Annotated in this window: 370 protein-coding genes, 2 tRNA genes and 2 pseudogenes (1 of these 374 only partly in view); 195 read left to right on the forward strand and 179 right to left on the reverse strand. The window is 53.4% G+C overall.

Going from position 1 to position 461,373, the window contains the following annotated elements:
* The first annotated feature begins 242 nt into the window (after positions 1–242).
* On the forward strand, positions 243–2,912 hold the full coding sequence (locus tag ABD931_RS11770; RefSeq protein WP_345267255.1) for a T9SS type A sorting domain-containing protein: 2,670 nt from the start codon (positions 243–245) through the stop codon (positions 2,910–2,912).
* Positions 2,913–3,887: 975 nt separating this feature from the next.
* Here the strand turns inward: ABD931_RS11770 and ABD931_RS11775 are convergent.
* A tRNA-Phe gene (locus ABD931_RS11775) sits at positions 3,888–3,960 on the reverse strand.
* A gap of 132 nt (positions 3,961–4,092) precedes the next feature.
* Between ABD931_RS11775 and ABD931_RS11780 the strand changes: the two genes are divergently transcribed.
* From ABD931_RS11780 to tnpA, 5 genes are all read left to right on the forward strand, one after another.
* A complete protein-coding gene (locus ABD931_RS11780; protein ID WP_345267257.1) occupies positions 4,093–5,463 on the forward strand; it encodes a 4Fe-4S dicluster domain-containing protein in 1,371 nt (456 codons plus the stop codon).
* 67 nt (positions 5,464–5,530) lie between these two features.
* Complete coding sequence (locus ABD931_RS11785) at positions 5,531–6,832, forward strand: glycosyltransferase family protein (protein WP_345267259.1); 1,302 nt, start codon at positions 5,531–5,533, stop codon at positions 6,830–6,832.
* 18 nt (positions 6,833–6,850) lie between these two features.
* Positions 6,851–7,657, forward strand: a complete 807-nt coding sequence (locus ABD931_RS11790) for a (Fe-S)-binding protein (RefSeq protein ID WP_345267261.1) — start codon at positions 6,851–6,853, stop codon at positions 7,655–7,657.
* An 87-nt stretch (positions 7,658–7,744) separates the two neighbouring features.
* The gene (locus ABD931_RS11795) at positions 7,745–8,302 is read left to right on the forward strand and encodes a hypothetical protein (protein WP_345267263.1); all 558 of its coding nucleotides are present in this window, start codon (positions 7,745–7,747) and stop codon (positions 8,300–8,302) included.
* 545 nt (positions 8,303–8,847) lie between these two features.
* Positions 8,848–9,309: an IS200/IS605 family transposase gene (gene tnpA / locus ABD931_RS11800; RefSeq protein ID WP_345267265.1), complete on the forward strand. Its 462-nt coding sequence runs from the start codon at positions 8,848–8,850 to the stop codon at positions 9,307–9,309.
* Positions 9,310–9,845: 536 nt separating this feature from the next.
* Here the strand turns inward: tnpA and ABD931_RS11805 are convergent.
* A complete protein-coding gene (locus ABD931_RS11805; RefSeq protein ID WP_345267267.1) occupies positions 9,846–10,292 on the reverse strand; it encodes a T9SS type A sorting domain-containing protein in 447 nt (148 codons plus the stop codon).
* 864 nt (positions 10,293–11,156) lie between these two features.
* On the opposite strand from ABD931_RS11805, the gene msrC reads away from it, so the two are divergent.
* Positions 11,157–11,642, forward strand: coding sequence for a free L-methionine (R)-S-oxide reductase MsrC (gene msrC, locus ABD931_RS11810; RefSeq protein WP_345267269.1), 486 nt, complete (start codon positions 11,157–11,159; stop codon positions 11,640–11,642).
* Here the strand turns inward: msrC and mnmC2 are convergent, their stop codons facing one another.
* Positions 11,643–12,320: a tRNA (5-methylaminomethyl-2-thiouridine)(34)-methyltransferase MnmC2 gene (gene mnmC2, locus ABD931_RS11815; RefSeq protein ID WP_345267271.1), complete on the reverse strand. Its 678-nt coding sequence runs from the start codon at positions 12,318–12,320 to the stop codon at positions 11,643–11,645.
* A gap of 44 nt (positions 12,321–12,364) precedes the next feature.
* Here mnmC2 and ABD931_RS11820 point away from each other — a divergent pair, with 44 nt between their 5' ends.
* Complete coding sequence (locus tag ABD931_RS11820) at positions 12,365–12,838, forward strand: DUF4293 domain-containing protein (protein ID WP_345267273.1); 474 nt, start codon at positions 12,365–12,367, stop codon at positions 12,836–12,838.
* 65 nt (positions 12,839–12,903) lie between these two features.
* Here ABD931_RS11820 and ABD931_RS11825 read toward each other — a convergent pair whose 3' ends face one another.
* Entirely contained in the window at positions 12,904–13,875 is a 972-nt protein-coding gene (locus ABD931_RS11825; RefSeq protein WP_345267275.1) for a KpsF/GutQ family sugar-phosphate isomerase, read from the reverse strand.
* Positions 13,876–13,979: 104 nt separating this feature from the next.
* Here ABD931_RS11825 and recQ point away from each other — a divergent pair, with 104 nt between their 5' ends.
* The 5 genes from recQ to nagB all read left to right on the forward strand — a co-directional run bounded on the left by recQ (position 13,980) and on the right by nagB (position 21,494).
* The gene (gene recQ / locus ABD931_RS11830; RefSeq protein WP_345267277.1) at positions 13,980–16,187 is read left to right on the forward strand and encodes a DNA helicase RecQ; all 2,208 of its coding nucleotides are present in this window, start codon (positions 13,980–13,982) and stop codon (positions 16,185–16,187) included.
* 106 nt (positions 16,188–16,293) lie between these two features.
* Positions 16,294–17,583, forward strand: a complete 1,290-nt coding sequence (purD, locus tag ABD931_RS11835; protein WP_345267279.1) for a phosphoribosylamine--glycine ligase — start codon at positions 16,294–16,296, stop codon at positions 17,581–17,583.
* Positions 17,584–17,777: 194 nt separating this feature from the next.
* Positions 17,778–18,863, forward strand: a complete 1,086-nt coding sequence (locus tag ABD931_RS11840) for a PSP1 domain-containing protein (RefSeq protein ID WP_345267281.1) — start codon at positions 17,778–17,780, stop codon at positions 18,861–18,863.
* A 77-nt stretch (positions 18,864–18,940) separates the two neighbouring features.
* A complete protein-coding gene (locus tag ABD931_RS11845) occupies positions 18,941–19,420 on the forward strand; it encodes a gliding motility lipoprotein GldH (RefSeq protein WP_345267283.1) in 480 nt (159 codons plus the stop codon).
* A 100-nt stretch (positions 19,421–19,520) separates the two neighbouring features.
* Positions 19,521–21,494 carry a glucosamine-6-phosphate deaminase gene (gene nagB, locus ABD931_RS11850; RefSeq protein ID WP_345267285.1) on the forward strand — a complete coding sequence of 658 codons (1,974 nt, stop codon included), beginning with the start codon at positions 19,521–19,523 and terminating at the stop codon, positions 21,492–21,494.
* Positions 21,495–21,544: 50 nt separating this feature from the next.
* On the opposite strand, the gene ABD931_RS11855 is transcribed toward nagB, so the two are convergent.
* Positions 21,545–22,543, reverse strand: a complete 999-nt coding sequence (locus ABD931_RS11855; protein WP_345267287.1) for a nucleoside hydrolase — start codon at positions 22,541–22,543, stop codon at positions 21,545–21,547.
* Positions 22,544–22,708: 165 nt separating this feature from the next.
* On the opposite strand from ABD931_RS11855, the gene ABD931_RS11860 reads away from it, so the two are divergent.
* The 3 genes from ABD931_RS11860 (at position 22,709) to ABD931_RS11870 (ending at position 27,713) form a co-directional block, all read left to right on the forward strand.
* On the forward strand, positions 22,709–23,881 hold the full coding sequence (locus ABD931_RS11860; RefSeq protein ID WP_345267289.1) for an acyltransferase family protein: 1,173 nt from the start codon (positions 22,709–22,711) through the stop codon (positions 23,879–23,881).
* Positions 23,882–23,977: 96 nt separating this feature from the next.
* Positions 23,978–26,836: a M16 family metallopeptidase gene (locus ABD931_RS11865; protein WP_345267292.1), complete on the forward strand. Its 2,859-nt coding sequence runs from the start codon at positions 23,978–23,980 to the stop codon at positions 26,834–26,836.
* Positions 26,837–26,978: 142 nt separating this feature from the next.
* A complete protein-coding gene (locus tag ABD931_RS11870) occupies positions 26,979–27,713 on the forward strand; it encodes a proline and serine-rich protein 1 family protein (protein ID WP_345267296.1) in 735 nt (244 codons plus the stop codon).
* Positions 27,714–28,324: 611 nt separating this feature from the next.
* Here the strand turns inward: ABD931_RS11870 and ABD931_RS11875 are convergent.
* Entirely contained in the window at positions 28,325–28,888 is a 564-nt protein-coding gene (locus tag ABD931_RS11875; protein WP_345267298.1) for a Crp/Fnr family transcriptional regulator, read from the reverse strand.
* A 67-nt stretch (positions 28,889–28,955) separates the two neighbouring features.
* Between ABD931_RS11875 and ABD931_RS11880 the strand changes: the two genes are divergently transcribed.
* The 6 genes from ABD931_RS11880 (at position 28,956) to glmM (ending at position 35,064) form a co-directional block, all read left to right on the forward strand.
* Positions 28,956–29,540 carry a LytR/AlgR family response regulator transcription factor gene (locus ABD931_RS11880; RefSeq protein WP_345267300.1) on the forward strand — a complete coding sequence of 195 codons (585 nt, stop codon included), beginning with the start codon at positions 28,956–28,958 and terminating at the stop codon, positions 29,538–29,540.
* Between the two features lie 7 nt (positions 29,541–29,547).
* Positions 29,548–31,314, forward strand: coding sequence for a sensor histidine kinase (locus tag ABD931_RS11885; RefSeq protein WP_345267302.1), 1,767 nt, complete (start codon positions 29,548–29,550; stop codon positions 31,312–31,314).
* A 62-nt stretch (positions 31,315–31,376) separates the two neighbouring features.
* Entirely contained in the window at positions 31,377–31,844 is a 468-nt protein-coding gene (locus ABD931_RS11890) for a DUF2721 domain-containing protein (RefSeq protein ID WP_345267304.1), read from the forward strand.
* Between the two features lie 102 nt (positions 31,845–31,946).
* Positions 31,947–32,690: a proteasome-type protease gene (locus ABD931_RS11895; protein ID WP_345267306.1), complete on the forward strand. Its 744-nt coding sequence runs from the start codon at positions 31,947–31,949 to the stop codon at positions 32,688–32,690.
* Positions 32,687–33,541, forward strand: coding sequence for a transglutaminase family protein (locus tag ABD931_RS11900; RefSeq protein ID WP_345267308.1), 855 nt, complete (start codon positions 32,687–32,689; stop codon positions 33,539–33,541). The genes ABD931_RS11895 and ABD931_RS11900 overlap by 4 nt, the downstream gene beginning before the upstream one ends.
* A 113-nt stretch (positions 33,542–33,654) precedes the next feature.
* On the forward strand, positions 33,655–35,064 hold the full coding sequence (gene glmM / locus ABD931_RS11905; RefSeq protein WP_345267310.1) for a phosphoglucosamine mutase: 1,410 nt from the start codon (positions 33,655–33,657) through the stop codon (positions 35,062–35,064).
* Between the two features lie 13 nt (positions 35,065–35,077).
* Here the strand turns inward: glmM and ABD931_RS11910 are convergent, their stop codons facing one another.
* Entirely contained in the window at positions 35,078–36,076 is a 999-nt protein-coding gene (locus ABD931_RS11910) for a glycosyltransferase family 9 protein (protein ID WP_345267311.1), read from the reverse strand.
* Between the two features lie 45 nt (positions 36,077–36,121).
* Between ABD931_RS11910 and ABD931_RS11915 the strand changes: the two genes are divergently transcribed.
* Together ABD931_RS11915 and ABD931_RS11920 are read left to right on the forward strand one after the other, a co-directional pair.
* Positions 36,122–37,366 (forward strand): M16 family metallopeptidase, encoded by a 1,245-nt coding sequence (locus tag ABD931_RS11915; RefSeq protein WP_345267313.1) that lies wholly within the window; start codon positions 36,122–36,124, stop codon positions 37,364–37,366.
* A gap of 68 nt (positions 37,367–37,434) precedes the next feature.
* Positions 37,435–37,761 carry a nucleotide pyrophosphohydrolase gene (locus ABD931_RS11920; protein WP_345267315.1) on the forward strand — a complete coding sequence of 109 codons (327 nt, stop codon included), beginning with the start codon at positions 37,435–37,437 and terminating at the stop codon, positions 37,759–37,761.
* Positions 37,762–37,785: 24 nt separating this feature from the next.
* On the opposite strand, the gene ABD931_RS11925 is transcribed toward ABD931_RS11920, so the two are convergent.
* Entirely contained in the window at positions 37,786–38,265 is a 480-nt protein-coding gene (locus tag ABD931_RS11925; RefSeq protein WP_345267317.1) for an energy transducer TonB, read from the reverse strand.
* Between the two features lie 194 nt (positions 38,266–38,459).
* Positions 38,460–42,551, reverse strand: a complete 4,092-nt coding sequence (locus ABD931_RS11930) for a hybrid sensor histidine kinase/response regulator transcription factor (protein WP_345267319.1) — start codon at positions 42,549–42,551, stop codon at positions 38,460–38,462.
* 341 nt (positions 42,552–42,892) lie between these two features.
* On the opposite strand from ABD931_RS11930, the gene ABD931_RS11935 reads away from it, so the two are divergent.
* Positions 42,893–43,951 (forward strand): glycoside hydrolase family 43 protein, encoded by a 1,059-nt coding sequence (locus tag ABD931_RS11935; RefSeq protein ID WP_345267321.1) that lies wholly within the window; start codon positions 42,893–42,895, stop codon positions 43,949–43,951.
* Positions 43,952–44,017: 66 nt separating this feature from the next.
* Here ABD931_RS11935 and ABD931_RS11940 read toward each other — a convergent pair whose 3' ends face one another.
* The 3 genes from ABD931_RS11940 to ABD931_RS11950 all read right to left on the reverse strand — a co-directional run bounded on the left by ABD931_RS11940 (position 44,018) and on the right by ABD931_RS11950 (position 46,281).
* On the reverse strand, positions 44,018–44,860 hold the full coding sequence (locus ABD931_RS11940; RefSeq protein WP_345267323.1) for an endonuclease/exonuclease/phosphatase family protein: 843 nt from the start codon (positions 44,858–44,860) through the stop codon (positions 44,018–44,020).
* A 93-nt stretch (positions 44,861–44,953) separates the two neighbouring features.
* Positions 44,954–45,496: a DUF3347 domain-containing protein gene (locus tag ABD931_RS11945; RefSeq protein ID WP_345267325.1), complete on the reverse strand. Its 543-nt coding sequence runs from the start codon at positions 45,494–45,496 to the stop codon at positions 44,954–44,956.
* A 17-nt stretch (positions 45,497–45,513) separates the two neighbouring features.
* Positions 45,514–46,281 (reverse strand): PepSY domain-containing protein, encoded by a 768-nt coding sequence (locus ABD931_RS11950; RefSeq protein ID WP_345267327.1) that lies wholly within the window; start codon positions 46,279–46,281, stop codon positions 45,514–45,516.
* A 398-nt stretch (positions 46,282–46,679) separates the two neighbouring features.
* Here ABD931_RS11950 and ABD931_RS11955 point away from each other — a divergent pair, with 398 nt between their 5' ends.
* Complete coding sequence (locus ABD931_RS11955) at positions 46,680–48,386, forward strand: AMP-binding protein (protein WP_345267329.1); 1,707 nt, start codon at positions 46,680–46,682, stop codon at positions 48,384–48,386.
* An 81-nt stretch (positions 48,387–48,467) separates the two neighbouring features.
* On the opposite strand, the gene ABD931_RS11960 is transcribed toward ABD931_RS11955, so the two are convergent.
* Positions 48,468–48,914, reverse strand: coding sequence for a LytR/AlgR family response regulator transcription factor (locus ABD931_RS11960; protein ID WP_345267332.1), 447 nt, complete (start codon positions 48,912–48,914; stop codon positions 48,468–48,470).
* A gap of 264 nt (positions 48,915–49,178) precedes the next feature.
* Between ABD931_RS11960 and cysM the strand changes: the two genes are divergently transcribed.
* The 9 genes from cysM (at position 49,179) to ABD931_RS12005 (ending at position 63,141) form a co-directional block, all read left to right on the forward strand.
* Positions 49,179–50,054: a cysteine synthase CysM gene (cysM, locus tag ABD931_RS11965; RefSeq protein WP_345267334.1), complete on the forward strand. Its 876-nt coding sequence runs from the start codon at positions 49,179–49,181 to the stop codon at positions 50,052–50,054.
* A gap of 111 nt (positions 50,055–50,165) precedes the next feature.
* Complete coding sequence (locus tag ABD931_RS11970; protein WP_345267336.1) at positions 50,166–51,200, forward strand: quinone-dependent dihydroorotate dehydrogenase; 1,035 nt, start codon at positions 50,166–50,168, stop codon at positions 51,198–51,200.
* 214 nt (positions 51,201–51,414) lie between these two features.
* Positions 51,415–53,910 (forward strand): FtsK/SpoIIIE family DNA translocase, encoded by a 2,496-nt coding sequence (locus tag ABD931_RS11975; protein WP_345267338.1) that lies wholly within the window; start codon positions 51,415–51,417, stop codon positions 53,908–53,910.
* Between the two features lie 98 nt (positions 53,911–54,008).
* Positions 54,009–54,656: an outer membrane lipoprotein periplasmic chaperone LolA1 gene (gene lolA1 / locus ABD931_RS11980; RefSeq protein WP_345267340.1), complete on the forward strand. Its 648-nt coding sequence runs from the start codon at positions 54,009–54,011 to the stop codon at positions 54,654–54,656.
* 176 nt (positions 54,657–54,832) lie between these two features.
* Positions 54,833–57,139: a sensor histidine kinase gene (locus ABD931_RS11985; protein ID WP_345267342.1), complete on the forward strand. Its 2,307-nt coding sequence runs from the start codon at positions 54,833–54,835 to the stop codon at positions 57,137–57,139.
* Positions 57,140–57,148: 9 nt separating this feature from the next.
* Positions 57,149–59,350, forward strand: a complete 2,202-nt coding sequence (locus ABD931_RS11990) for a sensor histidine kinase (RefSeq protein ID WP_345267343.1) — start codon at positions 57,149–57,151, stop codon at positions 59,348–59,350.
* A 7-nt stretch (positions 59,351–59,357) separates the two neighbouring features.
* Positions 59,358–61,664 (forward strand): sensor histidine kinase, encoded by a 2,307-nt coding sequence (locus tag ABD931_RS11995; protein WP_345267344.1) that lies wholly within the window; start codon positions 59,358–59,360, stop codon positions 61,662–61,664.
* Positions 61,665–61,714: 50 nt separating this feature from the next.
* A complete protein-coding gene (locus ABD931_RS12000; RefSeq protein ID WP_345267346.1) occupies positions 61,715–62,095 on the forward strand; it encodes a response regulator in 381 nt (126 codons plus the stop codon).
* Positions 62,092–63,141, forward strand: coding sequence for an adenylate/guanylate cyclase domain-containing protein (locus ABD931_RS12005; protein ID WP_345267348.1), 1,050 nt, complete (start codon positions 62,092–62,094; stop codon positions 63,139–63,141). Before ABD931_RS12000 ends, ABD931_RS12005 begins: the two co-directional genes overlap by 4 nt.
* A gap of 39 nt (positions 63,142–63,180) precedes the next feature.
* Here the strand turns inward: ABD931_RS12005 and purQ are convergent, their stop codons facing one another.
* Genes purQ through ABD931_RS12030 form a run of 5 tightly spaced genes read right to left on the reverse strand, consistent with a single transcriptional unit; the run spans position 63,181 to position 67,477 of the window.
* Positions 63,181–63,870, reverse strand: a complete 690-nt coding sequence (gene purQ, locus ABD931_RS12010) for a phosphoribosylformylglycinamidine synthase subunit PurQ (protein ID WP_345267350.1) — start codon at positions 63,868–63,870, stop codon at positions 63,181–63,183.
* Positions 63,871–63,920: 50 nt separating this feature from the next.
* Complete coding sequence (locus tag ABD931_RS12015) at positions 63,921–64,853, reverse strand: bifunctional metallophosphatase/5'-nucleotidase (RefSeq protein ID WP_345267352.1); 933 nt, start codon at positions 64,851–64,853, stop codon at positions 63,921–63,923.
* Positions 64,831–65,574: a 5'-nucleotidase C-terminal domain-containing protein gene (locus ABD931_RS12020; protein ID WP_345267354.1), complete on the reverse strand. Its 744-nt coding sequence runs from the start codon at positions 65,572–65,574 to the stop codon at positions 64,831–64,833. Before ABD931_RS12020 ends, ABD931_RS12015 begins: the two co-directional genes overlap by 23 nt.
* Before the next feature lie 15 nt (positions 65,575–65,589).
* Positions 65,590–67,236, reverse strand: coding sequence for a M1 family metallopeptidase (locus tag ABD931_RS12025; RefSeq protein ID WP_345267356.1), 1,647 nt, complete (start codon positions 67,234–67,236; stop codon positions 65,590–65,592).
* Positions 67,237–67,264: 28 nt separating this feature from the next.
* Entirely contained in the window at positions 67,265–67,477 is a 213-nt protein-coding gene (locus tag ABD931_RS12030) for a hypothetical protein (RefSeq protein ID WP_345267357.1), read from the reverse strand.
* A gap of 124 nt (positions 67,478–67,601) precedes the next feature.
* Between ABD931_RS12030 and ABD931_RS12035 the strand changes: the two genes are divergently transcribed.
* The gene (locus tag ABD931_RS12035) at positions 67,602–68,444 is read left to right on the forward strand and encodes an SDR family NAD(P)-dependent oxidoreductase (RefSeq protein ID WP_345267359.1); all 843 of its coding nucleotides are present in this window, start codon (positions 67,602–67,604) and stop codon (positions 68,442–68,444) included.
* A 24-nt stretch (positions 68,445–68,468) separates the two neighbouring features.
* Here ABD931_RS12035 and ABD931_RS12040 read toward each other — a convergent pair.
* From ABD931_RS12040 to ABD931_RS12060, 5 genes and pseudogenes are all read right to left on the reverse strand, one after another.
* Positions 68,469–68,834: pseudogene (locus ABD931_RS12040) on the reverse strand (Uma2 family endonuclease); the annotation flags it as partial.
* 15 nt (positions 68,835–68,849) lie between these two features.
* Positions 68,850–69,005, reverse strand: coding sequence for a hypothetical protein (locus ABD931_RS12045; RefSeq protein ID WP_345267361.1), 156 nt, complete (start codon positions 69,003–69,005; stop codon positions 68,850–68,852).
* Positions 69,006–69,135: 130 nt separating this feature from the next.
* On the reverse strand, positions 69,136–70,452 hold the full coding sequence (ahcY, locus tag ABD931_RS12050) for an adenosylhomocysteinase (protein WP_345267363.1): 1,317 nt from the start codon (positions 70,450–70,452) through the stop codon (positions 69,136–69,138).
* Positions 70,453–70,611: 159 nt separating this feature from the next.
* On the reverse strand, positions 70,612–71,268 hold the full coding sequence (locus ABD931_RS12055) for an SGNH/GDSL hydrolase family protein (RefSeq protein WP_345267365.1): 657 nt from the start codon (positions 71,266–71,268) through the stop codon (positions 70,612–70,614).
* Positions 71,269–71,367: 99 nt separating this feature from the next.
* Positions 71,368–72,663, reverse strand: coding sequence for a UDP-N-acetylmuramoyl-tripeptide--D-alanyl-D-alanine ligase (locus tag ABD931_RS12060; protein WP_345267367.1), 1,296 nt, complete (start codon positions 72,661–72,663; stop codon positions 71,368–71,370).
* Between the two features lie 97 nt (positions 72,664–72,760).
* On the opposite strand from ABD931_RS12060, the gene ABD931_RS12065 reads away from it, so the two are divergent.
* Together ABD931_RS12065 and ABD931_RS12070 are read left to right on the forward strand one after the other, a co-directional pair.
* Complete coding sequence (locus ABD931_RS12065) at positions 72,761–75,025, forward strand: FG-GAP-like repeat-containing protein (protein WP_345267369.1); 2,265 nt, start codon at positions 72,761–72,763, stop codon at positions 75,023–75,025.
* 99 nt (positions 75,026–75,124) lie between these two features.
* Positions 75,125–75,463, forward strand: coding sequence for a hypothetical protein (locus ABD931_RS12070; RefSeq protein WP_345267371.1), 339 nt, complete (start codon positions 75,125–75,127; stop codon positions 75,461–75,463).
* A 59-nt stretch (positions 75,464–75,522) separates the two neighbouring features.
* Here ABD931_RS12070 and ABD931_RS12075 read toward each other — a convergent pair whose 3' ends face one another.
* The 6 genes from ABD931_RS12075 to ABD931_RS12100 all read right to left on the reverse strand — a co-directional run bounded on the left by ABD931_RS12075 (position 75,523) and on the right by ABD931_RS12100 (position 83,306).
* Positions 75,523–77,514, reverse strand: a complete 1,992-nt coding sequence (locus ABD931_RS12075) for a PAS domain-containing sensor histidine kinase (protein ID WP_345267373.1) — start codon at positions 77,512–77,514, stop codon at positions 75,523–75,525.
* Positions 77,515–77,993: 479 nt separating this feature from the next.
* Positions 77,994–79,355 carry an amidohydrolase family protein gene (locus ABD931_RS12080; protein ID WP_345267376.1) on the reverse strand — a complete coding sequence of 454 codons (1,362 nt, stop codon included), beginning with the start codon at positions 79,353–79,355 and terminating at the stop codon, positions 77,994–77,996.
* 131 nt (positions 79,356–79,486) lie between these two features.
* A complete protein-coding gene (locus ABD931_RS12085; RefSeq protein ID WP_345267378.1) occupies positions 79,487–80,293 on the reverse strand; it encodes a sensor histidine kinase in 807 nt (268 codons plus the stop codon).
* A gap of 628 nt (positions 80,294–80,921) precedes the next feature.
* A complete protein-coding gene (locus tag ABD931_RS12090) occupies positions 80,922–81,329 on the reverse strand; it encodes a hypothetical protein (RefSeq protein ID WP_345267380.1) in 408 nt (135 codons plus the stop codon).
* A gap of 118 nt (positions 81,330–81,447) precedes the next feature.
* Entirely contained in the window at positions 81,448–82,272 is an 825-nt protein-coding gene (locus tag ABD931_RS12095) for a hypothetical protein (protein WP_345267382.1), read from the reverse strand.
* Positions 82,273–82,808: 536 nt separating this feature from the next.
* On the reverse strand, positions 82,809–83,306 hold the full coding sequence (locus tag ABD931_RS12100; protein ID WP_345267384.1) for a DUF8785 domain-containing protein: 498 nt from the start codon (positions 83,304–83,306) through the stop codon (positions 82,809–82,811).
* A 189-nt stretch (positions 83,307–83,495) separates the two neighbouring features.
* Between ABD931_RS12100 and ABD931_RS12105 the strand changes: the two genes are divergently transcribed.
* Positions 83,496–87,044: a carboxypeptidase regulatory-like domain-containing protein gene (locus ABD931_RS12105; protein WP_345267386.1), complete on the forward strand. Its 3,549-nt coding sequence runs from the start codon at positions 83,496–83,498 to the stop codon at positions 87,042–87,044.
* Here ABD931_RS12105 and ABD931_RS12110 read toward each other — a convergent pair whose 3' ends face one another.
* Entirely contained in the window at positions 87,045–88,286 is a 1,242-nt protein-coding gene (locus tag ABD931_RS12110; protein ID WP_345267388.1) for an ABC transporter permease, read from the reverse strand.
* Positions 88,287–88,460: 174 nt separating this feature from the next.
* Between ABD931_RS12110 and ggt the strand changes: the two genes are divergently transcribed.
* The gene (ggt, locus tag ABD931_RS12115) at positions 88,461–90,239 is read left to right on the forward strand and encodes a gamma-glutamyltransferase (protein ID WP_345267390.1); all 1,779 of its coding nucleotides are present in this window, start codon (positions 88,461–88,463) and stop codon (positions 90,237–90,239) included.
* Positions 90,240–90,306: 67 nt separating this feature from the next.
* Complete coding sequence (locus ABD931_RS12120; RefSeq protein WP_345267392.1) at positions 90,307–90,909, forward strand: DUF6624 domain-containing protein; 603 nt, start codon at positions 90,307–90,309, stop codon at positions 90,907–90,909.
* Positions 90,910–90,952: 43 nt separating this feature from the next.
* On the opposite strand, the gene ABD931_RS12125 is transcribed toward ABD931_RS12120, so the two are convergent.
* The 7 genes from ABD931_RS12125 to ABD931_RS12155 all read right to left on the reverse strand — a co-directional run bounded on the left by ABD931_RS12125 (position 90,953) and on the right by ABD931_RS12155 (position 97,443).
* Positions 90,953–91,315, reverse strand: coding sequence for a DUF1801 domain-containing protein (locus ABD931_RS12125; protein ID WP_345267394.1), 363 nt, complete (start codon positions 91,313–91,315; stop codon positions 90,953–90,955).
* 61 nt (positions 91,316–91,376) lie between these two features.
* The gene (locus ABD931_RS12130) at positions 91,377–92,264 is read right to left on the reverse strand and encodes a flavin reductase family protein (RefSeq protein ID WP_345267396.1); all 888 of its coding nucleotides are present in this window, start codon (positions 92,262–92,264) and stop codon (positions 91,377–91,379) included.
* A complete protein-coding gene (gene fahA / locus ABD931_RS12135) occupies positions 92,264–93,448 on the reverse strand; it encodes a fumarylacetoacetase (protein ID WP_345267398.1) in 1,185 nt (394 codons plus the stop codon). Before fahA ends, ABD931_RS12130 begins: the two co-directional genes overlap by 1 nt.
* A gap of 71 nt (positions 93,449–93,519) precedes the next feature.
* Positions 93,520–93,963, reverse strand: coding sequence for a MarR family winged helix-turn-helix transcriptional regulator (locus tag ABD931_RS12140; RefSeq protein ID WP_345267400.1), 444 nt, complete (start codon positions 93,961–93,963; stop codon positions 93,520–93,522).
* A 205-nt stretch (positions 93,964–94,168) separates the two neighbouring features.
* Complete coding sequence (gene phhA, locus ABD931_RS12145) at positions 94,169–94,960, reverse strand: phenylalanine 4-monooxygenase (protein ID WP_345268007.1); 792 nt, start codon at positions 94,958–94,960, stop codon at positions 94,169–94,171.
* Positions 94,961–95,041: 81 nt separating this feature from the next.
* Positions 95,042–96,175, reverse strand: coding sequence for a 4-hydroxyphenylpyruvate dioxygenase (gene hppD / locus ABD931_RS12150; RefSeq protein WP_345267401.1), 1,134 nt, complete (start codon positions 96,173–96,175; stop codon positions 95,042–95,044).
* A 104-nt stretch (positions 96,176–96,279) separates the two neighbouring features.
* Positions 96,280–97,443, reverse strand: coding sequence for a homogentisate 1,2-dioxygenase (locus ABD931_RS12155; protein WP_345267402.1), 1,164 nt, complete (start codon positions 97,441–97,443; stop codon positions 96,280–96,282).
* 334 nt (positions 97,444–97,777) lie between these two features.
* On the opposite strand from ABD931_RS12155, the gene ABD931_RS12160 reads away from it, so the two are divergent.
* Positions 97,778–98,677, forward strand: coding sequence for a nucleotidyltransferase family protein (locus ABD931_RS12160; RefSeq protein ID WP_345267404.1), 900 nt, complete (start codon positions 97,778–97,780; stop codon positions 98,675–98,677).
* 51 nt (positions 98,678–98,728) lie between these two features.
* On the opposite strand, the gene ABD931_RS12165 is transcribed toward ABD931_RS12160, so the two are convergent.
* On the reverse strand, positions 98,729–98,914 hold the full coding sequence (locus ABD931_RS12165) for a hypothetical protein (protein WP_345267406.1): 186 nt from the start codon (positions 98,912–98,914) through the stop codon (positions 98,729–98,731).
* Positions 98,915–99,048: 134 nt separating this feature from the next.
* Between ABD931_RS12165 and ABD931_RS12170 the strand changes: the two genes are divergently transcribed.
* Both ABD931_RS12170 and ABD931_RS12175 read left to right on the forward strand, forming a co-directional pair.
* Positions 99,049–99,402, forward strand: coding sequence for a hypothetical protein (locus ABD931_RS12170; protein WP_345267408.1), 354 nt, complete (start codon positions 99,049–99,051; stop codon positions 99,400–99,402).
* Positions 99,403–99,485: 83 nt separating this feature from the next.
* Complete coding sequence (locus tag ABD931_RS12175) at positions 99,486–102,644, forward strand: FAD-binding and (Fe-S)-binding domain-containing protein (protein WP_345267409.1); 3,159 nt, start codon at positions 99,486–99,488, stop codon at positions 102,642–102,644.
* A 2-nt stretch (positions 102,645–102,646) separates the two neighbouring features.
* On the opposite strand, the gene ABD931_RS12180 is transcribed toward ABD931_RS12175, so the two are convergent.
* The gene (locus ABD931_RS12180) at positions 102,647–103,525 is read right to left on the reverse strand and encodes a hypothetical protein (RefSeq protein ID WP_345267411.1); all 879 of its coding nucleotides are present in this window, start codon (positions 103,523–103,525) and stop codon (positions 102,647–102,649) included.
* Between the two features lie 122 nt (positions 103,526–103,647).
* Here ABD931_RS12180 and ABD931_RS12185 point away from each other — a divergent pair, with 122 nt between their 5' ends.
* Positions 103,648–105,237, forward strand: a complete 1,590-nt coding sequence (locus tag ABD931_RS12185; protein ID WP_345267413.1) for an McrB family protein — start codon at positions 103,648–103,650, stop codon at positions 105,235–105,237.
* Between the two features lie 89 nt (positions 105,238–105,326).
* Positions 105,327–106,358, forward strand: a complete 1,032-nt coding sequence (locus ABD931_RS12190; RefSeq protein ID WP_345267415.1) for a galactitol-1-phosphate 5-dehydrogenase — start codon at positions 105,327–105,329, stop codon at positions 106,356–106,358.
* A gap of 4 nt (positions 106,359–106,362) precedes the next feature.
* On the opposite strand, the gene ABD931_RS12195 is transcribed toward ABD931_RS12190, so the two are convergent.
* The gene (locus ABD931_RS12195; RefSeq protein WP_345267417.1) at positions 106,363–106,752 is read right to left on the reverse strand and encodes a hypothetical protein; all 390 of its coding nucleotides are present in this window, start codon (positions 106,750–106,752) and stop codon (positions 106,363–106,365) included.
* A gap of 122 nt (positions 106,753–106,874) precedes the next feature.
* Here ABD931_RS12195 and ABD931_RS12200 point away from each other — a divergent pair, with 122 nt between their 5' ends.
* From ABD931_RS12200 to tamL, 14 genes are all read left to right on the forward strand, one after another.
* Positions 106,875–107,972 (forward strand): acyloxyacyl hydrolase, encoded by a 1,098-nt coding sequence (locus tag ABD931_RS12200; RefSeq protein ID WP_345267419.1) that lies wholly within the window; start codon positions 106,875–106,877, stop codon positions 107,970–107,972.
* Positions 107,973–108,047: 75 nt separating this feature from the next.
* Positions 108,048–109,112 carry a Gfo/Idh/MocA family protein gene (locus ABD931_RS12205; protein ID WP_345267421.1) on the forward strand — a complete coding sequence of 355 codons (1,065 nt, stop codon included), beginning with the start codon at positions 108,048–108,050 and terminating at the stop codon, positions 109,110–109,112.
* Positions 109,113–109,178: 66 nt separating this feature from the next.
* A complete protein-coding gene (locus tag ABD931_RS12210; RefSeq protein ID WP_345267423.1) occupies positions 109,179–109,979 on the forward strand; it encodes an META domain-containing protein in 801 nt (266 codons plus the stop codon).
* Between the two features lie 3 nt (positions 109,980–109,982).
* Positions 109,983–110,300: a hypothetical protein gene (locus ABD931_RS12215; RefSeq protein WP_345267425.1), complete on the forward strand. Its 318-nt coding sequence runs from the start codon at positions 109,983–109,985 to the stop codon at positions 110,298–110,300.
* Positions 110,301–110,366: 66 nt separating this feature from the next.
* A complete protein-coding gene (locus tag ABD931_RS12220; RefSeq protein WP_345267427.1) occupies positions 110,367–111,656 on the forward strand; it encodes an McrC family protein in 1,290 nt (429 codons plus the stop codon).
* A 104-nt stretch (positions 111,657–111,760) separates the two neighbouring features.
* Positions 111,761–113,077, forward strand: a complete 1,317-nt coding sequence (locus ABD931_RS12225) for a gluconate:H+ symporter (RefSeq protein ID WP_345267429.1) — start codon at positions 111,761–111,763, stop codon at positions 113,075–113,077.
* A 6-nt stretch (positions 113,078–113,083) separates the two neighbouring features.
* A complete protein-coding gene (locus ABD931_RS12230; RefSeq protein WP_345267430.1) occupies positions 113,084–114,004 on the forward strand; it encodes an alpha/beta fold hydrolase in 921 nt (306 codons plus the stop codon).
* Positions 114,005–114,174: 170 nt separating this feature from the next.
* A complete protein-coding gene (locus ABD931_RS12235; RefSeq protein WP_345267432.1) occupies positions 114,175–114,639 on the forward strand; it encodes a RidA family protein in 465 nt (154 codons plus the stop codon).
* A 56-nt stretch (positions 114,640–114,695) separates the two neighbouring features.
* Entirely contained in the window at positions 114,696–115,811 is a 1,116-nt protein-coding gene (locus ABD931_RS12240) for a D-TA family PLP-dependent enzyme (RefSeq protein ID WP_345267434.1), read from the forward strand.
* 58 nt (positions 115,812–115,869) lie between these two features.
* Positions 115,870–116,544 carry an SGNH/GDSL hydrolase family protein gene (locus ABD931_RS12245; protein ID WP_345267436.1) on the forward strand — a complete coding sequence of 225 codons (675 nt, stop codon included), beginning with the start codon at positions 115,870–115,872 and terminating at the stop codon, positions 116,542–116,544.
* A gap of 71 nt (positions 116,545–116,615) precedes the next feature.
* Entirely contained in the window at positions 116,616–117,323 is a 708-nt protein-coding gene (locus ABD931_RS12250; protein WP_345267438.1) for a tetratricopeptide repeat protein, read from the forward strand.
* A 4-nt stretch (positions 117,324–117,327) separates the two neighbouring features.
* Complete coding sequence (locus tag ABD931_RS12255) at positions 117,328–118,395, forward strand: dipeptidase (RefSeq protein ID WP_345267440.1); 1,068 nt, start codon at positions 117,328–117,330, stop codon at positions 118,393–118,395.
* Positions 118,396–118,626: 231 nt separating this feature from the next.
* The gene (locus ABD931_RS12260; RefSeq protein WP_345267442.1) at positions 118,627–123,627 is read left to right on the forward strand and encodes a translocation/assembly module TamB domain-containing protein; all 5,001 of its coding nucleotides are present in this window, start codon (positions 118,627–118,629) and stop codon (positions 123,625–123,627) included.
* The gene (gene tamL, locus ABD931_RS12265) at positions 123,624–125,975 is read left to right on the forward strand and encodes a translocation and assembly module lipoprotein TamL (protein ID WP_345267445.1); all 2,352 of its coding nucleotides are present in this window, start codon (positions 123,624–123,626) and stop codon (positions 125,973–125,975) included. Before ABD931_RS12260 ends, tamL begins: the two co-directional genes overlap by 4 nt.
* Before the next feature lie 68 nt (positions 125,976–126,043).
* On the opposite strand, the gene ABD931_RS12270 is transcribed toward tamL, so the two are convergent.
* The gene (locus ABD931_RS12270) at positions 126,044–126,568 is read right to left on the reverse strand and encodes a CHRD domain-containing protein (RefSeq protein WP_345267447.1); all 525 of its coding nucleotides are present in this window, start codon (positions 126,566–126,568) and stop codon (positions 126,044–126,046) included.
* A gap of 116 nt (positions 126,569–126,684) precedes the next feature.
* A complete protein-coding gene (locus tag ABD931_RS12275; RefSeq protein ID WP_345267449.1) occupies positions 126,685–127,701 on the reverse strand; it encodes a sodium:calcium antiporter in 1,017 nt (338 codons plus the stop codon).
* 143 nt (positions 127,702–127,844) lie between these two features.
* Here ABD931_RS12275 and ABD931_RS12280 point away from each other — a divergent pair, with 143 nt between their 5' ends.
* From ABD931_RS12280 to ABD931_RS12295, 4 genes are all read left to right on the forward strand, one after another.
* The gene (locus ABD931_RS12280; protein WP_345267451.1) at positions 127,845–130,910 is read left to right on the forward strand and encodes a ligand-binding sensor domain-containing protein; all 3,066 of its coding nucleotides are present in this window, start codon (positions 127,845–127,847) and stop codon (positions 130,908–130,910) included.
* Between the two features lie 12 nt (positions 130,911–130,922).
* A complete protein-coding gene (locus ABD931_RS12285) occupies positions 130,923–131,555 on the forward strand; it encodes a response regulator (protein WP_345267453.1) in 633 nt (210 codons plus the stop codon).
* A gap of 485 nt (positions 131,556–132,040) precedes the next feature.
* Positions 132,041–132,583, forward strand: a complete 543-nt coding sequence (locus ABD931_RS12290) for a gluconate 2-dehydrogenase subunit 3 family protein (protein ID WP_345267455.1) — start codon at positions 132,041–132,043, stop codon at positions 132,581–132,583.
* 118 nt (positions 132,584–132,701) lie between these two features.
* The gene (locus ABD931_RS12295; protein WP_345267460.1) at positions 132,702–134,414 is read left to right on the forward strand and encodes a GMC oxidoreductase; all 1,713 of its coding nucleotides are present in this window, start codon (positions 132,702–132,704) and stop codon (positions 134,412–134,414) included.
* Positions 134,415–134,513: 99 nt separating this feature from the next.
* Here ABD931_RS12295 and ABD931_RS12300 read toward each other — a convergent pair whose 3' ends face one another.
* Positions 134,514–135,893 (reverse strand): DUF1593 domain-containing protein, encoded by a 1,380-nt coding sequence (locus ABD931_RS12300; protein WP_345267462.1) that lies wholly within the window; start codon positions 135,891–135,893, stop codon positions 134,514–134,516.
* Between the two features lie 79 nt (positions 135,894–135,972).
* Between ABD931_RS12300 and ABD931_RS12305 the strand changes: the two genes are divergently transcribed.
* Complete coding sequence (locus tag ABD931_RS12305) at positions 135,973–136,488, forward strand: DUF2480 family protein (protein ID WP_345267464.1); 516 nt, start codon at positions 135,973–135,975, stop codon at positions 136,486–136,488.
* Between the two features lie 2 nt (positions 136,489–136,490).
* Here ABD931_RS12305 and ABD931_RS12310 read toward each other — a convergent pair whose 3' ends face one another.
* From ABD931_RS12310 to ABD931_RS12330, 5 genes are all read right to left on the reverse strand, one after another.
* Positions 136,491–137,360: a hypothetical protein gene (locus ABD931_RS12310; RefSeq protein ID WP_345267466.1), complete on the reverse strand. Its 870-nt coding sequence runs from the start codon at positions 137,358–137,360 to the stop codon at positions 136,491–136,493.
* A gap of 70 nt (positions 137,361–137,430) precedes the next feature.
* Positions 137,431–138,006 carry a ribonuclease HII gene (gene rnhB, locus ABD931_RS12315; protein ID WP_345267468.1) on the reverse strand — a complete coding sequence of 192 codons (576 nt, stop codon included), beginning with the start codon at positions 138,004–138,006 and terminating at the stop codon, positions 137,431–137,433.
* 60 nt (positions 138,007–138,066) lie between these two features.
* Entirely contained in the window at positions 138,067–139,086 is a 1,020-nt protein-coding gene (locus ABD931_RS12320) for a VWA domain-containing protein (protein WP_345267470.1), read from the reverse strand.
* A gap of 3 nt (positions 139,087–139,089) precedes the next feature.
* Positions 139,090–140,103 carry a hypothetical protein gene (locus ABD931_RS12325; protein WP_345267472.1) on the reverse strand — a complete coding sequence of 338 codons (1,014 nt, stop codon included), beginning with the start codon at positions 140,101–140,103 and terminating at the stop codon, positions 139,090–139,092.
* A 48-nt stretch (positions 140,104–140,151) separates the two neighbouring features.
* Positions 140,152–141,018 (reverse strand): DUF58 domain-containing protein, encoded by an 867-nt coding sequence (locus ABD931_RS12330; protein WP_345267474.1) that lies wholly within the window; start codon positions 141,016–141,018, stop codon positions 140,152–140,154.
* A 72-nt stretch (positions 141,019–141,090) separates the two neighbouring features.
* On the opposite strand from ABD931_RS12330, the gene ABD931_RS12335 reads away from it, so the two are divergent.
* The 5 genes from ABD931_RS12335 to ABD931_RS12355 all read left to right on the forward strand — a co-directional run bounded on the left by ABD931_RS12335 (position 141,091) and on the right by ABD931_RS12355 (position 148,452).
* Positions 141,091–141,462 (forward strand): DUF4296 domain-containing protein, encoded by a 372-nt coding sequence (locus ABD931_RS12335; protein WP_345267476.1) that lies wholly within the window; start codon positions 141,091–141,093, stop codon positions 141,460–141,462.
* Positions 141,463–141,587: 125 nt separating this feature from the next.
* Positions 141,588–142,361 (forward strand): polyprenol monophosphomannose synthase, encoded by a 774-nt coding sequence (locus ABD931_RS12340; protein WP_345267478.1) that lies wholly within the window; start codon positions 141,588–141,590, stop codon positions 142,359–142,361.
* 102 nt (positions 142,362–142,463) lie between these two features.
* Positions 142,464–142,859, forward strand: coding sequence for a hypothetical protein (locus tag ABD931_RS12345; protein ID WP_345267481.1), 396 nt, complete (start codon positions 142,464–142,466; stop codon positions 142,857–142,859).
* Positions 142,860–142,936: 77 nt separating this feature from the next.
* Complete coding sequence (locus ABD931_RS12350; RefSeq protein ID WP_345267483.1) at positions 142,937–147,262, forward strand: CusA/CzcA family heavy metal efflux RND transporter; 4,326 nt, start codon at positions 142,937–142,939, stop codon at positions 147,260–147,262.
* A gap of 32 nt (positions 147,263–147,294) precedes the next feature.
* Positions 147,295–148,452: an efflux RND transporter periplasmic adaptor subunit gene (locus tag ABD931_RS12355; RefSeq protein WP_345267485.1), complete on the forward strand. Its 1,158-nt coding sequence runs from the start codon at positions 147,295–147,297 to the stop codon at positions 148,450–148,452.
* A 59-nt stretch (positions 148,453–148,511) separates the two neighbouring features.
* Here ABD931_RS12355 and ABD931_RS12360 read toward each other — a convergent pair whose 3' ends face one another.
* Genes ABD931_RS12360 through ABD931_RS12370 form a run of 3 tightly spaced genes read right to left on the reverse strand, consistent with a single transcriptional unit; the run spans position 148,512 to position 150,824 of the window.
* The gene (locus tag ABD931_RS12360; RefSeq protein WP_345267487.1) at positions 148,512–149,456 is read right to left on the reverse strand and encodes an SDR family oxidoreductase; all 945 of its coding nucleotides are present in this window, start codon (positions 149,454–149,456) and stop codon (positions 148,512–148,514) included.
* A gap of 24 nt (positions 149,457–149,480) precedes the next feature.
* Entirely contained in the window at positions 149,481–150,170 is a 690-nt protein-coding gene (locus tag ABD931_RS12365; RefSeq protein ID WP_345267489.1) for a peptidylprolyl isomerase, read from the reverse strand.
* Positions 150,171–150,197: 27 nt separating this feature from the next.
* Positions 150,198–150,824, reverse strand: a complete 627-nt coding sequence (locus ABD931_RS12370; RefSeq protein ID WP_345267491.1) for an ABC transporter ATP-binding protein — start codon at positions 150,822–150,824, stop codon at positions 150,198–150,200.
* A gap of 106 nt (positions 150,825–150,930) precedes the next feature.
* Between ABD931_RS12370 and purN the strand changes: the two genes are divergently transcribed.
* Positions 150,931–151,509, forward strand: a complete 579-nt coding sequence (purN, locus tag ABD931_RS12375; protein ID WP_345267493.1) for a phosphoribosylglycinamide formyltransferase — start codon at positions 150,931–150,933, stop codon at positions 151,507–151,509.
* Positions 151,510–151,519: 10 nt separating this feature from the next.
* Complete coding sequence (locus ABD931_RS12380) at positions 151,520–151,915, forward strand: hypothetical protein (protein ID WP_345267495.1); 396 nt, start codon at positions 151,520–151,522, stop codon at positions 151,913–151,915.
* 56 nt (positions 151,916–151,971) lie between these two features.
* Here the strand turns inward: ABD931_RS12380 and ABD931_RS12385 are convergent, their stop codons facing one another.
* From ABD931_RS12385 to ABD931_RS12395, 3 genes are all read right to left on the reverse strand, one after another.
* The gene (locus tag ABD931_RS12385; RefSeq protein WP_345267497.1) at positions 151,972–152,205 is read right to left on the reverse strand and encodes a DUF4834 domain-containing protein; all 234 of its coding nucleotides are present in this window, start codon (positions 152,203–152,205) and stop codon (positions 151,972–151,974) included.
* A gap of 122 nt (positions 152,206–152,327) precedes the next feature.
* Positions 152,328–153,842 carry a M28 family peptidase gene (locus tag ABD931_RS12390; protein ID WP_345267499.1) on the reverse strand — a complete coding sequence of 505 codons (1,515 nt, stop codon included), beginning with the start codon at positions 153,840–153,842 and terminating at the stop codon, positions 152,328–152,330.
* Positions 153,843–153,921: 79 nt separating this feature from the next.
* Positions 153,922–155,406, reverse strand: coding sequence for a sulfatase family protein (locus tag ABD931_RS12395; protein WP_345267501.1), 1,485 nt, complete (start codon positions 155,404–155,406; stop codon positions 153,922–153,924).
* 132 nt (positions 155,407–155,538) lie between these two features.
* On the opposite strand from ABD931_RS12395, the gene ABD931_RS12400 reads away from it, so the two are divergent.
* Entirely contained in the window at positions 155,539–156,900 is a 1,362-nt protein-coding gene (locus ABD931_RS12400) for a DUF4403 family protein (protein WP_345267503.1), read from the forward strand.
* Here the strand turns inward: ABD931_RS12400 and ABD931_RS12405 are convergent.
* From ABD931_RS12405 to ABD931_RS12450, 10 genes are all read right to left on the reverse strand, one after another.
* A complete protein-coding gene (locus tag ABD931_RS12405; RefSeq protein ID WP_345267505.1) occupies positions 156,887–159,055 on the reverse strand; it encodes a 3-hydroxyacyl-CoA dehydrogenase NAD-binding domain-containing protein in 2,169 nt (722 codons plus the stop codon). The genes ABD931_RS12400 and ABD931_RS12405 overlap by 14 nt on opposite strands.
* Before the next feature lie 4 nt (positions 159,056–159,059).
* On the reverse strand, positions 159,060–160,268 hold the full coding sequence (locus tag ABD931_RS12410; protein ID WP_345267507.1) for an acetyl-CoA C-acetyltransferase: 1,209 nt from the start codon (positions 160,266–160,268) through the stop codon (positions 159,060–159,062).
* Positions 160,269–160,379: 111 nt separating this feature from the next.
* Positions 160,380–162,320, reverse strand: a complete 1,941-nt coding sequence (locus ABD931_RS12415; protein WP_345267509.1) for a polysaccharide biosynthesis protein — start codon at positions 162,318–162,320, stop codon at positions 160,380–160,382.
* A gap of 135 nt (positions 162,321–162,455) precedes the next feature.
* Entirely contained in the window at positions 162,456–163,373 is a 918-nt protein-coding gene (locus ABD931_RS12420; protein ID WP_345267511.1) for a TIGR01777 family oxidoreductase, read from the reverse strand.
* Positions 163,374–163,427: 54 nt separating this feature from the next.
* Positions 163,428–163,982, reverse strand: coding sequence for a hypothetical protein (locus tag ABD931_RS12425; protein ID WP_345267513.1), 555 nt, complete (start codon positions 163,980–163,982; stop codon positions 163,428–163,430).
* Between the two features lie 58 nt (positions 163,983–164,040).
* Positions 164,041–164,943 (reverse strand): 30S ribosomal protein S6--L-glutamate ligase, encoded by a 903-nt coding sequence (rimK, locus tag ABD931_RS12430; protein WP_345267515.1) that lies wholly within the window; start codon positions 164,941–164,943, stop codon positions 164,041–164,043.
* A 27-nt stretch (positions 164,944–164,970) separates the two neighbouring features.
* Positions 164,971–165,510, reverse strand: a complete 540-nt coding sequence (locus ABD931_RS12435; protein WP_345267517.1) for an ATP-dependent zinc protease family protein — start codon at positions 165,508–165,510, stop codon at positions 164,971–164,973.
* Positions 165,507–166,625: a DNA polymerase III subunit delta' gene (holB, locus tag ABD931_RS12440; RefSeq protein WP_345267519.1), complete on the reverse strand. Its 1,119-nt coding sequence runs from the start codon at positions 166,623–166,625 to the stop codon at positions 165,507–165,509. The genes ABD931_RS12435 and holB overlap by 4 nt, the downstream gene beginning before the upstream one ends.
* A gap of 119 nt (positions 166,626–166,744) precedes the next feature.
* Positions 166,745–167,941, reverse strand: a complete 1,197-nt coding sequence (locus ABD931_RS12445) for a putative sugar nucleotidyl transferase (RefSeq protein ID WP_345267521.1) — start codon at positions 167,939–167,941, stop codon at positions 166,745–166,747.
* A gap of 184 nt (positions 167,942–168,125) precedes the next feature.
* Positions 168,126–168,365, reverse strand: a complete 240-nt coding sequence (locus tag ABD931_RS12450) for a type B 50S ribosomal protein L31 (protein WP_345267523.1) — start codon at positions 168,363–168,365, stop codon at positions 168,126–168,128.
* Positions 168,366–168,846: 481 nt separating this feature from the next.
* Here ABD931_RS12450 and ABD931_RS12455 point away from each other — a divergent pair, with 481 nt between their 5' ends.
* Positions 168,847–171,309 carry a ribonucleoside-diphosphate reductase subunit alpha gene (locus ABD931_RS12455; protein WP_345267525.1) on the forward strand — a complete coding sequence of 821 codons (2,463 nt, stop codon included), beginning with the start codon at positions 168,847–168,849 and terminating at the stop codon, positions 171,307–171,309.
* Positions 171,310–171,441: 132 nt separating this feature from the next.
* Here ABD931_RS12455 and ABD931_RS12460 read toward each other — a convergent pair whose 3' ends face one another.
* The 6 genes from ABD931_RS12460 to ABD931_RS12485 all read right to left on the reverse strand — a co-directional run bounded on the left by ABD931_RS12460 (position 171,442) and on the right by ABD931_RS12485 (position 175,121).
* Positions 171,442–172,089 carry an ATPase gene (locus ABD931_RS12460; RefSeq protein WP_345267527.1) on the reverse strand — a complete coding sequence of 216 codons (648 nt, stop codon included), beginning with the start codon at positions 172,087–172,089 and terminating at the stop codon, positions 171,442–171,444.
* A 74-nt stretch (positions 172,090–172,163) separates the two neighbouring features.
* A complete protein-coding gene (locus tag ABD931_RS12465; RefSeq protein ID WP_345267529.1) occupies positions 172,164–172,394 on the reverse strand; it encodes a hypothetical protein in 231 nt (76 codons plus the stop codon).
* A 210-nt stretch (positions 172,395–172,604) separates the two neighbouring features.
* Positions 172,605–172,678 (reverse strand) — tRNA-Asn (locus ABD931_RS12470).
* 118 nt (positions 172,679–172,796) lie between these two features.
* Positions 172,797–173,111: a hypothetical protein gene (locus ABD931_RS12475; protein WP_345267531.1), complete on the reverse strand. Its 315-nt coding sequence runs from the start codon at positions 173,109–173,111 to the stop codon at positions 172,797–172,799.
* Between the two features lie 58 nt (positions 173,112–173,169).
* A complete protein-coding gene (rsmG, locus tag ABD931_RS12480) occupies positions 173,170–173,805 on the reverse strand; it encodes a 16S rRNA (guanine(527)-N(7))-methyltransferase RsmG (protein ID WP_345267533.1) in 636 nt (211 codons plus the stop codon).
* Positions 173,802–175,121, reverse strand: coding sequence for a glycosyltransferase (locus ABD931_RS12485; RefSeq protein ID WP_345267535.1), 1,320 nt, complete (start codon positions 175,119–175,121; stop codon positions 173,802–173,804). Before ABD931_RS12485 ends, rsmG begins: the two co-directional genes overlap by 4 nt.
* A gap of 65 nt (positions 175,122–175,186) precedes the next feature.
* Between ABD931_RS12485 and tgt the strand changes: the two genes are divergently transcribed.
* Positions 175,187–176,317 (forward strand): tRNA guanosine(34) transglycosylase Tgt, encoded by a 1,131-nt coding sequence (gene tgt, locus ABD931_RS12490; RefSeq protein WP_345267537.1) that lies wholly within the window; start codon positions 175,187–175,189, stop codon positions 176,315–176,317.
* Positions 176,318–176,527: 210 nt separating this feature from the next.
* The gene (locus ABD931_RS12495; protein WP_345267539.1) at positions 176,528–177,985 is read left to right on the forward strand and encodes an OmpA family protein; all 1,458 of its coding nucleotides are present in this window, start codon (positions 176,528–176,530) and stop codon (positions 177,983–177,985) included.
* 131 nt (positions 177,986–178,116) lie between these two features.
* Here the strand turns inward: ABD931_RS12495 and ABD931_RS12500 are convergent, their stop codons facing one another.
* Entirely contained in the window at positions 178,117–178,890 is a 774-nt protein-coding gene (locus tag ABD931_RS12500; RefSeq protein WP_345267541.1) for a hypothetical protein, read from the reverse strand.
* A gap of 930 nt (positions 178,891–179,820) precedes the next feature.
* Here ABD931_RS12500 and ABD931_RS12505 point away from each other — a divergent pair.
* The 14 genes from ABD931_RS12505 (at position 179,821) to asnB (ABD931_RS12570) (ending at position 199,085) form a co-directional block, all read left to right on the forward strand.
* Positions 179,821–180,627, forward strand: a complete 807-nt coding sequence (locus tag ABD931_RS12505) for a polysaccharide biosynthesis/export family protein (protein ID WP_345267543.1) — start codon at positions 179,821–179,823, stop codon at positions 180,625–180,627.
* Between the two features lie 43 nt (positions 180,628–180,670).
* Entirely contained in the window at positions 180,671–183,043 is a 2,373-nt protein-coding gene (locus tag ABD931_RS12510) for a GumC family protein (RefSeq protein WP_345267545.1), read from the forward strand.
* Between the two features lie 34 nt (positions 183,044–183,077).
* A complete protein-coding gene (locus ABD931_RS12515; RefSeq protein WP_345267548.1) occupies positions 183,078–184,265 on the forward strand; it encodes a glycosyltransferase family 4 protein in 1,188 nt (395 codons plus the stop codon).
* 1 nt (position 184,266) lies between these two features.
* The gene (locus tag ABD931_RS12520) at positions 184,267–185,301 is read left to right on the forward strand and encodes a CgeB family protein (protein WP_345267550.1); all 1,035 of its coding nucleotides are present in this window, start codon (positions 184,267–184,269) and stop codon (positions 185,299–185,301) included.
* On the forward strand, positions 185,295–186,788 hold the full coding sequence (locus ABD931_RS12525; RefSeq protein WP_345267552.1) for a lipopolysaccharide biosynthesis protein: 1,494 nt from the start codon (positions 185,295–185,297) through the stop codon (positions 186,786–186,788). Before ABD931_RS12520 ends, ABD931_RS12525 begins: the two co-directional genes overlap by 7 nt.
* Before the next feature lie 10 nt (positions 186,789–186,798).
* Positions 186,799–187,545, forward strand: a complete 747-nt coding sequence (locus ABD931_RS12530; RefSeq protein WP_345267554.1) for an FkbM family methyltransferase — start codon at positions 186,799–186,801, stop codon at positions 187,543–187,545.
* 95 nt (positions 187,546–187,640) lie between these two features.
* Complete coding sequence (locus ABD931_RS12535) at positions 187,641–188,402, forward strand: class I SAM-dependent methyltransferase (protein WP_345267556.1); 762 nt, start codon at positions 187,641–187,643, stop codon at positions 188,400–188,402.
* Between the two features lie 31 nt (positions 188,403–188,433).
* The gene (asnB, locus tag ABD931_RS12540; RefSeq protein ID WP_345267558.1) at positions 188,434–190,344 is read left to right on the forward strand and encodes an asparagine synthase (glutamine-hydrolyzing); all 1,911 of its coding nucleotides are present in this window, start codon (positions 188,434–188,436) and stop codon (positions 190,342–190,344) included.
* Positions 190,341–191,594, forward strand: a complete 1,254-nt coding sequence (locus tag ABD931_RS12545) for a glycosyltransferase (RefSeq protein WP_345267560.1) — start codon at positions 190,341–190,343, stop codon at positions 191,592–191,594. Before asnB (ABD931_RS12540) ends, ABD931_RS12545 begins: the two co-directional genes overlap by 4 nt.
* Positions 191,595–191,734: 140 nt before the next feature.
* Positions 191,735–193,033 (forward strand): hypothetical protein, encoded by a 1,299-nt coding sequence (locus tag ABD931_RS12550; protein ID WP_345267562.1) that lies wholly within the window; start codon positions 191,735–191,737, stop codon positions 193,031–193,033.
* Positions 193,034–193,059: 26 nt separating this feature from the next.
* The gene (locus ABD931_RS12555) at positions 193,060–194,082 is read left to right on the forward strand and encodes a glycosyltransferase family 4 protein (RefSeq protein ID WP_345267564.1); all 1,023 of its coding nucleotides are present in this window, start codon (positions 193,060–193,062) and stop codon (positions 194,080–194,082) included.
* A 13-nt stretch (positions 194,083–194,095) separates the two neighbouring features.
* Entirely contained in the window at positions 194,096–195,964 is a 1,869-nt protein-coding gene (gene asnB / locus ABD931_RS12560) for an asparagine synthase (glutamine-hydrolyzing) (RefSeq protein WP_345267566.1), read from the forward strand.
* Complete coding sequence (locus tag ABD931_RS12565) at positions 195,958–197,118, forward strand: glycosyltransferase family 4 protein (protein ID WP_345267568.1); 1,161 nt, start codon at positions 195,958–195,960, stop codon at positions 197,116–197,118. The genes asnB (ABD931_RS12560) and ABD931_RS12565 overlap by 7 nt, the downstream gene beginning before the upstream one ends.
* A gap of 71 nt (positions 197,119–197,189) precedes the next feature.
* Positions 197,190–199,085 (forward strand): asparagine synthase (glutamine-hydrolyzing), encoded by a 1,896-nt coding sequence (asnB, locus tag ABD931_RS12570; RefSeq protein WP_345267570.1) that lies wholly within the window; start codon positions 197,190–197,192, stop codon positions 199,083–199,085.
* Here the strand turns inward: asnB (ABD931_RS12570) and ABD931_RS12575 are convergent.
* On the reverse strand, positions 199,082–200,044 hold the full coding sequence (locus ABD931_RS12575) for a GDP-mannose 4,6-dehydratase (protein ID WP_345267572.1): 963 nt from the start codon (positions 200,042–200,044) through the stop codon (positions 199,082–199,084). The two genes, asnB (ABD931_RS12570) and ABD931_RS12575, sit on opposite strands and share 4 nt — an antisense overlap.
* Before the next feature lie 317 nt (positions 200,045–200,361).
* Between ABD931_RS12575 and ABD931_RS12580 the strand changes: the two genes are divergently transcribed.
* From ABD931_RS12580 to ABD931_RS12610, 7 genes are all read left to right on the forward strand, one after another.
* On the forward strand, positions 200,362–201,585 hold the full coding sequence (locus tag ABD931_RS12580) for a hypothetical protein (RefSeq protein WP_345267574.1): 1,224 nt from the start codon (positions 200,362–200,364) through the stop codon (positions 201,583–201,585).
* Positions 201,586–201,689: 104 nt separating this feature from the next.
* Positions 201,690–202,784 carry a non-hydrolyzing UDP-N-acetylglucosamine 2-epimerase gene (gene wecB, locus ABD931_RS12585; RefSeq protein ID WP_345267576.1) on the forward strand — a complete coding sequence of 365 codons (1,095 nt, stop codon included), beginning with the start codon at positions 201,690–201,692 and terminating at the stop codon, positions 202,782–202,784.
* A gap of 145 nt (positions 202,785–202,929) precedes the next feature.
* Entirely contained in the window at positions 202,930–203,886 is a 957-nt protein-coding gene (locus ABD931_RS12590) for a GDP-mannose 4,6-dehydratase (protein WP_345267578.1), read from the forward strand.
* Positions 203,887–204,138: 252 nt separating this feature from the next.
* A complete protein-coding gene (locus ABD931_RS12595; RefSeq protein WP_345267580.1) occupies positions 204,139–204,504 on the forward strand; it encodes a transposase in 366 nt (121 codons plus the stop codon).
* 136 nt (positions 204,505–204,640) lie between these two features.
* Positions 204,641–207,709 carry a SusC/RagA family TonB-linked outer membrane protein gene (locus tag ABD931_RS12600; RefSeq protein WP_345267582.1) on the forward strand — a complete coding sequence of 1,023 codons (3,069 nt, stop codon included), beginning with the start codon at positions 204,641–204,643 and terminating at the stop codon, positions 207,707–207,709.
* 20 nt (positions 207,710–207,729) lie between these two features.
* Positions 207,730–209,268, forward strand: a complete 1,539-nt coding sequence (locus ABD931_RS12605) for a SusD/RagB family nutrient-binding outer membrane lipoprotein (RefSeq protein ID WP_345267584.1) — start codon at positions 207,730–207,732, stop codon at positions 209,266–209,268.
* Between the two features lie 94 nt (positions 209,269–209,362).
* A complete protein-coding gene (locus ABD931_RS12610) occupies positions 209,363–212,725 on the forward strand; it encodes a VCBS repeat-containing protein (protein ID WP_345267586.1) in 3,363 nt (1,120 codons plus the stop codon).
* On the opposite strand, the gene ABD931_RS12615 is transcribed toward ABD931_RS12610, so the two are convergent.
* From ABD931_RS12615 to ABD931_RS12625, 3 genes are all read right to left on the reverse strand, one after another.
* Positions 212,722–213,210: a hypothetical protein gene (locus ABD931_RS12615; protein ID WP_345267588.1), complete on the reverse strand. Its 489-nt coding sequence runs from the start codon at positions 213,208–213,210 to the stop codon at positions 212,722–212,724. The two genes, ABD931_RS12610 and ABD931_RS12615, sit on opposite strands and share 4 nt — an antisense overlap.
* 137 nt (positions 213,211–213,347) lie before the next feature.
* Complete coding sequence (locus ABD931_RS12620) at positions 213,348–215,120, reverse strand: hypothetical protein (RefSeq protein WP_345267590.1); 1,773 nt, start codon at positions 215,118–215,120, stop codon at positions 213,348–213,350.
* 43 nt (positions 215,121–215,163) lie between these two features.
* On the reverse strand, positions 215,164–215,934 hold the full coding sequence (locus ABD931_RS12625) for a tyrosine-protein phosphatase (protein ID WP_345267592.1): 771 nt from the start codon (positions 215,932–215,934) through the stop codon (positions 215,164–215,166).
* A gap of 133 nt (positions 215,935–216,067) precedes the next feature.
* Here ABD931_RS12625 and ABD931_RS12630 point away from each other — a divergent pair, with 133 nt between their 5' ends.
* Genes ABD931_RS12630 through ABD931_RS12650 form a run of 5 tightly spaced genes read left to right on the forward strand, consistent with a single transcriptional unit; the run spans position 216,068 to position 222,905 of the window.
* Positions 216,068–218,275, forward strand: a complete 2,208-nt coding sequence (locus ABD931_RS12630; RefSeq protein ID WP_345267594.1) for a bi-domain-containing oxidoreductase — start codon at positions 216,068–216,070, stop codon at positions 218,273–218,275.
* Complete coding sequence (locus ABD931_RS12635; RefSeq protein WP_345267597.1) at positions 218,262–219,842, forward strand: heparinase II/III family protein; 1,581 nt, start codon at positions 218,262–218,264, stop codon at positions 219,840–219,842. The genes ABD931_RS12630 and ABD931_RS12635 overlap by 14 nt, the downstream gene beginning before the upstream one ends.
* On the forward strand, positions 219,839–221,053 hold the full coding sequence (locus tag ABD931_RS12640; RefSeq protein WP_345267599.1) for a glycosyltransferase family 4 protein: 1,215 nt from the start codon (positions 219,839–219,841) through the stop codon (positions 221,051–221,053). Before ABD931_RS12635 ends, ABD931_RS12640 begins: the two co-directional genes overlap by 4 nt.
* A complete protein-coding gene (locus ABD931_RS12645; RefSeq protein WP_345267601.1) occupies positions 221,050–221,961 on the forward strand; it encodes an NAD-dependent epimerase/dehydratase family protein in 912 nt (303 codons plus the stop codon). Before ABD931_RS12640 ends, ABD931_RS12645 begins: the two co-directional genes overlap by 4 nt.
* Positions 221,958–222,905, forward strand: coding sequence for an MraY family glycosyltransferase (locus ABD931_RS12650; protein WP_345267603.1), 948 nt, complete (start codon positions 221,958–221,960; stop codon positions 222,903–222,905). Before ABD931_RS12645 ends, ABD931_RS12650 begins: the two co-directional genes overlap by 4 nt.
* A 52-nt stretch (positions 222,906–222,957) precedes the next feature.
* On the opposite strand, the gene ABD931_RS12655 is transcribed toward ABD931_RS12650, so the two are convergent.
* The 6 genes from ABD931_RS12655 to ABD931_RS12680 form a co-directional block, all read right to left on the reverse strand.
* On the reverse strand, positions 222,958–223,419 hold the full coding sequence (locus ABD931_RS12655; RefSeq protein WP_345267605.1) for a thioredoxin family protein: 462 nt from the start codon (positions 223,417–223,419) through the stop codon (positions 222,958–222,960).
* A gap of 383 nt (positions 223,420–223,802) precedes the next feature.
* Complete coding sequence (locus ABD931_RS12660; RefSeq protein ID WP_345267607.1) at positions 223,803–226,991, reverse strand: PAS domain-containing sensor histidine kinase; 3,189 nt, start codon at positions 226,989–226,991, stop codon at positions 223,803–223,805.
* A 156-nt stretch (positions 226,992–227,147) separates the two neighbouring features.
* Positions 227,148–227,273 (reverse strand): ATP-binding protein, encoded by a 126-nt coding sequence (locus tag ABD931_RS12665; RefSeq protein WP_345268009.1) that lies wholly within the window; start codon positions 227,271–227,273, stop codon positions 227,148–227,150.
* The gene (locus ABD931_RS12670) at positions 227,225–228,913 is read right to left on the reverse strand and encodes an ATP-binding response regulator (protein WP_345267609.1); all 1,689 of its coding nucleotides are present in this window, start codon (positions 228,911–228,913) and stop codon (positions 227,225–227,227) included. Before ABD931_RS12670 ends, ABD931_RS12665 begins: the two co-directional genes overlap by 49 nt.
* Positions 228,914–229,053: 140 nt before the next feature.
* Positions 229,054–229,383 carry a HAMP domain-containing protein gene (locus tag ABD931_RS12675; protein ID WP_440590445.1) on the reverse strand — a complete coding sequence of 110 codons (330 nt, stop codon included), beginning with the start codon at positions 229,381–229,383 and terminating at the stop codon, positions 229,054–229,056.
* Between the two features lie 170 nt (positions 229,384–229,553).
* The gene (locus tag ABD931_RS12680) at positions 229,554–230,390 is read right to left on the reverse strand and encodes a Cif family virulence factor (protein WP_345267611.1); all 837 of its coding nucleotides are present in this window, start codon (positions 230,388–230,390) and stop codon (positions 229,554–229,556) included.
* A 345-nt stretch (positions 230,391–230,735) separates the two neighbouring features.
* Here ABD931_RS12680 and ABD931_RS12685 point away from each other — a divergent pair, with 345 nt between their 5' ends.
* Complete coding sequence (locus ABD931_RS12685) at positions 230,736–233,189, forward strand: TonB-dependent receptor domain-containing protein (protein ID WP_345267613.1); 2,454 nt, start codon at positions 230,736–230,738, stop codon at positions 233,187–233,189.
* Between the two features lie 31 nt (positions 233,190–233,220).
* Positions 233,221–234,627, forward strand: a complete 1,407-nt coding sequence (locus tag ABD931_RS12690) for a serine hydrolase (RefSeq protein ID WP_345267615.1) — start codon at positions 233,221–233,223, stop codon at positions 234,625–234,627.
* Between the two features lie 4 nt (positions 234,628–234,631).
* On the opposite strand, the gene ABD931_RS12695 is transcribed toward ABD931_RS12690, so the two are convergent.
* The 3 genes from ABD931_RS12695 to ABD931_RS12705 form a co-directional block, all read right to left on the reverse strand.
* Positions 234,632–236,209, reverse strand: coding sequence for a hypothetical protein (locus tag ABD931_RS12695; RefSeq protein ID WP_345267617.1), 1,578 nt, complete (start codon positions 236,207–236,209; stop codon positions 234,632–234,634).
* A gap of 172 nt (positions 236,210–236,381) precedes the next feature.
* Positions 236,382–237,974, reverse strand: a complete 1,593-nt coding sequence (locus ABD931_RS12700) for a RagB/SusD family nutrient uptake outer membrane protein (protein WP_345267619.1) — start codon at positions 237,972–237,974, stop codon at positions 236,382–236,384.
* Positions 237,975–237,992: 18 nt separating this feature from the next.
* Positions 237,993–241,262, reverse strand: coding sequence for a SusC/RagA family TonB-linked outer membrane protein (locus tag ABD931_RS12705; RefSeq protein WP_345267621.1), 3,270 nt, complete (start codon positions 241,260–241,262; stop codon positions 237,993–237,995).
* A 417-nt stretch (positions 241,263–241,679) separates the two neighbouring features.
* On the opposite strand from ABD931_RS12705, the gene ABD931_RS12710 reads away from it, so the two are divergent.
* On the forward strand, positions 241,680–243,782 hold the full coding sequence (locus ABD931_RS12710) for a beta-galactosidase trimerization domain-containing protein (RefSeq protein ID WP_345267624.1): 2,103 nt from the start codon (positions 241,680–241,682) through the stop codon (positions 243,780–243,782).
* A 19-nt stretch (positions 243,783–243,801) separates the two neighbouring features.
* Here the strand turns inward: ABD931_RS12710 and ABD931_RS12715 are convergent, their stop codons facing one another.
* The 3 genes from ABD931_RS12715 to ABD931_RS12725 form a co-directional block, all read right to left on the reverse strand.
* Positions 243,802–244,545, reverse strand: coding sequence for an NUDIX hydrolase (locus ABD931_RS12715; protein ID WP_345267626.1), 744 nt, complete (start codon positions 244,543–244,545; stop codon positions 243,802–243,804).
* A gap of 100 nt (positions 244,546–244,645) precedes the next feature.
* Positions 244,646–246,778, reverse strand: a complete 2,133-nt coding sequence (locus tag ABD931_RS12720) for an outer membrane protein assembly factor BamB family protein (protein WP_345267628.1) — start codon at positions 246,776–246,778, stop codon at positions 244,646–244,648.
* A gap of 77 nt (positions 246,779–246,855) precedes the next feature.
* On the reverse strand, positions 246,856–247,602 hold the full coding sequence (locus ABD931_RS12725) for a TIGR04283 family arsenosugar biosynthesis glycosyltransferase (RefSeq protein WP_345267630.1): 747 nt from the start codon (positions 247,600–247,602) through the stop codon (positions 246,856–246,858).
* A gap of 130 nt (positions 247,603–247,732) precedes the next feature.
* On the opposite strand from ABD931_RS12725, the gene ABD931_RS12730 reads away from it, so the two are divergent.
* On the forward strand, positions 247,733–249,286 hold the full coding sequence (locus tag ABD931_RS12730; RefSeq protein WP_345267632.1) for a hydroxymethylglutaryl-CoA reductase: 1,554 nt from the start codon (positions 247,733–247,735) through the stop codon (positions 249,284–249,286).
* A 38-nt stretch (positions 249,287–249,324) separates the two neighbouring features.
* Here the strand turns inward: ABD931_RS12730 and ABD931_RS12735 are convergent, their stop codons facing one another.
* Positions 249,325–249,762 carry a cytochrome B gene (locus ABD931_RS12735; protein ID WP_345267634.1) on the reverse strand — a complete coding sequence of 146 codons (438 nt, stop codon included), beginning with the start codon at positions 249,760–249,762 and terminating at the stop codon, positions 249,325–249,327.
* 92 nt (positions 249,763–249,854) lie between these two features.
* Between ABD931_RS12735 and ABD931_RS12740 the strand changes: the two genes are divergently transcribed.
* Positions 249,855–250,157 carry a DUF4286 family protein gene (locus ABD931_RS12740; RefSeq protein WP_345267636.1) on the forward strand — a complete coding sequence of 101 codons (303 nt, stop codon included), beginning with the start codon at positions 249,855–249,857 and terminating at the stop codon, positions 250,155–250,157.
* A 191-nt stretch (positions 250,158–250,348) separates the two neighbouring features.
* On the opposite strand, the gene ABD931_RS12745 is transcribed toward ABD931_RS12740, so the two are convergent.
* From ABD931_RS12745 to ABD931_RS12775, 7 genes are all read right to left on the reverse strand, one after another.
* Positions 250,349–251,698: a Gfo/Idh/MocA family protein gene (locus tag ABD931_RS12745; protein WP_345267638.1), complete on the reverse strand. Its 1,350-nt coding sequence runs from the start codon at positions 251,696–251,698 to the stop codon at positions 250,349–250,351.
* Between the two features lie 9 nt (positions 251,699–251,707).
* The gene (locus ABD931_RS12750) at positions 251,708–252,418 is read right to left on the reverse strand and encodes a 3-keto-disaccharide hydrolase (RefSeq protein ID WP_345267640.1); all 711 of its coding nucleotides are present in this window, start codon (positions 252,416–252,418) and stop codon (positions 251,708–251,710) included.
* A gap of 4 nt (positions 252,419–252,422) precedes the next feature.
* Positions 252,423–253,931 (reverse strand): RagB/SusD family nutrient uptake outer membrane protein, encoded by a 1,509-nt coding sequence (locus tag ABD931_RS12755; RefSeq protein ID WP_345267643.1) that lies wholly within the window; start codon positions 253,929–253,931, stop codon positions 252,423–252,425.
* 26 nt (positions 253,932–253,957) lie between these two features.
* Complete coding sequence (locus ABD931_RS12760; RefSeq protein ID WP_345267645.1) at positions 253,958–257,425, reverse strand: TonB-dependent receptor; 3,468 nt, start codon at positions 257,423–257,425, stop codon at positions 253,958–253,960.
* A gap of 28 nt (positions 257,426–257,453) precedes the next feature.
* On the reverse strand, positions 257,454–258,536 hold the full coding sequence (locus ABD931_RS12765; RefSeq protein WP_345267647.1) for a FecR family protein: 1,083 nt from the start codon (positions 258,534–258,536) through the stop codon (positions 257,454–257,456).
* Between the two features lie 13 nt (positions 258,537–258,549).
* A complete protein-coding gene (locus tag ABD931_RS12770) occupies positions 258,550–259,104 on the reverse strand; it encodes an RNA polymerase sigma factor (RefSeq protein WP_345267649.1) in 555 nt (184 codons plus the stop codon).
* Between the two features lie 246 nt (positions 259,105–259,350).
* Positions 259,351–261,723: an efflux RND transporter permease subunit gene (locus tag ABD931_RS12775; protein WP_345267651.1), complete on the reverse strand. Its 2,373-nt coding sequence runs from the start codon at positions 261,721–261,723 to the stop codon at positions 259,351–259,353.
* A 306-nt stretch (positions 261,724–262,029) separates the two neighbouring features.
* Between ABD931_RS12775 and ABD931_RS12780 the strand changes: the two genes are divergently transcribed.
* Positions 262,030–264,318 (forward strand): glycosyltransferase family 4 protein, encoded by a 2,289-nt coding sequence (locus tag ABD931_RS12780; protein WP_345267653.1) that lies wholly within the window; start codon positions 262,030–262,032, stop codon positions 264,316–264,318.
* Positions 264,319–264,457: 139 nt separating this feature from the next.
* Positions 264,458–265,948, forward strand: a complete 1,491-nt coding sequence (locus ABD931_RS12785) for a glycoside hydrolase family 130 protein (protein ID WP_345267655.1) — start codon at positions 264,458–264,460, stop codon at positions 265,946–265,948.
* Between the two features lie 10 nt (positions 265,949–265,958).
* On the opposite strand, the gene ABD931_RS12790 is transcribed toward ABD931_RS12785, so the two are convergent.
* The 4 genes from ABD931_RS12790 to ABD931_RS12805 form a co-directional block, all read right to left on the reverse strand.
* Positions 265,959–266,729: an SDR family oxidoreductase gene (locus ABD931_RS12790; RefSeq protein ID WP_345267657.1), complete on the reverse strand. Its 771-nt coding sequence runs from the start codon at positions 266,727–266,729 to the stop codon at positions 265,959–265,961.
* A gap of 94 nt (positions 266,730–266,823) precedes the next feature.
* On the reverse strand, positions 266,824–267,165 hold the full coding sequence (locus tag ABD931_RS12795; protein WP_345267659.1) for a DUF5060 domain-containing protein: 342 nt from the start codon (positions 267,163–267,165) through the stop codon (positions 266,824–266,826).
* Positions 267,166–267,427: 262 nt separating this feature from the next.
* A complete protein-coding gene (locus ABD931_RS12800; RefSeq protein WP_345267661.1) occupies positions 267,428–267,820 on the reverse strand; it encodes a T9SS type A sorting domain-containing protein in 393 nt (130 codons plus the stop codon).
* A gap of 224 nt (positions 267,821–268,044) precedes the next feature.
* Positions 268,045–269,301 carry a cation:proton antiporter gene (locus ABD931_RS12805; protein ID WP_345267663.1) on the reverse strand — a complete coding sequence of 419 codons (1,257 nt, stop codon included), beginning with the start codon at positions 269,299–269,301 and terminating at the stop codon, positions 268,045–268,047.
* 202 nt (positions 269,302–269,503) lie between these two features.
* On the opposite strand from ABD931_RS12805, the gene ABD931_RS12810 reads away from it, so the two are divergent.
* Together ABD931_RS12810 and ABD931_RS12815 are read left to right on the forward strand one after the other, a co-directional pair.
* Complete coding sequence (locus ABD931_RS12810; RefSeq protein ID WP_345267665.1) at positions 269,504–272,623, forward strand: PVC-type heme-binding CxxCH protein; 3,120 nt, start codon at positions 269,504–269,506, stop codon at positions 272,621–272,623.
* 38 nt (positions 272,624–272,661) lie between these two features.
* Positions 272,662–273,609 (forward strand): hydroxypyruvate isomerase family protein, encoded by a 948-nt coding sequence (locus ABD931_RS12815; RefSeq protein ID WP_345268011.1) that lies wholly within the window; start codon positions 272,662–272,664, stop codon positions 273,607–273,609.
* Positions 273,610–273,685: 76 nt separating this feature from the next.
* Here ABD931_RS12815 and ABD931_RS12820 read toward each other — a convergent pair whose 3' ends face one another.
* Entirely contained in the window at positions 273,686–273,994 is a 309-nt protein-coding gene (locus tag ABD931_RS12820; protein ID WP_345267667.1) for an isoamylase early set domain-containing protein, read from the reverse strand.
* A 149-nt stretch (positions 273,995–274,143) separates the two neighbouring features.
* Positions 274,144–274,827: a nicotinamide riboside transporter PnuC gene (gene pnuC / locus ABD931_RS12825; protein WP_345267669.1), complete on the reverse strand. Its 684-nt coding sequence runs from the start codon at positions 274,825–274,827 to the stop codon at positions 274,144–274,146.
* Positions 274,828–274,911: 84 nt separating this feature from the next.
* On the opposite strand from pnuC, the gene ABD931_RS12830 reads away from it, so the two are divergent.
* The 4 genes from ABD931_RS12830 (at position 274,912) to ABD931_RS12845 (ending at position 279,177) form a co-directional block, all read left to right on the forward strand.
* On the forward strand, positions 274,912–276,105 hold the full coding sequence (locus ABD931_RS12830; RefSeq protein ID WP_345267671.1) for a Gfo/Idh/MocA family protein: 1,194 nt from the start codon (positions 274,912–274,914) through the stop codon (positions 276,103–276,105).
* A 101-nt stretch (positions 276,106–276,206) separates the two neighbouring features.
* Positions 276,207–276,992 (forward strand): SDR family NAD(P)-dependent oxidoreductase, encoded by a 786-nt coding sequence (locus ABD931_RS12835; RefSeq protein ID WP_345267673.1) that lies wholly within the window; start codon positions 276,207–276,209, stop codon positions 276,990–276,992.
* Between the two features lie 171 nt (positions 276,993–277,163).
* A complete protein-coding gene (locus ABD931_RS12840; protein WP_345267675.1) occupies positions 277,164–278,099 on the forward strand; it encodes a phytanoyl-CoA dioxygenase family protein in 936 nt (311 codons plus the stop codon).
* Positions 278,100–278,136: 37 nt separating this feature from the next.
* Positions 278,137–279,177: a methionine synthase gene (locus ABD931_RS12845; RefSeq protein WP_345267677.1), complete on the forward strand. Its 1,041-nt coding sequence runs from the start codon at positions 278,137–278,139 to the stop codon at positions 279,175–279,177.
* 89 nt (positions 279,178–279,266) lie between these two features.
* Here ABD931_RS12845 and ABD931_RS12850 read toward each other — a convergent pair whose 3' ends face one another.
* A complete protein-coding gene (locus ABD931_RS12850; protein ID WP_345267679.1) occupies positions 279,267–279,593 on the reverse strand; it encodes a HesB/IscA family protein in 327 nt (108 codons plus the stop codon).
* A gap of 144 nt (positions 279,594–279,737) precedes the next feature.
* Here ABD931_RS12850 and mce point away from each other — a divergent pair, with 144 nt between their 5' ends.
* The 3 genes from mce (at position 279,738) to ABD931_RS12865 (ending at position 282,870) form a co-directional block, all read left to right on the forward strand.
* Complete coding sequence (mce, locus tag ABD931_RS12855) at positions 279,738–280,145, forward strand: methylmalonyl-CoA epimerase (protein WP_345267681.1); 408 nt, start codon at positions 279,738–279,740, stop codon at positions 280,143–280,145.
* Between the two features lie 26 nt (positions 280,146–280,171).
* Positions 280,172–281,296, forward strand: a complete 1,125-nt coding sequence (locus ABD931_RS12860; protein ID WP_345267683.1) for an AAA family ATPase — start codon at positions 280,172–280,174, stop codon at positions 281,294–281,296.
* Between the two features lie 197 nt (positions 281,297–281,493).
* Positions 281,494–282,870: a cystathionine beta-synthase gene (locus ABD931_RS12865; protein WP_345267685.1), complete on the forward strand. Its 1,377-nt coding sequence runs from the start codon at positions 281,494–281,496 to the stop codon at positions 282,868–282,870.
* Between the two features lie 66 nt (positions 282,871–282,936).
* On the opposite strand, the gene rsgA is transcribed toward ABD931_RS12865, so the two are convergent.
* Together rsgA and ABD931_RS12875 are read right to left on the reverse strand one after the other, a co-directional pair.
* On the reverse strand, positions 282,937–283,863 hold the full coding sequence (gene rsgA, locus ABD931_RS12870) for a ribosome small subunit-dependent GTPase A (protein ID WP_345267687.1): 927 nt from the start codon (positions 283,861–283,863) through the stop codon (positions 282,937–282,939).
* A gap of 7 nt (positions 283,864–283,870) precedes the next feature.
* Complete coding sequence (locus tag ABD931_RS12875) at positions 283,871–285,145, reverse strand: 3-deoxy-D-manno-octulosonic acid transferase (protein ID WP_345267689.1); 1,275 nt, start codon at positions 285,143–285,145, stop codon at positions 283,871–283,873.
* A 223-nt stretch (positions 285,146–285,368) separates the two neighbouring features.
* Here ABD931_RS12875 and ytxJ point away from each other — a divergent pair, with 223 nt between their 5' ends.
* The 4 genes from ytxJ (at position 285,369) to ABD931_RS12895 (ending at position 289,026) form a co-directional block, all read left to right on the forward strand.
* Positions 285,369–285,704, forward strand: coding sequence for a bacillithiol system redox-active protein YtxJ (ytxJ, locus tag ABD931_RS12880; protein WP_345267690.1), 336 nt, complete (start codon positions 285,369–285,371; stop codon positions 285,702–285,704).
* A gap of 88 nt (positions 285,705–285,792) precedes the next feature.
* Complete coding sequence (locus tag ABD931_RS12885) at positions 285,793–286,218, forward strand: hypothetical protein (protein ID WP_345267692.1); 426 nt, start codon at positions 285,793–285,795, stop codon at positions 286,216–286,218.
* Positions 286,219–286,294: 76 nt separating this feature from the next.
* Positions 286,295–287,539, forward strand: a complete 1,245-nt coding sequence (locus ABD931_RS12890; RefSeq protein WP_345267694.1) for a metal-dependent hydrolase family protein — start codon at positions 286,295–286,297, stop codon at positions 287,537–287,539.
* A gap of 203 nt (positions 287,540–287,742) precedes the next feature.
* Entirely contained in the window at positions 287,743–289,026 is a 1,284-nt protein-coding gene (locus ABD931_RS12895; RefSeq protein ID WP_345267696.1) for a citrate synthase, read from the forward strand.
* 111 nt (positions 289,027–289,137) lie between these two features.
* On the opposite strand, the gene recA is transcribed toward ABD931_RS12895, so the two are convergent.
* From recA to ABD931_RS12910, 3 genes are all read right to left on the reverse strand, one after another.
* Entirely contained in the window at positions 289,138–290,214 is a 1,077-nt protein-coding gene (gene recA / locus ABD931_RS12900; protein WP_345267698.1) for a recombinase RecA, read from the reverse strand.
* 275 nt (positions 290,215–290,489) lie between these two features.
* Complete coding sequence (locus ABD931_RS12905) at positions 290,490–292,004, reverse strand: TolB family protein (protein ID WP_345267700.1); 1,515 nt, start codon at positions 292,002–292,004, stop codon at positions 290,490–290,492.
* Positions 292,005–292,095: 91 nt separating this feature from the next.
* Positions 292,096–292,461, reverse strand: coding sequence for a hypothetical protein (locus tag ABD931_RS12910; RefSeq protein ID WP_345267702.1), 366 nt, complete (start codon positions 292,459–292,461; stop codon positions 292,096–292,098).
* A gap of 121 nt (positions 292,462–292,582) precedes the next feature.
* On the opposite strand from ABD931_RS12910, the gene ABD931_RS12915 reads away from it, so the two are divergent.
* Entirely contained in the window at positions 292,583–293,947 is a 1,365-nt protein-coding gene (locus ABD931_RS12915; RefSeq protein WP_345267704.1) for a PepSY-like domain-containing protein, read from the forward strand.
* Between the two features lie 46 nt (positions 293,948–293,993).
* Here the strand turns inward: ABD931_RS12915 and ABD931_RS12920 are convergent, their stop codons facing one another.
* Positions 293,994–296,408 carry an alpha-amylase family glycosyl hydrolase gene (locus tag ABD931_RS12920; protein ID WP_345267706.1) on the reverse strand — a complete coding sequence of 805 codons (2,415 nt, stop codon included), beginning with the start codon at positions 296,406–296,408 and terminating at the stop codon, positions 293,994–293,996.
* A gap of 119 nt (positions 296,409–296,527) precedes the next feature.
* Between ABD931_RS12920 and ABD931_RS12925 the strand changes: the two genes are divergently transcribed.
* Positions 296,528–296,785, forward strand: a complete 258-nt coding sequence (locus ABD931_RS12925) for a hypothetical protein (RefSeq protein ID WP_345267708.1) — start codon at positions 296,528–296,530, stop codon at positions 296,783–296,785.
* 79 nt (positions 296,786–296,864) lie between these two features.
* Here the strand turns inward: ABD931_RS12925 and ABD931_RS12930 are convergent, their stop codons facing one another.
* The gene (locus ABD931_RS12930) at positions 296,865–298,103 is read right to left on the reverse strand and encodes a right-handed parallel beta-helix repeat-containing protein (RefSeq protein WP_345267709.1); all 1,239 of its coding nucleotides are present in this window, start codon (positions 298,101–298,103) and stop codon (positions 296,865–296,867) included.
* A 732-nt stretch (positions 298,104–298,835) separates the two neighbouring features.
* On the opposite strand from ABD931_RS12930, the gene ABD931_RS12935 reads away from it, so the two are divergent.
* From ABD931_RS12935 to ABD931_RS12955, 5 genes are all read left to right on the forward strand, one after another.
* Positions 298,836–302,114: a SusC/RagA family TonB-linked outer membrane protein gene (locus tag ABD931_RS12935; RefSeq protein WP_345267711.1), complete on the forward strand. Its 3,279-nt coding sequence runs from the start codon at positions 298,836–298,838 to the stop codon at positions 302,112–302,114.
* 11 nt (positions 302,115–302,125) lie between these two features.
* Positions 302,126–303,628 (forward strand): SusD/RagB family nutrient-binding outer membrane lipoprotein, encoded by a 1,503-nt coding sequence (locus ABD931_RS12940; protein ID WP_345267713.1) that lies wholly within the window; start codon positions 302,126–302,128, stop codon positions 303,626–303,628.
* Between the two features lie 120 nt (positions 303,629–303,748).
* On the forward strand, positions 303,749–304,321 hold the full coding sequence (locus ABD931_RS12945; protein WP_345267715.1) for an HD domain-containing protein: 573 nt from the start codon (positions 303,749–303,751) through the stop codon (positions 304,319–304,321).
* Positions 304,322–304,365: 44 nt separating this feature from the next.
* On the forward strand, positions 304,366–307,125 hold the full coding sequence (locus ABD931_RS12950) for a bifunctional YncE family protein/alkaline phosphatase family protein (protein ID WP_345267717.1): 2,760 nt from the start codon (positions 304,366–304,368) through the stop codon (positions 307,123–307,125).
* A gap of 21 nt (positions 307,126–307,146) precedes the next feature.
* Positions 307,147–308,433 (forward strand): DUF5690 family protein, encoded by a 1,287-nt coding sequence (locus ABD931_RS12955; RefSeq protein WP_345267719.1) that lies wholly within the window; start codon positions 307,147–307,149, stop codon positions 308,431–308,433.
* A 15-nt stretch (positions 308,434–308,448) separates the two neighbouring features.
* Here the strand turns inward: ABD931_RS12955 and ABD931_RS12960 are convergent, their stop codons facing one another.
* From ABD931_RS12960 to ABD931_RS12980, 5 genes and pseudogenes are all read right to left on the reverse strand, one after another.
* Positions 308,449–308,925 (reverse strand): DM13 domain-containing protein, encoded by a 477-nt coding sequence (locus tag ABD931_RS12960; RefSeq protein WP_345267721.1) that lies wholly within the window; start codon positions 308,923–308,925, stop codon positions 308,449–308,451.
* A 16-nt stretch (positions 308,926–308,941) separates the two neighbouring features.
* Positions 308,942–309,784, reverse strand: coding sequence for a hypothetical protein (locus ABD931_RS12965; RefSeq protein WP_345267723.1), 843 nt, complete (start codon positions 309,782–309,784; stop codon positions 308,942–308,944).
* Between the two features lie 7 nt (positions 309,785–309,791).
* Positions 309,792–310,244: a YHS domain-containing (seleno)protein gene (locus ABD931_RS12970; protein ID WP_345267725.1), complete on the reverse strand. Its 453-nt coding sequence runs from the start codon at positions 310,242–310,244 to the stop codon at positions 309,792–309,794.
* A 121-nt stretch (positions 310,245–310,365) separates the two neighbouring features.
* Positions 310,366–310,944: pseudogene (locus tag ABD931_RS12975) on the reverse strand (alpha/beta fold hydrolase); the annotation flags it as partial.
* A 7-nt stretch (positions 310,945–310,951) separates the two neighbouring features.
* A complete protein-coding gene (locus tag ABD931_RS12980; protein WP_345267727.1) occupies positions 310,952–311,386 on the reverse strand; it encodes a DoxX family protein in 435 nt (144 codons plus the stop codon).
* A 472-nt stretch (positions 311,387–311,858) separates the two neighbouring features.
* Between ABD931_RS12980 and ABD931_RS12985 the strand changes: the two genes are divergently transcribed.
* The gene (locus tag ABD931_RS12985; protein ID WP_370469318.1) at positions 311,859–312,353 is read left to right on the forward strand and encodes an SDR family NAD(P)-dependent oxidoreductase; all 495 of its coding nucleotides are present in this window, start codon (positions 311,859–311,861) and stop codon (positions 312,351–312,353) included.
* Positions 312,354–312,471: 118 nt separating this feature from the next.
* Here the strand turns inward: ABD931_RS12985 and ABD931_RS12990 are convergent, their stop codons facing one another.
* The 3 genes from ABD931_RS12990 to ABD931_RS13000 form a co-directional block, all read right to left on the reverse strand.
* Positions 312,472–313,632, reverse strand: coding sequence for a TIGR03364 family FAD-dependent oxidoreductase (locus tag ABD931_RS12990; protein ID WP_345267731.1), 1,161 nt, complete (start codon positions 313,630–313,632; stop codon positions 312,472–312,474).
* A gap of 13 nt (positions 313,633–313,645) precedes the next feature.
* Entirely contained in the window at positions 313,646–314,392 is a 747-nt protein-coding gene (locus ABD931_RS12995) for an HAD family hydrolase (protein ID WP_345267733.1), read from the reverse strand.
* Positions 314,393–314,952: 560 nt separating this feature from the next.
* Positions 314,953–317,586 carry a bifunctional YncE family protein/alkaline phosphatase family protein gene (locus ABD931_RS13000; RefSeq protein WP_345267735.1) on the reverse strand — a complete coding sequence of 878 codons (2,634 nt, stop codon included), beginning with the start codon at positions 317,584–317,586 and terminating at the stop codon, positions 314,953–314,955.
* A 159-nt stretch (positions 317,587–317,745) separates the two neighbouring features.
* On the opposite strand from ABD931_RS13000, the gene ABD931_RS13005 reads away from it, so the two are divergent.
* The gene (locus ABD931_RS13005; protein ID WP_345267737.1) at positions 317,746–318,186 is read left to right on the forward strand and encodes a DinB family protein; all 441 of its coding nucleotides are present in this window, start codon (positions 317,746–317,748) and stop codon (positions 318,184–318,186) included.
* 104 nt (positions 318,187–318,290) lie between these two features.
* Here ABD931_RS13005 and ABD931_RS13010 read toward each other — a convergent pair whose 3' ends face one another.
* Entirely contained in the window at positions 318,291–319,865 is a 1,575-nt protein-coding gene (locus ABD931_RS13010) for a M28 family metallopeptidase (protein ID WP_345267739.1), read from the reverse strand.
* Between the two features lie 259 nt (positions 319,866–320,124).
* On the opposite strand from ABD931_RS13010, the gene ABD931_RS13015 reads away from it, so the two are divergent.
* Complete coding sequence (locus ABD931_RS13015; protein ID WP_345267741.1) at positions 320,125–320,463, forward strand: PadR family transcriptional regulator; 339 nt, start codon at positions 320,125–320,127, stop codon at positions 320,461–320,463.
* Positions 320,464–320,503: 40 nt separating this feature from the next.
* Here ABD931_RS13015 and ABD931_RS13020 read toward each other — a convergent pair whose 3' ends face one another.
* On the reverse strand, positions 320,504–320,983 hold the full coding sequence (locus ABD931_RS13020) for a Uma2 family endonuclease (RefSeq protein WP_345267743.1): 480 nt from the start codon (positions 320,981–320,983) through the stop codon (positions 320,504–320,506).
* A gap of 38 nt (positions 320,984–321,021) precedes the next feature.
* Between ABD931_RS13020 and ABD931_RS13025 the strand changes: the two genes are divergently transcribed.
* Positions 321,022–323,730, forward strand: coding sequence for an ABC transporter permease (locus ABD931_RS13025; protein WP_345267745.1), 2,709 nt, complete (start codon positions 321,022–321,024; stop codon positions 323,728–323,730).
* Positions 323,731–323,735: 5 nt separating this feature from the next.
* On the opposite strand, the gene ABD931_RS13030 is transcribed toward ABD931_RS13025, so the two are convergent.
* Together ABD931_RS13030 and ABD931_RS13035 are read right to left on the reverse strand one after the other, a co-directional pair.
* Complete coding sequence (locus tag ABD931_RS13030; protein WP_345267747.1) at positions 323,736–323,978, reverse strand: Uma2 family endonuclease; 243 nt, start codon at positions 323,976–323,978, stop codon at positions 323,736–323,738.
* A 135-nt stretch (positions 323,979–324,113) separates the two neighbouring features.
* Entirely contained in the window at positions 324,114–324,257 is a 144-nt protein-coding gene (locus ABD931_RS13035; RefSeq protein ID WP_345267749.1) for a hypothetical protein, read from the reverse strand.
* 115 nt (positions 324,258–324,372) lie between these two features.
* On the opposite strand from ABD931_RS13035, the gene ABD931_RS13040 reads away from it, so the two are divergent.
* Entirely contained in the window at positions 324,373–324,987 is a 615-nt protein-coding gene (locus ABD931_RS13040) for an ABC transporter permease (protein ID WP_345267751.1), read from the forward strand.
* A gap of 45 nt (positions 324,988–325,032) precedes the next feature.
* On the opposite strand, the gene ABD931_RS13045 is transcribed toward ABD931_RS13040, so the two are convergent.
* The 6 genes from ABD931_RS13045 to ABD931_RS13070 form a co-directional block, all read right to left on the reverse strand.
* Positions 325,033–325,668 (reverse strand): DUF8845 family protein, encoded by a 636-nt coding sequence (locus ABD931_RS13045; RefSeq protein WP_345267753.1) that lies wholly within the window; start codon positions 325,666–325,668, stop codon positions 325,033–325,035.
* A gap of 4 nt (positions 325,669–325,672) precedes the next feature.
* Positions 325,673–326,155, reverse strand: a complete 483-nt coding sequence (locus ABD931_RS13050) for an RNA polymerase sigma factor (RefSeq protein WP_345267754.1) — start codon at positions 326,153–326,155, stop codon at positions 325,673–325,675.
* Positions 326,156–326,182: 27 nt separating this feature from the next.
* Positions 326,183–326,734 (reverse strand): DUF3267 domain-containing protein, encoded by a 552-nt coding sequence (locus ABD931_RS13055; RefSeq protein ID WP_345267756.1) that lies wholly within the window; start codon positions 326,732–326,734, stop codon positions 326,183–326,185.
* 23 nt (positions 326,735–326,757) lie between these two features.
* A complete protein-coding gene (locus ABD931_RS13060; protein ID WP_345267758.1) occupies positions 326,758–327,021 on the reverse strand; it encodes a hypothetical protein in 264 nt (87 codons plus the stop codon).
* 65 nt (positions 327,022–327,086) lie between these two features.
* A complete protein-coding gene (locus tag ABD931_RS13065) occupies positions 327,087–327,950 on the reverse strand; it encodes a nuclear transport factor 2 family protein (RefSeq protein WP_345267760.1) in 864 nt (287 codons plus the stop codon).
* A gap of 36 nt (positions 327,951–327,986) precedes the next feature.
* Positions 327,987–328,418, reverse strand: coding sequence for a nuclear transport factor 2 family protein (locus ABD931_RS13070; protein WP_345267762.1), 432 nt, complete (start codon positions 328,416–328,418; stop codon positions 327,987–327,989).
* A 181-nt stretch (positions 328,419–328,599) separates the two neighbouring features.
* Between ABD931_RS13070 and ABD931_RS13075 the strand changes: the two genes are divergently transcribed.
* Genes ABD931_RS13075 through ABD931_RS13090 form a run of 4 tightly spaced genes read left to right on the forward strand, consistent with a single transcriptional unit; the run spans position 328,600 to position 331,806 of the window.
* Positions 328,600–330,588, forward strand: a complete 1,989-nt coding sequence (locus ABD931_RS13075) for a tetratricopeptide repeat-containing sensor histidine kinase (RefSeq protein WP_345267764.1) — start codon at positions 328,600–328,602, stop codon at positions 330,586–330,588.
* A 16-nt stretch (positions 330,589–330,604) separates the two neighbouring features.
* A complete protein-coding gene (locus ABD931_RS13080) occupies positions 330,605–331,225 on the forward strand; it encodes a response regulator (protein WP_345267768.1) in 621 nt (206 codons plus the stop codon).
* A 12-nt stretch (positions 331,226–331,237) separates the two neighbouring features.
* On the forward strand, positions 331,238–331,423 hold the full coding sequence (locus ABD931_RS13085) for a hypothetical protein (RefSeq protein WP_345267770.1): 186 nt from the start codon (positions 331,238–331,240) through the stop codon (positions 331,421–331,423).
* A gap of 17 nt (positions 331,424–331,440) precedes the next feature.
* A complete protein-coding gene (locus ABD931_RS13090) occupies positions 331,441–331,806 on the forward strand; it encodes a YdeI/OmpD-associated family protein (protein WP_345267771.1) in 366 nt (121 codons plus the stop codon).
* Here the strand turns inward: ABD931_RS13090 and ABD931_RS13095 are convergent.
* From ABD931_RS13095 to ABD931_RS13145, 11 genes are all read right to left on the reverse strand, one after another.
* Positions 331,784–332,437 carry a hypothetical protein gene (locus tag ABD931_RS13095; RefSeq protein ID WP_345267773.1) on the reverse strand — a complete coding sequence of 218 codons (654 nt, stop codon included), beginning with the start codon at positions 332,435–332,437 and terminating at the stop codon, positions 331,784–331,786. The genes ABD931_RS13090 and ABD931_RS13095 overlap by 23 nt on opposite strands.
* A gap of 122 nt (positions 332,438–332,559) precedes the next feature.
* Positions 332,560–333,138, reverse strand: coding sequence for a Crp/Fnr family transcriptional regulator (locus ABD931_RS13100; RefSeq protein ID WP_345267774.1), 579 nt, complete (start codon positions 333,136–333,138; stop codon positions 332,560–332,562).
* 24 nt (positions 333,139–333,162) lie between these two features.
* Complete coding sequence (locus tag ABD931_RS13105) at positions 333,163–333,387, reverse strand: hypothetical protein (protein WP_345267776.1); 225 nt, start codon at positions 333,385–333,387, stop codon at positions 333,163–333,165.
* Complete coding sequence (locus ABD931_RS13110; protein ID WP_345267778.1) at positions 333,380–334,225, reverse strand: methylated-DNA--[protein]-cysteine S-methyltransferase; 846 nt, start codon at positions 334,223–334,225, stop codon at positions 333,380–333,382. Before ABD931_RS13110 ends, ABD931_RS13105 begins: the two co-directional genes overlap by 8 nt.
* Positions 334,226–334,297: 72 nt before the next feature.
* A complete protein-coding gene (locus ABD931_RS13115; RefSeq protein ID WP_345267780.1) occupies positions 334,298–335,125 on the reverse strand; it encodes an SDR family NAD(P)-dependent oxidoreductase in 828 nt (275 codons plus the stop codon).
* A 25-nt stretch (positions 335,126–335,150) separates the two neighbouring features.
* Positions 335,151–335,531 carry a DUF2147 domain-containing protein gene (locus ABD931_RS13120; protein WP_345267782.1) on the reverse strand — a complete coding sequence of 127 codons (381 nt, stop codon included), beginning with the start codon at positions 335,529–335,531 and terminating at the stop codon, positions 335,151–335,153.
* A 93-nt stretch (positions 335,532–335,624) separates the two neighbouring features.
* Positions 335,625–336,242 carry a TetR/AcrR family transcriptional regulator gene (locus ABD931_RS13125; protein WP_345267784.1) on the reverse strand — a complete coding sequence of 206 codons (618 nt, stop codon included), beginning with the start codon at positions 336,240–336,242 and terminating at the stop codon, positions 335,625–335,627.
* Between the two features lie 138 nt (positions 336,243–336,380).
* Positions 336,381–337,010, reverse strand: coding sequence for a metallophosphoesterase family protein (locus tag ABD931_RS13130; RefSeq protein ID WP_345267786.1), 630 nt, complete (start codon positions 337,008–337,010; stop codon positions 336,381–336,383).
* Between the two features lie 119 nt (positions 337,011–337,129).
* The gene (locus tag ABD931_RS13135) at positions 337,130–337,543 is read right to left on the reverse strand and encodes a pPIWI_RE_Z domain-containing protein (protein ID WP_345267788.1); all 414 of its coding nucleotides are present in this window, start codon (positions 337,541–337,543) and stop codon (positions 337,130–337,132) included.
* A gap of 182 nt (positions 337,544–337,725) precedes the next feature.
* Positions 337,726–337,860, reverse strand: a complete 135-nt coding sequence (locus tag ABD931_RS13140) for a hypothetical protein (RefSeq protein WP_345267790.1) — start codon at positions 337,858–337,860, stop codon at positions 337,726–337,728.
* Between the two features lie 91 nt (positions 337,861–337,951).
* Positions 337,952–338,884, reverse strand: a complete 933-nt coding sequence (locus ABD931_RS13145; protein ID WP_345267793.1) for an HNH endonuclease — start codon at positions 338,882–338,884, stop codon at positions 337,952–337,954.
* A gap of 305 nt (positions 338,885–339,189) precedes the next feature.
* Between ABD931_RS13145 and ABD931_RS13150 the strand changes: the two genes are divergently transcribed.
* Together ABD931_RS13150 and ABD931_RS13155 are read left to right on the forward strand one after the other, a co-directional pair.
* Positions 339,190–339,411 carry a DUF8507 family protein gene (locus tag ABD931_RS13150; protein WP_345267795.1) on the forward strand — a complete coding sequence of 74 codons (222 nt, stop codon included), beginning with the start codon at positions 339,190–339,192 and terminating at the stop codon, positions 339,409–339,411.
* A complete protein-coding gene (locus ABD931_RS13155; protein WP_345267796.1) occupies positions 339,408–339,824 on the forward strand; it encodes a putative toxin-antitoxin system toxin component, PIN family in 417 nt (138 codons plus the stop codon). The genes ABD931_RS13150 and ABD931_RS13155 overlap by 4 nt, the downstream gene beginning before the upstream one ends.
* 138 nt (positions 339,825–339,962) lie before the next feature.
* Here the strand turns inward: ABD931_RS13155 and ABD931_RS13160 are convergent, their stop codons facing one another.
* Together ABD931_RS13160 and ABD931_RS13165 are read right to left on the reverse strand one after the other, a co-directional pair.
* On the reverse strand, positions 339,963–341,462 hold the full coding sequence (locus ABD931_RS13160) for an ammonium transporter (protein ID WP_345267798.1): 1,500 nt from the start codon (positions 341,460–341,462) through the stop codon (positions 339,963–339,965).
* Positions 341,463–341,629: 167 nt separating this feature from the next.
* Complete coding sequence (locus tag ABD931_RS13165; protein WP_345267799.1) at positions 341,630–342,094, reverse strand: pPIWI_RE_Z domain-containing protein; 465 nt, start codon at positions 342,092–342,094, stop codon at positions 341,630–341,632.
* 172 nt (positions 342,095–342,266) lie between these two features.
* Between ABD931_RS13165 and ABD931_RS13170 the strand changes: the two genes are divergently transcribed.
* The 26 genes from ABD931_RS13170 to fucP all read left to right on the forward strand — a co-directional run bounded on the left by ABD931_RS13170 (position 342,267) and on the right by fucP (position 384,671).
* Positions 342,267–343,295, forward strand: coding sequence for a helix-turn-helix transcriptional regulator (locus ABD931_RS13170; RefSeq protein WP_345267801.1), 1,029 nt, complete (start codon positions 342,267–342,269; stop codon positions 343,293–343,295).
* Positions 343,296–343,492: 197 nt separating this feature from the next.
* Entirely contained in the window at positions 343,493–344,107 is a 615-nt protein-coding gene (locus ABD931_RS13175; protein ID WP_345267803.1) for an RNA polymerase sigma factor, read from the forward strand.
* A 190-nt stretch (positions 344,108–344,297) separates the two neighbouring features.
* Positions 344,298–345,386, forward strand: a complete 1,089-nt coding sequence (locus ABD931_RS13180) for a FecR family protein (RefSeq protein WP_345267805.1) — start codon at positions 344,298–344,300, stop codon at positions 345,384–345,386.
* A 194-nt stretch (positions 345,387–345,580) separates the two neighbouring features.
* Positions 345,581–349,027, forward strand: a complete 3,447-nt coding sequence (locus ABD931_RS13185) for a TonB-dependent receptor (protein ID WP_345267807.1) — start codon at positions 345,581–345,583, stop codon at positions 349,025–349,027.
* Positions 349,028–349,066: 39 nt separating this feature from the next.
* A complete protein-coding gene (locus ABD931_RS13190; RefSeq protein WP_345267809.1) occupies positions 349,067–350,578 on the forward strand; it encodes a RagB/SusD family nutrient uptake outer membrane protein in 1,512 nt (503 codons plus the stop codon).
* Between the two features lie 191 nt (positions 350,579–350,769).
* The gene (locus ABD931_RS13195) at positions 350,770–353,472 is read left to right on the forward strand and encodes a c-type cytochrome (RefSeq protein ID WP_370469319.1); all 2,703 of its coding nucleotides are present in this window, start codon (positions 350,770–350,772) and stop codon (positions 353,470–353,472) included.
* A 27-nt stretch (positions 353,473–353,499) separates the two neighbouring features.
* Entirely contained in the window at positions 353,500–354,309 is an 810-nt protein-coding gene (locus ABD931_RS13200) for a 3-keto-disaccharide hydrolase (protein ID WP_345267811.1), read from the forward strand.
* Between the two features lie 116 nt (positions 354,310–354,425).
* Complete coding sequence (locus tag ABD931_RS13205) at positions 354,426–355,283, forward strand: sugar phosphate isomerase/epimerase family protein (RefSeq protein WP_345267813.1); 858 nt, start codon at positions 354,426–354,428, stop codon at positions 355,281–355,283.
* A gap of 52 nt (positions 355,284–355,335) precedes the next feature.
* Entirely contained in the window at positions 355,336–356,409 is a 1,074-nt protein-coding gene (locus ABD931_RS13210) for an aldose 1-epimerase family protein (RefSeq protein ID WP_345267815.1), read from the forward strand.
* 24 nt (positions 356,410–356,433) lie between these two features.
* Positions 356,434–357,657 carry a class I mannose-6-phosphate isomerase gene (locus ABD931_RS13215; protein WP_345267817.1) on the forward strand — a complete coding sequence of 408 codons (1,224 nt, stop codon included), beginning with the start codon at positions 356,434–356,436 and terminating at the stop codon, positions 357,655–357,657.
* Positions 357,658–357,768: 111 nt separating this feature from the next.
* Positions 357,769–358,830 carry a sugar phosphate isomerase/epimerase family protein gene (locus ABD931_RS13220; RefSeq protein ID WP_345267819.1) on the forward strand — a complete coding sequence of 354 codons (1,062 nt, stop codon included), beginning with the start codon at positions 357,769–357,771 and terminating at the stop codon, positions 358,828–358,830.
* A 113-nt stretch (positions 358,831–358,943) separates the two neighbouring features.
* Positions 358,944–360,119 (forward strand): Gfo/Idh/MocA family protein, encoded by a 1,176-nt coding sequence (locus ABD931_RS13225; RefSeq protein ID WP_345267821.1) that lies wholly within the window; start codon positions 358,944–358,946, stop codon positions 360,117–360,119.
* A gap of 230 nt (positions 360,120–360,349) precedes the next feature.
* Positions 360,350–361,849, forward strand: a complete 1,500-nt coding sequence (locus ABD931_RS13230) for a sugar ABC transporter ATP-binding protein (protein WP_345267823.1) — start codon at positions 360,350–360,352, stop codon at positions 361,847–361,849.
* Between the two features lie 11 nt (positions 361,850–361,860).
* Complete coding sequence (locus tag ABD931_RS13235; protein WP_345267824.1) at positions 361,861–362,859, forward strand: ABC transporter permease; 999 nt, start codon at positions 361,861–361,863, stop codon at positions 362,857–362,859.
* Positions 362,860–362,910: 51 nt separating this feature from the next.
* Entirely contained in the window at positions 362,911–363,825 is a 915-nt protein-coding gene (locus tag ABD931_RS13240) for a sugar ABC transporter substrate-binding protein (protein WP_370469320.1), read from the forward strand.
* A gap of 146 nt (positions 363,826–363,971) precedes the next feature.
* Positions 363,972–366,290 carry a PSD1 and planctomycete cytochrome C domain-containing protein gene (locus ABD931_RS13245; RefSeq protein WP_345267828.1) on the forward strand — a complete coding sequence of 773 codons (2,319 nt, stop codon included), beginning with the start codon at positions 363,972–363,974 and terminating at the stop codon, positions 366,288–366,290.
* Positions 366,291–366,294: 4 nt separating this feature from the next.
* Positions 366,295–367,749 (forward strand): DUF1501 domain-containing protein, encoded by a 1,455-nt coding sequence (locus ABD931_RS13250; protein WP_345267830.1) that lies wholly within the window; start codon positions 366,295–366,297, stop codon positions 367,747–367,749.
* A gap of 17 nt (positions 367,750–367,766) precedes the next feature.
* On the forward strand, positions 367,767–369,944 hold the full coding sequence (locus ABD931_RS13255; protein ID WP_345267832.1) for a c-type cytochrome domain-containing protein: 2,178 nt from the start codon (positions 367,767–367,769) through the stop codon (positions 369,942–369,944).
* An 87-nt stretch (positions 369,945–370,031) separates the two neighbouring features.
* Complete coding sequence (locus ABD931_RS13260) at positions 370,032–370,625, forward strand: RNA polymerase sigma-70 factor (protein ID WP_345267834.1); 594 nt, start codon at positions 370,032–370,034, stop codon at positions 370,623–370,625.
* A gap of 172 nt (positions 370,626–370,797) precedes the next feature.
* Positions 370,798–371,868 carry a FecR family protein gene (locus tag ABD931_RS13265; RefSeq protein WP_345267836.1) on the forward strand — a complete coding sequence of 357 codons (1,071 nt, stop codon included), beginning with the start codon at positions 370,798–370,800 and terminating at the stop codon, positions 371,866–371,868.
* Positions 371,869–372,132: 264 nt separating this feature from the next.
* Positions 372,133–375,498 (forward strand): TonB-dependent receptor, encoded by a 3,366-nt coding sequence (locus ABD931_RS13270; protein WP_345267837.1) that lies wholly within the window; start codon positions 372,133–372,135, stop codon positions 375,496–375,498.
* 11 nt (positions 375,499–375,509) lie between these two features.
* On the forward strand, positions 375,510–377,012 hold the full coding sequence (locus tag ABD931_RS13275) for a RagB/SusD family nutrient uptake outer membrane protein (RefSeq protein ID WP_345267838.1): 1,503 nt from the start codon (positions 375,510–375,512) through the stop codon (positions 377,010–377,012).
* 142 nt (positions 377,013–377,154) lie between these two features.
* Positions 377,155–379,515: a DUF1549 domain-containing protein gene (locus tag ABD931_RS13280; protein ID WP_345267840.1), complete on the forward strand. Its 2,361-nt coding sequence runs from the start codon at positions 377,155–377,157 to the stop codon at positions 379,513–379,515.
* Positions 379,516–379,534: 19 nt separating this feature from the next.
* The gene (locus ABD931_RS13285; protein ID WP_345267841.1) at positions 379,535–380,968 is read left to right on the forward strand and encodes a DUF1501 domain-containing protein; all 1,434 of its coding nucleotides are present in this window, start codon (positions 379,535–379,537) and stop codon (positions 380,966–380,968) included.
* A gap of 75 nt (positions 380,969–381,043) precedes the next feature.
* Positions 381,044–383,278, forward strand: a complete 2,235-nt coding sequence (locus ABD931_RS13290) for a glycosyl hydrolase family 95 catalytic domain-containing protein (protein WP_345267842.1) — start codon at positions 381,044–381,046, stop codon at positions 383,276–383,278.
* 130 nt (positions 383,279–383,408) lie between these two features.
* Positions 383,409–384,671: an L-fucose:H+ symporter permease gene (fucP, locus tag ABD931_RS13295; RefSeq protein WP_345267844.1), complete on the forward strand. Its 1,263-nt coding sequence runs from the start codon at positions 383,409–383,411 to the stop codon at positions 384,669–384,671.
* 140 nt (positions 384,672–384,811) lie between these two features.
* Here fucP and ABD931_RS13300 read toward each other — a convergent pair whose 3' ends face one another.
* Together ABD931_RS13300 and ABD931_RS13305 are read right to left on the reverse strand one after the other, a co-directional pair.
* Complete coding sequence (locus ABD931_RS13300; RefSeq protein WP_345267845.1) at positions 384,812–385,369, reverse strand: DUF2911 domain-containing protein; 558 nt, start codon at positions 385,367–385,369, stop codon at positions 384,812–384,814.
* Positions 385,370–385,492: 123 nt separating this feature from the next.
* Positions 385,493–385,903 carry a thioredoxin family protein gene (locus ABD931_RS13305; RefSeq protein ID WP_345267847.1) on the reverse strand — a complete coding sequence of 137 codons (411 nt, stop codon included), beginning with the start codon at positions 385,901–385,903 and terminating at the stop codon, positions 385,493–385,495.
* A gap of 168 nt (positions 385,904–386,071) precedes the next feature.
* Between ABD931_RS13305 and ABD931_RS13310 the strand changes: the two genes are divergently transcribed.
* Both ABD931_RS13310 and ABD931_RS13315 read left to right on the forward strand, forming a co-directional pair.
* Positions 386,072–387,682 carry a sensor histidine kinase gene (locus tag ABD931_RS13310; protein ID WP_345267849.1) on the forward strand — a complete coding sequence of 537 codons (1,611 nt, stop codon included), beginning with the start codon at positions 386,072–386,074 and terminating at the stop codon, positions 387,680–387,682.
* Positions 387,660–388,733, forward strand: coding sequence for a response regulator (locus tag ABD931_RS13315; RefSeq protein ID WP_345267851.1), 1,074 nt, complete (start codon positions 387,660–387,662; stop codon positions 388,731–388,733). The genes ABD931_RS13310 and ABD931_RS13315 overlap by 23 nt, the downstream gene beginning before the upstream one ends.
* A 74-nt stretch (positions 388,734–388,807) precedes the next feature.
* Here the strand turns inward: ABD931_RS13315 and ABD931_RS13320 are convergent, their stop codons facing one another.
* The 6 genes from ABD931_RS13320 to ABD931_RS13345 form a co-directional block, all read right to left on the reverse strand.
* Positions 388,808–389,467 carry a response regulator transcription factor gene (locus tag ABD931_RS13320; protein ID WP_345267853.1) on the reverse strand — a complete coding sequence of 220 codons (660 nt, stop codon included), beginning with the start codon at positions 389,465–389,467 and terminating at the stop codon, positions 388,808–388,810.
* Between the two features lie 39 nt (positions 389,468–389,506).
* Positions 389,507–390,265 (reverse strand): sensor histidine kinase, encoded by a 759-nt coding sequence (locus ABD931_RS13325; protein ID WP_345267855.1) that lies wholly within the window; start codon positions 390,263–390,265, stop codon positions 389,507–389,509.
* Positions 390,266–390,453: 188 nt separating this feature from the next.
* Positions 390,454–391,170, reverse strand: a complete 717-nt coding sequence (locus ABD931_RS13330) for a hypothetical protein (RefSeq protein WP_345267857.1) — start codon at positions 391,168–391,170, stop codon at positions 390,454–390,456.
* Between the two features lie 14 nt (positions 391,171–391,184).
* The gene (locus ABD931_RS13335; protein ID WP_345267859.1) at positions 391,185–391,529 is read right to left on the reverse strand and encodes a hypothetical protein; all 345 of its coding nucleotides are present in this window, start codon (positions 391,527–391,529) and stop codon (positions 391,185–391,187) included.
* Between the two features lie 689 nt (positions 391,530–392,218).
* Positions 392,219–395,377: an SIR2 family protein gene (locus ABD931_RS13340; RefSeq protein ID WP_345267861.1), complete on the reverse strand. Its 3,159-nt coding sequence runs from the start codon at positions 395,375–395,377 to the stop codon at positions 392,219–392,221.
* 45 nt (positions 395,378–395,422) lie between these two features.
* Positions 395,423–398,875: a class I SAM-dependent DNA methyltransferase gene (locus ABD931_RS13345; protein ID WP_345267863.1), complete on the reverse strand. Its 3,453-nt coding sequence runs from the start codon at positions 398,873–398,875 to the stop codon at positions 395,423–395,425.
* A gap of 163 nt (positions 398,876–399,038) precedes the next feature.
* On the opposite strand from ABD931_RS13345, the gene ABD931_RS13350 reads away from it, so the two are divergent.
* The 7 genes from ABD931_RS13350 to ABD931_RS13380 all read left to right on the forward strand — a co-directional run bounded on the left by ABD931_RS13350 (position 399,039) and on the right by ABD931_RS13380 (position 405,134).
* Positions 399,039–399,179 (forward strand): hypothetical protein, encoded by a 141-nt coding sequence (locus ABD931_RS13350; protein ID WP_345267865.1) that lies wholly within the window; start codon positions 399,039–399,041, stop codon positions 399,177–399,179.
* Positions 399,180–399,525: 346 nt separating this feature from the next.
* Positions 399,526–400,176, forward strand: a complete 651-nt coding sequence (locus ABD931_RS13355) for a hypothetical protein (protein WP_345267867.1) — start codon at positions 399,526–399,528, stop codon at positions 400,174–400,176.
* 32 nt (positions 400,177–400,208) lie between these two features.
* Positions 400,209–401,264 carry a tetratricopeptide repeat protein gene (locus tag ABD931_RS13360; RefSeq protein ID WP_345267868.1) on the forward strand — a complete coding sequence of 352 codons (1,056 nt, stop codon included), beginning with the start codon at positions 400,209–400,211 and terminating at the stop codon, positions 401,262–401,264.
* Between the two features lie 39 nt (positions 401,265–401,303).
* Positions 401,304–401,810 carry a DUF805 domain-containing protein gene (locus tag ABD931_RS13365; RefSeq protein WP_345267870.1) on the forward strand — a complete coding sequence of 169 codons (507 nt, stop codon included), beginning with the start codon at positions 401,304–401,306 and terminating at the stop codon, positions 401,808–401,810.
* 11 nt (positions 401,811–401,821) lie between these two features.
* Entirely contained in the window at positions 401,822–402,628 is an 807-nt protein-coding gene (locus ABD931_RS13370) for a vWA domain-containing protein (protein ID WP_345267873.1), read from the forward strand.
* Entirely contained in the window at positions 402,628–403,935 is a 1,308-nt protein-coding gene (locus ABD931_RS13375) for a hypothetical protein (protein ID WP_345267875.1), read from the forward strand. Before ABD931_RS13370 ends, ABD931_RS13375 begins: the two co-directional genes overlap by 1 nt.
* Before the next feature lie 2 nt (positions 403,936–403,937).
* On the forward strand, positions 403,938–405,134 hold the full coding sequence (locus tag ABD931_RS13380) for a protein kinase family protein (RefSeq protein ID WP_345267877.1): 1,197 nt from the start codon (positions 403,938–403,940) through the stop codon (positions 405,132–405,134).
* A 361-nt stretch (positions 405,135–405,495) separates the two neighbouring features.
* Here ABD931_RS13380 and ABD931_RS13385 read toward each other — a convergent pair whose 3' ends face one another.
* The 6 genes from ABD931_RS13385 to galE form a co-directional block, all read right to left on the reverse strand.
* On the reverse strand, positions 405,496–405,837 hold the full coding sequence (locus ABD931_RS13385) for a hypothetical protein (protein ID WP_345267879.1): 342 nt from the start codon (positions 405,835–405,837) through the stop codon (positions 405,496–405,498).
* A 237-nt stretch (positions 405,838–406,074) separates the two neighbouring features.
* Complete coding sequence (locus ABD931_RS13390; RefSeq protein WP_345267881.1) at positions 406,075–406,428, reverse strand: DUF6970 domain-containing protein; 354 nt, start codon at positions 406,426–406,428, stop codon at positions 406,075–406,077.
* A 229-nt stretch (positions 406,429–406,657) separates the two neighbouring features.
* On the reverse strand, positions 406,658–406,804 hold the full coding sequence (locus tag ABD931_RS13395; protein WP_345267883.1) for a hypothetical protein: 147 nt from the start codon (positions 406,802–406,804) through the stop codon (positions 406,658–406,660).
* A gap of 178 nt (positions 406,805–406,982) precedes the next feature.
* Positions 406,983–407,843 carry a glucose-1-phosphate thymidylyltransferase RfbA gene (gene rfbA / locus ABD931_RS13400; protein WP_345267885.1) on the reverse strand — a complete coding sequence of 287 codons (861 nt, stop codon included), beginning with the start codon at positions 407,841–407,843 and terminating at the stop codon, positions 406,983–406,985.
* 113 nt (positions 407,844–407,956) lie between these two features.
* Positions 407,957–409,018 (reverse strand): dTDP-glucose 4,6-dehydratase, encoded by a 1,062-nt coding sequence (gene rfbB / locus ABD931_RS13405; RefSeq protein ID WP_345267887.1) that lies wholly within the window; start codon positions 409,016–409,018, stop codon positions 407,957–407,959.
* A 94-nt stretch (positions 409,019–409,112) separates the two neighbouring features.
* On the reverse strand, positions 409,113–410,156 hold the full coding sequence (gene galE, locus ABD931_RS13410; protein ID WP_345267889.1) for a UDP-glucose 4-epimerase GalE: 1,044 nt from the start codon (positions 410,154–410,156) through the stop codon (positions 409,113–409,115).
* 147 nt (positions 410,157–410,303) lie between these two features.
* Here galE and ABD931_RS13415 point away from each other — a divergent pair, with 147 nt between their 5' ends.
* Positions 410,304–411,182, forward strand: a complete 879-nt coding sequence (locus ABD931_RS13415; protein WP_345267891.1) for a transglutaminase-like domain-containing protein — start codon at positions 410,304–410,306, stop codon at positions 411,180–411,182.
* A gap of 76 nt (positions 411,183–411,258) precedes the next feature.
* Here the strand turns inward: ABD931_RS13415 and ABD931_RS13420 are convergent, their stop codons facing one another.
* Positions 411,259–411,903 carry a 4'-phosphopantetheinyl transferase family protein gene (locus tag ABD931_RS13420; protein ID WP_345267893.1) on the reverse strand — a complete coding sequence of 215 codons (645 nt, stop codon included), beginning with the start codon at positions 411,901–411,903 and terminating at the stop codon, positions 411,259–411,261.
* 171 nt (positions 411,904–412,074) lie between these two features.
* Between ABD931_RS13420 and ABD931_RS13425 the strand changes: the two genes are divergently transcribed.
* The 4 genes from ABD931_RS13425 to folB all read left to right on the forward strand — a co-directional run bounded on the left by ABD931_RS13425 (position 412,075) and on the right by folB (position 415,923).
* Positions 412,075–413,430 (forward strand): DUF6351 family protein, encoded by a 1,356-nt coding sequence (locus ABD931_RS13425; protein ID WP_345267895.1) that lies wholly within the window; start codon positions 412,075–412,077, stop codon positions 413,428–413,430.
* 133 nt (positions 413,431–413,563) lie between these two features.
* Positions 413,564–414,478, forward strand: a complete 915-nt coding sequence (locus ABD931_RS13430) for a WD40 repeat domain-containing protein (RefSeq protein WP_370469321.1) — start codon at positions 413,564–413,566, stop codon at positions 414,476–414,478.
* A 111-nt stretch (positions 414,479–414,589) separates the two neighbouring features.
* A complete protein-coding gene (locus ABD931_RS13435) occupies positions 414,590–415,573 on the forward strand; it encodes a DivIVA domain-containing protein (RefSeq protein WP_345267899.1) in 984 nt (327 codons plus the stop codon).
* Positions 415,573–415,923, forward strand: a complete 351-nt coding sequence (gene folB, locus ABD931_RS13440) for a dihydroneopterin aldolase (RefSeq protein ID WP_345267901.1) — start codon at positions 415,573–415,575, stop codon at positions 415,921–415,923. Before ABD931_RS13435 ends, folB begins: the two co-directional genes overlap by 1 nt.
* A gap of 28 nt (positions 415,924–415,951) precedes the next feature.
* On the opposite strand, the gene ABD931_RS13445 is transcribed toward folB, so the two are convergent.
* The 10 genes from ABD931_RS13445 to ccoS form a co-directional block, all read right to left on the reverse strand.
* Positions 415,952–416,932 carry a YihY/virulence factor BrkB family protein gene (locus ABD931_RS13445; RefSeq protein WP_345267903.1) on the reverse strand — a complete coding sequence of 327 codons (981 nt, stop codon included), beginning with the start codon at positions 416,930–416,932 and terminating at the stop codon, positions 415,952–415,954.
* A 179-nt stretch (positions 416,933–417,111) separates the two neighbouring features.
* Positions 417,112–417,966 carry a 5-dehydro-4-deoxy-D-glucuronate isomerase gene (kduI, locus tag ABD931_RS13450; RefSeq protein WP_345267905.1) on the reverse strand — a complete coding sequence of 285 codons (855 nt, stop codon included), beginning with the start codon at positions 417,964–417,966 and terminating at the stop codon, positions 417,112–417,114.
* A 49-nt stretch (positions 417,967–418,015) separates the two neighbouring features.
* On the reverse strand, positions 418,016–418,999 hold the full coding sequence (locus ABD931_RS13455) for a 2-hydroxyacid dehydrogenase (RefSeq protein ID WP_345267907.1): 984 nt from the start codon (positions 418,997–418,999) through the stop codon (positions 418,016–418,018).
* A 21-nt stretch (positions 419,000–419,020) separates the two neighbouring features.
* The gene (locus ABD931_RS13460) at positions 419,021–419,737 is read right to left on the reverse strand and encodes a sulfite exporter TauE/SafE family protein (RefSeq protein WP_345267909.1); all 717 of its coding nucleotides are present in this window, start codon (positions 419,735–419,737) and stop codon (positions 419,021–419,023) included.
* 51 nt (positions 419,738–419,788) lie between these two features.
* Complete coding sequence (locus ABD931_RS13465) at positions 419,789–420,220, reverse strand: FixH family protein (protein WP_345267911.1); 432 nt, start codon at positions 420,218–420,220, stop codon at positions 419,789–419,791.
* 80 nt (positions 420,221–420,300) lie between these two features.
* A complete protein-coding gene (gene ccoG, locus ABD931_RS13470) occupies positions 420,301–421,710 on the reverse strand; it encodes a cytochrome c oxidase accessory protein CcoG (protein ID WP_345267913.1) in 1,410 nt (469 codons plus the stop codon).
* A 29-nt stretch (positions 421,711–421,739) separates the two neighbouring features.
* Positions 421,740–422,582, reverse strand: a complete 843-nt coding sequence (locus ABD931_RS13475; RefSeq protein WP_345267915.1) for a cbb3-type cytochrome c oxidase N-terminal domain-containing protein — start codon at positions 422,580–422,582, stop codon at positions 421,740–421,742.
* Positions 422,583–422,601: 19 nt separating this feature from the next.
* On the reverse strand, positions 422,602–422,769 hold the full coding sequence (locus tag ABD931_RS13480) for a hypothetical protein (protein ID WP_345267917.1): 168 nt from the start codon (positions 422,767–422,769) through the stop codon (positions 422,602–422,604).
* Positions 422,770–422,866: 97 nt separating this feature from the next.
* Complete coding sequence (gene ccoN / locus ABD931_RS13485; protein WP_345267919.1) at positions 422,867–425,077, reverse strand: cytochrome-c oxidase, cbb3-type subunit I; 2,211 nt, start codon at positions 425,075–425,077, stop codon at positions 422,867–422,869.
* 5 nt (positions 425,078–425,082) lie between these two features.
* On the reverse strand, positions 425,083–425,247 hold the full coding sequence (gene ccoS, locus ABD931_RS13490) for a cbb3-type cytochrome oxidase assembly protein CcoS (RefSeq protein ID WP_345267921.1): 165 nt from the start codon (positions 425,245–425,247) through the stop codon (positions 425,083–425,085).
* 159 nt (positions 425,248–425,406) lie between these two features.
* On the opposite strand from ccoS, the gene ABD931_RS13495 reads away from it, so the two are divergent.
* From ABD931_RS13495 to ABD931_RS13525, 7 genes are all read left to right on the forward strand, one after another.
* Positions 425,407–425,580: an AAA family ATPase gene (locus tag ABD931_RS13495; protein WP_345267923.1), complete on the forward strand. Its 174-nt coding sequence runs from the start codon at positions 425,407–425,409 to the stop codon at positions 425,578–425,580.
* Positions 425,581–425,651: 71 nt separating this feature from the next.
* Positions 425,652–426,203, forward strand: a complete 552-nt coding sequence (locus ABD931_RS13500) for a DUF8612 domain-containing protein (protein WP_345267925.1) — start codon at positions 425,652–425,654, stop codon at positions 426,201–426,203.
* A 182-nt stretch (positions 426,204–426,385) separates the two neighbouring features.
* On the forward strand, positions 426,386–426,562 hold the full coding sequence (locus tag ABD931_RS13505) for a DUF1059 domain-containing protein (protein ID WP_345267927.1): 177 nt from the start codon (positions 426,386–426,388) through the stop codon (positions 426,560–426,562).
* A gap of 101 nt (positions 426,563–426,663) precedes the next feature.
* Entirely contained in the window at positions 426,664–427,533 is an 870-nt protein-coding gene (locus ABD931_RS13510) for a tetratricopeptide repeat protein (RefSeq protein ID WP_345267929.1), read from the forward strand.
* A 209-nt stretch (positions 427,534–427,742) separates the two neighbouring features.
* Entirely contained in the window at positions 427,743–428,339 is a 597-nt protein-coding gene (locus ABD931_RS13515) for a hypothetical protein (protein ID WP_345267931.1), read from the forward strand.
* A gap of 63 nt (positions 428,340–428,402) precedes the next feature.
* Positions 428,403–428,780: a DUF983 domain-containing protein gene (locus ABD931_RS13520; protein ID WP_345267933.1), complete on the forward strand. Its 378-nt coding sequence runs from the start codon at positions 428,403–428,405 to the stop codon at positions 428,778–428,780.
* A gap of 46 nt (positions 428,781–428,826) precedes the next feature.
* Positions 428,827–428,979, forward strand: coding sequence for a hypothetical protein (locus ABD931_RS13525; RefSeq protein ID WP_345267935.1), 153 nt, complete (start codon positions 428,827–428,829; stop codon positions 428,977–428,979).
* Between the two features lie 207 nt (positions 428,980–429,186).
* Here ABD931_RS13525 and arsS read toward each other — a convergent pair whose 3' ends face one another.
* From arsS to ABD931_RS13555, 6 genes are all read right to left on the reverse strand, one after another.
* Positions 429,187–430,233 carry an arsenosugar biosynthesis radical SAM (seleno)protein ArsS gene (gene arsS / locus ABD931_RS13530; protein ID WP_345267937.1) on the reverse strand — a complete coding sequence of 349 codons (1,047 nt, stop codon included), beginning with the start codon at positions 430,231–430,233 and terminating at the stop codon, positions 429,187–429,189.
* A gap of 38 nt (positions 430,234–430,271) precedes the next feature.
* Positions 430,272–430,604 (reverse strand): arsenosugar biosynthesis-associated peroxidase-like protein, encoded by a 333-nt coding sequence (locus ABD931_RS13535; RefSeq protein ID WP_345267938.1) that lies wholly within the window; start codon positions 430,602–430,604, stop codon positions 430,272–430,274.
* 80 nt (positions 430,605–430,684) lie between these two features.
* Complete coding sequence (locus tag ABD931_RS13540; protein ID WP_345267940.1) at positions 430,685–431,581, reverse strand: SDR family oxidoreductase; 897 nt, start codon at positions 431,579–431,581, stop codon at positions 430,685–430,687.
* A complete protein-coding gene (locus ABD931_RS13545; protein ID WP_345267942.1) occupies positions 431,571–432,560 on the reverse strand; it encodes an NAD-dependent epimerase/dehydratase family protein in 990 nt (329 codons plus the stop codon). Before ABD931_RS13545 ends, ABD931_RS13540 begins: the two co-directional genes overlap by 11 nt.
* On the reverse strand, positions 432,560–433,252 hold the full coding sequence (locus ABD931_RS13550) for a TIGR04283 family arsenosugar biosynthesis glycosyltransferase (protein WP_345267944.1): 693 nt from the start codon (positions 433,250–433,252) through the stop codon (positions 432,560–432,562). The genes ABD931_RS13545 and ABD931_RS13550 overlap by 1 nt, the downstream gene beginning before the upstream one ends.
* An 8-nt stretch (positions 433,253–433,260) precedes the next feature.
* The gene (locus ABD931_RS13555) at positions 433,261–434,307 is read right to left on the reverse strand and encodes a BamA/TamA family outer membrane protein (protein WP_345267946.1); all 1,047 of its coding nucleotides are present in this window, start codon (positions 434,305–434,307) and stop codon (positions 433,261–433,263) included.
* Positions 434,308–435,040: 733 nt separating this feature from the next.
* Here ABD931_RS13555 and ABD931_RS13560 point away from each other — a divergent pair.
* From ABD931_RS13560 to ABD931_RS13585, 6 genes are all read left to right on the forward strand, one after another.
* A complete protein-coding gene (locus tag ABD931_RS13560) occupies positions 435,041–438,214 on the forward strand; it encodes a SusC/RagA family TonB-linked outer membrane protein (protein ID WP_345267948.1) in 3,174 nt (1,057 codons plus the stop codon).
* A 33-nt stretch (positions 438,215–438,247) separates the two neighbouring features.
* Entirely contained in the window at positions 438,248–439,714 is a 1,467-nt protein-coding gene (locus ABD931_RS13565) for a SusD/RagB family nutrient-binding outer membrane lipoprotein (RefSeq protein WP_345267950.1), read from the forward strand.
* 36 nt (positions 439,715–439,750) lie between these two features.
* The gene (locus tag ABD931_RS13570; RefSeq protein ID WP_345267952.1) at positions 439,751–440,227 is read left to right on the forward strand and encodes a hypothetical protein; all 477 of its coding nucleotides are present in this window, start codon (positions 439,751–439,753) and stop codon (positions 440,225–440,227) included.
* 93 nt (positions 440,228–440,320) lie between these two features.
* Complete coding sequence (locus ABD931_RS13575) at positions 440,321–441,463, forward strand: pyridoxal phosphate-dependent aminotransferase (RefSeq protein ID WP_345267954.1); 1,143 nt, start codon at positions 440,321–440,323, stop codon at positions 441,461–441,463.
* A gap of 152 nt (positions 441,464–441,615) precedes the next feature.
* Positions 441,616–442,644 carry a 3-dehydroquinate synthase gene (gene aroB, locus ABD931_RS13580; protein ID WP_345267956.1) on the forward strand — a complete coding sequence of 343 codons (1,029 nt, stop codon included), beginning with the start codon at positions 441,616–441,618 and terminating at the stop codon, positions 442,642–442,644.
* A 124-nt stretch (positions 442,645–442,768) separates the two neighbouring features.
* Complete coding sequence (locus tag ABD931_RS13585) at positions 442,769–443,302, forward strand: DUF4136 domain-containing protein (RefSeq protein WP_345267958.1); 534 nt, start codon at positions 442,769–442,771, stop codon at positions 443,300–443,302.
* A gap of 202 nt (positions 443,303–443,504) precedes the next feature.
* Here the strand turns inward: ABD931_RS13585 and gldA are convergent, their stop codons facing one another.
* The gene (gldA, locus tag ABD931_RS13590; protein ID WP_345267961.1) at positions 443,505–444,428 is read right to left on the reverse strand and encodes a gliding motility-associated ABC transporter ATP-binding subunit GldA; all 924 of its coding nucleotides are present in this window, start codon (positions 444,426–444,428) and stop codon (positions 443,505–443,507) included.
* A 169-nt stretch (positions 444,429–444,597) separates the two neighbouring features.
* On the opposite strand from gldA, the gene ABD931_RS13595 reads away from it, so the two are divergent.
* Entirely contained in the window at positions 444,598–448,425 is a 3,828-nt protein-coding gene (locus ABD931_RS13595; protein ID WP_345267963.1) for a PVC-type heme-binding CxxCH protein, read from the forward strand.
* A 31-nt stretch (positions 448,426–448,456) separates the two neighbouring features.
* On the opposite strand, the gene ABD931_RS13600 is transcribed toward ABD931_RS13595, so the two are convergent.
* From ABD931_RS13600 to ABD931_RS13630, 7 genes are all read right to left on the reverse strand, one after another.
* On the reverse strand, positions 448,457–451,840 hold the full coding sequence (locus tag ABD931_RS13600) for a DEAD/DEAH box helicase family protein (protein ID WP_345267965.1): 3,384 nt from the start codon (positions 451,838–451,840) through the stop codon (positions 448,457–448,459).
* A gap of 99 nt (positions 451,841–451,939) precedes the next feature.
* Positions 451,940–452,227, reverse strand: coding sequence for a helix-turn-helix domain-containing protein (locus ABD931_RS13605; RefSeq protein ID WP_345267967.1), 288 nt, complete (start codon positions 452,225–452,227; stop codon positions 451,940–451,942).
* Between the two features lie 23 nt (positions 452,228–452,250).
* Entirely contained in the window at positions 452,251–452,757 is a 507-nt protein-coding gene (locus tag ABD931_RS13610; protein ID WP_345267969.1) for a hypothetical protein, read from the reverse strand.
* 101 nt (positions 452,758–452,858) lie between these two features.
* Complete coding sequence (locus ABD931_RS13615; protein WP_345267971.1) at positions 452,859–454,046, reverse strand: restriction endonuclease subunit S; 1,188 nt, start codon at positions 454,044–454,046, stop codon at positions 452,859–452,861.
* A complete protein-coding gene (locus ABD931_RS13620; RefSeq protein ID WP_345267974.1) occupies positions 454,043–454,903 on the reverse strand; it encodes an RNA/DNA-binding domain-containing protein in 861 nt (286 codons plus the stop codon). The genes ABD931_RS13615 and ABD931_RS13620 overlap by 4 nt, the downstream gene beginning before the upstream one ends.
* 17 nt (positions 454,904–454,920) lie before the next feature.
* Positions 454,921–456,480, reverse strand: a complete 1,560-nt coding sequence (locus ABD931_RS13625; RefSeq protein WP_345267976.1) for a type I restriction-modification system subunit M — start codon at positions 456,478–456,480, stop codon at positions 454,921–454,923.
* Between the two features lie 118 nt (positions 456,481–456,598).
* Complete coding sequence (locus tag ABD931_RS13630) at positions 456,599–459,859, reverse strand: DEAD/DEAH box helicase (protein WP_345267978.1); 3,261 nt, start codon at positions 459,857–459,859, stop codon at positions 456,599–456,601.
* A gap of 170 nt (positions 459,860–460,029) precedes the next feature.
* Between ABD931_RS13630 and ABD931_RS13635 the strand changes: the two genes are divergently transcribed.
* Positions 460,030–461,373, forward strand: partial view of a sigma 54-interacting transcriptional regulator gene (locus ABD931_RS13635; protein WP_345267980.1) — the 5' portion only. It continues 108 nt past the right edge of the window; 1,344 of the gene's 1,452 nt are visible here — the first part of the coding sequence; its start codon is at positions 460,030–460,032; the stop codon falls past the right edge of the window.

The raw sequence follows: 461,373 nt of genomic DNA on the forward strand, positions 1-461,373 counted from the left end.
TCACTCTGACGCAGCCTACAGCGGTAACGGCCACGGCCACGGTGAGCACCTCCATCGCCTGCTTCGGCGGTCAGGGCAGTGTCAGCGTAGTAGGCACAGGCGGCACAGCACCTTACCAGGTGACGGGTCAGACCACAGGCCTGGTAGCGGGCACCTACAGCTTTACAGTAACTGACGCCAACGGCTGTGCGGCCACTACTCAGATTACTCTGACGCAGCCTACAGCCGTAACGCTCTCCGTAGTGTCCTCTACATCAGCACTTTGCCATGGCGGTACTGGTTCAATTGTTGTAGCGGCTTCCGGCGGGACAGCTCCATACAGTTACACCATAACTAAGAACGGTGGTGGCTATACAAGCTCAAATGGTGACGGCCAGTTTGGCGGACTCTATGCAGGTAACTACACAATTACAGTTAAGGATGCTAACGGTTGTCCGCAATCAGTAACGGCGAATGTCGCTCAGCCAGCAGAAGCAGTGTATATCTCTCACACGACGTCTACCTCTGTAGCTTGCTTTGGTGGCAGCACGGGTACGATCAGTGCCACGGCATTGGGTGGTGTGGGCTCTGTTTACAGCTATACCTTAACGGGTACTACCGTGGGGAATTCACCGGTTACGCTTACCAGTAATAACGGCACCTTCACGGGTCTGGCAGCAGGTACGTATACGGTGAAGGCATCTGATGCAAATGGTTGCGAGTCACAGGCAAGCGGCGCAATAACCATCAACCAGCCGACACAGGTAACACTGTCATCGGTGACGTCTACGTCAGTAACCTGCTTCAGTGGTACGAATGGCGCGCTGTCTGTATCGGCCTCCGGCGGTACCGGAGCGGGTACCTATAGCTACACACTGACTCCAGGTAATGTGGTGAACACCACAGGTACCTTCAACAACCTGGCAGCAGGCAGCTACACCATCAGTGTCAAAGACGCAAATGGTTGTACCAGCACGGCACCAGCAGCGGGTACGGTAGTTCAGCCGACACAGGTAACACTGTCATCGGTGACGTCTACGTCAGTAACCTGCTTCAGTGGTACGAATGGCGCGCTGTCTGTATCAGCCTCCGGCGGTACCGGAGCGGGTACCTACAGCTACACACTGACTCCGGGTAATGTGGTGAACACCTCAGGTACTTTCAACAACCTGGCAGCAGGCAGCTACACCATCAGTGTCAAAGACGCAAATGGTTGTACCAGCACGGCACCAGCAGCGGGTACGGTAGTTCAGCCGACACAGGTAACGCTGTCATCGGTGACGTCTACGTCAGTAACCTGCTTCAGTGGTACGAATGGCGCGCTGTCTGTATCAGCCTCCGGCGGTACTGGAGCGGGTACCTATAGCTACACACTGACTCCGGGTAATGTGGTGAACACCTCAGGTACTTTCAACAACCTGGCAGCAGGCAGCTACACCATCAGTGTCAAAGACGCAAATGGTTGTACCAGCACGGCACCAGCAGCGGGTACGGTAGTTCAGCCGACAGCACTGACAGTATCGGCGGCTGCGGGAACAATTGCCTGCTTCAGCGGTACAACCTCGCTGACGGCAACGGCAAGTGGCGGAAATGGGAACTATATGTACAGTCTTAATGGTGGTACGCCACAGTCCAGCAATGTCTTTAGCGGGATTGTTGCTAACACCAACTATACGGTGACCGTTACCTCTAACGGAGCTTGTCCTACAGTTACCAATACCGTAAGTGTGACGCAGCCGACGGCAGTAGCCTTTAATCCCGTATCTGTTACCAATGTGAGTTGTAATGGTGGCTCAACTGGTGCTATAGCTATAACAGCGTCGGGCGGAGTAGGCCCATATAGCTACACGCTGACTCCGGGTAATACAGTTACTACTACTGGTAGCTTCACTGGCTTATCGGCAGGTACAAACTATGTGGTAACGGTGAAAGATGCGAAGGGTTGTCAGCTCGCAACTAGTCCGATTTCTGTGACGCAGCCTACGCAGGTTACTTATACTACTACTTCTACGAATGTGACCTGTCAAGGTGGCAGTCAAGGACGTATTGATGTATCGGCTGCTGGTGGTGGTAGTGGAACGTATTCGTTCACGGTAACAAACGGTAGCGCTATCACTCAAACAGGAACAACGTCGGGAGCTTTCTCAGCAACTGGACTGACAGCAGGTACGTACACTGTACAAGTGAGAAATAGTTTAGGATGTGTGGGTTCAGGACCTGCTTCGGTGACTATTACACAGCCGAGTACTGCACCGAGTGCCACGCAGACACCAGTAGTTACTTGCGTTAAATCTACTACTTTAACGTCTTTAACTATCACCACTACAGTGAGTAATGCGAGTGTGACGCCGACGTATTCTTGGTCTTATAAAACAAGTAGCAGCGGTACCCCGATTTCTCTTTCAAATCCCTCTACAACTACTATCAATGTTGGAAATGCTCAGAATCCTAATATCTTTAGATTTGTTGTGAATGGGAATCAATTAGTAATCACTGCCCTAACTTCTGGTAAAACTTTAAGTGATCTGGCCGGATACATTTTCTCAGATTTTTGGGATGCTTCTTGTAATAATGGAACTACCATAACTACTCTTGATGGTGGTGCACAGTGTACTCCACAAGCTCGTGTGGCAACTATAGAGGCTATAACGGCAGAGCCAACAGTTCCATTGCAAATGCAATTGAGCGCTTCTCCAAATCCAACCAGTGATGTGCTGAACGTCACGATTACGGGAGCGGGTGAGCAGAAGGTGGTGCCGCTGAAGCTTTACAATGTAATGCAACGCGTAGTAGGTGAGTGGCCGGTCGAGATCAGCAATGGTCAGGGTAAGGCAACCATCGATATTCGTGAGCAGGCAACGGGTGTTTACATCCTGTCGGCAGAAGGCGATAAGCAGCGCGCTACGCAGCGGATTATGAAGTCAGGTAACTGATAAGACGGACGCATAAGGTCCGGTCGGACCTGCACGATACGGCAACGCTCTCCTCCGGGGGAGCGTTGCTTTTTTATGTCGTAGGTAGGCTCATGAATTGCATTGTATCGTTGGTCGGAATGAGCTGTTTCCCAATTATGAAGCTTTCAAACCAGCCTTTATCGTTTGTCGCTACTATACTCGCGGCCTGTCGGTGTTTGCTCCGGATTGTTTTTAAAGAATTAAGCGAGCCATTTGGGCTTGCCCTTACAGGGCAGAGGATAGGGCGCAAATCGGCAGGTTCTATAAACCGCTGACCCCTCCGGGGTAAACTAAGGCATCCGCCTACTCCGGAGCAGAACACAAATCGGCAGGTGCTATAAACCGCTGACCCCTCCGGGGTAAACTAAGGCATCTGCCTGCCCCGGAGCAGAACACAAATCGGCAGGTACGATACATCGCTGACTCCTCCGGGGTAAATTAAGGCATCCGCCTACCCCGGAGGGGTCAGCGGTTTATAGCCAGGGTCGTTCATCCTATTCCCTCTGCCCTGTGAGGCCAAGCCGTTCGTATTAGCTTGCCCTTACAGAGCCGGCGAACTCGGCAAAGAGCGGTAAGTGCTATAAACCGCTGGCGGTAACAATCACCCGGTCCTCCACAGCAAAAATGAAAGGTGTAAATTTCCGGTGCGTTTTATGAATTGTACATCCGGGATATGAATAATTTCCGGTTGCTAAATATGTTTCCGCTAAATCTATGACGGCTATGATGGCTGAATTACAGGATTAACCGGAGCAGGCACTAATTTTCAACACAGATGTAGACTCAATTCTTTCTCAGACTAAAAAACGAGCGAAAACCCGTACGTACATTACCAGGGAACGCTTATATTTGCTCATCAGCAAATGGTATGCACGCATACTAAATAACTAAGGGTCGTTATGAAGAGAGCCGGTAATAAAACAAAAAACCCCGCTGGAGGGCGGGGTTGGAGGGTGGTGATGGACGGAATCGAACCGCCGACACAAGGATTTTCAGTCCTTTGCTCTACCAACTGAGCTACATCACCGCTAACGGTCAACCGTTAAATGTGGGTGCAAAGGTAAGCGGATAAACCCCTTTGCGCAACCCTTTTTCAAATAAATTTTAACAAAATTGTGGTACTAAAGGTAAATAGCTGACAGCCAGTATAAACAACACCATGGCCATTATCGAACAAATCCTATTCATCATTGCCGTCGGCGTAGCCGGTTACCTGATCTGGCAACGCTATACCCTGATTAAGCGAGCCATTCAGCTCGGCCGGCCGGAGGACCGGAGCGACAACCCCGGCGAACGCATGAACATCATGCTGCGCGTGGCTTTCGGGCAGCGTAAGATGTTTGCCAAACCGCTGGTGGGCTTCATGCACTTTATTATCTATGCCGGCTTTATTATCATTAACCTCGAAATCCTGGAGATCATCATCGATGGGATTCTGGGTACGCACCGGATCTTTTCGCCGGTTATCACCGGCATCTACCCGTTTCTGATCGGGGTTTTTGAGGTGTTGGCGGTGGGGGTAATTGCCGTCTGCGTGGCATTTCTGGCCCGGCGGTATGTGCTGCGGGTCGGCCGGTTTCAGCCGGAGCGGCACCGCGAGATGAGCTGGCGCTGGCCCCAACTGGATGCTACGCTGATCCTGACGTTTGAGATCCTGCTGATGCTGGCGTTCCTGACCTGGAATGCTTCCGACAGCGTACTGCGTGAACGGGGCGTTGGGCATTACGGCGAGGTGCCGGTGGGCGATTTCCTCATCAGTCAGTTGCTGAAACCTTTATTTACCGGCTTCAGCGATACCGCGCTGGTGGCCTATGAGCGCTTTGCCTGGTGGTTCCACATCCTGGGTATTCTGTTCTTCGCGGTATACGTCACCTACTCCAAGCACCTGCATATCGCCATCGGTTTCCCCAATGTCTACTATTCTGATCTGAAGCCCAAAGGGGAGATGGAAAACATGCCGGAGATTACCCGGGAGGTGCAACTGGCGCTGGGGGTTACCCCCACGGAGGCCGCCAATGTGGATGATAACGGGCAACAGCCGGTAGACGCGCCGGCGGAGATCGGTCGTTTTGGGGCCAAAGATGTGGGAGACCTGCGGTGGATCAACCTTATGAACGCCTATAGCTGCACCGAGTGCGGGCGCTGTACGGCGGCCTGTCCGGCCAATATCACGGGCAAGGCCTTGTCGCCCCGCAAGATCATGATGGATACCCGCGACCGGCTGGAAGATATTCAGCGCGGCTGGAAAGCGCACGGCCCGGATTACAAAGACGATAAATCGCTGTTGGGCGATTACATCACCGTGGAGGAGATCAACGCCTGCACCACCTGCCAGGCCTGCGTGCAGGAGTGCCCGGTCAACATCGACCCGCTGGATATTATCCTGCAACTGCGCCGGTACCGGATCATGGAAGAAGCCCAGGCCCCGGCCTCCTGGAACGCCATGTTTAGTAATGTCGAGAACAACATGGCCCCCTGGAAGTTCTCGCCCAGCGACCGGTTTAACTGGGCCGATCAGGTGAATCAGTAAGGTTGCGCCGGTAGCCGTTGGTTACCGACCAATTTGGCCGTAATTTTCGGCGCATTCACAGAAGTAGATGGACGTTATTGTTATAAAAGTGCTGATTGCCCTGGTGGGCACCCTTGCCTTCGGGGTTCTTTATCGACTAAGGGAACAGATTGAACGCTGGCCGGAGCCCACCCGTAACCGGCGGCTGGCACTGGCCTTTACGCTTTGTCGGCTGGTGCCGTTTGTGGGTATATACCTGATTGCCGGTGCCGAAACGCGCTCCGATGTGCCCTTGTTTTACCAGGCTGCCGCCGAGGCCCTGGCGGGGAAACTGGTATACCGGGATTTCTGGTCGCCCTACAGTCCGCTGTTTGCCTACCTGACTGCCCTGCCGCTGGTGATCTGGCACAGTGCCAAAGCGGTGGTGTTGTTCATGATCGGGGTAGAAGGGCTGGCCTGGTGGCTTACCTACCGCCTTGCCCGCCGGCAGGTGGGTGCCCGGGCCCATTGGGTGGCGCTGCTGTATCTGGTATTGCCGGCTCCGCTGGTGTTTTGCGTGCTGGGTGGGCAGGAAGATAGCTGGATGTGGGCGTTTACCGTAGCCAGTCTGCACCTGGGCCGTCAGCAGCCAGACGAGTTCCGGCTGGGCATGTGGATGGCCGTGGTGCTGCTGGCCACTAAGGCACTGGCGGTGCTGATTGTGGCGGCTTTGTTTTTCTGGGTGCGCCGGCCCGTCCGCTACGTGTTTGGGCTGGCGGTGGTTGGCCTGCCGGCCCTGGCGGTACTGTATCTGCTGACCGGCACGGGTTTTCTGACCCCGCTGATGTTTGCCGGTATGCTGTTTGCGCCAAACATCTGGACCGTGCTGGCCCCGCTAACCGGCGATTTTATGCAGTATGCCGGACCGCTGAGCACCCTGGGTTTGCTAACTGTCATTGCCTTTTCGGCGGTAGGGGCCTGGCGCCTGCGGCAACAGCGGGTCAGCTACGAGCGCAGTCTGCCGATTCTCTGGCTGCTCTGCTACGGGTTTATCATGGTGGTGCATAAAAGCTCGTTCAGTAACTACGCTTTTATCTATATGCTGCCGCTGGTATTTTCGGTGATCGACCTGACCGACAGCAGACAGGTAGGGGCCTTGCTGGTGCTGAACGCGCTGGCGGCCATTCAGCCGTCGCTGTGGTGGAGCCTGGATACGCCCCTGTTTACCAATCCGGCCATGCTGATGCAGGGGCAGAATCTGCTGGAATACAGCATGGAGGTATGCATTGTGCTGAGCGTCGCGTATTTTGTGTGGCTGGCCTATACCCGTATTCCAACAGGCTCGCGGCCCCTTAGCTCTGTTCAGACACCGCACCCCTCCTCAACCCCCGACCTGAAACACGGAACATGAAAACTGAACCAGTAAAAAATGGAATCAACAACTGAAAAAACATACAAAGTCCCCCTCATGGCCGATATGCTGGCTGCCGGCGAAGAGCCGGAAGTCTTGTTCTGGGTGGGCTGTGCCGGCTCGTTCGACGACCGTTACAAGCGGGTGACCGTGGCCTTTGTGCGCATTCTGAACCATGTGGGCATCAAGTTTGCCGTGCTGGGTACCGAAGAAGGCTGCACGGGCGATCCGGCCCGCCGGGCGGGGAACGAGTTTCTGTTCCAGATGCAGGCGATGGCTAACATTCAGGTGCTGAATGGTTATAGCGTCAAAAAGATTGTGACGGCCTGTCCGCACTGCTTCAACACCATCAAAAACGAGTATCCCAAACTGGGCGGCAGCTACGAAGTGATTCACCATTCGCAGTTTCTGCAGCAGCTTATCAACGAAGGGCGGGTGCGGGTCAAAGATGGAGAATCGTTCAAGGGTCGGCGCATCACCTTCCACGACTCCTGCTACCTGGGGCGTGCCAACAAGATCTATGAGGCCCCGCGCGAAGTACTCAAGGCCCTGGATGCCGATCTGGTGGAGATGAAGCGCTCCCGCTCGCAGGGCCTGTGCTGCGGAGCCGGTGGTGCCCAATACTTCAAAGAGCCCGAACCTGGTAAAAAAGACGTGAACGTCGAGCGCACCGAAGAAGCCCTCGGCACCGGCGCCGATACCATTGCGGTGGCCTGCCCCTTCTGCATGACCATGATGACCGATGGCGTGAAGAACAAAGAAAAAGAAGACACCGTTCAGGTCTACGACCTTGCGGAACTTATCGCCCGGGGGGAGGGGTTGTGAAAGAGTCATTAGTCAATAGCCGTTAGCCGTTAGTAGGCAAGTCCCAGTGGCCAGTAGGCAGGCGTCAGCACTAACGACTAGTGACTAGTGACTAACGACTATCGACTATCGACTAATACCATGTACATCGATTTCAACCAAATAGCAGACAACGCCCGGCTGTGGGTGTACCAGGCAAACCGGCCGCTCACACCGGAGGAAGTGACGCGTGTAGAACAGGCGCTGCAATCGGCGCTAAACGGCTGGGCCGCCCACGGGCATCCGTTGTTATCGTCGGCGCGGGTGGTCAAGAACCGGTTTGTGCTGGTAGCGGTAGATGAGAACCACGCCCTGCCCAGCGGCTGTTCCATTGATGCCTCGGTGCATTTCCTGCAGGCCATTGGCAAGCAGTTAGGGGTTGATTTCTTCGACCGCTCGGTGGCCTATATCGCGGCCAATGGGTCGGTGCAGACCTTAACGCTGCCGCAACTCAAAGCCGCCGTTGCCGAGGGCGTATTGACGCCGGAAACCACGGTTTTCAATAACCTGATAGCTCAAAAAGCCGACCTGCCGGGCTGGAAAGTAAAAGCCGGTGATACCTGGCTGAAGCGGTATTTCAAAAATATCCTAGCCGGCACCGATTCGTCGGACCGCCCTGCTGGCTAAAGATCTGGGAGATAAGCTGTCAGGGCAGTTCAACATCAGCAGCCTGATCCACTCTGCAAGACCGGGCGATTGTTATTGCGGTTTATTGCATCTGTCATTCGTATGATGGGGCAGGTGTTATAAATCTAAGTAATGACCACCTGGTGCTCCGAAGCTAAAAAATCATATAGCAGTGTCTTTGCCCCGTAGGGGCTAGCGGTTTGTAGACAACGCCATAAGTATCCTTTCCCGGCTGCCCTGTAGGGGCAAGCCAAGTCAGCAGGCTTGCCCCTACAGGGCAGCCGGGAAAGGATACAGTGCTATTGTTTCTATTAACCGCTGGCCCCTACAGGGTAGTGGAATGATGTCAAGCGGTCGGATGTTACAAACCGCTGGCGGTAACGACCGTCCGACCCGGCGGGGCAGAGGGAAAGGCACGTAACGGCTGTTCTCAAAGCCGCTGGCAGTAATAACTGCTCCACTTTCCAAGCAAAAGAAGACAAACCAACTGGTGACGTCAGGTAATTGATCAGGTCTAATTGACAGATACCGTAACGCACCAGCCGATGCCTAATACGTTTACCCAACTGTACGTTCAGATTGTCTTCGCGGTAAAAGGCCGCCAATCGCTGATTCTGCCTGAACACAAAGAACGGCTGCACCAATACATAACTGGGGTTGTTAGAAACCGTCAACAAAAGCTGTTGGCGGTGCATTGTATGCCGGATCACACCCACCTCTTCATCGGCTTCAGCCCAACCCTGGCTATTGCGGACCTGGTACGTGACGTAAAAACCCAATCCAGCCGGTTTATCCGGGAGCAGAAGATCACGCCATTTTCATTTGCGTGGCAGGAAGGGTACGGGGCGTTTACCTACGCCCAATCCCAGATTGATGCGGTGTGCCGGTACATTCATAATCAGGAGCAGCACCATCGCAAACGGACGTTTAAAGAGGAATACGTGGAGTTTCTGGATAAGTTTGGGGTGGAGTACGATCAGAAATACCTTTTTGACTGGATCGAGTAGCGTTTGAGATTGCGGTTGCGACTGTCGGACCCTACAGTGCAGTGGGCATGATGTCAAACGGTCCGGTGCTACAAACCGTTTGCCCCTACAGGGCAGTGGGGAAAGGTATGTAACGGCTGTTCTACAAACCGCTGGCCCTTACAGGGCAGTGGAGAAAGGTATGTAACGGCTGCTGCTTTTTGCCCTGTAGGGGCAAGCGGTTTGTAAAAATGGAAAGACGTGTGTTTGTCATCTGCCCTGTAGGGGCAAGCGGTCGGGTTCTACAAACCGCTGGCCCCTACAGGGCAGTGGGGAAAGGTATGTAACGGCTGTTCTACAAACTGTTTGCCCCTACAGGGCAGGGGAATGATACCAAACGGTCTGGTTCTGCTCTTTGCTACGTAGTAGCCAGCGGTTTATAGAAACGGAAAAGCGTTGGTTTTCTGGCTGCCCTGTAAGGGCAAGCCAATCAGAGGCTGGCGGTAACGACCGCTTGCCTTTACAGGGCATTGGGTGTTGAAGCAACGTGGCTGGATGTTATTTACGGTTGAAACAATCTACGGCACAAAAAACTTCAACCGCTTCACGCCCGTTTCCGAATCCACCGAAATCAGGTAAACCCCCGGCACCAGCGGAGACGCCGGCCGGATCACCCACTCCGTATCGGCCAGGTGAATGGACTGGGCAGACACCGACTGACCAGCCATATTGTGCAGCTTCATACCTCGGGCATCAATGGCGTTCAGCAGCACCCGAATATCCCCGTTCTCGGCCGACTGATACGCCAGCAAAGCCTCCTCGTCTGAATTAACCACCACGGAGATAATTTTGGAAAAATCCGTTTTGCCGTCTTTATCAATTTGCCGCAGGCGGTAGTAGTTAGCACCGGGGAAAGGGTTCTTGTCTTCAAACTGGTAGCGGTTGCGGGTATCGGCATCACCGGCGGATTTTACCGGCTCGCCGACCGGCAGAAACTCTTTGGCATCGCGGCTGCGCTCCACCACAAACCGATCTGCGTTACGTTCCCAGGCCGTTTCCCAGAAAAGCTGGACCGAATTGCCAAAGGCTTTGCCGCTGAATTGAGTGAATTCGACAGGAAGCTGGTTGGTACAGGCAGCGTCATTTAGTTTACGAGTAAAATAGGTTACACCGCCAATTGTTTGAGAACCGTTAAAAGGAGCTGGATAAGTTGCTAAGCAAGCACCAGTACCAATTACAATGACTGAATTTTTACTACCACTTTCAAGTGTCCCTCCAGATCGGACTTCAATTTGTGAATAATCGTTAGCAAGGGTTAAAACTTTATTTTGATCTATAGTAAGTGTAGCACCTGGCATTACAATAATATTGACCTGACCACTAATAGTCCGATCTGCGTCCATTTCAACAAAACCACTGTTAATAACAATTGTCCCGGTAAAGTTTCCACTAGGCGGAGGGGCACCGACAAGGGGAGGGTTTGGTGTCGAACAACTCCAAATGGCTGCATTGGACCACTTAACTGCACTATTTTTACTTGTCCCGCCGTTAACAACCGTACAAGTCTGGGTAAAACCAATCAATGTACTTCCTAAGAGTAGTATCAGAAGTACTAACCTGGCATATAGTAAGTAATAGTTTTTCATAAATAGTAAACTCGTTTAGTTCCCTGTTCCCTATGGGACAGCATACCTATCTTAATCATATTTTAATAAGCAAAATAAAGCAATAATCAGGTATCTTTCCTAATTCTGCCGATTCATCTTTGTATCCGGTCTATAAACCGTTGGAATAGCGGTTTTGACCCTGTTTTTGGCCGATCAGCGGGTAGCTGTTACTTTTGTAGACGCAGGCGTTCAGCTTGTTTTACAATAGTCTATAGCACATCAATGGCAGAGACTTTACAAATACCCCATACCACCAACCGGCAGGAGATCTACGAGACGCTGCTGCCCCAGTTAGCCGCGCTCGTTGAGGGCGAAACCGACCTCACCGCCAATCTGGCCAATATCACGGCGGCACTCAAAGAAGCCTTCGGATTTTTCTGGGTCGGATTTTACCTCAAAAAAGAAGGGCAACTCGTACTTGGTCCCTTCCAGGGCCCCATCGCCTGCACCCGCATCAATTTCGATAAAGGCGTGTGTGGCGCGGCCTACTCCCGCAAAGAAACCATTCTGGTGCCGGATGTCGAGCAGTTTCCCGGTCATATCGCCTGTAGTTCTCTGTCTAAATCAGAAGTAGTCGTGCCCGTATTCGACAAAAACGGTGAAGTGGCGATGGTACTGGACGTTGACAGCGACAAACTCAACGACTTCAGCGAGGTTGATGTGGTTGGGCTGGAGCAGGTTGGGTGGTTGATTAGTTCAATGAACTAATCAACCAATCACCGCCCGCAGCACTTCCCGTTTCCGCGCCGGGCCGGCATGCTTCTCTACGGTAAAGCCGGCGGCTTTAAGGTTGCGCTGCACGTAGCCCTTGGAGCAGTAGGTGGTGAGCAGGCCGCCCGGTCGCAGCAGACCGGCTATGTTTCGGAAGATGTCTTCCGTCCACAACTCGGGCTGGGCTTCGGGCGCAAAGGCATCGTAGTAGACCAGGTGAAAGCGTCCGGGTAGGGTGTCGCCGGTGGCTACGTCCTGCAGCAGCCCCTGCCGCTTGGTAAGGGTAAAATAGGAGTGGATCTCCGTCAGCGCATCCCAGGGTGCTTCGTGCAGGAGTGAAAGGTAGTTGGTGCCCAGCAGCGCATCAAAATTAAGCTGTTGGGCCTCCGCTATCGGCAGCGGGTACGCTTCTACGGCGGTGTAGAAGACCGGCCGTTGGCGCTGTCCGGCTTCGCGGGCGGTGAGCAGGGCGTTCAGGCCCGTACCGAAGCCCATTTCAAAGACAAACAGATCGTCGCTGAACCGCCGGAAGGCCTCCTCCAGCCCCAGCTCGATAAACACCCGCTGCGACTCCTGCCAGGCCCCGAAAATAGAGTGGTAATGCTGGTTGAACACCGGATGGTACACCGAATGCGACCCATCGGCCGTGATGACGATACGACTGCCTGTTTTCATATTCCTTGCTTTTGGGTTATCTTCGCCCCCCAAAACAGCTTACCATGATTCAACGCATTCAAACCATATTTATGTTTTTAATTGTGCTCGCGATGGGCGTATTTCTGTCGTTTCCCATCTGGGATAAGACCGGCATCCGCTCCACCGAAACCGCCCAACTCACCGCCCTTCAGTACTCGTACCAGCAGGGCATCACCACTTACCCCATCCCGATGTGGTACCTCGCCGGCCTGGCGGTGCTGGTCGCTCTTATCGCGCTGATTGCCATTTTCCGCTATCGCAACCGCCTGCAGCAGATGGGCCTCTGCGCCGTGAATGCCCTGCTGATGACCGGCATGATGGCCATTATCCTTTACACCACCCTCTACAAAGGCAAGACCTACGGCATGGTCGATGACCAGGGCAATTACCATATCGGTTTCTACGCCCTCATTGCCGCGCTGATCTTCAACATGCTGGCCAACCGCTTCATCCGCCGGGATGAGAAGCTGGTAAGGGATTCGGACCGGTTTAGGTAGGGAATGATGAGTTAAGAGTTATTGGTAACTGGTAATTCTTAACTCATCACTCTTAACTCTTAACTTCAAACCAGCCCCTCCTTCAGCAAATCATGCAAATGCACAAACCCCACTACCCGCCGGTTGTCGGCGACAACCAACTGGGTGATGTTGCGCTCCTGCATGATCTGGAGGGCCGTAACGGCGTAATCGTCGGGCCAGACGCAGACGGGTGAGGGTGTCATGATGTCCTGAGCGCAGAGGTGGGCGTACTGCTCGTGCTGGTTCAGCATCCGGCGGAGGTCGCCGTCGGTGATGATACCGGCCAGTATATGCTGGTCATCGACCACCGCGGTGGCGCCCAGCCGTTTGGAGGTCATTTCCAGAATGACTTCGTGTATAGTGGCCCGTGCGGGAACCTGGGGTACTTGGTTGTGCGGGTAAATATCACTAACTTTCAGGTACAGCTTCTTGCCCAGGGAGCCGCCGGGGTGGTACCGGGCAAAATCCTGCCGGGTAAATCCTCGGGCTTCCAGCAGGCTTATGGCCAGGGCATCGCCCAGGGCCAGGGCTACGGTGGTGCTGGTAGTTGGGGCCAGGTTCAGCGGGTCGGCTTCGCGTTCGCAGTAGCCATGCAGCACATAGTCGGCGTGCCGGGCCAGGTACGAGCCGGTATCGCTGACGAGGGCAATAATCCGGACGCCGGTGCGACGCAGCAAGGGCAGTAACACCTTGATCTCAGCGGTATTACCACTCTTGGAGATGCAGATCACCACATCCTCGGCCTGAATCATACCCAGGTCGCCGTGGATGGCGTCGGCCGCGTGCATAAACAGGGCCGGGGTACCGGTGGAGTTCAGCGTCGCCACTATTTTCTGGCCGATCAGGGCACTCTTGCCCACACCGGTAACGACCACCCGACCGGGGGTTCCCAGGATGGCTTCGACACAGGCATCGAACTGTTCATCGAGCCGGTCGATGGCCGCCCGGATCGCTTCCGCTTCGGCCAGCAAGACCTGACGGGCAATTAGCTGGGGATTTTTTTTTAGTACTTTCAACGGAGAATTCGCTTTGGCGAAAGGTTTGCGTTGTAAATTCGCTAACTTTATTTAGCAAAGATACAGTCAACAGAGATTTTAGTAACCTTCTGTACGAATATAGAATGATGCAGGTAGACCACGCGGTACACGTTACCCTGAAGGAGCGGCTAAAAGAAATTTTTGGGTATAGTCAGTTTAGAGGAGATCAGGAAGCCATTATCAATAGTATTCTGGCCAGCCGGAACACCTTTGTTATCATGCCGACGGGAGCCGGCAAATCCCTTTGTTATCAGCTGCCGGCGCTGGTCACCCACGGCACGGCGGTGGTGATTTCGCCCCTGATTGCCCTGATGAAAAATCAGGTGGATCAGCTCAATGCCTTCGGTATCAATGCGCAGTTTCTGAACTCGACCCTGACCAAGGCCGAGATGAACAAGGTAAAGAAAGATACCCTGAACGGCTCACTGAAGCTGTTGTACATTGCCCCGGAGTCGCTGACCAAGGAAGAGAATCTTGACTTTCTGAAGAAAGCCAACATCTCGTTTGTGGCCATCGACGAAGCCCACTGTATTTCGGAGTGGGGGCATGACTTCCGGCCGGAGTACCGCAAGATCCGGGGTATTGTCGATAACATCGGCCAGTTGCCCGTGATTGCGCTGACGGCTACGGCGACGCCCAAGGTGCAGCAGGATATTCAGAAAAACCTGCAGATGGAAGATGCCGACATCTTCAAGACGTCGTTTAACCGGAAAAACCTGTATTACGAGGTGAAGCCGAAGATCGACGCCAAAAAGCAGCTCATCAAGTACATCAAGAATCATAAGGGTAAGTCGGGAATCGTGTACTGCCTGAGCCGGAAAACGGTGGAGGAAATTGCCGAAGTGCTCAACGTCAACGACATTAAGGCCCTGCCTTACCATGCCGGTCTGGACCCTGCCACCCGCATGGCCAACCAGGATGCCTTCCTGAACGAAGAGGCCGACGTGATCGTAGCCACCATTGCCTTTGGGATGGGAATCGATAAGCCGGATGTTCGGTTTGTGATCCACTACGACGCGCCGAAGTCGTTGGAAGGCTACTACCAGGAAACCGGGCGGGCGGGCCGCGACGGGCTGGAAGGTAACTGCATCATGTTCTACAGCTACGAGGATATTGTCAAGCTGGAGAAGTTCAACAAAGACAAGTCGGTCACCGAGCGCGACAACGCCCGGCACCTGCTCACCGAAATGGTATCGTACGCCAACCTGGGTACGTGCCGGCGCCGGCAGTTGCTGAGCTACTTCGGTGAGTACGTAGACAAGGACTGCGGGTTCTGCGACAACTGCCTGAAGCCGACCGAGAAGTTTAAGGTACAGGAGGAAGTGGTACTGGCGCTGCGGGCTGTGGCACAAACCGACGAACGCTTCGATGCCGCCCACATTGCCGATGTGCTGACGGCGACCGAAAACCAGTACATCACCAGCTACGAACATGACAAACTGGATGTGTACGGCAAAGGCCGCGAGTTCAACGAGAGCGTGGACTACTGGTGCTCTATGCTGCGGCAGTTGACCATTCTGGGCTATATCGATAAGGATGTCGATAACTATGGGGTGCTGAAGGTCTCCGAAAAAGGGAAGCGGTACATTGATGATCCGTACCCGGTCACGCTGGCAAAAGACCATAACTACGACCAGCAGATTGCCGACGGTGAAGAAGAAGGCGATAAGGATATGGCACCCACCACCGGCAGCGCCTACGACGAAGAACTGCTGGGCTTGCTGAAGGCCCTGCGGAAGAAGGTAGCTAAGGAGAAAGGCCTGCCGCCCTACGTTATTTTCCAGGACCCTTCTCTGGAAGAAATGGCCACCACCTACCCCTGCACCCGCGAAGAAATGGCGCAGATCAACGGCGTGGGCATGGGCAAGGTGCAGAAATTTGGCCGGCCGTTTATCGACCTGATTGCAAAGTATGTCGAGGAAAACGATATTGAAACGGCGAAAGACGTAGTCGTAAAATCGACCGTCAACAAGTCGAAGGTCAAAATCTACATCATTCAGCAGATCGACCGGAAGGTGGATCTTGAAGAAATTGCCGAGTCGAAGGACCTGTCAATGGAGGAACTGGTGGAGGAAATTGAGCATATCTGTTACTCCGGCACGCGCCTGAACCTGGATTACTACATCAACCAGATCATGGACGGCGACCGGCAGGACGAAATTTACGATTACTTTATGTCGGCCGAAACCGACAATATTGCCGTAGCCATGCGTGAGTTCGGCGGTGATGATTTCACCGAGCAGGAACTTCGCCTGATGCGGATTAAATTCTTATCGGAAGTAGCGAACTAATGATGAATGATGAATGATGAATGATGAATGGGTTGGCGCAAGCTTTTCATTCCGCCCGGCGGCCCGGATCATTCATCATTCATCATTCATCATTCATCATTGAAAAATGAACATACTCATATTGGGTTCAGGCGGGAGAGAGCATGCCTTTGCGTGGAAACTGGCCCAGAGCCCGCTTTGTGATAGCTTGTTTGTGGCACCAGGGAATGCTGGTACGGCGCAGGTGGCCACCAACCTGCCAATCGGCTACAATGATTTCGAGGGTATAACCGAGGCTATTCGCAGACACCGGATCGACCTGCTGCTGGTGGGGCCGGAAGAGCCGCTGGTAAAAGGAGTGGTTAACTACCTCCGCAGTCAGCCGGATTTAGGTGCCCTGCGCATTGTTGGCCCCGATCGGCAGGGGGCACAACTGGAAGGCAGCAAAGACTTCTCCAAGCAGTTTATGGTGAAGTACGGCATCCCGACAGCCGCGTCGCAGACGTTTACCGCCGACACGCTGACGGAGGGTCTGGCGTATCTGGACGCCCATTCACTGCCGGTAGTCCTGAAAGCCGACGGACTGGCGGCAGGTAAGGGCGTGGTGATTGCCAATACCGCTCAGGAGGCTCAAGACACGCTCCGCGATATGCTGACAGCGCAGAAGTTTGGCGAGGCCGGCAACAAGGTGGTCATTGAGCAGTTTTTACGGGGTATTGAGTTATCAGTGTTTGTGCTGACAGACGGCGTCAATTACAAGATCCTGCCGGAAGCAAAAGATTACAAACGCATCGGCGAAGACGATACCGGACCGAACACAGGCGGTATGGGTGCGGTGTCGCCGGTGAAGTTTGCCGACCGGAAATTCCTGCAAAAAGTAGAAGAGAAGGTCGTCAAACCCACGCTGGCGGGGCTACAGCAGGAGGGTATCCGCTACCAGGGTTTTATCTTTGTGGGCCTGATGAACGTGAAAGACGAGCCGTACGTTATTGAATATAACGCCCGGATGGGTGATCCTGAAACGGAAGTGGTGCTGCCGCGCATCCAGAACGACCTGGTTGAGCTGCTCACCGCCACCGCCGACGGGGAACTCGATAAAGTAGCGCTACAGGTATCGCCCCAGACCGCCGTCACTACGGTCGTAGTGTCGGGCGGATACCCGGATGCCTACGAGAAGAGTAAAGTAATCACGGAGTTGGACAAGCTGGAGCAGGTAATCGCGTTCCATGCCGGCACCGCCCCTGGCCCCAACGGTCACGTGCTGACTAATGGCGGGCGGGTACTGGCGCTTACGGCACTGACCAATTCCCTGGAAAATGCCGTCCGGAAGTCGCAGGAAGCGGCCCGCACGGTGCAATTTGACGGGAAATATTACCGGAAAGACATCGGGCTCGACCTGATCCGGTACCAGGATTAACGTTTGAGGTTTAAAGTTTGACGATATTTAGTGACGGTTTAACCTCAAACCTTAAACCTCAAACCTCAAACGAACGATAAAATATGTCTTGCAAATCCTGTACGACTGGTGGATGCGGAACCCGAACAGCCAGTAACGGCACGGCAACAGCCGGCTGTGGCAGCGGGGGGTGCAGTACCGGCGGATGCAATAAGATGAATACGTTCGACTGGCTGAGTCACATGGAGGTTCCGGTGGCGCAGCGGTTCGACGTGGTGGAAGTTAAATTTAAAGGTGGCCGGAAAGAATATTACCGGAATGTTCACCAACTGAACCTGACCACCGGCGACTTTGTGGTCGTCGAGATGCAGTCGGGATACCATATGGGCGCAGTGTCCATGCAGGGCGAACTGGTGCGGCTGCAACTGCGCAAGAAAAACCTGCAGGCTACGGATGACATGAAGGTGATTCACCGGATTGCGACGCCCAAAGACCTGGAGAAGCACGAGCAGACCATTGCCCGCGACCTGCCGACGATGTACCGGGCGCGGGAGATTGTCAGAGAGCTGAATCTGAACATGAAGCTGTCGGATGTGGAGTACCAGTCCGACAATACGAAGGCAACGTTTTATTACTCGTCGGAGGAGCGCGTCGATTTCCGGGAGCTGATCAAGCTGCTGGCGGCTGAGTTCAAGATCCGGGTAGATATGCGGCAGATCAGCCTGCGGCAGGAAGCCGGCCGGCTCGGGGGCATCGGCTCCTGCGGCCGTGAACTGTGCTGCTCGACCTGGCTGACGGATTTCAAGAACATTACGACCTCGGCGGCCCGGTACCAGAACCTGTCGCTGAACCCGGCCAAGCTGTCGGGTCAGTGCGGACGGCTGAAGTGCTGCCTGAACTACGAACTGGAAACGTACATTGATGCGCTGCGGGATATTCCGACGGTAGAAAAGCCGTTGCAGACGCAGAAAGGCAATGCATACCTTCAAAAAACTGATATTTTCCGCAAAATCATGTGGTTCGGCTACAGCACCGAAAGCACCTGGCACCCGCTGCCGATTGAGCGGGTGCTGGAGATCATTAACCTCAACAGGCAGGGCGTTGTTCCGGAATCATTTGACGTACTAACCCCGGTGGGGGAAAAAAAAGAACCCGCTGGACTGGCTGCGCTCAACAGCGATCTTGACCGGCTCGATAAAAAGTACGCTATTGCCAAGGTGAAGAAGAAAAAGAAAAAGTCGAAAGGAAAAGCCTCGGGGCCGGCCACCGGTGCGCCGGCGGCTCAACCGGCAAAAGGATGAGTCCAGAAACCGCCATGTCCTCAACGACATGGCGGTTTTTTGTAGAGTCCTTGTAACTTTGCAGAAAGACACGGGGTATGAAAAGGAAGGGGCTCTGGCTGGTTGTGCTGCTGGCACTGGTAGGATGCGACAAGAACACGGTATATAAAGAATATACCGACATAAAAGGCGGGCAGTGGTATGTAAACGACACTCCCTCGTTTACGTTTACAATCACCGACACCACCGAAGCCTATAATATTTACTATAACCTGCGAAACAGCATTTCGTACCCCTATTATAATCTGTATCTGACCCGCTACCTGACCGATGCCGGCGGAACGCTGATCGAGTCGAGGCTGGATGAACTGATCCTGATGGACCCTAAGACCGGTAAGCCGCGGGGCGATGGCCTGGGTGACATCTTTGACCATAAAGTTCTGATTAAACGCAACTACCTGTTTCCGCACGCTGGTGATTATACCCTGCGGATTAGTCAGTACATGCGGCAGAACCCATTACCCGACATACTTAGTGTTGGGGTTACTATTGAAAAGGCTACGCCCACCCCGGACTAGGGTTGGTATAGCAATAATGCCCGAGTTTTTAGAAAAATTCTGCGGTGCGTTGCCCGAAATTTCTCAACTTTACCATATCATCTTTTCCGCCTTAGTCCGTATGATTACTGAACCTTCCCATCTGGATAACCCTATTTCGGAGGGACTGAACAACCGCGTAGCCGGCGAACCCGTACAGGCCGCCATCACCTACGAAAAAATTCCGACGCATATTTACGCTGATGCCAAAGACGCGTCCCGCGCTGTAGCCCGTGAAATTGCCGATCTGATCCGCGAGAAGCAGGGAGCGGGTAAACCCTGTGTGCTCGGCCTGGCCACGGGCTCATCGCCCAAAACCGTATATGCCGAACTAATCCGTATTCATCGGGAAGAAGGATTGAGCTTCCGCAACGTCGTTACCTTTAACCTGGACGAATACTACCCGATGGAGCCCGACTCGCTGCAAAGCTATGTCCGGTTCATGAAAGAACAGTTGTTCGACCATGTCGACATTCCCGAAGGGAATTACAACATTCCGGATGGCACCGTTCGGGTGGATAAGGTGGCCGACTTCTGCCGGGCCTATGAGGCCAGGATCGAATCGTACGGGGGACTGGATTTTCAACTCCTGGGCATCGGCGGGAACGGCCATATCGGCTTCAACGAGCCTGGTTCGCTCATCAATTCGCATACCCGCCTGATGATGCTCGACCACTCGACGCGGGCGGCTGCGTCGATGGACTTTGGCAGCCTGGCCCGTACCCCCCGCAAGGCAATTACCATGGGCGTAGCCTCCATTCTGGCAGCTAAACGTGTAGTGCTGCTGGCCTGGGGTGAGCGTAAAGCCCCTGTTATCCGGGGAGCCGTTGAAGGCACCGTGACCGAACACAATCCGGCCTCGTACCTGCAAACCCACCCGAACGCCCTGTTTGTCATCGACGAAGCGGCTGCCTCGGAACTGACCCGGATGAAAACGCCCTGGCTGGTCGATCAGGTGGTGTGGGACAATAAAATGATTAAAAAGGCGGTGACGCACCTGTCCCTGACGCTGGGCAAACCGATCCTGAAACTGACCGACCGCGACTACAACGACAATGGCGTAAGCGACCTGCTGGCGCAGTACGGGCAGGCTTACGACATCAACATCGACGTATTCAACCAGCTTCAGCATACCATCACCGGCTGGCCGGGTGGTAAACCGAACGCCGACGATACCAACCGGCCGGAGCGAGCCCTGCCGGCCCAGAAGCGCTGTCTGATCTTCAGCCCGCACCCCGACGATGACATTATTTCCATGGGGGGCACCTTCCAGCGCCTGGCCGACCAGGGACATGAGGTACACGTGGCCTACCAGACCTCCGGCAATATTGCCGTAGCCGACGATGAAGCACTGCGCTTTGCCGACTATGTGGTCGATTTCAACGATAAATTTGGCATTGATAGTCCCGAGGCTACCCGGATTTTTCGGGATGCGGCTGCCTTCCTGCGTACCAAGAAAGACAGCGAAATGGATACCGACGAGGTGCGGTACATCAAAGGTCTGATCCGCAAGGGCGAGGCCAAATCAACCTGCCGCTTTGTGGGTATTCCGGTAGACAACGCGCATTTCCTGAATATGCCGTTCTACGAGACGGGTAAGGTCGAGAAAAAGCCGTTGAGTGAGGAGGATATCAAGGTGGTCATGAACCTGATTGAGGAGGTAAAACCGCATCAGATTTATGCTGCCGGCGACCTGGCCGATCCGCACGGGACGCACAAAGTTTGTCTGGACGCCATCATCGAAGCTGTCCGTCGCCTGAAACATAAGAATTTTATGAAGGACTGCTGGGTGTGGCTGTACCGTGGTGCCTGGGCCGAGTGGGACATTCACGAAATTGAAATGGCCGTGCCGATGTCGCCCGATCAGGTGATGCGCAAGCGGCTGGGTATTTTCAAGCATCAGTCGCAGAAAGACGGCGTCGTGTACCAGGGCACCGACTCCCGCGAGTTCTGGCAGCGGGCCGAAGAGCGCAACCGCGCCACCGCCGGCCTCTACGACCGCCTGGGCCTCGCCGAGTACGAAGCCATGGAAGCTTTTGTGCGGTGGAAGTTCTAAGGTACCCGCTTCTAACTGTCAAATGAAAAGCCCGATCTAAATCGGGCTTTTCATTTGACAGTTAGAACGGGAGTAGTATCAGGCGGGAAATAGCCTCTTAGCGATTGCAGCATGATTTCTTTATATTCAGGTTTCACCCCATAACAGTAATTGGCTATCCTGGCTGACGAATACTGGTAAGAGGCTTGTAAGAAAAGTTTTTCGGGTTGAATAAGCCGGTGAAGCTTCCAGTCATTGGCCAGGTGCTCGGTTCTGACGGGTATATTTTTATAATAAAGCAGATAATCCGGGTCGGTGAGCCACGCGGCTGTCACTACATCAAACGGAATAAATCCTTTAGGAGAGCCCAGCGCTATTTTCCACAGCTTTTGCCATTGTCTTAGCTGGTGATATAGCCATTGATCTGTTTTATCCGAACTTTCCTGAAGAAACTTAATGTCCTGCCTGTCGAGGTAAATGGTTGAAGAGGCTTCATACCCGGCAAGAACAAGGGGTATATCGGTGCCCATAATTAGCTGAAACGCATTGGGGTCGCGTTCAAAATTAATGTCGGGGAGATTAATTCTGCCCTTTGCCGGGTTAAGAAGCCGACCTGGCTGCCGGCCTCCACAGAAGACTATTTCCTTAATCTGATGCTGGAGCTCCGGGTAGCGCATCAAAACGGTGGCTACATTGGTAGCCGGCCCCAGAATCAGAATGGAAAGCTTCTCTTTTCGCAGCGCTTCGGCTAATGCTTCTACTGCCTCGGTTTGTTTTCCAAGCAATTTGCTGCCGGATGCTCCTTTGAAGAGGGGAATGGTTTTACCGCATCGTTGCAACAGCTTTTGGGTAATCCGGTAGCCGTGGTTACTATTCAGGGCGAAACTTATTCCCCTGACAGTTACCTTATCTGAGCGCACGGCCTGCAGGATGGCGAGGCCATCGTCGACATCGCGGCCGAAACGACCCAAGTGAATATCGGTATCAATCCAGATAGCCGTTCGCTGAGCGTTAGTAATCAGGGACAGGAGGAGCAGCGCCGTCACTGCGGGTATAAACAAGGTTTTCATGATGAAAGAGGAAGATGGTTAACCAAGGTACAATTAAAGCTTTCAGTTAGGGCAGACTTTTGATTTATCGGTAAAGGAGTCGTCGTGTGGGGCCGTAGCGGATACCAGAATTTTTGCCAGAAAACGGTAGCTTTGGTTTTTCGCTGCATAACTATGACACAAACTGTGAGATTTACTTCAACAGCGGCTGCGTCGTCGGTGGCCGATAAACGTCCTGCCGCCCGGCTGCTGTCGCTGGATGTCTTTCGGGGAATCACCGTGGCCGGTATGATTCTGGTCAATAATCCCGGCGACTGGGGGCATGTGTATGCGCCCCTGCTGCATGCGCCCTGGCACGGCTGGACACCCACGGACCTGATCTTCCCGTTCTTTCTCTTTATCGTGGGTGTTTCTATTACGTTTGCGCTGGGGAGGGAAAAAGAAGGAGGGAACGGAGGCAGGGGCGTGACGGGAAAGATTATCCGGCGGAGCCTGGTGCTGTTCGGGTTGGGGCTGTTCCTGAACCTGTTTCCGAAGTTCGACTTCGCTACGTTCCGGATACCGGGCGTATTGCAGCGGATAGCGCTGGTGTACCTGGCCTGCTCCCTTATTTACCTGCGCACCAATACCCGCACCCAGAGCGGGCTGATTGCCCTGCTGCTGATTGGCTACTGGCTACTGATGACCGTGGTTCCCGTGCCGGGTGTGGGCTATGCCAACCTCGAACCAACGACCAACCTGGGTGCCTGGTTCGACCGGACGCTGCTGGCGGGGCACCTCTGGGCCAGTTCGAAGGTCTGGGACCCGGAGGGGCTGCTGAGCACAATGCCGGCTATCGCTACCGGGCTATCGGGCGTATTGGTGGGTACACTGCTGCGGTCTGGCCGGGCGGAGGCCGACAAAGTGGCCTGGCTCTTTGCCGCCGGTTGCCTGTCGGCCCTGGGGGGCGTGATCTGGGGCAGCTTCTTTCCGATCAATAAAGCGTTATGGACAAGTTCGTTTGTGCTGCTGACCTCCGGGCTGGCTATGCTGGGCCTGGCGCTCTGCTACTGGTTTATCGATGTGCAGGGCCAGACAAAGCCCGGCTACCGGCGGTGGACCACGCCTTTTGTAGCCTTTGGGGTAAACGCCATTACGGTCTTCTTCCTCTCGGGCCTGATTCCCCGCATTCTGAACATGATTCATGTAGCTAGCGACGGCACGGAAATGGGGGCGAAGGAGTGGATGTATCAGACTTTTTTTGTGTCTTTTTTTACCGATCCCTACCAGGCATCGCTGGCCGGGGCCATTACCTTTATTCTGATCTGGGTGGCGGTTCTCTGGTGGATGTACGCCAAAAAAATAATCATCAAGGTATAGTTTTTAGTTGTGTAAGGGGCCACCGGTAACGCAGCGTACAGACTTGCCTGCTGCGCTACCGGCGGTAACATGTATCTATTTGTGCCTGATTATTCTATGTATAAATTTTTCAGAACCACACTTACAGCCCTGTGGCTGACCACTACCCTGGTGGTAGCCCAGCCGGCTACGAAAGCCCGAAAAGCACCGGCCAAAACGGCCTCTACCACCCGGACACCGGCCGATCTGAAACGGCCGATCCCGTTTGATCCGAACGTAAAAGTCGGTAAGCTGCCCAACGGCCTGACCTACTACATCCGCAGGAACGAGGAGCCGAAGAACCGCGCCGAATTGCGGCTGGTGGTTAAGGCGGGCTCGGTGCTGGAGGAAACCAATCAGCAGGGGCTGGCGCACTTCATGGAGCATATGGCTTTTAACGGCACCAAAAATTTCCCCAAAAATGAGCTGGTCAACTTTCTGCAGTCATCCGGGGTGCGTTTTGGGGCCGACCTGAATGCCTATACCAGCTTCGACGAAACCGTGTATCAGTTACCGGTGCCGACCGACAACCCCGAGCTGTTTGAGCGGGCGTTCCAGATTCTGGAAGACTGGGCGCATAACGCCACGCTCGATCCGGAAGAGATTGACAAGGAGCGCGGGGTAGTGCTGGAAGAGTGGCGGCTGGGCCGCGGAGCCCAGCAGCGGATGCGGGATAAGTACTGGCCGTATCTGCTCAATAATTCCCGCTATGCCGACCGCCTGCCCATCGGCAAAGAAGATGTCCTGCGAAATTTCAAGAAAGAAGCTCTGGAACGCTTTTACCGCGACTGGTACCGGCCGGACCTGATGTCCGTTATTGCCGTCGGCGATTTTGACGTAGCTAAGGTAGAGGGTATGATCCGGGAGAAGTTTGGGCGTATCCCGAAGGCCACTAACGCAAAAGCAAGGCCCACTTTCACCATACCGCCCCACCCGGATACCAAAGTGGTTATTGTAACGGATGAGGAGCAGCCCAACACCGTTGTGCAACTGATTTATAAGCGGCCGGAAATCAAAGAAACCACGCTCAATGATCTGCGGGAGGGTATCAAGCGTAGTTTGTTCAATATCATGCTCAGCAACCGTATTCAGGAACTGACGCAGCGGGCCGACCCGCCTTTTCTGGGCGGCTTCAGCAATTACGGTAGTTTTATCGGTAACCTCGATGCCTTCTCCTCCTACGCGGTAGCGAAAGGCGATAATGTGGAACGGGCCATTCAAACCCTGCTGGATGAGACGGCCCGCGTTCGCCGGTTCGGGTTTACGCCAACCGAACTCGACCGGGCCAGGCGTGATCTGGTATCGGGTGCTGAGCAGGCTTATAATGAACGGAACAAAACCCGCTCGTCGGCCTACGTAAGCCAGTATGTGCAGCACTTCCTGAAAAATGATCCGGTTACGGGGGTTGATTTCTACTACAATTTTTTGAAAAGTACCATCGATGGTGTCAAACTGGACGAAGTAAACCAGTTGGTCAACCAGTTTATTGCGCCGGAGAACCGGGCCGTCGTTATTATGGCTCCGGATAAGAGCAAAGACAAACTGCCGACCGTGGAGCAGGTAATTGGCTGGATTGATAATGCCGGCCAAAACGTAACGGCCTACGTGGATCAGACGCTGGACAGCCCCCTGTTGCGGGTACAGCCAACGGCTAAACCCATTGCCGGCGAGAAGAAAATTCAGGAGCTTGGCGTAACGGAGTGGCGGCTGCAAAACGGTGTTCGGGTTATTCTGAAGCCGACCAATTTTAAGAACGACCAGATCCTGTTTACCGGCATCAGTTTTGGCGGCACCTCGCTCTACGATCTCAAGGATTACGAATCGGCCCGCTTTGCCTCTACGCTAACGACGCTCGGCGGCACCGGCGATTACAACCAGATTCAACTGGGCAAGTACCTGTCGGGTAAGTCGCTGTCGGTAAATCCGTTTATCAGCGAATTACAGGAAGGTGTCAGCGGCAGTGCGGCTCCCAAAGACCTTGAAACGGCCCTGCAGTTGCTGTACAGCTATTTTACCCAGCCCCGGAAAGATGCCGAGGTGGTGCAGGGCTTCCTGTCTAACCAGAAGAGCTTTCTGGAAAACCAGATTGCCACCCCAACACCGGCCAAGGTGTTTCAGGATACGGTACAAACCGTGCTGGGCGGAGGCAATCCGCGCCGGCTTCCGCTACGGCCCGAACAACTCGACCGTATCAACCTCGACCGGGCCATCGACATTTACCGCGAGCGCTTTGCCGACGCGAGTGACTTTACTTTTGTCTTCGTAGGTAATTTCACCGAACTGAACATAAAGCCGTTGATCGAAAAGTACCTGGGCGGCTTGCCGTCGACCAACCGGAAAGAAACCTTCCGTGATTTGGGCATTCGTATTCCGGCTGGGCAGATTACCAAAACGGTGTATAAAGGCGTTGACCCGAAGAGTACCGTTCAACTGGTATTCAGCGGTGATTTCAACTGGAACCCCGAAACAACTACCCAGATTGATGCGCTGGCCGAAGTGCTGGAAATCAAACTGACGGAAAAATTACGCGAGGAGGAGAGTAGTGTATACGGAGTGGGAGTCAATGGCTCCTACGCCAAATACCCGGCCGAACGGTACACCATGCGCATCGGCTTTAGCTGCGCCCCCGAGAATGTCGAAAAACTGATCAGCAAAACACTGGAGGAAATCAATGCCCTTAAACAGCGCGGAGCCGATCCGAAAGATATTGATAAGTTCAAGGCCGAGACCCGGCGCGAGACAGAAGTGCAGCTGAAAGACAACAACTTCTGGCTGAGTTACCTGACCAACCAGTATTTCAACGGCGACGATCCGAAAGAGATTCTGATGGAGGAGGAGCAACTGAAGAAAGTAACCGTTGAAAGCACAAAGGCAGCCGCCAACCGGTATTTCGGGAAAAATTTTGTCCGGCTGGTGCTGATGCCCGAGAAGCGGTAATTATCTGGTACCGATGCGGTTTTAGCCGTCGGCATTCCCCGTTCAGGGTATGCCGACGGCTTTTTTTTGTGGAGTCGTTAAACCTGCTGCGGTGGCTGCTGTCTTATCGGTACTTTTGACAAAACAGTAAATTCACACCATCATGAAAGCGACGTATTTTATCCACACCATCACTCTTTTTGTTCTTTCGTTCACCGCTGCGTTTGCCCAGTCTGAACTCTTCCTGCGCATCACCGACAATGGCCGCTATACCGTGCAGCTCGACGATCAGTCGGTTACCCTGTCCAGCGGCCGGTTCCGATTCTTCGACGTACCGACGGGTCGCGCCCGGCTCACCATTGCCCTCAACAACCGGCAGGTGTTTCAGCAAATGGTCGATTTTCGGGCCGACAGCCGGATTGTGGCCGATTTTGATCCCCGCGCCGGCTTCCGGATCATCAACACCGTTCAACTGACCGGTACCAACAGTGCGGCTTACGACTGGGATACCAACTTCCGCCGGGGTCCGTTCCGCGATGGGCCGTACGCTGGTGGTCGGGGTGGTTCGGGGCAGTTTGAAGACGGCCGCGACGGCTTTGGCCGGGCACCGCTGGGTATGCCCGCCCACGAACTGGAGCGGATTCGGCTGACGATGAGCCGCGAATCATTCGACGAGCGCAAGTTTGAGTTCCTGCGCAACGTACTATCCGGTCGGCCGGTCTCCGCTACCCAGATGGCCGAACTGCTCCGCCAGTTCTCCTTCGACCGCTACCGCCTGGAGGCCGCCAAAACCGGCTGGGAAGTCGTCACCGACCGGCAGAACTACTACGTCGTGTTCGACACCTTCAGCTCCGACAGCTCTGTCCGCGATTTGAAGCGGCATATCGGCTGGCGATGAGCTAAGTATTGGATTACGGAAAAAGCGGGCATTGGTCCGCTTTTTTGCTGTATGAACTACGTTCTGGATAAGCAGCCGCAAGTAGCAAGATGAAGACGTTCGGTGTTCTGCTTACCGAAAATGATAAATGTCAATTTAACTACTGGCAAACGGAAGGAGATTAGCCCTAAACTAAACGCTTCTGTTTCAACATGAAGAGGTACAAAATCATCCTGTTGGTATTTGGCTTCATCGTTTTATGCAATATACCTCCCCTACGTGGCTTGACCGCCATTTTCGATGGTTTAGTTCCTGGGGTATTTGATAGTATGTATATGACCAGAGACCATAAATATATGTATCAGGAAGCCTTGCGGGACACCTTACAAAATCCATGCTATGTACAGTATGTAACTCAGAACCCTACGGCCGACCACACACTTTGTCGTATAGTGCCCCTACAGTCCTGGAAGATCTGGCGTTGGGGGGAATACTTAGTTGAAGAAAAGTGGCGGCAACCCTACCTGGAGGTTACTTATGAAGACATAAAAAAAGCTATTGACTATTTTAATAAAGCTTACCATAATCCTACTGGTACAATTACGTGTCGGCTGTAAGGAACAACGCAACCTTTACCGTTTCGCCCGGATTCGGCTGAGGGTTTCGGGAGTAATGCCTAAGAACGAGGCAATATGCTGAATAGGTACGCGGTTGATGATGGCGGCATATTCGGCCAGAAAGGTACTGTATTTTTCGGCTGCTGTTTGCCCTCGCATATAGTGCGTTCGAAGCTCAGACCTGACATAATATTCTTCGGTAACAATCCGGCCTATTTTATTGAACTCGGCAAACCGCTCGTATGCCTCAAACAGCAGGTCGCGGCACAAGGCATATAGGCGCGAGTCTTCCAGCAACTGAAGGTATTCAAAGGAGGGTCGGTTCCTGAAAAAACTTACCGGCGAGATAACAAAATCGCCTTCCTTCATAAATCCAGTCGTTAATTCTTTCCCATTGTTCAGGTAATAGCCCCTAACCAGCCCCGTTTCAATAAAGTAAATCTTGCTGGATGTTTGACCTGGGGTAAGCAGAAAATCGCCTTCGTTTACATTACACGTTTGCCTATTTTGGGCCAGGTAGGTCTGTAGTTCTTCCCGGAGAGGCATTATGGCTTCAAGCGCGACGATGCGTTTTTGCATGTACGAAAGGAAATTGTATTCGGTAAGCAACGTTGAAGCTTTACTATGTAGTAAAGGGGCCGATGGGGTGAGCTTCGAAATCTTTGAGAAATTTCAGCTATCCTGCCCCATCATCTTTGTTACCTCGTACAACGAATATGCCATTCAGGCCTTTAAAGTCAATGGCATCGATTACCTGCTCAAACCCGTTGACCCCGATGACCTGGGCAAAGTGATCGCCAAAGCGCGTACGCTCAACAAGGCTAAAACGGCCATGCCCGTTGATCTGCAAAAGCTTATGCAACAGCCCGCAACAGCCCTGAAACCCAATTACAAAGAAACCTTTCTGGGCAACTCGCGAAGCGGCTGGGTGCCCGTTAAAGTCGGTGATATCGCATACTTCCAGTACGAGGCCGTAAATTTTATGGTTACCAGGGCCAATGAGCGCTATACGGTTGACTATGAAACGATGGATCAGATTGAAGAACTGCTGGACCCAAGTCAGTTTTACCGGGCTAACCGCCAGTTTATTGTCAACAACGATGTGATTCAGAGTGTCAGGAGTCAGGAGAATGCCAAATTGGTGTTGAAGCTAAAATCCCCGCATCATACCGTTGATATTGACATTAGCCGGCAGAAAGCCCCCGCTTTTAAACGCTGGCTCGACCGTTGACAACCCTATGGCGGTGAATTCAAAAACGTACCTCATCCTGCTGCTGGCCCTGTGCCTGAACAGGGGTAGCCTGTGGGCACAGCAAAGCCGCCTACCGTTTGAGTTCAATCATATTCAGGAGCAGCAGGGCCTATCGTTTAACCAGATCAGTTGCTTTTTTCAGGACCGGGACGGTTATTTCTGGGTGGGAACCATGAACGGGCTGAACCGCTTCGACGGCAGTTCGTTTACCGTTTTCAAGCATAATCCGGCCGATTCGACGTCAATCGGTCACAACAGTGTCTATGGTATCTGTCAGGATCAGGCTGGGCATATCTGGCTGGGCACCGGCAAAGGCATCAGCCGGTTCGATCAAAAGACAGGCCGTTTTCAAAACTTCAAGCGGGTGCATGGCCAGTTGCTGGAAGAATGTTTAAACATACTCTGCGATCGTTCCGGCGATCTCTGGTTTTCCGGCCGGGCACGGGGCCTGTACCGGTACCAGATCAAAACGAACCGCTTCACCAGCTTTCAGGCCGAGCCGGATCGGCCGGGGGCGCTGGCCTCCAACTATATCTCTATTGTCGGCCTGGTGGAAGATCCGCACCGGAGCGGCATCTGGATGACTACCCTCGACCAGGGTGTCCACTACTACGATAAGCCTACCGGCCGGTTTCATAACGCCCGGTATAATCCGGAAAAGCTTCCGATTTTCAATACCCATTTTACCTCGTCGCTGAGCCTTGACCGGCAGGGTCGCATCATGTACGCCGACAATCATGACGAGCGGATTGTTCTGTTCGACACCCAAAGCCGCACAATCGCCGATACGATTGGGTTGCATACTCCGGCCGGGACATCGCCCTTCCCGATTGCAGCTCTGCTGATGGACCGCAGCGGCAATCTCTGGATAAGCTCGCGCAACCGGGCGCTCTATTACCGGGACGCTGCTACCCGCCAGACCACCGAACTGGCCTATCGGGAAGACCAGAAAACCTCGCCCGCCGACAAGTTTTTTCTGGCGGCCTGGCAGCATCCCGACGGCTCGGTATGGCTGGGAACCACCAACGGTATTTCCTACACCAACCCTGAAAAAGCCTTTTACCGGATTCATAATATTGGCGCTCTTTTACCGGGTATCAACGCCAATCGGGGTATTAACTGTATTGTTAAAGACGAAGACGGCTCCTGGTGGCTGAGTACCGCCAGTCAGGAACTGTTGCACTATTTTCCGGGTACGGCTCAGCTACAGATGTACCAGAACCTGATCAATCACCTGAACCCGCATTTTCTGTTCAACAGCCTTACTTCACTAAATAGCCTGATTATTACCGAACCGAAACAGGCGTCCCGGTTCCTGCAGAAGCTGTCGGCGATTTACCGGTATATTCTTCAGAACAAGGAGAAAGAAACGGTTAGTCTGGAGCACGAGCTTACGTTTGTCAACCACTACATCGACCTCCAGAAATCACGGTTTGACGACGGATTACAAATCCGGCTGGAGGTACCGGCCGCGTACCTGTCTCGCGGCATTGTGCCCGTTACGCTGCAGAACCTGTTCGAGAATGCGATCAAGCATAATGTCATTGATGACGAAAATCCGCTTATTATCCGGGTATATGTCGACGCTGACTATCTCTGTGTGGCCAACACGCTGCAGCGGAAACACTTTGTCGGAACTTCGAACCAGCAGGGCCTCGACAGCCTGAAATCGCTTTACAGCTACCTGAGTGACCAGCCGGTTGTCATTACCGACGATGAGTCGCAGTTTGTGGTGAAGTTGCCCTTGTTGTAAGGTCTGCATTCGGTTGGGTCGGTGTTTGCCTTATATTGCAGACGTAAGTTGCCCGTAGACCAATGGAACTGACCATAAGTACGCCCGCCCTGTTGTTTTCGACCGTGTCGCTCCTGATGATTGCCTTTACCAACCGGTTTCTGGCCATTGCCAGCCTGATTCGTGATTTGCACGAGAAATTTCGGACTAAGCCGGATACCGTTTATGTAGCCCAGATTCAGAACCTGCACCGGCGGCTGCTCATCATCCGGAACATCCAGATTTCGAGCGTTATCAGTCTGCTGCTGAGCGCCATCTGTATGCTGGTGATTTTTCAGGGCAATCAGACGGCCGCCCGGTGGCTGTTCGGCTCGGCGCTGGTTATGCAGATTCTGGCCCTGACGCTGTCGGTGTTCGAAATATCCATCTCTATCAATGCGCTTAAAATTGAACTGAGCGATATGGAAAAAGAGCTGGGCCGCCGGAGTTTTGAGTTATTCAGCCTGCGGTCGCGGCACTCCAGCGGTAATCCAAGCCGAACTACCGAGTAAATAGGGGGGAAGCGGGCGCTCCGGGAAATTGCGGGGCTTATACCACATAACCGAATCTTCTCTTATATTTGTTTAGACACACGCTGATTACCCACTACGCGAATGACTTATTGTTTGGGCATAAAGGTGGCTACCGGCCTGGTAGCTATCGCCGATACCCGTCTGACATCCGGCTCCGAAGTATCCTCCAATCGCAAGGTCTCGGTACACGAAGTAGAAAACCATTCCTTGTTTATCATGACCTCCGGCCTGCGGTCGGTGCGGGATAAGGCGCTGACGTATTTCAGGGAAGTTATTGCCGAACAGGATCAGTCGTTCGATAAGCTTTACAAGGCCGTCAATGCCTTTGGGCAGCAGGTGAAGCGGGTGGCTCAGGAAGATAAAGCTTCGCTGGAAGCCGGCGGGATGCATTTTAACCTCAACGCCATTGTGGGCGGACAGCTCCAGAACGACGATGAACATAAGCTCTATCTGCTCTATCCGGAAGGCAACTGGGTGGAGGTCGGAACGGGTTCGCCGTTTTTTATCATTGGTAACTCCGGCTACGGCAAACCGCTGCTGTACCGGAGCCTGACTTACGAAACCAGCCTGAAAGACGCCCTGAAAATTGGTTTTCTGGCCTTCGATGCCACCAAGGTCAGCGCCAACGATGTCGATTATCCGCTTGATGTAATTCTGTATCCGAAAGACAGCTTTCACATGACCGAATACCGGCTCGAAAAGGAAGATATGGATGAAATATCATACCAGTGGAGTGCGCTGCTCAACAACTCGGTCCGGAAGTTACCCACGTACTGGATGGATCCAATTCTGGACAAACTAAACGCAAGCAAATCACCGGTATGATTCTGGAAGTCAAGCATCAGCTTCAGTACACCTACGATCAGTCGGTCACGCTGAACCCGCATACGCTGTACCTATACCCCCGGACGTTTCCCTACCAGCGGCTGGTGGAGTACCGGCTGCTGATTGATCCCGTGCCGGTAAAAATCGTGCGGAACATCGACGTAGAAGGAAACATTCAGCAGTTGCTGTACTTCAGCGGGCTCACCAGGCACCTGAATATCACGGCCGAGATGCAACTGGAATCCGACGAGTTCAATTCGCTGGATTTTGTCCTGTTCCCGTTCGAGACGCAGCGGGTGCCGTTCCGGTATCCGGACCCGGTGCATCAGTTGCTGCTGCCCTACCTGGTGCGCGACGGCGTTACGGAACCCATCGAACATTGGGCGCGTCAGCAGGCGGCTGCGGCCAACTGGCAAACGGTGGCGTTTCTGACCTACCTGAACCAGACCATCCGCCAGTTTAAGTATGAAATACGCGAAGATGGGGCACCCTACCCCCCCGAGCAGACGCTAATTAACCGCAGCGGTTCCTGCCGCGATTATGCCACCCTGTTCATGGCCGCCTGCCGCAGCCTGGGCCTGGCCGCCCGGTTTGTGAGCGGGTACCTGTACGGCAGTCACCAGCAGGAGCATGAGCTACACGCCTGGGCCGAGGTGTACCTGCCCGGTGCCGGCTGGCGCGGCTTCGACCCCACCGAAAACCTGGTGGTGGTGAACCAGCACATCTTTCTGGCGTCTTCTGCCCGGCCGGAACTGACCGCTCCGGTAACCGGCACGTTTGTGGGCAAGGCGCAGTCTGCCCTTAGCGCTAATGTCGACATCTGGTCGCCGGCCAGTCTGGGTATTTCCTGACATATGTTAACGCTTTAGCTAAATAGTTATCTTAAATACACGTACTCCCTACAGGAAATTCATTGGGGCGCTTATCTTTGTGCGTATTGAAAAAGTTTACCTGACCCATTGACGTGGCATTAATTAAGTCTATTTCCGGCATACGAGGAACGATTGGCGGGCACAGCGGAGAAGGGCTGACGCCTTTGGATGTAGTAAAGTTTTCTGCGGCCTTCGGGCAGTGGCTGCTGCAGCGGCAGCCGGCCAACCGGACGGTGGTGATTGGGCGCGACGGTCGCCTGTCGGGCGAGATGGTATCCAAGCTCGTAGCGGCAACCTTGCAGGGCCTGGGCCTGAACGTCATTGACCTGGGCCTGTCGACCACGCCAACGGTTGAACTGGCCGTGCCCGGCGAAAACGCGGCCGGCGGTATCATCCTGACCGCCAGCCATAACCCCATTCAGTGGAACGCGCTGAAACTGGTAAACGAGCAAGGCGAGTTCATTACGGCCGAAGACGGTGCCGAAGTGTTGGCTATTGCGGAGGAGGAGAGCTTCCAGTTTGTCGACGTCAAGAAACTGGGGCAGTACCGCTCCGACGATACCTGGCTGCGCAGGCATATCGACATGATCCTGGCCCTGCCGCTGGTTGATCGCGAGGCCATTGCCCGCAAAAACTTCCGGATTGTGGTGGATGCCGTCAACTCCACCGGCGGTATTGCCGTGCCGATGTTGCTGGAAGCCCTGGGCGTGGAGCGGATTACGAAACTGCACTGTGAGCCAACCGGTAATTTTGCCCATAACCCCGAGCCTCTCCCGGAAAACCTCCGCGACATCATCAAAGAAATGGAGAAATCCGACTACGACCTCGGTATTGTGGTAGACCCGGACGTAGACCGGCTGGCGCTCATCAGCGAAGATGCCTCGCCGTTTGGTGAAGAATACACCCTGGTAGCGGTAGCCGATTACGTGCTGAAGAACCGGCCGCAGAACGGCAAGCCCGGCAATACGGTATCCAACCTATCGTCTACGGTAGCCCTGCGCGACGTCACCCAAAAGGCTGGCGGGCAGCATTTTGCCTCAGCGGTGGGCGAAGTCAACGTGGTGGAGATGATGAAGGATAAGGAGGCCGTAATCGGGGGTGAGGGTAATGGCGGGGTAATCTACCCCGAACTGCACTACGGCCGCGACGCCCTGGTGGGTATTGCGCTGTTTCTGAGCCATCTGGCCAAGTTTGGTAAACTGGCGTCTATTATGCGCCGGATGTACCCGAGCTATTATATCTCCAAGAACAAGATCGAGCTAACGCCGGGTATAGACGTTGATGCCGTGCTGGAGCGGATAAAAACCCGGTACGCCAAAAATCCCATCAACACCATTGATGGCGTAAAGATCGAGTTTGATAAAGAGTGGGTTCACCTGCGCAAATCGAACACCGAACCCATTATCCGCATCTACTCCGAATCGGACACCCAATCCACCGCCGATTACCTGGCGAACAAGATCATCTCTGATATCAAAGAGGTGCTTGCGGAGAAGTTGTAGTAGAATCAACCAGCTAACCAATCAACTGCTCCGTCTCAATACCGTAGGCGCAGCGGAAATGGCCGAGCGGGCAGGCTTTGCGGCCGTGCAGGCTACAGGGCTTGCAGTCCAGTTTCTCCTGAGTTTCTACGATACGGGAGTTGTCGGCAAGCGGTCCGAAACCGAACTGGGGGACGGTGGAGCAGAAAATGGCGGTGGTCGGTGCGTTCATGGCCGAGGCCATGTGCAGCGGTGCCGAGTCATTCACGTAATTCATGGTGGCTCCCTGCATCAGCGCGGCCGACTGGAGCAGCGACAGTTTACCGGCCAGATTAACCACATCGGGTCGGTTGGCCTGCGTGGCAATACGCTCACACGCTGCGCTATCGGCTGGTGCACCCAGCAGGTAGACAGGCTGGTTGGCGGGTAGCTGCTGCACCAGATCGACCCATTTTTCCTCGGGATATTGCTTGGTAAACCAGACCGATGTCGGCGCGATACAGCGATACGGCTGCTGCTTATACGGCTGCACAGCCGCATAATCGGCGGCCGATGGGTATAAAGCCGGCAGCGTTCCGGACGGTATATACCCAAGGGGGTTGAGGAGCGCGGCATTCCGGTCTACCTCATGAATGCCCGGTTCAATCCGGTGCGGCACTACATGGGTATAGAACCGGGAGAACGGATTTTTGTCGAATCCAATGGTCACCCGAGCGTTCGATAAGGCGGTTAACAGACCGGTTGCGCCGAAGCGTTGCAGATTGATTACGACATCGTACTGTTGTTGCCGAACGGTACGCAGCAGCCCGTACAAACTCCGGTATTTTCCGTCTTTTTTGTGCCAGATCAAGACCTCGTTCAGGTGGGGGTGGCCGGTCAGCAGACTTTCGTTTCCCTTCCGGACCATTATGTCGATCGATACGTCGGGAAACCGGTGCCGGAGCTGCTCAATCAGGGCGGTGGCGAGGATGACATCGCCGATAAAAGCCGTTTGAATGATAAGGAACCGGCGGTATGAACTTGTGGTTATCATAAGTACGCAAAGTTGCGTAATTTTATGGTTCGTCGTAACGCAAGAATGGAGGAGTACGAATTACATACGTTGCCCAACGGCATCCGAATAGCACATAAACAAATACCTCATACCCAAATTGCGCATTGTGGGATTATGCTGGACATCGGCAGCCGCGATGAGCAGCCGTATCAGCAGGGCCTCGCCCACTTCTGGGAACACATGGCTTTTAAAGGCACCCAAAAACGGAAATCATTCCACATTATCAACCGACTGGAAACCGTTGGTGGGGAGCTGAACGCTTACACAACCAAGGAGAAAATCTGTTTTCACGCATCCCTGCTGGGTATTCACTTCGAGAAAGCGACCGAACTGCTGGCCGATATTGCCTTTCATTCGGTCTTCCCGGAGAAGCAGATCGAGCGGGAGCGGGGTGTTATCCTGGAAGAAATGGCCATGTACTACGACTCGCCGGAAGATGCCATTCAGGATGATTTCGACGAGGTGGTCTTTAAAAATCACCCCTTAGGCGGTAACATCCTGGGTACGCCCGAAACGGTGCGGTCCTTTAACCGGGAGTACCTGCAGCAGTTTATCAACGATAATCTGGATACCGAGCGGGTGGTGTTTGCGTCGGTGAGCAACTGGCCGTTCAAGAAAGTGGTGAAGATCGCCGAGAAGTACCTGAAAGATGTGCCGCACCGGACGTCGACCCGCCAGCGCCAGGCCCCTAACGGCTACGTGCCGCAGCGGCTGGAGGTTACGCGGCCCATTACCCAGGCCCAATCGGCTATAGGCCGGCCATCTTACGCACTGACCGACCCGAAGCGGTTGCCGTTCTTTATGCTGGTGAACCTGCTGGGCGGGCCGGGCATGAACTCCCGGCTGAACATGAACCTCCGCGAGCGCTACGGTCTGGTGTACTCCATCGACGCCAGTTATACGCCCTATCTGGATACGGGGTTTCTGGGTATCTATTTCGGCACCGACCAGAAGCACCTCGACCGCAGTCACACGCTTATTCTCAAAGAGTTAAAACAACTGCGCGAAAAAACGCTGACTACCCTGCAACTGCACAATACCAAGGAGCAGCTGATGGGGCAGATGGCTATGGCTGAGGAGGGAAACCAGAGCTTTATGCTGATGCTCGCCAAAAGCCTGCTCGACATCAACAAGGTAGAATCACTGCCGGACATTTTCGATGAGATACGGGCAATAAAAGCCGGCGAACTCCAGGATATTGCCCAGGAGATGTTCGACGAGAGCCAGTTGAGCTATCTGACGTTTCTGCCGGAAGGGGAGGAGGAATAAAAATTCGTTTGAAGTTTGAGGTTGGCTCGGTCATATTAACTTCAAACCTCAAACTACAAACTTCAAACATGACCATAAAAGAGGCACAGGATACGGTTGACGAATGGATTAAGACCGTAGGCGTACGGTACTTTAATGAGTTGACCAATATGGCCATTCTGACCGAGGAGGTTGGCGAACTGGCCCGGATTATGGCCCGACGCTACGGCGAGCAGTCGGAGAAGGAATCTGACAAAAGCAAAGACCTCGGCGACGAAATGGCTGATGTCCTTTGGGTGCTCATCTGCCTGGCCAACCAGACCGGTATCGACCTGACCGAAGCCTTTCAAAAAAACCTCGACAAGAAGAATGTCCGGGATGCTACCCGGCATAAAGACAATGAAAAGCTGAGATAGGAACGGCTGCGCCTTGTTCCCGTTTCAGTCAATCCGGAAGGTAATCGGGAGGATCATCAGACTACTTACGGCCATTCCGGACCGGTGTGCCGGGTGCCATTTAGGCATTTGCGCTATGGTCTGAATGGCTGCGCGGTCGAGCAGGGTGCCCGCCGAGCGAACCACCTGAATTTCCGACAGCTCTCCGCCGGCCCCTATCCGGAACTGCACCAGTACCGTACCTTCCTGCATACTCTTCCGGGCCTGGGCCGGGTATAAAGCGGTCTGCTTCAGGTATGCTTTCAACGCCAGGGGGCCGCCGGGAAAAAAGGCCGTATTATTCATGGCCACATAAGCTACGACCTCATCTGTAGCCAAGATGGCCTGTTCTTTATTTGTTTCTCTCCAGGAAAGAGTGGGCTTATCGCTGGATAAAGCTATAGACTGGGCAAGGGTTTGGGCCGATATTCCTGTCAGGCAGATGAGCGCAACTACGAAACTGATAAGAAGAGACATACGGTTCATGGCTGTAGCGTTTAACGTTGTTATTAGGACGTTTGGGAACCGGCTAAGTGCGGCCGCCAACTGTGGTGGAAAGGTCCGCCGGAATCGGCTCAACCGCTAACCCGCTCGTCGCATCAATACCACGCTCGTCGCATACCCGTAAAAAAGCCCGGGATTCCGGGCTTCTGGTGAGAAATACCGTATTCGTTACCCAACTATGCCGACGGCTGCGTATTCCGGCTGCCGTACTGCGAAGGCAGCATACCGTACTGCTCCTGAAACACTTTGGCGAAGTAAGAAAGATTGTCGAACCCAACCGCATAGGCCACCAGCGTTATGCTCTGGTTACCTTCCGATAACAGCTCGGCGGCTTTGGCCAGCCGGATATTGCGGATAAAATTTGTGGGTGACATATCCAGTAAAGCTTTTAGCTTGCGGTGCAGTTGCGACCGGCTCAGGTTGGCGTTATCGGCCAGCGTTTCAACACTAAAACCGGGTCGGCTCATGTGCTCAATCACCACCGCCGTCAGGCGGTCAATGAACGTTTGCTCTGCCGTCAGGGCCGGCGGTGCCACCACAGGCGTGGGGGAAGCGGGCAGGCGGGTAGTAAACCACGCATACAGGCGTTTGCGTTGCTCAAGGAGATTTTGCACCCGCGCCTGCAATTCGGCCCGGTTGAACGGCTTGGTCAGATAGTCGTCGGCACCCAGTTGAAAACCTTCGATGCGGTTTTCGACGGCGGCCTTGGCGGTCAGCATCACCACCGGAATGTGGCTGGTGACCTCCTGCGATTTCAGGGTCCGGCAAAAGCCAAAGCCGTTGAGCCGGGGCATCATCAGGTCGCAAATGACCAGGTCCGGCAACATAGCCGTGGCTTTTTCCAGACCGTCTACTCCGTCCGTGGCTTCGAGAATTTGGTATTCCAATTGGAAAATGCCCCGGATATACGTCCGTATATCGGCATTATCGTCAATGATGAGCAATACCTTATCCGGGGGCACGGGCAGACGTTCGTCGGGTGCTTCGGGTACATTCGGCCTGATCCGGTCTGGTTCCGGAATGGCGGTCTGCGTGAGCAACGACGGTTGACGGGGCTGCGCAACCGCTGCGGTTAGCGGCAGGTTTACGGTAAACGTGGTGCCGGTGCCTGCGGTGCTGCTGACCGTAATGGTGCCGCCCAGCACTTTAACAAGTTCATTGACGAGGGCCAGGCCAATACCCGTGCCTTCGTACGAGCGGTTGATAGTACCGTCTACCTGATAAAACCGCTCGAAAATACGGGGCAGGTGATCGGCAGGGATACCGATGCCGGTATCACCCACCCGCAGTTGCAGCGAGTCTGCCGAACCAGGTTCGGGATACGTTACCGTCATCCGGACGTCCTTCCCCTCCGGGGTAAATTTGAAGGCATTTGACAGCAGATTGCTGGTAATCTTTTCCAGCTTATCGCGGTCAAAATTGACCCAGCGTTCTGTTTCGGATTGAACAAAGGTGAACATAATCTGCCGGCTTTCGGCCAGGGAACTGAACGAACCAGCCAGGGTGCGGAAGAAAGCCGCCAAATCGCCGGGTTCCAGTTCGGCTTTAAGCTGGCCGGCTTCCAGCTTGCTCAGGTCGAGGAGCTGGTTGATCAGGCTCTGTAGCCGGACGGCGTTTCGCTGAATAAGCGGGAAACGGGTGTCGTGGACGTACTCCTGAATAGCCTCCTCAACAGGGCCCAGAATCAGCGTGAGCGGAGTACGAAACTCGTGCGAGATGTTCGTGAAAAACCGGGTTTTCAGCGCGTCTAGTTCGGCCAGCCGGCCTGCTTCTTTCTGCTCAAAGGCAACCTGCTGCTCCAGCAGCAACCGTTGGGTCTGGAATCGGTAAACCTGCCAGCCAACGAGGAGCAGCGCCAGGGTATACAGCAAATACGCCCACCAGCTCCGGTAAACAGGCGGGTGAATGCGGATCTGAAGTTCCACCGGCTTGCTCCAGATTTCGCCGTCGGCCGAGCCCATCACCTGTAGGGTATAGCGGCCGTCGGGTAGTTGAGCGTAATTGGCAAACCGGTTATTACCGGCTTCAACCCAGGTCCGGTCAATACCTGCCAGCCGGTATCGGTATCGATTGCCGGCCGGGTTGGTGTAGTCCATCACGCCAAATTCCACCGTCACCAGGTTTTGGGTATGCGCCAGGTCAATCTGCTGCGTGTTTTCGATACTCCGGGTCAGAATGCCGCCAGGGCTGCCAACCGTAACCGGCTCATTATTGATGCTGAGGCCGATGAGATGGACCTGCGGGAGATGGCTGCGCTGCCTGTTTACGGCCCCGGCCCGGAAGATATTGAGCCCGTTGACACCACCGAAGAGCAGTTCACCAGTAGGTGCCCTGAAAAAGGAACCCGTGTTGAACTCGTCATCCTGCAAGCCATCAGCTTTGGTGTAGTTCCGAAACCTCAGAGTTTTAGGGTTGAACTGGGCCAGCCCCCGGTTGGTGCTCAGCCAGAGAGTATTGAACTCGTCGGCCAGAATACCGTAAACAACCTTGTTTGGTAAGCCCTGATCTTCGGTAAAGTGGGTAAACTGCCCCGTTTGTTTGTCTAGCCGGTCCAGGCCACCACCCTTGGTGCTGACCCAGAGGTAGCGCAAGGGCTCGTAGGGGTCGTCGAGAACGCACGAAACAACATCGTTACTCAGGCTTTGCCGGTCTGCTTTGGTGTTTTTATACACGGAGAAGATCGGTGCATCGGTGGGGTTCGTGGCCCGAATAAGACCCTTCGGGGTACCAATCCAGCCGGTGCCGCTTTTGTCGAAATACAGGGCAAAGGTTTCAATGTCGGCTCCGCTTTGCGGGAGCAGGTGCTGGTAGCTGAACACCCGGAAGGTTTCAGTGACGGGGTGGAACGCTACGAGCTTGCCGTTGGTAGCGCCGATCCAGAGGGTGCCGTTCCGGTCTTCCTTTATCTGATTACCAAAAATACCAAAGGCGGTGCCGGCCGGCATGGGGTACTTTTTCTGCGGTTTCCAGTCTGCCGAATGCATGAGCAGGTAATGTTCGTGGGTCAGAAGGTCTTCGTAGCCAATCCAGAAGTTACCCCGGTGGTCCTGCATCAGGAAACGGTGCTGAAGGCCGGCAGGGTCATTTGTAAATGTCTTTAGGCTGTTTGCCGACCGGTCGAGCAGTTTGTATTGGTTTAGCTGGTGGGCATATATTCTGCCCTGGCGATCCATATACAGATACGCGAGAGACGTGTTGGATAGGTAAGCTCCGAATTGTTTCACGCGGGGGTTGAAAATCCGCAGACCGTACCCGCCGGTGCCTACCCATATCATGCCACTCTGATCTTTAAGAAGCCGGGTAAGATTATACAGGTTGGGGGGCATAACCGTAAATGCATTACGGGCGGTGAGGCTATCCTGCGCCATAAGCTCAGCGGGTGACATGAGCCAGAGATAATCCAGTGTAGCGATGGCGACGGTAGTGGAATCAACAAATTTAACGGGAATGCTCCAACTGCTTTGCCCCGGTACGCGAATGGCTTTGTGCCTGCCCTGGTACCAGCCATGAATGTGGGTAACTGTCGATGCAAACCAGTAGCCGGCACCGGCATCGTTGTCTGTAAGGCCTACGCCGGCCAATTCACCGGCAAGCCAGCCGGCGGGTTTGCCGGCGTTTACCCGGTGCCAGTTAAAGGTAAAGATCCCTCGTGTGGTGCCGATCGTAGCGTTACCGTCAGCCCCAAACACCAACCGGTGGGCGGTCACATTGGAGGCTGTGCCGTGCAGGGTCGTACAGGTGAGCCGGGCCTGCCTGGTGAAGTTGGGTTGGGCCGGAAATCCGTTCTTGAGTACATCGGGCAGGCTGATCCGAAACAGCTTTTCGCGGGCGGTTCCCACCCAGATGTTTCCGTCGGGGTCTTCGGCCAGCAGCCATATTTCGTAGTTGCCGGCATTGGGTGCCGACTGGTCGGTAATATCGATGTGGTAAAAGCGCTGGGTCTGGTCGTCAAAAAGGTTCAGGCCCTGGTTAAGGGTACCAACCCACAGGCGTTTTCGGCTGTCGATGAGCAGGGCTGTGCAATTATTGCCGGAAATACTGAAATCGTTGTAGGGGTCATGGGTGAAGGCGACGAAATTATGGCCATCGTAGCGGTTCAGACCGTCTTTGGTAGCTATCCAGATAAATCCTTTGGCGTCTTGTTTCAGGTCGAAAATCATGCCCTGCGACAGACCGTTGGAGATGGTCAGTTCCTGCCAGCCTTTAGGCTGACCGACAAGCAGCAACGAAAAGGTTTGACAAATAAGAAAGAGGGAAAGAACGCGCATCCAGGTTTGTTTTCTAAGTTTGAAACGTTCGCCACGTGCCTTTATCGACCAAATAGTCTCATCCGCTACACTCCCTTCAATGCGTTTGCCAGGCACCTTACTAAACCTGCTAACACATTATGTAAAAAAACGATTTTCCGCAAAGTAATTTTTCGGGTTTTCCCGTCTGGGTTAAGGCTGTCTTTTTCCGGCCTAATGGCAATCAAATGCCGCAGGTAGCCTAGCAGGCCGGGCGGCTGAGAGAAAAATAAGAACGCAAAGGCGTACGGGAAATATGAGTAGAACAAATGCCTGGCTGCTTTATTTCTGTACGCCTTTCCTCCCTGCTTCCTCAATCTATTATGGTAAAAGGATATGCCGGCTACTTTGCCTTATTGATTACCTTCGGTTGGTCAGTTGGTTGTAAAACCAGCAGCCAGCCGGTTTCGTCGAATACTACCGTTGTCGACACCGTCGGTAGGTTTCAGAACCCCTTGCTGTTGTCGGGGCCTGATCCGTGGGTGATTCTCAAGGACGGCTGGTATTATTACACCCATACCACGGGCAGAAACCTACAATTGTTCAAAACCCGCGCCATGAGTCGCCTGCGCCAGGCCGACTCTAAAGTGGTATGGACGCCCCCGGCAACCGGCCCGAATTCGCGCAATATCTGGGCACCGGAACTGCATTTCGTGAATGGAAAGTGGTACCTGTACTATGCCGCCGATGATGGCCGCAATGAAAACCACCGTATGTGGGTGCTGGAAAATGCATCTGCCGACCCGCTTCAGGGTGAATGGATTGACCGGGGTAAACTAAACCTGCCCGACGACCGCTGGGCCATCGATGCTACGCTGCTGCAACACCAGGGACAACTCTACACCGTCTGGTCGGGCTGGGAAGGCTTTACCGACGGCCGGCAGGATTTGTATATCGCTAAAATGACCAATCCCTGGACATCCGAAGGTCCCCGTATCCGGCTCTCAACGCCGGAGTACAACTGGGAGAAAGAGGGTTCGCCGGACGTAAACGAAGGACCGGAATTTCTGCTGAACGGCAACAAGATCTTTCTGGTGTATTCGGCCAGTCACTGCAGCACCGATAACTACGCCCTGGGCATGCTGACCGCCAACGCTACCGCCGACCTGATGAATCCGGCCTCCTGGAGAAAGTCGCCCCAGCCGGTGTTTGGCCCCTATGCCGGCGGAGGCACCAACGGCGTCGGGCACAACAGCTTTTTTACCACGCCCGATGGCAAGGGCCATTGGATACTGTACCATGCCAATCCACTGCCTGATTTGGGTTGCAGCAACCGGCGCTCTCCCCGTATGCAACGCTTTACGTTCAAACCCGACGGCACCCCCGACTTCGGCGAACCGGTTAAGCTTGACCAGTGGCTGCCGAGACCTTCGGGGGAGTAGTTGAATGGTTGACTGGTTCATTGGTTAATTAGTTCGTTGGTCTTGCCTAACCAATTAACCAATGAACTAATCAACCAAAACCCGCGCCACAACCGGCTGGTGGTCGGAAGGGTAGCGCTGATTCTGTGCGTCGGTCAGCACGGCGTATTTCTGGACCCTGATGTTTTTGCTGACAAAGATGTAATCGATGCGGTTCTGCAATGGTGCGTCTAATTTGAAGCCGTTAAAGGTACCGACGGGACCGTACGGGGGCATTGTTGTGATCTGGTACGAATCGCTGAGCAGTGTCTGTATGGCCTTTACCTGCTCCGTCTCCGGTGTGGAATTCAGGTCGCCCACGAAGATGACGGGCGCATTTTTGGCAATCTCCTTAATCTTTTTGACCATCAGTTGCCCCGACTGCCGCCGGGCTTCTACACCCTGGTGATCGAAGTGGGCGCTGAAGAAGTAAAACTCCTTATTGGTTTTCAGGTCGCGGAATTTAGCCCAGGAGCAGATGCGGTTGCAGCAGGTGGCATCCCAGCCGAGTGAGGGCTTTTCGGGCGTCTGGCTGAGCCAGAAATCGCCGGACTCCAGGGGTTTAAAGCGGTCTTTTCGGTAGAAGATGGCTGAGTGTTCGCCGGCTTCTTTGCCATCGTCTCGGCCTTTGCCCAGAAACGCAAACTCCGGCATCTGGGCCAGGTCGTTTAGCTGATGCCGTAATGCCTCCTGCGTACCGAAGATGTCGAACTCATGGTAGCGGATCAGGCTCTTTACCATTTCTTTCCGGTTGGGCCAGGCATTTACCCCATCGCCAGGGTTATCGTAACGCAGGTTATAGGTAGCTACGTTGATGGGCGTGTTGTTTTGCGAGAAGGTCGTCAAGGTAGTCAGTAAACAAGCAAGTACAGCTAAAAAAAGTTGTTGCATGGGGGTAAGAATAAGTCAGAAACTCTGCACAAAAAAAGCAAAAGCCACCGGATGACAGTGGCTTCGACTATAAATTTGATTAACACGGGACAATCAGATCTCTTCGGTGACTTTACCGCACCGCATCATCCGGCTGCCGTAATACGGGTTAGCAATCTCTTTTTTGCTGCTGAGCCAGGACGCGCCCTTGCCGTCGGCGGCCATTGGGCAGTACTGCACGTAGGTTTTCTCCGGCTTGAATTCTTTAGCAAACGTAGTCATTTCTTTCGACAGCAGGTCAAACTGACTCCGCTGCTTCTCTACATTTTTGTTTTTCTGGATTTCGCGGGCGTATTTCTCCAGGTTCTGGCTGTATGCCGCAAAGGATTTCATCTCCGCAGCCGACATTTTTCCGTGGTCTACCGCCTTCAGCGTTTTCAAAAAAGCGTCGGCCTGCTGGCTGGCTTCTTTGGCGTTCGTAGCGACCAGCGCGTCTTTAATATCGTAGTAGGCCGCCAGCACTTTACTGGCTTCCGGCTTCATCTGGCCGCCTGACTGACTGGTTTTGGCGGTTGAATGACCCTCGTGCTGGGCCAGCACCGGAATGCTCAACAGGAGGGCTACCGCCAGGGCGGCTGTTTGGGCTAATCGTATCATGAGGTTAACTGAGTAAGTTATACAAGTGATTTGACCGCTTTCCGGCCTTTTGGTTTAAGCCGAAAACGGGTTGAGCTTACAAAATAAAGACAAAAGCCCGATAAAACGGTAAACAGCCCCAGGACGGAAAATCCCCGCAGCAGGTAATTATTGATGTTGTCGCGGCCCTCGTAGTCCATTGTATGCAGCATCCACAGCCAGTCGAACCAACGCCAGCCGTCGTGCCGGAAACTGGTGACCTGACCTAGCTGTGGGGCTACATAGACGGTGGTGTGGGAGCTATTGGCAAAGGTGACGGCGTACGCAGGCAGGGGTTTTTCGCGGTATTCGTGATGGCCGTCTGTCGTGGTCAGATACAGTATGCGCTCAACCGGCTCCGACCCATTAAAATGCCGCTTTGCGAGGGCAACAGCTTCGGCGCGGGTCAGGCCGGGCCGAAGATCACCCGTCAGGGCGTCGGCCAGCCGGACATGTTTCATCGGATGACCACTATGGTTTACCGTATACGTGATCTGATAGGTAGGGCGGTCCAGTACCGTGATCAATCGTATATCGGTGAGCGAATCGCCATTAATCCGGGAGAGAGCGGGAGCGGGTGACGCCAGAGGCTGCTGAAGCGTAAGCTGCCGGGAATGGTTTTTCTGGTGATCACCGTGAATTTCGTCGATATTCGTCCAGCTAAAATATAACCCGCCTACCGTCCAGGCCAGAAACTGAATGCCAATAAAAAGACCCAGATACCGATGAGATTTCCGGATGCGCCGGTGCCAGTTGCGTGATGCCATACTGGTACGAAGATACGTAAAATCTATTGGTGTAAAACAAGTAACCCCACCGGAAGAGCCGGTAGGGTTAACTACAGTTTGGTTCAAGGTATTATAATATTTTACAATGACAGCCGCGATTGCTTAGGTCAGATGGTCTGTTATTGATTATGTATTTAACATATTTGGATCAAATTTGTTCGAGAGAGTAGCTACTACTATACGCCGACTAGTATAAAATAGAAGTAAGGCACTGGTATTACGTTGTTTAGCGCGTTTGCCAGTGGTACGGCAATCGGTTTTAAACGGCTAGGAAAATCAGATTTTGTCGGTGTGTAAACTGGTTATTTGCCGGAATGTATATATTAAATCCTGTTTTCGTTTTATTTTTGCTTAAAAACATCCAAACACTATACACTATGCAGACACCCTCAGTAACGAAGTCATTTCCGTGGCATAAGTTTTATCCCGAGGGCGTACCTACGGAGATCAATCCGGATGCTTACCCTTCGCTGGTAGCCCTGATGGAGGAAGGGTTTCAGCGCTTTGCCGATCAGCCGGCATTTGCCAACATGGGAAAACAGATTTCCTTTCGGGAAGTAGATACGTTATCACGTCAGTTTGCGGCTTTTCTGCAACATGAGCTGGGCTTGCAAAAAGGAGACCGGCTGGCCATTCAGATGCCTAATCTATTGCAATATCCTGTTGCCATGTTTGGGGCCTTACGGGCCGGTCTGACGGTCGTGAATACCAATCCGCTGTATACTCCCCGCGAAATGCAGCACCAGTTTAAGGATTCGGGCGCGAAGGCTATTGTAATTCTGGCCAATTTTGCGGCTAACCTGGAGAAGATTCTGGCTCAGACGGATATTAAACACGTAATTGTTACGGAGATTGGCGATATGCAGGGTTTCCCTAAAAAGCTGATCGTCAATGCCGTGGTTAAATACGTTAAGAAAATGGTGCCTGCCTATAACCTGCCGGGTGCCATTTCGTTCAACAACGCCCTTAGCCAGGGCAGTCGCTATGAACTGAAGCCGGTTACCCTGACCGGACAGGACCCGGCGTTTATCCAGTATACCGGCGGTACCACGGGTGTTTCGAAGGGAGCCGTACTGACTCACCGGAACGTGGTAGCTAATGTAGAGGCCAATAACGAATGGCTCCAGCCAATGCTGAAGCAAATGGGCAACAAAGCGGGTGTGGTAGTGGCAGCTCTGCCGTTATACCATATCTATGCCTTAACGGTCAACGCACTGTCGTCACTCAAGAGCGGGTCCATGAACCTGCTTATCACCAACCCCCGCGACCTGAATGCCTTTATCGACGATCTGAAAAAATACCAGATCACTATGTTTACGGGGGTAAATACGCTGTATAACGGTCTGCTGAACCACCCCCGGATCAAGGAGGTTGATTTCAGCCATTTGAAGATTACGTCGGCCGGCGGTATGGCACTGCAGACTTCGGTGGCAAAGCGCTGGCACGAACTGACGGGTTGTTTGCCGGCCGAAGGCTATGGTTTGTCGGAAACATCGCCGGTATTATCGTCTAACCCGCTGGTGGGCGAAAACCGGGTAGGCACCATTGGAGTGCCCTGGCCCAGTACCGAAATGAAAACCATGAAGGAAGACGGCACCGAAGCGGCCGTTGGCGAACCGGGCGAAATCTGGGCGCGGGGGCCGCAGGTTTTTGCCGGCTATTTTAACCGACCCGATGAGACGGCGAAGGTCATGGAGGGGGAGTGGTTCAAAACCGGTGATATTGGTGTTATGGACCAGGATGGCTTTTTCCGGATTGTCGACCGCAAGAAAGACATGATTCTGGTATCGGGCTTCAATGTGTACCCGAACGAGGTGGAAGATGTAGTGGCCCAGTGCCCCGGCGTGCACGAAGTAGCCTGCATTGGGGTGCCGGATGCCCGGTCGACGGAGACGGTAAAAATCTTTGTGGTGAAGAAAGACCCGGACCTTACCGAAGAGGCTATCCAGACCTATTGCCGCGATAATCTGACAGCCTACAAAATACCGAAGCATATTGAGTTCAGAAACGAGTTGCCAAAAACGAATGTGGGCAAGATTCTGCGCCGGTCGCTGCGCGAAGAAGAACTGGCCAGGCGGACGTAAAAGGGTGTAAGAAACAAAAGGCGTTGGCCGGTTACAGCAACCGGCCAACGCCTTTTGTTTTGGCTTCTGTGGAGAATTTGCTCAGGCCGACGCCACCAGCGGAATGCCATTAAGGCTCCGGATTTCCTGCTGAAAATCCTGTACCTGTTTAATAAACTGGTTTGCTTTCCGACGGGATACGTCAACCTGGTCACCATTGGCCAGCCCGACGGTCATTTGCTGCTGATCGTACTGAATATCCTCGAGATACATCAGGTTAACGATATTCTTTTTGTGAAGCCGCACAAACAGGCCGGCTGGTAAACGAGTTTCCATTTTCTTTAGCGTGAGCGATACCATGAGTTCACTACCGTCATTGAAGTGAAACCGGGTGTAATTGCCTTCCCCTTCTAATCGGACAATCTGGTACATGGGCATTTTTTTGCGATAGCCCCAAAAAGGCAGCGTCAGGTCCGACATCTGAAAATGACGCGCAACCTCCTCCAGCCCCCCCGCAGGTAATACATACGTATTAAGCAGCTTTTCCATAAATTTAGGTAGAAACAATAGGTATTGTGAATTGGCGCTGCTTCATGTAGCTAAGCCAACGGCTCTGCTGGAAGAGCCATATATGAAGCAACGCAATATTATACATAATTAATTATCAGTAGATTAGAGATCGATTATTATTTTAATTGTACCATTTGGTTACAAAGAAACTTTTTCGTGAACGGTAAAATTTGGTGGCAAATGAACTAATTCGGTGCCCTGATTTTTATTCCGGATAAACACCAGTAACACCTGTTAACAGACATGGCCACCCTGCTTGATCTTGTTGGTAATACGCCCCTTGTTGAATTAAACCGATTGCATACTAAACCGAATGTCCGGCTGTATGGTAAGCTGGAAGGTCATAATCCCGGTGGCAGCGTCAAAGACCGGCCGGCCTACGGCATGATCAAAGGTGCCCTTGAGCGCGGTGAACTGAAGCCGGGCATGCGGCTCATTGAAGCAACCAGCGGCAATACCGGCATTGCCCTCGCCATGATTGCCCGGCTGTACGGCGTCGATATCGACCTGATCATGCCCGAAAGCTCCACCAAAGAGCGTATTCAAACCATGCAGGCCTTTGGGGCCAGGGTGATCCTGACAGAGTCGATGGAGTCGGCCCGCGACTATGCCGAAGCGCAGGTGACCAAAGGCGGTTATCTGATGCTCAACCAGTTTGCCAACCCAGACAATTACCTGGCCCATTACCACTCGACCGGACCGGAAATCTGGCGCGATACCAACGGGCAGGTTACGCATTTTGTCTCCTCTATGGGTACAACGGGCACCATCATGGGTACGTCGCGCTACCTGAAAGAGCAGAACCCGGCTGTGCAGATTGTCGGTTGCCAGCCCACCGACGGCTCCTCGATTCCGGGTATCCGCAAGTGGCCGGTAGAATACCTGCCGAAGATATTTGAGCCGCAGCGCGTCGACCGCATTATTGACGTATCGCAGGAAGACGCCGTTACCATGACCCGCAAACTGGCCAAAGTAGAAGGCGTTTTTGCCGGTATGAGCAGTGGTGGCAGCGTTTATGCAGCACTGAAACTCATTGAGGAGCTGGACGAAGGCGTTGTGGTCTGCATCATCTGCGACCGGGGCGACCGTTACCTGTCGTCGGATCTGTTTGCCGAATAATATCCTGGCCAGTACCGAAGCGTCCGGTACGCCGAAGCCGGACCGTTCCTGCTGGCTGAGATTTACAGGCCAGCAGGGATGCCGGCCAAGACATTTTTGTATTTTTGCGCCATGTACAAGCGCATACTGCTGCCCATTCTGTTCCGCTTCGATGCCGAAACGATTCACCATCTAGTTACCTCCGCCATAAAATTTGCGTTCCGCATACCGGGTGTGCCGGCGCTGGCCCGCCGGTGGTTTGTGGTAAATGACCCTCGGCTGGAACGACGGGTATTTGGGCTGACGTTTCCGAATCCGGTAGGGCTGGCAGCGGGCTTTGATAAGAATGCAGAGCTGGTGGATGAACTGAGCGACCTGGGCTTCGGCTTTATCGAAATTGGAACGGTTACCCCGCGCCCGCAGGCAGGTAACCCGCGGCCCCGGCTGTTCCGGCTCAAAGCCGACCGGGGCTTACTTAACCGGATGGGATTCAACAACAAGGGGGCCGGCCCGGCTGCCGAGCGGCTGAGACACCGTAGGGCCGGTATTCTGGTGGGTGGTAATATTGGAAAAAACAAAGATACCCCCAACGAAAACGCTCTCGATGATTATCTGCTCTGCTTTCATGATCTGTTTCCGGTCGTCGATTATTTTGTGGTGAATGTGAGCTCGCCCAATACTCCCGGCTTGCGGGCTCTCCAGGAAAAAGAGCCGCTGACCCGCATTCTGCAGCGGCTACAACAGGCGACTCAGCAGCAGGCCCGGCCGAAACCTATTCTCCTGAAAATTGCTCCTGATTTGACCAACAGGCAGTTAGACGACATCATCGACATTGTAACCTCAACGGGTATTGCCGGCGTTATTGCCACCAACACCACCATCAGCCGCGAGGGACTCCGTACCAACAGCCGGACGGTAGAAGCGATAGGGGCAGGGGGCGTCAGCGGGCCGCCGTTGCGCGAGCGGGCAACGGCGGTGATTCGCTATCTACACCAGCAGTCGGGTGGGGCTTTCCCCATTATTGGCGTCGGGGGCATCAATACCGCCGACGATGCGCTGGAAAAAATCCGGGCCGGGGCCAGCCTCGTTCAAATCTATACCGGCTTTATTTACGAAGGACCGGGTATTGCAAAGAAGATATGTGAGTCGTTAGTCAGTAATGGTTAGTCGATAGTATATAGTCATTAGTCTATAGTCGAAGGGCCAAAACCAGGTGTCTGTCGTGTATTATCATGACCGAACCTGTACGTTTAATCACTTTCCTTCACTATCGGCTATCGACTATTGACTAACGACTAAAAATTCTTCCTCTTTTCGTTAAAATCGCAGACATTTATAGGGTGGCCGTTCTTTTTGTTTGCCAAGGCCACCTTTCAACCGTATGGCGTCAACTACCGTTAAACAAAATACCATTCGCCGGCCCGAACGGCCTCCAAAAGAAGAGCCGACTAAACAGGCATGGACGCTGAATGTTGACCGGCTGTTTTCGGATAAGCGAAATAACCTCACCCTGGGCGTGCTGATGCTGCTGCTTAGTGCCGGTCTGTTCTTTGCTTTTGTGTCGTACCTCTTCAATGGGCAGGAGGATCAGAGTACCATCCATGCGGCCTTTCACACACCGCTCCGGGAGACCGGCGAAGAGACGCGTAACTTGCTGGGATTGGTCGGCGCTTATATTGCACATGTTTTTGTGTTTCGCTGGTTTGGTCTGGGGGCGTTGGGTCTGCCGGTCATTGCTTTTCTGGCGGCCTGTAAAGTGGCCTTCGGGACAGAACTGCTACCGCTCCGGCGTACAACCAAAGCCATTCTGTTTCTTTCGTTCTGGGTAAGCCTGCTGCTGGGGTATATTGTGCTGGTGACCGATACCGTGCAGGACTATAGTATCTGGTGTGGGGGGCTGGGGTATGAACTGAACGTAGCCTTGTACGGACTCATCGGCTGGGGGAATATTGCCCTCATTGGTTTTCTGCTGTTCTGCTTTATTGTTTTCTTCTTCAACGTGACCTCGCTCCGCCGGCCGTCCTGGATGAGTATGCCCGCGCCGTCTCCCCGGCCAAAGCCTGCCGCCTACAATGATGTACAGGATAGCTACGATGCTATTGAAGAGGACAGGCTGCCTGAGCAGGAACCGGCGCCGGAACCCACAGCCGAAACACCGCCAGTAAGTAAGGCCGCAGCCCCGGCCGACGAAAATGGGCGTGAGCTGACCCTGCATATGCCCGACCGAAACCCCAGGCCGGCACCCAAACCGGGCAGCCTTACGTTTACCATTGAAGATACAACCCACGTAACCGACGATGCACCGGTTACGCCGGTGTTTGACATTGAGCCGGTTTCAGACGAAGATCTGCTGAACACGCATGGCCTGTATGATCCAACCCTCGACCTGCCCCGTTACCAGTTCCCGACGGCCGAGCTTCTGACCGACTACCCGGAAAACCAGAAGGCACAGGTAAGTGCCGACGAACTGGAAGCCAATAAAGATCGTATTGTTGAAACGCTCCAGAACTACGGCATTACCATTGATCATATAAAGGCAACAATTGGCCCAACGGTCACGCTGTACGAGATTGTGCCGTCGGCGGGGGTGCGTATCTCCAAGATCAAAAGTCTGGAAGATGATATTGCGCTGAACCTGGCCGCGCTCGGTATCCGGATCATTGCACCCATGCCGGGGAAAGGGACCATTGGTATCGAAGTGCCCAACAAGAACCGCGAAATGGTGTCGATCCGGTCGGTGATGACCAGTGAAAAGTTCACCAAAAATACCTACGAACTGCCGGTTGTCCTGGGCAAAACGATCTCCAACGAAATTTACGTGGCCGACCTCGCCAAGATGCCCCACCTGTTGATGGCCGGGGCTACCGGTCAGGGTAAATCGGTGGGCCTGAACGTACTGCTGACCTCGCTGATCTATAAAAAGCACCCCTCGCAGCTTAAACTGGTGCTGGTAGATCCCAAAAAGGTGGAACTAACCCTGTTCAACAAACTGGAGCGGCATTTTCTGGCGAAGCTGCCCGATTCTGACGAAGCCATCATTACCGATACCAAAAAGGTTGTAAATACGCTGAATTCGCTCTGTATCGAGATGGATAACCGCTACAACCTGCTGAAAGATGCCGGTTGCCGGAATCTGAAAGAGTACAATACCAAGTTTGTGCAGCGCCGGCTGAGTCCCGAAAAGGGGCACCGGTTCCTGCCATATATCGTGCTGATTGTAGACGAGCTGGCCGACCTGATGATGACGGCCGGTAAAGAAGTAGAGCAGCCTATTGCCCGGCTGGCGCAGTTGGCGCGGGCCATCGGTATACACCTGGTGGTGGCTACGCAGCGGCCGTCGGTCAACGTAATTACGGGTCTGATCAAAGCCAATTTTCCGGCCCGGTTATCGTTTAAGGTGACCTCGAAAATAGACTCGCGTACCATTCTGGATACCGGTGGTGCCGAACAGTTGGTCGGCATGGGCGATATGCTGCTGTCGTCCAACTCCGATATTATCCGGCTCCAGTGTCCGTTTGTTGATACCAACGAGATCGAAGAGATCTGCGACTTTGTGGGCAATCAGCGCGGCTACGACGCGGCTTATGCCCTGCCCGAATTTGTGGGCGACGACGGGGGCGTATCCGACGAAAAAGACGTGGATCTGGAAAACCGCGATCCGATGTTCGACGAAGCGGCCCGCCTGGTTGTTATTCATCAGCAGGGCAGCACCTCTCTGATCCAGCGCCGGCTGAAGCTGGGTTACAACCGCGCCGGCCGGCTGATCGACCAGTTGGAGGCCGCCGGCATTGTCGGGCCGTTTGAAGGCAGCAAGGCCCGTGAGGTCTTGATCCAGGACCCGCAGGACCTGGAGGAACGGTTAAAGGCTATGAACTGATTAAACTTTTCCGCTCATTTATAGTCTAAGTACAAAAGGAATTGCCATTTTTGCCGGCAATTTTGGTTCAGGATTAACACCATTAAGACACTATTGGGATGAGAAAAATAGCATTGATGTTCAGTCTGGCAGTTGGGATGCTGGCGTCGGTGGCGGCCTCGGGCGCACTGGCCCAGAAGGATAAACGAGCGGAAGCTATCCTCGACGCCATGAGTAAAAAATACAAAGCACTGCCTGCCTATCAGGCTGCGTTTTCGTACACGGCTCCGGGAGCCAAGCCGTATACCGGCGATCTGACCGTGAAAGATAACAAGTTCCGCCTGAAGCTGGCCGGCCAGGATGTGTACAACGACGGGAAGACCATGTACACCTACATTAAAGAATCCAATGAGGTAAACGTGCAGGATTACGACAACAGTGCTACCGGCGATTTTAACCCGGCTCGTATCTACTCCATCTATAAAGAAGGATACAACTACAAGTACCTGAAAGCGGAGAAACAGAGCGGCCGCGCGGTCGATGTGATTGAGTTGACCCCGGAGAAGAAAAATACGCAGATTGCCAAAGTGCAGATCAGCGTCGATAAAGCCGACAAGTCGGTGCGGGGCTGGCAGATTACGGATAAAAGTGGGAAGGTCACCAACTACGCCATCACTAATTTTACCCCGAACGCCAAGGTCACCGACAGCTATTTTGTGTTCGATAAGTCAAAGCATCCTGGTGTTGAAGTGGTCGACCTGCGATAAAAATAAACCTGTTTTTTATGGAAGCCGGGCACTTGCCCGGCTTTTTTTGTTGTTGGGCGTTGCTTTCCGTTTACGAACTCGGTTAGCCGCCTGCTACTTCCGCGAAACAGATATTGCGCAATATTGTCTACCTTTCTCTGCCGAAGGCAAAGCTCTCTTTTGTCTGGTCGTATAGCATGAAAACGTTACTTTTTACCTTCCTGTTTGTTCTGTCAGGACTTACCCTATTAAAGGCCCAGCCGGGGTGGCCGCCTGCCTTTGTCATTACATCTGATACGGTGGCCTATTATCGCTTGGATAGTACCTATTTTCAAATTCTGCCGGATAAAACAGCGCAACTGACTATTGAGCAGGTGACGAGCCCGGCGTATGCCCAAACGTTCCAATTCAGTCAGCGGGGTGACGGGACCTTCGGTACAGTAGAAACGTACTGGTATCGTTTCCGGCTGAAAAACGGGCTTGATCACGATGTAACGCTCTATTTTGGTAACCAGCTTGACTATTTCGAGCTGTTTACGCAGGATGCGTCGGGGACTTGGCAGCGGCAGCGAACCGGCCGACGGCTGCCGTTCAATGAGCGCGATGGGCTGAAGGCCAGTCAGGCGGTGCCGGTGATGCTGCGGGCCGGGCAGGAAGTTGTCATCTTCGAACGCTGGAAAGATCCTGCCATCAGTTACCACTTCTGGGATTATGTACCCACGTTTACCTTTGAGCATCGGCTCTGGAACACGGTATATGTAGACCGGCTCGAAAAGAACCGGGAACAAACGATCCTGCTACAAGCCATCTTCTGGGGTATAACGCTGATAATGGCTCTATATAATCTCTGTATTTTTCTGGTGGTTCGGGAGCGGGTTTACCTGTATTATACGTTCTTCCTGCTTTTTTTTGGCTTTTCCCGAATGCCGGCCTCGGTCCGGCCTTACCTGTTTCCGGATTTTTCTGATGCTATCTACTACAGCCAGCTCGCGGCCTATATTCTGACCGACCTGTGTCTGATTCAGTTTATCCGCAGCTTTTTGCAGACGGCAGCCCGGCTGCCCAAACGAGATACATGGCTGGTGCGAACGGCCATTTTATGGGCGGTATTCCGCCCGGTAGAGCTTTATTTTACCCTCAACGCCTTTCCGTCCAATGAGACTGAACTAGCCCTTACTGTTTTCTTCAGCGCAACGGCATACCTGATTTTTATCGTTCTGTATGTCCTGATTATCCTCGTGCTGGTACAGGCAGCCCGCCGGAAATATCAGGGAGCCAAACTGCTGGCGGGGTCTATCATCCCGCTGTTTCTGCTCATGATCCTGGGGCGGATGTTATTTTATCTGCTTGGCGGAGGTACCGGCGGGGCCGATTCGCCATACGAAAAGCTGCTGGATAATCAGTATTACACCACCGAAATTATTGAGGGGCTCGCTACGGTCTGGCTAGTTTTTCTCTTTTCCGGCGCTTTATCCCAACGGTATAATCAGATGCGCCGGGAAGTGGCCGAGCAGGCTCTGGAGCGGGAGCGGCTGGAAAAAGAACGGGAGATTGAGCGTAACCAGCTCATGGAGGCCCAAAAGGCAGAGCTGGAACGCCAGGTGGCCGAACGCACCGCCGAGGTGGTGGCTCAGAAAGAAGAGATTGAAGCCCAGCGCGACAGCCTGGCCAAAACCCTGCGCGACCTGCAGAACACCCAGACCCAGCTCATCCACAAAGAGAAAATGGCTTCATTGGGTGAGCTCACGGCGGGCATTGCCCACGAGATCCAGAACCCGCTCAACTTTGTCAACAACTTTGCCGAGTCCAGCGTCGATTTGCTGGAGGAGCTGCAACAGGGGCCGATTCAGACAGTAGAAGACCCTGATAAAAAAGAAGAGGCTGAGGAGTTGCTGGAGGATTTGCAGCAGAACCTGCAGCGGATCTGCCACCACGGCCAGCGGGCGGGCAGCATCGTGAAGGGGATGCTGGAACACAGCCGGGCCGGTGCCGGCGAGAAGACACCCACCGACCTGAACCTGCTGGCCGAAGAGTACCTGCGGCTGGCCTACCAGAACCTGCGACTTAAGGACGAGAGTTTTGAAGCAGATCTGCGGCTGGAGCTGGATCATGGGCTGGAGAAGGTGCCGGTGGTGGCCCAGGAGATGGGTCGGGTGCTGCTCAACCTCTACAACAATGCCTTCTATGCCGTGCAGGAAAAGGCCAGAAGCCAGGCGTCGGATGGCTCGGGGGTTGGGTTTCAGCCCCAGGTGGCGGTGAGTACCCACATCCGGGAGGGAAAGGTAGAGCTCCGGGTGAAAGATAATGGCACGGGCATACCGGAGGAGATACTGGGTAAGATCTACCAGCCCTTCTTTACGACCAAGCCCACGGGTCAGGGCAACACCGGTTTAGGCTTGTCGCTGAGTTACGATATTGTCACCAAAGGACATGGGGGCGACATGCAGGTGGAGACCGAGGAAGGTCAATACACCGAAATGATCGTGCAGATACCCGTAAACTGATACCGTACCATGCGACATGTCTTCTTTATGACCGGGCTGCTCCTGCTCGCTTTATCGGCGCCGGGCCAGGCTACCGTCGACCGTCTGCCTCCCGAGGGGGTATGGCTGACAACAGGCTGGACCTTTCGGGCCGGTGATAACCCCGCCTGGGCAAAGCCCGACCATGATGACAGCCGGTGGACACCGGTTGCGCCGGCGGCTGACCTGGCGGCCCTGCCCCTGCTGCGCACCGCCGAAATGGGCTGGTTCCGGCTGCGGTTCCGGCTCGCTCCCGATCTGGCAAACGGGCCAGTAACGTTGCTGCTGTCGCAGATTGGAGCCTCGGAGGTGTATCTCAATGGCCGATTGATTCATAAAGAGGGGGTGGTAAGCCGCCGGCCGGCCAATGAGCAAACGCGGTTTGTGTTGCATAAGCCTGTCGCGGTTAGCGTTGCCGGCCCCGACGAACAGGTGCTGGCGGTGCGTTACTCCCTGACAAACGCTACGTTTCGCTTTCTTTTTCCGATACCGATAGGCGAGCCGGTGAACCCCGCCCTGGGCCTGCAACTCCAGCCGGCGGCTGATTCTGTCAGGCTATATGCCTATCAGGAGGCTACGCACGCCGTGCCGGTGGCATTCATCATGGGCTATTTTCTGGTGCTGGCGGTACTGCACCTGTTTATCTATGCCTCTTTCCGGAAAGTAAAAGCCAACCTGTACTTCGGGCTGGCTATGGTGCAACTGGCGGTCTGGCGGCTCACGCTGCCCCTGCTGCTCTGGGCAGCGTTGCCGGTGTCGCTGCATTACAGCCTGCTTTGGGTGGGATACGCTTTCGGAGCCGCTGCCGGTACGTTTATTGCGCTGGCCTCATACCTGGTATTTCGGCGGCAGCCCGACTGGTTGTTTCGGACACTGGTACTCTTCTGGCTCATCGTGGTAGCTACGCTGCCCTGGAATCCATATACACTTTATGTATCCATTGCCGGAACATTTATCGTCATGATAACCGCTGCGCGGGTGGCGCTGCTCTCCATCGGCAAGGGTAATAAGCTTGGCTGGGTCTACCTGGCCGGCGCTGCGCTCTGGACGCTGCTGAACGGGCTGGTGTTATGGCCGGGGCTGGTTGATGAGCCGCCTGCCATTGCCCTGATTCAATCGGCTATGGACATGGTTATCCCGCTGGTCATCTCGATCGTACTGGGTGCCGACTATGTCCGGGCAAACCGCACGCTGGAGGCTAAACTTGTGGAGGTAGAACGACTCTCCCGGCAGATGCTGGCGCAGGAGCAGGAGAAACAACAACTGCTGGCCAATCAGAACAAGATGCTGGAACAACAGGTCGCCGACCGAACCGCCCAACTGGTAGCGCAGAAAGAAGAGCTTCAGCAGGCGCTGCAAACCCTGAAAGCCACCCAGGATCAGCTAATTCAACGCGAAAAAATGGCTTCTCTCGGAGAGCTGACCGCCGGTATCGCCCACGAAATTCAGAACCCACTCAACTTCGTTACTAATTTTTCGGATATTTCCGCCGAGCTGGTCGATGAATTACAACAGGAACTCGCGGCCGGCGATATAAAAGAAGTAAGCGCTCTGGCGGAAGATATCAGAAACAACCTGCAAAAGATTTGTCAGCACGGGCAGCGGGCTGGTACAATCGTTAAAAACATGCTTCAGCACGCCCGCAGCAGCAGTGGTCAGGTGGAGCCCACCGACCTGAATGCCCTGGCCAATGAATACCTGCAGATTGCGTACCAGAATTTGAAAGCCAAAGATGAAAATTTCTCGGTGGATTTGCGCCTGCAACTGGACCCGTCACTCGGTAAAATTGAGCTGATGCCCCAGGAACTCGGTCAGGTTCTGCTCAATCTCTATAACAATGCTTTCTACGCCATTACCGAAAAAAGCCGTCAGCTCGGTACCGCATCAGGTGATTTTCAGCCTCAGGTAGGCGTAACTACGCAGGTTGTGTCTGGCCCGTCAGGTTCGCAACGGGTGGAGGTTCGGGTCAGAGACAACGGTACCGGCATTCCGGCCGATGTTTTACCTAAAATTTATCAGCCGTTGTTTACAACCAAGTCCGGTGTCTATGGCAATACGGGTGTGGGATTATCCCTAAGCTACGATATTGTTACCAAAGGGCATGGCGGAGACTTCAGGGTAGAAACTGAGCCGGGGCAATTTGCCGAATTCATTATTCAACTACCTATTCAGTCGGTACCGACGCCTAATTAACCAATTTATGAGGCCTATAAGCCTGCTTTGCCTGTTGCTCGTGTTAAGCCTTTCTGCTGTTCTGGCGCAACAGAGCCTCCCGCCGGTATATGAGCTAAAAACGGATACGGCAACTTATGTTAAACTGGATAGTGTTTATAGTCAAGTTCTGGAAGACAACAGCGGAAAGCTGTCTTTACGCGATGTAACAGGAACCGCTGCTGAGAAGCACTTTGTGGCCTTAGCCAGCCGTAAAAGTGGCCTGGATTTTACCATAAGGACCTATTGGTTTCGGTTTCGGATTAAGAACACGCTTGAGCATGACGCTTTAATTTACCTGGGTAATCAGAACGACTATCTGGATATGTACAGCCGCCTTCTGGTTTCGGGCCCGTGGCTCCACCAGCGAACCGGAAAACGGGTGCCCTGGGCAGAGCGGGATGGCCTCAAAGCCAGTATGGCCTTGCCGCTAACGATTCCAAAGGGGCAGGAGATGCTTGTTTACCAGCGCTGGCACGTTGATGTTCCGTTAACCGACCTGGATGAGGATGACCTGGTACCGACGTTTATCTTCCGCGATCAGTTAGTAAAGACTGTGTATGTAAAGCGGCTGGAGAGTAATCGGGAACAACGTATTCTGTTTAAGACGATCATCTACGGTATTATTATGCTGATGGCCTTGTACTACCTCAGCGTTTTTCTGGTCGTCCGGGAGCGGGTCTATCTGTTGCTGGTTGCTTTCCTGATATGCCTTGGGATTTACAATTTACCGGTTTCTATTTACAATTATTTTGTCTCAGGATCTGCCATTTTCCAGCCCATCACACGTTATCTGGATTATCTGAGTACAATCCTGTTTTATGTCTTCTTCGCGGAGTTTATCCGGCAGTTCCTTAAAACCAGAACGAATCTGCCCCGCCTTGACAGGCGACTTACCCGTACGGTTCTCGCCCTCATACTCTGGTATACGGCTTACCTGACAGTTGCCAACACCGGCGTGCTGCCGCTTTCGACCCGGTCGGCCGGTGGTGTGCTTGTGCTGGTGAGTAGTGTGCTGGGTATTCTGGCAATATATCCGTTGTTCTGTATTACCGTGGTGGCCATGCTGGTCGAATCGTACCGAAGCGGAGTGCAGGGTGCTAAATTGTTGCTGGTTGCCCTTTGCCCATACGTCCTTTTTGCGGCCTGGAATCTGATTAACCTGTTTGCGTCCAGAGAGGTTGTGCCTCCCTATGAGGCCATCGAGGTCTCTCAGAATGGCACGTCTGAAGTGTTGGAAGGGATAGCGGCTGTTTGGCTGGTGGTGCTGTTTTCGGGAGCCCTGACACAGCGGTATAACCAGATGCGGAAAGAAATTGCCGACCAGGCCCTGGAGCGGGAGCGTCTGGAGAAAGAGCGGGAGATTGAACGGCATCAAATCATTGAAGCGCAGAAAGTTGAACTGGAACGGCAGGTGGCCGAGCGTACGGCCAAGGTATTGGCCCAGAAAGAAGAAATAGAAGCCCAGCGGGATAACCTGGCTAAGACGCTGACTGACCTGCAGAATACCCAGACGCAGCTCATCCACAAAGAAAAGATGGCCAGTTTGGGCGAATTGACCGCCGGTATTGCCCACGAGATTCAGAACCCGCTCAACTTTGTCAACAACTTTGCCGAGTCCAGCGTCGACCTGCTCTCGGAGTTGCACGAAGGACCGGTTCAGACAATGGCGGAATCCCACCGCGAGGATGCCGACGACTTGCTGGAAGACCTGGTGCAAAACCTGCAGCGGATTACCCACCATGGTCAGCGGGCGGGTAGTATAGTCAAGAGCATGCTGGAGCACAGCCGGGCGGGAACTGGCGAGAAAACGCCCACCGACCTGAATGCCCTGACCGAAGAATACCTGCGGCTGGCTTACCAGAATGTGCGTCTGAAAGACGACAGCTTCCAGGCCGACCTGCGGCTGAAACTGGATCATGGGCTCGAAAAGGTGCCGGTAATCCCGCAGGAGATGGGTCGGGTGCTGCTCAACCTCTACAGCAATGCCTTCTATGCCATTCAGGAAAAGCGTCGTCAGCAGAACGGAGCCTTTCAGCCTCAACTGGCGGTGAGTACCCACCTCAACAACGGCAAAATAGAGATTCGGGTGAAAGACAACGGAACGGGCATTCCCAAAGAAATCATTAATAAGATCTATCAGCCATTCTTTACCACCAAGCCGACGGGTCAGGGAAATACAGGTTTAGGCCTGTCGCTGAGTTACGACATCGTTACGAAAGGACATAACGGAGAAATAAATGTAGAAACAGAATTAGGTGAGTTTACTGAATTTATTGTTCGTTTGCCTAAATAAAGTTTCTATTTTTATAGCCGGAAAAGATTCCAACTAAAGCCTTCCCAAGTATGAAAATTCTGGTAGTGGATGATGAACTGGATGTACAGTTTTTGTTTGAGCAGCGGTTCCGGCGGGAGATACGAAGTGGTGAATTGAGCTTTGAGTTTGCTCATTCCGGTGAAGAAGCCTTGAATTACCTGGGACAGCACTCCTCCGAAGTAATCCTGATTCTGTCCGATATAAATATGCCGGGGATGAGTGGCCTGGAACTGCTGCGGAAAATTCGGGAGCGGTATCCGTCGCCACCGCCTAAAATAATGATGATTACGGCCTATGGCGATGTGGACACCTTTAATCAGGCCATGAGCTACGGGGCCGATGATTTTTTGACTAAGCCCCTGGACTTCGGCGGTCTCAAAGACAAACTTAATACGACGGTAGGTACATGACAAAAGCCAAAATCCTGGTTGTCGATGATGAATCGGACCTGGAGTTTCTGATCAAGAAGAAGTTTCGTCGGCAGATCAGAGAAGGCTTGTACGATTTTGTTTTTGCCGGAAATGGACATGAAGCCCTCGCCAGACTTCAGGAGGAGACAGACATCGACATGGTTCTCAGCGATATCAATATGCCCGAAATGGATGGGCTGACGCTGCTGGTCCGGCTAAACGAAATGAGCCCGCTGATTAAGGCCGTTATTGTGTCGGCCTACGGCGATATGGGCAATATCCGCACGGCCATGAACCGCGGGGCGTTTGATTTTATCTGCAAACCGGTCGATTTTGATGATCTCGAAGTAACCATGCAGAAGACCATCCGGCATGTGCAGCAACTGCGGGATACCCTTCAGGCTATCAAAGAAAATAACATCCTCAAGATGTACGTCGACGAGAATGTCCTGAACTTCATGAGTCGGCGGGAATTTGAAACAGCCCTCACGGATAATGAAACGATAGATGGCACGGTGGTATTTGTCGACATCTGCGGCTTTACGGCCATTACGGAACGCGAGCCGGCCGATACCGTGGTGCGGCTCATCAACAAATACTTCGACGTGATGGTGAAGGCTATAATCGGGCAGGGCGGCTACGTTGATAAGTTTATGGGTGATGCGGTGATGGCGGTGTTCCGGGAGGAGTATCACCTTGATCGGGCGATCGAGGCTTCGCTGGCCGTGCGCTCTCAGATTGAACAGATGAAGGAAGCACTGCCGGGTCAGCCCATGTTTCTGCCCAAAGTCTCTATTGGTATCAATACCGGAGAGATGGTTTCGGGCAATATCGGCGCGGCAACGCTCCGGCGACTGGATTATACCGTCATCGGTGATACGGTCAACACAGCGCAGCGGTTGCAGTCAACCGCCAAAGCCGGCCAGATCGTTATCAGCGAAGCCACGTACGAGAAGGTAAAGGAATCCTTTCACTGCGAAAGAATTGGGGAGGTAATCCTCAAGAATAAAAGTAACCCCGTAGTTATTTACGAAGTACTGGAGTAAAAAGCTGCACTCAGGTAAGGTGCTGCTTTTTACTCCAGATTACACCAATACCGCGTTGAGCAGTTGCTCCAGAATAAGCTTACCGTCGGTATTACCCAGCATCGGGTCCGACGCCCGCTCCGGGTGCGGCATCATGCCAAACACATTACCCTGCTCATTGCATACCCCCGCAATATTTTCCAGACTTCCGTTGCAATTTGTTTCGTCGGTGATATTACCGTTTTCGTCGCAGTAGCGGAACAGAATCTGGTCGTTATCGTTCAGGCGCTTCAGCGTGTCGGCATCGGCGTAGTAGCGACCTTCGCCGTGGGCGATGGGTATTTTGTAGGCCCGCTCTTCCAGACCGGCCGTCAGCAAGGCCTTTTTAGACTGCGGCAGCAGGTGCACATTTTTGCAGATATAGCGCTGGTTGGTATTGCGCAGCAGTACGCCGGGTACCAGGTGCGCTTCGGCCAGAATCTGGAAACCGTTGCAGATACCCATCAGGTAGCCGCCCCGTTTGGCGTGCGCAATCACTTCGTTCATAATGGGCGAGAACCGCGCTACGGCACCCGTCCGCAGGTAATCGCCGTAGGAGAACCCGCCGGGCAGGATAATAAAGTCGCACCCCTGCAGGTCGTGGTCTTTGTGCCAGAGCTTTACTACCTGCTGACCCAGGTTATGCTGGAGGGCATCCACTGCATCCTGATCGCAGTTGGAGCCGGGAAATACAACAACGCCGAATTTCATAGTTTCTTCGTTTCTGCTCCAAAATTAAGCAAATTTTGCCAGCTTACCGATTACTTCACTGTCACCGCTTGCCCGCTGGCCTGGGCGTCTTTGCCGCGCTCAAACGTCAGGTCGATGCGGCCGAGGTAAATACCGGCGAAACCCACCTGATTGATGAGGACCGGCTTGCCGTTCTGGTTTTGTACACTGACCGGAGCCTCCAGGAAGGTATGCGTATGTCCGCCAATGATGAGGTCTATATCGTTGCTCTGCGCGGCCAGCACATGGTCGGATACCTCCGGTCCCTGGTATTTGAAGCCGAGGTGCGACAGGCAAATGACATAGTCGCACACCTCGTTGTTCTTCAGAATGGCCGCTACGTTATTGCCCACTTCAATGGGGTCCAGGTAGCGGGTTTCTTCGTAGAGGGATTTAGGGACGAGCCCATCCAGCGCAATACCCAGCCCGAATACACCAACCTTAACGCCGTCTTTTGTGAAGACTTTGTAACGCTGCGTCTGCCCCTCCATCGCCGTATCCTTAAAATCGTAGTTGGCGATCAGGAACGGAAAGTTGGCCTTGCGGAACTGCGTGCGCATGTTATCCATACCGGCGTCGAAGTCGTGGTTGCCGATGGTGGAGGCATCGTAGCCCATCCGGTTCATAGCAAGTACTTCGGGTTCGCCTTTGTAAATATTGAAATAGGGCGTTCCCTGAAACAGGTCACCGGCATCAAACAGCAGCACGTTTTTCTGCTCCTGCCGGATGCGCTCGATCAGGGACATCCGCCGGGCTACACCACCCTTACCGGCATTACGGCCGCCATCCATCGGAAACGGGTCTAGCCGGCTGTGCACATCGTTGGTGTGCAGAATGGTGACCTGTGTTTTCTTCGGCGGAAACAGCCGGGGCAGCGCCAGTGCGTCGGGAGCCACGCTACCGATGACGGCCGTGGTGCCCAGCAGCTTCAGAAACTGCCGTCTATTGGATTGTAATGCGTCCATCAGTCGTTGGATTAATAGGCTGACCGGATTTGCCCAGTTGCCGGAAATAGTCGATAAAAGCGTCGCGGATGTTCACGTTCAGGTCTTCGCGCCGGACGGCGTCCTTCAGGAATGAAGCGCCACTGCCGCCATTGGCTACGTAGTCGCTCATGGCAACGGTATAGGTTTCGTCCGGTTGCAGCGGCTTACCAGTGGCCATCGTCACCGATTGTACTTTATCGTTGGCGATGGTAGCCCGTAGGCCACTTATCACCAGGGCTTCATCTTTCAGAAAGTGGTTCAGCAACTGCATCACCTGCGAGCCTTTCATGGTCAGCACCGTAATCTGGTTATCGAACGGCATTACCTCGTAGATATTGCCGACCGTAATCGGGCCCTTTGGCAGGCCGGAGCGGATACCGCTGTAGTTGAGATGACCAATGTCAATGGGTTTGCCGTAACGTTTGCCGGCCTCCTGCCGCAGGGCATCGGCCAATAGGTTGTTGACGGCCGATTCGGGTTTCCCTTTCTCCAGGGCTACATCTGAGCGGACCAGCACTTCATTCATGGTCTGGTCGAGCTTTTGCCGGTACGGTTGCAGGAATTCCGCCATGCCTGTATCGGCCTGGGCGGTGGCGTCTACCTCAATCCGGTTGTACGTTCGTCCGGTCGGATAGTAGGTATGCTGGCAGGCCGACAGCGCGGCTGTGAGCACCAGTATGTATAGTTGTTTTATTCGCATAGGTTATGAAAACGATTATTCTAAACGAACCTGCCGGATGGTAAACAGGCCGTAGTCGGTGTTGAAATTTAGCCAGCCGGAGCTGAATTTAACGTTGGTGGCACTCCACTCGGTTTTCGGGTATATCGTCTGCCACTCCCCAAACCCAAACCGTACCTTCACCGGCAGGTTAAAGCCTTTTGTATCGGCTACCCAGCGGTGACGGATTTCCCACTGCTTATCATTTTTTGCCAGCACCTTATATTCCAGCACCGGTATGCCGGTGTACTTCAGATACTGGTCGGCAATCGACTGCAGGTCGACTTGTGTTTTCAGTTCCAGAAAGTCAATAACCTCATCGGTGTTGACAATGGAAAGCTTCTTTTCTGTCGCCAGCGCCTTCAAAGCTTTAAACCAAAGGTTGTCATTATCTACAGCATGACGGAGCGTATGCAGCATCCAGGAGCCTTTATAGTAAATGTCTGTGTCTCTGTGTTGATAGTTTACTCCCAGCGGACCCAGCATAGGATGCTGATTTTTAATCAGCTTGCGCTGCATATTCAGGTATTCAATGGCTTTCGGTATGCTGTGGGTACACTCCATATACAGCGCTTCGGCGTAGGTCGCAAAAGCCTCGTGAATCCACATCTCTCCAGAATCCCCGGCGCTCAGGCTGTTGCCGAAGTACTCATGTCCGCTTTCGTGGATGATGATGAAGTCGAAGCCGAAGGGGGTGTTGCGGTAGTTGTTGCCGTAGGCAATGGCGGTCTGGTGTTCCATGCCCCAGTAGGGCGTTTCAACCAGTTTGTAGCCGTCGCGCCAGAAGGGAAATTTGCCGAAATACTTCTCGTAGCAGTCCAGCATCGCCTTTACCTGCTCAAAGTGTACGTTAGCTTTTTCCAGGTTCTGGGGTAGTACATAATAATTCAGCGCCAACGTCTGCCGGTCCAAACTGCGGTATTCATCCTTAAAATAGGCGTAATTGGCGATGTTCAGGGTAACATTGTAGATGTTGATGGGGTAGCGTACGTACCAGATAAACTCCGTCTGACCGGCGGTTCGGGCGGGCCTTTTCGACTGGAGCGTGCCGTTGGAGACGCAGGTGAGGCCGTTGGGTACGCGGCAGGTGATGCGCATGGAGTCCGGCTCATCAGAGAGGTGATCTTTGCAGGGCCACCACAAACTGGCTCCTGTTCCCTGACAGGTAACGGTTACCCAGCTTTTACCGCTGGGATCCTGTCGCCAGAGAAAACCGCCGTCCCAGGGCGGATTTTTGGCTACCTGCGGACTGCCACTGTACGTCACCTTCACCTCCCGAAGCTGCCCCACCGGCTGCGCTTCTTTCATATCCACAAACACGGCATTGCCATCGCGTTTGAACGTCAGCTTTTGCCCATTCTGCGTAATGGCGGCAATCTGCATGTTGTCGAACAGGTCGATCTGCATTCGCCGGAACGGCTCTTTGACCCGGTAGCGAATGGTGTTGCTACCGTCGATGGTACGGGTGGCGGGATTGACGCTCAGGTTCAGGTCGTAGAAGGTAACGTCGTAGCTGGTGCGTTCGGGTCGGAGGCCACCCCGCAGCGTATCCTGACGAGTGAAGCGGTACGTCGAGTCGGGCTGTTGCGCAGCCGCAGTCAGGGCGTAAAATACAGCGAATAGGGCCGGCAACCAATGTTTCATCCGTCAGGTTGACATTCAATGGTCAAAGTTACGAACCAAAACGGAGGAAACCAGAGAGTAAGTCGATAGTCAATAGTGATTGGTCGACAGGAGGCTGGGAGAGGTCACCGCTCTGGCCCCGGCCAAAGTTGACATCGTGCCGAACGTCGCCTTCTTCGTACTCCTGAATCAGACCGCCCCGGAAACCGGGTTCGTTAGCACTGTTGGTATTGTCGGTGGGGCGGTAAGCGGCCACGTTCACTACGCCACCGCTGGCGTGGTTGGTCGGCCCTATAATAAATAGGTAGGAGCTAACAGGGCAGCCAGGTCATGTACGTTATACCGTACTTTGCGGCTGTTCAACAAAACTACGATATAGTACAGGTATGCTGACAAATAGCTTAGTAAACGGAAAAGTAGCGCTCGTGACCGGTGCCAGCCGGGGCGTCGGCAAAGGCATTGCCCACGAACTTGGGCTGGCCGGCGCAACCGTAATCATCACGGGCCGCAGCACCCGTGGCAGTCGGCCAGACGAGGACAGGCCCGGTACCATCGAAGATACCGCCGACCTGGTCACGGCCTCGGGCGGCCGGGGTATGGCCATCCCCTGCGACCACACCAGCAACGAAGACGTAAAAAGGCTTTTCGCCCGAATTAGAAACGAGTTTGGCCGGCTGGATATTCTGGTCAACAACGTCTGGGGTGGCTACGAAGGACACGAGGGCAAGATCTTCAGCAAAGCGTTCTGGGAGCAGGATCTGGAGGTTTGGGAGGCCATGTTTCAGGCCGGACTGCGTGCCCACTTCACCGCCAGCTACTACGCGGCTCCCCTGATGATTACGCAGCAGAGCGGTTTGATCATCAACATTTCCATTGGCGTAGCCGGCAAATACCTCGGCAACGTCATGTACGACACCTGCAAAACCGCCGACGACCGGCTGGCCTTTGCTATGGCGCAGGAACTCCGTTCGCATGGTGTAACGGCCGTAGCGCTCTATCCCGGCCACACCCGCACCGAGCGCGTCGAACGAATACTTACCAAAACCGGCCAGGCAGACCAGCTAACCGAAACCCATTCGCCCCGCTACGTTGGCCGGGCCGTGGTTGCGCTGGCCCAGGACCCGCACCTGATTGATAAAACGGGTCAGGCGCTGGCTACGGGTGACTTAGCTGCTCAATACGGATTTACGGATGTTGATGGGCGGTTGATTCCGGCGTTTAGGTTTTAGTGTAGCCCGGAATGTAATTCCGGGCTACAGCAACTCACTGATCGTCAGTTCAAAACCCGACAATACGTCCTCCCCACTCAGGCGTTTATTAAACGGTTTAATCTCTGGCTCCTGATCAGGGCGGTAAATGGTGGTTTGCTGCTGAAACGGATTTACCAGCCAGCCCAGCCGCACACCATTGTTCAGCCATTTGCTCATTTTATCCTGAAGCTCGCGCAACTCGTCAGATTCAGAAACCAGGTCAATGACAAAATCCGGGCAGACGTGGGCGAACTTCTTTAGATCATCGCTGGATACATTGGTAAGCCTTTCGTGGCTAACCCAGGCTACATCTGGTGCCCGCATGGATCCATCCGGTAATGTACAACCGCCATTTGAGTCAGATACACGGCCGAGTTTTGTTTTTCAATAGCTGGTCTGAGTTCCGGTAGGCACTTTAAAGAAGATTTGTCCGTTTTCGTCGCGTTCAATATGCAAATCAGGATTGGCCCGGCAGAAGGCAAATAGCTCGTCGTCGGTAAAGCGGCCCTCCTGGGCTGGTAAGTTGATAGGGAAGCGCATAGATCGTTTTGATAATGACGTAAAGGCATTCCGAGGTAAAATTTACACAAAAAAGAAGCACGACCCTACTCGGATCGCGCTTCCCCTTCTTTGAGTTAAGAGTTACAGACAATTATTAACTCTTAACTCCTTAATACCGGTACCACTCGGACTTGAACGGTCCTTCTTTGGTGACGCCGATGTAGGCAGCCTGCTCCTCATCCATGGTATCCAGCTTGGCACCGACGTGAGCCAGGTGCAGGGCGGCTACTTTCTCGTCGAGGTGCTTGGGCAGCACATACACTTTGTTCTCGTATTTGCCGGGGTTGTTCCACAGTTCGAGCTGGGCCAGTGTCTGGTTCGAGAACGAGCAGGACATCACGAACGACGGGTGACCCATGGCGCAGCCCAGGTTCACCAGACGGCCTTCGGCCAGCACGATGATTTCTTTGCCGTCAATCTCGTACATATCCACCTGCGGTTTGATGCTGCTTTTGCTGTGGCCGTAGTTGGTGTTCAGCCACGCTATGTCAATTTCGTTGTCGAAGTGACCGATGTTGCAGACCACCGCTTTGTCGCGCATCTTGCGGAAGTGACGGTCGGTGATGATGCGAACGTTACCTGTAGCGGTGACAAAAATGTTGGCACGTTCGGCGGCCTCGTCCATCGTGACCACTTCGTAGCCGTCCATAGCCGCCTGGAGGGCGCAGATCGGGTCAATTTCGGTAACCAGTACCCGGCAACCAGCACCGCGCAGCGATTCGGCAGAGCCTTTTCCTACATCGCCGTAACCCGCCACTACGGCCACTTTACCGGCCAGCATCAGGTCAGTAGCCCGGCGGATAGCGTCGACCAGCGATTCGCGGCAGCCGTATTTGTTATCAAACTTCGACTTCGTGACGGAGTCATTCACGTTGATAGCCGGCAGGTGGAGCGTACCATTCTTCATGCGCTCATACAGCCGGTGAACGCCCGTGGTGGTTTCTTCCGACAAGCCTTTGATGCCCGAGATCAGTTCCGGATAGTTGTCGAACACCATGTTGGTGAGGTCACCGCCATCGTCCAGGATCATGTTCAGCGGCTGGCGATCTTCACCGAAAAAGATCGTCTGCTCAATACACCAGTTAAATTCTTCTTCGGTCATGCCTTTCCAGGCATACACCGGAATACCCGCAGCCGCAATGGCCGCAGCCGCGTGGTCCTGCGTCGAGAAGATATTGCAGGATGACCAGGTTACGTCGGCACCCAGTTCCACCAGCGTTTCGATCAGCACAGCGGTTTGGATGGTCATGTGCAGACAGCCGGCGATGCGGGCACCCTGTAGGGGCTTTGAAGGGCCAAACTCCCGGCGGAGCGCCATCAGGCCGGGCATTTCGGCTTCGGCCAGCCGGATTTCTTTGCGACCCCAGTCGGCCAGGGCAATATCTTTTACTTTGTACGGAACGTAAGCAGACGTTTGCGTTGACATAATAGACGAAGTTTCGAAGTTCTGTTAGCCGAATTATTACCGGCGCAGATGGATTCTATAGAAAATGCAAAATTAACGAACGCAGGCCAGAATGCCTAACCGGGAAGAGCCGGGAAGCAAATAGGTTAGCAAGCGGTCAGGTAGCTGGCAGGCAGTGGCTTACTTCAGCACCGGTCGTAGCTTCTCCGCCCAGATCACATAGCCTTTGGCGTTCATGTGCAGGCTGTCTGCTTTGAAAAGTTCACCCTTAGGCTGCCCGTTTGCATTCAGCATGGGGGTGTACACATCAACGTAGGTGGTACGTCGCTGTTTCGCCAGAAAATTCCTGATCAGTCGGTTACCTTCCTGAATGACTGGAAAGTACGGCCGGCGCGAGGGACTGGGCTTCATCGAAATAAAGACGATTGGCGTTTTGGGTAACGTTTTCCGGATTGTCCGGAACAGCGTCACAAAGCGTTCGTACGTTTCCTGGGCCGACACCTTATCGGTGGCCACATCATTCTCCCCGGCGTACAGCACAATTTGCTTCGGACGGTAGGGCGTGATAATCCGGTCGGCGTAGCGGATCACATCCAGCAGGGTAGAGCCGCCGAAGCCCCGGTTCAGCACCACCTTATCCGGAAACGACTCCTGCAGATTATCCCACAGCCGGATCGATGAACTACCGGTAAACAAAATCGCATTCTTCGGCGGAGGGCTGACCAGATCTTTAGCCTCAAACGCCAATATCTCCGCCTGAAACGGCGGCACCGCCTGGCAATAACTTATTACAGGTAAAACAGCAATGACTACAATGCGCAAAAAGGAACGTACCACAGGTCAGGGATTAAAAGTGAGAGAGCAAATGAGTGAAAAGGTGAACGAGCAAACAAGTGGCTTTGCCTTATTCACTCGTTCGCTCGTTCACCCTTTCGCTTATATAAACGGCACCACCGACTCCAGCCCAATCCCCCGCGAGCCTTTCACCAGAAAATAGGTGTTCTCAAACGGGTGATCGAGCAGCCAGTTGTGTAACGAAAACTTATCAGGAAAATAGTAGGCCTTCGGCAACGCACCTAGCGCGTACTTCATATCCTTACCGGCCAGAATGACTACATCGAAGTTGCCTTTGGCAACCAGTTCACCCAGGGCCGCGTGTTCGGCTTCGCTCTCCGGCCCCAGTTCAAACATATCGCCCAGAATTACTACCTTCTTCTGAGCAGGCAGGTTCATGAACTGCTGCACGGCGGCCGCCATCGACGAGGGATTGGCGTTGTAGGCATCCAGCAGGATGGTGTTAGAGCCTTTGGCCACTACCTGCGAACGGTTGTTGGTGGGGTTGTAATCGGCGATGGCGCGGTTGGCTTCTTCCGGCGGCACGCCGAAATACTGACCAATGCAGAGGGCGGCCGCCATGTTTTCAAAATTATAACGACCCGGTAGGTGGGTGGTTATCTCGCGACCGTCGGCATCCCGGAAAACGACCACCGGCGTATCCTGTACCAGCGTCGCATTATAGGCACCGTCGGGGGTCAGGTACGACACTAACTCGGTAAACTGCCGCTCCTGGGCCATCGCCAGCAGGGTTGTGTTGCTGCCGTTGATAAAGACCGTGCCGCCGGCTTGCGACAGCCAGTCGAACAGTTCGCCTTTGCCTTTGCGTACGCCTTCAATTCCGCCGAAGCCTTCCAGATGAGCCTTGCCTACGTTGGTGATCAGGCCGTGCGTCGGTTCGGCAATGGAACTGAGCAGGGCAATCTCCCGCTGGTGGTTGGCCCCCATCTCCACCACGGCCATCTCGTAGCTGTCGTCAATTGCCAGCAGGGTCAGTGGCACGCCAATGTGGTTGTTGAAATTGCCGGGCGTAGCGTAGGTCTTGTATTTCTTCGACAGCACATCGGCAATCAGCTCTTTGGTGGTGGTTTTACCGTTGGAGCCGGTCAGGGCCACAATCGGGATATTCAACGTCCGGCGGTGGTGACGAGCCAGCGCCTGCAGGGCGGTCAGCCCATCGTCGACCAGCAGCAGGCGTGAATCCGTTTCGGCAACGGCCGGATCATCCACAATGGCGTAGCGGGCTCCTTTTTCCAGGGCTTCCGGGGCAAACTGGTTGCCGTTGAAGGCCGGACCTTTCAGGGCCACAAACAAACAATCGGGCGAAATCTTCCGCGTGTCGGTTGAGACGCCGGTGCATTCCAGGAATTTATCGTAAAGATGAGACAGAGAAATCATGCACTAACAGACCAAATTAATAGGCTTCTACGTTAGACTATAGGTTTTGCTTATCACGTAACCGGGTACAGCCCGGTACCACACGTCCCAAAATTACATGAAAAATCGGTCTGCCGTGGGGCTCTTTTTGGCCTCATTCTGTTTATTGCCGTTTCTCAACGTTGCTCAGACTACTTCTTCGTTTAGCTTCCAATATAATCAGCAGGTGCCGGTAACGATGAATGGCCGGTCGCTGCCCAACGCCTGGGCGGGTGGACTCAATGCCGCTCAATTCCAGACCATGCACCTGAACGACGATGGCCGGGAAGATCTGGTGGTGTTTGACCGGACCAGCAACAAGATCAGCACCTTTCTGGCCGACGGAATGTCGTGGCGCTACGCCCCCGAATACGAAGCCCAGTTCCCGGCGGTACTGAACTGGATGGTGCTGATCGACTACGACGGCGACGGCCGCAAAGACCTGTTTACCCACGTGCCCCAGGGCGTAAAGGTGTTGAAGAACGTATCGACCAGCGACCGCGTGAGCTGGCAGGTGGTGGCCGACCCGCTGCTGCACGAAGGCTTGTCGTCCTCCAAACTGAACCTGTATGTGTCGGCTACGGATATTCCGGCCATTGTCGATTTTGACGATGACGGCGATATTGACATCATTGCTTTCGACATCACGGGCAATTACGCCGTTTATTTTCAGAACCTCAGCAAGAACCGGCCAAATGCGGCCAACACCACACCCGGACTGGATTTCAAGCGGACGGGGCAGTGCTGGGGAAATTTTGTGAAGGAGTATTGCGATGACTTCGTATTTGGGGTTGATTGCAGCGTACCCAACGGGCGGGTAGCGGCAACGGCCAAAGCCAATTCGCGGGCGAAGGTACTGCATGCCGGCAACGCGGTTACGATACTTGATACCGACGGCGACGGTAAAAAAGACCTGCTGTTCGGGCATGTGTCGTGTACCAATATTGCCCGGCTGCGCAACGCCGGTACCAACAACGAAAAAGCCAATTTTGTGAGCTTCGACGCCAAATTCCCGGCGCAGAACGCCATTAACTTCAATATCTTTCCGGCTACCTACGTCGAGGATTTCGACGGCGACGGCATCAAAGACCTGGTGGCGGCTCCCAATACGTATAATAACGAAGGGGCGCTAATGGATTTCCGGGCGTCGAACTGGTTCTTCAAGAACGTCGGTACCAATGAAAAGCCCAATTTCCAGCTCGTGCAGAAAGATTTCCTTCAGGCAGACATGATCGATTTAGGCGAGAATGCCGCCCCGGCGCTGGCTGACCTTGACGGCGACGGGGATATGGATCTGCTGGTGGGCAACGGCGGTATCCGGACCGATAAAGGCTACCGGGCCGGCATCTGGTATTTTGAGAACAAAGGCACCGTCGGCAGCCCCGCCTTTGAACTCGTCACCAACGATTACCTGAAACTGTCGGAAACGCTGTTGCTGACCGACATTATCCCGTCGTTTGCCGATATGGACGGTAACGGCACGCTGGATCTGGTAATTACGGCTACCTCGGCCAAAGGTGCCGAAATCCGGGTCATTTACAACAAGGCCTCCCGTGGTGCGGCTGCGCAGTATATCCTGGCCGATGCCAGACTGCTGCCGGTACCGGACCGTTTCACACCGGGTGACCTGCCGGTATTTTACGATGTCGACAAAGACGGAAAACCCGATTTGCTGCTGGGCAAGGCCTCCGGCAATATCGAATACCACCGGAATACCGGAACGGTGACTTCACCGGTGTTTCAGGTGCAGACGACCGAGTTTGGGGGCATCAAGATAAACCTGCTGGCCCGCAGCCCCTCGATTGTCATTGCCGATTTTGACGCCGATCAGAAGCCGGAACTACTGACCACCACCCGCGACGGCACGGTGAAGCTATACCGCTGGCCGGACAGTCCCACCCAGGCTCTTACCCCCCTGGCGGGCGTAGAGGGAATACCTATGCCGGGGGGCGGTCTCATTGCTACGGCGGCAGACCTGGACGGCGACCAGCTTCCCGACCTGATTATGGGCTCCCTGACCGGTGGACTCCGGTACGTTAAAAACACCACCGAGAAAGCGGTCATTACCGGCGTTACGCCGGTCTTCGGGATCTCTGAAGAAGACGTGATTCACCCCTGGGCCTACCCCAACCCCACGGAGCGGTACATCAACATTCGGCCGCCGTACGATGGCGTAGCCGAAATCCTGTCGACGGGTGGGCAGCGGGTCAGGCCGGGGCAGCCGGTAAAGGCCGAAGAGCAGACTACATTTGATCTGGGTGCCCTGCCGGATGGCATCTATTTTATCCGGTTGACCAGCGAAGGGCACTCAACTCGTTTGCAGAAGGTGGTACTTTGGAAATAAAAGTGTTCAAAACCTCGGTCGCCGAAATTAGTTATTAGGTCATCCGGTTTTACTGGCTGTTCAGCAGCCGGCCGGTTGAAAACTGAAAAACAAAACGTGATGAAAAGCCATAATAACAGTACGCCGAACCGGGTCGATCAGACCGGGGGCCCTTTAACTAATGTATCGCCGGAGCAGGTAAATAGGCCCGAAAACGAGATAGACGCTAACTCCGCCGTGTATGCTGAGTTCGGCATGGATGATACCACCGATGTGTACAGCCATCCCGACGACGAAGCCGCCGACACTATCTTGTACACTGATAACATAACAGCGCAGCACGCTATGGAGCAGGTGCCCAACGGCCCCGCCTTCGACGAATTGCCGGAAGACATGATCGACGAAGAGATTACCGAAGCTAACGAGGATAATGTTGATCCGTATCTGGATGGACAGTAATTGTTAATAGGCAGTTCTCAGTGGGCAGCAGGCAGATTTCAGCGGCAACCCTTTTCTGCCTACTGAGAACTGCCTACTTCCTTCTTCCCCAGATCCGGAAAATCCTCTACCTGCGGCTCCGCTGCCGGCAGATAAACGGTGAAGGTGGCTCCCTGGCCTAACTCGCTATGGGCGTTTACGTAGCCCTGGTGGTTGTCGGTCACTTTCTGCACAATAGCCAGGCCGATACCGGTACCCTGGTATTCGCTGCGGCCGTGCAGGCGCTGAAAGATGGTGAAGATCCGGTCCAGGTATTTGTCGTTGAAGCCAATGCCGTTATCGGTGATACTGATCGCATAAAAAACTTTATGATAATCAGAGGGGCTTACGACCGTACCCGGCAGCGGAGTAATATCCCGACCCGGCAGTTGAGCACAGTCAATCCGGATATGTGGGGCCACCCCGGCTTTAGTAAACTTCAGCGCGTTGCTCAGCAGATTCTGAAAAAGCTGCCGCAACTGAAGCGCATCGCCTTTGATTACCGGTAACGTGGTAATGTCAATAACGGCCTGTTTATCGCGGATGGCCGTTTCCAGGTCGCTCAGCACTTCATCCACGATGGTTTGCAGGTTCACCTTCCGGAAAGGTTCTTTCTGGGACGAGATGCGCGAGAAAGTCAGCAAATCCTGAATCAGCGTGTTCATGCGCTGGGCCGCCGACCGCATCCGGTCAACCAGGTCCGAGCCGAATTTGCCGATGGCGTCGCCGTACTGGGTTTGCAACACTTCACCGAATGCCGTGATTTTGCGCAGCGGCTCCTGCAAATCGTGCGATGCGATATAGGCAAACTGCTCCAGGTTTTTGTTCGACCGCTGGAGTTCGTCAATCGATTTTTGTAAATCCTGCTGGTACCGTTTCGAGGCCGTAATATCGATAAAGGATACCAGTACCCCATCGTCGAACTTAGCCGCCAGGATTTCGTACCAACCTTTCAGGCCATCGGCGTCGTAGTAGCTTTCGGTCTGGTACGACGAGCCGGTTTCAATCGTCTGCACATACTGCGCAAACAGACCCGTAGTAAACATCGTTGGGAAGAGCGACTGCAGCGTATGCCCGATCATATCGTCGGTCGACAAACCGGTTACTCGCGCAGCTGCATCATTGGCCAGTTTGACTTGAAGGTCATACACCTTACCCTGTTCGTTCCTGAGAGCTTTAAACATAATCAGGCCGTTGAGTGAGCCGTTCAGTACGCTCTCGATCAGGTCGGATTGCTCCTGCCGGGCAAAGGCCGCTTTTTTAGCCGCCGAAATATCCTGAAATGTCACCACCAGGGCATCGCCAAAGCAGGCGACCGATATATCAAACCAGGAATCAAACTGTACGTAGTAGTGCTCAAGGCGGCAGGGAACGCCGGACTTCAGCGTGTCTGCGCAGGCCGTAAAGAGGCCATCGAACCGGGTATTGCCGTGGATGTCGGTTAGCAGCGTCTGTTTTTTCAGGTAATCCGGCCCCAGGCGGGTCATGCGCAGGGCGGCCTTATTGGCCATAGCAATGCGGAAGTCCCGGACCGCGCCGTTGGCATCCCGTACCGGCTCCAGCAGCGTAATACCGTTTTGTGAATGATTCAGCACCCGGTCGAGCAGGGCGGCCTGTTCTTCGTAGGATTTTTGTTGTCGGTAGCTGTCGGTAATATCAGTGAGCGTTACAGCAACGCCATCGCCGTACGGTGCCAGTTGAACCGCGTACCGGGCTTCCGGCTCATGCGGTAGGGCATAGTTAGTTTCAAAGCCATAAGGCTGGCCGGTGGCAATGACCTCGGCCGCGCATTTCCAGAAATCCAGTTCCAGGGTGCCGGGAAACAGCTCGCCCACCAGCCGGCCAATCATCCGCTCTTCGGTCATGCCGGCCAGTTCTTCCGCTTTTTTATTGGCCAGAATAACCCTAAAGTCCTGAATATCGCCTTGTTTGTCCCGCACACAATCGTAAATGATAATTCCGTTGCCGGAAAAATCTAAAGCTGCCCGCAACAGGTGTGGATCGTTGGGGGCAGTCCGCATATTATTCCTCATAATGATAACATTGAGTACAATATCCTGGCTGAGGAAGCCCTACCTAATCTGGGTAGCTGGACTGTATATAACGTAATTCTATCTATTCTTTAACCAATGGCGTACCATTTTGTTAGTCAGCTACCTAGCGCCGGCTAACCGCGAGTATCTCTGTCTGTTACTACTCAAAAGCAGCTTTTGGTAGCTGTTGAGCTACAGTGTTACTGTATGCCTGTCTGTCTCCAACGGTTGTGCCGTTCTGCTTAAAAATAGAGCGTCCCCGTATTTTTTCAAAACCACTGCACGATCAATAACCCGTTTTCTGAGCGGACGGTCCTACTAAAAGCTTAGTTTTGAGTAATCGGTTTGTAGGTATATTAACGCAAAAAGGAGGGGGCTATATTGCGTGCCGGAGAGGCTGGTTAGCCACCGGCCGGAGCGTGAGCGGCAGGGTAAACAGCACCGTGGTGCCTTGCTCCGGTGTACGTTCGATAAAGAACTTACTGCCGTTCCAGCCTTTTCAACTGTTGCTGGATAAAGTCTTTAGACAGCCAGTTGGTGCCGATCATCACCCCCTCGATGTTGCGGGTCTGGCTGATGTCGCGCAGCGGATTGCCGCTCAGCAGCACCAGATCCGACACATTGCCGGTCTTGACCGTGCCCCAATCGGGTTTGTTAAAGAACCGGGCCACGTTAACGGTGCCCGTGCGCAGCGTCTGGTACGGCGTCAGTCCGGCATCGACCATGTACTGCATTTCGTGGTGAATGGAAAAACCCGGTACGTTAAATACCTGGGGCGCATCGGAGCCCAGCAGCAGTTCAACCCCATTATCCTGACAGGCCTTGATGAGCTGCCGGCGAATCTGCAGAAACTTCTCCGCCCGCTCCTTCCTGAAATTAGGGTTGTTGTTGTAGTTGTTTTTGGCGTTCACCCAGTTCCGGACCTCCTCCGGCTTCATGTACTTCATCTCGGGTGCTTTGGCAAAATCATCCGCCGACTGCGGAGACAGCCACCGCTCCGCCAGCGCCTGCGTGGGCACCACCCGGATGTTTTTATCGTGCAGCGCCTTCATCAGCGCCGGTATTTTGGCGGGATCGGACCGGTAGCCGATCCAGGCCCCGAACAGGCCGGTTTCCTGTTCTACCAGCGTATCGCTGCCGGGCGTGATGGCTTCCACAAATCCGTCGAGGTGATCAATGGAGGCATACTTCGCATTGATGGCCCGCCAGACACCCACGTTGAACGAAACGTGCCCGGCAAACGGAATACCTACTTCGTTGGCGGTGCGGGCAATGGCCGGGAACGTCTCGCGGGTAAGGCCGGGATGCAGTTTCAGAAAATCATACCCGGCCTGCTTCTGCCGCCTGACCATCTCTGCCCCCTGCTCGGCCGTTTTGACACTCTGGCCGCTAAAGGAGGGGCCGGAGCTGTAAAAATGCGGTCCCAGAATCTCCCCGCTGTTAATTTTGCTCCGTAGCTCCAAATGCCTCGGATGGCCAAGCATACCCCGGATGGTGGTGATGCCATTGGCCAGGTACAGCATCAGCACATCCTTCATCGGCTCAATATCATCAATAGGCGGCACGTGCGCGTGAATCTCCGCCCAGCCCGGCATCAGGTATTTTCCTCTGGCGTCGATGACCAGGGCGTTATTGCCATACCTGACCCGGCCCTCATTGCCAATGGCCGTTATCTTCCCATCCCGCACCATCACCGTCTGATTTTCCAGTACCCGCTCCGCATCCATCGGTATGACATTCACCGATTTGAAGACGATTTCACGCTGGCGGTTGCTGACGGGCTGCTGGGCCAGGGCTGCTTGAGCCAGCAGAAGAAGGGTTAAAAGAAGTAGGGGGCGCATGGTGTATGATTTATCAGGTTAGGGAATTAGTGGATGTTTCCCCTAATATAAATCTTGTTTGGTATACATCACGAGAAAAATTCTTACTTCGACAGGAATGCAAGTTGAAAGCAGACCAGGTTTAGAGAACATTAATCTAAGCTGACGGGAAGACGAATGAGGACATTCACGCCAGATCCGTTTGCCGATGTGTATAAGCAGTGTCCTCCAATCAGTTTGACGCGCCGGTGGATATTGTGAAGCCCAATGCCTGACCGTTCTGCTTCCCGGGTCATTATGGTATCGTAGTCAAATCCTACTCCATTATCTTCATACCCTAACGTAAATTGTTGTGGATGGTAACTTAGCACTACTCGTATTATGTTTCCTTTAGAATGCTTTATAGAATTGTTTAACAATTCCTGCACAATTCGAAATAAAATAATTTCCCGCTCATTCCCCAAGGTATAAAGGTCCCCCTGTAAGTTCAACGACGTCTTATAGCGGTTGGTTTTCTCGAGCCTTAGCAGTTCATGACTAATACTTTTTGATAGTCCGGTTTGTTGAACAAAATCCCGGTCTAAACTTTTGGAGAGTAACCGTAGCCCCGTAATAGATTGATCGATCAGGTCACACGTCTGCTTCAGGATTTTGTTGGTCTCCTGATGAGATGTGATTTCTTCCAAAATGCTTAAATTAAGTTTAGCGACGGAAAGAATTTGGCCTATGTTATCATGGATTTCCTGACCTACAGCCTGCATTGTGAGATTTTGTGTCTCTATTTGAGATTGTAACATTTCTTGACTAAACCGTGCCTTCAGGGAAGCCTCTTCTGCTCTGTGCTGAGCCTGCTTTCTGTTAAAAAAGAACAGGAACGATACGACAAAGAATGCCATACTCAGGAAAATAACTGTTCCCAAAACAGCTACTACAACGATGGAGAAGCTTTCTTCCTGCATAATACAGCCTTTACAAACATCAGATAAAGGAATATATTGAGAAGTGGATTGATCGAAAATAAGAGTTCGCTAGCTTTAGGGTTAACTTTATTTAATGTGTTTACAAAGCTTATGATAAAAAAAGTACCTGACCAGAAAACGAGGCTGCCTATGCTAATCCAGAACAATGGTTCACTCTTTATGTCAAATACTTCATTCCGCTCATAGGTTTCTTTGAGGTAGTAGAGCAACATGGCTATAATTAAACAGCCGCGAAGGTTAAAGATATAATAGTGCGTGTTATAATTCAATGCAAAATAGTAGAGCAGGCATATAACAAAATAGAAAACGATAGAAATTTTGATTAGCATAGCCACAAAGTGGTTTCGTATTTCGCTAAGGTAGAGTAGCGCAATAAAAAAATATTCTATCGGCCCAAAAAGTATATATACATGTTGGAACTTTAGCCCGCTGATGCGTAAGTATTCAGAGCAGGCATCCATTAAAAGCGTTAAGCTTAAATAAATCCAGGCCCAGGAGAACGGTGGTTTCTGCCGCTGCCGGTAAAAATACCCGACAACGGCAGAAACGATTAACGCACAGAAGTAACTTATCAATAAAACATTCTGCATAACTATACTCCTAAAGTCTATTTTGGAAACACCTTAGAAGAACCATTGCTTGGGCAGCAGGCAACAGCTAATAGGGCTAAATTACCAGCAGTAAAAGGTGGAATATTTCCTTTATTAATAATCTCGTGGTTATCACGATTAACACCAATAAGAGCTACTGTAAATTTGCCGTTATCATCAAAGCCTGGAAAAATACGTAATGATACACACTCAGGAGACTTTACTATTGTTTGAATAATTTCTTTGTCAAAATCGAGAAATTGAGTGAATGCTTCTTTAGAAATAAGTGGGGAGTCAAAGGCTTTATTCCAGGAGTCAACTACTCGGTTAAGATGTTCCCACGCTTCAGCTGCTACATCGGGAGTAGAAATAATGCCCCCAAATTCTGCTTTTCGATATTGATTGTCTTCGCAAAATGTCGTCATAAAAAATTAGAGATAAAAAATTTATAGAAGTCTGTTAACGTTTGCTAAAGGTGTGCTATATCAGGATACGCAAGTAAATTGCAGCAAGAACGATACAAACGAATTAAGGTACCTGTATTTATCGTGGCTTCACTATTAAAAATTCTGTATCGTCTTCTACAAAGTCTTTAGTGTCTTTTGTGAAACTTTCTGTTTGAGGGTTTATCCCGTTCAAATTGAAGTTATATGGCTGTACAACTACACTGCCTGATAAAATATTTTTCTTTATACCAAGGAGCCTAAACAACGGTGTTGAGTTCTTGCTGCTCAACATTTTGAGCACATTACCTGACTGCGTTTTTACAGAAAAGTTTAAATCTGCGTTTCCTAGCTCAACTTTTCCTATGTTGCCATCTGCGTTTACTTGCAACTCTACTTTTGAGTTTGAACTTTGCGAAATAATATAATCTGCATAAGGGGCTTCGACAATAGAGAATATCACACTGTAATACCATTTCCAGGTTCCTTTTTTGTATGCTTCCAGTATTTTTTGCCCTAAACTTTCAGGACCATCAACATTTCTTATACGAGATTCAAAAGTCTTCTCGGCTTTGAGGATAAAGGAGCCCTCCTGTGAAAAATCAATACCTACGCCAGCTTTGCCTTGGGGTAAATTTGGTAAATTTGGGTCAATCTCACCAGCCACTTTAAAGTTTATAGTTACTCCTTTGTTGGAGACCAGATCCAGAGGAGTTGGATCTTCATCAACCTCAACGTCTGTAGCTGGGTTAAAATCTATTCCTAAGTCTTTTAATGTTGTTAACGGCTGAAAGAAATAATTGTCAATTAGCTGACCTACTACACCAAGTGAAAGTTTTTGGTTAGGTAGCCAATTCGCATAATAAAGCTTAGTTTGCTTCCGGATGCCTTTGGTATAAAGCAGGGGCAGATTGTTGGTTGACATAAGTAGATTGGGTTAAATGGTTTATTGGATTTCTGGGATGAATAACGGCAGGGTACATTAGTTACAAAATTGTCAGGCTTAGAAAAGCATTAGCAGATTGAAACAAACTAGCCACTAGCCTTACAGCGTACAGGTGGCAAATACAATCAATACTGGCTGGCGTTTAAAACGTAACTAAAAATTTGCTTTAGTAGCAAAATATGCAAAATGACAACTTGGATCATTAAAATGGGACTCCTCTTCAGTAAATTAAGTAATTTGCTAAATAGCAGCAAATTAAATGTATAGTTGTGTGTGAACGGTATATTTCTGTTTCTTTATTAGGCTTGTGCGAAGATAAAAGACATTTTAAACCTCCGCTACGGGAAATTTCACGAGAATTGCTGGGAATAGCACGGTGTTTTTGCTGCCCCAGACAAAGACTATTTAATAGGGGTGTTTGACTATCTGCAAAGGATTCGCTCCAGATGTCAGGTATGCGTTATGAGTTAAGTCCCTGACATGTTTGATGTAAATCGGGGTAGCCTACAAGTAAATCATAGGGATCCATTCAGCACGGAGTCAATCGGTGCTTGTTGCCTGTTTGGCTGTTGTTTTGGTGATTGCTGCTGTGGGGAGCCTGGCTGGGTTCCGGGGAGGGCAGAGCCGTCGTAGTAAGGACGCTGGTAGGGATTGTTGACGAACTCGACGCCGGTAATGAAGTATTTGGTGTCGCCGTTCCAGGGCAGACGCACGAGCTTTTCTTCGTAGTGCAGCGTAATGCGCTGGCCGGTCTTCACGGCCTGGTTGATTTGCTGCGCCACGGAATCATCTTTGACGGAAAATTCAAAGAACTGGGGTGTAAGGGAGCCGGTTTCGCCGGAGAAGCCGCCGACGTTCAGGATACCTTCCCAGGTTTTGAAGACATAGCCCCGGCGGCTGAACTTGGAAACGGTGCCGGCGCGTTCGCCGTCGCTGTAACTCCAGGCGGTGAGGTACCAGAAAATACCAAAAACAAACAGGAAAAATATCAGGAAGAAGATGCCGAGTCTCATGGGTATAGGTGCTTAGTTGGGATGCTTCGCAAATGAACAAAATATTTGGAATATGCTACAGGGTTAACCAGCTATTTACCCGGGTAGTTTGCCGAATTTGGACTGCAATAACTTTGTCTGCCATCAAATTGGGTATATTAGACGGTATTTTCCGGGAGTTTTATGACTTGTACGATCCCTGACCTGACCATGAACTATGTACGTCACCTCCGCCGGCTGTTTATAATCGTCGGGCTTTTCTGTACGGACATCCCGCCTTTGCTGGCACAGACAACGGCCCAGACCACTACGCTGACCGGGCGGGTGACCGATGCCGCTACGGGGGAGGGGCTGCCCTTTGCCAACGTTTTCATTAACGCTACCACCAAAGGCACCACGACCGATGAGCAGGGGCGCTACCGCCTGACTGGAGTGCCCCTGGGTACAGTCGAACTGGTGGCCTCGTACCTTGGCTATCAGCCGGCTAAGCACGCGCTGCGGCTGGAGGGTACGCAAGTCCGGGAGGTGAACCTGGCGCTGAGCAGCACCGGCGTTACATTGGATGCGGTTACCGTGAAAGTGAAGAAAGATAAAACCTGGCTGCGACAGATGCGCACATTTGAGCGGGAACTGCTGGGCGGTGGGCCGTTCGGCAGTCAGTGCGAAATTACCAATAGTCAGGTGGTTTCGTTTACCGAGGAAGATGGCCACCTGAAAGCGCAGGCCCCGGAGCCGCTTGTAATTGAGAACAAAGCGCTGGGCTATATACTGCGCTATGAGGTGCAGCATTTCGATTACAACAAAGCCATTACCTACTATGCCGGCAACAGCCGGTTTGAGGAAATGCAGCCGGAGAACCCAAAACAGGCCGAACGCTGGCGGCAAAACCGGCTTACGGCTTATGAGGGCTCTCTCCGGCACCTGATGGCTAGTCTGGTAGCCGGTACGTTCGAGCAGCAGGGCTTTCTGGTGTACCAGGTCAATCCGGCTATTCCGCGTACGATGGACCGGCCAACCCTCCTGCGAGACGTTGGCCGGCGACTCCATCCCGTCAGCCTGGCTACGCTGATCCAGCCGGGGCGGTTGCCGTTTGAGCGTAGGCTGGTATCCGCAGCTCCGCTGGAAATCTTTTATACACGTATTAATGCCCGCACGTCGCCGTATGCCGATGTGGCCTACGCCTGGTCGCAGATGGTGCTGCCGCAACGGACGCTGGAGATGACCACCGACGGCTGGATTACGCTGCCCAACAGTATGGAAGTGAAAGGCTACCTCGGCAACGAGCGCTTAGGTAACCTGCTGCCCGCCGACTGGAAACCGGAAGCGAAGCCGGCAACCGGTAGTGAGCAGCCGGCAGGGGAGGGGCTGATAGTGGCGGCCGACCGGCGGCTGGATTCGCTGAACCGGACCTGGACCCAGAACCATACCCGCCCAACCCCGGCCGTGTACGTGCAGACCGACAAATCGCTGTACGTAACCGGCGACCGGCTGTGGCTGAGTGCGTATGTGCTGGATGCGGCCTCGCACCGGAAACTGGATGGGGACGATGCCCTCCATGTCGATCTGGTAGCACCCGACGGCAAGGTGATTCAGCACCAGTGGCTGCGGGTGGCCGACGGACGCGCTACGGGCGATTTCCGGTTCTCAGACACGCTGGCCACGGGCACCTACCGGCTGCGGGCGTATATCGACGAAGAGCGGGTACTGCCCCGTCCTGCGTTTGAGCGGACGCTGTCGGTGTATAATATGGTACGGGGAACGGCTACCGTAAAAACGATGGGGGCGGATAGCCTCGACGTGCAGTTTCTGCCGGAGGGTGGCCGCTGGATAGCCGGTTTGCCGATGCGGCTGGGCTATAAACTCGTTGGCAAAGATGGACACGGCAGGGCTGCGTCCGGACGGATTCTGGATGAGCAGGGGCGCGAATTTGCCACCTTTATCAGCAATGCCGCCGGCTTAGGCAGTATCGTGGTTACTCCGGAGGCAGGCCGTATGTACCGGTCCGAGGTTCGGCTGGGGGCCGTTCGGCAAACGACAGCGCTACCGCCGGTCGAAACGGAGGGTATTTGCCTGACGGCGGATATAGTGAGTGATACCAGTTTGCTTGTTCTGCAGGTGCAGGCATCGGCCCGCTACAAAACGCAGCCGGTGTATCTGACGGTGCAGAGCCGGGGCCTGCTGCTGCATCAGGCAAAAGTGCAGTTGCAGGATGGGAAGGCCCGGTTGTTGGTGCCGGTCGCTAAACTGCCCGAGGGCATAGCCCAGGTTACCCTTTTTGATGCCCAGGGGCACCCATGGGCCGAACGGCTGGTGTTTGTGCCCGAAAAGATGGCTCCCGTGGCGGTGAAGCTCCTGCCGGACAAGCCGGTCTACAAACCTCGCGAACGGGCCCGGCTCGATCTGACCCTGCATGAAGGGATGAATCCGGCACCGATGGGCTATTTCTCCATAGCCGTGACGGATGCCGGTCAGTTGCCGGACGATAGCGCAGCCGCCACCATTCGGACGCATCTGCTGCTGACGGGCGATCTGCGCGGTAACGTGGAACAGCCCAACCGGTATTTTCACGACCGGCTACCCGCCACCCGTAGGGCCCTCGACGATCTGCTGCTCACCCAGGGTTGGCGACGCATTAGCTGGGCCGGTGCCGACGCGCTTACCGATACCGTTGGTGGCATTGTGTTGAGCGGGCAGGTGCTGGATGAAAAGCAGAAACCCATTCCGTACGCCGAATTGCTCATTTCGTCGCTGAATACCAGACTAGCCTTCTCCAAATCGGTTGGTGCCGACCGCGACGGCTTTTTCCGGCTGAACGGACTGGCCTTTGCCGATACGGCGCGGCTGGTGGCCCAGATTATGGATACCCGCCTGAAGCCGCTGAAAGGAAGTATTGTGCCGGAAAGGCCCGAAGCACTCTTTGCCCGTTCGGCGATCCGGACCCAGCCACCCGACTGGTCGCTGCTGAAAGGACAGCTCGAAGCGGCCCAACTGCGGCAGCAGGCCGATCCGGAGCTGTACCGCGATAAGCAGGCCAAACTGCTGAAGGAGGTGGTGGTGCGGGGTTTTAAGCCGGTGGAGCGGCCGGAGTATGTGCAGCGGGTCAGCATTCACAACAGCGCCGATGCCACGCTGATTTTTGACGAAAAGTCGCCCCGGTTTGCCAACCTGTACGATATGCTGATCGGCCGGGTAGCCGGGGTGCAGGTAACGCGGGGAAATGACCCCGAAACCCAGGCGATGCGTTACCAGGTGATTGTTCGCGGCATAGGTAGTTTCATTAGCAGTACTCAACCGTTGTTCTTAGTGGATGGTGTGCCGATCGAAGATCCCGACGGCAATGCCCTGATGCCCTTTAATCCAAATGATATTGAGCGGATCGAAATATTGAAAAATGGTGGTACGGCCGGTATTTATGGCGTACGGGGTGGCAATGGGGTAATCGCCTTCTACACCAAACGGACGGTATCGGAAGTATCAAAAGAGCCGGGGAAGGGTGTCAGCGCCTTCTCGCTGATCGGCTTTTCGGCCCAGCGCGAGTTCTATACCCCCCGCTACGGCAGCGAAGCACCCGACCCGAACGACCGCATCGACCGGCGGGATGTGCTGTACTGGAAGCCGCTGATGCAAACCGACTCCAAAGGGCAGTCAAGCGTTGCGTTTCCCCTGTCCGACGTGGTCCGTACCCTGCGCGTCGTGATCCAGGGCATCACCGCCGACGGCCGGCCGGTGTCGGGAACGATGCTGGTAAAGGTGCAGTGATTATTTCGAGCGTATCGCGGTTACGGGGTCCATTCTGGCGGCAGACAGGGCGGGAACAATGCCGGAGATTACACCAATGATGGAGGATACGCCTAACCCCAGCATGATATTGCCGATGGAGAGCCGGATAACCAGCGTGCCCAATTGCATAAACGATAAAAGGTACACCAGGAAAATACCGACCAGTCCACCCACTAAACTTAGCAGGATGGCTTCAAACAGGAACTGAAACAGGATGAAATAATTTTTGGCCCCCAGCGATTTCTGAATTCCGATGATATTGGTGCGTTCCTTCACCGACACAAACATGATGTTGGCAATACCAAACCCGCCCACCAGAATAGAAAAACTGCCGATAACCCAGCCCGCCAGCGTCAGTACACTAAAGATACTGCCGATGGCGGCCATGAGGGCTTCAGGCCGGTTAATGGAGAAGTTGTCTTCCTGTACCGGTTTCAGGCTGCGCCGGGCACGCAGTATACCCCGGATTTCGCTTTCCAGCTCCATCAGGCCCTCATCATCGGCCCGGCCTTTTACCGCAATGGCAACGCCGGGGCGGATGGATTGAAACAGTTTGGCGAAGGTGGGGTAGGGAATAATGCATCGCTCGTCGGGGGGACCGTTAATATCAATCAATCCGGTTCCCTGGCGCTCCTGAACGCCGATGATGACAAAGTTCAACCCACTTATTTTCATCGTCTTCCCAACAGCGTACTGATTGGGAAAAAGATTATCGGCTACATCGGCTCCGATAACGACTACGTTACGCCCGGCCTCCATCTCCTGCGGCTGAAAATAGCGACCCTGCTCGATGGGTACTTCCATAATGGCGTTGTATGCATAGGTGACGCCAAACACGCGGGCTTTCATCAGGTTGTTCTGATTTTTGACCGTCACGTTGCCTTTGCCACTCATGGCCGTTATGGCTTCGGCATTTTCCAACCGGTCGGCCAGCATCCGGTATTCGGCATAGGTAGGTTCGGGCCGTTGGAAATACCGCCACCACGGAAAGCTCGGGTCAAAGACAAATGGCCACTTCTGCACGTACAACGTCCGGTCGCCAATGACGTTTAGCCGGTCTTTAATATTTCGCTCCAGCGAATCGACCAGCGTGAAGACGGCAATAATGGCGAATATACCAACGGTAACGCCCAGCAGCGAGAGCGTGGTCCGGAGCAGATTGGACCGGAGTGCCTGCCAGGCAAACCGGAAGCTTTCCAGAACTTGTCGAAGGAAGCGCATAGTAGTAGTCGGCGGTGGGCAGCAGGCAGATTACAGGTGGCAATGGCCGGCCCTTGTCAAAGTTATCTTTTTTGAAGATGGTTGCCAAAACGTTTGGGTTAAAGCGTAGTACGCAGGGATTATTGGCTCATTTTTGTAGTTTAGTGGTTTGAGCCTACGACAACCTGTGTGTCCATGAAACGCTGTTTACCCCTCCTCTCTGTTTTTCTGTCAGTTGTTGTGCTGACAACCGCCTGCCGCAAGCCCGCTCCGGTGCGTGAAGGGCAGGGCGTTTACCAATACGATAGCGAAAAGGTCCGTACCGGTACCGATCGGTTCTACGCCAACAAACCGGGCGTAATGGCTCCCAACGGCATGGTAGCCTCGGCGCATCCGGAAGCCTCCCGCGTGGGTGTCGAGATCCTGAAAGCCGGCGGTAACGCCGTTGATGCGGCCGTGGCCGTGCAGTTTGCGCTGGCGGTTGTTTACCCGGTAGCCGGGAATATCGGTGGGGGCGGATTTATGGTCTACCGTGATAAAACGGGTAGGGCCTATACCCTGGATTTTCGGGAGAAGGCCCCGGCGAAAGCGCATAAAGATATGTACCTGGACGCAGACGGCAACGTAATCCCTAACCTGAGTACGCTGGGGCATCTGGCGTCGGGTGTGCCCGGTTCGGTTGATGGGATGGTGGAGGCCCACCGTCGTTTTGGTAAACTGTCGTGGGCGCAATTGCTTCAGCCGGCCATCGAACTGGCCGAAAAAGGATTTTCCCTGACCACCATACAGGCATCGGGCCTGACCAGTACTTTGCCGCTGATCCGTCAGGTGAACCCCGGCAAGTCTTATTTCCAGAAGACAGATACCAGCGGCTGGAAACCGGGCGAAAGGCTGGTGCAGCCTGATCTGGCTGCCACGCTCCGGCGCATTCAGGCGCAGGGTCGGCTGGGCTTTTACGAGGGCGAGACGGCTCAACTGCTGGTGGCCGAGATGCAGCGGGGAAAGGGGCTTATTACCGCCCAGGACCTGAAAGACTACCGGTCGGCCTGGCGCGAGCCGCTGGTGGCTCCCTACAAGAATTACCGCATCATTACTATGCCGCCCACATCGAGCGGAGGAGTGGCCCTGATCCAGTTAATGCGATTGATGGAGCCCCTGCCTATCCGGCGCTGGGGCTGGAACACCGATTCAACCGTGCAGGCGATGATCGAAGCCGAACGGCGGGTGTATGCCGACCGGGCCAAATATCTGGGCGATCCGGACTTTGTGAAAATGCCGATTGACCAGCTTACCTCCCGCGATTACCTGAATGCCCGCTGGACCGATTTCAGCTTTGCCAGGGCAACCGACAGCCGTCAGGTAAAAGGGGGGATGATTCCCGGCTACGAAAGCACGGAAACAACCCATTTCTCAGTTGTGGATAAAGACGGCAATGCTGTTTCGATAACCACTACCCTGAACGGCGGTTACGGCAGCAAAGTGGTGGTGGGCGGAGCGGGTTTCCTGCTGAACAACGAGATGGATGATTTTAGTGTAAAACCGGGCGTACCCAATATGTTCGGCCTGATTGGTAACCAGGCCAATGCCATTGCCCCCGGCAAACGGATGCTGTCGTCCATGACGCCGACCATTGTCGAGAAGGCCGGTAAGCTGTATATGGTGGTGGGTACGCCGGGCGGCTCCACCATCATCACCTCCGTGTTCCAGACCATTATGAACGTGCTGGAACATGGCATGACCATGCAGGAGTCGGTGAACGCGCTGAAGTTTCATCACCAGTGGCTGCCCGACAAGACCACGTTCGAGGCTGGGGCGTTCTCTGAGCAAACCCTTCAATACCTTCAAAGCCGGGGCTATACGCTGGAGCGCCTGACTAACTCCCTCGGCCGGATGGATTGCATCATGGTGCGGCCCGACGGTACGCTCGAAGGGGCGTCTGACCCCCGGTCCGACAATACCTCTATCGGTTATTGAGCCGGCTCTTTTACCGCCGAAAACATCACCCGCCCGTTACCGGTTTACGTTCAAAAGCACACGCAGTATGAAAGGCATATTCATTCTTTTTTTGACGGTATTTTTCGGTAGCGTCGTTCTGGCGCAGCCGAAAACCGCCCCGAATAACCTACGGGCACAACTGACGAAAATTTATAACGAGGACCAGCAGCAACGACAGGAGTACGCCAAACTGGAACAGCAATACGGCTGGGGTTCCAGAGAAGCGCAGGCGTTCCGGGCCAAACTCAAAGCCATGAACGACCGCCATTTACAGGAAGTCGACCAGATTATCAGCCGCCAGGGCTATCCGGGGCGCAGCGCCGTGGGCCAGCCGCTCGATCAGGTAGCGTTTATGGTTATCCAGCAGAGCACCGACAAAGCCGTTCACCAAAAATACCTGCCGGTGGTGACCGAAGCCGCCAATAAAGGGGAACTCGATAAAGCCAGCGTTGCCATCCTGACCGATCTGGTCCGTATCCAGAACGGCGAAAAGCAGGTGTACGGGACCCAGGTTCGCGTGAATAATCAGGGACAAAAAGAACTCTACCCCATTGAAGACCAGGCCGGCATTGACCAGCGTCGGAAACAAATGGACCTCGAACCGCTGGATGCTTACCTGCGGAGAATGGGGGTTAAGAGTTATGAGTGAAGAGTTAAGAGGCTGGCGCAGGCAATACACTCTTCACTCATAACTAAAATTTCGCCTGGTTCTTTGCCGCTATCAGCAGCGTTTGGAGTGTGTTTGCGTCAATATCGTCCGGGGATTCGAATTTGATATGCCGGAGGAGCTTGCCGGTGCCGCGAAGTTTCCCGTCCGGGTCCGGGATAAGGGTACCGTAGTGGAAACCCAGGTTGACACTCGACGTCAGCGGGGCGATATAGCAGATTTCTTCTGACATACGGGGACCGCTTCCGTACTTGATAGTTTTATAGCCGGTATGAACTTCTTCAATGGCGTCGGGCAAAACGGAGCGAACCAGTTCGCGGATTTTCAGTGCAATATCCTTGACTTCAGGTTTGTAGCTGTCCAGGAAGTTTTCTACTGATGGTTTCATTTTGCAGTCGATTTTAGGTCAAGGTACAGATTTAACCCTATACGATGCAACGAAAACTTATCTAACTTTCGTCCTGCAGCAATACCAGCCAGGCTTCGCGCACGCGGTTCTCCTTCAACAGTTCCTTAGCTTTAACGTGCAGTAGATCAGGTAAGTACTGACAGCCGTTACGGGCTTGTTCAAACAGGTCGGCGATGCCGTCGGCCTGCCGAAAGTTCACAATTTCTTCACGAATGGGCAAGGCGTCAACGGCTGCCAGTTTGCCTAAATCACTGCCGGTCAGGATGCGGCTGTTGCGGATGGCGGCCGGTAACTGATCGAATCCGATACCCTTCTGCGGACGGGCTACTTCAAACAGGGCTTCGCCATAGGCCCGGCAGTAATATTCGCCCCCCATCCGGCCCACCAGGTCGATCCGGCGCTGGTCAATCACCTCTTTGTCGTTGAAGATGTCTTCCCGGAAGTGGGCGAGTTGCACCTGGCAGATAATCAGGTTGGTGGCACCGGGGCCGTTGCCGACGGTGACGATCTGTTGCACCGTACATTCATACGATACGGGTGATTCGGCCACTCTCGGCGGTCGTACCCGCTCCGAGGGCACCGGCGTAAACCCTGCTTTCACAAACTCATCGACACCACGCTCGTACTCGGCGCTGGCCAGCGACATCTGCTCCACCATCTCATAGTTTACGACATTGACGACGACCTCCGGTACTTCTTCCACGTTCAGCAGCGTATGTTTCTTCTGCCCGTAGCGGTTGTTGTTGGGCGCAAACGCCAGCGTCGGCGGGTTGGAGCCAAAGACGTTAAAAAAGCTGAACGGGCTCAGGTTCACCCGCCCTGCGGCATCCACCGTGCTGGCAAAGGCAATGGGCCGCGGTCCGATGGAGCCGATCATCAGCCGGTGAAACTCCGGCTGCGACATATCTTTTGGGTCAATAGTTTTCATCAGGCCTGAATTGTTCCAGATACTTCACCAAAGTCAACCGTCGTCTGGCCGCTCTTTGCCGTCGCCCGCATGGTAATGGTGTCCCCGTCCTGCAAAAAGGTACGGGTAGAGCCGTCGGGCAGGGTTAGGGGTTGTTTACCATTCCAGGTCAGTTCCAGCAGGGAGCCGTAGCTGTCCGGCGTAGGGCCTGAGATAGTTCCTGTGGCCATGATGTCGCCGACGTTCAGGTTACAGCCGTTAACGGTATGATGGGCAATCATCTGCGCGGCACTCCAGTACAGGTGCCGGGCGTTGGAGCGGCTGAGGACTTGTTCCGGCCCGTTTGTGGGCTGTAGTGTCACCTCCAGATCAATATTAAAGTGCCCCGGTTTCGTTGTCTGCAGGTAGGGGAGCGGTGTCGGTTCCTGCTTCGGCCCGGCTACCCGGAACGGCTCCAGCGCATCGAGCGGCACAATCCAGGGCGAAATAGACGAGCCGAAGTTTTTACCCAGAAACGGACCCAGGGGCTGGTACTCCCACCGCTGAATGTCCCGCGCCGACCAGTCGTTGAACAGCACAAAACCAAACACGTAGTCCTCGGCTTCGTCTACCGAAACCGGTTCGCCCAGTTTAGACGCTTTGCCGATCACAATGCCCATCTCCAGTTCGAAGTCCAGGGCTTTAGACGGACCGAACGAGGGCTTATTCTCTGGTCCCAGAAACTGTCCCTTAGGCCGGCGTATCGGCGTGCCCGACACCACGATGGACGACGCCCGGCCGTGGTACGCCACCGGCAGGTGTTTCCAGTTGGGCAGCAGTGGCTCACCGTCGGGCCGGAACATGCGCCCAACATTGGTCGCGTGCTCTTCACTGGCGTAGAAATCGGTATAGTCGCCGACACGGACGGGCATGTGCAGCGTAGCCCGCGAGCGGTGAATGAGCACCTGCCCGGCAACGTCTTTCAGGGCCGCATGGTCATCGGCCAGCAAGTCGGCTATGTGCTGGTGGACCTCCCGCCAGACAGGGCGGCCCAGTTCCATAAACTCGTTGAGGGTGGGTTTGGTAAAAACGGTCGGATCGAGCGACAGGTCGTTGAAAAAGCCCAGCAGGCCAATCAATTCCAGGTCCAGAATATGGTCGCCGACCAGAACGCCCGCCCGTGGGCTGGCAATATCATAACTAAAGATTCCGTAAGGGTAGCTCATGAGTGATGAGTGATGAGTGATGAGCGATGAGTGATGAATGCTAAACGGCCGTCGGCTCCATTTATCGTTCATCATTCATCATTATTAAAGTTGTTGTAGATCGAATCCATGATGCGGACGAAGTGCTGGTAGTCGTCTTCGCTGAGGTTGCCCCAGCCCCTGCGCCGGATTTCGATAACGAGAGGCAGCACACCGTGGTATTTGCGGTTGCCCTGCTCGGTTAGAAAGATCAGGAATTTACGGCGATCAGTATCGGCCATCCGGCGCTCCGTCAGACCTTTTTTGCAGAGCAGGTCGATGATGCGGGTGACGGTCGGGGCATCTTTGGTCGTCATCTCGGCCAGCACATTCTGGCTGATGCCGGGATTGCGGTAGAGGTGGTCGATCACCACCCATTGGTCAACGGTCAGATCCACACCGGCCTCATTGAACCGCTTCTGCAGCGCATTTCTGATTCGCTTGATGGTGGTATCAATCTTAAAAAAGTAGGCACGCTGATCCGACGGGTGCGTCATATCTGTAGAACGGTTTTAAGGCTATGTAAAACGGTTTTGCGTGTGTAGAACGGTTTTGTAAACCGTTCCGCAGGGCACCTGCACCATCTCCAAGCGGGTCTACAGAACGCGTGTGTAGAGCGGTTTTGCAAACCGTTTTGCGGGTCGGGGAGGAACGGTTTTGTAGACCGTTGTACAGGCATCTGGAACGGTTTACAAAACCGTTTTACAAAACCAGCAACCCTTCCAGCTTCTCCTCAATCTCGGCGATGGAGTGGAAGAGTTGTTCGTACGACTCAATCACGAAATACTGGTCCTGGTAGCGGTCAATGATGTAGGGGGTGCGCAGCAGCGTCTCTACATGGTAGGGTATCCGCTTCGGCACCTCGCTGTAGAGGCTGTAGGAGGTCTCACCAACCGACGACAGAATGCCGCCCCCGTAAATCTTCAGGTGCCCGTCTTCCTGAATCAGTCCGAACTCAACGGTGTACCAGTACAGCCGCGAAATCATCTCGATAGCCTCGTCGTAGTCGATGAACCGCAGCGCAATCCGGCTCAACGCGGCCAGAAAGTCGCAGAACGACTGGTTCGACAGCAGCGGCACATGCCCGAAGGTATCATGAAACATATCCGGTTCCTGCAAATACTCGAGCTGATCGCGCCGGCGCAGCCAGGTCGTGGCCGGGAAGTTGCGGTTCGCCATCAGCTCAAAAAATTCCTTGTTAGGAATCAGCCCTGGTACGGCCGAAACCCGCCAGCCGGTCAGTTGCTGCAAGCGGGGATTCAGATCCCGCTCAAAATGGGGAATGTGGTCGGCCACAAACCCTGTCTTCCTAATGCCCTCCAGGTACGCCTGACTGGCTTTGCCCGGCAATTGCGCCATCTGCCGCTCAAACAGAATGCGCCAGACTTCCTGGTCGTCGGGGGTGTATTGGTTATAGTCTTGAGTCATTGTTGTTTGAGGTTTGAGGTTTGAGCGGGGCCGCCCGGCGGTTTGAAGTTTGAGATTAGAGCGGATTCGCTTTAGGTATCATATTTGGTCGACCTTTTAACCTCAAACTTTAAACCGCTGGGCGGCCCCGCTCAAACTTCAAATGAATTAAAGCGTTCCCCGCAACTCCTGCTCGCGTTCAATGGCTTCGAATAAGGCTTTGAAGTTGCCTTTGCCAAAGGATTTGGCTCCCTTCCGCTGGATAATTTCGAAAAACAGCGTTGGGCGTGGACAAATGGGCTTCGTGAAAAGCTGGAGCAGATACCCCTCTTCGTCGCGGTCGACCAGGATGCCCAGCGGCCGCAGCGTTTCTATTTCTTCGTCAATGTTGCCAACCCGGTCGAGCAGGTCGTCGTAGTAGGTGTCGGGTACTTTCAGGAACTCGACACCCCGGTCGCGCAGAGCCATTACGGTCTCTACAATATTGTCGGTGGCCACGGCGATATGCTGCACGCCCGAGCCGCCGTAAAAATCAAGGTATTCTTCGACCTGCGACTTTTTCTTGCCTTCGGCCGGCTCGTTGATGGGGAATTTGATGCGCCCGTTACCGTTGCTCATTACCTTGCTCATCAGGGCGGTATAGTCGGTCGAGATGTCTTTGTCGTCGAACGAGATAAGCTGCTTGAAGCCCATGATGTTGGCGTAGAAGTTGACCCATTCGTTCATTTCGTTCCAGCCGACGTTACCCACCATATGGTCGACATACTTCAGGCCCACCGGCTTCGGCCGGTAATGCGGGTTCCATTCGGTAAATCCAGGCATGAACATACCGGTGTACCCGCTGCGCTCCACAAAAATATGAACGGTATCACCGTAGGTATGGATACCCGAGCGGACGATGTAGCCATGCTCGTCTTCCTCGCGGGTTGGCTGCATAAACGGTTTGGCACCGCGCCGGGTGGTCTCCTCAAAGGCGGCCGTGGCATCGTCTACCCAGAGGGCAATAACCCGAACACCATCGCCATGCTGATCGATGTGTCGGCCGATGTCGGTGCCGCCTTTCAGCGGAGAGGTCAGCACCAGCCGGACCTTGTCCTGCACCAATACATACGATTCGCGGTCTTTCAAACCGGTTTCCAGACCGGCATGGGCCAGCGGCTGAAAACCAAAGGCGGTCTGGAAGTAATGTGCTGCCTGTTTGGCATTGCTTACGTACAGTTCCAGGTAATCGGTGCCGTTCAGCGGCAGAAAGTCCTCCGCGTCGGGCGTCAGGAGGGTTTCGTTGGTGTCAAATGCTTGCATATCTGTTTGTTGATAAAGTGGAGAGGTGGTTGATTGGGTAACTGGTTCATTGGTTGGCTAGCAGTAGACCGATAAACCAGTTAACCAATGAACTAATCAACCAATCAAGCACCCTCCAGCCACGATTTATAATATTTCCCATCATCAATCCGCATGGCCTGCTCCGTCAGCATCAGCGGGCGGAAGGTATCGACCATGACGGCGTACTCCTGCGTTTCTTTTTTACCGATACTCCGCTCCATAGCGCCGGGGTGAGGCCCGTGCGGAATACCACCGGGATGCAGTGTAATATGTCCTTTGGCGATATCGTTGCGGCTCATAAAGTCGCCGTCTACATAGTATAACACCTCATCGGAGTCGATGTTGGAGTGGTTGTACGGGGCCGGTATGGCCTTCGGGTGGTAGTCGTACAGCCGGGGGCAGAACGAGCAGACCACAAACGCATCCGTCTGAAACGTCTGGTGTACCGGGGGCGGCTGGTGAATACGGCCCGTTATCGGCTCGAAATTGAAAATAGAGAAGCCATACGGGAAGTTGTAACCGTCCCAGCCCACCACGTCGAACGGGTGGGAGGCATACACCAGCGAGTGGAGGGAGCCCTGTTTCTTGATCTTCATCAGAAACTCGCCTTTCTCGTCGTGCGTCTCCAGGTCACGGGGCAGAATAAAATCCCGCTCGCTGAAGGGTGAATGCTCCAGCAACTGCCCGAAGTGGTTCCGGTAGCGTTTGGGCGTGTAGATCGGCGTGTGCGATTCCAGAAACAGTAGCCGGTTATCGTCCGTGTCGAACTCGATCTGGTAGATCATGCCCCTCGGAATAACCAGGTAGTCGCCGTATTCAAAAGGGATAGTGCCGAGCATCGTCCGCAGCTTGCCGGAACCCCGGTGGATAAACAGCATCTCGTCGGAGTCGGCGTTCTTATAGAAGTAGTCGGTCAGCGACCGGCGCGGAGCGGCCAGACCGAAGATGACATCTTTGTTGACCAGCAGCGGCACCCGGCTCTCAATAAAATCATCGGTCGGGGCAATGTCAAAGCCGACGAGCTTACGCGAGAGCATGTTTTTCTCCACCGCCACCTTCGGCTCCATATTCACGCTCTCCAGCACCTCTTTCACCATGGTAGGCCGGTAGATATGGTACAGCAGCGACGACATTCCGTCGAACCCGATGGTGCCGAACAACTGCTCGTAGTACAAGCCCCCGTCCGGTTTCTCAAACTGAGTATGCCGTTTGGGAGGAATCTGACCGAGTGTATGGTAGAATGGCATGGGGTTACATAAGTTTTGGCAGAGATCCCAATGAGTTTATCCTAACCAGGTTAGCCCAATGAAGGTATCTCTGCCACGTTTATTGATGAAGTATAATTTAGTTGCTTTGGCAACTATTGTTTTGCTTACAATTATAACACTAATTTCCTGATTGTATAACAATTCCAATAAACATTTTTCAGGATTTATGATTAAGCGGCTTCCGGTAGCCTTAAAAACCTACGTTAGGTTAGCTGGATTGCTTTTTACTAACTTTGGCGCCCACTAACCAGTTAACCAATCAACCTGGTAACGAATTAACCGGGAACTTACTCAAACGCACAACATAACGGGAATGCAACCTACTCTTCTTATTCTGGCTGCGGGCATGGGCAGCCGCTACGGAGGCATCAAACAGCTTGATCAGTTCGGCCCCAACGGCGAAACCATTATCGACTACTCGCTCTTCGACGCCATCCGGGCGGGATTTGGTAAGGTCGTATTCATCATCCGTGACGAGTTGCGGGACGATTTTGAGGAAATATTCAAGCCGAAGCTGGACGGCCGCATTGCCTATGATTACGCCATTCAGAGCCTGCAATCGTATGTGCCGGCCGAACTGGGCACAGTGCAGCGCACTAAACCCTGGGGAACCGGTCACGCCATGCTCTGCGCCTGGGAGCAGACCGACACACCCTTTGCGGTCATCAACGCCGATGATTTTTACGGATTAGAGGCTTTTCAGATACTGGGCAATTTTCTGCAAAACGATACCAACGACCACCTGCACGCCATGGTCGGCTACGAGGTGCAGAATACCCTCTCCGAGTATGGTTCCGTATCCCGCGGGGTTTGTGCTGTAGACGATACCGGGAACCTGGCATCGGTAGTTGAGCGGACGAAGATTTACGAGAAAGACGGGCAGATTGTGTACGAAGAGGCCGAAGGCCTGACGCCGTTAACGCCGGATACACCGGTATCGATGAATTTCTGGGGCTTCAAACCGTCGGTGTTTCCGCTGGTGCAGCGGCAATTTGAGGAGTATGCCCGACTGAATTTCGACGCGCCGAAAGCCGAGTTTTATATTCCAACGGTGATGACGGCGCTCATTCAGAACGATCAGGGAGCCTGCAAGGTATTCCGGAGCCGGTCGGAGTGGTTCGGGGTCACCTATCCGGAAGACAAACCGATGGTGCAGGCATCCCTGAAACGACTACACGAATCCGGCAAATACCCGGCCAACCTGTGGGTGTAAGGTAAAACGTTTCCTGACGGGCGTGATGGCCCGTCAGGAAATCAGAATCTGTCACTCGGCTGCGTCCCGGGTCGTGCGAATCAGACTAATCCCGGTGAAGAAGAAAATACCACCTAAAACAGCATAAACAATAGATGCCTGTGCAACACCACCCTGCATCATATCCATACCACCGTAAATCAAGCCGACGATGCCCAGCAGCGTCAGGATTATACCAAAAGTTCGTTTGACATTCATACGTTGAGTTGTTTATGTTTGACTGAACACCTAAAAGTGTCGGAATAGATAACCAAATTCAAGGCTAATAGTCCCGGAAAATTAGTAACCGGCATTTGGCAAGTCCCTTGTATAACGGTTTGACCACCCACTACATGACTAACTTTTTTGACCGCAGGCTACTGCTGAACGGCTATATAACCCTGGCGGGAAGTATTCTGCTGGTAGTCATTATTAAGATGACTACCTCGATTCACCTGCCTTTTCTGGCTGCTGCCGCTATATCGGCGGGGCTTGGTTTTATTGAACCCCGGCGGGGTTGGTTCCTGGCTATTTTGCAGGTCGCCTTTATCTGGCTGGGGTACGAATTGTTTACGGCACCTCCGCGTACGACTGCCGATGCCGAGATTGAAACCTTTAGTCTGTACGGCGCTATGCTGCTTACCTTCGCCGGCAGCTTTATCGGCGGCTTGCTCAAGCGGGCACTGGATAAACCAAATAGCCGCTGAGCGCCCGGTTAACGACTCATCAACTTTCCCCCTCCAGGCCCCTGGTTCTGGTATAACCTCCGGATTTTTTGTAATTTTAGGGTATGTTTAAGCTATCGGCTACTCCGTTTCGTGATTTAGCGCAGTCGTTTGAAGGCGACTTGTATTATAATGAGACTCCCCAGCATACCGCCCAGCGGATGCTGTACGCTACCGATGCCTCCGTTTATCAGGAGATGCCGACGGCGGTAGCACTACCCCGCACCGTCGAGGACATCAAACGGCTGGTGCGCTTCTCGAAGCAGCACGGCATCGGCTTGATCCCACGGGCGGCTGGTACCTCGCTGGCTGGTCAGGTGGTCGGGAGCGGCATTGTGGTTGACATATCCAAATACTTTGGGCAGATACTGGAGGTCAATGTGGAAGAACGCTGGGTGCGGGTGCAGCCGGGTGTGATCCGCGACGACCTCAACGCGTTTCTAAAACCCTACGGCCTGCTATTCGGCCCGGAAACCTCTACCGCCAGCCGGGCTATGATCGGCGGGATGATCGGCAATAACTCCTGCGGCCTGCACTCCATCATCTGGGGCACTACCCGCGACCACCTGCTGGAAGCCAAAACCATCCTCAGCGACGGAGCCGAAGTTGCCTTCGGGCCATTGACGGAGTCGGAATTCGAGGCCAAATGTCGGGGCGAAAACGTAAAAAGTCCGCTCGAACAGCAACTCTACCAGCAAACCCGCGAGTGGCTGAGCAATCCGCACATCCAGCAAAACATCCGCGAAGGCTTCCCCAAGCCCACTGTCACCCGCCGGAACACCGGCTACGCCGTCGACGCCCTGCTGCCGTTTTTTACCTCCTCCGTACAGCGGATTTCCAATCCGCTCATCACCGCATCCGGCGAGATCGAAGAAACTCAACTGGAAGCCGAACAGCGGATTACCCATCCGGATCTGGACGGGTCAGCAGTTCCATATCAAGACCAGCCCGTTCCTTTCAACCTTTGCAAACTCATTGCCGGCTCCGAAGGAACTCTCTGTTTTGTAACCGAAGCCAAACTGAACCTGATACCCCTGCCGCCGAAAGAAGTAGCCCTGGTGTGTGCGCACTTCATGACCATCCGGCAAACGCTCGAAGCTAACCTGGTGGCCCTGGCGCATCAATGTTCGGCATCGGAGGTGGTGGATGACTACATCCTGCAACTCACCAAAACGAATATTGAGCAGGCGAAGAACCGGGTGTTTGTGGAAGGCGACCCGAAGGCCATTCTGATGGTCGAATTTCACGATGATGAGCCGGAAGGAGTACGGCGTAAGTGCGAGACTTTTATTCGATCGCTCCGGGAAAAAGGGCTCGGCTACGCGTATCCGATCCTGTACGGGGAGGACTCCAAAAAAGCGTGGGATTTGCGCAAAGCCGGTCTGGGCGTCATGTACAACATACCCGGTGAGGACAAACCGGTCAATGTGATCGAAGACTGCGCCGTAGACGTCCGCGACTTGCCCGACTTTATTGACGAACTAGACCACATGGCCACCGAAAAGCACGGACTGCAGTTGGAGTACTCGGCTCATGCCGGTGCCGGTGAACTGCACGCCCTGGCGCTGATGAACCTCAAGACCTCCGAAGGTCGGACAGCGTTTCGGGAGTTGCTGGTCGATACGGCTGCGCTGGTGAAGAAATACGGCGGTTCACTATCCGGCGAGCACGGCGACGGCCGGCTGCGTGGTGAGTTTATCGGCTTTATGCTGGGCGAAGAGAACTTCCAGCTTATCAGGGATACCAAGCGGCTGTGGGACCCGCAGGGGGTGTTTAATCCCGGCAAGATTGTGGATACCCCGCCGATGAATGAATTTATGCGCAGTGAGCCGGACCGGGAAGTACCACAGCCGCAAACGATCTTCGACTTCTCGGCCGAAGGCGGTTTGCTGGCCCTGGCCGAAAAATGCTCCGGCTCCGGCGATTGCCGCAAATCCGAGATTACCGGCGGTACCATGTGCCCCAGTTACATGGCTACTCGCAGCGAGCGCGATACCACGCGGGCCAGAGCCAATATGCTGCGCCATTTTTACACCAACACCGCCAAACCGTCCGACTACGACTACGAAGCCGTGAAGGACGTGCTGGACCTGTGCATCTCCTGCAAAGGCTGCAAAGCCGAATGCCCGTCCAGCGTGGATATGGCCCGGATGAAAGCTGAGTTTACCCAGCAGCACTACGCCGAAAAAGGCGTGCCGATGCGGGCAAGGCTGGTGGGTGACTTCACCAAAATGATGGCGCTGGCCAGCATGGCCCCCTGGGCCTACAACGCCATCTACAAAACACCCGCGCTTCGGAAAGCGGCCAACCGCATGGTTGGCTTCCACCCCGACCGCACCATGCCGCTGCTGGCCGATACAACGCTGCGGAAATGGTTTGCTGCGCGTGGGGCAAGGGGCGTGGGGCAAGGGGTAAAAAGTACAGAGCAAATAACAGTAGGTAGCACACCACAGGAATCTGTTTTACCCCCTGCCCTTAGCCCCTTGCCCCCTGCTCCTCGCCCCCTGCTCTTCTGCGATGAGTTTACCAACTACAACGACGTAGAGGTAGGGCAGAAGGCAATCTTGCTGCTGGAGCGGCTGGGCTATCGGGTAGCTATGCCGAACCATGTTGAGAGCGGCCGGACGTATCTGTCGAAGGGGTTGGTGGAAGAAGCCCGTAAGATTGCCATCCGCAACGTGACCATGCTGAAAGACGTGGTATCGGCGCAGCAGCCGCTAATCGGGCTGGAGCCGTCGGCGATTCTGACGTTCCGCGACGAATACCCCGATCTGGTGCCGTACGAACTTAAAGCGGATGCGCAGCATATTACCCACCATACCTACCTGTTTGAGGAGTGGCTGGCGCAGGAGGCCGACGCCGGGCGCATCAAACCGGAGGTATTCAATACCGACACGCGGCTGATTAAGCTGCACGGGCATTGCCACCAGAAAGCCTTATCGTCGCTGGTGCCGGTGAAAAAAATTCTGTCGCTGCCGAAGAACTATACCGTGCAGTTGATCCCCTCGGGCTGCTGCGGCATGGCCGGATCGTTTGGGTACGAAGTGGAGCATTATGAGGTATCGATGCAGATTGGTGAACTGGTACTCTTTCCGACCATACGGCAGCAGCCGGAAGATGTCATCATTGCCGCCCCCGGAACGAGTTGCCGGCATCAGATCAAAGATGGTACCGGCCGTATCGCCCGGCACCCGGCAGAAATTCTTTACGACGCCTTGCGGTAACGCTATTGCCGGCACTGGTACACGTAAGTATGCTGGGTTTTGCGGCTGGTCGGATTGGTTTGGCTGTTGAGGTACGACAGCGTCGTTTGCTCCTGAACCGTCAGCTTTTTAAACTCATCGCGCGTCGAGGTGAACGTTGCTACCTCCCGGCGGGTTCGGGCGTTGCCGGTGCCTACCGAATACGTGGTGTAGCCTGTGACGGTGCCGGTATTCCAGAAGCGACCCGGTAGCGTTTCTACTCCCTGACTCAGGGCAACAATGGTTAGCAGAACCGGCTGGGAAACACTGGCGTAGGGGGAAGGCTGTGTATCCAGCGTGTACTCCGTTTCGGTGGTTAGTACCGACCCGTTCCGCTGTCTCGCCTGAGTCCGTTCGAGGGTAATGTTGCCGGTTTCATCGTAGGTCATTGTAAATATTCGCTCAATGGTGGTTGCGCCAATTGGTACAACCTGCGGGTTTTCGACCACGCGGCTAATCTTACCGGAGGGCAGGTACTCCAGGTTATATACAGTCTGCAACTGATTATTGCGGGAGAATGTAGCCCGGTAAGGCTTATCGGTCTCCTGCGTTAGCGCGTAGTCAAACGCAATGGTCAGTTGGTTCTGCGTATCTGTGGCGCGGGAAACCCGGTTGCTGTTGTACTCCAGCCGATAGCCGGCCTGCCGGTCGGTGTTCCGTTCATACAGAGACGTTAGCTGGCCCCCTGCGTAGGTAAAGCTCCGTTCTACCTGAGTAGACAGGCGACCGCTCTGGTCGATCTGTTCGGTGGTGCCTACCAATGAACAGACAGGCGGAGTGGCTACCTGAGCCGGACCACAGGCAAAAAAGCTCAGCAGGAAAAAGGACGATAGAAACAGTAGGACAAGACGCTCTTTTCTCATTATTCCGGTAAATGGCGCTACAAATCTATTGCGTTTGTATAGGCAGACCAACGAAACAACGTTAATTTGTGTAGTTTATCATGACACGTCTACCGAGCTATCCATAGCGCTATTGAACCCCTATGACCGCCGAAAGTCAGCAACAACTCTTGATAGAACGCATCCGGGCCATCAATCATCCTGAAGCTATCCGGCGGTACTTCGGGCTGTTGAAAGAGCTAATCGACATCATAAACCTGCCCAACGGCGACCCGCGACTGGCGTTTGTGATCCGGAGAGATAAACAGGCTATTTCGGCTGCCATCAATTTTTTTCTGGCCCTGCGGCTGGTGCGCCCCCGCCAGGGTGAGGTGGAGTACTGGTTTACGGTCAAGAAAGACTGCCGCGACCGTCTGTCGTTTCTGGATGAAGTTGAAGTGGTACCCTTGACGGAGAAATCGGATTATGTGTCGGTCGTTATCGGGCAATCAAACGTCCATCTGCTCAATCAGCCGGTGCTGCGGAAATGCTGGGAAGACTGCTTGCTCGAACTGGTTGAGACCTCCAAACGGGGGCCGCATACCTTTCGCCACAATCCCAGCGTGTACACGGCCGCCGAAGATGAAGCCCTGCTTGGTGAACTGATCCGGCTGGCCGTTGACCCAACGCTGAGCAATGGTCAACGGCATCTGGTAGAAGAGCCGGAAGCTGCTTATCAGGAACAGCCAAAGCCGGTTCATCCAGATATTCCACTAAATATAATCTTCTACGGCCCGCCCGGCACCGGCAAAACCTATCAGGTTCAGAAACTCGCCGGGCAGTTCGAGACGGACTTCGTTACCTTTCATCAGTCGTACGGCTACGAAGAGTTTGTGGAAGGTATCCGGCCCGAAACCCGCAGCGGCCAGATTACCTACAAGGTCGCCAAAGGCATTTTCTCTAAAGCCTGTGTGGCGGCCGTGCAGAAGGCCGGGTACGCCACCCTGGCCGACTGCCTGAACGACACTCCCGACCAGCGTCGGCAGCAGCTCCGGCAGGCTCCACCGCATCTGCTGGTGATCGACGAGATCAACCGCGCCAACATCTCTAAAGTCTTCGGCGAACTGATTACACTGATCGAACCCAACAAGCGGCTGGGCGAAGCCAATGAACTATGGGTCACGCTGCCCTACTCGCAGGAGCGGTTTGGCGTACCGGCCAATCTGTACATCGTCGGCACGATGAATACCGCCGACCGGTCCATTGCCCTGCTGGACATTGCGCTGCGTCGCCGGTTCAGTTTTCGGGAGATGCTGCCGGAGCCGGGTATATTGCCGGTAGTCGATGACATTGACCTGGCGGCCCTGCTGCGCACTCTCAACGAACGCATTGAATACCTCTACGACCGCGACCACCAGATTGGTCATGCCTACCTGATGCCGGTCACCTCGCTGCCGGAGCTGTGCGCCGTGTTCCGCGACAAGATCATTCCGCTGCTGCAGGAGTACTTCTACAACGACTGGCGGAAAATCCAACTGGTGCTGGGCGACAACAAAGCCTGGGGTAAACTACCCGAACACAAACTCATCCGGGTAAAAAAGCAGTATTCCGCGTCTTTAGCTAAAGAACTCTTCGGCGAGGAGCCCGACGAGTACGCCGAAGTCGTTACCTTTGACATCAACCCGCATCTGCTTCAGCAGGAATATGATATGATTCCGAAAGAAGCGTTTGTGCATATTTATCAGAAGCCCTGACTGTACACCGGAATTGCATTCCGTTTTGGGTTGATTAAGCCGACAGACAGATAAATGAAAAGAACGGAATTGCATTCCGTTGTACACACATGAAAGCCTTAGTCCTAACCGAATACAAGCATTTTGAGGTACAGGATGTACCCAAACCCACCATCTACCCCGATGAAGTGCTGGTCCGCGTAAAAGCCGTTGGTATCTGCGGCAGCGATGTGCATGGCATGGACGGCAGCAGCGGCCGCCGGATTCCCCCTCTGGTTATGGGCCACGAAGCCTCCGGGATCATTGCCGAAGTGGGCGAAGACGTTACCGACTGGCACGTGGGCGACCGCGTTACTTTTGATTCGACCGTGTATTCGCTGGACGACTGGTACAGCCGCCGGGGCATGTACAACCTCAGCGATGGCCGGGAAGTGCTGGGTGTATCCACCCCGGAGTTCAAGCGCCAGGGTGCCTTTGCTGAGTATGTGGCGGTGCCGCAGCACATTCTGTACCGCGTCCCGGATAACGTGAGCTTCACCCAGGCCGCCCTGGTGGAGCCGGTAGCGGTGGCGCTGCACGCGCTGAGCCTGACGCCGATGCAGGTCAACGATTCGGCGGTGGTCGTAGGCGCGGGTATGATCGGCTTGTTTGTGATTCAGGCGCTGAAGATTGCCGGCTGCGGCAAAATCATCGCCCTTGACCTGGATAATGACCGGTTGGCGCTGGCCCAAAAACTCGGGGCCGATGTGGTGATGAACCCCAACGAAACCGATGTAGCCGCCGAGGTGAAAGCCCTCACCAGCGGCCGAGGTGCCGACGTGGCCTTTGAGGTAGTCGGTATTGGATCTACGGTCAATATGGCAATCGACTGTGTGCGCAAGGGCGCTACCATCACGCTGGTGGGCAATCTTACACCCAGGGCTGAGGTTCCGCTCCAGGCCATTGTTACGCGGCAGTTGCGGCTGCAGGGCTCCTGCGCCATCAACGGCGAGTACGAGGCCGCACTCAGCCTGATCTCGTCCGGCAAGATCGATGTGGAAGCCATCCTGAGCGCCGAAGTGCCGCTGGACGAAGGCGCGAGCTGGTTTCAGCGCCTGTACGATAAAGAAAAGGGCCTGATTAAAGTGGTGCTTACGCCGTAAGCATTTAACCAGCTTTAGAACCGTCGTAAATAATTATCCGCTCGGCGGGTGTACCCAGCTTACGCATAATTTCCATACGCTCAGCATTCGTCAATTTGCTTTGGTCAACCTGAGTACCGTCGCAGCGGTATATCAGACACCCAATGCAGGACATATAGCTCATGTAAATGTTAAAGTAGTCCTGATTGTTGAGAGTAATCATCGTTATGGTAGTGATGGCGGCCTCTTTCCCCTGCTTTATATCGCTGATGCGTTGCCGGAGCCACGGCAGGTTGTTCGCCGGATCTTTCACCCCGCACGCTCGCACGTTCTTCGACGCGGCTATGGTTTTATCTTGCCGGCAGGCCCCGGTTAGCAAGCCTAAACAGATCAGAAGTAGTGCTACGGGTCGCATAAAGGAGTTTGGGAAAGCGATTCTGATGCCAAGACCCGGCGGATGGGCCGGCGGTTGGAATGCCCGCTAAAAAACAGTGGCGTAGGGGTTGGTAGTTACTCATAAAAACCCACGTCACTATCATGAAAGTCATTTTGTGCCTGCTGATAACCGGCTATTTACCCATGGCTGCCGTACAGGCGCAGCCGGACTCAGCGGCCCGCAGTGAACAGATCAGCGCCCGGCTGCACTACGGGTTCATCATTCCGCATTCGGAGAGTGTCCGGGCGGTATCCAACACCAATCCGGCGGGCGTTGAACTGACCTACAGCCGGATGGCGCTAAGCCGCCGGGCCTGGGAAAACTGCAACTGCTTTGCCCGCATCGGGGCCTATCTCAACTATACCTCCTTCGCCAATCCGTCGATATTGGGGGAGACGTTCGGCGCGGGGGCTTATTTCGAGCCGCTGCTGTCGTACCGGAGACGGACTACGTTTTCGCTACGGGCAACAGCGGGGCTCGCCTACCTGACCCGCGTGTACGATGAGCAAACCAATCCACAGAATATGTTCTTCAGCATGCCCCTGAGTGGGCTGCTGGCGCTAAGTCTGAATGGCTACTATCAATTAGCCGGCCAACTCCAACTGGTCACATCCATCAATTACAACCATATCTCCAACGGCGGCACCCGGCAACCTAACAAAGGCATGAACTTCCCGACGGCCTCCGTTGGTCTGGCCTACCAGCCGCGCCCGGTCGCGATTCCCGATACGCGGCAATGGAGGGCGGCCCCGCTGACCAACCGCTGGATAGCGCGGGCCATGCTGTTCGGCACCATCAAAGTGCTGGAAGCAACCGACCGATACCCGGAGACGCCCCGTACCCAGTGGGGCACTACGCTGACAACCGGGTATCGGGTCAGCCGGCTCCATGCCTTCTCCGGGGGTGTTGAATACATCAATGACAACGCCGTTCGGGAGTATATCCGGCGCGAAAACCAGCCCGATAACTTCCGGCAACTGGCCCTGCTGGCCGGGTATGAGCTATGGCCGGGGCGGTACACCTTCAGCATCCATATGGCCTATAACGCGCTGCGGCCGGGCCCCAACTACGCCGATAAAATCTACCAGCGGTATCAACTGCTGTACCGGGCACCAGCGGGCCTGACGGCCGGTATCGGCCTTAAAGCCGACCGGCAGGTAGCCGATGGGTTCGATGTGCGGCTGGGATATGGGTTTTGAGCGAACTGCCTATCGTTGGATCATAAGTAGCGACCATGGGCAGATGTCTTTCTGATATAAACCTTCTCGTATTCCATGAACATTGCCCTTGTCGGCCCCGGCAAAGTAGCCCACCTGCATGCCAAAGCCACCCTTCAGATCCCCAATGCCAAACTGGTGGCGATTTACGGCCGCACTCCGGAAAAAACCGAAGCCTTTGCGCAGGAATACAACATCAGGGCCTATACCGACGTAGCCGAGATGGTCACGCAGGAGCAGGTCGATATCACCATCATCTGTACCCCCCACCCGGCCCATCGCGAACCGACCGTTGCCGCGCTGGAGGCCGGCTCACATGTGCTGGTGGAAAAACCCCTGGCCGCTACGCTGGAAGATTGTGACGCTATGCTCGAAGCCGCGCAACGGGCAGGACGGGTGCTGAGCGTCGTGAGCCAGCGCCGGTTTTACACGCCCTGTCAGCGCATCCGCCAGGCTATTGACGAGGGAAAAATAGGAAAGCCGGTGCTGGGTACCGTGCATACACTGAGCTGGCGCGACGAGGCTTACTACCGCAGCGATCCCTGGCGCGGTTCGTGGCAGGGCGAAGGCGGTGGTGTTTTGGTGAACCAGGCTCCGCATCAGCTCGATTTGCTGCTCTGGTTCATGGGCGAAGCCGAAGAGGTGTATGGGATCTGGCGCAACCTGAATCACCCATACATTGAGGTCGACGATACGGCCGTGGCGGTGGTGAAGTTTAAAAACGGCGGCATTGGCAACATCGTCGTCAGTAATTCGCAGAAGCCGGGTATCTATGGCCGGGTACATGTACACGGCGAGAATGGCGCTTCGGTGGGGGTAAAGACCGATGGGGGCGCTATGTTTATTGCCGGTATGCTGCCCATTCTGGACCCGCCCGTCAATGACCTGTGGACGGTGCCGGGTGAAGAAAACCTGCTGGATGGCTGGATTGAAGACGACTCGGCGGCTTTCAGGAACATCGATGCCTCTACGCATTATTTTGTGCAGCAGATCGCCGAATTCTGCGACGCCATCCGCGAAAACCGTCCGCCACTTGTTACCGGGCAGGATGGTCGCCGGGTAGTGGAGCTGTTCACGGCTATTTATGAATCAACACGAACAAACGCTGTAGTCAGGATGTGATGAATTTACCCTCCGGTATACTACATAACTTATTGCCGTCGTATGTAGTTGAGTATGTAATGCCTGATGACTCAACGACATATGACAACCAGGGTGTTTTTTTATCTGCTGTGCCTGCTGATCCTGGCCGGTAGCTGCCGGCGCGAAAGCATACCGGACCGTGCAGCCAAAACGGCCCGACCCGCTTCATCTACCTCAACCTCCTTGTGGGATGAGAAGCGAAAGCAGGGGATTGACTTCACCGCGTTTGGCAGTACGCCGGCCTGGTCGCTGGACGTAGACTTCGCCAAGAACATCCGGCTTAAAGCGCAGGGTAATAATGTGCTGACCACCTCCCTGCCCGAACCGAAGCCCTATGGCAAAAATGGTGGGGTACTCCTCGATACAAAGACGGGTACGGGCCGGCTGAGGATAACCATTGAGCCCGCCGTCTGTAAAGACGAAAACGGCCGGGAGTACGCCTACTCGGTTGTGGTTGAAGCCAATAAAAAGCGGTACACCGGCTGCGGGGCCTTTCTGCGGGCAGAGAACCGGCTGAACGATACCTGGGTGCTGGAGTCCTTCAAAGGGCAGCGGCTGCGGCCGGAACTATTTTCCGAACGCCAGTTGCCTTACCTGGCCATTAACGTAAAAGACAGCCGCCTGGAAGGATACGCCGGTTGCAATCATATACGGGGAAAAGTGCAGACAGAAGCCGATCAGGTGCAGTTTGAGCCGGTGCCGGCTACGCGTAAGGCCTGTACGTCTACCTTTGAAAGCGATTTTTTAAATGCCCTGCGAAGTGCTACCTTGTACCGTGTTGGTAAGAACCGGCTGACCCTGCTGTCGAACGGCCAATATGTAATGACCTTTCGCAAGAAAAATTGATCTATGAAGTTTTTTGTGCCCGCCGTTAAAGACGAGACCGAAGCGGAAAAAGTATACGGAATACTCCGGAAAAAAGTAATTCAGCAGCATGGCTATCAGCCCGGCCCGGCTCGGCTGTACCAGCTTGTATACGAAGAAAACGGCCAGGAGTTTACCGACACCGTGGGTGAGCCAAGCCCGTTTGGCGGAGAGCGGGTAGTGGCTATCTTCCAGGCCGAAGACAAATACCTGGTCTGCACCGCCAACAAAGGCGTGGTAAAAGGCCTGCCCATGATGGTGGGTGACTGGGCCGTGGTGCGAGTTGTTCCCTTTGAGGAGTAAACCATTGGCGCGCGACACACGCATCCGAAAGCCGGCTCGTCAATTGATTTCCTGCGTTACGCATTCATGCCTTACTCAATCTATGAATTTAGTTTAATTCGTCGCGCCGGTGATTTTTCCGATAAACCCGACTCGTTGGCTGAGTTGTACCTGCCCGATTTAGCGTTCGACAGTCTGAAAACATTTATTGTCAGACAGGAAACCGATCGGGTGCTAAGCTATGGCTGGCAAAAAGGAAAAGAGATCATCCGCACCCGAAATTATGTGGGGCTGCTGGAAACGCAGGAGGGCGTGCAACTGGAGATTTTGCCGAAGGTACACTCCCTGGCCTCGCCGATCACAGGTAATGAACCCCGAAAAGCCTTGCTGACGATGCTGCGGCATTGGCAGGATAGCCCATTCCGGCACCTGGCACCGGTGCGGTCGGGAGCCGAGCGACTGCCGTTGTGGGAGGTATTTATCCAGGCGTTTCTGGACGAAGTAACTGCCCTGCTGACCGGCGGTCTCCAGAAAGCGTATGTATCCGAAGAGGCAGATCAGCGGTACCTGCGCGGGAAGCTGCACCTGCCCGGCCAGCTGCGCCGGAACACGCTCCATACTGAACAGTTTGCCGTAATCTGCGACGAGTTTACCGCCGACCTGCCACCCAACCGGCTCCTCAAAACCGGTCTTTTGTACCTGCGTGACCGCGCCCGCAGCACCCGCAACCAGAGCCGTATCCGGCAACTGCTGTTTGCGCTGGACGAGGTACCGCCTTCGGAGCGACTAAGTGCCGACTGGCAGGCTGCCCGGGTCGCCAACCGTTTATTTGCCCGGTATGAGCCGGCCCTGCGGTGGGTACAGGCGCTGCTGCGTGGGCGGGCATTTGGCCTGTCGGCCGGATCGCATGAGCACCCATCTCTGTTGTTTCCGCTGGAGCGGGTATTTGAAGCGTATGTAGCAAGTGGATTCCGGAAATACGTCACCGACGCCGAGGTGCTGATCCAGGAGTCGTCGCAGTATCTGATCAACGAGCATGACGGAGCGCAGAAGTTTAAGCTCCGGCCCGATATTGTGTTGTACCGGCAGGGTCCGGATGGTCCACAACCCATCGTGCTGGACACCAAGTGGAAGGCCATTGACGGCACCGGCCAGACCGGCACCTACGGAATCGACCAGGCCGATCTCTACCAGCTTTATGCCTACGGCAAGAAGTACAAAGCCCCGGAGCTGGTCCTGATTTACCCCGCTAATGAAACCTTTAGGCTACCCCTCACTGTCTTCGGCTACGACCCCACGCTGCGGCTCCGTGTGGTGCCTTTCGACGTGCTGAACAGCCTCGACGCAGAAGTTCGTAAAATATTGACGTATGTATGATGCCGATAAACGCGGCTAAACGCTAACTTACGCCATTTGTCGGTGGAGGGGTAAATACCCATCGGCGGCAACCCACTAATCGTAATCCAACATACCCTGACCCAATGCCACTTGTTCTAACCTTCCTGGGGATTCTGGCCCTGGTTTTTCTGGTCCTGTATATCAAGTTAGATACATTTATTTCATTTCTGCTCGTTTCCATCAGCTTAGGGTTAATCGCCGGTATGGATGTGGCTGCCGTTGGCAAATCCATTCAGACCGGCATTGGCGGTACACTGGGCGATCTGGTGCTGATTATCGGGTTCGGGGCCATGCTGGGCCGGCTGGTGGCTGAGAGCGGAGCCGCCCGGCGCATCACCAACGTGCTCATTGGCTGGTTCGGCATCCGGTATATTCACTGGGGGCTGGCGCTGGCCGGTTTTATCATTGGTATTCCGTTGTTCTACAATGCCGGGTTTATCATTGTAGTGCCTTTGATTTTCACCATCGCCATTTCGACCGGCCTGCCGATGATGACCGTTGCCATTCCGATGCTGTCGGCCCTGTCGGTGGCGCATGGGTACCTGCCCCCGCATCCGTCGCCGGCGGCTATTACCGCCCAGCTTAACGCTAATATCGGCACCACGCTGCTGTACGGGCTCATTGTGTCCATTCCGGCCATAGTTATTGCCGGCCCGCTTTTCGGCAAAACCCTGAAACGATATAACCCCCGCCCCGACCGGGATATTTACAACATCAAAGACGTACCCAATACCGATTTGCCGGGCGTGGGTGTCAGTTTTTTTGTGGCGTTGCTGCCGGTGGTGATGCTCACCGTCTTTGGTCCCCTAAAAGGCTATTTCTCGCCCAATTCGTTCATCGGAAAACTGATTACCCTACTGGCCGAGCCATATATGGGCATGTTGATTTCGGTGCTGGTGGCGGTGTATGTGCTCGGTCTGCAGCGGGGGCAGACAATGAAAGCCGTTATGAAAGACCTGGAAGAAGCCATCAAAGCGGTTGCTCCCATTTTGCTGGTCATTGCCGGGGCCGGGGCGCTGAAGCAGATTTTTAACGACAGTGGTACCAGCAGATACATCGGCGAAATCCTGAGTGGTGTTCAGATATCGCCCCTGCTGCTGGGCTGGGGCATCGCGGCCGTTATTCGGGTCTGTATCGGCTCGGCCACTATAGCGGGACTGACCACGGTCGGAATTGTGTTGCCGCTCATTCAGCAGCAGCCCATCAAGCCCGAACTGATGGTGCTGGCCATCGGCTCCGGCAGCCTGATGTTTTCGCACATCAACGACGCTGGTTTCTGGCTGTTCAAAGAATATTTTAACCTGTCGGTCAAAGACACCATCCGCACCTGGTCGGTTATGGAGACCATTGTGTCGGTGGTTGGGCTATTTGGGGTGCTGGTGCTGGACTTGTTTGTGTAAGGGGCTATGAAACGGATACTGCTCATACTGGCGCTGCTGTTTATCATCGCCATAGCCGCCTTGTACCGGCCCGATATTCCGGTGGAAACCCTTCAGGAGCAGTATAAGACGCCGGTTTCGCATGTGGTGGAAATCGACGGCATGCCGGTACACTACCGGGCCGAGGGTGCTTCGCTGGATTCGGTCCCGCTGGTGCTGCTGCACGGTACGGGCGCATCGCTGCTGACCTGGAACGGCTGGATACCGTACTTCAGGCCCGATACGCGCACAATCCGGCTCGACCTGCCGGGGTATGGACTGACGGGGCCGCACCCTAACAATGAAGCCTCGCCGGAGTACTACGCCAAATTTTTGTCGTTTTTTCTGGACCGCCTGAACATTCGGCGGTGCGACCTCGCCGGTAATTCGCTGGGTGGAGCCATAGCCTGGCGTTTTGCCCTGCGCTACCCGGAGCGGGTGCGGAAACTGATTTTGATTGATGCGGCCGGGTATCCAAATCAGTCGGAGTCGGTGCCGATTGCGTTCCGGCTGGCCCGTATTCCGGTGGTTCGTGATGTGTTTTCCAGACTGACGCCCAAACTGCTTTTCCGCGCCAGTCTGGAAAATGTGTATGCTGACCCTGGCCAGGTGACCGATACACTGGTGCAGCAGTATTACGATATGATGCTGCGGGCCGGTAACCGCAGGGCTTTTGTCCGGCGCTCCTACCAGCCCGACAGTGCCTGGCAACGGATTCCGGAGATTCAGCAACCGACTCTGGTTATGTGGGGGCAAACGGATAAACTGATACCGATTCTCACCGCCTATCGCTTTCACGACGATTTGCCGGACGATACATTGATCGTGTACCCGAACGCCGGGCATGTGCCTATGGAGGAGCTACCGCAGCAAACAGCTATGGATGCCCGGCGGTTTCTGAAGAAGTAAACCGACGCCGTACCCCGGATTGTAATCGCACCGGCGTTCCGGTCCGGAAGCCGCTGCCTGCGCCAAACGCTTATCTTTGGGCCAACTAAACGCAATTACAATTCATAAGAAGCCGGATTTACAATCCGGAGTACATTTAAAAAACCGGAATATAATCCCGGTCTACATCTATGACACCAGACGAACGATTTGCCCGATTGGGCCTCTCTTTGCCGCCGGCCCCGAAGCCGATGGGCGTGTATAAACCCTGCCTGACAGTGCATACTTTTTTGTATGTCTCCGGCCACGGTACCGTCAGGGATGATGGCAGCCGGATCATCGGTAAGGTGGGGGTCGATATGGATGCCGATGAAGCCAAACTGGCGGCCCGCCAGGTAGGATTAGCCATCTTATCGACCCTAAAAGAAAATCTGGGGAGCCTGAACCGAATTAAACGGGTAATAAAAGTGTTAGGTATGGTCAATGCCACTCCGGACTTTGAGCGCCATCCGTACGTCATCAACGGCTGCAGCGAACTGTTTGCTGCCGTGTGGGGCGAAGATAATGGGGTAGGCGTTCGCAGTGCCGTTGGCATGGGGTCGTTACCCGAAAATATTCCGGTAGAAATTGAAGCCGTGTTTGAACTGGCCGGGTAGCCTGACCCCGTTGTTTTATTCGGAACAGATTCTGAGGCAAGCGCAGGAGTGTGAATATGGAAGAAAATTGGTACACCGTTCAGCATGTGGAGCAGATCGATTCACCGGCCTTGCTGGTGTATCCTGATCGGATTGCCCGGAATATCGGAACGATGATTGACATGGTGGGGGGGCATACCGAGCGGCTCATTCCCCACGTGAAAACCCATAAAATGGCCGAGGTGGTGCAGATGCAGCTCGACGCGGGCATTATTAAGTTCAAATGTGCCACCATTGCCGAGGCCGAAATGCTCGCTACCACCGGTGCCCAGCATGTGTTGCTGGCCTACCAGTTGACCGGCCCGAAAATCAACCGGTTCCGGGCCCTGGTGCAGGCATTTCCGCAGATCGACTGGGCGTCGCTGGTCGATAATTACGAATCGGCAGACGAACTGGGGCAGGCTTTTTCGGCTATTAACCGCAAGGCCGTCATCTACGTGGATGTCAACAATGGCATGAACCGCACCGGGCACCTGGTTAATGGGGCGCTCGGACAGCTTTACCACGATTTAAGTCAGGATGACCGGTTCGACATCCGGGGCTTCCATATTTATGACGGGCATTTTCGTGACTCCGATTATGAAACCCGCAAAGCGAAGGCCGATGAAGCCTTTGCCCAGGTGCGGGTAGTAGCCGATAAGCTGGAACGGAAAGGACTGCTTTATCCCATGATGGTTGTAGGTGGTACGCCTACCTTCTCCGTTCATGCCAAGCGGAAAGATGTCTGGTGCAGCCCCGGCACCTGCCTGTTCTGGGATTGGGGCTATGCCGATGGCCTGCCCGATCAGCACTTCAACTGGGCGGCCCTGCTGCTGACCCGCATTATCTCAAAACCCGCCGAAGGAATAGTCACTACCGATCTGGGGCATAAAGCCGTGGCGGCCGAAAACCCACTGGCTAAGAGGGTTCAGTTTCTGAACCTGGCCGGCTACGACGTCATCGGCCAGAGCGAAGAACATCTGGTGCTGCAGGTCGACAATTGGGAAACCGTTCGGGTAGGCGATGTGCTGTACGGTGTGCCTTACCACATCTGCCCCACGGTAGCGCTGCACGATGAAGCTCACGTAATCGAAGAGGGCCGCCGAGCCGGGTGCTGGACCATCGCTTCCCGCAAGCGCCGGTTGCAATATTAACCGGCTCGTCAGTAGTTTTGCGGCTGTGCCTGTCTTATCAGGATAAAAACGGTATCTTATGCGTTTGTTTTCCTATATCCTGCTGATTTGTGCTTTGCTGCTAACTACGGCTTTTGTGGCGCGTCCCAGGCGGGTCATCTTTTTTGGCGATTCCATCACGCAGGCGGGTGTGAACCCCGGCGGCTACATTACCCGGCTGAACGGTATGCTGGCGAAGCAGAACCTGGCCTCCGAATATGAACTCATTGGGGCCGGCATTGGCGGTAATAAGGTGTATGACCTGTTTCTGCGGCTGGAGGATGATGTGCTGGCGAAGAAACCCGACCTGACCTTTATCTACATTGGCGTCAACGATGTCTGGCACAAGCGTAGCTATGGCACCGGCACCGACCCGGATAAATTCGTTCGCTTTTATGAAGCCATCATCAAAAAGCTTCAGGCCAACGGCAGCAAGGTCATTCTGGTAACGCCCGCCGTGATTGGTGAGCGCACCGACCACTCCAACGATCAGGATGGTGACCTGAACCGGTATTCTGCTCTGATTCGCGAACTGGCCGCCAAAAACAACCTGCCCCTTTGCGACCTTCGCAAGGCGTTTCTGGACTATAACCTGAAGAACAACCCGAAAAACGAAGAAAAAGGCATCCTCACCACCGACCGCGTTCACCTCAACGACGCCGGTAACCAGCTCGTCGCCGATGAGATGTACAAGCTGATGGTAACGGTCAAATAAAGACTGGCTGATGGTGCCTCAGCGGTAATATTGATAACCTATATAAGGCCGGCAAAATGACACCATCAGATATGTATACCAATGAAGGTATAGCCAAAGGTAAAAAAGGAGATTTTGCCGGAGCCATAGCCGCTTTTGAAAAGGCCATTCTGTTAAACCCGGATGACGATAAGGCGTATACCGGTCGTGGTATTGTCAAAGACGAGCGAGGTGATTATCTGGGAGCGTTAAGTGATTACGACAAAGCTATCAGCCTGAACCCAAATGAGGCTACGGCCTACATAAACCGGGCTATAACCAGGAGCAATGTAAGGGATTTTGAAGGCGCTTTTGCCGATTTCGATTCGGCCATTGAGATAAACCCGGCCCTCGCCGAAGCGTATTACAACCGGGCGCAGGTGAAGGAGGAAGTCGGCACCCTGACAGGGGCTATTGATGACTATACCATGGCGATTTACCTGCAGCCGGACTATGCTGATGCCTTCAATTGCCGGAGCGACATCAGACGTCAGTTGGGCCACTTCGAGGAGGCCTTACAGGATGCCCGGAAAGCCATTGAAATAAACCCGGATCATTTGTACGCGTATGCAACTATAGCCGAAATTTACGCGCAGATGGGTGACCGCGACTTGTTCTTCGATAACCTGACAATTGCGCTGGAGAAAGGGTTTCCGGCCTGGGAATTTCAGGATGAGAACGAAGCGTATGCACCCTATCGGAACGATCCTCAGTTTCTTACTTTACTACAGACCTATAGGTCTGCCACGCAGAATACATAATCCGATGCTCTTCGACGCTCACCTCGATCTGGCCATGAACGCGCTGGAATGGAACCGCGACCTGACGCAGCCGCTGGCGGCTATTCGGGCGCGGGAAAGTCATCTGACCGACAAACCGGATCGGGGAAGGGGCGTTGTGTCATTGCCGGCGATGCGAAGGGGGGGGATCGGTTTATGCGTGGCTACGCAGATTGCCCGGTACGTGAAACCCGGTAACCCTATTCCCGGCTGGCATTCGCCGGCGCAGGCCTGGGCGCAAACCCAGGGGCAGCTGGCCTGGTACCGGGCTATGGAAGATGCGGGCGAGATGGTGCAGATTACCGACCGGGCTGGTCTGCGGCAGCACCTGACCCGCTGGCAGCAGGCCGAAGATACCAGTACGCTGCCGGTAGGGTACATACTGAGCCTGGAAGGGGCCGATTCCATTGTCGAGTTGTCGTACCTGGAGCGGGCCTATGCGCAGGGGCTGCGGGCGGTCGGGCCGGCGCACTATGGGCCAGGTACGTATGCGTTCGGTACCGATTCGGAAGGAGGTATTGGCGCAAAGGGCCGGGAACTGCTGCGGGAGATGGAGCGGCTGAACATTATTCTGGATGCTACCCACCTGTCGGATACCAGTTTCTGGGAGGCCCTCGATGTATTTCACGGCCCCGTCTGGGCCAGCCATAACAACTGCCGGACGCTGGTGCCCCACCAGCGGCAGTTTAGCGATGCACAAGTGCGGGAGTTAATCCAGCGGGGAGCCGTTATCGGCGTAGTACTCGATGCCTGGATGATGGTGCCGGGCTGGATTCGTGGCCAGACAACACCCCAGTCGGCCGGCCTGCAACTGGAACGCATCCTGGACCATGTGGACCATATCTGCCAACTCGCCGGCAACGCCAGCCACATCGGCATCGGCTCCGACCTCGACGGTGCGTTCGGCAACGAGCAGTGTCCCGCCGACCTCGACTCCATTGCCGACCTGCAGCGGCTTCCCGACCTGTTGCGACAGCGCGGCTACTCCCAACAGGCTATTGACCAGTTTGCGTACAAGAACTGGGTCAGTTTTTTGGAACGAATTTGGCCCTGATTTTACTTTTTTTAGATTATCCTCTATTCATCAGTTGGTTTTTAGACCAGTCGATAACATTATCCAGCTAACATAAGTTACTTGATAGGAAACCCGGAAACAGCATGCAACACGGCTGCTGCTATTCTCGTATTTGTCCTGAAGCATGATAGGGTCAAAGACACTCCTGCTGGGGCCCGACTGCTTCATGACAACCGGCTCCTGGATAACGGCTGGTAAACTCGACGCACTGTGAAACGATTTTTTCTGACTGCTTTATACGTCATTCTGGCTCTCCTGTTCCTGGTAGCCGGTTTTCTGGGCTTTATTGCGGTAACCCCCCTGGGGCAGCAGTTTGTTACCCGGCAGGTAAATCGGTACCTGGCCAAAAAACTGAAAACGCCGTTCTCGATCGGCAGCATTACTTACCGCCTGCCCGACTGGATTGCCCTCGAAAATGTGTATTTCGAAACACCCAAAGGCGATACGCTGCTGTACGGCCGGCGCATGTACGTCAACCTGGATATGTGGGGGCTGCTTCAGAACCGGGTAGCCCTCAACGATATTCAGCTGGATAACATCCGGCTGTACATCAAGCGAACTCTGCCCGATACCACTTACAACTTTCAGTTTCTGGTCGATGCCTTCGATACCGGCGATACTACGACCACCCGCGATACGTCGGCGGCTCCGCTGGATTTGAGCCTGACGCTGGTGGGGTTCAATAATGTGCGTATCCGATACCATGACGATGTAGTCGGGATGGACTCGAACTTCTTTCTGGATAGTATGCGGGCCCGGTTCGATGAGGTAAACCTACAGCGGTCGCGCTACCGCCTGGATAGCGTACAGGTGTATGGCCTGAATGCGACTGCCCGGATGTATGAAGGCGTAGGCACCAGCCAGAAAACCCCAAAATCATCGGATACGCTCGATCTGGCGCTCGGTCACTGGAAAGTCCGGGGAGTTCGGTGGGATCTGCGTACCGACGGCGCCGGCTTTGAAACCAAAGGGAAAGTAGACCGGCTGGATATGACGGCCGACTATTTTCATCTGGATGGTCAGCAGGCAGCTATCCGGTCGTTTTATCTGGCGGGGGCCGATATTTCAGCTTTGCAGGAGAAACAAGTCCGAACGGCTGCTCCGCCCAACCGCGAATCGCCCGAAGCGCAGGATGCCGGCTGGAAAGTGAAGATTGGGCAGATCCGGCTGGACAGCAACCGCATCCGGTACACCGATCAGAATCAGCGTCCTCAGCCGTCGGGCATCGATTTTGCTAATTTGGATATTACCCGCTTCGGCCTGATGGGACAGGGCATTTACTACAGCCCGGAGCAGATGTATGGAAAAATCCGGCAGGCCCAGTTTCGGGAGAAAAGCGGCTTTGTGCTGCAGCGGTTCGATGCCGATTTTATGTACAGCGACACCATGACCGCGCTGACCCGGTTTTACCTGAAAACTCCCGGTACCCTGCTGCGCGATAAACTGGTGCTTCGCTATGATTCGCTGGGGCAATTGAGCAATCCCTCCAGCCAGGTAGTGGTTAACATGAATTTGCGGCAGAGTTCTGTGGCGGTGGCCGATATTTTGCGGCTGGTACCCACGCTGGCCGATACCCCACCGTTTGCCGGTAACCGAAACGCGGTATTCCGCATCAACGCCAGGGCCGTCGGTACTACGGCTTCGCTCAACATTCCAACGTTCGATGTGGCTACGCTGACGGATACGCGCATCCGGGCCAATGGCCAGTTGCGCAACGTGACCGACCCGAACCGGCTGGTGATGAACATCACCCTCGCCGAAGCCCGCACCAACCGCGCCGACCTGAACCGGCTGGTGCCGCCCAACACCCTGCCCGATTCGTTCAGCTTACCGCCCGCCCTGCGGCTGACCGGTCGTATTCAGGGGAAACTCGACAACATAAACCTGGATGCGCAGATACAGACCGGCGGCTGGGGAACTGCCTCGTACGATGGCTCCCTGCGGGGCTTCTATACGGGCCGGAGGCAGGCCTACAAAGGAACCCTGACGCTGGCAAGTCTGGATGCCGGTAAGTTTCTGCAAAACCCGCAGCAGTATGGCCCCATCAGCGGCCGGGCTACGTTTAACGGGCAGGGCCTGGACCCGAACACCATGAATACCACCTTCGACGTCAATGTAAGCGAAGCCACCCTGAACGGCTACCGCTACCAGAATCTGGACGTAGAAGGACAACTGGTGCAGGGTATGCTGACGGTGCGGGGTGGGCTCAATGACCCAAATGCGCAGATCAACCTGGATACGGAGGTGGGGCTGAAGCAGGCGTATCCGAGTGTAGAAGGCGAAATAGCCATTCAGAAGCTTGACCTTAACGCTCTGAAGCTATACGAAAAGCCGCTGGCCATGAGCGGAGTCTTTACCGTCGACTTCGCTTCTACCAATCCGACCGCGCCGGAGGGCCGGCTACAGGCCCGCAATGCTTCTGTAACGCTGGACGGTAAAACCTACCCCATCGATTCGCTATACCTGGTAGCCGATACCGATCAGAACCGGAAGATCCTGATGGCGCGGGTGCCCTTCGGCGAAATTGCGCTGAACGGGGAGTTTCAGTACACCCAACTGCCGGATATGTTTATCGGCGAGTTCAGCAAGTATTTCAAGATTCCGGATGTGACCTATAATCCGGTGCAGCCGCCCTACAGCGCCAATATCGAGCTGAAAGCCTACCAGCATCCGCTGCTGCAGGCATTTGTGCCGGGCCTGACCCGCATGGACACCGTTCGGCTGAATGGATATATCGATAATGTGCGGGATACTACCTTTGCCGCCAATCTGCGCACAGGCCTTGTCGAATACGATACCACCGTGGTGCAGGGCGCAACCCTGTCGCTGGTTGCGGTGAACGACCGTCTCAATATCGACGGTACGATCAATGCGGTCCAGACCCAGAGCCTGAGCCTGAACGAAACCCGGCTAACGGGTACGGCGGCCGACAACCAGTTACAGTTCTCGGTCGTTACCGAAGATTCGGCCGGCCGGGATCAGCACGGCCTGGCTGGCCGGTTAGCCATTATAGACAATAACTACCGGCTGAATTTGAGCCGGAATGGGCTGCTGACTAACTACCATACCTGGCAGGCCGATACCGCGGGCTTTGTGCAGTACGGCAAAGACGGTATTCTGGCGCAGCAATTTACCATCCGCTCCGAAGGGCAGATCCTGACGCTGAACAGCGTGGAGCCCAGACCCGGTGCCCCCTTACGCGTAGCAGCGAAGGACTTTCGGCTATCGGAGATGGCGGCCCTGGCCAATCAGGATTCTACCCTGATCGGCGGGGTTTTAAACGGCGATGTCATTGTCCGCGACATCACCGGAACCCCATCGTTCACGGGTGATGTGCGGGTCGATAGTCTGACTGTCATGGAAAAACCGATAGGCACCCTGACGGCCCGTATGACCAACACGGCCGATAACCAGATTCAGGTAGCCGCCAACCTGTCGGGGCCGTATAACCAGGCGCAGGTGACGGGCTTGTACAATCCTTCATCGGAAACACAGCCGCTGAATTTCCGGGTAAATCTGGAGCGGCTGGATGCCCGCACCGTAGAGGCTTTCAGCTTCGGAGAACTCCGCCAGGCGAAAGGACAGCTTACCGGACAGTTTACCGTGACCGGATCGCCCAGCTCACCCCAGATGAACGGAACCGTTTCGTTTGATTCGGTTGCTTTTAATATCGCGCAGCTTAACACTACGTACCGGATCGACCGCGAAACGCTGCGGCTGAACGGCCAGACCATTGCTTTTCAGGATTTCGATGTGACTGATACGCTGGGGCGTACGCTGACCACCAATGGTACGGTAACGCTAAAGTCGTTGCCCGATCAGGTAAACTATGACCTCCGGATACGGGCAGAAAAGTTCCTGGTGCTCGACGCGGCCCGTAAAGACAATGATTATTTGTACGGTAATGCCGCCGTCACCGGTAATCTCCGGGTCAGTGGTAGCGGCAGTACGCCATCCATTGTGGGGAACATACGACTGGAAGACAACGCCAAAGTGACGGTTGTGCTGCCCGACGAGTCGATGGATGTCAATGAAGCCCGGCAGACGGTCATTTTTATTGATCCGGCCGATTCGCTGGCTTTGCAGAAATACCTCACCCGGCCCAGACCCGATACTACCCAGGCCCGGCTCTCGTTCGATAATGTAACCAATACCAATATCTCGCTGAATCTGGAAGCGACCGACCGGTCGGAGATCACGATTGTGGTGGATGAACTGAATGGCGATTACCTCCGTGCCCGCGGCAATGCCCGGCTGAACGTAGAGATGAGCGCCAGCGGGGATGTTAATGTGTACGGCCGTTACGATGTTACCGAGGGTGAGTACGAAATGACCTATCAGGTACTAAAGCGGCAGTTTCAGATTCAGAAGGGCAGCTACATCAACTTCTCCGGCGATCCAATGCGGGCCGATGTCAACATTACCGCCGTGTATGAGACAATGGCTACCCCGGCTGATCTGATTGCCAACGAATCGACCCAGCCCATACCGGCCGAGGCCCGGCAGAAAATCCCGTTCCAGGTGCTGTTGAAGATGAGCGGTAACCTGTCGAATCCGGATATCAAATTCGACATTATCGTACCCGAGAAGAGCTTTGTCTCTACTGCCGCGGTGGTCCGCACGGTGAAAGATAAGCTAGCCATGCTGCGGCAGGATGAATCGCAGATCAACAAGCAGGTATTTGCCCTGCTGGTGCTGAACGGGTTTATTTCGGAGAATACCTCCAACTTCTTTTCCGGCTCGGGCGATGGCGGAGGAGCCGAAAACCTGGCCCGCAACAGTGTCAGCAAACTGCTGTCGGAGCAGTTACAGCGGATGGCGTCCAACGTGCTGCAAGGGTTTAACGTCGACTTCGACCTGATGTCTAGTTCATACGCAGGAACAGGTGCCGCGCCGGCTACCCGGACCGACCTCAACGTGGGCTTATCGCGGAGCTTTTTACAGGGGCGGCTGAATGTGGCAGTAGGTCGCAACTTTGTGTTGCAGAACAATACCGCCATTGGCCGAAACCCTTCCGAACTGTTTGACAATGTATCGATCACCTACAGCCTGACCCGCGATGGCCGCTATATGCTGCGGGCCTACCGCAACAATGCCTACCAGGCCATACTGGAGGGCTTTGTCATTGAAACCGGTATTGGGTTTGTCATCACCCTCGATTACAATACGCTGCGCCAATTATTTAACAAGGGAAGCGAACCAGACCTATGAAACAACAATACGGCATAGCGCTGCTTGGCTTATTACTCGGTGGAATGCTGCTGGGAGGCTGTAATGTAGCCAAACATTTGCCGGCCAATGAGCGCCTGTATGTTGGCACGGATATATATGTTAAAGGCGATTCAGGCGTATCGGCTGCCGAGCAGAAAACGCTTAAGGGGCAGTTGAAAGAGCTGGCCCGGCCAAAGCCCAACAAAACGCTGTTCGGTTACCCGTATAAAGTATGGCTCTATTACCTGATGGGTGAGCCGCGTCGGGAGAACGACTTCCGGGCCTGGTTTCGCCGAAAGCTGGGAGAGCCGCCGGTGCTGGCTAGTGCCAAAGCCATTTCGTCTAACAAGACAGTAATGACGGCGTTTCTTGAAAACGAAGGCTACTTTCGGTCAGCGGTCGATGGGCGGCTGGAGGAAATAAAAGGATACCAGGCCAGGGCAATTTACGAAGCGACCGTACAACCCCGGTACTACATTGATTCCGTAAGGTTTCTGATCGATTCCACCACCATCCGGAAAGAGCTGGTCGCCATTCGCAACCGGTCCTTGCTGAAAGTCGGTAACCCCTACCGGTTTGAGGTTATAAAAGCCGAACAGGAGCGAATCAGTGAAATGCTCCACCGACGAGGATTCTATTATTTCCAGCCTAATTACGTAGCGGTGCTGGTTGATAGTACGACGGGCGACCACCGGGTTCGGATATATATCGCCCTGAAGCCCGACATGCCGGAAGCGGCCGAAATTCCGTACCAAATCCGGGATATTTACGTGTACCCCAGTTACAGTATACGGGGTGCCGAACGAGATACAAACCAGCGAAATGCTACTGCCTATCAGGGACTGCAGATTGTTGATCCAGGCAATTATTATAAACCGGAGCTGTTTGCCAATGTAATTGGTTTTCGGCCTGGTATGCGCTACAACAGCCGGATTCAGGACCTCACGCTGTCGCGGCTAATCAGTCTGGGTACGTTTAAGTTTGCCCGAAATCGCTTTGAGCCGTCGTTACAGGGTGACTCGGCCGTGCTGGACGTACACTATTACCTGACGCCCTATCCCAAAAAATCGGTTCGGCTGGAAATTGCCGGCCTGACCAAATCGAACAACCTGGCGGGTTCACAGCTTACGCTGAGCTGGCGTAACCGCAATGCGTTGCGCCGGGCCGAGTTGCTGACCATCAACGGCACGGCCGGTTTTGAGGTGCAGATCGGGGGAGGAGTGCAGCCCGTTACCAACAACCGGCTTGGCCTCGAAGCTAATCTGACCTTCCCCCGGCTGGTGTTGCCGTTCCGGTTTCGTTACGACCGACGGCAGGTGCTGCCTAAAACAAATGTGCAGCTCGGTTACGAATTTATCTCCCGACGAACCCTGTATAACCTGAACTCGGTTAAAGCGTCGTTTGGCTATATCTGGCGTACAGACTTCCGGCTGGAGCATACCTTTCAGCCGTTTAATATCAACTACGTCAATACATTTGGTATTACTGACCGGTTTATCGACCTGCTGCTGGATGCCGACCCGGCTACGTTTCAGCAGTATTTCAATGTGCTGACGGCCCGGCAACTTATCTTAAGTACAATCTATTCCTTCAACTTCAACTCATCACCCCGCACCGCAGGTGCGTATACCTACCGGCTGAATGTCAATCTGGAGCCGGCCGGTAATCTGGCGGGCCTGCTAATCCAGAACCGAAATGAGGATGGAAACAAAACAATAGCTGGTGTGCCGTTTGCCCAATTCTTCCGGGCCGATATTGACAACCGCCACTACTTCCACCTGAATCCCGGCTTAACCTGGGCCAACCGGATTTTTGCGGGAATCGGTATTCCTTATGGTAATACGCCTTACGGCAATGCGCCCCAGCTGCCGTTTATCCGGCAGTATTTTGCCGGGGGGAGTACCAGTCTGCGGGCGTTTCGGCCCCGGGCGGTTGGTCCTGGTTCGTACTCCCGCACCGCCGGCGGCCAGCGGATACTGCTGTTGCAGGATGGTGGCGGTGATGTAAAGCTGGAGTTTGGCACCGAACTGCGACAGCGCCTGACGCAGTATTTGCAGGGGGCCTTGTTTCTGGATGTCGGTAATGTCTGGATGTACGCCGACGAAACAACCTACGGACCGGGCTCTAAATTTACCAAAGAGTTTTATAAGCAACTGGCAGTAGGTACCGGCGTTGGATTGCGCATCGACCTGTCGTTTTTTGTGCTGCGTTTCGACCTGGCTTTCCCCCTGCGCAAGCCCTGGCTCGCCGAAGACCAGCGCTGGGTGTTCGACGAAATTGCGCCCGGCAGCCGTGCCTGGCGCCGGGATAACCTGATCCTGAACGTAGCGGTGGGGTATCCGTTCTGAGGCATCCTCCCGAAAATAAACGCGGGGAGCCGGTTCTGGCAACCGGCTCCCCGCATTGGGTTTAAGCCCTACTCGACCTGCCCGCGAACTTCGCCACCCGGATACGCTTTGGTGTGAACGTTGAAATAGATTTCGCCATTTTGCAAGGCTGTACGCAGACTTTCGAGCGTCATACCGGCTAATGCGCCTTTCAGGCTGGCAGCAGTGAAAGTGCCCTCCGCTATGACCCCGTTTGACTTACCGGGAATGCCGGGCATCATAATCAGGTCTACGACAACACCCCCATTTTGCCCGGCCACTGCTTTGTGCAAATGCGCCATGGTAATGTCGGTCAGGTTGGAGACGATCAGCTTGAAGTAAACCTCGGTGCCGTCTTTGCTGAATCGTAATAGTCCCTGCCCCTGCGCTTTCGATTCTACCGGTGGGGTCCGAACCTCCTGGGCAGCGGTCAGGTGGGCCGTAAAATTGTCCTGAACCCCTTTCCGGGCGCTGGCTGCCGGGCTTCCTGAATCAGGAGTGGCACTTGGCTGCTGGCAGGAGGTAAATAGCGCCGTGCTTAGAGCAAAGCTTAGAAGAAGTACGCCGGCTTTCATACAGATTTGAATTTTAGGGTGAAGAAATAAGATGAAATAAGTCTCAAATAATAGTACGTATAAAAAGCCGGTTTGGATGCTTCACCTGAAAAATAGGTATAATCAGCAACTTATGGCTAGGGCGTGAGGTTGGACCGGTACAGCAGGTACATGGTGAAGAAATACGTGATGACCATTAGCAGCGAGCCATAGGCGAGCACAAATCGCTTCTTCTGCGGCCGGAAGATAAGGCCGGTAACGGCAATGGAGGCCATGATGATGGTGGCTAGGATGGAGACGATATGCACCGACGACGCTTCGGTAAAAATCGACCCTTTGGTGTAGGCAATATCGTCGATCGCCAGAATACCGATGTTGAACAGGTTACTGCCGAACAGGTTCCCCACGGCAATGTCGAACGCCCCGATCCGGATGGCTGAGATACTGACCACCATTTCGGGCAGGGAAGTGGTGGTTGCCAGAAATAAGGTGCCTACAAAGCCTTGTTGCAGGCCTGTAGTCTCGGCCAGGCGCTCGGCAAAGGAGGGGAGAAAAATGGCCGATACTACTACCAGCAAGGCAAAAAAGATGTAGCGCGTAATAGCCGTTTTCAGCGCAACCGGATGGCTCGTTATCTGCTCGGCTGCGGTCTGTTCGTGTTGAATATTGGCTTCGTGGCGTTGTACCATCCGAATGGCCATCACATAAATGGTCAGCGAGAGCAGACTGCCGATGCTGACCCAGCCCAGTGTAGGGATGTGCTCCTGATAGAGCAGCGAAAAACCCGTGGAGCCAACCAGGATAATACTCAGCGCAGCCGCCAGCGCGTGGTTGACGCTCACCTTGCTGACGGCCGGTATCTTATCCCGGATAAACAAATCCATCAGGGCCAGAATCAGCATGTTAAATACGCAACTGCCGTACACATCACCCAGCGCCAGGTCGGGTGCCCCTACGTAAATAACCGAACTCAGGCCGGTAATCAGCTCGGGCAGTGAGGTAACGGCGGCCATCAGAATAAGCCCAAACCAGGCTCCGCCCAGGCCCGTCTGTTCGGCAATGATGTCGCCGTAGTAAGAAAGCCGCGAACCGGCAAAAACGATGATTACGGAGCAGAATAAGAAACCGCCGATGACTTCCGTTAATTCAAGCATGGTGGTGGGGGTTAAGTCTGGCCGCTAAACTAAGCAAATCACATCTTTATGCGACCCTGATGCCGTTGTCTTTTTAGCCACCGATGGCCACTTTTGCAGCAATACCGGCGGGCAGCTTAACGCCGGGTGTTGTATCTTTGAGTATGAACCGAATAAAACAGACGGTCAGGCGGGCAATGGGTAGCGGCATTTGGCTGGCGCTGATCGTGGGCTTTCTGTTCCCGACAGGGCCGGCGGGTGCTCAGGTGACGGATATATCGTTTCTGCACTACACCACCGATCAGGGCCTGTCGAACGATGAGGTAAAATGTATCCTGAAAGACCGGCGGGGCTTTATGTGGTTCGGTACCGTCAACGGCCTGAACCGGTTCGACGGCCAGCGGTTTAAAGTCTACCGCCGGGCCGGTAAGCAGAAAGACTTACCGGGTAATTACATCATCGGGCTGACCCTGGACCCCGACGGCATAATCTGGGTGGCCACCAACCTGGGACTCTGTCGGCTGGACCCCGACCGCGAAGCGTTCCGGCAGATCGTGATCCCTCCGAACCGGGATCAGATCGGCGACAACGATGTGGTGTATCCCCTGATCCTCGACAAAGAAGGCTACGGCTGGTTTTCCGGCGTCGATCAGCTATACCGCATCGACCGGAAAACGCTGCAACTGACTGTGTACCCCCTGCCGCAGAACGCCCATTCGCAATCGGTACGGCTCTACATCGATCGCCGGAATACGTTCTGGGTGTTTACGGAGGGGGTTATTTACCGGTTCGATCCGGCCCGGCGGCAATACACCTACGTGCTGGGCCGAGACAGCCGGCACCCGCAATCAGATCTGCAGGCTATTAACCTGTTTGAAGACAGCCGGCAGCAGCTTTGGCTCTTCACCCTGGGCCGGGGTCTGCTGCGGTATGAGCCGGCGCACGACCGGTTTACCGATGTGCCCGACAAGCTGACCAATATCCATTCGCTCTGCGAAGACCGCACACCCGACGGTCGGCCGTTCTTCTGGGGTGGAGGGGGCGAAACGGGCTTGTTCAGCCTTGATCCGGTTACGCTGCAATATACCGTGGTCAGGCCGGAGCCCCGCGATCCGTTATCGCACAACGGCTCACCGGTAGCGGTATTTTACCGCGACGAGCAAACCGGGGTAATCTGGATGGGTACCGAGTGGGGCATTGAAAAACTTGACCCGTATGCCCTGAAAGTAAAGCGTAAGTGGTTGCCCATCCCGGCCCAGGGTGGCCGGACCGAACGGGTCCGCTTTGTGAGCCAGGACCGGCTGAACCCGGATCTGTACTGGATCGGGACCCGGCAGGAGGGGCTCTGGAAATGGAACCGCCGACTGGATACCTTCACCCGGATCATGGATAAACGGGGGCTGCTGAAGCAGGGGTTCTTTCGTATGGTACAGGATAAGCGGGGCATCATCTGGCTGTCGATGCCTTATAACCTGGTCCAATACGACCCCCAACACAATACCTGGCTGTACAAGGACGACTGGGCTCCAAAGGCAGAGCAGAAAAACCTGAACGACGTATTCGACCTGGCCATCGACCGCACCGGTCAGATCTGGTTTTCATCGGCTGGTCAGGTGTATTCGGTCAACCCGGCTACGGGACAACTGCGGCCCCGACCGCTTCCGGAATCAGTTAATAACGAAAACGCCCCCCGGATCTATGAGTTCTGCGACGACTCTCAGGGCCGTATGTGGGTCTATACCGTAGCCGGGCTGTTCCGCTATGAGGCACAACGTACCGAGGCCGTGCGGATACCGCTGCGTCTGGCCGATACCTCGCTCCGGTTCTCCGACCGGATCTTCATTACGTTTTCTGTCGATTCCAGAGACCGGCTCTGGATCGGCAACATTGGTTTTCTGGCGCAGGCGGACACCACGGGCCGGGTAACAAAGACCTACAATTCTGACAACGGCCTGATGGCCGATCATGTGCTGGCCATGAAAGAAGACAAAGCCGGACAACTCTGGCTGGCAACAGACACGTATCTGCACCGGCTGAATCCGGAAACCGGCGAATTTCAGTACTTCCAGAAAGACAACGGTCTGTTCTCCAACTTCATTATCAGCAACAGCGTCAACACCATGAGCCGGAACGCCCAGGGCGAACTGTTTATTGGCTTTATCAATGCCTTTAACTATTTTGACCCGCTGCGTCTGGCCCGTAATACGGTGCCTCCGCCTGTTGCCGTCACCTCGGTCCTGGTGAATAACCAGCCACGAACGCTGGATGATAGCCGGCTGATTGCACTGCATCCCGGTGATAACTCCCTGTCGGTAGAGTTTGCGGCCCTGAATTATAGCCAGCCCGAAAAAAATCAGTATGCCTATCAGTTGGTGGGTTTTGATAAAGGCTGGGTCAATACCAGCGCCCGCACGGCTACATACACAAACCTGGAACCGGGCAATTATACGCTTCGGATCAAAGCCGCCAACAACGATGGGGTCTGGAACCAGGAAGGCCTCGAACTGGGAGTGCGGGTGATACCTGCCTATTACCAGACGTGGTGGTTCCAGCTGCTGTGCGTGCTGGTGGTGACTGCCGCCGGATATGCCGTTTACCGCAACCGCGAAGCGCAGCGCCAAAAGCTGGAAGGTATCCGCAACCGCATCGCCACCGACCTGCACGATGATATGGGCTCTACGCTCAGCAGCATCCGGATTTTCAGCGATGTGGTGCAGCAGCAGATTCAGCCCGTCCGGCCCGAAGCCGTGCCCATTCTGCAGCGCATCAGCACCAGCGCCACCACGCTCTCCGAGTCGATGCAGGATATTATCTGGACCATTCAGACCAAATACGACAGCCTGGAAGATGTGGTCACCCGGATGCGGGAGTTCGGGCTGAAAATGGCCGAAGCCAGAGATATCCGGTTTATGATGGACGTATCCGACAAATTCCACTCGACCCGGCTGAACGTAGAGCAGCGTCGGAATCTGTACCTGATCTTCAAGGAGAGTCTGAACAATGCTGTCAAATATGCCGATTGCACCACCATTAACGTATTCCTGACTGTAGTGGGCAAGCACCTGAAACTGGTGATCGAAGACAACGGCCGGGGCTTCGACCCCAAAACGGTTCGCCAGGGCAACGGCCTGCAAAACCTCCAGAAACGCGCCAACGAAATCAAAGGGCAACTCACGCTTCAAGCGGCCCCCGGTGCGGGCACACGCATTGAATTGTTAACCCGAGTCTGATTACTCAAGACAATGATTAAAGTTGTTTACTACGAAGATAACCGAAACCTGCGCGAGGGCATCACTTTTCTGTTGCAGGCCACCCCGCAGCTTGAACTGGTAGGTGCTTTTGCCGATTGCCGCAACATTCAGGAAGAGATCCGGACGCTGCAACCCGATGTGGTGCTAATGGACATTGACCTGCCCGGTATGAGCGGTATCGAAGCCGTGCCGGTGGTAAAAGCCATTGCTCCGCAAACGCAGGTGATGATGCTGACGGTGTTTGACAATGAAGAAAAGATCTTTCAGGCCATCCGCAACGGAGCCAGCGGCTACCTGCTGAAACATACGCCCCCGTCGGAGATTGTCGAAGCTATTTTTGACGTGCATAAAGGCGGCTCGCCCATGACGGCCAACGTTGCCCGCAAAGTGCTCCAATTCTTTCAGCAGCAGCGCTCGGCCAAAACCGAAGACTACAACCTCTCCGCCCGGGAACTCGACATTATTAAGGGGCTGGTATCCGGCTACAGCTACAAGCTCATTGCCGACGAACTGCACATCAGCATCGACACCGTCCGGTCGCACATCCGGCATATCTACGACAAACTCCACGTCAACTCCAAAACCGAAGCCATCCTGAAAGCCATGAAAGAAGGGCTGGTTTAGCAGTAGGGGAAGAGGGCAGTAGACAGTAGGCAGAAGTGCTGCCGCAGTTTCTCTGTGGTACGCTCCGTAGGAGCCGACGGTTTATAGAAAACCTGTTCGTGGGCGTCCCCACTGTGCTGTAGGCACAAGCCATTCAAGGCTGGCCTCTACGAGGCAGTTATACATAACACAGAACCGCAGATACTTTAAACCGCTTGTCCTTACAGGACAGTAACTTCTCACAACCTGTCTGCTTCAATCTGCCCACTGCTTCCTGGGGTTTCCCCTAAACCCAACCGTATTTCCCCTAAAATTCATACTTTTCCTGCCTATCAATCGTTGAACAGGTGGCAAAAAGCGACTATTTTTATAATGGTTTTAACAAAAAGGCGGAACTTTACACGGTGAAATCAGGCTTTTAGTCTTGTAAGTTGACAGACTATACGTTTCCTGCCGTTTCCGACTAATTTGAAAAATACAACATACCCCATAATCCCTATCGTATTTTGGAAAGACGAGTAGCCCTCAAAAACATGGCGGTCGCCCTCGGCGGTCTGATGAGTCTGCCGGCCTGGGCCGACGGCTGGAATAAGGCCTCGGTAGCATCGCTTCCCCCTTTTCTTACACCGGCTCAGGACGCCCTCCTGGCCGACATTGTCGAGACGATCATTCCCGCCACCGATACACCGGGTGCTAAAGCGCTCGGCGTTCACTCCTTTATTCAGAAAATGGTGGCCGACTGCTACGAGAAATCCGTGCAGGATAACGTCACAAAAGGCCTGGCCACCGTAGAGAGCCTGGCGAAACAAACCGCGGGAAAACCATTTGGCTCGTTGGACGAAACTCAGCGAATTGCCTTGTTGAAGCAACTGGAGCAGGCTATCGATGCCGACCAGAAAAGCTTTTACCGCCTGGTTAAAAGCTTGACCATTCAAGGCTACATGACCTCAGAATATGTCATGACCAACATCACCAAATACGAAATGGTACCCGGCCGCTACCACGGCTGCGTGCCGGTGGCTGCTAAGGCGTTAACGGATAAAAAATAGTCTGAAGTTTGTAGTCTGAATGGGGCCGCTCGGCGGTCTGAAGTTAAACGTGCGCCAGCTCAACTACAGACTACCGGCCGGCCCCGTTCAGACTTCAAACTTCAAACCCTTCAAAAGAATGGCCAATCTTAATATAGATTCAATCAAAGCAAATACGTTCGATGCCATCGTGATCGGCTCGGGCATCAGTGGCGGCTGGGCTGCCAAAGAACTAACCGGAAAGGGCCTGCAAACGCTGGTGCTGGAGCGGGGCCGCGACGTAAAACACGTGGTCGACTACCCCACCACCATGATGAACCCCTGGGAGTTTGAGCACCGTAACCGGCTACCGCTGGCTGTTAAGGAAGCCAACCCCATCATCAGCAAGTGCTACGCTTTTTACGAAGGCACTACCCAGTTCTTTGTCAAAGATGCCGAGCACCCCTACGTGCAGGAGAAGCCATTCGACTGGATTCGGGGCTACCAGGTGGGTGGTAAGTCGCTGCTGTGGGCGCGGCAGACGCAGCGCTGGAGCAACTTCGACTTTGAGGGACCCGCCCGCGATGGCTATGCCGTCGATTGGCCCATCCGCTACGCAGACCTGGCGCCCTGGTACAGCTATGTGGAGAAATTTGCGGGTATCTCCGGCAACAAAGACGGGCTGGATACGCTGCCCGACGGCGAGTTTCTGCCCCCGCACGAGTGGAACTGCGTCGAGAGCCATTTTCAGAAGCAGATTTCGGCCAAATACAAGGACCGCCACGTGATTATGGGCCGGGCCGCGCACATCACCAAGCCGCAGCCAATTCATTTGCAGCAGGGCCGGGCGCAGTGCCAGCACCGCACCATCTGCGAGCGGGGCTGTCCGTTCGGTGGCTATTTCAGCAGTAATGCGTCTACGCTGCCCTGGGCGGCTAAGACAGGTAAAATGACCCTGCGGCCGAACTCGGTGGTGCATTCGATCATCTACGACGAGAAAAAAGGAAAAGCGACCGGCGTTCGCGTGATCGATGCCGAAAGCAAGCAGATGATGGAGTTCTACGCCCGCATCATCTTCGTGAACGCGGCCGCGCTGAACACCAACCTGATCCTGCTGAACTCGACCTCCAGCCGATTCCCCAACGGCTTAGGCAACGACAACGGCCTGCTGGGTAAGTACGTGGCCTTCCATAACTACCGGGCGGGTATCTCCGGCGAGTACGATGGTTTTCTGGATTCGACCACGGAAGGTCGCCGGCCCAACAGCCCGTATATTCCCCGGTTCCGCAACGTGTACAAGCAGGAGACCGACTTCCTGCGCGGTTACGCAGCCGGTTTCTCGGCAGGCCGGGCTTCCCGCACCAATCAGGAAGGGCTTGGTGCCAGTCTGAAAGAGAATCTGCATAAGCCCTCGCTGGGTGGCTGGTACGTAGGCTCGCACATGATGGGCGAGACCATTCCGAAAGAAAGCAATTTCGTAGCGCTGGATCAGTCGTTGAAAGATCCCTTCGGCATTCCGCAGTTGCGCATTTCGGTGGCCTACGACGACAACGACGATAAAATGGTGAAGGATTACCTGGAGCAGATGACCGAGATGTTTACGGCTGCCGGCTTCACCAATATCCGCACCCGCGACGATAAGCGCAACCCCGGCCTCGATATTCACGAGATGGGTGGCGTCCGAATGGGCAAAGACCCGAAAACGTCGCTGCTCAACAAGTGGAATCAGATGCATGCGGTGAAAAACGTCTTTGTCACTGACGGAGCCAGCATGACCTCCACCTCTACGCAAAATCCGTCGCTGACCTATATGGCCATGACCGCCCGGTCGGTCGACTATGCCGTGAAGGAGATGAAGAAGCAGAATTTATAATTTTTTATGGCAGCAAACAGGAGCCTGGCCCGTTGTCAGGCTCTTGTTTTTTATGCCTGTTTCCTACAGACCGGAAAAGGCGTGGTGTGAGGATCTGTTCTACTTCACAAGTAACGCTACCCGCCGGTAACTCGTAAGCGCTGGTGAGCCGTTATCGGTGGCTATTTCAACCAGCCAGTACATGCCGGGCTGCTGAGGAGCGCGAACGGATAAGATCGGCCCGGTTTCGGCTGGGAATTGTACGTTCGGGTCTGGTGGATAGACTTCCCACCGGAGGGCAACGGAATGCCTGTCAGGGTCTCGCCAGCGGCTGGGCTTTATCTCTAACAACTGTCCCGGCCGGGCCTGAATCTGCCGGATGGCGGGCTGAGCGGAGACGGGCCGGTGATTGGCTGATTCGGGAGGTAAGATGCACCAGTCCAGCCGGGCCTGGAAATCGGCCTGAAAAGCCGGGCGCCAGCGGTAGACGCTGCTCATGCGCGGGTCAGGGTCATCGGGGTTTGTAGGCAGGTCTATGGCATCTACGTAGCGGTTGGGCACTGAGTCGGGAATGCTGCGGCCGCCCCAGCCGCCGAGTTCAGGCCGGTCGGGATTGTCGAGCCCGTTATTGGTTAGCATAGCCAGCATGGAGGGCGTATCGCCTTCTTTGGTGCCGGTGAAACCACCTAATCGCCTTGACCAGATATCCCCGCCTTTGTAATCCGGATAGCTGTCGCCCAGCACCCCATGCCCGTGAATGTGCCGGCGCACCCAGGCTGAGCGTACCAGCGACGTATCACCACCCCGGTACATGCCCCGTATGCCGGCCGTGCGGGTGACATACCACACATCCGGAAAGTTTGCCTTGATCCAGGTAGCGGTCTGGTCCTGGTCATAAATAGCATGGATGCGGAGCCGCCGGCAGAAGGTCGTTACCTGCTCCGGCGTCCGATCCCGGCGCACCCGCCAGAGTGCCTGCGCCAGGTCGGCCGTGCCACCCCACACCAGCACGTACAGCGGACGGTTATCGGCTTCGTCGGTCCGGCGGATAATCCAGGCCGAAGCTTCGGTATCTTTCTCTTCACCAACTGAGGCCTCCACAGGCAGATTTGGTGCCGCAATAGGCTGGCCGCTTTTGACAAGGGCGTGAAGTTGCTCCGCAGCCGGATAGCCTGAATCGTGTTTCCTGAGCGCGGGCAGGACCTGGCTGTACGTATCAATCAACGCATGGATCAGTTCGGGACGGATTTGCTGGCCATGTCCCAGATTGGAGGAGGCAACGAAACCCTCCAGATCGAGATCATTGCTGTATAACAGCAGCCGGATCATAGACTGGGCATCGTCCGGCTCCCGTTCGCCGGTGCGAATACTGGTCATGTCGGTCAGCACCAGCACACGGGGTTTCGATCCTGGCTGGCCTGTGTACCGGCTGGTACGGCAGGCGGTACACAGGCCGAGCAGCAGCAGTACGGAAATGAGTTGTGCGCAAAATACAGGCATGACCAAATCTAAGACCATTCGGCCAATTCCCAAACTTTCCACTGACGCCTTACGTTGTTTGGGCAGAAAGTACATCAGTATGGAAACCGAACCAATTGTAAACCGCGTTGCCAAAAGCGGTCTTGTTACCCTCGATCTGGAAGAGTACTACCACCCCGGCGAGCGGGTTGTCTACGACCTGAAAGACAACCTCTACATGGGCCTGATTTTGAAGGAAAAAGATCTCCGGGAGTTCCTGAAAACCCATGACTGGAGCCAGTATGCCGGCAAAAACGTAGCCATCACCTGCACAGAAGATGCTATTATTCCGACCTGGGCGTATATGCTTCTGACGCTTCAACTTCAGCCCTACGCGAATATGGTGGTGTTCGGCGACCTGAACGCCCTGGAGGAAAAGCTGTATTTTGACGCCATTGCCCGGATCAACCCTGAAGATTACCGTGACGGCCGTGTGGTGATAAAAGGATGCAGCAAAGTACCCGTGCCGACGGCCGCTTATGTAGAGATTACCCGTATTCTGAAACCCGTTGTGCAAACGCTGATGTTTGGTGAGCCGTGCAGTACCGTACCGCTGTATAAGCGGGCCAAAGCATAAGCTTACCGGTTATACACAAATTCTTCCCGGCTGCCGTCCTGATACGTTACGTTGCCAGGGTAGCCATCTGCCCGATAGGTGTAGGTCCAGCGCTCCTCTGTGGTCCGTGGTACACCGGGTACATCAAACTCTCTGACGTATCTTTTTCGGGTAATGTTGTTGAGGTTTCGGTCCATGATGATGTAGTTCCGGCCCGTGGTAGCGAATGGGTTTGGTTTGTTGTCGTACTCATACGTCGTTGTGCTGATGAGTTTGATAGCGCCTTCCTGGGTAGAATAGTATCTTTCCGTTGTTACATTTCCGCGGGCATCGTAAGCATAGGTGTTATACGACCAAAGTCCGTCATCCAGCCCGTACACGTTGGAACGCACGATGCTCCCGCCCGAGTCGTATTGGTGAGTGTTGTAGCTGCGGTAGTCGGGTTTGCCGTCCTGTACCAGGTAATTTTTTGTGAAAAGAATCAAGCCGTCAGAACCGTATTCCGTGTCAGTGTAGGACATCAGCCTGAGGGGTAAGCCTGTTTGGATAGAACTGGACCAGGGCGGGTTGGTGTAATACTGCTCTGTGCGGAGCACCCGGTCGTTTATCCACTTAAATAAGGTTTGGCTACCTGTCTGGTCAGGTCCGCTTTTGATAGCCAGTAACCGGCCAAAAGCATTATAGCTGTATGCCGTCACCGACACGCCGGCGTTTGTCCGGTAACGGGACTCTACCAGTCGGAAACCGGCCGGATTGGCCGACGGCGAACTATCCTGCTTCGAGGCCGTTGTGAGTGAATCTGACCCATCCAGGGGCGTGATGGGCTGGGTAGCTTTGGGTCGGCAGGTCGCGAAAGCCCCCAGTACTACCACAAAAAGTACATATTTTATCATAACAGTATCTGCTTCAGTGCTCTATAGACCCCAAACACGGCAAAACAGTTGGCATGTGTGCTGGATTTTTTCATACCAGCCGGAAACTCATCCGGTGGTAGCGGCAGGGGCCGTGCGCCCGAATGGCCGCTTTATGCAGGGGCGTAGGGTACCCAACATTCTGCGCCCAGCCGTAGTGCGGAAAGTCCAGTGCCAGTTTCTCCATCAGGTCGTCCCGGTATGTCTTCGCCAGCACCGAAGCCGCAGCAATCGACAGGAATTTGGCGTCGCCTTTAACGATGCAGGTATGCGGGATAAGCGGATAGTTGACAAACCGGTTCCCGTCTACCAGCAGATGCTCCGGCAGCACCGTAAGCTGGTCGACCGCCCGGTGCATAGCCAGAAAGCTGGCCTTCAGGATATTGATGCGGTCGATCTCTTCGTTAGAGACTTCTGCTACGGCCCAGGCCAGCGCATCGCGTTCAATATCGGTCCGTAACGTTTCCCGCTGCGTTCGGCTCAGCTGCTTGGAGTCGTTCAGCACGGGGTGGCTGTAGTCCGGCGGCAGAATGACGGCCGCAGCCACCACCGGCCCCGCCAGGCACCCCCTGCCCACCTCATCGAGCCCAGCCTCCCGGACGTTTGCGTTGTAATAGGACCGTAACATAGTTAATGATGAATGATGAATGATAAATGCGTCAGCCCCATTCATCATTCATCGTTAAACTCAGTCTTCCAGGATATTCCCGAAAATAGTATTCTTCAGCAGCAGGGCTAAGAGGAGGAATGCCAGCGCCCAGTAGAGGTAGACGCGGTAGTAATCCTGTACGTCCTGATAAACCTGCGTCCGGACGGGGGCTTTCTCCAGGCGGTTGATCTCGGCAAAAATGCGCTGGAGTTTGCCAACATCGCCGGCGCGGTAAAAGCTGCCTTCGCTGATAGAGGCTATCGTTTTCAGAATGCCTTCATCTGTTGTTTGTGTGGCAGAAGCGGCCCCTTTGGGCGGCCGGCCGATCACGATGGTGTATACCTTGATGTCAAATGCTTTGGCGAGCCGGGCAGCTGTAATGGGGTCCAGGCTACCGGCGGTATTGTCGCCGTCGCTGAGCAAAATGACTACTTTGCTTTTGGCGTGTGATTCGCGCATCCGGTTGATGCAGCGGGCCAGGGCATCGCCGATGGCCGTGCCGGAGGTCCGGATGATGTGGTGGTTCACCTGATTCAGGTATTGCTTTACCAGGGCGTTGTCGGTGGTTAAGGGGCATAGGGAGAACGCTTCGCCGGCGAAGATAACCAGCCCGATGCGGTCGTTTTGCCGGTCGGCGATGAACGTCTGCGCTACCCGCTTGGCGGCCGTCAGCCGGTCGGGCTTCAGGTCTTTTTCAGTCATGGAGGACGATACGTCCATTGCCAGCATAATATCGATACCCTCCGACTGATTTTCTTTTTGCTCCCGGATAATCTGCGGCCGCGCCAGGGCCACCAGAATCAGCGCTACCGCCATAAACGCACTCAGCGGCAGCAGATACCGCAACCGGTTCAGGACTGAATCCAGCAGGTCGCGACGCGGAGAGGTCCGGGGCGAAAAGGAGAGGCTCAGCCGCTGCCCGGCTCCCCGGTGCAGCAGATACCGCAGCCCAAACAGCAGCAGCACGGCCGGAATAGCGTACAGCGCCAGCGGATGGTCGAAGTGAAATTGCTGCCATTGACCGGGTGTAAACCAGCGTAACGAAAACCAGGGTGCCATATGCTATACCGGTTGGGTAGTGGTGGCCTCCGGCTCTGCTACCGCTACCGGTGAAGCCTGGGATATTGGTACCAGGGGGGCCGCCGGCGGTACCGTTGGTCTTATGGTTTCCCGGCGCCGGTAATAAGCCTGGGTAGCTACTTCGCGCAGCACCCGCAGAGCCGCCTGTGACTGGGGCGAAAAGGTGCCGCCGTACACCATCCGGTCAACTTCCTTCAGGGCGTCGGCCAGTCGGTCGTCGGCCATCTGTTCAACAATTTCCCGCGTGGTGAGGGAGGTAAACGGCTGATTCCGGAGCTTTTGCAGGTAAATTTTCCAGGATACCACCATCCGGTTGGCCGTGTCGGCGGCCGTATCCGGGTCCATGCCCCGAATGAGCCGGTTGTAATTGCGCAGGAAACGCATATGCCGCTGGTACAGCAGGTATAAGGCCCACTGGCGTTCGATAGCTTTCCCAAAAATCGAGTACACGATGCCGGCCGTCAGCGCGGCAACGAGCAGGGCCATCAGCAGGTACGGATAGTTGAACTGCTGCTTAACGGGGGCCAGCGCGGTTATGGTAGCCAGTTGAAGCGTATCCAGGCGGCTGGTCTGCAGGGCCGAACGCAGAAAAACGGTATCTGTGGAGGCCCAGAGTGCCGTGCAGTCGGTAGGGTTGACCAGGTAGACCGGCATTCGCAACAGATAAGCCGATGCCGTTCCGAAGGATACCAGGGTGTACACCGCGCTGTCGAGGCTACCGGTGGTATCGGTTCGGGTTGGGTACACGGCTAAACCCCGGACGATAAAAGGGGCGAACTGCCGGGCTGTATCCGGAAAAATAACCTCCTGATGGGCCGGATGCCGGACACTCAGCGAGTACCGGAACGGACGCCCCACTTCAAAGGAATCGGTCAGAAAATGGCCGTCTGGGCGGGGAGTGGCAATGACCATACTGCTGCCGGGCAGTTGCTGCGCGTAGAGCGACAGGGTCAGTAACCAGCCAAAAAGGGTAATTAATACAAGTTTACGGTCCACAGGCTAAAAATAGCAAAATTTGGCTTGCCAAGCCATTCTACCGGGTAACTATATATATTTCCGGATTCGGAACAGCTCCACCAGTTGGGGCACAAAGTCCTGCTGCGCATCCAGCGCCAGGTAATTGGCCTTATACTGCTTGCAGAGCCGATCCAGCCGGGCGCGGTTTTGCTCAAACGAGGTACGCAGGTTTTGCCGCAGGCTGCGCGAGGAGGTATTGACCCAGACCGTCCGCCGGCTTTCGGCATCGTATACCGGAATAATGCCCAGCGCGGGCAGGTCAACTTCCCGCTTGTCGTACATGTGTATCACCACCAGATCGTGCTTGCGGGCCAGGGCTTTCAGGCTGTGCTCATACTGCTGATCGATGAAATCGGAGAGGAGAATGACCACACTTCGGCGCTTCAGCACGTTGAGTGTGAACAGCAGCGCATCGTTCAGGTTGGTTTTGACCGATTCAGGTTTAAGCTTGAACAGGGTCATAATAAGCTGGTAGCCCTGCTTCAGCGTATTCGATGGCTTAATATATTTCTCCTTCTGGTCCGAAAAGCAGTACATGCCCACATGGCTGGCTTCGCGGATGGCCGACATCGCCAATACGCCACAAACCTCCCGCGTGGTATCCAGTTTCGACCGCTGCTGGCTGCCTACTTCCTGCGACGCACTTACATCGACCACAAAAAAAACGGTCTGGTCTTTTTCTTCCCGGAATACTTTGACAAAGGTGCCGTGACCCTTGGACGACACGTTCCAGTCGATGGCCCGCACATCATCGCCGTACTGATACGACCGCAAATCGCTAAACTCCAGACCCGTTCCTTTGAATACCGAGCGGAAGCTACCCCGCATTTGCGAGTTAACGGCTTTTCGGATACGGATTTCGAAATTGCGGAGCCGGGCTAAAAATTCATCCATGCTGCGGAAGAAATACCGAACTTTGTCGGACTACTGTCAGACAAAAATAACGACGAAAAGACCGGGAGTGGCATGAACCTGATAAAACTTATAAAAAGCCGGGTGTGGATCGGCCTTTTACTGCTGGTCCTGAACTGCCGGCCGCTAACTGATAAACCACCGGCCAACCTGATACCGAAGGAAACGATGGTGGAGATTCTGACCGATATTCACCTGGCCGAAGCCAGGGTCAGCAAACTGGCGCTTGGCTCGTCAGACTCATCGGCGATTGTATACAGGCGGCTGGAGCGCGACATCTTTAAGAAGCACAAGGTTGATACAGCTGCGTACAACCAGAGTTATACCTACTACTCGGCGCAGCCAAAGCTGATGGAGGAAATTTATAAGCAGGTGGTCGAAAATCTGCAGGAGACAAAGCCGGATAGTACAGCCAAGGCGATGTGAGGTTAAAAGATGTTAAATGATGTAAAAAGTATGGGGTAAAACGTGCTATTTTGTGGTTAGAGGGTACTATTCCAGGACAAAGACTGTTTTGTTTATAGCAACACCAATAACGCGCTACCGTCATTGTGAAAGAGAGTTTAATTGTCATACCGACATTCAATGAGATCGAGAACATTGAAGCCATCATCCGGAAGGTGTTTAGTCTGCCGACGCATTTCGATGTGCTGATTGTTGACGACGGGTCGCCCGACGGTACGGCACGGTGCGTGCGTATGCTCCAGGATGAGTTTGTGGGCCATCTGCACCTGCTGGAGCGCCGGGGCAAACTGGGGCTCGGTACCGCCTACATCGACGGATTCAAATGGGCGCTGGCGCGGGGCTACCGCTATCTCTTCGAGATGGATGCCGATTTCTCGCACAACCCCGATGACCTGGTGCGGCTGTACCACGCCTGCGCCCGGGAGGGTGCCGATGTGGCGGTTGGGTCACGATACATCAAAGGCGTCAATGTGGTAAACTGGCCGATGGGCCGCGTGCTGATGTCGTACTTTGCCGGGGTATATGTGCGGTTTATCACCGGTATGCCTATTATGGACCCAACTGCCGGTTTTATCTGCTACCGCAGCGAGGTCCTGGAAACGATATTGCAGAACCCGATTCGCTTTGTCGGCTATGCCTTCCAGATCGAAATGAAATTCTCCTGCTGGAAATACGGCTTCACCCTCACCGAAGTACCAATCATCTTTACCGACCGCACAAAAGGCGTTTCTAAAATGTCGACCCGGATTTTCAAGGAAGCCGTTTTCGGGGTCATTCAGATGAAAATTCAAAGCTTCTTCCGCCATTATATCCCGCCCAAACGAACTGCCGATGTTATTGCTCCGGTAGAAACGGTGTGACAGCGTCTGTTTATTTCTACTAATTATAAATTGCGCTCTTTCAGTCACTTAGAGAACTATTCCGGCCCGGATGTTTGTAAATTTGAGTAACGAACCAAACGAATGCCGGTTGTGAAACGCCTGTTGGCCTTTGTGCTGAGCCTGTTGCTGCTGACGAGCAGTATGGTGCCGCGCATGGGCGCGGATCAGTCGGTTCGGTTATCGGCGTTGCTGACCCATTATCAGGAGCATAAGCAGGAATTGGGGCAGGAGCTGAGTTTCCTGGATTTCCTGATTATGCATTATGCCTCCGACTCCCATCACCACAAATCGCCCCATCATAACCATAGTCGGCTGCCCTCGTTCGATAGCGGTGCCGGCGGGTTTGTATTTGCGCCGGTATTCTCCTGGTCGCATGAATTAATAGCTATCTTTATCCAATCTACGCCGTACTTCGGCGTACCCTCCTGGAACGCCCGGCAGGTGTCCTTCTGCCTGTTGCAACCTCCCCGTTGCTGAGCCGATTACGCTTTTTTTCTTACTTTTTAACGGAGGAGGGCCTGTTTTTGCCTTTCCGTAAACTCATTCTATCCGTCATGTTCGACGCTATTATCCGATTTAGTATTCAGAACAAACTGGTGATCGGGGCCTTTGTGGTGGCGCTGATTGCCTGGGGAGGGTACTCGGCCTGGAATCTGCCGGTCGATGCCGTGCCCGATATTACCAACAACCAGGTGGTGGTGATTACCCAAACCCCCGCCCTGGCCGCTCAGGAAACGGAGCGGTTTATTACGACCCCGCTCGAACTGGCAATGGCTAACCTCCAGAACGTAGAGGAAATCCGGTCGGTGTCGCGGCTGGGACTATCGGTATTGACCCTCGTATTTTCGGAAGAAACCGATATGCTCAAGGCTCGCCAACTGGTTTCCGAGCAGTTACGTACCGCTGAGCAGGATATTCCGGCGGCTTACGGCCGGCCTTTTCTGGCTCCCATTACCACAGGCTTGGGTGAGATCTACCAATACACGCTTGTTCCAGGTCCGGGCTATGAAGGCCGCTACAGCCTTACCGACCTCCGGAGTTTTCAGGACTGGATTGTGAAGCGGCAGCTGGCGGGTATACCCGGCGTTATCGAAATCAGCAGTTTTGGCGGCTACGTGAAGCAGTACGAAGTAGCCGCCGACCCCGAACGGCTGCGGGCGGCCGGGGTGACGCTCACCGACCTGGCCGACGCCATGAACCGCAACAACGCCAATACCGGCGGCAGCTATATCGAAAAGAACAGCCAGGCGTACTTTATCCGGGGAGAAGGTACGGTCGGCGATTTAGGAGATATTGAAAATACCATTGTCCGTACGGCTAATGGCCTGCCGCTCCGCGTCGGCAACGTGGCTACCGTGCGGTACGGTCATGCGGTGCGGTTTGGGGCCCTGACCCGCAACGGCGAGCGTGAAGCCGTCGGGGGGATTGTGCTGATGCTGAAGGGAGCGGATTCGGAAACGACCATCGAAGGTGTAAAACAGCGCATCAGCCGCATTCAGCAGTCGTTGCCGGAAGGGGTGAAAATTGTGCCGTTCATCGACCGCACTAAACTCATCGACAAGACCATCAGTACCGTGGTCCGGAACCTGGTAGAAGGCGGTCTGATTGTGATTGCCGTGCTGTTGCTGCTGATGGGTAGCTGGCAGGCCGGTTTGATTGTGGCCTCGGTAATTCCGCTGGCGATGCTTTTTACCCTGGGTATGATGAAGACGCTGGGTATCTCGGCCAACCTGATGAGCCTCGGAGCCATCGACTTCGGACTGATTGTCGACGGCTCCATTATTGTGGTAGAGGCCGTGCTGCACCATTTTCATGGCGACCGGCGGTTCCGGGGGGCTACCCTTACGCAGGAGGAGATGAATGGGGCCGTGTTCGATTCGGCGGTGGCCATTCGGCGGTCGGCGGCTTTTGGCGAAATCATTATCCTGACCGTTTACCTGCCTGTGCTGGCCTTGACCGGCATTGAAGGCAAGATGTTCCGGCCGATGGCCATGACGGTGAGCTTCGCCATTCTGGCGGCCCTCGTCCTGTCGCTTACTTACGTACCCATGATGGCCTCGCTGGTGTTGCCCAAGACCATTGACCCCAAACAGACCCTGGCCGACCGGCTGATGGGCGGACTATATAAACGTTACGAGCCGCTGGTACGCCGGGCGCTGCATTGGCCTAAAACAACCATTGGCACCGCTGTGCTGCTGTTTGTGGTGAGTCTGTGGCTCTTTAGCCGCCTGGGTGGTGAGTTCATTCCCACGCTGGACGAAGGCGATATGGCCATTGATTTCCGGACCCCTTCGGGTACATCGCTGACCGCCACCATTGATGCCACGCTGAAAGCAGAACGGGCGCTGATGACGCATTTTCCGGAGGTTAAACAGATTGTCGGGCGCGTCGGCGCGTCGGAAATCCCCACGGACCCGATGCCGGTGGAGATGGCCGATCTGATGATTACCATGAAAGACCGCTCGGAGTGGACCAGCGCGGCAAACCGGGAGGAGATGGCCGATAAAATGGCCCAGGTGCTGGCGGCCGAAGTACCCGGAACGTCGTCGGAGTTTACCCAGCCCATTCAGATGCGTTTCAACGAAATGATTACAGGTGTGAAGTCGGATGTGGTCGTGAAGATTTTCGGTGATGATCTGCAAACGCTCTTCGACCGTGCCAACGACTGCGCCCGCATCATCGAAAAAGTACCGGGTGTAGCGGGCGTTAAGGTGGAGCAGACGGTAGGGCTGCCGCAGATAAACGTAACCTACAACCGCGCTAAACTGGCGCAGTATAGCATCGCTATCGCCGATGTGAACCGGCTGATCCGCTCGGCATTTGCCGGGGAGGCTACCGGCACCGTTTTCGAAGGCGAACGGCGCTACAACCTGGTGGTGCGGCTGGACAGCGCCCACCGGGGAGATATTACCGATCTGCGTGATTTGTATGTAGGCCTGCCCGAAGGCGGCAGCGTACCCCTGGCCGAACTGGCGGGGGTTGTTTACCAGCAGGCCCCGGCGCAGATTTCGCACGACGGCACCAAGCGCCGGATTACCATCGGTATCAGCATCCGGGGCCGCGATGTGGAGAGTGTCGTCAACGACATCAAACAGCGCATGGAGTCGAGGGTAGCCCTGCCGGCCGGTTACTACTTCACCTACGGTGGCGCGTTTGAGAATCTACAGCAGGCCAAAGACCGGCTCAGTCTGGCCGTACCTATTGCCCTGTTCCTGATTTTCCTGCTGCTGTACGCCACCTTCCACTCGCTGAGGTACGCGCTGCTGATTTTTAGCTCGATTCCGCTGGCGGCCGTGGGTGGAGTACTGGCCCTCTGGCTGCGCGATATGCCGTTCAGTATTTCGGCCGGTGTGGGTTTCATCGCCCTGTTCGGGGTTGCGGTGATGAACGGTATTGTACTCATTGGGTATCTGAATCAACTGGAAAAGGAAGGAGCGCTGGCCCTGCGCGAGCGGATTCTGCACGGCTTGCAGGTTCGTTTCCGGCCGGTTATCATGACCGCTGCGGTGGCTTCGCTGGGTTTTCTGCCGATGGCGCTGTCTACCTCCGCCGGGGCCGAAGTGCAGAAGCCGCTGGCGACGGTAGTAATTGGTGGCTTGATTACTGCTACCTTGCTGACGCTGGTTGTGTTGCCGGTACTGTATAGCGTGGTGGTGGGTAAACCTAAATCCATTCCTGCTCCGGCAAAGGTACTGGGCTTGCTGATCGGTATGCTGCTGATCGGGGCCGGACAACCGGCGCGGGCGCAGGGGCCGGTACTCACACTCCGGCAGGCTATTGATATGGCGTCGCGGCAGAGTTTGCTGCTGCGGGGGAGCAGCCTGGAGGTAGAAAGCCGGCGGGCGCTGGTAGGTACGGCGTTCGACCCGCCAAAGACACTGGTTGAGCTTCAGATTGGTCAGACGCAGGCCCAACCGACGGATTATATCCTGACGACCCAGCAAACGCTGAGTTTACCGGGCCTGTACCGGGCACAGCGGCAGGTGCTGGAAAGTCAGACGGCTGCTGCCGAACGCCGGCTGGCGCTGAACCGGAACGACCTGACCGCTCAGGTAAAGCAGACGTACTACCAACTGCTGTACGACTACCAGGCTTTTCAACTGCTGCAACGGCAGGATAGCCTGTACAAAGTGGCCGCCCGGGCGGCTGCGGTGCGTTACCAGACCGGCGAGACCAACCGCCTGGAGGCCGTGGGTGCCGAAACGCGGGCGCAGGCCATTCAGCTTCGGCTGCTATCGGTCCGCGCCGACATACAAACCCACACCCGTGCCCTGCAGTTGCTGTTGAATACCCCCGACCGTATCAGGATCGACACTACGCAGGCCCTCCGGCGCGACTGGCCGCTGGCCGATACCAGCCTGACCGGCAACCCCTTGCTGGCCTTGCTTCAGCAGGAGCGCACCGTTAGCCGGCAGCAAACGCATCTGGAGCGGCAGCGGCTGAAGCCTGATCTGCTGTTCGGCTACCAGAATCAGTCCATCATCCGGGAGCTGGGCTTTCAGGTTCTACAGGCCGGTTTGGTGATACCCGTATTTGCCAGGGCGCAGAAATCCCGCATCCAGGCCGCCCGTATCAACGAGCAACTGACCGATACCCAACTGATGTACACAGAACGGCAGCTTTCGGGGCAGTTGGCTATTTTGCAGCAGAACGCGCAGACCCTGCTGGCGTCGTTGCAGTACTTCAGCCAGTTTGCCTTACCGCAGGCCCGGCTCGTGCGCGAAACCGCTATCAAAAGTTACCGCAGCGGAGAGGTGGACTATACTGAGTTTTTCCAGAATGTGCAGCAGGCCTGGCAGATTGAAGAGCAGTACCTGGCGACCATTTTTACCTACACCTCGCTGGTGATTCAGGCCGAAAGCCTGCTGGCCCTGCCGTAAACCAACCAATGATCTCAATCGAACACCTCACTATGAAGTACCTCTTGATTGTAGCGGCCGCCCTGACGCTGGCAGCGTGTTCGGGCAAAACAACCGAAGAACCTGATGCTGACCCACTCGCGGCCCAGGCTGCCCCCACCGCCGACCAGATCACCGTAACCGCCGAACAGCGCACGGCAATTGGCATCCAGACCGGCCCGGCCCAGATCAGCACCGTTAACGACGAAATTAAAGCCAATGGCGTAGTTGATGTGCCCCCGCAGTATATGGCCTCGGTCAGCGTACCCATTGCGGGTATCGTGAAAACCGTGCCGGTACTGGCCGGGCAACAAGTGCCCAAAGGTGGCACGCTGGCCACGCTTCAGAGTCTGGACTACATTCAGATGCAGCAGGATTACCTACAGGCGGTGAGCCAGCTTACGTTTCAGCAGCAGGAGCTGGAACGGCAGCGTACGCTCAATGCCGAAGACGTGGGCGCTAGGAAGCGCTTACAACAGGCCGAAGCTGAGTTCGGCAGCACGCGGGCGCTGGTACGTTCGCTCGACCTGAAACTCCGTACGCTGGGTACCGCCATGACCGCTCTGCAACAGGGGCAGCTATCGCCGGTGATTCGCATTACCTCGCCCGTCAGTGGCTACGTTACCACCACCAATGTGCATATCGGGCAGCAGGTTTCGCCGACGGATATTTTGTTTGATGTCATAAACCGCGATCATATGCATTTGGAGCTAAAGGTCTACGAAAACGACGCGTTTAAAGTCCGCAAGGGGCAGACTATTCTGCTCAACGATGCCAAACTGGGTGCCGAGACGGTGCGGGGTACGGTTTTCCTGGTCGGCAAGGCGTTTCAGGGCGAGGCCCATACCATCACCATTCACGGCCATGTCTCCGACGAACGGCAGGAGCAGCGTCTGATTCCGGGTATGTACCTGAACGCCCGTATCCTGACCGGCAGTCGCCAGGCCACCACCCTACCCGAAGAAGCCGTAGTTCGCAAAGGACAGGAGGGTGTTATTTACGTGGAAGTCAGTCCGAATACCTTCAAGCGCATCCCGGTACGCATCGGCTCCGCCGAGCAGGGCCGGGTGGAGATTACCCCCCTCCGCCCGGCCGATTTATCGAAAACGGTTTTAAAAGGAGCCTACCCGCTGGAAGCCGAACTGACCAAGGGCGAAGGGGAGGAGGAGTAACTATCGATGGTGTGTCTGCTTCGCTCGTCCGCGATTGTATCGCGGACGAGCAATGAGAGCTAACGCTCGTTGGTACGTACCGGCTTTAGCTGTCCCGCCAGCACGGCAATGCCTTCTTCAAAACTATGCGGAGCATAGCCGAGTACCGATACGGCTTTATCCAGAACGAAGCCGGTGCGGGGTGGCCGCCGGGCAGGTTGGGTAAAGGTAGATGCGTCGGCCTGGGCGATCAGGGATTTGTCTAACCCGAAGTAGTCGGCGGTCATGATGGCCATTTCGTAGGGCGTCAGAAAATCTTTGCCGGAGATGTTGAAGATACCCTTCGCTTCTTTATCGGCAATGAGCCAGCATCCCATCGCCAGGTCTTCGGCCAGGGTTGGGGAACGCCATTGGTCGGTAACCACCTTGATGGCTTTGCCGTCTTCCAGCGACTTTTTCACCCACAGAATGATGTTGCTGCGGCTCATGTCGTGGGCGATACCGTACACCAGCACCGTCCGGGCGATGGCCCAGCGAATATCCGAATGGATGACTACTTTCTCGGCGGCATATTTGCTCCAGCCGTAAAAACTGATGGGATTGGCCTCGGCCTCCTCATCGTACGGCCCGGCCGCTCCGTCGAAAATAAAATCGGTAGAGACGTGGACCAGGAAAATATCGCTAGCCCGGCAGGCTTCAATCAGGTACTCGACGGCCTGCACATTCTGCGCCCAGCAGTTGTCTTTCTCCGACTCGCACTGATCTACATTGGTCATCGCGGCCGTGTGGATGATGACCTGTGGCCGGGTTTCGGCAATGACCTCCAGCACCTGTTGCCGGTTGGTAATGTCCATCGCCCGGTAGGTGTAGCCATCGGTATAGGGTAGCCGGTTGGTACCTCGGGCGGTGGCAATCAGGTCTGTGTCGGGTTGCCGGGTGAGCAGGTCTACTAGTTTCTGGCCCAGCAGTCCGTTGGAGCCGGTAATCAGAATGCGTCGTTTTTCCATCCGGTGTTGAGTATTCATGTGTGAGGAGGTTTTATGTGCCGGCTAATTGTACAGATAACCGAACTGCTTCGTTATTTTCTTTTTCTTTACCCACTTGCCTGCCAGTGCCATCCGAATATCCTGATTGGGCCGGTCCATCGGGCCGCGAGCTTGTTTGGCAATGCTGTCAACCACCGCCAGGCCGTTGATCACCTGCCCAAACACGGTATAGTTGCCATCCAGGTGAGGGCTGCCGCCCAGCGTTTTATACGTCTGTTTTTGCTCTTCGGTAAAGGGACGGCCGCTGCGGGCCATCTGCTTCGCCAGATTTTCCTCGTCCCACACCCGGCCCTGCACAATGTAAAACTGGCAGCCGCTCGACGCCTTCTCGGGGTTGTTGTCGCGGGCTGCCGCCAGCGCCCCTTTTTTGTGGAATAATGCCGGTACAAACTCGGCAGGTACTTTATACCCTATATCACCACCCCCCAGCGGCTGCCCCGGCTCAGCCGAGCGGGAGTTGGGGTCGCCCCCCTGAATCATAAATCCCTCAATAATTCGGTGAAACAGCAGACCATCATAAAATTTCTGCTCCACCAGCTTTACAAAGTTTTCTTTATGCCTGGGTGTCTGGTCGTGCAGAATGAGGTGCATCGTACCAAAATCGGTTTTTAAGGTAACTAAATAATCTTTCTTCGACGGCTTCTGGGCAACCGCGAAAAAGGGGAGCAGCAGAAGCAGAATCAATCTGGGCATAGCTGGTGTAAAGACAAGGGTATGATTCTACAATTGCACGCGATTGGCAAATATATCTTTCAGGCGCTGATCGTGGGTGACCACGATCAGACTGGCCCCGATCTGCTCTGATTGTGTTTGCAGCAACTCGACCACGCGGCTACAGTTCTCGTCGTCGAGGTTGGAAGTAGGCTCATCGGCCAGAATAACACCCGGATGGTTCATCACGGCACGGGCAATCGACACGCGCTGCTGTTCTCCCTGGCTGATCTGCGTTGTTTTCCTGCCCAGATGATCGGCAAAGCCCAGTTGCTGAGCCAGGTGGCTGGCCCGTTCACGGGTCGGCGGCTGGTTGGCAAGGTAGTTGGCCAGCAGCAGGTTATCCATCACCGACAGCGCGCTGACAAAATGCGGTTTCTGGTAGACAATGCCCACGTGGGCGGCCCGGAAGGCGGCTGTTTCGGCGGGGTTGAGCCGGGTCAGGTCGGTATTGTTGATGACAACCGAGCCGCTTTCGGGCTTCAGCAGAAGTGCCAGCAGGTGGAGCAGTGTGGTTTTACCCGTACCCGAACGGCCCAGGATCAGCAGGGCTTCGCGGTCGTTACAGTGGATGTCCGGAAACGCAAATCGTTTGGTGGGTGAATAGGAAAATGTTAGCTGTTGGGTCGTCAGCATAAAGGCTCAGTTAGCGCAACGTCGGCGAGGTTCCGGCAAAAATAAGGAAAAGTCGTAATTTAGCGGCAGCGGCCGGGCATCCGGTCCCCACCAAGCAGCTAAGTTTGTGCCGAAACGTTCCATTGCCATTTTTGCCTCCGGCTCCGGCTCCAACGCCGAAAAAATAGCGGAGTATTTCGCCGGCCGTACCGATATAGAAATAGCCCTGATCCTGTCGAACAATCCAAAGGCGGGGGTGATCGAGCGGGCCCGGCGGTTCCACATCCCGGTGCTGCTCTTCGACCGCACCGGGTTTTACCAGACAGACCAGGTGACCAGTCTGTTGCAGAAGCAGGGAATCGACCTGATTGTGCTGGCCGGTTTCATGTGGTTGTTACCGGCGTCGCTGGTGCAGGCATTTCCCAACCGGATTGTCAATATTCATCCGGCCCTGCTGCCAAAATTTGGCGGAAAGGGTATGTACGGCCATTTTGTGCACGAAGCCGTGGTAGCCGCCGGTGAGGCTGAGTCGGGGATCACGATTCACTTTGTGAACGAGCAGTACGACGAAGGGCAGGTTATATTTCAGGCTAACTGCCCGGTTGAGCCGACGGATTCGCCGGACGAAGTAGCGCGGAAGGTACAGGTACTCGAACACCGGCACTACCCCAGGGTAGTGGATGAGGTATTGCAGCGGTTAGGCTAACAGACACTTTATGAAGATTAAGCAATTAGTTGGGATGTTGGGGCTGCTGATAAGCCTGACGGGCTGTTTTCGGCCCATTATTCCCCTGTCTACCCAGCCGCGCTACCCGGTCGATATCTTCTACGAAAATGAGCGTCCCGATCGTCCGTTTATGGAGATACAGGCCCTGGAGATGAAGGAGGAGACCCCGCTTAACCCAACGCAGAGAACAAAAGACGGGCGCATGGTCCGCCGGGGCAAAGATATGCAGGAGAAAGAACTGCTACTGGCCCGTTTGTCACTTCAGGCCAAACGACTGGGGGCCGATGCGCTGGTGAATGTCCGGTACAAATATTATACCTCAACCACCATGAACGGCTATATTCTGGAAGGCGTAGCCGTTCGCTACCGACCGGAAACCGAATAGCCTCGAATGCAAACGGGACGGCCGGCGGCCGTCCCGTTTGCTCTATAAAACAGTTGTTACTTCACTTCTTCGTAATCGACATAATCACCGCCCTGAATTTTGGATTCATTGGCGTTGGGTGGCACATGGTCGACGCGGATTTTTCCTTCCTTACCGGGCGCAGAGCGGGATGTTTGCTTTTTCTGCTCTTTCACCAACTGGCGACCAACCAGCAGATAAAACACAAACCGACGCACCGGCGGCACAAACACAATGATCAGGAAGGCGATAAATAAATACTTGATCAGCATGATGGTATTCGTTTCTATTATAACAAACGTAACAAATCCTGGAATAGTTTGAAGTCTTGGAACAGTCTGTAGTTTGAAGTCTGAAGTTGGCTGACGCCTGTTTAACTTCAAACCTCAAACCATCACCTGCCATAAAGCGCCTTGGCCGCCGGTTCGTACTTATCGCCGGCACTCCATTGTGGGCGGGTGGGCCGGTTGGCAATCAGCCTGGCCGCATGGGTATACGCCTGGCAGAATTTCAGGAGATAGTTGAAATCAATGGTGTCCGGGTTATCGGCTACCCGGTGGTAGTACTTCATCAGTTCTTCGTCGAAAGTGCGAAAGCCGGCTGAGAAGGTCGGAGCCGGTACACCTTTGACCGCAAAATTGACATTATCCGACCGGTCAAATAAGCCCTGCTCCGGAGCCGGGTCGCCCACTACACTAAGCCCGAAAGCTTTGGCACCGGCTTCAATATCTGCTTTGGCCCCGGTGCGGTCCAGCCCAATTACCGACACAATGGAGGTGTCGTTGTAGCCGGCATTGTCGATGTTCAGGTTAAAAATAGTCTGGTTCAGCGGCACCAGCGGGTGCTCGGCATAGTAGCGGCTGCCCAGCAAACCAATTTCTTCACCATTCAGCGCCACAATAATAATCGACCGTTTGGGTGGCTGCTCGCTAAAGGCTTTGGCGGCAGTAAGCAAGCCGACCACGCCCATCGCATTGTCCCGCGTTCCGTTGAAAATGCTGTCGGTTTCGCTGTAACCGGGACTACCTGGTTTGGCAACCCCAATATGGTCGAAGTGGGCCGATAGCATTACGTATTCATTTTTAAGTTTAGCATCTGTGCCTTCGATTACGCCCGCTACGTTTACGGCGTTGACCGACGTTAAAGGCCGGCCTGAGGTCTGGAGGCTCACCGGCTGGCCCGATTCTTTCAAGGCACCCAGTTGATTTTTTGCGTTATCGACCCAGATGGTGGGAAGTGCCGGCGATTGGGTACCGGAAGCCAGCGACAGTTGTTCGTTGGTAAGCGCCTGGGTAACATAGGCCCAGGGCATGGTACCGCTGGTGTACAGTTCAATCAGGGCAACGGCTCCTTTCTCGGCTGCCAGCCGGCGCTTTTGCTGCGAAGCGGCCAGCATACTACCCCCGGTTCCGCCTTCGGGCGAGCCCACCTGAGCCACCACCACTTTTCCGTTTACATTCCGATTGTTGTACCCATCGGCTCCTTCGGTAAGACCGTATCCGACATATACCGTTTCCGTGTTGAGGTCTGCCGGCGGACCGGCAATGACCACAAACTGTTTCTTGAATTCGAGAGGGGTGCCGCCAATGGTTAAAGAACCCGAACCGGTCGGCTTCACAAGTTGTAAGGGAACCGTCTGGTAAAAGTCCGTCTGGCCGGGTGCTGGTTTAAGACCAAGCAGCCGGAACTGTTCGGCAATGTAACGGGCGGCCACCATGTTGCCTGATGCCCCGGTTTTACGGCCCTGGAGTTCGTCGGCCGCCAGAAAACGAATATGGGCTTCTACGCTGGTGCGAGGCATGTTGGCTTCGGGCAGTTTAGCGAAGGATGAATTGGTCTTAGGCTGGGTAAAAGCGCTGGTGGTAGTAGCCAGTATGGCTAAAAAGAGGAGTGACCGTTGTTTGTTCATGCGATAATGGGAAATGGCTTTGCGAAAGTAACGTTTCTGGTCTGACAAGTGCTATTTAACCCGAATGTTCTGCTGCCGGTTACTGGCTACTCATTTCAACGGAACCGGCTTTGCAAACATTGGCACCCTCGCGCCGGGTCAGGGCGTCGCCCAGATCCTGCCGGGCGGTTTCGGCCAGTTCGAGCATCTGTTTTACAATCTCGGGATGCTGGTCTTTCACATCATAGGTTTCGGCGGGGTCACGGCGCAGGTCATACAAGGCAAAGAGAACGGTATCGTTCGGCGTTGGCCCCGGAAATCCGTCGTTGCCTGGTAGCTGCATATACGTACGGCCTTTGTGGGGCAGCATCAGTTTCCACCGATCTTTTCGCACCGCTTCCAGGTCATTTCGGTTGTAGTAGTAAAAGAAATGCGTACGGGGGGTAGCCGCCAGATCACCTGTTAGCAGGGGCAGGATATTTACACCGTCAATTTTGCGGTTGTCAGGTAAGGTAGCACCGGTAATAGCCGCCAGCGTGGTGTAGATATCAATCGTAGCGGCCATTTTGTGGCAGACGGCACCGCCCGGCACTACGCCCGGCCAGCGCACGATACACGGCACCCGCTGGCCACCCTCCCAACTGGAGCCTTTGCCCTGCCGCAGTCCACCCGATGAACCGGCATGGTTGCCGAAGTTGAGCCAGGGACCGTTGTCACTGGTGAAAATAACAAGGGTGTTTTCGTCGAGTTTGTTCTTCTTCAGGGCGTTCAGCACTTCGCCCACCGACCAGTCTATCTCTTCCATCACGTCGCCGTACAGCCCAACCGCGCTTTTACCCCGAAAACGTTTGGATGCGGCAATGGGTACGTGCGGCATACTGTGCGGCAGGTACAGGAAAAACGGCTGATTGCGATTTTTGCTGATAAACTGAACGGCTCGTTCGGTGTAGCGGGCGGTTAGCAGGGCCTGATCTTCCAGGGTCTTTATTTCCTCCACTTTGTTGTTCCCGTCGATCAGGGGCAGCACCGGATATTGACCCCGGTTAGGATGCTGTGCCGGATTATAGGCTGTGCCGTCGTAATAGACGGGCCACATATCGTTGGAGTAGGGGAGACCGAAGTACTCATCAAAGCCATGCTGTAACGGCAGAAACTCGCGCTGGTGGCCCAGGTGCCATTTGCCGAAAATGCCGGTGGCGTACTTTTTCTGTTTGAGCAGTTCGGCAATGGTTGTCTCCTCCGTATGAAGACCTGTTTTTGCCCAGGGCATCAGGGCACCCGAAATGCCGACGCGGTTGGGGTAACAACCCGTCATCAGAGCCGCCCGCGAGGCACTACATACCGCCTGGGCTGCGTAGAAGTGCGTAAACCGCATACCTTCCATCGCCAGACGGTCCAGGTTTGGGGTGTTATATCCATAAGCTCCGTAGGCATTCAGGTCGCCGTAGCCCAGATCATCCATAAAAATGAGAACAATGTTGGGCGGACGTTTTGCAACCGGCTTCCGGACAGCCAGAAAAGCGCCAAGTGCGGTTACCGCCAGTATGGCCGCTACAGCGAGAAGTGAAAAGGAGATGCGTTTCATAAGGTTTAGCGAATAGTCGACAGGGCAAGATACAAGGTATTCAGACGATAAAGGTGGCCAGACGCCGGATTTAATGAGCGTGACCGGAACATCGGGCTCATTTGGCAGTTTAGAAAACGGAGGTACATACAGATGAACAGACAACTCCTTTATGGGACAATACTATTCGTTTGCGCTTGCCAGCGCGTAAACCCGGAGCCTCCGCCGGCTGAAGGCTTCGATCTGCCCATTCCGACTACCCGCTCGTATGTGGCCGGTCCGGTGAGCTTCCGGCTTCGGGAACTGGAAACTAAAATCAACGAAAAGCTTGATCCGGTCCTGGTTGGTCCGAAAACTATTGAAGAGGCCAAAAAGAAATTGTTCTCGCTGCGTATTACCCGGTCGGGGCCGGTGCAGACCCAGTACACCAATCAACAGGTGCGGATCTCGGCTCCCCTGCAAATCTGGCTGTTGACGCCCCTGTCCCGCGATACGACCGGACGACCGTTTTGCTCCCTAAAGGTTCGTTTTCAAAGTCCCTTATCCGTATCGTCAGACTGGCGGTTGGCCAGTCAGGTGAAGTTTACCGATTATGAATGGATAAAGCCTCCTGAAATCAACCTGCTCGGTATCAAAATTTCGATGGAAAACTTTGTGCAGAAGGTCATGGAAAACAATGAGTCCCGGATCGAATCCGCCATTGATGCGGCCGTGTATGAGAACTTACGGCTCGACAAAATGGTAGCTCCCATCTGGCGGGATATTCAAAAACCGTTGCGTATAAACCGTGAGTTTGGGCTTTGGCTGATACCAAACCCCATTGGTGTCACGGCGGGGCCGATCCGGGGTAACAACGAAACCATCAGCGTACCCCTGCAAATCACTTTCGAAACAGAAACAGAGCTCCAACGCGAATCGCCGGCCCCCTCGAAACGGCCACTGCCCCAACTGCAGAAAAAGGCAGACCTTTCGCAAACGTCGGAATTATACCTGATGAGTTCTATTCCGTACCAGGACATCAACGAGATGCTTCAGCAGGCGTTGAACGGAAAAGATGTAAAAGTGGCCAAGGGCTTACTCTCCATCAAAGAAGCATCGGTGTACGGTGGGCAGCATGCCCTCATTATCCGGACCGAACTGAGTGGGCTCCTCAACGGCACAGTTTACATACAGGGGCGGCCGCGCTTTGATACATTGACGAATACGCTGGGTGTGACTAACCTCGACTTTGCAACCGGGACCAAATCTATATTGCCCCGGAAAATTGGAGCCGACATACAGGAGGAGGTCTGTGACCTGCTGGAAAAGCTCCTGAAAATATCCCTGGGGGATGAGCTCGCCCAACTCCCCCAGAAGATTGATGCCGCGTTTGACCGAAGCAGGGCCAGTCGTAAGGCAGATATTGACCTGAGTCAGTTTAGGTTTGTGCCTCAGAAAATAGCTGTCAGGCCGGATAGCCTGCAGGCGCTTATTAAAATCAAGTCGAACGTAGCGGTTGAGGTTAAGAACCTATAGCTTGCCCGGTCTCAACACCCGCCCGCACCATCTGCCGCAGCTTTTCGGTTGGCCGGAAGCGTTCGCCGTAGGTGTCGGCCAGCCGGTCGCATTCGCTCACAAAGGTATCAATACCTACAAATTCCACGAACGACAGCGTACCGCCGGTATACGGTGGAAAGCCCCAGCCCAGAATAGAGCCTAAATCGGCGTCGAGTCTGGTGCGGATCACCCCTTCCTCAAAGCAGCGAACGGTTTCAATAGCCTGCCGGTACAGCAGCCGCTTTTTGACTTCTTCAATTGGCGGTTGCTGTTCACGCAGCGGGAACAGGTCGCTCAGGCCGGGCCACAGGTGTTTTTTGCCGGCTTCGGGATACTCGTAGAAACCGGCTTTGGCTTTCTTGCCCAGCCGACCCAGGTCAACAAACATTTTGGCAACCTGGTAGCTGGTGTCTTCTTCTGTCAGCACTCCGTCTTTTACCGCCTGACCGGAGATTTTATATACCAGATCGAGCGCTACCTCGTCGGTCACCGCCAGCGGTCCCACCGGCATGCCCGCGTCTCTGCCCGCATTTTCGATCAGCACCGGATTGACCCCATCTTTAAGCAACGCCATACCTTCGGCGGTGTAGGTGCCGAATACCCGTGAGGTGTAGAACCCCCGGGAGTCGTTGACCACAATGGGCGTCTTCCGGATCTTCTTCACGTAATCCATGCTCAAAGCCAGGGCGTAGTCGGCCGTCTGCTTACCCATGATAATCTCCACTAACTGCATTTTATCGACGGGGGAGAAAAAGTGCAGGCCGATAAAGTTGTCGGGTTTGGCCGAGGCCTGCGCCAGTCCGGTGATGGGTAGGGTAGAGGTGTTGGAGGCAAAAACACCGTTTTCAGCCAGCATCGGCTCCGCTTCTTTTGTCACCTGTGCCTTCAACTCGCGGTTCTCGAACACGGCTTCGATAATGAGGTCGCAGCCCCGGAGGTCTTCGGCCTGATCGGTAGCCCGAAGCAGGTTCAGGATACCATCCACTTTAAATGGATCTACCTTGCCATGCTCAACCCCTTTTTTCAGCAGGGTACGAGAGTAGTCTTTGCCTTTTTCGGCGGCATCTACCGAGACATCTTTCAGCACAACCTGAATCCCGGCCAGCGCCGAAACATACGCAATGCCGGAGCCCATCATTCCCGCGCCCAGAATACCCAACTTCTTTACCTCCGTCGGCGGCACGTCTTTAGGCCGACCGGCTCCTTTAGTGGCCTCATTCATGCCCAGAAACATGGTCTGGATGAGGTTCTTCGCGACTTTTGAGGTGGCTACTTTTACAAAATACCGCCCTTCGATCTTCAGCGCCCGGTCAATGTTGACCTGCAAGCCCTCGTACACACAGGACATAATCGCCAGCGGAGCGGGGTAGTTGCCGCGGGTTTTATCCATCAGCATGGCCGTGCCGCCACTGAAAACCCGCACACCCGTGGGACTCTGCACAGCCCCGCCCGGTACCTTAAAATTATCTTTACCGACGATCTGACCCGTTTTGCGGTCGCGCTCATCCCAGGGTTGCAAGGGCGACGGATTGGCCGCTATCCAGGCTTTTGCCTTTTTCAGAAGCTCTTCGCGGCCGGCGGCAAGGTCATTGACAAGGCCTGCCTGCAGGGCTTCTTTAGGGGGCAGCCGCTTGCCTTCTACCAGCAGCGGCAGGGCTGCTTCCATACCCAGTATCCGGGGGAGTCGCTGTGTGCCTCCCCCGCCGGGCAGTAGTCCGATGGTCACTTCGGGCAGGCCGATCTGGCTTTTCGGCGTATCCATCGCAATGCGATAGTGGCAGGCCAGACAGATTTCAAAACCACCACCCAGAGCGGTGCCGTTGATGGCGGCTACGATGGGTTTACCGGAGGTCTCCATAGCGCGGAAGATGCGGTTCAGCTCCGACGAGACTTTTAGCATCCCGGCCGGATCTTTATCGTTATTTCGCAGGATCATCTTCAGGTCGGCACCGGCCACAAACTCGTTTTTATCCGACGTAATGATGATGCCCTTTATCGCCGAATCCTCGTAAGCCCGTTTCAGCGCTGCTTCAAACTCTGGAATGGATTCGTCATTCAAGACATTCATCGGGGCGCTGGTCATGTTCCAGCTTATGATGGCAACGTTTTGGTCAACGGTGTAGTGAATAGCCATGGTGTTAGTTGACTCGTTCAAAAATGGTGGCGATTCCCATACCGCCACCGATGCAGAGAGTGGAGAGGCCGATTTGCTTGTCGGAACGCTCCAGTTCATCGAGCAGAGTGGCGGAGATGATGGCCCCGGTAGCGCCCAGCGGATGGCCAAGTGCAATGGCTCCGCCGTTGACATTTACCTGGCCGTGGTCAACGCCAAACTTGTCCATAAACAGCAATGGTACCACGGCAAAAGCCTCGTTGACTTCAAACAGGTCGATGTCGCTGATGCTCATGCCGGCTTTCTTCAGTACCTTTTCGGTAGCCGGCAGCGGCCCCGTCAGCATAATGGTGGGCTCGGAACCGACAATGGCAAAGGCTTTGATGCGGGCGCGGGGTTTCAGACCAGCCTTCTCGCCAAACTCACGACTGCCGACCAGCAGCCCGGCGGCTCCGTCGACGATCTGCGAGGAGTTGCCGGCATGGTGAACGTGGTTAATTTTATCGTACTCGGCGTATTTCAGCAGGGCCAGCGCATCAAGGCCCATCTGCCCCATCATCTCAAACGAAGGTTTTAGCTTCGATAAGCTGTCGACGGTGGTGCCGGGGCGTACGCCTTCGTCGCGGTCAAGTATGGTAATGCCTATTTCATCTTTTACCGGCACCAGCGTGCGACTAAAGCGGTTAGCCTGCTGGGCTTCCGTGGCCCGGCGGTACGATTCGGCCGCGAAGGTATCGGCATCGGTCCGGCTGTAGCCGTATTTAGTGGCAATCAGGTCGGCGGAGATACCCTGGGGCACAATGTTATGCCGGGCTACAATCTGGGGGTTCATAAACAAGGCCCCACCGTCGGAACCCATCGGCACCCGCGACATGGATTCGACACCACCCGCCACAACGGCATCGACCTGTCCCGACATTACGTAAGCGGCCGCCATATTGATAGCCTCCAGCCCCGACGAACAGAACCGGTTGAGCTGTACGCCCGCTACCGACTCGGCGTAGCCGGCTTCGATAACGGCGGTGCGGGCAATATCGGCCCCCTGTTCGCCGATGGGCGTAACGCAGCCCATTATTACATCATCAATCAGGTTTGTGTCCAATGTATTGCGGTCGCGGAGCTCGCGCAGCACACTGGTCAGGAGTTGGATGGGCTGTACGTCGTGGAGGGAGCCGTCGCTTTTACCCCGGCCGCGGGGCGTCCGGACGGCATCGTAAATGAATGCTTCTGCCATATAATTGTCTGAATTGGTATGCAAGCATACGATTTCTGCAAAGTTAGGGCAAAAGCAAAACGGCGCAAGCGAATTGCCTTCAAGAAGGAGATAATTTACTTTTTTACAGAATTAGTTGGAGCCAACCGGACCCGTCAGGGCGTCGAGGGCCGAGTAGATGGAGTTGTTGCTGATAAACTCCGGTACCAGCATCTTCAGTGTAGAGACGAGTTCCATATCATCGCCGAGTTGCATTTGTTCGCCCAACACCTTCAGCGCGTCTTCCATCAGAGAATGCTGGGGAGCCACCACCCTGGAAATCATGATTTTGGGGTTATACGTCGGTAAGGTGGCTTCATTGCTGCAAAGTAGTTCTTCGTATAGCTTCTCGCCGGGCCGTAAGCCGGTGACCTTAATTTTTATATCTTCATCGACTGTAAAGCCGGATAAGCGAATCATCTGCCGGGCCAGATCGGCAATGCGCACCGGCTGCCCCATATCGAAGACAAATACTTCGCCCCCTATACCCATTACGGCCGCTTCGAGTACGAGTTGGCAGGCTTCCGGAATGGTCATGAAGTACCGGATAATGTCCGGGTGGGTAATGGTAACCGGGCCACCGGCTTCAATCTGCTTTTTAAAAACCTGTACGACAGAGCCGTTGGAGCCTAACACATTACCGAACCGGGTGGCGATAAAACTCGTTGGATGGCCACTGGTTGACCGGTTCAGGCTCTGAACGTACATCTCGGCCAGCCGTTTGGTGGCACCCATCACGTTAGTAGGGTTTACGGCCTTGTCGGTAGAGACCATCACAAATTTTTTCACCCCGCATTCCAGCGCCAGATCAGCCATCACCTTGGTGCCGAACACGTTGATTTTGACGGCTTCGTAGGGATGAATCTCCATCAACGGTACATGCTTATACGCAGCCGCGTGGAAGATATAATCCGGCTTGAAGTTTCTGAAGATATGCTTCATCCGGACTTTGTCGGTCACATCGGCAATCTGCGGGATCAGTTCGGTGTCCTGAAGCGCATAACTCATGGTCTGGCGCAAATCGAACAACAGATCATGCAGGGCCGATTCAGCCTGATCGATCAGAACGAGCGTACGTGGCTGGTAGCGGATCAACTGCCTCACCAGTTCACTGCCAATAGAACCCGCTGCCCCGGTGATGAACACAGTCTGACCTTGTATAGACAGACATACGCTTTCATTATCGAGTTGGATAACCGGACGGCCGAGTAGATCCTCAATCCTGACGTCGCGGATTTGTTGAGAACTCAATTGGCCCTGAATCCAGTTCTGCATGGAGGGAACAATCTTTACGGTAACCTGATGGGGCAGAAACTGCTCCGTGATATCTTTCCGCCGGTCTGTTGGTAACTCATGAATAGCCAGGATGAGTTGAACGGGTACTTTCGGAGATATTTTTTTTACCAGTGATAAGGCTTCCCGGCGGTTAAAAACCCGAATGCCATGGACAATGCGGTCTGTTTTGCTGGGGTTGTCATCCACGAAGCCAAGAACCTGGTATTTTCGGGCACGATCCTGCTGAAGGGCTTCTTTGGTCTGAATGCCCAGCGTGCCGGCACCGTAGATCAATACGGGCATGGCCTCACCAACAACCGCACTTAACATATGGGTGTAAGCCCATTTCACCGCCAGCCGACTCCCAATCAGCATTACGGTGCTGATAAAGTATTCTATCAATACTATTGAAACAGGCACATACAGGGCCGGATCATGCAGTATGTGCCGTAATAAGAACGAAACTGTAATAGTAAGGCCACTGCTGATTAGTACCGCTTTGCTGATTAGTGTACTGTCTTCCAGACTGGTATGCCGGATGATGCCCGAAAACGAACGAAGCTGGATAAATACCAGTAAACGACAGCTTAACAGCAGGAGCAGGTGGAAAAGATTCCAATGCGACAGATCGATATGAAAATTGAACCGAAGTAGCCAGGCGCTACAAAAAGCTACCGTCGTGACGGCGAGATCAACGAGTAAGACCAATAAGCGAGGGGCTAACCGGTTGTCAGCTTTCGCTATTAAAGTGCTTAACATACAAGTTCGGTAATTGTCTCGTCAAATTGTCGAGCGCTTTATGTTCAGGTGATAAGTAAATCTAACTACAACAAATATAGCAGGGCTTTAAAGTCGGACAAGGACTTTGTTAAATAAAAATACTTAATTTATAGATTAAGCTATCTTCATGAGTTGTTCCAGGGCAATTGGTAGTTGTCCGTATTTATAGCTAAAATCAGTTTCTTCCTGAACTCGCTTGTTGAGAATCAGGCTGCTACCCAGTACCGTAATTGCCAGTTCTCCAAATACAAGTTTGATGGTGAAGGCTGGAATATTGGGTAAGATCAGCGGCCGGTTCAGCACCTTAGCTATTTGACGTGTCAAGACTTTATTCGTCACTGGTTCCGGGGCAACCGCATTGTATACCCCTTCCCAGCGCTCATCAATCATGGCCTGGATAAACATCCGGCAGAGGTCGTCAATGTGTATCCAGGAAACATATTGCTGTCCCGAGCCGAGAGGGGCACCCGCGCCGAGCCGGATTGGCTGCGCCAGCCTGGGCAGGGCTCCGCCCGCCATGGTCAGCATCACACCCGTTCTTAATTTGACGGTACGAATACCGAGTTCGGCAATTTGGTCAACGGAGCGTTCCCAGGCCCGTACCACCTGCGCCATGAAATCAGTACCGGCCGGACTGGTTTCGGTCATCGGCTGGTCGCCCGAATCAGCACCATAGTAACCAACGGCAGAGGTGGCGATGCAGGCTTTAACCTGGTGTTGACTGGCGCGGAGCGCGTCGGCCAGAAGTTGGGTCGATTGGGTCCTGCTTTCCAGGATCTCCTGCTTGCGGGCGTCGGTCCAACGCTCATCGGCGATACCGGCACCGGCCAGGTGAATGATATAATCGGCCGTTAAGATAGCCTGGGGGTCCAGCTCTCCTTTTTTTATATCCCACCGATAGACCCTGACATCAGGTATAGTCTGCGCAGAACGACTCAGGTAAGAAACCTGATAGCCCTGTTCCTGCAACAGTTGGGTCAGGCGTCGGCCGATAGTGCCGGTACCACCGGTAATCAATACAGTCTGGCTCATGATCGGTAACGTAATTTTAAGCGCAACCCACTGTTTAGCTCCTTTGTTGTCGGTTCAGGTGCTCCAGGACTGGGGAACATTCCAGTGGCGGGCGTAGTAGGCCGCACAGGAGTTGTGTACGCGGGCTAGCAGCCGGTTTACATCGCTTTCAAACTCAATAAAATAATCCGGGTCCAGCTTCACCAGTTTTTTCAGCAACTGCTCGGTTCGTTTGGCAATGTACTGAGCGGCTTTGTCGGAACGGCTGGTATACTGGCGCAGCAGATCCATATGGTGATCGTAGAACGTGTTGAGCAGGTACAGGCTCAATTCCACATCGCCGTATTTGTCCTTTGTAACCTTCACATGCCGGGTAATGTAGCCGCTGGCGGTGCGCATATCCATCATGACCCATCCCGGCGAGTCCTGCTTTAGAGTAGCGGTGCGGTTGATAAACTGCTTGATGGCCTCGCGCCGTTCGACGGTAGTGGCACTCCCTTCCAGCAGTTCAAACTGGAGCCGTTCGGTCAGCAGTGGATCTTTGGTAATAAGCCGCAGCAGCAGCTTGTCTTTTTCGCCGGCCGGCATCCGGACAATGGCTTTTTTTAGTTCTGGGTCGAGTGAGGGCATTCTATCTAACTTCAAACTACGGATTACAAACGGCACCGGCCGCCCGGTTCAAACTTAATCAAACTCCAACGGTGTCGCCTTCATCAGCCCTGATTTTTTCTTCGATGTAGCTGATGATCTGACCGGCAACATCCTGTTTGGTCGCTTTTTCGATGCCTTCCAGACCTGGGGAAGAATTAACTTCCAGCACCAGCGGCCCCCGGTCGGAGCGGAGCATATCCACGCCGGCTACTTTCAGACCCAGCGCTTTGGCGGCATTAACGGCGGTTTGGGACTCCTCTTCCGTCAGCAGAATGGCTTTGGCGTTGCCACCCCGGTGCAGATTCGACCGAAAGTCGCCTTCGACACCCTGCCGCTTCATGGCTCCAACTATGTGCCCACCCACGACAAACGCCCGGATGTCGGCCCCCTGAGCTTCGGCAATGTATTCCTGGATCAAGACGTGTTTTTTCAGCCCGTAAAAAGCCTCAATGGTTGATTTGGCGGCCTTGGTAGTTTCGGCCAGCACCACGCCGATGCCCTGGGTACCTTCCAGCAGTTTAATAACGACCGGTGGCCCACCCACCAGGCGGATCAGCCGATCGATTTCGTCGGTATGGTTGGCAAACACCGTTTTTGGTAAACCCACCCCGGCCCGCGACAGGACCTGCAGGCTGCGCAGCTTGTTCCGCGACCGCATAATGGCCTGTGATTTGGCGGTGGTGAACACTTTCATCATCTCAAACTGCCGCACAATAGCGCAGCCGTAATCGGTAACGGATGCACCAATACGCGGCACAATAGCATCGATCTGGTCGAGTACCTCACCCTTATATAAAATGGATGGGCTGTCGTTTTCAATAATAACCTGGCAATCCAGATGGTCGATGACCAATGGTTCGTGGCCGTGCTGCTGTACGGCCTCAACCAAACGTCTGGTTGAGTACAGACCCGGATTGGTCGATAATATAGCAATGCGCATGACTATGCAGGGAAGTCGATTGAGTGGTTAATCGGTTGATTTGTTAATTAGTTGTTCAGCGCTTTCCGGATGGCTGATCGAACGGAGTTTAGGAAGGGTAAGGCTGTTCTTTCCGGATTGGTATGACAGATTTTTTTGGGATACATCCACGATGAACCGGTTGCGGAGCAGTTTACGGCCCAGCAACACGGGGTAGCGCATCCGCTCGCGGTCGGCCAGGGTAAATTCAGCGTTTATGATTCGTCCGAAAATAACAATCCGGGTTTTTATGACGTACCGCTTCTCGGCTACGCCAAAGGAGTTACGGATAATCCGCTGGGTAAAGTTATCACTGTAAAATCGTTTTTTTATATCGCCGGACTGACCTACCACACAAAAACTTAGCCGCTCGTCTGTTTCGGTCCGTTCCAGCCGCACGTCTTTGCAATGCAACGCCGACGTAAACGCGCCGGTATCAATCTTTGCCTCCACATTGAACAGTTCCAGATCCGGAAAGTCCAGGATGTCGGTCATGCCGATAATCTGTATCGGCTTCGGTGTACGGCGTTTTCGTTTGCGGACTTTCATGCCCCGGCACGAATCAGACGGCTAATGGTTAATGACAGATCGAGCATGACCATTTTGGCGCGGGCGTTCCGTTCCAGGTGATAGGCCGCCTGGTTCAGGTCGGCAATAATGTGTTCCAGGTGAGCGGTGGTCAGCACTTTCGAGAAATTTTTCACAAACGTCAGTTCTTCATCGGGCAGGCGAATGAGTTGCCCGGCTCCTTCTTTCCACAAAAACAGGTCGCGGCACAGGCACAGACTATAGTCGAGCAACCCTTTCTGTTTTTCCTTGTTAAAACCGTCGAACTGGTCCGCCTGTTTCACCAGACTGACTAAATCCTGCTTGTAGCAGGTGCGCATCCATTCCGAAAACCAGCTATGGCGGTCGTCGGTCTCCACATTAATGAGTTTCAGCGCTTCGGCCAGGTTACCGTCGGCCAGGTAAGCAAGTCGCCGGGCTTTGGTCTCATCCAGATTCTGGTGCTCCCGTAGGTGCGTGGCCACTTCCGTATCAGTAAAAGCCCGTACGGCTATGCGCTGGGTGCGGGAGAGAATAGTAATCAGCAGCTTGTCGGGCTGATTGGTTACTAATAGGAACAAGGTCCGCTCGGGCGGCTCCTCCAATACTTTCAACAACGCGTTAGCCGAGGCTATGTTGAGCAGTTCGGGCAACCAGATAAGCATGACTTTATAAGCGCCTTCGTACGCTTTCAGCGACAGCTTTTGCAGGATGTTGCGCGCTTCTTCCACCGAGATATTGCCCTGCTTATTGTCGGCACCGATGTTATCAAGCCAATCGGGCAGTGTCCGGTAGGGGTTGTCCAGCAACCACTTCCGCCAGTCGGCCAGGTAGGCTTCGCTGGTTTTGCCTTTGCTGGTATTAGCCACGGGGTACACCATGTGCAGGTCGGGGTGAACCAGCTTCTGGATCTTGATGCAGGACGCACACCGGCCGCAGGCATCATCGGGCCGGCGGTCTTCGCAATTGACGTATGTCGCCAACGCCAGCGCCAGCGCCAGATTGGCACTGCCCGGCGGTCCGTCGAAGAGCTGCGCGTGCGCCAGATGGTTATTCTGCACCGCCCGCAGCAGCGTCTGCTTCGTATCGGTATGGCCTATAATTTCGCTGAAAAGCATCTGTACAACGGATTTGCATCGCACCGGCATACCGGTCCGTTTAAACTGTCTGAGTAATCAAGTTGTCTGCTGTACAACGGATTTGTAATCCGTTTCAGCCGTTAAAGCCAACCGGAAGGTTACTCCTGGCCGGAGAACGGATTGCAAATCCGTTGTACTTCCCGCAGTATCGCTTCATCCTCTGCCGTAAACTCCACATCCCGGCGAAAGAGGGTTTCCCGGACAACCTGAAGCGCTTTCTCTAACCGATAATCGGTATAGCCTTCGGCGGCACCACCCCAGGTGAAGGAGGGAATGTGCTTGTCCTGAAAGCCGGCTCCGAATACGTTAACCATAACGCCCACAACCGTGCCCGTATTGAACATGGTGCTGATGCCCGCTTTGGTGTAGTCACCCATCATTAGTCCGCAGAACAGCAGGCCGGTGTCTTCCAACTGACCGGTAGTGTAGCTATGGAGTTTAACGTTGGTGAAATCGTTTTTAAGGTTTGAGTTGTTGGTGTTGGCACCCAGATTACACCATTCGCCGATAACCGAATTGCCCAGGAAGCCATCATGCGCCTTGTTGCTGTAGCCGAACAGGACGGAGTTGCCCAGTTCGCCCCCCACCTTGCAGTATGGCCCTACGGTGGTGTTATTCCGCATTTTGCCGCCCCAGTTGACGGTGGCGTGGTCGCAGAGGGCAAACGGACCAATCATCACCGTACCTTCGCTGATGGTGGCGTCGCGGCCGATGTAGATCGGGCCGGCTTCGGCGTTCAGCACGGCCGCCCGGATTTTGGCTCCTTCTTCAACAAAAATATTCTCTATACCGTAGCAGCGTGTATGCGGGTCGGTGATGGGTTGCGACTGGCGGTCTTTGGTCAGGTGGGCGAAGTCGGCCCGGATTTGTTCGCCGTTTTTCAGGTAGATATCCGGCATCTGGCGAATAATCGTCAGTGGTTCCTCATACGTTCCGGCCGTAAACTGGTCCGGCGCAGGCACCTGCTCCAGCGGCTGATCGGTGCGGACGGCCAGCAGCAGTCCATCGGGCGTGACCAGGCTCTCCTGAGGTTGCAGATAGCTGATGGCCGTCACCAGCGCATTGGTGGGGCAAACGGCTCCGTTGATGTATAGGTTATCATCGCCCGGCTGATGGGGGAATTTCGTTTGCAGATAGAGCTCTGTCAGAAACGAAGCTGAGGTATTCAGTCGGGTAGCCCACTTTTCGGCAATGGTCTGGATGCCGATGCGGATACCGGCTACCGGCCGGGTAAAGGTGAACGGTAGCAGACTGGTGCGGATCGTGGGCTCGTCGAATAAAATCAGGTTGTACATACGATTCGGAATCGGTCTGCAAATATCTGATTTGATTCGGAGTTTTCGGGTATAAAAGAATTGTTAAGACGGGCTGTAGAATAAGATTGCTTTTGGTCTAAGTTACTGACTCTACTGAGTAAAACCAAAAAGCCCCCGGCACATCACTGCACCGGGGGCTTTTTCGCAGATAAACGCCAATGGCTTACTTGCCGTACCGCTTGCGGAACTTGTCGACGCGGCCCGTGGTGTCGAGCAGTACGTTCTTACCGGTGTAGAACGGATGCGACTGCGAGCTTACTTCAATCTTAACGAGCGGGTAGGTCTGGCCTTCAAACTCGATGGTATCTTTTGTCTGGATCGTAGAGCGCGTTACAAACTTGTAATCGCTTGACAGATCGTGGAAAACCACTTCGCGGTATTCCGGGTGAATGCCCTTTTTCATGGTATTGTTCTGATTGCTTTGCCGTTACTTCGGTTTCCGACCGAAAAGGATTGCAAAATTACGAGGTTTTTGCCTGCCATCCAAGCCTATGCGTCAGGAAATTATTCAATAAAATAGGTTCTTTGCCGCTCCCTAAAAATCACGGAAATAAACTGGCTTCGTCCGGTAAAAATTCTATTTTAGAGGACCAGTCCGCTCATTTACAGTGTTTTGGTAGAAGTACTCCTCACGCTTAATAAAATTGCTGCGACGTTTTTTAGTCTGATATTTTAGTAGGGTAACGGTAAGTGGCTAACTACGAACTCGTAACAATTTCTTAACATACAGCACAGGTTTCACTTTTCAAAGTACCCGGCTTTTAAGCGAACCAACGCGGTTGCTTTTTCGTCGTATTCGGCAGTACCTTTATCAGAACGACACGAGAATACTATCCGATTTTCTATATAATTCTTTAACTCAAATATAAACCACCCGCACGCTCATGTATGTAATCAAACGCGACGGCCGCCGGGAGTCGGTAAAATTCGACAAAATCACGGCGCGCATCGAGAAGTTGTGCTACGGCCTGGACCCTACCTATGTGCAACCCATTGAAGTGGCCATGCGGGTCGTTTCGGGAATCTACGATGGCGTGACCACCGCCGAACTGGATAACCTGGCGGCCGAAACGGCGGCTTCGATGACGACCAAGCACCCGGACTACGCCATTCTGGCAGCCCGGATTGCCATCTCGAACCTGCACAAAAATACGAACAAGTCGTTCTCCGGCACCATCAAACGGCTGTACACCTACATCGACCCGAAAACAGGCGAAAATGCCTCCCTGATTTCGAAAGAGGTATACGATGTGGTCCGCAAGAATGCCGCGCTTCTCGACTCGACCATCATCTACGACCGCGATTACGGCTACGACTACTTCGGCTATAAAACGCTGGAAAAGTCGTATCTGCTGAAAATTGACGGGAAGATTGCCGAGCGTCCGCAGCACATGCTCATGCGCGTAGCGGTGGGTATTCACCAGAAAGACATCGAAGCCGCCATCGAGACCTATAACCTGCTCTCCGAAAAGTGGTTTACGCACGCAACGCCTACTCTGTTCAACGCCGGTACGCCGAAGCCGCAGATGTCAAGCTGCTTCCTGCTGACGATGAAGGATGACTCCATCGAGGGTATCTACGACACGCTGAAGCAGACAGCCAAGATCTCGCAGTCGGCAGGTGGTATCGGTCTGAGCATCCACAACGTGCGGGCGACGGGTACGTATATTAAAGGCACCAACGGTACCTCCAACGGGATTGTGCCGATGCTGCGCGTATTTAACGACACGGCGCGGTATGTAGATCAGGGTGGAGGGAAGCGCAAGGGCTCCTTTGCGATCTACCTGGAGCCGTGGCATGCCGACGTTTTTGAGTTTCTGTCGCTGAAGAAGAACCACGGCAAGGAAGAACTCCGCGCCCGCGACCTGTTTTATGCCCTGTGGGTGCCGGATCTGTTCATGAAGCGCGTGGAGGACAACGATAGCTGGTCGCTGTTCTGCCCGCACGAGTGCCCCGGCCTGGCCGATACCTACGGCGAAGAGTTCGAAGCGCTGTACACCCAGTATGAGCGCGAAGGCCGCGCCCGCCGGACCGTGAAGGCGCAGGACCTGTGGTTCGAGATTCTGGAGTCGCAGACGGAGACCGGTACGCCGTACATGCTCTATAAGGATGCAGCCAACAAGAAGTCGAACCAGAAGAACCTGGGTACCATCAAATCGTCGAACCTTTGTACCGAGATTATCGAGTATACCTCGCCCGACGAAGTGGCCGTGTGTAACCTGGCGTCCATTGCGCTGCCGAAATTTATAACCAAGGGTCAGGACGGCGTGTCGCGTTTCGACCATCAGAAGCTGTTTGAGGTAACCAGAACGGCGACGCGTAACCTGAACAAGATCATCGACGTCAACTACTACCCGGTAGAAGAGGCTCGCCGGAGCAACATGCGCCACCGGCCGATTGGTCTGGGGGTGCAGGGTCTGGCCGATGCGTTTATCCTGCTCCGGATGCCGTTTGAGTCCGACGAAGCACGTCGCCTGAACGAAGATATTTTCGAGACGATCTATTACGGGTCTATGGTAGCCTCCATGGAACTGGCGAAGAAGCACGGTCCATACGAGACCTGGAAAGGCTCACCGATTTCGCAGGGTATTTTCCAGTTCGACATGTGGGGCGTCACGCCGAAGTCGGGCCGTTGGGATTGGGAAAGCCTGCGCCAGGACGTGAAGAAATACGGGGTGCGCAACTCGCTGATGCTGGCCCCCATGCCGACCGCGTCGACTTCGCAGATTCTGGGCAACAACGAGTGCTTTGAGCCGTACACCTCCAACATCTACACCCGTCGCGTCTTGTCGGGCGAGTTTGTGGTGGTGAACAAGCACCTGCTGAAAGACCTGGTGAAGCTGAACCTCTGGAACGACAGCATGAAGAACATGCTGATTGCCGCCAACGGTTCGGTACAGAACATCCCGAACCTGCCGCAGCACATCAAAGACCTGTACAAGACGGTTTGGGAGATTAAGCAGAAGCACATCATCGACATGGCCGCCGACCGGGGCGCGTACATCTGCCAGTCGCAGTCGCTGAACATCCACATTCAGGACCCGAACTTCGGCAAGCTGACGTCCATGCACTTCTACGCCTGGAAGAAGGGCCTGAAGACCGGTATGTACTACCTGCGCACCAAGGCCGCTGCCGACGCCGTGAAGTTTACGGTGGAGAAGCAGGCCGAGCCGCAACTGGAGCCCGCCATGGCCGAAGTAGCACCGGTAGAAAAGCCGCTCAACTACGAGCAGTACGCCAAGGAACACGCGCCCGCTGCCGCTCCGGTCGTCAACGAGGATTTCAACTACTCCGCCATGCAATGCTCGCTGGATGATCCTGAGGGATGCGAGATGTGTGGGAGTTAAGGATTACATATTTAGGAAAAGCCCTTGTTCAGTAAATGACAAGGGCTTTTTCATACTATTAAGAATCCCCAGAGCGGCAAACCTCTTCCTGGTTTGCCGCTGAACTTCGTTATCTTAGTGGCGTATTAAATCTTACAGTTTATCCAGCACGGCGCGGGTAAACCAGTGAGGAATTAAGTCTGTCTTGAGTTCAATGTCGGTGCCGTCAGTAATTTCGGCAATCCAGACCTTTGTTTCACCTGAGTTATCAAATATATACGCCCGGTTGGTGAGCCGAACAGCGTCCAGCAACAGATTCAACGAGCGGTAATACCGTTCAACCACCTTATTGTCCGGTACGTTATGCCCCCCCATTCTGACGCGGTGCCGGATACGGCTGATGTTGATGAGCGGGTCTTCCGTGGCCACGTAGTACAGGTAATTACGAAAACCAGCGTCGCGGGCTTTTTGCAGCGTTTGCACCTTATCAGCCGATGACATCACGGTCTCAAAAGTAAACGATCGCCCGGCCTCAATCAGCTTCTGACGCAGGAAATCGGTCAGGATGGCGCTTAGGTAGGAGTTAAAGCCTACGTTGGCAAAGTCTATGAATTCCTCCTGCACAAACCGAATGGCCGGCACAAAGTCGGCTTCCTCTGAGCGGTTGATTAATGGGTGGTTCTCAAAAAAATCGATGATTTCCGGCTCAGACATCGGTAGGTTAAGGCCGCTCACATCGTAATAGCCATCCCGTTTGACGGCTTTCTCAATATCATCAGGATTAAGATAGTAGCCCAACATGCTTGCTTCAATTACCGACTTTACCGTGCTCTTGCCTGAACCGTTCGGCCCGGCAAACATTCGCATTCGCTTAATCATGCTTTCGGAATGCGGAAATGCTTTTGCCGAATGGCTTTCGGTTTCTCAACGGCCTTCACAAACGTGCGAGTCCCATCTGGTTTCACTTCAATGATTTGCCCGTTTTCGGCAATAAGTACACTATCACCAGATGCCAATGTTTGCCAGTACGCCTGCCGCGTAGCAATGGCCGCCAGTTCAGGAATCTGCTGCTCTAAATAATCGACTGCCTTATCGGAAAGTGCCATAGTTTACTCGTTTTCTAAATATACCTAAAATCACGCTTCGAGCAGTTTTATGATTTCCTTAAATCCAGAAGGACAGCCTCCAGGTTATAAATGGCATTAGTAGTAAATAGGAGTATAAGCTATAACATTCAAAAATGTATTGCACATTACATTGCACACACACCATAAAAAAAGCACTTAACAAAATTGCTAAGTGCTTGATTTTCAGGGCTCCCGAAGCTGGGCTCGAACCAGCGACCCTCTGATTAACAGTCAGATGCTCTAACCGACTGAGCTATTCGGGAATCGTGGTGCAAAAGTACGCCCAAATGGGATTCCACGCAAGGGATAGGGGTAAAAAAAGTTGTCTCTTTTTGCAGTGTACACCTTGTCAGCAGGTAAGCGGCTGATGGTCAGCGATGCTTAGCGAAGCGGGTTGCCAAACGCGTCCGGCCGGTTATGGGGTACGTTCTGCAGGATGATTTCCTTGATCCGGCGGGCGTCACCCTTAGAAAAATTGCGGATGACAATCTCCGGCCGGGCCCTCGGTATAATGCGGACGGTCGCAAAAAACAGGCCGTTGTCGATTTCTACGCCGGAAATGTCGGAGTAAAAGACAAAGTTGTCGGTCCCGCCGATCAGCTTGTTCACCCGAAACGTAACGCCTTTATCGTTGAACTCGACTACGTCCTGCCGGATCGGGTCTTTCAACATGCTCGATCTGAAAACCTCTGCCATAGTTTTTCCTTCGTTTCTGTCCAGAATTCAAATTAACATACTTTCAGGCAATCCGCGCTTACTTTTTGTGAACCGAAACATAAATTAATTTCTTGGTCTCGAAAAACGGCTCATCAAAATAGTCGGATAGGTCGTAAAGGCGGTAGCGGTCTTTAACCTCGCCCAACTCCTCGGCCAGGTCTCCGCCTTTCAGGTACAAAACCCCGTTCGGGAGGCTATTGTTACCCTCCTTCCGGATTTTGTACCGCACCCAGCCCAGAAAGGGCTTTAACCGCGTGACGGCCCGGCTGACCACAAAATCATACGAGGTATTCATGTGCTCGACGCGCACCTGCTCGGCCTTCACGTTTTTCAGGCCCAGCGCCTGCGAGACCTCCGTTACCACTTTTATCTTTTTGCCAATGCTGTCGATCAGGTGGAAATCAGCAAGCGGGAACAGAATCGCCAGGGGAATGCCCGGAAAGCCACCACCTGTACCCACATCCAGAATTTCGGTGCCGGGCCGAAATTCAACAACCCTGGCAATACCCAGCGAGTGCAGGATGTGCTTCTCATACAGGTGCTCGATGTCCTGCCGCGAGATAACGTTGATCTGGGCATTCCACTCCCGGTATAAATCACCTAGCGCGGCAAAGCGGTCGTATTGTTCGGACGTTAGTTTCGGAAAATATTTTTTGATCAGGTCAACACTCATCGCCAGGCCAGGTTTCGGCGTCGGCGAAATAGCGTGACGACGCCCATAACAATATAATAAAAGGAGAGCAACGCATCCATCAGCGGGAGGGTATACCAGCCTACAGTACGGCCCAGCCGGTAACTGATCCGCCCCACCACCAGCCAGAACGCCAGCAGCCGACAGCCAAACAGGCCAACGGCTATCCAGAACAGCGTGGTTGGGGCGGTAAACGGGGCTGTCGCCAGTGCTACTACGCCCGCCAGCAGCCAGGTCATTACGTGCGAGCCGGTCAGCAGACCCAGTCGTACTTTATGTTTGGGCTTGTATAGCCGGCCTACATGCAGGTGACGGCGTTTCTGGTGCCGCCAGGCTCCCCAGGTTTCTTTTGGGGCCGACCAGGTAAAGGTATCTTCGTGGAGGCACACGGCGGTGTTGCGGGCGTTGGCAACCTCGTTGATAAACAGGTCATCGTCACCCCCCAGTATCCGCATGTGCGAGTAAAAGCCTTTGTTATCGAAAAAAACCGACCGGCGATACATCAGATTCCGGCCGACACCCATATACGGACGTCCGGCCAGTGCCAGCGATAGATACTGCACAGCCGTAAACAGGGTTTCGCCCTGGATGACCCAGTTCAGCAGGCCCGGCTGATGCTGGTAAGGCGAAAACCCAAGAACGATGTCTGTACCCGCCTTGTTCAGATGGGCCGCCATACCGGTAATCCAGTGCCTGCTCGCCGGCCGGCAATCGGCATCGGTCAGCAGCACCACGGGGTACAGGGCCTTTTTCATGGCAATCGTCAGCGCGTACTTCTTGGGCGTCACGTGCTCGTGCTCCCGGTCGATCCGAATGTAACGGACGTGCTGCAGTTGAGTGGTCACTTCTTCCAGGTAATCGAGGGTGCCGTCGCGGGAGCGGTCGTCCATCACCAATACTTCAAATTCCGGGTATTCCTGCTGATCGAGCAGGGGGAGCAGTTCTTCCAGGTTTTCGCGTTCGTTCCAGGCGCAGACCACTACCGTAACGCCGGGTACGTTCGTGTTGGCAGGACCACCAGCGGACCGCTCCCGACTAGCGGTACGAATACCGGCTACTGCCGGCTCCAGTGTGGCGGTATTTGTACCGATTGAGCCGGGTATGGCGGTGCCGGGGCTACCGGTTGGTACCCCCGCACTGGCCTGGACCTGCACGCCGACGGGTATATCGGTGGTTCGATGCAGCGCGGTTTTCGAATAAATAAATACAATGTAGACAAGCTGTATACTGATCGCTATCAGCCACAGTACCAGCACCACCGTTATCACAAAAGTCGTAGACGTTAGATCGTTAGCCATTCAATTTAGTCCGCAAATATAACCTGAGTTAACGGAAAAACCCGGTATGCCGTAACTTTGCCCTTATGACGTTTACCATCCATCAGACCGATCCGCAGTCGCAGGCCCGCACGGGTACGCTGACTACCGATCATGGTCCTGTACAGACCCCTATTTTTATGCCGGTGGGCACGGCCGGAACCGTTAAGGCCGTTCACCAGCGCGAACTGGAACACGACATCAACGCGGAAATTATCCTCGGCAATACCTACCACCTGTACCTGCGCCCCGGTCTCGACATTCTGGGGCAGGCCGGCGGGCTGCACCGCTTTAACGGCTGGCAGCGGCCCATTCTGACCGATAGTGGCGGCTACCAGGTGTATTCGCTCTCGAACACGCGGAAGATCAAGGAGGAAGGCGTTACCTTTAAATCGCATATCGACGGCTCTCCGCACATCTTTACCCCGGAAGGTGTGATGGATATTCAGCGAACCATCGGGGCCGACATTATCATGGCCTTCGACGAGTGTACGCCCTACCCCTGCGAGTATGATTACGCCCGCCGGTCGATGGACATGACCCACCGCTGGCTGCAGCGCTGCATAACGCGATTCGACGAAACGGAAGGGCACTATGGCTACCGGCAGGAGCTGTTCCCTATCGTACAGGGTAGTACGTATACAGATCTGCGACGCCGGTCGGCGGAGGTGGTGGCGAGTCACGAGCGGGCGGGCAACGCCATCGGAGGCCTGGCGGTAGGCGAACCCGCCGAGCAGATGTACGAGATGATCGGCATCGTGAACGAGATCCTGCCCACCAACCGGCCCCGTTACCTGATGGGGGTGGGTACACCGGCCAACATCCTGGAAGCCATTGCGCTGGGGGTAGATATGTTCGACTGCGTTATGCCTACCCGCAATGCCCGGCACGGTATTCTGTTTACCACCGAAGGTATCATCAATATAAAGAATGAAAAATGGCGCAATGACTTCAGTCCCATCGACGCCGGCGTGGGCGGGTATGCCAGTACCCACTATTCCAGGGCGTATCTGCGGCACCTGATCCGGTCAGAAGAAATACTGGGAGCACAGATTGCCAGTCTGCATAATCTGACGTTTTACCTGTGGCTCGTTCGGGAAGCCCGGCAGCATATTGCCGCCGGCGATTATGTATCGTGGAAAAATGAAATGATCGCGCGCGTGATGAAGCGACTATAAAATCGGCATATGTTCATTGCGCTGTCACAAAGAATTCATAATTTGGGCAAAACATTGGATCTGTAATCTTGTTTGTAAACTTAACGAAAATACATAGTTTTGCGCCAAACGGCTAAATAAGCGGTACTTATACCGGATTATGGCTACCTCCGGTCCAGTTCTTTTCACACTTGATGTTCGATGTATCTGTTAAACAATAACCTGAGACACATGAAAAAAGTATCCCTTCTGGTAAAGGCATTGGGATTGGGTACTCTGATTTCGGCAGGGGCGTATGCACAATATAACCCGAAAGCATCTTACGAAGGTCCGACAAAAATGAACACCTGGTCGCTGTCCATCCACGGTGGGCCGACGCAGTTCTACGGCGACCTGAGAGAATATGATTACTATCCGGTAGGCTTGAATAATTTCGACAGCGCCAGCGAACGGGGCAGCTATTTCATCGGCCTGGCCCTGGGCAAGCAGTTGTCGCACCTCTTTGGCCTGCAACTGGGCGGAAGCTACGGTACGCTGCGCGGCATGAAACGCCGTCAGTACTTCTCGTATTTCCGGGGCGAATATATTCAGGCCGACCTCACCGGTAGCGTGAACCTGAAAAGCCTGCTCTTTGGGGTCAACAAAATGAAACACTGGAAAATCGATGCCTATACCGGCGTAGGCCTGCTGACGTTTAAGTCGACGGCGTACGAACTGGGTACCGGCCGCGTCCGGCGCTATACCGGAAATCCCGGCGACGGCGTGGTGCGGGATGCCTCATACCGCAATACGCTATCGATTCCTATCGGCCTGGGGATTCACTACGAACTGAGCCCCCGCTTCGACCTGGGGCTGGATGTCCGCTACAACAAAACCGGATCCGAGCAACTGGATGCCACCATCGGCGGCAATTCGTCCAGCGTATTCGATGCATCGGGTTCCCGCGGTAGCCTGACCGCCACCGAGATCAAGCGGGGTAACTCTAACCTCGATGGATACGGCTATGTAGCTGCGATGCTGACGTATAAGCTGGGAAAACGGGCCATCCGGGTGCAGAAGGTCAACGGCAAGTACGAATATGATACCACACTGGGTACCTACCACCTGCGCTGGACCGATCCGAAATCACTCATCAAGCCGCCGGTTATCCTGACGCTGGAACAGATCGATTCGGTTGCGAAAGCCAACCGGCCTAAAGATATTGACCCGCGCCTGCTGACCGACTCCGATAACGATGGCGTGTCTGACTACTTCGACCGGCAGCCCAATACCCCTGCCGGAAGCATCGTGTCTGGTTCCGGTGAAGCCATCGACTTCGACAAGTACGTAAGTGCCGCGCTGCCGGGTGTAGCCTGCGCGGAAATCTTTACCAACGTGCAGTTCGATACCGACAAGAATATTATCAAGCCGGAGTTCTACGACATGCTGAACAAGGTAGTTGAGCTGATGAACAAGACCCAGTGCCGCCTGCAACTGGCCGGTCATGCCGACCGCCGGGCGTCTGACCGCTACAACATCGCATTGTCGCGTCGCCGGGTCGAAGCCGTACGGCAGTACCTGATTCGCGCCGGTCTGAACGATCCCAGCCGCATCGTGGTCGACTACTTCGGCTCCTTCAAACCCATCGGCGACACCAGCCGTCCGGGTCTGACCAAAAACCGACGCGTTGAATTAAGGCTGGTGCCGTAACCAGGCAACTGTCAATCAACGAAGCCCCGCAGTACTGCGGGGCTTTTTTTGCAGGTGAGTTTTCTGTAAACCGTCGTCAATTAAAAAAGCCTCACATCGCTGCAAGGCTTTTCAGGATCGGGAGAGCAGACTTAGCGGAAGAAATAGGTCAGACCGGCCGAAATCAGCACCCACTTATCATTGGTATTGGTTTCGTACTTATTCTTATAAATATCTCCGCCCACATTGTTAATCCGAACACTATTATCTCCATCCACGGTAGCATCCAGCTTATCGGTACGCACCAGGTTCAGGCGAACCCCTCCATACACACTCACCTGTTCGCTAACGGCTTTGCTGAACGATAAGCCGAGAGGAATAACCAGCTCACGGGTGTACCGAATGCCTGGCGGGCTTTTAATTTTATATCCATCCGGTGAGTGATGACTGGTCTCGTCGCTGGTAAACCGTTGAAGATTGCCGGTTACCAGGTCGTAGGCTTTCGTATGAAAAAAGATGAGGCCGGCCCCGGTGGTAAAGTCAAGCACGGAGTGAGTACCTTCTATCTTGAAAACCCGTAGGAGATCAACAGAGCCCCCCAGCGCCAGTTGAGCAAACTGGCATTTCGCTTTCGAAATATAAAAGGTACTTTCCTGCGCCTGCATAAAGCCCTTGTCAAAAATCATGACACCGGCAATAGCCCTGGTGATAGGCACTTTTATGTCCATCCCGTAACTCCAGTCGCGGGCCTGTTCGTTCAGATCGCCAAACATAACGGTGGCACCTCCCCGGAGGGTAACACTGGCCGGCGGATCTTCTTCTTTTTTCTTGGTCTGATAGGATTGGGGCTTTCGCTGAGCAAAGCAGTCGGTCCAGAGACCGAACAGGGTAGTACTCATGAAGAGCAACAGGTATAGTTTTTTCATAAACGCAGCGCTTTCAGGTGACAAGTGATACGACGAAAGTAAAGAATATTTCCTTACATACACGTTACCGTCATATAACTTTAATCGTATATCAAATTGGTAGAGTAGTGGTTGTACTTTAACTTCTAATTACTAGCTTTGTAGACTGCTATATCTGGCAGACAGTCTGTAACTTGCCTATTTACCATTGTGAACACTTCTACTGACAAAAATCGACCTAGTACAGTCAGGTATATTTATGTAGGTCCGCCGTTGACACTGAAGTTTGGCGGTACATACCCGACTATTAGTTTTGGTAACCAGACAAATGAGAGTAAGGCTGTAACCAACTGTGCCGCATTCAATCAAAAAGTAACCAAGACTGCCAAACCCACCCAGAATGATAAGTGTATTGCCAATTTTTCGTTTGGCAACGAATCTATCTTGAAATTGGATTCTCTAAAATGGGTAATGGTAACATGAGATTGCAGAAAGCCGCCGGTAGCCAGTTTTATTCACTGGGCCCTGAAGTTATCATAAGGTAATTCTACCGGAACGGCAGGTGAAAAGCCATATGACAATGAACGTGGCTATGTCCTAGTTAAGAAAATCTAGCCTCAAGACATCCATAAACAAGGCAGCAACGTACTAATACTAGGTATTAAAGATAACACAAGAGCGATCAAAACTTCAAAATGGCAAATCTATAAAGGACTAACAAGCTTTTGCATCAACACCGAGATCAATGGTGCCTAAGTGTGACCAGTTAATACCCTGCTTCGCCAGGAATCGGAGCAACTGCTTATAGTGATTTGTACTAGCAGTGGCAAATAGGATTTTATTAATCAACGATTTTCGATTTTAATGAAATTAAACAAAATGTCTCAACAATTAAATCTGTACCGGATAGTCTATACCACCTTATGTATTTAGGCAAATAGAGCTCTCAACATGACGCAATCGATAAACCAGCAAATGTATATTTTAATGATGCTTGTGTTTTTTTCTGTTAATCACAGTGAGGCACAGAAGCAACATAAAGCAAGGAAGAGAGATCCAATTACTTATTTTCAGACATTAAATCAATTGGATACTACACAAACAGAAGTAGTGAAGGCTTCACCATTTCAACTTCTACCTGGAACAGAAGTGGGGATTGTAGTATCAAGTATGAACAATGAAGCCGATGTTGTCTTCAATCCATTTTTGACGACTGGCAAAAGCGGTAATTCTGAACTTAAGGAAATAACGGGTTACCAGCTTGACGAGGAAGGAAACATTGAATTCCCTCTAATTGGTAAAGTAAACTTCCTTAACCTCACTACAAGGCAAGCCGCTGAAGCATTAAAGGAGAAGCTGAAAAAGCACATTAATAACCCGTTTGTAACAGTGCGTGTATTGAATTTTCAAGTTACTGTTTTAGGAGAGGTTTCTAAACCTGCTGTACTAAGTATTCATAAGGAAAGAATAACGGTGCCTGAGGTAATAAGTATGGCAGGGGATTTAACCATTTATGGAAAAAGAGATAATGTATTAGTTGTACGCGAAATTAGCGGTAAACGTGAGTTTGGTGTTTTAAATTTAAATGATAGAAGCTTATTTCAATCCCCTTATTATTTTCTAAAACCAAATGACATTATTTATGTTGAGCCTCTTAGATCAAAGAAATTATTAGCTGGAAAGCTTTTTCCATGGGTGCCCACTATTTTAAGTGGTATGTCACTTATAACTTTTTTAGTGGTTAACCTTCTAAGGTGAATGACGTATTCATATTTTTAATGAACAACCAGAAAAAATTTATATGGATACATCACCAGCTCCTAATTTTGGAAACGAAGCCACAAAGGAGTACTATAAATTTTTATTAACTCGTTATTATAAAAACTGGTACTGGTTTGTTATTTCAGTTGCTTTAGGGCTGACAATATCTTATATTTATTTGCAACTTAAAAACCCGATTTATCAAATTCAGGCTAGTGTTTTAGTGAAAGATGATCAAACTACAACTGATAAACAAAATATACTGGAAGAACTTAATATGTTTTCGCCAAGAAAGGTAGTCGAAAATGAAATTGAAATTTTTAGATCGAAATCCTTGGCTGGTAAAGTTGTGAGTGACTTAGGATTAGATATTAAATATATTATTAAAGGAAAAGTTCGGGAGCAGGAGGTTTATCGTGATTCACCAATAATTGTCAAGAAGATTAACGGCCCCTATAAAAGCCCTTTTGAGGTACGAGTTCTGAGCCAGAAGTTTGTCAGTATAGATGATAAGCAATATCCTGTAAGCGAAATTATCGATACTCCTTATGGTCACTTTCAAATAGTAGTAAAACCAGAAAAACCTATTTATTCTGCTGTTCAGATAAACTTATTATCAACGGAGGATGCAGTTCAATCTTATGCTGGCAGTCTGAAGGTTAGGCAACCTTTACTTTCTTCTTCCGTCTTAAACTTAATTGTTGAAAGCTCTGTACCCGATAAAGGAGTAGCCTATTTGGACCGGCTTATCTACTTTTATGAGTTGGCTTCTTTAGAAGATAAAAATAAAGTGGCTGCAAACACATTAAAGTTTATTGACGACCGCCTGAAGATTATTGCCCGTGACTTAACAAGAGTAGAGCAAACAATCCAGAACTTCAAGACAGTATCCGGTATCATTGATCTTAGCACTGAGTCGGAATTCTTCTTGACAAAGGCAAAAGAAACAGATACTCAGTTAAACCAGGTGAATATTCAATTAGGAGCTTTGCGGGAGCTGGAAAAATATGTGCAGAGTAAACAAAGGCAGGGAAGTCTGGTTCCCGCTACTGTTGGTATAGAAGACCCTACCATGCTTAATCTTATAAGGCAAGCAAATGAATTAGAGCTTCAAAGAGAAAAGATAAGTAAAACACTGCCCGAAACCAGCACAGCTGTTGAGGTACTGGATAACCAGATTCAGGCAACGAAAATAAACATCGCCGATAATATCCAGTCCCTACGCAAGATCTTTAGTAGTACGCAGGAAAAGCTAGTTGCTTCAAATAGAAAACTTGAGTCAGCTATTCGTTCAGTACCTGCAAAAGAGCGGGCTCTTTTGGATATATCCCGCCAACAAAGCATAAAAGGTAACTTATATACATACTTACTTCAAAAAAGGGAAGAAACGGCGCTGTCTTATGCATCTGCTGTTTCAAACCTGAGGGTTATTGACCCGCCTATAGCTGATCTTACGCCCATTAAACCTGTCAGGCGCACTGCTCAATTGTTTGGATTTTTCATTGGCTTATTATTGCCAACAATAATATTTTGGCTGCTTGATTTCTTTAACAATAAAGTTAGTCGTAAAAGTCAGATAGAGGAAACAACTCGGATGCCTATAATCGGTGAGGTAATTCAGGCAGTCATAAAATCACCCCTTGAAATTAGTCCTCGTAGCCGCTCTGTACTGTCGGAGCAAATTCGAGCGCTAAGAACCAATATTCAATTTTTTAGTACTGAAGAGACCACGTGTCAGACAATATTGGTAACCTCAAGTATTAGTGGCGAGGGGAAATCATTTATTTCTCTTAATCTGGGAGCTAGTTTGGCAATTACAGATCGACAAGTTGTGTTGTTGGAGCTGGACATGCGTAGACCAAAGCTCCACAAATATCTCTCAATAAAAAGCACAAAAGGCTTATCAACATATTTAGTTGGTAACGCTACCCTTGATGAAATTATCAAACCTATAGAAGGGTATCCTAACTACTTTTTTATTCCCTGTGGTCCTTTACCCCCTAATCCATCTGAACTATTTGCCAGTGAGCGGATGAAGAAACTTTTGAGTGACTTACAGGAGAGTTTTGATTTTATCATTGCCGATACACCCCCTATCGGTTTAGTCAGTGATGCTCAAGTACTTGCCCGTTATGCTACTTTGACTATTTATATAGTAAGACATCTATTTACACCTAAAGCCTATTTGAAAAATATATCTTCTTTATATCAGGATAAGCGTTTTATCAACCTGGCATTGCTCATTAATGGAATTGTTGCTAGTAAAGAGTACGAATACAATTATGGGTATGGCTCTGAGTATGGTTATGGGTATGCTTATTCCAGCCGAAATGAATACCATGAAGAATCAGAGTTGCCAATTAGAAAGAAAAAGCCTTGGTTAGTCCGAATAAGAAGCTTTGTTGGATTGTGACAGAGAATTGTTAAAAACAACTAAACGGAAGAGAATGGAGAAATTGAATATAGTTGTTTTAAATAGTCATCCAATACAGTACTTTGCTCCACTGTACCGGCAGATGGCTGAAGAAGAGACTATTCAGCTCAAAGTTTATTACTGCTCCAAGCATGGCTTTAATGGGGAAATCGATCAACAATTCAAAACTGGTATCCAATGGGACATTCCTCTCCTAGATGGGTATGACTACGAATTTCTGCCCAACATGGCTCTTAAACCTTCAATTTATTCTTTTTGGGGGCTGCTTAATTTCTCTGTTTTACAAAAGTTACGAAAGCTACCTAAAGGAATTGTTCTTGTTCATGGATGGGCTTATGCAATTAACTGGCTAACTATTGTGATTGGATGCATACTAGGGCATACAATTTGCTTGCGAGCTGAAAGTCCACTTAATCTGGAAAGAATAAAAAATAGAGCTTTGTTGTGGATACGTAAGGTGTTGCTTAAACAGTGTTTGTTCCGTTTCGTACACCATTTTTTGTATATAGGTTCTCAGAACAGAGCATTTTATGAGTGGTATGGAGTGCCGGCTGATAAATTGATTTTTACCCCTTATGCTGTCGATAATCAGCGGTTTCTCAGGCAGTATACCGAGTTAAGTCGCAATACAGTAATCTTAAAAGAGCAATTAGGTCTGCCCACTTCTAAACGCATAATCCTGTATTCAGGAAAATATGTTCAGAAGAAACGCCCACTAGATTTACTTAGAGCTTTCAAAGCTCTTAACCGGTCAGATGTTGCACTGGTCTTAATGGGTGAGGGGGAGCTAAGACCTGTGATGGAGCAGTACATCAGAGTGCATCAACTTACAGATGTTTTTCTTACTGGCTTTGTTAACCAATCTAAAGTTGCAGAGTATTACGCTGTTGCCGACCTTTATGTTATGTGCTCCGACGAACGTGAGACCTGGGGGCTTTCAACCAATGAAGCAATGAATTTTGCTTTGCCCTTAGTGCTCTCAAGTCAGGTCGGGTGTGCCGATGATCTGCTTAGTGAAGCTGAAAACGGATTTAGTTACTCCTGTGGAGATATAGCGGAGCTCACAAATACTTTGCAGCAGTTCCTGTACTTATCAACCGAGAAGATCCGTGAAATGGGTATGTGTTCGCAGTTAAAGATACAAACTTATAGCTACGAGGTAATTATACAGAAGCTAAAAGAAAAGTTACTTCCATGCTGATATGAAAGTTTACATCATTGGAAATAGCAACGAGTATGCTTTAGAGGCCTCATATCGGAGAGCATTTCAGAAGATGGGCTTGGAGGTGATCATTTTTGACCCTGTAGCCAGGGTACGGCCCTACATACCTTATGCCCGTTTGGGATCACTTTTTCATCGTTTTGTTCCTGTTGATTCCTGGCAGCGGAAAATGAATCGGGAGTTGGCGTTGGATATTAAAGAGAATCATCCTGACCTTGTTTTAAGTTTTTGTAATTCGCCAGTATTGTTCAGCACCATAGCGTTTGTACGTTCAATCGTTCCAACCAGATTTTTTCTAGTTTGGCCTGATCCGCTAACAAATCTTCAAGCCCATGTAAGCGAAGCGGCTTCACTATATGATGGGGTAGCTACTTACTGCCGGGCCTCGGTGCCAATTTTTGAGCAGTTAGGTTTTCGAAATGTACAATGGATACCTCTGGCCGCCGATGTTGAAATTCATTGTTTTGATGTTGTTCCATCCTCCTTCGCTTATGATCTCACGTTTTTGGGTGCCTGGCGTCCTGAGCGTGAGCGTACATTAGCCACTATTGCTCAGCACTTTCCAACGCTACGGATTGCGGTTCGGGGAACTGACTGGCAGCGTAACCGGACAAGTCTCTTACGCGCATATATCCAGCATAAACCGGTGCGGGGACGCGACTATGCAGCCTTTCTGAACAGTAGCCGGATCAATCTAAACGTTATCGATGATACCTGTTTTCCGGCTGCAAACATGCGATTTTTTGAAGTACCAATAGCCAGCGGCTTGCAACTTGTCAGTCAATGCCCAGAAATGGAGGATAACTATCAGAATAACAAGCATGTATATTATTATAGGGGAACAGACGATTTGTTAGGTAGAATTGAAAGGATAATAACTTCTCAAGCAGATGCGAATGAAATTCGTCGGTTTGGTTTAGAGCATACTCTAAAGAATCACACCTACAGCCAGCGAGCAGAGCAGTTGATAAGAATGGTGTTGGACGCACCTAAGAAAAGGAGCATACAATGCTAAAGAGCTACTTTACAAACAGTATTTGGGTACTAGGTGGCAATCTAATAGCTAAGTTGTTAAATCTACTTACATTAAGTGCTTTAGGGCGTATTCTCAATCCTAAATGGTTTGGCGTTTATAACTTGGCATACTCATATGCTGAATCGCTATCACAAATGGCTGATTTAGGGACAAGCATAGTAGTACAACGTAGTTTTGCAAATGCAACACCGCAAGAATCTATAAAGCTTAGTGCTCGTTTCTTTGGTGGCGGGCTGATAATTCTCGGATTTTACTGTCTTGCTTTTTCTGTGTATTTATTTCATAAAAAGTATTATTCACCCCTGTATTTAAAAGAGTATTGGTCTGTTTATAGTATTTATATATTATTTATTAGCTTAGGGAGTAGGCTCTCTCAATTTGCTTTAATTCCTATCATGGGATTGAAGGACTTTAAGGCCTTTAGTATTCGAAATGTACTTTGTACGTTTGTCGTATCCATTTTTGTTTCTTTAGGCGCTTTGAAATTTGAATTACTTGGTAGCTTACAGGCATTATTATTAGCTACTGTGTTAAATGTTGTTATAACATTTTTAGTGTTTTCTCGTATCGCTAAAAAGTTTTCGATACGATTTTCGCTGATGAAGTCTATACATGCAATACCTGAAGTTTTACGTGAAGGTTTTATTTTATACAGCGGGAGTACTTTTGGTGGTTCATTATATAGCTTAGTATGCTTGAGTTTAATAACACAATATATTAAAGTTGAAGAGTATAATTTTGTTAGAATTGGTCTTTCTATTGGTTCATTTGTAAACGTATTTGTGGCTGCTACACAGCCGGTCACCTTCTCATTCCTGTCAGAGTCGGCTTCACATGTTGACCATGAAAAGCTTAAATCTTTTAAGGTTAGGGTACTGTTCTCAATAATCGTATTAATAGTTATGTGGCTGATTGCTTTTAACGATTTAATAACAACTTTACTCTTTGGTAGAATATATATGGATAGCAAGGTCTACGTAAGTATTATACTTGTTATACTACTTGTTCAAGTTATTAACCAATTTTATACTGCATTCCTAGTGGCTCGTGGACTCGCAAATTTTATTGGCTTTATTTCTGTATTATGTGTTGGTATAAGCATTATATCTGCAATAGTACTTATTCCGTACTTAGGATTATTAGGATATTTAATATCTTTTTCAAGTGGATATATTATAGGGCTTGGTATCTTATTTAGAAAGGAGAATCAAGTTGAGAATTATAAAGATAAAAATCGTATAAAGGTGGTTTTTATTAGTTCTTTTTTTATGGTGTTTACTACCTTTGCACTAACCTATGCGATTGATTATGTTTCACGTTTTGGAGTCATGGTTATGTTTACCCTATTCTGGCTTTGGCTATTCCGTAAAATAGCTTTACTAGATTCAGAGTTTTCTTTAATGCAAAATAAATTTAGTGAAATTAAAAATAAGATATTATCTAAGGGGATAGTCAAAAAAACGTAATTTTACTCATATGGATAAACTATTGAAAAGTATTAAATATATGAAACGTTTTGGTTTGGTTAATGGCTTAAAGATTTTAAGTCAAAATTTATTCCTTAGGTCTGGAATATCTATTATTACGGTACCTAAGCTAGTTTCTCCTATATTCCTACGTAGATCTAAAACAGATATAGAGGTCTTTAATCAAATTTTTGTAGAGTTAAGTTATGACTACCCGCTAAGCTTCGAGCCAGAATTTATTGTCGATTGTGGTGCAAATATTGGGCTATCAGCACTCTTCTTCAAATCGAAATATCCAAAGGCGCAGATAGTGGCTATAGAACCAGAAGCTACTAACTTCAATTTGCTCATAAAGAATGTTTCTTCTTATTCGGAAATTTTTTGTATAAGAGCTGGTATTTGGAATACAAATACAGTATTGAAAGTTGAAGATGAAAATAGTTTCGGTAATTGGGGTTTTAACTGTCGCCCTGTTAATGAAAAAAGTTTAAATACGGTTAATGCAATAACAATTAACCAGATTATGTCTCAGTACAATAAATCTGAGATTGATGTTTTAAAGATTGATATAGAAGGGTCTGAACTAGAGCTATTCTCTGATAAATACGAAAAGTGGCTGCCTAATACGAAAGTTATTATGATTGAAACGCATGACTTTATAAGAAAAGGTTGTTCAAAATCTTTTTTTTCTGCTATTTCAAAGTATAACTTCTCGGTCTTTTTACGGGGTGAGAATTTTATATGTATACGAGATTAAAGGATTATTGATCAAGATATGCATGCTCTTTGGAGACTTTGACCTTAAATGAAAAATTTATTTGATCCTCCTCGAAAATTTTCGTCATTTTTACTATGAATAGCGCTTTAAACATGCCTGAGCTACCAGAGGTACTAAAAAACATGTACAAGACTGGTCAAACACGCGATATAAGCGGAAGAAATTTTAAATTTCACAGTGGCGTAACAGAGGAGGAGGCTATTCTATTAATGAAAATTATAACTGATTTGAACGCTCAAATTACTTTAGAGACCGGCCTGGCATGTGGGGCGTCTGCATTAGCTATATGCGCAGCAGCCATTCGGAATAGTAGTGGTAGTATTCATTACGCTATAGATCCTAATCAAAACAGTGATTGGTGCGGTTCTGCACTCGCGTCTATAGATGAAGCAGGATATAATAAAAATTTTAAACTATTAGAAGGTAAAACGCATGAAATGTTCCATATATTATTAAATAATTCAATTAAGCTTGATTTTGCCTTTATTGATGGGTGGCATACGTTTGATTATACTTTGGTTGACTTTTTCTTTATTGATAAAATTTTAAGACTGGGTGGGATAGTTGCATTTCATGATATGAATGGATTGGCTAAACAAAAGGTTTTAAGATTTATTCTGACTCACCGTAATTATGAAGTAGAAAATGAATATAGATTGTATGACAAGGATAGAGCGAAGATTTGGAGATATTTTCTTTTTAGGTTGTATAAGCAGCCTCGTTTGCTATTTTCGTGGTATCATTGGGTATATCAAACTAAAACTGCTTCTGGGCTTATTGTGTTACGTAAAAAGAGCAATTATGAGCCTGATTATTCTTTTTATAAGCCCTTTTAATGGTCTTTCAAAATAATTACGTTTAGAGATCATGTGCGGAATTGCCGGTATCATTACTCATCAGCAAATTAATTCTGATGCATTGTTTCAGATGATTGATGCTATGGTGCATCGTGGTCCTGATGGGAAGGGTTACTGGTTCAGTGAAGATATGACTGTGGCGTTGGGGCATCGACGTCTGTCTATTCTTGATTTGTCCGATTCTGGTACACAACCGATGAGTGACCGGTCAGGGAATTACATTATAACCTTTAATGGAGAGATATATAATTATCTAGAATTGCGACAGGAGCTACGAAACTACGGGGCCAAGTTTGCCAGTAATACGGATACTGAAGTTATACTCGAAGCCTATAAGCAGTGGGGTACAGATTGCCTGCAGCATTTTAATGGTATGTTTGCGTTTGCCTTATATGACAGGACAGCGCAGGTACTATTTTGTGCTCGTGATCGCTATGGTGAAAAGCCATTTCTGTATGCACTAACTCAACATTACCTTGTTTTTGCCTCAGAATATAAAGCAATGCTGCAACTAACAGAAGTTGGGGCAAATATTAACGAGATGGAACTGGTATTGAGTTCAGTGGTAGCCGGCAAGGGGTTAGACAGTAAGCGTCAAACTGTTTTTAGTGGCATTCAGCAGTTGCTACCTTCAGAGGCTATGTTGTTGGATCTGAAGAGCTTTGAAACAAAAATTTGGACATATTGGACTGTAACTAGAAATACGGATTATTCTCTTTTACCTGAGCCAGAGGCTAATGAACAATTTCGGGATCTGCTCATCGACTCGGTGCGACTTCGGATGCGAAGCGATGTGCCGGTTGGCTCATGCCTTTCGGGCGGACTTGATTCTAGTGTCATTGTTTCTATTGTAAAAAAGCAATTATTACCGGATACTGTTTACCATACATTTACGGGTATCTTTCCTGGTACAAAAGCTGATGAATGGCCATATGCCAAACAAGTAATTGATGACACAAATGTTGTTTCTCACGTAGTCGAGCCAACCAGCGAAAAGCTAAGCGTTGAATTAGCCGATTTTATCTGGTATAACGAATTACCAGTAAATAGTTCAAGTCAGTATGCGCAGTGGTGTGTATTCCGGCTTGCTAAAGAACACAATATTACTGTATTGCTGGATGGGCAGGGGTCCGACGAACTGCTTGGTGGCTATGAACAGTATTTTCGATTTTACTTGCAAACACTCCAGGATCAGGGAGAATACCGGCGTTACAACGAGGAAATTGGTGCTATTAAGGCACGCTACCCGTCAGCCCTACCTACCACTTTTGTTAATCTGCGTGAGCGGGTGCCATTTACTGCCCGTTATCTGTACGCCAACTACTTCAGGAAAGGTAATAGTTTGCTTTATGGACTGAAGCGGGATGCCAGCCATCAAATGAGCAGACAAACGGGATACGAGTGCAAAACAGATTTGTCAACATTATCTGCAGTGCTACATCAGGATTCTTTTGGCCGATTTCTGACTACGTTGCTGCGGTACGGAGACCGAAATTCAATGGCGCACTCACGAGAAGTTCGATTACCCTTCTGTGACCATCGCTTAGCCGAACTAGTATTTTCACTTCCTGCCTCATATTTGATGGGTGGGGTTCAGACTAAGCGTTTGCTGAGAGAGAGTTCAAAAGGAATTTTACACGAAGCTATTCGGACACGATGGAATAAACAAGGTTTTCGGCCTCCACAGGAAGTATGGTTTAAGGGGGAACTGATGCAGCAGGCACAGGATCTGTTTCATAGCACTGAGTTTACTCAGAGTGACCAATGGGATGCAGGTTGGTGGCAATCGGCTCTATCACGTATTGCCGCTGGTGAAAGTGGCCTCAGTTGGGTAGTCTGGCAGCCGTTTATTATACAGGTCTGGAAAAAGTACTTTGTAAAGAGCCATCAATTTGGGCAAAAGATTTCCATATTTCAATGAATATTATCATTTTCAACTATAGTCACCCTGATTTTCCGCACATTTCCGCCAAACGGATGAGCTATTTCGCTCAGCATCTGGCCATGCAGGGAAACCGAGTCGTATTAATTACCAAAACACTGAGAGATGAAGGCGAAAATAAACCGTATAGCGTGGTAGTTGAGGAACTTAAGCAACATGATTGGCAGGAGCCATATCTGTTGGCAGTTGCCCCAAATAAAAGTCAATTATTGTCATTCATTCGGAAGGCTAATACGCCAGTCTTATTGCGTCGTATAGCCATTTTGTATTGCTTCCTATTTAAGCAGGGCCGTTTGTTTTATGATTGGAGCGAAAAAGTCGAAAGCTATTTTCCATACTTGAAGAGAACTTTTCCGGCCAATATAAGCTGGGGGACTTTTGGGAATATAGATACACTTTTCCTCGTCCGAAATGTAGCTAGACAATATAATATCCCATACATACTTGACATAAAAGATCCTTGGCAGCGATTTGTAAAGGTATTTACGTACTCATTAGCTAAAAAGTTCAAAGGTGCTGCCGGAATTACAATTAATTCAATGTTTCAGGTTGAACACAGCTTGCCTTGGTTTCGAGGTATTCCATATTATCTGCTATATAGTGGTTTAGACGCTAATGAGATTAAAAAGCCTCAATACAGCGGAAATAGAGCGGAAAAAAGTAGAGAAATTTTCACAATAATGATGGTTGGTAGTATATATGATAATTGCCAATTTAAAGACTTACTTCAAGCAATTGACAGATGGTCTTATGACACTTTACGGAAAAATAATCAACAATTATTTTTTATTTATGCAGGAGCTGATGCTGAGCGTGTCCGTGTTATATTAGATAAGTTAAACATAAAATTCAATAGAAGTATATACGACTTTTTATCGTATACGGATTTATTTATGCTCTATCAGACTTCTAATGTAATTAGTTACATTGGGAGTCCTAATACATTTCATCATAAACTTATTGAAATCCTAGCGTTTGGGCTTCCAGTGCTGGCATATTCATATGAGTCATCCGAGTCAGTAGGATTGGCAGATAGTTGCCAAGGTAAACTATTTGTATGTTATAATGAACATGAAGTGCAGGAGGCTCTCAACGAAGTTAGAGCCTTACAACAGCCAGAGCAAGAAGTTAATACAATAGTGCTGGATCGGTTCTCTTGGTCAACGCTAAGTAAAGACTTGGAAAGCTTCTTCAGGAATCTAATACTGGACAAAGCTACTAATAAATAAATATAGTATTTTATGCTTTGTTTAGCTCCAGGCTTTTCATCTGACTGGAAAACCCATTACTTTTAATGTTACATCACATTAGCAAAATGGAGAGCACATGGGAAAGGCCTTTTAAATATTTTATATGGGGCACGATAATTATGTTGATTCTTGAAGGGCTATATTCACTTAGCATTTTTGAAGAAGCTTCTGTTGCTATTTCATTGCTAGCTTTTATGGTACTTATCGTAAATTTAAGTAAGCGAATAGTTATAATGGAAATCATAAGTGCTATCGCCTGCCTACAGGTTTTATTGACTCCAGTATTAATTTATCAGATAGCGCCTTCATATATGCCCATCCAGTCTGATGATTATTTTTCTTATGTTTTACCTGCTACCATTTCATTACTTGCTGGTCTTGCTTATTTTAGTCTTATTTCTGGAAAAAATCATGGTCATTATTTCAGTGATCTGAAGGTTTATTTAAATGACAAACCAGATATCGGCTTATGGATGGTAGGTTTAGGAATAGTGACACTATTTCTTGAACCATTTGTACCACAAGTTTTTAAAAATATTTTATTTCTATTTAAGTCCCTTCTGTATACAGGGTGTTTATATATATATTTTTCTAAAGCAAAGTACAAATTTGTAGTACTAGTTTTTGTAATTATATATTTGTTTTTCCAGACTGTTCAGGCTGGTATGTTTGGAGAGTTAGTTTATTGGCTAATGCTCTTTGTGATTTTTATGCTGGCTGGAAATGAAAGAAAGGTTTATCTGCCTACTAAGATTCTATTCATAAGTTTAGGCTTATTTTTAGCTATCCTAGTTCAGTCTATAAAACTGGAATATCGCTTGTACGCCTGGCGTAGTGTTTCAGTTGGAGGTGGAGGAAATGCGAGTTTTATGTTAACGTTAATATCTGATCGTATTAATAATATTGACAAATTATTTCAAGAAAGTTTTTTTCTGTCAGCTTTAGTTCGCTTTAACGAAGGGTTTTATATTGGACATACACTAGCTTATGTACCTAGCTACGCCCCTTTTGCTAACGGTGAAATATTAAACGATTTCGTTGCCCCCGTAATTCCTCGCTTTATTTGGACTGATAAGCCGTTAGCTAACGGTCTTGCTAATATAAAAAGATTTACTTCATTGACCCTATTTGAAGGGAATAATTTTGATATATCTCCTATTGGAGAAGCTTATGGAAATTTTGGTTATTGGGGCACTTTATTCCTATTATTATATGGTGTTTTAATTGGTGGGGTCTTCTATTATATCCTTAAAAAGTCTGAAAATAAACCTACTTTACTTCTTTGGTTACCTAAAATTTTTGTCTCATCTCTTCTAATGGAGTCTAATGTTTTTACAGCTTGGGGAGGTACATTTCAGAGTTTTATATTCGTTGCGCTTATTTTTAAAGTAGCAGAAATTTTTAAGTATAAAATTTAGGGACTTTTGCTTAATGATTGGTTTATATGCTTCAAGTGAGATATATATTTAGGAGCATTGGGGTGGGTTATAGCCTTGAAAATCTTTTTGGGGGGATAGGTGAATATTTATCTGGGACAAATAAAGTTCATGTTTCTGATGTTGTTGTCCCCTACATTAGTCGAAGCATTAGAAAGGTTTGGCTTAATGTTCTTTATGTTAAGAAGATCAAAGGGGGGGTATTTCATATTACAGGCGATATTCATTATACGGCCTTAGCAACAAAGCCATCGAAAACCATATTGACAATCCCTGACTGCGTCATGCTTAATCGCACAAAGTCGCAGCCAATTCGGTTTTTAGCCTTTTGGTTATTGTGGTATTACCTGCCCATTCGCCGGGCCGCCGTAGTGACGGCTATTTCTGAAAAAACGCGTCAGGAGCTGTACCGTTATATTGGTAAACTGGCTGATAAAGTTACCGTAATCCCCTGCAATTATGATCCGGCCTTTAGCTATTGCCCACGTGCTTTTAATAAGACATACCCAAACCTGTTGCATATCGGCTCTGCCCCGCACAAAAACCTATCCAGGTTAATTAAAGCAATTGAAGGACTTCCGTGCCGGTTAACAATACTGGGCAAGCTAACAGCAGAGATACAGGCTGAGATAGTTCAGCGCAAAATCGATTATGTAAATTACGTAGATGTGACGCAAAGCCAGGTGGTTAGTCTCTACCAGAAGTGTGACCTTGTTACATTTGTCTCTCTTTACGAAGGCTTTGGGCTTCCGGTTGTAGAAGCGCAGGTAGTGGGCAGACCGGTAATTACCAGTAATATTAGTCCGATGATCGAGGTTGCCGGAGGGGCGGCCTGCCTGGTCGACCCGACAGATATAAGCGCTATTCGTCAGGGAATCGAACGAATTTGTAATGATGATGCTTACCGGGCTGATCTGATTCAGAAGGGGAGAGTAAATGCGGAGCGGTTTTCTGTCGCTGCCGTTGCCACTAAGTACCTTGCATTGTATGAGTCTTTGGGTCGCCAAACCCGTATGTCTGAACCAGTTTGACTTCGATAGGATTATGTGTGGAATTGCAGGCATAGTGTCCAGAACGCAAAGCAATCGTTTGTCGGACTGCATCCGGAAGATGACTGATGCGGTACGGCATCGTGGACCAGATGCCGAGGGGTTTTTTGTGGACGATAAAGTAGCGCTTGGGCATCGCCGGTTATCAATAATTGATACATCCAGCGCAGCCAATCAGCCTATGTTCGACAGTTCGATGCGGTATGCCTTAATTTTTAACGGCGAAATTTATAATTACCGGGAAATACGGGCACAACTGGAAGCCGATTACGTATTTCGGACGCAGTCGGATTCTGAAGTGATTCTGGCGGCCTTTATAAGGTGGGGAGAACACTGTATAGGATACCTGAACGGCATCTTTGCTTTTGCCATTTATGACACGGTTGCGCAGCGCCTGTTTCTGTGCCGCGACCGGCTTGGCGTGAAGCCACTGTATTACTACCACGACGATCAGGTGTTTCTGTTTGCATCGGAGGTAAGGTCGTTATTAAAAAGTGGGGCTTTCTCAAAGCGGTTGTCTTTAGTTGGTCTGGCAGATTACCTCGCCTATCAGTCGGTTCATGAACCCCGGACCATTGTCGAGGGTGTTTATCAGGTCGCTTCCGGCTGTTACGCCTGGGTCGATGTTGTGCAGCATACCGTTGCATTACACACTTACTGGTCGTTAAGAATGTTCAGACCTGCACTGGATCAATCGTTGCCGGAGGTGGAACGGCAGGTAGCCGATCTGGTCACAAAAGCGGTGGAGCGGCAGATGGTTAGCGATGTGCCTATCGGTGCTTTTCTGTCGGGCGGAATCGATTCTTCAATCATTGTCGGTTTAATGGCACGTTGCACCGACCAACCAGTCAATACCGTAAATCTTTCCTTCCAGGAAGATCAGTATGATGAATCGGAATACGCCGTTCTGGCTTCCCGGCGGTTCAATACCCGGCATCATACCATTACGCTGTCGGCTCAGCAGTTACATGATGAGTTGCCAACGGTACTAAAGAGTATTGACCGGCCCAGTAGCGACGGTATCAATACGTATATGGTATCGAAGTACACGAAGGAAACCGGTCTGACGGTGGCGTTATCTGGCCTGGGGGGAGACGAGCTGTTTGCGGGGTACCCTAGCTTTCGCTATTATTATGACTTGTTCGGCTCGGGGTTGTTCTGGCATACGCCCCGACTGGTTCGGCAGTTGGCAGGGCATTCGCTGAATTTAGTGGCTTCGTACCGGCTGGAAAAACTAAAAACGGTGCTGTCCTCAAAGCGTCGGACCATTGGTGACATTTATCCGCCCTTTCGGCGTTTGTTTAAAGATCCGCAAATTCGGGAGCTGACTGGTGTTGCCAATCAGCCTGACTTTGCGGTTACCTACCTGGCCGCCGGAGCAGAGGAGTTATCACAAATGCCGGTATTGAGCCAGTTTTCGGTAGCTGAGATAGCTACCTACACAGAAAGCGTGCTGCTGAAAGATTCGGACCAGATGAGTATGGCGAATGCGCTTGAATTACGAGTGCCGTTTTTCGACCATGAACTGGTCGATTATGCCCTGAGTATTCCCGACGATTACAAATATCCTACCCGACCCAAACAGTTGCTGGTTGATTCGCTTAAAGAGATTTTACCGGAAGCAATCCGGAGCCGACCCAAAAGAGGTTTTGAACTGCCATGGAACTATTGGTTGAAAAACGAATTAAAAGGCTTTTGTCGTCAGCGGTTAAAGGGGCTGGGCCAAACGCGCTATTTCCAGGCTGGCGCTATTGATACGTTATGGGAGAACTTCCTAAAGGGAGATAAACGGGTGATCTGGAGTCAGATCTGGGCGCTGGTCGTCCTGGCGGAGTGGCTCAGCAATAACGAAATTGAATGTTGACAATTCTGTTTCCCATAGTTGCTTTTTATCCTTCTCAATCGGGTGGCCCTGCCAATACGGTATACTGGTTAACCAAAGCGCTGGTAAACAAAGGGTATAAACCATGTATTGTCACTACAGATATGGGCATACCCCCCGGTACGGTACCGCTGGACCGCTGGTTACAGACAGATGCAGGTTCAGTAATGTACACGAATGAATCAGCGTATCAGTTTTACCGGGGAACATCAAATGTCTACCTGTTTACACCAAAGCTATTTTTAAGAGCGCTGACCAGACTGCCTAACGCAGATATTATACACCTGTCGAGCTTTTTCCATATTCCGGGTGCGCTCATTGGTATATTAGCCGGCTTGTCCGGAAAGCGCGTATTCTGGTCGGTACGAGGTGAGTTTGATCCGGGGGCGCTCTCGTTTAGTCAGCGGAAAAAGCGAATGGTCATTGGGCTGGTTAAACACCTTGGGCTAGCCAGCCGTGTTATTTTCCACGCTACGTCTAACCTGGAAAAAGCGTATGTTCAAGATGTGTTTGGGAAGAAGGTAACGGTAATTACCATTCCCAACTATATGGAAATGCCTGCCCTGAAGCCAAGAAATCCGGCTACTCCCTATCTCCTGTTTATTGGCCGAATGCATCCCATAAAGGGTCTGGACCGACTTATACAAGCCTTAGATAAATCGGGTACATTCCGATCATCTGGTTTCACCCTAAAAATTGCCGGAAGCTTCAATGCCTACACGAATGAAATAAAGCAGCAGATCAGCGAGTTAAGATTGGCTGATCAGGTAGAATTTTTAGGTCAGATCGAAGGTGAGGCCAAGCAACAGTTGTATGCCGATGCATTTGTTACACTACTACCCTCGCATACCGAGAACTTCGGCAATGTTGTGATTGAGTCGCTGGCGCAGGCTACACCGGTAATTGCCTCAACCGGAACGCCCTGGCAGTTGCTGGCTGAGGAGAAAGCCGGCTGTTGGGTCAGAAACACCCCGGAGGAGTTGGCGAAAGCAATAGATGCCCTGGTAGCCATGCCGGAAGCTGACTACCAGGCTATGCGTCAGCGAGCCAGAGCGCTGGTAGAAAATCAGTTCGACATTGCCAAAAATATTGACAAATGGATCGCCTGTTACAGGAAAGCCGATGAGGTACGCTAACTTTGAACGGACGCCAGACAAAAAGCTTCTGTTTGGCGAACTACCGTTGGCATTAAACAAGTCAGGTTTCTATGTGTGGCATTGCAGGTATTGTGGGGCAGGGAGAGGCAAATACAGACAATATGCTGTGTTCGATACGGCATCGGGGCCCGGACGATGAAGGCCTATATACAGCCCCCAATCTGACATTATTTCACACACGGCTTTCCATTCTTGATCTGTCGCCCAAGGGCCATCAACCCATGCAAACCCCAGATGGGCGGTATGTGATTATCTTCAACGGCGAAATCTACAATCATCTCGACATCAGGAGTGAACTTTCTTCCCGGTTTGCCTTTCGATCTACGTCCGATACCGAAACACTCCTGTATGGGTTTGCGGCCTATGGCACCGCACTATTTAACCGGTTAAATGGCATCTTCACCTGCGCTATATACGACTCGCACACCCGGAAGCTGGTACTGGCTCGGGATCAGTTTGGTGTAAAGCCCCTGTACTATTACCACAAAGATGCCCGGTTTATATTTAGTTCCGAGCTGAAGACCATTGCCGGCCTGCCAGGAATCGATAAGACGATCGACTACACAGCCTTAGTCAACTACCTGCATTTTCTGTACTCGCCCGGTGAGCAAACTCCCTTCGTTTACGCCCGTAAGCTGCTGCCAGGGCATTATGTGACGCTGTCGGTTGATGATCCCCAGCACATTCAGACGCACCGGTACTACGAAATCCCTTTTGCCGGACAATTCACCAACCAGACCGAAGAAAAGCTTCTGAACGAGCTGGATGAAAAATTATATAAGGCCGTAGACCGGCAATTACAATCGGATGTTCCTTTAGGCTTTTTTTTGTCGGGTGGTCTCGATTCCAGCGCCGTAGTAGCTATGGCCAGACGGGCGAGGCCTACCGAGAAACTGACCTGTTATACAATACGGACTGCCGCCGGCCAACAACAGTATGAGGGTTTTGATAATGATTTACCCTATGCTCGAAAGGTGGCGGCACACCTCGGCGTTGACCTGATTGAAGTAGAGGCTGAAGCAGACATTGTGCGCGATTTTGATCGGATGATCTACCACCTGGATGAACCACAGGCCGATACGGCTCCTATCAACGTTTGGAATATTTGCCGGCAGGCCCGCCAGAACGGTCATACTGTTTTATTGGGGGGCATGGCGGGCGACGATGTGTTTTCGGGCTACCGGCGTCACCAGGCCCTGGCGTTGGAGCCGTTGCTTGCGTTATTACCGACTGCGTCCGGACGGTTGCTCCAGAGAGTTTTGGGAACCGGGCCGCGCACTAGCCCAATACTCCGGCGTATGCAGAAAGTAGCGTTGGGGTTGGGGAAGCCCCGGTTAGAGCGGATAGCCGATTATTTCGCCTGGCTTCCGCTGGCGACTAATCAGGGACTGTTTCAGGAGTCGATCCGGAATACGCTGCTGGATTACCAGCCCCGTGCTCATCTGCTGGATTCTCTCCACCGGATTCCGGAAGAGCAGAGCCTGTTAAATCAGGTATTGTTTTGGGAGTTGAGTTACTATCTGCCCAACCACAACCTGAACTATACCGATAAGTTGAGTATGGCGGTGGGCGTAGAAGCACGCGTGCCGTTTCTGGATAAAGAACTGGTGGCGTTCAGCGCTACATTGCCACCGGCCATGAAGATGCGCCGGACCACGACCAAATATCTGCTGCGGAAACTGATGGAACGTTACTTACCCCACGAAATTGTTTATCGATCCAAAACCGGATTCGGTACTCCGCTACGAAATTGGTTTCAAAGCGGTCAGTTGACAGCGTTGACCAGCAAATACCTGTCTGAAGAATGTTTGCAGCAAAGGGGGCTGTTTGATTCGGTGGCTGTACAGCAGTTGATACAGGCTAATCAGGCCGGTAAAACAGACGCATCCTATACACTTTGGGGACTAATGGCCATTGAGTCTTGGTTCCGACAATTTGTTGATTAAAGCATAGTTAATGTATTATTCTGATGGAACCAGATTATGTATTGTTCTATTCCCTTTTCAATTGAAATAGTTGGTTCGTAATGGAGCAGTTTCCGGGCTAAAGAGAGATCTGCATAGGTTTGCTCTACGTCCCCCGGTTGCATAGGTTGCCAATTTATAACTGCTTTAGACCCGAGGCCCTTTTCTATATGTTGGATTAGCGATAATAAGGTAACAGGAGCAGATCCACCTATATTGTATATATTAAATCCTCCTAGATTTTTGATAGCTGCTAAAACGCCAGATACAATATCTGTAACATACGTGTAATCCCGTGCGGTGCTGCCATCTCCGTAAAGAGTTATTGGATAACCATTTGAAATAGAAGCAGTGAATTGGCTTATTGCCATTTCTGGTCGTTGGCGTGGTCCATAAACGGTAAAAAAGCGAAGGCAGGTAATATCAAACCCGTGCAGGTGATAATAAGTATGGGCCAATAACTCTGCAGCACGTTTTGATGCGGCATAGGCAGATAAGGGTCTATCGCAGGCATCAGCCTCTGTGAAAGGTATTGTGGATGAATTCCCATATACAGATGAAGAGGATGCCATCACTATTTTAGTTACTTGGGCCTGACGCATTGCTTCCAGTAAGGTGAGGGTACCATTTACATTAACATCTACGTACAGGGAGGGGTTTTCGACGGAAGGGCGTACACCTGCGCGGGCCGCTAGGTGAATAACCATATCAAATGAGTTCTTCTGGAGTAGGCTCTCTAATAAAATGCCGTTACGTATGTCGCCCTCAATGAAAGTATATAAGTGGTGTCGATGAAAGGGGGCAATATTACTCCTCTTTAGATCTGATGAATAATAATCGTCTAGGTTGTCTATACATACGACGGAATGTCCTGTAGCCAATAGCTGCTCCGTTAAATGTGAGCCAATAAAACCAGCCCCGCCGGTCAGAAGAAAATGCATGAATAGTCAAACGAAGTGCTTTTGTTCACAACTGTATACTTTTATGGAGGTAAGCGACATAAAGTTCTTATCCACTTGTGGTATCTCAGGTAACAGAAGTGCTTTGGTCCCAGAGATCAAGAGGTGTAAATATACGCAGAAGTTAGCGTAAACAGCAGGGGAGATTCGGCCCCATCAGTTGATGACCTTGGTATCGCCAGACAAAACAGGTATCTTGGATGTGTCAGGGCTGCAACTTGCTTAAGTATAATTTAATTAAGGTGCTCATTATCAATCAGTAAATTCGCTGTTGCGCCACTGGCTATCCTTACATCGGAATGAGGGTTACTGTATTAATCATTCAGGGTATTTTAATACTAGGCTCTTGCTGGCTTTTCCACTCACGAACTCACCAGGCTTCGCCTTGGCGGGGCAGCTATTTTTCATTAGCAGCTAACCTGCGGTTAGGTGGTGATTTTTTGATCGATACCACAGAAGTCAATCACTTTGCCGCTCTACCTGAGATTGAGCAGAAGTCCTATCGGTTTCATCGGTCCGGCAACCTGACGAAACATGTTTTAACCCAGATCGGGTACGGCTATCTTTGCTCTGTAGCCCGGCGCTTGTTTCCTTTCTTTGGTGATTCGGTGAGCATCGTTTTACTGCAGGTACTGGTGCATGTACTCCTTTGCTTATTGGTTCTTTACCAGTTAAGCTTCTGGAAGCAGGTAGCCTTTTTGTGTCTGTATTGTGTTAATCCGGTAGTGATAAAGTTTGTCACGTATGACTATTATTACTTCTGGCAGGTTATCCCTGCATTTACAATTATACATCATTTTATGGGGTATAAATGGAACCGCTGGGCTACTGTATTCTGGGGAGTTTTGCTGGCAATTGTATTTGTGACCCGGCCGTCAATAATACTGGCAATCCTGTTTTACATGGGGCTGCTATATTGGAAAGGAAGTCGTACAGATGCGATGCTATTAGGGCTGTTACTATCTGTCCTGGTCATTATACTGTACAGACCTATAGCACGAAGCTTCTGGTTTACAGCTTATGTAGGTTTAGCTGCTTACCAAAATCCGTATGTAGATCAACTTTCAGATCTAGCTGGGTACAAGTTTTATGAGCGTAAAACAGGAACTCCGTATGCTCATGAGAACGATTTAATGCAGGAAAAGAGGTTTGGCGCAATATTACAGGAGGAAGTAATTGGTATTGTGAAAAGGGATCCCTGGCTTGTCTTAAAAAATACGTTTATCAATACTTTGCTAAGCTTCTCTGTCGGGTATGTTGTGGGAGCTTCTGATTGGGTGAATTATGGTCTGGCTTTTTTAGGCTTGTTGATAATCGTGTATCTGCAAGCTGGAAGGCAGCAGTTTTATATACTGGCGACTCTGGCAACTGTTACCACGTTTACGTTATATTACCCACCAATACCTGCTTATATGTTTGGCGCTTATCCGTTATTGGTTTTGGGAGTGATAGAAGCAACCCAGCAACTCTTTTTCAACTATCAACTGAACAAAAGGGGCATGAACGACTACGTAAACCAATAGGGCTTTACGTTCTTTGTAGGCAACAAGTAAATCAATGGAAAAAGAACATAGACCAGGCTTTTTAGCGTAAAGAAGCTGCTCTGTCGGTTCCTTGACCAAATCTCATGAAAATTCTCAACATTGTGGGTGCGCGGCCCAATTTTATGAAGGTGGCTCCGCTGCACCGTGCTTTCCAGCAGTACCCACAATTTCAGTCGAAAATTGTGCATACCGGTCAGCACCACGATGCGCAAATGAGCGATGTCTTCTTTCAGCAGTTGGAACTGCCCACGCCCGATTATTTTCTGGGCGTAGGCAGCGGAACGCCCACGCAGCAGATCGCGAGTATTATGCTGGCGTTTGAGCCGGTGATCGAGGCCGAAAAGCCGGATCTGGTGCTGGTGGTCGGCGATGTCAACTCCACGCTGGCCTGTGCGCTGGTGGCCAGTAAAAAGCAGGTGCCGGTGGCGCACGTAGAGGCCGGGTTGCGGAGTGGCGACCGCCGGATGCCGGAAGAGAACAACCGAATCTTAACGGATGCCATTTCTGATTACCTTTTCGTTTCCGAGCCGGCCGGCCTGGAAAACCTGAAGCGGGAGAACGTACCAGACCATAAGGTGTATTTCGTGGGCAATGTCATGATTGATTCGCTGGTGCATTACCGGCAAAAAGCGGCCGAGTTGGATGAGGTTGGCCGCCTGGGCCTGGAGCCTCAGGGGTACGCGATCATCACCATGCACCGACCCGCCAATGTGGATACCGAAGCGGGTTTACAGCGTATTCTTCAGATTGTGGCCGATACCGCCCGGTACCGAACGGTACTCTTTCCTGTGCATCCCCGCACCCGCAACAACCTGGTCCGGTATGGGCTTATGACCCATCTGGAAGCGATTCCCAACGTGCGCCTGATGCCCCCGCAGGGCTATCTGGAGTTTCTGAACCTGATGGAAAACGCGGCTTTGCTGATTACTGACTCCGGCGGTATTCAGGAAGAAACCACCTACCTGCAGGTGCCCTGCCTCACCTTCCGCGACAGTACCGAGCGACCGGTTACGGTAGATGTCGGTTCCAATCAGCTGCTGGCCGACCTGAACCCGGTAACGGTGCAGCAGAACGTAGCAGAGATCCTGAATGGACAGGCTAAGGCTGGAAAACAGCCGGCCTTGTGGGACGGCCGGGCGGCCGGGCGCATCGCAGCGGTTCTCTATCAGAAAGCCTGATAGCGAAGCCCTTTTTGCCTGAGGTACGGGCTGCCCTCGCCGGCAGGTTGTACGGTACCATCAGGATTGCCATAGCAAACAGAAAAGCGATCCGGCGTCGGGCAAAGGCTTTGGTTGATTGGCAGAGGGTGTATACTTTTACGAAATGACAAAAAAAGCACTAATCTGTGGCGTTTCCGGACAGGATGGGGCGTACCTGGCCCACCTGTTACTCGCAAAGGGCTATGAGGTATACGGCGGGTCACGCGATGCGCAGATGGCCTCTTTTCATAATCTGGACCGTCTGGGCATTCGCCGGCAGGTAACGCTCGTTTCCATCAGCATCAATGACTTCCGCAGTGTACTGCAAACGCTGCTGCGTATAAAGCCGGATGAGGTGTATAACCTGGCCGGGCAAAGCTCGGTGGGGCTCTCCTTTGAGCAGCCGGTCGAGACCCTGGAGAGTATCAGCATGGGCACCCTGAATCTGCTGGAAGCGATCCGCTTCAGCGACCTGCCCATTCGCTTTTACAATGCCGGCTCCAGCGAGTCGTTTGGGGATACCGGTAGCCTGAGGGCCGATGAGACCACGCCCTTCCGGCCGCGCAGTCCGTATGGTGTGGCTAAGGCAACGGCCTACTGGCAGGTGGCCAACTACCGCGAATCATATAACCTATACGCCTGCACCGGCATCCTTTTTAACCATGAATCGCCCCTGCGGCCGGAGCGGTTCGTGACCCAGAAAATTGTTAGAGCGGCTAAGCGCATTGCCGCCGGGAGTTCGGAAAAACTCGTGCTGGGTAATATCGACATTGCCCGGGACTGGGGCTGGGCACCGGAGTATGTCGAAGCCATGTGGCTGATGCTACAGCAGCCGGTACCCAATGATTTTGTTATCTCCACCGGTGAGACCTACAAATTGCGGGATTTTATCCATACCGTGTTTTCATCGCTGGACCTTCGCTGGGAAGACCATGTCGAAACGGACCGGTCCTTTTTTCGCCCGTCTGATATTGCCGAAGGGCACTCCAATCCGGCAAAAGCGCGGGACATGCTCGGCTGGTCGGCCACCTACCGCATGCCGGATGTAGCCCGCATGATGGTGGCGCAGGAGCCGAACTAGTGTTTTAACCGTATACCAGCGGCCCTACAATCCGCTTCACCTGGTACTCTGTCTGGACGAAGCCCGGCAACAATTGGTCAGTGAGACTCCAAAGAGTTTTACTAAAAATGGGGTTGAGCATATCGATTATGAGTACCGCCGGGAGGGCGTAGCAGAAATGTTCATGGGCTGTGAGCCGTTAGGGTGGTCAGCGTCAGGTGGAGGCTACGGAAAGTCATAGTAGCCAGGAGTGGGCTAAAGTATTGGGCAAGATTGTCTGAAGAGTGGTGGGCGGATGCCGAGCGCATTATGTTGGTGCAGGACAATTTATCGGCCCACCGCAAAGCGGCACTTTATGAGATCTTTAGTGCTGAACGGGCGCGGGCTATTTTACGTAAAATCGACTTTGTGTTCACGCCGAAACATGGTTCGTGGCTGAATATAGCGGAGGTAGAGTTGAGCGTGTTGAGCCGTCAGGGGCTAACCGAGCGAGTTGCTAATCAAGCTGCGTTCACTAAACAAGTGCAGGATTGGGTCACTCGTCGCAACGACAAGTCCTCCAAAGTGGATTGGCAATTCACTACGACGGATGCACGCACAAAATTGAAACGCTTATATCCGTCAACTATTGGCGGTTAGAACACTAGTACGCTAATAGGTTATTTTCAAGGCATTGTTATTTGCCGGGAAAAAACTTACTTTTCCGCCGACTCCGGCAAATGAAATAAGCTCGCCGGTTTTAATATGTTCTTCTTAACATTTAACCGTAAATCTAATGAAAAAACTTCTATTCTCTTGGGGACTAACGCTCCTGTCCCTGATGACTTCGCTCACGTTTGCCCAAACCATGGAGGTCAAGGGCAGGGTGACCGATGAGACGGGGAGCGCGATTTATGGTGTCAACGTCCTTGTCAAAGGCACCAACCGGGGAACCATCACCAACAATCAGGGTGAGTATAGTATTTCGGCGCAGAAAGGCGCCACGCTGACCTTTAGCTACATCGGCTTTGTGTCAAAAGACGCAGTGGTCGGCAACAGCGCTACCGTGAATGTGTCGCTGGCTCCGCAGTCGTCTGTATTGGAGGAAGTCGTTGTAACCGCTCTTGGTATCAAAAAAGAGAAAAAAGCACTGGGTTATGCCGTTTCAGAAATAAAGGGTGATGAACTGACGCAGGCCCGGACCGTCAACGTTGCCAACTCCCTGCAGGGTCGGGTAGCCGGTCTGAACATCTCGGCTCCGGCATCGGGTCCGGCGGGTTCAACCCGGATTGTGATTCGCGGGAATGGCTCTATCTCGGGCAACAACCAGCCCCTGATTGTGGTAGACGGTATCCCCATCAACAACGACAACCTGGGTAATGCCGGGATGTGGGGGGGGGGCGACCGCGGGGATGGTATTTCCAGCCTGAACCCGGACGAAATCGATAATATCAGCGTATTGAAAGGGGCAACGGCAGCCGCTCTCTACGGCTCACGGGCATCCAACGGAGCCATTCTTGTAACCACCAAAGGGGGCAAGGCCGGTAAAGGTATTGGCCTGGAAATCAACAGCAACTTTGTAGCCGAAGACATTCTCATCAAGCGTTTCGATGGCTACCAGTATGAATACGGTGCCGGAAACCGGGGTGTAAAACCCACTACTGTACAGGAAGCCCTGACTTCCAATAGCTGGGGGGCTAAACTCGACGGTTCGCCGGTGATTCAGTTCGACGGTAAGTCTCGTCCTTACTCGGCGCAGCGCGACAACCTGACTAACTTCTACCAGACAGGCTCGACGTTTACCAACTCGGTGGCCCTGACCGGTGCAACAGACAAGGTAACCTACCGCCTGTCGATGAATGACCTGAACAACAATTCAGTCATTCCGAACAGCGGTCTTCGTCGGAACAACTTCGCCCTGAATGTCAACGGCGACCTCGGCCCGAAGTTCTCGTTTGTCAGCAACGTTAAATACATTATTGAGAAAGCGAGAAACCGCCCGCGTCTGTCTGACTCGCCGGGCAGTGCTACCTACGCACTTAATGCCATGCCTACATCGCTGGGTGTAGCGGCTCTGCAGGAAAGTCAGGTGGACTCGCGCAATTACGAGCTCACCTGGTCCGATAACATCTACATTCAAAACCCTTACTACGCAGCGTATAACTGGCTGAACCAAGACCAGAAAAACCGGGTCATCGGAACGTTTGAACCCCGTTACGACCTCACCGACTGGCTGTATGTGAAAGGCCGGATTGGTTTCGATAATTACAATTATCGCTACCAGGACCAAACGCCTTACGGTACGCCGTTCAGCCTGCGCGGAAACTACAACGTAACGGGTCGGAACTTTACAGAAACCAACGCCGACCTGATGCTGGGCGTGCAGAAGAAATTCTCTGAAAAGTTTGGCCTCAATCTGCTCGTTGGGGGCAACCAGATGCGGCAGGAAGGCCGGTTCTTTAACTACGGCAGCGGCCCGCTCAACATTCCGTTCTTCTACGACATCTCCAACTCCGACCCGGCCAACCGGGGCCTGGGTGAGCAGTGGTTCCGCAAGCGGATTAACTCCGTGTATGGTTCAGCCGAATTCTCCTACAACAACTACCTGTATCTGACCGCTACGGCCCGTAACGACTGGTTCTCGACGCTTGCACCGGGCAACAACAGCATTCTGTACCCATCGGTGGGGGCCAGCTTTGTGTTGTCGGATGCCATGAGGCTGCCATCGTTCATTAATTTCCTGAAGCTGCGGTCGTCATGGGCACAGGCCGGGGGCGATACGGACCCCTACAACCTCTCGCTGTACTATGCGCTGTCTGGTGCTCACCTTGGCGCTCCGCTGGCCCAAATCAGCGGTGGTACCGTGCCTAACGCCAGTTTGCAGCCACTTACCTCGACTACGTTTGAGGCCGGTTTCGATACGCGCCTGTTCAACAACCGCCTGAACATTGATTTTGCCTACTACACCCGGACCACCACCAACGACATTGTGGGGGCTACCATCTCGGCAACCTCGGGCTACAGCAACGCCCTGTTCAACGTCGGTAAAATTGAAAACAAGGGTATCGAATTGCTGCTGAACTATCAGGCCGTAAAGACCCCTGCCTTTACCTGGGAAAGTTCATTCAACATGGGTTATAACCAGAGCAAGGTTATCAACCTTTATGGCTCTCTGACCACCCTGCGGGTTGACGAAAACCGTACCCGGAGTGCGTTTATCAACCATGTAGTTGGTCTGCCTTACAGCCAGGTACAGGGCTTTGATTACAAGCGCGACGCCAGCGGCAACATCATACATAATGCACAGGGTTTCCCGATCCAGGGCGACCTGAAAAATTTCGGAACGGGCGTAGCTCCGCTGACCTTGGGCTGGAACAACTCGTTCCGGTATAAAAGCATAGGCTTTAGCTTCCTCATCGACGGGAAGTTTGGCGGGTATCTGTTCTCCGGCACCAATGCCTACGCATACCGCCGGGGTTTGGCCAAAGAAACCCTGGAAGGGCGTGAAGGCGGCTACGTTGGGATAGGTGTGACCGAAAAAGGTGAGAAAAACGCGGTACAGGTGAATCCGCAGGACTATGCCGAGCGCGTGTTCAACGTAGCTACACCGTTTGTATATAAGTCTGACTTCCTGAAACTGCGGCAAATCATCATTGACTACTCGCTGCCGTCGGCATTGCTGGCTAAGACACCGATTAAAGGAGCTTCTGTCTCGATTGTCGGGCGCAACCTGGCCATCCTGATGAAGAAAATCCCGAACATTGACCCCGAATCAACGTATAACAACTCCAACGCGCAGGGCCTTGAACTGGCTGGCGTGCCGGCAACCCGTACGCTCGGTGTAAACCTGAACCTGAAGTTTTAACCTCACATTTGACAAAGACTATGTTTCGTAAACTAGCGATAGTGATGGCCCTTATCCTGACGATGGGTGCCTGCACAAAAGACTTCGAACAGATTAATATCAACCCCAACCGTCCATCGTCGGTGCCGCTGGATTACCTGCTGGCTCAATCCTCGCTGATGATTGCGGGCGAAGGGGGCGACCCCGGTTACCGCTCCTGGCGGACCAACATCATCTACTGCGCCATGATGATGCAGCAGATGTCATCGGTAGAAGTAGGTTTTTACCGGGGAACGGTCTATACGTTCCAGGGCGACCTGAGCGCGGCCTGGTTTGAGCGGGCCTACCCGAACTCGATTAAAAACCTGGTGAACCTGATTGAACTGGCCAAGAAAGACGCAAAGAATGTGAACATCACCTCGATGGCCCGGATTCTACGCGTGATTGAAATGGCTACCCTCACCGACATCTACGGCGACGTGCCATATTTTGAAGCCGGTTATGGTGCCCTGACGGGCGTGTTCTCGCCCAAGTACGACCCACAGAAGGCAATATATGCCGATTTGCTCAAGGAACTAGACGAAGCCGGTTCAGCCCTGAGCACCTCGGCCTACATTCCCACCCAGGCTGACTTTGTGTTTGGGGGCGACATAAACAAGTGGAAGCGGGCGGCCAACTCGCTCATGCTGCGGCTGGCCATGCGGATGCAGAAAGCCGATGCCGCTGCCGCCCAAAGCTGGGCCAAAAAAGCGGCTGATAAGGGCCTGATGAGTGGCAACGACGATACCTTCGCGCTGAAGTATGTGCCGGGAACCACCGCCGGTGCCAACTCCAACCCCAACTCGTGGAATATGGCGGCTATTGGCCGGGGTATTGTGACTGCCGATAACATACAGTGGGGCAAAACCTACATTGATGCCCTGGTACGGCGGAAAGACCCCCGCCTGTCGGTGGTGTCGGCACTGAAATCGGGCGATACTACGCCGGATAAGCAGATTGGCCTGCCCATCGGTACGGATGCCACCATGCTGGCGGCTCTGCCCGCTCCGCTCAACAACCGCGCCAACTACTCGCGCCCGGCTCCGAATATGTATGCCCTCGGCAACCCTTATTTCATTATGACGTATGCCGAGTCGGAACTGCTCAAAGCCGAAGCCATTGAGCGTGGCTGGGTAACCGGCAGCGCCAAAACTTCGTACGACAACGCGCTCGTAGCCGGTGTGCTGCAACTCAACTCCTACGCGGGCAACCTCACAGCCGCCCAGGCCCAGGCCTACCTGGAGGCTAACCCCTATCCGGCTTCGGGTACGCTCGACGCCAAGATGGATGCCATCCATACGGAACTCTGGATGACCACCGGGGCTACGCTCAACCATATGGAAGCCTGGCACAACTGGCGCCGTACGGGTTATCCGAAGCTTACACCGGTCAATTATCCGGGTAACGAAACCAACGGTCAGATTCCACGCCGTCTGCGGTATTCGCAAGGTGAGTTTGGCGTAAACCCCAATATCAACGAGGCTATTACGCGGCAGGGCCCCGACCTGTTTACCACCCGTGTATGGTGGGATAAGCAGTAAGCCCGGCTACCCGGTAAAAAGATGCCTTTGGAAACGAAGGCATCTTTTTTTTATGTAATTTTCAGTTTCCTTTCGCAGTCAGTAATAGTCGTTTATGAAATTCGGTGTTTTCCTGGTCCTGGCTTTCTCGTTAAGCTCCTGCTTGCATACGTCGCCGGATACGCTGTTCAAACAACTGGATTCGGACCAGACCCATATTGAGTTTATTAACAGCATTCAGGAGACGGAAACCGACAATGTGCTGAACTATGAGTACTTCTACAACGGGGGTGGCGTAGCGGCTGCAGACTTCAACAACGACGGACTTATTGACCTCTATTTCACCGCAAATCAGGGCGAAGACAAACTGTACATCAACGAAGGCAAGCTGTCTTTTAAAGACGTCACTCAAACGGCCGGTATCACCTGGAAAGGCGAATGGAAAACGGGCGTCACCATTGTGGATATCAACCAGGATGGCTGGCAGGACCTCTATGTGTCTGTGTCGGGCAATGTGCAGAGGCCGGAGCTGCGCCGGAACAAACTCTACATCAACAACGGCAAGGGCCGTTCCGACGTATCGGGACCGCCAACCTTTACCGAAAAAGCCGCCGAGTACGGCTTAGACCTAAATACCTATACCACCCAAACCGCTTTTTTCGACTATGACAGGGATGGTGATTTAGACGCGTATATCCTCAACCATAATGTTAAAGATTTCAATCGCTTTGATGTAGAGGCTGTCCGGGCCATGCGCGACTCACTCGCCGGAGACCGGCTGCTGCGAAACGACGGCGGCAAGTTTGTGGATGTAAGCGCAGTGGAAGGCATCAAAGGTAATCCCATTGGTTTCGGACTGGGCATTCATATTGCCGACATTAATCAGGATGGCTGGCCGGATATCTACGTGTCAAACGACTATCTGGAAAACGACTACTGTTATATTAACAACGGCCGTACCGGTGGCCCTGCTTTCTCCGACCAGATTACCCGGATGACCAACCATGTCAGCTATTTTTCGATGGGGAATGACATCGGAGACGTCAACAATGACCTGCTCCCCGACATTATCACGGCCGATATGCTCCCGGAGGACAATAAACGGCAGAAGCTGCTGTTCGGGCCCGATAAATACGAAGGCTACCTCTCTATGCTCCGCAATGGTATTCACCCGCAAATCATGCGCAATATGCTGCAACTGAATAATGGGGCATGGGGCAAGGGTCAAGCGGTTATCAGCAGTTCCTCCAGCCCCCAGCCCCATGCCCCCAGCCGACCCGTTGGACCGCCCATGCCAACTTTCTCGGAAATAGGCCAGGTGGCGGGTATCTCCAATACCGACTGGAGCTGGTCGGTACTGTTGGCAGACTATGACAATGATGGTTACAAAGACCTGTTCATGACCAATGGCTACCTGCGGGATTACACCAATATGGACTTTATGAAGTACTACGCCGACCAGGGCGAGCGCAGTTCGGAAGGTATTCTGGGGCTTATCAGCCATATGCCGTCAACGAAAGTGCCTAATTATATCTTCCGAAATGAGCACAACCTGACCTTCTCCAACAAACAAGCTGAGTGGGGCTTTTCAGCACCGGTTATCTCCAACGGGGCCGTATATGCGGACCTGGATAATGATGGCGATCTGGAGATTATCACCAACAACATCAATGAGAAAGCCGGCGTGTACCAGAACCTGAGTACCGAAAAGTCCGGTAATAACTACCTGAACGTTGTGCTGAATGCCGGTAGCAATAAGGCCTTCACCACCGGCACGAAGCTGTATCTGTACAGCGGTAGCCTGAAACAGTTTCAGGAATACAGCCCGACACACGGGTTTCAGAGTAGTCTGGCCACTCCGGTCCATTTTGGTCTGGGCGCCAACAAATCAGTAGATAGCCTGGTAGTGGTCTGGCCCGACGGAAAAGAACAGAAACTGACGGGCATTGCGGCTAATCAGCGGTTAACAGTCACGTACGCCAAAAACCTGCCCGCGTGGAATCCTGCCGCTCCCGCTTCATCTCCCCTCTTTATGGCAGCTCCTGTCTTTCCGTTTGCCCATCAGCAGATGCCCCTGAACGACTTTAGCCGGCAGATTCTGCTACCGCATATGTATTCGTTTCAGGGGCCGCGTATGGCAAAGGGCGATGTGAACGGCGACGGACTGGAGGATGTCTATATCGGTGGTGGCAAGGGACAGGCTGGTGGCCTTTTTGTCCAGCAGGCCAACGGCACATTTAGCCGCCGGGAGCAGCCCGACTTTGCGCAGGATGAACTTTGTACCGATACCGATGCGGTGCTGTTTGACATCGATAAAGACGGTGACCTGGATCTGTATGTCACTAGTGGGGGGTACGAGTACCTGCCCAATGACCTGATGCTGCGAAACCGGCTATACCGGAACGATGGTAAGGGGAATTTTAAAAAAGATTTTGACGCGCTGCCGGCAGAAGGCTACGCCGATAATGCTGTAGAGACGATTGATTTCGACCGCGATGGCGACCTGGATCTGTTTGTGGGTGGTGGGGCCGTTCCCGGTATTTACCCCAGCTACAACCCCAGCCGGCTATACCGGAATGATGGCGGAAAACTTGTTCCGGTAGCCAGTCCGGCACTGGAATCACTGGGCCTGCTGACCGATGCCTGTGTCATTGACTTTGATCGTGACGGCTATGATGATCTCGTAGCCGTTGGCGAATGGACACCGGTTATTCGCCTTAGGAACAACCGCGGAGTACTGGAACGGGTGCCGGATGATACCGATACCTTAACGGGATTCTGGCAGCGGATTGCCTGCGCCGACTTCGACCGCGATGGTGATCTGGACTTAATTGTCGGCAACTACGGACTGAACTCCCAATGGAAAGCATCGACAGAGAGCCCGTTGACTATGGCTGTCGCCGATTTCGATGATAACGGAAAAGCAGACCCGATACTGTCTTATGCCATTCAGGGGAAAAGCTACCCTGCCTACAGCCGGGACGAACTTCTGGACCAACTGGTGCCGCTCCGGAAGAAGTATACCAATTATGCCCTCTACTCAGAAGCCACCACGGAGGACGTTTTGAACGAGTTTAAAAATAAAACTCCGCAGATGCTGAAGGCCAGTACCCTTTCTACGGTTTATCTGGTGAACAACAACGGCAAATTCGAGCCGAAGGCGCTACCTGTTCAGGCACAGTTTGCTCCGGTGTATGCCATTGCCTGCGAGGATATCAATGGCGACGGCTACAAAGATTTGCTTCTGGGAGGGAACCAGAGCCGCGGCCGGGTACGAACTGGGAACATCGACGCCAACTTCGGGCAGGTGTTTCTGAACGACCGCAGGGGGCATTTCCGGTACCTCCCGCAAACCGAATCAGGCCTTTATCTGAGAGGAGACACGCGTGATTTTCTTTTTATCCGGAGTTACCTGCTGGTGGGCATTAATAGCCAGCCTGTTCATGTATATACCAAAAGCAGTTCGCCGGATCTTTAGCGAACGGTTTTGTGTTTGGTAAGGGGTTTAAAATAACCCTGCAACTTACCATCGTACATGGCCATCTCGCTGACCACACTGACCGTGCCTGCTTCAAAATCCAGATCTGCGTAAGAGCGGAGTATTTTGTTGAGTTTGACCAGTTGAAGATCGTCAAGTTTCAGGTCATAGTTAAAATCCGGCATCTGCTTCAACAGGTTCATATTTTTTAACGTCAGACCGGTATTAGTGGCCCTGAACAGGTTAACCAGTTCAATACCGCCGTTGTAGGCGGCAAAGCGGTTGATTTCGATAGGCAACAGATCCCGCACCACCTCAGTCCAGTCAACCTCCTTACCGGTCTGGCTGGCTTCCTCGTTCTCGATGAAAGAGAAGTTGAGTTCAGGGTTGTAAGCCTCAACCTCGCCTACCAGCCGCCCTTTAAAAGAAAGACTTGTCGGGTCGCCCCAATAATCGAATTCTAAATGGTCTGGTTTGTCTTCCACCTCCTTTTTTAAGTAGGTAATCAGGATCCGGGCTACTGATCTTGTGTTGAGGTCGCGAAAGGACAATTTCCATGGCTTTGAGTTGAAGCCGTACCCCCTCTTCTGACAGGCGTACACCAGTTTGCTCGGCTAAGTAATCACCTCATGGGGTGGCCGGCCGCCAGGCGGAGTTGCCGGTCCTGCCGGACATAGATGCGGACATCGTTGGCACTGGCGGCCAGCACGTAGTACTGCCGGATAATGCGGTGAATAAGGGCAAAGTTTTCGTGCCGCTGGCTTAATTTGGTCAGCAGGAGACTGGTATTGCCAACGGCGTCCAGAAACACCGCCGGCCGGTTTCTCAGCAGGTCGGCGGCATAGCGGTTGAGGTAGGCCTGTCGCATGCTGTTGGGAATGATACTCCGGGGGGTGTGATTTTCGGAGACACCCTGCGCCAGTTGGGTTTGAACGTAGTAGCGGCAGTTCCAGCCCCAGACGGCCAGCCTGTCGGTGCCGGGAACGGCGTATTGCCTGACGATGCCGGCCACGGCTGATCTGCTCACGTTCAGGCTGTCGGGGAAGGAAAACACCGCCGGATTTCGGTTGAATAAGCGCTGAGACACGTCGGCCACGGGCTTTCCCCGCAGGTAATTCACCAGCGATTTGCCGTATACCTGTACATACGAGTTGTTCAGGGTAAACGCAAGCAGGCACAGGAAGCCGGCGAACAGGACAACCTGCGGTTTACGAAGCCGGATGGAGGGGCTGTTGAGTATAGCCTGTAGGCAGATGGCCTGTAGCCAGCCAAGCGGAAAAACCAGCAGCAGCAGATGATGTGCAAACTCGGTGCCCGGTGCAATAACCGCCCAGCCCGCCATGAGCGCCGGGGCGATAACCAGAACCAGGGGCCAGGTACCGGCTGGGCCACGGACTGATAGCCGCCGGCCGGCCAGCGCACCGGCAACCGTTAGAATGCAGGGGACCAGGACAACGAAAATAAACTCCGGCGGCTGCGTTTGCAGGCTCAGAAAGCGCAGGAGGTTACTCCCAAAACCACGCTGAACGCCATTTAGGGCGGTATACAGTTCGCTGTAGGTGGTTAAGCTGCCGATAAAGTAATAGTTGATGAAGTAGTCGGCTACCCCAAACCGGTACGCCAGGGCAAACACCAGCAGGGTAGGCATCAGAAAGCCGGCCAGCAGGGCCGCCCCGTAGCGCAGGGCGCTCAGGCGGTATGTCTGTAGTAAATAGCCGGCCGGCACCAGCAGCAGCGTACCCACAATGGGCAGGCTCTGCAGTTTGCAATAAGCGGTCAGGCCGGCCAGGAACCCCAGCGTAATCAGGCCGGAAATCGACGGCCGCCCATACCGGAACACCCGCATTGCCAGGGTAAAGCAGCCGGTAATCAGCACCAGAGACGTCAATTCACTGCTGTATTGGAGAAAATCGGGATGGTTGGCCGAGGCAAAGAAGAGGGTCAGCACCAGAAAGCTTAGCCGCCTGCTGATGCGGGAAGAGACAAGCAGCTGTAAGCTACGGTAGTAGAAAATAAGGGAAATAATCAGCAGCACCATTCCTGTTACCCGCAGCAGGGTATACTCGAAGGGTAAGCCCAGGGCATGAAACGGCAGCAGGATATAGGAATTGACCGGGCCGATGGTGCCGCTATCTACCGACCGGCCGTAGACCGGGTCCTGCCACAGTGTCATGGCCTGCGTGAGCACCTGGCTCTCGTCTTCGTTCAATTGTTGATTATACAGGATACTGGGCAACCGCATGACCAGGAGCAGCAGGAACGTAAGCGATCCAAAGAGAACGGCCGGGTTACGAGGAGCTGGCTGGTTGTCTGCCCGGTAGTCCTGCCAGATCACATAAAGGATGCCCGTAAGCAGGCATGCGGAGACAAGATAGTAGAGGATGGGGAACAACATATATAGCAGCGTTCAGTGGGTTATGACCGTCTGGGGCGTGGGGTTACGCCAATAGGTCAGCATTCTTCAGCGGCTGATTTTTGAGAAGTTCATAGTCAGACGAGGTAAAGAGGGCCGTCAGCCCCGGCAGATCCTGAGGGCGGTGCAGATCGCTGCCGATAAAGTCGACCAGACCGTGTTTGAGCAGCAGCCGGCCCTGCGTCTGAATACGGCTGCCGTAGCGGCCCGTCAGCGACATCCAGTTGAGCTGGAACAGGCAGCCGGCGTCGTGCAGGCGGGCGAGTCCGGCCAGGTCGTCATGGAAATAGCGGTATCGTTCGGGGTGGGCCAGCACGGGGGTGTACCCTTTGGTCTGAATCCGGAATAACAGTTCGTTGAACTGAAACGGAGCTGAGGCCCAGCCGGTTTCGATCAGCAGGTACTTCTGCGGGCCAAAGGTCAGCAGGTCATTATTGTCCAGCAGGTCCGGAAAAAAATCGTCGATCAGGTATTCGGCGGCTACCTCAATTCGGAGCGGGAGGTTGTGGGTGTCGGCCAGCGTCTGTAAGGTTGCCTGCCCGGCACGGAGGGTTGCCGACTCATTTGGGTACCAGTCCCGGCTAACGTGTGGGGTGGTAATGACTTTCCGGATACCCCAGTCGGCAAATTGTTGCAGGCATTCCAGGGCCTGGTCGGGAGTAGCGACGCCATCGTCGATATCCGGCAGGAGGTGCGAGTGCATATCGACCTGCCAGAAACAGGGATTGGGCGGGAGTTCGGCGGCCTCCCCGGCGTTTCCGGTGAATACTTGCTTAAATCGCGACCAGATACTCATTTATCGAAGAAAAACAGGCGATATTTTTTTGTGTACTAAAATAGCCATCAAAGATACGCACAAAGTTCGCAGGAAATGGCATTGGTTGTGTGCGTACATTTGTAGGATGAGAAGAGTAACAACTCCCTCTCCTATGAAACAACTTGTGCAAAATCTCAAAAACGGGCAGACAATCCTGGAAGAAGTGCCGGCTCCGCAGGTTCGGCGGGGGCAGGTGCTGATCCGGACGCGCCGGAGCCTGGTATCGCTGGGTACCGAGCGGATGCTGGTGGAGTTTGGTCGCGCCAGCCTGATTGCCAAGGCCCGCCGGCAGCCCGACAAAGTAAAGCAGGTGCTGGATAAGATCCGGACGGATGGCCTGATTCCCACGCTGGAGGCCGTTTTTCGGAAACTGGAGCAGCCGCTCCCGCTGGGGTACTGCAACATGGGCGAAGTGCTGGCTGTAGGCGAGGGCATTACCGATCTGGCTATCGGCGACCGGGTGGCGTCCAACGGTCCCCATGCCGAGGTTGTGAGCGTGCCGCGTAGCCTGGTAGTGCGGGTACCGGATGGGGTGAGCGACGACGAAGCGGCCTTTACCGTTATCGGGGCGATTGGCCTGCAGGGTATCCGGCTGCTAAACCCGACGCTGGGCGAGACGGTGGTGGTGGTGGGCCTCGGCCTGATTGGCCTGCTGACGGCCGATCTGCTCCGGCTGAACGGCTGCCGGGTCATTGGCCTCGATATTGACGAACAGAAGCTGGCCCTGGCCCGGCAGAAAGGCATTCTGACGCTGAACCCCGCCGTAGGTACCGATCCCGTAACGGCGGTGACGGCGCTCACCAACGCCATCGGGGCCGATGGCGTGATCATTACCGCGTCGGCAGACACCGATGATCTGATCTCGCAGGCCGCCCGCATGAGCCGCAAGCGCGGGCGCATCGTGCTGGTGGGGGTGGTCGGCCTGAACCTGAGCCGGGCGGAGTTTTACGAAAAAGAGCTGACGTTTCAGGTGTCCTGCTCCTACGGACCCGGCCGGTACGACGAGGTTTACGAGCAGCAGGGCCACGACTATCCCCTGCCGTTTGTGCGCTGGACCGAGAACCGGAATTTCCAGACTATTCTGTACCTGCTCTCGACGGGGCAACTGGACGTAAAGCCCTTCATCAGCGAAGTGGTGCCGCTGGCGGAGTACCAGACCATTTATGGGCAGATTAGCCGCTCCAGGGCTATTGCGTCCCTGCTGCGGTATCCGGTGGAAGAGCCGGTGCAGTCGGCGGTGACGCTGCGCGAGACCCGGTATGAGGGAGCCAAGGGCGTTGTAGGCATTATTGGCGCTGGTAACTTTGCCGGGGCCACCCTGCTGCCGGCTTTGCAGGCCGCCGGGGCGCACCTGAAAACCATTGCCAGCGCCGGAGGACTGACGGGTACGCTGCTGGCCCGGAAACACAATATTGCCGTGAGTACCACCGATTATAGGGAGATTCTGACCGACCCGGATATTGATCTGGTGGTGATTACGACCCGCCACAACCTGCACGCCCGGCTAACGGTAGACGCGCTGCGGGCGGGAAAGCATGTGTTTGTCGAAAAGCCGCTCTGCCTCTTCGCTAACGAACTGCCGCCGATCATTGAGGCTCAGCAGGCGAGCGGCAAAACCGTGCTGGTGGGGTTCAACCGCCGGTTTTCGCCCCACGTGCAGCGCATGAAGGCCCTGCTGGGTGGCGATCGCGCCGGCGAGGTGCCCATGAACATCGTGGCTACCATGAACGCGGGGGCGATACCCGCCGGCTCGTGGGTACACGACCGGGCCGTGGGCGGAGGGCGCCTGCTGGGGGAAGCCTGCCATTACATTGATCTGATTACATACCTGACCGGCAGCCGCGTGGTGGCGGTTTGCCTGAACGCTATGGGGCAGCAGCCCTCCGAAACCACCGACTCGGCCTCGCTGCTGCTGCGCTACGAAAACGGCGCTACGGGCGTAGTCAATTATTTCGCCAACGGCAGCAAAGCCTACGCCAAAGAGCGGCTGGAAGTATACGCGCAGGAGCGGACGCTGGTGCTGGATAATTTCCGGACGCTGAGGGGGTATGGCTTTGCAAACTTCTCCCGACTGAGGACAGGGCAGGACAAGGGCCATACCGAACAGTTCCGGCGGCTGGTGGCGCAGATCCGCCGGGGTGGAGAACCCCTGATTCCCCTGGCCGACCTGATCAATACCACCCAGGCCACGCTGGCCGCGCTGGACAGCCTCCGCGAAGGCCGCTGGGTGGAGGTACGCGTAAGCAGGGTAGAGCCGGCCGGCACCCCGGTGGCCGGCACCCCGGTGGCCGGCAATCCGGTGAGTCATGAGCAGGGTTAGCCTGATCTGGCATACGGTGCGGTACCTAAAGCCGCGCCAGCTTCTGTATCAGGTGCTCAACCGGCTCCGGCCACGCCCTCACCTGTCGATCGCGCCGGAGCCGGTTATTGGTTATCCGGTAGCCGCGCCGGCAGCCGGCAAACCGGTAGCGCTTCAGGACCGTACGTTTACCTTTCTTCATCAGTCGGTCTCCTTTCCGGAAGAGATCGACTGGAACTATGCCGCTCACGGTAAACTCTGGACGTATAACCTCAATTACTTTGACTACCTGAACCAGCCCGGCCTGCAGCCGCAACAGGGCCTGGCACTCATCCGGGATTTTATCCGGCAGACCAACCGGCTGACAGCTGGGCTGGAGCCGTATCCCACCTCGCTGCGTATTCTGAACTGGATAGCGTTTCTGAGCCGCCATGCCATTCGGGATGCGGCCATTCACGCTCATCTGTACGCGCAGGTGGCCTTGTTGCGGAGCCGGCCGGAATATCACCTGGGTGCCAATCACCTGCTGGAAAACGGACTGGCTTTATTGACCGGGGCGGTTTATTTCCGGGAGCGTTCCTGGTTGCGGGCCGCTATCCGGCTGCTGCAAAGCCAACTGACCGAACAGGTACTGCCCGATGGAGGGCATTACGAGCGCAGTCCTATGTACCACCAGCTGCTGCTCGACCGGCTGCTGGACGCCTATGTGCTGCTCCGGGGCGACAACTGGCACCAAACCCCGGAACTGACCGCTCAACTGGCCGGAACGACAGCCCGGATGCTGGGCTGGCTGAATGCCATCACCTTTGCCAATGGCGACATTCCTTATTTTAACGATGCCGCACCCGGCATAGCGCCGGCAACGCGGCAACTCCGGCAAAAAGCCGGGCAGGCAGGAGTCATACCCCTTGCGTTGCCACTGCGGGAAAGTGGCTTTCGGAAAATCAATCTGGGAGAAATTGAGCTGGTTGCCAATGCCGGCGCTATCGGACCCGACCATCAGCCGGGGCACGCCCATGCCGATACATTTTCGTTTGTGCTGTATGTAAATAACCAGCCTATTATTGTAGATTTGGGTACCTCTACTTACCAGATAGATCAGCAGCGGAGTCTGGAACGCAGCACGGCCGCCCACAATACAGTCGACGTGGCGGGCCGGAACTCCTCCGAGGTCTGGAGCGGCTTTCGGGTAGCACGTCGGGCCAGGGTGAGCCGGCCAGAAGAATCACCCCATAGCCTGCGGGTCCGGCACGACGGGTACGCCCGGCTGGGGGTGCTACACGAACGAACCTGGCAGGTCGAGCCCGGACGGCTGCTCATTACCGACCGGCTGATTGCCACCCGCCGGGTTGGGGCAGCGGCCACCGGTGTAGCGCGGCTGCACCTGCATCCGGATGTGGCCGTAACCGCACACGAAAATTATTATCGGGTCGGGCCGGTATTGATTAACTTCGGGGGAGATGGGTTGGAAGAAACGAGCGTAGAACCCTACGAGATAGCCGACGGCTTCAACCGCCGGCGTCCCGCGCAGTGCCTGAGGGTTTCTTTCCGGAACCTGCTCACAACAACAATTACCGTAACTGGATGAATATACTGTATCTGACGTTTTATTTTAAACCGGATCTGTGTGCCGGCTCGTTCCGGAATACGCCCCTGGTCGAGGAGTTATCGGCGCTACTCTCCGCCGACGACCATATTCATGTGGTGACAACTCAGCCCAACCGGTACCAGACGTTTCAGGTGGCCGCTCCCCCGCACGAGCAGCGGGGTAACCTTACGATCGACCGGGTAACGGTTCCCCTCCACGCCAGCGGCCTCACCGATCAGATCCGCTCGTTTGCCGCCTATTACCGCGCAGCCCTGCGGCTCACCCGTAATAAGCAGTATGATGTGGTCGTGGCCTCGTCGTCGCGCCTGTTCACGGCCTTTCTGGGCGCTTACCTGGCTCGCCGGCGGCAGTTGCCTCTTTTTCTGGACATCCGGGATATTTTCCGCGAAACGATTCTGGAAATGCTGAAAAAACCGATGATCCGACTGGGCCTTAATCCGTTGCTGTATCTGGTAGAGCGCTTCACCTTCGGGTATGCCCGCCATATCAACCTGGTCTCAGAAGGGTTCCGGACGTACTTCAGCCCTTATTCGCAGGCCACTTACAGTTTTTTTACCAACGGCATCGACGACGAGTTTCTCGATACGCCGGTCAGTACGCCGAAGCACCGGGCGGGTCCCCGCACGCTCCTGTATGCCGGCAATATCGGCGAAGGGCAGGGGCTGCACAAGATCATTCCCCAGGCGGCCCGGCAACTGGGGAGCGGGTACCGGTTTGTGATCGTAGGCGATGGCGGGGCCAAAGCCAAACTCCTGGCGGCTATTGACCAGGCTCAGGTAACCAATGTGGAGGTTCGTAAGCCGGTGGACCGTACGGAACTGCGGCAACTGTACCAGCAGGCCGACTACCTGTTTCTCCACCTGAACGACCTTAAAGCCCTGGAAAAGGTGCTGCCGTCGAAACTGTTTGAATACGCGTCCACCGACAAACCCATTGTGGCCGGGGTGGCGGGGTATGCCGGTCGGTTTCTGACGCAGTACGTCGATAATTGCCTGCTGTTTACCCCGGGTGATGCCGATGGTCTGGTGCGGCAGCTCCGGCAGATGCCGGTGACCAACGCTAGTCGGGCAGCTTTTGTAGCGACGTTTCAGCGCAAGACTATTGTGCAGCAGATGGCCCGGCAGATTTTGCAAACGGCCAATGGCCGGCCGACGGCCGAACCGGTACCCGTAACCCCTTTGCCGGTATGAGTATTCTGCTCACGGGTGCTTCCGGCTTTCTGGGCCGGCGTATATATGAGGTACTGGCCGCAGCTCAGCCCGTTACCACGCTGGGACGCCGGCCGGTTGGAGAGCGGCACATCGGCTGTGATCTGGCAGGCACTATTCCCCAACTGGAGCCGCTCCGTTTCGATTGGGTTGTGCATGTGGCCGGCAAAGCGCATGCTGTGCCGCGCACCGCTCAGGAACGGACCGAGTACGAGCGGCTGAATGTGCAGGGTACGAAAAACCTGCTCTCCGCCCTGGCGCAACGCCCATTACCCACGGCCTTTGTCTATATCAGTACGGTGCTGGTGTATGGCCGGTCTGCGGGCGACGGTCTGGACGAACAAACCCCGCTGGCGGCAACTGATCCCTACGGGCTGAGCAAGATTCGGGCCGAGCAGGCGGTGCTGGACTGGGGTGCCCGCACAGGTGTCTGCCCGGCCATTCTCCGGCTGCCGCTGGTGGTGGCCGGGCAGCCACAGGGCAACCTGGCCGCGCTGACGAACGCCATCCGGCGCGGGTATTACCTGCGCATCGGTTCGGGCCTGGCCCGCCGGAGCATGGTTCTGGCCGACGATGTGGCGGCTATCATTCCCCGCGTAGCCCAGACCGGGGGCATCTATAACCTGACAGACGGCTATCATCCTACCGTGCGGGAGCTGGAAGATGCCATTGCCCGCCAATATGGCCGGCGCTATATGCCCACCATGCCCCCGGCGGTGGCCCGGATAATTGCTACCGTAGGTGACGGCATCAATGCCGTGGCCGGCCGGGTGTTTCCGTTTGATTCGGTGGCGCTGGCTAAGCTTACCAGTTCTCTTACCTTTAGTGATGAGCAGGCCCGGCAGCGGCTGAACTGGCAGCCGCGCCCGGTACTTTCGTTTTTCGTATGACCCTAACGGCGTATTTTCTGCTGACCACCCTACTTTTTGGCATTGAGCTGGCCTACCTGCGGCTGGCCAGTCGGCTGGGTATTGTTGATAAGCCCAACGAGCGGAGTTCCCATACCGACCTGCCGATTCGGGGGGGAGGGGTGCTGTTCTGGTTTGCGGCCCTCGGCGCGTTTGTGTATAGTCAGTTTGCGCATCCGTTCTTTTTTGCCGGTCTTACGGTGGTCACGCTCATCAGCTTTCTGGACGATCTGTACACCCTGCCCAACCGGTACCGGTTGTTGGGGCAGTGTCTGGGCGTTTGGCTGATGCTCTGGCAAACGGGCGTGTGGCCGGTCGCCGGCTGGGTGTACCTGCCGGTGCTGATTGTGGGCGTGGGTATTCTGAACGCGTATAATTTCATGGACGGTATCAACGGAATCACGGCCCTGTACAGCCTGGTCACGGTGGGCACCCTCTGGTATATACAACGGACCCCTGATAACCAGGCTTTGTTTGGGTTTACCCTGATCGGGCTGCTGGTCTTTACCTGGTTCAACGCCCGGCGGAGGGCTGTTTGTTTTGCCGGGGATGTGGGCAGCGTATCTATGGCCCTGCTGATTCTGTTTCTGTTGTACACGGCCATTATGGCCCGGCAGAACTACCTGCTGATTCTGCTGCTGGGGGTGTATGGGGTTGATAGTGTGCTGACGATCGTGCACCGGCTGTGGCTGGGGCAAAATATTTTTCAGGCGCACCGGCTGCATCTGTTCCAACTGCTGGTTCACCGGCTCCGGTGGCCGCACCTGCGGGTCTCGGGTTTGTACGCGGCCGCGCAACTGCTGATCAATGCGGCCGTGATCCGGGCGCTGGCAGAGCCGCCCGCGACCCAGCTTGCGGTAGCGACCGGCGTGCTGCTGACGCTTGCCGGGCTGTATGCTGCCGTAAAATGGCGGCTGATGCGGTAATAACCCAAAAAGCCCCGCTGTGGGCGAGGCTTTCTGATCCGGTATCGGGCGCTTACAGGGCTGGGGCCTTTACCCCTTTGCCAATAGAGAGTAGTTCCTGAGGAGACCGGTAGCCGATGACTTTCTTCAGGACGCGGCCGTTGCCATCGATGAAGAACAGGGTCGGATAGGCTTCAAGCGGATACATCTGGGCAACAGAAGGGCCTTCGCCTTTCTCCATATCCATCTTTACGTTGATAAACTGCCGGTTGAAGTAATCACCTACTTCTTTTTTGGTGAAAACATTCTTCTGGAGCAGCTTGCAGGGACCGCACCAACTGGCGTAGGCATCCAGAAAGATCACCTTTTTCTCGGCTTTGGCTTTCTTCAGGATCGCAGCCCACGAGGCTTCGGTAAACTGAATACCGGCGTCTTCGTCATTTTTTTTCTTGTCATCGCCGGCTGCCACCTGGCTAATACCAATACCAACCATTAACCACATCAACACCATCGGCAGCCAAAATGTCTTTTTCATACGTATTGAACGGTTTTGAGTTAGATAACGCCTGAACCGGAGCTTTTCGTTTGCCAACCAGCCAGTTTACCGGCTAAATTAAACAGGATCTGCGTAGGATACAAAAAAAGTGAGAATCCGCCTGGCCGTCAAGAATAAGTGACTCCGCTTTTTAGTTGATTTTAACGCAGCAGCAAGTATTTTTAATGCAATCTCAATGTAGTGTACCCCGGCAGGCTGTACCTTTGTTATGTTCATTTAGCCGTTGCCCATAAGCAACTCAGGTTTGTCGAAAACCTGCCGTAACCAGAAACATAGATAGTTTTCATAACGTTGAGTAAATCAGACAACCCGCCGTCCCTGACAGCGGGTTTTGTTTTTTTCTGTACCCCGGGCCGGGGTTACTAATCGGGTAAGATGATGGTAAAGGTACACCCCTGGTTGGGAATGCCGGAGGCAAAGATAACACCACCGTGGTTCTCAACGATCTTCTTGCAGATGGCCAGGCCAATGCCGGTGCCTTCGTAGTCCTTCTTGTTGTGCAGCCGCTGGAAAATGGCGAAGATCTTACCCGCAAAGCGGTTGTCGAACCCAATCCCGTTATCGGTGAAGGTGAGCTGGATGTAGCGCCTGGCCCTCGGCATATTGAACTGACCTACTTCTTCGGCGCTGAGGTAGGTGCAGGAGATGTGAACTTTCGGCGGTACGCCTTCCCGGGCAAATTTCAGCGAGTTGCTCAGCAGGTTCTGGAATAGCTGCCGGAACTGCGAGGGTACTATGTTGCCCACCGGCAGTTTGTCGGACTCTACTACGGCATGCTGTGCGTCAATCCGGTGTTCGAGCGTCTGCAACACCTCTTTCAGAATAGTTTGCAGGCTGTAGGGCTGAAACGATACATCCCCCGCAATCATGGATACGGACAGAATATCGTTGATCATCAACTGCATTCGCTGCGATGAATCGATAATTTTAGAGAGCGCGGCCTGCCCGTCGGTGCTGAGGTTGTCATACTGGGTCACCATCAGCCGGTCGCCGAAGGTCGAGATCTTGCGGAGCGGCTCTTTCAGGTCGTGACTGGCAATGTAGGCAAACTCTTTCAGGCTGGCGTTGGACTGCTGGAGCTGCAGCGTTTTCTGGAACAGGTTCCGCTCCATATCTTTCTGCTCCGAAATGTCGAGGGCGGCCCCCAGCACCTGCTGAACCCTGCCTGCTGGGTCTTTCTTAAACACTATTTCCCGCACGAGCATCCAGCGCCAGCCCAGTTCTTTGTGCCTCATGCGGCATTCGTACTGGTACCTATTGTTTCGCCCGCCTTTACTGTCGATAGGGTGCCGGAGGTCGGGTACTTTACCGGCATCGTCGGGGTGGTACAGTACCGACCGGAACGAGTCGCCCATGTCGAGAATCTCGTCGGCGGTATAGCCCAGCACGGATGTAATCTCCTTGTTGACGTACACCACCTGCTGTTTGGTCAGATCATACAGGTACAGCATGGCGGGTGAGGCATCGGCGATATGCTCGATAAACAGCTCCTGCTCTTTGATACGCTGCTCGGCTTCTATGGTTTCGGTCACGTCCAGGGAGATATTGAGCACATGCTCCACCTGCCCTTCCGGGTTGCGGTCGAAAATAGTGCCGTAGGTATGAAACCAGCGGTAGTCGCCGTTGCGGTGCCGCATCCGGTAGGTAAACTCAACAATCAGATCGTTGGCACCCGTTTGGTTGGCTTCTTTCAGGGCTTCGGCATTTTTCTCCATAATCAGGGCGGCATCATCCGGGTGGATGAGGTTGGCAAAGAAGCGCACATCCGAGTTTAGCACTTCCTGCGGATCATAGCCCAGCAGTTTTTCCAGCCCCTGGCTCACAAAGGTGTATTTGCCGGTATGGAGGTTATACGACGCGATAATGGAGGGTGTGGCGTCGGCAATTTTCTGGATGAAGTTCTGCTTTTCCAGCAGGTTTTTCTCCGTAGTTTTCTGGAGCGTGACATCCTGCCCGGTACCCACCATCCGGATTATTTGCCCGGTTTTATCCAGCACCACTTCGCCTTTAGCGTGGAGTACCTTTAGCGTACCGTCGGAAATCAGAACCCGGTGGTAAAAATCGTTGGGCTGGCCGGTCTCCAGCGATTGTTTTATGTGCTGGTAGGCCAGATCACGGTCGTCCGGATGAACAAGCTCCAGAAAACGCTCGAAGTTTATGCGTTCCGATTGCGGTTCCAGTCCGAAGATCCGGTACATCTCATCGGACCAGCTGACATCGTTGGCGGCCACGTCCCAGGTCCAGTTTCCGATGTGCGTAAGGGCCTGAGCCTGTTTAAAGAGCGCTTCGCTTTGCTGTAGTTGCTGCACCATGCGATGGCGTTCTGTGACGTTCATCAGGGTGCCTTTCATTACCGGTACACCGTGTTCAATGGCGATATTGCCCCGCGACCAGATAATCCGTTCACCTTTGTCGGTCAGGTAACGGTATTCGCTATCGTACCGCCCCTGATTTTTAACGGCTTTTTCGATGGCCTGCTGTACCTGTTCCTGATCGTCGGGGTGAATTTTCGCCAGAAAGCTGCTCAGTCCCTCGCCATCCTGCATGTTCAGAATCTTCAGCACCTGGGGGGTATAGGTGGTCTTCATGGTGTGCAGATTCCATTCAAAGCTGCCCAGTTCGGCCAGCTCCTGGGCTTCCAGCAGTTGCTGTTCGCGATAGGCCAGTTGCTGGGCGGTTTCTTTTTCGTGGTCAATATCAAATGCAATGCCGATCACCTGAGCCGGACGCTGCTGCTCATTGCGCCGGAAAACGGTCTCGTAATTGCGCATCCAGCGGTAGCGGCCATGCCGGTCCTTTACCCGAAACTCAAACGAGTACACCTCCCCGTCTTTGGCATCGGCCAGTACCTGGGCGTGTTCGATGCCCCGCGCCAGATCGTCGGGGTGAAGGAGCTTTGCCACCAGCTCACCATTCATCTGGTGCAGTTCGTCGTGGGTGATGCCCAGAATCTTCTCCAGGTTTTCGTTGGTGTAGACCTCTTTTCGCTCCAGCAGGTCGAACACAAAAATGATACCCGGTGAGGTGTTGGTGATACGCTCAATGAAGTGCAGATGCTCGTTGATCTGCCGCTGCTGGAGGTTGAACAACGTCTGGAACGACTGAACCTCCGACTCCATTATGTATTCATCAAACTCACTGATAATGGCCAGCGAGGTGGCCAGATCGGTAGTGTAGAGCGGCAGAAATTTGTAGAGCGTCTGCTTCCGGACATAGTTGATCTGCGTAATATCGTCGGCTACGATCTGGTTCTGATTGATGACCGGAAGCTGGTTTGAAACCCACTGCTCAGTGGCATCCCGGATCTGATCGGTGGCCCGGTTCTCGGCAAAATATTGCAGAAACTGGCCCGTAGTCAGTTTGGAGAACGCAACCAGCTCTTCTTCCGGCATGGTTTCAAAATAAGTTAACAGCCGGTTGTTCAATAGCCGCAACCGCCGGATCTGTTCTCTGACGAAGGCGTCCAGATGTTGGTTGATGATAAACGCTGCGAAGTCCGGCAGGTGGGTAAAAAGCAGTTTGGCGGATTTGATTTCAGCAGTAGGTGACACGGGCTCTATAATTTACAGCGTAAAAACCGGAATATACATAAAAAGCCGGAAAGACAGTCCCGGCAGGAATTATACAATACTGGGTTTAATTTTTGCTTTATTCAAGTAAAGTTTATCACAAGGGAAAATAGGGGAGTTGCCGTATTCATTTCACCATCAGGTCGTTTCGGCCACGGCTTCCGGCAGCGTGATAATAAAGGTAGCGCCCTCGTTGGGCCGGCTCTCGGCTTTGCTCATACCGTTGTGCTTGTTGATGATCTTTTTGCAGATAGATAAGCCGATGCCCGGATGTCGAGGGCTTTGTTTTTCAGGGGCTTCTGCAGGAAGCTACAGGCACCGGGCTGCATGGCCAGCATCCGGTTTTCTTCACCCGAGATCAGGTGTACCGGAATATGGCGGAAATTAAGGCCGTTTTTGAACAGGTCCAGTATACGCCAGCCGCTGGCATCGGGCAGTTTTACATCCAGCGTTACGGCTACCGGCTTGTAGCTGTTGACCAGGTTCAGGACTTCGCCGAACGAGGGAGCCACCACGGCCATCAGGTCTTTCTCGTGCGCCTTCTCGATCATGATGCGGGCAAATCGCACGTCGTCTTCCACGATAAGCACCAGCCGGTCGCCGGGTGCGATACTGCTGCGGTCGTCGCCGTTCTCGCTGATGTGGTCCAGATCCCGCTCCGGCAGCTTCACCGTCGGCACCGATTGCAGCGGGGTATTGTCGTCGCCCTGCGCCAGTTGGTACTCGCTGAGGGTAATGGACCTGGCCTCCGGTTTGGTGTGCGCCGGATTGTAGTGTAGCGGCAGGAAGAGGGTAAAGGTGCTGCCCCGGCCCGGCTCGCTATGCAGCTCAATGGTGCCGCCCAGCGGTTCGGTCAGGCCGCGGCTGATGGAAAGCCCCAGACCCGTGCCGCCATATTTTCGGCTGGTAGAGCCTTCGGCCTGCAGGAAAACCTCAAAAATGATGTTCTGCTTGTCTTTGGAGATACCAATGCCAGTGTCTTTGATTGCAAAGGCAACCACGCGGTCGGCTTTGTCCAGTGTATGATTGCCGGCTTTCCAGTTGCGGCCGGCTTCGTAGATGGTCAGCCGGACTTCTCCTTTTTCGGTAAACTTAAAGGCGTTGGACAGCAGGTTTTTGAGGATCTGGTTGAGCCGCTGCGCATCAGTCTCCAGGTTCTCCGGCACCCGCTCGTCGAGGTTGATGCTGAAACGCAGGTTCCTGGCGTCGGAGATGTGCTTGAAGGTGGTCTTCACAAAGCTAATAATCTCGCGGAAGCGCACCTTGCCGAAGTCGGTGGAGATGTAGCCGGATTCGATCTTCGACAGGTCGAGGATGTCGTTGATCAGCTGGATCAGGTCGTCTCCGCAACTGTGGATGGTTCTGGCGTAGCGCACCTGCTTTTCGCTCAGGTTGCCGTCGTGGTTCTCGTAAAGCTGCTGCGCCAGAATGAGCAGCGAATTGAGCGGAGTCCGCAACTCGTGCGACATATTGGCCAGGAACTCCGACTTGTACTTGGAGGTAAGCTGCAACTGCCCGGCTTTTTCTTCCAGCAACCGCCGGGCTTCTTCCACCGCCTTGTTCTTGGCTTCTACCTCGTCTTTCTGCTTTACCAGCAGCGGAGCTTTGTCCTGGCGTTCTTCGCTGGTGCGCCGGAGCTTCTCGGTCAGGGATTGCGACTGGGCCAGCAGTTCCTCGGTCCGGGAGTTGGTCTCGATGGTGTTCAGCACGATCAGCGCAAATTCTTTGTTCATAGCCACATCGGCCCCGTAGGCATAGGCCGACACCAGCTTCAGCTTTTTGTTCCGGAGGTCTTCGTCCTGTTTCAGGATGTAGAACATCCCCTGCTGGGCGTTTACGACCTGCGCCAGTTCGGACAGAATCCGGCGGGTTACCGTATTCAGGTCTTTCTGCCCCTGGAGCATCTTGGTAAATTTGGCCAGGTTCGATTTCAGCCAGTCCTGCTCCTAGTTAAGCAGGGTGGTGGTGCGAAGGTTGGCAATCATCTTGATGGTATCCTTCAGTGCTTCCACCTCGCCTTTGGCATCAACCCGGATGTTACAGGTCAGGCCCCCCCCTGCACCTGATTGGTCAGGTTGGAGGCCATCATGTTTACCGAGTCGGTGAGGTCTTTCCAGGTACCGGCTACCCCCTGCACTTTGGCCTGCCCGCCCAGTTTCCCTTTCGTTCCTACCTCGCGGGCTATGCGGGTTACCTCAATGGAGAACGAGTTGAGCTGCTTTACCATGCCGTTTATCTCGCGGGCAATCTGGGCAAACTCACCCTGTATAATAGGGGCGCCAATTTGCTGCGGCATTTCCTGCGAGAGGTCGCCTTTGGCCACCGACGAAATTACGTTCGCAATCTCAATGGTGGGGTGTACCAGGTCGGAGATAAGCGTGTTGACCGACTCGACACCGGTAGTCTACCGCCGGCTTAGGTGTCTTGCCGTCGCTTTTTATATGATTATCCATGAAAGCGCAACTTGCGATTGGTAAAATTATAAGGCGCCGGAAGGATAGTCGGTCCGGTTAATAATTTTACGCAGAGCGTCACAAGGGCAGTTTACGGCGTTTTCGACGTTTCGTTCAGCACTTCCAGCACCAGCCGCCAGCCGTTTCCGATCTCGTGCTTCCAGATACGCAGGTAGCCGCCCTCGCGGCTCTGCCCGGATTGGTAGAGGCCGTACACATAGCCTAAATCACCCGACAACGCAACCTGACCATCGATGGGTTTGAAACGTAAGGGTAATTCTGTCAGCAAAAGCTGCCGAATGGCCGGGGCCGATACAAAGGGGAACTGATTAGGCCGGTACAGCCGGGCTTCCTGACTGAGATAGGGCAGATAGGCAGGAGCGGCACCCCGAGCCAGGATCTGATCGGCCAGTTGAAGTTCAAGCCGGAGCAAATCATTGATCTTGTCGGAGGATGCCTGACTCTTGATGGCCGTCAGGAGTACGCTGTCGGGTATACGTTCGTTGGACGGGGCCGGGTGCTGCACGCCTGCATCAATCAGAAAGCGCAGGCGGTTGTCGGGGCGCTGGGTGCTCCAGACCGTGTTATAATGGCCGTGTGCCACCCGCTTGCCGTCGACCTCCACGTACCAGGGCCCGGTGGTGTAGCCCATATCACCGGAGCGGGACGCATCGGCAACCGCCGGCCCCCAGATGAGTTTGGCCGGTGATTCGGGAGCCTGTTCCCAGTACGGTTTGGCCGGCGCTGGTTTGCCATTGACAAAGACAATGGCTGAATCGGCCATGTAGGTCAGAAAAGCCGTTTTGGTAGTTGTTTCCAGGGCTTTCTGCGCGAAGGCTCGTTCGGCGGAGACGAAGGCTGCCACCCGAGGTTGCGCAACGGCCAGCAGGGTAGTAAAAACAAGACAGAGCGTAGCGAATAGCTTCATAGAAAAGACAGCAATAGCATAATCATGTGATTCGGCCGGCCCTGTATAAATCGTTTTGGGCAGCAGGCCCGCCTAAATTACATAGGCAGGGGCGATTTCCATACCAGTACCTACCCCGTTTGCCCCCCTTATACGGACGAGTGGAAAAATCCCTCCACAAACGGTATCCGTAGTGTGCAACGCCCACTCGTCCAGACCCGCTCGTTACCCGGTCCTGATTTCACATGCTTATGCGATTGATGCGCGTGGCGTTAACGGCCAACTTTGCATCAGTCAAAAACACAACGAATCAGCACTATCCACACCTCAAAGTACATGAAAACGTTTTTCACATCTATCCACATCATGACACGTAAGGCAATGAACGGCTGCGCCAGTCTGATGCTCCTGATCAGCATCGGACTGGTCGCGGGTCCGGCGTTTTCCCAAACAGCCGTTACCGGAACTGTCTCCGGTGAAGTGCGCGACGCAGCCGGTAAGCCGCTGGAGTTTGTTACCATGCTGCTGGTGCGGACCAAAGACTCGACGCTGGTCAAAGGGGCTATCAGTGATGCCGCCGGGCGGTACATCCTCGAGAATGTAGCGGCCGGCTCGTACCGGGTGGCTACCTCGCTGGTGGGGTATCAGAAGGTGTTTTCGGCCGCTTTTACCATCGATGCCGATCACCCGACGGTTACCGTACCGAGTCTGGTTACCCAGGAAGACGCTAAGACGCTAAGCGAAGTGAAGGTAACGGCCAAGAAGCCCTTTATTGAGCAATTGGCGGATAAAACAGTGGTGAACGTCGAAAACAGCATCGTAGCCAGTGGCGGCAATGCGCTGGAGGTGCTGGAAAAAGCGCCCGGCGTACTGGTCGATTCACAAAACGACCGCATCAGCCTGAAAGGCCGCGATGGCGTGCTGATTATGATCGATGGCAAACCAACGTTTCTGTCGGCGGCTGAAGTAGCCAATCTGCTGCGCAACACGCCCAGCTACAGCATTCAAAGCATCGAGATAATCACCAACCCCTCGGCCAGGTACGATGCCGCCGGCAACTCCGGGATTATCAACATCAAAATGAAGCGGGGCACTAATCAGGACGGCACGAACGGTAGTGCCTCACTGGGTGGCGGCTACGGCCGCTTCCCGAAAGCCAATGCCGGCCTGACGCTCAACCACCGGCAGGGCAATTGGGCGCTGTTCGGCAACTACAACTACGACTACCGCGAAGGCTTCGGTACGGTCGATGCGTACCGGTACTTCAAAGAAGGCAACTCGGTGCGGAACAAAGGCTACCGGCCCAGCGAATTCGGGGGCCATACCTTTAAAACCGGTGCTGACTACTTTCTGGGTAAAAAGAATACCTTCGGGTTCATGCTGAACGGTATGATAAACGCCAACCGGGCGCAGATCAACAACGACAACTACCTGTACGATGCCAATAGCGTCCTGCAAAGCCTGCTTACGTTGGTTAATGCCTCCAGGCGAACCATGCAGCGGCTGGCGGGTAACGCCAATTACAAGCATACGTTTGACGGTAACGGTAAAGAGCTGACGATGGATCTGGACTACTCGCGGGTCAACATCAATCCCCGCGATAACATGATTACCCGGACGTTCAACGCGTTAAACGAAGAAACGGCTCCGGCGCTGCTCCAGCGGAATACCACCCAGTCGGAGGTAAGTATCCGGGCCGGTAAGCTGGATTATGTACACCCGCTGGGGAAAGGCGCTAAACTGGAAGCCGGCTGGAAAAGCAGCTTCGTGACCACCGACAACGATGTGAAATTTGAGCAGCAGACAGCCGGCAACTGGCAGATCGATCCGAACCGGACCAACCAGTTCGTGTACAAGGAAACCATCCACGCGGCTTACCTGAACGGCAGCAAAGACTGGGGGAAATGGTCGGTACAGGGCGGCCTCCGGATGGAGCATACCCATTCGGTCGGTAATTCGGTTACCATGAACAAGGTGGTAGACCGGAGCTATACCAACCTGTTCCCGAGCGCTTTCGTGACGCAGAACATCAGCAAAGAGCACCAGCTGCGCTACTCCTACAGCCGCCGGATCGATCGGCCGAGCTACCAGGATCTGAACCCGTTCATCTATATCATGGACCCCTACACCTATAGCCAGGGTAACCCGTTTCTGCAGCCGCAGTACACCAACGCGCTCCAGGCTGCGTATACCTACAAAGGGGCCACTAACATTAGCGTGGGCTATAACCGCACCCTGGATGTGATTACATACATGCCGGAGCAGAACGATGAGACCAAAGTGACCCGGCAGAGCGTCATTAACCTGAATACGCTGCACAATTACAGCCTAAGCATCGGCTTCCCTGTGACCATCACCAAATGGTGGACCATGCGCCAGAGCATCGACCTGTTCTATAACAAGTACAATGCCGAGTACCTGAACCAGAAACTCGACTACAGCCGCTTTGCCGCTAACCTGACCATGAACCACAGCTTTGTGCTGCCCAACGGGTTTACGGCCGAACTGTCCGGTTTTTACAACTCGCCCGGCGTTTACGGTATTCTGAAGCCGATGAGTATCTATGCCGTGAACATGGGGGTGCAAAAGAGCTTCTGGGATAAAAAAGCCAACCTGCGGGTCAACGTCAACGACATCTTTTTCACGCAGAAGTTCCGGGGCGTAATCGACTACAGCAACCTGAATCTGCGCTTCATCAGCACGGGTGAGACGCGGGTGGTCCGGGCCACATTTACCTACAACTTCGGGAATCGCAACATCAAATCGGCCCGCCAGCGCCGGACCAGCGTAGAGGATGAGCAGGGCCGCGTCGGACAATAAGGATTCACTAACTTTTTAACACACCATAGCCATGAGACAAATTATTGCTGCCGTCACGAGCCTGACTATGCTGGCCTTGCCTGCTATGGCTCAGCAGAATCTTAGCCCCCGCATCGATTCCATTGTTCAACAGTTTATGCAGAACCGCCAGTTTTCGGGTACGGTGCTGCTGGCCAAAGGTGACCAACTGCTATACCACAAAGCCTATGGCCTGGCCGACCGGGAGAAAGGCATTGCCAACCAGCCGACTACGAACTTCAATATCGCTTCGGTGGGTAAAACCTATACAGGGGCGTTGGTTTCGCTGCTGGCTTCGCACGGGAAAATTGACCTGCAGCAACGCTTCCGGCACTATTTTCCGGAATTCAGCAGTCCGAATCTGCCCGATAACCTGACTATTCATCATCTGCTGACGCATACGGGCGGTACCAACAACTACATGGAGCACCCGGATTTTGAAGCCAAACGGCGCAACCTGAAATCCATTAATGATGCCATGCCCCTGGTGACCAGTATGCCGTTGAGTTTCCAGCCGGGCGAGCGGTACGAGTACTCCAACTCCGGATTTGTGGTGCTGGGCAAGCTGATCGAAAAGGTAACCGGTCTGTCGTATCCGGAGGCTTTACAGACGTACATCTTCAAACCGGCCGGTATCCGGAATTCGTACCTGCATTACCCGGCTACGTTTAATGCCCCGGCCGAAGCGGTGCCGTATTATGTGTTCTCGCAAAAGAGTTTAGTTAATGCTACTGAGGATGAGTTTCCGCCCTTCTCCGACGGCGGTATGCAATCGAACGTAGCCGATATGTGGCAGTTTGGTAAGTGGCTGCTGAAACAGCCGGCAGCCGTAACCGGACCAATCTGGACCCAGCATGTGCCGGCTCCCCATAACTATGGGTACGGCTGGAATGTGGAAACACGTTACGACCGAATGACCGTTGGCCACAGCGGGGGCGGGCATGGGTTCTCCACAGATTTCCGGATTGTACCCGTTGCTGGCTTCATTGTGGTGGTCATGGCGAACAACCGCACTAATGTTCGCGACATCACGAAGGCCATGCTTGATCTGGTATATACCGGCACCTGGAAAGGGCCGAAGCCATACACTTCCAGTCTGTTGCTGGACGCGATTGACCGGCGGGGCTTTGCGGCCGTGAAAGAGGAACTGGCCCTGGCGCTGCAACAGGGAAAGGCACCCGGTCAGCGCGACTGGATCGGCCTCATCGATGCACTCAGCCAATTGAAGCGGCAAGAAGATGCTCTGGCCCTGGCGCAACTGGCGGCTGCTCACCTGACCAAAGAAGGCTGGCCGCTGAACATTGCCGGTGATCTGTACCGGCAGATGGGCCGCAAAGACCTGGCTAAAGAGTACTTCCAGAAGGCGCTGGCGCTGGAACCAAACAATACCTGGACAAAGGCGCAATTGGAGAAGCTGTAAGCGGCTACTGCTTCTGAATGCGTAACACCATATCGGCCAGCGGTTTGGGGAAGGTTACCCGCTTCTCGCCATGGCCGTGGGTAAAGTTTTCGACCTGCTCGATCTGTCCCGTAGCGGTATCCATCCACTGCGCCGTGTAGGTGCCCCTGGGCAGGGTAAGAACCAGCTCCGTTGTTCGGGGGCTTACGCTTTCGGCGTAGACGATAAACTGATTGGTTTGGTTGGTTAACGTTTGGGTATGCATCAGGCCGGGTGCCGCTTTCACAAGCGATGCGTCCGGCCTGAGCCGTGGCAGGTCGAGCGACTCCAGGAACTGCTTCAGCAAGGCGAAGTGCTGCCGCAGGCGCGGACTGCCTCCGCCGGGTGCCTGATAGGCTGTATCCTGCCCCTGCTCCGCCCCAACCGAAAACGAGTAATCGAGGTGGTTGAACAGGCCCCCGCCGGCCAGCATAAACCGCCAGGCCTGACGTCGGTAAGTATGATCGTTTGAGCCGGCAAAGCCTGTTTCGTTGAAGCCGATGACCTTATTGAGGTGGTAGTTCATAGTTACGGCTTCGGGATGGGCATAATGGAAGTTGAAAATAGAAACGTTTGGATCCGGGTCGGTAATGGGGTACCGGAAGTTGCCGATGTTTTGCGAAATGAGGTGCTTTTTCGGGAGTTTGGCCTCTTCCTCCGTAATCCATTCGGCCACGCGCCGTTGCCAGTCGTTGGCCCGCTGAGCCACTACTTCCAGGGCGGCCCGCCATTGACCGGTTTTCATATCTTCGGCCGGAAAATACTCGTTCAGCGTCAGCACCGTATCTTTCAGGTCGGCCCAGGGCTCGTTCTGAATTTCATAATACAAGTTATCAAAGCCATTCAGTTCCCGCACAATCTTCCTGACGTATTCCTCCTGAAACGCCAGGATATTGCCGTTGTTGGGTGTGTTCACATCCAGTGGGTTGATGTCGTCGGTGTAGCTGATGTTATTATCCCGGTTGAACGGCGAGTGCGCCCAGCCGGCACCGTAGTACGATGAAAACAGCGTAATCTCCACCACGACATTATTGCGCTCAGCTTCCCGCATGAAATCCTTCAAACGGGTGAAGTACGCATCATTCCATCTGTTCAGGTCAAACTTATTGCCGCCCAGGGCAAAACCCGGCTGGGTACTCCGGCTCCAGGGCAGGATAAGGCGATCCGGGCTCGGAGCCAGGGTGTTTTTGGCAATGCCAAATGCCCCCTGCTTCTCAAAATACGCGCCGGTAAACACTCGGGTTATATTCAGCCCATCGCGCCCCAGCGTTTGCAGGTAGGTTTTATAGTCGAAGTCCTGATTAATTACCGCTCCGTAATGCTCACCTGACCCCACCAGTACGGTCGGTTTGCCTTTGAACTGAAAATAGTGCGGGTTTTGCGGCAACAGCCGCAGGGGCTGGGCAGAAAGGGAAGAGGCAACAAGGAGCAAGAACAGCAGAAGCTTACCTCCATTCCGAATCGCTGTTTGAGAGGTTAATTCGTCCAGACCAGGCTGTAGTTTGCCTACAAAGTTGCGCAGGTTCTTCTGAGCGGGTTGCGTATTCCCCAAGGTAGCTTTCAACTTTTGGGGCGATGTATTCCTATTACTGATAACGGTCATTCGTTAGCGCTTTGGCGAAATTTACTTAATCGTTCCCACACATTCAATAACCAGCAGGATAGATAAACGTATCATGCCGTGCCACAGGCGGTTTTCCTCTGCCGGCAGGGCATGATACGTTGGCTGCAATTGCTTATCGGGCGTTCGGATTCAGGTCTGTTTCGCGGGCCGGGAGGGGCATGGCAAACCGGTCGCTTTTCCAGTCGAGAGGCTGCTCACCGGCGCGGTCACCCGGCGGAATAGGCAGGCTCAGGGCCTGCAGGTAGTATAGCCGGTCGTCTTCAAAGGCCAGTTCGCGCATGCGCTCCACATGAATATCGTCTTCGGTCAGCGTAGTGGCCGTAAGGGTCGGTATACCGGCCCGTCGACGTACGACATTGATGTCATCGGCGGCTCCGGCTTTATCGCCTTCGCGGAAGCGGATGATGGCCCGCGTCAGGTACAGTTCGGCAATGCGCATCAGCGGCAGACTGAACAGGTTATTGTTTGCCGGTGCGTTCAGGCGGTTCCACTTATTGGCCCATACGTAGGTGCGGGTGTAGGAGGTGAACTCCGAGCGCGGATCGAAACCGGCCGGAATGGCCCGCCAGAGTTGCGCCAGCCGTTTGTCCGGGTGGTTGATCATAAAGTTGGCCTGGGTGCCCAGGGTAGCTGGTGGCCGGTTGGCCGGTACGCTCGTGATCGTGAATTGGTCGGGTGTCCAGCCGGCGGCTTTCAGGAACGCGTCGGAGGCCGAAATAATACGTCCGCCGTTGATCTGCGTGGCGTTGCCCCGTGCCGTAAAGCCCATATATGCGCCGGCGGGTGAGCCTTTCCATTGCTGCTGCGCCGTATTGTACTGGACATACTGCCACACCACTTCTCTGCCTTTGGCGCCTAAGCCGGTTTTGTTCCAGGCCTCAATGGGGTCTTCGGTCAGCGGGTAGCGCCCGGAGTTAATGAGGATGTCGGCCTGCTCTTTAGCTTTTGCAAAGTTCTTCATCTGGAAATGAACCCGCGCCAGCAGGAAACGGGCGGCATCGCGGGTGGCCCGGTCCTGGTATTCGGTCGGGTCGCGCTGTGGGTTAAAGGTCTCCGGCAGCAGCTTAACGGCCTGGTCGAGGTCGGCCAGCAACAGGTCGTACACCTGCTGCACCGTGGCGCGGCCGGGATTGGCAAACGGCTCCTTCGATGGTTTGGTGTTCAGGATTATGGCCGGCGCACTGTTGTTGGCCCCGTAAGCCGGCGCATGCATCCGTACGAGCGTAAAATACACCCACGCCCGCAGGAAATAGCATTCGCCCACCAGCCGGTCCGTCCAGGTTGGGCCGTACTGATCTTTAAACGGACCATTCTTCTCCACCCAGCCGATCACCTCGTTGGCCAGAGCTACGGCCTGGTAGGCTCCCAGCCACATGTTGCCGTAGTTGGAAATGTCGTTGCGGTTGTTTTTGCGGGCGTAGAGGTCCTGCGACCAGTCGTCGGTTACGCCGGCGGTATGCAACAGGCCCAGATCGGAAAACAGAGCCTCGTGGGTAAACTGGAGGCCGTGCAGTCCCCGGAAGCCTTCGTAGCCGCTGATGCCGTAATAGGCCCCGGCCACCAGGCGTTCCAGGTCTACGGTGCTGCCCCACTGGTCGGTGGCAATATTGGTTTGCTGGCGGGCCGAGTCAAAAAATTTCTCTTCGCAGGCGGTGGTGCCGGCCAGCAGTAACAGACTCAGTACACTGATTTTTATCGCTTTCATAAGGTAGTTTCGTTAAAGTTAGAAGGTCACACTGATACCGGCATTATACGCCCGCACCTGCGGCAGCGGCAGGTTACCCACAAAACCCTGACCCAGGTTCCGGGTCTGAGAGTCACCCAGGACCACCAGTTCGGGGTCCAGACCCGGGTATCGGCTGAACGTCAGCAAATTCTGTGCGTTGCCGTAAATGCGGACGTTCTGCATTTTCAGACGGCTGACCACCGGGCGGGGTAAGGTGTACGACAACTGCAGCGTCTTCAACCGCAGAAAATCACCCTTGTACATGAACCGGGTCGTACGTGTGCCCAGTGTCTGCGGAGCCGGTTGGCCATTGGTGTTCAGCGCATTGTCGCGCAGGTTCCAGGTCGGCTTCGGGTAAATGGCACTCTTGTTCGACTCCGACCAGGTGTTGCCGATCACATCGGCCCGGATTACGTTGGTCCCCGTACGGACATATACCGTATTTTCTTCGTGGCTGTCGTAGATGTAGTTGCCACCCTGGAAGGTAAACAGCGCGTTCAGCTCAATGCCTTTGTAGCTGAATGTGTTGGTGAGGCCGCCAAACCAGGTGGGCAGCGCGGTTTTGTTGTCCTGCACAATGCGGTTAGCGTTGATGTTGGCTTGGGTGGCCCGCAGCACATTGCCCGTTTTTACTGTTTTTCCGGTTTGCCGCAGCGCATTCTGGTCGATCTCGTAAATGGTCTCGAAGCCTTCGTTGTCCAGCCCCGCATATTCGGCGAGGTAGAAGGTAGACAGCCGCCCACCAATCTGGGTAATCGATACGCCCTGCTGAATACCCGTGGCTATAGGTAGAGAACCACTGGGTAAGACCTCAAACTGGGGCGTCAGCTTCAGGATTTTGTTGTTGACGGTCGAGAAGTTAAAGTCCGTTGTCCAGCGGAAGCCGCCCCGGTCGATGTTGACGGTTCCCAACTGCAACTCAAAACCCCGGTTGCGCAGGTCTCCGATATTGGTAATCACCACCGAATTGCCCGGACCAATACCCACATTGGGCGCAACCGGTACGTTCAGCAGCATATCGCGTGATACGCGGTCATAAAAGCCGACCGAACCGGAAATCCGGTTGTTCAGTAAACCGAACTCAACGGCGGCATCGGCCTGTGCATTTTTTTCCCAGCGGATGTCCGGGTTTGCCAGTACGCTAAAGCCGAGGGCAGCCGACTGACCGTATACCGGCCAATTGACGTAATTGTTCAGATAAGCGAAGCTGCGGATATTGGCGTTCCCCGTCTGGCCGTAGCTGGCCCGTAGTTTCAGCAGGTTAAACTGGCGCAGGAACGAAGACTGCTGGGCAAACTCTTCGCTGGAGATGATCCAGCCGGCCGAGGCTGCCGGGAAGTTACCATACCGGTTATTAGGGCCGAAGGCTGTGGAGCCATCGCGCCGGAAGCTCAGCCCCAGCAGATACCGGTCATTATATTTGTAGTTGACCCGCCCGAACATGGACCGGAAGAACTGGTCGCCGAAGATGCCCGATACGCCCACCACAAACTGGGTAGCGCCATTGGCAATCTCGCCAATCTCCTGCTGGTTGCCTACCACCCCTTCAAAGGCATAGTCCTGCCGGCGCTGTACTGTCTTCTGAATCTCGTAGCCGGCCGTTGCCTGCAGGTCGTGCTTTTCGGCCAACTGACGGTTGAAGGTAGCGTAGATGTTGGCGCTGCGGTTGTTGACATACCGGCCTTCTTCCTGCGCCACCCGGTTGTACCGAATAATATCGCTGGCCCAGTAAATGCCGTTGGAGTTCAGAAAGTCGGCCGACGCTTCGCCGTGGATGGCCAGACCTGGTAGCAGGGTGTACTCCATAAAGGCGGTACCAATGGTCCGGTTCTGGTAGTTGCGGTTGCTAAAGTTGGCCGGGTCCTGGCCGGCTACCACGTTACGCCCCCGTAACGGGTCAAAGTAGGTGCCGTCGGGGTTGTAGATGGGCATGATCGGCAGAGCGCCCAGGTTAGCCTGACCCCAGCCACCGGTAGCCCCAAAGTTCTGCCGGCCTATACCCCCGCCATTGTTGCCGATGCCAATTTGCGGCTGGTTGAATTGCAGGTAGGAAAAGGTCATCTTGGCCCCGGCCCGGATCTTGTCGGTGGGGGAGAAGTCAAGGTTGGCACGGGCTGCGTAGCGGGTCAGCCGGTGCGTTTTCAGGACCCCCTCTTCGTCGCGGTACTGGCCGGAGATAAAGAAAGCACCTTTGTCGAAGCCGTTGCTGGTCGAGAGGTTGGCCTCGGTAATTTGACCCTGCTGCAGAACCTGGTCGACCCAGTTGGTATTGGTCTGCTCGGCCAGTTGGCGGGTCCAGGTGGTGAGCGGCCCAAACTGCGCACCGCTGATGCCGGCCGGCGTAGGCAGCGCGTTGTTGGAGAGAACCATCGGATCAAACTTTTCCTGATTGGCCGGAATACCAAACCCGATGCTGTTGCGCCGGGCCTCATCTACTAACTGCAGCCATTGCGGCCCGGTGGCATAATCAATGGTTTTTACGGGATTGGAAACACCCCGGTTCAGGTCGATGGTGGTGCGGGCCTGCCCGCGCTTACCGGTTTTGGTGGTAACGATAATCACCCCATTGGCCCCCCGTGAGCCGTAGATGGCTGTAGCGGCTGCGTCTTTCAGCACTTCGATACTTTCAATATCGTTGGGATTCAGGTTGGTAAGCGGATTGAGGGTGTTGCCGGTCCGCCCCGAGCCGATCCCGCTGATGTCCTGATAGACCACCATTCCGTCGATCACGTATAGCGGCTCCGCACCCGACGAAATAGAGCTGGTTCCCCGCACCAGCACCCGGACAACACCGCCCGGTGCTCCGCTGGCCTGGGTAACCTGCAAACCAGCCGCCCGCCCCTGCAGAGCGGCATCAAAAGACGGTACGGGCAGCGTAGCCAGTTCCGCCCCTTTCACCGTGGAGACGGCCCCGGTTACGTCGCGCTTTACCTGCGTACCGTAACCAACCACCACCACTTCGGATAGCTGCCGGGTATCCACCGCCATGCGTACATCGATGGTGGAGCGGTTGCCGACGGGGATTTCCTGTTTGGCGTAGCCAATATAGCTGAACACCAGGACCGCATTGGCCGGAACAGTGAGGGTGTACGTTCCTTCACCGGTTGAGGTAGTACCGGTGGTGGTCCCCCGAATGGTGATGCTTACGCCCGGAAGCGGTTCACTACCGCCCTCCGCGTAAATAGTCCCCCGGACTGTGCGTTGCGATTGAGCCTGAACAGCCTGAATCATCAGACACAGGAGCAGCCAGAGTAGGTTTCTTTTCATAATGAATGGGTGAAAATAAGCTGGTTGTTAAAATAGGGTTGTTGCATTAAGTGTAATAAATACACCAATAAAAGGCGCACCGTAAAACGTCACTTACCACCGCTTGCTGCTTTTTTAATCAGAAGCAGGTTTTGGCGTTAATAAGTGTACAATGAACACTCAAAAATAAGTGATTAAATGGGTAGTGCAACAGAGAAAAGATAAATTTTTCTTAGCAGGTTTATACTGTAAAAATTTTTAGTGTAAAATGTACACTAAAAAATAACGCATATATTTGGGAAGGAATTTACTTTTCCCCACTCATCTACTATGCGCTTCAAAAAGTTGATGGTGACTGTCGGTCTGGCTTCAATAGTCCATATATCAGTTGCCCAGGATCAGCGTGCAGACTTATATCTGACCGCTCGGTACGCCCAAATGCACATTTCGCCACAGCAGGAGAAGTACCGCAAACTGGCTCCCATGCCGGCCGGCGTGGTGTATATACAGCAACAGGGAGAAGGTGAAGCCGACATGCGGGAGCACTTCCGAACCATGAAGCGGTTAGGCTTTAATGCGTTAAAGCAGATCATGCCCTTGCCAACCTGGACTGTTGAGCAGATTGCCGCCATTGCGCTGGATGAAGGAATTATTCCCTGGTGGTACGGCGAAGGCGGGTACGAGGCCATCACACCTGACCTGCTGAAAAAACTGGGTGTATCGCCGACCATGTCCACTGCCGATGCGCTCAAACATCCTGCGGTACTAAAATACCAGCACAACCTGCTGCGGGAGCGTATCCGCCGAATGGAGGAATACACGCGTACCAGTCCGGATCAGAAATTTATGCGTACCACCAGTGTCGCCTATGACCCGGAGATTGGCGGGCGGGGGCTGGAACTCAACGAAAATGGGGAAAGCCTGTTTATCGACTGGCTCAGGAAAACCTATAAGACCGTAGAGGGACTGAATGAAGCCTGGAATCAGGGCCATGCCGGCTTATTCCTGAACGAGCAGCGGACATTCCGGGACTGGAATGATGTAGCGGCCAACTGGAAGAAAGTAACCGGTCGGGAGTACCGGCACGTGCGGGATGTGCTGCGCTTCAAGGTTGAGCACAACCTGGATCGTATCCGGGAGTCGGCGCAACGTTATCAGCAGTTTGACCCGAATGCACCGTACCGGGGCGGGGGAGAAATTGGCCTGTTCAACCCGATTGCCTGGTACGGGGTCGATATGGCCGGCATCGCCGATGTGCTGACGGATTATGGTTCATTCTACCCATCCATGCACTTCTCCTGGCATTTTGGGCAGGTGGGGTATGAACTAACCCGCTCGCTGTACCAGCAGGCTAGTCTGATGAATGACCTCTTCAAAGGGGGCTGGACCGGTGGGTGGGAAAGTACGGGCGGTCCGCAGCAATTCGATGGCGAGCGCAGCGGCACCGACCAAAACGCCTATTTTGTGGAATCGGGAGAGCTGATGCAGTTGTATCTGGCTCAATTAGCGGCCGGTTTTAAAGGCTTCGGTATCTGGTGCTGGAACAGCCGCAGTGCGGGTAAGGAGGGGGGCGAGTACAGCCTGCTGGACCGGAATGGTCAGGTAACGGAGCGGGCTATTGCCATCGGCAAGCTGGCCCAGGCCATGCAGCGGTGGCGTTTTGAGTTGTGGGACGCGCACAAAGAGCCGGTGGTGGGTATTCTGTACGACTGGGAGAACGAAGCGTTGTGGGCGGCCATGAGCATACCGGGTCGTGACCATTACAAAGATCGTCCCATGAAAGCTCGGGTGGGGCTGGGCCGGGCGCTCACCAACGCCAACGTTCCTTTTGAGTATGTAACCCCGCAGGATCTAAAAAACAGACTTGGTGCCCGCTATCGGGTATTGTATTTGCCCGGCTTTCTCTGCTTACGCAGTGACCTGATGCCGGTGCTGATGGAGTATGTCCGCGAGGGGGGGCGTTTGGTGATGGATTTACCCGGTGCCGGTTACGATGAATACAGTCGCGTGCTAAAGACCGGTAAGGGATCGCCCTTTGAGCAGCTTTTTGGTGTTACCCTCGATGACTTTCAATACGCCGGCACTAATCGGCCCATTCGCCTGGGTACTTACGACCTGAATGGATTTATTCTGAACGCTACCCCCACAAAGGCTCGTCCGGCAGCAACGTACAGCACCGGCCGCCCGGCTGTTACTGAACACGCTCTGGGAAAAGGAACCGCTATTCTGATGGGGTTTGAAGCCTCCTCTGATTGTTTCAAACCAGGTAATATACCAGCCGAAACCCTGCTGCTGACGCACGCATTGGGTTCGCATAAAAGTCCGTTCAACTGTCCCGATGCAATCGTTTACCGGTTAGCGGCTCCTGAAGCTGATCACTATTTTCTGCTGAACGACGGACCCGCCAAATCCGTCAGGCTAACGTTTGACACCTTCAAATACCGGTCTGCCGTTGATGCTATCACCGGACAACTTTTGCCGTTAAATGGGTCAATAGCGCTGGAGGGCTACAGTGGCCGCTGGATTCGCTTTGTGAAATGACGCAGCGATGCTACTGGGTTCATAACTCAAAGAGAAAGCCTTTTTCAAGATACTGACGGTACCGCTCCGCATCAAACTGGTAGTAGAAAGCACCTCGTTTGGAGGTGTCTTTCTGTTTTTCCTCCAGCTTCTGGAGAAGATTCATTGCCAGTACTTTTTTGTTGAAGTTCCGCTTGTCGAGAGGGCGATCCAGGATTGATTCGTACAACTGCCGCAGTTCGGTCATGGTAAACTTTTCGGGAAGCAATTCAAAACCAATAGGTTGTAACCGTATCCGCAAACGTAACTGTTCAATGGCTTTCCGGAGCATAAGGGGGTGATCATACACCAGATCCAGGTTAGGTATCTGAGACAGCGGGTGCCATGTAGCCTGGTAGTGGGGCGACAGCTGATCCAGCGTCGGCTCTACCCGAATCAGCGCGTAGTAACAGGTGGTAATGACCCGTTCGGTAGGTACCCGGCGCACCTCACCAAAGGTATACACCTGCTCCATGTATATGTTTTCCAGACCCGTCAGCCGCTGCACCGTCTGTAGGGCTGTTTCGTCCAGACTGGCATCCGGAGTGACAAAGCCGCCCAGCAGCGCCCAATGCCCCTTGTACGGTTTATAGGGAAAACGATGAAGCAGGACGTGCAGCTCCGTCCGGTGAAAACCCAGAATGACACAGTCTACCGTATGATGAAATGAAGGCTCTTCTCCATGGTATTCCGGCACTACATCCTGCGGTTGACGGGCGAAGGCTTTGTCGGCGTATCCGTACATAATGGCAAAGACTAAGCTTATAAGTGTAAGAAATACACCTGAAAATAGTTGAAATTTTACTTGTGAAGCAAATCTGCCTCAACAGATAATTAGTTGTCAATTACGGCAGCGCAAACGCCAGGTACTGATGCCCTTTTTTGGTGCCCATCTTATTGCCTCCGCAGGCAATCACCACGTATTGCTTGCCGTTCACCTCGTAGGTGCAGGGGGTGGCATAACCGCCGGCGGGTAATTGCGTTTGCCAGAGTAGTTTACCGGTTTTCATCTCATACGCCCGGAACATCTCGTCTTTGGTAGCGCCGATGAACAATACGCCCCCGGCCGTAATCACTGGTCCCCCGTAGTTTTCTGTACCGGTGGGGGCAATGCCTTTGGCCGTTAGTTCTTTAAACTCGCCAAACGGTATTTTCCAGACGTACTCGCCGGTGTTCAGGTTGATGGCGTTGAGGGTGCCCCAGGGCGGGCTGATGGCCGGGTACCCCTTGTCGTCCAGAAAGCGATTGTAGCCGGTAATTTTGTAAGGAAGATACGGCATCTTCGAGGCCGGTGCTGCGGTGGCTTCCTGCTTTTCATCGCCGAACAGGAAGGCGACCAGAGCCTGCTTTTCGGCTGCCGAGAGCTGCGTAAAGCCCGGCATCATGCCTTTGCCGTTGCTGACAATCTGGTGGACATACGCCCGGTCGTGACGCTGGTTAATGTCGACGAGCGTCGGGTAGCCGCCTTTGGGATTGCCTTTGCGCTCGGTACCGTGGCAGGAGGAGCAGTTCTGGGTGTACACCCGTGCGCCGGTACTCAGGTGGGCGAGGGCATCCTGCTTTGGGGCATCCACCATCGTCAGCACCCACGCCATTTCGTTGGAGTTGACATACATGATACCGTCGGGGTCAACGGCGGCACCGCCCCATTCGGCCCCACCGTCGAAGCCGGGAAAAATAAGCGTACCCTGCTTGCTCGGCGGGTCGAACAGCCGCTTGCGCACCCGGCGCAAAATGGCCTGTAAAGAGTCGCGGTTGGCCGTGTAGGGGTTCACATCCTCGTCGGTCAGCGACTGCCGGGCAAAGGGGGCCGGCTTCAGCGGCAGCGGCTGCGTCGGCCAGGTAGTTTCGCCGGGGAGGTCGGAGGCCGGTACCGACACTTCCTTGATCGGGAACAGCGGCTTGCCCGTCACCCGGTCGAAGACAAATACGTGGCCGGATTTGGTCACCTGCGCTACGGCATCAATCTTTCGGGGCCGACCGTCGGGGCCGGTCTGCGTCACCGTCAGCAGATTTGGTGGCGCGGGCGGGTCGCGGTCCCATACATCGTGGTGCACAAACTGAAAGTGCCACAGCCGCTTACCCGTTTTGGCATCGAGCGCCAGCAGGCAGTTGGCAAACAGGTTCTGCCCCTTGCGATTGCCGCCGTAGAAGTCAAAAGCTGCCGAGCCGGTCGGCACGTACACAATGCCGCGCCGACGGTCCACCGATATGCCCGACCAGTTGTTGGCCCCACCCACTTCTGTATTTTTAAACACCTCTTTCGGCCAGGTATCGTAGCCGTATTCGCCCGGCTGCGGAATGGTATGGAACACCCACGCCAGTTGGCCGGTCCGGACGTTAAACGCCTGCACATGCCCCGGTGCGGCATCGGCTCCTTCCGATAGCCGCATAGGCATGATAATCAGGTCACCGTAAATGGTGCCGGGCGTATTGGAGATCACGAATTTATTTTTAGCCGATTCGCCCAGGCCGGTTTTAAGACTCACCCGGCCACCATCGCCGAACGAAGAAATGGGTTGGCCGGTACGGGCGTCGAGGGCATACAGCCATTCTCCGGCCGTAAACAGAATGCGTTTATCCTCTTTGTTGTCTGTCCAGTAAGTAACACCCCGGCTGGTGCTGAGGCCGTTTTTGGTTTTATTGCCCGTGAACAGCCAGATCTGACGACCGGTGGCGGCATCGAGCGCAAAGGGCTGTACGGCCGCTGTGACTCCGTACAACATCCCATCAACCATAATTGGGCTTACCTGCATTTGCCCGGTATCCGGTGCCGAGTAGGTCCAGGCAACCTGCAAATGCTGCACATTGCCGGTATTGATCTGCGTGAGGGCGGAATAATGGCTGCGGTCGGGACCGCCGAGGTATTCCGGCCATTCGCGGTCCGAGGCTACGGTATTTTCCGAAGAGGGAGTATGGGCAGAAATCCAGATAGCCAGCGCCACCAACGCGCCGACAGGCAGGAGGAATCGTTTCATAAGGTCAGGGTATAAAGCCGAAATTTACTAAATGAAACGGCTTTTATCCACTTTTTTGCCGGGCTATCCAACAAAGTTTACCGAATGTCGGTATACAGTCGCTTCAGTTTCTCCGGCGAATAGCCTATGCCCCATAGAAAGCCGATGTACAGAAAAAGGGCATTGGCCCGCCAGAAGCCCCACTTCTCCAGCCGCCGGTCCGACGATTCCACCACCCGGTTCACCTGCCGGATGCGCCCATACCGGACCAGTTTCAGCAGCAGATCGGCTTCTTCCATAATGGGCAGGTCATCGGTATAGCCGCCACAGGCCAGAAACTGCGCCCGGCGGCAAAAAATCACCTGATCGCCGAACAGTAGCCGGGCGCCTTTGAAAAACAGATACGGCCGAAATAGCAGGGGCGCGTAGTAGCTTTTGATGTAGTTGTGAAACGAGGTAATCCAGCGGGTACGCATAGGGCCGCGCATCAGGGAGATGAACCCGGCGGCTGCCGTTCGTGGATCGGCCAGCGTTTGCTGCATCACCGTCAGCGCATCGTCGGGCAGGGCAGTATCGGCGTGGAGGAAGCAGAGAATATCGCCGGTGGCGACCTGAGCACCCTGGTTCATCTGCGCGGCCCGGCAGGCGACCGGACTACGCAGAATTTTCAAAAAGGGTAGTTCACCCTGCTGCGCCCGAACAAGTTGAAAGGTCCGGTCGGTACTGCCGCCGTCTATCACAATAACTTCCAAAGGACCCGGACAAAGCTGCCGGATTTGCCGCAGGGTGCGGGGCAGTGTTTTTTCTTCGTTGAGTGTCGGAATGATGATGGATACCGTTGCCACAGTGTGCCAGCCGCTTGGTCGTAGCTTATAAACTAAGTTATGAGTGATGAGTTATGAATTAAGAGTTAGCTGACGAACACCTTCTTAACTCATAACTCTTCACTCTTAATTCTTAACTATAACTCCCTTTATGTTCCGCTTTCTCCCGACTATGTTGCTGAAGCAGTTGTATACCCGTAAAAGCCTGCGGAATACGCCCGATGGTTTTACCTTCTCGCTGAAGAACCGGCTGGCCGATGCCCGTTTTACCGGGCTGCAAGGGGCGTGTATCGACGGGCGGGAGTATCCGGTGGAGGCATTTACGCTGGAGACCGATGGGGGAGAGGTGGTGCCGGTTGGGGCTATCTCGGCGCAGCGGCCGCTCGACTTTCCCCTGCGCCGGTCGGTGCGGGTGCGGGCACAAGGCGTTTGTTTACCCGAAGGCAAGCATACGCTGGCTATTACGCTCCATACCCAGCCCTTTGGCCTCATTACGCTAAACGTGGAGGATGAATTGCAGCCCGACCTACACCAGAATGACCGAATAGGCATTCCTCGCGATGCAGTGAACGACTACACGCCGGAAGCTATCCGGCAGCGGCAGCAGTACCTACGGTCGTTTACCGGAACAGATCCCCGGCACCTGACGAGCTATTCGTTTGATGCCGGGGTTATGAACAGGAACTGCGAGAACTTTATCGGGGTGGCGCAGGTGCCCATTGGATTGGCAGGGCCGTTGCTCGTCAACGGCGAACATGCGCAGGGGGAATTTCTGATTCCGCTGGCGACGACGGAAGGTGCGCTGGTAGCCTCGTATAACCGGGGGATGAAACTGATCAACCTGAGCGGGGGCGTCCGCTGCACCGTGCAGGACGAAGGCATGCAGCGGGCACCCGTTTTTCAATTCGCCGACGCCCGTCAGGCCCGCGATTTCACCCGCTGGATTGACCAGCATCAGGATGACCTGAGAGCCGAAGCCGAAGCTACCTCCCGCTACGCCAAACTCCGCTACGTCGACAGTTACCTCACCGGCCGGCTGGCTTTTCTGCGGTTTGGCTTTTCTACGGGCGATGCGGCCGGGCAGAACATGGTGAGCAAGGCCACACTGGCCGCCTGCAACTGGATACTGCACCATTATGAAGGCATTGAGCAGTTCTTTCTGGAATCGAATATGGCTACCGACAAAAAGCCTTCGCAGATTAATGTGCTGAGAACAAGGGGAAAGCGCGTAACGGCTGAGGTGCGTATTCCCCGTGACCTGCTGGTGCGTGAGTTACAGGTAGAGCCGGCTACGCTGGACCGTCACGCCCGCATCGGCCATATTGGTTCGTGGCTGGCCGGCACCAACAACAACGGCCTGCATTCTGTCAATGGACTGGCTGCGCTGTTCATCGCCACTGGTCAGGATGTGGCCTGTCTCGCCGAATCATCGGCCGCCATCGCCTTTTCCGAAGTCACGCCCGAAGGTGACCTCTACGGCTCCGTTACGTTACCCTCGCTGGTGATCGGCACCTACGGCGGAGGCACCGGCCTGCCCACCCAGCGCGAATGCCTCGAACTGATGGGTTGCTACGGAGCCGGGCAGGTCAATAAACTGGCCGAAATCATAGCCGGCGTGGTAGCCGCCGGCGAACTCTCCCTCGCAGCCGCCATCTCCTCTCTCGACTGGGTCTCCAGCCATGAAGCCAAAAGAGTTAAGAGTTAAGAATTGCGTGCGCCAGCTAATTCTTAACTCTTAACTCCTCAGAACCAGCCGGCGCCGGGGATGCGGAAGGGCCAGGGAATGGAGAGCAGGATCACCAGCAGACCCAGGCCGTAGAAGACGAAGACATGGCGGTGCTTGTCGACGGCATTGGCGGCTTTGCGTGAGCGGACACGGCCAACGGTAATCAGCGCAATGGCAATCAGCATACCGACCGTGTGTTCGGCGGTGTAGAAGCGGTAGATCTTTTCGCTCATCATACCAAAGTCGACCTTCGGGCTGAGAAAATAAAGAATCAGGCCGATCAGCAGTTGAATATGCGTTAAGACCATTGCAAACACATATAATTTATTGTCTGAGGCTGCGTACTCGTCCCGTGAGCGCCATTTGCTGAACGCTACGGCAATAGCGGCCAGTAACAGAATAAGAAGTAACCAACGAAGCCCGGAGTGGGCGTGAACCAGTATGTTGTAGAGCATGCAGTGATAGCGATTAGGTAAGCAAATGAATTTCTTCGGCAAAGAAACAACCAAATGCTCAACTTTCGGCGAAAAAGGATTGTTAGCCGGGTATGATTTTGTACAACGTCACCATCAATATCGACAAAGCCGTTGAAGAAGAATGGCTCCACTGGATGAAAGAAGTCCATATGCCGGAGGTCATGGCCACCGGTATTCCTGTCGCCGGTAAAGTGCTGCGCCTGCTGACCGAAGTCGACAACGGCGGCTCTACCTATACTTTCCAGTATACCTTCAACACTTTGAAGGAATACGTCATCTACCACGAACGCTATTCCCCCGCCCTCCAGCAAAAGGTCCTCGACCGCTACCCCAACAAGTTCGTTTCATTCCGGAGCCTGCTGGAAGAAGCCTGAGGAGTGAAGAAGTAAGACGGGGCCGCTCTGGATCAGGATTTCACCGCCTTTGGCAGAGCCGCCAGGTCTCCGTACGTCCTAATGGCTGACCGATTACTAAAAAGCCTGGACGAATCTGCTCATCCAGGCTTTTTCATCCCTTTATTACCAACTTTAATCCTACTCATTAATGCCTGGTATTTTTCCCTGGCTTACACCTTCGGCTCCCAGCCTTTTTCGTAGTCACGACCCCATAGCTGCTGAGCTTCTTTGTCGCCGATGATGTGCCCGTTTTTCGGATCAATCTGCAGGGTGCGGCCCACCCGCCAGGCGATGTTTCCCAGTTGCATGGCCAGCACGCTCTTATAACCCAGTTCGACATCACAGTTGGGTCGGCGATTGTTTCGGATGGCATCCAGAAAGTCCATCGCGTGGAGGTTATCCATACCTAAGCTCGGACTGGCTGTATTCCGGCCCTGTATGTCATCGTCACCGTCGGCTACTGATTTTACTTCCTTCACCAGTTTGCCGTCCAGATCGTACACGGTGTAGCTATCGCCACCGGTATCCAGACTTCCGTTCTCCCCGTAGAAGATAATACCCCGGTCCTGCCCTTCAATTTTCCGGCCGTTGGAACTGCGCGACTCCCACATCAGGGAGATCCGGTTCGGGAAATCCATAACAATGACCTGCGTATCGGGGGTTTGCCAGTCGTCTTTAAACTCGTACCGACCTCCTATCGAACTCACCCGGATCGGGTAGTCGACATTCAGTCCCCAACGCGCCACATCGACCTCATGGGTGCCATTGTTTAAAGCTTCGCCAGTGCCCCAGTGCCAGAACCAGTGCCAGTCGTAGTGAATCAGGCCTTCTTTGTATGGCATACGCGGAGCCGGACCCTGCCACAGTTCGTAATCCAGCCAGGACGGCACGGTGCCGGGCTTCAGCACCGTAGCCTTGCGCTTGTTGGTGTACCAGGTTTTAGCCATATACACGCGGCCAATAATGCCTTTATGCAGTTGCTCAATGCCCTGGGTCAGCACCGGAGCCGACCGGCGCTGAGCGCCCATCTGCACCACCCGATTGTATTTGCGCGCTGCCGCAATGGCCAGTTCGCCCTCGCGGGGATTGTGGCACAAGGGTTTCTCAACATAAACATGTTTGCCGGCCTGGCACCCCATAATCGTTAGCGGAGCATGCCAGTGATCGGGCGTGGCCGTATAGATGGCGTCGATGGATTTGTCTTCCAGCACCCGGCGGAGATCCCGTTCCGACTTTGGCGTCTGGGTCTGCTTGGTCTTCAGGATCGATTGGATGGCTTTCGGAATAGCCCGTTCATCCACATCGCAGACCGTGCCGACTTCAGCATTTTTCTGACCGGCAAAGGTGCGGCCCATGCTGTTGCCTCGGCTGTTGACCCCGATGGTGGCCACGCGAATTAATTCATTCGCCCCAATGATGCGGTTGTAGCTTTTGGCGCTAAATCCAAAAGCGGACCCACCCAGCGCCACACCGACCGAACCGGCGGCTACTTTCTTTATAAACGCACGTCTCTTTTCCATGGAAAGGGTTTACAAGGGTTTTATTTTTATGTTTTTAAATGAAACCTCATGGCCATGCTCCTGCAGCAGAATATGGCCTTTTTCAACAGTACCAAAGGCCGGTACGGTCTTACTGAACTTGCTTAAGGCCACAGCCTCCGTAAAGGGCTGGCTGCCTCTGGTAAATTCCAGGATCTTGACCCCGTTGAGCCAATGCTCCACCTGTCGGCCTTTAGCCACAATACGCAGCGTATTCCACTGACCGGGTGCCTTTACTTTTTTCAGTGCGGCATTAGGAGGTATAACGTCGTAAAAAGAACCCGTCAGGTGGTTTTCTTTCTTGTTGTCTTCCGCCAGTTCGTCATCCAGGATCTGGTACTCCATCCCCAGATTACCCCCTTTTTCGTACTTCGTAAAAAAGTATTTGACGCCACTATTGCCGCCCGGCTCAAGGTTAAAATCCAGCATCAGATCAAAGTCAGCGTACTGATTTGCGCTGATGATGTCACCACCTTTAGCGCCTTTCCTGGCGATCAGCAGGCCATCTTTAACTTCCCAGCCGGCCGGCACCGGCTTGCCACCGGGCGTGGTCCAGCCGTTGGAGCTAGTTCCGTCAAACAGCAGCACCCAGCCGGCTTTCTTTTCTTTAGGCGTTAAGGTGTTTGCTTTTTGAGCGTAAGCCGGCAGTGTCATACAAACCAGCAGACAGCCGGACAGCCATTGTAAGGTACGGATTTTCATGTACTTAATAGCCTGGGTTTTGTTTAATCTTTTCCGGGTTGGACTGTATCACCTGCAGGGGTATCGGGAACAACAGCATGTTGTCATTCCAGGCCGACGGATTGAAGCCATTTTGCTCCTTCTGCTCCTGCGTCATAACGGCTTTGGCCCGCTCAGTCCTGACGAGGTCGAACCACCGGTGGTTTTCGAAAGCCAGTTCTACGCGTCGCTCATTTTCAATGGCCAGTAAAAACGCGGCATCGGAGCTAAAAGGCGCGTAGTTGGGCAGAATGTCGGCCGAGCCGCCGGTGCTGTTTCTGGCTCTTGTCCGGACTTTGTTGAGGTAGGTAAGCGCAACGTCCTGTTGTTTTCCCTGCCGGACCAGGGCCTCGGCATACAGTAAGTAGATATCGGCCAGACGAAGCTCAATCCAGTTGTTATCATTATCGGAGCCGCTGAAGGATACATCGTAGTACTTCTTTACGTATTTCTCATTGATAAATTTCCCTCCTGGCACGGAGACGTACCCATCGCTCATGGAAATAGCCTTTCTGGGATCGCCTTTCTCATAGGCGTCCGATATAGAAGGTGTTGGGGCATTGAACCCACCTTTGTCGCCTACCAGTACTACTTCCCGATTAGAGAAACGGGGAGCAAAATCATTGTTCCAGGGGCTACCGGTACTAGTTCCCCCCTTTTTATACTGAATTTCGAATAACGATTCCGTGCTATTTTTCTTCGTGACGTCGAACAGCGCTTTGTAGTCCGATACAAGCGAGTACTGGGGCATATTGATCACTTCCAGGGCTTTGGCTTCGGCAAGGGCGTAGTAGGGGGCGCCCTTCTTCAGTGGATAGCCGGCCATGGTCATGTACACTTTAGCCAGCAAGCCTTTTGCGCCCCCAACCGTTACCCGTCCCTTATCAACCGCCGGATACGTAGCCGGCAAATTAGCTTCCGCAAACTTCAGATCCTCCACGATAAAGTCATAGATTTCCTGAGTAGAGGCCCGCCCCAGCTTGTAAGCGTCGGCGACCGATAACTGCTTATCCACTTTAGGCACATCGCCAAAGATGCGAACCAGCCAGAAATAGGTCAACGCCCGGAGGAATTTGGCTTCGGCTTTGTACTGCTCTTTGAGTTTAGGATCCGTGAAGGGAACAGCGTCTATTTTGTCCAACACGATGTTACACCGCAGAATGGTATGGTAGCTGTTATTCCAGAGACCGAGCACAAAGGAGTTATCCGAGAGCAACACATCACCGAAATTATCAATGGAGGTCATGTCCTTTGAGTTACCCGGAACCCACGAGAAAGTGGTATTATCCGAACGGACTTCTCCCGCATAGATAAAAAGCTGATTATACAGGTTCCGCAGGGAGGTATAGGGTGACATCACTGCCTGATTCATGTCCTGCTCCGTCTTGTAGAATATACCGGCATTCATATCCGATATAGGCTGAAGGTCGATAAAGTCCTTCCTGCAGGAGAAAGAGACAAATATTAAGACTGCGAGTATGATGGATCGTTTCATTGCCTGAGAATTAAAGGTTAATGTGGTTAAAAGCTGACGTTTAGACCGGCAATGATGGTGCGGGCTGAGGGATAGCCCAGATAATCACCACCCCGCGATAAGCCATCGCCCTGACTGCTCGTTTCCGGATCGAAGCCCGGATACTTTGTGAAGGTGTATAGGTTCTGGCCGGTCACGTAGACCCTTAACCCTCGTACATGAATGCGTTGGGTAAGGGTATTATTAAACGTATAACCTAATGATACATTTCGGATGCGCACAAACGAGCCATCTTCTACCCAGTAGCTGGAGGGCTCTTTTTGCAGTCCCTTCGGGTCGCGGTTGGCGCGCAGTATATTGCCCGAACCGGGTTCAGACTCTGAACGCCAGCGGTCGTTTAGTTTGACTAGCCCGTTCCGGTCGCCGTGATAAATACCCACCATCCGGTTAAAGAAGCTGAACAGCTTAGCGCCTTGTGACCCGGTTAGCTGGAGATTGAGGTCAAAGCCTTTGTAGGCAAAATCATTGCCGAAACCGAAAATGAATTTTGGCTGGTTGTTGCCTATATAGGTTTTGTCATCGGCATTGATTACCCCATCCTTGTTAATATCTACATACCGGGGATCACCGGGGCGGTCATTGGCGAGGTGGGGAGCGGCATCCAGTTCGGCCTGATTTTTAAATACCCCGTCGTATAAGTAGCCATAAAAGGTAGCGATAGGCATACCGATGGTAGTAATGAAAGTGTTGTTGGCGTTCGGCGCTCCTGCATAAATAGGCCGCTGGTCGGGACCCAGCGCAAGGACCTTATTTTTATTGAATGAGATGTTGAAATCCGTCGACCACCGTAGTTTACCCGTCAGGTTACGTGTCCGCAGCAGGTATTCCATTCCTTTGTTTTCTACCTGTCCGATGTTCTGGAGTTGGGAGGCATATCCGGTTAGGGTGGGAACCGGCACGTTCAGCAGCAGATCCACCGACCGGCTGTTATAGAAATCTGCTTCCAGGCGAATCCGCTCATTCAGCAGGCTCAGATCAAAGCCCAGGTTCCACTGCCGGGTTTTCTCCCAGCCCAGATCCGGGTTCGGATAATTGATCGGGTTCACCGAATTCACCAGGTTGTTGTTCAGCACGTAATAACTGGTTCCCGTACGGGCAATGGCGTCATAGTTACCGATCCGGTTGTTACCCACCAGACCCCAGCTCGCTCTTAGCTTCAGGTCACTCACCGGCTGGAAACTGCTCATGAAAGGCTCGCTGTTTACCCGCCAGCCGACCGATACCGAGGGGAATGTACCCCATTTGTTATTGGCCCCAAACCGCGACGAACCATCCGTCCGGATGCTGGCCGTCAGCAGGTACTTGTCTTCGTAGGAATAGTTAACCCGGCCCAGATACGAGATCAGCGAGCTTTGGTATTCGGTGTTGGTACCGCCAACGATCTGACCGGCGCTCAGCGTACGGACCACATCGTTGGGGAAGTTCTGCGCGTTGACGCGGGCATACTCACCGTATGATTTCTGAGCTGTATAACCGGCCAGCAGGTTGATGGTATGCTTATTGCCGAGCGTCTTGTTGTAATTCAGCGTATGCTCGATAAGCCAGTCCCGGTCCAGCCAGGTTTCATTACGGGCATCGGCCGTTTTTGGGGCCCGCGACCCGTCGGTATCCACAAACGAAGGCCGGTAGTATTTCAACCGCCGGTTTTCCAGGGTCCCGTTCAGGCTTAAGCGGTACTTTAAACCGGGAATGATTTCGTACTGCGTATAAGCCGAGGCAATAAGGCCATTCCGTCTGGTAAGGTTGGTAATATTCTCGGCAATACCCACCGGGTTCGCCACATCGCCGGCCCAGATCTCGGGGTTCCGCACCTGCGAGCCATAGGTGCCATCGGGGTTCCGGAGCGGATAAATCGGGGGTAAATAAATCGCGTAAGCCAGCGGACTGTCTTTTCCGTTATCCACACTGTTGTTTTCGGAGAAGTATCCACTCACCGTCATGCCCACTTCCAGTTTTTTGCTGACGTTGGACGTGATATTGGTGCGGAGATTGTACCGCTTGTAATCACTATTGATCTGGATACCCTGCTGATCGGTATAGCTACCCGAAATGGCATAGCGGGTTTTCTCAACCCCGCCGGTCAGCGAGAGTTCGTGCCGCTGGGTCGGGGCGGTTCTGAAGATCTCGTCCTGCCAGTTGATCTCCCCAAAGTTGCTGGGATCATTGAAGCTCTCGGGAATGATGTAGAAGCTGGAGTTGGTATATTTTTGCCGGATAGCGTTACCGTCGGTAATGGAATGCGGAGCGTCGCCCGGCATCGGTGCCCGATCGAGCCAGGCCTGGTTATGGCCATCTTTGAAGAACTCCAGGTATTCGCGGCTATTCATCATTTTGATTTTCCGGGCTATCTGCTGCATACCATAGAAGGTGTTATATGAAATAGTAGGAGTCCCTACCGTCCCTTTTTTGGTCGTCACAATAATAACCCCATTGGCCCCACGCGAACCGTAAATTGCGGTGGACGACGCATCTTTCAGCACCTGAATACTCTCAATATCAGACGGGTTGATCAGCGAAAAGGCGCTGCCTTCCATCGGGTACCCGTCAATCACGTACAGGGGAGAGCTACCAGCCGTAATGGAACCGGTACCCCGTACCCGGATAGTCAGTCCTTCACCACCGGGTGCGCCATTGGTCTGCTGTACCTGTACGCCGGCCATCTGACCTACCAGTGCTTCGCCATACGATACCGCAGCCTTATTTTTAAGCTTGTCTGCCGAAACAGAAGCAACAGCCCCGGTCAGGTCGGCTTTTTTCTGGGTACCATACCCCACCACGACGACCTCGTTCAGCGTCTTGGTATCAGTCTTGAGTGACACGTTCAGCGTCGTCTGATTACCAACTACCACTTCCTGAGACTCATACCCCAGAAACGAAAAGATCAGCACCGAGCTGGTACCCGGCACCGATAGCCGAAACTTACCTTCGGCATCGGTTGATGTACCCCGGTTAGTGCCTTTTACCACCACGTTTACTCCCGGCACCGGCTGGTTTGTCTCATCCCGAACAGTGCCGCTCACGATTTCGTCAGCGATTTGGGAGGCCGTCTGATCCGGCACGCTACCCATTGTTGACGCTTCTGCCCTGGACGATTGCAGCGCCGGACTCAGGACGATCTGCCGCCCAACGACCTCGTACCGCAGCCGCAGCGGCCGGACTACTTTAGTCAATACGTCGCCCAACGGCTCATTGGCTGCGGTGAGGGTAATTTTCTGGTCAAACGGAATTTCCCGGGGGCGGAACGCAAATCGGATTTCTGTCTGGCTTTCAATTTCTTTGAGCACCTGGCGTAAGCTTTGGTTTTCGAACCGAAACGTTACCCGCTTGTTGAGCAACTCCTGAGCTGAGGTATCAACCGCGAACGAAACACTGGTAAAAATCACCATCAACACTGCCTGCAACAGCGAGCGGCTCATGAGATACCGAACGCACGGAATCTGTACTGGTTTTTTCATTAGATGTAAGGGTTAGGTTTTATTGCATTCAGAATGTATCAGGCCGGGGGCATCCTTTGCTGTAGATCACCACCTGCGCGTCGATGACTTTGTAGTGGGCATCCAGCACCTTGCAGATGACGTCCAGCTTTTGGAAAAGATTTTCTGCATCGATATTCATGGTTAGCGTACAATGCTGCATGAGTTCTTCATCAAAGATGATGTCTATGCCGTACGCCTGCTCCAGAGCGCCAAAAACGCGGGTGGCTGAGGCATCTTCGAAGACAAACCGCTGGTTCGGATTGAGCAGGGTGGGATTATCGGTCAGGGTCTTGCTGAGGGTAGCGCCTTCTCGCTGAAAAACAGCTTTCTGATTAGGCGTTAGCACCAGTCCTTTTGATTCGGGGTCGGTGGTCTGAGCGGGTTGGTTTGGGTACACCGAAACCCGGCCGGTCTTTACGTCGACGATGACGGTTGCGGATTTCGACGGCGCTTTGATCCAAAAGCTGGTTCCCAGTACTTTAGTAGCCAATCCGTTGGCATAGACTACAAAAGGCTTTTTGGGATTCTTTTTGACGTTGAAAAACGCATCGCCGGTCAGGTAAACTTCCCGCTGCACGCCCGCCAGTTTTTCGCGGTAACGCAGGTGTCCATCTTGCTGCAGGGCAACCTGGCTGCCGTCGGCCAGTTGAACCTGCATGAGGTGGTTGGCATCGTTAACAATTTCAATCCACTTCTCCTCCTGCGCCGAGCCGCTTCCCGGAAAACCAAACAGACCCAACTGAAACAGGCTAAACCAACCGGCACCCACCACCAGCATGATGGATGCGGCCACTTTCCAGATCTGCCGCCAGAGCAGCTTACGCGGCTCCGGAGCCGGCCGCGATTCAACCAGGGTTTGTTCAATCCGGCTCCAGATGGCCTCCTCCTTATCAATCAGCATAGGAGGCCGCTGAATGGCATGGAGCCCGATGATCAACTGCCGGGCCTCCTCTACCTCATAATACCGCTCCGGATAATCCTTCAGAAACTCCCGCCAGAAGGTGTCGGTCTCATATGTAGGCGAACAGACCCATTCTTTAAAATAGTCGTCGGCCGCCAGGTCTACCGCATTATATTGATAGTAATTCATGAGTGAATGCTGATTAAGAAGTCCGGACAGTTTCGCGTAGCGTTTTCAGGCCGGAATAAATAAACCGGCAGGCGGACTGGTAATTGACGCCCATGATCTGGGCAATCTCTTCGTTGCTAAAATGTTGGTAAAAACGGAGGTTCAGCGCTTCCTGCTGGCGCGGGGTCAGTTGATCGTAGCCTTTTTGCAGTTGCTGATGAATCTGTTCCGTCTCCTCATGCTCAATGAGGCTGGCTTCAATGCTGTAGCTGTCGGTTGGCGTCGCTACCGTATCAATGTCAGAGGCCGTATAGAATAAATCCCGGCTACGAACCCTCGTGATCTTATTCCGCAGCGAGCGGAACAGGTAGAACTTGATGGAATCGGTGTCGCTCAGGTTTGCCCGGCTCTGCCACAGTTCAATGAATAAATCGTGAATGCTGTCTTCAATCAGCGGCACATCGTTGGTTACCTTATACCCGTAGTTGAGCAAGTCACGTACGTATAACCGGTAGATCTGCTGAAATGCCGCTTCATCGCCCAGACGGAAGGCATTCCATAAATGGCTATGGGAAGAGATTGACGGCACAGAATAAATGGGTTTACTTATAGGCTTGGTAGAGCAATGGCAGGAAGTTCCTGATCACGCGGAGCCCTCATTATACTAATGCCGGGATGGGTTTATTTTAATCCTCTATTTTCTAAAAATATTTTTAGTTTTTCCCAGTGCAGGACGGTGAGGGTGTAGAATAGCAAAGCAAGGAGAAATTGCTGCCGCTTCAGGTTGTACTCTACTCTTACTTCTTAATTAGCTATGGCTGCGTAACTTGAGTTCTTAATTCTTTACTCGCAACTCCTTTTTCTGCTGCCGGGTGGTGCGTCGCTTATCCACCGTCATCAGGAAGGCGGGGAGGAGAATCAGGTTAGAGGCCATGCCCATCAGCAGCGTAATGGACACCAGAATACCGAGCGCGACGGTGCCCTGGAAGGTAGAGGCCGCAAAAATGGCAAAGCCGGCAAACAAAATGATGGCCGTGTAGAACATGCTGATGCCCGTGTACCGGATGGTGTGCGAGACAGCCTGGCTGATGCTGATCTTCCTGTTCCGGAGTTCGTCGCGGTACTTGGTGATAAAGTAAATGGTGCCGTCTGACGAGATCCCAAACGCAATGCTGAAAATCAGGATGGTAGAAGGCTTCAGGTGAATGTCGAAATAGCCCATGATGCCCGCCGTAATCAGCAGCGGCACCAGACTCGGAAAGATGGCGATCAGGCTCATCCGGATGTCACGCAGCAAGGCAATCAGGATAATGGAAATCAGCACAATAGCCAGCGCCGTACTCTCTTCCAGGTTGGTGAGCAGATAGTCGTTTCCCCGGGTAAACACCACGCTGTTGCCGGTTATTCGAACATCATACTGTTCATCTGCGGCTACGCGCCGGCCGGTTTCGCGGTCGATGTTGAAGATGGAATCAACTTTGTGCTGTAGCGTGTTCAGCAGCTCTTTGATGCGTACGGTACCCACATCGGCCATCTGGAAACTCACCCGCGTGTACCGGCGGTTGCTGTCGAGGTGGCTTTTGAAGCGGTTCTCCGAGCCTTTGAGCTGTGGGGCGTAGGCAGCCAGCTTACTCATTTCGAGGGCCGGCGGCAGGATGTAGTACTTCGGGTCGCCACCGCGGTAGGCCTGGTAAAAGAACTTAACAGCCTCTACAATCGAGATAGGTCGGGTAAACTCCGGGTACTTCTCAAACTCCCGCTGCATCTGCCGGATTTTTGTCAGTGTCTGCGGACTCAGCACCCGCCCGTCCTGCCCGGCGTCAACGGATACTTCAAAGGGCATAACCCCCCTGAAGTTCTTCTCGAAAAATTTTAGGTCGGTATAGATCGGATCGTTGTGGGGCAGGTCGTCTACCACGTAGCCGATCGCCGTGATGCGCGTCATACCGACAATGGCCACCACCACGGCGAGGGTGATAATGGAATAGATAACTGGCCGGCGGTGGTGAACAACATGGTCGACCCAGCGCAAAAACCGGGTAATGCGTTTGCTGTCCAGGTGGCTGCGCTGCTTCTCTGAGGGCACCGGCAGGTAGCTGAACACCATCGGAATCAGCATCAGCGACATGGCGTAGGTGGTCAGCACCCCCAGGGCAGCTACCATCCCGAACTCCAGCAGCAGCGGGCTGTTGGTGAAATAAAACACGAAGAAGCCGATGGCGGTAGTCAGATTGGCGTAAAAGGTGGTCTCACCAACTTTCTCGATAGCCAGACTCAGCGCCCGCATCTGGTTCCCGTGACGGCTGAGTTCTTCGTGGTATTTATTGAGCAGGAAAATGGCATTGGGTACCCCGATCACAATAATCAGCGGGGGAATCAGACCCGTCAGCAGCGTAATCTTGTACCCGAACAGGACAATATAGCCTACCGACCAGACCACCCCGACACCCACCACCAGAATGGCGATTAGTGCCACCAGAAACGACCGGAAGAAGGCCAGCAGGATAATGGCCGTGACCACAAAGGCCAGCGCCATAAACAGCACCATCTCGTTGCTGACCTTGGCCGTAAATTCCGTTCGGATGTAGGGCATACCCGACAGGTGGACCGGTACGTTATGACGAACGCCAAAGTCCTGCACCGTTCGCTTGATTTGCCGAACAATGTCGATGCGGTTTTTGGTGTTCAGCTTTTGCTGGTCGAAGGTCACCGCCATCAGGTGCGCGGTATTGTGCGCACCGCCCGATACAAAACCCTCGTAAAAAGGAAGCGATTCAATGCTGCTGCGGATGCTGTCGACTCCGGCCTGCGTAGTGGGCTGCCGGGCAATGATGGGAATAAACCGGAACCGGCTCAGGCTGTCGTCACGAATGATTCGGTACAGATTGGCGTTCGACACTACATCCTTGATTCCGTCGATCTGCCTGATCTGCTGGTTCAGTGCGTACCAGTCGTTGAAAAACGCAAGGGTATACATTTTGTCCGTATCCACTCCAATGGCCATCACGTTGCCATCTTCACCATACCGGCTCTTAAAGGCTTCGTAGAGGGTAAAGTCCGGGTCGGACTTGGGCAGGATTTTGGCCAGTTCGTAGGAAAGCTGTACGCGGCTTGCCTGATAGCCCATAAAAAGGGTTGCTACCAGAATAGTCGTTAGCAGAGCTACCCGGTTCTTAAGGATTAATGATGCGATACGGTGCCAGATCATTCAAACGGTTTCCCTTTGATAAAGTCTGCAAGTTACGAAAGGAGGGTGGGTTTACGAAACAATGTTGCAGTAACCTTATAGTTGAAAGCTGTCTTGTTATAGTACAAGACAGGTCAGGCTTACTAATAGTTTGATGGTTTTTTTTATCCGCTAATCAGGTGAAAACAGGTATTAGTAACGCGGTAATTAACAGAAAATTCTTATTCTTTTCTAAACAAAGGCTGCTGTTTGGTGCTTAAAGAAAGTAACGGCCGTGTCTGGAAATAGTTATATACGTTACTATAAAAGAGATTGCCTATCAACGCTATGAATGCTGAAAATATAAACCCATTGGGTATTCACCACCCAAAAAACGTTGCTTTTATTGGCGACTACCTCCCCCGGCAATGCGGCATTGCCACCTTCACGGCCGATCTCTACCAGTCTTACCGCCATTTTATTCCGGAGGCTAACCCCATTGTCGTGTCGGTCAACGATACCCCCGGAGGCTATACGTATCCCGATGAAGTGCGGTACGAATTTTACCAGCACTGCCAGGAGTCTTACGAAAAGGCAGCCGAGTTTCTGAACACCAAGAACGTGGAGGTGGTCTGCCTCCAGCACGAATACGGAATCTTCGGCGGACCGGCTGGTACGTATATCTTGAGGCTGTTGGAAAACCTGACGGCCCCGGTGGTAACTACCTTTCATACCATCCTGAAAAATCCCGATCAGTACCAGTTGGAGGTACTGCGGAACATTGCCGACCTGTCGGCCCGCGTGGTCTGCATGTCGGAGAAGGGCAAAGAGTTTTTGCTGACGATTTACGACATTCCGGAAGAGAAAATAGATCTGATTCCGCATGGTATCCCGGATATGCCCTTTGTTGATCCGCATTTTTACAAAGATCATTTCGGCATGGAAGGCAGGCAGATGCTGCTGACATTCGGGCTGCTGTCGCCCAATAAAGGCATCGAAAACGTGATCCGGGCGCTGCCCCGGATTGTGGAGCAGTTTCCAGACGTAGTGTATATGGTGCTGGGTGCCACGCACCCGAACCTGGTGCGCGATCAGGGTGAAACATACCGCGAGAGCTTACAAAAACTGGCGGACGAATGCGGAGTGGCCGGGCATGTGCAGTTTAACAACCGGTTTGTCGACCTCCCCGACCTGCTCGAATACCTCGGTGCCGCCGATATATACATTACGCCGTACCTGAATCCGGCGCAGATCACTTCCGGCACCTTATCCTACGCCTTTGGCTGCGGCAAGGCCGTAGTGTCTACGCCTTACTGGCATGCCGAAGAACTGCTGAGCGAAGGCCGGGGCGTTTTGGTTCCCTTTGGGAGTTCGGAGGCAATTGCCGACAGTATTCTAAACCTGCTTCGGGATGAGAATCTGCGCCATACCATGCGCAAAAAAGGGTATATGATGGGCCGCGATATGATTTGGGAACGGGTCATCCGGCGGTATGCCGATGCTTTTTCGCAGGCGCACCTGCGGGTTAGCCGGCCCGAGGCCCCTCCGGAAGCCGCAAATCAGGATTGGTTCAGTCTGCCGGCTGTTTGCACCGATCATCTGTTTCGCCTGACCGACGATACCGGTATTGCCCAGCATGCCCGCTTTCACCTGCCCCATTATGAAGAAGGCTACTGCACCGACGACAATGCGCGGGCGCTGGTGCTGACGCTGATGCTCGATACCGGTCATTCTGCCGATCGCAACCTCTCCGGCCTGACGGATACATATGCCGCTTTTCTGAATCATGCCTACTCACCGGCGCACCGTCAGTTTCGTAATTTCATGGGCTACGACCGGCGCTGGCTCGAAGACATTGGCTCCGAAGACAGCACCGGGCGGGCCATCTGGGCGCTGGGTACCTGCATTGGGCGGAGCCGGGATCAGAACCTGATTACCTGGGCTATGGGCCTGCTGGAAAACGTGCTTCCCCATACGGCGGTTATGACCTCGCCCAGGGCCTGGGCTTTTGTGCTGCTGGGCATCAGCGAGTACCGGAAGCGGTTCAGCAACGACCGGCTGGTCAAAACCATTCAGCAGCAACTGCTTGACAACCTGATGCATATCTTTACCGTAACCGCTACGGAAGAATGGCCGTGGTTTGAGGAGATCCTGTCGTACGACAATGCCAAATTGCCGCATGCCCTGCTGCTGTCCGAAAATCAGGCGATGATTGAAGCGGGGCTGACCTCGCTGCGGTGGCTGATGGCGCTGCAAACGGCTGAAACCGGCTACTTCCAGCCTATAGGCTGCCAGGGTTTTTACCGGAAAGGGGAGGACCGGGCTTATTACGATCAGCAGCCAATTGAAGCCTACAGCACCGTCTCAGCCTGCCTGGCTGCCTATGAACTGACCGGCGACGAAGACTGGTACCGGAAAGCAGCCAGCGTTTTCAACTGGTTTGTCGGGCAGAATGCTCTTAGGCAGTCGTTGTTCGATCCGCAGACGGGCGGGTGCCGCGACGGTCTGCACATCGACCGGGTAAACAAAAATCAAGGTGCCGAATCAACGCTCTCTTACCTGCTGGCGCTGACGGAGTTACACCTCGTCCGGAAGCAGTTGGCAGGAACGTCCCAGCTCTCGTCGAATATCCTGTAGAGGTACGTTACATACAGGAGGGGCAAAATAGTTTTTTATAGCAATCCACAACCGGATTCTTTCCCGGCTAGTTACTGTAGGTAATCGAACGTAAATGCCATCACTGAATCCGGCAGGTAAATCCATATCGTTTAGGTAGATGAGTATCAGAGCAACCCGAACCGGCATTGTGCTCCGGCCAGACCCAACCCGTGTTTTATTCCGTCCCTTCGATTTGGGCAATACCATGCGAACCCTGAAGATCATTGCCAGGGTCAACGCCATGACGGAAGGCGAAGTAGCGCAGAAATTAATTGAAGTGGTTCGCGAATTCGGCAGCCGCCACCATAAACTGGAGCGGTATTTACTAAATCGCTTTGACCAGATGCGCCCGCACCTGCTGACCGATGAGGTGCTGAGCCCGGAGCGGATGCTGCTGCTGGGGGCTTACTTCACGATGGAGTATTCCCTGGAGTCGGCGGCCCTGTTTAACCCATCTATGGTCTGGCATCCCGATCAGTCGAATGTGCCGCCCGGTTTCAAACGCTTTATTCTGAGCCTGCGGGCCACGGGTGAGGGGCATATTTCGTCGATCTCTTTCCGGATGGGCTATATCGATCAGGACAGTAAGATTATTCTGCGGAAGCCGTCGCGGTACGTTACCTCGCCGGATATCATGCCCAATCCGATCTTCTACCGGGGGTCGTTCGAGCGAAAGCTGTACGAACTCCGCCTGTCCAACAGCATTACCGAGAAGATGATGTTCGGCTTGGGCGAGGAGTTTACCCAGCAGGAACTGGAGGCTACCGTCAAACGCATTACCTCGCAGTATCGCTATAATGCCGAGTACGAAACTATTGCCGGTGGTATTCTGGCGCTGGCCCGTTCCAATTACGAACTGCATTTCGATAACGACGAGAGCCTGGACGAGCGCTGCATTTTTCCGACCTCGCCCAACGAAACCAATGGTATTGAAGACGCCCGCTTTGTGCAGTTTACGGATGACAATGGCGAGGTGACCTACTACGCCACCTATACCGCCTATAACGGCCGGGTTACGTTCCCGCAGTTGCTGGCCACCACCGATTTTATTCACTTCAGGATTAGTACGCTCAACGGGGCCGAGGTGCAGAACAAGGGCATGGCGCTGTTTCCCCGAAAGATCAACGGCCGGTACGCCATGCTGTCGCGGCAGGATGGTGAGAATATCTACCTGATGTATTCCGACGATCTGTACTTCTGGCAAGCCAAAGAACTGATCGTGAAGCCTACCTATCACTGGGAATACGTGCAGCTGGGCAATTGCGGATCGCCCATCGAAACCGAATCCGGCTGGCTGGTGCTCACCCACGGCGTCGGGGCCATGCGTAAATACTCCATCGGGGCGGTGCTGCTCGACCTGGAGGATCCGTCTAAAGTAATTGGCCGGCTGAAAGAGCCCCTGCTGAGCCCCGATGAAAACGAGCGGGAAGGCTACGTACCTAATGTGGTGTATAGCTGCGGGGGCCTCATTCACCACGACAACCTGATTATTCCCTACGCCATGGCCGACTACGCCAGCAGTTTTGCCGTCGTGAACGTGCCGGACTTGCTGCAGGTACTAACCGGAGCCGGCAAAGCGGAGGAGGTAGCCGTTGGTATATCAGGGTAATCCGGCATGTTTATAGCCCATACGCCATAAAACCACCATCCACCGCCAGCGTCTGACCGGTGATGTAGCCGGCGGCCGGCAGGCAGAAGAACACGGCGGCCGAAGCCACTTCGTCGGGTTCGCCCACGCGCTTCATGGGTGTCCGGCGCAGAATCCCCTCCAGCCGCTCCGGATTGGTAAGCACCGGCTCGGCCAGCGGGGTGCGGATGTACCAGGGCGCTACCGCATTGACCCGGATGTTATCGGCCGCCCATTCGACCGCCAGGTTGCGGGTCAACTGGTTCAGGGCCGCTTTTGACACGCCGTAGGGCGACCCGCTGCCGACATGTGTCAGGCCCGCAACTGAAGAGACAAACACGATGCTGCCGTGGCCGGAGACTTTCAGCAGCGGGTAGGCGGCCTGGCTGAGTTCAAACGCCGAACGCAGGTTGGTGTTAAGAATATGCTCGAACTCGTCGGGGCTGTAGTCGACGGTTGGCCGGCGGATGTTGGTGCCGGCATTGTTGATCAAAATATCCAGGCGGCCCCACTGCTGCTGCACAGCGTCGATCACCTGCCGGGCCATGCCGGGCCGGCTTACATCGGCCACCAGACCCTCTACCGGGCAGCCGTCTGCCTGGTAAGCCGCCACCTGCTGTTGCAGCAGGTCGGCGTTACGGGCAACGATGAAGACCTCGCAGCCCCGGTCCAGCAGGGTTTTTACGATGGCTTCGCCGATGCCTTTGGTGCCGCCGGTGACCAGGGCCCTGCGGCCGGTAAGTTGCCAGTTCAATACATTCATACGGGTGTTATCTGAGTTGTCTTCGGCCGGGGACCGGTTGTTATGTGGCGGCTAAGATAAGCAGTAACTTTACTTTCGCTGCAGCACTCCTGCTTTATCTGAGCCAAGATTCTGCGGCCCTAACCACATACCGCCTGGAAAGTTGGGCAACGGACGGCTTTGCCCGGTCCAAGATGTCAACCACCCGATCGTTGGTGACGTCCCACATGATCGGCTTTCCGCTGTACTGCCCCGGATGGTGAACTGGTAGGTGCCGGGCCGGCATAAACCGTATTCGGTGCAGCAAACCATCCGGTGCGTCGCAAAAACCATCTACCTGCACCGACTCACCGGATTCGTGCCGGAACGTGCCGGTAAGGGGTTGGTCTGTAAATGGATTGCCGGAGCGAAAGGCCGGCAGGCGCAGCGTTGCTTCGGCGTAGTCGTACACCTCCACCTTGTCGTGCTGAAGGGCAAAGGCTGGTTTGGGCAGGCGCTGGGCAACGGCTGGTTGACAAAAGACAGAGTACCAACAGGGTAACCTACCTCATGGTTGTTTCGGGACGGCAGGTTAGTGAACGAGTCAGGGAAAGCTTTACCGTAAACTTAAAAAAATCTGGCCGGACCTGAAATGGGCCGGGTTTTGCCAATGGGTGAAATAAAAAGACAACCCCGGCATCTGCCGGGGTTGTCTTTTTAGGGGGCGATACTGCAGGGGCTTAGTGCAGCGCGATGGTGCGGCTCACGGTAGCCGGTGCAATACTGGAGATCGTGAACTCTTTAGCTGTTGTTTCGGCACCGTTGGATACCTCTACGCGGTAGGTGCCGTTGGGCAGTTCAGCCAAATTCAGCTTGCTCCAGAACTTGCCTTCTTTCTTGGTCAGGTATTCTGTATGCAGCACTGTACCAAGGGCGTTTTTTACGGAAATCTGTACGCGATACCCCATCTCTTTTTCAACGATGACGTTCAGGGTGGTAGCGTTAGCCGCCGGGAAAATGGCAGCCTTGTAAGAAGTGGCGGTTTTCTTCTCGCCCGCCGGGTTAGCCGAAGCTACCTGCGAAACAGCGCTCAGCGTCAGCGCCAGCACCAGTGTTTTGATAAGCGTTTTCATGGTCTTGTGTGGATAGTGTGTTATTGTTTCTGTTGTGTGGTTAATCAGACTTGTTGCTGATTGATGCCTCAAAGATAGCAGACAGATCCGCTACTATGCATTGCCTACTACTCAAGCGGTTGTTTCTGTCATATAAGTGGCAGAAAGCCGGGACGGTTGAGTAAACGGTCGGCAACAGCCCTAAAGCAGGTGTCCGGAGTCGGACAAAAACCGCTGCTTTACAGTTACTTAGTTTCAGGTGTTGTCCGGTAGATCCGTTTAGCAACCCGCTCCAGGCTCAGCCCCTGCACAATGATGGAGAACAGCACGACCGTGTAGGTGGTAAACACGATGAGGTCTTTAGCCGCAAATGATTCCGGTATCGACAGCGCCATGGCGATGGATAAGCCGCCCCGCAGGCCGCCCCAGGTGAGCATCAGCAGGTCGCGCCGTTCGGAGTATATCCACCGGCGCGACAACAGGAGCGGCAGTCGGATAGCCACATACCGGCAAACGAGCACAATAACGATAGCCGCCAGCCCGATCTCCACATAAATCCACTCGAAGCTCAGCGCCAGCAGACGGAAACCGATCAGCACAAACAGCACGGCGTTCAGAATAATGTCGATAATCTCCCAGAACTTCCCGACGTATTCTTCCGTAATATCGCTCATGGCTGCTTCTTTAGCCCGCTCGCCGGTAAACAAACCGGCCACCACAATAGCCAGCGGCCCCGATACATGCAGCCACGAGGCCAGCAGATAGCCGCCCATCACGGCCGCCAGCGTAATCATGATCTCTGTCTGGTAATGGTCAATGGAATGCAACAGCCGGAATATGCCATACCCCAGCGCCAGCCCAAACAGGATTCCGCCGAAGGTCTCTTCCACAAACAGGAGCGCAATCTCCCCGGCCGTAACCGATTCGACACCCCGGCGGGCAATCTCCAGAATGGTCAGAAAAATCACCACGCCCACACCATCGTTGAACAGCGACTCGCCGACAATTTTGATCTCGGTGCTTTTGGGCACGTTCGTTTTGGTGAGTATGCCCAGCACGGCAATGGGATCGGTAGGCGAGATCAGAGCCCCGAACAGCAGACAGTAAATGTACCCAAGTGGATAATCAACCGCCAGCAGCAGCCCGTATAACAGACTAGCGATCAGAAAGGTAGACAACACCACGCCGATCAGGGCAAAGAGGGTAATGCTGCGCCATTCGGCTTTCAGCAGGTCAAAATTGGTGTGTAAGGCACCGGCAAACAGCAGGAAGCTGAGCATAATGTCGAGCACAATGGTGGTGAAATCCAGCCGGGTCACAAACTCCACTGCCACGTCGAAATCGATGGGGTCAAGCTGGTAGGCAAAAATCAGAGCCAGGGAAAATACCAGGGAAACCACCATCAGGCCGATGGTGTCGGGCAGTTTCAGGAAGCGAACGTTGACGTAGGCAAAAGCGGCTGTGAGGATAATCAGTAACGTAATAACGCGGAATATTTCCATAGGATTGGCGAGAATGTCGGCCCAAAAATGCCTGAAAAAGACATACTACACAAACCACCGGGCCGGATCTTACCCGGAGGTAGCTCCCGAAGCCGCCGGATACCGAAAGTAAAAGCCAACCTTTTCTGTCTTATGTGGATAATCGCTGATTAATTGATAAATTTACGAGTAATAATACCATACGCTAACCCCGTTACTGTTTATGCATTTCTTTCCCCTGGCCTCTCAACGTTTTCTGACCCGACGCGCCCTGGCCTTGTCGACGGCCGGTCTGCTGGTGGGCGGAGCGCTTATCGGCGCCTATCAAAACCACAACCTTAACCAGGCATCGTCAGCGTTCCTAACCTCGCTGTATGCGCAGCTCAGCGACGATGACAAACATGATCCGAAGTATGCCGTGGCGGGGCTGAACGTAGCGCCGGGTCTGGAGGCTACCTTGTTTGCCGCCGAACCGATGCTGACTAACCCGACCAATATCGATGTGGACGCCCGCGGGCGTGTCTGGGTGTGCGAAGCCTATAACTACCGGCCCGCTATTACCGGCCATCCTACACACAAAGAGGGCGACCGCATCGTGATTCTGGAAGACCAGAACGGCGACGGCAAGGCCGATGTCAGCAAGGTCTTTTACCAGGGCCCCGAATTGCAGGCTCCGCTAGGCATATGGGTGCAGGGTAATAAGGTAATTGTGTCGGACAGCCCAAACGTGTGGGTGTTTACCGACGAAAACGGCGACGATAAGGCCGACAAAAAAGAAATTCTGTTTACGGGCATCAGCGGAGAGCAGCACGACCACGGCATGCACGCCTTTGTGTTTGGCCCCGACGGCAAGTGGTACTTCAACTTCGGCAACGACGGCAAACAGATCCGGGATAAAGACGGCAAGCCCCTTTTCGACCGGACGACCGGCCGCGAAATCGATTCTAAAAATTACCGGCAGGGTATGGTCTTCCGCTGTAACCCCGACGGCAGCGAGATGGAGGTGCTGGGCCATAACTTCCGGAACAACTACGAAGTGGCTGTGGATTCGTACGGTACCATGTGGCAGTCGGACAACGACGACGACGGTAACAAGGGTGTACGCATCAACTATGTGATGGAACATGGCAACTACGGCTACACCGACGAAATGACCGGGGCCGGCTGGCAGGCCAACCGCACCAACATAGAGCCCGAAATTCCGCGCCGGCACTGGCACCTGAACGATCCGGGTGTGGTGCCGAACCTGGTTCAGACGGGGGCGGGCTCACCCACGGGCATCATCGTGTATGAAGGTACCCTGCTGCCCGAACAGTTCCGCAACCAGGTAATCCACTGCGATGCCGGCCCGAACGTGGTGCGGGCCTATCCGGTGCAGAAAAGCGGAGCCGGATACACGGCCACCATCGTTCCGATTCTGGAAGGCGTCCGCGATCAGTGGTTCCGTCCGTCGGATGTGTGCGTGGCACCCGACGGCTCACTGATGGTGTCTGACTGGTATGATCCGGGCGTGGGTGGTCATCAGGCCGGTGATCTGGACCGGGGGCGTGTTTTCCGCGTAGCTCCGCCCAATACTCCCTATCGCATCCCGAAAGTGGATCTGGCTACCACCGAAGGAGCTATTGATGCCCTGCAAAGTCCCAACATGGCTATTCGCTATGCCGCCTGGAACAAGCTTCACGATATGGGTACCAAAGCCGAAAAAGCCCTGGCAAACTTCTATAAAACGTCACCCAATCCCCGCATGAAAGCGCGGGCGCTCTGGCTGCTGAGCAAACTGAACGGCAAAACCGGTAAGAAGTATATAGAAACCGCGCTGAAAGATGCGAACCCGGATTTGCAGATTACCGCTCTCCGGGCCGCTCGTGAACAGAAACTGGATATTATTCCGTACGTGAAGCAGTTAATCAACGGCGGCACGGCCGATGTCCAGGTACGCCGGGAGTGTGCGCTGGCCCTGCGCCGGAACACCTCGCCGGAAGCGCCGGGCCTGTGGGCGCAACTGGCGGCTCAGCACGACGGCAAAGACCGCTGGTATCTGGAAGCCCTGGGTATCGGTGCCGATGGGCAGTGGGATAGCTACTACACGGCCTGGCTGAAACGGGCGGGGGCTAGTCCGACGGCTACCGATGCCGGCCGGGATATTGTCTGGCGGGCACGGACCAAAGAAGCCGTACCCCTGCTGGCAAGTCTGGCGGGCGATGCCTCCAAAGACCTCAGCAGCCGCCTGCGCTATTTCCGCGCCTTCGATTTCAACCCCGGTGCCGCCGAGAAGTCAAACGCGTTGCTGAGCATTCTTCAGAGCAGCAACGGCTCAACCGACATCACCAAACTGGTCCTGCGCCACCTGGACCCGGCGTTTGTGAAGCAGTCGCCGGCCGCAACGGCCGCAATGGGCAAGCTGCTGAATGAGACCTACGGCACGCCCGAATACATGGAGCTGATTAACCGCTACGAACCCGCTACCGAAAACGAGCGGCTGCGCAAACTGGCTATTGACAAAGCCTCTACCGGTATGGGCCGCGATGCCGCCCGTCAGTTGCTGAAGCAGGGCGGAACGCAGATGGTATGGCAGACAATCAACGGCTCGGATGCTGAAACCGCCGTGGGCATGATCAACGCCCTGCGGATGGTGGGCAATACCGAATCGCTGGACATTCTGAAAACCATCGCGCTCGATGAAAAACGGCCCGCCAATCTGCGCCGGGAAGCAACCCGTGCCCTGGGCGGGAGCAGCAACGGCGAAGATCTGGTAATTGCCCTGCTGAAATCGGGCGACATCAAGGGTGACTACAAAGCCGCTGCGGTGCAGGGGGTATCCAATGCCTGGCGCAGAAGCATACGTACCGAAGCCGCCGGCTACCTGGATAAACCGAAAGGCTCGGCGGGCAAATCTCTGCCGCCAATACCGGAACTGCTCGCCATGAAAGGCGATGTAGCCAAGGGGGTCGGGGTATTCCGCACAAGTTGCGCGGTTTGTCATCAGGTGAATAACGATGGCATGGACTTTGGGCCGAAGCTGTCGGAGATTGGCAGCAAACTGCCGAAAGAAGCGCAGTACCTGGCCATCATCCACCCCGACGCCGGCATCAGCTTCGGCTACGAAGGCTGGGAAGTGAAGTTCAAAGACGGCAGCACGGTGGCCGGTATCATCTCCAGCAAAACCGAAACCGACCTGCAAATGAAGTTCCCCGGCGGGGTAGTGTCTAACTACAAAATGGGTGACGTAGTCTCCATGAAAAAGATGGATAATTCCATGATGCCAACCGGCCTCCAGGAAGCGATGAGCACGCAGGACCTGGTCGATTTGGTCGAATATTTAGCCAGTTTAAAACGTAAATAAAAAGAGAAGCGGGATTTCGCCTTTCTCCCTTGACTATGATACACCGTCGTGACTTTGTAAAAACCACGTTAGGCGCAGCGGGTGCTGCGCTGACCGGCAGCGCGAGTGCTGCCGCTGCCGGCGTTACGGAAACGGCTACGGCTATACCGACCGGTAAGAATACCTTTAAGCTGCTCTACGCTCCGCATTTCGGTATGTTTGAGAACAGCGCGGGCAAAGACCTTACCGATCAGCTCCGGTTTATGGCCGATATGGGTTTTATGGCTATTGAAGACAACGGCATGATGGGCCGCCCCGTAGAGGTGCAGGAGAAGATCGGCAAGGAGCTGAACCGCCTGGGGATGAAAATGGGTGTGTTTGTGGTCGACAAAGGCGGTAACGGAGCGAATACACTGGCGGCCGGCAAGCCGGAGTATGTCGATATTTTCCTCAACGGCTGCCGGCGGGCGGTAGAAACAGCCAAGCGCTGCAATGCCAAATACATGACCGTGGTGCCCGGCGACTTTGAGCGAAACCTGCCCATTGGTATTCAGACCGGCCACGTGATTGATGCCTTACGCCGGGGTGCCGAAATCCTGGAGCCGCACGGCCTGGTGATGGTGCTGGAGCCGCTGAGCGATACGCCCAACCTGTTTCTGCGCACCTCCGACCAGACTTACGAGATCTGCCGGGCCGTAAATAGCCCCGCCTGCAAGATCCTGTTTGATGTGTACCATATGCAGAAGAACGAAGGGCACATCATTCCGCATATCAACTGGTGCTGGAACGAGATCGGCTATTTTCAGATTGGGGACAACCCCGGCCGGAAAGAGCCGACTACGGGTGAAATCAATTACAAAAACGTGTTTAAGCACGTCTACCAGAAAGCCAAAGCCGAGAACAAAGAATTTATCTGGGGCATGGAACACGGGAATGCCAAACCCGGCAAAGAAGGCGAAATGGCCCTGATTCAGGCGTATGTTGAATCAGATGGGTTCACGGTATAGCGCCGGACCGACGAATAAACAAAAAAGTCTCCGCTGGTGCGGAGACTTTTTTGTTTATTAACTTTTTGACAATACGTTACAGCACAACAACTGAATTATCCTCGTCGGATACTCCGCTCTTTACGTACTTATCGGCCTCCTGCTCGTTGGTCCATTTCTCACCATCGATCAGGTAACGGAACTGAAACTCCTGACCGGCCGGTAACTCAAGCGTTGTTTTATAAGAACCATCTTTTTGTTTCTTCAGAACAGCCGCATCCGTACTCCAGTCGTTAAATTCACCAACAACGGCAACCGTTTTGGCACCATTAACAACTTCGGCAGGTAACGTAAAGGTGACTTTGCAAACAGGTTTACTCTTTAAATATTGTTTGGCTAGTGCCATAGTGAGTTGGTATGTTTGGTTAGTGACACAAAAATATACCCGAATCAATACAATGCAATGGTAATCAATGCGTTGGTGGCTAATATATTAAAAATTTCATATTGCGTATGTCCTGCATCATAAATAACCGGTAAATAGCCGGCCTATTTTTATCGAACGGCCCCGGCCTGATCGTTTAGCCGGTAACTTCGGTAAATGGCCGTCCAGTGCCAGGCTCCATACACAGCAATCAGGCAGAAAATAAAGTATTCGATACCAACCAGTTTTACGCCCTTTACAAAATACATATAGGTCGCAATAATGTCGACCAGCAGCCAGACGTACCAGCATTCCACCTTTTTCTGAATCATCATGAAGGTAGCCACAATACTCATAACGGTCGTAAACGAGTCGAGGTATGGAAACGCGCTGGGCCGGCTGAACAGCACCGGAAACCAGGCGTGCAGGTTACTGGCAAAGGTGCCCAGCACGGCCGTAGCGGCAGCGCCACCCAGCAGCAGATAGAACAGGTGCCGGTTCGACAGGCGGGTAATGCGAAGCTCCTGCTGCTGGTCGGCCTCGCCCGGTGCAGGGTGTGTCCAGCGCCACCAGCCCTGTAAGTTGGTGATGAAGAAAAAGACCTGGAGAAACATATCCGGATAAAGCTGAATCTGATAAAACAGGAAGAAAAACAACGTGACGCTGATTATACCCAGCGGCCAGCTCCAGATGTTGGCCCGTGACGATAGCCAGACAGCCACCCCACCCGTAACTACCCCAAAAAATTCCAGATAGCTCATCGGGTAGTCCCAGAGTGTAAAGAATATGGTATTTATGTCAAAAAATCGCTCCATTGTCCTGTTTATTGGCCTGGCTTTCTATCTTTGGCGGCACGAAACTACGCAAATCACTCAAACGCTATACCTGTTCAACAACCTATGCAACGAATTGCTATGCTGGGCTCCGGCTTTATTGGCCGGTTCTATGCCGACTCGCTGCACGGCCAGCGGAGTCGTGACCGGGTCGTCGCTATTTACGCCCGTCGGGAAGAAAGTGCCCGCAAGTTTGCCGACGATTACGGCTGCTCGTTCTTCTCCACCGATATGGAGGAGGTGATTGCCCATCCCGATGTAGATATGGTTTGCATTGCCTTGCCGAATAACCTGCACGAAGCGGCCGTAATGCTGTCTGCCAAACATAAGAAAGCTGTGGTCTGCACCAAACCGCTCGGCCGCAACGCCGACGAAGCCCTCCGCATGATGCAGGCTGTGGAAGAAGCCGGGATCTTTGCCGGCTACCTGGAAGACCTTTGTTATACGCCCAAGTTCCTGAAGGCGATGCAAACGGTAAACAGTGGCGGTTTAGGCCGGATATTATGGGCCAAGTCGCGGGAGACGCACCCCGGCCCGCATAGCGAATGGTTCTGGGATAAAGAGCAGGCCGGTGGCGGTTGTATCCTTGACCTGGGCTGTCACTGCATTGAGATTGCCCGCAACTTCATCGGCAAAGACGTAAGGCCGGTAGAGGTGATGTGCTGGGCGGCTACGCAGGTGAAGCCCATCGACGCCGAAGATCACGCCATTGCCCTGGTGAAGTACGAGAACGGCGCCATCGGTCAGTTTGAGGTAAGCTGGACATTCCGGGGCGGGATGGACCTGCGCGATGAGGTGATGGGCACCGAAGGTACCATCTGGATCAACAACTTCCTGCGCACGGGTTTTGAGATGTTTACCACCGGCAAGGGCGCCAACTACGTGGCCGAAAAGGCGGAGTCGGCTACCGGCTGGCTGTTCCCCGTTGGTGATGAAGTGAACGACCTCGGCTACAACCATATGTTTACCGACATGTTCCAGGCCGCTGAAGCCGGGCGCGAACCCGCCGAGACGTTCTACGACGGCTACGTGGTCAACGCCGTGATCGATGCTGCCTATCGGTCGGCGCAGACTAAGCAGTGGGAGCCGGTACAATTACCTGTCTGGCGCGGTAAAGAAGGCCTGACCCAGGAATCGACCCTGGTCGACTATGACGAAAGTCACTATCTTATCAAAGAAGAAATCACCCACGACGGCCGCCACAAGCTCATCCTGAAAGACAAAGCAACGGGGCGGATTCTGGAGCGGGACCTAGTTTAAAACGATGAATGATAAATGATAAACGATGAATGGCTGGCGCAAGCTTTTCATTCATCGTTACGCCCGGCGGCCCGGATCATTCATCATTCATCATTCTCCTTATGACCTGGCTAACCAATAAACGAATTGTTATCATCGGCGGCACCACGGGCATAGGCCTGTCGGCGGCCCAGGCGTTTGTGCGTGAAGGTGCCCGTGTAGTAGTGGTGGGGCGAAATCCGGAAAGCTGCGCGGCTGCCGAGCAGTATCTGGCTGGTGGCGGTCTGGCTATGACGGGCGATGCCGCTGAACCAGGCACGGCTCAGCGGGCTATTGACTTGTGCCGGCAGCTCTTTGATGGTTTCGATGGCTTGTACCACGTTGCCGGTGGCAGCGGCCGGAAGTTCGGCGATGGCCCCCTGCACGAGCTGACGCTGGAGGGCTGGCACGAAACCTTTTCGATGAACCTGACCTCGCTGATGTTGTCTAACCAGACCGCTATCCGGGCTTTTCAGGAGCAGGGCAGTGGGGGGACAATTCTCAATATGAGTTCGGTGCTGGGGTATTCGCCCTCGCCCCGGCACTTTGTGACCCACGCCTACGCAGCCGCTAAATCGGCCGTGTTCGGATTTACCAAATCCATTGCCGCCTATTACGCAGCCGATAATATCCGGGTCAACGTAATTGCGCCCGCGCTTGTTGAAACACCGATGGCGCAGCGGGCCGCCAATGACCAGGAAATCCTGGCGTTTATCCGTACCAAGCAGCCGCTGGACGGCGGGCGGATTGGCACCCCCGATGATCTCGACGGGGCAGCCGTGTATTTTATGTCCGATTACTCCCGCTACGCAACCGGTCAGATACTCACCGTCGACGGCGGCTGGTCGGTTAGTGAGGGGCAATATTAAAGGTTTAAGCATACTGACCGAAACGGTTCTAACCTTTTATACACTATTCTTTCATACGTTTTTGTCTTTTTATTATCTTTCAAAAGCATCAATAAACTATTGTAAAATAGATAATTATAGAAAAACAGTATACACCTTTTTATTATGAAAAATTCCGTAGTAGCGCACAGAATGAACCTTCCTTGGGTCGAATCTCCGTTTTTCCTCGACCTCTTAGCCCAAAAAAATATTACCCCTGAACAACGCGATCAGGCGATTCATTACCACCAGGAAGGATACCTGCTCCTCAAGCAAATTGTTGACCATAGGCTGATAGACCGGACGCTTGCGGAAATCCAGCACGAGTATCCGGTTAATGTCGATGAGGAGCCTGTTCGTCACCAGGACTTGTGGAAAAAATATAAAACGGTGACCGAAGTAGCCAGCCAGCCGCAGATTCTCGATGTGTTACGGATGCTGTATGGGCGTGAGCCCATTCCATTTCAGACGCTGAATTTTAAGTTTGGTACGCAGCAGCGGGCGCACTCGGATACCATCCATTTCAGTAGCGTTCCGGCCCGGTTCATGTGCGGGGTCTGGGTGGCGCAGGAAGATACCCATGCCGATAATGGTCCCCTCTTTTACTACCCCCGCTCGCACCGTCAGGAAGAATTCAATTACTTTGACCTGGGGCTGGAAGCGAAAGAAAACTACGCCGAATACCCCGAATACGAAGATTTTATGGAGGAATTTATGGAGGCTAAAGGGTACCAGCGGCAGGAGATTCACATGAAAAAAGGGGATGTCCTGATCTGGTCGTCAAACCTGGTGCATGGCGGTACACCCATCCGGGGTGGTAACGTAACGCGCTGGTCGCAGGTGACGCACTATTATTTTGAGGGCTGCATGTACTATTCGCCCCGCTTCTCCGATATGTTCTCGAACAACCTGAATCTGCGGCATGTCATCAACATTGCCACGGGTCAGGTTGTGCAGCACAGCGAAAACGGCAAGCCCATTGAAACAATTAATACGGGAAAATTCCGCTATGCCGTGAGTCATAACTTCTCGCTGGGTGTTCTGCTGAAAGAAGTAGTCAAAAAGGTAGTCGGTAAGAAACCTTTTTAACCCTGTAATACGCTTATTTAACCTCTACCAATACCTGATGCAACCTAAACCCATTCGTACCACTGTGGTCGGGAGTTATCCGTTTCCCGGCTGGCTGGAGTTTGCCACCCAACACCTCGACCAGTTTGGTCCGGCCGATGTTGAGGAAATGATTGACGATGCCGTTGTCGCGGCCGTACATGACCAGACTACGGCCGGGCTCGACGTCATCACCGATGGCGAGCAGACCCGGCTCGACTTTAATCTGTCGTTCTACGGCTTCATCAAAGGCCTGCAACCCAATCATAGCGAAACCCGCAAGTTTGGGCCGGCCGCCCACGACCAGCGGGGTAAGCACTCCATTGTGGACGAGCTGACCGCCCCCAAGGGCTTAGGGGCGGTGAACGAATACCAGCGCCTGAAGAAACTGGCCCCGGCCGGACCAACGCTGAAGGCCTCGGTGCCGGGGCCATATACCCTCAGCGGCCGGATGTTGCCGAACGAACGCTATAAAGACCGATACGCAATTACGGAAGCGTTGCTGCCGTTTGTCCGGCAGGAACTGGAAGATCTGGTGGCGGCCGGCTGCACCGAAATTACCGTGGATGAACCGTCGATGTCATGCTATGCCTACCGTGAGGATACCCGGCGCTTTGTCGATATTTTCAACCGGACGGTGGCGCCCGTGGTGGGCAAGTGCCGGCTGTCGACGCATCTGTGTTTTGGCAATTTCAAAGGCCGACCGGTGGGTTACCGAAGTATTAAGCCCATGTTGCCGGATTTTCTGGACCTGACCGTCGATGAAGTACATATCGAAATGGCCAACCGCGAATTTGCCGAGATTGAGTTGCTGGCGGAGTTTGCGCAGGTGGTGGATGTGGCCGTGGGCATAATCGACGTAAAGAACTACTACATCGAAACCGTAGCCGACGTGCAGGAGCGTATTCAGCGATGCCTGCAATACGTACCTGCCGAAAAATTGGCTGTAGCGCCCGACTGTGGGCTAAGCCAGACCGCCCGCTGGGCTGCCCGGCAAAAACTGATCAACATGGTGGCCGGAGCCAAAAAGGTGCGGGAGCAGTTGGCAGTAACGGCGTAGGGAAGTCACAAAAAAGCACCGCCTGGAAGCCAACGGTGCTTTTTCACAACCTTACAAGAAATTCTGACCGGACGCGGACGCCCAATCAGTTAAACAGCAAAGCTTTCGCCACAGCCGCAGGTGCGGCTGGCATTCGGGTTCTTAAACTGGAACCCTTTCCCGTTCAGCCCGTCGGAGAAATCCAGTTCGGTGCCGGCCAGGTATAATAAACTTTTACGATCGACCAGAATCCGAACCCCCTTGTCTTCCACGATATGGTCGTTGGGTTGTTCGGTAGCGTCGAACTGCAGGTCGTACATCAGGCCTGAGCAACCCCCGCCCTGTACCGCTACCCGAATGGAGTAGTTGTCGTTTAGCCCTTCCTTCTGGCGCAGTTCAACAATTTTTTCTTTTGCTTTTTCTGAAACAGAAACCATATCTTTTTAACCGGTAAATGACGATGTCGATTGAAAATAGCGCTTCTGCATTGTCAAGCGACGCTAAGATATTAACTTTTGTGCCAAGGGAAAAGTTCGGTATAACGACCTTTGTTCCCTGATTGTATTCATTCTTCATCACCCATGCTGACCAACGTCGAACATATAGGTATTGCCGTTAAGAGTATTGCCGCTTCCAACGAGCTGTTTACGAAGCTGTTGAACGTATCGCCCTACAAGTCTGAGGCTGTTGAGTCGGAAGGGGTGACCACCTCGTTTTTCAGGGTAAACCAGACAAAAATCGAGCTACTGGAAGCCACTAATCCCGACAGCCCCATTGCCAGATTCATCGAGAAAAAAGGCGAAGGCATCCATCACCTCGCTTTTGAAGTCGATGATATCCTCGCTGAGATGGAGCGTCTGCAAGGTGAAGGCTTCACCCTGCTGAACGAAACCCCCAGGCGCGGAGCCGACAACAAGCTGGTCTGCTTCCTGCACCCGAAAGGGACCAATGGGGTGTTGGTGGAGTTGTGTCAGGAGATAAAGGAGTAGGGAGAAAAGTAAACGGAAAAAAGATTATGCTAAAGCGCGTATCGATACAGAACTTTAAAAGCCTGAAAGACGTCACCCTGAATTTGCAGAAGGTGAACCTGCTGATTGGGCCTAATAATTCCGGAAAAAGTAATTTTCTGAAGGCGTTGGAATATTTTGATAGTAGTGACTTTAAAGCTCAAACGATAGCAGCATTAGAGCAAGTATCCTTCAAACATGAACGAAGGAATATCAGGTACCTATTCGATTACAAGCCTAACGCAAATAATCTTTTAGAGGGATACAGCCAAGACTTGGGTGAAATTTTATATCAATTAATTTTTGAACTACAGATTGTGGCTCAAAACTTTACTACTCAAGTCAGTCATAAAGCTGAGCCATTTATAATAGGCGCGAATGGTGACGTTATTTCATTGGAAAGTTCCCTAGTAGAAAGCTTTGAGCGTGAGTTCCGTCAAGTCATTAGAACAAAGGTTTTTAGGCCTGACCCATCAAAGCTTACAAAGACCGCAAAGTTTTCTGCTGATGAAGTAGAGTTGTCTCCAAATTGCGATAACTTGATCGCCTTCTATTTCTATATTGATAATACGTTCAAAAAATATTCTAACAAGATTCAAAATGATCTCTCCCGGTGCATTCCTGAGATAGCCTATTTTACGACTCCACCTGTAAAGGAAAACGGTCAGAGTCTTCTCGGTCTGCAATTTTTTGATAAAAGTGATATTGGTTACTGGGCTGATGAAGTTTCAGAAGGGGTACTTTACTTTTTGTCTCTCCTCTGCATCATCAACCAACCCAATCCTCCCAAACTGCTGTTATTGGAAGAGCCGGAGAAGGGTATTCACCCGCGCCGGATACGCGAGATTATGGAGTTCATCCGCCGTTTGGTAGTAGAGAAAGACATACAAGTTATTATGACTACGCACAGCCCACTGCTGCTGGATGAGTTTGCCGAATCACCGGAAAGTGTGTTTGTATTTGACAAGGACCAGGAAGGCGCTACGTTTGTCAGGAACCTTCAACATGATATTATTGAACCGGCTAATCAGAAAAATAGGGAGCTAGGCGTACCGCCTGTACACTACACCGATGCATTGGGAGAGTATTGGACAATTGGCTTTTTAGGCGGTGTACCCGATGAAGCACTGTAAATACGGGTACTATGGCGAGGACGACGCCCACAAAATTTTTCTGCATAATTACCTGGCTCATTTTGCACCAGAAGTTGTATTTGTGACCATCTATCAAAGAATATTGACGTCGAATAGTTAGAAAGTCGTTCAGCAAGTTTTAAACATTTTCATCAACAGGTCTGTAGATTTATACAGACAGACAACACGCCACAGCTATGAAGTATTACAATTCTATCATCGATACCATAGGCGATACGCCCTTAGTCAAGCTCAATAAGGTTACAAAAGGCATCAAGGGCACCATCCTGGCCAAAGTGGAATACTTCAACCCCGGCCAGTCGGTGAAAGACCGGATCGCCATCCGGATGATTGAGGACGCCGAAAAGGCTGGTCTTATTAAACCCGGCGGCACCATCATTGAAGGAACAAGCGGTAACACCGGTTTCGGTCTGGCGCTGGCCGCTATCGGTAAGGGCTACAAGTGCATTTTTACGATGGCCGATAAGCAGTCGAAGGAGAAGATTGATATTTTGCGGGCGGTAGGGGCCGAGGTGGTGGTTTGTCCGACCAACGTGGAGCCGGACGACCCGCGTTCGTACTACTCCGTTGCGAAGCGGCTGAACCGGGAGATACCTAATTCCCTCTATCCAAACCAGTACGATAACCTGTCCAACACGGCCGCTCATTACGATACCACCGGCCCGGAAGTTTGGCGCGATACGGATGGTAAGATTACGCATTTTGCGGCCGGCGTGGGTACGGGGGGAACCATCTGCGGCACGGCCAAATACCTGAAAGAACGTAACCCCAACGTTATCACCATCGGTCTGGATACCTACGGCTCCGTTTTCAAGAAGTACAAGGAAACCGGTATTTTTGACGAAGGCGAAATTTATCCGTACCTGACCGAAGGCATCGGCGAGGATATTCTGCCGAAGAATGTCGATTTCGACATGATTGACCTGTTCATCAAAGTGACGGATAAGGACGCGGCCATTATGTCGCGCCGACTATCGCGGGAGGAGGGGCTGTTTGTCGGCTGGTCGTGCGGTACGGCCGTTCACGGGGCGCTGGAGTACGCCCGCGAGCAGCTCAGCGAGGATGATGTGATGGTGATTCTGCTGCCCGACCACGGCACCCGGTATCTGGCCAAAATTTATAACGATACCTGGATGAAAGACCACGGCTTCCTGGAGTCCCGTGAGTTTGCTACCGCCCGCGACATCATCCACAAACGCAACAACAAAGCCGGGCTGACAACCATTGGTAAGGGGGTTAGCGTTAGTCAGGCCATTCAGGTGCTGAACCGGCAGGGTATTTCCCAGATACCGATTACCGACGAGTCTAACCACATTGTGGGCAGTCTCACCGATTCGGCTATTCTGAACAAGCTGATTGATGACCCAACGATAAAAGACGTACCCGTAGGTGAGGTGATGGACAAGCCCTTCAAATTTGTCGGCCTCGATAACACCGTCGATGTGCTGTCGTCCCTCATCGACCGCGAAAACAAAGCTCTGCTCGTTCGCGACGAAACCGACGAAATCCACATCATCACCCAGGCCGATTTGCTGGCAGCGATAAGCATTTGAGTAACGATGAATGTATAATGATGAACGATGAATGAGCTGACGTCCGTTTTCATTCATCGTTCATCATTATCTCCGGTTATCCTCTCCACTCACCATGCCGAGGTAGCTCCAGTAGCGGCTTTCGGCGATGTCGCCTGTACCGACGGCGTCTTTAACGGCGCAGCCGGGTTCATTGATGTGCAGGCAGTTGTGGAAGCGGCAGGCGTTCAGGAGATTACGCATTTCGGGGAAGTAGTGGCTGATTTCTTCTTTCTGCATATCGGCCAGGCCTAGTTCTTTAATGCCTGGCGAGTCGATGATGAAGGTGTTTTCGGCAATTTCGAACATCTCGGCAAACGTGGTAGTGTGTACGCCCTTGTTGGCGTAGGTCGATACCTCGTTCGTCCGGAGGTTCAAATCGGGAGCAATCGCATTAACCAGCGTTGATTTGCCGACGCCCGAGTGGCCCGACAGCAGCGTAATCTTGTGGTCGAGCAGTTGCCGGAATGGTGTCACCCCTTCGCCTTCGGTGGCCGAGGTAGCCAGGCAGGTATAGCCGATGGATTCATAGAGGTTGATGATTTCCTGCTGATACGCCAGCCCTTCCTTGTTCAGAATATCCGATTTGTTGAAAACCAGCGTAGCCGGTATACGGAAAGATTCGGCCGTAACCAGAAAGCGGTCGATAAAGCCCAGCGAGGTACGCGGAAACGTGAGTGTGACAATCAGCACCGCCTGATCAATGTTGGCCGCCAGAATATGACCGTGCGCCGTTTTATGTACCGACTGGCGGATGATGTAGTTTTCGCGAGGCTGTATGTCGCTGATAATAACGGTATTTTCCGTTTCATCTTCAATCTCGTACAGGACGCGGTCGCCCACCGCAATGGGGTTGGTCACCTTCAACCCCTGAATTTTAAATTTGCCTTTAAGCCGGGCGCGGTACACATGACCGGTTTCGCTCCGGACATCGTACCAGGAACCCGTAGAGCGTATGACTAAGCCGTTTTGCAAGGGTGAATTAGCGATTAGTTGGTTGGGTAAATAGCTGCTTTACCACCTGCATAACCGTATCGGTTGCGCCAATGTTCCGGACCACATACTGCCGGCTTAGTTCACCGGCCTTCGCCAAAGCCGCCGGGTCGATATAAAGTGGCGTGAAGGCCGCTTCCAGTTCGGCTGTATTCGTTACCGGAAAAGCGGCTCCGGCCTGCGACAGGTCTATAGCCTCCTGAAACTTGCCGTAGTTCGGTCCGAAGAACAAAGGTACGCCAAAGGTTGCTGCTTCCAGGATGTTGTGCAGGCCTTTGCCGAAGGCACCGCCAATGTACGCAAACTCACCGTACTGGTACAGAGAGGAGAGCATACCGATGTTGTCGATGAAGAGAATGTTGAATGACGGAATGGTGGATTGATTGAATTCTGGCTTCTGCGTTTCTGAAAAGCGGATGGATGCCTGCCTCAACTCCCGTCGCCAGCGTTCGATTTCGTCGTCGTGAATTTCGTGGGGAGCGATAATGACCTTCAGCGGGTGCGGAAACTGGTTTAGAAACGGAATCAGCACGGCCATATCCGTCTGCCAGGCACTGCCAACAACCAGCAGGGGCGTGTTTGCCTTAAAGGCCTGGGCAATGGGTATGTCTTTCTTTGCGTCGGCCACCTGTTTTACCCGGTCGAAACGGGTGTCGCCGGCCAGGGTGACGTTGGTCACCCCAATGGATTCCAGTAAGTCAACCGACGCCTGATTTTGCACCAGCAGGCGATGGAAGTACGTTAGGAAGTTACGGTAGAAGCCGCCATAGGGTTTAAAAAAGAGCTGGTTGGGCCGGAAAATGGTCGAAAAGGCGATAGTGGGAATATGGCGTCTGTGTAGCTCGCGCAGGTAGTTATACCAGAATTCGTATTTGATAAAGAAAGCAATCTGCGGCTGTGCCAGCTCCACAAACTGCTTTGCATTCTCGGGCGTATCAAATGGCAGGTAGAAAATGTAGTCGGCACCGGCATAGTTCTTACGGATTTCGTAGCCGGAGGGAGAGAAGAAGGTCAGCAGAATTTTAAAATTCGGATATTGCCGCCGAAAAGCTTCGATCACCGGCCGACCCTGTTCAAATTCACCCAGTGAAGCGGCATGAAACCAGGCAACAGGAGCCTGATTGTTATGGAATTGTACCCTCATTTTCTCCAGAAGCTGCTGCCGGCCCTGCACCGCCAGCCTGGCTTTCGGATGGAAGGGGGCGGCTGCTTTCAGGATGGATTGGTACAGCCGGATCGAAATAGTATAGAATGTAGCGTACAAGGGGTAGTGCTGAATTTGGGGCAAAGCTACACATACACGACCGGAATTGCATTTTGGGATACAGAGGGGAGGTCAATAGGTGACTCTGTGGCTTTCCGTACACCGCCGGCCGGAATTGCCTTCCGGGGTACAGGTGAGCCTTTAACCATACGTTAACCAGCTTGCGAAACTTTTCCGGACCGAAATCCCTTGTAGGGCTATAGATACGTGTGTACAAGATTATATGAACTGGAATATCTTAAACAGCGAAGCGCAACTCGAAGCGATCAAGCAGGAATCGGCCGATCAGCCGGTGATGATTTTCAAACACAGCACGCGCTGCTCCATCAGCGCTATGGCCCTGAGCCGCATGGAACGCAACTGGAAAGAAGAGGCCGGGATCAAGCCCTACTACCTGGATTTGATTTCGTATCGTTCCCTGTCGAACAAAATTGCTGACGAGTTTGACATAGACCATCAATCTCCGCAGGTGTTGCTGATTCAGGATGGCAAGTGCGTATATGATGCGTCGCACATGAGTATTTCGTTCGATGACCTGAAGCAGCAGGTAGCCGCTTAAGTTTTGTCGCGTATATTAGCGCCAGCGTCCGGCCGGTGATGTCCTGAAGGCAGACGTCACCGGCCGAACCTGTTTTATCCAGTCACTCATGCGTAGTCCATTTTTCTCTATCTTTTTGCTGGTCCTCGTCGTTCTCGACGGCTGGCTGCTGGCTCACCCTAACCTGATTGGCCGGGCTGGTGTGTTTGTCTACAAGTATGATTATCTGAAAACCTTTCCCAGTGCGCTGGCAACCGTAGCCGCTGTGGTTGGCCTGGCCTTGCTGCTTAGTTGGGGGGCTCGGCGGTTAGCCCGCCCGGCGGCCCTAACGCTATCGGCCTTACTGCTGGTTCTGGGTGTACTGTGGCTGATACAGAGCATTGGTCAATTCACTTCCGGCATATATCGCCTGACCGGCGCGGGTTTTAAAGCCGGAGCCATTCTGCTTCCCGGTCTGACGGTGCTGGTCTTTGCCGCCGGCTTATTTGAGGCTCTTCTTACTAAGGCACCCAGGGTTAGTCGACGTAGCCGTTGAGTGTTCGTCTGTTTCGCTTTGTCCGTTCCTGCGTATGATATTCCGTAACTTGCTCCCCGCGCTAACCTTGCTACTGATGGGTTTGTCCGTTGCCGTGACTCAGGCACAGCCCAAGTACGGAGTTGGTACCTCAACCTACCTCCTCCGCCCCGACCGGGTCTTTGATGGCGAAACGATGCATGCCGACTGGGTCGTACTCGTCAAAGGCGAGAAGATTGAGGCCGTTGGGCGTCCGGCTGCGGTGAATGCTGCGGGTGCCGAAGTAATTGACCTGAAAGGTACCACGCTGATGCCGGGCCTGATTGAAGGCCACTCTCACCTGCTGCTGCACCCCTACAACGAAACCCCCTGGGACGATCAGGTATTGCGCGAAGCTCGTTCGCTGCGGGTGGCGCGTGCGACGGTTCACGCGGAGAAAACCTTGCTGGCCGGCTTCACCACCGTGCGGGATCTGGGAACCGAGGGGGCCGATTACGATGATGTCGGGCTGAAACAGGCCATCAACCAGGGCATCATTCCGGGACCACGCATGATCGTAGCCACGCGGGCACTCATTGCTACCGGCAGCTATGCCCCAAAGGGATTTAGCCCAGATATTGAGGTGCCGCAGGGGGCCGAAGAGGCCGACGGACACGATAAGCTTATTCAGGCCGTTCGGCGTCAGATTGGTAAGGGAGCCGATGTGGTAAAAGTCTATGCCGATTATCGCTGGGGCCTCATGGCCGACGCCCGGCCCACCTATACGCTGGACGAATTGAAGCTGATCGTAGAGACAGCCAAAAGCAGCGGCCGGTCGGTGGTGGCTCATGCTGGTACGGCGGAAGGCATGCGCCGGGCCATTCTGGCCGGTTGCGAAACCCTGGAACACGGCGATGCCGGTACGCCGGAGATATTTGCCCTGATGAAACAACACAATACCGCCCTGTGCCCAACGCTGGCCGCCGGCGATGCCGTGAGTCAGTACCGGGGCTGGAAAAAAGGGAGTGAGCCGGAACCGGAGCGAATCCGGCAGAAGCGAATCACCTTCCGGCAGGCGCTGGATGCGGGCGTGACCATCTGCTTCGGAGGGGACGTAGGCGTATTTGCCCATGGCGACAACGCCCGCGAACTGGAGATGATGGTCGAATACGGCATGAAACCCCTGGAGGTACTGCGGTCGGCAACGTCGGTCAATGCCGATGTATTCCATCTGGCAGATCGGGGTCGTGTGCGGCCAGGGCTGCTGGCGGATCTGGTCGCGGTTATGGGTGATCCAACGCAAAACATAGCACAGGTACGCCAGATACGGTTGGTGATGAAGGGCGGTACCCTCTACAAATAATGAGGATCAACCGGTAAGCGCAAGGGGCTATAGGTATAATATTCTATTAAATCGGCTTTTTTGCCAAATCTTCACCCACTGTTTTAGGTTTTTGGTTAATTTCGCCCGGCGAGGATTTGCCTGGGAAAAGCGCTTTAGTTCTCTTCCTGTTCTGCTCGCCTTAATACAACCCGTTACTTCTGAATATTTTACGCTGATATTCTATGGCAAACGCTGCACTTTCTATCGATGGCAAATCGTATCAGTTCCCGGTCGTTACCGGTACCGAAGACGAAAGCGCAATCGATATCTCTAACCTCCGTGACCAAACCGGATTTATTACTTTAGACAAGGGCTATAAAAACACCGGTGCTACCCAAAGCGCTATCACATTCCTCGATGGTGAACAGGGAATTCTCCGCTACCGGGGCTATTCGATTGAGGACCTGGCCGATAAAGCCAGCTTTCTGGAGGTAGCGTATCTGCTGATCTACGGAGAATTACCGTCTCAACAACAGTATCAGGACTTTGAGCATGCCGTTCGCACACACACCATTGTGAACGAAGATATGCGCAAAATCTTTGAAGGCTTCCCCATCAATGCGCATCCGATGGGCGTCCTGTCTTCATTGGTGAGTGCCATGAGTGCGTTTTATCCCGATTCGTACAATGATAAAGCGCCGGACAAAACGGAAACCCATATCATCCGCCTGCTGGCCAAACTGCCGACCATTGCTACCTGGTCGTACAAGAAATCGCAGGGGCACCCGATCAACTACCCCAAAAATAACCTCGACTACTGCTCCAACTTCCTGCACATGATGTTTGCACTGCCGGTGGAGGAGTACACGGTTGATCCGGTGGTTGCCGATGCGCTCAACAAACTGCTGATCCTCCATGCCGACCACGAGCAAAACTGCTCGACCTCAACGGTGCGGCTGGTCGGTTCGTCACGGGCCAACATCTATTCGTCTATTTCGGCCGGTATCAATGCCCTGTGGGGACCACTGCATGGTGGAGCCAATCAGGAGGTGATTGAGATGCTGGAAGACATCAAGGCCGACGGCGGTGATGTGAAAAAATACATCGATATGGCCAAGAACGCCAAGACTTCCGGCTTCCGGCTCTTTGGCTTCGGTCACCGCGTGTACAAGAACTTCGACCCCCGCGCCAAAATCATTAAAAAGGCCGCCGACGATGTACTCAGCAAACTGGGCGTGAATGATCCGATCCTGGAAATTGCCAAGGGACTGGAAGAAGCCGCCCTCAACGATGAGTACTTCATTGCCCGCAAGTTGTACCCGAACGTTGATTTCTATTCGGGGATTATCTATCGCGCCCTTGGTATCCCGACCAATATGTTTACGGTGATGTTTGCCATTGGTCGTCTGCCGGGCTGGATTGCGCAGTGGAAAGAAATGCGTGAGCAGAAAGAGCCCATCGGCCGGCCGCGCCAGGTATACGTTGGCGCGCAACTCCGTGAGTTTGTGGCTATGGAAAGCCGCTAGGTACGAGCCTCCGTCCCGGTGGGTGTCGAGAGCCGCCGGGATGGGGCCCTATACATAAAGCAAAAGCCCCGACCAACAGGCCGGGGCTTCTTTTTGGCAGGTAACTGCCGATTAATCTTCGATTACACCCTCGTCGTCGTCTTCGGTACCACCAATCGGATCGAGCAGCGCATCTTCAACTTCGTTTACCTTCGCCCGGATCTTCGCTTCCAGTTCAGCCGCCAATTCGGGATTGTCCAGCAGCAGTTCTTTCACGGCATCGCGGCCCTGGGCCAGGCGGTTGCCGTCGTATGAGAACCAGGAGCCGGACTTCTTCACGATCTCCAGCTCAACGGCCAGGTCAAGCACCTCACCCACTTTGGAAATACCTTCGCCGTACATGATGTCGAACTCGACTACTTTAAACGGAGCGGCCAGTTTGTTCTTCACCACTTTCACCTTCGTGCGGTTACCGGTAATGTTATCGGCCGCTTCTTTGATCTGACCGATCCGGCGGATGTCCAGACGCACCGACGCGTAAAACTTCAGGGCGTTACCACCAGTGGTAGTTTCAGGGTTACCGAACATCACACCGATCTTCTCGCGCAACTGGTTGATGAAGATGCAGCAGCAGTTGGTTTTGTTGACCACACCTGTCAGCTTCCGCAGGGCCTGCGACATCAAACGGGCCTGAAGACCCATTTTGCTTTCACCCATTTCGCCTTCGAGTTCGGCTTTCGGAACCAGGGCAGCTACGGAGTCAATAACAATGATATCAATAGCGCCGGAGCTGATCAGGTGCTCGGCAATTTCGAGCGCCTGCTCACCGTTGTCCGGCTGAGAGATCAATAAGTTGTTTGTGTCAATACCAAGCTTTTCGGCATAGACCCGGTCGAACGCGTGCTCGGCGTCGATGAACGCGGCCAGACCGCCTTTCTTCTGCGCTTCGGCAATGCAGTGCATGGTCAGCGTGGTCTTTCCGGATGATTCCGGACCGTAGATCTCAACGATACGGCCGCGGGGAACACCACCGATACCGAGTGCCAGGTCAAGGCCCAGTGAACCTGTAGAAATAACCGGAACGTCGACGACCTTGCTCTCACTCAGCCGCATAACAGTACCTTTACCATAGGCCTTGTCCAGTTTCTCAATGGTGGTTTGGAGTGCCTTCAGCTTGTTGTCATTAGCATTAGCTGTTGCTTGTGCCATGTTAGATTTAGCCAATTTTTTAAGTTGTTTAACCCTATAAATTTACGCATTTCCGGCCGCTTCACCAAACGGATTTTTAGAAAATATCCGGATAGGGTAAACTACCCGAGTGACGTCTGCCAGGGCTGGAAACGTCTTGTTGAACCCGGCCCCGGATGGCTATGATACACTGCCTGAACTTTCTGATTGTGACGTCGATACAGGCCATTGGTCACCAGGCAGGAAGATAGCCCTTCCCGAAAAGCAGGACTATGACCCGCCTGCCTGTACCAAGCTCAGAAATAACTCACAAAGGCGATCTGCCGGCTGTCTGGTGACCATGACGGCACATTCATTGTACCCTGGCCCCCATACAAATAACCAATCACTCTGGGCGCTCCGCCGGCGGTGGGCATCAGGCGCAGCATGACCTGTTTGTTGGCGGGGTGGGCACTGGGGTCGATGTCGGGCATAAACGAGATGAAGGCAATCCACTTACCGTCGGGCGAAATGTGCGGAAACCAGTCGTTATACTCGTCGAAGGTGAGCTGCTCCTTGCCGGTGCCGTCGGGTTTCATGCGCCAGAGCTGCATGGTGCCGGTCGAACTGCCGTTGTAGTAGATCCACTTGCCGTCGGGTGAGTACTCCGGCCCGTCGGCGTGGCTGCCGGGGCCGTTGCTGGTCAGGTTCACTTCTTTCCCGCTATCCACCGAAACTTTATAGATGTCGAAGATGGGGGTGCCGCGCTGACCTACCACCAGCACCTCTTTGCCGCTGGGCGACCAGCCATGCCAGTAGGAGGGGGTGGCCTCAGTCACCTGTTTGGGGGTTCCCCCTCCCAGCGGGAGTACATACACCGTGGAGCCGCCACCAGTCAAACCCTGCCGGTGATGACTGATGGCCAGCATCTTCCCGTCGAAGGAGATGCCATGGTCGTTGTTGTTGCGGTCCAGCGCTCCGGTACTGAATTTATCGGGTGTTCCGCCCTGCACCGGAATTTTGTACAGTGAGCCGCCTTCGTTGAACAGGAGCGTTTTGCCGTCGGGCAGCCAGTTGGGGGCTTCAAAGCGGGCTGATGATTGGTAGATGACCGTTCGCTTCCCGTCGAATACATTCATGGTTTCCAGGCGACTGCCCTGAATTTTCTGCTCGGAAGGTTTCAGCGAGGGGTCAACGGGGCGGCTGATGCGGACGTTCCAGACGCGGGCTTCTTCTACGGCTTCTTCGTTATGGGCGCTGATAAACAGGCCGGCCAGTACCTCGTCTTTCAGCGTCTCCATCTCTTTCGAGCCGATGGTTTGGAGCGGTTCGCCCGGCTGGGCTACTTTCAGGGTATAGCGTTTGCCGATCCGTTCCAGTTGCAGAATCTGGTAGCCTTTTTTAGGGGTAAAGATTTCATCGTCCGGGTCGCGCATGTAGGCCCCTTTCAGCAGCCGCCACTGTAGCACCGTCAGGCCTCCGCCATGCGCTACGGCACTGATGTGAGCCGCGTCGGCATCGGCCGATTCGCGCACCATCCAGCCGATTTTCCGGTTAGGTTCCTTTCCCGTACCTATAAACGCAAAGTTGGCGCTGAGGATAAAATCGCCTTTGATCTTTTTGTACAGGTAATGAAACTCGTCGCGCTGAAACCAGATGTTATAGCCGCCCCCTTTCAGCGTATACGTTTGGGTAGCCGGGTCGTATCGGGCTGAGCCGGCTTTTTTTGGCTTACCAATGTCGGCACTGGTGTCAAAGATACCAATGGGGTTATCCTGCGCCCGTGCTGCGGCAGACAGGCAGAGAACAAATAAAATCAAGTGTAATTTCATAAGGCTAGGGTTAACTATTTCTTCCTTTTGGAAAGAAGGATGACGCGGTCATTTACTTGCTTAACGGGTTTGGTGCCCGCGGAACAGGAGCTTACTCCGGATGGGAGCTGACTACTTCGCAGGAGCAGCGTTTGGTACGGACCGGCAGGGTAACGGGCTTTGAAAAACTGGCGTGAGCGGCCAGCGTACGGTCGAATGTCGTGTATTTTTCTTTAATGACCTTATCCTTCTCGTCGTAGGCGATGACTTTTACCGATACGTCTTTATGCGACCGGGAGGAGCGGTTGGTAACGGTGACGTCGACGGTGGCCGTCACCAGCATATCATCGACGGGTGGGCATTCCACCGCCAGGTCGATGGTATCCGGGCTGAGCGACGTGTTGTTGAGTTTGGCGAACAGGTAGATGGCCCCGCCGATCAGCAGCACAATGATAAGAATACGAAATAGCGCTTTCATGTTTCGTGAGTTTTTACGAATATACCATCGGGCAGGACTTCTGCTGAAAAATTTACCGGCGGGTTACAACCTATTCGGCTGGAAGACTATCTTAGTTGCTGAAATTAAACGGCTTACAGGTATGAAAAAGTTATGCGTGCTGTTCATGTTGTTTACGATAGTCTGGGTGAGTTCCTGTCGTCGGCTGGAGGTGCAGCCCGATGATTCGGCCGGCGTTGTGGATAAGAACTTTGCCAACGTGCCGGCCGTGGTCGTCCAGGCGGTACGTAAAGCGTATCCGGCGGCCACCAGTCTGAGCTTTTCGGAGATTGATAAAGGCAACGTTTGGGAGTCGCGGTTTGTGGTAGAGGCTAAAAACCGTCAGGCCCGAATCAACGCGAAAGGCACTATGCTGGAGGATTATGCCGTAGCCGCGTCGGGTGAACGAAGCGGAGTTGGGGTATCATTGCCGACGGCTGCGCAGGAGTACATCCAGAAAAACTACCCGGACTATAAACTGATTGCTGCGGGAGAGGGCCGGCAGAATGAAAAGAAGGCCTACAAGGTGCTGCTCCGGCGTGAGAAAGAAGAAGTAACGCTGGTGTTTGACGAAAAAGGGGCGCTGCTGCTGGAGTTCAAAGCCACTGTTTCGGCTACACCGACCGATGATATGCCCAAAAACTATCCGATTGGCCGGGCTGATGATCTGCCCGCTCCCATTCGCCAGTATTTACAGGAGAACGGATTGACCTTTGCCAAAGGGCTGGTGGTGATGGAAAGTGAGAGTAAGAAGATCTACTACATTGTAGCCCAGAAAGGTGATGCTATTTATGAGTTAAGTTTTGGGGAAGATGGTAAGCTGGTGAAGGCGAGCGTTTCTGTTCCGCCGGTAGCGCTGAAGTCGGTGAATGACTTACCTGCTGCGGCTGTTGCCTACCTGACGGGCTATACCTTCGAGCGGGGGATGCTACTGACCGACAAAGACGGCAAAAAGACGTACACGGCAGTGGTATACAAAGACGGTAAACGGTACGAAATGGCGTTCAGTAGCGAGGGTAAGCTGCTCCGAAGCACGATGACTCCGCCGGAGCCGCAGGCAATCAAATCGGTTTCGGAACTTCCGGAAGCCATACGGACGTACCTGAAAGAGTACACCTTCGAAAAAGGCATGAAGTACTTCGATAATGAGGGTCATACGTTTTACGAGATTGCAGCTTCTAAAAATGGGACAATGGCTTCTTTCGTCTTTGATGGTGATGGAAAACTGATCAAGTCGTCTCAGCCGACACCGAAGCAGGAAGAAAAGCCGCTAACAGCGGGAACGTTGCCCGGCCCCATTGTAGAGTACCTGAACGCTACCTACAAAAGCTGGACGTTTGTGAAAGGCAACGCCATACTACTCGATGGGAAGCTCCAGCGGTACAATATTCAGGTGCAGGTGGAAAAAACCAGCTACATTCTGACTTTTAATGCCGAGGGCAAGTTTGAGGTTGTAAAGAAAGGGTAATGGTATACAAGGCTGCCAGCTAGTATGTATGTGCTGGTCAGGGCCCTTACTGCCTGACCAGCACAACAAACCCGCTGGCGGGAATGACCACGTTGAGGCTGGCGTTTCGGGAGGGTATGGTAGCCCCGGCATTGCCCACGTTCTGACCACCGTACAGAGCCGCATCACTGTTGAATATCTCTTTCCAGCCCGCATCCGGAATTCCCAGCGGATCTTTCCGAATGACATAGCCGCCGGCAAAAGGTGTATTGCTGAAACTGGCTGCTATGATCACCTGCTCGTTACCTTCCCAGCGCTTGAAGGCCAGGACCCGGTTGGCATTTGATACGTGCAGAATGTCGATGTTCCGGCCGCGAATAGAGCGCAGCCGCCGGCTGAGGCTGATGAGGTCCTGGTAAAACCGGAAGAGGGCTTTGCCGTGCCCGGTTTTATCACCCAGGATGTCTTCCCGGTGCGTAATGAATTTGTCGTACGTGTATGGCTTTTGTGCGCCGGTCTCCTCGCCCATAAAAAACATAGGCGTACCGGCCGAGAGCATCGAAAGGCCGAAACAAACGCGGCTGCGGGCTTCGGCCGCTACGCGGGTGGGGCCAACAATGGGTGCATGATTCACGGCGGTTACCAGGGTGCGGGCTGTGCCACCGGCGTTACCGGCTTCGTCGTGCGATTCGTGGAAAACTACCCGTCGGTACTGGCTGTCGTGCAGTGCGCCGGCAAATGCATCCAGCCGTAAGGGTTCATTAGTGCCGAATCCGGCCTGTTTCAGCAGTCGGGCCCGGTCGCCGGCACTGTCCGAATCGCCGATCAGGTGGTGGTAAAAGGATACCTCCCAGGTGGCATCGAAACCAAGCCCGCCCTGGCCGGGTGGTTCGACCACGGCATCCCAGCCGGTATGGTCTTCGGCAATCAGCATGGCCGTAGGGCGAATCATGTGCAGCGTGCGGCTCCACTCCCGCAGCAGCTTCTGGCCGAATACGTTAGCCCTCCCTACCGAACGACCGTTGGCGTGCAGGACATTGTCGCGGTGAATCGCCTGGGTCAGATCCACGCGCAGCCCATCCACGTGCATTTCCTCTACCAGAAAAACGGCGCTGCTAATGAACTGCTGCCGGACAATTTCCTCGGAGAATCGGGGTGTATAGCCGGTGGAGCCATTGTCCAGATAGCCTCCATCCGGAAAGGCATAGTCATTGGGATGGCCCTCGTACCAGTAGTAGCTGTTCTGCTGGGGCGCGGTTGAATCATACTGCCATTGCGCCCGCTCTGCTTCGGAATCGTAGTGATTGTAGACCACATCCTGAATCACGGCAATGCCGCGCCGGTGGCACTCCCGCACAAAATGGCGGTATTTGTCGCGGCCCCCGGCGCTGGATTCAATGCAGAAATGGTGCGTATCGCCGTATCCCCAGGCGATACTACCCGAAAACTCCGCCATCGGCAGCAGCTCGACGGTATTGACGCCCAACTCAGTCAGGTGGTCCAGAAAAGCGATGCCGTCGCTCAGATCACCGGGACCGGTTTTGCCGAAACCCAGTGAGCCGATGTGCAACTCGTAGATGACCAGATCCTCCACGCGGCTCGGTACCGGTACGCCGGCGGTAAACTCGCCGGCCCAGAACTCCTCCGCCGGAATCAGGTCGGGCAGGTCACCCGTTGGGGTCGACTCGAAGTGCCGGCGTACCACATCCGGGTCAATCACCACGCTGCAACTCACAGTGCCGTCCAGGGTGTCGAGTGTTCTGGACCAATGTTCCCGGGCCGGGTTGATATGGCCGCGCCCAATCTGGCTGCGCGAAAAGATGTCGGTGCGGTAGACGGTCTGCCCCTGCGCGTTGACGATGCGGTACATATACGGCAGGCTCTTAAACGTGTCGAAATCGCCGGCCGGTCCGCCTTCCCAGATGCCATCTGCCGACCGGGTGAGGGCAACCACCGGCATGGCCGGATCAATGCCTGTACCGTCATCGGCAATATAGCCAATGGCCTGATCGCCAAACACTACCTCGACCGTTTGGGCGTGGGGTGCCCAGACCCCAAAACGCAGGCGAGGTGTTAGGCTACCCGGCGCGAAGAATTTGTTGGCTCCCAGCCGGCGGCTGTACGTCAGGTAATAATGTTCTGTCTGCGGAGTGGTTTCATCGCCGGTGAGCCTGAATTCGCGATAGCGCTCCTTCGACTCCGGATCGGGTACTTCGGTCGGAATACCCCAGAAATTGGTCAGCTGAACGCCATCCAGCACCACCCCCCACCGGAATGTCCGGGCCTGATCGGCCAGGTGGAACGGGTGTGAGGCCGTGAACATCGGGCAGCCATCGGGGCCGGTTTGCTCCTGCATGGGGGTTTCGGTCCAGGTGTCGGCGTAGCGACCCTGTTCATCCCAGCTGCCCCGCAGCCGTGCGTTGTGAAAAACAGACCGCGTCAGGCTGGTCATAACGTAAAACGTTACCAGTTGGGTTGCCATAGCAGGATCAGGTTTAGGTGAAAAAGGACAGAGTATCAAACCGTTTAGTCGTGCAAATAAGCATAAACCGGAACTACGTAGTTATCGTTTTTATTATCCGGCCATAATCCCGTTTACCCATGACCCTATACAACGATACACTCAAAATGGCGGCTATGCGGTGGCCGTGCCAGACGCAGCCCAACTGGGAGGATATTACGAAGATCCTCAATCGAATACGCACCCCGCATTTCTACGAAGTTTCGGCCTTCAATGATGAGTTTGGTTTGGTAGTGGCCGGTGAAAAGCTTACAGCGGAGCGCGCCAATACCCTCTTTCGTGGAGCGTGGGAAGATCAGGACAGCCATAGCTGGAAACCCATCGACGAAACCTCCTGATTGGTTAGTCAACTTAAAACAAAAGCACCCCCACTCCGGATGGCCAGAGTGGGGGCGCGTTGCGGTCAGGACTACAGGCTTATTTCTCAATCATGACGTTGGTCTGAGCATTGGATTCAAAGCTGTTCGCTGTGGTTACGTCTGTATTTACCGATGCGCCGTAGCTAACAAACAGGCCGTAGCCGCCACTGTTGCTGATCTGCGTATTCTGAATAGTCATGGTAGCCCGGTTGCCGTAAATGGCGAGGTTGGCTTTTTTGCCGGAGACAATTACGTTGCTGCCGGCATAGCTGATCGCTGCGTTTTCGATCAGGTTCTTGCTGTCGGCGGAGTAGCAGATAATGCCTCTCCAGAAACCTGCCGTACGCGTGGCACCCGTGAAGGTGATTTTGCTGGTCGGGGTGCCTTTCGCCAGCAAATACCCACCGGTGTTGATGCGGATGACGGCATCGCGGTTCATCTCCAGCGTAACCCCGGGATTCAGAATCCAGGCGGCTTCGACGGCAAAGTCACCGCTGATGCGGTAGGGGGTTTTATCGGCGAAGCCGGTCCAGACCACATCGTTGCTGCTGCGGATGCCGCCCGACGTCACGTCAACTACGTTACGGCCGTTGCCGCCGGTGAAGGTCGACCCCGCATCGAGTTTGACTACGTTGGCACCATCGACCATGATACCGGCTTCGGTATTGCTGGTAAACGCGTTTTGCGAGAACTCGCGGAGAATACCACCGTCATATACGTATAGGCCGTAGCCGTCATTCTGCGAAAAAGTGGTATGCTTAAAGGCGAACTGCGACTGGCTGCCGGAAATGAACATGCCCGATTTGGTGGTGCTGAAGATGGTACGGCTACCGGCGTGCATGACATCGACGTGTTCGAAGATATTGGCGTTGCTGCGGGAGTAATTGGCGATCCCTGCCCAGAACCCTTTGGTTTTCTGGAGGCCGATAAAGCGGATTTTCTTGGCGGCTGTTCCCTGGGCAATCACCAGCCCGTCGGCGTTGATATCCATCCGGACGTCGCGGTCAAAGGCAATAACCACGCCGGGTCTGATGGTTAGTTCGGCCCCAACGGCAATGTTTTTTGAGACGATATAATCGGGCAGTTCGGGATCGGCTATCCGGTCGACCAGTTCAGTGTTGACCTTGATGCTTTCGTTGAGGGTCAGTGGCTGAACGACAGGCGTTGTCGGAGTTGGCTCAACGCCCGGTTCCTTTTTACAGCTTGTGAAGGCCACCGTCCCGGCCACAGCAACGTATAACAGCTTTTTAGACAGGGACAGCGCCGGGCGCAGAATAGATGGTGTGTTGGCTTGCATGAACCTAGTTTTAAGTGTGGATAGGCTACAAACATAGGTTCAGGCAAGCCCTGGCTTCAATCGGAACAGCGGTGAAACGGCAGAAGCTGAGGGTGAAGCAGCATTCTATATAAAATTTTCGGCTTGAAGGCTTCAGCAGATGTATAACTGCTATCTTCGCAGCGGCAAGTAAAGATACCCTACTGAGATAACCGGCCCCCCAGGCGTGAAGGCATACCAGTAGGGTTTTGCTTTTAAGCCCGGCAAGGTAACCATCGGCGATACCAATGGTCCTTGCCCGGCTTGTTTACACATCGGCCGGTTGTTCTTCCGCTATTCAATAACCCTGATGAGACAATTTTCGAAGTCCTTCGCACCAGGTGCCGGCCAATCCCCTTATCGACAGCCAAACAGCACTACACCTATCTGTCCCAGTAGGCTTGCATACTATATATAAACTGCCACAGGTGTTTGGTTATTTAGTTAAAATCAATACATTAGCCTCCTGATAACACTCCATTGATATGGCTGCCTCTATTCGTTTTCCGGGGTTTAGTCTGCTTGCCATTCCTGCAGTTAACCTACTGCACATTATTGATTCCCTGAATTCACAGAACCGTCATATTGCAGTAATACCTGCTTAATACTGCCGGTCTATTTTTGCCTGTCCTGCGGAAGTAAGTTTCACCAGCTATACTTCTTCTTTTCTGCGTTGCTCGATTCTGCACGTCTTAACTCCATTTCCATCACACTATGTATTTACATGTACAATCAGGAACAAGGCGCTTTCCTTCGCTTCGGGCGCTGTTGATTGGTGTCTGCTGCTGGCTGCCTTTTTCGGTTTGGGCTCAGCTTACCGTAAGCGGTAAAGTCACAGCCGTTGATAATGCGGCCGGGTTGCCGGGGGTATCCATTGTGGTAAAAGGCACCGGTACCGCAGACCGCACCATCGGCACAACCACCCGCGCCGACGGAACCTATAACATTTCTGTACCCAACCGCGACGCTACGCTGATTTTCTCCTTCATCGGGTTTGAGTCCAGGGAGGTCAGAGTGGGTAACCAATCGACGATTAACCTGGCCTTAACGCCCAGTACGCAGTCGCTGAATGAAGTCATTGTTACGGCTTTGGGTATCAGGAAAGACATTCGCCAAACGGGGGTAGCCATTCAGACCGTTACGGGCTCAGACCTGATTAAAGCCCGTGAACCCAACGCTGTTAACGGACTGGCCGGTAAAGTAGCGGGTCTGACCATCGGTGCCTCGCCCGAACTATTGCGCCGGCCGGCCATCGCGCTGCGGGGAAATACCGATGTCCTGTTCGTGGTGGATGGGGTGCCCATCAATTCGGATACCTGGAACATCAGCCCCGACGATATTGAAACCTACTCGGTGCTGAAAGGAGCCTCCGCTTCGGCGCTGTACGGTTTTCGGGGCAAGAACGGAGCCATTCTTATCACCACCAAACGGGGCTCCAAAGACAAACGCGGTTTCTCGGTAGAGGTGAATACCAGTCAGATGTTCGACCGCGGCTTCAACGCCATTCCGAAGGTGCAGGACGAGTATGGCCCCGGTGACCATGGGGTATACGCCTTTGCCGACGGCCGGGGCGGTGGCCTGAACGATGGTGATTATGATGTGTGGGGCCCTCGCTTTGAGGGGCAGCCGATTCCGCAGTACGACAGTCCGCTGGTACCCGGTCAGACCTTTACAACCACCTTTCCCAACGGAACAAAGTTTACGGGTAACCGGCAGCCTACGCCGTACATTGCGCGGGGGAAAGACAACCTCGCCCGTTTCCTCCAAACCGGTATTCTGTCGACCAACAACATTGCCATATCCTCGACCGGCGAAAAACATGACCTGCGCTTCTCGATGTCGCATCTGTATCAGCGCGGCATCGTGCCGAACTCCCAGTTAAACAGCACCAACTTCAACGTCACGGCCGGCTACAATTTTACGCCGAAGCTGCGGTTCGAGTCGGCGTTGCAGTACAATCGCCAGTATACCCCGAACTTCCCGGATGTAAACTACGGCCCGAACTCCATGATATACAATATCATTATTTGGGGTGGTGCCGACTGGAACATCGACGATATGAAACAAATCTGGCAGCCGGGCAAAGAAGGTATCCAGCAGATTTATGCCGAATACCAGCGGTACAACAACCCCTGGTTTATGGCCAGGTACTGGCTTCGGGGCCATTACAAGAATGACGTAATTGGCCAGGTGTCGATGCGGTACACTATCCTGCCCGGCCTGGACGCTACCGTGCGCACCCAGTTGACGACCTGGAACCTGCTGCGTAACGAGAAGTTTCCGTATTCGATGGGCACCTACGGCCGCGAAGAAGCTATGGGCGATTACCGTGAAGACCGCCGAAACCTGTTCGACAGCAATACCGAGCTCTTGCTGAAGTTTGATAAGAAGATTGGTTCGCTGCTGAACATCAACGCTATTGCCGGAGGCAACCTGCGGGTCTTCAACTACAACTCCAACTACGCCACCACCAACTACCTGAACGTGCCGGGGGTGTATAATTTCGCCAACTCAGCCCGGCCGGGTTTCTTCTCGAACTATATGGCCGATATGCGGGTGAATTCGGCCTATTACTCGGCTGACTTTACCATTAAGGACATTCTGACCCTCTCCACCACGGGTCGGGTCGATAAACTCTCGACGCTACCTAAGGGGAACAATACATTCTTTTATCCGTCGGTAGCGCTCAGCACGGTTATTTCGGACTACGTGAAACTGCCGGCCGCTATTTCCTTCCTGAAACTGCGTGGTTCGTACGCCAACGTAAAAGACGGTCTGACCCAGAGCACCATCGGCTCAACGCCGGGATTATCGTTCCCGCTGGGCTACGGCGACAACTATGCCTCGTCGTACGACGGACCGACGTACCAGAACGCAGCCGTATACAGCACGCCACTGGTGTATAACAACCAGCCGGCGGCTTACTTTACCAACACCCTGAACAACCGGAACATCAAACCGAACTCGACCTCGCAGTTTGAAGCGGGTCTGGATGTCCGCTTCCTGCGCAACCGGCTGGCTTTTGATGCGGCCTACTTTATCAGCGAAGATGGTCCCCGTATCTTCAGCCTGCCGCTGTCGGAAGCGACGGGGTATTCGGCCGCGCTCGTGAACGGTATCAAAACCGAGAAGAAAGGTGTAGAATTATCATTGACGGGGCAGGTTTTACGACTGCCTAGCGGCCTAAACTGGGATGTGCTGGCCAACTGGTCGACCTTTCAGGAGCGATTGACCGAAATTTATCCCGGTTTGTCGACACTGAACACCTTCCTGAAAGTAGGTGACCGCACCGATAAATACTACGACCAGACGTTTGTGCGCACGCCGGACGGGCAGCTCATCAACGATGCCGGTGGTCGCCCAATCATCAACCCGGTTTCGCAGTTTCTGGGCTACATCAACCCCGATTTTGTGTGGGGACTCAACAACCGGTTCAGCTACAGGAACGTCACGTTCAGCTTCCAGTTCGACGGTCGCGTGGGCGGGGTGATTGCCAACTACATTCAGCGGCAGACCTTCCGCGGTGGTCGCCATATCGAAACGGTACAGGGCGAAATGGGAGTTGCCCGAGTAAATGATACCAAAGGTATCAAGTCGTACGTGGGTGAAGGTGTGAAAATTGCGAACGGTGGGGTGCTGAAGTACGACCCGGATGGCAACGTAACCAACTTTAACGAACTGCAGTTTGCCCCCAACGACACAAAGCAATACCTGCAGGACTACATCAGCCGGCGGTACGGTCCCAACGGAGGCAACCTGATGTCGCGTTCGTTTGCCAAACTCCGCGAGGTAGTCATCGGCTACAGCCTGCCGCAGTCATTTACCCAGCGTATCGGGTTCCGGCAGGCCAGTATCTCGTTTGTGGGTCGTAACCTATTATACTTCGCCGAGAAGCGAGACATCGACCTCGAAAACTACCTGAGTGGCGGTAGTTCAAGCCTGCAAACGCCGACGACCCGCCGGTACGGAGTTAACCTGAATCTGACCTTCTAAGCCAAACGACCATGAAACCATTCATCTATAAATCCTTTGTTCTGGTGGCTGTTTTGCTGACGCTGACGGCTTGCGAGAAACCCTTTGACGAACTGGAGACCGACCCGAACCGGGCTACGAGTGCCACGGCTGCGCTGGTTTTTCGGGGGGTATTGAACGATGTATACGGCGTGACCGGTTCGCCCTGGAGTGCCGAGCAGCGCTGGAATCAGTTCTATGCCTCCAACTATAACTACTACGCAACGAACGAGTACAGCTGGACCACAACGGGCCTAAACTTCTTTACGCTGAAAAACGTGCTGAAGATGGAAGAGGAAGCCAAAAAACAAACGGGTACGGATGCCAATGTCTATGCAGCTCTGGGTAAGTTCTTTCGGGCCTACTTCTTCGAGAACATGACCAAGCGGGTAGGCGACATCCCGATGACCGAAGCCCTGAAAGGCCTCGAAAGCACCAAGCCCAAGTATGACAGCCAGAAAGCCGTGTATGTGCAGGTGCTGAAGTGGCTGGACGACGCGAACGCTGACCTGGCCGCGCTAATCGCTAAAAACGACCGGGCGCTGGCCGGCGATATTTACCTGGGCAACGACCTGAAGAAGTGGCAGAAAGTGGTGAACACCTTTAAGCTGCGCGTGCTGGTGAGCCTGAGCAAGAAGGAGGGGGATACCGACCTCAACATCAAGACCCGCTTTGCCGAAGTGCTGGCTAACCCAACTAAGTTTCCGGTGATGGAGAGCATGAGCGACAACCTGCAATACATCCACAACACCTTTAACAAATATCCGCGTAATCCCTCAAACTTCGGTTTCAACGCGACCCGCGAGAACATGGCCAAGACCTACGTCGACCTGCTGGTTGAGCGCGAAGACCCGCGTGTTTTCGTGGTGGCCGAACCCGCCGAGGCTAAGCTGAAAGCGGGTCTGAAAGCAACGGATTACGGTGCTTACGTGGGTGCTTCGTCGGGTGAAGACCTGGCCGATATGTCGACCAAAGCCCTGGCCGGGGAGTATTCGTTCCAGAGCCGGAAGCGGTATTATTCCAATGACGTAGGGGAGTCAGTGTTTATCATTGGCTATCCGGAATTGATGTTTACCATTGCCGAGGGGATTAATCGGGGTTGGGCACCAGGTAGTGCCGAAGACTTTTACAGGAAAGGTATTACGGCTTCCATGAACTTCTATGGCATTACGGATGCCGCTGCCCTGGACAAGTACCTGACCGGCCCGAAGGTAAAATACGCCGGTAACACGGCAGCCGGCCTGGAGCAGATTCTGACGCAGAAATACATTGCTTTTTTCCAGAACTCGGGCCTGGAAGCCTGGTACAACAACCGCAGGACGGGTATTCCCACGTTCCTGACGGGGGTAGGTACCGGCAACTCGGGCCGCATTCCGAAGCGCTGGCTGTATCCGAACACAGAGCGGGTCAACAACTCAGACAATTACAAAGCGGCCGTTCAAAGCCAGTTTAGCGGAAGCGACACAGTCAACGAAACCATGTGGCTGATTAAGTAAGCCTCATCCTTGTACAAAATACCAGGTATTTACCAGAAAAGCGGGAGCAACGGAGCGTCCCGCTTTTCTTCATTGAAACTAACCCGTAGATTACCAGTTGAAAAGCCTAACCATTCCAGTATGCAACCCATCGAACAAACGATTACCGAAATTACTGCATTACTCCGGGAGCAGGGTTCTCAGGACTACTATGGCGAACCCGTCTCGCAACTCGAACACATGCTGCAGTGCGCCCTGCTGGCCGAACGGGCCGGGTCAGACAACGAAACCATTATTGCCGCTTTCCTGCACGACATCGGTCATTTGCTACCCGCCGAATCGGCCACAGAACATATGGACGGCTACGGCCGTATCGACCACGAGGGCCTGGGGGGGGCCTGGCTCCGGGAACGCGGCTTCTCGGAGAAAATTGTGGCGCTGGTCGAAAACCACGTCAACGCCAAACGTTACCTGACCTTCAAAAGTCCGGCTTATTACGACATGCTCTCCGAGGCCAGCCGCAAAACGCTTGAATTTCAGGGCGGGCGCATGACCGCCGAAGAGGCCCATACCTTTGAGCACAACCACCAATTTGTGGGCATTCTGCAGGTCCGGCGCTGGGATGAACAAGCCAAAGTGCCCGGCCTGAAAACACCCAATGCCGGGCATTACATTCAGAAATGTGAAAGGCACCTGAAAAAGCGAACGCTGTAACGCAAACCAATAGCACCCGCTCAGCCTTGTAACCCACTACCTTCATGAGACTCCTTTTCTATAGCCTGTGGCTGATAACGTCGGTAGCCTGGGCTCAGCCGAAGCCGGGCCCCCGCTCAGTAGTGACCCTACAGGTGCCCGGCCGGGCGGAGTACTGCCGGATTGATACGAGCGGTGTAGCCGTGTTACCCAGCGGCCGGTACGTGACGCCCGCCGGGCAGGTGGTCCGCATTACGCACGACCCGTTCGGACTGGCCGTGTCACCCGACGGCCGGAAGGCGGTGGCGCTGCACGATGGGGTGATTACGTTGCTGGACCTGCAAAACCGGGTTACGCCAGTGCGCATTCCGGACTATGCCACCAAAAAAGAAGACTCGCCCGTGGCCGGCGGCTCGTTCCTGGGTGTGGCCTTTGCCCCCGACGCCCGCACGGTCTACCTCAGTAACGGCGACAAGGGCAAGGTGATCATCTTCGATACCGAAACCCGCACCCGCACCGGCGAAATCGCCCTGGATGGCCCATTCAATGGTGTTACCTACGAAGATAGCTTCACCTCCGACCTGCTGCTGAACCCCGACGCCAACGAGCTACTGGTGCTGGACCGGGGCAATTTCCGGCTTGTGCGAATAGATTTGACCTCCCGGCAGATAAAGGCATCGATAAGAGTTGGTCGTCAGCCGTTCGGGCTGGCGCTGAGTCCTGATAAAAAACTGGCGTTTGTGGCGAATGTGGGGCTGTTCGAATACCCGCGGCTGCCGGGCGTAACGCCCAAAAACAAAGATACTATGATGCTGCAGTTCCCGGCCTATGGTGCTTTTACCAAGGAAATGGAGAAGGGTGTGGCCGTGGAAGGGCGGAAAATTCCGGGGCTGGGCAGTCCAAACGCACCCGAGGCTATGAGCGTCTGGACCATCAATCTGGCTACCAATACGGTGGTCGACCGGTTCAAGACCGGCTACCAGATTGGCGAGATGATTGAGGAGACGGAGGTGGTTGGGGGCTCCAGCCCAAACTCTGTAGCGGTCGGCAGCCGGTACGCCTACGTGTCCAATGCCACCAACGATAATATTTCTATCATCGACTACAAAACCCGTAAAATCACCGGCACCATTCCGTTGCGGGTACATAAGGCTATCGACCGCTACCGGGGGCTGATGCCGTTCGGGCTGGCCCTGAGCCGGGACGAAAAAACGCTGTACGTCGCCCTGCTGGCCTTTAATGCCGTGGCGGTGGTGGATGTACCAACACGCCGGGTAAAAGGCTTGATCCCTACCGGCTGGGGACCGACTAAACTCGCCTTATCGCCCGATAACCAGACGCTGTATGTGGTCTCCGCACGGGGGCTGGGTGCCGGTCCGAACGGTGGTCAGGGTTTTATGAAACCGCCCCAGGGTACCTATATCGGCGATATTCAGTTGGGCCTGTTTCAGGCCGTACCGGTGCCGGATGCCCCGACGCTGGCCCGCTATACCCGGCAGGTGCTCGACAATACCTTCCAAACGGTTACGGTTACCGACGATGGCCGGAATCCGCTGCCGCCCCTGCCCAGCCTGCGTAAGGGCCGCGCCAATCCCATCCGCCATATCGTGTACATCACCAAAGAAAACCGCACCTACGATGAGGTGCTGGGGCAGTTGAAAACCGGCCGGGGCGACAGCACGCTGGCCCGGTTTGGGCTACAGGTTATGGCGCGGGGCGAAAAAGACACCATCCGGCAGGCCGATGTGATGCCGAATCATTCCCGCATTGCGCAGCAGTTTGCCTTCTCCGACAACTTCTACTGCGACTCCGATGCGAGTATCCACGGTCACCACTGGATGGTCGGCGTCATTCCGAACGAATGGGTAGAGGCCAATTCATCGACGGAAGCTTCCTTCAAAGCCTTTTCCAAAGCCCCCGGCCGACGGTTTCCGAGAGCGTCGGGTGCGATAGACCCGGAAGACTATAACGAAATCGGTGGCTTGTGGGAGAACCTGGAACGGCACAACATCAGCTTCTACAACTTCGGCGAAGCCAACGAATACGCCGGTAATTACGAGGAGCCGAACAACACGCAGTTTGGAGCTGCGCACCCGGTGCCTTTTCCGATGCCCAATGCCGTTTTCACCCGCACCTCCCGCAACTATGCCGGCTACAATACCGATATTCCCGACCAGTTCCGCATGGAGCAGTTCGAGACGGAGTTTACGGCAAAATGGCTGAAGGGCAAGGCCAAAATGCCGCAACTGATTACCATGCAGGTGCCCAACGACCACGGGTCAGGGCCGCGACCGGCGGCCGGTTACCCCTTCCTGCATTCCTACATGGCCGACAACGACCTGGCGGTCGGGCGTATCCTGCACTTTCTGTCGCGCACGCCTTACTGGAAAAACATGCTGGTCATCATCACCGAAGACGACCCGCAGGGGGGCGTCGACCATATCGACGCGCACCGCTCAGTGCTGATGATGGCCGGGCCGTACGTAAAGCGAAATTATGTCTCAAAAACGCACGCCAATTTTGGTTCACTGCTGAAAGTTATCTATAACTTGCTGGGCGTTCCGTACGTTAACCAGTACGACGTAACGGCCTCGCTGCTGCAGGACTTCTTTACGGACAAACCCGACTTTAGGCCGTATACCGCCGTGCTGCCCGACAACCGTATCTTTGACCCGCAGAAGGCGATGGACGTGTACCAGAAAACCTTCGACTGGTCGACGATTCAGAAGGGACCGCAGGCGTTCCGGCCCGGAGCCGGTGTGCCAAAAATGGACGACCCGAACGAACAGCGGGCCGAACATTACCGGCAGCAGAGCGGTCAGTAGTAACCAGACCAAACGATTCCTATGCCCCAGAAAGTAACCTTCCGCAGCGACGCTGCCTTTATCGCCTACGGAGCCATTGCGGCTTTCTGCTGCTACACCTGCATGTACGCCTTCCGCAAGGGTATAACGGCGGTCACGTTTGAGGGCATGGCGTTTGCCGGTATCAGCTACAAAATCTGGCTGATTACGGCGCAGGTGCTGGGCTACGCGCTGTCGAAGCGCATTGGCGTTAAGGTAGTATCGGAAATAACCCCTGAAAAGCGGGCTCTGTATATCCTGCTGTTCATCGGCCTGGCCGAGCTGGCGCTGCTGGGCTTTGCCCTGGTGCCGGCCCCGTACAACATCATTTTTCTGCTGCTGAATGGCCTGCCGCTGGGCATGGTCTACGGCACCGTGCTAGGCTTTCTGGAAGGTCGGCGGCAGACTGACGCGCTGGTGGCCGGGCTGACGGCATCCTTCATCTTTGCCTCGGGCTTTGTGAAAACGGTGGCGCTGCTGATAAGGCAATCCTGGGGGGTATCGGAGTTCTGGCTGCCGTTTGTGACCGGGCTGCTCTTTGTGGTGCCGCTGCTGATTTCGGTATATCTGCTGGCGAAGCTGCCGCCCCCGTCCGTCGAAGACCGGTTGCAGCGTACCGAACGTAAACCTATGAACCGCGCCGAACGACGGCAGTTTATCAGCACCTTCTCCGTAGGCCTGGTTACGCTGATTATCTCTTACGTCCTGCTCTCCGCCTTCCGCGACTTCCGCGACAATTTTGCCCCCGAAATCCTGAAATCCGTCGGCATTACTAATCCGGCTATTTTCACCCAGACCGAAACCACCGTAGCCCTGATTATTCTGGTGCTGATGGGGGCGCTTCAATTGGTGAAAGATAATTTTCAGGCGTTCCGGCTCATCAACTACGTCATGATTGGCGCGGCTGTGCTGGTGGGTGTCAGTACCTGGCTGTTTCAGCAGGGCGTCATTTCGCCGGGCGTCTGGTTTACGCTGGTCGGACTAGGGCTGTACGGTGGGTATGTGCCCTGCAACGGGTTATATTTTGAGCGGCTGGTGGCTTCATTCCGCTACGTGAGCACCGTTGGGTTCATTGTGACCCTGGCCGATTATTACGGCTATCTGGGCAGCGTGGCCGTGCTGCTGTACAAGAACTTCGGCCAACCGGACATCAGCTTCCTCAACTTCTTTATGTACGCAGCCTACGGTGTTTCGGTGATTTATGGCATACTAGTGCTGATTTCCTTCCAATACTTTCAGAAGAAGTACAGCAGTACGCGGGTTCAGCCGGTACAGCCCGTTGCGGGGTAAGCTTACAGGTTGAACTCATTTCAACTCCGCATTTCCAAACAGCACCGAAAAAGCCTTGCACCAGATGAGTACGAAGCGCTGCCGGGAGTGGTCGACCGCAGCCGGTAGTTCGACGGCGAAGTTGCCCGACCGGTTGTTGAGCAGGGTTACTTCGATGAAGTTGCGGAGGGCTGTGTTTTCGGCAACGTAGATGCGCAGGTCGGGGCCGCCGTCGGTCCGGAAGTTGGTGAAGACCAGCGTTCGGGTTATACCTTTCTGGTATAATCTGATAGTGCCGGTGGTGGGGTGAACATTGGCCATAAAGGTGCCCTGTGCCAGGAGGGTCTGACCGCTGGAGTCGGGCAGGGAGCCGGGCAGGGTCGTGCTAACCATCGTCATGCTGGTGCCGGGCGTTGGACCGGAAGTAGCGGGGTCAATGGTTTCTTCGGTAGTGGTGCAGCCGGCCAGCCACCCCAGCATAAGCAAAAGAAAAACGGGAATAATAGCTTTCATGAAATTGCGTGGATAGTTACCATTTGATGAAGATGCCGGCATTGTATGACCGCGAAAACGGCACATTCTCCCCGGCCAGCGCCCCAATCACACTGGCGGTTAAACCGACCCGGTCGGGAATGATGTCGTACGCGGCCTTTATACCCGTGCCCAGAAACATCTGGTTGTTTAAGTACGCGCCGGTAAACTGGTAGGCTTCGGTGTTAAAAAACGGCCCGTTCTCCGCCGGTAGCCGGAAGTCGAGCGTGCCGGCCACCCACAGGCGCGGGTGTATGCGGTAGCCCAGCTCGCCGTTCAGCTTCAGAAAGTTGCTGTAGTTCTGCGTCATGAAGCCGTAACCGGCTTCGGCATAGTAGTACGTACGGGTACCGCCCGACCCCAGCGACACATACGGCATCACGGTCCAGCCCTCATAGCCGGTGCGTAAGCCCAGCCGGTCGTTGTTGCTGACCGTATTGGCCAGGGCATCCACCCCGATACTGAGCCTGGCGGAGCCTTCCAGAATAGCGCGTTTAACACCCAGACCGATGTTGCCGATACCGGTCAGCGTACCCGCCGGGGTCGGGTTGGCGCTGAGGTTGGTGCTTGTGCCGGTTCGCAGCAGCTTGTAGGGCAGTACGCCCCGGATTTCCCAGCCTTTGGCAATACCGTACTCGGCGTAGAGCTGGAGCGTGACATCACTTATATTGCGGTAGACCGGCAGTTCGGAGCCGCTTGGTCCAAATACCGAGTTGTAGTACAGGCCGGAGTAGCCAACCTGCACAAAGCCTTTTCGATAGCTCCGAATCCAGGGGCCGCCTGCCATAACCAGCGAGGGGCCGGTGAGCAGAACCAGGAAAACAATCAGAAGTTGGCGCATAGGGACATTATTTAAAGCTCTTATCCTTAATCGTTAGCCAGTTGGTATCGGCTTTTTTGATATAGCCGGGCTGGTCTTTGTTCCACTCGGTGCGGACCTTGGTGTTGTAATTTAGGTACAGTTTACCGTCCACAATAGTCCAGGCATCGGCTTCCGTCGGGGCCTTGTACCCCCGCGAGGTGCCGAACGCGCAGTAACCGCCGTATTGGGGGGCATACTTCTCCGGATTGGCTTTGAACGCGTCGCGGTTCGTTTCACTGGCAAAATACCAGTCGGCACCCTGGTAGTTGTAGGAGATGTTCGCGTCGCCCGGTACGGGTTTGCTTTCGGTAAAATAGGCTACGGGGTCGTACCCCCGGATAGCTTTGCCTTCGGGGGCAAATACCGGTGATGTCTGGGCAAAAGTCGTGGTAACGGCAAACAGGAAAAACAGGGTCAAACGCAGCGTGGTCAGTTTCATAATGGGTTGTTAGTAATGGGTTGTCAATTGCTGGAGAACGGCGTCGTGAATCAGGTCGGGACGGCTTCTCCTGATTGCTGACATCCAGCTCGGTCGGCAGCCACTGCCGAATCAGGTATAGTTCGCCCAGGTGACGGTACCATTCTTTCTTTTCAAGGGCGGGGTCGATGGAGGGCGCGACTAATACCAGCCCACCCACTTCATCCGGATAATCCATCGCAATGCGTGCGGCTACCGGGCCACCCAGCGAATGTCCAACCAAAATCGCCCGCTGGGGGCACCGGCTCAGCCGCAGTATCGGAGCAATGGCAGCCGCCTGCGCCTGTAATGACGGTTCGGGCTCGCCCAGGCCTGATTTGCCGAAACCCGGCCGGTCTACCGATACCAGCATTGCCCGGCAGTACAGTGATGAGTCTTTAAAAAAACCAATAAACGCATCCCAGGACCCCGGCGAACCGTGAATGAACAGCACCGTCGGCAGCGTATCGGCACCGATGCGGGCGTAATGAATCCGCCGCCCGTTTACCGGCATGCTGCCAAATGTTGGTTTTACCGGCTGGCCGGCAAAACACTGGGCTACCTTCTTATCCGACATCCGCAGCGAAACGCATTGGGGCAGCACGAGTACCAGTAGCACAAGCAGAAACCACAGCATACGCCAGCGAAAAATACGCAACCACCAGGGCGTTAATGAGCCCATACGTGCCTTACACCGATTTTCTGACCGGTCGCAGGGCCGGGAGTTCACCGGTCAGGCCGGCGAGTATCGGCAGCCACTGCTCACGGGTCAGCAGCAGGATGGTGACGCTGCCGGCAGCTACGGTTAGTGCCAGAAAGAACAGATACCCACCGTCGCCCTGCACCGGAATACCGAGTACCGTCATGTGGGCCAGAATAGCACCGGTCATCACGCCGAGCGCTAGTCCCGCGCCAATCCAGCTTGTGCGGGGATACAGAATCAGCAGCGAAGCAATCAGTTCGATAACGCCCGAACCAATGCGACCCCAGGGTTCAACGCCCAGCGTCGAAAAGATATAGACGGATTCGGAAGCGCCGGTGAATTTGAAAAACAGCGTCTGCAGCATGATGATGGCGGCTACTAAGCGAGCACCCCAAAGCAGGTAGAGGGTTGGCTGGTTCATTGGTTTTTATTAGTTAGCTGGTTTCTGAGTATGTGTAATATGGAGGAATGATGTTGGCGTTGTGCTATCATTATCCCAAATATTGTTCCAGTCGGAGGGGTAGCCGAAAATAGGGCTTTGCTGCCGGAAAACGGCTAAAAATCGGTATCGGTAATTGGCTGTAGATCAGAGAAGAGCTGCCCGGTTTTACGATATTTCAGGATATTTACGAAATATCATCAGGATCGTAATGTAGAGATGACCGAAGGCGTATGCACGACCCGTTTCCTTATTATTCGATTGGCCATTTTATCAACCAGCCCGGTAACCCAACGGCCTTTGAAATAACCTTATTTGCGCACATGGAGGAACCGAATGTTGAGGACCCCCACAAACATACTGTCTACGAAATCATTTGGATGGACGCCGGTACGAGCAAACAGACCATCGACTACGCTGCGTATGCGTTAAAACCAATTTTTTCGGACCGCTGGTGCTTACTCAGGCGTTCCTGCCTCTGTTCCGCCGTCAGCAGCGTGGACATATCGTTCAGATTTCGTCGCATGGCGGTGTCAAAGCCTTCGCGGGTTTTGGTAGCTACAACGCGGGCAAATTTGCGCTGGAAGGGGTTAGTGAAGCGTTGGCGGCTGAGGTGGCCCCTTTAGGCATCCGGCTCACCCTGGTTGAACCAGGACCTTTTCGCACCAATTTCGCCGGCAGTGCCTTCCGGCAGGTAGCCCATCGAATTACCGATTACGACACGACGGCAGGCGCTTTTCGCGAACGAATGGCGCAGGTAAACGGTCGGCAGGAGGGTGATCCGGTAAAGGCGGCCCTTGCCATCATGCAGATTGCCCGGATCGAAAACCCATCCCTGCGGTTGCCGCTCGGTAAGATTGCCCTGCAAACGATCTCTTCCCAACTGGCAAGCGTTCAGGCGGATCTTGACAATTGGCGGGACCTAGCGGAAAGCGCCGTTATGGACTGAATGGCTACCTCGTCACGCTCGTTCGCGTTTGTAAGGCGATGATGAGCATTTACACCACTCGCGTCACAGACGCGGACGAGCAGCAAGCAGAGTTTTAACGCACCTGTGCTGATAAGAATTACACCGTATGTAGTTCCGGCAATAACCGGCGGATGCTCTGCTCAGCGTAACCCGCGCAGGAGGTCATACCTTTGCCTCCGATGCCGGTGATGATGTGAATGGTATCGGATACATCATGCTCCAGAATTTCTCCTTTCGTCTGGGCGTAGAAGCCTGCCCACGTCTTTTGGATAGCGTTGACGGGAAACTGCACAATCCGCTGCGCTTCGGTCAGGATAAGCTGGTTGATGTGATCGCGGATCTGAAAATCCAGGTCTTCGGTCTGGGCAGCGGGGGCGTATTCGTGCGAGTCTCCGATGATGAACGAGCCGTCGAGGGCTTGCTTGAACAGGATGTGGATGCCCCATTTATTCAATTCGGTGTAGTGGTCCGGTGTGGATAGCTGGGCGTAGGAGGGGCATTCGGTAAAGGATTCGTAGCGTCGGATGGAGAGGCCGGTGAGGATGTTGCCGGGCAGCGATACCTGCGGCATGGGTACAGTCTGCATCATCTGGAGCTTGCTGACCACCAGATCACTGTTCAGCAGCACATCCGGGAACAACAGCCGGGATTCGCTGCCGTTGCAGATAAGGACCTTGCGGGCCTGAAAGGTTCGTTTATCGGCCAGGGTAATACCTGCGCCACCGGCGGTTATGTGACAGTCGATGACGGGCGCGTTGGTCAGGTAGGTAACGTTGTATTTCTCCACCAGGTACCGGATGAGCCGGTAAATGAGCTGGTCGGGTTCAACACTTAGTTCCTCGGGAAAGAACAAGGCCCCGCGTACGTAATCGCTTTGCAGCACCGGGTATTTGGCCAGCGCCTGCGCTTTCGACAGCAGCTCGCAGGGATAGTCTTCGGCCCGGCGACGGTCGTAGAGCTCGTTCAGCAACTGCCACTCTTCGTCATCGGAGGCAATGTAGACCGAGCCGTTCTGTCGGGCGGTGAGGTCGTATTCCTGCTGAATAGACCGGTAGATTTCCAGGCTCCGTCGCCCGTACCCAAACCAGCGCCCGCCCAGCCCGGAGGGTACCACCTGCCCGAAGTTGCGCACGGTAGCCTGCACGGGTTTGGCGTCTTTTTCCACCAGCAGTACCCGCCGGCCCAGCCGGGCGGCATGGTAGGCATGGAACGTGCCCATAACACCGGAGCCCACGACAATCAGGTCAAAATCTTTCATGTGTAAGGTTGCGTTACACTTTGGTAAGCATTTTACCGGCCGACCGCTCACTCAGCAGCTTAGGCAACTCCCGCAACGACGGCAGAAAGACGTCGTGCGGATACGGCTCCAGTTGGGCGCGGCTGTGGGTCCCGTTGGTCACCCCAATGTTTAGCCCGACTCCCGCGCTCCGGCCAGACAGCAGGTCGGAGGGGGTATCGCCAATATTGACCACCGCTCCCGGATTTGTCACCCCGGTCAGGTGCATGGCTTTCTGAATCATGTAGGGATAAGGCCGGCCTTTTTCTACCTCATCGCTGGCAATCGAGGCCTGAATCAGGGTATCTTTGTTGCCCACATGATGCTCATCCAGGCCGGCCAGCCAGCCGAGCCGGTCCAGGATGATGTTGGTGACTTTCCGGTAAAAACCGGTGGTGAGCGCAATGGCAATGCCTTCCGCATGGAGATAATCAAAAGCTTCCAGGCACCCTTCTGTGGGGGTAATGTCCTGGGTGAGGTAATGGTGTTCCAGAATCTCGGTAAAGGTCTGATACGACCGGTCGACGTGCGATTTCAGGGCGGGGTTGTCCTCGCCGAGCCGCTCTTTCCACAAGGTTTCAAACACATATCGCTTGGAGAGGCCCTGCATAGCCAGAATTCGCTCGTCGCTGACGCTAAGTCCGGTCTGGGCGGCTGCCTCGGCAAAACAACGTTCTACCTCGTGCTGGTCGGTGAGGGTAGTGCCGGCCATGTCAAAAACCACTAACTGAATCGGCTTCATGTGTCGTGAGGCTGCGGGAAGAGGTTGCCTGCCTGGTAGAAGGACCTGACGCAGCGGAACCAAACTTACAAAAACCCGCTGATTCAGCAGGTTATGGTAGTATTAAATAATTACGCAGTAGATAGTAGTTGGCAGGATACATAGGGTGAAAAAGGCATGGTAGCTTCGCGGCCGGGTGACTCTACACCCAAGCAGGCTGCCGCCGAAAGTCGCTGTTCACCGTAACGGCCTATGGTTACCGAACGTTGCAGGAAAACACATAGGGCGGTTGAGGAGCGGCCGCAGGCAAAAAATGTATACCTTTGAGTAAAGTTACCGGACACATGCGTCCTGTTCATTTCTGCTCTGCTGCTTGCCCAACCCAATGGCTGGCAGGTACTTGCCATTTCAGACGGCCTGTTGCAGGGCATTATTTACGACCTGAAGCAGGACCTCAACGGCTTTATCTGGATTGCTGCCAAGTGTTCGACGACCAGACCCAGCGCTTTTACCATATCGACATCGGCAACCGGTCGGCTCCCAAGGCATAGCATCAGATCGGCCAGCCCTGTAATCCGGTTTCAGCGCCCCTGCGGATAGGGCGTATTGCCTTTTGCCCAGAACCACAGAATGCGGTTGTTCAGGGCATCTTCGCCAGTATCGATGCCTTCTTCGGCTTCTTCCTTCGACTGTCGGGCGTAGTGCCGTGCTTTGCCTCTAAGCGCCGACAACGGTTTGTTCATCTCGTCGAGCGGCACCCGGTTGGGCAGGGCTTCGTAGGTGGTCATATCCGGCTTATCAACGAAGCAATCGAACATGGGCAGGGCGGTGGCATCAATCACGTTCATGGGCGGCAAACCCAGAATCTGCTCGATTGTGCGGACCATCGACGTCTGGTTGTAGTTGGTCGAGATGGTACGCCGGAGCCGTGAGTAGGGGCTGATGACAAAGCCTGTGGTGCGGTAGGCCGAGACATGATCCCACCCCGCCTGGGAGTCATCTTCCGTGATAAAAATGACTGTATTGGCCGCAAACCGGCTTTTCAGGATGGCCTCTACCATGCGGCCAACGGCCAGATCGTTGTCGGCTACCATAGCGCGGGGCGTCGGGAATTTGGGGCTCATGCCGGCGGTATGGTCGTTGGGTAGCGACATCACCATCAGGTTCGGCCAGGTATCGCCGGGGCGGGCAGCGGCTTCGTTCAGCTCTTTGATGAAGGCGTCGGCCCGCATCTGGTCGCTGATGGATTCGTCGTCGCAGCCGGGGAAGTCCATTGCCAGAATCGGCCGCACCCGCGCAATGGTGGTGGTGTTGGTAAACGCAAACGACTGACCGGCCTGCCGCATCCGGTAGAGTTTGAGCCAGTCGTACTGCTGCTTATCATATTCGCAGGTGCAGGCTTCGCCGTAGACCCGTACGGTTTTGCCGTGGTCGAGGGCGTTGTTCCAGATGAGTCCGTTCTTGTTGTACACCAGGGCATCGTACAGCACGTGCGGGTACGAGCGGAACCAGGCCCGGACACTTTTTTCGGTATAATCGGTGACCATAGCGGCATCGGCCCAGTGGTGCCCCTCCGCCGACGATTTGCCGGAAACATAATAGTTGTCGAGCAAGACAAAGTCCCGCGCCAGTTTGTGCTGATTGGGCGTTACGCTATCGCCGAACACGCAGAGCGAGGGCATCCCGTTGCCTTCGGGCATATCGCCCAGCACCTGATCGTAAGTGCGGTTTTCCTTGATGATGTATACCACATGCTGAAATACCGACGGCTCGCCGATGCGTTCCGGTACCGGCCGGGGTTTGGCGTTCGGGCGCGGTAGCCGCTCCGCCAACGCCAGCCGGAATTGCAGGCTCAGCTTCCGAACCCGCTCGGTATAGGCGTTCAGCTCGGTCTCGGTCGGCACGGGAATGATGGAGAAAGACGCCAGTTGCCGGTGGGAGTTGAATGCCTTGCGGCCGGCGTTCCGGCCCCCGGCCTGCTCCACGGAGGTAAGCGCACGGGCACCGGTGGCTTCCAGGTTAGTAACGTAGAGTTCATTGTCGAGCCGGACCAGGCCCGATGGATACGCCTGCGTGGGAATATACCCCCGGACGCGGTTGCCACCCGCCGGTGCGCCGGCCAGCGACACCACTGCAACGGCATTGTCGAGCCCGTTGGCTACGTACAGGGTGGTTCCGGCGGCATCGAGCGCCAGGGCGTTGGGACTACTGCCCACGTAGCGCGTCTGTTCACCAAACAGGCCCACAAAAATAGAGTCGGTCACCTGCCGGCGCTGCGCATCGATCACCGAAATATGATCGCTGTTGCCGTTGGCGACGTACAGAAACCGCTCGTCGGGACTGGCCAGAATAGCATTGGGGTGCAGCCCGACGGCCAGTTCCGTTTCGACCCGGCCCGTAGCCTGATCGATGACCGATACCGTACCCCGCGCAATAGCGCCGGTGCGGGGGTCGGTATAGGCTTGCCCCCACGGCACCCCGGCCGTTTCGAGGGTAGTGTTAGCGTCGGGAACGGGTCCGGCCCAGTTGGTCACAAATACGCGGCTACCCGCCAGGGCTACCCCATAGGGCGCTACGCCGGTGGGTGCGGTCCAGACCGTCTGGCGGTCGGCCAGCCGGACTTTCACCAGTTGGTTGTTGCCGTTCAGGGCAATGTACAGGAAGCAGTCGTCGCCTTCCATCCGCACGGCTACATCGTTGGGCAGCGACAGGGGCGACGGAGCCGTCGGCCCGAACGGCAGCAGCTCAACCGTCCCGATTTTGCCGTTCGCCCAGGTGGCAATCACTACGCCCGACCGGCCTTTTTCCCGTTCAGACGCCCCCCAGACCAGGTATGTCTGCCCCCGGAACACAAAGGCTTCGATGCCGGAGAAGGTGCTCATCAGCCCTTTGGTGGCCGGGGCCTCGCTGAGACTCCAGCGGTAGATAATCTTCCGGGTGGTACGGTCCAGTACCGCCATGCCGTAGCGGTCCTCGATAACGAGTTGGGACGTATTGGGGATGGGTGTCAGGTCGAGGGTATGATTTTCCAGTTTCGGATCGCCAAAGAACAGCGCGGTACCGGCCGCGTCGATGAGCCGGTTGTATGGCATAACAACCGGCAGCGTGTCGGCCAGTGTTCGCTTATCGGAAGGGTGCCGGTGGGCTTTTTTCTGCGCCAGGACCGGAACGGTCAGCAGCAGGACAAAGGGGAGGAGGTAAAGGTGGTTGCGCATAGATATATTGCGAAGAAACTGAATACGGGCTGATGTATAAAGGTAAGCGTAGACCGTAGTTAATCGATTACCAAACTGTTACCTTTACCGGCGCGGCCGGCCAAATTACAGCGCGAGTGCCTGTTCCTCATTGATTCATCTGCATAACCTACTCCTCCCGTGATTGACGCATTTACGGCCATTTACGAACGAGACCTGGACCGGCTCCAGGCAGAAATCGACGCTTTTCAGGAAGAGTCCCATGTATGGCAAACGACCGGTAGTATCAAGAATTCGGCGGGTAATCTGTGCCTGCATCTGGTCGGCAACCTCAACACCTATATCGGCAAGAACATCGGCGGACATCCGTACAGCAGGGACCGTGATGCCGAGTTCAGCCTGACCGGTATTCCGAAGCAGGAGTTGCTGGCGCAGGTTGAGCAGACAAAAGCCATCGTGACCACCACGCTACGTTCGATGGATGCCGCTACGTTAGACGAAATATACCCCGAAGCGGTCTTCGGCTATTCCATGAAAACAGGCTTCTTCCTGCTTCATTTAGCGGCTCATTTGTCCTATCATCTGGGTCAGATCAACTATATCCGGCGGGTATTCGAATAGGGGAGGCCCAGGGCCTGGCCCTATGGAGCACCGAAGAAAAAGGCGGTCGGGCCTGTTGGCTACAACCGCCTTAAAAGCCGGTAATGCGGCACTCGGGCACAGCGTTACCGGGTGGCTTGCTGCGCCGTAGCGGGCTGTTTGGCCGGAATTTTCTGGTCGCGCATGGCCGCGTTGTACACAAAGCCGGCCACAATGATTGCCGCCTGCTTCAGATCGTCGGGCTGCAGGTGATCGTAGGTGTCCATGTTTGTGTGGTGCGTCCGGGTACTGTATTCAATGGGGTCCTGAATGAACTGAAAACCCGGTATGCCGTACCGGTCGAACGACAGGTGGTCGGTGCCGCCCGTATTCTGAATCGTGACGGTCGTTGCGCCCAGGTCGTTGAAGGGCTTCAGCCACTGCGCGAAAATAGGGCCGGCGGCTTCGTTGCCCTGCAGGTAAATCCCCCGAATTTTGCCCGTTCCGTTATCGACGTTGAAGTAAGCGGCTACGTTCTGTCCTTCTTTGGTCAACTGGTTGGTGGTGGCGTTGACCAGGTGATTCGTTACGTAGTTCTTCGAGCCGTGCAGGCCCTGCTCTTCGCCACTCCACAGGGCCAGGCGGATGGTTCGGCGGGGTTTTACGCCAATGGCTTTCAGAATGCGCACGGCCTCCATCATCACGGAGCTGCCGGCTGCATTGTCGGTGGCCCCGGTGGCGGCATGCCAGGAGTCGAGGTGGGCACCCAGCATCACCACTTCGTCCTTCAGTTTGGGGTCGGTGCCGGGAATGTCGGCCAGTACGTTATACCCTTTGATGTCATCGGCGAAGAATTTGGTTTTCACGTCCAGTTCCAGCTTCACGGGTACGTTGGCTTTCATCAGCCGGCAAAGCATCAGGTAATCTTCTACCGAAATGGACAGGTCGGCCAGGTCGTCGGGCGTAGCGCCCAGAGCCGCGTTGGCGTAGTCACCGCTGACGAAGAGCGTACCGTCCTTGCTGTTCTGTGTGCTGTTCAGAATGCCTACGGCTCCCTCCGCTTTGGCCATCTTGCGCATTTTCTGGTTGAAGAGGTTACCCACCCGCATGGCCATCAGGCGCCGTCGCATGGCCGAGTCGCCCTGCATCCGCTGCCCGCGTGGTCCGGCGGTTTCGCTGGCCATCTTTTGCAATTCCTCGTCGGTAAAGCGGTCGGCATCGCCGGTGAACGAGGGCGTCACTTTATACGACTGGTCAATCAGGATAATCTTGTTTTTAAGCTTGCCTTTGTAGTTTTCCAGCGCAGTGGTATCGGTGTCGCTGATAAACAGAATGTCGGCCGTCTGTAGTTTGTTGGTGCTGCCGCTCCAGGCGCGGGGCACGGCAATGATCGACTTGTAATACGGCGCGGTCATGGCAAAATAGCAGCGTTCCACGGTCCAGCCTTTGCCCCAGTCGCCCCAGGCCTCAAGCCGGGCATTCTGCAAACCCCAAGCGGCCAGTTTGTCTTTGCTCCAGTTGGCGGCTTTTACAAAGCCAGGCCCCTGCAGACGCGGCCCGTTGACATCGGTGAGGTAAAAAGCCGTTTCCATCACCTGCGACCGTTGCTGCCCTTCCTGGCGAATCTTGTCGAGGGTTGCCATATCGAGTTTTTCGGTCTGCCCGTAGGCCAGCACCGAGCTGCCCAGCAGCAAACCAGCGACTACTAAATGGTTTTTCATGCGTATCGATAGAGAATAATGGAATATCTCCCAAGATAACGACCAATCACCGGGAAACAACAATCGGCGGGGGTTATTGACTCAATGTAACGTTTCCACCATCCGCACCTTACTGTCCTGAAGCGTACATGTAGGTGTCCGCTACCGGACAGTGGGCCCCGCCAAATGACAGCAAAAACCCTTTTCGGCTACACAGGCAGAGATTCAGCCTGATTGGCAACGTATTTGCTCAGCAAAATTAGATTATATTGTAATAGCGATGAAACGGACCTACTTGGGCGAGTTTGAAGAAATTGTGCTGCTGCTGGTCGCGAGCCTGGACGGGGAAGCGTACGGCGTAGCCCTGACGCATAAAATCAACGAGGAAACCGACCGCTCCGTACGGCTCAATCAGGTCCAGGCGGCCTTGCACCGCTTGCAGGAAAAAGGCATGGTGGCCTCGCGGCTGGGCGACCCCACACCCGAGCGCGGTGGCCGCCGGAAGCTGCTGTTTACCGTAACGGCCTACGGCTACCGCACGTTGCATGACATCAAGGCGGTGCGGGCGCAATTGTGGAGTGGGGTGCCGGCTAACCCTAAATTGGCTATTGGGTTATGAAAGTCCGGAGACTATGACTATGGATTTGGTGGAGCGTACGTTACTCGAATATCGTGGACAGGGGCAGTTCGATGTTCAGGTTTGGGTCGCGGAGAATATCGTCGTAATGGAAGAAGTGGTAATGATTGGGCTGGTCGAACACAAAAATGGCTTTGATTCGGGGCTGCACAATCCAGCACGATTTCACGCCGAACTCAAAGTAGATATTCGCCTTGTCAATCATTTCATCCAGGCTCTGCGACGGCGATTGGATTTCAATCGTTACCAATGGCGGATCGGAACGCCTGGCTGGGTATTCGATTGTAAAGTCCGCGTCAAAATATGGATAAATGACCACATCAGGGGTAGAGCCGTTGGGTGGCGTGTCCAGGGTCAGTTCTGAGAGTATCCGATACTGCTGTTTGTACAGGTTTTTTAGTGCAACAATAAGGTTCGACTGGATGATTGAATGGGTAGTGTTCGGCATGGGTTTTCCCCGTTCAAGTTCGTATTGAGAAAGTTGATGAACAGCAGTTTCCATAACCTGATGCATTTTTTTCAAAGATAACAAAATTCCCAATGACTCGCACCGGAACCCCCGACCCTCACTACCGCCCACCCCGCTTAGCCGACCGCCTGCTGGAGTGGTTCGTCGCTCCGGACTTGCTGGAAGCCTTACAGGGCGATCTGCACGAAGAGTTCGCGTATCAGGTCGGGCATTTGGGTGAACGCCGGGCGCGGTGGCGCTACTGGCGGGAGGTGCTGGGCTTTGTGCGGCCTTATGTGATTAAGCGTAAAGAAAAAGAATATCCACAACCGTTCATAATTCAACCTGCCATGCTTCAAAATTACCTGAGAACAGCTTTCCGCAATCTGGTCAAACACCGGGTAAGCACGCTTATCAATCTGCTGGGGCTTACCATAGGCGTAACGGCCTGTCTGGTTATCTACGTCATTACCAGCTTTGAATTAAGCTTCGATACCTTTCACCCGGATAGTGAACGCATTTACCGGGTGGTGGGGAAGGCCCGAATGGGGAAATCCGACGAAGACCATCCCATCGGATTTATACCACGGGCGGCACCCAAAGCCATTCGGGACGAGGTGCCGGGCCTGGAGACGGTGGCCGCTTTTCACAATTTGCGTTCCCATGTCCTGGTACCCGACGGGACTCAGGAAGTGAAGCGGTTCGACGAAAAAACGTTGGGAACCGACCAGGCGCAAATCATTATTGCCGAGCCGCAGTACTTTGCCATTTTCCGGTACGAATGGCTGGCCGGTAACCCGCATACAGCCCTCACTGAGCCTTTTAAAGTAGTCCTGTCTGAGCAAAAGGCCCGTCTGTATTTCGGCGACATCCCGCTGACTGCCATGCTGGGTCGGGAAGTAATCTACCGCGATTCGGTCCGGACGACCGTAAGTGGTATAGTCAACGAATGGACGCATAACACGGATTTTACGTTCACCGATTTCATCTCGGCAGCTACCATTCGGGCCAGTTTGCTGAAACGGGAAATTAACCTGGATGAATGGAATGACATCTGGTCGGCTTCTCAAACCTTTGTGAAACTGGCTAAGGGCTCAACGCCCGCCGAGGTTGACGCCCGGCTGCTTACCTTTTCTAAGAACCATTTCGGGCCAAACCGGGGAACCGGCGACTTTCGGCTCGTACCATTACTACAGCCCCTGGCGGACCTGCACTTCAATGCCTCTTACCAGGATAACTACTCGCGAAAGGCGCACCTGCCCACGCTCTATGGCCTGATGGGCGTAGCGGTATTTATTCTGCTCATTGCCGCTATCAACTTTATCAATCTGGCCACGGCCCAGTCGGTGCAACGCACGCGGGAAGTCGGTATGCGTAAAGTACTGGGCGGTAGCCGGGGAAGTCTGCTCGCGCAGTTTATCAGTGAGACCTTCCTGTTGACGACATTGGCTGTCGGCATCGCCCTGCTGCTGACGAAGCCGGTTCTTGCGGCCTACCAATCGTTTATTCCCAAAGGTGTTGTATTTACGGTGTTCAACCCGCAGATTCTGCTTTTCCTGCTGGCGCTCACGGGGGCAACTACCCTGCTGTCCGGCTTCTATCCTGCCTGGGTACTATCTGCTCACCGGCCCGCGCAGGCGCTGAAAGGGCATACGGGTTTGTTGGGGAATCAGAAAGGGTACCTGCGCCAGGGTTTGATAGTCTTTCAGTTTACGGTCTCGCTGGTATTTATTGTCGGCACGATCATGGTAAGCCGCCAGCTTAATTTTATGCGGGATAAAGACCTGGGCTTTACGACCGACGCCATTGTGTTGATTGATACCCCGCATGATGAGAAAAGTGCGGTACTCGCTGAGCAGATCAGGCAGCTTTCCGGTGTCGACCGCGTGGCTATGCAGTGGTTTCCGCCCATGGGCGAGGGGTACATGCTCACCAAGCTCAAATACCGGGGCAAAACAGAAGTGGAGACCGATGCATCGGCGAAGGTAGGTGATGAAAATTTTATCCCGCTTTACCAGTTGCGGCTGATTGCCGGGCGTAATTTTCTGCCCACCGACACGCTGCGGGAGCTGGTGATTAATCAAACGTATGCCAAAGCGCTGGGCTTTAAACAGCCGGCCGAAGCCGTCGGCAAGCTCCTGAACTTCAACGGCAAGGATTACCCCATTGCAGGTGTGGTTGCTGATTTTCACGAGGAGTCGCTGCACCGGCCCATCCAGTCCACGTTTATCGCCTATATACCGAACCTGTCCAGGAATATAGCCGTGAAACTGGCCACCAAAGGCCGGAAGCTAAGTGATGCAACCGTTACGCTGGCGGCTGTTGAAAAAGCATGGCAGGCGGTATATCCCGACGAGAAGTTTGCCTATACCTTTCTCGATGATTCGATTGCGCGGCTGTATGAAAAGGACCAGAAAACAGGTCAACTCGTCAATACCGCCACGGCTGTTGCCATTCTGATCTCGTGCATGGGCCTGTTTGGGCTGGCTATGTTTACGGCTGAGCAGCGGACCAAAGAAATAGGTATTCGTAAAGTACTGGGCGCTTCCGTCGCAAGCCTCGTCTCCATGCTCAGTTTCGACTTTCTGAAACTGGTGCTGATTGCCATTGTAATGGCTACCCCCATTGCCTGGTACGCTGCCGGCCAGTGGCTACAGGACTTCGCCTACAAAGTAACTATTGAATGGTGGGTATTTGCCCTGGCGGGGCTGCTGGCGATGGGCATTGCGTTGCTGACGGTGAGTTTCCAGAGCATCCGGGCTGCGCTGACCAATCCGGTGAAGAGTTTGCGGGCGGGGTAAAATAATCACACAAACACTTCATTCAAGGGTATCTCAATCCCGGTTGCCCAGTCAACTAATGTGGTATTTTCTTTGAAGAACTCATATTGCCCGATGGCCGAGTAAACAGCAATGGCTTTCAAACTCGGCATGACCAGCCAGCAGGACTTGACACCCGCGTTGAAGTATTGCTCAAACTTGGCCAGAATTTCGGTGTCCGCCTGCGACGGTGATACAATTTCAATAACGGTCAGCGGTATGTCTGTCATTATAGCTCATCGTGCAGAAAGTCAATGTCCAGTTTTAGATAAATAGCAATATCGGGCACCGCAACTGTTTTTTCAAAGATAACAACAAAACAGGACTTCAGGCTTACCAACCAAGCAAAACTGTTAGTTTCTGGGTCAGTAAAGCACCCCTGGCAAACCCGGAGAAGCGCTTACGTACGACGGTCCCAGCAGTTTGACCATGCTCCGGATACCATTATAGCCGGCCAGCACAAAGCAGGCTACCTGTCGGGCATCTACATCGTTTTTTACCTGTCCCAATGCTTTAGCGCTCGATACTCGTCTGCATCGTTTCCTGATATTGGTCGGGATTTCAACCCGGCGTATCCGGCCGATTCGGTAAACCGGGTTATTATCACCATCGCAGATTATTGGCGTGGTCTCCGATTTTCAATTGTATTCGGTAGCCGACGGCACCCGGCCCATCACCATACACCTCTCCGCCACGGATCCGATTCGCTACGTATTCGTCCGGATAGCGCCGAACAACCTGATGCGGTCGATGGAACTGATCAAACAGGCCTGGAACGAGGTGGCTCCTCAGTCGGAGTTTATGGGTTCATTCCTGAATGAGAATGTGGCGGAGTGGTACGATAACGAAACTAAGCTCTCCCAGGTATTCAGTCTGGCTGCGGGCGTTGCCATTCTGCTGTCCTGCATCGGGCTGTTTGCCGTTGCGATTCTGGTGATTGAGCAGCGTACCAAGGAAATCGGGATTCGTAAAATCCTGGGGTCAAGTGTAGTGGGGATTGTGCTGCTGCTCTCGCGTGACTTTCTTAAACTCGTGCTGATTGCCTTAGCTATTGCGCTGCCCCTCGCCGGTTTTGGCCTGCAGCAGTGGCTGAACAACTACGCCGTTCGCATCGAACTCAGCGGCTGGGTATTCGCCGGCGTTGGTCTGGCTGCCATCCTGATTGCCCTGGCCTCCGTCAGTTTTCAGACCATAAAAGCGGCCCTGACGAACCCGGTGACAAGTTTACGCAACGAGTAACAGATGGAGTGCCTGCCAGAGCGATGAACCGGTGCGTGAACCGGTTCATCGCTCTGGCACTTCGTTCAATTCGTCGAGGCAGCGCTCCAGTTCCGTCAGGTAGCGGCCGTACAGCCGGTGAATGTACCATTTCAGGAAGTAAACCATACCCAGCATCAGACCGGCGGCAGCCAGCAATAGCAGCCCAAGCTGCCAGAGCGACATGTGGGCCGGCACTAGCGAAACGGCGGGGTCGGTATCGTCGGCGGTGGCACCGATGAGGCCCCCGAAAACAAAGCTAATCGGCAGGCTGATGAGGGTATAGCGGTAATACAGTCCGGCAAACCGACGAACCAGATCCGCTATCTCCGTAAGGTGCGCCTTCACCGACCCGGCGGGCGGTTGAAGCCGCCGGCTCAACTGCCGGTACTGAAAGCCAAAGCTTACCACCTGAACAAGGCAGATCAGCAGGCCAAAGCCGCCCAGCCAGCGCAGGGTCGTCGAGGTGCCGGTTAGCAGCACCACCGCCAACACCAGGGCGAGCGCGATGGCGATACCGATTTCCCAAAGCAGGTGGTATTGGATTCGCTCCACGGCCGTGCGGGATCGTTTTTGCAGGAGCGCCGTCAGGTCATTGTCCGATTTGCCGGGCAGTTGCGCAAACCGGGCCTGGTATAGTGTTTTGAAATCGTCCAGTTCCATAGGCTCAGGCGGTTTGCAGGGCTTGTTTGAGTTGCTGTTTGATGCGGCTCATTTTCACGGCAACATAATTGGGCGTAATGCCCATCATCTGCCCGATGGTCGTATAATCGTAATCGTCCAGGTAGAGCATCACCAGTGCCTTGTCGACTTTGTCGAGCCGGCCGATGGCGCGGTACAGGTCGGCGTACTGCGCTTCGGCTGGATCAGCCGCGTCGGGCAGGTGCAGTTCAGGGTCCAGGTCGGTCCGGCGCGGCCGCCGTTTTTCCTTGCGGAGATACGATATGGCCGTGTTCAGGGCAATCTGGTACAACCAGGTGCTGAACCGGGCTTCCTGCCGGAAACCGGGGTTGGCTTTCCAGGCATTCAGCAGAATTTCCTGAAACAGGTCTTCGCGATCTTCCGGACTGTCGGCGTAGAGGTGACAGACCTTATGGATGATCTTCTGGTGTTGGCGGATCTGCTGGATGAATGCCGGCGCTGAAAGCATACGGGGGGAACGGGTTTTCCGAAGACGTTAATCTAACACGGAGCAGCCGGCCTCGGTGGGGTGATCGGCCACCCGCCGACCGGCCTTTACGTGGCGGGTCAGCCACAGAATAAGCATGTCTCCGCCGGCAACGAGCGTAAAGAATAAGCCGAACGCAGCCAGCCAGTGTGTGCCCGTCAGCAGTGCCATCAGCCAGGGCAGTATCCCTAAGACAAAGCCGGGCATGCCGGTACCCAGGCGATAGGCATTTATCTCCAGCGGCTCGCGGCTGTGGGCGTAGGGCGTCAGGGTTTTCCACTGAAAGCCAAACTTGATGGTCCGCAGTGGTTTGCGGCCGAAGAAGGCCCAGGTCAGCCCGTGCAGCGCTTCGTGCATCACCACGCCACCGAACAGGACTACCAGGAAGGTCGGCAAACTGCAGGTAGTCTGGCTAAACCCCAGTTTCAGGGCGGCTGCTCCCCACCGGGTAGCGTAAAAGGCAGCAAGGGCAAGCGTAATGGGCAGGGCAAATACCAGGCTGTAGAAACTTGCCTTGTCCATCGGCACCGTAAGTTTCGTTGGCGGCTGAGTCGTATTCATACGCTATCGGGTATTGGAGCCTTTCAGAACCAGGTAAACAGCAGCATCGTCAATAGAACCAGCAGGTGAACAACCAGCCAGGCGCGTTGCCAGAAAGGCCGGTCTTTCCAGGATACCGATGGGTTGAACGGATCAGCCACCAGCGCAATGCCCAGGTTGACCAGGGCATTGGCTGGATCGTTTTGCAGTAGGAAATAAATACTTAGTATGACAAATCCACCGTAGACCAGCCGGTTTATGAGCACGGGCGTGGATTGGGAGCGGGACGATGATTTGGTAGCAGTCATGGCTATCGTTGTTTTGTTTGCCATATGAGTCGCAGGACGCTACCGGATATTACAAAATTTTTAAATTATTTTGCCGCCATGACCACTTCCTGCGGCTTATCCACGATTTCTTTGAAGGAAGCGATCCGGCCATCCCGCATCGTAAAGTGGTGAGCCAGGGATACTTTGTACAGTTTAGGGTCACCGGGCATTTTGAACTCGCAATTGACCAGGGCAATTACCTCGTCTCCATCGGCGAAGAACCGGAAGGGGGTAAATTGGGTAATTTGCAGTCCGGCGGCCAGGTTGGTAAAAAACTGGCCTACTTCCTTCTTACCCCTGTACACGCGGGCCACGCCGGCTGCGGGGCTGTCCAGTACATTCCAGACAACATCATCGGTACAACTGGCAAGCAGGCCGGCTATATCGCCCTTTCCAAACAGTTTGTACCCGTCCATAACCGCCATCGTGTTTGGGTTGGTGTAGGCATGATACCCGAGCTGATCCAGCACCGCTGTGGGGTTACTGGCCCAATGGGCTACTATTTTGCCGGTGCGGTTAAATTCCAGAATATCTACATCCTGGTAAGTTACTAATTTGTTGGTGGGCGGGATCACCCCGGCCAGCGGTGCTTTTTGAACACCCGAAAAAGTGTTTCTTATATATACCTTGTTGCCCTCCACCGCGACGCCTTCTACGCTTATGCTGGTCTCCGGAAACGCCATAAAAAAGTCAGCTATGCTTTTCATAATGGCTTCCCTACCCTTGATCGGCGTTGGCCCCTGCCCGTAATCAATGGCATCATCGGCAATATAGGTTGCTGCTTTATCAAGATTTCGTTTGGCAAGAGCCTTATAGAATTCACGGGCACTTTTCTCTATTTCAGTTGTTTGAGCAGTGGCCTGGCTGACGAGTATTATAGCGAACAGAATTGTGAAAAACGGTTTCATATAGATTGAGAATTTTATATGTTGAGAAAAAGGTAATTAACTGACAGGTTGTGGTGTGTGAACCGAAGCGGCCTGAATGTGCTTGTAGGTGTCGGCGTAATGCCGGAAGCGGATCACCTTCCCCTCCTCATTGAAGGTCCACAGGTGTATTTCTTCGTCGGCAATTCCCAAACTGATAGCCGAGGGAGCTGTCTCAATAGATAGTTCGACGGCTACCTGATTGCCGCCGGACATCATGGATAGTACCTCGAATCGGATGAAGGTCATTTGCCCTACGACCTGGAAAAAACCGGGTACGTTGTCTTTGCCAAAGCGGGGTTTCAGCCAGGGTACGTCATGCTGCTGCGCGGAGTTATCGGCCCACGCTTCCCACTGTACATCGTCGGCAAGTTGTTTCAAAATGGCGGGAATATTTCCCTGCCCGAAATCGGCATAAATCTGGGCTACTGTGTCGGTGTTGGTTTTCATGATTGTTTGTGTCAAGGGATTTGTTCGCGATTGACATTGCAAAGTTTGCCTCCTAAACCCCTGTAAATCAATCCCGTGAAAACTGGATTTTTTTCTCCCCTTTTTCGGGGATTTTTACGCTGGCGCGTGCATTCAAGAAAAAAAGTGATGAACTTAGTTGACGTTCATCCGGTCTACGTATATGCATCGCTCCTGTTGGTATCCGTTCTTTCTGCTGCTCGCCCTGAGCCACTTCGGCCAGGGTCAGGTGGTGGCCCGGCGCGATAGCCTGCTGCGCATTTATGAACAGTCGAACACCGATTCGGTGCGGGTGCAGGTGCTGCTGGACATCAGTAAATTGTATGCTTCGTTTGCCGATGCCCGGCCCTGGATCGATAAGGCCATGTTGCTAAGCCGCACGGCCAATTACCAACTGGGTATCGCTAATTGTCTGACCAACTACAACCGGTATTTGTACACGGAAGGCAGGTATGAGGAGGTGAAGCGGAATTGTGAGGAAGGCTTACGCATTGCCGTGCCTCTGAAAGCGCACAGGACTATTGGCGTACTATACAATACGCTGGCCAATCTGTACCACGAACAGGGGCAGGAGCAGCAGGCCTTATCAATGTACCTGAAGGCCCTGGACGAAATTAATCAGGCCGAGGTGCCGGCCTTTTTTCCAATCGCCATCGAAAGCAATATTGCCAATTTGTACAATGCGCTGCGGCAGCCCCAGAAAGCGCTGGACATTGGCTTGCGCTGCCTGGAGAGGGCCGAAAAAGCCGGCGCTGAGGGGCAGATGGCGTATACCAGTCAGCAGATAGCCGAAGCGTATCACGCTCTGAACGATTCGGATAAAAGCCGCTATTACTGGCAGAAATGCCTCACTATTGCCCGGCGGGTCGATAATCCGGTGCTGGTGGCCACCGCCTTGTCTAACCTGGGAGGACTGGCTGCCGACGCCGGTAGCAGGGGCCAGGCCCTGGCTTACTACCAGCGTTCACTGGCCCTGGCCCGTACCACGCGGAACCCACAGATAGAGATGTGGAACCTGCACGGAATCGCTATCGAACGGTTTGAGCAGCGGCAATGGCAAGCCGCCTATGACCTTGGTCAGAAGGCCCGGCAGATCGCCGAAGCCCAGAAATATACCGATTACCTAGCGGAAATTTACCGCCTGCTGGCCGACATAGAAATTGCGCGGGGGAACCTGCAGGAGGGAGAAAAATGGGGCCGGCAATGGAAGGAAATCCGGAATGCCCTGGTCAATGAAACGGTGTTGCGGGCTACGCAGGAGTTGGAAACGAAGTACCAGACCCGCCAGAAAAATGCGCGAATTCTGGCGCTGGAGCAGCAACGGCAGATTCAGGAACTATCGCTGCGGCAAAAAAATGGCCTTATCTACGGCTTAACGGGGCTGCTGGGCCTGCTGGGTGTCATCGGGGTACTCTATTACCGGAATTTCCGGCACCGGCAGCAATTGGCCGAGCAGGAAAATCAGTTAAACATCCAGCTTATTCGTCAATTAGAACAGGAGAAACAACTCTCGGCGGCTGAGGGCCTGCTGCGTGGTCAGGAAGAAGAGCGGGGCCGGCTGGCCCGCGACCTGCACGATGGTCTGGGTGGTATGTTGTCGGGTATTAAATCGTCGCTTACAGCTATGAGTGGTAATCAGATCCTTCCGGAGTCATCGGTTAGTGCCTTTAACCGGGTTATTGATAACCTGGAAACGTCCATCCAGGAACTACGGCGGGTAGCCCGCAACATGATGCCCGAAGCGCTCGTCCGCTTTGGCTTAAAAGATGCGCTCCAGGATTACATCGACTATCTGAACCGGTCGGGCGGGCAGAGTGTCGACTACCAGACGTTTGGTCTGGAGGAGCGCCTTCCCCAATCCACGGAAATCATCGTGTTCCGATTGGTGCAGGAACTGCTGAACAATGTGCAGAAACACGCACATGCTGATCAGGCGCTCGTGCAGCTCATTCGCGACGGCGAGCGGTTTCACCTGACGGTAGAAGACAATGGCCAGGGATTTGACCCCGACCGCCTGGCTGAACAACGGGGTATTGGCTGGCTCAATATCCGCTCACGGGTCGACTACCTCAATGGCACCCTCGATGTAGTGTCGGCTCCCGGCCGGGGAACCTCCGTCAATGTTGAGTTTATGCTTACTGCTTACCGCTAAACAGAACCAAACGCTTATGGTAACCCGCATCCTGATTGTCGACGACCATCCAATGGTTATTGAAGGCATCAAAGCGCTGCTCCAGCAGGCAGAGGAGATTACCGTTGCCGGAACGGTAACTGACGCCTTTACGGCCCTGACGTTTCTGAAATCCAACGAAGTAGATGTAGTGCTGCTGGACATTAACCTGCCGGACCTCAGTGGCATTGAGCTGTGTGGCAAACTTAAACGAGAATTTCCGCGACTGAAGGTGCTTGGCATGAGTACGTTTAAAGAGCGAAGCTATATTACCCGCATGATTGAGCAGGGGGCCTCGGGGTACGTGCTGAAAAACGTGTCACGTGAAGAACTCATTCAGGCTATTGGCCAGGTCTGTGCCGGACAGATGTACCTGGATGCGGAGGTATCGCAGGTGTTGGTAGCCAGCCCGCTGCCCCGGCCTATTCCTATTCTGACATCCCGCGAAAAGGAGGTGCTCGCCTGGATTGCGGAAGGATGGACCAACAATCAGATCGCCGATAAACTGTTTGTGAGTCCGCTTACCGTAGATAGCCACCGCAAAAACCTGCTTGCAAAATTTGGGGTAAAAAATACGGCAGCTCTGGTAAAAATAGCCGTACAAAATCAACTGGTCTGATATCTTTTATCTTTGCCCGGTAGACAGGTTGTCACACCACTGAACAACCCTGTTCGCGATGAAGAGCAAAACCTGCTCTATCCATTTAAGATCATTTTTCTGGGCTCCCTCCCGGTTACCGGCATTCTGATACTGGCTAACTTTACACCCAGTGATGTGCACTACATCGACGCACCCCTATCGCGCAGCAGTTCGTAACCAAAGGCTCGGCGCGGGTGGTTTGCACCATCAACGACAGCTTCACGTTTCAGTGCGGCCTGATGCCGAAAGGGGAAGGACTGTACTTCATTAACATTGGCAAACAAACCCGCGACAAAGCCGGTATCCGATTCGGACAACCCTTGGTGATTGACCTCCGAAAGGATGATAGCCCATACGGGATGCCCATGCCGGAAGAGTTGCAGGAGCTGCTGGCGATTGACGACGAAGGCAACGAGCGCTTTCATGGACTGACACCGGGCAAGCAGCGCAGCATCATCCACTGGGTATCGTCGGCCAAAAGTGTTCAAATCCGCATCGAACGGGCCATTGAACAAATTGACAAGCTAAAGCATAGTCTCAGAAACCCAGGCCCACGTTGACACTGATATGACTGTTGCGGAAGGGCTGGTTCTCGCCGATGCCCGTTACATCACCGCGCCGGCTGGACGTTTCGTACTCCATATCCAGGATCAGGGCCGCTCGGTTTTTGAAGACCGGGATAGAATACCCGGCACCAACCAGCAGCGTCCGGCCAATGGCAAACTGGTGTTCGTAAACACGGGTGGTGTTGTACCTCATTTTCTCCGTCATCTGGCCAAAGCCGAAGCTGCTCTTCAGGTTAAAGCCCTTGTTGAAGGTTTTGCTGAGCAGGTAATATCGGGCACCAACACCCACGTGGTAGTAGTTGAAGAGGTACGTTTCGTTATTACCGCCATTGTTGGGCGTGGCAAAAAAACCTTTAATGCCCGTACCTACGCCGAGGCCTTTCCAATGGGTGGGAGCCAGATAAAACCAGGTAGCCATGGTGTTGCCCTGGTTGCGGCCGAAACCCCGGTCGTCGTTGATGGTTTCTTTCTCACCCAGTGTTCCCGAGAAGAATGTATTGCCGTAACCGAAGCTGATGTTGCCGTACACCGGCAGTTTAGCGGGTGTGGGCTCCGTCGTTTGGGCGATGGTGGATAAGGTTGATGCCGTAAAGCTGAGGGTCAGTAACAGTGTTGTCGTTTTCATGGGCGTTGTCCGTTTGGTTGTTTGTCAAAAAGTTTGACAAAGATGGACGCTGCCCCGGCCGGCTGCCTTGACTTGGGTTAAGTACGGCTACCGCTTTCTTGACCTGAGTTAAGAAATATCCGTCAGCGACTGTCTGCGAGCCGTTTGCGGATGCGCGAGAGGCTTTCTGGCTTGATGCCGAGGTAAGAAGCAATGTGGTGCAGCGGAATCCGCTCCACAACTTTGGGCCGCTCCTGAATAAGCTTGAGGTAACGCTCTTCCGGCGTATCGAACAGCAGCGACGCCGTTCGGCGCTGCGAGCCAATAACCACATTTTCGGCCAGCACCCGGCCAAACCGCTCAAACTTGGGTAATTCTGTATAGAGTTTTTGCAGATCATGGTACTGCATCACCAGCAGTGCCGAATCTTCCAGCGCATCGAAGTACTGGATGGAGGGCCGGCCGGTCAGGAAACTCTGGTAGTCGCCAATCCAGGAGCCCTCGAAGAAAAACTGGCCGTTAAACTCGTTCCCGTCTTTGAGGTAGTAGTACCGCAGGCAGCCCTGGTTGATAAAAGCTATCTCGCGGCCCACCTCACCCGCCCGCAGGAAAAACTCGTGCTTCGCCAGCTTGCGGGAGGTCAGCAGGGTTACAAAATACACAAACTCGTCGCGGGTGAGGGGCAGCAGGCGCTCCAGGCTGCTCTTGAGTCGGTCGAACATGGACCTAAGGTACAGCTTTTCTGCTTATGAGCCGGTAACCGGACTCCGGGTCGTGGGCGGGCAGATACACCAGCGGGCGCTTGTGAGCGTGGTCGCGGCAATAACCCAGCAATAAATTGGCATCCAGCCGGTCCAGCGCGGGTCCAGCAAAATCTGCCCGAAGCCCAGACTGGAATTCCGGTGCGATACCTTGACGCGCACCGCACCGGTGGCTATGGCGTGAATGGTCAGTCGGGCCGGCTCAGCCATTTACATGAGCGGCCTCCCAGCCGAGAATGGCCTGTTTGCGAACTAAACCCCAGCGATACCCGCCAAACAAACCTGTTTTCCTGATGACGCGGTGGCAGGGAATCAGGTAGCCCACCGGGTTGCTGCCGATGGCGGTACCCACCGCACGGGAAGCGGCAGGCTGGCCAATGGCTTCGGCAACGGCATCATAGCTGACCAGCCGCCCTTCCGGAATGCGCAACAGGGCTTCCCAGACTTTGAGTTGGAACGGAGAGCCTTTGACCAGCACGTGCAGGGGCCGGATAGGGGCGGAAACTCCAATCGCCGGAAAAATCTGCTCCGTCAGCGGTTGTAACGCGGCCGGGTCGTGGTGGAGCGTGGCTTCCGGCCACATCCGGTTCAGGATGTCGACAGGCTCGTCGGCCTCCTGCAAAAAGTGCAGCACACAAATTTTACCGTTTATGGTACCCAGCAGGTAGGCTCCGAAGCGGCTTTCGAACACGCCGTACACCAGCTGCAACCCCTGACCGCCCCGCTTAAACTCGCCGGGGGTGACGCCCTCCAGCCTGACAAACAGGTCGTGCAGCCGGCCCGTGCCCGACAGACCGGCTCCATAGGCGGCTTCGGCTAGTGGAACACCCGTTCGCAACTGTTCTTTGGCGTAGCTGAGGGTCAGGTATTGCCCGAATTTCTTGGGACTCACGCCCGCCCATTCACTGAACAGCCGCTGAAAGTGAAACTCGCTCAGGTTGACCTGCCCGGCCAGAGAAGCCAGGGAAGGTTGTTCGCGGAAATGCGCCGTCAAATGCTCAATGGCGGTGGTGATCTGACGATAGGTGAAAACCTGGTCGGATTGCATAGTTTTTGTTGATTCGCTTACCCAAAGGTCGCCAGAATCCGGGCAGGCTGCAACCCGAATCTTGCGGAATGCTCAGGCACTGACCGGCACCTGACGCTGGTGCTGGGTCATACCGCCCATAACCAGTTTCATAATGCGAACCTTGCCCCAGCGCGGCACCGTCCGCAGCGAGTACACCAGCAGTTTGGTGAGTCCACCGGGCAGTACCGTCGACCGGCGGCCCAGCGCCCGCAAAATCGGTACGCCTACCTGTGCCGGCGTCAGCGAGAAGCCCATCTGCATATTGGCCCGCTGCTCAAATCCGGTTTTTACCGGTCCCGGAGCTGCGGCCAGCACATCGACCCCGGCGGGTTTAAGCTCCAGGGCCAGGGCCTCGGCCAGCGACTGGACATAGGCTTTGGTGGCAGCATAGTTGGCGGCATAGGGCACACCCTGAAACGCCACCATCGAACTGAGCAGAATCAAGCCTCCGCGCTGCTGTCTGGCAAACCGGTTGCCGTAGTGATGCGCCAGGGCCAGCACCGCTTCAATATTGACCCGCACCATGTTCATCTCCTCCGCCAGGTCCGACTGGAGAAACAGACCCGACGTGCCGTACCCGGCCGACAGCACCAGCAGGCCAATATCCAGGTCGGCGGTCTGGTCGATGAGTTGCCGAACACCCAGCGGTTCGGAGACGTCGGCGGCCACTACCCGGATTTTGCTGCTGTATTCGGTTTTCAGCTGGTGGGCTACCGGCTCCAGGCGGTCGGCCTTACGGGCGTTAATGACCAGATTCAGACCGGCACCGGCCAGTTGCTGCGCCAGTTCCAGACCAATGCCTGAGGAGGCTCCGGTGACGATAGCCCAGGGACCGTACTGCTGCCGCAGCCGGTTCTTTTCAGATGTGCTAAGTTGCATGGCTTTGGTTGATTAGTTAATTGCTTTATTGGTTAAATCGGGTCCAGATTTCGCTCCGGCCCAGCAGGGGTATACCGACATAGCCACGGATGCTGAGGCTTTTCGGGTCTTTAAGCGTCATTTTGCAGGAATACGTTTTGCCTTCCCGAGGGTCGTAGATGGAGCCATTCTCCCAGGTGTCGGTGCCGTTGCGCTCAAAATCGGAGAGGATAACCAACCCAATCAGGTCGCGGCTGCGCAGAGCCGGGTTTGGGTTCTTTTCGTCTTTGGGCGATGTTCCGGTACCCCAGGTGATTTTTCCGTAATACTTGTTTCCCTGTCGGTAAATCAGAATGCGGCTGTCTTTGGCGGGCGACAGCCACTCGCCGAGTATGGCGTCCGACTGCCTTGTCTCAAAATAGGTCATGGCATGTCCAGCCATCAGAAGTAATCCGATTATAACGTGTTTTATTGATCTGTGTTTTATTCTTGAACAACGTTCACTATATGGGCAAAAAAATTAGGGCTTGTCAATCAATAGCAAAAACTCGTCAAACGCCTGATCCACAATGGTAGCCGGGTTTTCCAGATTGACGCCTTTGGTGCGCTGCCCGATGTAGAGACTGCACATGCCATGCACCAGGCTCCAGATCATGAACGACAGCGGCTCCAGATGGTGCCCGGCAAAATGCCCGGCCTCCAGGCATTCCTTCACCGTTGTTTTAAGCACATCAAACGTGGTTTTGCCCTCCGTCCACTCTTCCTCGTTCGTATCGTTCAGGAACTCCATCGGTGCTTTTACCGTAAACATCAGGTCGTACATATCCGGGTTTTCCAGCGCAAACCGGATATATACCCGCCCCATAGCCCGCAACCGCTCCATTGGGTCTGCCACATTGAACAGAACTTTAAACTGACTGCCCAAGGCCGTAAACCCCTGCGCGTGCAGGGCGTGGAGGATAGCATTTTTGTCCCGGAAATACACGTATACCGTGCCCACACTGTACTGAATAGCATCGGCAATGCTGCGGATAGTCGTCTGCTCGATGCCTTTTTCCACAAACAGCTTTTTCGCGCTCTCCAGAATGAGCTTTTTCAGTTCTTCTTTTTCTCTCGCTTTGCGTTCGGCGGTACCCATGCTGTAGCAATTCCGATACAAATAAAATGAACATTGTTCAGAAAGGCAAGCCTTTTTTGAGCAATGTTCATTTGGGGGTTATTGTTCGGCGGTAAATTAAGCAGGTATTCTCAACGATGGTACCAGTATCGTACAGATCTACCAGGCGTAACCGGCGGCTGTGTGATAGTTTGGTTGGCCCCGCCCGGCCCCGCTGACCACGCCATTGCCGTCGACCCGGTCCTGCAAATGAAAATGTCGGCTCAGGGCGGCTTTGACGTTGGGGTGGCGGTGAAACAGATCAAAGATCCAACGGGCGTCGGTGTGCATCCAACTGGCCGGAATACGCCAGTGGTCTTTGTCCAGCCGCGGTCCGTCGAAAAACACGCAGGTAACCAGGATGGAAACGTGCGAGACGATCAGGATTGGGTTGGTCGTGGGCGTGCGCTTCAGGTCCTGTTGCCGCCAGGTAAACTGCTCCTCATCGAGGAACGCTGTATACCAGCTACCGTCTTTATGGGGCTGCACGCTGTCGAGCACAATGAGCTGCCAGCCGTTGCGGTGGAGGTTGTAGTAGCGCTGCGCCATAGCCAGTTTGTCCAGCGCCCAGCGACCACCGTTTTCAAAGCCGGCCTGCGTTTCGGTCTGGCACCAGAAGTCGTGGTTACCCACACAGCTCAGGACGGGCCGTGTATTCTCGCTGCGGAGTACGTCCTGGTAACGCTGCCACTGGCGTTTGGTACCGGCCCGCGACCGGCCGTGGGCTTCCTTCCATACTAGCGTCGCCACCGTTAATGATCAGATCGGGCGGGGTATCCAGCTTCTGAAGGCAGACACGCTTCAAATCCTTTGGCCACCCCGACCAGCGGCTGCATGTGAATGTCGGTCAGGTGAGCGACAGTAGCAGGCTACGCCAGCACCTGCCGGAGCGTAACGATCCGGTTCCAGGCAAAGCCGACGGTTTGCGGGCTGAACCGGCTGCGGTCCTGGCTGATGTCGAAGGCCCGCACCGGACTCGATGCGGTTGCGTAGCGCTCCAGCAGGTCGTGCCAGACGGTGTGGTGGCGGCAGTGGCTCAGTAAATCCTTACCGCGTTTGAGGTACCGGCGCTGGCGGGTCGTCAGCATGGATACAATCATGTTACTACCGTTGAGCAGATCGGGTAGGGCAGCGGGCGGGGCCGTCGGCAAAAGTTCCGTCAGCAGAAACAGGCCCAGTTCGACATCAAACAACTGTTGTGCCGACAACCGTCTGCTCAGACCGGATGAATAAAGCGAAAGGGCGGCAGGGGCCGGGGCGGGTTGGCGGTGTAAAGCGTTCATTGTATTGTGTTGTTTACTGTTCGTTGAGACAAAGTAAACCGGTCATGAACGTAACCTTTTTACGTAGTGGGTCATTGTTGAGAATATTTCAACAGGAAAAAGCCAACAAAGCTCCCGGCACGCTATGAGAATGTGCTCGACAAAATACAGAACCATTTCGACGGTGGCACCCAACTAAATGTCTACCGGTGCAACCCCCACCGCCGAGCTTCCCGACGGAGTTCCCGAGCCGTTTCGTAATCTTTCTGCATCAGTAAGTCATACTCTACAGAATCAGCCGCAGCCAGGCGGTCTTTGTAGGCGTTGATAAACGGCATCTCCCAGAAACCCTCCGGCCATTGTTGAGTAGGGCAATTAGTCGTTAGCGAGGTAGATTAGACTTGAGGTCTACTAAACTATAGACGGTGCTTATGGGCGAAAAATTATGCTATTATGATATTCAAGATACAAAGGTGAAGGTCTGTTTTTGACCAATTCTGGAACTACTAACAGCTCTCTACCGTGGTATTGGTAGTATTCTCTGCCATTTTCAAATTCTTCCCTAATTCGTTTGCTTACCTCAATTTTTAGGTCTGTTGTAATGGTGATATAGCCATCGTCAAATAGCTTGTGCATGTCCGAACGCAACAGTAAGCCATTAATTATCTGATTTGGCCCGGATTCTGAAAATGGCTTGATATGAGCTGCTTCTAAAACGGGCAAGGTTTTCTCACCTGTAATGGCGCATCGCTTTTGGTATGCATCCATTACTGATAGTCGGAAAGCACCCTGACCAAGTCGTACTTTGCGTAAAACTGAATTGTCATACTGTGGCATATCTTCAGCCACAGTAAAAGCGTCCTGAATATTGGGAATAGCAGTCAAGTATTTAGCGAGAATTGACTCTATCTGCTGCCATAAAGCAGCACCAGTATACTCGAGCGTACTGTATTTCTTTCCTTGAACAATACTTTTCCCCCAATCAGCAGGAGCAGGTATCCAATCTTCCCGTTTGAAAAACACAGGATTAGTTAAGGCAATACAGCCAATGACAGGGTTTCGCTCCGAAGTGCCACGGTATTGTTGGATAACCGCTCTAAATTGCTCTAGTGTGTCAAAGCCGTTACGGGTTTGAAAAGTGTCCCATGCTAATGAGAGTGGAAGCTGTTCTTGAACAGTAAAAAAGCCGACTCCTGCGATAGCATTATGTGGATGCTTCAATTTAAAGAGGAATGCTCCACCGGGTTTGAGAACGCGAAAGGCACTCCGGCCACCGGGCTGCCAGAAATTCACATCTTCTGGAGCTCGATCGCTTAAATAGTTATACCAACGATAGTCTGTTACGCCTAAATAAAAATCCATGCCTCTAAAGTATCACCGAAAAGAAATAATATGTGACAAGTTCACAAGATTTCTAATGTTGACAATGATACTCTAAAAAAGATATTATAATTTATGGCTTGGCGAGAGAAAACGGCTTACTATAGACTGCATTGGTAGCCCGATATTATCGAGCGCAAAGATGACGAAATGGCCTGGGAAGCGGCTCTGACCTATCTTGACCACCTCCGGTAACGGCTTCAGGAGGTGGTATGAAACAGGCGCAACCAACCGGTTAAAAGCGAGGTTTATCTGAAATTGCCTTAAGCAACCTAACTAAAGCACTTATGAGCACTAAGCTGAACGATACGCAACTCCACCTACTGCAATTATTTGCTCATGATCTGGGCGAAAATGAGTTGGAGGACATCAAACAATTACTGTCGGATTACTTCGTACGCAAGGCTGATGAGGAAATGAGGCAACTCCAGCAACAACGGCCTATGGACCAGGCGGATCTTGATCAACTCCTGAATACTCACCTCCGTACTCCTTACCGTAGCGAATGAGGGTTGTACTTGATACCAACATCCTGTTAGTGATTACTCCTTACTTTTCGGCTTACCGATGGGTCTATGATGCATTAGTTGCCGGGAAATTTGAATTAGTCGTCTCAACAGACATCCTCAGCGAGTACGCCGAATTGCTGGAACGCCAATATTCGGCAATCTTCGCTGAACGTACCTTACTGGTTATGGACAATATCCCGGCCATTGTACGGGTAGAACCAGCATTTCGCTTTCAACTCATTACCGAAGATCCTGACGATAACAAGTTTACTGATGCTGCTGTGGTTGGCAACGCCGACTATATCGTTACGAATGATCGTCACTTCGATCAACTGCGTACTGTCTCGTTTCCAAAGCTGGAACTGCTCAATTTTACAGAATTTTGTGATCAGTTGAGACGAACATTGCTATAATAATCTGAGCAGAACTCATATATATCGAAGTATATACCGTCTCCTTGGTATAAGTACGTTGACACTAACCCAGCTACCAAAAAAACAGCGGACCACCAATCAGGTGGTCCGCTGTTACGGCAAATCGGTTATGTGATCTTATAAACTAACCTCCTTGACGGCAAACCCATTGCCGTTACCGTAGGAATTGACAATGGCCCCCGGTCCGGTCGGCTCCAGCACGAAGTTGCCGTAGGCCGTGTTGCCGTGTTCGCCCAGATCCAGTCCTTCAAGCTGCTCGGCATCGCTCGCCCGGAGGCCAACCGTGGCTTTGATAATGGTAAAGATGCCGAACATTAGCGCAAATACGTACAGGAAAACAACACCGACGCCAACCAACTGCGGCCAAAGCTGACCGAACCCGCCCCCGAAAAACAAGCCGTACTGAATGGCCGTTTCGGCCGACCAGTACTGAATATCGATGGACCGCTGACCAAACAAACCCACCGCAATTGTTCCCCAGGCTCCGCATACGCCATGTACGCTGATGGCCCCGACCGGATCATCAATTTTGAGCTTACGCTCGAAGAACAGGCAGGCGTAGAAGACCAGCACGCCGGCCACCAGTCCGATTATGGCGGCACTAATCGTACTGACCGATGCACAGGGAGCCGTAATGCCGACCAGGCCAGCCAGCGTTCCGTTGAGGGTCATGGACAGATCGGGCTTTTTGAAGGTAATCCAGGAGATAATCATGGCGCTGATGGCTCCGGTAGCTGCGGCCAGCGTAGTGGTTACGGCGATGTGGGCTACCCCGCCGATCGCCGTCAGGGTAGAGCCGGGGTTAAAGCCGTACCAGCCAAACCACAGTATAAAAACGCCCAGGGCCGCCAACGGCATGTTGTGGGGTAAAATGGTATTGACAGACCCATCTTTGTTGTATTTACCCAGGCGCGGACCAACCACCATGGCGCCGGCCAGGGCGGCCCAGCCACCCACGGAGTGAACCACTGTAGAGCCCGCAAAATCGCGGAAACCCAGATCACTCAGCCAGCCGCCACCCCAGATCCAGTGTCCGCTGATGGGGTATACAACTGCCGTGATAAAGCAGGAATACACCAGATAGGAAATAAGCTTGGTCCGCTCGGCCATCGCGCCGGACACAATTGTGGCCGCCGTAGCCGCAAAAACGACCTGAAACAGCCAGGCGGCACTGGTGGCGTATCCAGCCGTATCGGTTGGGGCATTCGCCGATTGCAGAAAAGCCAGCGACCAGTCGAATCCCAGAAAGTTTGAGTCACCACTGGCGTACATAATGGCATAGCCGATAGCCCAGAACAGCACCGCTCCGCAGCAGAAGTCCAGCATGTTCTTCATCATGATATTTACCGAATTCTTGGCGCGGGTCATGCCCGATTCCACCATGGCGAAGCCGGCCTGCATGAAGAAAACCAGGAAGGCGGCCAGACACAGCCAGATGATGTTGGCTACGTCCTGCCCCAGCGCCGGGGCGGACGGTGTTGTAGCCTGAGCATACGATACGCCGGTGGTGCTGAGCAGCAGCGTTAGCCCAAAGGTCGCCAAGAGGGCGTAAAACAACCGGGATCTGGTGACCAGGCCAGCGGTTAGTGATTTGAACGGAACGGTAAAATACGGCATAGTTAGGTTTTGAATGGATAAGAAGGATGTGAATAAAATTCTGTCAATCGAAAAGAATGCAAAATATAATTCCTTATCACTTAAAAAACCAAAATCTTATGCTGTGATTTATTTAATGTGCCATATATTATGAAAATTATTGGTGAAAGTATGAAATTTTTAAGCCACTACGCCAGCGCCCGTCTGAACAAACTCAGCCGCTCGTGGAGCCCAAAGCTGCTGACACCGGTAGTGTACTGCCCCTGAACCGTAAATACCCGAAGCCCCGGTCGCAGGTTGGCGTAGGCAGTCAGAGCTTTCAGCCAGGTTTCGCGGTTGCGGTAGGGAGCCAGCAGAGTGCGGGCACGGCTCAGATAGCGGTGCTGCCGGGGTGTCCAGACCGGCCGGTGCCGGTATGCCACGCCCTCGCCGTTGAGCAGGTCGGGCAGCGCTTCGGGCGCGGCAAACGGCAGCAACTCCACTATCAGAAATAAACCCAGCTCAATGTTCAGTAACCGGTTGGCCGACTGACCCGGCAGATCGTGCCGGAACTGCAGGCGGGTAGCCAGGGGCTCCTGCCAGTTCAACAGCGACGTAAAGGCGGAGTAAGCAGGCGATGCGGTCGACGAGGAGGAGTGAAGTACGGCGTTCATCAGTCTTGTTGTTCATTGTTCATGACAAATATTTCCTACCCTCCACGTAATCTTTTTACGTTCTGGGAAAAAAGTTTGAAGTTTGACGTTTGAACGGGGCCGCACTGCGGTTGCTTCGCTCTTTTAACCACCGGGCGGCCCTGTTCAAACGTCAAACCTCAAACCCAACAAAATGCCCATCACCCGCTCCGCCTTCCAGCGTTACCGGCTTATTGATGAGATCATCAGCCGTTACCCGCGCCGGTATTCCAAGCAGAAACTGTTTGAACTGCTGCAGGACCAGTGCGGCATCCGTTCCGTTTCGTCGCTGGAGAAAGACATTCAGCGGCTGCGCGAAGACCACGACGCGCCCATTGCCTACGACAAACGCGCCAACGGCTACTACTACACCAATCCGCAGTTCCGATTGCTGAAACTAATGCTCACGCCCGACGATATGGATGCCCTGGAGCAGGCCCGTGAGGTGCTGGCAGCCACGCAGGGAACCTCACTGGCCAATGAACTCGACAACGCCCTGCAGCGGGTCCGGCAGAGCCTCGACATTATCCGGGAGGTGAAAACAGATGACCAGGCACCGGGCTTACCCCGCAAAGTAGTATACGTCGAAGAGCGCGTCCTGGGCGGTAACCGGCATTATGTACCGGTGCTGATCCGGGCTATAAGCCAGAACCGGCAGGTGCAGTTCCGGTACAGCAAACACGACCTGACCCTTACCGGTCCGGAACTTCAGAAACGTCGTACCCTGCATCCCATCCTGCTGCGGGAATGGACCGATAGCTGGTACGTAATTGGGTACGATGCCGCGGGCGGACGCGAAAAAACCTTTGCGCTGGACCGCATGAGTGACCTCGACATCATGGATGAGCCCTGCAATGTTCCGCCGTCGGTGCTGGCCAGCGTCAGCGAATTATTCGAGCACATCTACGGCATTACCGACAGTAGTGGCCCGGTCGAGGAGATTGTACTCCAGTTTACACCGCTGTTCGGGAGGTACGTCAAGGCCAAGCCTATTCACCAGTCGCAGGAGGTTTTGCAGGATACCGACACGGCATGTATAGTGCGGCTGCGGCTGGCCCCCAACCGCGACCTGCTGATGCACCTGCGCAGCTACGGCGAACACCTGAAAGTACTTGAACCCGCCAGCCTGGTCAATGCCTTTACCGAATCGCTCAGGGCGACCCTGGCGCAGTATGGTAAATAAACAGGCTAAAGAGGAGCCTATTTTATCCGGAAATTTTTATGCAAAGACAGACAGTGCAGGATAGGAATCGGTAAAGTTCCGCCTAGCTTGCTTCCGTTGACAACTATGATGATGCTACCGGTTCACTGAGATTACGTTTTGTGAACTGTATACTGAAGTTACTTTCCAATCAGTTACACGTTTATCCACCAACGGGTATGCATGCTTGTTCGACCCTATCGGAAAAAGAATTAGTGGAATCGCTGCAGCGCGGAGATTCGCTGGCGTTTGCCCAAATTTACGAAACGTACTGGTGCGCGTTGTACCGGGCCGCCTATAGCCGGTTGAAGAACAAAGAGGTGGCCGAAGAAATTGTGCAGGAACTGTTTGTTCAACTCTGGGAGCGCCGGAAAGGCCTGCAAATAGGCAAATTAGAGCATTATCTTTTCCGGGCGCTGAAGTACGCCATCATCGACTTCATTCGGGCGCAGGTGGTTCAGGACCGCTACCTCGACCATTACAAAACCTTTGTCGATCAGAACACAAACCCTGCGGAGGAGGAACTCACCTACGATACCCTGCGCACTCATCTGGAACATGGGCTTGATACTCTCCCCGACAAAACCCGCGAAATCTTTCGGCTAAGCCGGATGGAAGGCTGGCCCATCAGCCGGATTGCTTCGCACTTCAGCGTAACCGACAAAGCCGTTGAGTACCACCTGACCAAATCCCTGAAAACCCTGCGACTCTACCTGAAAGACGTTGCGCTGATAAGCCTGCCTTTCCTTTTCTGTAACCTCTGCTGCCTCATAGCCGCCCAATACCTGTTATAATTTTACAAGGAAAAAATGCGGTATACCCCAAGTTTGTTATAATTTTTCAAGTTTTTTTAGAAAATATTTAGGGTAAATCCCAGCTTAATCGACTTCTCCATAGAATGACTCTAGTAAACAGCCCTGCTTTTGAGCCGGGGCTGTTTACGCTAAAGTAGTCAGGTTTCTAAACCCATAACCTTCTTTCGCCATGACTAAGTCTGAGTTTCAGATGCTGCTGGAGCGGTATGTGCAGGGCAACTGTACGGCGGAAGAAATCCGGCAGGTGGATCAATGGTATGCCGCTATTGCCGGTGAAACGCACTATCCGGCCACCGACCTGGACAGGCAGGCTGTGCGTGACCGTATGTGGCAGCGAATCAGCCAGACGGTTCAGCTTCCGGCACAGGAGGATACCACCCCCAGGCCCTTACCGGTCTCTAACAAGTGGTATCTGTATTGGGGCGGAGCGGCTGCCGCTTGCGTGTTGCTCCTGAGTTTGATTTTACTTGGAACCAGACGCAACCTTGCCCCCAACGAGTTGGTAGCGCAAAGTCCCGTAGCGCCGGTTCCGGTGTTCAGGGAGGCTCAGATTATTCAGCGCATCCGGAATACAACGGCCAAAGACCGGCTGCTCACCCTGGAAGATAAAAGCACCGTTCTGCTCACGCCCGGCAGTCAACTGGCGTTTCCTTCGCCTTTTCATGCCCGTCGCCGGGAGGTCGAGCTGGTCGGCGACGCTTATTTTGAGGTTACCAAAAATGCGGAAAAGCCTTTTTTTGTCTACTGTGGCGGGGCCGTTACCAGGGTGCTGGGAACAAGCTTCTGGGTAAAAACGGAAGGTAAAGAGCGGTGCGAAGCCGTAGAGGTTGAAGTTAAGGCCGGTAAAGTATCGGTGTATGGGCAAACGAGTCTGCCCAGCGGCAAGTTGTCCGACCCTATGATCTCCAAACTACAGGGTGTCATTCTAACGCCCAATCAGAAGGTCGTTTTCTTCCCCGACAACAACCATCTGATTCCCGGCCTGGTGGAAAATCCGGTGCTGATTACCCCCGCCGGCCTGACACCCACGTTCGTTTACAACGATACCCCGCTGACGCAGGTATTCGGCGGGCTGGAGCAGGGATATGGTATTGAAATCATCCGGGCAAGCGAAGAGCTGGATAGCTGTTCGTTTAGCGGAGACCTGACCGACCTGTCCCTCGACGATAAATTAACCCTGATCTGTAAATCCGTAGGTGCCTCTTACGAGGTAAGGGGCACTCGTATCCTGGTCAATGGACCGGGCTGTCATTTTTAATCTGACTTTTACCTAACCTAACCCTTAAACCCTGCTGCTGCCGATGGCCTGAAACGAACCCACTACCAAAAGAAACAGCCGACCGTGTGCCCCCACCGCCGGCTGCCGGATTCCTGCTCAGAAACGATTATTATCCTGCCAGATGCGTTTCGGGCAATCTGTCTTTTTTCTCACAAAAAAACATTCCTAACATTATGAACGAGTCGCGACAATTACAATTGGACGCCCGGCTGTACAAGCTCATGAAAGTCTCTGCCATTCAATTGGTTTTTGCCTGTCTGTTTGTTGCCGTCGGGTTGGCCAACCCCAGCCGTGGACAGGAGATTATGGACCGTACCATCAGTCTTTCCGTTGACGGGCAAAGCCTGAAGACTGTGCTCCAGAAGATGGAAGAACAGGCCAACGTGAAGTTCGTCTACAGCAAAGAGCAAATCAAAACCGACCGCAAGATTACCCTGAAGGTTACCAACCAGCGGCTGGCGGTAGCGCTGGAGCAACTGCTACAGCCGCTGCAGATTTCGTACCAGTTGGTGTCGAACCGCATCCTGCTTCAGAACAACACCCCAAAAGTGGGCGAGCCAACCAGCTCCCTGTCACCGTCGCTGGAGCGGAATCTGGCCGTGACCATCAACGGAAAAGTAACCGATGAAACCGGACAGGGATTGCCCGGTGTGAGTGTCGTACTGAAGGGCACTACCTCCGGAACATCGACCAACAGCGATGGTAATTATTCATTGTCGATACCGGAGGCACGAGGCACACTGGTGTTTTCGTCGATCGGTTTCGTGACGCAGGAGGTGCCGGTTGGTCGTCTGACGACCATTAATGTTCAGCTGGCGACCGATACCAAGTCACTGACCGAGGTAGTGGTGGTGGGTTATGGCAGTCAGGTAAAGAAAGAAGTGACCGGTGCCGTACAGACCGTGAGCGCGGCCGAGATCAAAGACTTACCCGTTTCGCAGGTAGGTCAGAAACTACAGGGCCGGCTGGCCGGGGTGCAGATCAACCAGACCACCGGCCGGCCGGGTGCGGGAATCAGCATCCGGATTCGCGGCCAGGTATCGGTAACGGCCGGCAGCGATCCACTGTATGTGGTGGACGGCTTTCCGATTACGGGCAATATTGCGCAGCTGAACCCCGATGAGATCGAGGATATTTCGGTCCTGAAAGATGCATCGTCTACCTCACTGTACGGGTCACGGGCAGCCAACGGCGTCGTGCTGATTACCACCAAAAAAGGCAAAGGGGGCAGGACGAATATCAGCTTCAATGCTTTTGCAGGCACGCAGCAGGTGCCCCAGCGGGGCCGGATCAAAATGCTGAATGCCTTTGAGTTTGCGCAGTTCAAGAAAGAGTACTACGAAGACCAGGGCCAGCCGGTACCGGTTGAGTTTCAGAACCCGGCCGAGTGGGCTAATAAAGACAACGACTGGTATGGGGCCGTACTGCGGAACGCGCCTATTCAAAGCTATAACCTGAGCATCTCCAATAATACAGAACGTTCGAACACCTCGCTGGTAGCCGGTATTTTTCATCAGGATGGGGTAGTGATCAACAATACCTACAAGCGGTACTCGCTGCGGATGAACTCGAACTACAACCTGTCGGATAAGATTACGGTGGGCTTCAATGTCGCCCCTTCGTATGTATTCGATAACACCCCCCGGACCGACGGTGACCGCGGTACGGGTATCCTGTTCAACGCGCTGCATACCTGGCCGGTCATGCCGATCCGGGACGACCAGGGCAACCTGACGCTGGTGAACCGCTTCCCCGGAAGCACCGGAAACATTTTCTCGTATCCGAACTGGGTACGGGCCGCCGAAGAACTGACCAATGAAACCAAGAATACGAACCTGCTAGCCAATGCCTACGCGCAGTATTCGCCGATTCCGGGTCTGTTGCTGAAGTCGACCATCAACGTCGAATACCTGAACTCCCGGTTCTTCTTCTTCAACCCCTCGACAGCAACCAGTCAGATTAACGTGCCTATTCCGACGCTGGCCGTTTCAATCCGCCAGAACCGGGAAGACATCTCCTGGCTGAATGAGAACCTGGCGACGTACACACGCACCTTCAATGATGCTCATAACTTTGAGTTACTGGCCGGTTTTACGCAGCAGCGCTACAGTCAGGAAGTCACCCGTATTCAGGCCGACACCTACGCCGACGACCGGCTGCCGACTATCCAGGCGGCGCTTAACGTAAACCGGGGTGGTACCACCAATGGGGTAAATCAGTGGAGCCTGTTATCGTACCTGTCGCGTCTGACGTATAACTACAAAGGCAAATACCTGTTTACGGCCGCCATCCGGTCCGACGGATCATCGCGCTTTGGTGCCAACAACCGCTGGGGTACATTCCCCTCCGTTTCGGCGGGCTGGGTGGTTTCCGACGAGGACTTCATGAAGGTGGTTTCGCCGGTTTCGTTTGCCAAGCTGCGCGCCAGCTACGGGATTATCGGGAACAACAACATCGGTAATTACACCCAGTATGCGCTGGTGAACAACACGGTGAACGCGGCTTTTGGCAATACAGTCGCACCCGGAGCAGTGGTTACGTCTATTGCCAACCCTAACCTGGGCTGGGAAACCACGAAACAGCTTGACCTGGGTCTGGACCTGGGCCTGCTCAACGACCGCATTCAGTTTACCTATGACTTCTTCACCAAGCGGACCACCAACCTGCTGTATGCGGTGCAGTTGCCGCAGGAGTCGGGCTTCGGCAGCTTCAACGACAATATCGGTGAGATTAAGTTCTGGGGTCATGAATTCGCGCTGAATACCCGCAACACCACCGGTAAGCTGAAGTGGAACACCAACGCCAATATCTCATTCAACCGCAACCAGGTGGTAGCGCTGGCACCGGGTATCGACCGCGTATATGGCTCGTTTCATATTACGCAGGTGGGTCAGCCCTTTGGTCAATTCTACGGCCTGGTAAAAGATGGGTTTTACATGAACGCCGAGGACCTGAAAAGCTCACCCGTCATCCCCGGCCGGTCGGCAGTAGGTACTATCAAACTGAGAGACGTGAATGGCGACGGCGTCATTACCTTCGGCGGTGATACCGATGACCGGGCCATTATTGGAAACCCGTTCCCGAAATTCACCTACGGTATTGTTAACGATCTGAAATACGGCAACTGGGATATGTCTATCACCGGTTCCGGCTCCTACGGCAATCAATTATGGGTACGCCACCTCTACAGCACGGCCAACCTGGATGGTGTGTTCAACATGGTGGCCGGCGTAAAAGACCGCTTCCGGGTCGACAGCCGGGGCAACGTGATTACACCGGGCACGGGGGTATTCGGGGTCACCAACGGCGGTGGTAACTTCACCGGTATCGAGCGCGACTGGCCCAGCTCACACTTTGTGGCCGATGCCTCGTTCTTCACCATCCGGAACATCACGCTGGGCTATACCTTCGGTGCCCTGAACAAATTCTTTAAGTCGGCCCGCGTATACGCTTCGGCCCAGCAGGTATACGTGTTCACGAAGTATACGGGTGGTCCAAACCCGGAGACCAGCGCCCAGGGTGACGGTCAGGGCGATGGCGGTAACCTGAGCCAGGGTGTCGACCTGTCGAACTACCCGGTGCCCCGTACCTACACCATTGGCGTTAACCTGAATTTCTAATTTCCGGCAATCAGTCTTTCATCCTTATATCCCTGAAGAATGAAAAAGAAAATCCTTTTAGCGAGTCTGATCGGCCTGTCCGTGACGAGTTGCAACAATGATAAGTTTCTGACCGTAGTGCCCCAGACGGCGTTGAGTTCGGCTACCTTCTTTACCAAAGAAGCCGATTTCCAGCAGGCGGTGAATGCCATTTACGTACCACTGCGGCCGATGTACAACGAAGCGGCCTGGGCGCTGGAGGAGATGCACTCCGACAATACCTATTACGCCCGGAACGTCTTGTTCGGTGCGGTGGATAACACCCAGAACATTGCCGACTTTGCGATCCTGAACGCCGGTGGCCTTACGGCCAATACCATTGTGCTGAACATGTACCGCCTGAACTACCAGATCATTGCGCGGGCCAATCAGGTGTTGTCGGTGATCGATAAGGTAGAGTTCCCTGCGGCTTCGAAGAACAACCTGAAAGGGCAGGCTCATTTCCTGCGCGGGTTTGCGTACTTCAAACTGGCCCAGTTGTTTGGCAAAGCGCCCCTGCACCTGGCACCCGTAGCCGACCGCGAAGGCGCAGCCAAGCCCCTGGCCCAAACGGCCGAGTTACAGGGGCAGGTAGAGAAAGATATACAGGAAGCGATAAAACTCCTGCCGCTGAAGAAAGATCAGGAAGCCGGCCGGGCCACCTCCGGAGCCGCCCGGATGCTCCTGGCCAACCTGTACATGGTTCAGAAGAAATGGGGCCAGGCCGAAACCCTCCTCCGGGAGATCGTAACCAGCGGGGAATATTCGCTGATGGCCGACTACAATGATGCGTTCTCGACCACCACGGGTAATAAGAATAACCGGGAATCGGTCTTTGAGGTCCAGTACATTGAAGGGGCCGCCGGCTTGAACGGCAACCAGATCTACCGGTTTATTCCAACGCCGATCACCGCCGATGAATTAAGACCCATTACCGGTACGTCGAATGCGCAGGCCATCTCCGGCGAGAACAACAACGTGCCGACGCCCGACATCATTGCTGCTTATGAGCCGGGCGACAAGCGGAAAGACATCTCCATCGGGAGTGTGACGCTCAGCCAGAGTTTGCGGGCCAACAAAACCTACCCGTATATCAAGAAGTACGCCCGCACGCACGCGCAGCACAATAACACGGGGCAAAACTGGCCGGTGTACCGCTATGCCGAGGTGCTGCTATTCCTGGCCGAAGCGCTGAACGAGCAGGGCAAAACGGGCGAGGCTGCGCCATTCCTGAACCAGGTGCGGACCCGCGCCGGGCTGGGGGCCACAACGGCGGCTTCGCAGGCCGACATGCGTGAAGCCATCTTTAAGGAAAGACGCGTAGAACTGGCCTTTGAAAACAAGCGCTGGTATGATCTGGTCCGGACCGGCCGGGTAAACGAAATTATCGCTGCCCACGGAGCCCGCATCAAGGCTAACCCGCAGAATTATTACTTCCCAAGCGGTGCGGTACCCCCGCCGAACGCCTTCACTAACCTGGAGATCTACTATCCGTTGCCGGCGGTTGAAGCCGCGCTTACTCCGCATTTTTAACAATCCGGTATGCCGGGTCCTACACAAGGCCCGGCATACCCTGCTTATGACGACTCCGCAAGAACAGCCGTTGGTATGAGAATAAAATAATTTTTTCGGGATTTTGTGTTAAAACTGCCTTCTCTTTACCTTTCTTTTGAAAGGGTGTATTACAATGGTAGATCCTTAAATTCAGTACTCCAGACAATACAATGAAGTCTAGCCTTTTGAATGTGAAAGTACTCCCGGTTCTGGGCCTGATAGGCCTGTTCGGGGTCTGGAATAACCTTCCGGATGTGAATATGGCTCCGGTTTCTCCTCCGGAATCTAAAGTTGATAAACTGAAACTGCCGGCCGGCTTTAAAGCCGAGCATTTGTATAGCCCGTCGGAGAGTCAGAATGGCTCCTGGGTGTCAATGACCTTCGATGATAAGGGGCGCATGATTGCCTCCGATCAATATGGTGCCCTGTTCCGGGTGCAGATTCCGGCTATCGGCTCCGGCTCTACGCAGCCGGTGGTCGAAAAACTAACTATCGGTAAGGATACCAGCCTCGTCAACGGCATGGGGTATGCGCACGGCCTGCTGCATGCGTTCAATAGCCTGTATGTCATGGTCAATAACCGAACCAACGCCCGGTTCCCCAAGTCCAGCGGTCTGTACCGGCTTCAGGATACTGACGGCGATGATAAGTACGACAAGATTACGCTGCTGAAAGAACTGGTTGGCGAAGGCGAACACGGCCCGCACAGCATCCTGCTGTCGCCCGACAAAAAATCATTGTACGTGATTGCCGGTAATCATACCGATGTGCCGAAGATGGATGCCTACCGCTTACCGCCGGTCTGGAAAGAAGATAACCTGTTCCCCCTCATTAAAGACCCACGCGGCCACGCCAACAACCGCATGGCCCCCGGCGGCTGGATCGCCAACCTGGACCCGGAAGGCAAGCGGTGGGAGTTGATCAGCGCCGGCTACCGCAATGCCTTTGATATGGCGTTCAATGAAGCCGGCGATCTGTTCGTGTACGATGCCGACATGGAGTGGGACTTTGGTCTGCCCTGGTACCGCCCCACCCGCATCACCCACGCTACCAGCGGTAGTGAGTTCGGCTGGCGGACCGGTAACGGTAAATGGTCGCCGACCTACCCCGACAACCTGCCCCCGATCGTAAACATCGGTCAGGGCTCGCCTACCAACCTGATTTACATTAACCGGGGCCGTTTTCCCGAAAAATACCAGCACACGCTGCTGGCGTTCGACTGGAGCTTTGGCATTGTACACGCCATTCACCTGAAACCGTCCGGTTCCACGTATTCCGGTCAGCACGAAGAATTCCTGTCGGGCTTGTCGCTGCCCCTGACCGATGGTGTCATTGGCCCCGACGGTGCGTTGTACTTCCTGACCGGTGGCCGCCGGCTGGAGTCTGACCTGTACCGGGTGTATTACAACGGACCGGGCAAGACCGTGTCAACTACGGCCATGCCGGTGCTGCCGGAAGCGCACAAGATCAGAGCCAGTCTGGAGGCTTACCATAGCGGTGGCCCCAAAGCTGGTGCTGTTGCCTACGCCTGGCCGTACCTGAAGCATCCGGATCGCTTTGTGCAGTATGCAGCCCGTATTGCGGTGGAGCATCAGCCGGTTAGCGAGTGGAAAGATAAGGCCCTGGCCGAAAAAGACCCCCGCGCCGTATCGCAGGCTATGATTGCCCTGGTACACCATAGCGACTCGACCGCAACGGCCCAGCGGGATCAGATGCTGACCAATCTGATGGTGCCGACCTTCAAACAGCTTTCTGAGCAGGAGCAACTGGATATTCTCCGGGCTATGGAACTGGTAATCGTTCGCATGGGTCGGCCCGGTGCTAACCTGACAGCTCAGATGGGCGCTTTCCTGAATCCGAGCTATCCGGCTAAAACAAATAACCTGAACCGGGCTTTGTGTAAAATTCTGGTAGGCATCGAAGACCCGCAGGTGATTGCCAAAACGCTGAACCTGATGGATCAGCCGGCCGACCGCGAAATTGCCGGGGGCGAAACCGCTACGGCCTCCAGCGAGCTGATCATGCGCAACCCGCAGTATGGTCTGGACATCGCCAAAATGCTGGAGAAAATGCCGCCGGCCCAGCAGACCTGGTATGCGACCATGCTGAGCCGTAAGGCAACCGGCTGGACGCCCGAGCAGCGTGACAAATACTTCACCTGGTTCGCCAATGCCTTCAAATATCAGGGTGGCCGCAGCTACGTCGGTTTTGTGGATCGTGCCCGGAAGCTGGCACTGGCTCACGTACCGAAAGATCAGTTCGAGAAGTACAATAAAATGTCGGGTGCCGAACTGCTGACCAGCAACGGGAACGACATCGCCCTCAGCTACGCGCCGAAAGGCCCCGGTCGCCAGTGGAAGCTGGATGCAGCCGTAGCCGCCGTTGATACCGGCATGAGAAACCGCAATTTCGAGACGGGTAAGAAAATCTACTCGGCCATCCTGTGCAGCCGCTGCCACGCCATGCGGGGCGAAGGCTCGGATATTGGTCCGGACCTGACGCAGCTGGGCACGCGATTCTCCAACAAAGACATTCTGGAGGCTATTATCGATCCGAATAAAGCGGTTTCCGATCAATATGCGGCTACTACGTTTAAGCTGAAAAATGGTCAGACGGTGGTAGGCCGCCTGGTGAACGAAGACAAAACGACCTACTCGGTATCGCAGAATCCGTTTGCGCCGGAGCAGTTGAAGAAACTGCCGAAGAAAGATGTGGCTTCTACCTCGCTTTCGAACGTCTCGATCATGTTGCCGGGCCTGATCAACAGCCTGAACCCCGACGAACTGCGGGATCTGATGGCTTACCTGAAGTCGGGAGGCAACCAACAGCATGAAGTGTACCGAGCCACGGCCGATGCCGGAAAAGGTAAATAAGGCCACGGCCTGCAAAACACCATTACCATGTTGAAAAAGTCGAATCGTATTATTATTCAGTTTGGCCTGGTGCTGGCGGTATTAACCGCCGGCACCAGTGCTACCCTGGCCCAGGGCAAAAAGGCGAAGAAAGACAAAGAAGGCTTTGTGTCGATATTCGACGGTAAGAGCCTGAAAGGCTGGGACGGTGACCCTACGTACTGGCGCGTTGAAAACGGAGCCCTGGTGGGCGAGATCACACCCGATAAGCCGCTGAAGACAAACTCGTTCATTATTTGGCGGGGTGGCGAGCCTGGTGACTTTGAGCTGAAAGGAGAGTTTATGATTACCGAAGCCGGCAACTCCGGTATCAATTACCGCAGTGAGCAGCTGACCGATATCCCGTTTGCCCTCCGCGGCTACCAGGCCGATATTGACGGCCGTAACCGCTATACAGGGCAGAACTATGAGGAGCGAAAACGCACCACACTGGCTTATATCGGGCAGCGCACAAAGATTGTCAACCAGACAGGGGCCAACACCCCCGAAGCCATCCGGGCTAACGTCACCCGGAACGCATGGAATGGTCTGACGGTAGTTGAGTCGCTGGGCGATGCCGATTCGCTGCGGGCCAACGTCAAAACCGGCGCTTGGAATACGTTCCACCTGATTGCAAAAGGAAACCGGCTCCAGCACTACATCAACGGAAAGCTGATGAGCGATGTCACCGACGAAGACCCGGCTAACGCCAGCGCCAAAGGCCTGCTAGGCGTGCAGGTTCATGTAGGCCCGCCCATGAAGGTGCAGTACCGGAATCTGATGCTGAAAGAACTGGATCAGGGGTTTTCGCGAAAGTAGACGTTAGACATTGGACGTTAGACGCCAGACCTAAAAACGTCCAATGTCTAACGTCCAACGTCTGGCGTCTACTGTCTGAAAATCAAAACTTCGTATCCACCATTTAAACCGATTCAATGAACAAGATAGGGTTCAACGTCCTGGCCTGGTCGGCCGTTATTTCTGATGACTTATTTCCGATTATCGAACGACTGAAAACCATCGGCTACGACGGTGTCGAGTACTTTGTCGGCTCGCCGGATGAGCCTGCTTACAAGCGGGTGGGGCAGCATACCAAAGACATCGGACTGGGCGTCACCTGTGTGTCGGTAGTGGGAAAGGACGAGAACCCGATCAGTGATTCGGCGGCCGTGCGGGCCAAGGCGCTTGACCGGCTTAAATGGGAAATTGACCGGACCCACGATCTGGGTTCAAAAATTTTGTGCGGACCAATTCATTCGGCCCATGCCGTATTTGCCAGTCGCGCCCCCCTGGACGACGAATACGCCTGGGGGGCCGAGGTGCTCCATGCCGCTGGGGAGTATGCCGCCCAGGCCGATGTGGTGCTGGGGCTGGAGGCCCTGAACCGTTTTGAGACCTACCTGTGTAATACCATGGAGCAGTTGCTTCGGCTGATCCGGGCGACCGATCATCCGAACGTCCGGGCTATGTTCGACACGCACCACGCCAATGTAGAAGAGAAGAGTTACGCAAAAGCGCTGCAAACCATTGCGCCCGTGCTGGTTCATGTACACATCAGCGAAAACGACCGTGGTACGCCTGGCGACGGCATGGTACTCTGGGACGATGCGTTCTCGGCCCTGGCGCAGATCGACTACCGGGGCTGGCTGACCATTGAGGCCTTTTCGCGGAATGATCCCGACTTTGCCAACGCTATCGGGGTCTGGCGGGAATATTCGCCCCCCTGGGACATTGCCGAAAATGGACTGACCTTTATTCAAAAGATGTGCCAGAAACACGGGGTCGGTGCGTAAGCTGCCCTTTCCGCCTTTATCCAACCACCACTCCTGAACCATTCGATTGAGCATGATAAGCACCGATTTGAGTCATCAAACCTGGCGCGATAAAATTAGTAACACCGCCCAGCTTGGCGGCATAGAAACTGCCGTTCTGGATAATGGCCCCGGCCGCGGCACCCGCATTGCCTGGATCAACACCGGGACGGGTCTGCGCTATAAAGTTGTCCTGGACCGGGCCATGGACATTGCCGATGCCTTTTACAACCAGCATAGTCTGGCCTGGCTGAGCCATGTCGGCGTTACGTCGCCCCAGCCGTTTTCGGATAAAGGGATTGACTGGCTCCGTACGTTCGGCGGGGGCCTGCTGACGACCTGCGGCCTCACACATGTAGGTGGGCCGGAGTCGGACGAATTCGGCGAGCGGGGTATTCACGGCCAGATCAGCAATATTCCGGCCGAAATTGAATCTATTGTTCAGCCGGACCCGGTAGCGGGTAAGCTGGCGATGAGCATTGCCGGTCGGATGCGGGAAACCCGCGTGTTTGGCCCCAGCCTGGAGCTAAGAAGAACCATATCCGGTACGCTTGGGCAACCCTACATCCACATCCAGGACGAGGTCACCAACCGGGCCAATACGCCGGCTCCGCATATGCTGCTTTACCACTTCAATTTCGGCTGGCCGCTGGTCGACGAGGGCACCGATCTAATTTGGCAGGGCCAATGGCAGGCGCGGGACGGTGGTATCAATGCCGATGTTTTTAAGGAAGGTAATAACTTTCGCACATGTCCTGCTCCGCTGGATCAGCACGCCGGTGGGGGCGAAGCCGTAGCGTTTATCGACGTCGAGGCTGATCACAGCGGCCAGTGCAGTGCCGGGTTATACAACGCGAAGCTCGGCTTTGCTGTAGCGTTGCGTTTCCGGAAAGACCAGTTACCCTGGCTCACCAACTGGCAGCATTGGGGCAAAGGGGAATACGTTACGGGTATAGAGCCCGGCACACACCCGCCCATCGGACAGGCCAAAGCCAGAGCGCAGCAGTCGCTGATTTTTCTGGCGCCCGGCGAAAGCCGCACGTATGACCTCAGGGTAGAGGTCCTACATACCGAAGCCGCCATTCAGAATTTTGTAAAACCAACTTAGCATTTATAAACCAGTACAGCCTCCATGGAAACAGTTGAAAAAGTAAGTTTAGCCGAACGAGCACTGGAGCAGGGTAAGGGTATTCTGCGCCTGGCTCCTACCTGGGTACCCCGCTCTTTCTGCGTACCGGGCCGGCGCATTAAACTCCACCCCGATGACTATTACGTACTCGGTGGCAACCGGGGCGGTATCGATGAGCGCTGGCTGTCGTCGACTACGCCCGCTAAAAACGGTCCGCTGACCGGCGAGAACGAAGGACTGAGTGCCATTGTGTTCAATGATGGCGGCAAAGACGTCCAGTTCCTGCTGCGCGATGCGATAGACGAACTGAAAGGGGCAATTATCGGTGACCGGCTGTGGAATCAGTACCAGAGCTGGCCGATGTACTCCAAGTTTTTCGACAACATGGGGCCGCTGCCGCACCACGTTCACCACAATGATGAGGAGGCCGCCAAAATCGGTCAGTTGGGCAAGCCGGAAGCGTACTATTTTCCTCCGCAACTGAATAATCACGGGGGCGATTTTCCGTATACGTTCTTCGGTATTACCCCAGGAACGACCAAAGAGCAAGTCCGCGAATGCCTGGTGAACTTCACTAAGGGCGATAATAAGATTACCAACTATTCGCAGGCCTACCGTCTGGAGCCGGGTACGGGTTGGGATGTCCCGCCCGGTCTCCTGCACGCGCCGGGCAGTATGTGTACGTATGAGCCGCAAAAAGCCTCCGACGTTTTCGCCATGTATCAGTCGCTGGTCAACGAGGCCATTATCCCGGAAGAACTGCTGTGGAACGGCACCCCGAAGGATCGCATCGGCGATTTCGACCAGTTGATGGAAGTGCTCGACTGGGACCTGAACACCGACCCGAATATGATGACCAACCGCTTTATGGCGCCTAAACCCGTTCGGCCGGTGGAGGAGATGGAAGCCGAGGGCTATGTTGAAAAGTGGGTATGTTATAAAAATGAAGCGTTCAGCGCCAAAGAGCTTACCGTTCTGCCAGGGGAAACGGTCACGATCAAAGACAGTGCCGCTTACGGCTTAATCATGATGCAGGGCCACGGTAAAATGGGCGTATGGGATATCGAAACACCGGCGCTGATCCGGTACGGGCAACTGACTAACGATGAGTTTTTTGTGAGCGAAAGTGCCGCGAAAGAAGGCGTACAGATTACGAACCTTTCATCGACCGACCCTATCGTCATGCTCAAACACTTCGGCCCCGGCAATCCCGATTTAGTTTTGTAAAAAAAATGTAGTTTCAGGCTTCAGGTTCCCTGACCATTGAGTATTTTTCTACTCACCAGGGAGCCTGAACCCTGAAAACCAAACGTCAAACTCTACAAAATCTCCAAACGTATGCCCGAGAATAACTTCCCAAAGCTTCACAACGCTACCTGGCCGGGTGTGGTCGGAAAAGGCGAGAATGCAGAACCGCCTATCTCGTTTGATACCATGCTGGACATGACCGCTGCCGCTGAGGTAGACGGTGTAAAATTTGACGGCGTTGACCTTGGCCTTTTCGAGCCGCATTTCGATATCAATATGTCGGATGACGACATCAAGCGACTAGCCGACAAAGTTGCTGCCAAAAACCTGAACATCGGCAGTCTGGTAGCTCCGATCTGGGGCGGGCCGGCTATGGGCAGTAAAGAAGACCGTGCCGTGTTTGTCGATATGGTCCGCAAGTCCTGCCACATCGGTCAGGTGCTGCGCGACCTCGGCGTTCGGCCGTATGGTATTGTCCGCATCGACTCGGCCAGCTCTCCACAGGAGTGGGAGAAAAACCCGGTAGAAAATTCCAAACTGATTGTCCAGACCTTTCAGGAGGCCTGCGACGTGGCTGCCGATTTCGGCGAGCGTCTGGCTGCCGAAGGCGAAATCTGCTGGGGCGGTATGCATAGCTGGCGCGTTATGCTCCAGACGCTGGAAGCCGTCAACCGACCGAATATGGGCTTTCAGGCGGATATGGCTCACACGCTGCTGTACCTGATGGGCTATAACCACCCGGAAGACCGTGTGCTACCCGAAAATTTCGACTGGAATGACCGCGCTACGCTGACCGATGCGCTCAAAACCATGACCAAAGCGCTGCGCCCATGGACCATCGACTTCCACGTGGCCCAGAATGACGGTACGGTATTCGGTTCCGGCTCGCACGATAAAACCGGCCGCCATTGCCAGGCGCTGGACCCGAACGGTAAGCTGGACATCGCCGTGGATGCCGGCCACTGGCTGCGCAACGAAAACGGTGAGTTGACCAAGGCCTTCAGGCATATCTGCTGGGACGGTTGTATGTTCCCTAACGAGGTCATGCTGAAGCAGCAAACCTGGAACGATATCCTGGCCACCATGATCAAAGTTCGCCAGATGCACGGCTGGTACGAGCCGGAGGGCGCGGTGGTGGTATACACCATCTAACCGTAGCTGTCTAAATAGTTGATCGTTTGAGGTTTAAAGTTTAACGTTTAAGGTTGTTTCGCCATTGTTAACGTTAAACGTCAAACCTCAAACCTTAAACCTCAAACCAAATTATGTCAACCAAGAAAGAGTTACGAATAGGATTAATCGGCACCGGCTTTATGGGCCGGACCCACTCCAACGGTTATAACCGTGTTCCCAATTTCTTCCCCCAATTGCAATACAATCCGGTCCTGCAGGCGGTTTGCTCCCGCAACGAAGCTAATGTGCGGGCCTTTGCCGATCAGTGGGGATATAAATCGGTGGAAACTGACTGGCGGGCGGTTATTGCCCGTGATGATATTGATGCGGTAGACATCTGTACGCCCAACGACACCCACGCCGAAATTGCGATTGCGGCTGCCGAAGCGGGCAAGATGATCCTGTGCGAAAAACCCCTCGCCCGCAACCTGACGGAAGCGCAGTCCATGGTGGATGCGGTAGAAAAAGCGGGAGTAGCCAATACCGTTTGGTATAACTACCGCCGGGTGCCGGCCGTCACGCTGGCTAAACAGATTATTGATTCGGGTAAGCTTGGCAAGATCTTTCACTACCGGGCAAACTTCCTGCAGGACTGGACCATCAACGCCAACGTACCACAAGGCGGCACCGGAACCTGGCGGATGGATGTCGAAGCGGCCGGTTCGGGTGTGACCGGCGACCTGCTCGCCCACTGTATCGACACTGCCATGTGGCTGAACGGCGGCATTACCGATGTATCGGCCGTAACGGAAACGTTTGTGAAAGAGCGGATGCACCAGCTTACCGGTAAAATGCAGCCGGTGGGTATTGACGATGCCTGTATTTTCCATTGCCACTTCGAAAACGGCTCGCTGGGTCTATTCGAGTCTACCCGCTATGCTCGTGGTCATAAGGCGTTGTATACCTTCGAGATCAACGGAGAGAATGCCTCTATCCGCTGGGATCTTCATGATCTGAACCGGCTGGAATATTTTGACTATGCCGACGAAGGTATAGTGCGCGGCTGGCGGTCTATTCACGTGACCGATGGCGATCAACCCTATATGGGTAAGTGGTGGGTACCGGGTCTGTCCATTGGCTACGAGCACACTTTTGTGCATCAGGTAGCCGATTTCCTGAAGAGCCTCGAAACCGGCGAGCCTTGCCAGCCTACCTTCCGCGATTCGCTGGAAACCCAGAAAGTCTGCGAAGCCGTCATCGAATCGGCTAAAACCCGGAGTTGGAAAGATACCAACGTCGAGTGGAATGCCGCCGTATCGGTAGGGTAATTGGCGTTGCTTTACACCCCGGAGTGCTTCAATTGAAGCACTCCGGGGTGTAACAATCCCGAAGGGATGACAAGATTATAGAGAGAAGTGTTTATACGTTCTTTTAACCCCGAAGGGGTGACACAATGAGATATGTCACCCCTTCGGGGTTTGTCGGAAAGGGGCCGTGGTTGTTCTATAATCTTGCCACCCCTTCGGAGTTGATGACTACTAACCTCCTAACCCAAAACATGACTCAATCTCCAACTCCTATCCTCCAGGTCCAGAACCTGTCGAAAACCTTTGCGGGCGTGAAGGCGCTGGACAACGTGCCCTTGACTGTACAGAGGGGGGAGGTTCATGCCTTGATGGGGGAGAACGGGGCCGGCAAATCGACCCTGATGAAAATTCTCATCGGGCTGCATACGCCCGATGCTGGTGAGGTCATCTTCGACGGACACCCGCTGCCCTACGGGGATGTTCACGAGATTCTGAAACGGGGCATTTCGATGATTCACCAGGAGTTGCAGGTGGTGCCGGAACTGACCGTAGCCCAGAACATCTTTCTGGGCCGCGAAACCACCGGCGGGCTCTTTAGCCGGCTGAACGACCGGCGGCAGGAAAAAGAAGCCGGACTACTGCTGGCGCAGATGGGCGTCGACATCCGTCCCGGCCGGAAGATGAAGCACCTCAGCGTGGCCGAAATGCAGATGGTCGAAATTGCCAAAGCCATCTCCAACCAGGCCAAAGTCATTATCATGGATGAGCCCACCTCCGCCCTGTCCGACAAGGAGGTTGCTACGCTCTTCCGCATCATCGGCGAACTCAAACAAAACGGCGTGGCGATCATTTACATCTCCCACAAAATGGAGGAGATCTTCGCCATAGCCGACACCATCACCGTCCTCCGCGACGGCCAGTACATGGATACCCAGCCGGCCGCCGGCCTGAACCGGAACAGCCTCATTGCCATGATGGTCGGTCGGGAGATTGACAGCCTGTTTCCGGAATCGGTGCCCCGCAAAGGGCAGGAGGTGCTGTCGGTGCGGAACCTTAGCCGGGCGGGCAAGTTTACCGACATCAACTTTACGGTACACGAAGGTGAGGTACTGGGCTTAGCGGGCCTGATGGGAGCCGGCCGCACCGAAATTGCCCGCGCCATCTTCGGGCTCGACCGTCCGGAACGGGGCGACATCTACATCAAAGGCCAAAAAGCCGATATCCGATCTCCGCAGGATGCGATCCGCAACGGCATCGGCTACGTGAGCGAGGACCGCAAGGCGCTGGGCTTCATTCCCGGTCTGTCGGTTAAACAAAATATTACCCTGGCCAGCCTGCCGAGCCATGCAAAGGGCGGACTGATACAGGACAAAGCAGAAACGGAGGCTGCGGCTAAAATGGTTGCCGACCTGAAGATAAAAACCGCCGGCATGCACCAGAAGGTTACCTACCTGAGTGGGGGCAATCAGCAGAAGGTCGTTATCGGCAAAGTGCTGCTGGCATCGCCGGACCTGATTATCCTCGACGAGCCAACGCGGGGCATCGACATCGGTGCCAAATCCGAGATCTATAAATTAATCAACCAGTTAACCGCCCACGGACTCGCTGTTATCATGATTTCTTCGGAACTTCCCGAAATCATCGGCATGAGCGACCGGGTGGTGGTGCTGTCGCAGGGCCGACAAACAGCGACTCTCAGTAGGGAAGAAGCAACACCGGAAACAATAATGGCCTACGCCATGCATGACTAATCCCGTGCAATATGATACCAACCCAGAAACCCCAAAGCACATATCTCAATCAAGTGGGGGAGGCCTATAAAACCCGCCTTCGCGGCCTCAGCACCTACGGCATTCTGCTGGCGTTTTTAGTCGTTTGCGTGGTGTTGTCGCTGGTAACGCCCCGGTTCCTGACCATTCCTAACCTGACCATTGTGGTTACGCAGGTGTCCATTAATGCCCTGCTGGCCTTCGGCGTTACGTTTGTGATCATCACGGGTGGTATCGATTTGTCCATCGGCTCGATGGTGGCGGTAACGGGCGTGGTGGCGGCCATGTTTGCGCACCCGGATACCTACCCCGTTGGCGTGCCGCTGCTGATGGGCTTACTGGCCGGTCTGCTGTTCGGGGCGTTCAACGGCTTTGTCATTACCCGCAGCAAGGTACATCCGTTTATTATCACGCTGGGCACCATGACCATGGGCCGGGGGCTGGCGCTCATCCTGAGCAAAGGCCGGCCCATCTCGAATCTGTCGGATGCGTTCAACTTCATCGGGGGGGGGCAGGTGCTGGGTATCCCCATGCCGATTATCATCCTGGTTGTCATGTTCATTCTCTGCTCCATAGCTTTGCATAAGACGGTTCTGGGCCGGTACATGTATGCTGTTGGGGGCAATGAGCAGGCCGCCAGAGCCTCGGGGATTAATCTGAGCAAGGTAAAAATGGTGGTGTATACGCTATGCGGAGGACTGGCCGGTCTGGCCGGTATTGTGCTGACCTCCCGCATTACCACCGGTCAGCCGAATGCCGGCGCGGGCTTTGAACTGAATGCCATTGCAGCCGCTATCATCGGCGGCACCAGCACCTCGGGCGGCACCGGCACCATGACGGGTACGCTCATCGGGGCTTTACTCATCGGCGTTATCAGCAACGGTCTCGATCTGCTCAACGTCACTTCGTATTACCAGCAGGTGGTCATGGGCATCATCATCATCGGGGCCGTGGTGCTGGATAGCTGGAATCAAAACAAAAACAACTCATAACGCGAGTATCCAATGACGAAATCCGTAACGCTGATAAGTGCCCTACTGTGTATGACTACCCTGCACCTGAGTTGTAATCAGGGCGGTACCGGCGAGCAGGGGCAGACGGGCGATAGTAAGAAACTGGTGGTTGGCGCTACGATGCTGAGCATGCAGAATGAATTCATCGTCAACATAGCCGATGAGATGGAGAAGAAGGCCAACGAGTCGAATGTGGAGCTGATTGTCGTGGATGCCGAACACTCCCCGCTGAAGCAGATTCAGCAGGTCGAGAGCTTTATTGCGCAGAAGGTAGACGCCATTATCCTGAATCCCTGCGAGGTAGAGGCCAGTTCGCCGGCCGTGGCCAAAGCCCTGGCGGCTAACATTCCCATCATCAACGTGAATTCGGCCACCAGCGCCAAACCGACCGCGTTCGTGGGTTCCGACGATGTAGAATCCGGCCGCATTGCCATGAAATACATTGCCGAAAAGCTCGGCGGGAAAGGCAATGTGGTGATGATACACGGCTACATGGGCCAGGCTGCCCAGATCCAGCGCGAACAGGGTGCGCGCGAAGTGTTAAAGCAATACCCGAACCTAAAGCTGCTGGCCCACCAGACCGGCGAATGGGACCGGGCCAAGGGCATGGCGCTGATGGAGAACTGGATTCAGTCGTACGGCAATCAGATCAATGCGGTCTTTGCCCAGAATGACGAAATGGGCATGGGCGCCGTTAAGGCGCTGACCGATGCCGGGCTCAAGGACAAGGTGATTGTGGTGAGCATCGACGCCATTCCGGATGCGCTACAGGCCGTGAAAAAGGGCACCCTCGACGCTACCGTTTTCCAGAATGCCCAGCAACAGGGGACAATGGCCATAGAAACCGCCGTCAAAGCTGCGAAAGGAGAGACGTACCAGAAAGAAACGCTGATCCCGTTTCAGTTGGTTACGAAGGAAAATTTGTCTAATTTCATGAATCAGTAGGACAAGAGGTTGGATGAAAGCCGTTAGATAGTAGACGTTGGACGTTAGATAATAGTCCAAATGGAATGAAACAAAACGTCTAACGTCCAGAGTCTAACGTCCAGAGTCTAACGTCCAACGTCTCTTGTCTAACATCTAACGTCCGTATGCTTGAGAGGTACTGTTACGGGTTTATGCTGTTGGTCGGATTGGGTGTCGCCATCCAGGCCTGTACGAAGAGTGCGGCCAATCAGGCTGCGGATGGTCAACTGCCGGACGTAGTCAGTTATAATTTTGACATTCGGCCCATTCTGTCGGATAAATGTCTCGCCTGCCACGGCCCTGACGCCAACAAGCGTGAAGCCGGCCTGCGGCTCGATCAGGCCGAAAGTGCCTACAAAGCCTTACAGGAGCATCCGAACGCCCATGCTCTGGTGCCCGGTAAGCCCGAATTGTCGCAGGTGTACCTGCGCATCACGGCTCAGGATACATCGCAGTTGATGCCTCCGCCCTCGTCGAACCTCAAGCTCACCGCCCGCGAAATTAAGCTCATTGAGAAGTGGATCAAACAGGGCGCGGCTTACGAAAAACATTGGGCATTTGTCGCTCCAAAGCAGCCTCAGTTACCGGAGGTAAAGCAAAAGAACTGGCCTAAAAACGAGATTGACTATTTCATTCTGCACAAACAAGAGCAGAAAGGACTGGCACCTAATGAGGAAGCCGACAAAGAGCGGCTGCTGAAGCGCGTCAGCCTCGACCTGACGGGCTTGCCACCCAGTCTGAAGCTGATGGATCAGTTTCTGACCGATGAAGGCGTTAACGCCTACGAACGGGCCGTCGACCAGTTGCTGAGAAGTCCGGCCTACGGCGAAAAGATGGCGCTCCACTGGCTCGACCTGGCCCGCTACGCCGATTCGCATGGGTATCAGGACGATGGCTATCGCACGCAGTGGCCCTGGCGTGACTGGGTGATTCACGCCTTCAACCAGAACATGCATTACGACCAGTTCGTGACCTGGCAGCTGGCGGGCGACCTGCTCCCCCATGCTACCAAGGAGCAACTGCTGGCGACCGGCTTCAACCGGAATCACAAAATCACGGAAGAGGGGGGCGTTATTCAGGAAGAATACCGCATGAGCTACGTCATGGACCGGAACGATACCTTTGGGAAAGGTCTGCTGAGCGTTACGCTCGAATGCGCCCGCTGCCACGATCATAAATACGACCCCTTCTCGCAGAAAGAATACTATCAGCTCCTGGCGTTTTTCAATAACGTGCAGGAAGTCGGGCTGGAATCGGTCATCGGCGGTCCGGAAACCTACGCCAAAAAGCCCCTGATGGAGATTTCTGACCAGGAGGTGCAAAGTATCCTGTCCTTTGTCAACAAGAAAGACACCAACTGCCTGATTGTCTCCGTCATGGGGGACCTGGATACGACCCGCAAGACCTTTGTGCTCAAGCGCGGCATGTACGATGCGCCGGGCGATGAGGTACAGCCGGGAACGCCGAAGGCCATTCTGCCTTTCAGCGACAACTACCCGAAAAACCGGCTGGGCCTGGCCCAATGGCTGTTCGACAAAAAGAATCCGCTGACGGCGCGGGTGTATGTGAATATGCTGTGGCAGGAGCTTTTTGGTCGGGGTATCGTCAAAACATCCGGCGATTTCGGGATGCAGGGCGAACTGCCGTCGCATCCCGAACTGCTCGACTGGCTGGCGGTGGATTTTATGACGCACAATTGGGACATTAAGCGGCTGGTGAAGAAAATGGTCATGTCGGCCACCTACCGGCAGTCGGCGGTGGTGACGCCGGAGAAGCTAAAAGCCGATCCGGACAATAGCCTGCTGACCCGCTCACCCCGCTACCATATCCAGGCCGAACTGGTTCGGGATCTGGTGCTGGCCAGCAGCGGCTTGCTGGTCAAAACCATCGGCGGTCCCAGCGTAAAGCCGTATCAGCCGGCGGGTTTGTGGGAAGGCGCTACCTCCGGCCGTGGGTTGCTGTCCATGTACGTTCAGGACCACGGCCCTGATTTGTACCGCCGGGGTATGTACACGCTCATCAAACGGACGGTACCGCCCCCGGCCATGATGATCTTCGACGCCAGCAACCGGGATCTGTGCGAAGTAAAGCGCCTGAAAACCAATACCCCCTTGCAGGCGCTGATCATGATGAACGACCCAACGGTGCTGGAGGCTTCCCGCGTACTGGCCGCTCAACTGTTGCAGGAGAGCAGTGCCACGAGCGACAAAATCACCAAAGCGTTTCGTCAGATAGTCTGCCGGACCCCGAAGGAAAAAGAGTTGGCCATCCTGACGGACTACTACGAAAAAGAGCTGAAAAAGCTTACCCGGACCAGCGCCGAAAAATACCTCAACGTGGGCGAGTACCCGATTCCGGAGCGGATCGACAAGATCAAACTGGCTGCGCTGATGCGGGTGGTATCCACGATCTACAACCTGGAAGAAACCATTACCAAGTCCTGACCCTATGGAAAAGTTAATCGTAGAACACGGCCTGACCTTCAACCGGCGTCGTTTCCTGTCCCGCCTGAGTCTGGGGCTGGGCAGTGCGGCTCTGGGGTCTCTGCTGATTCCGGATTTGTTTTCGGGGGGCGCCTTTGACGAAGATGGACTGACACCGGGCATTCCGCATTTTGCGCCCAAAGCCAAACGGATCATCTACCTGTTCCAGAACGGAGCACCGTCGCAGCAGGAGTTATTCGACTACAAACCGAAGCTGCGGGAAATGCAGGGGCAGGAAATTCCGCCTTCGGTGCGCGGTAACCAGCGGCTCACGGGTATGACTTCCGGGCAATCGTCATTTCCGTTGGTCGGCTCATTCGTAGACTTTAAGCAGTACGGCCAATCCAGAGCCTGGGTCAGCGATCTGATGCCCTACACGGCCGGCATTGTGGATGATCTCTGCATTGTAAAAAGTCTGTATACGGAGGCCATCAACCACGACCCGGCGCTCACGTTCGTGCAGACGGGTTCGCAGCAGGGCAACCGGCCCAGCATGGGTGCCTGGCTGAGCTACGGCCTCGGTAACGAAAACAAAAACCTGCCTGCGTTTATGGTGCTGCTCTCGCGGGGCATCGGCAACGGGCAGGGGGTGTATTCCAAACTGTGGACCAACGGCTTCCTGGATTCCATTCACCAGGGGGTTCAGTTCAGCAAGGGCGAAGACCCGGTGCTGTACCTGCGCGACCCCGATGGTATGGACCGCAACGACCGCCGGAACATGCTCGACAACGTAGCGCAACTCAATGAACTGGCGTATCAGGAATTTGGCGACCCGGAGATTATGGCCAAGGTGCAGCAGTACGAAATGGCCTACCGCATGCAAACCGCCGTGCCGGAAGTAATGGACCTCTCGAAGGAGCCAGATGATATTGTGAAGCTCTACGGCCCCGACTGCCTGGTTCCCGGCACCTTTGCCGCCAACTGCCTGCTGGCCCGCAAACTGTCGGAGAACGGCGTCCGGTTTGTGCAGCTCTACCATCAGGGCTGGGACCAGCACGGCAACCTGCCGTTTGAGATTGCCAAGCAGGCCAAAGATGTCGACCAGGCATCGGCCGCGCTGGTGACTGACCTGAAACAACGGGGACTGCTGGACGAAACGCTGGTGATCTGGGGCGGTGAGTTTGGCCGGACCAGTTATACCCAGGGCAAACTCACCGCTGATAATTATGGCCGCGACCACCACCCGCGTTGCTTTACCATCTGGATGGCCGGTGGCGGTATCAAGCCCGGTCTGGTGTACGGCGAGACGGACGAGCTGGGTTACAACATTGCCGAAAACCCCGTCCACGTCCACGATTTTCAGGCCACGGTGCTGCACCAGATGGGCCTCAATCACGAGAAACTGATTTACAAACACCTGGGCCGCCGGTACCGGCTGACCGATGTGTCCGGGAAAGTAGTCCACGACCTCATCAGTTAAATCGGGCAGGGTAGTTTATGACGAGCAGGAAAATCATCCATTTGGCCGAGCAGGTGCTGTTTGCTACCGCTGTTTTCAGTCTGGTGCTGCTGGCTTTTAATGATAAGGTGGTAGTGCCGGTCTGGCTGCAATCGGTTGGGCGTATGCACCCGCTGCTGCTGCATTTCCCGCTGGTACTGCTGTTGCTGGCCCTGGGTCTGGAAATCTTTCGCTTTAAACCCGCCAATCGAACCAACGACTTTTACCAGGGTTTCCTGAACGGCCTTTGGCTGGCGGGAGCCTTGTCGGCCGGCATTACGGTTATCATGGGCTTATTCCTGTCGCGTGAAGAGGGGTATAGCGGGAGCGCGTTGCAGTGGCATAAATGGTCGGGGGCGGGTGTGTTCTTTCTGTCGGCCCTGTTGTACTGGTCACGCAACCGAAGCTGGTATACGGCGGGTGTCGCGCAAACCAGTGCGGTGTTCGGAGCCGGTCTGCTGGTCGTTTCGGGGCATCTGGGCGCTACGGTAACCCATGGCGACAATTTTGTCTGGGAGCCGATTGCCAAACTGTCCAAACCCGAACCGGTGCCGCTGGAGCAGGCCGTCGTGTTCGACCATGTGATTCAGCCCATTTTCGAACAGAAATGCGTAAGCTGCCACAACGCCGAAAAGCTCAAAGGTGGACTTATGCTGACAAATGCCGAGTCTGTCCGGAAAGGCGGAAAAACCGGCAGGCTGTTCGTGGCAGGTAAACCAGAAACAAGCCTGCTGCTACAGCGAATACACCTGCCGGAAGAAGAGAAAAAGCACATGCCACCCAAAGGCAAAGCGCAGCTGACCGATAACGAGATTGCGCTGCTGTCGCTGTGGGTGAAAGGCAAGGCCGATTTTAAGCAAAAGGTGGTGGATTTGCCGCCTTCGGATACGCTCCGGCGAATTGCGGCCGCGCTGTTCAAACCGGCTGAGGACGTGGAGGTATATGCCTTTGACGCGGCCGACGAAGAAACCGTGCAGCAGCTCAGCAATAATTACCGCACCATTTTGCCGCTGGCCAAAGACTCCCCGGCGCTGGCGGTTTACTTCTTTAATCAGAACCAGTACGCGCCCGAAAAGCTGAAGGAGCTAAAAGACATCCGGCAGCAGGTGGTATCGCTGAGTCTGAACAAAATGCCGGTCAGGGATGCCGACCTGGCAACTGTCGGTCAGTTTGAGAACCTGCGGAAACTGGACATTAACTTCACCAACATCACCGGTGCCGGCCTGAAGGCGCTGGCCGGCCTGAAGCACCTGACCGAGCTGGCCCTCTCCGGCACCCGTATTACCTATAGCGACCTCCCGGAACTGCTTCGGTCCCTGCCAAGCCTGAAAACGGTGGCGTTATGGGAGACGCAGGTAAAGCCGGCCGACATTCAGCAACTACAGAAAGCCTACAGCCACATCACGTTTATCGGCGGGTTCCGGGGGGATGAGGCCGCGCCGATTAAACTGAATCCACCCCTGGTAAAGAACAGTTCCGTTATTTTCAATCAGCCACTAACCGTACAACTAGGGCACCCGGTCAAAGGTGTACAGATCCGTTACACCACCGACGGTACCGAACCGGACAGCATCAACTCACCCCTATTCACCGGCAATACCCTACTCACCGAGAGCGCCGACATCAATGCCAAAGCCTACAAGGAAGGCTGGTACGGCAGTAATGCGGCTACGTTCCATTTCTACAAAACCACCTACAAGCCCGATAGTGTCAATCTGCTGCTGCCCCTGAACCGCGTACACCAGGCCGACGGAGCCAAAACCTTTTTTGACGGTAAACTGGGGGTACTCAACGCCAACAGCCCGGCCTGGGCCAACAACTGGGCGGGCGTCCGGAACAACGACCTGTCTTTTGTCTCGGAGTTCAAAACGCCCGTTACCGTCAAATCCGTAGCGCTGCGGACCATGGTCGAATCGGAAACGGGCATCTTCCCCCCAACGGTAATCGAAATCTGGGGCGGCCCCAGCCGGGAGCAGATGAAGCTGATTACTACCTATAAACCGGCGCAGCCCCAAAAGGTATACCCTCCGGAGATGAACGCCTATGAGGCCACCTTCAAGCCGCAGACTCTCTCGTACCTGAAGATCGTTGCCAAACCAGTAGAGCAACTACCGGAATGGCATAACAATAAGGGCAAACGAGGCCTGCTGCTGGTCGATGAAGTGTTTATCAATTAACAGGGGTGTGGGCACGGGGTTGCAGGGATTGCCAGGGGGCAGGGTGTAAATCACTCTTTCGCTCTTTCACACGTTCACTCTTTACAAATGGATAATCCATCAGGCATCGAGTATGCGTTGCTGAGCGACGTACTCCTCTATAGACTGCTACAGACCGGTGACGAGGCCGCTTTTCGGGAGATTTACCGGAAATACTGGCAACTGCTGTTTGGCATTGCCTACCGGAAACTCCAGTCGCAGGAGAATGCCGAAGAAATCGTCCAGGACATCTTCGTAGACATCTGGGAGCGACGCGCCGGCCTGCAAATCGATGATCTCAAAAAGTACCTGATCGGGGCAGTAAAATATCGCATTCTGAACACCATCAAAGCCAAACTCATTCGGGAACGCTACAAAACATTCAGCCAGACACTGACCACGCATACCGAACCCCTCACCGAAAGCGAACTGGCGTTTCAGGACCTGAGCCGGGCCATTGAACAGGCGCTGGCGGGCTTGCCCCAGAAAACGCAGGAGATATTCCGGCTCAACCGGCTTGAAAACCAGAGCGTCCGCGAAATTGCGTTACTCCTATCGATTCCCGAGCGCACCGTCGAATATCACATCACTCAATCGCTGCGGATTCTGCGGATACACCTGAAAGACTTTATCCTGCTGCTGGTAATGTTTGCGGGTGAATAACCAAACAGCTCTATCACTTTTCAAAGAAGTTTTTGCCATTCCATCGCCTGTACTATAAATAATCGAATAAGTTTAAGGACTATTTGCGGCTATTTCCGGCTGAGTTGACTATACCTGTACAACGGCAAGCCCGCTGCCACTCATCGGGATCTTGGCTGTTGGTCGGTATACCATGAATCATCAGGCTTTTCTGGAACTCCTCCAACGCTACATCGACGGCACCTGCTCACCGGAAGAAAAGCAGGTGATGGATTACTGGTACAGCCTGCTCGGCCGGGATGCCGACGAAAAGCCGGCCAACATGCCGAAAGCGCAGCTCGAAGACTTACTCTGGGAAAAGATCCAGCACCGTATACACCCCGAAGCCGAGCCGGTTGAGCCGTTGGTCGTCCGGCGCTGGTGGCAATCACGGTATGCGCAACTGGCCGCAGCCGCATCGGTCGTTCTGGTAGCCGGCCTTATCTACCTGTTAGCAATGCGCCGGCAGGCAGAGCCGATTCAGTGGGAAGGTGCGCCGGTAGCCGTATCGGATCTGCATCAGGAAAGTAATTCCTCCTCTGCCAGCCGGGTCATTCAGCTCGAAGACGGCTCCCGTATTACGTTAGGGCGCAACAGCCAGGTGTACTATCCCAAACCGTTTGCCAATAACCAGCGCGTTGTTTACCTGACCGGCAATGCCTTTTTTGAGGTTACTAAAAATCCGAAACGTCCGTTCATGGTCTACACCGGAACTCTGCTGACCAAAGTCGTAGGTACCAGTTTCAGCATCCGGTCAACCAACAACCATCTGGAGGTTGCGGTGATTACCGGTAAGGTAATTGTCGAAAAAGCAACAAGCAAACCGGCCGGCCAGGCATCGGCTATCTTCAAAGCCGGTGATAATGGCGTGGTGCTGACACCGAATCAGAAGGTTACGTTTTTTCCCAAAAATGGCCACTTTATCACGGGATTGATTGAAAACCCCATACCTATTATTAAGCCGGAAACCGGTGCCGAAGAGGCACCGGTCAGCCCGAAGTTCCGGTTTGACGATACGCCGTTAGCCGACGCGCTGACGGAAATCGAAGCCGCCTACGGTATAGACATCGTGGTAGGTAACGAAGCCATTGCCGATTGCCCCATTACGGCTGATTTGTCGCAACAGCCGCTTTACACCAAACTGGAGATTATCTGTACCGCCCTGAAAGCTCATTATGAGGTCAAAGGCACGCGCATTATCCTGACGGGCGGCAACTGTCATTAACCGTAAACGTTTCAACTAACGCATCACTTATGAACAGATAGTCTTTCCCTTCTATCCACCCGACAGGTTTAGCCGGTCTTTAACACCGGTCAGGTTTGCGCTTCGTCAGATTCAATCGTAGACATCGCTTTACAATTGATTACCCCGATTTGTTCAGGACGATTTGTCTCTCTTCTATGATTTAAGCCCAGGACCATGAAAAAACGAGAACTACCTAAATCTTTTTTACCTATTCCTAACAGGTACTTCCTGCTCCAACTGTGTTTGGCGTTACTCACCGTAGCGAACGTATACGCGGCTACGGTGAACCAGGAACTGCTGCAGCGGAGTATCAGCCTGACAGTAAAAGACGCCGAGGTAAAATCGGTGCTGAACCGGCTGGAGACCATGATTCACACCCGGTTTGTGTACAGTTCGCGGGCGTTGCCTACCAAAAAGAAAATTTCTTTAACCCTGATCGATAAGCCCCTGTCTGAAGTGCTGGATGAGGTATTCAAACCTACCCGCATCAGCTACAAGGTAGTCGGCGGCCAAATTGTTATTACCACGGATTCGCCGGCCGCCGAAGCGGAAGGCCAGGCTTCGCTCCAGGACCAGGCCATCACGGAGACTACCGTTCAGGACCGGGTTATTACGGGTACCGTCCGGGATGATGCCGGCCAGAGTCTTCCCGGTGTCAGCGTGGTATTGAAAGGAACCAACCGAGGTACATCGACCGACGCCGGCGGTAATTTCAGAATTGATATTCCTCAGCGGGGGGCCGCCCTTGTTTTCTCGTATGTCGGTTACATCTCTCAGGAAGTAAACATCGGTAACCAGACTAACCTGTCAATCCAGTTGGCGGCCGATACGCGGGCCCTCGACGAAGTGGTGGTAGTGGGTTACGGCTCGCAGCGCAGGCAGGATATTACCTCGGCGGTGTCGGTGATCAACATGAAAGACATCGGTGAGCAGCCGGCCAACAACCCCAACCAGATTCTGCAGGGACGGGCACCGGGCGTGGTGGTCAAGCAAAAGAGCGGACAACCCGGCGGTATCTTCGAGGTACGGGTACGGGGCATTAGCTCACTGGGGGCGGGTAGTGATCCGCTGTACGTAATCGACGGCTTTCCGGTGGGTACCTCCGTAGGGCAGAACCTGAACCCGAACGACATTGAAAGCGTCTCTATCCTGAAAGATGCCGCTTCTACGGCTATCTACGGCGCACGCGGTTCCAACGGGGTCGTGCTGATTACCACCAAAAACGCCAAAGAAGGCAAGGTGGGGGTGAGCCTGTCGCTGGATTATGGGATCCAAAACGTGCCGATGTCCCGCCGGGTGAAGATGCTGAACGGCCCTGAATTCGCCCAGTTCAAAAAGGACGTCTTTATGGACGCCATCCGCATTCTACAGAAACGGGAGCCGGCGCTTGAAGAAGTGCCGCTCAACTACCGCTACCCGGAGCAGACCAAATACTCGACCGACTGGTTCGCCGAGATTATGCACAACAACGCACCCTATACCGATGCGAACCTGACCATATCCTCAGGACGCGGTCCGGTTAAGTCGCTGCTGTCGGTAGGTTACTATAAGGAGGAAGGGTCCATCATAAAGACCAACTACGACCGGATTTCGGTGCGCTCCAATATGAGTGGAGAAGTCAACAAGTTCATCAACGTAGGCCTGAACATCAACGGAACCCTCACCAAGCAGAATGTAGCCGTTACCGACGGACGCAGCAACCTGGTGGGCGGCGCGTTGCTGATGGATCCCCGCGAACCGGTGTATAATCCGGACGGCACACTGCGGCCGTACGTTGGTGGCGTCGATGGCGTCTTTGGCTTTCCGAACCCGGTATTTGTGCTGAATAATGTAACCCGCCGGCGCAGCATCGCCGATGTGCTGGCAAACGGGTATGTGGAACTGGCCATTCTGAAGAACCTGAAGTTCCGGTCGGCCGTAAACGCCAAGGTGAACTTTAACAACTATAAAGAATACATTCCGTCCACGATTGGTTTGCCGGTTGCATCCGGAACGGCAGGAGCTCCTCCGCGCATTGCGACCGCCCGCGAATTAACCGAGCAACTCACCAACTATTCGTTTGACCAGTTGCTGACGTACAATCCTAAAATAGGTGCCGATCAAAACCTGGACCTGCTTGTAGGTTATACGGCACAGAAAGAGCAGATACGGGGAGTTGATGGTTCTGCCAATACCTTTCCCGATGACCTGGTACCGTTTCTGGGAGCGGGGGTAATCCGCTCGTCAAACTCCTACGAAAACGGCTGGACGCTGCTGGCGTACCTGGCCAGGGCCAACTACTCCTACAAAGATAAGTATCTGCTGTCGGCGTCTTTCCGGCGGGAGGGTAGTTCGCGCTTTGGGGCCAAAAACAAGTATGGTGATTTTCCGGCTGCTTCTATTGGCTGGCGTGTTAGTGAAGAATCGTTTATGCCTAAATTCTCGTGGCTATCGGATATGAAACTCCGCGCCAGCTGGGGAGAAACCGGTAACAATGCCATTGGTAATTATTCCAGTCTGGCGTTTATGAACACCAATAACTACATATTGGGCAACGCTATTGCGCAGGGTAAGGTAGTAAACTCATTTGCCAACCAGGAGCTGAAATGGGAGAAGTCTCAGCAGTTGGATTTGGGTATGGACCTGGCCCTGTTCAACAATAAGCTGGTTTTTACCGTCGAACTCTACAAGAAGATTACCAACGATATGCTGCTGCCGATTTCGATACCGTCGGTATCCGGCTTTACCACCAGTTTATCGAACATTGGAAAGGTGGAGAACAAAGGGCTGGAAATTGGCGGAGAATACCGGATACCCATCGGGCCGGTTAACTTCCGGACCAATGCCAATATCAGCTTCAATCGCAGCAAGATTCTGGCCATCAAAGGAGCCAATGACATGCTCTGGTACGGCAGTTTCTATGGCGGTTATAATGTGATGAAGGTGGGCCGGCCCATAGGTATGATCTATGGGTACAGGAAGATGGGTATTTTTAATACGCAGGCCGAAATTGATGCCTGGCCGAAGCAGGACGGCGCTATTCCGGGTGCGATGAAGTTTGCCGATACCAACGGCGACGGCGTAGTGACCTACGATACGCAGGATATGGTGGAAATCGGCAACCCGAATCCGGCCTTTACCTGGGCCTGGACCTTTGCGGCTGATTACCGGAAGTTTGATCTGAACCTGATGTTCCTGGGCGCCCACGATTTCGACATCTACCGGAACATTGAAGCGTCGACGATGAATATGGACGGCGTGTTCAACGTACTCGACAAGGCGAAGGATCGCTGGCGGTCGCCCGAGAACCCCGGCTCTAACCCCAGCGCGAAAAACTCACAGGGTGGTACCAGCTATTTCAAGTGGTCGCGGGAGAGCAGCGAGCGCTATGTATACGACGGTAGCTACGTTTGGCTGAAGACCATTACGCTGGGGTATACCCTGCCGCGGCTGAAGTCGTTTATGAGCGACGCCCGGGTGTTTGTTACGGCCAACAACCTGTTTCTGTTCACCAAATATCCCGGCAATAACCCGGATGCGGGTGTACGCGGAGGAACCGAGCTGAACAATGATGACGAGTCGTACCCGGTGCCCCGGACGCTGGCTGTTGGTGCAAAATTTAACTTCTAACCGTCAGGAAAATGAAAAAAATAACCCTTATCGGAACCGCACTTCTTTGCCTTTCCCAGTTTTCGTGCAAGGAGGATTTTCTGGTGACCACCGACCCCACCCGCATCGGAGCCGACCTGTTTTACAAAAACGAAACGCAGTTTCTGCAGGCCCTGAACGGCGTTTACGGGCAGTTGCAGACCATTACGAACTCGGCCTACATCTTTCAGGAGTTTACGTCGGACAACACCACCATCGACTTCAACCCGCTCGACCGCGGGGGAGCCGCCGGCTGGGAGGCCTTTGAGTATTCGACCGTAAACCCCGGCAACGGCGAAATCTCGAACATGTGGAATCAGTACTATTCGGCGATGTACAACATCAACTACGCGCTGGAGAAGCTCGGCCCCAGTACGATTGATGCCACCGTTAAGAAGCAGGTCGAAGGGCAGTTGAAGTTCCTGCGGGCATACTTTTACTTTCACCTGGTGCAGTATTTCGGCGATGTGGTGCTGGTAACGTCTACGCTGGACAAACCTGAGAGAGCGTTTGACCTGGTGCGCTCACCGGAGGCTGAGGTGTACAAGCAGATTGAGAAGGACCTGAAAGAAGCGGCTGATCTGCTGCCCCAAACGTACCCGGCCAATCAGGCGGGTCGGGTGACCAAAGGCGCTGCACTGAGCTTACTGGGTAAAATGTACCTTACCCGCAAGCAGTATGCCGAGGCCGTTACGACGCTGAAGCAGGTGACCACTTTAGGCTACTCGCTGCTGCCGAAATACGCCGACAACTTTGACCCGACAAAGAAGAACGGTCCGGAATCTATCTTTGAGGTGCAGTACCAGGGCGGGAATGACCTGGGAGAGCATAGCAATTTCATGTACGTATTTGCACCGCGTCTTTCGGGCGCTGCCGTGACCGGCTTCTCCACGGCCGTTCCGCTGGGTCGCAACATTCCGACCAACGATATTATCGCTGCCTACGAAGAAGGTGATCTGCGGAAAGATGCTTCGCTGAAGACGGGCTATACCCTGAACGGTAAATTAGTGCCGGTTCCGTTTGTCAGCAAGTACCAGCATCCACATACCATTGCCGGCCGTACCGACAATAACTGGCCGGTACTCCGCTACGCCGATGTGCTGCTGATGCTGGCGGAGGCCATCAATGAGCAGACAGGTCCCACCGCAGAGGCTCTGGACTACCTGAATAAGGTGCGTACCCGTGCAGGGCTGGCACCGTTGGGTTCGGATCTGGATAAAGAGAAATTCCGTACGGCGGTGCTGAAGGAACGGCGCGTGGAACTGGCGTTTGAAAATCACCGCTGGTTCGATCTGAAGCGCACCATGACACCGGCTCAGCTGGCTGCTTTCATGAATGCGCACGGTGCTAAAGAGAAAGCCAAACCAACGGTCGACCGGGGTGGTATAGCCTTCAACGCGCTGGATTATGTGTTTGAAAATCACGAGTACTATTTCCCGATTCCGGCTCCGCAGATTCTGATTAACAACAAATTGGCGCAGAATCCGGGCTACTAGGCAGAAATGTTGCCCCCGTACATTAGATAATACGCCGGATGTGCCTTATGGTATAGAGCGGCTCTCTCACAGAGAGTCATTCTATACCATAAGGTTGTCGGCCGTTCGTTGACATACCTGCAACCTAACCCTTTACCAACTAGTGATACTTGTAACGGAATCGTTTTGGCTTTGGCAGTTTCTGGGCCGGCTGCACCCGCTGATCGTCCATTTTCCGGTCAGTCTGCTGTGTGTGGCCCTACTGCTGGAACTCATCGGCTGGCGTCGCAAATCGACCGATTTGCGGGCGGGCATCACCGCCATTGTCTGGATTGGGGCCATCGGCTCGGTCATTGCGGCTGCCCTGGGCCTGCTGCTGGCGAATCAGGAAGACTACGGCGGCAATATACTGGCCGTTCACCAGTGGTCGGGGCTGGCTACCATGGCCTTATCCATTGTTACCGTATTTGCCCTTCGTGCCCGCCGGATGCGGTTGTACCGGGGTGCGTTGCTGGTTACCGTGCTGGGCGTTACCCTCGCCGGACATTATGGTTCCCTGCTCACCCACGGCGAAGATTACCTGACCAGCGTCTTACCGTTCGATAAAGGCGTTGATAGGCCTGAATCCAGCGATAAACGATTTGCGTTTGTCAGCAGCAACAGCCAGAAGCTGACGGCGGAACAGGTTACTCAACTGAACCTGGAGGTTCGCACCATCCTGGCACACAACTGTTACAATTGCCACAGCGCCAGCAAAATGAAGGGCGAACTGCGGCTCGACAAGAAAGAGTTTATCCTGAAAGGGGGCGAACACGGCCCCGTCATCGAACCCGGCGATCCGGAAGACAGCGAACTCATCCGGCGCATCAAACTACCCACCGGGCACAAAAAGGCCATGCCGACCAAAGGCAAGCGCCTGACCGAAAAAGAAATTGCTCTACTCGAATTCTGGATCAAACAGGGCGCTCCCTGGCCCGATGGTCCTGAAAAAAGCATTTACCGCGTAGCCGCCCTGGAACCCCGGCTACCGGAAATACCCGTTGGCCCGGCTGCCCTGACCAATCCCGTCGACCGGTTCGTCAACGTCTATTTCAAGGAAAACAAACTTGGCTGGAAGAAACCCGTGGATGACCGTACCTACATCCGCCGGGTCTACCTCGATGTCATCGGCCTGCTGCCCACGCCCGAACAGATTCAAACCTTCACCGCCGATGCCCGGCCCGATAAGCGGGAGGCACTGGTAAAGGAGTTGCTCAGCCGCAATGAAGACTACGCCCAGCACTGGCTCACCTTCTGGAACGATGCCCTGCGCAACGACTACACCGGAACCGGGTACATCACCGGCGGCCGCTTCGATATTACCAAATGGCTGTATGCCGCCCTGAAGACCAATAAGCCGTATAACCACTTTGTCAAAGAACTCATCAGCCCGACCAAAGAGTCGTCGGGTTTTATTAAGGGCATTAAGTGGCGCGGTACCATCAACGCCAGCCAGCGCACCGAAATGCAGGCGGCTCAGAATGTAGCTCAGGTGTTTCTGGGCCTGAACCTCAAGTGTGCCTCCTGCCACGACAGCTTTATCAGCGACTGGAAACTGGACGATGCCTATGCGTTTGCCAATGTATTTTCGGATACGACCCTGGAAGTTAACCGCTGCGACAAACCGACGGGTAAGATGGCCGGCCGCCGTATCCTGTTCAAAGAGCTGGGGGAAATCAACGGCGAGGCACCCACCGAACAGCGCCTGAAAGAATTGGCTGACTTCATGATACAGCCTAAAAACGGGCGGCTCTACCGGACGCTGGTCAACCGGGTCTGGGCGCAGGTGATGGGCCGGGGTATTGTTGAGCCCGTGGATGCGATGGATAATGTGCCCTGGAGTCAGGACCTGCTCGACTACCTGGCCTACGATTTTGTCGAAAATGGGTACGACATCAGGCGGTTGCTGTATACCATTCTCACCGCCCGGACCTACCAGTTGCCGTCGGTCGGCGTAAAAGACCCCGAGCAGTTGATGGCGTCCGACTTTGTCTTTCAGGGAATGGTTCGCCGGCGGATGACGGCCGAGCAATTTGTCGATGCGGTGAGTCTGGCCTTTAATCCGATCTATGTGGATACCTCGTTTGCCGAAAAGCTGTTACCCGCCACCATCAAAAAGGAAGCGCCTTTCCCACGGGCGTCGCTGGTCAGCAATGATCCGTTGCTGACGGCGCTTGGTCGGCCGAATCGGGAGACCGTCAGCACCAGTCGCACCTCGCAGGCGAACCTGCTGCAGGCGCTGGAACTGACCAACGGCACCAGGTTTAATGAATCCCTGAAGTACGGTGCCGAGCAGTGGAAAGAAAAGTATCCGTCGTCGGATAGTATAGTACGGGAGCTGTATAGGCGGGCTTTAGGCCGCGAGCCGGTGCCGAAGGAAATGGCGGTGGCGCAGAAGATAATCGGACCCAAACCCAGTGTAGAAGGTATTCAGGATCTGGTATGGGCCGTTGCGCTGCATCCGGAATTTCAGTTGATTTTCTAACGCTACAAATCCAGCCGACATGAACACAAGATGGAACAGACGGGAATTTCTGCAAAAAACCAGCGCGGCCACCCTGGCGGCTCTGGCGGCCGGCGCTCCCGTGTCAAGTCTCTTAACCAGTTGTAAAAGCAAGCCGTTTGGGCAGACAGACGGCACGGCCGATACCGTCATCCTGCTCTGGATGGCCGGCGGCATGGCCCATACCGAAACCTTTGATCCGAAGCGCTACACGCCCTTTGAAAAAGATATGGAAGGCAACCGGGTGCTGAGTACGTTTAAATCCGTACCAACGGTTCTCGACGGCATCCATTTCTCGGAAGGGCTCGAATCCATCGGTAAGGTCATGGATAAGGGCACAATCATTCGCTCCTACGTGGCCGCCGACCTGGGGCATATCCTGCACTCGCGCCATCAGTACCACTGGCATACCTGCTACGAACCACCGCAAACCGTAGCCGCTCCGCATATCGGCTCCTGGATTGCCAGGCAGTTAGGACCCAAAAATCCGGTTATTCCGGCGTTCATCGACATTGGGCAGCGGTTTACGGTGGGCGAGGCCGAAGAGCTAAAAGCCTTCCATACTGCCGGCTTTCTGGGGAATGAGTTTGGGCCTTTCTTTATTCCGGACCCCAGTCAGGGCCTGGAGAGTGTGCGGCCGCCGGTGGGGATGGACTCGACCCGGTTTGAGCGCCGGAACCAGTTGTACAATGAACTCATCAGCAACAGCCCGTTCGGCGAGTTCGGCAGCGATTACCAGAAAGAGTCGCTCCGGCGCTCGATGGAACAGGCGTATATGCTGCTGAACTCCCCCGAAGCCAGGGCGTTTGACCTGAGTACCGAGCCAAAGGAAAGCTACGATATTTACAACACCGGCCGCTTCGGGCTGGGCTGTCTGCTGGCCCGTCGGCTTACCGAAAAAGGGGCGCGTTTTATCAGCGTTACCACCGAATACGAGCCGTTTAAAGGCTGGGATACGCACGAGAACGGCCATACGCGGCTGGAAGAGATGAAAAAAATGATTGACGGTCCGGTGGCTCAGTTAATCAAAGATCTGGACAAAACCGGGCATCTGGACCGCACCATGATTATTCTGGCTAGTGAGTTCAGCCGGGATATGATGGTCGAGGGCCGGCCCGATCAGAAGGTGCAGGAGCAGGTAAAGCAGCCCGATATTCTGTCGGACATGAAATTTTACGGCATGCACCGGCACTTCACCGACGGCTGTTCCATTCTGATGTTCGGCGGGGGGATCAAAAAAGGCTTTGCGTACGGCAAAACCGCCGACGAGCGTCCCTGCAAGACCATTGAGAATCCGGTGAAGATCGATGGAATTCACCAGACCATCTACCACGCACTCGGCATTTCCGCCGACCACCATTACGAAATCGAAGGACGGCCCTTTTACACCACGCCCGACGGCAAAGGAAAACCGGTGATGGCGTTATTAGCCTGATAAGCAGTAGCAGGAAGAAGGATACTCATACGGCCGATGCAGTTTAAAAAAGCAGTTATTTCGAGTCTGTTTTGTGTGTCTACGCTCGTTGGGGTAGCTCAGCCGGTACCGGCGTATAATCTCGCCGGTTCACACCTGCCCACCCGCTGGGATGAGGGCCTGCCGTTGGGAAATGGAATGGTCGGCAGCCTGATCTGGAAAAAAGGTGATTCGCTCCGGTTTTCGCTGGACCGGGTCGACCTGTGGGACCAGCGGCCTATGAAAGGCCTGTTCCGGCCGGAGTTTACCTACCAGTGGGTGTATCGGCAGGTGCAGAAGAACGAATACAAAATTGTTCAGGACTACTTCGACGCGCCTTATGACCGGGAGCCTGCACCCACCAAAATTCCCGGTGCCGCGCTGGCGTTTGCTATTCAGCAGGATGCTTCACAGGTCCAACTCGACATCCGCACCGCTCAGGCGCAGGTGACCTGGCCGAACGGGATGCAGTTGCGCAGTTTCGTGCATGCCACGCACCCGGTAGGCTGGTTTCAACTGATTGGAGCTCCCAAAGAAGTGTTGCCCACTATTATCCCACCGGCCTACCAGACCGGCAAACCCGAGGAGAACCCAAACTCGCTGGATGGTGATAATCTGATTCGGCTGGGTTATCCGCAGGGAACGGTAATCCGCGAGGCAAACCGCATGGCGTATCACCAGCCGGGTTGGGAAGCATTTGCGTATGACGTAGAGGTACAATGGCAGCGCCGGGGCGACACACTGACCGGGGTCTGGAGCATCAGCACCAACCAGCAGCCGATAACCGCCCGTCAATACGCCCAAGCCGCGTGGAAACGAGGTATCGCTGCCGACCGGCAAACGCATCAGCGCTGGTGGAATGCCTTCTGGGCGAAATCCTCGCTGCAGGTACCCGATGATACCCTGACGCGGCAGTGGTACCTGGAGCAATACAAGTTTGGCGCAGCCGCCCGGAAAGGTGCTCCCGCCATCTCACTCCAGGCTGTCTGGACCGCCGACGATGGTCGCATTCCACCCTGGAAAGGGGATTACCACCACGACCTGAATACTCAGCTAAGCTACTGGCCTGCCTACAGCGGCAACCACATGGACGAAGCAGAAGGATACATCGACTTTCTGGAACGTTGCCGACCCGAGTTTGAGCGGTTTACCCGCCACTACTTTCAGGTGAATGGGCTGGCTGTACCGGGCGTAACCACCCTCGACGGTACGGCTATGGGCGGATGGATTCAGTACTCCTGCTCACCCACTACGGCCGCCTGGCTGGCGCAGCATTACTACTGGCAGTGGCGGTACACCATGGACCGGCAGTTTCTCAAAAACAAAGCCTACCCCTGGTTTCGGGATGTCGCTACCATGCTGGAAAACGTCACCGTCAAAGACGGGCATGGCAGCAGGAAACTGCCCATCAGCGCCAGTCCGGAAATCAACAACAACAAAATTACGGCCTGGTTTCACCAGATGACCAATTACGATCTGGCCCTGTGTCGCTATGTGTTTCAATACGCAGCCGAACTGGCCGGTGAACTAGGTAATAAAGCTGACGCAGCCCGGTGGCGAACCATACTGGCCGAGTTTCCGGCCTATGCGCTCAGCGAAAACGCCGAACTAAAGTTTGCTCCCTCGTTACCGTACAAAGAGTCGCACCGGCATTTTTCGCATCTGATGGCTATTCATCCCCTGGGTCTTATCAAGTGGGAAGATGGCCCGCAGGCGCAGAACATCATCAGGAACTCCATTGCCCTGCTGGAGAAAATCGGTCCCGGTCTCTGGTGCGGCTACTCCTGGTCCTGGCTGGGTAATCTCAAAGCCAGAGCCAAAGACGGAGCCGGAGCCGCCGACGCGCTGAAGATCTTTGCCCGTGCCTTCTGCTCGCCCAACAGCTTTCACCTCAACGGCGACCAAACCAAGTCCGGGTATTCTACCTTCACCTACCGGCCGTTTACGCTGGAAGGCAACTTTGCCTATGCCGCAGGTTTGCAGGAAATGCTGCTACAAAGTTACGCTGGTTTTGTTGAGGTATTCCCGGCCATTCCGGCTACCTGGACCCGCGTCCGCTTTGACAACCTCCGAGCAGAAGGCGCTTTTCTGATCAGCGCCCGCCGGACGCCCGGTGTACCCGACCAAGTAACCATCACCTCCGAAAAAGGTGGCACTACGCAGATGAAGTTGCCCGGAAAAAACTACACAGTTGTTTCGTCACAACAGGCTAACGTGACGAAAGGAGATGAAGGATTCATCAGAATAAGGCTGCAGCCGGGCGGAATGGCTAAGGTAGTGTTAAACCGGTAACCTGAAACTTTTCTCCACCTAAAGAGTATGGTTTAGCTGAAAAAGCCTCTTTCTCCGTAGTTGACATTTCACTATCTTTCAAACCCAATTCACCAGTTTACCAATTAACCAGTCAACTAGCCCCGCCCCCATGCAATCAACGCCTGTCGCGGCTACCACCCAACCAGCCGCCTTTACCGAAAAGAAATACATTGTCACCTTAATTTTCGTTACGTCGCTTTTCCTGCTGTGGGGCATTGCCATTACCATGGGTGACGTACTCAACCGGCATTTCCAGAATGTGCTGCACGTGTCCAAAGCCGAGTCGGCGCTGGTGCAGTTCTCCATCTTTGGCGCGTATGCCGTGATGGGCATACCGGCGGGGCTGTTCATGAAGCGCTTCGGTTATAAGAACGGGGTCTTGCTGGGGCTGTTGCTGTACGCTGCCGGTGCCTTTTTGTTTATTCCGGCCGCCAACGCCGAATCGTTCGGCTTCTTCCGCATTGCCCTGTTTATTCTGGCCTGCGGACTGGCTACGCTCGAAACGGTAGCACACCCCTTTGTGGCGGGTCTGGGCGACCAGCAGACCAGCGACCAGCGCATCAACTTCGCCCAGTCGTTCAATGGCCTCGGCGCGGTGATTGGGCCCATGCTGGGCGGGTATTTTATTTTGCGGGGCGGCCAGGAGCACTCCAACGACCTGGAGTCGGTGAAGATGCTGTACATCGGTATCGGCAGCGTAATTCTCAGTATTGCGCTGGCCTTTACGTTTGTAAAAGTACCACCGGTGCAGGATGCCCATTCCATTGAAGCCGAGCAGGATGCCTACGCCGTACCGACTGATCCGGCAGATCTGAAACACCCGAAGACGCTTTTCCAGCACCGGCATTTTGTCTGGGCTGCTATTGCGCAGTTGTTCAACGTAGCCGCCCAGGGCGGCACGTGGGCGTTCTTTATCAACTATGGGGTAGAGAAGATGGGGCTGGTGGAGGAAAATGCCGCTTATTACTTTGCCTTCAGCATGGTGATGATGATGGTGGGCCGGTTTGTGGGGACGTTCCTGATGCGGTTCATTGCCCCCAACCGACTGCTGGCGGCTTTTGCGCTGGGCAGTATGACCATGTGTCTGCTCATTGCCCAGAGCTTTGGCTGGCCGTCGTTTATCGCGCTGATTATGCTGAACTTCTTCTTCAGCATCATGTTCCCGACCATCTTCAGTCTGGGTCTGAAAGGGCTGGGTAAGCACACACAGCAGGCATCGTCGTTTATCGTAATGGGTGTTGTGGGCGGAGCGCTCTTCCCGCCCATCATGGGCCTGGTGGCCGATAAAGACGTAGCGGCCGCCTACTACCTGCCCATTATCTGTTACGCCGTGATTTTCCTGTTTGCAGCCAGGTTCTCAAAGGTGCGATAAGCATAGCGAATAGTCAGGATATTGCAGAAGGTCTCCGCCAACGCCTGCTCATCTCGTCCGCGATACAATCGCGGACGAGATGAGCAGGGCACAGCACAGGTATATAAGGTCAGGTCTCCGGCATAACAGGAGACCTGATTTCACTGAAAAGTAAGGGGTACTTCCACAACGGTGGTGTCCCAGCCGAGACGCATAACGGCGTCGTTGCTGTTGGCTTTGGCAAATTGGATGGTGAAGTTTTCGAGCGCTGTGCCGGATTTTTTGGCGGGTGCCGTCACGCGGAGTACGTCGTTTTCCTGCTTGTAGGAGTAAGCGCCCCAGTAGTCCAAATCACCATTCAGGATGATGGTCCATTCGTTTTCGCCGGGAATGGTGAATAACGAGTAGGTGCCTGCTTTTACTTTTTTGCCACCAATCGTAGCGTCCTGGTAAAACTTAATCTCTGTCGCTTCATTGGCTCCGGTTCGCCACACTTTGCCGTACGGAATCAGCTTTCCGAAAACGTCGCGGTTATTTTTGGCCGGCCGGCTGTAAATAACCCGCACCAGTGCTTTGTCATTGCCCTTGCGGTCATGGGCGAAGTTGTCGGGGTAATAGGCCATATCCATCGGGCTTTTATCGGTCCCGCGAAAGTCCTGAGCCTGACTATTAGCGGTTATCAGGGCCAGGAGAAAAAAGAACCAGCATGTTCTTTGCATAGCGTTGTTGGGTTAAGGGTAACTAATCCGCTAATATAGAGGAACCAACAATTATTTTTACCACCCATGAGTTTTTGAGTGGATGCCATGTAGCGCTAAACCTCCGCGGCCGGGCGGCTCCAGCTACAAACCAATGCCAGGGGCTGGTACGCTGTCTCGTTTCGGCTGGAGCTTTTCCAGTTGCTCGGTCAGCAGCCGCAGCAACTCCTGGCTTTCGATAGCACCGGCATGACGCCAGATTTCGGTTCCCTGCTTGATGAGCACAAAGGAAGGCAAGAGCCGGACCCCAAAGCTGTTGACCACTTCGGGATGGGTAGATTCGTCGACACGGGTAATCTTCACGGCATCACCCAGTATGGCTCCCACACGCTCCAGCGACAGCTCTACGTCCAGGGATAAGGACGAAACCCGCGGACCATCCAGTCCGGGACCATCCAGTCGGGGACCATCCAGTTGGGGACCATCCAGTCCGGGCATGAACACCAACAACACGGCTGTTTTCGGTGAAATAAATAAAGGACGATACGCAGGCATAGACTTTGGCCACTTAAACGAAAGTAAAATTCTCTTTTTCCCGCTTTTTATTGTATGACTTACGTCAGTCAACCGTTTGATTAAAATCACCTGCACCCTGGCCCGGACCATATATATTGCAGCTATATTACGCTGAACTGTATATTGCCGCCCATTGGGTAGAGTTGTATGATCAACGATTTACTGCCGGTAGCGCTGATTAATCCGTTATTCGAGCGGTCCAGGCATTTTATTGGCCTTCTCGATTGCGAAACAGACCGGTTCCTTCGGGTCAATCCGGCCGGCTCCGACCTGTTCGGCTGCCGCGACATGGCCGAGTTTCTGGAACAATCCGGCCATAATGCGGCCTGCAACCCCTTCGCCCCCGGTAAGCTGGACCACATAAAAACGGTAGTGGAGCAGACCGGCCGCTATGCCGAAGAAGTTGAGTTTCAGCGCAAGCAGGGAGCTTCGTTCTGGGGAAAACTGGAGGTCGACCTCTTTGCCGTTGATAGTAAAACCTATCTGCTCGTTCAGATTACCGATATTAACCACGCCCGGTCGGTAGAGCAGCAGTTGGAGCAAAGCTCCCGGCAGTTTGAAGCCGTGTTTACCAACGCTACTATCGGCATCATTGTGTGCGATAAACGGGGCCTGATCGTATCGGCCAATCAGTTTGCCCGCAACCAGTTCGGCTACGTCGACCAGCCGCTGGAGGGGCAGTCGATCGATGTGCTGGTGCCGGATACCATTCGCGGCCGGCACGAGGCCCTCCGGGAGTCGTTCAATGCCGACCCGCAGGTACGGGCTATGGGTCACGGCCGCGATCTGTATGCCCGCCGGAGCGACGGCTCGGTGTTTCCGGCCGAGGTAAGCCTCAGCTACTTTTACCAGCACAACGAGCTGTATGTGGTATCGTATATCCTGGATATTACCTTCAAGAAAGAGGCCGAGCAGGCCCTGATCGAACAACGAAATAAAGTGGCCCAGCTCAATATTGAACTGGAGCAGAAAGTGGCCGACCGGACGCACGCCCTCATGGCTACGCTGCACCAGTTGGAGGAGTCGAAAGACGAACTGACCAAGGCCCTGGCGGCCGAGCGCGAACTGGGCGAGCTGAAATCCCGCTTTGTATCGATGGCCTCGCACGAGTTCCGGACGCCCCTGAGCGCCGTGCTCACCTCGGCCTCGCTCATTGAAAAGTACATCACCACCGAGCAGCAGGACAAACGGCAAAAACACATCCAGCGCATCAAATCGTCGGTCAACCACCTCAACGATATCCTGGAAGAGTTTCTGTCGGTGGGTAAGCTGGAAGAAGGCCGGGTCGAGGCTAACTGGACAACTTTCGACGTGAATACGCTGGTGAGCGATGTGGTGACCGATATGCAGGGTATGCTTAAAGCCGGCCAAACTATTGAGACCAGACTCGACTGCCCCCTGCCGGCCCGGCTCGACAAATCGCTGCTGCGGAAGATTTTGATAAACCTGCTGTCAAACGCTATCAAATATTCCGGCGAGCATACGCGTATTGAGGTAAGTGGTAGCTGCCGGGGCCACGCTACGCAACTAACTATCCGCGACCAGGGCATCGGTATTTCCGAAGAGGATCAGAAGCACCTGTTTGAGCGCTTCTACCGGGCCAAAAATGCCACCAATTTGCAGGGAACCGGCCTGGGTCTGCACATCGTAGCTAAATATGTGGAGCTGCTCAACGGCACCATCGGGCTGACCAGTCAACTACACGAAGGAACAACTGTAACCCTTACTTTCCACCATGACAACCATTCTGCTCATTGAGGATAACCCGGATATTCGGGAAAATACGGCCGAAATTCTCGAACTGGCCAACTATACCGTCATTACGGCTGAAAATGGAAAGATTGGCGTAGAGAAAGCGCTGGAGACCCGGCCCGACCTGGTTATCTGCGATATTATGATGCCGGTGCTGGATGGCTATGGGGTGCTGCACATCTTCAACCGCAACCCGGACCTGAGCGGCATTCCGTTTATCTTCCTGACCGCCAAAACCGAACGCGCCGACCAGCGTAAGGGCATGGAAATGGGCGCCGATGATTACCTGACCAAACCTTTCAGCGAGATCGAACTGCTCAACGCCATTGAGGGCCGGCTGAAGCGCTTTGAGCAGCGGTATGCCGATGCGTTGCGAGCCGCCTATGAGCACTCCCCCGAAGGACTGGATCAGTTTCTGGTCGATGCCCGCGCCGTGACCGGCCTGGACTCACTCACGGTAGACCGGAAACCGCACCAGATCAAAAAGAAGCAGTTTGTGTACTCGGAGGGCGATGAACCGGCACGGTTGTTTTTTCTGAAAAAGGGCCGGGTCAAGACCTACAAAACCAATGCCGACGGTAAAGAACTCATTACGGGGTTGTACCAGGCCGGCGACTTCTTCGGCTACGTGAGCCTGCTGGAGCAGACCGACCATACCGATACAGCGGTGACGCTGGAAGACTCGGAGTTGATTTATATTCCCAAGGAAACGTTTATGGACCTGATGATCCGCGACCCGGAGGTGGCCAAGCGCTTTGTGCAGTTGCTGGCCAACCGCGTTTCTGAGCGCGAGCAGCAGTTGCTGGGCATGGCCTACAACTCCCTGCGCCGGCGCGTGGCCGATACCCTGCTGAGCCTTCACAACCGGGCACAAACCTCCGCCGGCAACGCAGCCGGTATTCAGCTCTCCCGCGACGATCTGGCGTCTATTGTCGGCACCGCCACCGAATCCCTCATCCGGACCCTCAGCGAATTCAAGCAGGACGGCCTCATCGAAATTGCCGACGGCAACATCCGCGTCAAAAACCCGGAGCGCCTGCGGCAGATGAGGGTGTGAGATAATGATGAATGATGAACGATGAATGGGCTGACGCATTTTTACATTCATCGTTTATCATTCATCATTCATCATTAAAACAAGTTGTTCTTATACGCGTACGCCACCATGCCGGCGGTGTTTTTGGTGCCGGTTTTTTCGAGGATGCGCAGGCGGTGGCCTTCTACGGTGCGGGGGCTCAGAAAGATCTTTTCGCTGATCTCCTGGGTTGTCAGGCCTTCGCAAATGAACTTAAGGACCTCTTTCTCCCGATCCGACAGTATTACCTTGCTGTTGTAGAAGGTGTGTTGGGGCTTTACCACGGTGGTGGTGTTGGTCATTTTGCGTAGCATCGCTTTCGACACAAACTCGTTCAGGTATACGCCTTCGTCCATGACCTTGCGCACGGCCAGCTCTACCTCATCGGGGTCGGAGTCTTTCAGCAGGTAACCGCTTACGCCTTTCTCCAGCAGGTGCAGCACCATGCGGTCTTCGTCGTGCATGGTCAGCACCACAATCTTAATGAGTGGGTAGTGCTCGCGGAGGTATTCGGCCGTGGCCGTGCCATCCAGGACGGGCATTTGCAGGTCGAGCAGCACCACGTCGGGGACCCGGCGGGGGATTTTGTCGATGAATTCCTGGCCGTTGCCGGCTTCCAGCACCAGTTCAAAGTCGGGTACCTGGCTCAGGATTGTGGCCAGACCCCGCCGGAAGAGGTTATGGTCATCCACCAGGGCCAGTTTAATCTTTCTCATGTCTCAATCAGGTTATTGGTTACGCTATACAAGGGAGATTCAGGCTGGTTCCGGTTCGGGTTCGTGATTCGGCAGCCGTACCTGAATATGGATGTTGGAACCCCGGCCGGGTGCCACATCGAAGGTGACGTGCCCTTCAACCACACTCAGCCGGCTTTCGATGTTGCGGAGACCCAGCCCCCGGTTCTTATCTTTCATCACGTCATCGAAATCAAAGCCCTGGCCGTTGTCTGATACCGACAAGCGGATCTCATTGGCCTGGCAGAATAGCTGGATGGTAATGTGCGTAGCCCTGGCGTGCCGGATGGCGTTGTTGACCAGTTCCTGCGCAATTCGGTACAGCATTACTTCCATCGGCGATGATAAGGTATCCAGCGTGACCGGGCATTCCAACTGGATGTGTATGTCGCCGTCGGTGGTTTTTTCGATCAGCTCCTCCAGAGCCGCCACCAGCCCGAACCGGTCCAGCGTGGTCGGTACCAGGTTGCGGCTGATGCGCCGGACATTGCTCATGGTTTCGTCCAGCAGCGACCGTGTGCGCTGCAGCAGCAGACTGGCGGCTACATTGTCGGTCAGTTTCCGGTCCAGTTGATTGAGACTCATTTTGGTGACCGACAGCATGGTGCCGATTTCGTCGTGGAGGTCGCGGGCCAGCCGCCGGCGCTCCTGCTCCTGCCCCTGGAAGGTAGCCGCCATCAGTTCCCGGCGGTATCGCTCCTGCAACTCTTTCAGCGCCAGTTGCTGTTTTACCTGTTTCTGCTGGTAATAGGCTACAAACACAACGATGACGATTGCCATCAGCAGCAACACCGTCGTCCCCAGGACTAAGTATAACCGAAAGGTGGTTGCATCCACAGCCTACACAGATCTTAAGGGATCAATCGAAGATAACAAATGTATTGAAAACAATTCAGTTTTGTATTTAATCGCAAGAGAATGAGTTATTTCCGCTCACCTGGCTGCCGGTTGGCCCATCAACTACCGGCTTACGGCAGACTGCCCGCCCGGACTGGTAGTATGGGTTCGCTGAAATGGTGATTCTGACCGGCATACCAGATACTTACGGCCATAAAACTATTGAACAGCAGACTCAGCAGGCAGTCTATGGACCAGAAGTAGTTTTGCCATCCGGTTGTTCCCGTAATGCTCAGGGTATACCGGCTGAACAGGTAAAGCAGCAGCGTGCCGGTATAATACAGTAAAGCGCCGGCACTGAACCAGAAAAAAGTATACTGCTTTATGTTGGGTACCTGCAGGCTCTCCAGCAACTGCACAAAAAACACCAGCACCAGTACAATAATAAAGAAGCCGTTTAACGGATGCGCATAGGCGTTGAATACCGTAGTGCGGCTATCGAACAGGGTGGACGAATCCAGCAGCGACAGCCCGACCAGCAATATGCAGGAAACCGGAATCATGAATTGGCGCACTTTGCCCTTCAGTAACACATAGTACAGCCAGGCCACATTCAGATACGACAGGATGGCAAACCAGTTGTAATAAATGATGTTGGGCGTTCGGGATGCCGACAGGATTTCGGTTATCAGATTCCGGGCCGCCGTCAGCAGCACAAATAAAGCCAGCAGGCGCATGGCAACTCCCCGGATATACTTCCGACGGAGAAGCAGAACACCCACCGGCAGGAGAATACTGGCGTCGGCAATACGGGCGAGTAGCTTAACGTAGTCCGTTAAAAAATCCATCAATCAAAAAACCATTAATTTGATAGGGGACTGTTAGGATCGCAGACCGTGGGACAGGGTTGTCCGTCGGAAAGCAGTTTACTACCTACTGCCGGCACGGCCTGCCCGGTGGTTCCTTCGGCTGCAGGCAACAGGTCACGCCCGTCTTTATCGACACCGACCAGTACCAGTTTGGACTGACCGTTATCGGCTCCGTAATAAATACGCAGGCCGGCCGCTCCGTTCAGTAAGGAATTTAACTCATCCAGGCTGTAAAACTCCGCTTTTGTTGCTTTGGGGTTTTTATCTCGAAATTCTTTGGTGAGTTTAATGGCCTGTTTGAGGTCAATGGGCTTACCGGCTTTGTTGTTGGCTTCCATAAGTACTAATGGAGATTAGGGACTGGGTGGTGGATTAACGCTCTAATTAACAAGGGAATTGGTAAAAACCTAAGCAGGAATGGTTTTTAGCTCCAAATTGCGTAGTTCTACTTACTGAACCACGGGGTTACCCCTGATTTAGGAAATTCGCTAAAAACCGTGTTTTTGCGCTTACGTACGGGCAATTCGCGTTATACCTTTGACATACGTTTAACGATTGGGCCAACACACCATAGTCAACTACGCTCCCCGACGTAAACGAATTTCTCATCTCATAGGTTAGGTTACGAATAGCCTGTCAACAGATTGATTGACAGGCTATTTTGTTTGTCATGGGGCAACAATGGGGCAACAATTTACGAATATAACTTACAACCTCGTCTGACTTCTGCTTATTATAAATATGGTCTTCTTCAAGTACCAACTTCTTTGGCTGGGGAGTAAATTTCATCATATGAACATGTTGTATAAGTTTTTTTCCGCTCGACGGCGCACACCAAGCAGATTTCAGTACACTTGAACAATATTCTAAATACAGCCCTAACCCACTCAGTATCATAACTGACTGATTCTCGTGGTGCAACAATGGTGCAACATTTTACGATGTTGCACCATTTCTAAGTCTGCTGCTTTTCCGAACTGTAGAACCGATCACTTGCATTATTCTTGGTTTAACAAGTAAGTCACAACTAGATAAAATACCTGTAATCATAATACTTACCCTCTTTTTTTCTCAGCAATTTCCCAATCCTAGCTATCTCATTAGAAGAATGGACTGTGGCTGGAAGTTGCGTATATAAATCAAAGGAGTTCCAATTCATTTTTGTTAGCCCTAAGATTTCAGTAGCAATCTGCCCCATTGACGCTTCTCCAAAATGTTTAATTACTTTCAAGGGCGTAGGTATATACCTACCTCCTAAATAGAACCTGTAATTAGGATTATCTATAGCTGGTACAATTCCGTGAGTCCATAAAAGCAACGTTTTCGGATTAAAAAGTAGACAAGTGCCTCTGCTTACAGCATATCCATCAGGCTCAAGCTTTTTAATACTACTTAACTTACTAGCGATGAAGCGTATATCCTCTTCAAAATTTATCTCAATTAAATCTATCTGCTCTATACCGCTATTGTATAGGCTATCCTTTATTCCCCTGATCTCATCCTTTGTAAAATACGTTCTTTTATGTACAACTACTCTGTTGGGGAGTTCAGTCATTGCGTTGTAAAACAGATCCCTTATAGTGATGCCAAACCTAAATGCATCGTTGTAACTTAAATGAGGGTTCTCTTGTTTATCCCAAAATATATCATCCTCAACTTTTGACAACTTATATTTTAACCCCTGTCCCTGCCAATTATAAATGTGACTACAGCCAAGTATAATATGGTTTCCGGGCGTGTTTTGTCTTAAGCTATATCCAATCCCAGCAAAAGCAGTTGTTTTATCTATACCCTGTATAATCCAGGGAGTGCGTAAAGATTTTACATAATAAGATAATGCTAACCACCAATTCTTCTGACAGTCTAAACCATATCCGATAGTTTCTTCTCTAATAAATTGAGTTGCAATTCCTCTTTCTGCGCAGTAGGCTTTTATATAGTCATGAAGGTCAAATTCCCTAATGTTATTATTATATTTTAATAAAGCGTTCCAAGAACTTGGGATATAAATTATCACAATCTTATTTGTACTATCTCTTGTAACATTATCTATACACACAGAAAGCGTTTTTGCAAGTGTCGTGGCCATTTCAATCTCGTTACTGCCGGTAAACGGCTCATATGGAGCAATCCACCTATCAGATTTTGGATGAGGCACATTCAAACTTACTCCAAAAGCATTATAGAAACCAGGATAATCAATTACGTAAGATGTACTACCTATTACTTTAACTTCTGTATTCTGCCTGCTTAAAAATCTAAAAAGCTTTTCTGAATGTTGACTAGGACACACTACTGCCAAATCAATAGCATTTTTATGTACTCTATTCAATGGGTCATAATCATAAGGCCGATTATCAACTAAACCCTTCATTGGGTGAAAGTGAGAAGGGATAGACTGCATAGAAGCATTCTTATGGCTAAATATTAATTTGGGTTCATCATATTGAATTCCTTTATAACTAATAAAATTTTCATCAATCAAATCCAACCCTGCTCTAGTACCGGCCTTCATAATAGCAGCATAACTTGGTATCTTACTAACTTTAAAATTAAAGCCAGAGCCAACACCTAGAGGGTAATCAACTTCAATATCATTTCTGGAAAAGATTATATTTGACCAAGCGCTAATGTATTCATTGAATTCTTTATTTCGCATTTTTTCAAAGATTGCTTTTCCAATCGCTTGCCTTACTTCTTTTTCTACATTTTCATCCAAATATGCGTATGGAAGTATTGTTAGAAAGTACCTCTTACCATCTGTACGGATTGACAGTTCAACCGCTTTGTAAACTTTACGATTAAATAGGATAATGCTCTGACCTTCAAGCCATACAATATTTTTTCCATTAGATTTTCCCTTTATTTTTTCAGCAATAGAACGTGTTAATGTAGATAGCATTAGATAGTACATACTACTATCCCTCCAAATGTCTAAATCAGAATTTGGGTTTATTGTTATTTTACTTTTAAGCCTACCTTTAAAACACATTTGAATATCATTAATTGAACCATAAGCCCATACAAATTCCTTAAATGGTACAGCTACTACTTTGTAATTTTTTGTTAACTCTTTTACTGTTTTAAAAGCTTTCTCTCCACGCTGATAGTTTATCTGAAACTGATAAACTCCATAAGGAAGCTCTAAAAGATAAAGATTACTTTTGATTACAGTATTATAATGATTTATATCGAGTTCAAAATCAGTTAATAAATCCTCTTTGTCTGATGTTAATAAGCTAGAAACTTCAGGATCGTTCCTGAATATATTTTTTGAGAGGTTAATCATCAGCTTATCAAATCCATCTGTAGGAACGTAATACGCTGTCCTACCATTCTTGCGTGCGTGAGTGATTAATTCCTCTACTTCTGGGCTTATATCTCTACCATAACCACACCAAAACAGTATCCCTCCACCTCTTTTAGAATAGCTCTCAAATAAAGTATCCATTAAAGATTTATCTCTCCCACTATAACCTGAAACAATTAGGTGTTTATCTAAAAGGTAGCTGGTGAGGTTTTCTCGAAAGGTTGTATCCTGCTCCTGTAATTCGCTATCTGTATTCTTTAAAGGGGTATATCTATAATCTCCATGAAGTTCTATAATTGGCAACTCTGACCTGTTTTGTGGAGTAAATATTCTTTTTACGGAGTCAAGAGAAATTTCAATAGGAGTTACATTAGTTTGATGAGCAGCTTTACTTACTAAGGCATCGAAGTTAGTTGTCCATACAGAAGAAATAATCCCCTTTTTATTCAACAAACACAAGAGCTTATACCCAACTGACGGTTCTTTATTTTTGCAAATTTTAGCAAAATAATCTTTTCTGTTCTTTTCAAGTGGGTAGCATTTTTCAGCGTAATATGAATACTCACGATTATCTCCTAATGGTAAAAAAGTCCCTTGATTATCTAACCAACCCTGAATTAAGTTTTTTACTGCATCAATCTTAAAATTCTCAACCCAATCTCTTGTATCATTACTTTTTGTTACATAGATTTCTTTTTTCCACTCCCAAATACAATCAGTAGCAGATTGAACTCCGGATGAAATTGATGCACCTGCTCCAAGCAAGGTTGTATAAGTATCATTATTCCCTACTTTTATGGCGCGTAAGAATTCATCAAATTCTAGGATTAAATTTGATTTAGATTTATTGGAACTCATCTGCTGGATCTGGAGCATTGTTTATTCTAGATAATTTACCTCTATAGATTATTAACTTTATTTTTAAGCCGCATAGCTCCCCTCCGGTGTCTTCCGCAATAGAGCTAAGGCCGTTAATGTATCGAGCAACGGCTGTACTTTGTCGGCCTTCGTACGCCGGAACCGTTCGGCAACCTGCTTAGGCGTAATCGGCTGACCGGCCTGATGTACAACATCACGTATAGCCTGCATCTGCTGGGCCAACTCCTTTGGCCATTCCATCGGGCCGGTATCTTCAATGGTTGCTGTTTCTGTAGTAGCTGCTGTGGGCAGGTTAATGCCGAGTTGCTGCTGACCGGGTGTTTGATAGGCTGGACGTAAATACCGGATATGACCCGCCTGTTCTTCGTGGGCACGTTCGTGGTTCAAGCGAACTAGACGGTTGAGAATTTCGGCTTCAGGTATATCTGCGGGCCATCGGTAAGCTTCTGCGACAGCGGCATCTAGTTGCTGATGCAGACTCAGTACCACCGACGCTAGCCCCTGCTGATTAATGGTTTGCTCTTTGGCGTTCAGCGGCTCCCCTGCTCTCAGCTTCTCTATCACGTTGTACAAATCGGTAAGCGTCAGCGTAGGGTATTGCACCTGCTGACGTTTACGATGTGCGTCTAACTCTTCGGCCAGTTCACGGATGCGTGCCTGCTGTTCTGTTGTAGCATCAGGAAAAGGGAAAGTGTCAAAACATCGAGTTTTATCATATACTGGATCGTTACCTACTCCCATTCTACCGCCTGCCGCTAATGCCCAAACCACGTGAATCTGTGAAGAAAGTACTCCTAAATAATAAGCATCAGCTAGAGCTATTGCTATTAGCTTATCATCAGGCAAAACATTGTTCTCCAAGAAGACGAATACACGATGCTTAGCTACTTGAGCAGTAACAATATACCTCAACTGACCCTGCAAAGCTGGCCTAAATGTTGAACGTGCTTCAGCAAATATCCACCAGCGATTCTTCGTAGTCTCTCGTCTTACTTCATCACGTTGAGGCTTTACTGTATTATAAATATGCTGGTATACAGCCGGAAATTTGTGTATTACTTGTTGTTCGGTAAGGCCAAATAAATCGATAATCATTAACTGGCGACAGTTACCAGTAATGTCTTTACCATTCCTAAATGGCTTTATATATTGCTCTAACTCTGGCACTAACCCTAACCCTAGTTTTTGTGCCTCTTCTTTGTCTATGACAAAACCTTGCCCAACAGGTATTACCCCTCTACTGCTTATACCTGCATTCGCTTTAAGAAATTTAGCACTTGTTAAGTCTGCTCCAATTGACAGATCGGGATTCACACTACCTACTGATTCACGTAACTGCACTTGATGGGCTTCTTCCCCATTTACAATTTCTTCTTTAACAACGATGGCTAATAAACCCTCAACTTTGCCTCGCTGAGCCACAGTCATAGCAACGCGAACATCAGCGCCTTCAGCAGCATCAATCCATGGGTGATTTGGTATAGCAAAGACTAATGATATAGGATTATCTTCTGCTTCCATGTGCCGTTGCAACACACGACGGTTAAATATTTGAGTCAGAGAATTAGTAGTTATAAAACCAAAACGCTCTGTTTTACCTTGTTTAATGGCATCGGCAGCTTTGTCCCACCAATACATGACTAAATCCGCTGAGTCCGGTACATGATTCGCATAGGCTTTACGTAAAGCATCAGCATAGCCATCACCTAGCAATTCGCGCATACGCTTATTTCCTACAAAAGGAGGGTTACCCACAATAAAGTCAACTTCCGGCCACTCAGCAGGTTTAGCCTGAGGGTAGCCGTACACGGTTACACGGGCGCCTTCGTCTGGTACTGGCTGGCCGGTAACGGGGTGTATTTTAGTAGTTACACCATCCCAACGTGTAATCGGCTGTCCGTTGGCATCCAGCCGAGGTACGGGGGTGCCGTGTTGCAGCACAGCATCCTGCTGATGGATGTTCTCGTATTCGTCCAGCAGCGGCTCGCGTAGTTCGCTGTCTCCGTGGGTACGCAGGTGCCATTGCAGGTAGCCAATCTTCAAAACGACATCGGCAATAGCGGCAGCGCGTGGATTTAGCTCTAGCCCCAGTAGTTGACGCGGACTCACAGTAGTACCTCCACCTAAATTGAGCAGACCCGCCTGACCGTAGCTGTTAATAGCGGCTAATACTTCGCCCTCCAGACGCTTTAGGTGTTCCAGCGTTACATAAAGGAAGTTGCCAGAACCACAAGCCGGGTCTAATATCTTGATTGACGTAAGACGATTCAGGAAACGTAACAGTTCAGCACGGGCTTCCTTTGACTTGTTCTCATCCAGTAGTCGGGCGGCAGCCGCCTGTGCCGCCGTCCACTCCTGTCGCAGAGGCTCCAGTACCGTGGGCAATACCAACCGTTCTACGTACCGGCGTGGAGTGTAGTGTGCGCCCAGGCTGTGCCGTTCGCGGGGATCAAGAGCCCATTCCAGTAGAGTACCGAAAATAGCCGGTTCTACGGCTGTCCAGTCTGCTTCGGCGGCTTTCAACAATAGCTCAATCTGGTCGGCAGACAAGGATAGGGCTGTGGCATTGTGGAAAAGTTTACCATTGAATCGGCGTAAGGGGGCTCTCAGTTCTGATGAGAACCCGCCTGTATCCATCTTCTGCCATAAGTTTTGCAATACGTCAGGCAAGTATTTCTGTAGGTCAGGAGCCGCATATTGTCGGAGCATACCAGTAAATGAATCCTTTGGAATCAACCCTACGTCTTCCGAGAACATGGTAAACAGGCAGCGCATCAGGAATTGCGCTACCACATCCGGCGCATGACCTGCCCGTTCAAGCTGAGTGGACACTTTTGCTAAATAGCTAGCGAGTTCGCGGGTTACCAAGGCTGACCGCTTACTTGGGTCTAATTCACTCGGTTCAAGAAAAATCTGGCGGAGCATAGCACGAATACTCTCCTGCTCCAAATCCGCCAGGGATAGTCGAAAGCGGGTCTGACTGGGAAAAGGAATAAAAGAATCGCCTACTCCAGCAAAGTTGCTGTAAATGTCGATGCAGTAGCCAATATCGACTACCAGCACGAACAGCGGTCGGGGTTCATCAGCCGGAAGCGCCCTTACATAGTTTATTGCCTGGTTACGAGCCGTTTCCATCATCTGCCCCCATTTAGGGGTATTACGAGCAGCATGTCCTTTCCGGCGCTTTTCTGGAGCTAACCCTAATTCGGCACGTTCCACCGCCTTCTGCTGGTCAGGAGTATCTGTGCCTTGCTTGGCTTCCAGTACAAAACACCCCCGCTTATATAGGTCAATACGGCCGGTGCTTTTTTTCACGCCATCATTAAATTCGACGGCCCGCTCCAACACGTAGGCATCCTGAGCGGGATTATCGGTGGTGGGGTCAGGGCGGGGTACGCCTAATAAATCGCAAAGGTCTTGTAAAAACAGGCCGTAGTTGGCCCGCTCTGCTCCGCCAGCAGGTTTCCAGCGGGCTTCAAATTCGGAAAAGGTCACGGTCGAAAATGGTATAGCCGGGTGTCTAAGGTAGCAAGATAGTGACTTGACCAGACTGGAGAAAGCAATAGATGTGGATAACTGCTAAATAAATGCGTAATTTTCAAGGGAGCGGTGACGGATTGCTTCGGTTGCGTCAAAATGAACAATAGCTACTTCGTTCATGTACAAGTTCCTGACCTCCGTACTAACGATTCTCTTTACCAACCCCATCCATTCAGATCGGGAGTTTGCCGCCAGTGAAGCCCTGGTCGCCGTTCTGCTGATGATGGCCTCTATGCTGCTGGCAGGGCTGTTGCTTTGACAGGTATTGCATATCTCATCGAATTTTATTAATCTTCCCTCATAGTAAGGGTGTAAGTGCAAACTCCCTCACGAAGTCATTCTGCACAATGTCCGGAGTGAGAAGCCTCCCACAGAGGCAACTTAGCTCGGCATTCACTATGGTGATTTTATAGGTCAACTTACCACTATGGCTTAGCAGGTGACAAGAATATGCTTGATTTCACTGAAATAAGTACGACATAAAAAGTGCAAATCTGACTTGATATTGTTCAAATAAATACAAAAAGTACGACAAAACTTTCGCATATTTACGAGTTACCGGTCATGCTAAAAGACGACAGTGCAACAATAAAACGATAGAATAAATGAACAGACAAGCCAACGCTTCAGCAAAATCAAAAGAGCTGCAACCCATCGTACAAGCCGACACAGTTGCAGCACATTTGCTTTTGCCCCAACGCACTTGGCAGCAGCGGACAATGACTTTTACTAGATTAATCCTTTTTGTTTTTCTATTTCTCTCAACGACTTTATCAACTTTTGCCCAGACAAACCCAAGACATGTAAAGGTGAGCGGTTATTATCGTAAAGACGGAACTTATGTTCAACCGTATTTCAGGACTGCCCCTAACTCAACAAACCGAGACAACTTTTCGACAAAAGGGAATACAAACCCTTATACTGGTAAACCTGGGTGGATAGAGCCTGACAGCAAATACAATACATTTTATTACAGCACTTACACCTACCCTACCAATAAAGCCCAAAGTGGCTATACGACAACAACCACAGCAAAAACCAATCTGCCAATACAATACAAAAACAGGACATATATTGAGGATGAATATGGAGGTTATTCATGCTATTTGACTGTTAAAGATGAACGGACATTTAATATTTACGACATGAAAGACGAACTCATCTTATATCTAGTTATCAATCATCGTGGAGATTGGAGAATTTTTGATAGTAATTGGATTTACATCAAAACCATATTTGTAGAAACAGAAAAATGAGAATAGGTTTAATCATCATATTGACATTTTGTTTGATCAAGCTAACGCTTGCCCAAACCTCTTATGAAAGCCCATTGGGTTTCACACTAAGTTTTGACAAAACTTGGAAACGATTACCTAAAGAGGTATTGCAACAGCGAATGAAAGATGTAAAAGACTTTTTAGAATATAGAAAGGATATTCAATTTGATGCTTGTTATCAGAAAATCGGAAATGCTGATATGGATTACCCATACATACTTTTTAAGAATGTTTATGCGACCACATCAAATGAAGATGAAATCAAAAAAGTTCAGGAATACTTCACCAACAAACCTCAATTTGAAAAAGTAATTGAAAACCTAGTTAATGGAAAATTTGGAGTAGAGCTTAAAGTCGGAAAAAACTATTATGATGCGAAGAATAAAATATTAATTTTCACCTATGATATGGGAATAAGTATTAAGGGGAATTTGGTTGGAATGTTTGCCTTCTACTTTGGCAAAAATGCCAGCTTAATAACCTATTGCTACTCATACAAGGACGAATTTAAGTATGACCAAAAAGAATTTCTAGACATCATCTATTCCATAAAAGATAAAGGAATGGTAAACACAATGGGTAACTATGTTTCAAAACATGACCTTGCTGTAAAATATTACAATGATGGAAAAATGCAATCCGAAGCAGGTAATCGTGAAGCAGCCATAAGTTTTTATACAAAAGCCATTGAAAACTATCCTGTGGAAGATAGTTACATGAAGTCCGAAGCATATTACAACAGAGGCTTAAACAAACGTTATCTCAATAATTATCAAGGAGCAATTGCCGATTATACAGAAGCGATAAAACTCCGACCCGATTATTATAAGGCCTACAATAACAGAGGTTTTGCCAAACTTCAAATCGAAGACTATGCGGGTGCCATTTTAGATTTCACTCAAACCATTAAATATGATAATTACAATACTGAATTTACCAGTATGGCACTAGGAAATAGAGGTATTGCAAAATTGTCACTTGGGCAAGATGGTTGTCCTGACTTGAAAAAGGCTATCGAGTTAGGAAATAAGAATGTGATAAAAGCCTACAACGAACTTTGTAAATAAATCAAAATCAATAATTACTAACAATTAAATTCAAACAACATGTTCAAAAATCCATTTTCATTTGAAGGTCGTATCAGAAGATTAGAATACGGTCTAAGTCACCTTATTGGCACTTTTATCTTTTATGTAATAGCATTTTTGGTAGGTGCAATCTCTGGCTCATCAGGAGATGACGGAATATTTGCAATTCTATTTCTTTTCTACATTCCTTACTTATGGTTTATTTGGGCTCAAGGGGCTAAAAGATGTCATGATCTTGGGAATAGCGGTTGGTGGCAACTAATCCCTTTCTATGCATTATGGATGCTTTTCCAAGACGGACAACCCGGACCAAACCAATACGGTGAAAACCCAAAGGGAATTCAAGTTATTGGAGGACAAACCTACCAAGGGGGACAAACATATCAAGGCGGTCAAAATACAGGAACATCAGGCGGTTATCAAGGAGGATACAGCGGTGGACACAATAACCCTACAACAAATTATTCATCAACTGAAAACCCATCTAACTCTGGCGGTTACAAGGACGGTGATTTATACAAATAAAATCAATCAATATGCACGATATTAGAAATCTCACAATCAGCAGCACGAACCCCTGCTTACTTGTTTACTTAATTGACCAAAGCGGTTCAATGAATGAAAAATTCGGAAATGCTTCACATACAAAAGCGGTCGAAGTTACCAACGCCATAAACGACATTTTGTATGAAGTTGGTTTACGTTGCATTGGAAGCGGTGGCGAACTCAAAAACCGATTTGAAATTGCGATTATAGGTTATGGCAAACAAGAAAATGTTGTTCAATCAGGATGGGAAGGTCAACTATCAGGGAAATGGGTAGTTTCAATTAAAAATATTTTTGAATTCCCGCTTGGACAAGAAAATGATAAACCAATTTGGATTAAACCTTACTCAGTGAGTAATACCCCAATGACAAAGGCTTTTGAAAATGCTAAACGCCTTTGTAACGACTGGATCAACTGGGGAAATCACAGGGATTGCCATGCCCCCATAATCATTAACATAACTGACGGTGAAGCCACAGATGCGGGAAGCAATTTTAATGCTTTAAAAAGTCAGGTAGAGCAAATAAAAAGCTTGAGAACCAACTACGGTTCGGTTAGCATTTTAAACATTCATATTTCAACAAGAGCAGGTGACAAATTATTATTCCCAAGTGAAGTAAATACAGGTGACAAATTTGAAAGGCTTCTATTCGAGATGTCCACCCCACTTGATGAAAACATGATAAGAATAGCCCAACAGAAAGGGTATGACATTCGACATAATGCAAAAGGTTATGTTTTCAATGGCAATGCCACGGACTTAATTAACTTCTTAAACATTGGAACACCACAGTAATGGGCATAACAGTTTTACAACTTCATAAAAGAGCATCCTATGAATTTAAATACATACAGGATAAGTATGCAGTAAATTCCGAAAGGAAAACTTTTGCATTAGCAGATGGAACAACACAGAGTTTCAATTCCGAAATTTGGGCAGAGATAATTACAAAAGGATTTGTAGAAAATCCAATCTTTAATGCAAATGAACTTATTACTTCATTTACAAAGCAGGTAGAATTATACAAAAGTGCCAAATTTGAATTTAGCACCAATCCAGCTAAAGCATCGTTAGAAAAAGCAAAACAAAATAAAGGTGGTACAGCCACCTTTATCGGTTTGCAATTCAATGAGCAAAACAAACTTGACGTAATATCATGCGGTGATACGAATTTATTTTTGCTGAATTCTGAAAATAAAATCATTCCATTTCCTTTTGCTGATGTGGATAGTTTAGACGCTAACAATTATTTCATTAATACCGAGCAGCTATTGCAAAATAAAATTGATGAAACATTTTTTAAGCAAAGAACACTTGAATATTCGCCTTCGGGTATTCTGATTATAGCAACTGATGCTCTTAGTAGGCTTATTTTGAAAAAGCCTTCTACAATAACAGAACTTTTAGGAATTAAGAATTTTGATCAATTACATGAATTCTGTTTAAAATATTGGGAAAATAAAGAACTCCAGGAAGATGACATTTCAGCTATCATTATTCCATTTAATAATATGGCAGATTTAAAGCTAATTCATCCGCCAAAAGATTTTTCTTTTCCCAAAGAAAAAGAAGAAGAATTTATCCCATCATCCTTACAACAAAAAAAACAAACAAATTATACTGACATGGAAATGAACGAAATCAGAAACCAATTTAATGGGGTCGCTCAAGACTTTCATCAAGTCAAAAAAAAACTAAAACTACACGAAATGCTACTGATGGTAGCAATTAGCCTTTTGATGGTAAACATACTACTCATGTATTTTTTGCGACCAACGAATTCTAAAGATGATATTTCAAATGCGAAAGCGAAATCAGAAAATGCAATTATTAAAAAACATGAAAATACTATTGGTGATTTGAAATCAGAAATTCAAACACTTAAAAGTAAAATCACCGATTTAACTCAACCAAAGGAAGAGCCAAAAGAAGAAAAGACTGAGCCGACCAAAACAAGCCAAACCATATCCAAGGAAGAAGCGAAGAAGAGACAGGAAGAGTTAATTAAAGCTGGCTATAAAGTAACCGCAGATGGCATATGGGGAGCACAATCTGAAAAAACTTGGAATGAATATCAACTAAAGAAAAAAGATAAGAAGTAGTAATGGCTAAGAATTATCCAACCATTGGTGAATACAACCAACTTATGCAAAAAAAAGGCGGTAGTGCTTTTAAGTCTTTGAATGGTATAAATCTAATTCCATCAAAAACATCACCAATTAAGGTTTACTTATTTGGTTCAGGTGCATTTGCAGCAGTCTTTAAAGGTTCGCTGAATGGTAGAACATATGCTATTAGATGTTTTTTGTCAGCTGAAGACGAAACAATAAATCGCTACAAAGCAATATGTAGTTATCTAAAAAACATCCATTCATCATGGAAAACTGATTGTGAATTTATAGAAAATGAAATATCTCTAAATGGCAATGCATATCCAATTCTGAAAATGGAATGGATGAACGGACTACTCATTAACCAATTTGTTTCAAATCATTTAAGTGAAAACAAAGTATTGGCAGAATTACAAGCCAAACTGGTTTCAGTATCCGAAGACTTGGAAAGAAACAAAATAGGTCATGGCGATATTCAATGTGGTAATATCATTATTTCAGGGACATCTGACGATTTTCAGGTTAAACTAATTGACTACGATGGAATGTATGTTCCAGATTTAGCTTATAAGAAATCTATCGAAAAAGGCAGAAGTGAATTTCAGCATCCTAAAAGGACACTAAATAATTTTAGCCCCGAAATGGACAGATTTTCATTTTGGGTTATGATAACAGCTCTAGAAGCACTCAAACATGACAAAACTCTTTGGCGTGAAGTAATGCAAGGTGGCTTCAACACACTTGATAATTTCCTTTTTACAATTCAGGACTTTCTAAATCCTAATCAATCTGCTTTATTTAATAGACTTTATAATCTAAACTCAACATCGCTTAATTTCTATTTAGAAACACTCAAATGGTTATGTAACAGTGAATATTCGGTTATTCCACCGCCAGCGTTATATGGAAATTCTTCCAATATTACAAAATCTATCCCCTCGGAACATCAGAAATATGTTCCAAACAGTCAAAGTATTGATAGAACAGTATCTGCCAGTAAGTATAAAATTATTACAACCAATGGCACTGCATCAGTATTGACATCCACATTTCAAAAACTTGGTTCGACACCTTTAGAACTTGACAAACAAACCTATGAGGGAAAATTGATTTTAGTTTCAAACGGCAAGGAGACAAAAAGAATTACACTTAACTCACATCAAAACTTAATAGAAATAAAATTTGATTAATAGCCCACGCAATTGGTGGCACATTTGCAAAACCGCACAAGCCCAACGCACAAGACAAATTTTGCAAAAGAGCCACCAGGCCAACGCACAAAGACACTGCAAAATGGACAAACAACAACACGACAGAAAAGAAGCACGAACCGGTAACATGGGTTTGGCGTCATGCGGGGTGACGTGCTTAAATTCAAGTGCAGTTTTTCAAATCAACTTTAGTACTGGGTTGACAGTTTTGTGCCCTGAAATCCCGCACGAACGCCAAGCCCAAAACCGTTGTCCAAACGCTAATGCTTGTAAAGAATTCGACGGGGTAGTAATAAATATAAGGGATGCCCGATCCATAACAGACCGGTGCGGGTAATTACTATGTTTCCCTGCTACGTTGGGTGACAAAGCGCTTAACCACATAGGTTGTGTTAGCCCACCCCGGCAAACTGCCGTTGCTGGCCCGAATGCCGACCGTTGTATGGCTTTGCTCGTCCTTTGACTGATGGACAACATAGCTCAGGTCTTTTTTGGGAAAGAAGTCCCGCGCAGCTTCCGCCAGAGCGAGCGGCAACGTCTGTTGCTCAAACTCCCATGTCGTCACTACGCCGGGTTGCCCTAATGGACTGGTGTAGGTGTCCTGATACATGCGGCTGTAATTGGCTTGAACAAAGGCTACCACGTCTTGAATAGTGGCTACCTGTGCTGCAATCATCGTCATTGTTTTGAGAGTCAGGGATTAATTGAATGCTACGCCGGTAATCTGCGTGGCGTTCCATTTGGCATCAGCCGTGATTTTCCGCTGCCAGCAGCCGCCAGAACGAGACCAATTGAAGCCGCTCTTTTTGAGCTGGTCAATTACGGCCTGTTCCGGTTTTTGTCGTGCATAATCTGTAGCCGGTCTGGATGATAGGAAAACATCATAGCCCCACGCTTCAGGCCCTGCCAATCTGCTCCCTTAGTTTCGTCTGCTATCGGCCCATACTAAAGTCTCTCCGCTTCGGGCGTTAAAAAAGTCACTACACTTCCCATCGCCTTTACCGTCGATTCCGCCATCGGGCGCGCAGAGGTAATTACACTGCGCATCTAGTAAGGTGCTCGGCACATCACAACATCTTGGGGGAATGTAATAAACGGTTTGCCCTTTGTATTCGTAGCGGAAAACCTTTGCCGGTGGATTCCAAACGGCCTCCTGCTTAATCTGATTGATTTTATCGACAATACAGGCGGGTGTTCCTTCCAGTATATTTTCCTTTTTACACCCGAAAGCCAGTAAACTAACGAAAACAAGGTATCTGGTGAAACGTCTCATAGCTGTCGGCGTTTATATTAATAGTCTTTATAATATAAACTACTAAATCCATAATGTTACTAAACTTTTCTGGCATAAAGCGGCATGCTACCTGATGGGTGTTAATTCGTTCATCAGCGCCCATGCGCTGTCTGACTCCTCCAGTTGATGAAAAACTGGTTCGTCCGGGCGGTTTTAACAGCAGGGGTAATTCGGCCATGACTGGCTCGATGTGAGTGATTCCGGGAAGCTAATCCTGGCCTTGCCGACCAGCCGCCAATCTCTCTAACCCGGCATGAGTCCCCTCGCCGGTCTGCCGCAGCACCAATAGGGCCGTGAGCGTATCCGGCAGCGGCTGTACTTTCTCTGGCCGGGTGCGCCGGAACCGCTCGGCCACCTGTCTGGACGGGACGTCAGCGGCAGGTATAAAAACAGTTGAATGGGTTACTGAGTTATGGTATCGGTCTTAACGAGTAAACCTTTTCTACTCAGTTGCAGCGGCAGCAACCTGCTTACAAGGGAGGTAGTGCTGCCGCTGTTTTAGTTTTGACAGCGGGCTGAAGTCTGTGGGTACGTTATTTGAGCAGATTCAGCAGATACTGCCCATACCCGCTTTTGACTAGCGGCTGCGCAATGCCGGCAAGCGCGTTGCTGTCGATAAAGTTCATGCGGTAGGCAACCTCTTCAATACAACCGATTTTCAGGCCCTGCCGCTCTTCAATCACCTGCACAAACTGGCCGGCCTGCATCAGCGAGGTAAACGTTCCGGTATCCAGCCAGGCGGTACCCCGGTCCAGAATACACACCTTCAACTGCTTCCGCGACAGGTATTCTTTATTGACATCGGTAATCTCGTATTCGCCCCGCGGACTGGGTGCCAGGTGCCGGGCAATATCAACAACCTGATTATCGTAAAAATATAGGCCCGGCACCGCATAGTTGGACTTTGGCTGCGGGGGCTTCTCTTCGATAGAAATGGCGTTCATCTGCTGGTCGAACTCCACAACGCCGTAGCGCTCCGGGTCCTGCACGTGGTACGCAAACACCACCCCACCCAGTGGGTCGGCATTGCTCTGCAGTAGCTCGGACATGCCTGAGCCGTAAAAAATATTGTCGCCCAGAATCAGGGCTACCTTATCGGCGCCGATAAACTCGCGGCCAATCACAAACGCCTGTGCCAGCCCGTTGGGCTCCGGTTGCACCGCATACGAAAAAGAGCAGCCCAGCCGGGAGCCGTCGCCCAGCAGTTTCTCAAAATTCGGCAGATCGTGTGGAGTCGAGATGATCAATATGTCCCGGATGCCGGCCAGCATCAGCGTCGACAGCGGATAGTAGATCATCGGCTTATCGTACACCGGCATGAGTTGTTTGCTGACGGCCAGCGTCAGCGGATGCAGTCGCGTGCCGGAACCCCCGGCGAGGATGATACCTTTCATAGTTTAGTAGTTAGTCAATAGTCGTTAGCCGTTAGTATGTACGGGGCCGCCCGGCGGTCAAGAGTGGACACTACTTTTTACTAATGACCATCGGCTAACGACCATCGACTTATTCACCGATTTGCGTACATGTCTTCGTAATACTTCTGATACGTGCCGGAGGTGACGTTGTCGAGCCACTCCTGGTTAGCCAGGAACCAGTCGACGGTTTTTTCCAGGCCTTCTTCAAACTGAACCGATGGTTGCCAGCCCAGCTCATTCATGATCTTATGGGCGTCGATGGCGTAGCGCAGGTCGTGGCCGGCGCGGTCGGTTACGTAGGTGATACGTTGTTCGGAGGTGCCTTCCGGACGGTCCAGTTTGCGATCCATAATACCGCAGAGCAGCTTCACCAGGTCTATGTTGCGCCACTCGTTGAAACCGCCGATGTTGTAGGTTTCGCCCAGCCGGCCGTTGTGGTAGATCACATCAATGGCGCGGGCGTGGTCGATCACGTACAGCCAGTCGCGCACGTTCTCGCCTTTGCCGTATACGGGCAGGGGTTTGTTGTTCCGGATGTTATGGATCATCAGCGGAATCAGCTTTTCCGGAAAATGGTTGGGACCGTAGTTGTTGGAGCAGTTGGACAGCACCACCGGCAGGCCATACGTATTGCCGTATGCCCGGACAAAGTGATCGGAAGCCGCTTTGGACGCCGAGTACGGCGACTGCGGATCGTAGGGCGTTTCTTCCGTGAAAAATTCGTCGGGGTTGTGCAGGGAGCCGTACACCTCATCGGTCGAGATATGATAGAACCGCTTCCCGTCAAAACCGCCCGACTGGCTCCAGCTGGTTTTGGCGGCATTGAGCAGGTTGACCGTTCCGACCACATTGGTCATCACAAACGACATAGGGTCGGTGATGGATCGGTCCACGTGCGACTCGGCCGCCAGGTGGATAACGCCGTCGAACAGCATCTCGGCAAACATCGGCTCCAGAAACGACGCATCAGTGATATCGCCCCGCACAAAGGTGTAGTTCGGTGCTTTTTCAATATCGCGGAGGTTGGCCAGATTACCGGCATAGGTCAGCTTATCCAGATTATAGATCTGGTATTCCGGATACTTCGTAACAAACAACCGGACAACGTGAGAACCGATAAAGCCGGCTCCGCCGGTGATTAAGATTTTTTTCATGTAGCGTTTTGGGGTTTGAGGTTTGAGGTTTGAAGTAGGTAGTTAATGATGCGTCAGCCCAACGTTAAACTTCAAACGGCACCGGCCGCCCGGCTCAAACTATCTTACTCAATTTCTTCTGCCAGGCCCAGGCGTCGCGCAGGGCATCGCCCAGAGACCGTTGGGCCTGCCAATCCATATCCCGGTTGGCTTTGTCCACGACCGCATAAATCTGTTCGACATCGCCCGGCCGGCGCGGACCAGTGGTGTAGTTTACCTGGATGCCGTTTACGTCTTCAAATGTCCGAATCAGTTCGAGTACAGAAGCGCCGTGTCCGGTACCGATATTGTATACATCGTACAGCGAGTTCGTACGGCTCTGGTCGAGCAGCCGCAAGGCACTGACGTGGGCATCGGCCAGGTCCATTACGTGGATAAAGTCGCGTATACAGCTACCGTCGGGGGTGTTATAGTCGTCTCCAAATACCGTCAGCTTCTCCCGCAGGCCGGCGGCTGTCTGGGTGATATAGGGTACCAGGTTGCCGGGAACACCCCGTGGCAACTCGCCAATCTGGGCGGAGGGGTGAGCCCCGATGGGATTGAAATAACGCAGGGAAAAGGCTTTGATCGGCGTACCGGCATGAACCGTATCGCGGATAATGTCTTCGCAGATAGCCTTGGTGTTGCCATACGGCGACTGGGCCGGCAGCCGGGGCGTATCTTCCGTTACCGGCAATATCTCAGGCTGTCCGTAGACCGTGCAGGACGACGAAAAAACCAGGTTACGGACGTTGAACTGCGGCATAAGTTCCAGCAGCAGCATGGTCGAGTCCAGGTTATTGCGGTAATACTTCAGCGGTTGCTGGACCGACTCACCCACGGCTTTGTAGGCCGCAAAGTGAATAACGCCGGAGAGTTGTTCCGTTCGGAAAATCTCCGTCATGGCTGCGGCATCGTTACAGTCGGCGTGGTAGCAGATAATGTCGCGCCCCAGAATAGCCCGCAGGCCATCCAGCACAGCAGGCTCCGAATTGGAGAAATTATCGACGATAACCGGCTCAAAGCCGGCTTCGACCAGGGCCACTACGGTATGGGAGCCGATAAAACCAGCTCCGCCGGTAACCAGAATTTTTTGGGACGAACTATGTGTAGATACCAAATCGTTTTGTTAAAAATTTTGTTGTTACTTGCAGAGGGGCCTCCCAGAAAAAGCGTTTTGGAAAGGCGGACAAAAGTATAAAATTCGGTACCTTTCTGAAAACACTATTTATTATAGGACCACCGATTCCCTCCTGAACGGAATACGATGAACGATAACGAAATCAAAGCACTTATATCTCTGCTCGACGACGAAGACCAGGAAGTGGTACAACATGTAGAGACGCGAATTCGCCAGATCGGCGGCCAACTGATTCCTTACCTCGAAACCGAATGGGAAGGCAGTTTTAACGCCAGCCTGCAAAAACGGATCGAGGAGCTTATTCATGATCTGCAATACCAGTCGGTGCTGGAGCGGATGCAGGCCTGGAAGAATGGTGGGGCTATGGACCTGCTGGAAGGACTCTGGGTGGTGGCTACCTACCAGTACCCGGATCTGTCGCTCGAGAAGTTGCGGCAGGACCTGGAGCAACTATACTACGAGGTATGGGTGGAAGTAAAGGCCGATATGCACCCGGTGGATCAGGTGCGGGCGCTCAACAATGTTTTTTTCAATAAGCTGAAGTTTGCGGCCAACACGAAGCATTTTCATTCGCCGGCCAACTCGATGATCAATCAGGTGCTCGAATCGCGCCGGGGAAATCCAATCTCGCTCTGTGTGATTTATATGCTGATCGCCAACAAGATCGGTCTGCCCATTTACGGCGTTAACCTGCCCAACCTGTTTGTGCTGACCTACAAGGCACCGGCCGGAGTGCAGTTTTACATCAACGTATTTAACCGGGGGCTGGTGTTCTCCAAAAACGACATCGACCACTACATTGCCCAGTTGAACCTGAAGCAGTCGGATATATTTTACCAGCCCTGCTCTAATCTGGATATTATTCGCCGGATGCTGCGTAACCTGACCCTCTCCTTCGAGAAAAACGGCGATGCCGAGCGCGTCAAAGAAGTGGAGCGGATGCTGGACTTCATTAAAGACGACGAAGACTCACTGCCACTGTCGGATTATTCGCAGAAAAGCTGAGTTAATGATGAATGATAAACGATGAGCGATGAATGAGGCTGGCGCAAGCCTTTCATTCATCGCTCATCGTTTATCATTAAAAGGCTACGGCCAGCAACCCGGGTCCGGCGGCCCGGCAGCAGATGGTGAGTTCTTCGGCGTGGTCGGGCAGGCGAACGTGGCCGGTGAGTTGGGTGGCCCCATCGGCGAACGGCTCAATCAGCAGGTGTTCGCGGAAGGTAAGCTGGCGTTTGCCGTACAGTTTATACAAGGCTTCTTTGGCACACCAGTATACCGCCAGCCGCATCAGGTCCTGACCGGCATGGGCGGTTTCGGTCTCCGACAGAACGCGGGGCACCACCCGCACAAACTGCTCCCGCAACGGTTCAATATCGATACCAACGGGTCGGCTGGCGTGCCAGACCACAGCCGCCCAGCCCGACGTATGCGTTAGTGAGATATGCCCGGCTTGCTCAGCTGGAGAGGCAATCAGGTGAGGCTTGCCAAATTCATCTTTGAACAGACCTGTATAAGCCAGCCCCTGGCTCTCTGCCAACTGCCGCATAGCCGTCCGGCAGGCCATCCACTCTACCCGCTGGGCCGGATGCGTAATACCGGCCAGATCAGCCAGCTCCGGCTCCGTCAGGGGTAGGCTGGTTCGCAGATTCGCTTCATCTTCCTCAATTTTCCACAATAGGGCGGTGCATTCCGGATTGAAAGCAAAAGACGTAAACTGAGGCATTGGATCATGAGCAAATATAAAGCAAATATACCACCCTAAAGCAGCTCTACAGCACCTTACGCCGACATCTGTTCGCCAGAACTGCCGTTTAATAAAAACAAACCGCTTCCACGACGGTAACATGGTCTTTCTCTTATATTTAGCCACGTATTAAAACCTCAAACTATTATCATGAGAACTCACCTGTGGTTCCTGCTGGCTGTCCTCTTCTTACTGGCAGGATGCACCAAAGATTTGGAAGTTGTATCATCACTCTCTGACGTCAGGCAGGACGTTGTTGCGGAGAAGAGGCAATCCAGTACCGTTACCACCGTCGACGGGACCCTTTCAGCGTTTGGCTGCTCAACGCTTACCCTGAAAACGGGAGAAATCTACCAGATTTGTAAACCAGCCAACTGGAACGGCGATTTGATTCTGTACGCCCACGGGTATGTTTCGTCGTATTTGCCCCTGGCCATACCGACGGAAGCCGATGCCTATGTTCCCCTATTCCTCAGCCAGGGGTATGCCTTTGCTACCACCAGCTATAGCGCCAATGGCCTGGCCATTCAGACTGGCATCGACGATATGTTGGAATTGCGGAAATTCTTTATCAAACAGTACGGCACCCCTAAAAACATCTACTTAACCGGAGGGTCTGAGGGCGGGATTGTTACGACCCTGGCTATTGAGCGGTATCCGAAGCTGTTCAGTGGCGGTTTATCCTTATGCGGCCCCTGCGGTGATTTCCAGCGACAGATCAACCGCTACGGCGACGTACGGGTTCTGTTCGATTATTTCTTTCCCGGCATACTTCCCGGCACGGCCATAAACATCCCGGATCAGCTTATTCAGAACTGGCCTGGTTACTCGGGAGCAGTTGGCGCTACGCTTATTAATAATAGTGAGCCTGGGGGGAAAACCTGGCAATTTCTGGCGACCGCCTTTGGAAATGAAGAGCTTGCCGGCTTTCTGCAAAGCCCTGAGAATATTGGGGAAACGGTTCTCAGCTTGCTGTGGTACAATGTGTTTGCCACCCGCAATGCGGTGGAGGTGCTAAAAGGACAACCCTACGACAACATAGGCCGGGTATACATCAATCCGTTCTTTGCAGGCAATCCAGCAGCGAATGCAATGCTGAATCAGCAGGTGCAGCGAATTGCCGGGGACAAAAAAGCGATGAAAACGATTGAAAAAGACTACCAGACCAGCGGACTCATCAGCGTACCGCTGGTCACCATGCATACGGCGGGAGATCCCCTCATCCCCGTCTGGCATTTGCCGCTCTATCAGCAGAAAACCCTTGTGCAGGGAACCAGCGCCCTGTTCACCGGTATTCCCATCAACCGGTTTGGACACTGTACCTTTACGCAACTTGAGGTTGCTATGGCTTTTGGTGCACTGGTTCAGCAGGTATCCGGACAAATGCCAGCCATTACCCAACGGCTTATTGAAAAGGGCAAAGCTACAGACGGAAAAATTGTTCAGTCCGTTAACCTGATCCGGACGGAGATCAGCAAAAACCCGTACGCCGTCTCTGCCTTATAATCTTGCTGAACACCAGAAGACAAAGCCCCATCTCCGGAGAAATGGGGCTTTGTTATGTCCGAAGCTTTGAACGGTATTACACAAAGCAATAAGTTTGCAGCCGTTATGTTCCAATTTGCTCTTTCGGATGACGATAACGGTTAAAAAAGCAGACACCTTCGGCGGGCACCGCGACTGTGTATACGCGCTGGAAAGCGGGGCCACGCCCGAAACCTTTTTTTCGGCCGGTGCCGATGGCCTGGTTGTCCGCTGGCAACTCGACCGCCCCGACCTGGGGGATCTGATTGCCCGCGTCCCGGCTTCGGTCTACGCCCTGGCGTTCGACCCGGCCGACGGCCTGTTGTGGGTGGGGCAGAACTACGAAGGCGTCCATGTAATTGACCCGAACCAGAAAAAAGAGGTCTGTTCGCTGAAGATCACTTCGGCCGCCATATTCGACATTCAGCTGTACCGGCAAACGGCTTACGTAGCTTTATCGGATGGGGTAGTGGTGCTACTGAACATGCATGACTTTACCGTCAGGCGGCACCTGAAAGCCTCCGACAAGAGTGCCCGCAGCATCAGTATCAACCCGGTGGAGCGGGAACTGGCCGTCGGCTACAGCGACCATACGGTCCGGATATTCGACCTGGAAACCAACGCCCTCAAACACACCCTGGCCGCGCATACCAACTCAGTCTTTGCGGTACGCTACTCACCCGATTTCCGGTGCCTGCTCACGGCCGGCCGCGACGCTCACCTGAAAGTCTGGGATGTAGAAGCCGGCTACACCGAAAGCCATGATGTGGTTGCCCATCTGTTTGCCATCAACCACGTTACGTATAGCCCGGACGGTCGCTGGCTGGCCACGGCCAGCATGGACAAAGCCGTTAAGATCTGGGATGCTGCCACCTTCCGGCTCCTGAAAGTGGTAGACCGCGCCCGGCACGCAGGTCATGGCACATCGGTGAACAAACTGCTGTGGACCGCCTACCAGAACCAGCTCTTATCGGGTAGCGACGACCGGACAATCTCCGTTTGGGAGATTACGGAAACCGGTTTTCGCTAAATGAATGGGTCTAAAAGTGGAATTTTCGGCCATTTTGTTGCTTTTTCCAATTAAAGGCTGTTACTTTTCCACATTTCAGAAGCCAATAGGGCACCAAAACGAACCATTTGTATGAAGATAACACCCATCGAGATTCGTCAGCATACATTCGAGAAGGGCTTACGGGGATATAAATCAGAAGAAGTTGACGCTTTTTTAAACTCTTTATCGCAGGAGTGGGAGCGAATCATCAGCGAAAACAAAATGCTTAAAATGCAGCTTGAACTGGCTGAGAAAGAGCTGAACAAGCTGAAGGAGGTCGAACTGATTCTGTTTAAAACCCTCAAAACGGCCGAAGATACCAGCAGCCAGATTACCGAGCAGGCCAACCGGGCCGCCGAGCAGTACCTGGGCGAATCGCGGCAGAAGGCCGATGAAGTTCTGGCCGAAGCCCGCAAAAAGTCGGCTATTCTGGTGCAGGATGCCGAAAACCAGGCCCGGTATATTAAAGAGAATATCCTGAATGACCTGAAGTCGATTGAGAGCGACTTTAAGGCAATGGAACGCTACAAGGAGAACCTGATTGTTCAGATCCAGGCCTTAGCCAACAATGCCCTGGACAGCGTAGACCGGTTTGAAAAGAAATACGCCAAACAATCGGTGAAGAACAAGATCGACGAGGTGGCCTCGCAACTGGAAGATGCCCCGGCCAACGCCGAAACATCAGAAAAAGCCGGCTCCGGTGAAACCCAGGCCATGCCGGCCGTTGACCAGACCGGTCCGCTGACGGAGCAGGCAGAAACCGCCCCGGTTGAAGCCGAAGCCTCTCCGGCGGTGACAGAAGGCGTTACCGAAGCCGTTGAGCAGCAGCTCTCCGCAGAGTTGGCATCTACCGAAGAAGCCGTTGCGGACGCAGCCTCCGACGAAACTGCCTCCGACGACCGGCCGGCGGGTACCACAGAGCCGTCTGCATCGGCAAGTGCCGGAGAGGTGGAAGAGCCCGTAACGGCCGGGGCTGGTCCTGTGGGCGTGGCTGGTCAACCCGAGCCTGTACCCGCAGCGGCTCTGTCCGGGCAGCCGAAAAAGCCTGGTGGCTCGTTTTTCGATCAGTTTTAGTGGGAACCATCACGCTCGAAGGCCTCGAATTTTTCGCCTATCACGGCTTTTACGACGAGGAGCAGAAAATTGGCAATAAGTATTCGGTAGACATCACCGTCACCACCGACTTCTCGGAAGCGGCCCGCCGAGACCGCCTGAGCGCGACGGTCAATTACGAGGAGTTATACCGTATTGCCGCCACTGCCATGCAGCGCCCGGCGCGGTTGCTGGAACACATTGCCCATACTATTATCGAGGAAGTACGGGCGCGTTACCCGAACGTCGAGTCGGTGGAGGTGAGCGTATCCAAGTTCAATCCACCCGTCGGCGGAGTCTGCCAGCGTGCAAAGGTTAGGTTGATTGGTTAGCTGGTTGATTGGTTAACTAGTTAATCAATCAACCAGCCACTGTTTTTTTCTGCTTACTGGAACCGGTATTCTGGGGAGGCAGGCTACTCACCTCCGTTTCCCGCTCCTGCTGTTCAACATAAACGGCATAGTCGGCCGGCTCGATCCGGACGCCGAAATGACTGGCGTAGGCCTGCGTGAACTCTGCCCCGAAATAAAGAATGGCGGCCGTATAATAGATCCAGATCAGCACCACCATTAGCGACCCGGCAGCTCCGTAAGTCGACTCGGTACCGGTTGTCTGGATATAAAGCCCAATCAGGTAGCGACCGACCAGGAAGAGTATAGCGGTGAAAAATGCTCCCCATTTTACATCGGTCCAACTGATCTTTACGTCGGGCAAAAACTTGAAGATAATGCCGAAGAGTGTAGCAATAACGGCAAAGCTGATCGCGAGGTTAATGCCATTAACTAGCCAGAGGGTAATATCGGGCAGGTAGCGAGTCAATATATCGCTGAGCGCCAGCACCAGGCTATTGATCACCAGTGAAACCACCAGCAGAAAACCCAGGCTGATTACCAGAGAGGAAGATAGCAGCCGGTCTTTGATCATTTTTAGCCAGCCGCGCTTGGGTTTGGCCTTTACCTTCCAGATCATGTTGATCGAATCCTGGATTTCGATAAATACCGTGGTTGCACCAATCAGCAGCGTAACCAAACCGGTAACCAGCGCGGTAATGGTATTACCCGATAATCTGACGTTTCGGATCATCTCCTGGATTTGCTTAGCGGCATTGTTTCCGACCAGGTCGTTGATTTCCCCAAAAATTCGTCCCTGTATCGCTTCTTCGCCGAAGAACAGGCTCGCCAGTGACATCAGCAGTACCAGCAGCGGGGCCAGTGAAAATACCGTATAGTAGGCCAGAGCGGCACTCAGCTTGAGTGCCTTATCCTCCATAAAGCCTGTTCCGGATGCTTTCAGCAGCACCCAGGCATCCGCAAAAAATTTCTTGATTGAAGAGCCATTCATAACGTAAGTCTAGTTGAGTAACCTCTCTGTGTTTACTACTACGCTACGCCGGAAATGTTCGGAAAACAGAACTGTTTGATTGTTTCAGGTTTCAAGTTCCAGGTTCCAAGTTGATGGCATCGTTAACCGCCAGGTTGCCCCGCTGAAACCTGAAACTTGGAACCTGAAACATATATAAGTTACCTTAATTCCGGAATGGGGCAAAAGTCCATATCGCCGTAGTCGAGGTTTTCGCCGGCCATACCCCAGATAAAGGTGTAGTTTGATGTACCGGCTCCGGCATGTATAGACCAGTTGGGCGAAATGACAGCCTGTTCATTCTGCATCCAGATATGGCGTGTCTCCTGCGGCTGACCCATAAAGTGGCAAACGGCCTGCCCTGGCGGTATTTCAAAATAAAAGTACACCTCCATCCGGCGGTCGTGGGTGTGCGCCGGCATGGTGTTCCAGACGCTGCCCGGTTTTAACTCCGTCATGCCCATCTGAAGCTGGCAGGTGGGCAGTACGCTATTCACCAGCAGTTTATTGATGGTACGGTGGTTGGCGGTTTCCGTGCTGCCTAAGTCAACAATTTCGGCTTGCTCGCGGGATACTTTGCGGGTAGGGTAGGTGGCATGGGCCGGCGTTGAGTTGAGGTAGAACTTTGCCGGGGCGTTGGCGTCTGCCGATACAAACTGAACGGACTGTGTACCTTTGCCGATATACAGGGCTTCTTTGTAGGCTAGTTCAACCGTTTTACCGTCGGCAATGACTTGTCCGGCTCCACCAACGTTGATAATACCGAGTTCCCGACGCTCCAGAAAGTAACTGGCCTTCAGGCTTTCGGGGGTTTCCAGCGATACCGGACCGGCAACGGGCATGACCCCGCCGGTGAGGTACCGGTCAAAAAAAGTGAGTACCCAGCGGGTCTGGTCGGCGGTAAACAGCTTGTCGATCAGAAAACTGCGCCGGAGCGTATCGGTATCCATGTGTTTCACCTCATCGGGTGAGGAGGCATACCGGCTTTCAAACAGGTGGTTGGTGGTTGTATTCATACTGGAAGAAGATACATGACTAGGTCGGCAAATGGCTCAGGTAATCTTTTCAGCCAGGTAGCTGGCTGTTTTCGGTGGCCCAGCGGTTTAATAGCTCAATGGTTTGCCGGCTGATGGAATCGACGGCTTCGCGGGTAAGAAAGGCCTGATGGCCGGTGATGATAACGTTGTTTTGCTGCATCAGTTTTTCCAGCAGGGGGTCACGGGGTTCGCGGGAGCGGTCCTGAAAGAACAGACCTTTTTCCTTTTCGTACACATCAATACCCAGATACCCCAATTGCCCGTCTTTCAGGGCTTCTATGGCATCCTCCGTGTTCAGCACCGCTCCCCGTCCGGTGTTAATCAGCATGGCTCCCCGCTTCATCTGCGCAATGGTTGTTTGATCAAACATGCCCTTTGTCGACTCATTCAGCGGCACGTGAATAGAGATAATATCCGACTGCATCAGCAGCGTGGGCAGATCAACAAACTCGATTGGGTCGCGGGTAGGAGCGGCCAGTTCGGGCTTTACGTCGTGGGCAATCACCCGGCAGCCAAATCCCCGCAGAATATCGATGACGGCCGCCCCGGTATTTCCGCAGCCCACAATACCGGCCGTTTTGCCTTTCAGCTCAAAGCCCAGCAGTTTTTCCGTCAGCCGGAAATCGAAACGCTTGACGTTGTAATCGGCCCGCAGCAGTTGGCGGCTCAGGGCCAGCATCAGCGCTACTGCATGTTCGGCAATGGCGTGGGGCGAGTAGCTGGGCACATTGCCGACCTGAATGCCCAGTTCTTTAGCCGCTTTCTGGTCGATATGGTCCATGCCCGTAGAGCGGGTGACCAGGTACCGGACCCCTTTTTCGTGCAGTCGCTGTAGAATGGGAGCGGAGGCATCGTCGTTGGTGAAGACCAGCACGGCATCGCAGCCGTTGGCGCGGTCGACGGAGTTGATCGAGAGTGACTCGGCGACGTACCGGATCTGATGACGGCCCTGATTGAAATTGTCGAGAGCGGGCTGCTCGTAATCACTGATGCTAAAGGCGGTAACAATCATAGTGGGTTATTTGCCGGCAAGTTACTCAATTTCCCAGGGGCCGTGGCAGTTGGGAATGGAAGTTGAGTTAGCGGCCGGCGTTTGGGTTGGATGCGTGTGAGCGTAGGGACTAAGACCCCGCACGATGAGAAATACTGCCAGCAGGGCCGTGGCTACGGGCAGGACCGGGCTCAGACGTTGCCGCAGCGAGGCCGGGAGCAAACCCGGCACAAACCGAATACCCAGCAGGGCCGGTAGCGTACCCAGCCCGAACAAAACCATGTATAGGGCGCCTTCGAGGGGAGTTGGGTTATTGAGGGCTCCCGCCAGCGCTACGTACACAAACCCGCAGGGCAGCAGGCCGTTCAGAAAACCCAGGCCGGTAAAACTGAGCAGGCCAGGGTGTTGCAGCAGGCTCGTTATGGGGCCCGTTACCCACCGCCCCGCCCGGCTCGACCGCAGCCTGTACAGATGCGTTCGGTTGGTGAGCGTATACACCAGCAGCAGCACACCGGATACTATGGACACTGGTCCCTGAATACCCGCCAGCAGCAGGCCCTGACCCAGCAGGCCCGTGACCAGACCCAGCCCGGCATAAGCCGACAGCCGGCCGGCATGGTACAGCAGTACTCCGCCTGCCCGCTGGTAGCGAGGCAACCGCCCCACCGGTAAGACCATAGCCAGAGGGCCGCACATACCCACGCAGTGCAGGCTTCCGGCTAAGCCGGCTATTACGGCAGTTGTCCACCAGATGGTCATGGGCGAAAGAATGAAAGAGCGGGGTACGTAGCCTGAAAGAGTGATTGGGTATTACTGAATGTAGACCTCCTGTTCGGCATAGTACTCGCTCCGGCCGTCGGTCCAGTTGAGCTGTACCCGCCAGCGTCCTTTTTGGAGAAAGGCGGTAGATACAACTTGCCGGGAGGTTCGGGTCGGGCGGATGGGTACACGGAAGTCCTGCCGACGGTCGGAGGGCCGGTAGAAGGTGATTTCTCCCTTACGCATGGTGTCCGGGAGAACAAAAGCGACCTGCTGTTGCTCCGGTTGATAAACCATAGTGACTGGTGTTTTAAGGCGGGCCGTGTTGCTGACCCTTTCTATCTGACGCTGGTACTGAATTTCGTCCTGATAATAGTCGTCACGGACCAGGTCTATCCGCTGGCGACTCATTAAGGTGACCATTCCGCCGATGAAACCGGCAAACAGAATGAACGTAAGTATGATGGTTTTTCCCCAGTTCATGAATAGTTTGTAGTAGTGCCTCACCCTGCGCTATATGGCAGGTTTTTCATATGCTTTCCGCATTCACGAGAAGGGGGAGGCTAATTTACGGGTCCCAGAAATGAAGTTGTTGACCGTTTAATAATTTTGTTGCCGGAAATTACCTCCAGTTCCAGCTTTGTGCTGCTTTCATGGATACTCTTCTCCGGCAGCAGAATAAAGAACACGCCCTTGGCTATATCGTTGGCCGGTACTTCCGTTAGGGGTTGCACCATCCGGAGAACGGCATCGGGCCGGCTAAGCCGGAACTGCACCGGCACAGACCGGTAGGTTTTATTCACTAACTCTATGGTATACAGGTTGGCAATCATGCCGTTGGCTTCGTGCTGGTACAGTTGCCCCGGTGCCCGCAGCAGGGTGGTTTCTATATCGGTGCGGCTGACCAGCAGGAACACCAATACTGCAATCAACGCAACCAGTACGCCACTATAGGCCATAATGCGGCCGGTAAACCGAAGGGGCTTTTTCTCCTGAATACCCGCCGGCGAGTCGTACCGGATCAGGCCGCGGGGCCGCCCAACTTTGTCCATCACACTGTCGCAGGCATCAATGCAGGCGGTGCAGTGGATACACTCCAGTTGCGTGCCATTGCGGATGTCTATACCCGTCGGGCACACATGCACGCATAGCGCGCAGTCGATGCAGTCACCTTTCAGTTGAATCGGTGCCTCATTTTTCCGGATCTTTCCTCTGGGTTCGCCCCGAACATCATCGTAGGCAACCACAATGGAGTTTTTGTCCAGCAGCACCCCCTGCAAACGTCCGTAGGGGCAGATGGTGATGCAGACGATCTCCCGCAGTTTGGCGAACACTACATAGAAGGCTCCCGTGAAAATCAGGATAGACGCCAGGCCACCGAGGTGGTTGGCGGGGTTATCCGTAACGATTTCCAGCAGGGCGTCTTTGCCGATGATATACGCCAGAAACGTGTTGCTGATGGCAAACGAGATCAGGAAGAAGATGGCGTGCTTGGCCGTTTTCTTCATAACCTTATCGGCTGTCCACGGAGCAGCCTCGAGCCGCTTGCGGGCGGGTCCGCCGGTGCGGTTATGGTCGCCTTCAATCCAGATCTCGATCTTCCGGAACACCATTTCCATGAAGATGGTCTGGGGGCAGGCCCAGCCGCACCACACCCGGCCGTACACCACCGTAAACAGGGTGATGAAGACGATAAAGGTAATCAGCCCGATAGCCATCAGGTGAAAATCCTGCGGCCAGAATGTCACTCCAAAGAAAATAAACTGCCGCTCCAGCACATTGAACATAAACAGCGGGTGACCGTTGTAGCTCAGGAAAGGCCCGGCAAACAGAGCAGCCAGCAGTACCCAGGCCACTACGGTCCGCCAGCGATACAGCGAGCCTTTGATGACCCGTGGGTGCAGCCACTTCCGCCCGCCGTGCTCGCCGGCGTTCGACAAATGGTTGCGGAAGGTATCCTGGGCTGGGTGCATGGTTAATTAGTTGATTAGCTGGCTGGTGTTTAGCGGGAGGCTACTACCTCGCCTATCCTGACGCCCTGTGGTTCTTTGGGGTTGGCGGGGTGGGTGCCTTTCAGCGACAGTATATAGCTGGAGATCTGCTGGATTTGCAGCGGGTTAAGCTGATTTTTCCAGGCGATCATCCCTTTTTCGGGTATCCCCTCCATGATAGTATGGAATATTTCGTTGATCTGACCCCCGTGCAGCCAGTACTCGTCGGTCAGGTTCGGGCCAACTTTTCCTTCGCCCTGTTCGCCATGGCAGGCGGTACAATACTGGGTGTACAGCGCCTTGCCGGATTCCAGTCCCTTCGCGTCGGCCAGTACGGTTACGGTATTCTCGTTGATATTGCCGGCCACTTTTTTGAGGTAAGCCTCCCGCTGCTGTTCGGCAATGGCTACTTCTTTGGTGTACTCGTCGATTTGGAGATCGCCGGTGCTTATCACGTGGTAGGCAATCAGGTACACAACCCCAAAGGCAATGGTGCCGTAAAACAGGTACATAAACCAGGGCGGTGTCGGGTTGTCGAGTTCGTGGATACCGTCGTAGTTATGCTCCATCATCAGGTCGTTCTCCTGGCTCATGGGCAGCAGGCCGGTAACGTATTGCTGCCAGAAGGTTTTCTTCGGCTTAATCTCTACAGCCTGTGCCGCTTCGGCCGGCGGGTTCAGCGCCCGAACGGTCAGGTACAGGTAAACGGCCTGGACCAGCACCAGCGAACAGACCAGGATGATGATGCCGATCACCGAGACCAGAAACACATCCTCCAGGGTTTTGATGCCGCTAAACAGGCCGTCGGAGCCGGGTGCACGCAGCAGAATAGTTTGTAACATGGGCAGATTCATGGCTATAAGCTGCAAAAGATTAATCGTTAGAATCATCCAGCGGTAGCCGGCTGATGTGTTTGATATGGTTCCGGTCTACCAGCGCCAGGTAGAGGCCTACCAGCACAAAAAAGACCAGAAAGGTGAGGAAAGACGTGACCATATACACATCTGCTCCGGGTATCTTGGTGATGAATTGCCTGAACATGTCTTTATAGTGATGAACGATGAACGGGAGGGCGACGAAACCGAATGGTGAATAGAATTGCGTCAGCTATTCATCATTCATCGTTAATCATTTATCGTTATTTCTGTGCTGTCTCCAGCTTTTTGATGTCGGTTCCGATGCGTTGCAGGTAGGCGATGAGGGCGACGATTTCGCGGTCTTTGTCGACTTTGATGCCGTCTTTGCTCAGCCGGTCGGTGATTGCCTGCGCCTGCTTGTCCATGTCGGCCTCGGCGTAGGCAATTTCCATGTCGCTGTACGGTACACCCACTGATTTCAGGGCTTTCAGTTTGGCCTGGGTGCTTGATGCATCCAGCTTCTGATCAATCAGCCAGGGGTAAGCCGGCATAATTGAGTTGGGCGACATAGCGTTCGGGTCGCGCATGTGGTGGTAATGCCAGGAGTCGGGATATTTGCCGCCTTCGCGGTGCAGATCCGGTCCGGTTCGCTTGGAACCCCAGAGGAACGGGTGGTCATATACGAATTCACCCGCTTTCGAGTATTCCCCGTACCGCTCAGTCTCGCTGCGGAATGGCCGCACCAGTTGGCTGTGGCAGTTGACGCAGCCTTCGCGGATGTAGAGGTCACGCCCTTGTACTTCCAGGGCGGTGTAGGGTTGCACGGTAGTGATGGTCGGCACGTTGGATGCTACCATGAACGTTGGGATCAGCTCGATCAGCGAACCGATCAGGATCATCACCAGCGAACCAATCAGCAGCGGGATGGGCTTGCGCTCAAACCACCGGTGCCAGTAGGTATCGTGCCCGGTAGCCACATATTCCTTCGCCAGCACCGGCGCTTCGGCGGGTTCGTTGGCGACCAGCGTACCGGCGGCCATAGTCTTGAACAGGTTATACGCCATCAGGATTGCACCGGCCAGGTAAAGCGTACCCCCAAAGGCCCGCATCATGTGCATCGGGATAAGCTGCATGGTGGTTTCCAGGAAGTTCGGGTATTTCAGCACCCCTTCCGGGGTAAATTCTTTCCACATCATACCCTGCGCAAAGCCGGATATATACATCGGCACGGCATAAAAGATGATCCCCAGTGTACCGACCCAGAAGTGGATGTTCAGCAGTTTCTTCGAGTACAGCGGGGTGTGGTACATTCTAGGGATTAGCCAGTACAGAATGGCGAAGGTCAGGAAGCCGTTCCAGCCCAGGGCACCCACGTGTACGTGTGATACGACCCAGTCGGTAAAGTGCGCGATGGCGTTTACGTTTTTCAGCGACAGCATCGGGCCTTCAAAGGTGGCCATACCGTAGGCGGTTACTCCCACCACCATAAACTTCAGAATGGTGTCTTCCCGCACTTTATCCCAGGCACCGCGCAAGGTCAGCAGCCCGTTCAGCATACCACCCCATGAGGGAGCAATCAGCATGATCGAAAATACGACACCCAGCGACTGTGCCCAGTCGGGCAGCGAACTGTACAGCAGGTGGTGCGGACCCGCCCAGATATAGATAAATATCAAGGCCCAGAAGTGCAGGATCGAGAGTTTATACGAATAAACCGGACGGTTGGCCATTTTGGGCAGGAAGTAGTACATCAGGCCCAGGAACGGTGTAGTCAGAAAGAACGCTACCGCATTATGCCCGTACCACCACTGCACCAGGGCATCCTGCACACCGGCGTACATAGAGTAGCTTTTCAGGAAGCTAACGGGCACTTCCATCGAGTTCACCAGGTGCAGCACGGCTACCGTAATAAAGGTAGCGATGTAGAACCAGATGGCTACGTAAAGGTGACGCTCCCGGCGCTTGATGATGGTCCCGAACATATTGATCCCGAATACCACCCAGATCAGGGTGATGGCAATGTCGATCGGCCATTCCAGTTCGGCGTACTCCTTGGAGGTAGTCATTCCCAGCGGCAGCGTCAGCGCGGCCGCGACAATGATCAACTGCCAGCCCCAGAAGTGAATCTTACTGAGCAGGTCGCTGAACATCCGGGCCTTGCAGAGCCGCTGTAGCGAGTAGTAGACGCCCATGAAAATGGCATTACCCACAAAGGCGAAGATCACCGCATTGGTATGCAGCGGGCGAATCCGGCCGAAGGTGGTGTACTGAGTGCCCAGGTTCATAGCCGGCGAGAAGAGCTGTGAGGCAATGAGGACACCAACCAGCATACCGACAACACCCCAGATGATGGTAGCGACACCGAAGTTGCGGACAATCAGGTTGTCGTACTCAAAGCGCTCCGCCACGGGCTTGCCCGTAATGGGTTTCCTGCGGTCGGGCGAGTCCACGCCGGGCGCATCGAGTGGCGTTTGTTTGAGAGAAACGTTCATACAGTTTAGTGATTTGCGGTAGGGGTACGTTCATCGTCATCCAGCAGGACGCGGATCGAGGGCGTGTAGAGGTCGTCATGCTGACCCTGGCGCATCGACCAGAAAAAGGCTCCCAGAAACCCCAGGGCCAGCGTCATGCTTATACCGATCATTACGAATATGATTTGCATCGTCGTTACCTTTTAGCACATCAAAGTTCCGGTTTGCGGCAGGCAGGCCCTATGAGGAATGTCAGGCGGAGGGCTGATTTGGATCAGGGCTGTAGAGAGTTGCCGGAAAGCTTGGCAAAAACTTATGTTTTTGCCATTAATTTTGACAAAAAATCAAGTATGCTACCGAGGAAGATCTATTCAGCGCTGGAAGAGCACCTGCAACAGAAGAGCGTCACTGTGCTGACGGGGATGAGACGGGTAGGCAAATCGACCGCCGTTCAGCATCTGCTAAACCTGGTGCCGCACAACAATAAAGTGTATCTGGATCTGGAGAAAGCAGGTACCTGCTGAACCAGCCAAATTATAAAGATGTAGAGATTGGTCTGGCCATTGAAGGTATTGATCTGAGTCAGCCGGCAGTAGTGGCATTGGACGAAATTCAACTGGTACCCAACAGTACCAGCGTAATTAAATACCTGTATGATACCTATCAGGTGAAATTTATCGTTACCGGTTCCAGTTCGTTACTGGGAAGTACGCTGGGTATTCATCGCCAGAAGATTAAGGACTATCTGAACCTGCTGGAGTACACATACTTCATTCATATGGTTCCTGCATTTACCCGTAACGTAGATCGGGAGCTATCGAGGCAGGAAAAAGTGTATCTGGCCGATACCGGCCTGTTACAGACATTAGGACAGGTGAGTAGCGGACAAGTATTCGAGAATGCGATTGCTATCCAGTTGAAGCGGCTCGGTGAGCTGCATTATTACCAGAAAGCAACCGGGCAGGAGATTGATTTTGTGTTGAATAGTGACCAGGCTATTGAGGTAAAGGAAACGCCTGCGCCCCATGACCTTCAGGTACTGCAAAACCGGGCGAAGGCTATACAACTGGAAAAGCGAGTGTTGATCGGGCGTTATCAGCCTGGCAGTGACTTTGCGAATTTCGTATGGGGAGGCAACGTCTTCTGAATCTGTTTAAAGGGACAATACCCGTCAGGCAGGTCCAGGCCGGGAGGGGCGAGTAATGTCTATTCGGAGGAAACGTTGTTGCTGCCAAAACGGGTCCTGTACCTGGCAGACCGTACGATAAAAGCCTTTTAACTATTCAAATAAGTGTGTAACTTTCTCATAAACTCATAACCAGCAAGATTATGAAAGTACTACACTGCAAAGACGCGGGTTTCGACTGTGAAGCGGTCGTGCGTGCCGAGACCGACAACGAAGTTCTGGAGCAGGCAGCAGCCCATGCCTCCTCGGTTCACCACGTAACGGTAACGCCCGAGATGGCGGAACAGATCAAGGGTTTGATTCAGGAAGAAAATGCCTAATCCTCAACAGAGGTATACAGGTGTGCAGTAAGCCACGGCAACAAAAGGCCGTGGCTTCTGTTTTTTATAGACCCGTTGTTCGCTACCAATGTTGAGTGCCTATGGAAATGCTGCTGTCGGCCCTGATTATCGGGTTTATCATCTATTTGCGCATCCAGGCCGATAAAGAAGCCGGTTGGGAGAAAGAAGTTGACGAGTATCAGGAAGGCATTGCGCTGTTCAGAAGCAGGCAGACAGATGACGCCCTGGCCTATTTCAACCGGAAAATTGCCGCCAACCCTAAGTCAAGTATAGCCTACCTGTACCGGGCCCGCTGCTACCGGGCACTGGGTAATGTAGCGGCTGCCAAAGAAGACCTGAAAACGGCCGGGAGCTACAACGAAACCGTGCCCGGTATCCACCTCGAACGCGGGCAGATCTATTTCGACGAGCAAAACTATGATGCAGCCTTCGCGGCCTTCGACAAAGCCGTTTTTCATTCATTTGGGACCAGAGCCGACGCTTTTCGGTGGCGGGGGCTGGCCCGGCAGCAGCTTGGTCAGGCCGAAACCGCCCGGCATGATATGGACAAGGCCGAGGCTATTGCCGGCCAGGCCCATGACGCCAATGCCCCGGAAGCCGATATGTCCGATCCGGCTTTCTTTAATCGCCGTTTGCTCATAAACGCAGGTATGACTATCCTGAACAGTCTGATCCTGCTGTTTGTCATAAAACGAAGTCCGGTTATTCACTGGCCATACCTGCTGGCAGCCTCGTCGGCGGCCGGTATCGGCTTTATCGAACCCCGTAAAGGCTGGGTGCTGGCGCTGCTGCAGGTAATTACTCTTTGGGGGGGGTATACTTTTTTTACGGCTCCTCCGGACACTAACAATGAGCAGGAACTAGAGTGGTTTAACTTATACGGAACCATTATGCTGACATTTGCGGGAAGTTTTGTGGGCGGGGTACTCAAGCGGGCACTTGACCGGTAGGTTTAACATAATATACCCTCTTATTTTTGATTCTATGTCAAATTTTTACTATTTGTCGATTGGTGTTGTCAAACCTGTATGGTCAATAGTAATTTATGCTTGTCTTTCTAAAGTGGTAGAGGATATAGGTATTTCCTGCATTAAGTTAAACATAATCGGGCAATTATTTTATGGGTAATCTGAACAAATTTTATTTAGAAGTACAGTCATTGAGTAGCTTACAGATCATACCCAAAGAGTTTATAAGAGCGGCATCTGTTCAATCGGCAGGCGTAACACTTGATGCAGCATCTTATCGCAGAAAGATTGAAGCACTGAGAGAACTGGCGTTATCGCAACTGCTTGAACTGGATAAAGAAAAGATTCAATGGCATGTCAACCGGATTATTTTTATTCAGAACCGGCTGGACTGGTTCCGGGCATTTCTGAACAGCCACCGCGAATGTTACCTGGAAAACTCATCTTACCCGGAAGATTTTCTTGCCGAACTTCAGCATCATATTTCCATTGATGAATTACCGCATGACTTACCGGCTGATGAATTGGTGCTTTTTTTTGATAATCTGAAAAACCTGCTGGACGTTCGGGAGTTTACCATTAATTATCTGCTACATGCAATCCGAACCATAACGGGTATAGAAGGTCGGTTGTATACCAGCACAACATTCGAGTATGCTGTTGGTAGTAAGGCTAAATATTACCGGGGGGGCGGACAGAATACGGCTTTACATACAGTTTCCCGGATGGTGGAGCCGGACAAAATTCAGCCCATGAACGTCAAAAGTAAGCGTTATAGGAGAAGGTAACTGTGGAAATTATGCGGACTGGTTGTAAGTTTACCGGTTGTATTGTGCTATACATATTATCGCATGCCAGACATCTCAAAATCTGAAGCTGTTTTTAAAGGCCTGTGCCCCCGCTGCCGTCAGGGTAAAATCTTCCGCTATTCAGCCTTCAACCCATCCCGCTTTGCAGACATGTACGAACATTGCCCGCATTGCAATTTCCGGTATGAGATTGAGCCCGGCTATTTCTGGGGAGCCATGTTTGTGAGCTACGCCTTATCGGCCGGCATTGCGCTGGTCATGGGGTTTGTCCTGTTCTATGGCTTCGGTGATCCTGAGGGCTGGGTGTACGTAATTGTAATTGCTCCGCTGCTGGTGCTGCTGACGCCAATTAACTTTCGGATTTCACGGGTGTTATGGCTGCACTTTGTTTCGGGAGTCAGATATAATCCGAATTTATAAACAAAACGGTTTTTATTCAGGACCGGCCATTGCCTGCTTGTAGCATTTGGAGGATCAGATCAATTTTCTGGCCCATATCAGTCTGGCCGGTTTTGAGCCCGGCTACATCCTGCTGAAGCTGAGTCTGACCGGTTTTGAGCCCGGCTACATCCTGCTGAAGCTGAGTCTGACCGGTTTTTATATCGGCAACTTCCCGTAAAAGAAATTGGATGGTATCGCTTTGTTTTGAGACCGTTTCGATAACCTGGCCAACGACTAAAATTAACTGCCGATTCTGAGCCGTTATACGGTCTAACTGGGCGGATACCTCCGCTACTAATGGCTCTAACTGGTCAAGTCTCTTTTCCGGTGTCATACCAGCAAAGTAATCATAAGGAGGACTAATAAACAAGCGTTCTCATGAGGTTTACGCCGTAGTGCCCCCACAGCTCGAACCGGCTCCGGCGGTGCAGCCGTAACAGTGTTCGTTCAGGACAATGTTACGGCGGTTCAGCAGGTCGGCATTGAAATCTCTGATGTGGCGGATCGGGCCCTCTACCGTCAGGTCGAGCATCTGGTTGAAGTCGCAGTCGTACAACTGACCGTCATAGCCCACTGATATGGTATTCCGGCACATAACCCCGGTGGCCGCAGCCGGATTGAAGGCGTTGATGAGCTTTTCCATATATCCGTGGTAGTTGCCCGATGCGATCAGGAAGTCCAGGTAACGGCTGACGGGCATGTTGGTGATGGCATACAGGTCGTTGAAAACCACCTCAAACTCATCGTGCAGTACCCGCTTAAACTGCCGCTTTAAGCCCTCCTGCGAGCCGGGCAGAAAGGCTCCGCTCGGGTTATACACCAGGTTTAGGTGCAGGCCGGAACCTTCCTGACCGTAGCCCACAGCGTTGAGCATCTTCATAGCTTTGATGGAATCCTCGAAGACGCCCTTCCCGCGCTGCCGGTCGGTTTTGTCGGCATTGTAGAACGGCAATGAACTGACTACCTCAACCTGATGGTCGCGGTAGAAAGCCGGCAGGTCGTAGTATTTGGGATTAGCCACCACAATGGTCAGGTTACAGCGCACCATTACCTTGCGGCCCCGCTGGTGAATCTCCTCCACAAACCAGCGGAAATGGGGGTTCATCTCCGGTGCCCCGCCGGTCAGGTCAACCGTAGCAATATCGGTCTGATCCAACACATCCAGGCACTGCTGCATGATCTCGCGGGTCATGATTTCCTTCCGGTCCGGGCCGGCATCGACATGGCAATGCTTACAGGTCTGGTTGCACATCTTCCCGACGTTGACCTGGAAGATGTCGATACCCGTCGGGCGGAGTGGAAAGAGCCCGGCGGCATTCATTTTTTCCTGAAAGAGAGGGAGCCGCAAGTTGCCGGCTACTTCTTCGTGCAGCAGTTCCAGTTGAACGGCAGTATCGGCCAGTTGGTGGCCGGAGGCTTTGAGACTTTTCATTCAGCGTCTGTACAACGGAATTGTATTCCGTTGTACGATTACATCGACAATTCCTTTACCTTATTCATCATCTGAACACTATGTACCAGCGAGGAACCGCTCCGGATGGCGGCTGCTACGTGTACGGCTTCCATCATCTCCTGTTCCGAGCAGCCTTTTTCCATCGTGTCTACCGTGTAGGCATCAATGCAGTAGGCGCACTGGACGGTATGGGCTACAGCCAGGGCGATCAGGGATTTTTCGCGGGCGGTCAGGGCACCATCGGCAAAAACGGCACCGTAGTAGGAGAAATATTTGTCGGCCAGTTCTTTCTGAAACTCACCAATAGTACCAAACTTCTTGAGGTCTTCCGGATTGTAATAGGTTTCCATACAGGGTTTTTAACTAACAAGTAAATTATATACGAAAATGTTTGTGATTGCGATTGGTTGGTGGCCGGTGAATCTGGCGGCTATTCGTACATCCGGCGTAACCGGTTATACGTCTGCCGGAGTATATAATCGGCCAGGTTCGGTAAGAAACGATTCATCCACGCGTTCAGGTGTCCTAAAGCCGACAAAATAGTTTGTTTTTTGCGATTTTTAATATGCTTCAGAATAGCCAGAGCTACTTCGGTCTGCGATTTCTGCCACCGGAGCGGGCGATAAGCAATAGGCACCGGGACTCCCTGCGCGTTGAGCACCCGCTTCTCCGGGTCATTGCGGGTAAAACCCAGGTAAACAACGCCGATATGCATACCGGTATGGGCCAGCTCCAGCCGTAGGGTGTGCGCCAGGTTGGCCAGCGCAGCCTTGCCGGCGCAGTAGGCTGACGAACTGGGCATACCGTTGATGGCCGATATAGACGAAATAAATGTTACACTACCTTTGGACCGGATCAGGTGGGGAAGGGCGGCCTTTAGCGGATAAACGGAGCCATACACATTGCTGTCCAGCACTTGCCGGAATACGTCGGGCTGCGTCTCCGCAAAATACGCCCGCATGGAGATACTGGCATTGGTAATCAGGATATCGATGCTGCCGAAGGCCAGCAAGGCGGCATCGATTAGTCGGTTACAGCTTTCGTAGCAGGTTACGTCGGCCAGGCAACTCACTACGGTAAACCCTAATTCAACACACTCGTTATAGGTTTGCGTCAGCTTCTCCGGCGTCCGGCCGTTCAGCACTACTCTGGCTCCCTGTCTGCCCAGTTCCAGGGCCGTTGCCCGGCCGATGCCCGATTCGGAGCCGGTGACGATGGCCACTTTTCCGGCGAAAAAGCCGGCCGGCGCAGCAACGGCTGTTGCCCGGTCACTCACTGGTAGTTTTTGACGTCTGTCGTTGGGGCTTTCTGGTGCTTTAATTAACATAACCTTGCTTAATGAACCAGTCAATTGCTTCCTGAATGGCTAGTCGTATCGGAGTAGCTGGTAAGTCTAACTCTTGTCTGGCTTTATCTACGGAAAAGTAATGCCCATCAATGGCTACCTTCATCATCGCGCTGTTTATAAGCGCCGGTTTGCCGGTGATCCGGGCAATAAGGTCACATAAATGACCATAAGTCAGTGCCGGCCAGTCGGGAATCTGAAAACGGGGCGGTTTTACCTGCATCACCTCCGCCATCAGCCGGAAGGCTTCCTGGTAACTCAGGTTTTCGTTGCCGAGAATATAGTGCTCACCGGTTCGGCCCTGGCTCAGCGCATTCACCGTAGCGACCGCCACATCGCGAACGTGCACATAGTTTTTACCTCCTCCGGTATAGCCCGGTACCCGCCCCCGGTACAGTTCCAGCAGCATGGCGTTGGAGGTCGGCCTGGCGTCCAGCGGCCCCAGCATAAAGGTCGGGTGAACCGATACGACCGGCAGTCCCCATTGCCGGCTGGTTTTAGTCACCAACTGGCTGGCCGCGTACTTGCTGTCTATATAGTCGAGTCCGTACGGGTACCCCTTGTAGGGTGTCTCCTCATTTCCTGGCTGCGCCTGGCTGCCAAATCCAAATACATTGGCGGTACCCACATAAACAAGCCGTTGTGCCCGCGCTTTATGAGCGGCATACAGCACATTTTCGGTGCCGCTCAGGTTGACGTCCCAACTTAGTTGCGACCGTGCCGGGTTTACCTGGGCCAGCGCGGCTGCGTGGATGATATAGTCACATTGCCGGGCGGCTGCTTCTACCTCAGCCGGTTGCCGAATATCGCCCTGCGCAAATGTTAGGGGCAGTCTGTTGAGGGTGCTCCGGTTGCTGCCGGGGCGTACAAATGCCCGTACTGCATAACCACGTGTCAGTAACTCGCGCGCCAGGTGACTGCCCAGAAAGCCATTGGCACCCGTCAGCAGAACAGTCGGCATCAGCGGTAGTTTAACAGTTGTTTATAGGTATGGGCGATGCGGGAAGGAGCAATGTTCAGGTAAAACATCAGAAAAGCGGTAAGGTTGGCAATCTGCACCCGAAACCAGCTATTGGTCTCATACTTACGGGCCGAAACAATCACATCTTTGGGGATAATGCAGAAGCGGGCCTGCCGGCGGATGCGTACGATCATGTCGAAGTCTTCCATGATAACATACCGTTCGCTGAAGCCACCCAGGCGGTCGAACAGCGAGCGGGTGATGAATAAGGTCTGGTCACCCCCACGGCTCATTAAGCCAGGAAACCGGGTGCCGAAGCTGTTCAGGCGGAGCATCGGATGTGGGGAGTCGAACCGGAATCGGTAACAGCCGGCTTCGTAGTGATTCCGGAGGGCCTGTTCAATATCGGCAACAAAATCCGGATTGATTTTTACATCGGCATGAACAAAATACAGGACACTGCCGGTTGCCTGCCGGGCGGCATAGTTCATCTGAGCGGCCCGGCCTGGTTTGGGGCAGGTCAGGACGTTGGCTCCGGCTTGCCGGGCAACACCACAAGTATTGTCTGTACTGGCAGCATCGGCTACAAGTATATCGGCAATTCGTCCTTGCCCAAAGGTTCGTACATCCGCTACCACCTGGGCAATATGGGCTGCTTCATTGAACGTAGGGATAATAACGCTGATTGTCATACACATACTTAGAATGCTTCTCCTACAGTAAAGTAAAACCCACTGGATTGATGTCCCCTGGCGTAATCGAGTCGGAGGTTCAGGTGCTCGCGCCGGTTCACCGTAAACCGGAGGCCGGCTCCGTAAGCGCCTTTAGAGTCGTTCAGCCGAAACAGCCGCTGTTCGTTACCCAGCACCCCAACCGAGCTAAACACCACACCACCTAGCCGTCGCCAAATGTTGAGCCGTAGCTCCGTTTGGAGTAAGGCCAGATGCTGATCCCGGAATTGCCCTTCATAATACCCCCGTCCTCGTTTGCCACCACCGAGCAGCGCCATGGCATTGAACGGCGCCTGGCCAGTCGTGAAGCTACTAAAATAATTAACGGCTAGTATGGCCCACCGGCTTACCGTATGGTAAGAAGATATATCGGCCTGCCAGCGGTCAAAGCGAACGGTACTGCCCAAACCGTATCCGTGGGTCAGGTAAGCCAAGTCAACCACAACTCCTTTTGTGGGGAAGAATACGTTGTCGCGGGTATCGTAAAACAGCCCCAGTCCGGCGCCGGACAACCGGCTGCCGCGGCCCCCCGGCACATCGCCACTGACCAGCAGGCCATTCGGCACTACATCGGTAACCTGATAATCTTCATACTGGTAGCGTACACCGGCATACAGCCGATTGGCTACCCGCCGGAACACATTCAGCCGGATGCGGGGGAAGTTGACCCCGTACAACTCGGCAGGAACAGTACGCTGACCAAAGCCGAAGAAAAAATAATTGTAGCGGTAGTAGCCGGCCTCACCGTTGGCGTAATAGCGGTTGTTGCGGTAAAAAAGCTGAAAGGGCAGATACACCAGAAACTGCTTATTCTGCGTGTAAGCTGCGCCAAGGGTAAGTTGCGACGGCCGGGCTGTGAGCGAGTCGCGTCGGAAGCGAAAGGTAGCGGTGGCGGCCGCCCCATAAGCCAGCCGGGTTTCGGGCGTGTAATAAACAACCGGGAGCGGTAATACACTGAACCGCCGGGTAAGACTATCGGCCAGTTGCGAAAATCCGGTATCTGGCAGTAACAGCAATAGGAGACAGGCTCTTTTATAAGTCGTTCCGCTCATTCAGGGTATCAATATACACGGTATAACACAATATACGAGTTAATGGGCCGAACAGTTTTACCCGAACTACGTGCTTAGCGGTAATACCATCCTCTTTATTGCTCAGATTCGCCGGCAATGGCCCAGGCTAAAATGTACCCGCTGGGAAATCCCCAATCAGAAATCCCCCATGTTGTACTTTAATGAGGTATTTTTGAAATTTATGTATAGCTAATTTTGTGTATTGTATTTAAATGGGAATTATATATGCTATTTAAAAGTATTTAGCGAATTATATTTTGAGTTTATTAGTAATTGCCTATTTTTGATTCAACAACAAAACGCAATCGCAGCCTTACTTAACAGATTGTTCGCTGGCCGCACTACCGAACAGTCTTTACCGGACGCCCTTAGCCTGCACTTGTAAGCAGGTAGGCCCGCTTGCCGGTCCCTGGTCTACCTGGGGGTATTTTCTTCCATTTTATTTCTGTGTCCTGATCACGGCTATATGCCGACTGCTGAGCTATTGCCTGTTCCAACGGCAACTCGCTTAGGCTTAGCCGACAACGTCTTGTCCGGAGTCAATCCGGGCACCCTTCTTTTGTCATGCCCCCGGCTGCTCAAAGGCCGGGCGAAGCGGCCAGTGTCCCGTCCCGAAAAGCACCGGGGGTACATGACAAAGGCAGTTTATCGATTCCCAACATAACCTGAATAAACTATGAGGAAACAATTACTGCTGTGGATGCTGGTGAGTCTGCTCCCGGCGCTGGCGGCCCAGGCCCAGTCGCGCATCCTATCCGGAACCATCCGGTCTGCGGAGGAAGGCCCGTTACCAGGGGTTAATATTATTGTAAAGGGAACCCAGCTTGGTTCCTCAACGGACTCGGACGGTAAATTCAGTCTGAGTGTTCCTGCCGAGAATGCAGTTCTGATTATCAGCTCAATTGGCTTTATCACCGAAGAAATTACCGTGGGCAACCGGTCGAAACTTGACCTGACGCTCAAAGCGGATGTGCGTGCGCTGGCGGAGGTGGTGGTAACCGCTTTCGGGGTGCAGAAAGAAGTAAAATCGCTGGGTTACGGGGTTCAGGAGATCAAGGGTCAGCAACTGACCGAAGCCCGCGCGGCTAACGTGGTCAACGGGCTGTCCGGTAAAATTGCCGGTCTGCGGGTCAGCTCCAACGGCGGTCCCGGCAGCGGCTCTACCATTCAGATTCGCGGTCAGGCCTCGATCGGGGGTAATAATCAGCCGCTGGTGGTTGTCGATGGCGTACCCATTCAGCAGTCGTTCGATAAACGGTATGGCTCCGGCATCTCCGAGGTAAATCCCGATAATATCAAAGACATCAGCGTCCTGAAAGGGCCCAACGCGGCCGCTCTGTATGGGTCGCGGGCGGCCAACGGGGTTATCCTGATCACCACTAAAAACGGTTCGGGTACCAAGGGCATCGGCGTAGAAATAAATTCGAACGTAACGTTTGAGCGGCCGTGGATCAAGCCCCAGTTCCAGAATACCTATGGTGGGGGCAATGGTTACCGCACCTGGTACAGCGATGGCTGGAGCGGTGCCATCACCGATCCGCTCGAAATCCAGCAGTACCGGGCTGCCTATGGACCGAATGCTCCGCTTTCGGGTACCGACGGCACCGACGAAAGCTGGGGCGCTCCGATGGACGGCCGACTGGTGCGTCACTGGTGGTCGGGCAAAGAGGTAGCCCCGCTGACGCCGAACCCCAACAACTGGGAAGATTTCTGGCAGACCGGTCAAAGCATCACGAATAACGTGGCCCTGTCGGGGGGGAACGACAAAGGCAACTTCCGCCTGTCGGTCGGCCGGCTGGATCAGAAAGGTATTGTGTATTACAACGATTACTTCCGGAACAATTTCAAATTCAACTCCGGCTATAACTTCACTTCCCAGTTCAGCGCCACCATTTCGGCCGAGTACATCAAAACCGGCGGCAACCGGAGCTACAGCAGCGGTCAGGAGTTTATCTGGGCGCACCGGCAGACCGATTATACCAAACTGCGCAACTGGCGCGATTATACGGCCGTGCATATCCAGCGGGCCGTAGCCGGCCGGCCCGCCGATACCGATCCGCCCAACTGGCAGCATACGTTCTTTACCAACCCGTACTACTTATCGGAGCTGCTGCCGTCTGATAATGAAAAAGACCGGCTGGTCGGTAATATCGCGCTCAACTACAAGATTCTGCCGTACCTGACGCTGATGGCCCGTACCGGCACCGACGTCTGGACCGATACCCGCATCAGCATTGGCAACTTTGAGCGGGTACGGAACGGCAACCGGACCCCCGGCGCTTTCTCGGAGGAGGTGCTACGCCGGCAGGAGACCAACCACGATGTTATTTTAACCTTTAATAAGGCCATTAACAGCGACTTCGCCACCAACATCCAGGTTGGCGGTATCCAGCGGACCAACTATTATAAGCGGAACTTCCTGAATGTGGGCGCTCTGGTAGTTGATGGGCTGTACAATGTCGGTAATGCGAACCCAAGCATGAACCGGGCCGAGAGCCGGATCGAGAAGTCGCAGGTGAACAGTGCGTTTGGCGCGGCCGAAATCAGTTACAAGAACGCGCTCTTCCTGAACGCTACCGCCCGCAACGACTGGTCGAGCACGTTGCCGTCCGACAATCGGTCTTACTTCTACCCCTCTATTTCGTCCAGCGCCGTACTGACGGATCTGCTGAACATCCAGAGTGGGGTGCTGTCGTTCGGCAAGATCCGGGCCAGTTGGGCGCAGGTGGGAAATGATGCCCAGCCTTATCAGTTGATGCAGACATTCCTGGCCGGAACATCCTGGGCCGGTTCGACGCCGGTGTTCTACGAAAATACCCAGATTGCCAACTCCTCACTCAAGCCGGAGATCACCACCGGTACCGAACTGGGGCTGGACGTTCGTTTCCTGAAGGGCCGTATCGGTCTGGATGTGACCTACTACAGCCAGGTTTCGCGGAACCAGATCCTGGGGGTCGAAATCTCCAAGGCTACCGGGTACAATACCCGCATCCTGAACGCCGGTGCCATTACCAACAAAGGCCTGGAGGTAGTACTGACCGGCACCCCCGTGAAATTGCCGAACGGCTTTACCTGGGAAACCACGCTCAACTACGCCCGCAACCGCAACAAAGTGATCGAACTGGCTGAGGGCCTGAATAACATCGTGCTGGGTGCCCGGCAGGGCCTCAACACCGAAGCGCGGGTAGGACAGCCGTACGGTACCTTCTTCGGCACGGGCTTCGAGCATGCGCCCGACGGACAGATCCTCTACAACGCCAACGGGCTGCCGGTAGTGTCGGCTACTCCCCGCGTGCTGGGTAATATCCAGCCGAAGTGGACTGGTGGCTGGTTAAATGCCGTTAGTTTCCGGGGTATTTCGGCCTCGGCTCTGATCGATGTGAAATGGGGTGGCGACTTCTACGACGAAGGAACCGGTACCGCCCGCTGGACCGGTCAGTACGCCGAAACCGCCGTGGGCCGGGAAGAGGGTATCATCGGTAAGGGGGTCGTAAACGTAGGGTCACGGGAGAATCCGCAGTACGTGCCTAATACGGTGATCGTACCCGCCCGGACGCTGTACGCCTATAACAACCCGCGCAGCTATCACGAAGCCGCCATCTTCGACGGTAGCTACGTCAAACTCCGCGAAGTAACGCTGGGCTATAACCTCCCGGCTGGGTTCCTGAGCCGGATGAAGGTCAAATCGGCGAAGATATCGCTGGTGGGCCGGAACGTACTGATGCTGTTCAACAATAATCCGCACATCGACCCGGAAGTAGACCGCTTTGGCGCCAACCAACAGGGGTTTGCCTATGGTGAACTGCCGAGTTCGCGCAGCCTGGGGGCTAATCTAAGCCTGTCGTTCTAACCCTCCGTCACCGCTAACGAAACGAATCCGTCTATGAAGAAGATAAATATATCTGCGCTCCTGGTGGTTCTGCTGACCCTGGCCGGAGCCTGTACTAAAGATTTCGACAAGATGAACGTCGACCCCAACAGTCCGACGTCCATCAGTCCGCAATACCTGTTGCCGTACGCCCTCGAAACGTCTATCGACCGGTACTGGGGCGTCCGGACCCGCTTTGAGCGGCTCAACCTCGACGGCGCCATGTGCTGGATGCAGTACCTGACCCGCAACATCTATTCCAATGAGGGCGATAACTACGAAGTGTCGGTGGGTTTTTACAACAACAACTGGCGGGCCTTTTTCAACGACAGCCAGGTCAACTACCAGCGGATCATCAACCTGGCCGGACCAGGTGGCAAGTTCGAGAACGCAAACTACGAGGGCGTGGCACTGGTCATGCGCTCCTGGGTGTTTTCGCTGCTGACGGATGTGTACGGCCCCATACCGTACACCGAATCCCTGAAGGGAACTACCGATACCCCTAACTATGTACCGGCCTACGATTCGATGGATAAAGTGTATGCCGGGCTGCTGAACGACCTGAAGGTCGCCAACGAAAAACTGAGCACGACCGGCCCCGCCATTGCCGGCGACATTTTGTACAACGGCAATATCCTGCGGTGGAAGCGGTTTGCCAACTCGCTGCGGCTGCGGCTCGCCAACCGGCAGGCGGTGAAGAAACCGGCGGAGTCTAAAGCCATCATGGCCGAAATCCTGGGCGACCCGGTAAAATACCCCATCTTCACCAGTAATGCCGATAACGCGTCTCTGGTCAACTCAACCGTACTGCCGAGCAACAACGAGTGGCATCAGGTGATGATCCAGGACGGCCGGACCGACTGGAACATCAGCAGCACCCTGGCCGATAAGCTGAACGCGCTGGGCGATACCCGGATCACGGTGTACGCCAACCCGAACAAAGACGGCAAATACCTGGGTCATCCCAACGGGCTGCCCGATGCCGTAGCAACCACCTTCCTGGGCACCAGTTCGGTCCTGGGTAACTACTTCACCCAGGCAACCGCGCCGAGCGTGATCATGACCTTTGCCGAACTGAACCTGATTCTGGCAGAAGCGGCCGTAGACGGTGATATTACCGGCAACGCACAGACGTTTTTTGAGCGGGGCATCACAGCCTCTTTTGACCAGTACGGGCTGAAAGTTCCGGATGGATACCTGACCCGGATCGGGACTGTCACCAAAGAAAAGGTAATGGAGCAGAAATGGATCGCCTTGTTCGGGCAGGCCATTGAAGCCTGGACGGAGTACCGCCGTACCGGTTTGCCGGTGCTGCCGGCCAAAGACCCCCGCGCCGTATTTGCCAACGATGGTGTGCTGCCAACCCGCCTGAAATACCCTAACTCGGAGTATTCGCTGAACGAAGTGAAACTGAAAGAAGGTATTGGCCTGCTGGGTGGAGCGGATGATATGAAGAGTAAGCTGTGGTGGGTGGAGAAGTAGTAAGGAGGAATGATTAATGATGAACGATGAATGGCTATGAAGAGATATAAGACATTGATTTTGGGCTTGCTGGCGGGAGGACTGCTGGCGGGCTGTGAGAAGAAAGTAGATCCGTTTGTGGATCGGGTGGCGGCTCCGGTACTGGTCGTGATCGACAATGCCGTAGGCGATGGCGGTGGCACCGTTGCCGAGCCGGTGGTGTCGCAGAAAGTGTCCGGTCCGGTTACGCTGGGTGTCCGGATCTATGAACTCGACAAAAGCGGTATCCTGAACAACAAAGTGGGCATTGATTCTATTCCGGTAACGTCGCTATCCATCAAACTGACCAAACGCGACGGCACGGCCCTGGGCGAACTCAAGACGGATGCCAAAGGCAAAGCCAGCCTGACCAAAACCTGGGCAGAACTGGGCATAGCTGATCCGAAAGCCGGTTTATCGGTATCACTCACCTGGACCGGCGCACACAAAGGCCAGGCCTTTTCCCGCCTGTCGCGGGTGCAGGCAGTCAATTAAAATCGTTTGAGGTTTGACGTTTGAGGTTGCTTCGACAATTCAAACGTCAAACCTCAAACCTTAAACCTCAAACGTCAAACCCCAACATACCCAATGAATCTAAATCGTCGTGACTGGCTGCGGGCCAGTATGCTCATGGGAACCGGTCTGGTGACCGCTCCGGCTGCGTATTGTGAACCCTGGCTCGATGAGGCCGCCACCGCTGTACCGGCTCTGGCACCCAAAGCAGGCCTGAAAGCCCGGCTGTCGGCCAACGAGAACCCGTATGGACCCTCGCCCAAAGCCATCAAAGCCATTGCCGAAGCGTCGTCGGAAGGCTTTTTGTACCCGTTCCAGTATGCCGGTGAGTTGAAGAAGATGATTGCTGCCCAGGAGGGTGTTCCCGAAAGTCACATTCTGCTGAGTGCCGGTTCGGGCTCGCTGCTGACGGCGGCCGCCCTCTACTACACCTACAAACAGCCCGGCGGGGCCATTCTGTCGGCCGACCCTACCTATGAGCAACTCATGCGGGCGGCGGTGGCTCACGGGGCCGGCTGGGAAAAGGTACCCCTCACCGGCGGCAGCTACGACCATGACCTGGCGGAGATGGAGAAGCGCGTTTCCGACAAAACCAGCCTGGTGTATGTCTGCAACCCCAACAACCCGACGGGCGTGACCATCGATCCGGTGCAGCTCCGGGCGTTTGTCGAGCGGGTATCGGCCAAAAAGCCGGTATTTGTCGATGAGGCTTATATCCACTACACGAGTGACCCGGTCAAGTACTCGGTTATCGACAATGTAAAGAAAGGACAGGACGTGCTGGTGGCCCGGACTTTTTCCAAGATCTACGGCATGGCCGGTCTGCGCATGGGCTATCTGGTGGGTAAGCCTGAAACGCTGGCCGCCATCATGAAGTGGGGGGGCGGGCCCGGCGAACTGAGCATGACCACCATCCGGGCGGCTCTGGCCTGCTACAAGGATGAGGAGTTTATTAAGTTTTCGTTGGGTAAAGGCCTGGAAGCCCGTGAATTCCTGTACGCTACCCTGAAGCAGAACGGGTACACCTACCTGCCGTCGGGCACCAATTTTGTGCTGTTTCCGATCCGCATGAAAGGCGATGCCTTTATCGGTAAGATGATGGAGCAGGGCGTAAGCGTGCGGCAGTGGAAGTTCGACGGCCAGTACTGGTGCCGCGTCAGCCTCGGTACGATGGACCAGATGAAGGCGTTTGCCGATGCGTTGAAAGTGGTGAGTTAATTTTTAGTCAATAGTCGTTAGTTAATAGTCGATAGTCGTTAGTGGCTTCGCCGGTTTTACTAACGACTATTGACTACCCCAATTTTTACTATTGACTATCGACTAACGACTATTGACTCTCTTACCTTTGCGGGGAAATTAACTCGCCCGCTATGTCCGACGTCCGTATTGCGCCCATTGCCGAAACGCTACCTGAATTTCTCGAAAAGCATCAGTTTTCTGCGGTTGCCGTTCTGGTTGATTACCACACTCAAAAATTTTGTTACCCTTTAGTAAAAAACTGGCTGTCGAAACACACCATCATTCGCATTAAAGCAGGAGAAGAATACAAGCACCTGCATACCTGCGAAACGATCTGGGAGGCACTCACCAACGCTAATTTTGACCGCCACGGGTTGCTTTTGAACCTGGGCGGGGGCGTAATCGGCGATATGGGCGGTTTTTGTGCGGCTACCTACAAGCGCGGTATTGCGTTTGCGCAGATCCCGACTACCCTGCTGGCGCAGGTCGATGCTAGTGTTGGCGGTAAATTGGGTATTGACTTTCACGGATTTAAAAACCATATTGGTGTCTTCAAACTGCCCGAAACGGTTCTCATCGATCCCGTATTCCTTCAGACCCTACCGGAACGCGAGTTACGGTCGGGTTTTGCGGAGGTAATCAAGCACTGCCTGATTGCCGATGCCGCGAAGTGGGACGAAATTCGCCGGCGCGATCTGACCGAGCAGAACCTATCCGAACTGGTCGCTCATTCGGTAGCCGTGAAGCAGCGGGTGGTGGAACAGGACCCTACCGAGAAAGGATTGCGGAAAATTTTGAATTTTGGCCATACGCTGGGTCATGCCGTGGAAACTTATTTTCTGGCGCAACCCAGAAAGCGGTTACTGCATGGCGAAGCGATTGCGGTGGGTATGGTAACAGAGGCCTTTCTGGCCCATCAGAAGAAAATGATTGACGCTACCTTGCTGGCGGAAATCGAAGAGTACATTTTTTCCGTATATGGAAAAGTAAACCTGACCGGGGCCGACGTTGAACCCATCGTGGCGCTGACCCTGCAGGACAAGAAGAACCAGGGAAAACAGGTACGCATGGCGCTGCTGGACGGACCCGGCCGCTGCGCTTTTGACATACCGGTTACCAGGGCCGAGATGCGCCAGGCGCTCGATTATTATCGGGGTTAACTAAATTGTTGTCCCTGACAGTCAGAACGCTAAACAAAGGCTTACAACACTGAGTTTGATTCGAAAAGTCATACATTTCACCAAAAGTCGCTTTTTAGTCCATCTTAACTGTTACAAGTCTATTATGAAAAAACTGGTTGGCGTTCTTGTTGTGCTGGCGGTCGTCAGTATGGTTGGTTGTATGCCCGGAAAATTGTTTGTGGAGCACGATTACAGCTACGAAGGGCATTTCAAAGATTACAAATCGTTTAACTTTCTGGAGTGCGAATACGTCGACTCCACACTGCTGTGCTCCGACATTCAGGATGCCATCCGGCATCAGATGGAAGCCCGTGGCTACCGGGTGAGTAACCGAAACCCTAATCTGCTCATCTCTTACAATATTTTCCGGAGCGACCTGCGCTTCCGGGGGTATCAGCAACCGGTCATTAAAGATTGGGTTGTGCGCGAGGATGATGATGCTACGTACAAACGGATTGACTACAACCTGGACGAAGGCACGCTGATGATTTCTCTGATTGATGCAGAGACGTATCAGGTGATCTGGAAAGGCTATGCCTCCAAGATGCTTCGAAACCAAAACTTCAAGAACAATTACTTTAAAGGAATTGTCCGTTCTATTTTTGACCAATATCCCCTTATGGCTTCGCAGAAATAGCGATTCCACCACCGCACAGAAACTTCTACTTATTCAGCCGGCTCTGGGCCGGCTTTTTTCTTGCTTCTCCTTTCAACTGTTCAGGTAAATTCTTCATAGCCTGATAAATTTACCTGAACAAGCTTACCCACTATCTATTCCTTTCGTCTGTAATGCTGCCAAGTCCTCTTTTTGTCGTCGGCTCAGCCAGACAGCCGGCTGTTTACCCTTGCGTAAGCTCCCGGAAAATGCCCTCCAGCGAGCTTTCCTGCTGTTTCAGGCCGACCAGCGTCAGGCCTTTATCGGCCGCCAGCCGGAATACGGCAGCCCGAAGATCGGCCTGCCGCTGGGCTACCAGCCGGTAACGACCCTGCCCCAATGGCAGCACCTGTTCAACACCCGGCAGAGCGGCCAGTAGTTCCGGTTGCGCCAGGTCCTGCTCAAACTCCGCAACAACCGTGGTTTTATCGTCGGCGGTGGCGCGTAGCTCGCTCAGTGGCCCGTCGGCGACGATACGCCCCCGGTTGATGATGATAACCCGGTCGCAGACGGCTTCTACCTCCTGCATGATGTGAGTGGAGAACAGAACGGTTTTGTCTTTGCCCGCCTGCCGGATTACTTCCCGGATCTCGGTCAGCTGGTTAGGGTCGAGGCCGGTGGTGGGTTCATCCAGAATAAGTACAGGCGGATTGTGAAGCAGGGCCTGCGCCAGGCCTACACGCTGGCGATAGCCTTTGGATAGTTGGCCGATGCGCTTGGACTGCTCCCGCTCCAGGCCTACAAGCTCGATCATGCCGGCAATGCGGCTGGTCAGGGCATTACCCGATAGGCCGTGCAGGGAACCGGCGAAACGCAGGTACTCTTTGATGTACATGTCGAGGTAGAGCGGATTGTGCTCGGGCAGGTACCCCACGCTCCGGCGTACGGCCATCGGGGCGGTGCGCACATCAAAGCCGTTGACCTCGATGGTGCCTGCCGTAGGAGGGAGGTAGCCAGTGACGATCTTCATCGTAGTAGACTTGCCGGCGCCATTGGGGCCCAGGAAGCCGACAATCTCGCCGGGCTTTACCGAGAAGGAAATCTGATCGATGGCGCGCTGACCGCTGCTGCCGTATTGTTTGGTAAGTTGCTCGACGCGAATCGACATACAGAACCTCGACTTGGGTTGACGCGGCAAAGGTAGCCATTTTGCCCCATAGTTAGCCAACGCACGTCGGGTAAACTCCCTACGCTATTGACTCTGATAGATAGGAAGCGTTACTTGCTGTCTTTACGATATACAGTCCGCCTTTAAACCCTTTCTCCTGTAAAATAGTATGCTGAGGCCCTTGCTTCTGTTCGCCAGCCTGATGCTGATCAGTATTAGCTGGATAAGCCTGAAACCCGGGCAATACACGGTTCCCGTTGCCGCCGACAGCCTGTTACTCATCAGACAGAATGAGCAGGCCGGTACCATCGCTGTTTTCCGGCAGGGGGGCAACGAGCCGATCGTCACCCAGAACGCCAAAGCCGATTTCCGGCCGTATCTGCACCCCATTGTGGCTCCCGACGGCAAGGGCCTTCTGACCGAATACAGTCCGGGGCACCACAAGCACCAGACCGGCCTGTACTGGGGTTTTACCCGGGTCAACGGCCGCGATTATTTCCACAACCCCCAGGGCAGCCACTGGCGTAGGGTATCGGCTAAGGTATTGCAGGCATCAGGACCGGAGGTGAAATGGCAGACCGTGTACGACCTGTTCGATGACAAAGGCAATGCTGTTTTGACCGAAACCCAGACGTGGTCGATGCGGGCGCAGAACGGTACATACCTGCTGGACCTGGAATGGGCGGGCGAAGCAAAGACCGACGTTACCATTGGCAAATACGACTACGGCGGGCTGTTTCTGCGGATGCCGTGGAAAGAGGGGATAAACGGCGAAGTGATCAATGCCGCCCGACAGCGTAACGAAAAAGCCGAAGGGCAACGCGCTATGTGGGTCGATGTGGGCATGCAGGTGGAGGGCCGCAACGATCTGGCCCATATTGCCATTTTCGATCATCCGGACAACAAAGGCTATCCGCAGTACTGGCGGGTCGATGGGCAGTTGGGCATTGGACCGGCGCGGGCGCGTATGGCCGACTGGACCATCAAAAAAGGGGATACCGAAGTCATTAAACACCAGTTGGTGGTCTATACCGGCACCCTTAACGATGTGGAGCTGACCGAAACCTGGAGTAGGTTTAGCGGCCAGAACTCGACCTACGCCCTGTGGGGTATTGCCCAGCAGGAAGGCCGGTCGGCCAAGTTCCTGTCGCCGGCAGAGGCTGTGGCGAACATGACGGTAAAAGACGGTTATCAGGTGAATGTCTGGGCATCGGAGCCGATGATGACGCAGCCGATGGCCTTTTGCTGGGATGACCGGGGCCGGCTGTGGATCGCCGAAAACCGCGATTATGAATCACGCGGGCGCGGGTTCTCCAATGCCGGTAACAGCCGCATTCTAATTCTGGAAGATACCGACCACGATGGCAAAGCCGACAGCAAAAAAGTATTCATGGAGGGCATTGCTTTTCCGGCCGCCATTGCCGTAGGCTTCGACGGTCTTTTTCTGGGTGCTCCGCCAAACCTGCTCTTTGTGCCGGACAAAAACGGCGACGACAAAGCCGATATGGACGATATTGAAGTTCGGCTCACCGGTTGGGGTATTCGTGACCGGCACGAAACGCTGAACAGCCTGCACTGGGGCCCCGATGGTTGGCTGTATGGTTTGCAGGGGTTTGCTACGCCCTCCAAAGTAAGCAAGCCCAAAGGCAAAGGCAAGCTGTACCGGCACAAGGACCCGTTCCCGGAGAATATTCTGACCGGCGAGGGAGTCGATATCAACGGGGGCGTCTGGCGGTATCACCCCACCAAAGACCGGTTCGAGGTGGTCGCGCACGGCTTCAGCAACCCCTGGGGTATCGACTACGATTCGAAAGGGCAGTTGCTGATGAGTGCCTGCGTCATTCCCCATCTCTGGCACGTGATTCCGGGCGGTATCTACCACCGGCAGGGCGGGCAGCATTTCAACCCATACGTGTATAACGACATCAAGACCATTGCCGATCACCGGCACCGCTCGGCGCATGGCGGAGCCAGAGTGTACCAGTCGGATGCCTTTCCGAAGGAGCAGCAGGGCCGTATTTTCATGGCCAATATCCACGAACACGGTGTGCTGTCGGATATTCTGGAGCGTAAAGGCTCCGGTTTTGTGGGCCACCACGGCGATGATTTCATGATGGCGAACAACGCGCAGTGGGTTGGCTTCAGCATGGAGGTTGGTCCGGATGGTGGGTTGTATGTGCTGGACTGGCACGATGCCGACATCTGCGGGAATGAGGTGGTCAACGGCGAAACCGGCCGTATCTTCCGAATTACGCCGAAACAATCCCTGGCCGGGAACTGGAAAGGCCGCTACGACGACCTCACCAAAATGACCGACCAGCAACTGGTGGCACTCCAGACCAACCCCAGCGACTGGCATGCCCGCCGGGCGCGGACTATCCTGCAAAACCGGGCGGTGAAAGGTAAACTCGCCAGGAAAACGCATGAGCAGCTTCGTGCCATTTTCCAGACCAATGCCAACCCGGACTGGCGGCTGCGGGCCATGTGGGCGCTGCATGTAACAGGGGGCTTTACGCCGACGGACCTGTTCAAGTCATTAAGCGATAAAGACGAATACGTACGTGCCTGGGCCATTCAACTGCTGTGCGAAGACAAGGCGCCGTCGGCAGAAGCCGTGGCTGCTTTCACCCGGATGGCTAAGGACGATCCCTCGCCGGTAGTGCGGCTCTACCTGGCGTCGGCCCTACAGCGCGTTGACCCGACTGCGGCCTGGCAACTGAGCGAGCAACTGGCCATGCACAAAGAAGATGCAGAAGATCACAACCTGCCCAAAATGCTCTGGTTCGGGATGGAACCGCTGGTGAAGGTGAATCCGGCGCGGGCGCTGGAACTGGCCGGTCGGTGTGACATTCCCATGATCGCCAACTTTACCGCCCGCCGGGCCGTGGATGCCGATGCGATGGACGTGCTGGTGGCCGCGCTGGATAAAGCCCCGAAGATGCAGACGGCCATGCTGGAAGGTATGCGCGACGGTATGGAAGGCCGCTACGATCTGAAAGCGCCGGCTAACTGGGCTGCGGTTTATGCCAAACTGAAAAATGGCAATGGCCGCACTGCCCAACTGGCTACGGATCTGGCGCAGCGGTTCGGCGATACCGAGGCTGTGCAGAAAGCCATGACCACGCTGAAGGACAAAAATGCGCCCCTCGAACAACGTCGGCAGGCCCTGCAACTGGTGACCAACCGCAAATGGCAGGAACTCGCCAGCGAACTGCCCGCACTGCTCAGCGATCCGGCGCTGCGCGTCGATGCCATCCGGTCCATTGCCGCCTTCGATAGCGAATCGCTGGGTAAGCTCTTGCTATCCCGGTACAAAGACTTTACGGCTGCCGAGAAACTTCAGGCGGTGCAGACCCTCTCGTCGCGGCCGCGCTACGGCTGGATGCTGACCCAGTCGCTGAAGAACAACGATATCCCCAAGCGGGATGTGCCGCCCTATGTGGCGCGGCAACTGTTGCGGGTAGTGGGCAGCGGCTTTGTGGAGGTATACGGCCCCATTGAGCAGTCGGGCACCGATGAGCGGGCCTATGCCAAATACCAGCGTCTGCTGACCGCCAAAGCCGTGAGCGGTGCTGATCCTGTAAAAGGCCATTCCGTCTTTCAGCGCACCTGCGGAAGCTGCCATAAGATGTACGGCGAAGGCGGGATCATCGGCCCTGACCTCACCGGCTCCAACCGCGCCAACCTGGATTACCTGCTCTTCAATGTACTAAACCCGAGTGGAGATATTCAGGACGATTACAAGATGGTAGTCATAACCACCCGCGACGGCCGGACCTACTCCGGCAACGTCATCGGCGAAAACGAGCGGCAGGTGACCATGCGCGTGGTAGGGCAGGACCCGGTGGTACTGAGTAAAGCAGCTATTCAGTCGCGGGAGGTAACGCCGGTTTCGCTGATGCCTTCCGGGCTGTTCGACAGCCTGACGGATGCGGAGGTGCTGGATCTGGTGTCTTTTCTGCGGACGACAGAGCCGGTGAAGCAGGCAAGGAAATGAGTTTGAGGTTTCAGGTTACGTCTGTACTCGTTTATCCGATAGCTCTGGCATTCTGATTAATGTCTCTGATAAGGTCGAGCAGCTCATTTGACTTATCGTTGAAAACGCTGACGACTCCCCCGCTGTCAATGTCGGTAAATGGGGGTCTGAACAGGACTTTGGGTTCAATGACACCGTTCTCGGCCAGGTAATCGATCAGCGTGTTGATAAAGGTCTGCTGGACGACGTTTAAAGGGATATTTTCGGTAAAGGAGGCAAAAGCGGCTTTGGCGACTGTTATGTCCAGCCCTACAATGCTACGAACAAACTCACCTAACGGCCGCTCTCCTAATATCCCTTTGAGTTGATCTTTTGACTCGATACCAGCTTCGTCAACCAGCATCCGCTCGAACTCACTTAATTCGCTTTCCGTTATTGGCGTGTTGGCCCGCAGCTTACGAATGGTCAGGTGGTTGATGTTTTTACGGATGATGCGCTCCATACGGTCCCGGTAGGCTTCGCTGCTGGTATAACCTACTAAGTGTTCATGAACTTTTTCCTCACCGTCAAACACGTCGGTAAAATTGGTATAGATTAGTGGGCGGGTCTCTTTATCAATGTGCCTCACCAAGCTGCGAATATGTAAGCGAACAGGCTCTAACTGCGGTATACGCACACCCGACCAGAAATCCTGACCGGCCAAATTATCAATAAGGTCCATTTGCTGGGCTACTTGTGGAACGCCCCCTTTTTTTTGCAGCCCTTTGGCCGTCCGCTGGATTCGACTGGTTAACGAGGCAACCTGCTTAGGCTGGTTAGTCAAACGAGCCAGTTGGTTTTGTAGTACCAATAGGTCGAATCGGCGGGCGGCTTCGTCACTCCGTTCATCGTTGATAAGCGGAGCTATGTGCTTGGAGAGATTTTGCACATCCGCATCGTCTAAGGCCCGCCAGCGGCCGGCGTCTTTATAGCGGCTGACCATCTCCCAGGCTTTGCGCACCAGGAACGAATCCTCGTCAAGCGCCTGCACCTGGCCATGGAGCGTTTGCAACAGTTCAGTACGATATGCCAATAGCTCAGCGTCACCGTCGGTGGGCAGTGCTATGGCCAGCCGTAGCCGGGTTTTGAAAATCTGCTCGCTTAAGCTAGGCGGAACGGCCGGGTCCAGCTCATCCAGCGGTTGGCTGAAGAAGGTGAAATTGTCGCAGAAGTCGAATATGTAGAAGAACTCCTTATGCTGTTCAGGACCGAACAGGTCAGGGCGAAGCCGGGTACCCCGGCCGATCATCTGCCAGAACTTAGCTTTGGAAAGGACCCGTTTAAAAAAGACCAGGTTGACAACTTCGGGAATGTCTACCCCGGTATCGAGCATATCGACCGATACAGCAATCTGGAAGTCATTCTTTTTAGGGTCTGAAAACGTATTGATCAGCGTCTCGGCCTCATCAGCCCCAACGGAGTAGTCGATCAGCTTACAGAACTGCCCGCGATATTTTGGAAACAGGCTATCGAACCGCTGCACGATGTACTTGGCGTGTTCGTGATTTTTGGCGAACACAATGGTTTTGCCGAGCCGATCGCCCCCTTCAACCTTTAGCCCGCGCTCCATGAGGTACACCAATACCTTATCAATAGTATCCTGGTTAAAGAGCCAGCGATTTAACTCATCCGGATCAAAGCTATCGGGAATGTTGCCATCCTCATCGCCAAAGGTTTCTTCGTACTCCTCTTTCTCTTCGGCCGACAACTCATCGTACCGTATACCCTGACGCGGAAATTTCAGCGGCACGGCTATACCCTTGTACGGCCGCAGGTACCCATCATCTACGGCCTTGCCTAATGGATAATCAAAGGTGGGTTCGTGCTGAGGCAGGTCAAAGAACGCGTAGGTGTCGCGGTCGGTTTCGTCTTTGGGAGTAGCCGTCAGGCCCACCAGCAGGGCATCAAAATACGCGAAGATGGCACCGTACTTTTTATAGATACTCCGGTGAGCTTCATCTATAATGACCAGATCAAAATATCCAACGCCGAGGGTACGTTGCTCTCCGTTCCAAAGCGCATCAATCCGGTTCAGAATGGTCTGATAAGTCGAAAAGACAATATGCGCTCCGCTTATATCGTCTTCCTTGAGCAGGTTTACACCGGTCAGGTGGGGTACATAGCGGCCAAAGCTGTCGCAGGACTGGCGAACCAGCGTGCGCCGATCGGCCAGAAACAACACGCGCTTTGCCCAGCCGGCCCTGAACAGTACGTCAACCAGAGCAGCGGCTGTGCGGGTCTTGCCGCTACCGGTAGCCATGACCAGCAGGGCTTTACGGAATCCCGCGCCAACGTGTTCGCCAACGGCCGAGATAGCCAGCCGCTGGTAGTAACGATCAGCAATAGACACATTAACCTTCTGGTTTATAATTGGGAGTGCCGTAGTACGACGGGCAATAAGCCGCTCCATTTCATCAGGTTTATGAAAGCCCTGGACCGGTCGGGGTGGGTAACGGGTATCATCCCAGACGTGGGTGGTGAAACCGTTGGTATAGTATAGCAATGGACGCCGGCCAAAGCGTTTTTCAAGCGCATCGGCGTACCGGACCGCCTGCGCCCGGCCCTCATCGGCATCCCGGCTGGTGCGCTTGGCTTCGACAACGGCCAATGGTAGCCCGTCTTCTCCCCACAGTACGTAATCGGCCCGGTCGGCTGGTGATAATACCTCTTCCAGGGTGCCGTTCTCGTTCGGTTTACGGGGGCCAGGTTTGGTGGCCAGTCGCCAGCCGGCTTCACGCAGCAGCCGGTTTATGTATAGCTCGCGGGTTTCCTGCTCGGTGAGTACCCCCGTGTAGGTGCGTAGCGGCTGGTTACGCTGCTCCAACTGCGCCCGCAACTGCTCAATCTCGGCCGCCTGAGCGGATAGTAATTGCTGGTTGACCTGAATAGCCTCCTGCTGCTCGCGAAGTAGCTGCTGAAATTCCTCGCGTTCATCGGCGGTCAGGTACCTCCGCTGCGTAGGCAGCAAGTCTTCATCAAAATCGACCGGCAGGCCACTTGTGCGGATGTAGAGTTTGTCGAACAGGGTGGTGTAGCCGAACAGCACCTTCAGCATGGGGACCGAATCGCCCGAACTAAACTGAGTTTGCGCGTCGTGGGCGGCTTTGTTGCCGCTGTTCTTCAGCAGGTGCAGTTGCCGGTGCAGATCGGCCGACAGCATATTTTTGAAGGCCGGATGCTTTAACAGGTTGTTTAGGGTTTGCTCCTTCATATCGGCCGGCAGGTGGGGCGTTAGCCGGGGATCATTGGCATACTGCCAGTGGACCAACTGCTCCAGTGCCTTGCGGGCGTAAATCAAGGCCATCTCCGGCTCTATATGCGCATACTGCTCGGCCTTCTGAGCCGTTTCATAAGTGGCAGGATGATCCGTCTGGAGGAAGTAAAAGTTAGAGGTCATAGCATAACGCTGTGGATTTACCTTTTTATAGTATCCTTATGCAATCTCCACTCGTTTATGGATTAGGTAAGATCCGGGAAGAGGTCATTATAGCCAAATCTAATGAGTTGGGGCTGTAATCAGCAATTGAACGCCTAGCGTCTCTTCTATAGCAGATAGGGTATCGATAGTAAAGTTGTGCGTACCACTCAGCCAGCGTGTTACAATAGAGGGTTGCTGATTCATACGGGCCGCAAATTCGCTCTTGCTCCATCCTTTGGCTTCCAGGGCATCAGCAATGCGGGCCGCAATAGCCATTTGCTTATAGGTGCTGGCATACGATTCAGGGGTAATGCGTTCCATTACTCGTTGTAAGGCTGCCCCCCGGTTTCTTTTTTTACGTTCCATGAGGTATTTTAACTGCTGTAAAGCTACGCGTCAGTGTCATCAATCAATAAATCACCGGTCAGACAGTTGCCGTCCCATTGGATTACTCCTTCTTTGATAGCTTTGTTTATCCGGATTGATATAGTGCGCAGTAGGTAATTTTCTTCCGTAAGTTTGGCGTCTTCCTGAAATGCACGTATCTCTTTTGATTTGAACCCGCCACCGCCTAGAATAATGGCAATCGTTCCATACCGTATGCAGTATAACCTTAGGTTCGAATTTGGTTCATCGTAGAGTGCTTCAATGCCGTCGCCCATTCCTAGCCTGCCTTCCTTATCTTTAAAGTAGCCAGGACGGGCCCCCAGACGGGCGATAGCTTTTAGTCGCTCAACTATAGAGTTTATCTCATCTGGATATGTATTTTCGTTTTCTTTAACGAACCGGTCAAAGAGTGTTTCTTCGTCATCACCTAAGGCAATGCTGTAGATAGCGGCTCCGTTTCCGGTAAACTCCTCTAACTCAATAATCTCAAACTTCTCAACAAGTTTCACAGAAAATTTCTAGTACAAAGGTAAAGCAAGTTTAGGTGTTATTTTACTTATAAGTAAAATTTTGAGCGAAAGGTTCTTTGAATGACTGGTAACGTGCACCATCACCCGCCAAAACTTTCCTGCAACAACCGCCCAAACAGCGCTTCACTTTCGGCCATTTGCTGCCGGACTGCCACTTTCTGGTGCTCGATATTTTCGATGATTGAGGCAAATTGTTGTTGAAGAGAGAGGGGGGGGATCGGAATCTCAAACGATCTTATATCATCCTGGTTAATACTTGATTGATTAACAGCGTCTTTAGCTCTACCTAATATTTGATTTTTTACATATGTAGAGTTTAGGATGTATATTGTATAAACAGGATGTAATGCGCTCTTGAATTTTACTCGCATCATATTGGATTCAAATAGCGTTGGTTCTGCTAATCTCGGTATTAATGCACTTTTACCTAAATGACTTCTACTGTTCACGCGGTTTATAACAATATCATTTTCTTCAATTAGGTATTGAGCAAGTTCACTGCTTGTTGCCGCTACTCTTTTTAAAGAACCGATGTCTACGATTTGACCATTATAAAACGAATCAATTCGCAAAATCGGCGTTCCAGAGCCATAAGCAGAAGAAGGTTTATACAATCCGTTTTTAGGCCCGTCTTGGATCATATTGCCTAGGTCGCTTACCTCCCACTCCTTCTCATTCGTCACCGGGTCACCAAACATATCCAGAAACACGCTTTGGGCCAGTTCATCATAGTAGGTCAGCAGTTGGCGGTCTTTCTGACGCAGGGCATCGGCCCGGTCGAGCAGGGCGGCAATCCGGCGTTGTTCGGGGAGGGGGGGGATAAGTAGGTTTGTTTCTTCAATATAGCGTTGGAGCTGAAGATTTATAATACCGGTTGTTTTATTCTGATAATTCAGCGTCTGCTTATTTAAATGGTTTCCAAAGAGAAACCAGAACAGAAAACGTGGGAACACCCCGTTTTTGGGCCGGATAACAGATGTGAAGTTGCTGAACAAGTAGTCTTCATCTGCTACATCAAAGTATACAACTCGGCCCACAGGTTGATTTGGACTCCCACCTGATTTTTCTATTATTATATCACCAGGCTTAAGCTTTTTTTGTTGTATTTTCTTCTCCGGAATATTACGGGTAACTACGTCTGAAAGGTCTAGATAACCTTCATTTGTGAAGTTTGTTGAACGTAAAACTTTCACGCGACTTCCCTCTTCTCCCCATTCACCAGAAATAGGGGATTCTATGACTTCACCCAGCTTAATAGTTTTGGTCATTGTATTTTCGAGTCCTTTGTAATTGTTTGTTGTAGTAAGCTTCGCCCTGCTTCTGTCAGCATATACTGGCCGGTTTTATCAGCCCCTTCAAATACGATCAGGTCAGCATCACGCAGCGTTTTCAGGTCATTCTTAACGGTACGCTCCGTTACGTCAAGCTCCCTGGCCCAATCGGCTGCGGTTCGCCGAAAACCAAACTGCACATCATACAGAATTTTCACCAGGCGTCGGCGTATGGGAGCTGTTACAGGGAAATTTACAGGGAAATTTACAGGGTAATCAGGGACATTTACAGGGACATCGGCTCTGACGACACCTGCGGGTTCAATAACCGTCTGGTAAACCGGCACCGGCACAATTGTCCGGAAAATATCGCCTTCAATAAATTGCACCGTACCCTGTGCATAATGTGGTATGTATTGGGTCACATTACGCACGCCTGAGCCCAGCCGATCCATCAAGCCAATTTCCCGAAAGACATTAGCAATGTTCGGGTTTTTAGGATAAGGGGTGAAGTTGTTTGGATCGATAGGGCCGCTATGGTAGGAGCGGTTGGCATTTTCGAGTACCACCTCTGTCGGCTCAATAACCAGGCGAGCCACATGGGCGCTGTGTAGATTATTTGGGTTATTGGCTAAAGCCACCAGGTCTTTGCAAAGTTGGTTGGCTTTTTCAAGTTCTAATCCTTCTACCGTGCCGTTGTCAGCAATACCCAGCAGCAAGGTCCCCCCTTCCCGATTCAGGAAAGCGGCCACTGTCTCAATAGCATTACGAGGCAGTCCCTGGGCAGCGCTTTTAAACTCCAACTGAATACCTTCCCCTTGCTGCAATAGGTCGGCAAGCTGATGTCTCGGCATAGATAGATACGGATTAGTTAAGAAACAGCCACACCAGCCGGTTGAAGCATTTCTTCCAGCGCCAGCAAATCGGCCTGCCGCTGAGCATCGAGGGCTTTGATACGCTTCAGAATAACATCCGGTGTATCATATTGCTTTTGGGCATAGACCACTTCCTTGTAGCGGTTTATGCTGAGGTCATAGGCATTGGCCCGAATGTCGTCAACGGGTACCAGAAAGCTCTGATCGGTGCGGACACGGTCGGCTTCTGCATCCAGGTGCCGCCAGCGATAGACAATATCCGGTATATCGTTTTTCAGCGACTCACTGGTAACTTCACCCGTTTTCAGTTGCTCAATCAGTGTATCAAGTTCGGCAAACTTCTCAAAATCTGCACCGGTTTTCTGCCGCTTATCGTCGAGGCTATAGCCATCGGCCCGCATATCGTAAAACCAGACCTGATCGGTACCGCCCGTTCCGGTTTTGGTAAACACCAGCACGGCCGTACTCACCCCCGCATACGGCTTGAACACCCCCGAAGGCATAGAGATTACCGCCTGCAACCGATGATGCTCAACAATCTCCCGCCGAATCTGCCGGTGTGCTTTACTGGTACCAAACAGTACGCCATCGGGCACAATTACGGCCGCCCGGCCGCCCGACTTCAGCCCGCGCAGAATCAACGCCAGGAATAGCAGCTCCGTCTTTTTAGTCTGTACCGTCCGGATGAGGTCGGGCAGTACGTGGTCGGCATCTAACGAGCCTTTAAACGGTGGGTTTGCCAGCACCAGGGTAGCCTCGTCTTCAAAGTTGGCGTTGGCCGTGCTGAGAGCATCAACGTCCATAAGTCGCTCTGTTTCGATGCCGTGCAGCAGCAGGTTCATAGCCCCAATTCGGATCATGGTCGGGTCGAACTCCATACCCATCAGCATCTGTCGGCGGTAGTGGTCCTGTACAGCCGGTTTCATCAAGGCCTGCCGGTGTACCTGCCCAACGTATTCACCCGCCGTGACCAGGAAACCCGCCGAGCCGGCCGAGGGGTCGCAGATCACGTCGTCGGGTGTTGGTCCCATCAGCGCCACCATCATTTTAATGATGTGTCGGGGCGTACGAAACTGCCCGTTCTGGCCCGCCGTTGCAATCTTGGAGAGCAGGTATTCATACACATCTCCCTTAGTGTCGCGGTCCTTCATCGGGATTTTATCGAGCAGCTCGACCACCTGACCCAGCAGCCGGGGCGTCGGAATCATAAACGTTGCTCCCTTCATGAACCGGCTAAACGCCGACTCCTCGGCCAGGTTGCGCATGAATGCAAACGCACCATCCGGCATGGTAAAGAGCCGGTACAACTCATTCGGGTCCTTATCCTTGAAGCGGCTCCAGCGCAAATCGTACTGACCGGGCTGATAGATCGGCGACTCTATAGGCTCACCGGTAAAGTTTGCCTGTTGTTCCTTTGCCGTTTGCAGTTCATCGAGCCGGCGCAGGAATAGCAGGTAGGTAATTTGTTCAATAACCAGGATGGGATTTGAGATGCCGCCTGTCCAGAAGGCCTCCCAGACTCTATCAATTTTGGAGCGAAGATCGCCGGTGAGCATACAGAGAAAGGTTAAACGTGGTTGCGATTGCGCATGAAGTCAGAAAACCAAAGCAACAAATCTGCTAAAATATTAGCGTAACTGGAAAGGGTGTAGCGGGAAATTCAGGAGATGGCCACTATACTGTCTCTACCTCCTCCACCTCGCGACCCAGGAAATAATCTTCAATAAACTGCCATCGTTGGGCATCAGTCATGTCCGCTGTAAAGAAGGACTTGAGCAGGTCGACCGAACGCTTTTGGCGCTCATGCACTTCTTCCACGATACTGTTGGTGTAAGCGGAGGTAGCAAATCGCTCAATCTTAAGCGGATCGTTGATCCGGATAAAGATCTGTGGCATTTCACCGCCCGACAGTTCATAGGTTGCCAGGTCGAATACCTCCAGTAAATAGGCCAATTTAATCAAATCGCGGTTTTTCTCGGCATCAGTCGAGATAAACTTCCGCAGCGTAGTCTCGTTCTCGGGCAGGCCGCCAAACAGTGTTTGAAACTTCTGGCGGGTTGAGTTCTTCACCTGAGCCAGCGCATAGTTGATAACCCGGTACTCGGTTTCGCCGTCTTTCTGCGACTTGCGGGTCTGTATGAAGTTGGTACCCGAAGGCTGCGTGTGACCATTACGGCCAAAGTCAGGCTTTTCGCTGTACAAGGTTGTGAGCAGGTTGGCTGCCTTTCTGGCCAGTGACTCGTCACCAAAAGCTGTATGCAACTGTCGCATGAGCTGGTCTCTTGAGAAAAAGCCATTGAACTGGTACAGCACCGTTTCCAATTGGTTCAGGCGCTCGGTCAAGGCGTTCAGCGTCTCCGGCCAGTTCTGTTCCAGGGTCAGGCAATAATGCAGCCGGGGCGTAACGGTTGAGAGGCCCAACTTCGCAAAGAGGGTGCCGGCAAAAAAGTCGGCTTTCACTTTAGGAAAACTCTCATCGGGCATATTGGCCTCCCACAACCGATCAAGTTCAATCCGATAACACACGCCTGTATCAGCTTTAGGCAGAATAGAGCCACCTCCTCTACCTGTATACGCCACCACTCTGGCTGGGCGGGCCGCCGTGTCGAGCCGGCTAATGAATGCACCAAACCGGGCCTCAAAGGCAGGCACCTCGGCGGTAGCTACTTTGGCGTATACGACCGAGAACAAGGCCTTAGGCCGCACAATGAGAACGTTATAATTGTAGCGGGCCAGGTAATCCTTTTCCAGTACCAAGAGCGCACTCTTTACCTTTTGCTCGGGGTCGGTGTCGTGCGGGAAGATGTAGGCAAAGTCCTCCACTGATACCAGGAAGTTCCGCTTCCGCTTGAGCCGGTACATATTCCATAGCTTACGCAGCACCAGGCCTACCTGGTATTGTTTGAGCGACGACAGACCAAATAGCACGTTGATGAACTTCATGTCACGTTCGTTGTAATCCGTGCCGGCTACCCCCGTCAAACCCGGCTGGCGGGCTAATCGGCCAAACTCCTGTACATAATCGGCCAGGGTACCCGACGGCGCGTGGTGATATACCTCCTGAATATCGGATACGTCGACGCCCATACCGAACGCTTTAGTAGCCAGGACCACCAGGACCTCACCTGTCTTAAACCGTCGAATGGTATTCTCCCGCTCATGTGCCCCTACACTACTATAATAGCTGGCTACACGGGAACGTGTTTGGCTATCGAGCAGCGGCATTACATCCCGGATTTGACTGATCCAGGGAAAGTACACTATTCCTTTGGTGCCACTGGCAACCATCTGCCGGATGCGCATAGCCGTTTGCGCCAGTTTCTGCTGTTCATGATTCCCATTTCCCTCTACCAGCGCAGCGTGCCCTATGCGAAAGCTAATCTCAGGACGAATGATGTTGCCGATGTATTTGGCCGGGTTTTGCATGTTCAGACTTGAAACGGTCTGATATACCAGGTCATTGGGGCCATCGTACACGGCTGTGGCGGTTAAGGCCAACACCGGAAAACGGTGCGGTGAATACTTCCGGATCTTCCGGATGTAGTTGCCGAGGAACCAGTAATCGACCCGGAAGTCACGCCCCCAGGTGGTAACCAGGTGCGCTTCATCGACAACCAGGAGGCCCAGAGGGCGCTCCCCAATAAAGGTGCGGATGTCGTATGACAGGAGCAGCTCGGGTGATAGGTAGAGGAGCGATATTTCACCCCGGCCAATCTTATCAATAGTCTCCTGCCGCTCAATAAGCGAGATGTCCGAATTAATGTAAGCCACACCCTCAAAGTGGCGGTCACGGCGAAGTGCCTCAACCTGATCGTACATCAGGGCTTTAAGGGGAGAAATGACAATCGTCATCAACGCATACTGCTCCGCCAGGAAAATGCCCGGCACCTGAAACAGCACTGATTTTCCCGCACCGGTAGGAGAGGTTAAAAAGATGTCTTCATAGAGATTACCCGAGCGGGCAGCCTCGCTCTGCCGAACAATATGCTCCACAACCGCTCCCTGTGAAATATCGTCAAGTTGGTTACTGACTGCCGGGTCCTGGTAAAAGCTCAGCATCCGAAACTGAGGCTCAGGATTAGCCGGTGTACGCCAATGGCGCTGGAATGTACTGAGAATGGCAGGTCGGCATTCATCAATACGCTCAACAGGGCGGGCAAAGAACCCATACGGTACATTGGACTGCTGAAGCAAAAAATGCAGGATACTCAGTTCCCGCTTCTCAGCGGTTGTGCGTAGGCTGTTCTGGTCAATAAGCACCATCACCGGTTCAGCCACCGGCTCGTTACGGAACAGTTTACGTTTGAATTCCTGATAAACATTATCCGAGGATTTGAAAAGGATAACGTTACCTGGTATGGTATCTTCAGGCAGGGAGACAACGGCAGGTAATTCCCCTACACCATCAAAAAAGTCCCGCAAGGCAACATTTGATGCATCTGTTGCTTCATTAGTCAGATACTGAACATACTCCTGTTCCCCCTGTCGGAAGCAGTTGGCGTAGAATGAGCAGAAGACCTCATCTTCCTGAAAAGGCTTATTCTGCTCAATCGTCCATTCTACATCCATGTAGCTGTGGTTCGATGGGTTAGGCACCCGCCGGTAGAAGGTATTCTCGAACACAACGAACTGCCGGCCTAACCGTTCGAGATTACGCACCTCCTGGGAGAGTTTGAGAAATTCCTCATAAAACAGGATGGTATTAGAAGACGAAGCCTTACGCAGATGAAACGCGTAATCCAGAATGTTCTGATCAATATAGTCAAGGTTAATTTGCCCCTCCGCATTAACAGCCTGTACATCTACCAGTGGGTAGTGTTCGCTCAATCCTTGCACGAAAGAGACCGGAAAACCTTTATAAACGAACACCTGATTAGCGGCCGGATATGAGGCAGCAAGTTGGTTGAGGTGCCAGGGCAGTAGTGCGTTGAACATAGCAGAGAGGGTTAAGGTGAGACATGCGGCTCATCACTGGCGAACCAGCGTTACCAAACCAGATACACCTCTTTAATCTGCTATTTTGATGCCAATAGAAAAATTAGCTTATTTGGCCAAAACCAGAGTTCTGCCTTATCAAATCCTGAAATTGCCTACCAAAAAATGATATGAGAGTCTTAATCTCCTGGTATGCTTTCAATAATGACTTTGTTGGTTCGGAAGCAAATGTAAAAGGACCTACCTACCAGTTTCATCAGCATTTCTTCGATCACGACCAGCACCTTATTCTATCATCGGAAAAGGAGGATGACACCCGGTTGAACGTGCTGATGAATCGGTTAGCCCTGGATTTTCCACACCACCGGGATAGGATAAATCACCGGTATATGGACATTAATGATGTTATTGACATGAGCACTATCAAGCAAAAGATAGAAGCGCTCTTGCTGAGTATGTCCGACCATGAACTGGATTTATTCATTTCACCCGGCACCCCTGCTATGCAGGTTGCCTGGTACCTATGCCACTCGACGCTACACTTAAAGACGCGTCTGCTCCAAACGCGGCCACCAAGTAAGACCAAATCCGGGCAGCCCGAGCTGGTGGTTACTCAGGCAGAAGAGTCGTCGATGCCGGTTTCGATGGTAATCCGGGAGGAACTGCATCAGTCAACACATGCTGAAGAGGCTGATCATCTTATTCTCCCCTCCATACAACCTGTGTATGATCGTGCTTATAAACTGGCACAGACCGACCGGGTCACCGGCCTTATTCTGGGAGCCAGCGGTACAGGAAAAGAACACCTGGCCAATTATATTCATGACCATTCCAGCCGCCGTACAAGAAAGTTTATTTCGGTCAACTGTTCGGCTCTGGGAGACACATTATTGGAATCCCGCCTGTTTGGTTACGAGAGAGGAGCCTTCACCGGAGCCGACAAGCGAACCGATGGCTACTTCGATGCCGCTAAGGGAGGAACATTATTTCTGGATGAAATTGGCGACATATCACCGTATATGCAGCAAAGTCTTTTACGGGTACTACAAACAGGTGGTTATATGCCGGTAGGTTCAACTACTGAACGCAAAGCAGATGTACGCATCGTAGCCGCCACCCACCGATTGTTGCGCCAGGAGTGCGAGGCCGGCAAATTCCGCTGGGATTTATTCTACCGCTTAGCCGTAGCCGAACTTCATCTGCCTTCTCTGGTTGAACGGGGAGCCGCTGAGAAGCGAACGTTGATCGAATACTTCTTAACGAAGAAACAAAGCTCTTTTCGCCGGGCCAAACCGCTTAAGCTCACGGCGGCAGCCTGGCGCATACTGGATGCCTATTTATTTCCGGGCAACATACGTGAGCTTGAAAATCTGATAGAGTCCCTATACGTCTTTTCGGGTGAGACGGCTGATGTAGCCGATTTACCGGATTGGATACGCCTGCCATCCTCCTCAACGGCCTCGTTCTCCTGGCAGGAACATGAGAAAGCACTCATCCAACGCGCTTTAACGTAC

Origin of the sequence: Nibrella viscosa (genome assembly GCF_039541875.1) — a bacterium.
Taxonomy (GTDB): domain Bacteria; phylum Bacteroidota; class Bacteroidia; order Cytophagales; family Spirosomataceae; genus Nibrella; species Nibrella viscosa.

Bases quoted from the DNA above. Each gene is read 5' to 3' on its own strand.
- ABD931_RS11780 (WP_345267257.1), top strand. From the start codon at position 4,093: ATGGCCATTATCGAACAAATCCTATTCATCATTGCCGTCGGCGTAGCC.
- ABD931_RS11785 (WP_345267259.1), top strand. From the start codon at position 5,531: ATGGACGTTATTGTTATAAAAGTGCTGATTGCCCTGGTGGGCACCCTT.
- ABD931_RS11790 (WP_345267261.1), top strand. From the start codon at position 6,851: ATGGAATCAACAACTGAAAAAACATACAAAGTCCCCCTCATGGCCGAT.
- tnpA (WP_345267265.1), top strand. From the start codon at position 8,848: ATGCCTAATACGTTTACCCAACTGTACGTTCAGATTGTCTTCGCGGTA.
- msrC (WP_345267269.1), top strand. From the start codon at position 11,157: ATGGCAGAGACTTTACAAATACCCCATACCACCAACCGGCAGGAGATC.
- mnmC2 (WP_345267271.1), bottom strand. From the start codon at position 12,320: ATGAAAACAGGCAGTCGTATCGTCATCACGGCCGATGGGTCGCATTCG.
- ABD931_RS11820 (WP_345267273.1), top strand. From the start codon at position 12,365: ATGATTCAACGCATTCAAACCATATTTATGTTTTTAATTGTGCTCGCG.
- recQ (WP_345267277.1), top strand. From the start codon at position 13,980: ATGATGCAGGTAGACCACGCGGTACACGTTACCCTGAAGGAGCGGCTA.
- purD (WP_345267279.1), top strand. From the start codon at position 16,294: ATGAACATACTCATATTGGGTTCAGGCGGGAGAGAGCATGCCTTTGCG.
- ABD931_RS11840 (WP_345267281.1), top strand. From the start codon at position 17,778: ATGAATACGTTCGACTGGCTGAGTCACATGGAGGTTCCGGTGGCGCAG.
- ABD931_RS11845 (WP_345267283.1), top strand. From the start codon at position 18,941: ATGAAAAGGAAGGGGCTCTGGCTGGTTGTGCTGCTGGCACTGGTAGGA.
- nagB (WP_345267285.1), top strand. From the start codon at position 19,521: ATGATTACTGAACCTTCCCATCTGGATAACCCTATTTCGGAGGGACTG.
- ABD931_RS11855 (WP_345267287.1), bottom strand. From the start codon at position 22,543: ATGAAAACCTTGTTTATACCCGCAGTGACGGCGCTGCTCCTCCTGTCC.
- ABD931_RS11865 (WP_345267292.1), top strand. From the start codon at position 23,978: ATGTATAAATTTTTCAGAACCACACTTACAGCCCTGTGGCTGACCACT.
- ABD931_RS11870 (WP_345267296.1), top strand. From the start codon at position 26,979: ATGAAAGCGACGTATTTTATCCACACCATCACTCTTTTTGTTCTTTCG.
- ABD931_RS11875 (WP_345267298.1), bottom strand. From the start codon at position 28,888: ATGCAAAAACGCATCGTCGCGCTTGAAGCCATAATGCCTCTCCGGGAA.
- ABD931_RS11885 (WP_345267302.1), top strand. From the start codon at position 29,548: ATGGCGGTGAATTCAAAAACGTACCTCATCCTGCTGCTGGCCCTGTGC.
- ABD931_RS11890 (WP_345267304.1), top strand. From the start codon at position 31,377: ATGGAACTGACCATAAGTACGCCCGCCCTGTTGTTTTCGACCGTGTCG.
- ABD931_RS11895 (WP_345267306.1), top strand. From the start codon at position 31,947: ATGACTTATTGTTTGGGCATAAAGGTGGCTACCGGCCTGGTAGCTATC.
- ABD931_RS11900 (WP_345267308.1), top strand. From the start codon at position 32,687: ATGATTCTGGAAGTCAAGCATCAGCTTCAGTACACCTACGATCAGTCG.
- ABD931_RS11910 (WP_345267311.1), bottom strand. From the start codon at position 36,076: ATGATAACCACAAGTTCATACCGCCGGTTCCTTATCATTCAAACGGCT.
- ABD931_RS11915 (WP_345267313.1), top strand. From the start codon at position 36,122: ATGGAGGAGTACGAATTACATACGTTGCCCAACGGCATCCGAATAGCA.
- ABD931_RS11920 (WP_345267315.1), top strand. From the start codon at position 37,435: ATGACCATAAAAGAGGCACAGGATACGGTTGACGAATGGATTAAGACC.
- ABD931_RS11925 (WP_345267317.1), bottom strand. From the start codon at position 38,265: ATGAACCGTATGTCTCTTCTTATCAGTTTCGTAGTTGCGCTCATCTGC.
- ABD931_RS11930 (WP_345267319.1), bottom strand. From the start codon at position 42,551: ATGCGCGTTCTTTCCCTCTTTCTTATTTGTCAAACCTTTTCGTTGCTG.
- ABD931_RS11935 (WP_345267321.1), top strand. From the start codon at position 42,893: ATGGTAAAAGGATATGCCGGCTACTTTGCCTTATTGATTACCTTCGGT.
- ABD931_RS11940 (WP_345267323.1), bottom strand. From the start codon at position 44,860: ATGCAACAACTTTTTTTAGCTGTACTTGCTTGTTTACTGACTACCTTG.
- ABD931_RS11945 (WP_345267325.1), bottom strand. From the start codon at position 45,496: ATGATACGATTAGCCCAAACAGCCGCCCTGGCGGTAGCCCTCCTGTTG.
- ABD931_RS11950 (WP_345267327.1), bottom strand. From the start codon at position 46,281: ATGGCATCACGCAACTGGCACCGGCGCATCCGGAAATCTCATCGGTAT.
- ABD931_RS11955 (WP_345267329.1), top strand. From the start codon at position 46,680: ATGCAGACACCCTCAGTAACGAAGTCATTTCCGTGGCATAAGTTTTAT.
- ABD931_RS11960 (WP_345267332.1), bottom strand. From the start codon at position 48,914: ATGGAAAAGCTGCTTAATACGTATGTATTACCTGCGGGGGGGCTGGAG.
- cysM (WP_345267334.1), top strand. From the start codon at position 49,179: ATGGCCACCCTGCTTGATCTTGTTGGTAATACGCCCCTTGTTGAATTA.
- ABD931_RS11970 (WP_345267336.1), top strand. From the start codon at position 50,166: ATGTACAAGCGCATACTGCTGCCCATTCTGTTCCGCTTCGATGCCGAA.
- ABD931_RS11975 (WP_345267338.1), top strand. From the start codon at position 51,415: ATGGCGTCAACTACCGTTAAACAAAATACCATTCGCCGGCCCGAACGG.
- lolA1 (WP_345267340.1), top strand. From the start codon at position 54,009: ATGAGAAAAATAGCATTGATGTTCAGTCTGGCAGTTGGGATGCTGGCG.
- ABD931_RS11985 (WP_345267342.1), top strand. From the start codon at position 54,833: ATGAAAACGTTACTTTTTACCTTCCTGTTTGTTCTGTCAGGACTTACC.
- ABD931_RS11990 (WP_345267343.1), top strand. From the start codon at position 57,149: ATGCGACATGTCTTCTTTATGACCGGGCTGCTCCTGCTCGCTTTATCG.
- ABD931_RS11995 (WP_345267344.1), top strand. From the start codon at position 59,358: ATGAGGCCTATAAGCCTGCTTTGCCTGTTGCTCGTGTTAAGCCTTTCT.
- ABD931_RS12000 (WP_345267346.1), top strand. From the start codon at position 61,715: ATGAAAATTCTGGTAGTGGATGATGAACTGGATGTACAGTTTTTGTTT.
- ABD931_RS12005 (WP_345267348.1), top strand. From the start codon at position 62,092: ATGACAAAAGCCAAAATCCTGGTTGTCGATGATGAATCGGACCTGGAG.
- purQ (WP_345267350.1), bottom strand. From the start codon at position 63,870: ATGAAATTCGGCGTTGTTGTATTTCCCGGCTCCAACTGCGATCAGGAT.
- ABD931_RS12015 (WP_345267352.1), bottom strand. From the start codon at position 64,853: ATGGACGCATTACAATCCAATAGACGGCAGTTTCTGAAGCTGCTGGGC.
- ABD931_RS12020 (WP_345267354.1), bottom strand. From the start codon at position 65,574: ATGCGAATAAAACAACTATACATACTGGTGCTCACAGCCGCGCTGTCG.
- ABD931_RS12025 (WP_345267356.1), bottom strand. From the start codon at position 67,236: ATGAAACATTGGTTGCCGGCCCTATTCGCTGTATTTTACGCCCTGACT.
- ABD931_RS12035 (WP_345267359.1), top strand. From the start codon at position 67,602: ATGCTGACAAATAGCTTAGTAAACGGAAAAGTAGCGCTCGTGACCGGT.
- ABD931_RS12045 (WP_345267361.1), bottom strand. From the start codon at position 69,005: ATGCGCTTCCCTATCAACTTACCAGCCCAGGAGGGCCGCTTTACCGAC.
- ahcY (WP_345267363.1), bottom strand. From the start codon at position 70,452: ATGTCAACGCAAACGTCTGCTTACGTTCCGTACAAAGTAAAAGATATT.
- ABD931_RS12060 (WP_345267367.1), bottom strand. From the start codon at position 72,663: ATGATTTCTCTGTCTCATCTTTACGATAAATTCCTGGAATGCACCGGC.
- ABD931_RS12065 (WP_345267369.1), top strand. From the start codon at position 72,761: ATGAAAAATCGGTCTGCCGTGGGGCTCTTTTTGGCCTCATTCTGTTTA.
- ABD931_RS12070 (WP_345267371.1), top strand. From the start codon at position 75,125: ATGAAAAGCCATAATAACAGTACGCCGAACCGGGTCGATCAGACCGGG.
- ABD931_RS12075 (WP_345267373.1), bottom strand. From the start codon at position 77,514: ATGAGGAATAATATGCGGACTGCCCCCAACGATCCACACCTGTTGCGG.
- ABD931_RS12080 (WP_345267376.1), bottom strand. From the start codon at position 79,355: ATGCGCCCCCTACTTCTTTTAACCCTTCTTCTGCTGGCTCAAGCAGCC.
- ABD931_RS12085 (WP_345267378.1), bottom strand. From the start codon at position 80,293: ATGCAGGAAGAAAGCTTCTCCATCGTTGTAGTAGCTGTTTTGGGAACA.
- ABD931_RS12090 (WP_345267380.1), bottom strand. From the start codon at position 81,329: ATGACGACATTTTGCGAAGACAATCAATATCGAAAAGCAGAATTTGGG.
- ABD931_RS12095 (WP_345267382.1), bottom strand. From the start codon at position 82,272: ATGTCAACCAACAATCTGCCCCTGCTTTATACCAAAGGCATCCGGAAG.
- ABD931_RS12100 (WP_345267384.1), bottom strand. From the start codon at position 83,306: ATGAGACTCGGCATCTTCTTCCTGATATTTTTCCTGTTTGTTTTTGGT.
- ABD931_RS12105 (WP_345267386.1), top strand. From the start codon at position 83,496: ATGAACTATGTACGTCACCTCCGCCGGCTGTTTATAATCGTCGGGCTT.
- ABD931_RS12110 (WP_345267388.1), bottom strand. From the start codon at position 88,286: ATGCGCTTCCTTCGACAAGTTCTGGAAAGCTTCCGGTTTGCCTGGCAG.
- ggt (WP_345267390.1), top strand. From the start codon at position 88,461: ATGAAACGCTGTTTACCCCTCCTCTCTGTTTTTCTGTCAGTTGTTGTG.
- ABD931_RS12120 (WP_345267392.1), top strand. From the start codon at position 90,307: ATGAAAGGCATATTCATTCTTTTTTTGACGGTATTTTTCGGTAGCGTC.
- ABD931_RS12125 (WP_345267394.1), bottom strand. From the start codon at position 91,315: ATGAAACCATCAGTAGAAAACTTCCTGGACAGCTACAAACCTGAAGTC.
- ABD931_RS12130 (WP_345267396.1), bottom strand. From the start codon at position 92,264: ATGAAAACTATTGACCCAAAAGATATGTCGCAGCCGGAGTTTCACCGG.
- fahA (WP_345267398.1), bottom strand. From the start codon at position 93,448: ATGAGCTACCCTTACGGAATCTTTAGTTATGATATTGCCAGCCCACGG.
- ABD931_RS12140 (WP_345267400.1), bottom strand. From the start codon at position 93,963: ATGACGCACCCGTCGGATCAGCGTGCCTACTTTTTTAAGATTGATACC.
- hppD (WP_345267401.1), bottom strand. From the start codon at position 96,175: ATGCAAGCATTTGACACCAACGAAACCCTCCTGACGCCCGACGCGGAG.
- ABD931_RS12155 (WP_345267402.1), bottom strand. From the start codon at position 97,443: ATGCCATTCTACCATACACTCGGTCAGATTCCTCCCAAACGGCATACT.
- ABD931_RS12160 (WP_345267404.1), top strand. From the start codon at position 97,778: ATGCAACCTACTCTTCTTATTCTGGCTGCGGGCATGGGCAGCCGCTAC.
- ABD931_RS12165 (WP_345267406.1), bottom strand. From the start codon at position 98,914: ATGAATGTCAAACGAACTTTTGGTATAATCCTGACGCTGCTGGGCATC.
- ABD931_RS12170 (WP_345267408.1), top strand. From the start codon at position 99,049: ATGACTAACTTTTTTGACCGCAGGCTACTGCTGAACGGCTATATAACC.
- ABD931_RS12175 (WP_345267409.1), top strand. From the start codon at position 99,486: ATGTTTAAGCTATCGGCTACTCCGTTTCGTGATTTAGCGCAGTCGTTT.
- ABD931_RS12180 (WP_345267411.1), bottom strand. From the start codon at position 103,525: ATGAGAAAAGAGCGTCTTGTCCTACTGTTTCTATCGTCCTTTTTCCTG.
- ABD931_RS12185 (WP_345267413.1), top strand. From the start codon at position 103,648: ATGACCGCCGAAAGTCAGCAACAACTCTTGATAGAACGCATCCGGGCC.
- ABD931_RS12190 (WP_345267415.1), top strand. From the start codon at position 105,327: ATGAAAGCCTTAGTCCTAACCGAATACAAGCATTTTGAGGTACAGGAT.
- ABD931_RS12195 (WP_345267417.1), bottom strand. From the start codon at position 106,752: ATGCGACCCGTAGCACTACTTCTGATCTGTTTAGGCTTGCTAACCGGG.
- ABD931_RS12200 (WP_345267419.1), top strand. From the start codon at position 106,875: ATGAAAGTCATTTTGTGCCTGCTGATAACCGGCTATTTACCCATGGCT.
- ABD931_RS12205 (WP_345267421.1), top strand. From the start codon at position 108,048: ATGAACATTGCCCTTGTCGGCCCCGGCAAAGTAGCCCACCTGCATGCC.
- ABD931_RS12210 (WP_345267423.1), top strand. From the start codon at position 109,179: ATGACTCAACGACATATGACAACCAGGGTGTTTTTTTATCTGCTGTGC.
- ABD931_RS12215 (WP_345267425.1), top strand. From the start codon at position 109,983: ATGAAGTTTTTTGTGCCCGCCGTTAAAGACGAGACCGAAGCGGAAAAA.
- ABD931_RS12220 (WP_345267427.1), top strand. From the start codon at position 110,367: ATGCCTTACTCAATCTATGAATTTAGTTTAATTCGTCGCGCCGGTGAT.
- ABD931_RS12225 (WP_345267429.1), top strand. From the start codon at position 111,761: ATGCCACTTGTTCTAACCTTCCTGGGGATTCTGGCCCTGGTTTTTCTG.
- ABD931_RS12230 (WP_345267430.1), top strand. From the start codon at position 113,084: ATGAAACGGATACTGCTCATACTGGCGCTGCTGTTTATCATCGCCATA.
- ABD931_RS12235 (WP_345267432.1), top strand. From the start codon at position 114,175: ATGACACCAGACGAACGATTTGCCCGATTGGGCCTCTCTTTGCCGCCG.
- ABD931_RS12240 (WP_345267434.1), top strand. From the start codon at position 114,696: ATGGAAGAAAATTGGTACACCGTTCAGCATGTGGAGCAGATCGATTCA.
- ABD931_RS12245 (WP_345267436.1), top strand. From the start codon at position 115,870: ATGCGTTTGTTTTCCTATATCCTGCTGATTTGTGCTTTGCTGCTAACT.
- ABD931_RS12250 (WP_345267438.1), top strand. From the start codon at position 116,616: ATGTATACCAATGAAGGTATAGCCAAAGGTAAAAAAGGAGATTTTGCC.
- ABD931_RS12255 (WP_345267440.1), top strand. From the start codon at position 117,328: ATGCTCTTCGACGCTCACCTCGATCTGGCCATGAACGCGCTGGAATGG.
- tamL (WP_345267445.1), top strand. From the start codon at position 123,624: ATGAAACAACAATACGGCATAGCGCTGCTTGGCTTATTACTCGGTGGA.
- ABD931_RS12270 (WP_345267447.1), bottom strand. From the start codon at position 126,568: ATGAAAGCCGGCGTACTTCTTCTAAGCTTTGCTCTAAGCACGGCGCTA.
- ABD931_RS12275 (WP_345267449.1), bottom strand. From the start codon at position 127,701: ATGCTTGAATTAACGGAAGTCATCGGCGGTTTCTTATTCTGCTCCGTA.
- ABD931_RS12280 (WP_345267451.1), top strand. From the start codon at position 127,845: ATGAACCGAATAAAACAGACGGTCAGGCGGGCAATGGGTAGCGGCATT.
- ABD931_RS12285 (WP_345267453.1), top strand. From the start codon at position 130,923: ATGATTAAAGTTGTTTACTACGAAGATAACCGAAACCTGCGCGAGGGC.
- ABD931_RS12295 (WP_345267460.1), top strand. From the start codon at position 132,702: ATGGCCAATCTTAATATAGATTCAATCAAAGCAAATACGTTCGATGCC.
- ABD931_RS12300 (WP_345267462.1), bottom strand. From the start codon at position 135,893: ATGCCTGTATTTTGCGCACAACTCATTTCCGTACTGCTGCTGCTCGGC.
- ABD931_RS12305 (WP_345267464.1), top strand. From the start codon at position 135,973: ATGGAAACCGAACCAATTGTAAACCGCGTTGCCAAAAGCGGTCTTGTT.
- ABD931_RS12310 (WP_345267466.1), bottom strand. From the start codon at position 137,360: ATGATAAAATATGTACTTTTTGTGGTAGTACTGGGGGCTTTCGCGACC.
- rnhB (WP_345267468.1), bottom strand. From the start codon at position 138,006: ATGTTACGGTCCTATTACAACGCAAACGTCCGGGAGGCTGGGCTCGAT.
- ABD931_RS12320 (WP_345267470.1), bottom strand. From the start codon at position 139,086: ATGGCACCCTGGTTTTCGTTACGCTGGTTTACACCCGGTCAATGGCAG.
- ABD931_RS12330 (WP_345267474.1), bottom strand. From the start codon at position 141,018: ATGGATGAATTTTTAGCCCGGCTCCGCAATTTCGAAATCCGTATCCGA.
- ABD931_RS12335 (WP_345267476.1), top strand. From the start codon at position 141,091: ATGAACCTGATAAAACTTATAAAAAGCCGGGTGTGGATCGGCCTTTTA.
- ABD931_RS12345 (WP_345267481.1), top strand. From the start codon at position 142,464: ATGCCGGTTGTGAAACGCCTGTTGGCCTTTGTGCTGAGCCTGTTGCTG.
- ABD931_RS12350 (WP_345267483.1), top strand. From the start codon at position 142,937: ATGTTCGACGCTATTATCCGATTTAGTATTCAGAACAAACTGGTGATC.
- ABD931_RS12355 (WP_345267485.1), top strand. From the start codon at position 147,295: ATGAAGTACCTCTTGATTGTAGCGGCCGCCCTGACGCTGGCAGCGTGT.
- ABD931_RS12360 (WP_345267487.1), bottom strand. From the start codon at position 149,456: ATGAATACTCAACACCGGATGGAAAAACGACGCATTCTGATTACCGGC.
- ABD931_RS12365 (WP_345267489.1), bottom strand. From the start codon at position 150,170: ATGCCCAGATTGATTCTGCTTCTGCTGCTCCCCTTTTTCGCGGTTGCC.
- ABD931_RS12370 (WP_345267491.1), bottom strand. From the start codon at position 150,824: ATGCTGACGACCCAACAGCTAACATTTTCCTATTCACCCACCAAACGA.
- ABD931_RS12380 (WP_345267495.1), top strand. From the start codon at position 151,520: ATGAAGATTAAGCAATTAGTTGGGATGTTGGGGCTGCTGATAAGCCTG.
- ABD931_RS12385 (WP_345267497.1), bottom strand. From the start codon at position 152,205: ATGCTGATCAAGTATTTATTTATCGCCTTCCTGATCATTGTGTTTGTG.
- ABD931_RS12390 (WP_345267499.1), bottom strand. From the start codon at position 153,842: ATGAACAAACAACGGTCACTCCTCTTTTTAGCCATACTGGCTACTACC.
- ABD931_RS12395 (WP_345267501.1), bottom strand. From the start codon at position 155,406: ATGAAACGCATCTCCTTTTCACTTCTCGCTGTAGCGGCCATACTGGCG.
- ABD931_RS12400 (WP_345267503.1), top strand. From the start codon at position 155,539: ATGAACAGACAACTCCTTTATGGGACAATACTATTCGTTTGCGCTTGC.
- ABD931_RS12405 (WP_345267505.1), bottom strand. From the start codon at position 159,055: ATGGCTATTCACTACACCGTTGACCAAAACGTTGCCATCATAAGCTGG.
- ABD931_RS12410 (WP_345267507.1), bottom strand. From the start codon at position 160,268: ATGGCAGAAGCATTCATTTACGATGCCGTCCGGACGCCCCGCGGCCGG.
- ABD931_RS12415 (WP_345267509.1), bottom strand. From the start codon at position 162,320: ATGTTAAGCACTTTAATAGCGAAAGCTGACAACCGGTTAGCCCCTCGC.
- ABD931_RS12420 (WP_345267511.1), bottom strand. From the start codon at position 163,373: ATGAGCCAGACTGTATTGATTACCGGTGGTACCGGCACTATCGGCCGA.
- ABD931_RS12425 (WP_345267513.1), bottom strand. From the start codon at position 163,982: ATGCCCTCACTCGACCCAGAACTAAAAAAAGCCATTGTCCGGATGCCG.
- rimK (WP_345267515.1), bottom strand. From the start codon at position 164,943: ATGCGCATTGCTATATTATCGACCAATCCGGGTCTGTACTCAACCAGA.
- ABD931_RS12435 (WP_345267517.1), bottom strand. From the start codon at position 165,510: ATGAAAGTCCGCAAACGAAAACGCCGTACACCGAAGCCGATACAGATT.
- holB (WP_345267519.1), bottom strand. From the start codon at position 166,625: ATGCTTTTCAGCGAAATTATAGGCCATACCGATACGAAGCAGACGCTG.
- ABD931_RS12445 (WP_345267521.1), bottom strand. From the start codon at position 167,941: ATGTACAACCTGATTTTATTCGACGAGCCCACGATCCGCACCAGTCTG.
- ABD931_RS12450 (WP_345267523.1), bottom strand. From the start codon at position 168,365: ATGAAAAAGGGCATTCACCCGGAATACCGCGAAGTGGTTTTCCACGAT.
- ABD931_RS12455 (WP_345267525.1), top strand. From the start codon at position 168,847: ATGTATGTAATCAAACGCGACGGCCGCCGGGAGTCGGTAAAATTCGAC.
- ABD931_RS12460 (WP_345267527.1), bottom strand. From the start codon at position 172,089: ATGTTGGGCTACTATCTTAATCCTGATGATATTGAGAAAGCCGTCAAA.
- ABD931_RS12465 (WP_345267529.1), bottom strand. From the start codon at position 172,394: ATGGCACTTTCCGATAAGGCAGTCGATTATTTAGAGCAGCAGATTCCT.
- ABD931_RS12475 (WP_345267531.1), bottom strand. From the start codon at position 173,111: ATGGCAGAGGTTTTCAGATCGAGCATGTTGAAAGACCCGATCCGGCAG.
- rsmG (WP_345267533.1), bottom strand. From the start codon at position 173,805: ATGAGTGTTGACCTGATCAAAAAATATTTTCCGAAACTAACGTCCGAA.
- ABD931_RS12485 (WP_345267535.1), bottom strand. From the start codon at position 175,121: ATGGCTAACGATCTAACGTCTACGACTTTTGTGATAACGGTGGTGCTG.
- tgt (WP_345267537.1), top strand. From the start codon at position 175,187: ATGACGTTTACCATCCATCAGACCGATCCGCAGTCGCAGGCCCGCACG.
- ABD931_RS12495 (WP_345267539.1), top strand. From the start codon at position 176,528: ATGAAAAAAGTATCCCTTCTGGTAAAGGCATTGGGATTGGGTACTCTG.
- ABD931_RS12500 (WP_345267541.1), bottom strand. From the start codon at position 178,890: ATGAAAAAACTATACCTGTTGCTCTTCATGAGTACTACCCTGTTCGGT.
- ABD931_RS12505 (WP_345267543.1), top strand. From the start codon at position 179,821: ATGACGCAATCGATAAACCAGCAAATGTATATTTTAATGATGCTTGTG.
- ABD931_RS12510 (WP_345267545.1), top strand. From the start codon at position 180,671: ATGGATACATCACCAGCTCCTAATTTTGGAAACGAAGCCACAAAGGAG.
- ABD931_RS12515 (WP_345267548.1), top strand. From the start codon at position 183,078: ATGGAGAAATTGAATATAGTTGTTTTAAATAGTCATCCAATACAGTAC.
- ABD931_RS12520 (WP_345267550.1), top strand. From the start codon at position 184,267: ATGAAAGTTTACATCATTGGAAATAGCAACGAGTATGCTTTAGAGGCC.
- ABD931_RS12525 (WP_345267552.1), top strand. From the start codon at position 185,295: ATGCTAAAGAGCTACTTTACAAACAGTATTTGGGTACTAGGTGGCAAT.
- ABD931_RS12530 (WP_345267554.1), top strand. From the start codon at position 186,799: ATGGATAAACTATTGAAAAGTATTAAATATATGAAACGTTTTGGTTTG.
- ABD931_RS12535 (WP_345267556.1), top strand. From the start codon at position 187,641: ATGAATAGCGCTTTAAACATGCCTGAGCTACCAGAGGTACTAAAAAAC.
- asnB (WP_345267558.1), top strand. From the start codon at position 188,434: ATGTGCGGAATTGCCGGTATCATTACTCATCAGCAAATTAATTCTGAT.
- ABD931_RS12545 (WP_345267560.1), top strand. From the start codon at position 190,341: ATGAATATTATCATTTTCAACTATAGTCACCCTGATTTTCCGCACATT.
- ABD931_RS12550 (WP_345267562.1), top strand. From the start codon at position 191,735: ATGTTGATTCTTGAAGGGCTATATTCACTTAGCATTTTTGAAGAAGCT.
- ABD931_RS12555 (WP_345267564.1), top strand. From the start codon at position 193,060: ATGCTTCAAGTGAGATATATATTTAGGAGCATTGGGGTGGGTTATAGC.
- asnB (WP_345267566.1), top strand. From the start codon at position 194,096: ATGTGTGGAATTGCAGGCATAGTGTCCAGAACGCAAAGCAATCGTTTG.
- ABD931_RS12565 (WP_345267568.1), top strand. From the start codon at position 195,958: ATGTTGACAATTCTGTTTCCCATAGTTGCTTTTTATCCTTCTCAATCG.
- asnB (WP_345267570.1), top strand. From the start codon at position 197,190: ATGTGTGGCATTGCAGGTATTGTGGGGCAGGGAGAGGCAAATACAGAC.
- ABD931_RS12575 (WP_345267572.1), bottom strand. From the start codon at position 200,044: ATGCATTTTCTTCTGACCGGCGGGGCTGGTTTTATTGGCTCACATTTA.
- ABD931_RS12580 (WP_345267574.1), top strand. From the start codon at position 200,362: ATGAGGGTTACTGTATTAATCATTCAGGGTATTTTAATACTAGGCTCT.
- wecB (WP_345267576.1), top strand. From the start codon at position 201,690: ATGAAAATTCTCAACATTGTGGGTGCGCGGCCCAATTTTATGAAGGTG.
- ABD931_RS12590 (WP_345267578.1), top strand. From the start codon at position 202,930: ATGACAAAAAAAGCACTAATCTGTGGCGTTTCCGGACAGGATGGGGCG.
- ABD931_RS12600 (WP_345267582.1), top strand. From the start codon at position 204,641: ATGAAAAAACTTCTATTCTCTTGGGGACTAACGCTCCTGTCCCTGATG.
- ABD931_RS12605 (WP_345267584.1), top strand. From the start codon at position 207,730: ATGTTTCGTAAACTAGCGATAGTGATGGCCCTTATCCTGACGATGGGT.
- ABD931_RS12610 (WP_345267586.1), top strand. From the start codon at position 209,363: ATGAAATTCGGTGTTTTCCTGGTCCTGGCTTTCTCGTTAAGCTCCTGC.
- ABD931_RS12620 (WP_345267590.1), bottom strand. From the start codon at position 215,120: ATGTTGTTCCCCATCCTCTACTATCTTGTCTCCGCATGCCTGCTTACG.
- ABD931_RS12625 (WP_345267592.1), bottom strand. From the start codon at position 215,934: ATGAGTATCTGGTCGCGATTTAAGCAAGTATTCACCGGAAACGCCGGG.
- ABD931_RS12630 (WP_345267594.1), top strand. From the start codon at position 216,068: ATGAAACAACTTGTGCAAAATCTCAAAAACGGGCAGACAATCCTGGAA.
- ABD931_RS12635 (WP_345267597.1), top strand. From the start codon at position 218,262: ATGAGCAGGGTTAGCCTGATCTGGCATACGGTGCGGTACCTAAAGCCG.
- ABD931_RS12640 (WP_345267599.1), top strand. From the start codon at position 219,839: ATGAATATACTGTATCTGACGTTTTATTTTAAACCGGATCTGTGTGCC.
- ABD931_RS12645 (WP_345267601.1), top strand. From the start codon at position 221,050: ATGAGTATTCTGCTCACGGGTGCTTCCGGCTTTCTGGGCCGGCGTATA.
- ABD931_RS12650 (WP_345267603.1), top strand. From the start codon at position 221,958: ATGACCCTAACGGCGTATTTTCTGCTGACCACCCTACTTTTTGGCATT.
- ABD931_RS12655 (WP_345267605.1), bottom strand. From the start codon at position 223,419: ATGAAAAAGACATTTTGGCTGCCGATGGTGTTGATGTGGTTAATGGTT.
- ABD931_RS12670 (WP_345267609.1), bottom strand. From the start codon at position 228,913: ATGCTCCAGGGGCAGAAAGACCTGAATACGGTAACCCGCCGGATTCTG.
- ABD931_RS12680 (WP_345267611.1), bottom strand. From the start codon at position 230,390: ATGAAGCTATTCGCTACGCTCTGTCTTGTTTTTACTACCCTGCTGGCC.
- ABD931_RS12685 (WP_345267613.1), top strand. From the start codon at position 230,736: ATGACACGTAAGGCAATGAACGGCTGCGCCAGTCTGATGCTCCTGATC.
- ABD931_RS12690 (WP_345267615.1), top strand. From the start codon at position 233,221: ATGAGACAAATTATTGCTGCCGTCACGAGCCTGACTATGCTGGCCTTG.
- ABD931_RS12700 (WP_345267619.1), bottom strand. From the start codon at position 237,974: ATGAAAGCGATAAAAATCAGTGTACTGAGTCTGTTACTGCTGGCCGGC.
- ABD931_RS12705 (WP_345267621.1), bottom strand. From the start codon at position 241,262: ATGAAAAGAAACCTACTCTGGCTGCTCCTGTGTCTGATGATTCAGGCT.
- ABD931_RS12710 (WP_345267624.1), top strand. From the start codon at position 241,680: ATGCACATTTCGCCACAGCAGGAGAAGTACCGCAAACTGGCTCCCATG.
- ABD931_RS12715 (WP_345267626.1), bottom strand. From the start codon at position 244,545: ATGTACGGATACGCCGACAAAGCCTTCGCCCGTCAACCGCAGGATGTA.
- ABD931_RS12720 (WP_345267628.1), bottom strand. From the start codon at position 246,778: ATGAAACGATTCCTCCTGCCTGTCGGCGCGTTGGTGGCGCTGGCTATC.
- ABD931_RS12730 (WP_345267632.1), top strand. From the start codon at position 247,733: ATGTTCCGCTTTCTCCCGACTATGTTGCTGAAGCAGTTGTATACCCGT.
- ABD931_RS12735 (WP_345267634.1), bottom strand. From the start codon at position 249,762: ATGCTCTACAACATACTGGTTCACGCCCACTCCGGGCTTCGTTGGTTA.
- ABD931_RS12740 (WP_345267636.1), top strand. From the start codon at position 249,855: ATGATTTTGTACAACGTCACCATCAATATCGACAAAGCCGTTGAAGAA.
- ABD931_RS12745 (WP_345267638.1), bottom strand. From the start codon at position 251,698: ATGGAAAAGAGACGTGCGTTTATAAAGAAAGTAGCCGCCGGTTCGGTC.
- ABD931_RS12750 (WP_345267640.1), bottom strand. From the start codon at position 252,418: ATGAAAATCCGTACCTTACAATGGCTGTCCGGCTGTCTGCTGGTTTGT.
- ABD931_RS12755 (WP_345267643.1), bottom strand. From the start codon at position 253,931: ATGAAACGATCCATCATACTCGCAGTCTTAATATTTGTCTCTTTCTCC.
- ABD931_RS12760 (WP_345267645.1), bottom strand. From the start codon at position 257,425: ATGAAAAAACCAGTACAGATTCCGTGCGTTCGGTATCTCATGAGCCGC.
- ABD931_RS12765 (WP_345267647.1), bottom strand. From the start codon at position 258,536: ATGAATTACTATCAATATAATGCGGTAGACCTGGCGGCCGACGACTAT.
- ABD931_RS12775 (WP_345267651.1), bottom strand. From the start codon at position 261,723: ATGATCTGGCACCGTATCGCATCATTAATCCTTAAGAACCGGGTAGCT.
- ABD931_RS12780 (WP_345267653.1), top strand. From the start codon at position 262,030: ATGAATGCTGAAAATATAAACCCATTGGGTATTCACCACCCAAAAAAC.
- ABD931_RS12785 (WP_345267655.1), top strand. From the start codon at position 264,458: ATGAGTATCAGAGCAACCCGAACCGGCATTGTGCTCCGGCCAGACCCA.
- ABD931_RS12790 (WP_345267657.1), bottom strand. From the start codon at position 266,729: ATGAATGTATTGAACTGGCAACTTACCGGCCGCAGGGCCCTGGTCACC.
- ABD931_RS12800 (WP_345267661.1), bottom strand. From the start codon at position 267,820: ATGAAAACGCTTATCAAAACACTGGTGCTGGCGCTGACGCTGAGCGCT.
- ABD931_RS12805 (WP_345267663.1), bottom strand. From the start codon at position 269,301: ATGGAAATATTCCGCGTTATTACGTTACTGATTATCCTCACAGCCGCT.
- ABD931_RS12810 (WP_345267665.1), top strand. From the start codon at position 269,504: ATGCATTTCTTTCCCCTGGCCTCTCAACGTTTTCTGACCCGACGCGCC.
- ABD931_RS12820 (WP_345267667.1), bottom strand. From the start codon at position 273,994: ATGGCACTAGCCAAACAATATTTAAAGAGTAAACCTGTTTGCAAAGTC.
- pnuC (WP_345267669.1), bottom strand. From the start codon at position 274,827: ATGGAGCGATTTTTTGACATAAATACCATATTCTTTACACTCTGGGAC.
- ABD931_RS12830 (WP_345267671.1), top strand. From the start codon at position 274,912: ATGCAACGAATTGCTATGCTGGGCTCCGGCTTTATTGGCCGGTTCTAT.
- ABD931_RS12835 (WP_345267673.1), top strand. From the start codon at position 276,207: ATGACCTGGCTAACCAATAAACGAATTGTTATCATCGGCGGCACCACG.
- ABD931_RS12840 (WP_345267675.1), top strand. From the start codon at position 277,164: ATGAACCTTCCTTGGGTCGAATCTCCGTTTTTCCTCGACCTCTTAGCC.
- ABD931_RS12845 (WP_345267677.1), top strand. From the start codon at position 278,137: ATGCAACCTAAACCCATTCGTACCACTGTGGTCGGGAGTTATCCGTTT.
- ABD931_RS12850 (WP_345267679.1), bottom strand. From the start codon at position 279,593: ATGGTTTCTGTTTCAGAAAAAGCAAAAGAAAAAATTGTTGAACTGCGC.
- mce (WP_345267681.1), top strand. From the start codon at position 279,738: ATGCTGACCAACGTCGAACATATAGGTATTGCCGTTAAGAGTATTGCC.
- ABD931_RS12860 (WP_345267683.1), top strand. From the start codon at position 280,172: ATGCTAAAGCGCGTATCGATACAGAACTTTAAAAGCCTGAAAGACGTC.
- ABD931_RS12865 (WP_345267685.1), top strand. From the start codon at position 281,494: ATGAAGTATTACAATTCTATCATCGATACCATAGGCGATACGCCCTTA.
- ytxJ (WP_345267690.1), top strand. From the start codon at position 285,369: ATGAACTGGAATATCTTAAACAGCGAAGCGCAACTCGAAGCGATCAAG.
- ABD931_RS12885 (WP_345267692.1), top strand. From the start codon at position 285,793: ATGCGTAGTCCATTTTTCTCTATCTTTTTGCTGGTCCTCGTCGTTCTC.
- ABD931_RS12890 (WP_345267694.1), top strand. From the start codon at position 286,295: ATGGGTTTGTCCGTTGCCGTGACTCAGGCACAGCCCAAGTACGGAGTT.
- ABD931_RS12895 (WP_345267696.1), top strand. From the start codon at position 287,743: ATGGCAAACGCTGCACTTTCTATCGATGGCAAATCGTATCAGTTCCCG.
- recA (WP_345267698.1), bottom strand. From the start codon at position 290,214: ATGGCACAAGCAACAGCTAATGCTAATGACAACAAGCTGAAGGCACTC.
- ABD931_RS12905 (WP_345267700.1), bottom strand. From the start codon at position 292,004: ATGAAATTACACTTGATTTTATTTGTTCTCTGCCTGTCTGCCGCAGCA.
- ABD931_RS12910 (WP_345267702.1), bottom strand. From the start codon at position 292,461: ATGAAAGCGCTATTTCGTATTCTTATCATTGTGCTGCTGATCGGCGGG.
- ABD931_RS12915 (WP_345267704.1), top strand. From the start codon at position 292,583: ATGAAAAAGTTATGCGTGCTGTTCATGTTGTTTACGATAGTCTGGGTG.
- ABD931_RS12920 (WP_345267706.1), bottom strand. From the start codon at position 296,408: ATGGCAACCCAACTGGTAACGTTTTACGTTATGACCAGCCTGACGCGG.
- ABD931_RS12925 (WP_345267708.1), top strand. From the start codon at position 296,528: ATGACCCTATACAACGATACACTCAAAATGGCGGCTATGCGGTGGCCG.
- ABD931_RS12930 (WP_345267709.1), bottom strand. From the start codon at position 298,103: ATGCAAGCCAACACACCATCTATTCTGCGCCCGGCGCTGTCCCTGTCT.
- ABD931_RS12935 (WP_345267711.1), top strand. From the start codon at position 298,836: ATGTATTTACATGTACAATCAGGAACAAGGCGCTTTCCTTCGCTTCGG.
- ABD931_RS12940 (WP_345267713.1), top strand. From the start codon at position 302,126: ATGAAACCATTCATCTATAAATCCTTTGTTCTGGTGGCTGTTTTGCTG.
- ABD931_RS12945 (WP_345267715.1), top strand. From the start codon at position 303,749: ATGCAACCCATCGAACAAACGATTACCGAAATTACTGCATTACTCCGG.
- ABD931_RS12950 (WP_345267717.1), top strand. From the start codon at position 304,366: ATGAGACTCCTTTTCTATAGCCTGTGGCTGATAACGTCGGTAGCCTGG.
- ABD931_RS12955 (WP_345267719.1), top strand. From the start codon at position 307,147: ATGCCCCAGAAAGTAACCTTCCGCAGCGACGCTGCCTTTATCGCCTAC.
- ABD931_RS12960 (WP_345267721.1), bottom strand. From the start codon at position 308,925: ATGAAAGCTATTATTCCCGTTTTTCTTTTGCTTATGCTGGGGTGGCTG.
- ABD931_RS12965 (WP_345267723.1), bottom strand. From the start codon at position 309,784: ATGCGCCAACTTCTGATTGTTTTCCTGGTTCTGCTCACCGGCCCCTCG.
- ABD931_RS12970 (WP_345267725.1), bottom strand. From the start codon at position 310,244: ATGAAACTGACCACGCTGCGTTTGACCCTGTTTTTCCTGTTTGCCGTT.
- ABD931_RS12980 (WP_345267727.1), bottom strand. From the start codon at position 311,386: ATGAACCAGCCAACCCTCTACCTGCTTTGGGGTGCTCGCTTAGTAGCC.
- ABD931_RS12990 (WP_345267731.1), bottom strand. From the start codon at position 313,632: ATGAAAGATTTTGACCTGATTGTCGTGGGCTCCGGTGTTATGGGCACG.
- ABD931_RS12995 (WP_345267733.1), bottom strand. From the start codon at position 314,392: ATGAAGCCGATTCAGTTAGTGGTTTTTGACATGGCCGGCACTACCCTC.
- ABD931_RS13000 (WP_345267735.1), bottom strand. From the start codon at position 317,586: ATGCGCAACCACCTTTACCTCCTCCCCTTTGTCCTGCTGCTGACCGTT.
- ABD931_RS13010 (WP_345267739.1), bottom strand. From the start codon at position 319,865: ATGAAAAACCATTTAGTAGTCGCTGGTTTGCTGCTGGGCAGCTCGGTG.
- ABD931_RS13015 (WP_345267741.1), top strand. From the start codon at position 320,125: ATGAAACGGACCTACTTGGGCGAGTTTGAAGAAATTGTGCTGCTGCTG.
- ABD931_RS13020 (WP_345267743.1), bottom strand. From the start codon at position 320,983: ATGGAAACTGCTGTTCATCAACTTTCTCAATACGAACTTGAACGGGGA.
- ABD931_RS13025 (WP_345267745.1), top strand. From the start codon at position 321,022: ATGACTCGCACCGGAACCCCCGACCCTCACTACCGCCCACCCCGCTTA.
- ABD931_RS13030 (WP_345267747.1), bottom strand. From the start codon at position 323,978: ATGACAGACATACCGCTGACCGTTATTGAAATTGTATCACCGTCGCAG.
- ABD931_RS13045 (WP_345267753.1), bottom strand. From the start codon at position 325,668: ATGGAACTGGACGATTTCAAAACACTATACCAGGCCCGGTTTGCGCAA.
- ABD931_RS13050 (WP_345267754.1), bottom strand. From the start codon at position 326,155: ATGCTTTCAGCGCCGGCATTCATCCAGCAGATCCGCCAACACCAGAAG.
- ABD931_RS13055 (WP_345267756.1), bottom strand. From the start codon at position 326,734: ATGAATACGACTCAGCCGCCAACGAAACTTACGGTGCCGATGGACAAG.
- ABD931_RS13060 (WP_345267758.1), bottom strand. From the start codon at position 327,021: ATGACTGCTACCAAATCATCGTCCCGCTCCCAATCCACGCCCGTGCTC.
- ABD931_RS13065 (WP_345267760.1), bottom strand. From the start codon at position 327,950: ATGAAACCGTTTTTCACAATTCTGTTCGCTATAATACTCGTCAGCCAG.
- ABD931_RS13070 (WP_345267762.1), bottom strand. From the start codon at position 328,418: ATGAAAACCAACACCGACACAGTAGCCCAGATTTATGCCGATTTCGGG.
- ABD931_RS13075 (WP_345267764.1), top strand. From the start codon at position 328,600: ATGCATCGCTCCTGTTGGTATCCGTTCTTTCTGCTGCTCGCCCTGAGC.
- ABD931_RS13080 (WP_345267768.1), top strand. From the start codon at position 330,605: ATGGTAACCCGCATCCTGATTGTCGACGACCATCCAATGGTTATTGAA.
- ABD931_RS13095 (WP_345267773.1), bottom strand. From the start codon at position 332,437: ATGAAAACGACAACACTGTTACTGACCCTCAGCTTTACGGCATCAACC.
- ABD931_RS13100 (WP_345267774.1), bottom strand. From the start codon at position 333,138: ATGTTCGACCGACTCAAGAGCAGCCTGGAGCGCCTGCTGCCCCTCACC.
- ABD931_RS13105 (WP_345267776.1), bottom strand. From the start codon at position 333,387: ATGGCTGAGCCGGCCCGACTGACCATTCACGCCATAGCCACCGGTGCG.
- ABD931_RS13110 (WP_345267778.1), bottom strand. From the start codon at position 334,225: ATGCAATCCGACCAGGTTTTCACCTATCGTCAGATCACCACCGCCATT.
- ABD931_RS13115 (WP_345267780.1), bottom strand. From the start codon at position 335,125: ATGCAACTTAGCACATCTGAAAAGAACCGGCTGCGGCAGCAGTACGGT.
- ABD931_RS13120 (WP_345267782.1), bottom strand. From the start codon at position 335,531: ATGACCTATTTTGAGACAAGGCAGTCGGACGCCATACTCGGCGAGTGG.
- ABD931_RS13125 (WP_345267784.1), bottom strand. From the start codon at position 336,242: ATGGGTACCGCCGAACGCAAAGCGAGAGAAAAAGAAGAACTGAAAAAG.
- ABD931_RS13135 (WP_345267788.1), bottom strand. From the start codon at position 337,543: ATGAACGCTTTACACCGCCAACCCGCCCCGGCCCCTGCCGCCCTTTCG.
- ABD931_RS13140 (WP_345267790.1), bottom strand. From the start codon at position 337,860: ATGCCGTTTATCAACGCCTACAAAGACCGCCTGGCTGCGGCTGATTCT.
- ABD931_RS13145 (WP_345267793.1), bottom strand. From the start codon at position 338,884: ATGGATTTTTATTTAGGCGTAACAGACTATCGTTGGTATAACTATTTA.
- ABD931_RS13150 (WP_345267795.1), top strand. From the start codon at position 339,190: ATGAGCACTAAGCTGAACGATACGCAACTCCACCTACTGCAATTATTT.
- ABD931_RS13155 (WP_345267796.1), top strand. From the start codon at position 339,408: ATGAGGGTTGTACTTGATACCAACATCCTGTTAGTGATTACTCCTTAC.
- ABD931_RS13160 (WP_345267798.1), bottom strand. From the start codon at position 341,462: ATGCCGTATTTTACCGTTCCGTTCAAATCACTAACCGCTGGCCTGGTC.
- ABD931_RS13165 (WP_345267799.1), bottom strand. From the start codon at position 342,094: ATGAACGCCGTACTTCACTCCTCCTCGTCGACCGCATCGCCTGCTTAC.
- ABD931_RS13170 (WP_345267801.1), top strand. From the start codon at position 342,267: ATGCCCATCACCCGCTCCGCCTTCCAGCGTTACCGGCTTATTGATGAG.
- ABD931_RS13175 (WP_345267803.1), top strand. From the start codon at position 343,493: ATGCATGCTTGTTCGACCCTATCGGAAAAAGAATTAGTGGAATCGCTG.
- ABD931_RS13180 (WP_345267805.1), top strand. From the start codon at position 344,298: ATGACTAAGTCTGAGTTTCAGATGCTGCTGGAGCGGTATGTGCAGGGC.
- ABD931_RS13185 (WP_345267807.1), top strand. From the start codon at position 345,581: ATGAACGAGTCGCGACAATTACAATTGGACGCCCGGCTGTACAAGCTC.
- ABD931_RS13190 (WP_345267809.1), top strand. From the start codon at position 349,067: ATGAAAAAGAAAATCCTTTTAGCGAGTCTGATCGGCCTGTCCGTGACG.
- ABD931_RS13195 (WP_370469319.1), top strand. From the start codon at position 350,770: ATGAAGTCTAGCCTTTTGAATGTGAAAGTACTCCCGGTTCTGGGCCTG.
- ABD931_RS13200 (WP_345267811.1), top strand. From the start codon at position 353,500: ATGTTGAAAAAGTCGAATCGTATTATTATTCAGTTTGGCCTGGTGCTG.
- ABD931_RS13205 (WP_345267813.1), top strand. From the start codon at position 354,426: ATGAACAAGATAGGGTTCAACGTCCTGGCCTGGTCGGCCGTTATTTCT.
- ABD931_RS13210 (WP_345267815.1), top strand. From the start codon at position 355,336: ATGATAAGCACCGATTTGAGTCATCAAACCTGGCGCGATAAAATTAGT.
- ABD931_RS13215 (WP_345267817.1), top strand. From the start codon at position 356,434: ATGGAAACAGTTGAAAAAGTAAGTTTAGCCGAACGAGCACTGGAGCAG.
- ABD931_RS13220 (WP_345267819.1), top strand. From the start codon at position 357,769: ATGCCCGAGAATAACTTCCCAAAGCTTCACAACGCTACCTGGCCGGGT.
- ABD931_RS13225 (WP_345267821.1), top strand. From the start codon at position 358,944: ATGTCAACCAAGAAAGAGTTACGAATAGGATTAATCGGCACCGGCTTT.
- ABD931_RS13230 (WP_345267823.1), top strand. From the start codon at position 360,350: ATGACTCAATCTCCAACTCCTATCCTCCAGGTCCAGAACCTGTCGAAA.
- ABD931_RS13235 (WP_345267824.1), top strand. From the start codon at position 361,861: ATGATACCAACCCAGAAACCCCAAAGCACATATCTCAATCAAGTGGGG.
- ABD931_RS13240 (WP_370469320.1), top strand. From the start codon at position 362,911: ATGACTACCCTGCACCTGAGTTGTAATCAGGGCGGTACCGGCGAGCAG.
- ABD931_RS13245 (WP_345267828.1), top strand. From the start codon at position 363,972: ATGCTTGAGAGGTACTGTTACGGGTTTATGCTGTTGGTCGGATTGGGT.
- ABD931_RS13250 (WP_345267830.1), top strand. From the start codon at position 366,295: ATGGAAAAGTTAATCGTAGAACACGGCCTGACCTTCAACCGGCGTCGT.
- ABD931_RS13255 (WP_345267832.1), top strand. From the start codon at position 367,767: ATGACGAGCAGGAAAATCATCCATTTGGCCGAGCAGGTGCTGTTTGCT.
- ABD931_RS13260 (WP_345267834.1), top strand. From the start codon at position 370,032: ATGGATAATCCATCAGGCATCGAGTATGCGTTGCTGAGCGACGTACTC.
- ABD931_RS13265 (WP_345267836.1), top strand. From the start codon at position 370,798: ATGAATCATCAGGCTTTTCTGGAACTCCTCCAACGCTACATCGACGGC.
- ABD931_RS13275 (WP_345267838.1), top strand. From the start codon at position 375,510: ATGAAAAAAATAACCCTTATCGGAACCGCACTTCTTTGCCTTTCCCAG.
- ABD931_RS13285 (WP_345267841.1), top strand. From the start codon at position 379,535: ATGAACACAAGATGGAACAGACGGGAATTTCTGCAAAAAACCAGCGCG.
- fucP (WP_345267844.1), top strand. From the start codon at position 383,409: ATGCAATCAACGCCTGTCGCGGCTACCACCCAACCAGCCGCCTTTACC.
- ABD931_RS13300 (WP_345267845.1), bottom strand. From the start codon at position 385,369: ATGCAAAGAACATGCTGGTTCTTTTTTCTCCTGGCCCTGATAACCGCT.
- ABD931_RS13305 (WP_345267847.1), bottom strand. From the start codon at position 385,903: ATGCCTGCGTATCGTCCTTTATTTATTTCACCGAAAACAGCCGTGTTG.
- ABD931_RS13310 (WP_345267849.1), top strand. From the start codon at position 386,072: ATGATCAACGATTTACTGCCGGTAGCGCTGATTAATCCGTTATTCGAG.
- ABD931_RS13315 (WP_345267851.1), top strand. From the start codon at position 387,660: ATGACAACCATTCTGCTCATTGAGGATAACCCGGATATTCGGGAAAAT.
- ABD931_RS13320 (WP_345267853.1), bottom strand. From the start codon at position 389,467: ATGAGAAAGATTAAACTGGCCCTGGTGGATGACCATAACCTCTTCCGG.
- ABD931_RS13325 (WP_345267855.1), bottom strand. From the start codon at position 390,265: ATGGCAATCGTCATCGTTGTGTTTGTAGCCTATTACCAGCAGAAACAG.
- ABD931_RS13330 (WP_345267857.1), bottom strand. From the start codon at position 391,170: ATGGATTTTTTAACGGACTACGTTAAGCTACTCGCCCGTATTGCCGAC.
- ABD931_RS13335 (WP_345267859.1), bottom strand. From the start codon at position 391,529: ATGGAAGCCAACAACAAAGCCGGTAAGCCCATTGACCTCAAACAGGCC.
- ABD931_RS13340 (WP_345267861.1), bottom strand. From the start codon at position 395,377: ATGCTCCAGATCCAGCAGATGAGTTCCAATAAATCTAAATCAAATTTA.
- ABD931_RS13350 (WP_345267865.1), top strand. From the start codon at position 399,039: ATGTACAAGTTCCTGACCTCCGTACTAACGATTCTCTTTACCAACCCC.
- ABD931_RS13355 (WP_345267867.1), top strand. From the start codon at position 399,526: ATGAACAGACAAGCCAACGCTTCAGCAAAATCAAAAGAGCTGCAACCC.
- ABD931_RS13365 (WP_345267870.1), top strand. From the start codon at position 401,304: ATGTTCAAAAATCCATTTTCATTTGAAGGTCGTATCAGAAGATTAGAA.
- ABD931_RS13370 (WP_345267873.1), top strand. From the start codon at position 401,822: ATGCACGATATTAGAAATCTCACAATCAGCAGCACGAACCCCTGCTTA.
- ABD931_RS13375 (WP_345267875.1), top strand. From the start codon at position 402,628: ATGGGCATAACAGTTTTACAACTTCATAAAAGAGCATCCTATGAATTT.
- ABD931_RS13380 (WP_345267877.1), top strand. From the start codon at position 403,938: ATGGCTAAGAATTATCCAACCATTGGTGAATACAACCAACTTATGCAA.
- ABD931_RS13385 (WP_345267879.1), bottom strand. From the start codon at position 405,837: ATGACGATGATTGCAGCACAGGTAGCCACTATTCAAGACGTGGTAGCC.
- ABD931_RS13390 (WP_345267881.1), bottom strand. From the start codon at position 406,428: ATGAGACGTTTCACCAGATACCTTGTTTTCGTTAGTTTACTGGCTTTC.
- rfbA (WP_345267885.1), bottom strand. From the start codon at position 407,843: ATGAAAGGTATCATCCTCGCCGGGGGTTCCGGCACGCGACTGCATCCG.
- rfbB (WP_345267887.1), bottom strand. From the start codon at position 409,018: ATGAAAAAAATCTTAATCACCGGCGGAGCCGGCTTTATCGGTTCTCAC.
- ABD931_RS13415 (WP_345267891.1), top strand. From the start codon at position 410,304: ATGAACGATAACGAAATCAAAGCACTTATATCTCTGCTCGACGACGAA.
- ABD931_RS13420 (WP_345267893.1), bottom strand. From the start codon at position 411,903: ATGCCTCAGTTTACGTCTTTTGCTTTCAATCCGGAATGCACCGCCCTA.
- ABD931_RS13425 (WP_345267895.1), top strand. From the start codon at position 412,075: ATGAGAACTCACCTGTGGTTCCTGCTGGCTGTCCTCTTCTTACTGGCA.
- ABD931_RS13435 (WP_345267899.1), top strand. From the start codon at position 414,590: ATGAAGATAACACCCATCGAGATTCGTCAGCATACATTCGAGAAGGGC.
- ABD931_RS13445 (WP_345267903.1), bottom strand. From the start codon at position 416,932: ATGAATGGCTCTTCAATCAAGAAATTTTTTGCGGATGCCTGGGTGCTG.
- kduI (WP_345267905.1), bottom strand. From the start codon at position 417,966: ATGAATACAACCACCAACCACCTGTTTGAAAGCCGGTATGCCTCCTCA.
- ABD931_RS13455 (WP_345267907.1), bottom strand. From the start codon at position 418,999: ATGATTGTTACCGCCTTTAGCATCAGTGATTACGAGCAGCCCGCTCTC.
- ABD931_RS13460 (WP_345267909.1), bottom strand. From the start codon at position 419,737: ATGACCATCTGGTGGACAACTGCCGTAATAGCCGGCTTAGCCGGAAGC.
- ABD931_RS13465 (WP_345267911.1), bottom strand. From the start codon at position 420,220: ATGAACTGGGGAAAAACCATCATACTTACGTTCATTCTGTTTGCCGGT.
- ccoG (WP_345267913.1), bottom strand. From the start codon at position 421,710: ATGCACCCAGCCCAGGATACCTTCCGCAACCATTTGTCGAACGCCGGC.
- ABD931_RS13475 (WP_345267915.1), bottom strand. From the start codon at position 422,582: ATGAATCTGCCCATGTTACAAACTATTCTGCTGCGTGCACCCGGCTCC.
- ABD931_RS13480 (WP_345267917.1), bottom strand. From the start codon at position 422,769: ATGTTCAGGCAATTCATCACCAAGATACCCGGAGCAGATGTGTATATG.
- ccoN (WP_345267919.1), bottom strand. From the start codon at position 425,077: ATGAACGTTTCTCTCAAACAAACGCCACTCGATGCGCCCGGCGTGGAC.
- ccoS (WP_345267921.1), bottom strand. From the start codon at position 425,247: ATGCAAATCATATTCGTAATGATCGGTATAAGCATGACGCTGGCCCTG.
- ABD931_RS13495 (WP_345267923.1), top strand. From the start codon at position 425,407: ATGCTACCGAGGAAGATCTATTCAGCGCTGGAAGAGCACCTGCAACAG.
- ABD931_RS13505 (WP_345267927.1), top strand. From the start codon at position 426,386: ATGAAAGTACTACACTGCAAAGACGCGGGTTTCGACTGTGAAGCGGTC.
- ABD931_RS13510 (WP_345267929.1), top strand. From the start codon at position 426,664: ATGGAAATGCTGCTGTCGGCCCTGATTATCGGGTTTATCATCTATTTG.
- ABD931_RS13520 (WP_345267933.1), top strand. From the start codon at position 428,403: ATGCCAGACATCTCAAAATCTGAAGCTGTTTTTAAAGGCCTGTGCCCC.
- arsS (WP_345267937.1), bottom strand. From the start codon at position 430,233: ATGAAAAGTCTCAAAGCCTCCGGCCACCAACTGGCCGATACTGCCGTT.
- ABD931_RS13535 (WP_345267938.1), bottom strand. From the start codon at position 430,604: ATGGAAACCTATTACAATCCGGAAGACCTCAAGAAGTTTGGTACTATT.
- ABD931_RS13540 (WP_345267940.1), bottom strand. From the start codon at position 431,581: ATGTTAATTAAAGCACCAGAAAGCCCCAACGACAGACGTCAAAAACTA.
- ABD931_RS13545 (WP_345267942.1), bottom strand. From the start codon at position 432,560: ATGCCGACTGTTCTGCTGACGGGTGCCAATGGCTTTCTGGGCAGTCAC.
- ABD931_RS13550 (WP_345267944.1), bottom strand. From the start codon at position 433,252: ATGACAATCAGCGTTATTATCCCTACGTTCAATGAAGCAGCCCATATT.
- ABD931_RS13560 (WP_345267948.1), top strand. From the start codon at position 435,041: ATGAGGAAACAATTACTGCTGTGGATGCTGGTGAGTCTGCTCCCGGCG.
- ABD931_RS13565 (WP_345267950.1), top strand. From the start codon at position 438,248: ATGAAGAAGATAAATATATCTGCGCTCCTGGTGGTTCTGCTGACCCTG.
- ABD931_RS13570 (WP_345267952.1), top strand. From the start codon at position 439,751: ATGAAGAGATATAAGACATTGATTTTGGGCTTGCTGGCGGGAGGACTG.
- ABD931_RS13575 (WP_345267954.1), top strand. From the start codon at position 440,321: ATGAATCTAAATCGTCGTGACTGGCTGCGGGCCAGTATGCTCATGGGA.
- aroB (WP_345267956.1), top strand. From the start codon at position 441,616: ATGTCCGACGTCCGTATTGCGCCCATTGCCGAAACGCTACCTGAATTT.
- ABD931_RS13585 (WP_345267958.1), top strand. From the start codon at position 442,769: ATGAAAAAACTGGTTGGCGTTCTTGTTGTGCTGGCGGTCGTCAGTATG.
- gldA (WP_345267961.1), bottom strand. From the start codon at position 444,428: ATGTCGATTCGCGTCGAGCAACTTACCAAACAATACGGCAGCAGCGGT.
- ABD931_RS13595 (WP_345267963.1), top strand. From the start codon at position 444,598: ATGCTGAGGCCCTTGCTTCTGTTCGCCAGCCTGATGCTGATCAGTATT.
- ABD931_RS13600 (WP_345267965.1), bottom strand. From the start codon at position 451,840: ATGACCTCTAACTTTTACTTCCTCCAGACGGATCATCCTGCCACTTAT.
- ABD931_RS13605 (WP_345267967.1), bottom strand. From the start codon at position 452,227: ATGGAACGTAAAAAAAGAAACCGGGGGGCAGCCTTACAACGAGTAATG.
- ABD931_RS13615 (WP_345267971.1), bottom strand. From the start codon at position 454,046: ATGACCAAAACTATTAAGCTGGGTGAAGTCATAGAATCCCCTATTTCT.
- ABD931_RS13620 (WP_345267974.1), bottom strand. From the start codon at position 454,903: ATGCCGAGACATCAGCTTGCCGACCTATTGCAGCAAGGGGAAGGTATT.
- ABD931_RS13625 (WP_345267976.1), bottom strand. From the start codon at position 456,480: ATGCTCACCGGCGATCTTCGCTCCAAAATTGATAGAGTCTGGGAGGCC.
- ABD931_RS13630 (WP_345267978.1), bottom strand. From the start codon at position 459,859: ATGTTCAACGCACTACTGCCCTGGCACCTCAACCAACTTGCTGCCTCA.